The organism is Pseudomonas marginalis, assembly GCF_024169655.1.
Lineage (GTDB): Bacteria > Pseudomonadota > Gammaproteobacteria > Pseudomonadales > Pseudomonadaceae > Aquipseudomonas > Aquipseudomonas paraveronii.
Map to the genome: position 1 here is coordinate 5224373 of NZ_JALJWV010000001.1, position 461373 is coordinate 5685745.

The window sequence follows — 461373 nt, forward strand, 5'->3', positions numbered from 1 at the left end:
TGATAACCTGGCCGCCATACATCTTCACGCCAAGGCGTTTGGCTTCTGAGTCGCGACCGTTACGGGTACTACCACCAGCTTTTTTGTGTGCCATGAGTCAATTCTCCTAGTGAGGAATTAGGCTGAAATTAAGCCTGAATACCGGTGATTTTGATCTCGGTGTACCACTGGCGGTGGCCCATACGCTTCATGTGGTGCTTACGACGACGGAACTTGATGATGCGGACTTTATCGTGACGACCTTGGGAGATCACTTCAGCCACAACGGTAGCGCCAGGAACAACTGGAGCGCCGATGTTCACGTCATCGCCATTGGCGACCAACAGAACGCGATCAAAAGTAACGGATTCGCCGGTAGCGATTTCCAGTTTTTCGATCTTCAGGTATTCACCTGGGGCGACCTTGTATTGCTTGCCACCAGTAACAATTACTGCGTACGACATGGTATTTCTCCGATAATCCTGCTCACCCAGCGCTTTATAAGAAGAGGTATTGGCTGGCATGGCTGCATGGGATGGACGTCCCGAATGCAATTGCGTAAGGCAGGTGCTGCCCAGGAAGTTCAGGGTGCGCGATTGTACGCAAGGCGTTGACGCGTTGCAAGAGGCTGTCTATCGCGCCTTGACACTGCGGGGTCAGGGTCCTAGCATGCCGCGCAACCCTTCTGGAGCGACTGTCGCTGATGCAACCCCAAGCTTTCTACCGCGCGGTCGCGGACGATTTTAGCGCCGTCGACGGCATCATCAAGCAGCAGCTGACGTCTAAAGTGCCGCTGGTCTCCAAAATTGGCGACTACATTACGTCGGCGGGCGGTAAGCGCCTGCGTCCTTTATTAGTGTTGCTGTGTGGCAAGGCCCTGGGCCGTGAAGGCGATGACCTGCGCCTGCTGGCCGCCACTATCGAATTCCTGCACACCGCGACCCTGCTGCATGACGACGTGGTCGACATGTCCGGCATGCGCCGTGGTCGCGAGACCGCCAACGCGATGTGGGGCAACGCCCCGAGCGTGCTGGTCGGCGACTTCCTGTATTCGCGTTCGTTCGAAATGATGGTCGAACTGGGCTCGATGCAGGTGATGAAGATTCTTTCCCAGGCCACGCGCATCATCGCCGAAGGCGAAGTGTTGCAGTTGTCGAAGGTGCGTGACGCCAGCACCACCGAAGAAACCTACATGGAAGTGATTCGCGGCAAAACCGCGATGCTCTTCGAAGCCTCAACCCACAGCGCCGCCGCCCTGTGCCAAGCCACGGCCGAACAGGCCGAAGCCCTGCGCACCTTTGGCGACCACCTGGGCGTGGCGTTCCAACTGGTAGATGACCTGCTCGACTACCGTGGCGACGCCGAGACCCTGGGCAAGAACGTCGGTGACGACCTGGCCGAAGGCAAGCCAACCTTGCCGCTGATCTACACCATGCGCGAAGGCACGCCGGAACAGGCGGCCCTGGTGCGCAAGGCGATCCAGAAAGGCGGGATCGAAGACCTGGAAAGCATCCGTGCGGCCGTGGAAGCCTCCGGCGCCCTGGACTACACCGCACAACTGGCGCGTGACTACGTGGCCCGTGCGATCAAATGCCTGGACGCCCTCCCCGCCAGCGAATACCGGGACGCCCTGGTTGAGCTGAGTGAATTCGCGGTCGCGCGCACGCACTAGAAATACCAAATGTGGGAGGGGGCTTGCCCCCTCCCACATTTAGTTTGTAGTACCAATCCAAGACCGCGCCCTGCCTCCCTACAATTCCCTATATAATGTGCGACTTTAGCCATCCTGACTTTTAAGGAGCTTTAGTGAGCACTTTGCCACCCTGCCCGAAATGCAATTCCGAATTCACCTACGAAGACGGCGCCCAACTGATCTGCCCGGAATGCGCCCATGAGTGGTCCGCCACTGGCGAGGCCGAAGTGGCCGGCGATGAAACCGTGAAGAAAGACTCTGTGGGCAACGTCCTGCAGGACGGCGACACCATCACCGTGATCAAAGACCTCAAGGTCAAGGGCACCTCCCTGGTGGTCAAGGTCGGCACCAAGGTCAAGAACATCCGCCTGTGCGACGGCGACCACGATATCGACTGCAAGATCGACGGTATCGGCCCGATGAAACTCAAGTCCGAGTTCGTCCGCAAGGTCTGATCCTGCGGCTTCCATCCCGCGCCCGCCGCGGGATGGCGTTTCGCCCTGTCTGTTGATCGCGCGCAATACCCACACAGAAAAAACCGGAAACCGCCAATAGGCACTTGCTATTCTGCGAATAAGAATTATTCTCATTGAAACTTATCAAGGAGAACGACCATGACTTATTTGATAGATGCCTGGCTGGACCGCCCACACCCTTACCTACGCATCCTTCATCGGGAAACCGGGGAAGTCTGTGCGGTGCTGGAGGAAGAAGCGCTGAATGAACTGCAGGACCAGGGCGACCTGGACGTGAATGGCCTGAGTTCCAGTGAACCCGGTGTACTGAAGGAAGTGGTGCGCAATCTGTTTCTGTTCTGCTATGCCCGAGCGTTGCGCCCGGTGACGGAGCTCAATGGCAAGTTTCACCCATGAGCGACCGCGCAAAACCCTGTAGGAGCGAGCTTGCTCGCGAAGAACGCACAAGCAACGCGTTCATCCAGGATGCTCGCGTCATCGTTGACGCTTGTCGCGAGCAAGCTCGTTCCTACAGGTAATCAAAAGCAGGTCTTACAGAACGTCGAGCAGCTCGACGTCAAACACCAGAACGCTGTGCGGCGGAATGCTGCCAACGCCTTGAGCGCCGTAAGCCAGTTCGCTCGGCACGTACAGGCGCCATTTGCTGCCGGCATTCATCAGTTGCAGGGCTTCGGTCCAGCCAGCGATCACGCCGCCAACCGGGAATTCTGCAGGCTGGCCGCGCTCGTAGGAGCTGTCGAACACTGTGCCGTCGATCAGGGTGCCGTGGTAGTGAGTGCGCACTTGGTCTTCACGGGTCGGCTTGGCGCCTTCACCGGCAGTCAGCACTTCGAATTGCAGGCCGGAAGCCAGAGTGGTGATGCCATCACGCTTGGCGTTTTCCGCCAGGAACGCAAGGCCCTCGCCTGCCGCGGCTTCAGCCTTGGCAGCCGCTTCGGCTTGCATGATTTCGCGGATGACCTTGAAGCTGGCAGCCATTTGTTCTTGATCAACACGGCTTGGCTTGCCGGCGAACGCGTCGGTCAGGCCAGCCAGGATCGCGTCCAGGCTTACGCCCGGTGGTGGGTTGTCGCGCAGTTGGTCGCCCAACTGACGGCCGATACCGTAGCTGACGCGGGTTTCGTCGGTGGACAGATTAACTTCGGACATGAAGAGGCTCCGCTGTAGAGCAGCGCTGAAAACACTGTTTTCCCGCACCGCCCAGAACTAAAAGGGCCAGCAGACTAGCACAGAATGTGAGTACGGGATGAGCGCCAGCCACGTCATGCCTGCCTGGCGCCGGTGGTCGGTCATGCCGGGCTCCGTGTATCGCAATAACCAATTAAACGTTTCAGTTTCCCGTGCGCCCGCCGATATGGCCTAAACACCTTGGCTGGCTCAAACAACAACACCGTCCAGCAGACAAACATCATTTTTGCGGAGCACTCGATGAACAGCTGGTTCGGTAACATCAGCGTCAACCTCAAACTAGGCCTGGGCTTCGGCCTGGTGCTTGTCCTCACCTCGATCCTCGCGCTGACCGGCTGGACCAGCCTGGGCAGCCTGATCGACCGCAGCAACTGGATGAGCGACATCACCCAACTCAATGCCGCCCTGACCAAGCTGCGCATCGTGCGCCTGCAATACATGCTGGCCAACGGCGATGAGAGCGTGGCGCAGAACGTACAGACCAGCCTGGATGCCTTCACCGCCCAGCAGCAAAAACTCCTGGACAGCTTCAAGAGCCCGGAAAACCGCAAGCTGCTCAACGACCAGAAAGCCGTCATCACGGCTTATCAGCAATCGCTGAACAAAATGCGTGAGGCCTACCGTAACGGCAATGCTGCGCGCCAGGTCATGGGTGATAAGGCCGACATCGCCAACGCCCAGATCGACGCGTTGGACAGCAGCGTGCAGCAGGTGCCCGACAGCCCCGAGCGCTTCACCCAGTACCAAGCCGTGACCCATGCCAAGCAAGAGTTCCAGTTGGCCCGCTACGAAGTGCGCGGCTACACCGGCAATGTCAACGCCGACACCGAAGCCCGCGCCGCCGCACAAATCGAAAAAGCCATCAACGGTTTGAAAGGCCTCGGCGCTGTGTTCGGCAGCAGCCAACAGGCCGCGCTCAGCGCACTGGAAAGCGCCCTCGGCGCCTACCGCAGTGCGGTGCAGAACTACAAAGCGGCTAACGCCAATATCGTCTCAGCACGCGCCGAAATGACCACCCAAGGTGCCGACATCGTCACCATCAGCGACAAGCTCTACGACATCCAGCTCGAACGTCGCGACGCCGAAAGCGCCCAGGCCCGCAGCCTGCAATTGATCAGCACCTTGCTGGCGTTGCTGGTCGGCATCATCGCGGCACTTGTCATCACCCGCCAGATCACGCGTCCGATCCAGGAAACCCTGGCCGTGGTGGAACGCATTGCCTCCGGCGACCTGAGCCACAATATCCAGGTCACCCGCCGTGATGAACTGGGCGTGCTGCAACAAGGCATCCAGCGCATGGGCACGACCCTGCGCGAGTTGATCAGCGGTATTCGCGACGGCGTGACCCAAATCGCCAGCGCCGCCGAAGAGCTGTCGGCCGTGACCGAGCAGACCAGCGCCGGCGTGAACAGCCAGAAGATCGAGACCGATCAAGTCGCCACCGCCATGCACGAAATGACCGCCACCGTGCAGGAAGTCGCGCGCAACGCTGAGCAGGCCTCCCGGGCCGCTGCCGATGCCGATGGCCAAGCCCGCGCAGGCGACAAAGTGGTGGCCGAAGCCATCGCCCAGATCGAACGCCTGGCCGCCGAAGTGGCGCGCTCCACCGACGCCATGAGCCATCTGCAACAAGAGAGCAACAAGATCGGCAGCGTAATGGACGTGATCAAGGCCGTGGCTGAACAGACCAACCTGCTGGCGCTCAATGCTGCGATTGAAGCAGCACGTGCCGGTGAAGCCGGACGTGGCTTTGCCGTCGTCGCCGACGAAGTGCGTGGCCTGGCCCAGCGCACGCAGAAATCCACCGAAGAAATCGAAGGCCTGGTGGCCGGCTTGCAGAACGGCACCCAGCAGGTGGCTGCAGTGATGAACAACAGCCGCAGCCTCACCGACAGCAGTGTCGAGCTGACGCGCAAGGCCGGCGTATCCCTGGAAAACATCACCCGCACGGTGTCGAATATCCAGTCGATGAACCAGCAGATTGCAGCGGCAGCCGAAGAGCAAAGCGCCGTGGCCGAAGAGATCAGCCGCAGCATCATCAACGTGCGTGACGTGTCGGAACAGACCGCCACCGCGAGTGACGAGACGGCCAAGTCGAGCGTGGAACTGGCACGACTGGGTAGCCAGTTGCAGCAGATGGTCAGCCACTTCCGGGTGTAAAAACCAAAAAGCCGCCTCGGTCTGCACCGGGGCGGCTCCACTTCTCAGACCTTAGCGGTCATCGAAGCTGTCTCGTAGGAATGTCCATACGTGATAAACACGCAGGGCATTCACGACGAGGTTCCACGTACGTCGTGCAAACTTAGACATACTCGGCCCTCCATGAGTTGGGCCTTACCTCCAGCGCACTTACCGGAACATGTGAGCCTTTGGATGCACGTCAGTGCTCCTGTGAGGCGGCTGGGTTTATGGTCCTCTCGCATGAATCCGGCACGGATTACTAGCCCGTGGCAATCGGTCCAAAATTTGCGCGCGAACCCAGCCAACCTACCTCACGATGAACGCAGAACGAGGGCGATACTAGCTCAGCCCACTACACCAAGGTGTGACAAACAACGGCCAATCCCCCTTAAAAGTTGTTGCTGTTTTTTGCGGGGTTCAAGTGAAAAACCACCCATCGTCAGGCCTTGCATAAAACCCCGAAGCAGCAGTAGTATCGCCAACACGTCAGTGCTTCCTGTGAGATCGCAACCCCAGCCGCAAACTGGGTTTGCACAAAAAAACCGCCCTACTAAGGCGGTTTTTTATTGCCTGCGCTTTACCCCTCAGCCCTCGCCCTCCTCGACAAACACCAGCCGATTGCCAAACGGATCGCGGATGCTCATCTCCCGCGAACCCCAGGGCATTTCTTCAACGCCTGGCTTGGCAAAACGATAGTCCTTGCCCTGCAATTGCTGCTGATAGGCGTCTACGCCCTGCGTTTGAATCCGCACCGCCGCACCCGGCGAAGCATCGCCATGGTGTTCGGACAAATGCAGCACACACTCACCCAACGACACCTGCAGGTACAACGGAAAATTCGCCTCGAAGCGATGCTGCCAATCGACCGTGAACCCCAGAAAACCGACATAGAACTCCAACACCTTGGCCTCGTCGAAAATCCGCAGGATGGGGGTGACTTTTCCTAAGTGCATGGCAACCGCTCCGTGTGTAAGAGCGCCCACTATAGAGTCGAAAACCCACCCCGCAAATCCCCACTGCGCGCCAGGAACCGCCCCGGCCGCCGGCCATTTGGCTGTCCGTCGCAATAACTCAACACGCCGTTGACCCACACGCCATCAATCCCTTGCGCCGCCTGCTGCGGCGCCTCGAAATCCGCCACATCACGCACGCGCAGCGGATCGAACAGCACCAGATCGGCCCAGTGCCCTACACGAATTTCGCCCCGCTCCGACAAGCCGAATCGCGCCGCCGACAAGCCGGTCATCTTATGCACCGCCGTGTGCAGCGGAAACAGCCCGACGTCCCGACTGAAATGTCCCAACACCCGTGGAAACGCGCCCCACAAGCGCGGATGCGGAAACGGATCTTCGGGCAACCCATCCGATCCGACCATCGACAGCGGATGCGCGAGGATACGGCGCACATCCGCTTCGTCCATGCCGTAATACACCGCCCCCGCCGGTTGCAGGCGGCGGGCGGCGTCCATCAGCGAAACGTCCCACCCGGCCGCGATCGCCTGCAAGTCGCGCCCGCCCATTTCCGGGTGCGGTGTCGACCAGGTGATGGTGATGCGAAACGCGTCGGTCACCTGCTTGAGATCCAGGGTCGAAGAACTCGCCGCATAGGGATAACAATCACACCCCACCGGATGGGTTTTCGCCGCCTGCTCCAGCGCCGCCAATAGCTGCGGACTACGCCCCCAGTTACCCGCGCCGGCGCACTTAAGGTGGGAAATGATCACCGGCACCTGGGCATGCCGACCGATCAGAAACGCTTCGTCCATGGCCTCCAGCACCGGTTCGAACTCACTGCGCAGGTGGGTGGTGTACACCGCACCGAACGCCGTCAGTTCTTCACTCAGTTGCAGCACCTCATCGGTCTCGGCATTGAACGCGCTGGCGTAGGCCAGGCCGGTGGATAAACCGAGGGCGCCGTCTTCCAGGCTGTCGCGCAACTGCACGCGCATCGCGGCGATTTCATCCGGCGTGGCGCTGCGGTGCAGGTCGTCCATATGGTTGCTGCGCAGCGCCGTGTGGCCGATCAGCGCCGCGACGTTGACCGCCGGGTGGGCGCGTTCCACGGCGGCGCGGTAATCGGCAAACCGCGGATAGGTGAACGCCTCACGCCGGCCCAGCAGGTTCATCGGGTCCGGCGGCTCACCGCGCAAACTCACGGGCGATGCGCTGATGCCGCAGTTACCGACAATCACCGTGGTCACGCCCTGGCTGAGCTTGGGCAGCATCTGCGGCTGACGGATCACCACCGTGTCATCGTGGGTGTGTACATCGATAAACCCCGGCGCCAACACCCGGCCGCGGGCGTCGATCACCTGCGTGGCCAGCGCGGCCGACAAGTCGCCGATCGCTTCGATACGCCCATCGCGTAGCCCCACATCGGCGACATACCCAGGCGTGTTGCGGCCATCCATGATCAGCGCCTGGCGAATCAGCGTGTCGTACTGCATATCAGTCTCCAAGCGGCAGGCTGTCAGGGCCGCCGCGATAGTCGTCGAGGGCCAGCTTGATGCGGCGCAGGCGTTCCTGGTTGGCGTCCGGCATGGCCAGCGCCAGCTCGGTGGCGAGCAGGTCGATGGCCAGCAGCATGCCGTAGCGCGCCGCCGTGGGTTTGTAGATGAAGCTGGTTTCGGCCGGTTGCAGCGCCAGTACGACATCCGCCAACTCGGCCAGGGGGGAGCCGGCCAGGGTGATGGCGACGATGGGCGTGTCGTAGTTGCGCGCCAGGGCCACCACGTCCAGCAACTCCGGGGTGAGACCGCTGAGCGAACAGACGATCAACGCATGCGCAGGCCCCAGCGTCGCCGCTGTGACGCGCATCATCACCGGGTCATGGCAGGCGGCAATCGGGTAGCCCAGGCGCACCAGGCGCACTTGCAACTCATCGCTGCACAGGCTCGACGGGCCGCCCATGCCAAACGCGTGGATCATCCGCGCCTTGCCCAGCAGGCTGACCGCATCGACGAAACCGGCTTGATTGAACCCCGACAAATGCTGACGCAACGTCGCCTCGATATCGCCGAGAATCTGCCGATGAAACCCCGACTGCTCAGGTTTGCCCGCCGGGTCCAGGAAGCGGCTGCCCACGCCACTGGCCTGGGCCAATTGCAGGCGCAAGTCGCGCAAATCCCGGCAACCGACGCTGCGGGCAAACCGCGACAACGTGGCGGTGCTGACCTCGGCGCGTTGGGACAACTCCTCCAGGCTGGCCGACGCGGCAAAGCCCACGTCATCGAGCATCAGCTTGGCGATACGCCCTTCGCCGGCACTGAAAGACGCCTGGCGGGCGCGGATCTGGTAGAGGATGTCCATGGAGTCTCCGGATTACAGGATGCAGGACAGACCATACGTCAGACCGAAGGCGACCACTGAAATCAGGGTCTCCAACACGGTCCAGGTCTTGAAGGTCTGGATCACGGTCATATTGAAGTATTCCTTGATCAGCCAGAAGCCGCCGTCGTTGACGTGGGAAAAGATCACCGAACCCGCCCCGGTCGCCAGCACCAGCAGTTCAGGGTGTGGATAACCCAGGCCCAGCGCGACCGGCGCGACTACGCCGGAAGCGGTGGTCATGGCCACGGTGGCCGAGCCGGTCGCGATGCGCATCAACGCGGCGAACAGCCAGCCCATCACCAGCGGCGACAGATTGAAGGCATGGGCCAGGCCGAGGATTTCGTTGGTCACGCCAGCGTCGACCAAGATCCGGTTCAAACCGCCGCCCGCGCCCACCAGCAAGGTGATACTCGCGGTCGGCGCCAGGCATTCGTTGGTGAACTTGAGGATCGACTCGCGGTTGAAACCCTGCGCCAGGCCGAGGGTCCAGAAACTCACCAGGGTCGCCACCAGTAGCGCGACCACCGAGTTGCCGATAAACAACAGAAACTGGTTAAAACCGCTGCCGGGCGTGGAAATCACGTTGGCCCAGCCGCCGATCATCATCAGCACCACCGGCAACAGAATAGTGCCCATGGTCAGGGCGAAACTCGGCAACCGGCTGCGCGGCTCGCGCTCGATGAACTGGCGTTCCAGCGGGTTTTCCGCCGGCAGGTGAATGCGCGGCACGATGAACTTGGCATACAGCGGGCCGGCGATGATCGCCGTGGGAATGCCGATCAGAATCGCATAGAGCACGGTCTGCCCGACCGAGGCGTTGTACGCCAGCACCGCCATCATCGCCGCCGGATGCGGCGGCACCAGCGCATGCACCACCGACAGGCCGGCAACCATCGGCAAGCCGACCATCAGGATCGACACTCCCACACGCCGGGCCACGGTAAAGGCGATCGGCACCAGCAACACAAAACCGACCTCGAAAAACAGCGGCAGCCCCACCAGAAAGGCAATGCACACCATCGCCCAGTGAGCATTGCGCTCGCCAAAGCGGTTGATCAGCGTGCGCGCCACCTGCTCGGCGCCGCCGGATTCAGCCATCATTTTGCCGAGCATGGTGCCCAGCGCGACCACCAGAGCGATATGCCCCAGGGTTTTACCGACGCCCGCTTCGTAGGAGCCCATGATGGTGTCCGCCGGCATCCCGGCCATCAGCGCCAGGCCGATGGACACCAGGGTGATGACGATAAACGGGTTGAGTCGGTAACGTGCAATCAGCACGATCAAAGCAATGATGGCGATGGCAGCGTATGCCAATAGCCCGAAGCCCGGTGATGCGGCCATGCGGTACTCCTCGGAAAGGGTCACGTCGAATTGGTTGTGAAACTCATAAATCATTACCGAGGAGCATTTTCAATTTTTATGAAAGTAATTTTCGCCTACAGATAAGCGCTGTCGCGCGGGGACATGCCCGACAGCGGCGCATGAAAATTCGGGGGGTGTTCTTACATCAAGTTCAGAAAAGGCTGGAAACTCAATACTCGCGTTTGAGTCTTAAAATGCGCACCCACCGACATCCAGGACACTCGCTCATGACCCGCACCTCCCTCGCCGCCAGCGCCCTGCTGCTCGCCCTGTGCAACAGCGCCTCGGCCGCCGACAACGCCGCACTGAAGAAATGCATGGACAGCGCCAACACGACCGTCGACATGGTCAAGTGCAACACCCAGCAAGCCAAAGTGCAGGACACGCGCCTGAACACGGCCTACAAGACCGCCCTCGCCGCCCAGGAAGGTGCGCGCAAGCAGCAATTGCAGGACGTGCAGCGCCTGTGGATAAAGTACCGCGATGCCAATTGCGCCTTTGCCGGCAGTGCTACCGGCGGCAGCATCGATCAGGTCAACGGCACCGGCTGCGTGCTGGACATGACCCAGACCCGCGCCCAGGAACTGGAAGACCTGGTCGGGCCGTAATGAATGAACACCCTCGCCCTCCCGTAGGAGCGAGCTTGCTCGCGAAAATCGTCAACGATGACGCGTGTTGTCTGGATAGACGTGGCGCTCTCGGGTTTTTCGCGAGCAAGCTCGCTCCTACAGGGGTTGCGGTCAGTCGTGATGGACCCTGGCGCGCTTGAGCAGTTTCTTGCAGCGCTCGGACACATGCAGCACGCGCAGATGCTTGCCGGCCTTGCTGTAGCGCTCGCGCAAGGTCATCAACGCAGCAATCGCGGAGTAGTCGACAATGCTCAGGTGACGGCAATCGAGCGTCACCGCTGCCGGGTCATTGGCCGGGTCAAAGCGGTTCAAAAACGGCGTGGTCGAGGCAAAGAACAAGGTGCCATGCACGCGGTAGAGCTTGCTGCCGTCCGCTTCCAGATGTTCATCCGCATACAACTCCCGCGCCTGTTGCCAGGCGAAGTTCAGCGCCGCGATCACGATCCCGCACAACACAGCCGTGGCCAGGTCGGTGAACACGGTGATCACGGTCACCGCGATGATCACCAGCACGTCATTGAGCGGCACTTTGTTGATCACCCGCAGCGACGCCCAGGCGAAGGTCTGCTGCGACACCACGAACATCACCCCGACCAGCGCCGCCAGCGGAATGCGCTCGATCAGCGGTGACAGAAACAGAATGAACAACAGGATCATCACCCCGGCCAACACCCCGGAGAAACGCCCGCGCCCGCCGGAGCTGAGGTTGATCACGGTTTGCCCGATCATCGCGCAACCGCCCATGCCGCCGAACAGGCCCGAGACCATATTCGCCACACCCAGGGCCACACTCTCACGGTCGGGGTAGCCGCGGCTCTCGGTGATTTCGTCGGTGAGGTTCAGGGTCAGCAGAGTTTCGAGCAAGCCGACCATCGCCATCAAAAATGCATAGGGCGCGATGATGCCGAGGGTCTCCAGGCTCCAGGGGATCTGCGGCAGCGCGAAGCTCGGCAGGCCACCGGCGATGTGGGCCATGTCGCCCAGCGTGCGCGTCGGCAAGCCCAGCAGGTACACCGCCAGGCCCACGCCGAGGATCGCCACCAGGGCCGGCGGCACCGCACGGGTCAAGCGCGGCAACAGGTAGACGATGGCCATGGTCACCAACACCAGGCCGCTCATCACATACAGCGGCGTGCCGCTGAGCCAGGCATCACCACTTTTGAAATGCTCCAACTGCGCCAGGGCAATGATGATCGCCAGGCCGTTGACGAACCCCAGCATCACCGGGTGCGGCACCATCCGCACCAGCTTGCCCAGGCGCAGCAGGCCGAAGACCAGCATGATCAACCCGCCCAGCAGCACCGTCGCGAGCAAATACTCCACGCCGTGTTGCACCACCAGCGCGACGATCACCACCGCCATCGACCCCGCCGCACCGGAGACCATCCCCGGCCGGCCGCCAAACAACGCCGTGAGGGTGCAGATGATGAACGCGCCGTAGAGGCCCATCAGCGGATTGAGGTGCGCCACCAGGGCAAAGGCAATGCATTCTGGCAGCAAGGCGAAAGACGTGGTGAGGCCGGCCAGGGCGTCGGCGCGCAGACGGGTGAGGTTCATGAGGTACCGGGCATTGCGGGGAATAAGGCGGGGAATGGTACGGAAATGCGGTCGGTGGGGCCAGTGAAGCGTCAGGGCAGATTGACCGGGATGCCCCGTTCGCGGGCAAGCCCACTCCCATGGTTTGATCGGTGCACCCGTTATCGAGGTGTGAACACCGTCAAATGTGGGAGTGGGCTTGCCCGCGAAGGGTGCACCACGGTCTCACGCCGACATCAGACCATTTCGCGGCGAATCCACTCCACCACCGACGTGCGCTTGGGCGCCCAACCCAACAATTCACGGGCATGCTTGCCGCGCACGCGGCTGTTGGAGCCCAGGCCGTAGTTGGCCATTTCATAGCCCCATTCGGCTTCGGCCTCGGCCAGTGGCCAATCCTGCGGTTTGCCCAGGTTCAGGGCGTCGGCGATGGCGGTGGTCATGTCGATGAACGCCGCTTCGCTGCTTTCCACGAAGTAGAACGTGCCCGGTACGTTCTTCTCCAGCGCCAGCAGATAGAGCGCGACCACGTCCTCGATATGCACATTGGACCAAATGTTCTGCCCCGTACCGACATGGCGCACCACCCCGCTCTTGCGCGCCTGCTTGAGCAAGCGCGGCAATTGCACGCTGTCACGCTTCACGCCCAGGCTGTGGCCGTAGATCAGGGTGTTGCAGATCACCGCCGAATTCACGCCGTCGTGGGCGGCGGCCAGGACCAGGTTGTCGATGGCGACACGGGCGGCCTTGTCGACAGTCGGTTCCGGCAGGTGGTCTTCGAAGTAGATGACATCACTGGCCTTGCCGCCCGATGCATCGCCGACGATGCTCGAACCGCTGGTGTGCAGGAACGGCTTGTTCGAACCTTTCAAGGCGGCCAATAGCGTTTCCACCGCCGCGCGATGGTCGCTGCTGGCGGCGTTGATCACCGCGTCGGCCTGCGTGGCCTGTTCGGTCAACACCGCACGGTCATCCAGGGTGCCGATGACCGGGGTGATGCCCAGGGCCGTCATCTCGGCGGCTTGATCGGCGCTGCGCACCAGGCCTGTCACATGGTGGCCGGCCTTGACCAGGCCGGTGGCGATGGAACCGCCGATAAACCCGGCGGCGCCGGTAACGAATACGTTCATGGAGGTCTCTCCTGACTGAGTAAGTGATGGGCCCAGTATCAAGGCCCCATCCCTGTTGAATAAGACCGTATGGCCCAATTCAATCTTGCGTGCAGGTCACGAATCAGCAGGCGTACCGCGCCAGCTTGGCCTGGATGAAGTCCAGGAAACATTGGATGCGCAAGGCCAGTTGCGAGTTGCGGTAAAACACCGCGTGGATCGGCTGGCGATAACCGCTGTTGAACGCCTCCAGCACCGGCACCAGACGCCCGGCCTCGATGTCTGCGCTGGTCATGAAGTTCGACAGGCAGCATATGCCCTGCCCTTCGAGCGCCAGTTGTCGCAAGGTTTCGCCGCTGGACGCGGCAATGCCGGGCTGGATCAGCCAGCGGTCACCCGCCACGTGGCGCAGCGGCCAGTGGTTGAGCGTCTCGGTCTGGGTGAAGCCAAGCAAAGTGTGCTCGGCCAACTCGGCGACCGTGGTCGGCGCGCCGTATTGCTTGAGATAAGCCGGGCTGGCAAGGATATGCAGCGGGGTGCAGCCGAGGGACCGCGCATGCAGGGTGGAATCGGCCAGCGCGCCGATGCGAATCGCAATGTCGGTGCTCTGCTCCAACAGGTCGATGATCAAGTCATCACTGTTCAGCTCCAACTGGATCTCTGGGTACAGCCCGCGAAACTCGGCGATGTACGGCACGATCCCATGCAGCATGAACGGCACGGCGGCATTGATGCGCAGGCGCCCCGCCGGTTTCTTCTGGCGTGACGACAAGCGCTCCTCCAGCTCATCCATCTGCGCCAGGATCACCTTGGCCTGCTCGAAGAAATACTTGCCCTCCTCGGTCAGGTCCATGCGCCGCGTGGTGCGGTTGATCAGCGTGGTGTCGAGCTTGGCTTCCAGGCGCGACAAGGTGCGGCTGACCGCCGACGGCGTCTGCCCGACCTGCTCCGCCGCAGCGGAAATCGAGCCGCACTCAATCACGTTGACGAAGATCTGTAGCTCATCGGATCGGGCTTTCACAGGCTGTCCTCTTTATCGGCACAGCGCAGCTTACACCGAGAGGTCGAACACCTGCGCCAGATGCTGCTCGTAGCGCGCCACATCGGCGTCGATGGCCGGGCGCTTCATCACGTCCACGCAGAGGAACGTCGGCAAGGCCGTCATGCCGAGGAACTGATTGGCCTTGTGAAACGCGAAATACACCGCGTCCACGCCTTTACCTTCAAAGAAATCGCTCGGGTCGTCGAAGGCTTGCTGCGGGGCGTTCCAGGTCAGCGACAACATGTACTGCTTGCCGTGGATCAGGCCGCCGCTGCCGTATTTCTGCGACGCGTCGGAACGGGTGCGACCATCGCTGGCGTAGAGGCTGCCGTGACCTTCGGTGAAGACTTCGTCGATGTACTTCTTCACGATCCACGGCGCGCCCATCCACCAGCCGGGCATCTGATAGATGATCACGTCGGCCCAGAGGAATTTGGCGACCTCTTCGGCCACGTCGTAGCCTTCGTCGATATGCGTGACCTTGATGTCGATACCGCCGCGGTCGAGCACCGCCACGGCGGCGTCATGCAGGGTGCTGTTGTAGCGACCGTCAGAGTGGGCGAATTTTTTACCGCCGTTGAGCAACAGGACTTTTTTCATGGGGGGGCGCCTTGAGATTAAAAATGTCTGAAGGCAGGGTATCGATGTGCCTTGCGCGGAATAAGCCTTGGCGCGGCAAAATACATTTGACTAAAAATCACGAATTCGACTCTATTATTGCCTTTACCCACTGATCAACAGGTGCGCGCCCAACAGCGCCATGCCGATAAAAAACACCCGCCTGAACAGCACGGCACTGATCCGTTGGCGCAACGCCTGCCCGAGCCACATCCCCAGCAAGGCGGGCGCCAGCGCCAACAGCGAGGCATTGATCTCGCCGCCGCCAAGGCTGCCGCGCCAGGCCAACCCGGCGGCCAGCGCCAATGTCGACACGCTGAACGACAGCCCCAGCGCCTGCACCAACTGATCGCGATTCAAGCCCAACGCTTGCAGGTACGGCACCGCAGGAATCACGAAGACGCCGGTGGCCGAGGTGATCAGGCCGGTGACCAGCCCACACACCGGCGCCAACCAGCGCTCGGTTGCAGGCTTTACGCTGAATGCGGGCAGGAACAGTCCACTCAACGCATACACCAGCAAGGCCGCGCCCAACGCGCGCACCACCCAATCGCCACCGCCCATTCCCAGCCACAACGTGCCCAACCCGGTGCCGAGGAAAATCAGCAGCAACAGCGGCCACAAGCGTTTGAGCAACGCGCTCAAATGGCCGCCGAAGGCCAGTTGCCAAAGGTTGGTCACCGTCGAAGGGATAATCAGCAACGCCGCAGCCTGCGCCGGTAACATAGCCAGGCCGAGCAGGCCCATGGCGACGGTGGGCAGGCCCAGGCCAATCACGCCTTTGACGGTGCCGGCCAGCAGGAAGGTGCCGATTACCAGCAGGGTCAGGGCGGGGCCGAGGTTTTGGTAGAACGCGAGGAAGGTATTCATGGGCGGATTGTGAGGGCTTTCGCGGGGGGCGAAAATTCGCCATATACTGAGGCAGCCTCTTGTTTTGCATGAGGCTGAGGGCCTCATCGCGGGCAAGCCCCCTCCCACACTTGGAATGCACTTCAACAGTGAGAGCGGGTTTGCTCGCGATAGCGCCAGTCCAGCGAAAGGAAATCTTCCAGCCATGCACTTTGACCTGATCGACCTGCGCCTCTACCTGCACATCCTCGACGCCGGCAACATCACCGCCGGCGCCAGCCGCAGCCACTTGTCCCTGGCCGCCGCCAGCGCGCGCATCCGCGCGATGGAGGCCGCGCTGGGCGTCGAATGCCTCGAACGCGGCCGCCGTGGCGTCACGCCCACGCCCGCTGGCCAGGCCCTGGCCCGTCATGCCCGGCTGTTGCTGCAACAGGCCGAGCACCTGCAACAGGACCTGGCGGAGTACGCCAACGGCGTCAAAGGCCAGGTGCGCCTGTTGTGCAACACCACCGCCCTCAGCGAATACTTGCCAGAACTGCTGGCGGATTTTCTGCGCGAACACCCCAACCTCGATATCGACCTGCAGGAACTGCCCAGCCTGCGCATCACCCAGGCCTTGCGCCAGGGCACCGCAGACCTGGGGATCATCTCCGACGCGGTGGACACCCACGGCTTGCAAACCCTGGCGTTTCGCGACGATCCGCTGGTGCTGATCATGCCGCTGGAGCATCCGTTGGCGGCAAGTACGGTGAGCTTTATCGACAGCCTGCATTACGACTATGTGGGCCTGGCCGCCCACAGTGCGTTGGCGGTGTACCTGGAAGAACAGGCGTTGCACGCGGGGTTTCGCTTGCAAACGCGGATCCGGGCCGAGGGCTTTGATGGGGTGATGCGCATGGTCGCACGCGGCGCGGGCCTGGGGATCGTGCCCCAGGCGGCGCTGGCGCGTTGGCCGTTGGAGCAGCGCTTCAAGGCCCAACCGTTGCGAGAAGCTTGGGCCTGTCGAACGCTGCTGTTATGCGCGCGCTCGTTCGAACAACTGCCGGGTTATGCCAGGGCCTTGCTCGACGCCTTGGCCCTGCCCTTGCGGAAAAACCCGTAATACACCGCCGACAGAATCAGCAGGAACGGCACGCCGAACACCAGGGTCATCTTGAACGCGTCGGTGAAATACGTGGTGATCATCACCGCGCCCATCAGCACCAGGCCCAGCAGCGTGCTGTAGGGAAACAGGCGCAGTTGGAACGACAACGTCGCCCCGCCATGACGCTTGCGATAACGGCGGAAGAACAGGTGCGTCAGGAAGATCATGAACCAGGTGAAGATCGCGCCGAACATCGAGATCGCCATCATCAGCGTGAACGAGCTTTCCGGGTAGACCACGTTAAGCAAGGTCGCCAGAGCGATGCCCGAGCTGGACAGCAACAAGGCGTTCAGCGGGATGCCGCTCTTGCTCAACGCGCCCATGGACGTGGGCGCAAAGCCGGCGCGGGACAGGCTGAACATCATGCGCGTGGTGATGTAGAGCTGGCTGTTCATCGCCGACAGCGCCGCGATCAGAATCACGAAATTCATCACCCCGGTGGCGCCGGGAATGCCGAGGGTCTGCATCACCGTGACGAACGGGCTCTGGGCCTGCCCGGCCTGGTTCCACGGCACGATGGCCAACATCAGCGCCAGGGTCAGCAGGTAAAACACCACCAGGCGCACGATGGTCGCGCGAAAGGCCCTCTTCACCGCCTGCTCCGGGTCGGCCGCTTCACCGGCCGCCACGGCGATCATCTCCACGCTCAGGTAGCTGAAAATCGACACGATCACCGCGATCCACATGCCGCTCAAGCCATGCGGGAAAAAGCCGTCGTGGGCCGTGTAGTTCTGCACGCCGTACTGCGGGTTGCCGGAGCCGAACACCACGTACACCGCGAGGAGGATGAAGCCGACGATGGCGCTGATCTTGATCGTCGAGAACCAGTATTCGAAGCTGCCGAAGGTTTTCACGCTGATGGCATTGAGCAGGATCAGCACGCTGGAAAACGACACGATCCACACCCACTCCGGCACGTTGGCGAACCAGTACTTCATGTACATCGCCACCGCCGTGACCTCGGCGCCCACCGCCAGCACAATCGCCGCCCAATAGGCATAGCGCACCAGAAACCCGGCCAGCGGGCTGATGTAGAACTCGGCGTAGGCACCGAAAGAGCCGGAGGTGGAATGGGCCACCGTCATCTCCGCCAGGCAGCCCATCAGCAGCAAGGTGATCAACGCACCGATGGCGTAACTCACCAGCACGCTGGGCCCGGCATAGCCGATGGCATAGGCGCTACCCATGAACAGCCCGGTGCCGATGGCGCCACCGATGGCGATCATGCTCATCTGGCCGGAAGTGAGCTGGCGCCTCAGGCCCAGTTCGCGGTGGGTGATTTCTGCAAAGCCGTCGTTTGGCGTGGTCACGTGGTGTGCCCCTTATTGTTGTGATTGCACGATTTGTCTGTTGCCACAGATCCCCTGTGGAGGGGGGCTTGTTTGTGATAGCAGTCTTTCAGTTGATGCCTGGGTGACTGATCCGCCGCCATCGGGGGCAAGCCCCCTCCCACATGGGGTCTGCGGTGTTCATCCATTGTGTGTCTGACGCAGGCTCAGTGTGGGAGGGGGCTTGCCCCCGATGGCGGTGTGTCGGTCGCCGGATTCGCACGCTGATACAACGCTATCGGGAGCAAGCGCCCTCCCGCCATGGTTGTCTGCGTTTATTCAAGTGACGCTGTTGCGGACTTTGAATTGCGCCTGGTCCCAGGTGCGGTTGTCGAGGATGTCGCCGAGGATTTCCACGGCGTCCCACACCTCGCTGAAACTGGTGTACAGCGGCGTAAAACCAAAGCGCATGATGCGCGGCTCGCGGTAGTCGCCGATCACTCCACGGGCAATCAGCGCCTGGATTACCGCGTAGCCTTCAGGGTGCTCAAAGCTCACATGGCTGCCGCGTCTGGCGTGCTCACGCGGGGTGATCAACACCAGGCCGTGGGCGGCGCAACGGGCTTCGACGCACGCGATAAACAGGTCGGTCAAGGCCAGGGATTTACCGCGCAGGCTGGCCATGTCGGTCTGTTCGAAAATCTCCAGGCCGCATTCCACCATGGCCAGCGAGGTGATCGGCTGGGTGCCGCACAGGTAACGGGCGATGCCGGCGCTCGGCGCATAGCTCGACTCCATGGCGAACTGCCGGGTATGCCCGAACCAGCCCGACAACGGCTGGCGCACCACGTCCACCAGCGCGGGGTTAACCCACACGAACGCCTGGGAGCCGGGGCCGCCGTTGAGGTATTTGTAAGTGCAGCCGATCGCGTAATCGGCGCCGGCCCGATGCAGGTCGATGGGTACCGCGCCCGCCGAATGCGCCAGGTCCCAGAGGCTCAGGGCGCCGCACTCGTGGCTTAACGTGGTGAGCGCCTGCATGTCGTACAGGTAGCCGGTCTTGTAGTTGACGTGGGTGAGCATCACCACCGCCACGTCCTGATCGATGGCCTGGGGCAGTTCGTCCGGGCTGTTGACCAGCCGCAGGGAATAGCCCTGTTGCAGCAGTTCGGCGAGGCCCTCGGCGATGTATAGGTCGGTGGGGAAGTTACTCGCTTCACTGACGATCACCTTGCGCTGCGGCTGGCGTTGGCGCTGCACGCTCAACGCGGCGCTGAGCACCTTGAACAGGTTGATCGAGGTGGTATCGGTGATTACCACTTCGCCGTCGCCCGCACCGATCAACGGCGCCAGGCGATTGCCCAGGCGTTGGGACAAATCCGCCCAACCCGCGCTGTTCCAACTGCGAATCAGGCCATTGCCCCACTCCTCGGCGATCACCTGCTGCGCCCGCGCAAGCGCTGCCACCGGACGCGCCCCGAGGGAGTTGCCGTCGAGGTAGATCACCCCCTGCGGCAAGGCGAACTGGTGACGCAGCGGCGCCAACCGATCCTGGTCGTCAAGGGCTTGGCAATGGCTTCGAGTGATCATGGGCTGTCCTGATTTTTATAAGGGAATATGCAGCAAATAATGAACGAGGTTTTAGAGAATTTTCGTGCAAAGTGGTGGGCAACAGGCTAATTAAGCTGTAGGAAATTCGAAGTTCAACCGAAAAAACGCGGATTTATTCTAAGCATGATTCTCGACGCCACCGACCTGCGCCTCCTGCACTTCCTGCAACAGGACGGCCGTATCAGCAACCAGGAACTCGCGGAAAAAGTCGCGCTGTCGCCCTCCGCCTGCCTACGCCGTCTGCGCCTGCTGGAAAGCGAAGGCATCATCAGCGGCTATCGCGCAGTGTTGAATGCCGAGCAGTTGGGGATCGAGCTGGAAGCCATCGTCCACCTGTCATTGCGCCAGGACGTGGAGGATTGGCATGAGAGGTTTATCCAGAAGGTGCAAGGCTGGCCGGAAGTGGCCAGCGCTTACGTGATTACCGGCGCCAGCAACTATGTGCTGCGGGTGCAGGCGCGCAACCTCAAGCACTTTTCGGACTTCATCGTGAACCACCTGAACCGCACGGCGGGGGTGATGGATATCCGTTCGGAGATTGTGTTGCAGAAGATCAAGGATCGCGACGAAGTGTTGGATCTGGTGCTGCGCAAATAGCCGCAGCACCATCGGTCAACAAATGTGGGAGGGGGCTTGCCCCCGATAGCAGTGTGTCAGTCACTTAAATGTTTACTGATCCGCCGCTATCGGGAGCAAGCTCCCTCCCACATTTGACCGTGTTGATCAATCTTCCAATGCACGGACCCGCTGCATGCGCTGTTGCTCTACCGGCGCAGCGGCGAGCTGCACCTCAAAGTCAAAATCAATCTGCGCAAAACGCCCTTCCACACCCAGTTCCCGCGCCAGTTGCTGATCGTCACTGAAGCGAATTTCGGCAATCAATTCATCCCGTGTCGCGTAGGCAAAATCATCGTGCAGGTACGGGTCGTCCGACAGGTTGATCTGCGTGGTCAGGTGCCGATGCCCCGGTGCCGAGATGAAGAAGTGAATATGCGCCGGGCGCTGCCCGTGGCGTCCCAGTTGATCGAGCAACTGCTGGGTCGGCCCGGTCGGCGGGCAGCCATAGCCCGACGGCACGATGCTGCGAAAACGGAAGTTGCCGTGGGCGTCGGTCTCGATGCGGCGGCGCAGGTTGAATTCCGACTGCGCGGTGTCGAACCAGGAGTAAGTGCCGCCGGTATTGGCCTGCCACACATCGACAATCGCCCCGGCCACCGGTTTGCCCTGCGTGTCCCGTACCTGACCGCGCATGAACAGCGGCACGCCCGGGTCCTGGCCGTCATCCAGGCGCGCTTCGTATTTCGACAATGGCGCCCCCGCCACATACAGCGGGCCTTCGATGGTGCGCGGGGTGCCGCCGGTTTTGCCGGCCTCTTCGTCGGCGGCATCCATCAACAGGTCCAGGTAATGCTCCAGGCCGAGCCCGGCGGCGAGCAAACCGGCTTCCTGGTGTTTACCCAATTCGTTGAGGTAGTTGACCGCCGCCCAGAACTCTTCGGGGGTGACTTCCAGGTCTTCGATGATGTTCACCGTGTCCCGCAGGATTCGGTAGATCAGCGTCTTGGTGCGCGGGTTGCCGCTTTCGCTGCGGTTGCCGCTGGCTTCTTCGAGAAACTGTTGGGCGTGGGCAGTCTGGGACAGTCGGATGGACATGGTGCAATCCTCATCTTGTAATTATTCGGGATAAAACAGGCTCAACGGTCGTCCGCGTGGATCGACGACGGGTGCCGGCACAGCGCATTCACTTCGATGGCCATGTAGGGATAAAGCGGCAATTGCATCAGCAGGTCGTGCAGTTCCTGCACGCTGTCGACATCGAACACGCTGTAGTTGGCGTAAAGCCCGGCGATGCGCCACAGATGACGCCATTTGCCCTCTTGCTGCAGGCGCTGCGCCAGGGCTTTTTCTTCGGCCTTGAGGTTGGCGGCGCGTTCGGGGTTCATGTCGACGGGCAGGTTCACGCTCATTTTTACGTGGAACAACATGGCAGACGCCTCTTAGTGGTTGTCACGCCGGAAGAATGCCAGGCGCTCTTCGTCGATGGTCAGGCCCAGGCCCGGTGCGGTGCCGACATGCAGGTGGAAATCGCGGTACACCAGCGGCTCGGTGAGGATGTCTTCGGTGAGCAGCAGCGGGCCGAACAGCTCGGTGCCCCACGCCAGGGTGTCCAGGGTGAGAAACGCATGGGCCGAGGCCAGGGTGCCGATGCCGCCTTCGAGCATGGTGCCGCCGTACAGGCCGATCCCAGCCGCTTCGGCAATCGCGGCGGTGCGCAACACCGCGCGCGGGCCGCCGTTCTTGGCGATCTTGAGGGCAAACACCGAAGCCGCGCCTTCGCGGGCCAGGTTGAAGGCGTCCTCGACACATTCGATGGATTCGTCGGCCATGATCGGCGCCGGGCTCGACCGGTTAAGCCGGGCCATGCCTGCGCGGTTGTTGCGCGAGATCGGCTGTTCGATCAGGTCGATAGCGTTGTCGCCGAGCACCTTGCAGGCGCGCAGGGCGACGGCTTCATCCCAGGCCTGGTTGACGTCGACGCGCACGCTGGCGCGCTCGCCCAGGGCTTTTTTGATCGCGATCACATGGGCCAGGTCGGCACTGACCTCACCGGCACCGATCTTCAATTTGAAGACGCGGTGACGGCGCAGGTCGAGCATCTTCTCGGCTTCGGCAATGTCCTGCTCGGTGTTGCCGCTGGCCAGGGTCCAGGCCACCGGCAACGCGTCGCGCACGCGGCCGCCGAGCAGTTCGCTGACCGGCAGGTTCAGGCGTTTGCCCAGCGCGTCGAGCAAGGCGCTTTCGACGGCGGACTTGGCGAACGTATTGCCGCGAATGCTGCGTGCCAGGCGCAACATGGCGGCATTGATGTTGTTCGCGTCCTGGCCGATCAGCAGCGGGGCGAAGTGGCGGTCGATGTTGATTTTGATGCTGTCGGGGCTTTCGTTGCCGTAGCTCAGACCGCCGATGGTGGTGGCTTCGCCGATGCCTTCGATACCGTCGGCGCAGCGCAGGCGGATGATCACCAGGGTCTGGTTTTGCATCGTGTGCATCGCCAGCTTGTGCGGGCGGATGGTGGGGAGGTCGACGATGATGGTCTCGATCGACTCGATGGCGCAAATCGGCATGGCTATACCCGTTGGGTTCTTTATAGATTTGAGCCGATTCTGTGCCGCATTTTTCCTGGCTTCCAATATAGAATTGGTCTCGCACAATACCTTCAAGGTATCAAAGGAGCTGTCATGGAACTGCGACATCTGCGCTATTTCCAGGTGCTGGGCGAAACCCTCAACTTCACCCGCGCCGCCGAACGCCTGCACATCGCCCAGCCGCCGTTGAGCCGGCAGATCCAGCAATTGGAGGATGAATTGGGCGTGATACTGCTGGAGCGCGGCCGCCCGCTGCGGCTGACCGAGGCCGGGCGGTTTTTCTATGAGCACGCCAACGTGCTGCTGGAGCAGTTGGGCAAGGTCTGCGACACCACCCGGCGTATCGGCCAGGGCGAGAAGACCTGGCTGGGCATCGGCTTTGCGCCGTCGACCTTGTATGGCGTGCTGCCCGAGCTGATTCGGCGGCTGCGCAACCATGAAGCGCTGGAGCTGGAGCTGGGGCTGTCGGAAATGACCACCTTGCAACAAGTCGAAGCGCTCAAGGCCGGGCGCATTGATGTGGGCTTCGGGCGGATTCGCATCGATGACCCGGCCATCGTCCAGCGCGTGCTGGTGGAGGATCGCCTGGTCGCGGTGCTGCCCGCCGGTCACGCCTTGCTGAACGCGCCCGCCACCCTCGCCCAATTGGCCGCCGAGCCGTTTGTGCTGTACCCCGGCAACCCGCGTCCCAGTTATGCCGACCATGTGATCGCGCTGTTCGACGCCCACGGTTTGAGCCTCAAGGTGGCGCAATGGACCAACGAGCTGCAGACCGCCATCGGCCTGGTCGGCGCGGGCATGGGCGTGACGCTGGTGCCGGCGTCGGTGCAGGTGCTGCATCGCGCGGACATCGGCTACACGCCGGTGGTGGAAGCCACCGCGACCTCGCCGATTATTCTCAGCCGGCGGGTGAATGATCAGTCGCCGGGGCTGAATCATTGTTTGCAGTTGGTTGAAGAACTGATCTGAAATCTCCCAGGCACATTTGATCTGCGGTGTTTTTTAGACAGTGCGCAGGCGGTTGCGCTGCAAGGTCTGGCTCGGCGACTCATCGAACAGCTTGCGATACTCCACCGAGAACCGCCCCAGGTGCGTAAACCCCCAACCCAGGGCAATCTCGGAGATGGTGCGGGTGGAGCCGTGTTCGAGGATCTCCTGGCGCACCGCCCCCAGCCGATACTTTTTCAGGTAAGCCATCGGCGACAGCGCGAAGTATTTACGAAACGCATCGAACAGCTTGAACCGCGAGACCCCGGCGGCGGCTTCCAGGTCTTCCAGATGCACCGCTTCGCGGGCGTTGTCGTGAATGTACTGGCGGGCGCGGATCAAGTAGTGCGGCAGTTTCACGCCGAGTACGTCGCGCAGTTCCTCTGAATAATTATTCGGCTGGGCAAGGATCAGGCCCTTGATCAACGAGCTTTCCAGGTCGCGGGTAAACGCCGCCTGCTCGTACAACTCGCTGCTGCGCGCAAGCTCTGCGATGAAATAACGCGCCATGCGCCACCACGAGGCCGGGGCGCCGTCCACTGCATCCATCACCGATTCAAAACGCAGCGGCGCCTCAATCGGCCGTTGCAGCAGCCCTTCCAGCGACTCGTTCATCGCCGCGCGGGTAATCACCACCTGCAACTTGCGGCAATCGCCGGAAATCGCCAGCACCTGGTGCTCGTTGGGCGAGATGATCACGCCTTGATCGCGGTTGGAACTCAGGCGCTCGCCGTTCTTGCTCAACTCCTGCTCGCCCACCAGCGGCAGGCTCAGGCTGTAGCTGCTGAAGTGCTCGGCGTCCTCGATGTCGATGGTCACGTCGGTGCCGTATTCGATCACGCCCAGGGTGGTGGCGCGGGACTTGAACACGTTGGCGCTGTGATGGAAACGCAGGCGCTCGGGCGTGGCCGTCTCCAGGCGGTGCGGCCCGCAGATGCCGGACATCCAGCTGCGGGCGCCCTCCAGGTCGAAGCGTTCGATACGGATATCGCGTGTATGGCTACTCATCAGGCTGCACCCACGGCGGTTAGGCGGTTGCGCGCTCTGGCGGCGCGTCGTGACAGATCGACAGCAAGTTCTGCGCCACGGCGGCAGTCTCGCTGCTGGGTGGATAGCAATGCTCGACTATGTGGATAAACCGCCGACTTCTGCGCGCACCGCCCTGCATGACAGTAGCGCATCGCGTCACCGCCCTGCACCGGCGTGGGTATTTGCTGCCCAACTATCCGGCCCGCCTTCGCCCATTAAGCGGATAGCCCGCCGCCTCGGTGCAGCCTCTAAATGGCTGACCCGTTCAGCCATTATCAAAAGGTGCGTCCCATGAGTGGTGCAAGAAGCGTCGAGCAATGGAAAAGCTTCATCGACAGCTGCCTGGATTTTCGCCCCGCCGATGAAGTGTTCCGCATCGCCCGCGACATGTTCACCGAGCCGCAACTGTTCGACCTGGAGATGGAACTGATCTTCGAGAAAAACTGGATCTACGCCTGCCACGAAAGCGAACTGGCGAATAACCACGATTTCGTGACGATGCGCGCCGGGCGCCAGCCAATGATCATCACCCGCGACGGCGACGGCCAACTCAACGCCCTGGTCAACGCCTGCCAACATCGCGGCACCACCCTCACCCGCGTCGGCAAGGGCAACCAGTCGACCTTCACCTGCCCGTTCCACGCCTGGTGCTACAAGAGCGACGGGCGGCTGGTGAAGGTCAAGGCACCGGGGGAATACCCGGAAGGTTTCGACAAGGCCACGCGCGGCCTGAAAAAGGCGCGCATCGACAGCTACAAGGGCTTTGTGTTCATCAGCCTGGACGTGAACGGCACCGACAGCCTGGAAGACTTCCTCGGCGACGCCAAAGTGTTTTTCGACATGATGGTCGCCCAGTCCGCCACCGGTGAGCTGGAGGTGCTGCCGGGCAAGTCCGCGTACACCTACGACGGCAACTGGAAGCTGCAGAACGAAAACGGCCTGGACGGTTATCACGTCAGCACCGTCCACTACAACTACGTGGCCACGGTGCAGCATCGCCAGCAGGTCAATACCGCGAATGGCACTGCGGCCAGCACGACGCTGGACTACAGCAAACTCGGCGCCGGCGACGCGAATACCGACGACGGCTGGTTCGCCTTCAACAATGGCCACAGCCTGTTGTTCAGCGACATGCCCAACCCCACGGTGCGTTCCGGCTACGCCACCATCATGCCGCGCCTGGTGGCCGAACACGGCCAGCCAAAAGCCGAGTGGATGATGCACCGCCTGCGCAACCTGAACATCTACCCGAGCCTGTTCTTCCTCGACCAGATCAGCTCGCAGCTGCGCATCATCCGCCCGTTGGCGTGGAACAAGACCGAGATCCTCAGCCAGTGCCTGGGGGTGAAACACGAGTCCGACGCCGACCGGGAAAACCGCATCCGCCAGTTCGAGGACTTCTTCAACGTCTCGGGCATGGGCACGCCGGACGATCTGGTGGAGTTTCGCGAGGCCCAACGCGGTTTCCAGGGCCGCCTGGAGCGCTGGAGCGATATCTCACGCGGCAGCCACCGCTGGGCCACCGGGCCGACGCCGAACAGCGAAGCCCTCGGCATCCAGCCCGCCATGACCGGCACCGAATTCACCCACGAAGGCCTGTACGTCAACCAGCACCGCAACTGGCAGCAGTTCCTGCTCAACGGCCTCGACCAACGCGCGCTGAAGCTGCGGGAGGTGGAATGATGAATGCGCTGTTGCAGTACCGGATCGAGCAGTTTCTCTATCGCAAATCCGAGCTGTGCGACGCCCAGGACTGGGACGCCTACGTGCAGCTGTTCGACCCGCAGAGCGAATTCCACCTGCCGCAATGGGACTCCGAACACGTCTACACCCGCGACCCCAAGCGCGAAATGTCGCTGATCTATTACGCCAACCGCACGGGCCTGGAAGACCGCGTGTTCCGCCTGCGCACCGGCAAGGCGGCGTCGGCCACGCCGATGCCGCGCACCTTGCACCTGATCCACAACGTGCGCATCGCCGAGCAGGCGGACGGCACGCTGGAGGTGCGCTTGAACTGGCACACATTGTTCTATCGCCTGGCCACGTCGGAGCAGTTCTACGGCCACGCCACCTATCGTCTCAAGCCCCATGGCGACAGTTGGCTGATCACCCGCAAGCACGCGTTGCTGCTCAACGACACCATCAACTCGGTGCTGGATTTCTATCACCTGTAACGCTGGCGAACGCCCCCTTGTAGGAGCGAGCTTGCTCGCGAAGGACGTCAACGATGACGCGGGCATCCTGAATGTACGCGGCGTCCTTGAGTTTTTCGCGAGCAAGCTCGCTCCTACAAGGGTTCACACATGAACCCACGGAGTACTGGGGATGAATCACAAAGTGGCCTTCAGTTTTGCCGACGGCAAGACCCTGTTTTTCCCGGTGGGCGCCCATGAAATCCTGCTGGATGCGGCCCTGCGCAACGGCATCAAGATTCCGCTGGATTGCCGCGAAGGCGTGTGCGGCACCTGTCAGGGCCGCTGCGAGAGCGGCGAATACAGCCAGGATTATGTGGACGAGGACGCGCTCTCCAGCCGCGACCTGCAGCAACGCAAGATGCTCAGTTGCCAGACCCGGGTGAAGTCGGATGCGACGTTCTACTTCGACTTCGATTCCAGCCTGTGCAACGCACCGGGGCCGGTGCAGGTGCGCGGCACGGTGAGTGAGGTGCGGCAGGTCTCGACCAGCACCGCGATCCTGCAGGTGCAACTGGACCAGGCACTGGACTTTCTGCCGGGCCAATACGCCCGCCTGGCGGTTCCGGGCACCGACAGTTGGCGCTCGTACTCCTTCGCCAACCGGCCGGGCAATCAGCTGCGGTTTCTGATCCGCCTGCTGCCCGACGGGGTGATGAGCAACTACCTGCGCGAACGTTGCCAGGTCGGCGATCAGTTGCTGATGGAGGCGCCGCTGGGGGCGTTCTACCTGCGCCATGTCAGCCGACCGCTGGTGCTGGTCGCCGGCGGCACCGGGTTGTCGGCGTTGCTGGGCATGCTCGATGAACTGGCGGCCAACGCCTGCGAACGGCCGGTACACCTGTACTACGGCGTGCGTAGCGCCGAGGACCTGTGCGAAGCGGCGCGCATCGAGGGTTATGCGTCCACGCTCGCGGATTTTCGCTACACCGAAGTACTGAGCAACCCGCCGCCCACATGGCCCGGCAAGCGCGGCTACCTCACCGAGCATTTCAACCTGGCCGAATGGCGGGACAGTTCGGCCGATATGTACGTGTGCGGGCCACCTCCGATGGTCGAGTCCATCCAGCAATGGCTGGCGGATCAGGCACTTGATGGCGTTCAGCTGTATTACGAAAAGTTCACGCAGAGTAATATCTGACCCCTCAGCACTTCTGAGGGGTTGGGCGCGGCGTGCAATCAACCCCGAGAAAAACAAGTAGAAGGGAATGTTAATGGCGGATGACATGGTTAACCCGGTAGGCCTCAAGCGTGGTCTGAAGAACCGGCATATTCAGCTGATTGCCTTGGGCGGTGCGATCGGTACGGGGCTGTTCCTCGGCTCGGCCGGGGTGCTCAAGTCGGCGGGGCCGTCGATGATCCTCGGCTATGCGATTGCCGGTTTTATCGCGTTCCTGATCATGCGCCAGCTCGGCGAGATGATCGTCGAGGAGCCGGTGGCCGGTTCGTTCAGCCACTTTGCGCACAAATACTGGGGCGGTTACGCGGGCTTCCTGGCGGGCTGGAACTACTGGGTGCTCTACGTGCTGGTGGGTATGGCCGAGCTGACGGCCGTGGGCAAGTACATCCAGTTCTGGTGGCCGGAGATTCCGACCTGGGTCAGCGCGCTGGTGTTCTTTGTCGCGGTGAACCTGATCAACACCCTGAACGTGAAGTTCTTCGGTGAGACCGAGTTCTGGTTCGCGATCATCAAGGTGGTGGCGATTGTCGGCATGATCGTGCTCGGCTGCTACCTGCTGTTCAGCGGCACCGGCGGCCCGCAAGCGTCGATCAGCAACCTGTGGAGCCACGGCGGTTTCTTCCCGAATGGCGGCATGGGGCTGTTGATGTCGATGGCCTTCATCATGTTCTCGTTCGGTGGCCTGGAGCTGGTGGGCATCACCGCCGCCGAGGCCAGCGAGCCGCGCAAAGTGATCCCGAAAGCGATCAACCAAGTGGTGTACCGCATCCTGATTTTCTACGTCGGCGCGCTGACCGTGCTGCTGTCGTTGTACCCATGGGATCAACTGCTGCAAACCCTCGGCGCCTCGGGCGATGCCTACAGCGGTAGCCCGTTCGTGCAGATCTTCTCGCTGATCGGTAACGACACCGCCGCCCACATCCTCAACTTCGTGGTGCTGACCGCAGCGCTGTCGGTGTACAACAGCGGCGTGTACTGCAACAGCCGCATGCTGTTCGGCCTGGCCGAGCAAGGCGACGCGCCGAAAGCGCTGATGAAGCTCAACAAGCAAGGCGTACCGCTGCGCGCCCTGGCGATTTCGGCGCTGGTGACGCTGCTGTGCGTGGTGGTCAACTACGTCGCGCCGCACAGCGCGCTGGAGTTGCTGTTCGCGCTGGTGGTCGCCTCGTTGATGATCAACTGGGCGCTGATCAGCCTGACCCACATCAAGTTCCGCAAAGCCATGGGCGAGCAAGGCGTGGTGCCGTCGTTCAAGACCTTCTGGTTCCCGTTCAGCAACTACCTGTGCCTGGCGTTCATGCTGATGATCATCAGCGTGATGCTGGCGATCCCGGGCGTTCGCGACTCGGTGTATGCGATGCCGGTTTGGGTGGGGGTTATCTACATTGCCTACCGCTTGCGGATCAAAAACGCGAAAGTGGCAGTGACGCAATAACCTAGGTGGGAGGGAGCTCAGTCAGTGGATGTGTTGGCTGTCACACCGCTATCGGGGGCAAGCCCCCTCCCACATTTTTGATTGCATTCCAAATGAAAAGCCCCGGTGATCCGGGGCTTTTTGTTTACAGCGTGGAACGCACTCGCCACAGCTCGGGGAACAGCACCGTGTCGAGCATCTTGCGCAGGTAACCCACGCCCTCGGTGCCGCCGGTGCCGGGCTGGAAGCCGATGATCCGTTCCACCGTGGTCACATGGCGAAAGCGCCATTGGCGGAAGGAGTCTTCCAGGTCGATAAACTTTTCGGCCAACTGGTACAGGTCCCAATAACGGCTCGGGTCGCGGTAGACCTCGCGCCACGCCGCTTCCACGGACGCATCGTGAACCGTCGCCGCCGTCGGGTCGCGTTCGGCGCGTTGCGGGTCGATCGTCAGGCCGGCCTTGGCCATCAGGTTGATCGCCTCGTCGTACAGCGACGGCGTGGCGATCGCGACCTGCAGTTCTTGCAACAATTGCGGGCGATGGGCGTGAGGCCGCAACAGCGCCGGGCTTTTGTTGCCGAGGATGAATTCGATCTCACGGTACTGGAACGACTGGAACCCGGACGATTGGCCGAGGAACGGGCGAATCGCCTTGTACTCCGACGGGGTCATGGTCGCCAGCACCGCCCAGGCGTGTACCAGTTGATCGAAGATCCGCGAGACCCGCGCCAGCATCTTGAACGCCGGCGGCAACTCGCCCAGGCGCAGGTGTTCGCGGGCGGCCTTGAGTTCGTGGAGCATCAGTTTCATCCACAGCTCGGAGGTCTGGTGCTGGATGATAAAGAGCATTTCGTTGTGGTCCGGCGACAGCGGGTGCTGGGCGCTGAGGATTTTGCCCAGGTCCAGGTAGTCGCCGTAGCTCATGGACTCGGAAAAATTCAGCTCGGCGTTATGCCATTCTTCCGGCGGTTGGTAATCCTCTGAGAAGGGACATTGGCTCATCGTGCGGGCTCCACAAGCGGGCGCAGGATTGCGCGGACCGGGCTGGCATCGAGGTGGGCAAACCGCAGCGGCAGCGCGATCAGTTCATAGTCGCCCTCCGGTACGTCATCGAGCACGATGCCTTCGAGAATCGCCATGCCATGACGGGCCACGGCGTTGTGAGAATCCATGGTCTTGGACTGTTGCGGGTCCAGGGACGGCGTGTCGATACCGACCAGGCGCACGCCCAGGCTGGCGAGCAGCTCGATGGTTTGCGGGGCGATGGCGGTGAAGTGCGCATCCCATTCGGTCAGCGGCGCCTGTGGATAAGTGCGCAGCAACACACGTTCCGGCAAGTTATCCACACGCCCGTCCAACTGCTGCGGCTGCACCAGTGCGCCGCTGTCCAGGCAATGCAACACGCGGCACGGGCCCATGTACACGTCCAACGACACCTCGCCAATCGGCGCGCCGTCCGCGCTGTAGTGCAGCGGCGCATCCACATGGGCGCCGGTGTGCGGCGACAAGGTAATGCGCCCGACATTCACCGGGCACTCCGGGCCGAACTGCCACACGCGCTCTTCCTGGAACGGCGTATCCCCCGGCCAGGTCGGGGTCGCTGCACTCAAGGGCGGGCTGATGTCCCACCACGTTTTTATTGGGTTCATATCAAGGCTCTCGGTCGTGACTGATGTGAATGATACGAGGGCCAGCTGTGAATTTTCTTGCGAATTCCTGCGACAAGCGGGAAATCTTTCGCACTTAATGCGAGGAAACGGCTTATCTACGCTCGAAAGTGTCGCCGAGCCACAGTGGCACTGCCACCAAGGATTAATGTGGGAGGGGGCTTGCCCCCTCCCACATTGACTGCACATGGCCTGAGGAGTGGTACTCGCCTGCGCTTCTGGGCATCCCGATGTCGAGTTCAGACCATTGACCCTGCCTGCGACGCTATAGGGTTCGACTCTCGTTCACCTGCCTCGGAGTCATCATGTCCAAGCCCATCACCGTACTGCGCGACACCCACCCCTTGCCGGTCCTGGATGCCTGCAAATGGGAAAAGCTCGAAGGCGACCCGCACACCGTCAACCTCAACGCCTACACCAGCGAAGACGGCAGCAAGATCATGGGCACCTGGATCTGCACACCGGGCAAGTGGTACGTGGAATACGTGAAGTGGGAATACTGCCATTTCCAGGAAGGCTACTGCGTAATCACCCCGGAAGGCCTGGAGCCGATCCATTTGCGTGCGGGGGATATCTTTGTGGTGGAGCCGGGGATGAAGGGGACGTGGGAAGTGGTCGAGACAGTGCGTAAGTATTTTGTGTTTGCCTGAACCGCAATAAAGGGTGGCGAGGGAGCAAGCGCCCTCGCCACAGGTGGTATCTATTTGGGCTTGCGGTAGCTGTTGATGATCGCCGAGAAGTCCTTGCCTCCTTCCCCGCGCTGGCTCATCGATTGATACAACTGCTGGGCCACAGCGCCGAGGATCACCGGCTGGTGCGCCTGGCGCGCAGCTTCAGTGGCCAGGCCCAAATCCTTGAGCATCAGGTCGGCGCCAAAACCGCCGGTATACCCCCGCGATGACGGCGCGGTTTCGATCACGCCCGGCCACGGGTTGTAGGTGTCGGAACTCCAGCAGCGCCCGGTGGAGCTGTTGATGATGCCGGCCAGCACCTGGGTGTCGATGCCCAGCGCATCGCCCAGGGCCATGGCTTCGCTGACGCCGACCATGCTGATGCCCAGCAGCAGATTGTTGCAGATCTTGGCGATCTGGCCGGTGCCGACGTCGCCGCAACGCACGATGTTGCGGCCCATCTGCGCCAGCACCGGTTGCAGGGTGGCGAACAACTCCGGGGTGGCGCCGACCATGAAGGTCAGCGTCCCGGCTTGCGCGCCACCGGTGCCGCCGGAGACCGGCGCGTCGGCGACGGCCACCCCTTGCTTGGCCGCCGCCGCCGCGACATCGCGGATGGTTTGCGGGTCGATGGTGCTGCAATCCACCGCCGGCACGCCTTGGCCGATACCGGCCAATACGCCGTCCTCGCCCAGCCAGACACTGCGCACATGGGCAGCGGCCGGCAGCATGGTAATCACCAGCTCAGCGCCGTTTGCCGCACCACGCGGTGAATCGCTGATGCTGCCGCCCAGCTCCGCCAGTTCCTTGAGTACCGCCTGGTTCAGGTCGAACAGGTTCAGCGCGTGGCCGGCCTTGATCAGGTTGCGGGCCATGGGCGCGCCCATGTTGCCCAAGCCGATAAATGCAATCTTCATGGTCGTCTCCCGGAATCAGCGCAGGTTGATGGTGGTGTTGACGCCATCGTTGACCGTGTCGTCGTCGAACCAGCGGCTGGTGACGGTTTTGGTCTGGGTGTAGAACTGCACCACTTGCTTGCCATACGGGCCGAGGTCGCCGAGCTTGGAACCGCGCGAACCGGTGAAGCTGAAGAACGGCACCGGCACCGGGATCGGGATGTTGATGCCGACCTGGCCGACGTCGATTTCGCTCTGGAACTTACGCGCCGCCGCCCCGCTCTGGGTGAACAGGCCGGTGCCGTTGCCGAACGGGTTGGCGTTGACCAGCGCGATGGCTTCATCGAGGGTATCGACTTCCAGCACCACCAGCACCGGGCCGAAGATTTCCTGGGTGTAGATCTGCATGTCGGTGGTCACGCCCGAGAACAGCGTCGGACCGACAAAGTTGCCTTGCTCGAAGCCCGGCACCTGGATACCACGACCGTCCAGCTCCAGCTTGGCGCCTTCTTTCACGCCGCTTTCGATCAGCTCCAGGATGCGCGCCTTGGCACGCTTGGAAATCACCGGGCCGACGTCCGTGCCCGCTTCGCTGCCGGCATTGACCTTGAGCTTCTGCGCCAGCGCCTTCAGATCGGGCAGCCATTGCTTGGAAGCCCCCACCAGCACCACCACCGAAGTGGCCATGCAACGCTGGCCCGCCGCGCCGAAACCGGCACCGACCAGGGCGTTGAGGGTGTGTTCGCGGTTGGCATCCGGCAGCACCACCGCATGGTTCTTGGCGCCCATCATCGATTGCACGCGCTTGCCGTGTTTGCCGGCGAGGTCGTACACATGGGTGCCCACGGCGGTCGAACCGACGAACGACACCGCCTTGATGTCTTTATGCGTGCAGAGCGCGTCCACCACGTCCTTGCCGCCATGTACCACGTTGAGCACACCGGCCGGCACACCGGCTTCCAGCGCCAGCTCCACCAGCAGCATCGTCGACAGCGGGTCTTGCTCGGACGGCTTGAGGACGAAAGTGTTACCGCAGGCAATCGCCATCGGGAACATCCACAGCGGAATCATCGCCGGGAAGTTGAACGGGGTAATCCCGGCGCACACGCCGATGGGCTGGCGCAGGGTGTAGGTATCGACACCGCCGGCGACGTTTTCAGCGAACTCGCCCATTTGCAGGGTGCCGATGGAGCAGGCGTGCTCCACCACTTCCAGGCCACGGAAAATATCGCCCTCGGCATCGGCAATGGTCTTGCCCTGCTCGGCGCTGAGGACTACGGCGATGCGCTTGGAGTGCTCGCGGATCAAGGCTTGCAGCTTGAGCATGATGCGCATGCGCGCGCCGATCGGGGTCAGCTTCCAGGTCTGGAAGGCGCGATGGGCGGCATCGATGGCGGCGTTGACTTCATCGGCTGTGGCGAACGGGACTTTGGCCAGCACTTGCTGGGTGGCCGGGTTGACGATGTCTTGCCAGTGGGTGGTCGTTGACTCGACCCATTCACCGTTGATCAGCAACTTGACCTGTTGCACGGAAATATCGGCAGATGCGTTCATGTGGTCTCCAATTTGTATTTATAGGCAGAGAACCAAGGCGTTGAATCGCCTTGAGGATGAGGCGTTCGGACTGTTTTTGGAGTATAGATGTGCAAACTTCTAATAAGAACGCACATAAAAGCCGGTCCAATATGCAAAAAAACATCACATCACTGGGCGCCCTGAACTGGGATGACCTGAAGTTTTTCCTCGAAGTGGCCCGCACCCGCAAGGCCAGCGTCGCCGCCAAGCGCCTGGCGGTGGACTACACCACCGTGTCGCGGCGCATCAGTTCGCTGGAAGTATCACTCGGCACCCTGCTGTTCGAAAAATCCCGGACCAGCGGCTTCGTCCTCACCAACGAAGGCCAGCGCTTGCTCGGCTACGCCGAATCCATCGAAAGCACCTTGCACATGGCCTGCGAACAAGTCTCCGGCTCCGGCATGGCGCTGTCCGGGCATGTCCGCATGGGCTGCACCGAAGGTTTCGGCAGCTTCTTCGTCACCCCGCAACTGAGCCACTTCGTCGACACCTACCCGGCGATCTCGGTCGACATCCTGCCCCTGCCCCACTTCATCAGCCTGTCCAAGCGCGAAGCCGACATCGTCATCGCCCTGGAACGCCCGGAACACGGGCCGTATGTGTGCTGCAAACTGTGCGACTACAAGCTGCAGCTGTACGCGACCCAGGACTACCTCGACCAACACCCACCCATCCACCGCCCGGCGGATCTGGCCGAGCATCCGTTCATCAGCTACGTCGACGACCTGGCCTTCAGCTCGGAGCTGCTGTACCTGGCCAACGTCGTCCCCGGCGCCAGCGCCAGCCTGCGCAGCACCAGCGTGATCGCGCAGTACGTGGCGGCGCAACAAGGGCGGTCGATGGCGATTTTGCCGTGCTTTTTGGCAGCGCAAGATCCACGGTTGTTGCCGGTGCTTGGGGAGCAGATTGCGGTTACGCGGCAGTTTTGGATGTATTGCCGGGAGGATTTGCGGAAGTTGAAGCGGATTACGTTGTTGTGGGACTACATCAGGGAGGTGACGGAGCAGAATCGGGGGTTGTTGATGGGGGAGACGCGGGAGATGCGGTTTGCGGATTAAAGGGCCAGCAACGACGATTCGCTTTAAATTGCAGGACGATTCCTAGAGAATCTCCAGCCTATTGCGCCTTAGGGTTCGAGTCACTAGCCTCCGTACTTCGCTGAAATCAGCGAACGGGTTTAGCGACCCGAACCCGGACACAGCCCCCAACGGCAGGAGCTTTGTGCTCTTCGTTCTCGTGTTATGGCGGCTGTGCGTGGGAGATCTTCGGGTCTGCCGGGTCCTGGGTCCGGTTCGCTAACCTGCGTACAGCTGCCACCCTTTCATGTTTAGCGACATGAATGGGTGGTTCCTAAAACTCCCAGGTATAGACCATGACCAAAATCGTCCCCGATCCACCGCTTTCTTCCTTCACCACCCTCGGCGTAGTCACCTTCGGCGACTACGGCGAAAACGAAAAGCCACTGTTCCGCGTCAACGCGGGCATGCCGCTCGGCGAAGCGCTGGAGCACGCCTCTACCCTGCTTTACTACGCCAAGAAACTCGCGATGGAAGCCGCCATGGATGTGCGCGGCGAGCAATACGCCTGGGCGGCGCATTATCTGTGTGAGATGGGCAAGGCGGTGGTGGATGACTTGACGCAGGCGCTGACGCCGAGCGGTTAAGCGAACACTGTACAAATGTGGGAGGGGGCTTGCCCCCTCCCACATTTGATTGCATTTCACACATTGGAACGGGTGAGGTCGCTTAGTCGGCACTCACTACAATCGACACTCGCCGATTCTCGGTGCGCCCTGCGGCGGTGTCGTTGGAGGCTACCGGCTGGCTGCTGCCCAAGCCGCGCAGTTGGATGTTTTGTTCTTTCATCCCGACACGGGTCAGCACCGTGGCGACGCTTTTGGCGCGGCGCAGGGACAGTTGCTGGTTATAGCTCTCTTTGCCCGAGGCGTCGGTGTGGCCGTCAACGCGCACGCGGTCGATGCCTACGCCCAGCAATGCCTTGCCGATGCGCTCGACGATTTCCGTGCTGGGGGCGTTGAGGCTTTCTATGTCGCTGCCGAACAGTACTTTGCCCGACAGGCCGAACGCCCAGCCGTCGTCGGTCGGTTCGAAGCCTTGTTGCTTGAGGACCGCGACTTGCGCCGGGCTCAGGCCTTTGGGGGGCGCGGTCTGGCAGCCGCTCAGGGCCAACAGGGCCACGAATAAGGTGATAAACACAATGCGTGCGGTCGAGAACAAGGGATCAACTCCTGTGCTGAATGTTGACGACGGGGAGCTCCGTCTCCGCCGTTTGCTGGCCGCCCAGTGATAACCGTTTGGCCTGGTACATCGCCGCATCGGCGGCGTTGAGCAGGGCGCCGGGGGTCGCGCCATGATCGGGGTAAATGGCGATGCCGATACTCAGGGAGGTCAACACTTGGGTGTTGCCCGGCACCGGGATCGGCACGTCCATGCTGGCAATGATTTTGTCGGCGATGCGCTGGGCATCTTCAACCTTGTGCAGCGGCGACAGCAGGATGGCGAACTCGTCGCCGCCCAGGCGTGCTACCAGGTCATCTTCACGCAATTGCGCACGCACGCGGGTGGCAACGGCCACCAGCACTGCGTCGCCGGCGGCGTGTCCATAGTTGTCGTTGATGTCTTTGAAGCGATCACTGTCGAGGAACAGCACCGCCACCCGTTCGTTGGCCTTGGCGGCGCTGCGCAGGGCACGGATCAAGCGGCCTTCGAAAAACGCGCGGTTGGGCAGGCCGGTCAGGCTGTCGTGGTTGGCCTGGTGGGCAAGGCTTTCGTTTTCGCTTTGCAGGTGGTTTTGCCAGGCTTGCATTTCTTCCAGCAGGGCATTGAAGTCGTTGCCCAGGCTGTCGAGTTCGGCGATTTTTGCCGGTGGCACGCGGCGGTCAAAGTCGCGTTCGACGCGCGCGGCATGGGCCACCGTCGCGAGGCTATGCAACGGCCCGGTAATCCCGCGCAACAGACGCCGCGCCAAATACAGGGCGACCCAGGCGCTGAGGGCGGTGCAGATCAGAATCCCGGCCAGGCCGCTGAGTAAAAAGCGCAACAGGCTGGCGCCGTGACCGGTCAGATGAATGCTGCCGATGGTGCGCCCCTGGTGAACGATTGGCTGGCTGATCGGCTGTTCGAGCAGGGAGTGGGCCAGTTGCAGTTCGACCCGGGACAGCATCCCGGTTTCCGGCCGTAGCCACTGCGCCAACAGCCGGCCGTTGGCATCGAAGACTTGGGCCTCGGCCACTTCTTCGGTGGCGGCGATCAGGCTAAGGGCCTCGGTGGCCGCCGCGCGGTCGTTGAACACCACCGCCGCTTCCACGGTGTAATTGATGGAACGCGCGATCAGGTCCAGGTTGTGCTCCGCGAAGACGCGCAACGCCAGCACCCCGAGCAGGGTCAGGGACACGCTGGCCAGCGTCACCGCCACCAGCGCCAGGATCAGGTGCCCGCGCCCGATGACCGAGCGCAGGGTCGGTTGCGCACGCGTCCATCTCATGACGCAGGCGCTCGACGGCGCGACAACTGCAACACGCTGGGGTGAATGCGCACGCCGCTACGGGCCACGGAGTCGAGGTTGACCTCGAACGACACCTGCTCATCGCCCACCCGCAGGCAAAACAGGCTGCCCACGGTGCATTGGTCGCCGCCTTCGCTGATGCTCAGCACCGGGTGGCCCATCAATGACGCAAACAAGCGGCTGCGCTCATCGACGCTGAGTTCGCCGATGTACACGGCGTCGCAGGCATTGACGATATCGGGGTTGTCGGCCAGCAGGCGCTGCACCACCACCGGGCGACCGGTGGCTTGGGTGGTGCCTTTGACCAGATCGTCGGTGTACTGGGTCGGCCCGACGATGCACAGGCGCAATTGCGTCGGTTCCACCGGCCAGCGCGCATAACTGAGGATGCCCAGCACCACCTGGGTCACCGCCTGGGCACGGGAATCGGCCATGCCGACGGGGCTGGCCGTCTCGGCAAAAGCACGCGGCGCGAGCAGGCACAACAGCGCCACCAGTAAACTGCGTCTCCAGCTCAAGCGATGCCCTGTGGGCGAGACAGCCACGTTCATGCAGCGATTCTCTCAGGTGTCTGCGAGGGGTGATGCCGCAACGATAGCACAGCGGCGGAAAGCCCCGCGAGGCAACACCTCGAAGGGTCCCGCTATTTTTTCAGAAAAATCAGACGCTCGAATCAGAAACCCCAAATGACCAATCAGTCAGTTTTTCCTGGCTCATGGCCCAACTCCAGCATCAACCCGCTCAAGCGCTTGACCTTGCGCCGCACGGCCTCCTCAAATACCCCGCCGCGCGGCTCGATCAGGCTGAACCAGCGCTTGGCGCGGGTGATGCCGGTGTAGATCAGCTCTTTGGTGAGCACCGGGTTCAGCGCATCCGGCAGGATCAATGCGGTGTGGGTGAACTCGGAGCCCTGGGATTTGTGGACGGTCATGGCGTACACGGTTTCCACGTCGTTGAGCCGGCTGGGCAGCACAAAGCGCACGCCGCCCTGGCCGTCGTTACGTGGGAAGGCCACGCGCAGCACGTGGGAGCCGCCGTCGCTTTCGGGCAACTTCAGGGCGATGCCGATATCGCCGTTCATCAGGCCCAGGCCGTAATCATTGCGGGTCATCAGCACCGGGCGGCCTTCGTACCATTGCTCGTCGCTGTCGATCAGCCGCGCTTTACGCAAGGCTGCGGTGATGCGCAGGTTCAGCCCTTCCACGCCCCAAGGGCCCTTGCGCACGGCGCAGAGCAGTTGGAAGGCGTCAAAGGCTTGCAGCAGTTGTTGTGCCCAGTGGGTCCAGGCGGGGTCGTCACGCGGGGTGTCGGCAGGTGGACGCGCAGCGTGCAGCAGGTTCAGGTAAGCGCGATAGCCTTCGGCGCCGTCGCCCGGCCCATCTAGCACCAGGCGCTCCAGTGCGTGGTCGTGTTCGCCCTTGAGGCTGACGCAGAACAGGTCGCGGTGGCTGCCGGCGGCCAGCAACCGCCGGGCTTCTTCGGCGTTTTGCTGGTTGACCCAGCGCGCCAGTTGGCCGATGCCGCTGCCTTCGCCGAAGCGCCGCGAGTAGCGCAGCATCACCACTTGCTGGGCCAGCGGGTGGCTGCCGTCGCGGTCTTCCTGCAGGCCGCTGTTGCCCAGGTCTTCGCCGCTGACCGCTTGTAGCCATTGGCGGGTGTCGGGGCTGTACCAGCCGGCCTCGGCGTCGCGGCACAGGTCGCCAAGTACGGCGCCGGCCTCGACCGAGGCGAGCTGGTCCTTGTCGCCCAGCAGCACCAAGCGTGCGTGGGGCGGCAAGGCGTCGAGCAGGTTGGCCATCATTTCCAGGTCGATCATCGAGGCTTCATCCACCACCAGCACATCCAGCGGCAATGGATTGCCCAGGTGGTGACGGAAGTGACGGGTGCCCGGGCGGCTGCCCAACAGGCGGTGGACGGTGGTGACCTGGGTCGGAATTTTTTCGCGCACGCTGTCAGGCACTTTCAGCGACAGCACTTGCTGGCTGATGGATTCGGTGAGCCGTGCGGCGGCTTTACCGGTGGGCGCCGCCAGACGAATGCGCAACGGGCTGCCGGCTTCCACGGCCGGCGCCTGCAACAGGGCGAGCAGGCGCACCACGGTGGTGGTCTTGCCGGTGCCGGGGCCGCCGGTGACGATACTGAACGCCCCGCGAGTGGCCAGGGCGCAGGCGAGTTTTTGCCAATCGATCACGCCATCGGGCGGCGCTTGGTCAAACAGGCCGTTCAGGCGTTGGGGCAGATCGGCGGCGAGGCTTTCTTCTGTGGCCAGGCGCAGGCGCAAGGCGCTGTCGATGCGCCGTTCGTAGGTCCAATAGCGGCGCAGGTACAGGCGTTTGCCGGACAGCACCAACGGGCGGCTTTGCGCGGCCTCGCTGCCGTCGACAGCCAACGCGACCAACGAGCTAGTGGCCAGGGCATGGCACCAATGGCCGCCGTCCAGGCCATCGAGCAGTTGCGACGGCAGCAGCATGGCGCCGGTTTGCAGGTCGCCTTCCGGCGGCAGCGACAGGGCGAAATCCGGCGCCTTGAGGGTTTCGAACAGGTCCAGGCACACATGGCCGTGGCCCAGTTGATGGCTGGTCAGGGCCGCAGCCAGCAACACCAAGGGATCGGCCTGTGGGTCGAGTTCGTGCAGAAAGCCGACGAACGCCTTATCCAGCGCGCGCAGCCAGCCACGCTCGACCCACCGCTCGAACAGTTGCACCAGGTCGGCAGCGCGGCTGAGGGGCATCAGCGCCTCCAGCGGTAACGGCGACAGGCTCATAGCAACACTCCTTGTTCCCAGGCGGGCTCAGCCTTGGGCGGTAACGATTGGCCTTGGAACATCAGGTCCAGGCTCTCGATCAGCGCGCGTGGCGGCCGCGTGAAGTACGCCCCCTGGCTGGCGGCCCGAGTGCCGCGCAGGAACAAATAGAGCGCGCCGCCGACATGCCGGTCGTAGTCGTAATCCGCCAGGCGCGCCTTGAGTTGGCGATGCAGGGCCAGCAGGTAAAGCACGTATTGCAGGTCGTACCGATGCTCAAGGATCGACTGTTCCATGGCTTGCTGGGTGTAGGCCGAATCATCGGGGCCGAGCCAGTTGGATTTGTAGTCGGCCACGTAATAACGGCCGTCGTGTTCGAAAGTCAGGTCGATAAAACCCTTGAACATGCCGTTGAGCAATACCGGTTCCGCCGCGACGCGGGAGACGCCGTTGTGGGTGTACTGGCACACCAGCTTGTCGAGGGCGAGCACGTCGACTTTATGGCTGGCGAACCAGAACTCCATTTCGATCTGGTAGTGCTGCAGGCCGCTGAGCGTGACCTGGTCGTTATCCAGCGGCAGTGGCGTTTGCAGCAGATGGCCGAGCCAACCGCTGAGCGTCATGATCCAGCCTTCCCAATTGCGGCGATTGCAGCGCGCGCCCACGGCCTTTTCGATCGCCTGCGCGGTCACGTCGAAGCCGTCTTCGCCGGCCCATTCCAACAGTCCATGGAGGAAGGTGCCGGGGTTAGGACCGCGTGGGAAACGGTGAATATCGCTACCCGACGCCGCCACTTCACGCGGTGCGTCAGGGTCGAGGCGTTCGTCGTCGAACAGCTTCTGGGCTTGTGGGCTTTCCGGCGCTTCGAGGCTGGCGGCGCTCATGCTGTCGCCGATGCGCAAAGCGCTGTAGGACGCAATCCACCAGTTTTCCGCAGCCTTGCGCTTGGGCAGCAGGGGCGCCAGCAGCGTGGCTTCGTTACGCGGCGGGTGGAAAACGCTGGCGTGGGCTTCGGGCATCGGCGCGTAATGCACGGCGGCACAGCCTGCCTGCAGGTCCAGCAACCAGCGCGCCAGGCCGGCGGACTCCGCCAGCGCGGCACCGGCGCCGAGCAAATAGCCCAGCGCCGACAGGTGCAGCACGGAGCTGTTGTTATTGCCGCGCTTGAGGTCGGCAATACCCAGCCAGCACGCGTGTTTGGCGCGGGTCAGGGCAACGTAGAACAGACGCAGGTCTTCCGCCAGGCGCTCGTCATCGGCCTGGGCGATCAACTCGACGGTCGGGCGCAAGCTCACCTGGGACTTGCCGTTGGCATCGTGGTAATGCAGCGGCAAGCGGCTGCCATCCACCGGTTTGGCCGAGCAGATGAAGGGCAGGAACACCAGGTCGTATTCCAGGCCCTTGGATTTGTGGATGGTCACCACCTTGACCAGTTGCTCGTCGCTTTCCAGGCGCAGGATCTGTTCTTCACCGGCCTGCCCCGACAGCGCGAGGTGTTCGGCCAGGTGGCGGATCAAGGCCTGTTCGCCGTCCAGTTCGGAGGCCGCCTGTTGCAGCAGTTCGCTGAGGTGCAACAGGTTGGTCAGCACGCGCTCGCCATCGCTGCGGGCGATCAGGGTTTGCGGCAGTTTGAAGTCGTGTAGCAGGCGACGCAGCATCGGCAGCACGCCTTGGCTGCGCCAGATCGCACGGTAGCCACGGAACTGCATCACCCGGCTTTCCCACGCCAGTTCGTCCTGGTTCAGACGCTCAAGTTCCGGCAGTGACAGGTTCAAGGTGACGCAGGCCAGCGCGGCGCGCAGCGGGCGTTCGACGTCCGGTTCGGCACAGGCCTTGAGCCAGGCCAGCAGGTCGTGCGCCTCCTGGGCGGCGAACACCGAGTCCTTGTCCGACAGGTACACGCTGCGCACGCCACGGGCGGCCAACTCGCCGCGCACGGCTTGGGCTTCCTTGCCGTCGCGCACGAGGATGGCGATGTCCGACGGCAACACGCCGTTGAAGCTGCCGTCGGCTTGTAGGAAACCAGCGCGGCCTTGCTGCCCTCCATTGAGCAACTCGACAATCTGTGTGGCGCAGGCAGCGGCCAGGTGCTGACGATAAACCGCATTGGAAATCGGCTGATCGGTGGGCAGGTGCCAGAGGTTCAGCGCCGGCAGAGTCTGACCATCGACCTGCAGTTGCTCCCTGCGGCCTTGGGACAGCACCGGCTGGAACGGCACCGGGTTTTCGCCACTCGGCTTACGGAACAGAAACGCGCCACGGCCGCTTTCCGCACGCTGGAACACATGGTTGACCGCCTCGACCATCGCGTGGCTGGAGCGGAAGTTGGTGCCCAGGGTGTGATGCCGGCCGGTGGTGGATTGGCGTGCGCGCAGGTAGGTGTAGATGTCGGCGCCGCGGAAGGCGTAGATCGCTTGCTTGGGGTCGCCGATCAGGAACAGGCCGCTGTCGAGGTGGTTTTCTTCGATGCGGTAGATGCTGTCGAAGATGCTGTACTGCACCGGATCGGTGTCTTGGAATTCGTCGATCAGGGCGACCGGGAACTGCTCGCGGATCACACTGGCCAGACGCTCGCCGCCGTCGGTTTGCAGGGCGGCGTTGAGGCGGATCAGCATGTCGTCGAAGCCCATTTCGGCGCGCCGGCGTTTTTCATCTTCGAAGCGTTTGCCGACCCACGCGGCGGCGTGTTGCAACACAGCGGCGTCGGGGGTGGGCAGCGCATCCAGGCTGGCCTTGAGGCTGGCCATGGCGTCGATGCCCGGGTGGTGCGGCGGCTCGCCCTTCCAGGCTTCGGCCATGCCGTCCGGGGTCAGGCGGGTGAAGCCCGTGCCGATGTCCAGTTGTTCGAGGGCTTCGTCAGCGGCCCAGGCGCTGATCTTTTCGAACCAGGGTTCGAAGTAACGCGCTTGCATCTTGCGCCCATCGACGGCTTTGGCGGCGACGGCTTGCAGGCAGATGTCGCGCAACTCGCCGGCCCATTGCTGCCACGGCGCCTTGAGGGCGACCAGGGCCTCGCGGCGTTCTTGCAGGCACGCGCTGATCAGCTCGGCCGGCTCGCGACTTTCGCCGCTGGGCCGTTCGCTGCCGAACAGCGCGCGCACCCGTGGCATCAGCGCGGCCGGGCCACCCCAGTTGTTGCGGACCCAGTTGAGCGCATCGTCGTGCATCGGGTAGCAGAACAGGCGCCAGTAGTCGCGCAGCACTTCGCCGAGCAGGTCGCTGTGGTCGGTTTCCAGGGTCTGGGTGAACAGGCTGCCGCTGTCGAAGGCGTGTTCGCGCAGCATGCGCTGGCACCAACTGTGGATGGTCGAAACGGCGGCTTCGTCCATCCATTGCGCAGCGATGTCCAGGCGGTTGGCGCAAGCGGGCCATTGCTCGGGCGCGTATTGATCGCGCAGTTCGGCGATCAGGGCGTCGGGCTGTTGGATCTCATCGCGGAAGAACCGCGCAGCTTCGGCCAGGCGGATGCGGATGCGTTCGCGCAGCTCTTTGGTGGCGGCGTCGGTGAAGGTCACCACGAGGATCTGCGGCGGCAACAGTTCGCGGCCGAAGCCGGCGTCATCGCCGCCGTGGCCGAGCACCAGGCGCAGGTACAGGGCGGAAATGGTGAAGGTCTTGCCGGTGCCGGCGCTGGCTTCAATCAGTTGGCTGCCCTTTAGCGGGAAGGCCAGGGCCAAGGGTTTGCTGCTCATGCGCCGGCCTCCTCGCCAGTGAGTGATCGCCAGGGGGCGTTGATCAGGGGGCGATACAAGGTTTCGCACCAGCCTTCGAATTCTTCGCTGGCCACCAGGGCCGCGTAGTCGGGGAATTGCCGGGTGAGCGCGGGGGTTTCGCGGCGTTCGCCATCGGTGTTGATGCCATCGCCTTCGTAGGCTTTACTCGCGGCCGCCGCGGCTTTGGCCGGGTCGGTTTGACCGAGCCAGGCGAACGCGGTTTTGACCGCGACGGGCAGCGGTTTGGCCATGCCGACGTGCCAGGCCAGCAGCAGGTCGCCGAGGATGTCCTGGGCGCTGGAAGGTTCCAGCGGGGCCAGCAACAAGGTGTCGTCGCTGGCCACCAGCGCGGTACTCAACGGCAGGCCGCAGGCGCAGGCGACCAGGTGGTTGACCCACGGGCGAATCAGCCGATGCCACTTGCGGGTCTTGATCGAACCGATGCTGTTGGGGATCGTGGTGACACTCAACAATCCGCCATCACTGCGCCGATGCAGGCCGCTGATCCAGCCTTCGAGCTGAATGCCTTGATGCTCGAAACTGATCGGTTCCGCGCCGGTGTGTGGCGTGGGCCAGAGGGCCAGCAGTTGTTGATAACGTTGCAGCAGGCCAGGCAAGGGCTCGATCAGTTCGTTGCGCAGGCACTCGCCGAAACCAACCATGGGCAGCAGGCCGCTGCCTTGCAGGCGACGGGCCTGGGCGCTGAGCGCCTGGTCGACATGATCGGGCTGGCTCAGCGCGGCGTTCAGCAGGCTGTCGCTCAGGCTGTAGCGTTGCAGCGCATCGAGGACAAAGGGTTCCTCATCGGCCAGCGGCACTTCGGCGGCTTCGAAGAATACTTTCAGACGCTGGCTGAAGAAATGTTTGACCGGGTTGCGCAGGAAGTCCTGCAACTGGCCGAGGCTCAGGGGTTCTTCCTGTTGATGGGCCGCGAGTTCGGTGTTGTCCGCCGGCGCATCCGTCACCTCGTGCAGCAACTGCCATTCGCGGGCGTAGCTGAACAGCGGGTCTCCGGCGTGGAAATAGCGCGCACTGAAGGGCTGGAGCGGGTGTTCCTGGGTCATTGCGTCAAGCAGCGGTGTGTCGCTTTGGGCGTGCTGCCAGCCGCTGGCGAGATGGTCGCGCAGTTGGCCGATCAATACCGATGCCGGGCGCTCGCTGTTGTCGCGAATGCTGCGGCCAACCCAACTGATGTAGAGCTGGTCGCGGGCTGACAGCAGGGCTTCGAGCAGCAGATAGCGGTCGTCTTCGCGACGTGAGCGGTCGCCGGGCCGGTAGTCGCTGCCCATCAGGTCGAAATCCAGCGGAGGTTGGGCGCGGGGGTAGTCGCCGTCATTCATGCCGAGCAGGCAGACCAGCTTGAACGGGATCGCGCGCATCGGCATCAATGTGCAGAAATTGACAGCTCCGGCGAGGAAGCGCTGGGACAGGCGCCCTTGGTCCAGACCGGCGAGCCACGCCTCGCGGACTACGGTGAGCGGTAACTCGTCCTGCAGGCCGACGGACTCGCAGGTTTCCAGCCAGGTTTCCCTGAGCTGTTCGAGCTGGCCCAACAGGTAGTCGTCGTGTTCGCTGCTAGGCAGGAAAAACAACTGCATCAAGCGTTGCAGGCGCTCGCCCCATTCTTGCGGAACCGCAGGTTGCGATAGGGCTTGGTGGGCGTCGCTGAGTGCGTCGAGCAACGCGACCAGCGGGCCGATCAAGGCCGCGTCGAGGCCACCGATTTCGTCGTAGGGCTCGATACCGTCGCAGGCGACACCCGTGCCCACGGCATAACCCAGCAGCATCCGCCGCAAACCAAATCGCCAGCTGTTTTGCTCCAGCTCGTGGGGCAGGCCAAGACCGGCGCGCTGTTCGGCATTGAGGCCCCAGCGGATGCCGGCGCCTTCGATCCAGCGATGCAGCGTGGGCAGGTCGCGTTCCTTGATGGCGAAGCGCTCGCGCAGCGCCGGGACGTCGAGCAGGTCAAGAATTTCACTGACCGGGAAGCGGCTGTCGGGCAGCTTGAGCAGGTGTTCGACGGCGATCAGCAGCGGGTCGCGGCCGCGTTGGCCTTGGTCGGTGAGGGTGAAGGGGATGAAGCGTGGGTCGCTGCGGTCCAACTGGCCGAACACTGCGCGAATGTGCGGCGCGTAGCTGTCGACATCGGGGACCATGATGATGATGTCCCGGGGACGCAACGCGGGGTCGGCGCTGAAGCGTTGGAGCAGTTGGTCGTGGAGGATTTCCACTTCGCGTTGGGCGCTGTGGGCGATGTGAAAGCGGATGGAGGTATCGCGCTGCAGATCGACGGCGGGCCAGAGGTCGCGGGTTTCGTTGAGCGGGCGCAGTTCGAGGATATCGTCCTGGAGCTGGTTGAGCAGTGTGGTGGGTTCGCTGTCGCTGAACAGGTCGATGCGGCCGTCGCGAAATGCAGCGCGGTAGCTGTTGGGATCGTCGTAGCTGTCGAGCAGGCTGATGTAGTCGCGACCTTGTTTGCCCCAGGCGGCGAGCAACGGATGCGCATGCTGGTGCAGGGTCTGCGGGTCGATGGTGACCGGCATGCCGGCTTTGCGTGCCTGGCGTTTGTATTCGTTACGCAGCAAATCTTTGTCGGCCACGATGTCGGACCAATGGTGGCGACAGGGGTTGTGGACGCAGAGCAGGACCTGACTGAAGCGCGCCAGGCCGGCGAGCGCTTCGAGTGCTTGGGCGGGCAACGAAGAAATGCCGAAAACGATCACTCGGGAAGGCAGCCCTGGCGGCGCTTGCTCAAGGCTATTGATCCGTTCGATAAAGCGCTGATGCACACCGGCACGGCTTTGCGCCATGCCGGCTTCGCCCACATCCAGCAGCAGGGCGCGCCATAACTCGGCTTGCCAGCAGTTGGCAGGGTCGAGGGGTTTGGATTCGCCTCGGCCGTTACGCAGTTGATGGCGGCCAGCGGCCCAATCTTCCAGCCAGTCGGCGCGGTAGACCTGGTATTGGTCGAACAGGTCAGCCAATCGCTCGGCGAGCTGGTAGCGTTTGCGCAGGTCGCTGTCGTCCGTGAGGAAGCGCTGCAGCGGCTCGAAGTGCGGTTGATTGATCAGCTCGGGGAGCAGGCGCATCAGGCGCCAAGTCAGCGGGGCTTTATCGAGCAGGGACTTGGGCGGGATTTCGTCGCGACCCAGGACCATGCGATAGAGCTGCCACATGAAGCTGCCGGGCAGTTGCACGTCGATTGCCGCAGCAATCCCGCAGCCGCCCATGTCGTCATCTTCCGGATCTTCGGCCAGGGCCAGTTTGAGCCATTGGGCGATGCCGTTGCTCTGTACCAGGGCGATTTCATTTTCCAGAGGGGCCAGGGGATAACGGCGCATCCAACTGACCACCAGGCTGCGCAATTCGTCCAGGCGGTTGCCGTGAACCACCATGAATCCTGCGCTGAGAGGCGTCGCATCCGGCATAACGGCTTCCTTGGCAAAAGCAAAATCGAGGCGTGGACTTTAGCACTGAAGGCTATCGGGATGAGCCTCTTCGCACTTTTCGAGCGGACAAACAAAACCCCTGTCTGCGTAAGCAAACAGGGGTTCTGGAATTTAATCTTGACGATGACCTACTCTCACATGGGGAAACCCCACACTACCATCGGCGATGCATCGTTTCACTACTGAGTTCGGGATGGGATCAGGTGGTTCCAATGCTCTATGGTCGTCAAGAAATTCGGGTACTGAGTCGCGGCCAGCTGGCCTCGCTTCAGCAAATTGGGTATGTGATAGCTTTCGGTGTTTTGTAAGAGTCGAACTTTCGGTTCGTTTCGTCTTCACACACCGCAATCTGATGCTCTTTCGAGTAGTCAAATTGCTTGGGTGTTATATGGTCAAGCCTCACGGGCAATTAGTATTGGTTAGCTCAACGCCTCACAGCGCTTACACACCCAACCTATCAACGTCGTAGTCTTCGACGGCCCTTCAGGGGACTCAAGGTCCCAGTGAGATCTCATCTTGAGGCTAGTTTCCCGCTTAGATGCTTTCAGCGGTTATCTATTCCGAACATAGCTACCCGGCAATGCCACTGGCGTGACAACCGGAACACCAGAGGTTCGTCCACTCCGGTCCTCTCGTACTAGGAGCAGCCCCTCTCAAATCTCAAACGTCCACGGCAGATAGGGACCGAACTGTCTCACGACGTTCTAAACCCAGCTCGCGTACCACTTTAAATGGCGAACAGCCATACCCTTGGGACCGGCTTCAGCCCCAGGATGTGATGAGCCGACATCGAGGTGCCAAACACCGCCGTCGATATGAACTCTTGGGCGGTATCAGCCTGTTATCCCCGGAGTACCTTTTATCCGTTGAGCGATGGCCCTTCCATACAGAACCACCGGATCACTAAGACCTACTTTCGTACCTGCTCGACGTGTCTGTCTCGCAGTCAAGCGCGCTTTTGCCTTTATACTCTACGACCGATTTCCGACCGGTCTGAGCGCACCTTCGTACTCCTCCGTTACTCTTTAGGAGGAGACCGCCCCAGTCAAACTACCCACCATACACTGTCCTCGATCCGGATAACGGACCTGAGTTAGAACCTCAAAGTTGCCAGGGTGGTATTTCAAGGTTGGCTCCACGCGAACTGGCGTCCACGCTTCAAAGCCTCCCACCTATCCTACACAAGCAAATTCAAAGTCCAGTGCAAAGCTATAGTAAAGGTTCACGGGGTCTTTCCGTCTAGCCGCGGATACACTGCATCTTCACAGCGATTTCAATTTCACTGAGTCTCGGGTGGAGACAGCGCCGCCATCGTTACGCCATTCGTGCAGGTCGGAACTTACCCGACAAGGAATTTCGCTACCTTAGGACCGTTATAGTTACGGCCGCCGTTTACCGGGGCTTCGATCAAGAGCTTCGCGTTAGCTAACCCCATCAATTAACCTTCCGGCACCGGGCAGGCGTCACACCCTATACGTCCACTTTCGTGTTTGCAGAGTGCTGTGTTTTTAATAAACAGTCGCAGCGGCCTGGTATCTTCGACCGGCATGAGCTTACGGAGCAAGTCCTTCACCCTCACCGGCGCACCTTCTCCCGAAGTTACGGTGCCATTTTGCCTAGTTCCTTCACCCGAGTTCTCTCAAGCGCCTTGGTATTCTCTACCCAACCACCTGTGTCGGTTTGGGGTACGGTTCCTGGTTACCTGAAGCTTAGAAGCTTTTCTTGGAAGCATGGCATCAACCACTTCGTCATCTAAAAGATAACTCGTCATCAGCTCTCGGCCTTAGAATCCCGGATTTACCTAAGATTCCAGCCTACCACCTTAAACTTGGACAACCAACGCCAAGCTGGCCTAGCCTTCTCCGTCCCTCCATCGCAATAACCAGAAGTACAGGAATATTAACCTGTTTTCCATCGACTACGCTTTTCAGCCTCGCCTTAGGGACCGACTAACCCTGCGTCGATTAACGTTGCGCAGGAAACCTTGGTCTTTCGGCGTGGGTGTTTTTCACACCCATTATCGTTACTCATGTCAGCATTCGCACTTCTGATACCTCCAGCAAGCTTCTCAACTCACCTTCACAGGCTTACAGAACGCTCCTCTACCGCATCACCTAAGTGATACCCGTAGCTTCGGTGTATGGTTTGAGCCCCGTTACATCTTCCGCGCAGGCCGACTCGACTAGTGAGCTATTACGCTTTCTTTAAAGGGTGGCTGCTTCTAAGCCAACCTCCTAGCTGTCTAAGCCTTCCCACATCGTTTCCCACTTAACCATAACTTTGGGACCTTAGCTGACGGTCTGGGTTGTTTCCCTTTTCACGACGGACGTTAGCACCCGCCGTGTGTCTCCCATGCTCGGCACTTGTAGGTATTCGGAGTTTGCATCGGTTTGGTAAGTCGGGATGACCCCCTAGCCGAAACAGTGCTCTACCCCCTACAGTGATACATGAGGCGCTACCTAAATAGCTTTCGAGGAGAACCAGCTATCTCCGAGCTTGATTAGCCTTTCACTCCGATCCACAGGTCATCCGCTAACTTTTCAACGGTAGTCGGTTCGGTCCTCCAGTTAGTGTTACCCAACCTTCAACCTGCCCATGGATAGATCGCCCGGTTTCGGGTCTATTCCCAGCGACTAGACGCCCTATTAAGACTCGCTTTCGCTACGCCTCCCCTATTCGGTTAAGCTCGCCACTGAAAATAAGTCGCTGACCCATTATACAAAAGGTACGCAGTCACCTAACAAGTAGGCTCCCACTGCTTGTACGCATACGGTTTCAGGATCTATTTCACTCCCCTCTCCGGGGTTCTTTTCGCCTTTCCCTCACGGTACTAGTTCACTATCGGTCAGTCAGTAGTATTTAGCCTTGGAGGATGGTCCCCCCATATTCAGACAAAGTTTCTCGTGCTCCGTCCTACTCGATTTCATGACTAAGAGATTTTCGCGTACAGGGCTATCACCCACTATGGCCGTACTTTCCAGAACGTTCCGCTAATCTCAAAGCCACTTAAGGGCTAGTCCCCGTTCGCTCGCCACTACTAAGGGAATCTCGGTTGATTTCTTTTCCTCAGGGTACTTAGATGTTTCAGTTCCCCTGGTTCGCCCCTTACACCTATGTATTCAGTGTAAGGTAACCATCTTATGATGGCTGGGTTCCCCCATTCAGACATCTCCGGATCAAAGTCTGTTTGCCGACTCCCCGAAGCTTTTCGCAGGCTACCACGTCTTTCATCGCCTCTGACTGCCAAGGCATCCACCGTATGCGCTTCTTCACTTGACCATATAACCCCAAGCAATCTGGTTATACTGTGAAGACGACATTCGCCGAAAATTCGAATTTCTCAATTAAGAGAACTCACAAATTTTACCTTAGCCTGATCCGTTACCAGTGAAAGTAACGTTCAGTCTATCTTTCTATCACATACCCAAATTTTTAAAGAACGATCTAATCAAAGACTAGAAATCAACATTCACCATCATCACGATGGAATGCTCATTTCTAAGCTTTCAAACTTCAGAAGCAGTAGTGGTGGAGCCAAACGGGATCGAACCGTTGACCTCCTGCGTGCAAGGCAGGCGCTCTCCCAGCTGAGCTATGGCCCCGTATTTCTACAGGTTCCCACACAAAATTGGTGGGTCTGGGCAGATTCGAACTGCCGACCTCACCCTTATCAGGGGTGCGCTCTAACCAACTGAGCTACAGACCCAATTTCGGGCTGCTTCTTATCGTCTTCTTCAATGAATCAAGCAATTCGTGTGGGAACTTATGGAGCAGCTGATGTCGTCGATTAAGGAGGTGATCCAGCCGCAGGTTCCCCTACGGCTACCTTGTTACGACTTCACCCCAGTCATGAATCACACCGTGGTAACCGTCCTCCCGAAGGTTAGACTAGCTACTTCTGGTGCAACCCACTCCCATGGTGTGACGGGCGGTGTGTACAAGGCCCGGGAACGTATTCACCGCGACATTCTGATTCGCGATTACTAGCGATTCCGACTTCACGCAGTCGAGTTGCAGACTGCGATCCGGACTACGATCGGTTTTCTGGGATTAGCTCCACCTCGCGGCTTGGCAACCCTCTGTACCGACCATTGTAGCACGTGTGTAGCCCAGGCCGTAAGGGCCATGATGACTTGACGTCATCCCCACCTTCCTCCGGTTTGTCACCGGCAGTCTCCTTAGAGTGCCCACCATGACGTGCTGGTAACTAAGGACAAGGGTTGCGCTCGTTACGGGACTTAACCCAACATCTCACGACACGAGCTGACGACAGCCATGCAGCACCTGTCTCAATGTTCCCGAAGGCACCAATCTATCTCTAGAAAGTTCATTGGATGTCAAGGCCTGGTAAGGTTCTTCGCGTTGCTTCGAATTAAACCACATGCTCCACCGCTTGTGCGGGCCCCCGTCAATTCATTTGAGTTTTAACCTTGCGGCCGTACTCCCCAGGCGGTCAACTTAATGCGTTAGCTGCGCCACTAAGAGCTCAAGGCTCCCAACGGCTAGTTGACATCGTTTACGGCGTGGACTACCAGGGTATCTAATCCTGTTTGCTCCCCACGCTTTCGCACCTCAGTGTCAGTATCAGTCCAGGTGGTCGCCTTCGCCACTGGTGTTCCTTCCTATATCTACGCATTTCACCGCTACACAGGAAATTCCACCACCCTCTACCATACTCTAGTCAGTCAGTTTTGAATGCAGTTCCCAGGTTGAGCCCGGGGATTTCACATCCAACTTAACTAACCACCTACGCGCGCTTTACGCCCAGTAATTCCGATTAACGCTTGCACCCTCTGTATTACCGCGGCTGCTGGCACAGAGTTAGCCGGTGCTTATTCTGTCGGTAACGTCAAAACAATCACGTATTAGGTAACTGCCCTTCCTCCCAACTTAAAGTGCTTTACAATCCGAAGACCTTCTTCACACACGCGGCATGGCTGGATCAGGCTTTCGCCCATTGTCCAATATTCCCCACTGCTGCCTCCCGTAGGAGTCTGGACCGTGTCTCAGTTCCAGTGTGACTGATCATCCTCTCAGACCAGTTACGGATCGTCGCCTTGGTGAGCCATTACCTCACCAACTAGCTAATCCGACCTAGGCTCATCTGATAGCGCAAGGCCCGAAGGTCCCCTGCTTTCTCCCGTAGGACGTATGCGGTATTAGCGTCCGTTTCCGAACGTTATCCCCCACTACCAGGCAGATTCCTAGGCATTACTCACCCGTCCGCCGCTCTCAAGAGAAGCAAGCTTCTCTCTACCGCTCGACTTGCATGTGTTAGGCCTGCCGCCAGCGTTCAATCTGAGCCATGATCAAACTCTTCAGTTCAAACATCTTTGGGTTTTTAAGAAACCCTAAACTTGGCTCAGCAATCGTTCGTTACATCTTTGATTTCTCGCGGAGTAACTTGTGATGCTGATAATCTTGTTGACTATCAGTCTGACTCCACAAGCACCCACACGAATTGCTTGATTCAGTTGTTAAAGAGCGGTTGGTTAAGATCTTTCGTCTCAACCGAGGCGCGCATTCTACAGCAGCCTCATTTGCTGTCAAGTGATTATTTTCAGAAGTTTTCAAAGTTTCCTTTGTAACTTCAACCACTTGCGCTTCCGATCTCTCGTTAGCGGGAGGCGAATTCTACAGCGTTACACGCTGCTGTCAACACCTCTTTTTCTCCGCTTTCGACCGAGAAGATCGAAACGTTAATAGAGCCAAACAACACTGCTCCACCAACTCCCTCCAGGCTTCGATGAACTGAAGCGGGCCGCTGTCGAATCTCGCATAACTCTTTGTTTACCAAGGAGTTTTCCGTTTCGACTGCGCCGGAAGTGGGGCGAATTATAGACGTCCAGGATTTGCCGTCAAGACTTAATTACGCTTTTGTTGCAGAAGGTGCTTTTTTCGCAATAAGACGCGGAATTCGCCGCATTACCGGCGGTATCCGCAGGGTGAGAAGCAACGCGCCTATAGAAGCATAGATAGCCCACTCCTTCAGATCAGCCCGCACGATCCACAACATATGCAGCAAGCCGAGACCAAGCACCCCATACACCAGGCGATGCAACTTCTTCCAGCGGCTACCCAACCGACGCTGGCTGTAGCGATTCGACGTCAGCGCCAGCACCAACAAAGACAGGAAACCCAGGGCCCCCACAATAATGTAGGGGCGCTTACTCAATTCCACCCCCAGTTGCGACCAATCCAGCCCCAGGACAAACACACAATATGCCGCCAGGTGCAGCACCACATAAGCAAAGCACCACAACCCCAACTGCCGCCGCACCGCGATCCACCCCGCCCAACCGCTCAACTTCTGCAACGGTGTCATCGCCAGGGTAATCAGCAGCAGGATCAACGTGCCCAAGCCCAACCGATCAACCAGCACCTTGCCCAGGTCCGGCCCCAAGGCAGAACGCCATGCCTCATACAGCCAGAGCAACGGCCACACCGCCGCAGCGATAAACACGCCGATGCGCCAGAAAGGGAAACGCATCAGTAGTTCTTCCGCAGATCGAGGCCGGTATACAGAGCCGCCACTTCATCCGAGTACCCGTTGAACATCTGCGTCTCGCGTACATTCGGGCTGAACAGGCCACTCGGCAAGCGCCGTTCACGCGCCTGCGTCCAACGGGGGTGATCGACCGTAGGGTTCACATTCGCATAAAACCCATACTCATTCGCCGCAATACTCTGCCACGTGGTTTTCGGCTGCTCACTCACAAGACTGATACGCACGATGGACTTCACGCTCTTGAAGCCATACTTCCATGGCACCACCAAACGCAGCGGCGCGCCATTCTGGTTAGGCAACTCGCGCCCATACATCCCCACGGCCAGAATCGCCAAAGGGTTCATCGCTTCATCCAGACGCAGCCCTTCTACATAGGGCCAATCGATCAAGCCGAAACTTGAGCGCTGGCCCGGCATGCTTTTGGGGTCCTGGAGTGTTTCGAAGCGGATGTACTTGGCTTTGGAGGTCGGTTCAACCTGCTTGAGCAACGCCGAGATTGGAAAACCCATCCACGGAATGACCATCGACCACGCTTCCACACAGCGCAGACGATAGATTCGCTCTTCCAATTGATAAGGCTTCATGAAGTCTTCCAAAGCATAACGCCCCGGCTTTGCGACCTCACCATCGATCACCACACTCCAAGGTTCGGTCTTGAGTGAACCCGCATTCGCCGCCGGGTCGCCCTTGTCCGTGCCGAACTCATAGAAGTTGTTGTAGTGGGTCGCGTCCTTGAACGGGGTGATGGCTTCGTCCTTGACGGTTACCGCCTGCCATTTCGTCCCCGGCAGTTTTTCGGCAAACCAGCCTGGCGCCTTGCCTGGCTCGACATCCGCATACCGCGCGGCATCGTCCGCACTGGCCCAACGCGGCAAGCTGCTGGCGGCAACACCGGCCAGCGCACCACCGAGCAAGCTACGGCGAGACAAGTAGAAGGATTCGGGGGTGACATCCGATTCATGACAATCGGACGCTTTGGGCAATTTGATTAACATGGCAACTCCGCAGCATTGGAGAACTGATGCACCAATAGACTGCGGAGTATGGGGGAAATTACATTAAGGCAACGTTTTGTCCCGGCGCAGTTGCAGCAGATACTGAATCGGCCCGGAAGCGGCATAGACCAGGAACGCCAGCAGCAAAATACGCGGCGGATCACTGAAGACCACGGCGAACACCAGCACCACCACAAGGATAGCCACGAAAGGCACACGCCCCTTGAGGTCGAGCTCCTTGAAGCTGTTGTACTTGATGTTACTGACCATCAGCATGCCGGCGGCCGCAACCATCAAGGCCACCAGGAACGACATCTTCGACCCCTGGATGCCGTAGTCACTGAACGCCCAGACGATACCCGCCACCACGCCTGCAGCAGCAGGGCTGGCCAGGCCAATGAAGTAACGCTTGTCGGCGGTACCCACCTGGGTATTGAAGCGTGCCAGGCGCAATGCGGCGCCCGCGACATAGATGAAGGCCACCATCCAGCCGACCTTGCCCATATCACCCAAGGCCCAGGCAAACGCCAGCAGCGCAGGCGCGACACCAAAGGCAACCATGTCCGACAGCGAGTCATACTCGGCACCGAAGGCACTTTGGGTGTTGGTCATGCGCGCCACGCGCCCATCGAGGCCGTCGAGCACCATGGCGACGAAGATCGCGATCGCCGCAAAACCGAAGTACTTGCTGGCACTCACCGCATCACCCGCCGCCAGCGCGCTCTGGGCGCTCATGGAGTTGATGATGGAGTAGAACCCGGCAAACAGGTTCGCCGTAGTGAACAGATTGGGCAGGAGATAGATACCACGATGCCGGACCTTGCGGCCTTCCGCATCGTGCCCTTCTTCGACATGTTCATCGATAGGTAGCAGGCTATCGGCGTCAGAAGCCTGGTTTGGCTCTTCGGGACGTTCGCTCATGGACTTTACCTTGCAACGGTGTGAAAAAATTCGACAGATACTTGCGGCGAGTGTTCGCCCGCAAACGATGCAGCTTTATACCAGAACCAGCCACCCAAACGAAAAAACGCGGCCTAAGCCGCGTTTTCTGTTGATGCATCCGACTTAGTTTTTGGCTTTGTCGACGATCTTGTTGGCACCGATCCACGGCATCATGGAGCGCAGTTGCTCGCCGATGATTTCGATACCGTGAGCGGCGTTGTTACGACGCTTGGCGGTCATCGAAGGGTAGCCGGTAGCACCTTCGCTGATGAACATTTTGGCGTATTCGCCGTCCTGAATGCGTTTCAGGGCGTTGCGCATGGCCTGACGGGACTCGGCGTTGATCACTTCCGGGCCAGTCACGTACTCGCCGTATTCGGCGTTGTTGGAGATCGAGTAGTTCATGTTGGCGATACCGCCTTCGTACATGAGGTCCACGATCAACTTCAGTTCGTGCAGGCATTCGAAGTAGGCCATTTCCGGCGCGTAGCCGGCTTCAACCAGGGTTTCGAAACCGGCTTTGACCAGTTCAACGGTACCGCCGCACAGAACGGCTTGCTCGCCGAACAGGTCGGTTTCGGTCTCGTCCTTGAAGGTGGTTTCGATGATGCCGGTACGACCGCCACCGACGCCAGCAGCGTAGGACAGCGCAACGTTCTTGGCGTTGCCCGATGCGTCTTGGTAGATCGCGATCAGGTCAGGGATACCGCCGCCTTTGACGAACTCGGAACGCACGGTGTGGCCCGGAGCCTTCGGCGCGATCATGATCACGTCGAGGTCAGCGCGTGGCACGACTTGGTTGTAGTGAATCGCGAAGCCGTGGGAGAAGGCCAGGGTGGCGCCCTTCTTGATGTTCGGCTCGATTTCGTTCTTGTACAGCGCGGACTGGAACTCATCCGGGGTCAGGATCATGACCAGGTCGGCAGCGGCAACGGCGGAAGCAACGTCAGTCACTTTCAGGCCATGGGCTTCAGCCTTGGCAACAGTGGCCGAGCCTTTGCGCAGGCCAACAGTCACGTCAACGCCGGAATCTTTCAGGTTGCAAGCTTGCGCGTGGCCCTGGGAACCGTAGCCGATGATGGCGACTTTCTTGCCCTGGATGATCGACAGGTCACAATCTTTATCGTAATAAACTTTCATGAGGTTCCTCTATATATCCAGGCCTTAAGGCCATTCACTAATTTGGGTTAGATGCTGAGTACTTTGTCGCCACGGGCAATCCCGGTGACACCACTGCGTACGGTTTCCAGAATCGAGGCCGTCCCGATCGACTGGATGAAGCTGTCCAGCTTGTCGCTTGTACCGGTCAATTGCACGGTATAAACGCTGGCGCTCACATCGACGATCTGCCCGCGATAAATGTCGGTAGTCCGCTTGATCTCGGCACGTTGGGCACCCGTGGCCTTGACTTTAACCAGCATCAGCTCGCGCTCGATGTGGGCGCTTTCCGACAGGTCGACCAGCTTGACCACTTCGATCAGCTTGTTGAGGTTCTTGGTAATCTGCTCGATCACCTCATCGTGGCCCACGGTGGTCAACGTCAGACGCGACAGGGTCGGGTCTTCGGTCGGTGCCACGGTCAGGCTTTCGATGTTGTAGTTGCGTTGCGAAAACAAGCCGACAACACGAGACAGAGCGCCGGGTTCGTTCTCCAGAAGCAGGGAGATTATGTGCCGCATGATTAAGTACGCTCCGTCTTGTTCAGCCACATGTCGCGCATAGAGCCGTCTTTGATCTGCATCGGGTAGACGTGCTCGCTGGTATCCACCTTAATATCGATGAACACCAGGCGATCCTTCATGGCGAACGCTTCTTCCATCTTCGGCTTCAGATCTTTCAGATCGGTGATGCGAATACCGACGTGGCCGTAAGCCTCGACCAGTTTGATGAAGTCCGGCAGCGATTCCATGTAGGAATGGGAGTGACGACTACCGTAGCTCATGTCCTGCCATTGACGAACCATGCCCAACACGCCGTTGTTCAGGCACACGATCTTCACCGGAAGGCCGTACTGCAGGCACGTCGACAGCTCCTGGATGTTCATCTGGATGCTGCCTTCGCCGGTGACGCATGCAACGTCGCTGTCCGGGAAGCTCAGTTTGACACCCATGGCCGCAGGGAAACCAAAGCCCATCGTGCCCAGGCCACCGGAGTTGATCCAGCGGTTAGGCTTGTCGAACTTGTAGTACTGCGCGGCGAACATCTGGTGCTGGCCCACGTCGGAGGTCACAAAAGCATCGCCCTTGGTCACTTCGCACAGGGTCTCGATCACGGTTTGTGGCTTGATGATGCTGCCGTCGCCCTTGTCATAAGGGAACAGGCCGCGGTCGCCGCGCCATTCGTCGATCTGCTTCCACCAACTGGCGACAGATTCCTTGTTCGGCGTCTCGCCGATTTCCTTCAGCGCAGCGACCATTTCGGTCAACACGCTTTCCACCGGACCTACGATCGGTACGTCGGCCTTGATGGTCTTGGAGATGGACGCCGGGTCGATGTCGATGTGGATGATCTTGGCATTCGGGCAGAACTTGCTCGCGCCGTTGATCACCCGGTCATCGAACCGCGCGCCCACGGCCAGGATCACGTCGGCGTGGTGCATGGCCAGGTTGGCGGTGTAGCTGCCGTGCATGCCGAGCATGCCGACGAACTGACGGTCCGTCCCCGGGAATGCGCCGAGGCCCATCAGGGTGTTGGTCACCGGCAGGTTGAGCAACTTGGCCAGTTCGGTCAACGGTGCGGAACCGCCGCCCAGAATCACGCCACCGCCCGAGTACAGCACCGGGCGCTTGGCCGCCAGGAGCATTTCTGCCGCCTTGCGGATTTGCCCCGAGTGCCCACGAACGGCCGGGCTGTAGGAACGCAGCTTGGCTTTCTTCGGGAAGACGTATTCGAATTTCTCAGCCGGGTTGGTCATGTCTTTCGGGATATCGACCACCACAGGGCCCGGGCGACCGGACTGTGCGAGGTAGAACGCCTTTTTCATGACTTCCGGGATTTCCGAGGCATGCTTGATCATGAAACTGTGTTTCACGATCGGCCGGGAGATACCGATCATGTCGGTTTCCTGGAATGCATCGGTACCGACCATGGTGCTAGCCACCTGACCGGAAATGATCACCATCGGGATGGAGTCCATATAAGCAGTCGCGATGCCGGTAATGGCATTGGTTGCGCCTGGGCCGGAGGTTACCAGTACCACGCCGGCTTTACCGGTGGCACGGGCATAACCGTCAGCCATATGGGTTGCAGCCTGTTCGTGGCGAACCAGGATGTGGGTAACCGCCGGTTCCTTGAACAGTGCGTCATAGACATGCAGCAGAGCACCACCCGGGTACCCGTAGATATAGTCAACGCCTTCGTCACGCAAAAAGCGGACGAGCATCTCACCGCCAGATAAAAGCTCCACGTTGTTCACCTCTAAAACGCCAGAATACCGTCCGTTAAAAACCGACGGGTCTTAATAGGTTTACTTCTCAACAGAGCATGAGCGACGGTGGTCGCCGACTACGTCAGCACTGACTGAGCAAGTATTGGGATCGTCCCAAGTGTTGCGGGCTCTTCCCACCCAGCGCGAGGTAACGCGTTGCGGGTGTAACAGGTCGGCGCGGATGTGCGCCTCATGATCTGCTGAGCGGGCCTGCTTCTGGCAGTCCCGATACAGCGGACTTTGGATTCTTCTGTTTCAGGCCCTTCAAGTCAAGCAATAATTGCGCTTTTTTCCAACTAAGCGCATGAGAACGCAGAAGAAAGGGCTTTGAGGAGGGATAAAACTCGCCTGAATGTCGTCAAGCGGTAGAAATGTGCGCAAGACTGCCGGAAAAACCGGCAGCCAGGCAATTAACGAGCGTCGACGATCAATTGGTCGAACTTTTTCAGCGCATTGCGCAAACCCTGGCTTTCCAGCGGCCGGTTGGCGTAGACCATCTCGGCCATCTCCATGATCCCGGAAGCATTCGGCAATGGCAGATCCTGTTCGAGGATTTGCTTCATGCGTATGAGGAAGATCCACTGCAGCCACTGATGGAAGTCCAGGGTGTCGACCGAAAAGGGCTCGACACTGCTGAGCGCCTCGGCGCTGGGGGACACCTCGTCCCACCACCCCTGCAGGCGCAATTCGCGCTCAATCAGCAACAGCTGTTCGGCAATCGCTGGAAAACGCACATCCATCAGAGGCTGACCTTGGCTTTTTGCCGAGCCTGGGCGGCACCGGCAGCGTCGCCTTGTGCGGCACGCGCATCACCGATCAAGGCCCACAGGCTGGCCTGCAGGTCAGGACGGCCGTTGGCCAGGGTCAGGCCACGCCGGGCAAACTGTTCGGCTTGCGGCGCATCGCCCTGGGCCATGCGCACCTGGGCCAGGCGATACAGCACCTGCGGTTCGCGCGGGGCCACGCGCTGGGCGCGCTCGAGGCTCGACGATGCACCGTTCAAGTCGCCACCGGCCTGCTGTTGCTGGGCAGTGGTGAGCAAGGCCAGTACCGGGCCGTCCAGTTGTTCGTCAGCCGACAGGCCGCCGGAGCTGGAGGACGACGGAATGCCGCTTGGCGTCGACGGCATGGTGTACGTGTTCTGGTTGATCGGTGCCGCCTGGACCGGCGCGGAGTCAATCGGCCCCGACGTGCTTGGCCCTGGCGTCCACGGCTCGGCGCTGATTGGCGCCGATGTCGCGGAGCCGGCGCCAGGCACCATCACCACCACACCCGAATCCTGCGGCACGGCGCGGGTCGCGGCCTGGGTAGGACGCTTGGTCACGGTCTGGCGGAAACCGCCATTGGCCGAGATCCGATCACTATTGGAGACGGCCGTGCCCGAGTCCACCACGGGAATGGAGCCGCGCTGAACGCTGGAGCAACCGCCGAGCAAAGCCAGAGCTGTAATAGCTGGAATCCACCACTTGTTCACTTGAAACCCTCTTTGCTTAATTCATCCAGCCCTTGACCCAATCCATCACCGATTCCGCGCTCGCAGGGGCACTGCCGCCGCATGCGGCACCGGGTGGTGGTTCGCTGCCGCGAATATACGGCATCTGCACCGCGCCCGGACAGTTGGCATCGGAGCCCTGGCCGGTGTGCGGATCAATCCAGGCCAGCACGACGTTGTCCGGCTGCGGCATGCTCAGCGGCAGCGGATCGGCCTTGCGCATGAAACTGGTCCAGACCTGCAATGCACCGGTCGCCCCGGTGAACGGCGTCTTGCCGTTGTCATCACGCCCCAGCCAGACCACAGCCAGCACATCCTGACCGAACCCGGCGAACCAGCTGTCACGCGAATCGTTACTGGTGCCGGTCTTACCCGCCAGCGTCAGGTTGGAGGGCAGGACCTTGTACACAGAACTACCGGTGCCTTCGCGCATCACGCGCTGCATGGCGTTCTGGATCAGGTAGATGGAGCCCGCATCGAAGCGCTGCTGAATCTGGAACGGATAGCGCTTGAGCGGCTCGCCTTCGGCCGTCAGCACGCTGCGAATCCCGCGCATCGGCGTGTTGAAACCACCGTTGGCGAGGGTCTGGTACATGGTCGCCACTTCCATCGGCGTCATGGCACCGGCGCCCAGAAGGATCGACGGAAAGGCCGGGAATTCACGGGTGATGCCCAGGCGTGCCAGCGTCTTGAGGACGTTCGGCACACCCACGTCAAGCCCCAGGCGCGAGGTCGAGATGTTGTAGGAATGCGCCAATCCCTGGTACAGGAACACCGTACCGTGGGAACGACGATCAAAGTTCTGCGGCGTCCATACCTGGCCGTCGGCACCTTTGACCGACAGCGGGTCGTCTGACAGCCAACTGGTCAGGGTGTATTTGCTTGGTTTTTCCAACGCCGTCAGGTACACCGCCGGCTTGACCAGCGAGCCGATCGGCCGCACCGCATCCAGCGCACGGTTGAAGCCGGCAAAACTGGCCTGGCGACTGCCGATCATGGCCTGGACTTCACCGGTTTCCGGGTTGGTCACCACCATGGCCGCTTCAACTTCGTCGGAACCCTTACGCCCCGCCAGACGCTTGAAGGTGTCGTTGACCGACGCCTCGGCTTTCATCTGCAGGATCGGGTCGAAACTGGTGAAGATCCGCAGGCCTTCCTCGGTCAAGTCTTCGTCGCGGTAGTCTTCACGCAACTGGCGTTTGACCAGGTCGATAAAGCCTGGGAAGGAGCTGTCCGCCAGCTTGCCGCGAGTGGTCACACCCAGTGGCATTTTCTTCGCAGCGGCAACCTGTTCAGCCGTGGCGACGCCCTGCTGCTCCAACACATCAAGCACCAGATTACGCCGCTCAAGCGCCCGTTCAGGGTTGCGCCGCGGGTTGTAGTAGGACGGCCCCTTGACCATGCCTACCAGCAACGCGACCTGATGCAACTTCAGCTCGGACAGCGGCTGGCCGAAGAAAAACTGGCTGGCCAGCCCGAAACCGTGGACCGCGCGCTGGCCGTCCTGGCCGACGAACACCTCGTTGAGGTAGGCCTCAAGGATTTCCTGCTTGCTGTAATGCAACTCCAGCAGCATCGCCATCATGGCTTCAGTGAGTTTACGGGTCAGGCTGCGCTCGTTGGTGAGGTAGAAGTTCTTCACCAACTGCTGGGTCAGCGTACTGCCGCCCTGGGTCATTTTGCCGCCGGAGGTGTTGACCCAAATCGCACGGGCGATGGACTTCGGCGACACGCCCCAGTGGCCGTAGAAATCGCGGTCTTCCACGGCGACCAGGGTTTCGAGCAGGTACGGCGGCACCTGATCGAGCTTGATCAGGATGCGATCTTCCAGGTTTTTCGGGTAAATCCCGCCGATCATCAGCGGTTCCAGACGCACCACGGGCAGCTTCGAGCCGTTCAGCGACGACAGCTCGGCCACGTAGTCGCCGGAGAAGCGCACGCGCACCGGCTGGGCTTTTTCCAGGCCTTCATAGAACTGGAAGCCGCGGGTGTTCAAGTCCACGGTATTGCCGCTGACGGCGGCAGCGCCGGGGCCATTGCTCACGGGTTCGCGGCGGTAGCCCAAGGCGTCGAGTTCGGTAAGGAAGTCATCCTTGCTCAGCTTCTGGCCGGTGAACAGTTCCAGCGGGCGGGCGTACACCTTGGCCGGAATGGTCCAGCGCTTACCGGAGAATTTTTCCTGGACCACTGCGTCGAGGTACACCGCAAAGCCGGCGAGCACCACAAAGCCCACCAGGCTGAGTTTGAGCACCCAGCCCAGCCACGGGCGCAGGCCGCGGGAAGGAGGTTTTTTACGGGAACGGGGAGATCGGGTTCGAGTCATGGCGGCGGATTATACGCACTTTATTGATGATCAACATGAGCCGGACAGCGGTTTGCACGGCAGGCATCAGCAGCCATAATGCCCGCCATGATTTCCCCCAGACTTTGAAGGATCGCCCGTGAGCCAGTCCCTGATCGCAGCCCTGCAGAACCCGGCTTTATACCCCCATCCAGTTGAAGCGTTCCAAGTCATTGAGACCCATATTTCCTGGGTCATACTGACTGGCCCCTACGCCTATAAGCTGAAGAAACCGATGAACTTCGGCTTTCTGGACTTCACCAAGCTGGAAGATCGGGGGCATTTCTGCAACGAAGAGCTGCGCCTCAACCAGCGTCTGACCGAAGATTTGTATCTTGAAGTGTTGCCGATCACCGGCACGGCCGAAGCCCCGCAATTGGGCGGCGACGGCCCGGTCATCGAATATGCCCTGAAAATGCGTCAATTCCCGCAAAGCCAGTTGCTCAGCACCTTGCAAGCCAACGGTGAGCTGACCAGCGCGCACATCGACGAGATGGCCAAACAGATCGCGCACTTCCACCTCAGCGCACCGAAAGTGCCGCAAGAGCACCCGGCCGGCACCCCCGACGAGGTGATGGCACCCGTGCGCCAGAACTTCGATCAGATCCGCCCGTTCCTCAGCGACAAGGCTGATCTGCTGCAACTCGAAGCCCTGCAAGCCTGGGCCGAAAGCAGCTTCGAACGCCTCAAGCCGCTGCTGGCACAGCGCAAGCTCGATGGTTTCACCCGCGAGTGCCACGGCGATATCCACCTGGGCAATGCCACCTTGATTGATGGCCACGTGGTGATCTTCGACTGCATCGAGTTCAACGAACCGTTTCGCTTCACCGACGTGTACGCCGACACCGGTTTCCTGGCCATGGACCTGGAAGACCGCGGCCTCAAATCCCTGGCTCGCCGCTTCATCAGCCAATACCTCGAACTGACCGGCGACTACCAGGGCCTGGAACTGCTGAACTTCTATAAAGCCTACCGCGCGCTGGTACGGGCCAAAGTCTCGCTGTTCAGCATGCCCAGCGAAGCGAGCCCGGTGCAACGCGCCACCACCCTGCGCCAGTACCGCAACTACGCCAACCTGGCGGAAAGCTACAGCACTATCCCTTCGCGCTTCCTGGCGATTACCCACGGCGTTTCGGCTGTGGGCAAAAGCCATGTGGCCATGCGCCTGGTGGAAGCCTTGGGTGCCGTTCGCCTGCGTTCGGACGTGGAGCGCAAGCGCCTGTTTGGTGAACAACAGGTGGAAAACACGCCACAGGCCGGCATCTACGCTGCCGACGCCAGCGCGAAAACCTACGCACGCCTGAACGAAATCGCTGAGACCGTGCTGCGCGCCGGCTTCCCGGTGGTACTCGATGCGACCTTCTTGAAACGCGCACAACGCGATGCCGCCGCCAAAGTGGCCGAAGCGACGGGCGCGCCCTTCCTGATCCTGGATTGCAACGCGCCGCAGGCCGTTATTGCCAACTGGCTGGCACAACGTCAGGCAGACCAAAACGACCCTTCCGACGCTACACTGACGGTTATTGAAGAACAGCAAGCCCATCGCGAACCCCTGACGGCCGAAGAGCTGCTGCTGAGCAAGCGCGTCGAGACCAATCAAAGCGGAACCCTCGACGCACTGGTTGCGCAAATTCGCCAGCGCCTGCCAGGTCTGTAAGAAAAACTTCTTGGTCGCGTCGTCATCTTAGGCGAGCGGCCAAACAACAGTGGCACTATAATGGCGCCATAAGTCCAACAGGTGTCGCTATCATGAGTCATCCCAAGCTTCTTGATACCCCGCTTTATTCGCTCCTGCACAAAGACGACATTCGCGGTTTCAACCAGGAACGCCCCACAGACGGCGTCATCGACATGCGTGGTGGCGACTTCCGAGGGCTGGATCTGCGCGATCTGAATGCCAGCGGCGTGGATTTCACCGACGCGTATTTCCGTTCTGCCGATTTGCGCGGGCTGGACTTGCGCGAGTGCTCACTGGAAGGCGCGAGCCTGGCCCACGCGCAGATTTCGGGCACCTACTTCCCGCCAGAACTGACAGCCGACGAGATCCTCATGTCGGTCAATTTCGGCACGCGCCTGCGCTACCGCACCAAGTAATACGCTCCCCCCAGCCCCGGTTACGTGCAACACGGACCGGGGACTTCCTGCCTGCCCGGCATAAAACGCTCGCGCCATTCTTATAAGCATTTGCGTCGTTTCTGAGCAAAGAACTACGCTTTTCCTACTGAGCGCTACACTCCTTTTCAGGCTTGCCTGGTCACGACACCCACCGCACCATTCGGCCGTCGCAAGGAGGCTCGATGAACGATGAGCTGCAACACCTGAGAAACCTTGGCAAGACCTCGGCGCAATGGCTGCACGCGGTGGGCATCCACAGTGCGTCAGACCTGCGTCGCCTGGGGGCGGTCGATGCTTATCGAGCCGTGCGCACTCGCGGCTTCCGTGCATCGAAAGTCTTGCTGTATGCAATCGAAGGGGCGTTGATGGATGTGCATTGGAACGACATTCCTGCCGAACGCAAGGAAGCGCTGAACCGCCAATTAGAGGCTATCTCGGCGCGCCAGAAGAATTAGATCGGCGATCCCTCCCAACGCTTAGTGGCATTGCGGACAAGCACTTGAGAAAAGCGGGAGGGCTTGCGAAAACAAATCTTGACTCTTAAATGAGAATCGTTATGATTATCACAACTGGTCGCGAGATCAGCCGATAACTGAAAGACCATTGGTTCGGACTCTCAGATTATCTCCTCATCAGGCTAATCACGGTTATTTGACCCGGCTCTTGCCGGGTCTTTTTTTGCCTATAAAAAGCCTCAGCGAGCAATGATCAACGGATGCCCGCGCTCCGGATGCGGCTGCACCAGTACATCCAGCCCGAATACCGCTTTAAGCGGCTCGGGTCGCAGAACCTGTGCCGGGGTATCCAGCGCATGGGGCCGGCCCTCGTCCAGCAACAGAATCCGGTCGCAGTAACGCGCCGCCAGGTTCAGGTCATGGAGGATCACCAGCACCGCTGCGCCTCGGTCAGCAAAGGTGCGGATCGCCTGCAAGGTCGTGTGTTGATGCAAGGGGTCAAGCATCGAGGTCGGCTCATCCAGCAGCAACGTCTGCCCCGCCTGCCCGGGCCATAACTGCGCCAGCACCCGCGCCAGGTGAACACGCTGACGCTCGCCGCCCGACAATGCCAGGTAACTGCGACCGCTCAAGTGCGCGACATCCGCAGCCTGCAACGCGGCATCGATAATTTCGTCATCCCGCACCCGCCCGGTCTGATGGGGCAAGCGGCCCATGCCGACCACCTCCTCGACACGAAAGGCGAAATCCAGGGTTGAGGCCTGCGGCAACACCGCCAGGCGTTGGGCGCGTTGCGACCCGCTCCAATCCTTCAGCTCATGCTGATCCAGCCACACCGTGCCTTGATCCGGGTGCAGCTCCCCGCACAACGCGCCGAGCAAAGTACTCTTGCCCGCGCCATTCGGGCCCAACACGCCAAGTACCTGGCCAGGCAACAGCTCCAAAGTGACATCCGCCAGTACGGTTTTACGACCGCGACGGATCTTCAGCCCCTCCACTCGCAGCATCAGGCGCGACCTCGTAACAACAGGTAAAGAAAAAATGGCGCGCCAATCAACGCGGTGACAATACCGATCGGCAACTCCGCTGGCGCCAAGGCCAGGCGCGCGACCAGATCCGCCAACAGCAGCAAGCTCGCCCCCGCCAACACCGAGGCGGGTAACAGCACGCGGTGATCCGGCCCCGCCAGCAACCGCACAAGGTGCGGCACCACCAGGCCGACAAAGCCGATCATCCCCGCCGCCGCTACCGCCGCACCTACGCCTAGCGCCGTGCAGAACACCAATTCGCGCTTGAGCCGCTCAACATCAACCCCGAGATGACTGGCCTCGGATTCGCCGAGCAACAGTGCATTCAATGCCTTCGCCCGGCGCGGCAGCCACAACGCCACGCCGGCGCTCACCAGCAGCAACGGCCACAGGCGCGAATAGCTGGCGCCATTGAGGCTGCCCAGGTTCCAGAAGGTCAGCGTGCGCAGGGTGGCGTCATCGGCCAGGTAGGTAAACAAGCCCACCGCCGAACTGGCGAGCGCCGTGAGGGCGATGCCGGCGAGCAGCATGGTGGCGACATGGGTCTGGCCGTTGCGCCGGCCCAGTCGATAGACCAGCGCCGTAACCCCCAACCCGCCAAGAAACGCGCACAACGACAACAGATACGGGCCGAACACCTCCGGCAACCCACCCAGAAACGAGCCACCGACAATAGCGAAGGCCGCACCGAGTGCCGCGCCGCTGGACACGCCGACCAACCCCGGATCGGCCAGCGGGTTGCGAAACAACCCCTGCATCGCCACGCCCGACAAGGCCAATACGCCGCCCACCGCCAGCCCCAGCAATGTCCGCGGCAAACGGATCTGCCCGAGAATCAGCTCCGCCTGCTCCAAGCCGCGGGCCTCGATCGGCACGCCCATCAAGCGCAAGGCCGCCCTGAGCGTATCCAGCAACGGCAAGCTGACCGGCCCCAGCGCCAATGAAAGCCAGATCGCCAGGACGCACAACAGCGTCAGGCCGATAAACAGCGTTCGGGGTTTAACCAGCGTGTTCATGGGGCAGACTTGGCCTGGGACGCATAGAAGTCGGCCGACAACTGCACCAGGCTTTGCGGTAGACGCGGCCCGAGCCCGCCGACCAGCAGCGTGGGGTCTAACTCAAACACCCGCGCATGCTTAGCCGCCGGCGTGGACGCCAGGATCGGATTCTCCTTGAACAACGCCGCGCGCGCCGCCTCGCCGGTCAGCGCGCGGTCGGCAAACACCAGCACCTCGGGGCTCAACCCGGCCAACGACTCCACGGAAAACGGCTTATAACCACTGTGGGTCGCCAGGTTGCGCCCGCCTGCCTGCTGTAGCATCCAGTCAGCCGCCGTGTCTTTGCCGGCGATCAGCGGTTTGCCGCCGGCATTGCCGATTAGCATCAACACCCCCGGCGCCTTGTGCGTGGCCTGGGCCGTGGCGACCCAACGTTTCTGCTGCTCAAGCGCCTGCTCATACCCGGTAAACAATTCGCGGGCTTTGGCCTCACTGCCCAGCAACGCACCCAAGTGCTGAAGGTTACCTTTCAAGGCCGGCAAATCCGGCCGCGCCGAGAACATTTCCACCTGCACACCGGCGCTACGAATCTGTGCCAGTACCGGCGGCGGCCCCATTTCTTCGGTGCCCACCAGAACCTGCGGGCGCAGGCTGAGAATGCCCTCGGCGGACAACTGCCGCTGATAGCCGATGCTCGGCAACGCCTTGAGCGAAGCCGGATGCTGGCTGGTGGTGTCGACCCCCACCAACTTCGACTCACCGCCCAGGGCCGCCACCCACTCCGATAACGCCCCACCGGCACTCACCCAGCGCTGCGGCAGTTGCGAGGCGTGCGCCGCGTGGTTGAGCATCAGTCCGACAACAAGCGCGATAGCGCTGGCACTCAAGCGCATAACAGGGTTTCCTTCCAAGGACGGGGCCGCTGAAACACTCATGGATGTGACAGATGCCCCTTGCCGGGCATCGTACTGAGCGCCCAGTCAGCTAACGGGCGAAGCCTGCATTTGATAATTGTTTGCATTTGAACGTCAAGGCACTTAAGGATTGCAATGAAGTTTCTCTGCCCCTCTGACACTCTCGCCCCTGACAGCAGCCGCGGTTTTGATATCGACGGGCGCAAACTGTTGGCTGTCCGCCGCGACGGCATTGCCTACTTCTATCTCAATCGCTGCCCCCATCGCGGCGTCCCGCTGGAATGGCAGCCCGATCAGTTCCTCGACGCCAGCGCCAGCCTGATCCAATGCGCCACCCACGGCGCACTGTTTCTGATCGAGAGCGGCGAGTGCATCGCCGGCCCCTGTGCGGGTCAAAGCCTCACCGCCCTGCCCGGCCGTGAAGACGAGCAGGGCCTGTGGGTGGAACTCTAGTCGCCGAGCAGCACGTCCAAGCGACGCTCGACGTAAATTTCTTCCGCCGTGACGCGCACGCCATACGCCAATACCTCCACGCCAGCGGCTTTGGCCTCGCGCAGAGCAGCGGCGTAGGCCGCGTCGATTTCCACGGCGGGGCGCACCGCGTCAATCCCCGAGAGGTTGACGCAATACAACTGCACCGCCCGCACGCCATCACGGGCCAGGTGTGCCAATTCGCGCAGATGCTTGGCACCGCGCAGGGTCACGGCGTCCGGGAACGCCGCAATCGAGGTGCCATCAAACCCCAGGGTCACACTTTTGACTTCGACATAGGCCGCCCCCTCGGGGTAATCCAGGCGAAAATCAATGCGGCTTTTCTCTTGGCCGTAAGGCACTTCACGCTTCAATGCGCTAAAGCCGTTGAGCTCGGTGATGACCCCGGCATGCAACGCTTCCTCAACCAGTTGGTTGGCACGCGCCGTATTGACGCACGCGAGGCGGCCTTGAGGCGTCTCGGCAATTTCCCAGGTGCCGGGCAACTTGCGTTTGGGGTCAGCGGAGCGACTGAACCAGACCTGCCCGCCCTCGACCATGCAATTGAGCATCGAGCCGGTATTGGGGCAGTGAATGGTCAACAACTCGCCGGTAACGGTTTCGATATCGGTGAGAAAACGCTTGTAGCGGCGAATCAGCCGCGCCTCTTCGAGGGGAGGATGAAAGCGCATCAGCCCTGCCAGCTCCGCAGGCCGCGGGCGATACGCTCCACCGCCTCTTGTAGCCGATCAAGGTTTTGCGTGTAGGCAAAGCGCACATGGTGACCGGCTTGATAGCGACCAAAATCCAGCCCGGGGGTGAACGCCACATGCTCGGTCTCAAGAAAATGACGGCAGAACGCAAAGGCATCACCGCCGAACGCGCTGATATCGGCGTACAAATAGAACGCGCCTTCCGGTTCGACGGCAATACCGAAGCCCAACTCGCGCAGGGCCGGCAGCAAAAAGTCGCGACGGCGACCGAACTCGGCGCGACGCTCTTCCAGAATGCTCAGGGTTTGCGGGGTAAAACAGGCCAGCGCGGCGTACTGCGCCATGCTGGGAGCGCTGATGTAGAGGTTTTGCGCCAGCTTCTCCAGCTCACCGACCGCATCGGGCGGCGCCACCAGCCAACCCAGGCGCCAGCCGGTCATGCCGAAATACTTCGAAAAACTATTTAAGACGAACGCGTCATCGTCGACTTCCAGCACGCTGGCGGCGTCGGTGCCGTAAGTCAGGCCGTGATAGATCTCGTCCACCACCAAGTGACCGTTGCGCGCCTTGATTGCGCTCGACAACCCCGCCAATTCGTCCCGCGAGAGGATAGTGCCAGTCGGGTTAGCCGGCGACGCGACCAGCGCGCCGACGCTGTCCTGGTTCCAGTGCTTGGCCACCAGGTCGGCGGTCAATTGATAACGCACGTCCGGGCCGACGGGCACCAACTGCGCCGCGCCTTCCACCAGGCGCAGGAAGTGCCGGTTACACGGGTAACCCGGGTCGGCCAACAGCCAATGTTTACCGGGGTCCACCAGCAGGCTACTGGCCAACAGCAACGCGCCGGAGCCGCCCGGGGTGATCAGGATGCGCTCTGGATCCACGCTCAGGCCGTAGCGTTGCTGGTAGAAACCGCTGATGGCATGGCGCAGTTCCGGCAAGCCGCGAGCTGCGGTGTAGCGGGTCTTGCCATTGGCCAGCGCGGCCTGACCGGCCTGGATGATCGGTTCGGCGGTGGTGAAATCCGGTTCGCCGATTTCCAGATGGATCACATCATGGCCTGCCGCTTGCAGCTCATTGGCTCGCGCCAGCAACGCCATGACATGAAAAGGTTCGATGGCGCGACTGCGCGCACTGTAGGGCTGAGCCATTAGCCTTCCTTAACGGTGAGGACAAAAATAGCGATTCTACCGAACCCTCGCGGTAAAACATGCTCTATTGCCTGCTCAGCCATCCAAGATGAGCCCGGCAAGCGCTTGCAAAACGACTAAAATTAACCTTCGAGGCGATTCATACCCAGCCACAGCGGGCTGCGACTGTTTGCAACCCCTGCGTGATGGGCCTCGACAACCGGGAGTGGCGCGCCCTGAATCTATCTGGTAAGTTCGCCCGCTTGCAGCCGCAGGGCCGGCAGGTGTCGGTGACGTTGCAATCCTGCGCAATGGATTAGAAGAGTGAGAGGCGGTCTATTCATGTCCACCCAAGCAAAGCAACAGCAATCCCCAGGCCTCAGCGGCTTCGAACCTTACGTCGAGAAGAAAGGTGAGGAGTACATGGGCGAGCCCATGCGCGAGCACTTCACCAAGATCCTTAACAAGTGGAAACAGGACTTGATGCAGGAGGTCGACCGTACCGTTGACCATATGAAGGACGAAGCTGCCAACTTTCCTGATCCGGCCGACCGTGCGAGCCAGGAAGAAGAGTTCGCCCTTGAACTGCGCGCCCGTGATCGCGAGCGCAAGCTGATCAAGAAGATCGACAAGACGCTGCAGTTGATCAAAGACGAAGAATACGGCTGGTGCGAATCCTGCGGCATCGAAATCGGTATTCGCCGCCTGGAAGCACGTCCGACCGCCGATATGTGCGTGGACTGCAAGAATCTGGCAGAAATCAAGGAAAAACAGGTCGGCAAGTAATCCCTGCCGAACTGAACGAATGGGGCGTACAAACGCCCCATTTTTGTTTCTGGCGTTCAGCGATTTTCCAGTAGTATCCGGCCCATGACAGCCTCTCTCTATATCGGGCGTTTCGCCCCCACGCCCAGCGGCCACCTGCACTTCGGCTCGCTGGTCGCCGCCCTCGCCTCCTACCTCGACGCCCGCGCCAACCATGGCCGCTGGCTGATGCGCATGGAAGACCTCGACCCTCCCCGCGAAGAACCCGGCGCCCAGGCGGCAATCCTGCACGCCCTGGAAAGCTACGGTTTTGAGTGGGACGGTGAACTGGTCCGACAAAGCGATCGGCACGACGCCTACGCTAAGGTGCTGAACGACCTGTTCAACCACGGCCTGGCCTATGCCTGCACCTGCTCGCGCAAACAATTGGAGCCCTACCACGGGATTTACCCAGGCTTGTGCCGCAATGCCGGTCACGACCAGCACGATGCGGCCATCCGCCTGCGCGTCCCAGAGTTGGAGTACCACTTTACCGACCGCGTACAGGGCGAATTCCGACAACACCTGGGCCGCGATGTGGGCGATTTCGTCATCCGCCGCCGCGACGGCCTCTACGCCTACCAACTGGCCGTGGTGCTGGATGACGCCTGGCAAGGTGTTACCGACATCGTGCGCGGCGCCGACCTGCTCGACTCCACGCCACGCCAGTTGTACCTGCAAGAATTATTGGGGCTGCGCCAACCGCGCTACCTGCACGTGCCGCTGATCATCCAGCCGGACGGTAACAAGTTGGGCAAATCCTATCGTTCCCCGCCCTTGACCACGGACCAGGCCACGCCTTTGCTGTTGAGAGCCTTGCGCGCCCTCGGCCAGCAACCCGGCGACGAGCTGCGTCACGCCAGCCCACGGGAACTGCTGGATTGGGGCATTGCCCACTGGGATGCGCGGCTGATCCCGCGCACACTCACGCTGGCCGAAGCACAGTTGCACTGAAGGCGCTTGCAGCCGGCCAGGCATCCGTTACCATCGCCGCAATTATTCAATCAGAGGCCAACATGTACATCTATCGCTTGGTCCTGCTGCTGGTCGTCGGGATCTACCTGTTTTCCCCCGCCATCATGGATTGGTGGATCGACGCCACAGGCGCCTGGTATCGCCCCTATCTGCTGTGGCTGATCCTGATCGTCGTGACTTTCATCCTGCAGAGCCAAAAAGATGCCGATGAGCTTTAGCCTCACCCAGATGCTGCTGATCAGCGCCGCCTACCTGGCCACGTTGTTCGGTGTCGCCTGGATCAGTGAGCGCGGAATGATTCCGCGGGCGATCATTCGCCATCCGTTGACCTACACCTTGTCCCTGGGCGTGTACGCCAGCGCCTGGGCGTTCTATGGCACGGTGGGCCTGGCCTATCAGTACGGGTATGGTTTTCTGTCCAGTTACCTCGGGGTGTCCGGGGCCTTTTTGCTGGCGCCGGTGCTGCTGTACCCGATCCTGAAAATCACGCGGACCTATCAGCTGTCGTCCCTGGCCGACCTGTTCGCGTTTCGCTTTCGCAGCACCTGGGCCGGTGCGCTGACCACGATTTTCATGCTAATCGGTGTGCTGCCCTTGCTGGCCCTGCAGATCCAGGCGGTGGCCGACTCCATCAGCATCCTGACCCGTGAGCCGGTGCAATATCGCGTCGCCCTGGCCTTCTGCGCGCTGATCAGCCTGTTCACGATTTTCTTCGGTTCGCGCCACATCGCCACCCGCGAGAAACACGAAGGCCTGGTCTTTGCGATTGCTTTCGAGTCAGTGATCAAGCTGATCGCCATCGGTGGCGTCGGCCTCTATGCGCTTTACGGCGTGTTCGACGGCCCGCAACAGCTGGAGTTGTGGCTGCTGCAAAACCAGACCGCCCTCGCCGCGCTGCACACCCCGCTGCAGGAAGGCCCGTGGCGCACGCTGCTGCTGGTGTTCTTCGCCTCGGCCATCGTGATGCCGCACATGTACCACATGACGTTCACCGAGAACCTCAACCCGCGCTCGCTGGTCAGCGCCAGTTGGGGCTTGCCGCTGTTCCTGCTGTTGATGAGCCTGGCGGTGCCGCTGATCCTGTGGGCCGGCCTCAAGTTGGGTGCCACCACCAACCCCGAATACTTCACCCTCGGCGTCGGCATTGCCGCCAACAGCCCGGCCCTGGCGCTGCTGGCCTATGTCGGCGGGTTGTCAGCGGCCAGCGGTTTGATCATCGTCACGACGCTGGCCCTCTCGGGCATGGCGCTCAATCACCTGGTGCTGCCGCTGTACCAGCCGCCGGCTGAAGGCAATATCTACCGTTGGCTGAAATGGACCCGCCGCGCGCTGATCGTCGCGATCATCATGGCCGGCTACGGTTTCTACCTGCTGCTGGGCGCCGGGCAAGACCTGGCCAACCTGGGCATCGTCGCGTTTGTCGCCACCTTGCAGTTCCTGCCGGGGGTGTTGTCGGTGCTGTACTGGCCGACGGCCAATCGGCGTGGTTTTATCGCCGGGCTGCTCGCGGGGATTCTGGTGTGGCTGATCACCATGCTGCTGCCGCTGGTCGGCAATCTGCAGGGTTTCTACATCCCGCTGTTGAACATGATCTACGTGCTCGACGACACCAGTTGGCACATGGCGGCGATTGCCTCGCTGGCCGCCAACGTGCTGATGTTCACCCTGATCTCGCTGTTCACCAACGCCAGCCCGGAAGAAACCAGCGCCGCCGAAGCCTGCGCGGTGGACAACGTGCGCCGTCCGCAACGCCGTGAACTGCATGCCGCCTCGCCGCAGGAGTTCGCCACGCAACTGGCCAAGCCCCTGGGCGCCAAGGCCGCGCAAAAGGAAGTCGAACAGGCGTTGCGCGATCTCTATCTACCGTTCGACGAGCGCAGGCCCTACGCCCTGCGCCGCCTGCGCGACCGAATCGAAGCCAACCTGTCCGGACTGATGGGCCCCAGCGTGTCGCAGGACATGGTGGAAACGTTCCTGCCCTACAAGGCTGGGGGCGAAAACTACGTCACTGAAGACATCCATTTCATCGAAAGCCGGCTGGAGGATTACCACTCACGCCTCACCGGCCTCGCCGCCGAACTCGATGCCTTGCGCCGTTACCACCGCCAGACCCTGCAGGAACTGCCGATGGGGGTCTGCTCCCTGGCCAAGGACCAGGAGATTCTGATGTGGAACAAAGCCATGGAAGAACTCACCGGGATCGCCGCGCAACGGGTCGTGGGCTCACGCCTTAATACCCTGGGCGACCCGTGGAAGGAACTGCTGCAAGGCTTTATCAACCTGCCCGACGAACACTTGCACAAGCGGCACCTGGCGCTCGACGGCCAGACCCGCTGGCTCAACCTGCACAAGGCAGCGATCGACGAGCCCCTGGCCCCCGGGAACAGCGGCCTGGTGTTGTTGGTGGAAGACCTGACCGAAACCCAGATGCTCGAAGACAAGCTGGTGCATTCCGAGCGCCTGGCGAGTATCGGTCGCCTGGCGGCGGGCGTGGCCCATGAAATCGGCAACCCGATCACCGGTATCGCCTGCCTGGCGCAGAACCTGCGCGAAGAGCGCGAGGAAGACGGCGAAATCACCGAGATCAGCGGGCAGATCCTCGAACAGACCAAGCGCGTGTCGCGCATCGTGCAGTCGCTGATGAGCTTCGCTCACGCCGGCGCGCATCAGAACCACGACGAAGCGGTGTGCCTGGCCGAAGTGGCACAGGATGCCATTGGGCTGCTGGCCTTGAACCGACGCAATTTCGAAGTACAGTTCTTCAACCTGTGCGATCCGGACCACTGGGTCGACGGTGACTCCCAGCGCTTGGCGCAGGTGCTGATCAACCTATTGTCGAACGCCCGTGACGCCTCCCCGGCCGGCAGTGCGGTACGCGTCAAGAGCGAGGCATTCGAGCACACGGTCGACTTGATCGTGGAGGACGAAGGCAGCGGCATTCCACAGAACATCAAGGACCGCTTGTTCGAACCCTTCTTCACCACCAAGGACCCCGGTGAAGGCACCGGTCTGGGCCTTGCACTGGTCTATTCCATCGTTGAAGAGCATTATGGACAAATCACCATCGACAGCCCGGCTGACACAGAAAGCCAACGCGGCACCCGTATTCGGGTGACCTTGCCGCGTCATGTCGAAGCGACGTCCGCTGTGAACTGAGACCGTCGAGAGAATTGAATCAATGCCGCACATTTTGATCGTCGAAGACGAAACCATTATCCGCTCTGCCTTGCGTCGCCTGCTTGAACGTAATCAGTACCAGGTCAGCGAAGCCGGCTCGGTGCAGGAAGCCCAAGAGCGATTCAGCATTCCCACGTTCGACCTGATTGTCAGCGACCTGCGCCTGCCGGGCGCGCCGGGCACCGAGTTGATCAAGCTCGGCCAGGGCACCCCGGTGCTGATCATGACCAGCTACGCCAGCCTGCGCTCGGCAGTGGACTCGATGAAGATGGGCGCGGTGGACTACATCGCCAAGCCGTTCGACCACGATGAGATGCTCCAGGCCGTGGCCCGCATCCTGCGCGACCGCCAGTCGGCCAGCAGCGCTCCCGCCGAACAGCGCCCCGCCGGCAAGGCTGCCAACGGCGCCGACAAGCCGGGCATCGACAACAGCAATGGCGAGATCGGCATCATCGGTTCCTGCCCACCGATGCAGGACCTGTACAGCAAGATCCGCAAAGTGGCGCCGACGGACTCGAATGTGCTGATCCAAGGCGAATCGGGGACCGGTAAGGAACTGGTGGCCCGCGCCCTGCACAACCTGTCCAAGCGCGCCAAGGCACCAATGATCTCGGTGAACTGCGCGGCAATTCCTGAATCCCTGATCGAATCCGAATTGTTCGGCCACGAGAAAGGCGCGTTTACCGGCGCCAGCGCCGGGCGCGCGGGCCTGGTGGAAGCGGCGGACGGCGGCACGCTGTTCCTCGACGAAATCGGCGAGTTGCCCCTGGAAGCCCAGGCGCGTCTGCTGCGCGTGCTGCAGGAAGGGGAAATCCGCCGGGTGGGTTCGGTGCAATCGCAGAAGGTCGATGTTCGCCTGATCGCGGCCACTCACCGTGATTTGAAGAGCCTGGCCAAGATCGGCCAGTTCCGCGAAGACTTGTACTACCGCCTGCATGTCATCGCGCTCAAGCTGCCAGCCCTGCGTGAACGGGGCGCCGACGTCAACGAGATCGCCAACGCGTTCCTGTTGCGCCAGAGCGCACGCATCAATCGTACCGACCTGCGTTTCGCGGCGGACGCCGAGCAGGCGATTCGGCACTACTCGTGGCCGGGTAACGTGCGGGAGTTGGAGAATGCGGTCGAGCGCGCGGTGATTCTGTCGGAGAGCCCGGAAATTTCCGCCGAAATGCTGGGTATCGATATAGAGCTCAGCGACCTGGAAGACGACGATTTCATCGGCCTGGCCCCGCAACAGGGCGCCGCCGGCAATACCAGCCATGAACCGACGGAAGATTTGTCACTGGAAGACTACTTCCAGCATTTCGTCCTGGAGCACCAGGACCACATGACCGAGACCGAACTGGCGCGCAAGCTGGGCGTGAGCCGCAAGTGCCTGTGGGAACGGCGCCAGCGCCTGGGCATTCCACGACGCAAGACCGGAGTGGCCAGCGAGAGTTGAGGGTGCGCCCCCACAGGTAACACCCGCCGATGTGAAAAAACTGTTACCGCGGATATTTCGCGTAACAAAAGCCGGGGCTTACGGTAACGAAGCCCCGGCTTTTTTTTCGCCGCCAAACAGCCAAAAACCCCTCAACCCCCCGTTTTTGCTGGTCGGCGCAAAAGTTGGCACGCACCCTGCTATATGCTTAGTACAAAAACAATAACAAGCTTTGTACAAGACAATAAAAATAAGACGAATCGACTCACGCACAATAAAAACAACACGGCGGAGGCGCAGCTAACTGATTCTTTTGGAGAGGCGTTGCATTTGGGGCTTGCCCCGCAACCAGGCCGAGAACAACAAAAACTGCCCTAAGGCAGAGCCTGAACTGGTTGGATCGTAGATCAGCAACACAGCGACCAAAGCAATCCGTTTGCTCTTGACTCCCGATTGGGAGTGTCGTGAAGGTCACACTTCATGGCGAGGGCGATCAACAAAAACAAGAAGCCCGAAACCAATAATAAAAATAGAGCACGCAACTACTTCTGGGGGAGCTTCGGCTCCCCTTGTAGTTTCCGGTATTTAACGTTTTGAGGCTTATGGCGCAAGGCCTGCAGCTTGTTCCTACACCATCCCCCGACTAAATGCTAGAATCCCGGCCCATCATGCGGTCATTCTTTGTTATGGCCGAACATTCCTTCAAACAGTGCATCCCATGCTGAAGAAGTTGTTCCAGTCATTCCGTTCCCCCTTGCGTCGAACGCAACACAAACGCAGCACGCCTGAAGTGCTCAACAGCAGCCAACATTCGCTGCAACGCGCTCAGTTCAGCCGTTATGCAGTGAACATCGTCGAACGCTTGCAGAACGCCGGCTACCAGGCTTATCTGGTGGGCGGGTGTGTACGCGACATGTTGCTCAATATCACGCCCAAGGACTTCGACGTCGCCACCAGCGCCACGCCAGAGCAAGTGCGTGCCGAGTTTCGCAATGCGCGAATCATCGGCCGCCGCTTCAAGCTGGTGCATATTCACTTTGGCCGCGAAATCATCGAGGTCGCGACCTTCCGCGCCGGTCATCCGCAAAACGATGAGGAAGAAGACACCAATCAGTCTTCCCGCAACGAAAGCGGACGCATCCTGCGCGACAACGTCTACGGCACCTTGGAAGAAGACGCGCAGCGCCGCGACTTCACCATCAACGCGCTGTATTACGACCCGGTCAGTGAGCGCATCCTCGATTACGCCAACGGCGTACACGACATTCGCAACAACCTGATCCGCCTGATCGGCGACCCGGCGCAGCGCTATCAGGAAGACCCGGTGCGCATGCTGCGGGCGGTGCGTTTCGCTGCGAAGCTGAACTTCGGTATCGAGCGACACACCGCTGCGCCGATTCGCGAACTGGCGCCGATGCTGCGGGAAATCCCCTCGGCGCGCCTGTTCGAAGAAGTGCTCAAGCTGTTTCTCTCGGGCTACGCCGCCGACACCTTCGAAATGCTCGTCGACCTGCAGTTGTTCGACCCATTGTTCCCGGCGAGCGCCGAAGCACTGGAATACAACCCGACGTATACCCACACCCTGATCAGCGAAGCGTTGATCAACACCGACCTGCGCATCAAGCAGAACAAACCGGTCACCCCGGCGTTCCTGTTTGCCGCCTTGTTGTGGCCGGCCTTGCCGAAACGCGTACTGCGCCTGCAGGATCGCGGCATGCCGCCGATCCCGGCCATGCAGGAAGCCGCTCACGAGCTGATCGCCGAGCAGTGCCAGCGCATCGCCATTCCGAAACGCTTCACAATGCCGATCCGCGAGATCTGGGACATGCAGGAACGCCTGCCACGTCGCAGCGGCAAGCGTGCCGACCTGTTGCTGGACAACCCGCGCTTCCGCGCCGGCTACGACTTCCTGCTGCTGCGTGAAAGCGCCGGCGAGCAGACTGACGGCCTGGGCGAATGGTGGACCGACTACCAGGACGCCAATGACAGCGAGCGCCGCGAGATGATTCGTGAGCTCGGCAGCAAAGGCGATGGCGTCGGCGAAGGTGCTGGCCCGAAAAAACGTCGTCGCAGCGGCAGCAAACGCAAGCGCAGCGCCGGCGATGCCTCGGGCGCTGCAGGCGAATAAACGTGGAACGCATCTACATCGGCATGGGCAGCAACCTGGCGGCCCCGGAGCAACAATTGCGCAGCGCTATCGAAGCGTTGGCGCAATTGCCGGGCACTACCGTCGCGGGAGTGTCGGCCTTCTATCAAAGCGACTCCCTGCTCCCCGGCCAACCGCGCTACACCAATGCGGTCGCGGCCCTGGACAGCAGCCTGGCGCCGCTGGAACTGCTCGATGCGCTGCAAGCCATCGAGAACGACCAAGGCCGCGAACGCCTTGAGCGTTGGGGCCCACGCACGCTTGACCTGGATATCCTGCTGTACGGCAACCGCCTGATCGACGAACCCCGCCTGCAAGTGCCGCACTACCAGATGCACCTGCGCGCCTTCGTGCTGTACCCGCTGGCCGAACTGGCGCCAGCCACCCTGCAATTGCCCGATGGCCAGCGCCTTAGCGACCTGCTGGCGGCCTGCCCGTTTGTCGGCCTGGAACGCATCGCGGCGGCCTGACTCGCGGCCCGCCCCACCCTGCTGAATCGCATCAGTTACAGCGGTAACACCACCGCCGTAACAATGCGGTAACACATGCAATTGACTTCCCGTGTCCTCCTCACGACTATAGGCGTCCCGCTGCCGCCAACCGGCGCTAAAGGGCGCAATCCAGGCCTTATAAGCACTAATATCAAGAAAGTGCGCCTGTATAAACGAAGACTCACGCGCGTTACTCGCTGTTTCCAAGCGCCTGAACGAGGACCCTTTTCATGCCAGACGTTACCCTGACCACCTTGCAGAGTCTCAAGCTCAAAGGTGAAAAAATCAGCATGCTGACCTGCTATGACGCCACCTTCGCCCACGCCTGCTGCCAAGCCGGTGTCGAGGTGTTACTGGTGGGCGACTCCCTGGGCATGGTTCTTCAAGGGAATGACAGCACCCTGCCCGTCACCACGGATGAACTCGCCTACCACACCGCCAGCGTCAAGCGCGGTAACGACGGCGCCTTTATCATCGCCGACCTGCCGTTCATGGGTTACGCCACCCTCGAACAAACCTTCCAGAACGCCGGCAAACTGATGCAGGCCGGCGCACACATGGTCAAGGTGGAAGGCGCCGTCTGGCTCGCCGAGTCAATCCGTCTGCTGGCTGAACGTGGCGTGCCGGTGTGCGCGCACATGGGCCTGACGCCGCAGTCCGTGAATATCCTCGGCGGCTATAAGGTCCAAGGCCGCAATGAAGCCCAGGCGCGCCAGATGCGTGCCGATGCCATCGCGCTGGAACAGGCCGGCGCGGCGATGATCCTGCTCGAATGCGTGCCCAGCGAACTGGCTGCAGAAATCACCCATGCGGTTAAAGTGCCAGTAATCGGCATTGGGGCCGGGTCGGCCACCGACGGCCAGGTCCTGGTGTTGCACGACATGCTCGGCCTGTCGATGACCGGCCGCGTGCCGAAGTTCGTGAAGAACTTCATGTCCGGCCAGGACAGCATCCACGCTGCGTTGAGCGCATACGTTACCGAAGTCAAAGGCGTGACCTTCCCTGGCGCCGAACACGGATTCTCTGCATGAACACCGTAAAAACCGTCCGCGAACTGCGGGCTGCCGTCGCTCATGCCCGCAACGCCGGCAAACGCATTGGCTTTGTGCCCACCATGGGCAACCTGCACAGCGGGCACGCGACCCTGGTGGCCAAGGCTGCCCAGCAGGCGGACTTCGTGGTGGCAAGCATCTTCGTCAACCCGCTGCAGTTTGGTGCCGGCGAAGACCTGGACACCTACCCGCGCACCCTCGCCGCCGACCAGGAAAAGCTCCTGCAAGCCGGCTGCAACCTGTTGTTCGCGCCGACCGTCGAGGAAATGTACCCCGGCGGCATGACCGGCCAGACCCGCGTCAGCGTGCCGCAATTGTCCGAAGGCCTGTGCGGCGCCAGCCGTCCCGGGCACTTTGAAGGCGTGGCCACGGTGGTCAATAAGCTGTTCAACATGGTCCAGCCGGACATGGCCGTATTCGGCCAGAAGGACTACCAGCAACTGGCCGTGATTCGCGCCATGGTCCATGACCTGAACATGCCGATCCAGATCATCGGTGAACCGACCGTCCGCGCCGATGACGGCCTCGCGCTGTCATCGCGTAACGGTTACCTCACCGCTGAGCAGCGGGCGATCGCGCCGTTGCTGTACCGCAGCCTGAGTCAGATGGCCGCCGCCATCAAACACGGTGACCGCGACTTCGCCAAACTGCGGGCCGAACAGGTCCAGCAGATCGAGGCCGCCGGGATGCGCCTGGATTACCTCGAAGTGCGCCAAGGCGTCCACCTGCGTCCAGCCACGCCCGAGGATCGCGACGTAGTGATCCTGGTTGCGGCCTACCTGGGGGCGACACGCCTCATCGATAACCTGCACCTGAACCTCGACTGACCCCAGCCTGATGCGCCGGTATAAAAAAGTACCGGCCACAGCGCAGACAAAGCCAAGACATATCGACACGCTAGGTTTAATGTATTCGCCCTGCGCTATGGTTAGCGCTGTCCGGACCCCATTGCTTGGTGAACGAGTGGATGTTTCGGGCTTTGAAGTGTCCTAAAGGCAGTCCCCGTAATAAAAGGAAACCCGCAGCGATGGCGTACTACCGCACCCCTCATGACGTTACCGCTCTGCCCGCCTGGCAAGCGCTCAATCAACATCGCCAAGCCATGCAGGATTTCAGCATGCGCGACGCGTTCAATGCCAATCCTCAGCGTTTTTCCCAATTCACCTTGAGCAGCTGCGGGCTTTTCCTCGATTACTCGAAAAACCTGATCACCAGCGAAACCCGCGATCTGCTCGTGGACCTGGCCAAGGAAGTCGACCTTAAAGCCGCGATCGACGCGCTGTATGCCGGCGAGCCGGTGAACTCCTCCGAAGGTCGCCCTGCCCTGCACACCGCCCTGCGCCGCCCGGTGGGTGACAAGTTGTCGGTCAACGGCGTGAACATCATGCCGGACGTACACAAGGTGCTGAACCAGATCACCGACCTCGTGGGCCGCATCCACGACGGCCTGTGGCGTGGCTACAGCGAGAAGCCGATCACCGACGTGGTGAACATCGGCATCGGTGGCTCGTTCCTCGGCCCGGAGCTGGTCTCCGAAGCGCTGCTGTCCTACGCCCACAAAGGCGTGCGTTGCCACTATCTGGCGAATATCGACGGCAGTGAGTTCCACGAACTGACCATGAAGCTGCGCGCCGAGACCACGCTGTTCATCGTCTCGTCGAAATCGTTCAACACCCTCGAAACCCTGAAAAACGCCCAGGCCGCCCGCGCCTGGTACCTGGCCCAGGGTGGCTCGGAAGCCGAGCTGTATCGCCACTTCATCGCCGTATCGAGCAACAACGCGGCCGCCGTGGCCTTTGGTATTCGCGAAGAAAACATCTTCCCGATGTGGGACTGGGTCGGCGGCCGTTATTCGCTGTGGTCGGCCATCGGTTTGCCAATCGCCCTGGCCATCGGCATGTCGAACTTCAAGGAGCTGCTGTCCGGGGCCTACACCATGGACCAGCATTTCCAGAACACGCCGTTCGAACAGAACATGCCGGTGCTGCTTGGCCTGCTGGGTGTGTGGTACGGCAACTTCTGGGGCGCGCAGAGCCATGCGATCCTGCCCTACGACCACTACCTGCGTAACATCACCAAACACTTGCAACAGCTGGACATGGAATCCAACGGCAAGAGCGTGCGCCAGGACGGTACGCCAGTGTCCACTGATACCGGTCCGGTGATCTGGGGCGGCGTGGGCTGCAACGGTCAGCACGCGTACCACCAGTTGCTGCACCAGGGCACCCAACTGATCCCGGCCGACTTTATCGTGCCGATCGTCAGTTTCAACCCGGTGTCCGACCACCATCAGTGGCTGTACGCCAACTGCCTGTCCCAGAGCCAGGCACTGATGCTCGGCAAGACCCGCAGCGAAGCCGAAGCCGAACTGCGCGACAAGGGCCTGCCGGAAGCCGAAGTGCAGAAGCTGGCCCCGCACAAGGTGATCCCGGGCAACCGTCCGAGCAACACCCTGGTGGTCGAGCGCATCAGCCCGCGTCGCCTGGGCGCACTGGTCGCCATGTATGAGCACAAAGTGTTCGTGCAAAGCGTAATCTGGGGCATCAACGCCTTTGACCAATGGGGCGTGGAGCTGGGCAAGGAGCTGGGCAAAGGCGTTTACAACCGCCTGACCGGCGCCGAAGAAACCCCGGCCGACGATGCGTCGACCCAGGGCCTGATCAACTATTTCCGCGGTCGTCACCGCGGCTGACGTCGGTCACACAGGGCCGACGTCCATTTGGACGTCGGCCTTGAACCCTCCCCCTACTGGGTGCATCTTGATGACTTGTCGCAAAAACAAGAATAAGGATCGCTCATGTTCGATATCAGCACGTTTCCCATCGCCGATGCCGTCCGCCGGGCTGCGCAACTGAGTCAAGAGGACTACCAGCGCCTCTATCGCCAATCCATCGAACAGCCGGACACGTTCTGGGCTGAACAGGCCAAGCGCTTTCTCGACTGGATTACCCCCTGGCACACCGTCAATACTTCGGACATCAAGACCGGCGCCACCCAATGGTTTGCCGGCGGCCAATTGAACGTCAGCTACAACTGCATCGACCGCCACCTGGCGCAACGCGCCGATCAGCCGGCCTTCATCTGGGAGGGCGATGATCCGACCACGTCTTCCACCATCACCTACCGCCAACTGCACCAAAACGTCAGCCGCCTGGCCAATGTGCTGAAAAGCCGTGGCGTGAAAAAGGGCGACCGGGTGTGTATCTACATGCCGATGATTCCTCAAGCGGCCTACGCCATGCTCGCCTGTACGCGGATTGGGGCCGTGCATTCAGTGGTGTTTGGTGGTTTCTCACCCGACGCCCTGCGCGACCGCATTCTCGACGCCGACTGCCGCACGGTGATCACCGCCGATGAAGGCGTGCGCGGCGGCAAGCCGGTGGCGTTGAAACAAAATGTCGACAAAGCCCTGGCCAGTTGCCCGAACGTCAGCACCGTACTGGTGGTGGTGCGTACCGGGGCGGCCGTGAACTGGAGCGACGGCCGCGACCTCAACTATCAACAGGCCGTGAATGCCGCCAGCGACGACTGCCCGCCCGAGCCGATGGACGCCGAAGACCCGCTGTTTATCCTCTACACCTCCGGCAGCACCGGCAAACCCAAGGGCGTGCTGCACACCACCGGCGGCTACCTGCTGCAAGCCGCGATGACCTTCAAATACGTGCTCGATTACCGCGATGGCGAAGTGTTCTGGTGTACCGCCGATGTGGGCTGGGTCACCGGCCACAGCTACATCGTGTACGGTCCGCTGGCTAACGGCGCCACGTCGCTGATGTTCGAAGGCGTGCCCGGCTACCCGAGCAGCTCGCGCTTCTGGCAGGTCATCGACAAGCACCAGGTCAATATCTTCTACACCGCGCCCACAGCCCTGCGCGCGTTGATGCGCGAGGGGCACGCCCCGTTGGAAAACACCTCACGTGCCAGCCTGCGCCTGCTGGGCAGCGTCGGTGAACCGATCAACCCGGAAGCCTGGGACTGGTACTTCAACGCCGTCGGCGAACAACGCTGCCCGATTGTCGATACCTGGTGGCAGACCGAAACCGGCGGCATCATGCTCAGCCCGCTGGTCAGTGCCCAGCGCATCAAGCCTGGCTGTGCGACCCAACCGATGTTCGGCGTACTGCCGGTGCTGCTCGATGAACACGGCAAGGAAATCAACGGCCCCGGCAGCGGCGTGCTGGCGATCAAATCCAGTTGGCCGGGGCAGATCCGCAGTGTCTATGGCGACCCGCAGCGCATGATCGACACGTACTTCAAACCCTACCCCGGTTATTACTTCACCGGCGATGGCGCGCGGCGCGATGAAGACGGCGACTACTGGATCACCGGGCGCATCGACGATGTGATCAATGTGTCCGGCCACCGTATTGGCACCGCCGAGGTGGAAAGTGCCCTGGTGTTGCATGACTGGGTGGCCGAAGCTGCGGTGGTGGGGTATCCCCATGACATCAAAGGCCAGGCCATCTATGCGTTCGTCACGCCGATGAATGGCGTGGAGCCCAGCGATACGCTGAAAAAACACCTGCTCGAACTGGTCAGCAAGGAAATCGGCAGCTTTGCCAAACCGGAACTGATCCAATGGGCCACGGCCTTGCCGAAAACCCGCTCGGGTAAGATCATGCGGCGCATTTTGCGCAAGATCGCCTGCAACGAGTTGGACAGCCTCGGGGATACCTCCACCCTGGCCGACCCCAGCGTGGTCGCCGGCCTGATCGATAAACGCCTGAACCGATAGGAACCCGCGCGTCGCCATGGAATTTATCCGCAGCCGTATCGAAACCCAGTTGATGAGCCTCACCGGCTTGTCGCTGGGCCAGTTGGACCTGGAAAACCCCAAGGGCGACCCCGGCCTGTTCGGCCCGGACTCGGTCAGTTGGCAAGTGCATGGCGACTTCAGCAGCATGCTCATCGGCGGCATCAGCGCCTTGATGCTGCAAGCCTTGCACCCCTTGGCGCTGGCCGGCGTGTGGGACCATTCGAATTTTCGCCAGGACCTGCTCGGGCGCCTGCGCCGCACTTCGCAGTTCATCTCCGGCACCACCTTCGGCTCGCGCAAAGACGCCGAATGGCTGATCGAAAAAGTGCGCACCGTTCACCTTCAGGTCGTCGGGCATGCGCCGGACGGCCGCCCCTACGCGGCCAGCGACCCGGAGCTGCTGACCTGGGTGCATGTGGCGGAGGTCAGCAGCTTCCTCGCCGCTCATCTGCGTTATCGCAACCCGCACCTGTCGGGGCGTGATCAGGACCGTTACTACGACGAAATCGCGCTGGTCGCCGAACGCCTGGGCGCACGGAATGTGCCACGCTCACGCGAGGAAATTGCCGATTATCTGGCGTGTATTCGTCCGCAATTGTTGTGCGACGAGCGCAGCCGCGAAGTGCTGCGCCTACTGCTCGACGCGCCGGCTCCCAGCACGCTGGCTAAGCCCTTTGGCGCCCTGATGATGCAGGCCGGGATCGACCTGCTGCCGGACTGGGCGGGCGAAATGCTGGGGCAACACCCAAGCCCACTGCAACGCCAGTTGGTGCGGGCCGGGGTCAAGCGCAGCGCACCGTTGCTGCGCTGGGCGATGCGCAATGGCTCGGTGCAGCGCGCGCATCGGCGGATGGGGTTGATGTAGGCGACGCTCCATAACTGCTAAACTCCGCGCCCACCTTTACCCAGCAAGGCGCGCTCCATGTCTCCCCTGAACCAGGCGCTGCGCGCCGCCCTCGATCATCGTCAAGAGCTGATCAGCGAGCTGCATGCCCACGGCACCGACTGCTACCGGCTGTTCCATGGCAGCCAGGAAGGTGCCGGTGGCCTGACCATCGACCGCTATGGCCCGCAATTGCTGGTGCAGAGCTTCCACCAGGCGCTGGAAACCGCGGACCTGCTGCAGCTGCATCAACTGATCAACCAGCACATGGGCCTGGAATTGCTGCTGGTATACAACGATCGTTCCCGTGGCAACTCGCGGATCGACCGCGAAGACACGGTCTACCGCGCCACACCCGAGGCGCTGCAGGATCTGGTCGGCCACGAATGGGGCCTCAATTACCGCGTGCGTGGGCGCCATGCCGGGCAAGACCCGTTGCTGTTCCTCGACCTGCGCAACACTCGCGGCTGGGTCAAGGCACACAGTGCCGGCAAAAGCGTGCTGAACCTGTTCGCCTACACCTGTGGCGTGGGCCTGAGCGCTGCCGCCGGCGGTGCCCGTGAAGTGTGCAACCTGGATTTTGCCGAAGGCAACCTGGCGGTCGGGCGCGAAAACGGCCTGCTCAACCCGCAGCTGGCACCCATGACGTTCGTGCAATCCGATTATTTCCCGGCGATTCGCCAACTGGCCGGCCTGCCGATCACCCAGCGGCGCGGGCAGAAACTGCCGAGCTATCCCCGCCTGGAACCGCGTCAATATGACCTGGTGCTGCTTGACCCGCCGGCCTGGGCCAAGAGCGCCTTTGGCACCGTCGACCTGTTACGCGACTATCAAAGCCTGCTCAAGCCGGCGCTGCTGGCAACCGCCGATGACGGCGTGCTGATCTGCTGCAATAACCTGGCAAAAGTGAGCATGGACGACTGGCGTGAGCAGGTGCTACGTTGCGCCGAGAAAGCCGGGCGCCCGGTACGCGACTGGCAAGTCATGCCACCTGGCGCCGACTTTCCGTCGCAAGACCAGCAACCACCGCTGAAGACTCTGATCCTGCAGTTATAGGAATTTTCTGAAAGGGGCGGGCTCTTCGGAACCGAAAACCCGTGCCATACTCCAAGGCACTCCTGTTCAACGTAGATGGCGCCGCCCCATGCCCAAAGGATTGATTCGCGCCACTGGCGCCTTGTTGACTGCTGTCGCCCTATACAGCTTGCTGGGCTTTTTGATTTTGCCCGGCATTGCCCTTCGCATAGCCAACCAACAGTTGGCCAACTACGCTACGGTGCCGGCGCGCATCGAGCGTATCGAGCTCAACCCGTTCAGTCTGGAACTGACGCTGTGGGGCCTTAAAATCGGCGAACCCGGCAAGGAACAAGTGGGTTTCGAGCGGCTGTACGCCAACCTGCAACTCGACAGCCTGTGGACCCGCGCCCTGCACCTGGCCGATGTGCAACTCGACAAACCCAAGACCGAGTTGCTGTTCGACAAGTCCGGCCAGTTGAACCTCGCGCAGTTGTTCAAACTGCCGCCCAGCGAACCGACCCCGGCAGACCCCAACGCCAAGCCGTTCCCGCTGCGTATCGAGCGGATCAAGCTGGCAGGCGGCTATCTGCATTTCCAGGACCTGCGTCCCAGCGAGCCGATCGAGTTCCTCTACGACAAACTCGACTTCGAGCTGAAGAACCTCAGCACCCTGCCGGAAGACAATGCCGACATGACCCTGGTCGCCGCCGGCCCGGAAGGCGGGCAGATCGACTGGAAGGGTAACGTCAGCCTGGTGCCGATCACCTCCAAAGGCACCCTGAAAATCACCGACGGCAAGATGAAAGCCTGGTGGCCCTACGTGCGTGACGCACTGCCGTTGGTGCTCGAAGACGGCGTGCTCAACTTCAGCACCGATTACACATTCAGCCTGGCCAAAGAGACCGAGCTGAACCTGACCAACACCGCCGCCAGCATCGCGCCGTTCGCCATCAAGGCGCCGGATGGCCGGCCGCTGGTACGCCTGGAACGCCTGGACGTCAGCGAAACCACGATCGACCTGGCCAAGCAGCAAGTGATAGTCGGCAAGATCCGCAGCAACAAGCTGGAAACCTGGGCCGCCCGCGAAGCCGATGGGCAACTGGACTGGCAGAAACTGTTCGCCAGCCAGCCGAGCAAGCCGGCCAAGGCGCCGGAACCGGCCAGCGCGCCGGCGGCTGCCGACTCGCCAAAACCCGCTGCCGCAGCGCCCAGCAAACCTTGGCAAGTCCTGCTCAAGGATGTGCAACTGCGTAACTATCAGGTCCACCTGGCCGACCGCCAGGCCAAACCCGCCGTTGCACTGGAACTGGGCCCGCTGAACGTCGATGTGCAGAACTTCGACAGCCTCAACGGCAACCCCTTTACCCTCAAGGTCGACACCGGCCTGGGCAAGCAAGGCAAGATCCAGGCAACCGGCGAGGTCAACCTCAACCCGGTCAGCGCCAAGCTGAAAGTGAACACCCAGGATATCGACCTGCGGGTCGCGCAGTCCTATATCAGCCCGTTCATACGCCTGGAGCTGCGTAGCGGCATGCTCGGCAGCAACCTCGATGTGAACCTGAAAAGCACCGAGCCACTGGCCCTGCAGATCACCGGCCGGGCGCAGGTCGATCAGTTGCACACCCTCGACACCCTCAAGACCCGCGACTTCCTAAAATGGCAGCGCCTGGTATTGGAAGGCGTGAACTACCAGCATGGCAACAGCCTGTCGATCGACAAGGTCAACCTGCTGCAGCCCTACGTGCGTTTCATGATCAATGATGACCGCACCACCAACGTCGACGACCTACTGATCCCACAGCCGGCCAACAGCGGCGCCAAGCCGGCGGCCAAGGCGGCTGCCAGTAACGAAAAACCTCTGGGTATTCATATCGGGCAGATTGCGATCAACGACGGCTCGGCGAACTTCGCCGACTTCAGCCTCACGCCCAACTTCGCCACCGCGATTCAACAGCTCAACGGGCAGATCGGCACCATTGACAGCCGCCAGGCCAAACCGGCCAGTGTCGACATCAAGGGCAAGGTGGATCGCTATGCCCCGGTCACCATCAAAGGCAGCGTGAACCCGTTCGATCCGATGGCGGCGCTGGATATCGCCACCAGCTTCAAACGTGTCGAACTGACAACCTTGACGCCCTACTCGGGTAAATTCGCCGGTTTCCGTATTCGCAAGGGTCGCCTTAACCTCGATCTGCATTATGTGATCATCAAAGGCCAGTTGAAGGCCGAGAACAAAGTGGTGGTCGAGCAACTGCAACTGGGTGAGAAGGTCGACAGTGCCGACGCAGTAGACCTGCCGATTCGCCTCGCGATCGCTCTGCTCAAGGACTCTGACGGCAAGATCTCGATTGAGCTGCCCGTCAGCGGCGACTTGAATAATCCGCAATTCAGCGTGATGCCGATCGTGTGGCAGACCTTGCGCAACCTGGTGGTGCGCGCAGCAACGGCGCCCTTCAAGTTTATCGGTGGGCTGGTGACCGGCGGTGGTTCGGAGGACCTCGGCAATGTCTCGTTCGCCGCAGGCTCCAGCGAACTGAACAAAGACGCCGAGGGCGCCCTGAACACCCTGGCCAACGCCCTCAAGGAGCGCCCAACCCTGCGCCTGGAAATCGAAGGCACCGCGGCTGCCGACAGTGACGGCAAGTTCCTGGCAGCGCAGCGCCTGGAGCGTGAATACCAGTACAACTACTACAAGATACTGCAGCGCCGTGGCGACAAGGTTCCGGCCCAGGCGTCCTTGCTGCAAGTACCGGAAAAGGAAAAAGCCCCGTTGCTCGAAGGTATCTACCGCACCCGCCTGAAACAACAACCACCGGCGGAATGGAAAAACCTGAGCGACGATGAGCGCACGGCCAAACTGAAGGACGGCGTGATCAAGTTCTGGAGCGGCAGCGACGTGCTGTTGCGCCAGCTCGGTCAGGACCGCGCGAGCACCATCAAGGACTACCTGGTGGACAAAGGGCAGTTGGAAGATGACCGGGTGTACTTCATCGATGCCAAACTGGGCCAAGCCGAGAAGGATGGCCGGGTGATAACGCCGATGCATCTGGACGCCGAGTAACCCCCGATCGTCATACACCGACGAAATGCAGAATAGAACAGGCCCCGACACATGTGCCGGGGCCTGTAATGACCACATCCCTATGGTCGGTCGCATGAACCCGTGAGGTGCATTGAGTGGATATCTAACTCACTCGTTGCCGCCGACGCCTAGTTCAGACGATTGATTGGGCGTTACTCTGCTTTCAGGCCATCGGCCGATACAGCTTTCACGCCTTTGATTTTCTTGGTGATGTTCACCGCGGTAGTTTTCTGCGCTTCAGTCACTGCGACGGAAGACGACAGGGAAACTACACCCTTGTTGGTTTCGACTTTGATGTCGGTACCAGGAATACCTTTCTCGGTGACCAAGTCAGCCTTCACTTTGGTAGTGATCCAAGTGTCCGAAGTGGCTTCCTTGGATTTGTCGATGTTGTCAGCTTTTACCGCACCGCCAGCCAGCAGGCCGTCAGCGGACACTGCGGTGACACCCTTGATACGCTTGGTGATGGCTACGGCAGTGGCTTTCTGCGAGTCGGAGATGGCAACGCTCGAAGACAGGGAAACCACACCTTTGTTGGTCTCGACCTTGATGTCCGAACCTGGGATGCCCTTTTCGGTCAGCAGGTCAGCTTTGACTTTGGTGGTGATCCAAGTGTCCGAGGTGGACTCTTTGGCTTTGGTCATTTCGCCAGCAGCCAGCGTCATAGGCGCCTGGGAGGTTTGAGCGAAGGCAACGTTGGCCATGGCCAGGGTCAGAGCGGTAGCAGTTGCGGTAGCGAGAGCGAACTTCTTCATACGAGTAACTCCTGTTTTATTAAAAGTCTGCAGTGTGTGTACCTTGATGCTGCAGCGTTAACAGGAATATTGCAGGCACTGTGCCAAGTCGAATCATACAAATAAAACCTTTAAAAACAACTAGTTAAGAGTTTTACCAGTTTTCGCATTCGTGCAATTTGCATGAAGCGGATCGTGCCTGCATGCAAGTTGCGGTTTTTGGATGTGATTAAGCGCCTGATTTTTCGGCATTTTCCTGCGTGCATAAAAAAAGGACTCCGAAGAGTCCTTTTTCAGCGTGAAGCCTGCGGGTGTTTAAACGCCCGAAGCCTTGGCTGCTGCCACGTCTTTGATGGACAGCTTGATGCGGCCGCGGTTGTCCACGTCCAGTACCAGCACTTCCACTTCCTGGCCTTCTTTCAGAATGTCGGTCACTTTCTCAACACGAGCGTCGCTCAGCATGGAGATGTGAACCAGACCGTCTTTGCCCGGCAGGATGTTGACGAATGCGCCGAAATCGACGATGCGCTCAACTTTACCGACGTAGATCTTGCCGATCTCGGCTTCGGCAGTGATGCCCAGAACGCGCTGACGCGCCGCTTCTGCAGCTTCCTTGGTTTCGCCGAAGATCTTGATCGAGCCGTCGTCTTCGATATCGATCGAAGCCTTGGTCTCTTCACAGATCGCACGAATGGTCGCGCCGCCTTTACCGATGACATCACGGATTTTGTCGGTGTCGATTTTCATCGCGATCATGGTCGGAGCATTTTCCGACAGTTCGGTACGGGACTGACCAATGATCTGGTTCATCTGACCGAGGATGTTCAGGCGCGCTTCCAGGGCTTGGCCCAGAGCGATTTCCATGATCTCTTCGGTGATGCCCTTGATCTTGATGTCCATCTGCAGCGCGGTCACACCTTTGGAGGTACCGGCTACCTTGAAGTCCATGTCGCCCAGGTGATCTTCGTCGCCCAGGATGTCGGTCAGGATGGCGAACTTCTCGCCTTCTTTAACCAGACCCATGGCGATACCGGCAACCGGTGCCTTCATTGGCACACCAGCGTCCATCAGTGCCAGGGAAGCACCGCAGACCGAAGCCATGGAGCTGGAACCGTTGGACTCGGTGATTTCCGACACCACACGGATGGTGTACGGGAACACGTCGGCGGCAGGCAGCATGGCCGCAATCGAACGACGGGCCAGACGGCCGTGACCGATTTCACGACGACCAGCACCACCCATGCGACCACACTCGCCCACCGAGAACGGAGGGAAGTTGTAGTGCAGCATGAACGGGTCTTTTTTCTCGCCTTCCAGGGTGTCCAGCAGTTGTGCGTCACGGGCAGTACCCAGGGTCGCAACGACCAGGGCCTGGGTTTCGCCACGGGTGAACAGCGCCGAACCGTGAGTCTTCGGCAGAACGCCGACTTCGATGTTCAGCGGACGCACGGTGCGAGTGTCGCGACCGTCAATACGTGGCTTGCCGTTCACGATGTTTTCGCGAACGGTGCGGTATTCGATTTCACCGAAAGCCGCTTTGACGTCGCTGGAAGAAGGCTGGCCTTCTTCACCGGACAGCTTGGCCACGACCTGATCCTTCAACTCGCCCAGGCGAGCGTAACGGTCGGCCTTGACGGTGATGGTGTAGGCCTGGGAGATCGCTTCGCCGAATTCGGAGCGGATAGCGCCCAGCAGTTCGGTGGCTTCGGCTTGTGGAGCCCAGGCCCAAGTTGGCTTGGCAGCTTCGGCAGCGAGTTCTTTAACGGCGTTGATCACAACCTGGAACTCGTCGTGAGCAAACAGTACAGCGCCCAGCATCTGGTCTTCGGTCAGCTCTTTGGCTTCCGATTCAACCATCAATACGGCTTCCGAGGTACCGGCAACGACCATGTCCAGGCTCGAGGCTTTTTGCTGCTCGTAAGTCGGGTTCAGCAGGTAGCCGGTGCTTTCGTGGAAAGCAACGCGCGCGGCGCCGATCGGGCCATCGAAAGGAATACCGGAGATGGCCAGGGCAGCCGAGGTACCGATCATCGCAGCGATGTCCGGATCGGTCTTTTTGCTGGTGGAAACGACGGTGCAGACAACCTGCACTTCGTTCATGAAGCCTTCTGGGAACAGCGGACGGATCGGACGGTCGATCAGTCGGGAAGTCAGGGTTTCTTTCTCGGAAGGACGGCCTTCGCGCTTGAAGAAACCGCCAGGGATCTTACCGGCAGCGTAAGTCTTTTCCTGGTAGTGAACGGACAGAGGGAAGAAGCCTTTGCTTGGGTCCGCGTGCTTGGCGCCAACAACGGTCACCAGTACGGTAACGTCGTCGTCAACGGTAACCAGCACTGCGCCGGAGGCTTGACGGGCGATACGGCCTGTCTCGAGGGTAACGGTCGACTGACCGAACTGAAATTTTTTGATAACCGGGTTCACGGTGTCCTACCTTCTTTGTGGCTCTTGGGGAACTTGTCTTCTTGCGAAATTCTTGGGCAATGTCGGGAATCGGCCCAACCCTTGTCCAGGGGTAAAACGTGTATCCAGATAAAACTTGAGGCTGGAAGCCTGCCATGGGCCAGCGGGAATCCCACTGACACACGACAAACAACCAACCTCTAGCGCAATCGCTTATTAGCGACGCAGACCCAGGCGACCGATCAGAGCCTGATAACGACCCAGATCCTTGCCTTTCAGGTAGTCCAGCAGCTTACGGCGCTGGTTTACCATGCGGATCAGACCACGACGGGAGTGGTGATCTTTACCGTTGGCCTTGAAGTGACCTTGCAGCTTGTTGATGTTGTGGGTCAGCAGTGCAACTTGCACTTCTGGCGAACCAGTGTCACCAACAGCTTGCTGATAGTCAGCTACGATTTGTGCTTTTTCTTGAACGTCGAGAGCCATGAGGCAATCCTTTTTTCAGGAAACCACCCAAAGGGCAGTTTCAACAGGCCAGGGACAAATCCCTGTATCTAAAAATGAGTAGTGACCGTGCCTGCTAACAGCCACCCTCGTTCCAGTTTGCATAAAAACTACTGCGCTTTTACCACAAACTGGTTCCGGTCATTCTGACCGAATCAGTCGACGCGGCGCGATGCGCCCGTCTTCGCTCACTTCACCGATACCGATAAAGCGACCGTTATGATCCTGTACCCGCACCATGCCGAATTTCGGGGCGTCCGGGGCACGTACCGGCTGGCCGTTGAGCCAGTAGAACGCGCTGTGCTCCGAAAAGTGCAGCAATGGCCAATCGAGCAAACCGCTGTCCGATGGCATCAGAAAGCGATCAACCGCTTCATTGCCGCCTTCGGCGTGTACCGCTTCCAACTCTTCCAGCGTAACCGTCTGGGCCAGACTGAAAGGGCCGGCCTGGGTGCGTCGCAGTTCAGCAACATACGCGCCGCAACCGAGCGTTTCACCAATATCTTCCACCAGGGTACGGATATAGGTGCCTTTGCTACAGTCCACGGCCAGGCGTGCGGTGTCGCCTTCACAGGCGAGCAATTCCAAGCGCGCAATAGTAACAGAACGCGGTTCGCGCTCCACTACTTCGCCCGCACGTGCCAGCTTGTAAAGTGGCTGCCCATCCCGCTTGAGCGCCGAGTACATCGGCGGTATCTGGCTGATTTTCCCACGAAAAGCGGGCAAAGCAGCCTCGATATCAGCACGACCAACGGTCACGTCGCGAACCTGCAAAACATCACCTTCGGCATCGGCCGTGGTGGTGGTCTTGCCCAGTTGCATCAGGGTTTCGTAACCCTTGTCGGAATCGAGCAGGTATTGCGAGAACTTGGTGGCCTCGCCAAAGCACAACGGCAACACGCCGGTGGCCAGCGGATCGAGGCTGCCGGTGTGGCCGGCCTTCTCGGCATTGAGCAGCCAACGGACTTTCTGCAACGCCGCATTGGAGGTAAAGCCAATGGGTTTATCGAGCAGAATGATGCCGCTGACGTTGCGACGGATACGTTTGACCTGAGCCACCGCTTACTCCTTGGCGTCTTCAGGTGTGGACGGGTGCTGATTATCCTCAGCCACGGCGCGCTCGATCAGTGCCGACAGATGCGCACCACGCACGACGCTTTCGTCGTAGTGGAAGTGCAACTGAGGCACGCTGCGCAGCTTCATTTCGCGGGCCAACTGCATGCGCAGGAAACCTGCAGCCGAGTTGAGCACCTTGATGCTTTGCGCAATTTCTTCGCTGCTGTCCTCACCCATCACGGTGATGAAGATTTTGGCGTGACCCACGTCACGGCTCACGTCAACGGCGGTGATGGTGACCAGGCCAACACGAGGGTCTTTGACTTCGCGACGGATCAGTTGGGCCAGCTCGCGCTGCATCTGATCGCCGATACGCTGGGTACGGCTGTATTCTTTTGCCATGTCTTGTTACCTGTTACTGCCACACGGTGAAACCCGTGGGGTCTGAAAGCGGCAAACGCCCGGCCTGACAAAAGCCAGACCGGGCGTTGCGTTTAGAGTCCGGACGCTGCGCGGGGCATTTGCATGCCCACACACGGCGTGGCTCCTGAAGTGCGCGAGTTAGAGGCTGCGAGCAACCTGAACCTTCTCGTAGACTTCGATCTTGTCGCCAGCCTTGACGTCGTTGTAGCTCTTGACGCCGATACCGCATTCCATGCCGGCACGTACTTCGGAAGCGTCATCCTTGAAGCGGCGCAGGGATTCCAGCTCGCCTTCGAAGATAACGATGTCTTCACGCAGTACACGGATTGGACGGTTACGGTGCACAACACCTTCGATAACCATGCAACCGGCGATCGCGCCGAATTTCGGCGAGCGGAACACGTCACGCACCTCGGCGATACCCAGGATGTTCTCCCGAACGTCGCTGCCAAGCATGCCGGTAAGGGCTTTCTTGACGTCTTCGATGATGTCGTAGATGACGTTGTAGTAACGCATGTCCAGGCCTTCCTGCTCGACGATCTTGCGAGCGCCAGCATCGGCACGCACGTTGAAGCCGAACAGTACAGCGTTGGAAGCCAGTGCCAGGTTGGCGTCGGACTCGGTGATACCACCGACACCGCCACCGACGACACGCACTTGCACTTCGTCGTTACCCAGGCCGTTCAAGGCGCCGTTCAACGCTTCGAGGGAACCACGAACGTCAGATTTGAGGACGATGTTGAGCGTCTTCTTCTCTGCCTGGCCCATGTTTTCGAAGATGTTTTCCAGCTTGCCGGCGTGAGCGCGAGCCAGTTTGACTTCGCGGAACTTGCCTTGACGGAACAGAGCCACTTCACGGGCTTTCTTCTCGTCCGCCAGCACGCTCATCTCGTCGCCAGCGTCCGGGGTACCGTCCAGGCCGAGGATCTCGACAGGGATGGAAGGACCGGCTTCCTTGATTGGCTTGCCGTTCTCGTCGAGCATGGCACGTACACGGCCGTAGTTCGAACCGACCAGCACCATGTCGCCTTGACGCAGGGTGCCGTCTTGAACCAGAACGGTTGCGACCGGGCCACGACCTTTGTCGAGACGCGACTCAACCACAACACCGCGACCTGGGGCCGATGGCGTCGCTTTCAGTTCGAGTACTTCAGCTTGCAGCAAGACCGCTTCGAGCAGTTCGTCCACGCCAGTACCGACTTTCGCCGAAACCGAAACGAACGGCGTATCACCGCCCCACTCTTCAGACGTCACGCCGTGAACCGACAGTTCGCTACGGATGCGATCGAGATCGGCGCCCGGCTTGTCGATTTTGTTCACGGCCACAACCAGTGGAACACCTGCGGCCTTGGCGTGTTGGACAGCTTCAATGGTCTGCGGCATCACGCCGTCGTCCGCTGCAACCACCAGGATCACGATGTCAGTCGCCTTGGCACCACGGGCACGCATTGCGGTAAACGCGGCGTGACCTGGGGTGTCGAGGAAGGTGACCATGCCGCGATCGGTTTCAACGTGGTACGCGCCGATGTGCTGGGTGATACCGCCGGCTTCGCCAGCAGCTACCTTGGCACGACGGATGTAGTCGAGCAGCGATGTCTTACCATGGTCAACGTGGCCCATTACGGTCACAACTGGCGCACGGGAGAACGTCTCACCTTCAAACTTCAGGGACTCGGCCAGGGAATCTTCCAGGGCGGTGTCGCTGACCAGGGTCACTTTGTGGCCCAGTTCTTCGGCTACCAGTTGAGCAGTTTCCTGATCAAGCACCTGGTTGATGGTCGCTGGAGTACCCAGTTTGAACATGAACTTGATGATTTCAGCAGCCTTGACCGACATCTGATTGGCGAGATCGCCAACAGTGATGGTCTCGCCGATCTGCACATCACGCACGACAGGGCCGGTTGGGCTCTGGAAACCGTGGGCGTTGCGTTTTTTCAGCTTGGCCTTGCCGCGACCACCACGACGGAAGCTATCGCTTTCTTCGTCGGTAGTACGTGGCGCAACGCGTGGAGCAGGCGCTTTCTCTTTGACCGAGGCGCGATGCGGAGCGTTTTTGCGCTCGCCATCACCGCCGCCACCGCGACGACTATTATCGTCGGCACGTGGTTTGTCCGGACGACGAGGTTCGTCACGCTTGCGGGCGTCAGCAGCAGGTGCTGGTGCAGCGGCAACCGGAGTGGCCTCACGCACAGCTTCTACTGGCGCAGCAGGAGCGGCGACCGCTTCAGTACCAGCAGGTTGCGCAGCAGTAGGCTGGCGACGCGCTTCTTCTTCGGCGCGACGCTTGGCTTCTTCTTCAGCCTTCTGACGAGCAGCATTTTCTACTGCGCGACGCTCTTCCAGATCGCGTTTGCGCTCGGCTTCGATTTCTTCCGGGCTGCGCTGTACGAAGACTTTCTTCTTGCGTACTTCAACGCTGATGCTCTTGCTACCAGCAACACGCAGGGTGCTGGTGGTTTTGCGCTGCAATGTAATCTTGCGCGGTTCTTCCACTTTCGCCTTGTGGCTGCTCTTCAAGTGAGTCAGCAAAGACTGCTTCTCACTATCGCTCACACCTTCATCGGCGGCGGTGTGCGGCAGACCTGCCTCACGCATCTGCTGCAACAGGCGCTCTACCGGTGTTTTGACCTCATCGGCCAGTTGTTTCACCGTGACTTGCGTCATGCACTTCTCTCCTCAGGCCGCGCCTAATTACTCGAACCAATGGGCTCGGGCGGCCATGATCAACTTGCCGGCACGATCATCGTCAATGCCGTCGATGTCGAGCAGATCGTCAATAGACTGCTCGGCCAGGTCTTCGCGGGTAATTACGCCGCGCACCGCCAGTTCCATCGCCAAATCCTTGTCCATACCCTCAAGCGAGAGCAGGTCTTCGGCCGGATGGGCGTCTGCCAGCTTTTCCTCAGTAGCGATGGCTTTAGTCAACAAACGATCCTTGGCCCGAGCGCGAAGCTCGTTGACGGTGTCTTCGTCAAAGCCATCGATGTTGAGCATTTCTTCCAACGGTACGTAGGCAATCTCTTCCAGGCTGGTGAAGCCTTCATCTACCAGCACCTGCGCCAGGTCTTCGTCGACTTCCAGCTCGTCGATGAAGTTGCGCAGGATGTCACCGGTTTCAGCTTGCTGCTTAGCCTGGATGTCCGATTCGGTCATCACGTTCAGGGTCCAGCCGGTCAGTTGGCTGGCCAGACGCACGTTCTGACCTCCACGACCAATGGCCTGAGCCAGATTGTCAGCGCCAACGGCGATGTCCATGGCATGGGCATCTTCGTCAACGATAATTGCCGCCACTTCAGCCGGCGACATGGCGTTGATCACGAACTGCGCCGGGTTATCATCCCACAGGACGATATCCACACGCTCACCGCCCAACTCGCCCGACACTGCCTGGACGCGCGAACCGCGCATACCAATGCAAGCGCCCTGCGGGTCGATGCGTTTGTCCTTGGAGCGGACCGCGATCTTGGCGCGCGAACCCGGGTCGCGGGCCGCAGCCATGACTTCGATCAGGCCTTCGGCGATTTCCGGCACTTCGATACGGAACAGCTCGATCAGCATTTCCGGCGCGGTACGCGACAGGATCAACTGAGGGCCGCGGTTCTCAGTGCGGATTTCCTTGAGCAACGCACGCAGACGCACGCCGACACGGAAGGTTTCGCGAGAGATGATGTCTTCGCGGGCCAGCAACGCTTCGGCGTTGTTGCCCAGGTCAACGATCACGTTGTCGCGGGTGACTTTTTTCACGGTGCCGGAGATGATTTCCCCCAGGCGCTCGCGATAGGCGTCAACGACTTGAGCACGCTCGGCTTCGCGAACCTTCTGCACAATGACCTGCTTGGCAGTTTGCGCAGCAATACGGCCGAACTCGATCGATTCGATCTTTTCTTCGACAACATCACCGACATTGGCGCCAGGGTGCGTTTCAGCAACCTTGCTCGGCCAGGTTTCGATGGCCGGATCATCAAGATCGGCTTCTTCAACGACCGTCCAGCGACGGAAAGTCTCATAGGCACCGGTGTGGCGGTTGATTTCCACACGCAGATCAACTTCGTCTTCAAAACGCTTTTTGGTAGCAGTGGCCAGGGCCAGCTCCAGCGCTTCAAAAATCACGTTTGCCGGTACGCCCTTTTCATTGGATACCGACTCAACAACCAGCAGTACTTCTTTGCTCATCGTACGCCTCGCCTTTCGCAAGCCATTGGATCCGCGGGATCCGCGTCTCAGTCAAAACTGGGAATAATGTTGGCCTTGTCGATCATATCGATCGGCAACAGGAACTCATGGTCTTCTACTTGCACCACGACATCCTGCTCTTCTACACCGCGCAGAAGGCCCTGAAAATTGCGCCGCCCTTCAAAGGGCGATCGCAGCTTGATTTTCACTTGTTCACCGGCAAATTTTGCAAACTGCTCGAGAGTGAACAGTGGGCGTTCCATGCCAGGCGAGGAAACTTCGAGGGTGTACTCAACAGCGATTGGATCTTCAACATCCAGGACACCACTGATCTGACGGCTGACAATGGCACAATCGTCCACCAGCACGCCGCCCTCTTTATCAATATAAACGCGCAACATTGAGTGGCGACCTTGAGCCGAAAACTCAATACCCCAGCATTCATAGCCCAGGGCCACGACCACCGGGGCCAGCAAGGCCTGCAACTCTTCTAGCTTGCTCGACACCTGAACCCCCTCGTGCATGTATGTGCATGCTGTGCAAAATAAAAAAATGGGCGAAACGCCCATCCTTGAAACGCCGTCGAATAGCGGCGTTGAAAGTGTCCAGCTAACAAAAAGCCCCTTAATAAGGGGCTCCGCTAAAACTGGTTGCGGGGGCCGGATTTGAACCGACGACCTTCGGGTTATGAGCCCGACGAGCTACCAGACTGCTCCACCCCGCGACAAAGCTGGGGCGGAAGTATACGACCGATCCCTTGCAGGGTCAATGTAACCTTCCACCTACAAGAAAGCCCGCAACAGCGGGCTCTCCTGATAATTGGTACCGAGAAGGGGACTCGAACCCCTACACCCTATGGGCACAACCACCTCAAGGTTGCGTGTCTACCAATTCCACCACCTCGGCAATACAGCGTTTACAACCCTTCTTACTTTTGCTCTTGAGCTGGAGGTACGTCAGTCGCTGGAGTAGCCGACTTTTGCTCTTGAAGCACCGGGACATCATCAGAAGCCGGCTTTGCTTTTGGTACTTCCAACACTGCTGGGTTTGGCAAACCTACTTGAGTCAGCACATGAGCTTTCTCTTTAGCAAAGTAACCTAACCCTAAGCTGGTTATGAAGAAACCTGCGGCAAGTATAGCAGTAAACTTACTAAGAAAGGTAGAGGAACCTTGGCTTCCGAATACAGTATTTGAAGCACCTGCACCGAAAGACGCACCAGCATCCGCACCTTTACCCTGTTGCAACAAAACCAGGGCAATTACGCCCAGGGCAGCCAACAGATGAAAAACGACTACGACTGTTTCCAGCATTTTTTCAGTTTCCCGCGGCGCGACAAATCGCACCGAACTCATCTGCATTCAGGGAAGCTCCACCAATGAGCCCCCCATCGATATCCGGCATGCCGAACAGTTCGACCGCATTGGCCGCCTTCACGCTGCCGCCGTATAGAAGCCGCACACCTTGTGCGACCTCAGAATTCTCTGCCGCCAACTGTGCGCGGATGGCTGCATGCACATCCTGCGCCTGTTGCGGTGTTGCAGTCAGCCCGGTGCCAATGGCCCAGACCGGCTCGTAAGCAATGACTGCCTTCGCAAACGCACCAACACCCAACTCTTCGATGATGCTGCCCAACTGACGCGAGACAACCTCAAAGGTATTGCCCGATTCACGCTGCTCAAGGGTCTCCCCTATGCACAACACTGGAATCAAGCCACAAGCCTGTGCCGCCGCGAACTTGCGATTGAGTGTTCCGTCACGCTCGCCCATCAACTGACGGCGCTCGGAGTGCCCAATAAGCACATAGGAACAACCCGCATCAACCAACTGACTTGGCGAAATCTCACCTGTCAGCGCACCTTGCATGGGTTCCATCGCAGAATTCTGCGCACCGATCTGAATCGACTTACCTTTCAAGCCATCAACCACTTGGTTGATATGCAAGCAAGATGGAAAAACCGCGACATCAACACCGCTCGGCAAAGCCAAATGACGAAGGCCATTGATCAGCTCAGCGACACTGGCGCGGGTACCGTGCATCTTCCAGTTACCAGCTACCATAGTGCGACGCATGCTGTACCTCGTCGGTCAAAGTGGGCGCAGATGTTACCCAACCACATCATCACTGGCAAGCCGAATTCAGGCGCAAACTTCAGTTACCAGTTTTGCCAGGTCTTCGGCATGGCCGCGAACCTGGGTTTCGTCCTCGCCTTCGACCATGACGCGCACCAGAGGCTCTGTGCCAGACTTGCGCAGCAACACTCGCCCACGCCCCGCCATTGCCAGGGTCACGCGCTCGCAGGCCGCTTTGACAGCCGGATGTTCGATCGGGTTGTCGCCACCGGAAAAACGCACATTGAGCAGCACCTGCGGGCACTTGCGCAAGGCCTGACGCGCCTGGGCCAGGCTCTCCTGGCGACGGCGCAACGACAACAATACCTGCAGCGCTGCAATGATCGCGTCGCCCGTGGTGGTGTGCTGGAAGCACACGACATGGCCGGAGTTCTCGCCACCGATCTGCCAATTGCGCTCCTGCAGCTCGGCAATTACATAGCGATCCCCGACATTGGCCCGCACAAAAGGAATTCCCAGCTCGGCCAGCGCCAACTCCAACCCGAGATTGCTCATCAGCGTGCCGACAACACCACCCTGCAGCCGATTACGCTCATGCAGGTCGCGAGCAATGATGAACAGCAGGTCATCGCCATCAACCACGGCGCCGGTGTGATCCACCATCAAGACGCGGTCGCCGTCACCATCAAAGGCAATACCCAGGTCCGCATGCTCGGCGAGGACGGCAGCCTGCAGTTGTTCCATATGCGTGGAGCCGCAGTTGTCGTTGATGTTCAACCCGTTAGGCTGGGCCGACAGCACCGTCACTTCCGCACCCAGCTCCTTGAATACGCTCGGCGCCACCTTATAGGTCGCACCATGAGCACAGTCGACGACGATCTTAAGCCCGGCGAAATTGGTGCTGCTTGGCACACTGCTCTTACAGAACTCGATATAACGGCCAGAGGCGTCATTGATCCGCGACACCTTGCCCAACTTGCTGGACTCGACCACCGTCATCGGCGCATCCAGCAGCTCTTCGATCATCAACTCGATCTCGTCCGGCAGCTTGGTGCCCTGCCCCGAGAAAAACTTGATGCCGTTGTCATCATGAGGATTGTGCGAAGCACTGATCACAATACCGGCCTCAGCGTGAAAGGTACGCGTCAGGTAAGCGATCGCCGGGGTCGGCATAGGGCCCAGCAGCATCACATCAGCCCCGGCGGCGGACAATCCAGCCTCCAGCGCAGACTCAAACATATAGCCCGAGATACGCGTGTCCTTGCCTACCAGGATGCGACACGCGCCCATGCTGCGGAACGCCATGCCTGCCGCCCAACCCAGCTTGAGCATGAAATCGGGGGTAATCGGAAACTCGCCGACCCGACCACGAATACCGTCGGTGCCAAAGTATTTCTTTGTCATAAGTGCTCCATCATTCTTATTCGGCCGATTCTACTGCGGCAAGCATGCGGACAACATCCACGGTCTCGGCGACATCATGCACCCGCAAGATGCGCGCACCCTTGGTCACAGCAAGTGCCGCAAGCGCCAACCCGCCATAAAGCCGCTCGCCCACCGGACGATTCAGCGCCTGACCTATCATGCTCTTGCGCGAAACGCCGACCAACAAAGGCCGACCCAGGGCATGCAAGGCTTCCATATGCTTGAACAGACTTAGATTGTGCTGCAGGGTCTTGGCGAAGCCAAACCCCGGATCGAGGATGATCTTGTCGGCAGCGATCCCTGCTGCGGCGCATTGAGCAATGCGATCAGCCAGGAACCCACTCACTTCGCCAACCAGATCATCGTAGTGCGGATTATCCTGCATATTGCCGGGCTCACCCAGCATATGCATCAGACAGACCGGCAGGCCGGTAGCCGCGGCAGCGTCCAGCGCGCCATCACGTCGCAACGAACGCACATCGTTGATCAGCCCCGCCCCCAGGCGAGCCGTTTCGCGCATCACGGCCGGGGTCGATGTATCCACTGAAATGATCACATCCAACTCGCGAGCGATGCGCTCGACGATCGGCGCCACCCGCTCCAACTCCTCCACGGGAGAAACAACGCGAGCGCCAGGCCGGGTCGACTCGCCGCCGACATCGATCAAGGTCGCACCCGCCGCCACCATCGCCTCGGCGTGACGCAACGCAGCATCGAGCTGATTGAAGCGGCCACCATCGGAAAAGGAATCGGGGGTTACATTAAGAATGCCCATGACATGTGTATGGGCCAAATCAAGAACCCGGTTGCCGCAAGGCAACCGGGTAGAGGACGACGCAGAAGTCATTTCAAACCTTAGTGGTCAGCTGCAGGACCGCCGATCGGGTTTTCAGGGCGTTCGTTCTGAACCACTGGCGGCGTGCCAGAGGTGCCCGAACCACCTTCCCAATCGCGAGGTTCACGCGGTGTACGGCCAGCCATGATGTCGTCGATCTGGTCGGCATCAATGGTTTCGTACTTCATCAGCGCATCCGCCATAGCATCAAGCTTGTCGCGGTTTTCGGTGAGGATCTGCTTGGCCGTGCCGTAGCACTGGTCAATGATGCTGCGCACTTCGGAGTCGATCAGCTTGGCTGTCTCACCGGAGAAGCTGGCACTTTGACCGCCACCGCCACGCCCCAGGAACACTTCGCCTTCTTCCTCGGCGTACATCAAAGGGCCGAGTTTTTCCGACAAGCCCCACTTGGTCACCATGTTCCGCGCAATCTGGCTGGCGCGCATGATGTCGTTGGAAGCGCCGGTGGTTACACCGTCAAAGCCCAGGGTCATCTCTTCGGCAATTCGGCCACCGTACAGCGAGCAGATCTGGCTGATCAGCGCACGCTTGGAGAGGCTGTAGCGATCCTCTTCCGGCAGGAACATGGTGACACCCAGCGCCCGACCACGAGGAATGATCGACACTTTGTACACCGGGTCATGCTCAGGCACGACGCGCCCTACGATAGCGTGACCCGCTTCGTGATAAGCGGTGTTCTGCTTCTCTTTCTCGGACATGACCATGGATTTGCGCTCGGCGCCCATCATGATCTTGTCTTTCGCCAGTTCGAACTCTTTCATTTCAACGATGCGTTTGCCGGTACGGGCCGCAAATAGCGAAGCCTCGTTCACCAGGTTGGCCAGGTCAGCACCGGAGAAGCCTGGCGTACCGCGGGCAATCACGGCCGGAGCCACGTCGTCGCCCATCGGCACTTTACGCATGTGTACTTTCAGGATCTGTTCACGACCACGGATATCCGGCAAGCCAACCACGACCTGACGGTCGAAACGGCCTGGACGCAGCAATGCAGGGTCCAGTACGTCCGGACGGTTGGTTGCGGCAATGACGATGATGCCGTCATTCATTTCAAAACCATCCATCTCCACCAGCAACTGGTTGAGGGTTTGCTCACGCTCATCGTGACCACCGCCCATGCCAGCACCACGATGGCGACCGACGGCGTCGATTTCATCGATAAAGATGATGCATGGTGCGTGTTTCTTGGCCTGCTCGAACATGTCACGAACACGGCTGGCACCGACACCAACGAACATCTCGACGAAGTCCGAACCGGAAATGGTGAAGAAAGGCACTTTGGCTTCGCCGGCAATGGCCTTGGCCAGCAAGGTTTTACCGGTCCCCGGAGGGCCAACCATCAGCACGCCGCGAGGAATGCGACCGCCCAGACGCTGGAATTTGCCCGGATCACGCAGGAACTCGACCAGCTCGCCCACTTCTTCCTTGGCTTCGTCGCAACCGGCGACATCACCCAGGGTTGTCTTCACTTGGTCTTCGGAGAGCAGGCGCGCCTTGCTCTTGCCGAAACTCATCGGCCCGCCCTTGCCTCCCGCACCACCTTGCATCTGGCGCATGAAGAACATGAACACGGCAATGATCACCAGGATCGGGAAGCTCGCCACCAGGAGTTGAGTCCAGATGCTCTGCTGCTCAGGCAGCTTGCCTTCGACAACCACGTGGTTATCCACCAGGTCGCCGATCAGACCGTTGTCCTGGATCGCCGGACGAATGGTCTTGAAGCCGTCGCCATCGCTGCGCTTGCCGGTAATCACGTAGCCATCAACCGCTACGCGCTCGACCTTGCCATCCTTAACTTGCTGGATGAAGTCGGAATAGTTGAGGGTCTGCGGCTCGTTAGGGCTGGAGAAGTTGTTCATCACCGTCACCAGGACAGCCGCGATGATCAACCACAGGATCAGATTCTTTGCCATATCGTTCAATTAACTACCCTCTGAAGCAAGCTCCGCTACTGGCGCGCGCTTCGCATGATATTCACCAGCCTAACTTACTACATTACCTACAACTCTGGCAGGCACCGTCTGTAACCCTTTGTGAAACTTTGACTACACAATATTCGTAAAGCTTCGTGACGAAAGCGATATAAAAAAACCTATCGACTCCCTTCAAACCCTCAAAGACGCTCATCACTGGCTGCGCCTTCGATCCCGCGGAACCCCCGCGCCAGCAGATATTGCTCGCGAGACCGGTCCCGGGAAGAGTCCGGTTTGCGCATCTGCACCTTGTCAAACAGCTTGCGGATGTTCTTGTGGTACTCGTCGAAACCCTCACCCTGGAAGACTTTGACCAGGAAATCACCACCCGGACGCAATACCCGCCCCGCCAGATCCAGCGCCAACTCGCACAGGAACATGGCTCGCGGCATATCAACAGCCGGTAATCCACTCATATTGGGGGCCATGTCGGAAATCACAAGGTCCACCTGCGAATTTCCCACCGCCTGCAGGATCTCCGCCAACACCGCGTCCTGGGTAAAGTCACCATGAACGAAGGTCACATCCGGGATGCTGTCCATCTCCAGAATGTCGGAAGCGATCAAGCGGCCTTGACCACCAATCAGACGACTGGCCACCTGAGACCAGCCACCTGGGGCGGCCCCCAGGTCGATCACGCTCATGCCGGGGCGGAACAATTTGTCCTTTTCCTGCAGCTCAAGCAGCTTGTAGCTGGCCCGGGAGCGGTAGCCGTCCTTTTGCGCCTTTTTGACGTAAGGGTCGTTGAAATGCTCTTGCAGCCACTTAAGGCTAGTTTTGGAACGGGCCACGGGCCACCTCGAAAAATAAAACGGGTCGTGATTAACTGGGCGGTCCCGGACTCGCTCGGGTAAACTGGCCGCCGCTTTTTACAAGATCAGACGCAGGGGTCAGATTATGCCGCTCACTCAAGAGCAGAAGAAACAGTACAAATCCATTGGCCACCATCTGAAACCAGTTTTGATCGTGGCCGACAACGGTTTGACTGAAGGTGTGTTAGCCGAACTTGAACGCGCATTGGGCGATCACGAACTGATCAAGATCAAGGTCAACATCCTTGACCGCGAAGCGCGCCTGGCCGCCATTGCAGAACTGTGCAAGGTTGGCAAGGCAGACCTGGTTCAGGTCATCGGCAAGATGGCGCTGCTGTATCGCAAGAACTTCAGCGTCAACAAGCAACTGTCGAACGTTCATCGCTTCAAATGACAACAAGGGTCACGGGCGTGCTTAGCGCGCCCCGCCACTCCACCCCGGCGCCGGTTGCATCACCAGCACCAGACCGGAAAACCCTAGCACAAGATAGCTGAATAGCTGCCAGCGCAACGCTTCCGGCAGCCACACATGCACGATGCAATACATTGCACACGCATACAGCGCCATCAACAGCAGTTGGCCGCGAATATCCCGCCACAAACTCCCCAAGCCTTCGGCCTTGATCAGCACCAGCGCCTGAAGCGTCACGCACGCCGCCGCAAAACCCACCAGCAGCGCACTCAGTAATCCATTGATCTCATCGATCAACAAAGGCGCCAGGCCAATCAGGCCCAACGCCGGTAACACGCCAATATGCAGCAACCACAGGCCGCCCACCCAAAGCATCTGGGCAAACTGCCAAAGCATGGCGCCCGCACGAAGCGGGCGCCGCCTTTCAGACATGGCGAACTTCGACAATCTCATACTCGATCACGCCACCGGGCGTTTTCACAACCACCACATCCCCCTCTTCCTTGGCAATCAAGGCACGGGCCAGTGGCGAACCGACGGAGATCTTGCCGAGTTTGAAGTCAGCCTCGTCCTCACCCACGATGTGGTAGACCACGCTTTCGTCAGTCTCGACGTTGGCGATTTCCACCGTGGTGCCGAAAATCACTTTGCCGGTGTGCGGGATGGTCGTGACATCGATGATCACCGCATTCTGCATACGGCCTTCGATATCACGTATCCGCGCCTCGACCATACCCTGCTGCTCGCGGGCAGCGTGGTATTCAGCGTTTTCCTTCAAGTCACCCAGCTCGCGGGCCGTACCGATGTCCTGGCTCAGCTTTGGACGGACGACCTTGGTCAGATGGGCGTGCTCCTCTTCCAGGGCCTTGGCGCCCCGGACGGTCATTGGGTATTTGATCATGCCTTCAATCCTGCGTGTAGATCCTGCAAGCGACGCACGGTCTTTTCCGGACCGAACTTAAGCGCTTCGCAGATAGCTTCGCCAGCAGCAATGGTAGTGGTGCAGTAAATCTTGTGCTGCAAGGCATTACGACGAATGGAGTAAGAATCCGCGATCGACTGACGACCCTCGGTGGTGTTGATGATCAGGGTGACTTCGTCATTCTTGATCATATCGACCACGTGCGGACGGCCTTCCGTCACCTTGTTCACGCGACGCACTTTCAGGCCCGCCGCTTCAATCAGCTTGGCGGTCCCGGCGGTGGCCACGATCTCGAAGCCCAAGTTGATCAGATCACGGGCCACGCCTGCAACCAGTGGCTTGTCATCATCGCGCACGCTGATGAAAGCAGTACCGCCGGTTGGCAGCACTTCGCTGGCGCCCATCTGGGCCTTGGCAAAGGCTTCACCGAAGGTATCGCCCACGCCCATCACTTCACCGGTGGACTTCATCTCTGGGCCCAGGATCGGGTCCACACCAGGGAACTTGGCGAATGGGAACACCGCCTCTTTCACGCTGTAGAAGTTCGGAATGATTTCCTTGGTGAAGCCGATTTCCTTCAGGGTCTTACCGGCCATCACGCGGGCAGCGATCATGGCCAGGGACACACCGATGCACTTGGACACGAACGGCACGGTACGCGAGGCACGCGGGTTGACTTCAATGACGTAGATATCGTCGCCTTGCAGCGCCAACTGTACGTTCATCAGGCCGACCACACCCAGTTCCAGGGCCATTTTCTTGACCTGTTCGCGCATCTCGTCCTGGATGTGCGCCGGCAGCGAGTATGGCGGCAGCGAGCACGCGGAGTCACCGGAGTGAACGCCCGCCTGTTCGATGTGCTGCATGATCGCGCCGATGACCACGTCGGTACCGTCGCACACTGCGTCCACGTCCATCTCGATGGCGCAGTTGAGGAAGTGGTCCAGCAGCACCGGGCTGTCGTTGGACACTTTCACCGCATCACGCAGGTAACGCTTGAGTTCTTCTTCTTCGTAGACGATTTCCATCGCCCGTCCGCCCAGTACGTAGGAAGGACGTACCACCAGCGGGTAGCCGATCTTGCCGGCCGCACGAAGGGCTTCGTCTTCGCTGCGCACGGTGGCGTTTGGCGGCTGACGCAGGTTCAGGCGTTCGACCATTTGCTGGAAGCGCTCACGATCTTCGGCACGGTCGATGGCGTCCGGGCTGGTGCCGATGATTGGCACGCCGGCGGCTTCCAGGGCGCGAGCCAGTTTCAGCGGGGTTTGGCCGCCGTACTGGACGATCACGCCTTTAGGCTTCTCGACGCGCACGATTTCCAGCACGTCTTCCAGGGTTACCGGCTCGAAGTACAGGCGATCGGAGGTGTCGTAGTCGGTGGATACGGTTTCCGGGTTGCAGTTGACCATGATGGTCTCGTACCCGTCTTCGCGCAGGGCGAGGGCGGCGTGTACGCAGCAGTAGTCGAACTCGATGCCCTGGCCGATACGGTTCGGCCCGCCACCCAGGATCATGATCTTGTCGCGACCCGACGGCGCAGCTTCGCACTCTTCCTCGTAGGTGGAGTACAGGTAAGCGGTGTCGGTGGAAAACTCGGCGGCGCAGGTGTCAACGCGCTTGTAGACCGGGAAGATTTCCAGCTTGTGGCGATGAGTCCGCAGGTTTTTCTCGGTCACACCCAGCAGCTTGGCCAGGCGCTGGTCGGAGAACCCTTTGCGCTTGAGGCGGAACATCGTGTCGCGGTCGATGCTGGCCAGACCCAGGGTCTTGACCTTCTCTTCTTCCTTGATCAGATCTTCGATCTGCACCAGGAACCACGGATCAATCATGTTCATGCCGAAGATGTCTTCGACGGTCATGCCGGCGCGGAACGCGTCAGCAACGTACCAGATACGCTCGGCGCCCGGCACGGTCAGCTCGCGCTTGAGCACGCTCATGCTTTCCGGATTGCTCAGGTCGAGCTTCTCGTCCAGGCCGCAAACGCCGACTTCGAGGCCACGCAGGGCTTTCTGCAGGGATTCCTGGAAGGTCCGGCCAATGGCCATGACTTCGCCGACCGACTTCATCTGGGTGGTCAGGCGCGCGTCAGCCTTGGGGAACTTCTCGAAGGCGAAACGTGGCAGCTTGGTCACGACGTAGTCGATGGACGGCTCGAAGGACGCCGGGGTCTTGCCGCCGGTGATGTCGTTCGACAGTTCGTCCAGGGTGTAACCCACGGCCAGCTTGGCCGCGACCTTGGCGATCGGGAAACCGGTGGCTTTCGAAGCCAGGGCCGACGAACGCGATACACGCGGGTTCATCTCGATCACGACCATGCGACCGGTGTTCGGGCAGATACCGAACTGCACGTTGGAACCGCCGGTTTCCACGCCGATCTCGCGCAGTACCGCCAGGGAGGCGTTACGCAGGATCTGGTATTCCTTGTCGGTCAGGGTCTGTGCCGGAGCCACGGTGATCGAGTCGCCGGTGTGTACGCCCATCGGGTCGAAGTTTTCGATGGAGCAGACGATGATGCAGTTGTCCTTCTTATCGCGGACAACCTCCATCTCATATTCTTTCCAGCCGATCAGGGATTCGTCGATCAGCAGCTCTTTGGTCGGCGACAGGTCCAGGCCACGGGCGCAGATTTCTTCGAACTCTTCGCGGTTGTACGCAATACCGCCACCGGTACCGCCCATGGTAAAGGACGGACGGATGATGCACGGAAAGCCCAGGGTCTCGAGGACCGCATTGGCTTCTTCCATGTTGTGGGCGATACCGGAACGCGGGCACGCCAGGCCGATGGACTTCATCGCCTTGTCGAAGCGCGAACGGTCTTCAGCCTTGTCGATGGTGTCGGCGTTTGCACCGATCATCTCCACGCCGAATTTTTCCAGAATGCCTTCGCGCTCCAGGTCCAGGGCGCAGTTCAGAGCGGTTTGGCCACCCATGGTCGGCAGCAGTGCGTCCGGACGCTCTTTCTCGATGATCTTGGCAACGGTCTGCCACTTGATCGGTTCGATGTAGGTTGCGTCGGCCATGGCCGGGTCGGTCATGATGGTGGCCGGATTGGAGTTCACCAGGATGACGCGATAACCCTCCTCGCGCAGGGCTTTACAGGCCTGGGCGCCGGAGTAGTCGAATTCGCAGGCCTGGCCGATCACGATCGGGCCAGCGCCGAGAATCAGGATGCTTTTTATGTCTGTACGTTTTGGCATGGGTTTGTCACTCAAATCCGCAGGTCAGTCGGCAAGCCGTCTTGAACAATCTTTGAAGAGCCTGCGGGGGCCACCGACACTCGGGGCCGCCCGCAAGCCGCTCAGTCAGCGTCGCTTGGCCATCTCATTGATGAAACGGTCGAACAGCGGCGCTACGTCGTTCGGGCCCGGGCTGGCTTCAGGGTGGCCCTGGAAGCTGAACGCGCTCTTGTCGGTGCGCTCGATGCCTTGCAGGGAACCGTCGAACAGCGACTTGTGAGTTGCACGGACGTTGGCCGGCAAGGTCACTTCATCCACCGCAAAACCGTGGTTCTGGCTGGTGATCATCACCACACCGGTGTCCAGGTCCTGCACAGGGTGGTTGGCGCCGTGGTGGCCGTGACCCATTTTCAGGGTCTTGGCACCGGAGGCCAGAGCCAGCAACTGGTGGCCCAGGCAGATACCGAACACCGGAATCTCGGTCTCCAGCACTTCCTTGATCGCCTTGATGGCGTAGTCGCAGGGCTCGGGGTCACCCGGGCCGTTGGACAGGAACACGCCGTCCGGCTGCAGGGCCAGGACGTCGCTGGCCGGAGTTTGCGCCGGCACAACGGTCACGCGGCAACCGCGTTCAACCAGCATGCGCAGGATGTTGTACTTGATGCCGTAGTCGTAGGCCACTACGTGGTAGGGCAGATCCGCAGCGTCAATGGTCTCGTGGCTGTCGGTCTTCAAATCCCAGACAGTAGAGCGCCATTCGTACTTTTCCTGGGCGCTGACGACTTTCGCCAGGTCCATGCCTTTCAGGCCTGGGAAGCCTTGCGCTGCAGCAATCGCAGCCGCTTCGGAAATATTGTCACCGGCCATGATGCAGCCGTTCTGCGAACCTTTTTCACGCAGGATGCGTGTCAGACGACGCGTATCGATACCGGCGATTGCCACAACGTTGTTGGCTTTCAGGTAATCGGACAGCGACATCGTGTTACGCCAGTTGCTCGCAACCAGTGGCAGGTCACGAATCACCAGGCCCGCAGACCAGACACGATTGGACTCGACGTCTTCCGGCGTAGTACCGGTGTTGCCGATGTGCGGATAGGTCAGGGTAACGATCTGTTGGGCGTAGGAAGGATCGGTAAGGATTTCCTGATAGCCGGTCATGGCAGTGTTAAACACCACCTCTCCAACGGTTTGACCGTCGGCTCCAATGGCTTCGCCGCGAAAAATGCTGCCATCAGCAAGGGCGAGTATGGCTGGCTTAGTCAAGAAGACCTCCCGTAAATAAAGCCTGAAAGGGCGATCGCAGGTTGTAAAAAAGCGGAGTGACGTATGGACACGTCACCCCGCTTCTTCACTGAATTATTCTGCGCGCTTTTAGTGGACACACTAAAGCTGTAGCTTACAGAAAAAGGCTATTTTGGTCCACCGCTAATGAGCCTTAAAGGCAGGAGAATGCGACAGGACGTCGCTTAGCGGGTAAAAACGGGGCCTTAGGATAATCCCGAGACCCCATTTTAGCTACTGATTAGTGCAGATCCAGCACATCGCGCATGTCATACAGCCCCGGCGCACGACCGTCCAGCCACAGCGCAGCACGCACCGCACCCTTGGCGAACGTCATGCGGCTGGAGGCTTTGTGCGTGATCTCCAGGCGCTCGCCTTCAGCGGCGAACAGCACGGTGTGATCGCCGACGACGTCGCCACCGCGAACAGTGGCAAAGCCAATGGTGTCACGCGCACGCGCACCGGTATGGCCTTCACGCCCGTACACCGCCACCTTCGACAAGTCTCGGCCCAGGGCATCGGCGATAGCCTCACCCATGCGCAATGCCGTTCCCGACGGCGCATCGATCTTGTGGCGATGATGGGTTTCGATGATTTCGATATCCGCCTCATCACCCAGCACGCGCGCCGCCAGATCCAACAGCTTGAGCGACAGATTCACACCCACACTGAAGTTGGCGGCAAACACGATGGGAATGTCCTTGCCCGCCTCGACCAGCAACTGCTTCTGCTCAGCACTCAAACCGGTGGTGCCAATCACCATGGCTTTGCCCGCCTTGCGGCAGAACGCCAGGTTTTTCAGCATCACGTCTGGCAGCGTAAAGTCGATCAGTACGTCGAATTCGTCCGCCACCAGCTCCAGGTTGCCGGACAACGACACGCCAATACGCCCCAGCGAAGCCAGCTCACCGGCATCGGCACCGATCAACGTACTGCCAGGGCGAACGATCGCCGCCGTCAGGCCGGAGGCCGGCGAGCGCTGCTGCACCGCCTCGATCAAGGTTTTACCCATGCGCCCGGCAGCGCCCATTACGGCTATACGTCGCATACTCAATTCCTTACAGGTCGCCGAAGAAGCGCTTCACGCCGTCGAAGAAGCCAGTGGTTTTCGGCGAATGGGAATCGTCGCCTGCCAACGAACTGCGGAACTCTTCGAGCAGTTCACGCTGACGACGGCCCAGATTGACCGGCGTTTCCACCGTGACACGACACATCAGGTCGCCCGCACCGCCACCACGCACCGGCGCAACGCCTTTGCCACGGATACGGAACTGCTTGCCGGTCTGCGTCCCCTCAGGGATCTTGAGATTGACCCGGCCGTCCAGGGTCGGAATCTCCAGCTCGCCGCCCAGGGCCGCGTCGACAAAGCTGATCGGCACTTCGCAGAACAGGTGCTTGCCGTCACGCTGGAAGATCGAGTGCTCGCGCACATTGATCACCACGTACAGATCACCCGTCGGACCGCCCTGGGTTCCCGCCTCGCCTTCGCCCGACAGGCGAATGCGGTCACCGGTATCCACGCCCGCCGGCACTTTGACCGACAGGGTTTTGTACTCTTCGACACGCCCTTCGCCGTGGCAGGAATCGCACGGGTCAGAGATGATCTTGCCTTGGCCCTGGCAACGCGGACAGGTCTGCTGCACCGAGAAGAAGCCCTGCTGCATGCGGACCTGGCCGATACCGCCGCAGGTCGGGCAGGTGATTGGCGACGAGCCTTTCTTGGCACCCGAACCGTCGCACGGCTTGCAGTTGACCAGCGTCGGCACGCGGATATTGACGCTGGTGCCGCGCACGGCTTCTTCCAGGTTCAGTTCCAGGGTGTAGCGCAGGTCGCTGCCACGTTGGGCGCCACCACGCTGACCACCACGGCCACCGCCGAAGAAGTCGCTGAACACATCACCGAAAATATCGGAGAAGTTCTGACCGCCAAAGCCGGCACCGCCGCCACCCATGCTCGGGTCGACGCCGGCGTGACCATACTGGTCGTAGGCTGCACGCTTGTTGGGATCACACAGGCATTCGTAGGCCTCATTGGCCTCTTTGAACATTTCTTCGGATTCTTTGTTATCCGGATTACGGTCCGGGTGGTGCTTCATCGCCAGGCGACGGTAAGCCTTTTTCAGGTCCGCCTCGCTGGAACCGCGCTCCACACCCAATACTTCGTAATAGTCACGCTTTGCCATAAGTCTTTGCACTCTTAAGGACGTTCAGCCAGACCCTCCTGAGCCTTGCCGAACTCGTTGAGCCCCAATACAGGCCCGGACCCAACTCACGTCAATTCAACGATCCTGGTCATAACTGCTTTCAGCCAGGGATCCGGCCAAAAACGCGGTGACTGTCGCCGGAAAGCAGGAGCATTCCCGATCACACCGCCAGCATCCGAGCGTTGTCGCATGCTGTAAAAATTTGCGTACCCCAGACACGCCAACGCGGGAGCAAGCTCCCGCGCGGCGACATCCTACCAGTCACCGCTTGATAGCGGTCAACCGGCCAAGCAGATTACTTCGTCTCTTTGACTTCTTCGAACTCGGCATCGACAACGTCGTCTTGCTTGGCTTCAGGCTCTGCCTGATGCGCGGCACCGTCAGCTGGCTGACCTTGTTCGGCGTACATTTTCTGAGCAACCGGTGCGGAGACTTTCGACAGCTCCTCAACCTTGGCTTCGATGGCCGCCTTGTCGTCGCCTTTAATCGCGGCTTCCAGAGCAACCACAGCAGCTTCGACCGCAGTTTTTTCTTCAGCAGTCACTTTGTCGCCAGCTTCAGTGATCATTTTGCGAGTCGAGTGAACCAGTGCGTCGCCCTGGTTACGAGCAGCGGCCAACTCTTCAAACTTCTTGTCAGCCTCGGCATTGGTTTCCGCATCACGAATCATCTGCTGAATTTCTTCATCAGACAGACCAGAGTTGGCCTTGATGGTGATCTTCTGTTCTTTGCCGGTCGCCTTGTCTTTGGCGCCTACGTGCAAGATGCCGTTGGCGTCGATGTCGAAAGTCACTTCGATTTGTGGCACGCCACGTGGTGCTGGTGGAATCTCGGCCAGGTCGAACTTGCCCAGGGACTTGTTCTGCGCCGCTTGCTTACGCTCACCTTGCAGGACGTGAATGGTCACGGCGCCCTGGTTGTCATCGGCAGTCGAGAACACTTGCGATTTCTTGGTAGGAATCGTGGTGTTTTTCTCGATCAGCGCAGTCATCACGCCACCCATGGTTTCGATACCCAGGGTCAGCGGGCTGACGTCCAGCAGCAGTACGTCTTTCACGTCGCCGGCCAGTACCGCACCCTGGATGGCAGCACCCATGGCAACCGCTTCGTCCGGGTTCACGTCTTTACGTGCTTCTTTACCGAAGAACTCGGTCACCAACTTCTGAACCAGTGGCATACGGGTCTGACCGCCGACCAGGATCACGTCGTTGATCGCACCCACTTCGATACCGGAGTCTTTCAGTGCAATGCGGCAAGGTTCGATAGTGCGCTGAACCAGGTCTTCAACCAGCGCTTCCAGCTTGGCGCGCGAGATCTTCACGTTCAAGTGCTTAGGACCGGTAGCGTCTGCAGTGATGTACGGCAGGTTGACGTCGGTCGACTGCGCCGAAGACAGCTCGATCTTGGCTTTCTCGGCAGCTTCTTTCAGACGCTGCATCGCCAGCGGGTCACCCTTGAGGTTCATGCCGCTTTCTTTCTTGAACTCGTCAACGAGGTAGTCGATCAGACGGATGTCGAAGTCTTCACCACCCAGGAAGGTGTCGCCGTTGGTGGCCAACACTTCGAACTGGTGCTCGCCGTCAACTTCCGCGATTTCGATCACGGACACGTCGAAGGTACCGCCACCCAGGTCATAAACGATGACGGTGTGGTCGCCCTTGGCTTTGTCCATGCCGTAAGCCAGAGCGGCTGCGGTTGGTTCGTTGATGATACGTTTTACGTCCAGGCCCGCGATGCGGCCGGCGTCTTTGGTCGCCTGGCGCTGGCTGTCGTTGAAGTAGGCCGGAACGGTGATCACCGCCTCAGTCACTGCTTCACCGAGATAGTCTTCGGCGGTTTTCTTCATCTTTTTCAAGATTTCAGCCGAGATTTGTGGCGGCGACATTTTCTGGCCGTTTACTTCAACCCAGGCGTCACCGTTGTCAGCCTTGGCGATTTTGTAAGGGACCATCTTGATGTCTTTCTGTACGACTTCTTCGTCGAACTTACGACCGATCAAACGCTTCACCGCGTACAGGGTGTTGTGCGGATTGGTCACAGCCTGGCGCTTGGCCGACTGACCGACGAGGATTTCACCGTCGTTGGCGTAAGCAACGATCGACGGCGTAGTACGCGCGCCTTCGGCGTTTTCGATAACTTTTGCAACGCCGTTTTCCAGCACGGAGACACAGGAGTTGGTGGTCCCCAGGTCGATACCGATAATTTTGCCCATGATTTACTCTCCCGAAACTTGAATTTGGATGCCGCAGCAGTGGTGGCTAACTGCGGTAGCACTTAAACGCTTGACTTATAGATGGGGGCCTTGCGGCGAATTTCAAGCCTGCTCATCAATCGAAGGTGAAACCGGCGCGGGCGCCTTGCTGACCACGACCATTGCCGGGCGCAGCAGGCGACCGTTGAGCTGGTATCCCTTCTGGAATACTTTCAACACGCGGTTTGGCTCATGGTCATGACTTTCCTGCATAGCCATGGCCTGGTGATGCTCAGCGTTGAACGGATCGCCACCTTGCGGATCGACCGCCTCCAACTGATAACGCTTCAGGGCGTCCTGAAACATTTTCAGGGTCAGCTCGATACCTTCACGCATCGGGCGGATGTTTTCGTCGTCCGGACTGGACAATTCGAGGCCGCGTTCCAGGCTGTCGATGATCGGCAACAGATCACCGGCGAATTTTTCCAGCGCGAACTTATGGGCCTTTTCTACATCCTGCTCAGCGCGGCGGCGGACGTTCTGCAGATCGGCGGCAACACGCAAAGATTGGTCCTGCGCAGTGGCCAATTGCTCTTCGAGCACTTGCACACGAGTTGCCAGCTCATCACCGGCAGCCGAATTGGCGTCTGGAGTTTGCGTATCCTGCGTCTGTTCGTCAGCCATAGATTTCTCCTTTCAAAATCATGCGCGAACTCAACTCGCGCTTCTGTTCCGGTATATGGGGCCACAATTTCCAGGTTCAAGGGTGCAGGCGTTACCAAAAGTCTTTCAGCTGACCCAGATCAATTCCGACCCGTTCATTCCCCTTCGCGCTAAAAAAAACACCAAACCAAGCAAATCGAGCTAAGCATCAGGATTGTCAGCCCGGAACAAAACACTGTATAAATAACCAGACCTAAAGCCTGGGAGCGGCCGTCATGCTCGTGCACCTGTCCGTACATAACTACGCCATCGTTGAACATCTGGATCTCGAACTGGATCGCGGGATGAGCGTAATCACAGGCGAGACCGGCGCCGGCAAGTCGATCATGCTCGACGCCCTCGGCCTGACCCTGGGAGACCGCGCCGACAGTGGCGTGGTACGCCCCGGCGCAGACAAGGCCGATATCCTGGCGACCTTCGACCTGGCGGACATCCCCGAAGCGGAAGCCTGGCTTGCCGAACGCGACCTTAATAATGAAGGGCCGTGCATCCTGCGCCGGGTCATCACCGCCGAAGGACGCTCCCGCGGCTATATCAACGGCACGCCCTGCCCCCTGGGTGACTTGAAAGCCCTTGGCGAGCTGTTGATCGATATCCACAGCCAGCACGAACACCAATCCCTGCTCAAAACCGACACCCATCGCCGCCTGCTCGATGAATACGCCGGCACCACCGACCTGGCCCGCCAGGTCCAACTAGCCGCGCAGCGCTGGCGCCAGACCCGCCTGGAACTGGAGCGTCTCTCCAATTCCGGCGACGAGCAGCGCGCACGCCATCAATTGCTCAGCTATCAACTCGAAGAGCTGGAAAGCCTCGGCCTTGGCGAAAGCGAGCTGGAACAGCTTGAGCAGGAACACAAGAACCTCACCAACGCCGAAACCCTGCTGGGTATTTGCCGCCAGGTGGTGGAGCAATGCAGCGAGAGCGATTCGGGCAATGTGCTGAATGCACTGACCGTCAGCCTCAATCGACTGTCCAGTGTGAACAATGCGTCCGGTTCGCTGAATGAAGCCACGACCTTGCTGACCAGTGCGCAAATTCAGGTAGAAGAAGCCGTAGGCGAACTGAACCGCTTCCTGGACCACTTCGACGCCGACCCGGCACGCCTGCAGGAAATAGAAGAACGCCTGGACACCATCTATACCCTGGCGCGCAAACATCGAATCCAGCCCACCGAAGTGGCAGCGATGCAGCAGAAGCTGCTGGATGAAATCGAAACCCTGAACGCGAATGACGAATCCATTGAGCGCCTGAGCGACGAACTGGCTTCTTTCGCCCGCCACTATCAAGAGAAGGCCCGCGAACTGAGCGACCTGCGCCACCAAGCCGCCACAGGCCTGGCCAGTGCGGTAGAGCAGGAAATCCAGCGCCTGGGCATGCCCGGCGGCCGCTTCACCATCGAACTGCGCACCAACACCAGCAACGAACTGCAGCCCCATGGCCTGGAACAGGTAGAACTGCTGGTCAGTGCCAACCCGGGGCAGCCGCTCAAGGCGCTGGCGAAAGTCGCCTCCGGCGGTGAGCTCTCACGGATCAGCCTGGCGATTCAGGTGATCACCGCCCAGACCTCGCGGGTTCCGACACTGGTCTTTGACGAGGTGGACGTTGGTATTGGTGGCCCGACCGCAGAAATTGTCGGCCAACTGCTGCGCCGCCTGGGGGATCGCGGCCAGGTGCTGACAGTCACCCACTTGCCGCAAGTGGCCGCCCAAGGGCATCAGCATTTGTTTGTACATAAAGTACGGGGCAGCGATGCGACACGCACTGCGGTGTCCAAGCTGAATAAGTCGGAGCGCGTTGAGGAAGTGGCGCGCATGCTCGGCGGTATCGACCTGACCAAAGAGTCCCTGGCCCACGCGAAGAAAATGGTGGTGGCGGCGAAGGCCTGACCGAACCAGCAATTTTCACGCTTATAGAAAGCACGAAGGCGACCCTGGGGTCGCCTTCAATCGTTTCGCAGAGTCAATCTGCGCCGATTTTTACTTTTTCTTACGAACGTAAAGAACCAAATTATGGTCCGCCAAGTCGTAGCCATGCTCCTCGGCAATTGCCTTCTGAAGCTTCTCGATTTCCAGGCTAGTGAACTCAATAACCTCGTTGGTATCCAGGTCAACCATGTGGTCGTGATGACCACCGTCAGCCAATTCGAACACTGCATGACCGCCGTCGAAATTATGACGAACCACCAGCCCTGCGGCTTCAAACTGGGTCAGCACACGGTAAACCGTGGCCAGGCCAACGTCCTCGTTAGACTCCATCAGCGCCTTGTAAACATCCTCGGCACTCATGTGGCGCTGCTCAGCAGAATCAAGCATTTGTAGAATTTTGACGCGTGGCAGAGTCACTTTAAGACCGGCTTTGCGTAGTTCGCTATTTTCAACCATGGTTAGCTTTCTCGCGGATGCTGCTTCGCAGCTTCTCTTAATACGGGTATGATCGGCGTTTACGTTGTCCCAGCCAAGATAGTGGAAGTCGCCCACCGATGCAAAACACCAAGCTCTTGCTAACCAGTTTCACCTTTGTGGGACTGCTCGCACTCGCCGGTTGTTCATTCCCCGGGGTTTACAAAATCGACATCCAGCAGGGCAATGTCGTCACACAGGACATGATAGACCAGTTACGCCCGGGAATGACCCGACGGCAAGTGCGGTTTATTATGGGTAACCCCCTGCTGACTGACACGTTCCATGCCGATCGCTGGGATTATCTCTACAGCATCCAGCCTGGGGGCGGTGAACGCCAACAGGAGCGTGTCGCTGTCATCTTTAATGGCAATGATCAACTGGTCAGCCTGTCCGGTGACTTCATGCCCGGCGTAAGCCGCGATGAAGCCTTGCTGGGCAAGGACAACGGCACCAACGTGACTGCGCCAGCGCAGGGAGCCGAGAAGCCGAAGTCCGAAGTCCCGGCCAAGCCAGGCTCATTGCTCGACAAGATCCAGAAAGACGTCGACGGCGTGCAAACCGTTCCAGTCCCGACGCCACAGCCTCTGGACACCAGCCCGCAGTAAGTGTGCGGCGCTCGATAAAAAGCCCGGCATGCCGGGCTTTTTGTTGCCTGCTGATTGGCCGGCCTATGAACGCTGTTGCTTGGCCAGCGCCGCCTTGGCCGCTCGCAGCCTGCGCACTTCCTTGGGGTCGGCCAGCAACGGGCGGTAAATTTCAATACGATCGCCTGATTGCACGGTGCGCGTATCGGGGTCCACCACCACCCTGCCGAATATCCCCAGCGGGCAATCAGCAAGGTCCGTCTCAGGAAAGTGCGCCGCAATACCCGACGCCTGCACCGCCGCCCGCAGGCTCGTGCCCGATGCCACCGCGACCGTCAGTAACACCTGGCGATCCACGCCGGCATAGACCACTTCAATCTCAAACATGCAGTTGCTTGGCTCGCTGACAAAACGCGTCGACCAGGGTATTGGCGGCCTGATTGAACAGAGGCCCCAACGTCGCCCTCACAATGGGCCCCGCATAATCGAAGGACAGATCCAGGCTGATCTTGCAGGCTTGCTCGGTCAACGCCTTGAATACCCAGACACCATGCAACTGGGTGAACGGCCCTTCCTGCAAATTCATTTCAATGGATTTGCCCGGCACCAGGACATTGCGTGTGACAAAGTGCTGACTAAGCCCTCCCTTGGCCACCCCGACACTGGCAACCATGTGCTCATCACTGCTTTCCAGCACCTCGGCGGTTGAGCACCATGGCAGGAATTCCGGGTAACGCGCCACGTCGTTGACCAGGTCATAAAGCGCCTGGGCCGGATAGGGCAGCAGGGCCGAACGTTGAATATGCGTCGTCATGTGAGCGTTATTTCCACAACTGAGCGGCAAACATCGAGAAAGAACAACCCGATCCGCGAGAGAAAAAAACCAAAGAACTGCCGGTATTGTCCGGGATTCGTCCAACACGCTCAAGCACGCAGGTTGACCGTAGCCGACACGCTCGCAACTCCCTATAATGCCGCCCCTATGGCTAAACAAAAGAAACACCCCACAGGGACCATCGCGCAGAATAAAAAAGCGCGACACGATTACTTCATCGAACATCGGTTCGAGGCTGGTCTGGTCCTGGCCGGCTGGGAAGTAAAAAGTCTGCGAGCCAGCAAGCTGCAGCTAGTCGACAGCTATGTGCTGCTCAAGGATGGCGAGGCGTGGCTGCTTGGCAGTCATATCACCCCGCTGACCACCGCGAGCACGCACGTGATTGCCGACCCGGTGCGCACGCGCAAGCTGCTGCTCAACGCCCGCGAACTGGACAAGCTCGCCGCCGCCGTACAGCAGAAAGGCTATGCCTGCATCTGCCTGTCCTGGTATTGGAGCAAGCATCTGGTCAAGTGCGAGATCGCACTGGGCAAGGGCAAGAAGGAATACGACAAGCGCGATACCGAGCGCGAGCGCGATTCCGATCGTGAACTGCATCGCGCCGTGCGCAACAAGGGCAAGGAAGAATAATCCTTGTGACGCTGTAGCCTTGGGTGCCCCACCCTCGGCTACATGCTCTTGCGCCGCTCCGCCCGGGCCACGCGCTGAACTTCCTGACGCACTTCCTCCAACACCTCCTGCACATACAGCAGATGACGTGTTGAGACTTCCCGCGCCTGCTCGGCCCGCCCCTCGATAATCGCCAGGTACAAATCCCGATGCTGACTGATCAGCATGTCGCGGGTTTCCGTGCGCTGCTGATACATGCCGCCAATATTGGTCACCACGTTCCGCTTGAGCAGGTCGAACAACCCGCGGATGGTGTGCAACAGCACGGCGTTGTGGCTGGCCTCGGCAATGGCCAGGTGGAACCGCGCATCCGCCGCCCCCTCCTCTGCCCGGCTGACTTTATCGTCGCGTGCGTAACAATCCTGCAGCGCGTCAAAGGCCGCCGTCAGCCGCTCACGGTCGACCTCGGTAGCGCGCAACGCCGCGTAATAGGCACAGGACGCTTCGAGGGTTTGGCGAAACTCCAGCAAATCACGCTGAGCCTCGGGATTGTTTTCCAGCAGGTGCAACAACGGATCGCTGAACGTCGAGCCCAACGACTCAGCCACGTAATTGCCACCGCCGTGGCGACTGACCAGCAAACCCTTGGCCGCCAGTTTCTGAATCGCCTCACGCAGTGAGGGGCGCGAAACGCCGAACTTTTCAGCCAACGCACGCTCGGCCGGCAAGCGCTCGCCCGACTTCAGCGTGCCCTCAAGGATCATGCCCTCAAGCTGCTCGACAATATCGTCAGACAAACGGCGCTGACGCACCTGATCAAACCCCATAACTCTCTCTCCACGATCCCGACCACTCGCCGGGGCCTCTATTCTGGCCTATCGCAACGTTTGCAGCACCCATCAGAACACCTTCGATTTATCCGATCAGAGCGGCCGCCCATAACCTTGAGACCAAAGTTTCGCAGGCGGCAAATTGACACACCACCGCCTAGGCTTTTACTCTAGCCAACAGCGGCTGTAAATTGGTATTACCAATTACCCAAGCCGACTAAAATGTGCCTGACCAACAACAATTAGGGGCCACCCCATATGCAAACCTGGCAACAGCTCTACAGCCCACTCGGCAGCCTCGGCCTGTCCGCACTGGCCGCCGTTATTCCAATCGTATTTTTCTTCCTCGCTCTGGCCGTGTTTCGCCTTAAAGGCCACGTCGCCGGCAGCATCACGCTTGCGCTGTCGATCCTGGTGGCAATCTTTGCCTTCCAGATGCCGGTGGACATGGCACTGGCCGCTGCCGGCTACGGCTTTGCCTACGGCCTGTGGCCAATCGCCTGGATCATCGTCGCAGCGGTGTTCCTCTACAAACTGACGGTCAAAAGCGGCCAGTTCGAGATCATCCGCAGCTCGGTGCTGTCGATTACCGACGACCAACGCCTGCAGGTCTTGCTGATCGGCTTCTGCTTCGGCGCCTTCCTGGAAGGTGCCGCCGGCTTCGGTGCTCCCGTAGCGATTACCGCCGCGCTGCTGGTCGGCCTGGGCTTCAACCCGCTGTACGCCGCCGGCCTGTGCCTGATCGCCAACACCGCACCCGTCGCCTTCGGCGCCCTGGGGATTCCGATCATCGTTGCAGGACAAGTGACCGGCATCGACGCGTTCAAGATCGGCGCCATGACCGGTCGCCAATTGCCACTGCTGTCGCTGTTCGTTCCGTTCTGGCTGGTGTTCATGATGGACGGCCTGCGCGGCGTGCGCGAAACCTGGCCGGCCGCCTTGGTGGCAGGCTTGAGCTTTGCCATCACCCAATACTTCACGTCCAACTTCATCGGCCCGGAACTGCCGGACATCACCTCGGCTCTGGCCAGCCTGGTTTCCTTGACCCTGTTCCTGAAAGTCTGGCAACCCAAGCGCACCGCCGGCGCACAGATTGCCGGTGCAACCTCCAGCGCAACGGTCACCGCCAGCGCCGGCGGCTTCGGCCTGCCACGCAGCACTGTCGCTTCGCCCTACAGCCTGGGGCGAATCTTCAAGGCCTGGTCGCCGTTCCTGATCCTGACCGTGCTGGTGACCATCTGGACCCTCAAGCCATTCAAAGCGATGTTTGCCGCTGGCGGCTCGATGTACAGCTGGGTGTTCAACTTCGCGATCCCGCACCTGGACCAAATGGTGGTCAAGGTTGCGCCTATCGTGACCAACCCGACGGCCATCCCCGCCATATTCAAACTGGACCCGATTTCAGCAACCGGCACCGCGATCTTCTTTTCCGCGCTGATCTCGATGCTGGTATTGAAGATCGACATCAAAACTGGTCTTACCACTTTGAAAGAGACCTTCTACGAACTGCGCTGGCCGATCCTGTCCATCGGCATGGTGCTGGCCTTCGCCTTCGTCACCAACTACTCGGGCATGTCCTCGACCATGGCGTTGGTCCTGGCCGGCACCGGTGCAGCCTTCCCGTTCTTCTCGCCGTTCCTCGGCTGGCTGGGGGTTTTCCTGACAGGCTCCGACACCTCGTCCAACGCCCTGTTCAGCTCGCTGCAAGCCACCACCGCCCACCAGATCGGTGTCAACGACACCTTGCTGGTAGCGGCGAACACCAGCGGCGGCGTGACCGGCAAGATGATTTCGCCGCAATCGATCGCCGTGGCCTGCGCCGCGACCGGCCTGGTCGGCAAGGAATCCGACCTGTTCCGCTTCACCCTCAAGCACAGCCTGTTTTTCGCCACCATCGTCGGGCTGATCACGCTGGCCCAGGCCTACTGGTTCACCGGCATGCTCGTGCATTGAGACCACAGACAATCAAGCAATAACCGACGCCGAACAGCGATTTCGGCGTCAGCTTTCCACAACCCATCTGCCGGGCCGCTGAACACGCTGCGGCCCTGACGGACGGACAACCGGGACTACCCGGAGAACGCGCCTGATGAGCGAGCTTTTTTACAACGCCGTGCCGAATGCCACCCGTGTCGCGCCGCCCCTGGCCCCGCCACGTGAATACCCCCACGAAAAACCGCAGAAGGTCTACCTGTTCGGCACCTGCGTGGTGGACCTGTTCTATCCCGAAGCCGGCATGGACGCGATCCACCTGCTGGAACGCGAAGGGATCTGCGTGGACTATCCCCAAGGGCAAAGCTGCTGCGGGCAGCCGGCCTACACGTCGGGTTATACCGACCAGGCCCGACAAGTGGCGCGCGCACAACTGGCGCTGTTCGCAGGCGACTACCCGGTGGTGGTGCCGTCCGGTTCCTGTGCCGGCATGTTACGCGAGCACTACGCCGACCTTTTCAAGGACGAACCCGACACCCTAAAACAAGTGCAGGCCCTCGCGGCCCGTACTTACGAGTTGGCAGAGTTCCTGTTGTTCGTGTGCAAGGTGCAACTCAACGATAGCGGGGCGCCGGTCAAAGTCGCCCTGCACACTTCGTGTTCTGCGCGCAGGGAAATGAACACCCACCTCCACGGCCGCGAATTGCTGGCCCAACTGCGCAATGTCGAACGCGTCGACCATAGCCACGAAAGCGAATGCTGTGGCTTTGGTGGGACGTTCAGCGTGCGCATGCCAGATATTTCCGGCGCAATGGTGGCCGACAAGACCCGAGCCTTGCAGGAATCCGGCGCCCATCAAGTGCTGAGCGCTGATTGCGGTTGCCTGATGAACATCAATGGCGCCCTGGAGAAACAGCAAGCCGCCTTACGCGGCCAACACCTGGCCAGCTTTCTCTGGCAACGCACGGGGGGCGAGCGATGAACTCCACCACGCTGATTCCGACCGTCGACGTGTCGGAAGACTTCCGCACCCGCGCCCACCAGGCGCTGGGCGACGCGCAACTGCGAAACAACTTTCGCAACGCGATGGATTCCCTGATGAGCAAACGGGCGGCGTCTTTCAGCGACGCCCACGAACGCGAACACCTGCGCGCCCTCGGTAACGCGGTGCGCGCCCGAGCCCTGTCGAAGCTGCCCGACCTGCTCGAACAACTGGAAGCCAACCTGACCCGTAACGGCGTGACCGTGCATTGGGCCGAAACGGTTGAAGAGGCCAATGCGATCGTCTTGTCGATCATCCGCCGGCGCGAAGCCACGCAGGTGATCAAAGGCAAATCCATGGTCAGCGAAGAGATGGAAATGAACCACGTACTCGCCACCCAAGGCATCGAATGCCTTGAGTCGGACATGGGTGAGTTTATTGTTCAACTCGACCACGAGAAGCCATCCCACATCATCATGCCGGCGATCCACAAGAACGCCAGCCAGGTCGCGTCGCTGTTCCAGGAAAAACTCGGCGTGGAGTACACCAAGGATGTCGACCAGTTGATTCAGATTGGTCGCCGTGTGCTGCGGGAAAAGTTCTTCGAAGCAGATATCGGCGTCTCCGGCGTCAACTTCGCCGTGGCCGAAACCGGCACGCTGCTGCTGGTGGAAAACGAAGGTAACGGGCGCATGTCGACCACGGTGCCACCGGTGCATATCGCCGTGACCGGCATCGAGAAGGTCGTGGAAAACCTGCGCGACGTAGTGCCGTTGCTGTCGCTGCTGACCCGCTCCGCGCTCGGTCAGCCGATCACCACCTACGTCAATATGATCTCCGGCCCGCGCAAGCCCGATGAACTCGACGGCCCCGAAGAAGTCCACCTGGTGCTGCTGGACAATGGGCGCAGCCAGGCGTTTGCCGACAGCGAATTGCGCCAGACGCTCAACTGCATTCGCTGTGGCGCCTGTATGAATCATTGCCCGGTGTATACCCGAATCGGCGGCCATGCTTACGGTGAGGTGTACCCCGGCCCTATCGGAAAAATCATCACGCCGCATATGGTCGGCCTGGCAAAAGTGCCGGACCACCCCAGTGCGTCTTCGTTGTGCGGTGCCTGTGGAGAAGTGTGCCCGGTAAAAATTCCGATCCCGGCCTTACTGCGCCGTCTGCGGGAAGAGAACGTAAAAGCGCCGGATAGCCCACACCCCGTGATGCGCGGCCAAGGCAGCAAGTATTCGCGCCAGGAGCGGTTTATCTGGAACGCCTGGGCCAAGCTCCACAGCTCACCGACGCTATACCGCGTGTTCACATTCGCCGCCACGCGCCTGCGCGCCCTCGTACCGAGCAATGTCGGACCATGGACGCAAAACCATAGCGCGCCTAAACCCGCCGCCCGTTCGCTGCATGACCTGGCACGCGAGCATTTGGCCAAACAGGGAGCGCGTTGATGAGCGCCAAGCAAAATATCCTCGGCAAATTGCGCCACAGCCTGACGGGCACAACACCAGTGCCCGACAACTTCGATGAGACCCTGGTCACGCAGATCTACACCTACCCGCCCGAACAGCGCATCGCACAATTGCGCAAGCTGATGGAAGCGGTGCATACCGAGATCCACCTGACCCGCGGCGCCGAATGGCCGGCCTTGCTCGCGCAACTGCTGCAAAAGCGCGAACTGCCCAGCCTGCTCATCGCGCCGACAACCGAGCATGGACGGCGCATCACCGAACACTGGTCGAACAACCCGCAATTGCCAGGGCTCAAAGCCTATGACCGTCCAGTGGAAGAATGGAAAGCCGAGCTGTTTAATGACACACCGGCCAGCCTGACCACGACCCTCGGCGCCATCGCCGCCACCGGTAGCTTGATTCTGTGGCCCACGCGGGAAGAACCGCGCCTGATGAGCCTGGTGCCACCGGTACATTTTGCACTGCTCAAGGCCAGTGAGATTTACGACAACTTTTATCAGGTCCAGCAGCAATTCGCCTGGGCCCAAGGCATGCCCACCAATGCCCTGCTGGTGTCCGGCCCGTCGAAGACGGCTGACATCGAACAAGTTCTGGCTTATGGCGCCCACGGTCCGAAGGACCTGGTGGTGCTGATCCTGGAGGACCAATGAGTCTGCCTGCCGCTTTCCTTGCTGACGTCGCACAGTTGATCCCGAAAATTCGTCGCTTCGACGACCCACTTTCCACCTTGGCATTTGGCACAGACGCCAGTTTTTACCGACTGATCCCACAGCTGGTGATTCGCGTCGAGTCGGAAGACGAAGTCGTGGCGCTGCTGCAACTGGCCCAGCGCGATCACGTTCCGGTGACCTTCCGCGCAGCGGGCACCAGCTTGTCCGGGCAGGCCATCAGCGATTCGGTGCTGATCGTACTGGGGGACAACTGGAACGGCCGCGAAATTCGCGGGCAAGGCACGCAGATCCGCCTGCAACCCGGCGTGATCGGCGCCCAGGCCAACGCCTGGCTGGCGCCATTCGGGCGCAAGATCGGGCCGGATCCGGCGTCGATCAACGCCTGCAAAATCGGCGGCATCGTCGCCAACAATGCCAGCGGGATGTGCTGCGGTACGGCGCAAAACACCTACCACACCCTCGCCGGCATTCGCCTGGTACTGGCCGACGGCAGTCGCCTGGACACCGAAGATGCCGCCAGCGTCGCGGCATTTCGTCAGCAGCACAGCACGCTGCTTGAACGCCTAGCCACACTCGGTCGAGAGACGCGGGCAAACGCTGAACTGGCCGCAAAAATCCGCCACAAATACCGTCTGAAAAACACCACAGGCCTGTCACTCAACGCCCTAGTGGATTTCGATGAGCCGCTGGATATCCTCAGCCACCTGCTGGTGGGCTCCGAAGGCACCCTGGGCTTTATTAGCGCGGTGACCTACGACACCGTCATCGACCACCCGAACAAAGCCTCGGCGCTGATCGTATTCCCCGATGTCGAGACCTGCTGCAATGCGGTAACCGTCCTGAAAACCCAACCGGTCTCAGCGGTTGAGCTGCTCGACCGACGCAGCATGCGTTCGGTGCAGGACAAGCCCGGCATGCCGGCCTTCGTACAGCATCTATCGGAAAATGCCTGTGCGCTGCTGATCGAATCCCGCGCCGCATCGCCCTCTTTGCTCCACGAGCAACTGGCGCTGATCATGGCGTCGCTGGCGGCGTTTCCGGTGGAAAAACAGGTCGACTTCACCGAAGACCCCGTGGAAAACGCCCGCCTGTGGGCGATCCGCAAAGACACCTTCCCCGCCGTCGGCGCCGTGCGCAAAACCGGCACCACGGTGATCATTGAGGACGTAACCTTCCCGGTCGAACAACTGGCCATCGGCGTTAACCGCTTGATCGAGCTGTTCGACAAACATCACTACGACGAAGCCATCCTTTTCGGACACGCCCTGGAAGGCAATCTGCACTTCGTGTTCACCCAAGGCTTCAACAGCAGCGAAGAAGTCGCACGCTACCAAGCGTTCATGGACGACGTCGCGCAACTGGTGGCGGTGGAGTTTGGCGGCTCACTGAAAGCCGAACATGGCACCGGCCGCAACATGGCGCCGTTCGTCGAGCTGGAATGGGGCAGCGATGCCTACCAACTGATGTGGCAACTCAAGCGCCTGCTCGACCCCAACGGTATTCTCAACCCGGACGTGGTGCTCAGCGAAGACCCGCAGATCCACCTTAAACACCTCAAGCCGCTGCCTGCCGCCGACGAGCTTGTGGATAAGTGCATCGAGTGCGGTTTCTGCGAGCCGGTGTGCCCGTCGAAAGGCCTGACCTTGAGCCCGCGCCAGCGCATCGTGATCTGGCGCGATATCCAGGCGAAGAAACGCGCCGGCATCGACACGACTGAACTGGAAACGGCCTACCACTACCAGGGCATCGACACCTGCGCCGCCACCGGGCTATGTGCCCAGCGCTGCCCTGTGGGAATCAATACCGGCGATCTGGTGAAAAAACTCCGGGCCCGCGACGCCGACCATACGAAAACCGCCGAATGGCTAGCCACCCACTTCGCCACAGCACTGCAAGGCGCGCGCTTTACCCTGCACGTCGCCAACGGTGCACGCATGCTGTTGGGCGCGCCGCGCCTGGCTAAGTTGTCGGCCACAGTGACCAAGCTGTCCAAGGGACAAATCCCACAATGGACCAACGCAATGCCGCAGCCGGAAAAAGCCATTCGCTTCAGCCCGGCGGTGACGGATGAGCGACCACGCGTGGTCTACCTCGCGGCGTGCGTCTCACGCGCCATGGGGCCAGCGGCTGGCGACAAAGAGCAGATGTCGCTGTACGACAAAACCCGTGGCCTGCTGGAAAAAGCCGGCTACCAAGTCGTTATCCCCGACAACCAGGACAACCTGTGCTGCGGCCAGCCCTTTGCCTCCAAGGGCTATGCCGAACAGGCCGAACACAAGCGCCAGGAACTGATCGGCGCCTTGCTCCACGCCAGCCGTGGCGGCCTCGACCCGATCTACTGCGACACCAGCCCCTGCACCCTGCGCCTGGTGCAAGACCTGGGCGAAACACGTCTGGACCTCTACGACCCGGTTCGGTTTATCCGCACGCACCTGATGGACCGCCTCGACTTCACGCCGCAGGAAGCACCGATCGCCGTACACGTCACCTGCAGCACCCAGCACCTTGGGGAAAGCCAGGCATTGATCGACCTGGCCCGCCGCTGCTCCAAAAACGTGGTGATTCCGGAAGGCATTCATTGCTGCGGCTTTGCCGGCGACAAAGGCTTTACCACACCGGAGCTCAACGCCCACTCCCTGCGCTCGCTCAAGGACGCCGTGCAATATTGCAGCGAAGGCATCTCCACCAGCCGCACCTGCGAGATCGGCCTGAGCCAGCATGGCGGCATCGATTACCACGGGTTGGTGTACCTCGTGGACCGCGTGACCCAGCCGAGGGCACATTAAAACCCGCAAAAAACAGAACCCCTGCGCACCGGCGCAGTCATCTGCATGGGCCTCGGCGATCGAGGCTCATCAGTGATGTCGCTGGCAGTACGTGAATGCCAGCAGCGTCGAGCCCTTTTTCGCAAGGAGATACCCCTATGAAGCGTTCCGCTCTTGCTGGCTTGTTCATTACCGCTGCGATGCTGGCCTCACCGGTGTTTGCAGCCGGAAAAACCGACCAGCTGTGTCAGATTAATCTCGACAAAATCAACAATGGCAAAGCGCTGCTCGCCACCGACACCAGTGGCAAACGCGGCGAAATCGATACTGCCGTGTCTCAAGCCCAGGCCGCCCACGCGGCAGGCGATGACAAGAAGTGCATAGAGATCACGTCCAAGGCCCTGCAAGACCTACAGAACGCTGACAAAGGCGGCAATCAGTAACGCCCGACGCTCAAGGCCAACCTTCGGGTTGGCCTTCTGTGACCGTTTGACGTACACTGCATAGGCTTGTCACTCACTAAGAAACAACGAGTTACAAGCACGGGGCCGTTTAGGATTCGACGCCGGTCGCGAAACTTTAGGTGCATGCCGAGTTGGTAACAGAACTCGTAAATCCACTGTTGCAACTTTCTATAGTTGCCAATGACGAAACCTACGGGGAATACGCTCTCGCTGCGTAAGCAGCCTTAGCCCTTCCCTCCTGGTACCTTCGGGTCCAGCAATCATCAGGGGATGTCTGTAAACCCAAAATGATTGTCATATAGAACAGAATCGCCGTGCAGTACGTTGTGGACGAAGCGGCTAAAACTTACACAACTCGCCCAAAGCACCCTGCCCGTCGGGTCGCTGAGGGTTAACTTAATAGACACGGCTACGCATGTAGTACCGACAGCGGAGTACTGGCGGACGGGGGTTCAAATCCCCCCGGCTCCACCACTTCATCATCTAAAGACGTCCACGGACGTCTTTTTTTGTGCCTGAAATCCAGCAAAATCAAGGCTTTAGGGTCTATTAGCGTCCATGGACGTCCGGCACAATCCACGACATCGGGTATTCCAGATGGTATTCCAAGCCCTTCAGGGGTAATTTTTGGAATACCAATTGATGTCATGGAACACCTCATGTGCGCCCAAGCCACCCGCCTCTCTGACCGCCAGGTCAAAGCGGTAAAGCCGAAAGACAAAGACTATGTCCTCAGCGATGGAGACGGCTTACAGCTGCGCGTGAGGGTCAATGGCTCTACGCTCTGGAACTTCAACTACCGGCAGCCGATCACCAAAAACCGCATTAACATGGGACTCGGCACCTACCCAGAACTCTCACTCGCGCAAGCCAGGAAAAAAACGGTCGAAGCCAGAGAGCTTCTCGCCCAAGGCATCGACCCGAAAGAACAACGTAGCGAGCTGGAGCAGACAAAAAGGCAGGCAACCGAGCACACGTTCGAGAACGTGGCGTCTGCCTGGTTTGAACTGAAAAAGGATTCTGTGACCACCGCTTATGCCGAGGACATCTGGCGCTCGCTCACGCTGCATGTTTTTCCATCTTTGGGAACAACACCTATCTCACAGATCAATGCCCCAAGGGTCATAGAGCTGCTGCGCCCTTTGGAAACCAAAGGCAGCCTGGAGACAGTGAAGCGACTGACCCAACGACTCAACGAGATCATGACCTACGGTGTGAACTCGGGAATGATCTTTGCCAATCCGCTCAGCGGCATTCGGACCGTTTTCAAGAAGCCGAAAAAGCAGAACATGGCAGCCCTCCGCCCGGAAGAGCTGCCAGAGTTAATGGTCGCCATCGCCAATGCGAGCATAAAGAGAACAACCCGCTGCCTGATCGAATGGCAACTTCATACCATGACCCGTCCTGCGGAAGCCGCCACGACTTCCTGGGCTGACATTGATCTCGACAAGAAAACCTGGACAATTCCAGCAGAGCGTATGAAAAAGCGTCGTGCTCACGTCATACCACTGACTGAACACACACTTGCTTTGCTTGAAACAATAAAACCCTACAGCGGCCATCGGGAGTTTGTGTTCCCAGCAGATAGAGATCCACGAACTCACTGCAACAGCCAGACGGCAAATATGGCCTTGAAACGTATGGGTTTTGAAGGGCGCTTGGTGAGCCATGGCATGCGTTCCATGGCTAGTACGATCTTGAACGAAAAAGGATGGGAACCAGAGCTGATCGAGGTCGCACTTGCGCACGTAGACAAAGACGAGGTACGCAGCGCATACAACCGAGCGGACTACATTGAGCGCAGACGCCCTATGATGACCTGGTGGAGCGAACACATTCAAAAAGCTGCCACAGGAAGCTTGTCAGTTTCAGCCATCCAGGGGGGTTCTCAAATAGGTAGAAACCCTCTGCGAGGCTTGGCTCTAACAAGCTAAACCTACGCGCGTTAACGCACAATGCGGATATGCGAGTTGCCGACCCGTTCCGCATACCCCCCAAGCAAAATTGGCCCAACATAAGAAGCGATCGACACCGGGGTGATATTCGCCTGAAGCCAAGCACCAATACTGTCAGCATCGGCGTTTGTCCGAGATGCACCAATAGGCACCACGCGGTTAAGGAAGGTCTTTCTCAGTGCCGCATACTGCTCGGCACTGACATACATCTTTCTATTTTTGCCATAGGTGATAGTAGTACCGGTCAGTACTGTGCCCTGGTAGTCGAAATTGCTACGCATTCCCCAAGTCTTCATAGAGCCCCCATATCTAGCGTTCCAAGCACTTTAATTGTGCTACTCGATGTTGCCTGCAGGTTGAGTCGTCAGCCTGCAAGGACCATTTTTTTGTACACCGCATGACGGGAAGCCGTGGTGCGGATGAACTCCAATCCGAAATCCGCTGCATCACGTTTTACCTGCTTACCAAAAGTCACCCGGCTGGAGCGATCAAGGGTTTGCCAGACCTCTTGGCCGATGATCTGAGGTATCTCGAACTCCATGTCCTCGGGCAATTTCAGGACGTTTTCTTTTAGGACGGCGGCGGCGCGATCTGCAGGGGTATCCGTACTTTTCACGTGCGCTTGCAACAAAGCTAGAATCGTTGCCGATACGTCGGGCTGCTTTTGTGCCCAGGCAGCGAGCTCGGGGGTAAGCATGAGTGAGATAACCATAGAAGCTCCCTTGTGCGCGCATTTAAAAATGCAATGATCAACCTCAAATACAATTGCATTTAAAAATGCAATATGCAACTCGAATATGCAATTTATTCGAGTGACGTAATTCCCTATTCGCCCACTCACGCAGCTGGCGAGTGAAAATCAGGGAGCTGCTCCTGCATCGTTGACAACCGATTTAGCTATGCAAGACTGGGACATCCAATCACTTATCTCCGCTCTTTCGTAAGCGATCTATCACCTACACATTCAAAGCCTCCAGTTGAAATCTGATGCGGTGCTCCCGATCCTTTCTGGAGCCAGTCCGTCATGATGCGTCCCGACGCCAAAGTCTCATTAGTGTATCTCTACCCCAAACCCGTGGACTTCCGAAAATCCATCGATGGCCTCGCCGCTCTGGTCGAGCTGGACATCAAAGTGGCGGTGTTCGACCCCGTGCTTTTCGTCTTCCTCAACAAGCCACGCAACCGAGTGAAGATATTGTATTGGGAGCGCAACGGCTTCTGCCTTTGGCTCAAGCGCCTCGAATCCGAACGCTTTAAAACATCGCCCGATGTCAGCGACGAGGCGATCATCCTGACGGTTCAGGAACTCAACTGGTTACTCGATGGTTTTGACCTTTGGCGCAACCGCCCTCATCAGGTTTTGACCCCACGCTACGTGGCCTGACCCGGTATAATCCGGGCCATGATTTCCCTGCCCGACGACCTTCCTGATGATCCTGTTTTGCTCAAGTAACTGCTGCTTGAGGCGCTCAGCCGTCAGGAAGAAGTTGCCCAGGCTTATCAAACTCACATCGTCGACTTGAAAGAACAAATCAAGTTGCTGCGCGACCGTTTGTTCGGGCGTAAATCCGAACAAACGGTCGAGCCCAACACGCCGCAACTGGCGCTGTTCAACGAGCCCGAAAGCGAGCCGATGCCGCTCGTTGATGACGCTGACGAAGAAGCCGTTGCGCCGACACCCCGCCGTGGCAAACGCAAGCCATTGTCGGCCGATCTGCCACGTATCGAAGTTATCCACGAACTACCCGAACACGAACTGACCTGTGCCTGCGGTTGCCTCAAACACGTTATCGGCGAAGAAACCAGCGAACAGCTGGATATCGTGCCGATGCAGATCCGGGTGATCAAACATATCCGCGAGGTTTACGGCTGCCGTGGCTGCGAAACAGCCCCGGTCACCGCCGACAAACCGGCTCAGTTGATCGAAAAGAGCATGGCCAGCCCCAGCGTATTGGCGATGCTGTTGACCACCAAGTAGGTTGATGGCTTGCCGTTGAGCCGACACGGCATCGAGATTGCGCGCCAGACTCTGGCACGCTGGGTGATCCAGTGCAGCGAACACTTCCAGCCACTTCTGAATTTGATGCGCGACCGCTTGCTGGAAAGCCCGGTGATCCACTGCGATGAAACCCGCGTCCAAGTGTTGAAGGAGCCGGATCGCGACCCGACCAGTCAATCCCGGATGTGGGTGCAGGCCAGCGGCCCCCCGGACAAGAAAGTCGTGCTGTTCGACTACACCTCCAGTCGCGCGCAGGACGTGCCGTTGCGCTTGCTGGACAGTTATCGCGGCTATGTGATGACCGATGATGATTACGCCGGCTATAACGCCTTGGCGTTGCAGCCGGGCGTGGAGCGACTGGCGTGCATGGCCCATGCACGACGCAAGTTCGTGGATGCGCAAAAAGTGCAGCCCAAGGGTAAAACCGGGCGGGCAGATATCGCGCTGACGATGATCAACAAACTGTACGGCATCGAGCGAGAATCCAAAGACGCCAGCGATGAACAACGGTTTATCGTTCGTCAGGAAAAGAGCTTGCCGATCCTGGTCCAACTGAAAAGCTGGCTGGATAAGAGCCAACCGCAAGTCACGGCGCAAAGTGCACTGGGCAAGGCTGTGCATTATCTGGCGAACAACTGGAGCCGGCCGGAGCGCTACGTTGAAGCAGGTTTTTTACCCATCGACAACAATGCGGCAGAAAGAGCAATCAAGCCGTTTGTAATAGGACGCAAGGCGTGGCTGTTCAGCGATACGCCCAAGGGTGCCACCGCCAGCGCCCAGATCTACAGCTTGGTCGAGACCGCCAAGCTCAACGGCCAGGAGCCCTATACGTGGCTGCGCCATGTACTGGAGCGGTTGCCACATGCCTCGTCGGTCGAAGACTACGAAGCCTTGCTGCCGTGGAACTGCTCACCAGAGATGCCACAGTAAACCGTTGACCCACCTTGGGATAGGTGGGGTTTATGGAGCGCATATACTGCGTTCGCCGGCAGTGGCTAGCCCGGCCAGGTAGGGGAGTAGCACCTGCGGGATACATGTGCCCATGCAGAGCAGGAAGCTGACGCCTGCCAGGAATGAAAGCTGGGTGGCCTGGCTTGCCAGCAATAACAGGATGGAGGTCCACACCAGCAGTACGCGACAGAGTCGCAAGGGCGCCACTCTGTCGCCCAACGGGACGATCAGCAACATCCCTAAGGCATAGCCCATCTGCGATGCAGTGGCGATCCAGCTGGTTTGCCCGGCATCGGCGTGCAGGGCTTCGGCGAAGACCGGCAGCAGTGCCTGGTTGAAGTAGACATTGGCCACCGACAAGCCGCACAGTAAGGCAATGCCCGCCAGAATCAGCGGCGTAAAGTGTGTGTTGGGCGACATCAAGCATGGCTCCAAAGCGGCTTTCAGGTATCCGATGAGAGACGGGCGACATCAGGCGTGGATTCGGCACCGACGCAGACTTCGCTTTGGCGTCCCAGGAATAGAAAGACCACGGCGGCAGTGAACAGCGTGAACATCGCCAGCAGTTGCAATAAGGTGTTGAACCCGGCGGTATAGGCCGAGCGCAGTATCGTCAGCGGGATTTGGCTGGCGTCGGTGCTCGCGTGCTGGATATCACCCATCACCAGGCGTTGCGCGATAGTTGAATAGTCAACGGCGGACAGTTTGACCGAGGTACTGATGCTCAGATGGTGTGCGACCAGAGCCGTCAGCACCGCAACAGTGATCGCCAGGGCGACACCCTCGCTGGCCACCCGCGTCGTGTTGAAAATACCAGCGGCCATCCCCGCCCGTTCCTTGGGGATCACGCTGATCGACAAACCATCCATCAAACCCCAGGGCAGGCCTGTACCGATACCGGTCAGCAGCATGGCCGCGATGATCTGCGCGTGCGTGCCGACCGGGATCGTACTCAGCCAGTAGAGCCCGGCCGCTGCGATCACGAAACCGATTGCGCAGAGTACGCCCGCCGACAACCAGCGAGTTAGCGACGCGGCAATGATCGGGACAATCAGCATAGGGGCAGAGAGTGCCAACATCATCAGCCCCGCTTCAAAGGCACTGGCCCCTTCCACGCCGATAAACCGAAACGGCAGCAATACGATCAAGACGATGTAGCAATAGCAGGTGCCGATCGGCAGGATCTGTACACCGACAAAGCGCGGAAACAGAAATAAACCCAGTTCCAGCATCGGATGTTTCGCCCGATTTTCAACAATGATAAACAGCAGCAAAAAGACCGCCGACGCGCCAAGCAGCGCATGGATGACCGGCGAGCCCCAGCCCTGCTCAGGTGCCAGGATCACCGCCGTGGTAAACATGATCAGCAGGCCGGAAAACGTCAGCACGCCGGGCGTATCCAGACGCTGTGCTTGCGGGTCGCGGCTTTCGCGCATTTTCGGCAGGGCAAATATCAAGGAAAGGATGGCAAGCAGGGCCGTGAAAAGGAAAATTGCGCGCCAGCCCAAGTACTCGATCAGCAACCCCGATAACAACGGACCGAAGGCCAGGCCAACCCCGAAAGTGGTGCCCAGGAGGCTGAAAGCACGAGTTCTGGCATGCCCATCAAATTCCTGCGCCAGTGCCGCCGAACCGCTGGCCAGGGCTGCCGCCGCGGCGATGCCTTGCACGCCACGCAACAGGTCCAGCCAGAAAATATCGGGGACCGCCGCCAACAGAATCGACACCATTGCAAACAACGCCATGCCGCACATAAACAGTCGCTTGCGTCCGTAGAGGTCTGCGAGGGTGCCGGCGGCCATCAGCAGGCTGCCGAAGCTAAGCATGAAGGCATTAGTGATCCAGGCCAGTTCCGTGGGATGGGCATCAAAGGTTTGACCAATGAACGGCGTGGCCACTGCCCCGCCGGTAAAGCTCATGGGCAATACCAAGGCGGCGAGGCAAATTGCAGCCAATATGGAGTGCCGGCCATGGGCAGGCAGCGGTTCGGTAGCTGAGTTCATTAGGTGATTCCCTGCATATCTATGAAGTATCCGAGCTGTCCAGGCCGAGGCGCGCGATCGTTCGTACACTCTAGTTAGGATACAATCGAAGATAAACGGGCTTTTATTCCACTTATAGTGAACCAAAAGGATGTAATCGAGTTGTGGACAGTCTTAGTGGGGTGATCTCATTCGTAAAAACCGCCGAGGCGCTCAGTTTCATAAGCGCCGCCAGGGCGCTGGGGATTTCTGCCTCGGCCGTGGGCAAAAACGTCGCCAAACTTGAGGCTTCGCTGAATGTACGGTTATTGCACCGCAGCACCCGCAAAGTCAGCCTGACTGCGGAGGGACAGTTGTTCTATGAACGCTGCCGCAAGATCCTCGACGATCTTCAAGATGCCCGGGCGATGCTTTCCCATGCAACACAGGAACCCCGTGGAAAGTTACGCGTCAGCTTGCCCACTATCGGTTATCGCTTTCTCTTGCCCCATATGGCGCGATTCCGCAAAACCTATCCGGAGATTGAGCTGGAACTGGATTTCAACGACCAGTTGGTGGATGTGATCGATGAAGGCTTTGACGTAGTGATTCGCAGCGGTGGGCAGGCCGACTCCAAGCTGATGGCCCGAAAGTTGGGGCCTTTTAAGTTTGTCCTGTGCGCATCGCCTGACTATCTGCGGCGTAAGGGACGGCCCGTCACTATCAGTGACCTCGAGCATCACGAGTGCTTGCGTTACCGATTTGTCACAACGGGTAAAATAATGGACTGGAGTATGTCTTCGGCGCCCCAGTTCACGCAGTTGCGCCTGCCAACCGCTCTGACATTGAACAATATGGAAGCCATGCTGATGGCCGTGGTGGATGGGCACGGTGTCGCATTTGTCCCGGACTTCCTGGCGCGCGAAGCTATCGCCCAGGGGCGCCTGGAAACGGTGCTCGACGGTCACAGCGAAGATCAAGGGCAGTTCTGGGCATTGTGGCCGTCCAGTCGCCATCTTTCACCGAAAATCCGGGTATTCGTGGACTTTGCCGCCGAGCATCTATTTGCCATTCCTTCCGTAGACAGCCCAGATGCAACGCGCTCATGAAGCACTGTCGCGACCGCGCCGTCCTTATAGGTTGCGGCGGCTGTGCCGGTAATCGCTGACCGTCCGCTGTGGCCAGTTCACTGCCAATCATAGTTACGAAGCGTGCTGGTCAGATCGAATGCAAACGGGTGGTCAGGTGGAGCGCAATATTCCAATTGGTATTCAAACGAAAAATTAAAATCACTATTAATGTTATTAATCAACAATTTACTTAGCCAATTCAGATTACCCACCAGATCGCCATGTGGCTGGACGGGCGTTCGCCGCAGACGTACCGGGACGCGATCGTGGGCGGCAACGTGTGGCTGGCGCAAAACGATGGGGTCCTAGGGTTTGTCGAGGTTGACGGGCATGAAGTCAGCAAACTGTTCATACGCGGCAGCGGAGCGCGCCAGGGTATCGGCAGGCTGCTGTTGGAGACGGCCTTGCAAAAGATACGTGAGGCTGGCCATTCCAAGGCCTACCTGGAGGCGACTCTGACCGCAGAAAAGTTCTACCAGCACCACGGTTTTCGCAAGATTGGCGAAGGCATATTCTCCCGAGGCAACAGCCCGGTCTCCATCGAGATCATCAAGATGGAACGGGCCCTCTAGGCCAATGCTTCACCAGTTCACAATCATCGGCAACCCAGGACGGAAATCGCGTGTCTGGCCGCTGGCGCCATGATCGATTTCCAGTAAGAGCAGATGTTCATCACCCTGAACAATTTCAAATCCTTTCAGTTGGTTTGCGCAGTTGGCAGGGGCCGAAAACGCGTGGCGGTCGGGCGTGATAACGCGCAACGATGTGATCTCGCGAAAGCCGTTGGGATGTTCAAACGGCTGCGCTCGCTCAACAGGCGCCTCATCTGGTCTCTTGGCAAACGCAAGAAAAAACCACATCGGTTCGGATATTGGCGCATGCCCCACGTCGACTTTCAGCGCGGCGGGTAAGTAAGCAGGTCGATACGCCCAGACCGGAAATAGTGGTTTCTCGTCTACGCTGGAGGGTCTGAAGCAAACTCCAAAGGGCGAGGCGACGCCATCCGTACACGTGAGGCGGTCAAAGAGTTGGGTTGGCGCGGTTAGCTGACTTTGAGCGTCTGACTCATCGGTGAGATGTAAAAGCTCAATGAACGAATTTCGGAAAAAGAACCTTCTGTTGGCCGTGCCTTGGCCGGGGTGGACGTTTGGCGTTCCTTCAGCCAGCCCGAGGTTTTTCAGAGCATCGGCGCCTCGACCGTCACCATTCACACAAATAAAGATGTGATCTACTTCCATCGTTAATTCCCTTTAATCCCGTGATTTGATTGCGCATTTATTCGGCAACAAGCCAACAACCTCACTCGCCCACCGCATCGGTAGACGTGAGAGTACGTCTTTCAGATCAGGCCTGCGGATCGTGCGGACATCGATGCCTGACGCCGTACAAGGCTGGCAGGTCGTCTTGCTCGCCCAGCCTATCCTAGTCAGCGAGATGCCCGTATCCGGCTGCACGGGTGAAGTCGGCCAAATGCCAGATCTCGCCGTTCGCCCCCCACGTTCCATCAACAACCTCCTCGATCTGTATCGAGCTCAGCAACCGGCGCTGATCCCCCGCGGCCAGGCTCGATTGTATGGCGCCATGCAGTTCACTCACGTAGCGCTGGCGCATCGGTGCATCAAGCACGCCGGCAGGCACCTTGACGATGACCATGCACGGGACAACCTGGGCATGAGGAGCAACGCCTCCGCACAGCCATTGATCGGCCTGCACTTCCTCGATCAACACCCAGCACAACATACGTTGCTGAGGGGCATCGCCCATGTGTTCATTAATCATTGCCACGTCGCTCACGCTGCGAAGCAACTGGTGGCGTTGTGGCAGGTTGAAAGCGCCGGTAGGCACCTTGATCAGGATGTTTGGCATAGCGAAACCTCGCGGTTGACTGGAGGCGCCATTGGGCCAGTTATCCCGTCTCTCGATAAGTGACCGATTCGTCTTCTTTCGGGCATAATCGGACAATGTACGATTTCACTGTCCTCGTCTTTCCCGGGTCGTTCGCCTCAAGCGTCGCAGCCACCCTGGACATCCTCGGCACCGCCGCCACACTGGCGCAGCGGCGCGGCCTTGCCGTGCCACGCTGGCGCGTTTGTGGGCCGCAACCAGGGCTGATTACGCTGGGCCACGGCATGCTGTTGCAGGTTGACGCGCTGACCACAGACGTCGAGGACAACTCCTGCTGGGTCATTCCGGGCCTTGGCATCAGCGACTTCGACGCGCTGTTGCAGCGTCTTGAGGAAGACTCGGTCCTTCAGACACTGCCAGCGCTGAAGGCACATGTGAATCAAGGCAAGGAGATTGCAGCTTCGTGCTCGGCGGTGTTTCTCCTGCATGCCGCAGGGTTACTCACCGGGCGACGGGTGACGACTTCCTGGTGGCTCGCCCCCTGGCTGTCGCGCATGGCGCCTGACTGCATTGTCGACCCCAACGTCATGGTGCTCCGCGATCCGCCCCTGACGACCGCCGGCGCAGCCTTCGCGCAAACTGACCTGATGCTGCACCTGCTGCGCAGACGTCTGTCGCCGGAGCTCGCCGACGCGGTGGGCAAGGCCCTTCTACTCGATGGCCGACAGTTGCAATCTCCCTTCATCAACCCGGCAATCATGGCTCAGGGCAATACGCTGGTCGCCAACCTCTCCGCCTATATAGAAGCACAACTGCCCCATCCGCCCAGTGTGCCAAGCCTTGCAGCGCACGTCGGCATGTCTGAGCGAACGCTGTCCCGGCACCTTCAAAAAGCGACCGGTCTTTCAACGCGGAATCTGATCCAACGTGTGCAATTGAACCGAGCCCGCGTGCTGCTGGAAACCAGCAGGCACTCCGTTGAATCTATCGCCGCACAGGTGGGATACCAAGATGCCACGGCCCTGCGGCGACTCATGCGCCGCCTGTTGAACGCGTCCCCAAAACAACTGCGCCAGTAAGCTCTAACCGCTGACAGTCTTTAAGTCCCGCACTCATCCACTGCACGGCGCCTCAATCGACCTGGCAAGGCTCAATCCGGCTCAGCCATGGACCCAAGCCGCTGACGCATGCCCGCGCTGGCAGCGGGTCCGGCCTGCACGCTGCACCGGTCCAAGGGCACAAGACGGCCATCGGCGACATCCGCCATCATCGGCAGCACCGGCCGCCCCGTCTCCCTCTCGACAATCTGCACGCTTTCCCCTTCCGGCGCGTAATGGCGATTGCCCCAGGCCACTAAGGCCATGAGCACCACGCGGAAATCTTCGCCCTTGGCAGTCGGCACGTATTGGTAGCGCAAAGGGCGCTGACTGTAAGGCTGACGCTCGAGCAGGCCCGCTTCCACCAGCGAGTTCAAGCGCCTGGTGAGCATGTTCGGGGCAATATCCAGGCTGCGGGAAAACTCCTCGAAGCGTCTCAGGCCATGCAGGGCATCGCGCATGATCAAAATGCTCCACCACTCGCCAACCCTTTCCAGGCTACGGGCGATCGGGCATTCAGCATGGATGAGGGTCTTGCGCTGCATGACAGCTCCTTACAGGGGTTCAAACATTTGGTGGTCCGGCATGTTACTTTCATAATGATAGTAACGTCCATATGTCGTTACCCCCCCATAAACAGAAAGAACTGGATCATCATGAACAAACGCATTGTCGTTACAGGCATGGGCGCGCTGACCCCACTTGGCTGCGGAGTCGAGCAAATATGGCAACGCCTGCTGGCTGGGCAGTCGGGAATCCGCCGGTTGCCACCGGAGCTGATCGGCGATCTGTCGATCAGCATCGGTGGCCAGGTTCCCGACCGTATCCAAGACCCTGAGGCCGGCTTCGATCCGGATCTACTGCTGGCACCCAAAGAACAGCGCAAGATGGACCGCTTCATTCTGTTCGCCCTGGCAGCGGCCCATGAAGCGCTGACACAGGCCGGCTGGGCGCCGCAAACCCCAGAGGCGCAGGAGCGCACCGCCACCATCATCGCTTCGGGCGTGGGCGGATTTCCGGCGATTGCCGAAGCCGTGCGGACGACTGACAGCAAAGGGCCGCGGCGCTTGTCACCCTTCACCATCCCGTCATTTCTCAGCAATATGGCCGCCGGTCATGTCTCCATCAGTCACGGTTTCAAGGGGCCGCTGGGGGCTCCGGTGACAGCATGTGCGGCGGGCGTCCAGGCCATCGGCGACGCTGCACGGATGATTCGCGCGGGGGAAATCGACGTAGCGCTCTGTGGCGGGGCGGAGGCGGCCATTCACCGGGTCAGCCTGGCTGGCTTTGCTGCCGCACGAGCCCTCTCGAGCGATTACAACGACACCCCGGAGCGAGCCTCGCGCCCCTTCGATCAGGCCCGCGATGGTTTCGTCATGGGTGAAGGCGCCGGCCTGCTGGTCATCGAAGAGTTGCAACATGCCTTGGCACGCGGCGCCAGACCCATCGCCGAACTGGTGGGCTATGGCACCAGCGCCGACGCATACCACATGACCGCCGGGCCCGAAGATGGCGACGGCGCCCGCCGGGCCATGCAGCAGGCATTGCGCCAAGCCGGCGTGGAAGCATCCCAGGTTCAGCACCTGAATGCCCACGCCACCTCGACCCCGGTGGGTGATAAAGGCGAGCTGGCGGCAATCAAAGCCCTGTTCGGCACAGACAGCGGCCTTGCGATCAGTTCGACTAAGTCCGCCACTGGCCACCTGCTGGGTGCTGCGGGAGGGATCGAGGCGATCTTCACCGTACTTGCGCTGCGCGATCAGGTGGTTCCGGCAACACTCAATCTGGAAGCTCCGGATGCCGCTGCCGAAGGCCTGAACCTGATTCGCGGCCAGGCCCAGCACCTGCCCTTGGAATATGCACTGTCCAACGGCTTCGGTTTCGGCGGGGTCAACGCCAGCGTGCTGTTCCGACGCTGGATTTAAAACCGGGTATTGCGTCCGGTTTCAGTGTTGTTGAGGTCTCAGCACCGATAGGTCGAGACCTCAGCATCTGGTTCTGCCAATCCCCCTACTGACCGCTGGATTGCTATACCGCAATGGTGCATGAAGCTCAGCGCGTGCCAAACTTCACCGATTCACGAATCACAAACGGAATTGAAATGGTGCGTCTGCTTGCTGTTTCGGGAAGCCTGCGTCAGGCCTCCTCCAACTCGATTTTGCTACGCGCAGCTGAGCTGCTATGCCCCGAAGGGGTCCAGGTCGCACATTACGAAGGCATCGGTGACTTGCCTCACTTCAACCCGGATCTGCTCGAAGATCCCCCCGAGGCGGTCATAGCGTTACGCGCAATTATCGGGCAGGCGGATGGGCTGTTGATTTCGTGCCCCGAGTACGCCCGAGGTATTCCCGGCGCATTCAAAAACATGCTCGATTGGCTCGTGAGCAGTGAAGAGTTTCCGGGCAAGCCTGTCGCGCTGTTCAACGCATCGCCCAGAGCCAGTCATGCGCAAGCCGCATTGCGGCTGGTCCTGGAGACGATGTCGGCGAGCATCATCGAGGACGCGTCAATGACGGTGAACCTCCTGTCCAGTCAGTCGAGTGCTGAGGGCATTGCCGCCGACCCGGTGATAGGCCCACAGATGAGTACTGCGCTCGGCGCGTTTAAACGGCGTCTCGAAACTCAAGAGCTTTGACATGGTTTGTCGAGTGGTTGGCCGCACACGGTGATTTCCAACACTGGCAGCCAGTGCCTCTACTGACTGGCTCTTGCAAGCACCCACTGGTTTATCGTTTCAAGCGCGCCTGGTGCGTAGGCATGACGACTTTCCATCAGGAACCTGATCGTGGTGAACCAGGACCATTCACTGGTGAGTTGCGTGTTGTAGGAACCCGCCCTCAAGAGCCCATGGGTTGCATCCGGTATGACTTCAATCCGATTGGCGCGATGATTGCCCCCAACCGTCTTTCGGAAGAGGGTTGCGTTGGCTTCGGGGTCGACATTCAGATCGTCCGCGCCCCACAACGCGAGCAGTGGAATGTCGAGTTTTTCCAAGGCCCCGGTTGCGTCTTCGTGAAGATTGCGCCGCACAAACGCCCATCGCTCGGCGCTCATGCCGTCCAGAAGGGCAACCGGCGGCACCTGCGCAGAGGCAAACAAACGCTCATCGGCGGCGGCGATCTGAGCCATCGTTGCGTCGATGTCAGCCGCGGACATCCCGGAGCGTTGCAACCGCGTCCGCGTGTAATAGTCGCCTTGCCGTTGCCAGGATACGGCGCCTCCGACCAGCACAAGAAAGTCCGCATCCCCCGACGCCAGGCGCGGCAGTACCCAGCCGGCTTGTGAAAAACCAAGCGCACCGACAGGCATTCCTGGCAGCTTACTGCGCATGGCGGACAACGCGCTGCGCACATTCACGTAGCGGTCCGTCATGGACTGGCTGAGCCAATTCCCCGGCGAGTCCCCGATGCCCGGTTTATCCCACGAAACAACCGCAATGCCTGCGTCGAGCAGCGCGTTGATGAGTGGATCGTAGCCTTGCTGCGACGTGCGATCCTGGGGGCCATCCCCGTGAACCAGAACGACTGCCGCTGTTGCAGCGTGGTCAGGCAGCCAGAGCGTACCGACCAGGCGCAGTCCATTTGCGTCGAATGCAAAAGGTTCGCTGGCTCTGCGATCCAGACCATAAGTGTCAAGCCGCGCAAGAACAACCAAAGCGGTAGCCACGATGAGACAAACGACGCAAATCAACTTTACGCGGTAACGTTTCATCCAGATTTCTTTATGCATAGTCACTCCTTTTTTCCTTTCAAGAGTCCCGGCCGATAGGCTCGAATCTCAGTGCCAATCCCTGACGCAGTGCATGCATTTCGCAACTCCCGTAGCCGCTGCTGGCTCCTCGGACGATTAACTGAACTGGCTCGCAAGCATTTCCCGAACGGCACTTACCAATTGGGATTCGCCAGGACGAGGGGGCAACAGACTGAACTCAACATCCGGCAATACCGGTAAATGTTGCGCCGCCCCGCAGACCTGCGCCCCCATCGGTACAGCGGAGGCATTCAGACAAGCGACACCCAACCCTGCCAATAACGCGGATTGCAGCCCCGCGACGCCGGACGCCGAATGCGCAACCACGTAGGACACCTCGTGCGCCTCCAAGGTCTCTCTGGCGAGGCGCTGTAGGCTGCAGCCCTGCGGCAGAACCAAAAGTGGCAACGGGGTATTTTCCTCCCGCTCGGCCTCGAACCCCGCGACCGACACCCAACGCAACGCCTCCCTTCGCACCGGCAAGCCCTCAGGCAGGCTGCGCCCGTCGAGAATTCGCATGGAAAGGCCGATATCGAATTCACCGGAATCCGCCCCGCTCTCGATTTGCAGGCTCTTGCGTACCGACACATGCAGGCGAAGGTGCGGATAGCGCACTCGCAGTGCCTTCAACAGGTCGGCGATCGAGCTGGGCAGAAAGTAGTCGGTGATGGCCAGCCGCAACTCGCCGACAAAGGTCACACCACGCACGCTTTCAAGGGCACGATCACTCAAGGCCAGCATGTCTCGTGTATGGACCAATAAGCGTTCGCCAGCCGGTGTCGGCCTTACGCCTTTTTTACCCCGCTCCAGCAACGTAACCCCGGTGAAGGCCTCGAGCTTGCGCAATTGCTCGCTTAACGCCGACTGCGACCGACACAACTTAGGCGCTGCCTCCGCGAGGCTGCCTGACTCCATCGCAACCGCGAAGGCTCGCAACAGTTCGAGATCAAAGGGACGCATGCTCATCCTGCCGTTTTTCCGAAGGATACGATCATATCTTCCGGCTTTTCAGCACTCAAGCCACTCCTTACTCTAAGCCAGACATTTACTCCCGACGAGGACTCCAACATGCCCGGCATCACCCTTAAAATCTCTGGCCAACCTGACCTTGCGCGAATCCAGGGGATCGTGTCCCAGCTCACCACGCTAACCTGCGATGTGCTGGAGAAACGCCCGGAGCAGACGCTTGTGATGGTGCATTTCGTGCCTCATGAGCAATGGTTCATCAACAGTCGCTCGCTGGCCGAGCTGGGTTACAACTCGTTCCGCCTGGAGGTCACCATCACGGATGAGACGAACACCAAAGCGCAGAAGGCGCGCTTTCAGCGTGAGGCTTTCGCGCTATTGGCCGAGGAAATCGGCAACCTGCACCCACACTCCAACATCCACGTCATTGATTGCAGGGCCAGTGCCTATGGGTATGGTGGCGTGAGCCAAGAATATAAACATCACCACCCCTGAGACCCAAACCCGCGACACAGGGAATGACGCGTAACCGAAGGCGAGTCTTCCTCGCTCTTCAAGGCATCCCCAAACGCTCTCGGCGCCTGCCGATCTGAGATGTTGTCAGCTCGCCCTTTAACGCGTGCCGACGTGAAGGACTTCGAGCAATACCTGCTCCAAGATGTCAAAGAAACTCCTGATGTGCGCCTGTTTCAACGCCTGAGGCCGGGTGACCAGATAGACCTCCATCCCGGGGAGTTCAAGCTCCGGGAACAACTCGCTCAGGTCCTTCGCCAGAATACGCGGCAGTACCGCCACGCCCATGCCTTGCCGCACCGACTCCAGTTGGACGGCGAACGAGTTCACGCTGATCTGCGCACGGTCCAGACCCGCAGCCTTTGCGGCACGCATTTGAGGCAGCATATCCAGCGGAGGAAGCAAGGCGATGTTGACCGCTGTAGCCAGGGTCACGCCTGGAGAACGCTTCAAGTACCCCGCATCGGCGAAGACGCCGTAGGCGAGTTTGCCTATGGGTCGATAAATCAGCGATGGCTCGCCCAGGTGTGCTGTGCGTACAGCAATATCGGCCACACCGCGGACGATCTTGTGAAAGTCGGCGGTGACCAGTAACTCCACGGAGCAGCGCGGGTGCAGGGACGTAAAACGATTCGCGGCGTCCAACACACAGGCAGAAAACCCCTCCCCGACACTGACCAGGACACTGCCAGATAGCTCTGCTTGCTCACCGGACAGGTCCGCCGCCGTTTGACGCCTCAAGCCTGCTTCCGCAGCCAGGGCAACTTCCACCAGGGATTGGCCTCGCGAGGTCAGCCAGCAGCCGTCAACGCCTCGTTCAACGAGCGGCTCACCCAGGGCAACTTCCAGTTGGGTCAGGCGACGGGACACGGTCGACGCCGCGACCCCCAGCAGTTGGCCCGCTTGAAGAAAACTGCCACGCCGCGAGACGGCCAACAGCAGACGCAGATCGTCCCAATTTGCCTGCAACGCCATACCTCTCATCCTCCAGGGTCTGCATATATGCAAAGCCATTATGCAGTAGTCGCTGTTTTTCGGATGCGACCTCAACGGTATATCTAGCGGCCTTCGAAACGACTGGAATGGAATGTATGACTATGGCTCCCATGCGCAACGCATTCGTCACTGGCGCAACCGGCTTGCTGGGAAACAATCTGGTGCGGGAACTGGTCGCACGTGGCTACACCGTCAAAGCCCTGGTCCGTTCAAGAGCCAAAGGTGAGCAGCAGTTCAACGACCTCCCGAGTGTCGAACTGGTGGTTGGCGACATGGCCGATGTCGACGCGTTCGCAACATCGCTGCACGGCTGCGATACGGTGTTTCATACGGCGGCGTTCTTTCGCGATAACTACAAGGGTGGCAACCACTGGGAAGAACTCGAAAAGATCAATGTCGCCGGTACGCGAGACCTGCTTCACCAGGCCTACGGCGCGGGAATACGCCGGTTTGTGCATACCTCGTCGATTGCCGTGCTCGACGGAGCCCCTGGCACCTCTATCGATGAGACATGCCTACGGGCCGAAGCCGATGCGGATGACTACTACCGCAGCAAAATCCTCGCTGACCGTGTCGTCTTGACCTTTCTTGAAACCCATCCCCAGATGCATGCCTGCATGGTTCTGCCCGGCTGGATGTGGGGGCCTGGCGATATGGGCCCGACGTCCTCGGGACAATTGGTCAAAGATGTCATCAACGGCACGTTACCCGGGTTGATCCCCGGCACCTTCTCCGTCGTCGATGCCCGTGATGTGGCATGGGCCTCGATTGCCGCAGCCCAGAATGGACGGCGAGGAGAGCGCTACCTCGCGGCCGGTCGCAACTTGACCATGCGCCAGTTGGTACCTGTCCTGGGACGTATAGCGGGCGTCAAAACCCCTGCTCGGCAACTGCCACTGCCCGCGCTCTACCTATTGGCGGGAGTGCAAGAGGTCTACGCGCGCCTTACCGGCAAGCCCATTTTGCTGAGCATGGCGACGTTGCGCCTATTGATACGAGAGGAGCACCGCACCTGTTTTAACCACCGCAAAAGTGAACAAGAGCTAGGCCTGAGTTTTCGCGTGCTGGAGCAGACCATTTCTGACACTGTGGCGTGGTATCGGAAACATGGCTGGTTTAAGCCAAACAAGGACGAAAACACACAGTGAGCAAGACAATCATCCTGATGCGTCACGGCCAGCCAAAGCTGGCCACGACCGAAAAAATCTCAATGCTCGAGATGAAAGACTGGATCGAGCAATACAACCACTCCGAAATCATCCGCCATCCGGCTCCGGATGCCAGCACGCAACTCGCCGCCACCGCCACGGTGCTCGTTTCAAGCAACGCACCGCGTGCATTGACCTCCGTCCAGGCGCTAGGGCTGGAGCCGGCGGTCGTTGACGCGCTGTTCTGCGAAGCGCAACTGCCTCACGGTGACTGGCGACGTCCCCGACTCTCTCCGTTTACCTGGGCATTTATCTTTCGGGTCTTATGGCTGTGCGGTTACTCGCGCAATGTCGAGTCCGCCGGCGCCGCGAGGCTGCGCGCCAACACGGCAGCTCAACGGCTGCAGTCCCTTGCCGATGAGGGGCCGGTTTTGCTGCTCGGTCATGGCGTGATGAATCGAATGATTGCCAAACAACTGCTCGCCGACGGTTGGACCTGCCAACAGCGTAACGGCAGCCGATATTGGAGTGCGTCGGTCTATCAATACGGTGGTGTATCAACGGTGATCGGCTGATCGCCCGTAACCGTCTGGGCAGCCCGAACCTTGTGTATCAGCGCACCAATATGAGGCGCTGGAGCGCTCGTTCAACTTGACGGGCAAAGCCTGGGCATTGCGCTACGGCCCTGTCGGCTTGAAGGGAGGCTCGGCCGGAGATTCGACGGTTGCGTCTCCCCGGCGCCTCGAACGACATGAATTGCCGAACTTCGCGGGCAGTCTAAAAGACATCGATCTAAATCATTCTCAACAATAACAAATAGCAAGTTAGCCAACTAACTATTTAAAACATCCGTGCGAATAGACACTCACCTGCCCTCATATCGTTTTAACCATAAATCTTGCCAGTCTTTTCTTTCACATATATTTTACATCCCCCTACATATGCTAATGTCATTACGACATCAACGTTGTCCACCAGGATGCAAGGAGTGTGTATGACCGGAGTATTGGCCTCAGTTAACAGCCGCACACAACTGGTCGGGCAGAACAGGCTCGAACTGTTGCTATTCCGCTTCAACAATCAGCAACTGTATGGGATCAACGTGTTTAAAGTCCGGGAAGTTATACGCTGCCCGAAATTATCCTCGATACCAAAGTCTAATGGCAACATTTGTGGCGTGGCCAATATCCGAGGTGTCTGCATCCCTATTCTTGACCTTGCCATGGCAACGGGACTGCCCGGGGTCGAGGATCAGGAAAGCGCTTTTATAATACTTACGGAGTACAACAATCGCGTTCAGGGCTTCCTCGTCTACGCGGTCGAGCACATCGTCAATTTGAACTGGGAAGACATTCATCCGCCGCCCAAGGGCAGTGGTGAGAACAACTACCTGACGGCCGTCACCCGCACGGACGATCGCTTGGTCGAGATCATCGATGTTGAAAAGGTGCTGACAGAAATATCGCCATCGTCCGAGGAAATATCCAGCGGCGTGATCGATCACGACGTCAACCAGCAAGCCCGACACCTGCGTGTGTTGACCGTGGACGACTCGATGGTCGCGCGCAAACAGGTGACCCGCTGCCTGGAAACCGTGGGCGTCGAGGTGGTGGCCTTGAACGATGGCCGACAAGCGCTTGACTACCTGCGCGCCATGCTCGACGAAGGGCGCAAGCCAGATGAAGAGTTTCTGATGATGATCTCCGACATCGAGATGCCGGAGATGGACGGCTACACCTTGACCGCCGAGATCCGTAACGACCCGCGCATGGCCAACCTGCACATTGTGCTGCACACCTCGCTCTCGGGGGGCTTCAACCAGGCCATGGTCAAGAAAGTCGGCGCCGATGACTTCCTGGCCAAGTTCCGCCCCGATGACCTCGCCGGTCGTGTCGTCTCACGTATCAAAGCCGCCAACCCGAACTGACGCTCTATCACTACAACACTCAAGCCAAGGAGGCTGTAAGGAAGCAAATAAGAACAAAATCAACAGAGGGCAGATCATGTCGAAATGTAATGAGCTCTATCATCTAGTATCAGGCAACGAGGCCAGGCCATTCTGGAAGGGTGGCGCGCGCGATGCGCAGTCGGACATCCAGTGCGCCATGGGCTGTGGCGCGCAGCTTGCCGAGACGCCTCAATTATCAGACCCGGCCCCTGCGCCCACAGCGGCTGCGATCGCCCCCACCGGCATGAACGAGGAGTTGGTCGCCGCCCAGGAAATCTGTGCCCGCGCCAAGACCGCCGTGGTCGAAATGTTCAGCCATGCCCGCATGGGCCGCGCCCTGGAGCTGGAACATATCGGCGCGCTGGTCGACGATATTTCCTCTTCGATCGCACGTCATCCCAATGCCTTTATCAGCCTGGCACGCCTGAAAAGCCTCGACGATTACACCTATATGCATTCGGTCGCCGTGTGCGCACTGATGATTGCCCTGGGCAACCAGTTGAACCTGCCTGCTGCGTTGATTCGCCGAGTGGGAATGGCCGGCCTGCTGCATGACATCGGCAAAATGGCCATACCGGGCGCCATCCTCAACAAGCCTGGACACTTGAGCAGTGACGAATTAGAGCTGGTCCGCACCCACCCGCTGGAAGGCGAGAAAACCCTGCTCGCGACCTCGCAGTTGTGCGACTTGGTCGTGGATGTCTGCCTGCACCACCATGAACGGGTCGACGGCAGCGGCTACCCCCATCAGTTGGCGGGCGACCAGATCAGTCTTTTTGCGCGAATGGCCGCCGTTTGCGATGTCTATGACGCAATCACCTCGGACCGATCCTACAACCAAGGCTGGGACCCCGCCGTCGCCATTCAGCAAATGTCGACCTGGGACGGGCATTTCGATGATGAGGTGTTCCGCGCGTTTTTGAAGTCCGTGGGCATTTATCCGGTCGGGTCTATCGTTCAATTGAAAAGTGGCAGTATCGGCGTGGTGATCGAACAGCATCCCGACTCATTATTGACGCCAAAAATAAAGTTATTCTTCTTGCCGGTGTTAAATATCTACATCACCCCAAAAATAGTCGACCTGAGTGATCCCGAACAAACCGATCGCATCATTGCGCGCGTGCCGCCACAGCGCTATGGCTTTAAAAATACCGAACGTTTATGGCTCGACGATAAGGTGTCCGAACAGAACTAAGCGACTACCCAGCTGTACCGCATTTATATGCCTAAGCAGCCCATGATCAAGCAGTAAGCCTTGCGAACAAAAACAACTGAAATGCCGACATCCAATTATTTCGGCAACTACTAGCGTGGGCAGGAAATATCATGAAATTCAACTCATTACAGACTCAGATTTGCTTCACCGCCGGACTCTGCCTGTTAATCTCTTGCGCGAGCCTGGTGTCATATGGGTTGTACTCCTCAACCGCCAATCAAGCCTACGTGGGCACTGAAGTTTCAGCATTGATTGAAAGTGCCACCATCCGCGAAGTGCAAAACCTGGCGGAGTCCCGTGCCAACGCCATCAAAGCGAAACTGCAAAATGCCTTGGACTCGGCACGCACGCTGGCCAATACGCTGGGTGCGAGTAAAAGTGCGCAAAGCCCGCTGGCGCTGGGCCGCGACCAGATCAATACGATGTTGCTCAGCGTGCTCAAGGACAACCCCGAGTTCAACGGCACGTATTCGTGCTGGGAGCCGGATGCGCTGGACGGCCAGGACCAAGCGTTTCGTAACAACGAGGGCGGCAACAACCCGTTGACCGGCCGCTTCACGCCCTATTGGACACGCAGCTCGGACGGCCATGTCGCGGTACAACCGCTGGTCGAGTACGACTCCGATGCCCGCCACCCCAATGGCGTGCTCAAGGGCGGCTGGTACAGCGGCCCCCGGGATACCCAGAAAGAAAGCGTGCTCGACCCCATCCCCTACGTGGTGCAAGGCAAAAATGTGTGGCTGACCACGCTTTCGGTGCCGATCACCGCCAATGGCAAGTTTTACGGCGTGGTCGGTGCGGACTTCGACATTTCGTTTATCCAGAAACTCAGCGAGCAAATGTCCGCCGACCTCTATGACGGCAAAGGCTCGGTGTCGATCCTGAGCAATCAGGGGCTGGTGGTGGCCGACAGTAAACGGCCAGAACTGATCGGCCAGCCATTGAAGGCATTGCTACCCGACACCTGGGATAAGGTGCTGGCCAATGTGCAGAAAGGCCAGGGCGACAGCCGCATGAACCAGGACTCGCAGGAAATCGAAGTACAGATGCCGATCACCCTGGGTCGCACCGGAAAACCCTGGGCCATCTTGATCCACCTGCCCAAGGCGGTGGTCATGAGCCAGGCCATTACCCTGGAGAAGGAACTGCAATCGCGTGGCGTCAGCAGCAGTATCTGGCAGATCTCGGTCGGCCTGGGCATCTCATTGCTGGCATTGCTGGCGCTGTGGTTCGCTACCGCAAAAATCGTCGGGCCGATTCGTGAAGCCGCCGCCTTGGCTGCCAACATCAGCCTGGGGGATTTCTCGCGTCGCCTGGTGCAAAAATCCGAAGATGAAGTCGGCCAGTTGTCCTTGGCCTTGAACGAGATGTCTGAAAGCCTGCAGCGTCAGGTCCGTGTGGCTGAACGTATCTCCGAAGGCGATCTGGACCTGGAGGTGCGGTTGTCCTCCCCCAACGACACGCTGGGCAAGTCCCTGGAGAAAATGGTCGGCAACCTGAACACCTTGATTTCCCAGGTACAGGCCAGCGCCACGCAAATCACCGGCAGCTCCGCACAGGTCACCGAGTTGAGCCAGTCGTTGTCCGACGGCGCGTCCAATTCGGCATCGTCCATCACTGAAATCAGTGCCGTCATGACGCAGATGGCCGCGCAGACCTCCGACAACGCCGCCAATGCGAAAAAGGCCGACGAACAATCCCAGGCCTCACGCGCCGACGCAGGGGAAAGTGACAAGCTGATGAGCGAATTGATCGCCGCCATGGCGGAAATCGACAATTCGGGCAAAGACATCACCGCCATCATCACCACCATCGACAACATCGCCGCCCAGACCAACCTGCTGGCCTTGAACGCAGCAATCGAGGCGGCACGCGCCGGGGAATTGGGCCGCGGCTTTGCCGTCGTCGCCGATGAAGTCAGGAGCCTCGCCGCCCGCAGCGCCGAAGCCGCCCAGCAAACCGCGGCGCTGATCGCCGACTCGTCGACCAAGACGCAACGCGGCATGGTCATCGCCGGTCGCACGGCCGACTCGTTGAGAAACATCGTCACCGGCACCAGTACCGTTTCCAGCCTGGTGTCGTTGATCTACCAAGCCTCCAGTGAACAGGCTTCCGGCTTGCAGCAGGCCAGCATCGGTCTGGAGCAGATCGATGAAGTCACCCAGCAGAATCAGGCCAACTCCCAACAGTGCGCGGTGGCCGCCCGCAACCTGTCGGAACGGGCCAGTTCCATGCAGCAAGGGTTGAGCCGGTTTAAAGTCAAAGCGACATAACGCCCATCTGCAGTGAAGCCGGGGCGGAAATAAACCACCGCCCCGGTCCCGCCGCACAATTCCTGTGCCCATTCATGAAATATTAAGAATCGCCTCCCTATACTCACCGACTGCGAGCCGTTCCCCCGAACGGTCCCCTGCCCCGGTAGCCAGCCCCAATGACGCGTCCCGTTCCTCTGCTGCTCCTGCTTGCTGGTCTGTTGTTCTTCTTCGCCCTTGGAAACCATGAGCTGCAAGGCTCCACCGAAGCCCGCGTCGCCGGGATCGCGATGGCCATGCACCTGGACAACGATTGGGTGGTGCCACGCCTGTTTCGTGAGCCGTTCCTGGAAAAGCCGCCCCTGAGCCTGTGGCTCGACGCCGGCGCGATCCGCTTGTTTGGCGGCACACCCTGGGCCGTGCGCCTGGCCTCGGCGTTTGCCGGGTTGTTCAGCGTGATGCTGCTCTACGGGATGCTGCGCCGGTTCGGGCGACCGCAGATCCTGGCGTTCTGCGCGGCACTGATCCTGGCGACCATGGCCAGTTACTGGGGCAACGTGCGCGGCGTGGGTGAAGATGCGTTGCTCAGCCTGGGCGTGACTACCGCGCTGCTGGCGTTCTACCAGGCGATGCGGCCGGCGTCCGAGCGCCAGGGCTCAACCGCCTGGGCCTGGGCCCTGTTTACGGCCGGGATGGTGGTCGCCACCCTGAGTAAAGGCGTGCTGGGCCTGGCGATGCCGGGCATCGTGATCTTTGTGTACCTGGTGTGTACCAGTTGGATGGACAAACGCCTGCGCATCGGCGATTGGCTGCGCCCGGCACTGTTTACCCTGTTGGCCTTGGTGCCGCTGCTGATCTGGCTGGGGTTTCTGTTCCAGCGCGGCGGGATGCAGGCGGTGGGCGAAGTGCTGTGGACCAACAGCGTCGGGCGGTTCAGCGGTTCGTTTGTCGAAGCCGGGCATTACGAGCCGTTCTACTACTACATCGCCAAACTGCCCGAAGCCTTTTTGCCGTGGAATATCCTGGTGTACCTGGGGCTTTGGCACTTCCGCAAAAGCCTGGTGCACAACCGCTACCGTCTGTTTTTCTGCGTCTGGCTGGTGGCGCAATTTACCCTGCTGACCCTGGCCTCCAGCAAGCGCACGGTGTACCTGATGGCGCTGACGCCAGCCGCCGCCGTACTGGCTGCGGAGTACGCGCGGGTACTGCTGCAATGGCTGAAAGATCACAAACCGGCGCTGTATGCGCCGCATAAAATCGTGATCGGCGGCGCGTTCACCCTGCTCATCGCCTGCTACCTGGGCGCGGCATTCTGGTTCGCGCCAAAAGCCGACAAAAAACAGTCGTTCGTGCCCGTAGTGAGTCAGATCCAGGCCCTGCAGGCCGAAGGCAAAAAAGTCGCATTGTTCCGGCCCAACGAGCGCATCGACGGCGCCAGCGTGTTTTATCTGCAGGCCTACTTGCCGATTCTGCAAACCGAGCCAGAACTGCGCAGTTACCTGACCGCCGCCCCCGGCAACGTCGCGCTGCTGGATAACACCGACCAACTGACCGGCAAGGTCACGGTGATCAAGGAAATGGCAATCAGTCGCCAACCTTACTACTTCATCGAGCAGTAAGGCGGGCGCGGGGGATCAGTGCTTGGTGAGCTTGTCCAGGTAACCCATGGCGAACGCCGATACCACGAAGGTCATGTGGATGATCACGTACCACATCAAATGCTGCGGATCGACGTTCTTGGCGTCCATGAAGATGCGCAGCAGGTGGATGGAGGAAATCGCCACGATGGACGCGGCCACTTTCATCTTCAGCGACGAAGAGTCCATGGTCCCCAGCCAGTTGAGCTTTTCCTTGTTTTCATCGATGTCCAGCTGCGAGACGAAGTTCTCGTAGCCGGAGATCATCACCATCACCAGCAGGCCGCCGACCAGCGCCATGTCGATCAACGACAACAGCAGCAGGATCACTTCCGATTCGAGCATGCTGAAGATATTGGGAACGACGTGAATGATTTCCTGGAAGAATTTCAGTGCCAGGATCAACAGTCCCAGGGACAGCCCCAGGTAGATCGGCGCCAGCAACCAGCGCGAGGCGTACATCGTATTTTCGATAAAGCGTTCCATTGAATCTCACACAGCTTGGCTAGAAATGGCGCCGAGTATACCAGCCGCTTCCAAACACCTGTAACCGTGAGAAAACTGACCTGAGCGGCATCTGTGAGAGAATTTTTCTGCTAGTGTCGGGCCCATCAACTCGGCTCAAAGACGTCGGACAGGAAAACTCAAGATGATGGATGTGCGTTCCCCTTGGGCCAGCATCGGCCTGTGTGCGGCATTGCTGCTGGCCGGCGGCTGCTCTCCCAGCGATGAGAAAAAGCAGACCACCCTCGAAGAGAAAACCACGCAGTTCGAACAGTCGCTCGACAGTATCCAGGACCCCAAACTGCGTGACGCCATCGCCGACCTTGGCGGTTCGCTGCTGTTACTGGAACGGGCGCGAGTCAAGCTCGCCACCAAGCCCATCGAAGCCGAATACGGCGAAGACAGCCTGGCGCTGCTCAAGCACTACCCCACGCCCCAGGCGCTGGTCGACACCTATATCAACGGCCTGTTCGTACTGCGCAAGACCTCCCACTCCGACTACCTGACCGATCTGCAGCCGGTGTTCCCGTTCAACTTCAACACGCCCGACCAGTTCCCCTTCCCCCACGGCCTGGAATGGCAGTCGGTGACGTTGAGCAACAACAAAGTCATCCCCTTCCAACCGGAATGGTCGGAAACCGATCCCGGCATCCAGTTGAGCCCCAGCAGTTCCAACCTGACCAACCCCGATGACCTGACGGTGACCTACCCGTTCATCGACGGCATCGAGACGGAAAACAAGAGCCAGCCGCAGCCCGTCAGCCTCAAAGGCACGGTTGAGGTCATCGCACCGGGCAAGGTGCTGACGTTCGATTTGTCGAAACAAGACGTGGGCCACCCGCGCACCGAAGGCACTATCACCCTCAACCTGCTGAGCCTGGAAAAAAACTACGCCGAGATCGAACTGACCAACCACGAACCGCTGGCGGCGGAGGTCGGCGACGAATCACCGAGCCCTTTGCTGGTGCAGGCCCGCGACAGTACCGGGCAGTTCCTCACGCGCTCGGGCTCGATCAACGAAAATGCCGCGCAGGTGGCGTTCTACGAAAAACAACTGGCGCAGATGCAAAAGCAGAAAGCCTGGTCGGACACGTTTGAAAAACAACTGACAGACGAGCAAAAAGCCTTCGAACACCAGCAAAACAGCCATTACGCCAAGGTCTACTTCAACGGCCTGATCGACACGCTGCAGGTCGACGTGCTGGACTTTTCCAAGGCCACGGTGACCCGCAAGGACCTCGACCTGCCGGTGTTGCGCTTCGACAAAAACAGTCTGCAGAAAACCGTACAAGCCTTGCCGATGGCGGTAACGGTGTATGACGACGGCGCTGCCAACTGGCTCAAAAACGCGACAATGACCGAAGACCAGCTGAAAAACAGCGTGACCATCAGCCAGTCCGTCGAAGATGCCAGCGCCGCGCATATCGTGTTTGACCACCCCTTTACCTTCAACGACGAACTGGCAGGCACCGAACGCAACAGCGGCGAAGCGCCGGTGACGTTTTTCACGGCGGATGAAAAAGGCGCGCGCGGCGAACCCATCGAGTTGCCGAGCGAAGCCTTCGAACTGAACCCGGCACGCGGCACCCTCACCTACGACCTCAACCTGTTCCCGGAGAACCCGGCGTTTGTGGTGGGCTCGATTCCGCTGTTCCTGGCCACCATCGACAAAGCCACGATCGAGGTGGCCAAGTTGCCCAAGGGCCTGTCGCTCAAGGACAACGCGCTGATCATCGACCAGGCGCAGTTCCCATCCGACAGCTGGCGCTTCTATGCCAAGGACGCCAGCGGCAACTACCTCAAGGAAATTCTCGGGGTCAGCCACCGCGCCGAGGAATACGGCACGGCGTTGTTTGACGTGCATTACTTCTATGGCCGGCCGACCCTGCTGGAAAGCTACCAGCGCACCGACCTCGGCACCGTGCAGTACGGCTTCGAGGTCAAGCTGGACAAGCCCGAAAGCAAGTGATCGGCGCTACAGGGCCAGGCGTTCCTGCCCATTGTTGAGCAGTCGCAGGTGGGCCTGCACATGCAGGCACCAGATCTGCGGCTCGTCCGCCAGCTCGTAGCCGTGCTGTGTCAGGTTATCGACGATCGTTTGCAGAACGGTCTCGGCCACGAAAGGCCCATGGAACGGACCTTCGGATTTGACGGTGGAAGGCTGCTCGCCGGTCATCCCGGCGGCAAACAGCAACGTCCACATCCCGTTGTCACCCGCGAGAGGGCGAACGGAACATTCGATACGGGTGCCCAAGCCCAGGCACTGGCGGGTGAGGCAAAGGTTGCGCGGCATGGCGGCGACCCTCGGTAGATCAGTGTTCAGCCTCAAGCACGGCGAGACTGTCTCTATCCTGCGACTCCTGTGGATATCCCTAATGCTCAGAATAGAAGAAAACTGCGATAAACCAAGGTTATAGGGACCAACGGGCGTTGGCCCCGAACCTTTAGTCAATTTTGTGGCGGGTTAGCGCTTCAGCTCGGTTTGGTTTCAGCCAACGTCTGCTGCGCCAGTTCTTTCTCTGCTTCCTTCAAGTCTTCCTCGCTGATCATCTCGGCAATCACACGCAAACGCTCTACCACGCGCGCATTCACCGTGCCTTCGGGGAATTGCCCTTGCGCGTCCGGCTCACCGGCCGGCTCGCCGACCAACAGGCTCAACGCCTCATCCGCCTGGCGCACCGCATAGATATGGAATTGCCCGGCGCGCACGGCCTGCAACACCTTCTCATCGAGCATCAGCGTGGCGACGTTGGCTTGCGGAATGATCGCGCCTTGTTCGCCGGTCAACCCGCGCGCTTCGCAGAGGCGGAAGAAGCCTTCGATCTTCTCGTTGACCCCGCCCACCGCCTGCACTTCACCAAACTGGTTGATCGACCCGGTGATGGCAAAGCACTGCTTGAGCGGGGTTTTCGACAAGGCCGAAATCAAAGTGCAGGCCTCGCCCAGGGATGCGCTGTCACCGTCCACGTAACCGTAGGACTGTTCCAACGCGATACTCGCAGAAATCGCCAGCGGGAATTCCTGGGCATAACGGCTGCCCAGGTAACCGGTGAGGATCATCACGCCCTTGGAGTGAATCGGCTGGCCGAGGTTGACCTCGCGCTCGATGTCGACGATGCCGCTGCCGCCCGGGTACACCGTGGCGGAAATCCGCGCCGGCACGCCGAACGCCGAATCACCGACTTCCAGCACCGTCAGCCCGTTGCACTTGCCGACCGCCGCTCCAGCGGTGTCGATCAGGATCACCCCGGCGAGCATGTCGTCGAGAATCCGCGCCGACACCCGCCCGGTACGCGTAGCCTTGGCCTTCAGCGCACGCTCGATGTGGCCGGCGTCGGTCATTTCGTCGCCCGCCAGGTGGCGAATGAAATCCGCCTCGCTGACCAGTTGGAACAAGTCGCCAATGCGCGCCGACAACCGCCCCTGGTGTTCGGCCAGGCGTGCGCTGTAGGTGGCCAACCGCGCCACCGCGTCCGAGGTCAGCGGCGCCATGCCTTCTTCCGAGGTGCGGGTTTTCAGCAACTGCGCGAACTGCTCCAGGCTTTCGTCGACCATCGGGATGTCTTCGTCGAAATCCACCAGCACCCGGAACATTTCCTGGAAGTCTGGATCGGCGTCCTGCAACGCGTAGTACAGCTGGCGCGAACCGATGATGATCACCTTGACCTGCAACGGGATCATTTGCGGGTTGAGCGTCACGGTGGCCAGGCGGCCCAGCTCACCCAGCGGCGATTCCATCTTCAGCTTGCGCGACTGCAGGGAACGCTTGAGGGCGTCCCACACAAACGGCTCGCTGAGCATTTTTTCGGCTTCGAGGATCAGGAACCCGCCGTTGGCCCGGTGCAAGGCGCCCGGACGCAACTGGCGATAGGTGGTGTAGAGCGCACCCTGGTCGGTGCTGTATTCGATCCGGCCGAACAGGTTGTCGTAGGTCGGGTGCGGTTCAAACACCACCGGCGCGCCGCCGCTGACCGGATGGCCGACCACCAGGCTCGGGCAGTACTGTTCTTCGAGCAGCTTGCGGGCCTGGGCGTCGGTCTTGGCGTCGTCCACCAATTGCTCGACCACGGTTTTCAGCAAGTACACCTGCATGGCTTGCAGGTAACCGCACACCGCAGCGTTCTCCGCGTACTTTTCCGACAACGGTGACAGCAACGGCTGGAGGGCCAGGGTGATGGTTTCTTCGTTGAAATGGCGCAGTTGGTTGTTCGACTCACGCTTCCACTGCGGCAGGCTGGCCAGTTCTTCGTTGAGGCGTTCTTCCAGTTCGGAAATATCGGTATGGAAGCGCTCGCGATCGACTTCCGGCAGTTGCGAGAACTCGGCCTCGTCCAACGCCTTGCCGTCGAGCATTGGGGTAAACGCGATATTGGAACTGTCGCGGTACAGCGCCACGTCCTTTTCCAGGGCCAGACGCTCGATCACGTCCAACGCCTTGTCGTAACGCTGGTTGAACGCGCGGTCGATGGCGCTTTTGCGTTGTTGATACGTCGGGTGCTCGAAGACGGCCGGGAAGGTCGCCACCAGGTTATCGACCAAGCCATTGATATCGGCGATGAACGCCGCAGCACCGCCCGCAGGCAGTTCCAGCGCGCGCGGTTCGCGGGGCTCATCGAAATTATTCACATAGACCCAGTCCGCCGGGGTCTGTAGGCGCTTGCCTTCGGCCTTCAGGTAACGTTTGACGAACGAAAAGCGACCGGTGCCCGGCTCGCCCATAACAAACACGTTGTAACCGGGGCGTGGCATGGCCACACCGAACTGCAAGGCTTCAACCGCACGTTCCTGGCCAAGCACACCGCGAAAGGGCTCCAAATCATTGGTGGTCGAGAAGCTGAACTGTTCAGCGGAGAAAGGGCGAGTCAGCGCGTCGGGCGCTAGACGCAAGCTGGCAGCAACAGGATCAGGCATCGGGCTTCCTTACATCAGGCGGGGCAGATGGCGGCATTCTGGCTCTCCGTTGCGCGCTCTGGCAAGGCGAGCCTGAGGTAAAGCATAGACACGGCATGCGTCCTACAAAAAAAACGCGACATCTCTGTTTGTTTTATAAAAAATCACGGAACCCCTGGAACCTGCCTAAACTCCAAACTGCGCGGGCTAGACTAATAACTGGCCCCTAAGGCGCTATGAAGTGCCTGACCCCTTGTCCATTGGTTTGCACACAAAGAGAAAAAAGCTATGAAACGGATCCTTCTCGGTACTCTCTTCACCGTCGTTTCCCTCAATGCAATGGCTGAATCACCCGGTGGCCCAAATTGTGGTTGGGGCAACATGCTGTTCGAAGGCCAGCGCGGTACTCCGGCGCACTTCCTGGCTTCCACCACCAACGGCACCTCGGGCAACGCCACTTTCGGCATGACCTCGGGCACCAACGGTTGCAGCACCAACAGCGCCCTGACCTACGGCGGCAAGTCGTGGATTGCCATGAATGGCATGATGAACGAGCTGTCCGAAGACATGGCCAAAGGCAATGGCGAAGCGCTGACCACCTACGCCGTGGTACTGGGCGTTGCACCTGAAGATCGCGAGCACTTCGCTGCCGTGACTCACGAGCACTTCCAGCAAATCTTCAGCAAGGCCGATGTGACCGCTGACGATGTGCACAACAACACCCTGGCTGTACTGAAAAGTGATGCCCGCCTGGCGAAATACGTAACCCAGGCTTAAGCCCGACCTGCCCGCGCCCTCCAAGGCGCGGGTTTTACTTTTGGACCCGCCTCCCCGTTTGGGTCTCACTTTTTCCGACTTAAGTTGCCCCTATGCTCAAACGCCTTGCCTGGATGGCACTCTTCGCCTGCGCCCCGCTGTACGCGACGCCGCATCTTGATGATCAACGTTTGCAGCAATTGGCCAACGATCCGTTCTGGTTGTCCCTGGGCCATTACGAAGCCGGCAAAATCAGTGGCTGGCGCAGCTATGTCAGCGACAAAAAATTCTTCCTCGCAGCCGACGGTGCTCACCACCCGGATGCGGAGCTCAAGGCCACCGTCGACGCGCTCTACGCGCCGGCCAGCCGGGGTGAAAAACACGCCCAATGCGTTTACCCCGCACGCACCCGCTGGCTCAAGGATCAGTTGCACCTGAACGACCTGCCCGCCGTGGACTGCAACGAATTCAAGCAATGGTTCAAGGACGTCGCGCCCCATAGCGCAGTGCTGATCTTTCCAGCGGCCTACCTCAACAGCCCTTCCTCGATGTTCGGCCACACCTTGCTGCGCATCGACCAGGCGGACGTGCAGAGCAACAACACCGCGCTGCTCAGCTATGCGATCAACTTCGGCGCGTATATCGAAGGCTCGGACAACAGCATCCTCTACGCCTGGAAAGGCCTGATGGGCGGCTACCCCGGCCTGTTCGCCCTGGTGCCCTACCAGGAAAAACTCTCGGAATACCGCAGCCTGGAAAACCGCGACCTGTGGGAATACCGCCTGAACCTGACCCAGGTCGAGACCGAACGCATGGTCGAGCATGTGTGGGAACTCAAGCAGATCCAGTTCGACTACTTCTTCTTCGACGAAAACTGCTCCTACCGCCTGCTGGAATTGCTGCAAGTGGCCCGCCCCGGCCTGCGCCTGACCGAGCAATTCCCGCTCACCGCGATTCCGACTGACACGGTCAAGGCGGTGAAAGACGCCGGCCTGGTCGAAAAAATCGACTATCGGCCCTCCCGCGAGCGCGAGTTGCTGGAACGCGCCAAGCCGCTGGACGGCGACGAGCAGCAATGGGTGCTGAACGTCAGCGACGACCAGAAACAACTGCAGGCACCCGCGTTTAAAGCGTTGCCGCGTGAGCGCCAAGCGCTGATCATCGACGCCGCCTACCGCCTCGGCCGCTACCGCGCCAATGGCCTGGAGCGCGACACCGAACGCTCCCAACGCAGCTTCGAACTGCTGCGTGCGATCAACCAGAACCCCGCGCCCGATCTGAAGATCACACCCCCCGGCCTACCGGAAACCGGCCATGAATCGCGCACCTGGCAAGCCGGCATCGGCACCCGTGGCGACAAAGCCTTCGGTGAATACGGCCTGCGCATGGCCTACCACGACCTCAACGACAACGCCGAAGGCTTCCCCCTCGGCGCGCAGATCGAAATTCTGCAAATGAAACTGCGCCAGTACGAAGGCAACCACTGGCAACTGCAGCAACTGGACCTGGCCACCATCCGCTCCCTGACCCCGCGCAACGCGCTGCTGCAACCCTGGTCCTGGCAAGTCACTGGCGGCCTGGAACGTGTGCCGGGCAAACACGACGACGAAACCCTGGTCGCCCACGTCAACGGCGGCGCCGGCGGCACCTGGCAACTGCGCGACGACATGCTCGGCTTCGCCCTCGGCACCGTGCGCGTGGAACACAACAACGACTTCAGCGAAGCCATCTCCCCCGCCGCCGGTTTTAACACCGGCGTGCTGTGGAAAAACCCGCTGGGCAACCTGAGCCTGGAAGCCAAGGGGGACTTCTTCACCAATGGCGAAGTGCGGCGCAGCATCAGCCTGAACCAGCAGTGGGAATTGTCGCGCAACCTCGGCCTGCGCCTGAGCGCCCAGCGCGAGTACAGCCACTTGTCGACGCCGGTGAATGAGGTAATGCTTGAGATGAAGTGGTATCACTACTGACCAACGCCCAACCAGAATCAAAAATGTGGGAGGGGGCTTGCCCCCACCCACATTTTGTTAGCATTGCCCGCACAATCAGGAGTTCACTCAACATGGCCGCTAACTGCACCACGCTTGAACAAGTCCGAAGCAACATCGACCGCCTCGACCAGCAAATCGTCACTCTGCTGGCCGAACGCGGCCAGTACGTTTCCCAGGCGGCGCGTTTCAAAAAAGACACCGACGGCGTCAAAGCGCCGCAGCGGGTCGAACAAGTGATCAGCAAAGTGCGTGATCTGTCCCAGGCGGTCGGCGCCAATCCAGACGTCACCGAACAGGTGTACCGGGCGATGATTGCGGCGTTTATCCAGCAGGAATTGGCTGAGCATGCTGCGCTGGCGAGCCACCAGACGACATAGCCCCCAACACCTTTCTCACCCCCCTTTCACATCCCCCCGACGAATCCCCTTCTAAACTTCCCCTATCAGCCGTGAAACGGCCAGGGAGCAAGCAATGTGGCGGTATGCAGTAATGCTGTGTGCGATGGTATGGCTGTCGGGTTGCCAGTCGACCCACCAGGAGTTGCTGGCCAAGGGCTACCCACCGGCGTTTGCCGATGGCTTCGATGACGGTTGCAGCAGCGGTCGCCAGGCGGCGGGGGTGATCACTGGGGAGTTTCGCAAGAATGTGCCGCGTTATCTGACAGAGCGGGAATACGCCGAAGGCTGGGAAGATGGCTTTCGCCAGTGCAAGGCCATGCGCGAAAGCGAAGAGCTGCGCGACTACAAAGACCGCCATTGGGACGACCGCGAGCGCGCCTGGCAGCAGGAGAAGGATCGCGACGCGGCCAAGGCTTATCGCTCGCGATAGGTCGCTTTCAGACATTCGTCGAAACTAAAGTGCGGCGAACATGGCCCAAACGCCATAGAGGGAGCCTGTCATGAGCCGAGCTTTTGTAAATGAAGACAGCGCCGCCGCCCAGGCCGACACACCGGTCGAGCGTCAGGTCAGCGAGCAACCCAATCGCCTCACCGCGCGCGGGTTGGCGCAGCTACAGGCCAAGGTCGCGCAGTTGCAGCATGAATACAGCGTCGAATCCGCCAAGGGCGAACAGGCCGACAAACAGCGCCAGGCCGACCTTGAGCGGGATTTGCGTTACTTCAACCAGCGGGTGCAGAGCGCCCAGGTGGTGGCGCCCGCCGTTTCCACCGACCAGGTGCAGATCGGCAGTTGGGTGACCTTTGCCAATGAGCAGGACGAGCAGCAGCGCATTCAGTTGGTCGGTGAAGACCAGGCCGATGCCGGCGCGGGCCTGATCAACTGGGGTTCACCCCTGGGCCGGGCGCTGCTCGGAGCCCGGGTGGGCGACGAGGTGCTGTGGCAGCGCCCCGTCGGCGATCAGGCGATCGAAGTGCTGCGCATCGAGGCCGAAGCCTAGACGATACCTTGGGCCAGCATCGCATCGGCGACTTTGACGAAGCCCGCGATATTGGCGCCCTTCACGTAGTTGACCCGGCCGTTCTCCTCACCGTAATGCACGCACGCATGATGGATCGACTGCATGATGTTGTGCAGTTTGCTGTCCACCTCTCCGGCGGTCCACAGCAGGCGCATGGCGTTCTGCGACATTTCCAGGCCACTCACCGCCACGCCGCCGGCGTTGGACGCCTTGCCCGGAGCGAACAGAATGCCCGCGTCGATAAAGATATCCACAGCCTCCAGGGTGGTCGGCATGTTGGCGCCTTCGGCCACGCAGATGCAGCCGTTGCGCAACAGGGTGCGGGCAGCGTCGGCGTCGAGTTCGTTCTGGGTGGCACACGGCAGCGCGATATCGCACGCCAGCTCCCACGGGGTTTTACCGGCGCGGAACTCCAGGCCGTAACGCGCCGCCAGCTCGCTGATGCGACCGCGCTGGACGTTTTTCAACTCCAGCAGCGCCGACCATTGCGCCTCGGTCAAACCGCTCTCGGCGTACAGGGTGCCTTCGGAGTCGGACAGCGAAATCACCTTGCCGCCCAAATCCATGACCTTGCGCGCAGCGTATTGCGCCACGTTGCCGGAGCCGGAGACCGCCACGCGCTTGCCTTCAACCCGCAGGCCATCGCGCTTGAGCATTTCTTCAGCGAAGTACACGCAGCCAAAACCGGTGGCTTCGGGGCGGATCAAGCTGCCGCCGTAGGTCATGCCCTTGCCGGTCAGCACCGAGGTGAACTGGTTGCTCAGGCGTTTGTACTGGCCGAACAGGAAGCCGATCTCGCGGGCGCCCACCCCGATATCGCCGGCGGGTACGTCCACGTCCGCGCCGATATGGCGGTACAACTCGCTCATGAATGCCTGGCAGAAGCGCATCACTTCGGCGTCGCTCTTGCCCTTGGGGTCAAAGTCCGCGCCGCCTTTGCCGCCGCCCATGGGCAACGAGGTCAGGGAGTTTTTGAAGGTCTGTTCAAAGGCGAGGAATTTCAGCACGCCCAGGTTGACCGACGGGTGAAAGCGCAGGCCACCCTTGTAGGGGCCGATGGCGCTGTTCATCTGGATCCGGAAACCGCGATTGACCTGCACCTTGCCGTGATCATCGACCCACGACACCCGGAAAGTAATCGCACGTTCCGGCTCGCAGATGCGCTCCAGAATGCCCGAGGTCAGGTAGTGGGGGTTGGCTTCAAGAAACGGCCACAAGCTGCGTAGGACTTCTTCTACGGCCTGGTGGAATTCCGGCTGGTCGGGGTCGCGTTTCTTGAGACGGGCGAGGAAGGATTCAACGGATTCGATCATGAAAAGTCTCGGCAAATTTATTGTCGTTAAGGGCGATTGAGCCGGACTTTATCAATTCATTTCGCACCGCGACAGGGCAAAATGTCGCTTTTGTGAATTTAAATGGTGCATTTGATATAAATTAACCTGAGAAACAGGCGTTTATCGCACCTAAAAAGGGATTTCAAAACAGCGTCATGCACCAACTGAGAAATCGCTATCGGAGGGGGCAAGCCTCCTCCCACATTTGATCGATATTCGTCAGGAAGTCATGGGCAAAAAAAACGGAGCCCGAAGGCTCCGCTTTTTCCAAACCGACCCGAATCAGGCCAGTTTTTTGTGCCGTACACGGTGCGGCTGGGCAGCGGCTTCGCCCAAGCGTTTCTTGCGATCCGCTTCGTACTCGGTGTAGTTGCCTTCGAAGAACACCGCCTGGGAGTCGTCTTCATACGCCAGGATGTGGGTCGCGACGCGGTCAAGGAACCACCGATCGTGAGAGATCACAATGGCGGCGCCCGGGAAGTCCAGCAGGGCTTCTTCCAGGGAACGCAGGGTTTCAACGTCGAGGTCGTTGGACGGTTCGTCGAGCAGCAGGACGTTGCCGCCCTCTTTCAGGGTCAGGGCCAGGTGCAAGCGACCGCGCTCACCACCGGACAGGTCCTTGACGAACTTCTGCTGGTCGCCGCCCTTGAAGTTGAAACGGCCGACGTAGGTGCGCGACGGGATTTCATAGTTGCCGATGCGGATCTGGTCGGAGCCGTCGGAAACCTGCTGGAACACAGTCTTGCTGCCATCGAGGTCTTCGCGGCTCTGGTCCACACAGGCCAGTTGTACGGTTTCACCGATCTCAATGCTGCCGGAGTCCGGAGTTTCCTTGCCCATCAGCATGCGGAACAGGGTGGATTTACCCGCGCCGTTACCACCGATAACGCCGACGATTGCACCTTTTGGCATCGAGAACGACAGGTTGTCGATCAGTACGCGGTCGCCGTAGCCTTTGGAAACGTTCTTGAATTCGATGACCTTGTCACCCAGGCGCGGACCGGCCGGGATGTAGATCTCGTTGGTTTCGCTGCGCTTCTGGAATTCCTGCGACTGCATTTCTTCAAAGCGTTGCAGACGTGCCTTGGATTTGGACTGGCGGGCCTTGGCGCCTTTGCGCACCCACTCCAGTTCTTCCTTCATGGCTTTTTCGTGGGCCGATTGCTGCTTGGATTCAGCGGCCAGACGGTCGGACTTGGCTTCGAGCCAACCGGAGTAGTTGCCCTCGTAAGGGATACCGGCACCACGGTCGAGTTCGAGAATCCAGCCGGCGACGTTGTCCAGGAAGTACCGGTCGTGCGTGATCGCAACCACGGTGCCCGGGAAATCGTGAAGGAAATGTTCCAGCCAGGCGACGGAATCGGCGTCCAAGTGGTTGGTCGGTTCGTCGAGCAGCAGCATGTCGGGGGCCGACAGCAGCAGGCGGCACAGGGCCACACGGCGCTTCTCACCACCGGACAGGAATTCGATCTTGGCGTCCCACGCCGGCAGGCGCAGCGCATCGGCGGCGACTTCCAACTGGCGCTCCAGGTTGTGCCCGTCGCCGGCCTGCAGGATCGCTTCGAGCTTGGCCTGCTCGGCAGCCAGCTTGTCGAAGTCGGCATCCGGTTCGGCGTAGGCGGCGTAGACCTCGTCCAGGCGGGCCTGAGCGTTCTTGATCACGCTGACGGCTTCCTCGACCACTTCACGCACGGTCTTGGTCGGGTCCAGGATCGGCTCTTGCGGCAGGTAGCCGATGTTCAGTTCGGGCATCGGGCGCGCTTCGCCTTCGAACTCGGTGTCGACGCCGGCCATGATTTTCAGCAGGGTGGATTTACCCGAACCGTTGAGGCCGAGCACGCCGATCTTGGCGCCTGGGAAGAAGGACAGCGAAATGTTTTTCAGGATTTCCCGCTTCGGCGGAACAACTTTTCCCAGCCGATGCATGGTGAAGACGTATTGAGCCATGGTGAACCTAGCGTCAGTGACTGATGAATTGAGCGGGCGAAGCCCGTGCCAGGCCATGCGCCGCGCGGGCCGTTGACCGTGGTCAATGCCTGCGAGCGGAAAAAGCCTGATTGTCTGGGGCTGGAACGCCCCCGCGTAACCGGCAAAGCTACCTGAATGCGCCAGGGCAGTCCAGCCAGGCAGGACTGGCACTTTGCCACAAGTCAAGGCATGCTAGCCGCCCTTCGGGCGTCCGGCTTATAGTGCATGTCGCGCGCCAGTCCAGCCAAACCGCAGGATCACAGCTTGTCCAAAGTCACGCCGCCCACTCCCCTGCGCGCCGCTCATATAGCGCCGGGAGCGCCCCTGCACGGCACCCTCAAAGGCGCATTGGCGACGCTTGTCCTCATGTTGCTCGCGTTATTGTTCTGGCAATTGCTCGACCAACTGCAGCAGAGCCAGCAAAATCAGAAGCAGTACACCATCGACTACAGCGCCGACCTGGCTGAGCAAATCAGCCTGAACATGGGCCTGAGCGCACAGATCGCCCTGAATCTGCTGCCGATAGTCGAGCCGCCGCGCAATGACGAACAGCAACAGGCCTTGATGCGCACCTTGCAGCGCTCCCTGCCGGAACTGCGCAGCTTCGCGCTGCTCGCCCCCAGCGGCACGATGCTCCGCGACACGGCCAAAGACAGCCAGGACCGCGACTTGCTCGAGGAACTGGTCAAGCGCAGCCATTCCCAGCCCTACTACCTGAGCAACGACAACGACGGCACCGTCATCTATCTGTTGCTGCATCAGCCCAGTGGCGATTCGAAAATGTACTGGGCACTGCGCCTGGCACCGAACTACCTCGCCAGCCTGACCCGCCAGGACAGCCAAGGCCAGCGGCCGATGTGGGCCATCGAGAATAGCCTGAACCACCGCGTGGTCAGCCGTGACAGCGGCATGTCGACACAAGCCCCCCCCGCCCTGACCCCGGACGAACTGAATAAAAGCGTACTGGTCACGCCCCTGAGCAAAAGCGACTGGCAACTGCGCGGCCTCTTCGACCGTAACGCGGTCCTGGAACAACTGCTGCCGGCGTTTATCGGCAAGTGCCTGCTCGGCCTTGCCTTCTCGTTGGTCCCGGTGATCGTGCTGCTGAATATGCGCCGCCGTCAGCGCCAGGTGAACGAAGGCCGGCGGCGTTATCAGGATATTTTCGAAGGCACCGGCGTGGCCCTGTGCGTGCTTGACCTGTCGGAGCTCAACGCGTTCTTCGACAAGGCCAAGATCCGCACAAGCGAGCAATTGCACGGGTGGCTGCAGAGCAACCCCGAAGCGCGCCGCCAGTTGCTCAGGGAACTGCGCGTCACCGAGGTCAACCAGGTGGCGGTGCGCCTGTTGAACGTCAGCTCGTGCGAGCAAGCCTGGGAACGCCTGATCGACGATTGCCCACGCAACACCACGGCCATCGGCTATCAGGTGCTCGAGGCGGTGTTGACCCAACAGAGCCATTTGGAGCTGGAAATCCAGCTCAACGACGTAGCCGGCAACCATCAATACTTGTGGCTGGTGATGCGCCTGCCGGAACAGCGCGACGACTTCAAGGCGGTGATCCTCAGCATCAGCGACATCACCAGCCGCAAGCTGGTCGAACTGTCGCTGGTGGAGCGCGAGAGTTTCTGGTCGGACGTGGTGCGCACCGTGCCTGATCACCTGTATGTGCAGGATGTGATCAGCCAACGGATGATTTTCAGCAACCACCACCTGGGCCACACCCTCGGCTACAACAAGGCCGAATTGCAGCAAATGGGCGAGTACTTCTGGGAAATCCTGCTGCACCCCGAAGACGCCGAGCATTACCACGACTTGCGCCAGCAGCAGCGCCAGGCCGGCTATTCGACCCAACTGCACTGCCAGTTACGCTTTCGCCACCGCAATAACCAATGGCGCCGCTTCGATATCCGCGAGCAAGCCCTGGCCGGCGACAAGACCGCGCAGGTCACGCGTATCATCGGCGTGGCCAAGGACATTACCGATCAGATCGAAGCCAGCGAATCCCTGCGGGACAGCGAACAGCGCTACCGCATGCTGGCCGAAAGCATCAGCGACGTGATCTGCTCCACCGACAGCCGGCTCGCCCTCAACTACATCAGCCCCTCGGTCAGCGCCGTGCTGGGGTATGACGTGGACTGGGTGTTCAAGAATGGCTGGCAGTCGATCATCGCCAACCCGCAGCAACTGGCCGGCATCTACAGCCTGGTCGAGCAAGTCAGCCGGGCCTTGGGCGACGTGCAGGCGCTGGCCAAGTTGCGTGATGACATCCATACCCAACTGTTCCTGTTCGACTGCCTGCGCGCCGACGGGCGCAAAGTACCGATCGAGTTGCGCCTGGTGTTGGTGTGGGACGAGCACGGCGCCTTCGAGGGCATCCTCGGCGTGGGTCGCGATATCAGCCAGCAGCGCCGCGCCGAGAAAGACCTGCGCATGGCCGCCACGGTATTCGAGCACTCCACGTCGGCGATCCTGATCACCGACCCGGCGGGCTATATCGTGCAGGCCAACGAGGCGTTCAGCCGCGTCAGTGGCTACGCCGTAGCGGACGTGCTCGACCAGTTGCCGAACATGCTCACCGTCGACGAGCAACAGGAAGCCCACCTGCGCTACGTGCTCAAGCAGTTGCATCAGCACAGCACCTGGGAAGGCGAAGTGTGGCTCAAGCGCCGCAACGGCGAGCATTACCCGGCCTGGGTCGGCATTACCGCCGTGTTCGACGATGAAGGCGATCTGGCCAGCTATGTCTGCTTCTTCAGCGATATCAGCGAGCGCAAGGCCAGCGAACAGCGCATCCACCGCCTGGCCTATTACGACGCCCTGACCCATCTGCCCAACCGCACGCTGTTCCAGGACCGTCTGCACACCGCGCTGCAGTCGGCCGAACGGCAGAAGTCGTGGGTGGTGCTGATGTTCCTCGACCTCGACCGCTTCAAACCGATCAACGACTCCCTGGGCCACGCCGCCGGCGACCGTATGCTCAAGGAAATGGCCACCCGCTTGCTCGGCTGCGTGGCCGAAGACGACACCGTGGCGCGCATGGGCGGCGACGAGTTCACCCTGCTCCTGCAGCCGCGGACCAGCCGCGAACTGGCGCTGAACCGCGCGATTAACGTGGCCGAGCAAATCCTCGCCAGCCTGGTCAAACCCTTCGTGCTGGAAGGCCGCGAGTTCTTCGTCACCGCGAGTATCGGCATCGCCCTCAGCCCGCAGGACGGCAACGAGCTGAGCCAGTTGATGAAAAACGCCGACACCGCGATGTATCACGCCAAGGAACGCGGCAAGAACAACTTCCAGTTCTACCAGGCCGACATGAACGCCAGCGCCCTGGAGCGGCTGGAGCTGGAAAGCGATCTGCGCCATGCCCTGGACCAGAACGAATTCGTGCTCTATTACCAGCCGCAATTCAGCGGCGACGGCAAACGCCTGACCGGCGCCGAAGCGCTGCTGCGCTGGCGCCACCCGCGTCGTGGCCTGGTGCCGCCTGGGGACTTTATTCCGGTGCTCGAAGAGCTGGGCCTGGTGGTGGACGTGGGCGACTGGGTGATCAGCGAAGCCTGCCGTCAGCTCAAGACCTGGCACGAGAACAAAGTGCGGGTGCCGAAAGTCTCGGTGAACATCTCGGCGCGGCAGTTCTCCGACGGTCAGTTGGGTGAGCGTATCGCCACCATCCTCAAGGACACCGGCCTGCCGCCGGCGTGCCTGGAGCTGGAGCTGACCGAAAGTATCCTGATGCGCGAAGTCAACGAAGCCCTGCAGATCCTCGCCAGCCTGAAAAACCTCGGCCTGAGCATCGCGGTGGACGACTTCGGCACCGGCTATTCGTCGCTCAACTACCTCAAGCAATTCCCCATCGACGTGCTCAAGATCGACCGCTCCTTCGTCGACGGCCTACCGTCCGGCGAGCAGGATGCGCAAATCGCCCGAGCGATCATTGCCATGGCCCACAGCCTCAACCTGGCGGTGATCGCCGAGGGCGTGGAGACCCATGAACAGCTGGACTTCCTGCGCGAGCATGGCTGCGATGAGGTGCAAGGTTATCTGTTCGGGCGGCCGATGCCGCCGAATCGGTTCGCGGCGCAGTTCAGCAATGATGCGTTGTTCATGTTTGACTGAAGATCTGCGGTGAAGCCGCTGGCCTCATCGGGAGCAAGCTCCCTCCCACATTTTGATGTGTGTGTGGGAGGGGGCTTGCCCCCGATGGCGCCGGTACAGTCACCGCCCGTTCCCAGATGAAAGCCACTTGTCCGCGACATGACGTCCTTTCATATGCCATCTAAAACCCATTGGGTTAGAATGCCTTCCTTTTCTGCCCCCCGATCCTTGAGGACCGCCATGTTCAGCCGTGATTTGACTATTGCCAAGTACGACGCCGATCTCTTCGCCGCCATGGAGCAAGAAGCCGTGCGCCAGGAAGAGCACATCGAGCTGATCGCTTCGGAAAACTACACCAGCCCTGCGGTCATGGAGGCTCAAGGTTCGGTTCTGACCAACAAGTACGCCGAAGGCTACCCAGGCAAGCGCTACTACGGCGGCTGCGAATACGTCGACGTGGTTGAGCAACTGGCCATCGACCGCGCCAAGCAACTGTTCGGCGCCGATTACGCCAACGTCCAGCCACACGCCGGTTCCCAAGCCAACAGCGCCGTGTACCTGGCCCTGCTGCAAGGCGGCGACACCATCCTGGGCATGAGCCTGGCCCACGGCGGTCACCTGACCCACGGCGCCAGCGTTTCTTCCTCCGGCAAGCTGTACAACGCCGTTCAATACGGTATCGATGCCAACGGCCTGATCGACTACGACGAAGTCGAGCGCCTGGCGGTCGAGCACAAGCCGAAAATGATCGTGGCCGGTTTCTCTGCCTACTCGCAGATCCTCGACTTCCCACGTTTCCGCGCCATCGCCGACAAAGTGGGCGCGTACCTGTTCGTCGACATGGCCCACGTGGCCGGTCTGGTCGCTGCTGGCGTCTACCCGAACCCGGTTCCGTTCGCTGACGTCGTCACCACCACCACGCACAAAACCCTGCGCGGTCCACGTGGCGGCCTGATCCTGGCTCGCGCCAACGCCGAGATCGAGAAGAAGCTCAACTCCGCGGTATTCCCAGGCTCCCAAGGCGGCCCGCTGGAACACGTGATCGCCGCCAAAGCGGTCTGCTTCAAAGAAGCCCTGCAGCCTGAGTTCAAGACTTACCAGCAACAAGTGGTGAAAAACGCCAAGGCCATGGCTGACGTGTTTATCGCACGCGGTTTTGACGTGGTGTCCGGCGGGACTGAAAACCACCTGTTCCTGCTGTCGCTGATCAAGCAGGACATCTCCGGTAAAGATGCTGACGCTGCCCTGGGCAAAGCCTTCATCACCGTGAACAAAAACTCCGTACCGAACGATCCACGTTCGCCGTTCGTCACCTCGGGCCTGCGTTTCGGCACCCCGGCCGTGACCACTCGCGGCTTCAAGGAAGCAGAGTGCAAGGAACTGGCCGGCTGGATCTGCGACATCCTGGCTGACCTGAACAACGACGCCGTGATCGATGCGGTGCGTGAGAAGGTCAAGGCCATCTGCAAAAAGCTGCCGGTGTACGGCGCGTGATTGCAGTTGCTTGACTAAGAAGCCCGGCTCTTGAGCCGGGCTTTTTTATGCCAATCAGGATTTGGAATGCAACCCAATGTGGGAGGGGGCTTGCCCCCGATAGCAGTGTGTCAGCCACTTATATGTTTGCTGACCCACCGCCATCGGGGGCAAGCCCCCTCCCACATTTTTGACCGTATTTCCAAGTTAGGCTTGGTAGACCTTCGCAAAGCCCTCGCGAATCTTGTCTTCCGGCAACTCATCGGCAATAAACACAATCACACTCTCCCGCGCTTCGCCCTCGGCCCATTCGGTGTCCCAATCGAAGCCGTACAGTTTCAGCACGCCCTGGAACACCATGCGCCGATCGTCTCCGGCGATGTTCAGCACGCCCTTGTAGCGCAGCAGTTGCTTGCCGTGGTCTTCCAGCAGTTCGTTCATGAACTCGCTGAGGCGGTCGATATCCAGCGGCTGTTCGGTGCGCAGCACCAGGCTGGAGATACGGTCGATGGACGGCGCGGCGCTGACCGGGCGCAGGTTCATGCCGGCGTTGAGGTTGAAGCCGCGCACATCGAGCAATTCAGCCAGGTCGATGGCGCCGTGGTCGACCACGCGAATCGGCGCGCGGCGGTTGATGCGGGTCAGGCGCTGGCAGAGGGCGTCGAAGGTTGCGTCGTCCACCAGGTCGCGCTTGCTCACCAGCAGGCGGTCGGCAAACCCGATCTGCGCCTGGGCGATGGTTTGGCTCAGGTGGTGCTCGGCGTGGGCCGCGTCCACCAGGGTGATGATGCCGTCGAGGATGTAGCGCTCGCGCAGTTCTTCATCGATGAAAAAAGTCTGGGCCACGGGGGCCGGGTCGGCCAGGCCGGTGCATTCGATCACCAGGCGGTCGAAGGCGATCTCGCCGCTGTCCAGACGCTCCAGCAGCAGGTACAGGGCTTTGGTCAGGTCGGTGTGGATGGTGCAGCACACGCAGCCGTTGGACAGGGTCATGACTTGCACGGGCTCGGCGCCCAATAGCTGGGTGTCGATACCGGCGTCGCTGAATTCGTTTTCGATCACGGCGATTTTCAAACCGTGCTCGGCTTTGAGCAGGTGGCGCAGCAACGTGGTCTTGCCGGCGCCGAGGAAGCCACTGAGGACGGTGACGGGGATGGGAGAGGACAAAGAAATTCTCCTTGAAGGAACACAGAAACAAATGTGGGAGGGGGCTTGCCCCCGATAGCAGTGTGTCAGGCACTGGTATGTCACTGACACATCGCTATCGGGAGCAAGCCCCCTCCCACAGTAGATCACCGCCAGCCCGAATTACCGGGTCAGCAGCATTTTGGCCCACCCTTGCCGCCGTAACGGGCTTCCTGGCGTTCCCGGAAGAACGCCTTGTAGTCCATCATCGGCTTGTCCGGGTGTTTGGTTTGCATATGCTCGACGTAAGTGTCGTAGTCGGGCATGCCGACCATCAGGCGCGCGGCCTGACCGAGGTATTTACCGAGGCGACTGATGTCATTGAACATGGCTGCAATCCTCGATCATGCGTCCGGTACGGCCTGGAACGGGGCTTCTTTATCCGTGCGTTCTTTGTTGCCCCAGGCGGCAATGCCGACCTTGAGCGCATAGAACAGGATGCTGAAGACCACGAACAGGAACAGCGCCGTCAGCGTTGCGTTGGTGTAGGCATTCCAGATCACATGCTGCATCTGGTCGATACTCTTGGCCGGGGCCAGGATCTGGCCGTTGGCCAGCGCATCGCTGTACTTCTTCGCCAGCGACAGGAAGCCGATCGCCGGGTTAGCGTCGAACAGCTTGATGAAACCCGCCGTGGTGGTGCAGATCAGCAGCCAGACGGCCGGCAGCATGGTCACCCAAATGTAGCGTTGGCGCTTCATTTTGATCAGCACGACAGTCGCCAGCATCAGCGCGATACCTGCCAGCATCTGGTTGGAGATACCGAACAGCGGCCACAAGGTGTTGATGCCGCCCAGTGGGTCGATCACACCTTGATACAGCAGGTAACCCCACATGGCCACGCAACCGGCGGTCGCGATCAGGTTGGCAGTCCAGGACTCGGTACGTTTGAGCGCCGGCACGAAGGAACCCAGCAGGTCTTGCAGCATGAAGCGCCCGGCACGGGTACCGGCGTCGACCGCCGTCAGGATGAACAGCGCTTCGAACAGGATCGCAAAGTGGTACCAGAACGCCATGGTGTTTTCACCTGGCAGGACACTGTGCAGGATCTGCGCGATACCCACAGCGAGCGTCGGCGCACCGCCGGCACGCGCCAGGACGGTGGTTTCGCCGATGTCATGGGCAACGGCCGACAGTGCCTCAGGCGTAATCGCAAAGCCCCAACTGCTGACGGTTTGAGCGACGGTGACCACGTCGGAGCCGACAATCGCCGCCGGGCTGTTCATGGCGAAGTACACGCCAGGTTCGATCACCGAAGCGGCAACCATCGCCATGATGGCCACGAACGACTCCATCAACATGCCGCCATAGCCGATGTAACGGGCATGGCCTTCACTGGCCAGCAACTTCGGCGTGGTGCCCGAAGCGATCAGCGCGTGGAAGCCCGAAACCGCACCGCAGGCAATGGTGATGAACAGGAACGGGAACAGGCCGCCCTTCCACACCGGGCCGGTGCCATCGATGAATTGGGTCAGCGCCGGCATTTTCAGGTCGGGCATGGTCACCAGGATGCCGATGGCCAAGGCGACGATGGTGCCGATTTTGAGGAAGGTGGAGAGGTAGTCACGCGGTGCCAGGATCAGCCACACCGGCAGTACCGCTGCGACAAACCCGTAGCCGATCAGCATCCAGGTGATCTGGATGCCGGTGAAACTGAACACCTTGGCCCAGACCGGATCGGCGGCAATCTGCCCGCCCAGCCAGATCGAACCGAGCAGCAACAGCACGCCGATGATCGAAATCTCACCAATGCGGCCCGGGCGGATGTAGCGCATGTAGATGCCCATGAACATCGCGATCGGGATGGTCGCCATCACCGTGAAGATGCCCCACGGGCTCTCGGCCAGGGCCTTGACCACGATCAGCGCCAACACCGCGAGGATGATGATCATGATCAGGAAGCAGCCGAACAGCGCGATGGTCCCCGGAATGCGGCCCATCTCTTCGCGAACCATATCCCCCAGGGAACGGCCGTTACGACGGGTGGACAGGAACAGGACCATGAAGTCCTGCACCGCACCGGCCAGCACCACCCCGGCGATCAGCCACAGGGTGCCGGGCAGATAACCCATTTGCGCCGCCAGCACCGGGCCGACCAAGGGGCCTGCACCGGCAATCGCCGCAAAGTGGTGACCGAAAAGGATGTGTTTGTTGGTCGGCACGTAGTCCAGACCGTCGTTATTGACCACTGCGGGGGTGGCCCGTCGTGGATCGAGTTGCATCACGTTGTTGGCGATGAACAGACTGTAGTAGCGATAGGCGACCAGGTAGATCGCCACTGCTGCGACCACGATCCACAAGGCATTGATCGCTTCGCCGCGGCGCAAGGCCACTACGCCTAGAGCGCACGCACCTACTATGGCCAGTACCAGCCAGGGTAAGTGGCGTAGCAGGCTATTATTATTTTTCATTTTTTTGTATTCCAGCCAGGGTGGACAGAAAGGACAACCAGCTCGAGTTTAGCGCTACTGGCCTTAAAGGCCAGCCCCCTACGTTGGTCTAGAGCCTTCCCATGGCAAAAAAAGTAGAAATAAAGCCTCAATAATGGCGCAAGGCTACAATCCCTTCATCCACAGAGGGTTTCACCATGACCGAACATGCGTCTGATCGCCGTCGTTTTCGCCGGATCGCCTTTGATGCCAAGACCAAACTCCGGCAAAACGGTCAGGAATGGCCGGTGCAGTTGGTGGATTTATCGCTGAAGGGCTTGCTGGTGCTGAGACCGACACCCTGGCTCGGCATCGGCACTGAGTCGTTCCATGTGGATATCCACCTGGACGCCACTACCGATGTGCAGATGCAGGTCAGGCTGACCCACGACCAACCTGGCCAACTGGGGTTTGAGTGCGAGCACATCAGTCTGGAGTCGATCAGCCATTTGCGCCGTTTGGTCGAGTTGAATCTGGGCGATCAGGAAGAACTGGAGCGGCAGTTGGGCGCGTTGCTGGAGCTCTGACCCCCTGTGGGAGGGGCGGTGCCTGCTACTCGAAAAGTGCATCCAACGCCTGCTCCAGCCGCGTCACCGCAATCACCTGCAACCCCGGCGGCGCTTCCTTCGGCGCGTTGCCCTTGGGCACGATCGCGCGTTTGAAGCCGTGCTTGGCCGCTTCCTTCAAACGCTCCTGACCACTGGGCACCGGGCGCACTTCGCCCGACAGGCCGACTTCGCCAAACACCAACAGGTCGTGGGGCAGCGGCCGGTTGCGCAGGCTGGACATCACCGCCGCCATCAACGCCAGGTCGGACGCGGTCTCCAGCACCTTGACCCCGCCCACCACGTTAAGGAACACGTCCTGGTCATGGGTCGGGATACCGCCGTGGCGGTGGAGTACCGCAAGCAGCATCGCCAGGCGGTTCTGGTCCAGGCCCAGGGTCACCCGGCGCGGGTTGGCCAAATGACTGTCGTCCACCAGCGCCTGCACTTCCACCAGCATCGGCCGGGTGCCTTCCCACGTTGCCATCACCACACTGCCTGGGACTTCCTCCTGGGCACGGGTCAGAAAAATCGCCGAGGGGTTGGAGACTTCTTTTAGCCCGCGGTCGGTCATGGCGAATACGCCCAGCTCGTTCACCGCGCCGAAGCGGTTCTTCACGGCGCGCAGCAAGCGTAAACGGCCATCGGATTCGCCTTCGAAATACAGCACGGTGTCGACCATATGCTCCAACACCCGTGGCCCGGCCAGCGCGCCTTCCTTGGTCACGTGACCGACCAGAAAGATCGCCGTGCCGCTCTGTTTGGCATAACGCACCAACAGCGCCGCGCTCTCACGCACCTGGGACACGCCGCCCGGGGCCGATTGCAGTTGCTCGGTGAAAATCGTCTGGATCGAGTCGATCACCATGACCTTGGGCTTTTCGATCCGCGCGGTGGCGATGATGCTTTCGATGCAGGTTTCGGTCATCACCCGCAACTGGTCCTGGGGCAGGCCCAGGCGGCGTGCGCGCATGGCCACTTGTTGCTGGGATTCTTCGCCGGTGACGTACAGCGCCGGCATGCGGCTGGCGATGCTGCACAAGGTTTGCAACAGGATGGTCGACTTGCCGATACCGGGATCGCCGCCGATCAGTACCACCGAGCCGTCCACCAGGCCGCCGCCCAGCACCCGGTCGAGTTCACCGGAGGCGGTGGAGAAACGCGGGACTTCCTCGACGCTGACTTCGGCCAGGGTCTTGATCTGCGCCTGTTGCCCGGTCCAGCCGGCGCGGCCGCTCGGGGCCGCAGCGCCGCCGCTTTCGATCATGGTTTCGGTGAGGGTGTTCCACGCCCCGCACTCGGTACACTGGCCGGCCCACTTGGGAAAGGTCGCGCCGCACTCGGTGCAGCCGTACATGCGCTTGGCCTTTGCCATTTGAGAACCTCCAACCGAAAAACCGCGATGATAGCTCAGCGCGGCGCCGGGGTCCGGATTTCACCGCTGGCCAACCGTGAAGCACTGTTGCCGATCGGGTCTTCGGCATTCAGGTCGGCGCCTTTGGCTTTCAACTCGTCGAGCAGTTCGAGGCGCTTGAACAGCCCGGCGTACATGGCGGCGGTCTGCCCGGCGCCGTTGCGTTGATCGGCGTTGCAGGCGGTGGCCAGCAAGCGCCGGGCGATGTTCAGTTCACCCTTGAAGATCGCGCCCATCAGTGCGGTGTTGCCGCGCTTGTCCTGCACGCAGGCGTCGGCGCCGGCGGCGAGCAGACGCTCAACGTAGGCGCTTTCACCGTGGTAGGCGGCGAGGATCAGTGCGGTGTAGCCCTTGTCGTCCTGGGTATTGAGGGGGAAGCCGGCGTCGATGAAGGTATCGAGCATGGGCAGGTCGCCGCGACGTGCGGCATCGAAATAGTAGCCTTGCAATTGCGCCTTGAGCGCGGCTGCGTCATTGGGCGCAGGCTGCCCGGCAACCCCGCTCAGCGACCAGCAGGCCAGCAGCGCCCCGATGAAGGTACGCATTGATTCAACTCCTCTACAAAACCCTTGTAGGAGCGAGCTTGCTTGCGAAAAACGTCAACGATGACGCGTGCATCCTGGATGCACGCGTTGCCTGGCAGATCTTCGCGAGCAAGCTCGCTCCTACAGGGGGGGTGGGGTTAGTCGGTGAGTTTTTGTGCCAGCGCTTTCACGCGAGCCAGGTCACCCTTGGCGACCTTGGTCACGCCGGTGCCGTATTCCGGGTCGGCTTTATAGAGGAACGACAGGATGATGTGCTTGCTCTCGTCGTCGGTGGTGGCCAGGGAGCCGCCGAAGTTATCGATCAAGTCCTGACGTTCCTTCTTGCTGTAGGAGCGATACAGATCACCAGCCTGCTTGAAGTTCTGCTCACGCTGGATCTTCGCCTGCTGGGTGCTGCCCGCCAGCGGCGACTGGCTGTAACGCGCGGTTTGCGGCTCTTCGCGTGGCAGCAGGCGGCTTGGCTGGTAGTTCACACCGGTGGTGGTTTTGCCGAGATTCATCGCGCCGTCCTGGTTGCCGTTGTTAACGCTGACCCGTGGCGCGTTGATCGGCAGTTGCAGGGCGTTGGCGCCCAGGCGGTACATCTGCGTGTCGGCATAGGAGAACACCCGACCTTGCAGCAGGCGATCTTCCGACGGCTCGATGCCCGGCACCAGGTTGGCCGGGGCCATGGCTACTTGCTCGGTTTCCTGGAAGACATTGGCCGGGTTGCGGTTCAACACCATCTGCCCGACTTTGCGCTCGGGAACATTGGGCCAGATCTTGGTGGCGTCCAACGGGTCGAAATCGAACTTGGCCAGCTCCTCAGGTTTGAGCACTTGCACGTACAAGTCCCACTTGGGGAAGTCGCCCTTGTTGATATGCGTGACCAAGTCATTCGTCATATGACTGTAGTCACGGCCCTGCACCTCAGTGACTTGCTTGGGATCAAGATTCTTGATGCCTTGCAGGCTCTTCCAGTGGAACTTGACGTAATGCACTTCGCCCTTGGCGTTGATCAACTTGTAGGCATGTACGCCATTGCCGTCCATTTCACGGTAACTGGCCGGCGTGCCGGCGTCGGAGTACAGCTCGGTCAGTGTGCGGGTGGCTTCGGGAACATGAGAGAAGAAGTCGAAACGACGCGAGTCATCATCCAGGTTAGTGCGTGGGTCCGGCTTGAAGGCGTGGACCATGTCCGGGAACTTGATGGCATCGCGGATAAAGAACGTCGGGAAGTTGTTGCCGACCAAGTCCCAGTTGCCGTCGGCGGTGTAGAACTTGGTGGCGAAACCGCGAGGGTCGCGCAGGGTTTCCGGGGAGTGGTTGCCGTGTACCACCGCCGAGAACCGCACGAATACCGGGGTTGCTTCACCGGCGGCGAAGACTTTGGCCTTGGTCAAGTCGCTGAGGTTATCGGTGACGGTAAACGTGCCGTGGGCGCCGGTGCCACGGGCATGTACCACGCGCTCGGGGATGCGTTCGCGGTCAAAGCGTTGCAGTTTCTGAATCAGTTGCACGTCTTGCAGCAGCACCGGGCCGTTGGCGCCGGCGGTTTGCGAGTTCTGGTTGTCACCGACGGCGGCGCCGTTATCGCGGGTCAGGTTGGCGGCTTGCACAGACAGGGAAAGCAGGCTGACGGTCGCCAGCACCAGCGCATGTCGCACCAGAACAGGCGCGCGGTTCATGGGGGTGTTCATCGAGGTTTCCTCTGGTTTTTTGAATGCACATTCAGTTGTGCTTGCCAGAGGCTAGTGACCCGCGAGTCAGAAGATAAATAGAAAAACACCACCGAGGCGATTGAGAAAATAATCTGGTAACCCACTGAAATTATGGGTAATTCGCGCGCGACTGGTGGCACTTTGCAAACTATTTACGATTTAATGTGTCGATAAAAGCCAACAGTGTTAACAGTCGTGTCAGGCAAGCCCGCTACGACTGACTTACACTGAGCTCCACCCTTCTCATCTGTAACAAGGAATAACCTATGGGCGTGATCAGTGAGTTCAAGGCCTTCGCGGTCAAAGGTAATGTGGTCGACATGGCCGTCGGTATTATCATCGGCGCCGCCTTCGGCAAAATTGTTTCATCGTTTGTAGGCGACGTGGTGATGCCACCGATCGGTCTGTTGATCGGCGGTGTCGACTTCGCTGATTTGGCCGTGACGCTCAAGGCTGCCCAGGGCGATGTCCCGGCGGTCGTACTGGCCTACGGCAAGTTCATCCAGAGCGTGATCGACTTCCTGATCGTCGCGTTTGCGATCTTCATGGGTGTGAAGGCCATCAACCGCCTGAAGCGCGAAGAAGCGGTGGCCCCAAGCCTGCCGCCGACGCCGAGCAAGGAAGAAGTGTTGCTGGGTGAAATCCGTGACCTGCTAAAGGCACAGAACGAAAAGCCGCTGTAAGCCGTATCGGTTTGAAAGAAGGCGCCTCCAGGGGCGCCTTTTTGTTACCAGTAGTTTTCCACCGCCACCTGGCCTGGGCGCCGGGACAGGCTCAATTGCATATCGCGTTGTTTGAGCAATTGGCGGGTGTCGTCGATCATCTGCGGGTTGCCGCAAATCATCACGCGCGAATGCTCCGGGGTCAGCTCGACGCCGGCTGCGCGCTCCAATTCGCCATTCTCGATCAGGGTGGTAATGCGCCCATGCAGGGCGCCGGGATGCTGCTCGCGGGTGACCAGCGGCAGATAGGTCAGCTTGTGGGCGTACTCGGCCAGGTACTCACGCTGCCCCAGCCCCTGGATCAGCGACTGATAGGCCAGCTCCCTGGCCTCTCGGGCGCTGTACACGAGGATGATGCGCTCGAATTTTTCCCAGACCTCAAAGTCCTGCAGGATCGACAGGAACGGCGCCACCCCGGTGCCGGTGCCCAGCAGCCACAGGTCACGGCCGTCGACAAACCGGTTCAGGGTCAGGAAGCCTGTGGCCTGGCGCTCGACCATCAGCGTATCGCCCACGCGCAAGCGGCTCAGCTCGCTGGTGAACTCGCCGCCGGGCACCACAATCGAGAAGAAATCCAGATACTCATCAAACGGTGACGACACCACAGAGTACGCGCGCCATACCGTGCTGCCATCGGCCTTGGTCACTCCCAGGCGCACGAACTGGCCGGCGGTAAACCGGAAGCCCGGGTCACGGGTGGTGCGCAGGGTGAAGAGGCTGGGCGTCAGCGATTGCACGTCGAGCAGGGTCTGGCGGGTAAATTTCTCAGCACTGACCGTCATGGGGAGCTCCGTTCTACAGGTGCCCTAGTGTCCCCCAAAGTCACGCGCGGAAACACCTACAGTCGGCAGTAATATCGTTTAGCCACTCAGCGTTTGCCAAAATAATAGCACTTTGATTTCACCCTTAATCATTTCGCTATTACCCCACGTCGCGCCATTACATTGGCACGCAGCGTCTTTGTTAGTTGAGCGTTACAGGCATCACAACCCATTAAAAAATCTGGAAAAAAAACACCGGCACTTGCATAGCGAACTAATGCTTGATTGAAAAACTATTAAAACACTCGGTACAAGAGCGAAAATTTCATCTGCAAATGTAACCGATATCCTACACTTCATTCCGTGCAACGTTGGGGGCCAGGACGTACCCAAGTCACAAAGAAAACCATGGAGAGTTACAGATGGTCAACTGGCGCAATACACGACTCCCCAAGCTGGAGGGCGAGGACAAGATCACCAGCGTATTTGAAATGGTCATCAATCAAACATACGAACTCGGCTTCCAATTCTGTTCCTTTACGATGAGCGCTCAACGACCCAGACACCCAAACAAACCGATTTGCCTCAATAACTACCCAAATGAATGGAACACACTGTATGACCAGGCCCACTTCTTCGATATAGACCCGGTTGTCACCCACTGCAAACGTTGCGTATTGCCAATTGTCTGGGAGGAAAAAGTGTTCGGCGCCGCGCCGAACTTATGGGAACTGGCCCAGTCTTCTGGCGTCCATCTGGGTTGGACCCAGTCGGTCCACGACTTCCAGGGGGTGTTCAGCATGCTGACCCTGGGACGCGGTAAGGGTGAGGTCAGCCCGCAAGAGCTGTACGAAAAGGCCGGCCAGGTATTGTGGCTCTGCCATGCCATGCATGCGGTGGTCGCGCAAAAATACGCCGAAAGCCCCGGCGCAGCGACGCCCAACACCTTGACCCCACGGGAAACAGAAATCCTCAAATGGTCCGCTCTGGGCAAGACCGCTTCAGACATCGCCCGCATCCTGTGCCTGTCGGAGCGCACGATTGGCTTTCACCTCGCCAGTTGTTTCAGGAAGCTGGGAGTCAACAATAAGATCGCTGCCGTACTCTGCGCCTCGAAGGCGGGTTTGTTTTAACCGGCGCGGAATCACCGCATGTAATCCTTGCGAAAAAAAAGTAACATTTACGGCCAACGCTGAGTGTTGACGCAGCCCCCCACGGTGCCGCCTCGCAGTTCACTCAGACGGTTGCGCCGGTCCCCATGCAACCTGCCGAACACTCATCGACTACCCAGAGCCTCCCCCTCCATGCCCCTGCTTGAAAGCCCGTTCGCCCAGCTCGATCTGATCCGCCAACCCGAGCAGCACAACGATCCGCTGCAAGCGTTCGACGCCGCCGACGAGTACCTGCTCAGCTACCTGTCCGAGCAGCAACCGAACGCCGCGACCCGCGTGCTGGTGCTGAACGACAGCTTTGGCGCATTGGCCGCCAGCCTTGAAGGCCATGTGCAGGTAACGTCCAGCGGCGACTCGTTTCTCGCCGCCCAAGGCCTGGAAAAAAACCTGGTGCGCAACGGCAAGACGTTTGATGCCGTGCCGTTCATGCCTGCCAGCCGGGTGCCACGTGGGCCGTTCGACCGGGTACTGATCCGCGTGCCGAAAACCCTGGCGCTGCTCGAAGAACAGTTGATCCGCCTGCAGGGCCAACTGGCGCCGGGCGCTGAAGTCATCGCCGCAGCGATGGTCAAGCATCTGCCACGGGCGGCCGGTGAGTTGCTGGAGCAGTACATCGGGCCGATGCACGCGTCCCTGGCGGTCAAAAAAGCGCGGCTGTTGATTGCCACCGTCGGGGATCGACCGGCCGCCGTCTCGCCCTACCCCACCCGTTACGCCCTGGACACACCGGTCATCACCCTGCTCAACCACGCCAACGTGTTCTGCCGCGAAGGCCTGGACATCGGCACCCGCGCATTCCTCCCGCACTTGCCCACAGGCCTTGGCAGTGCGCGGGTTGCCGACCTGGGTTGCGGCAATGGCGTACTCGCGATTGCCAGCGCCCTGCAGAACCCGGACGCGCACTACACCTTGGTGGACGAGTCCTACATGGCCGTGCAATCGGCCGCCGAGAACTGGCAAACCGCACTGGGTGATCGCGACGTCATCGTCCGCGCCGACGATGGCCTGGCCGGCCAGGCGCCGCAATCGTTGGAGGTGGTGCTGTGCAATCCACCGTTCCACCAGCAGCAGGTGGTTGGCGACTTCCTCGCCTGGCGCATGTTCCAGCAGGCGCGCGAGGCGCTGGTGGTCGGCGGCGCCCTCTATATAGTCGGCAACCGTCACCTGGGCTATCACAGCAAGTTGGCGCGACTGTTCCGTGGCGTCGAGCAAGTGGCCGCCACGCCCAAATTCGTCATTCTCAAAGCGCGCAAATAAAAAAAGACCCCGCCCCCTCCAAAGACGGGGCAGGGTCAAAAAACCGTGCCGCAAGGCAACGGGATGGGATATCAGTGCGTGGTCAGGCCGGCCGCGCTCATGAACAGGCGCATCAGGCTGGCCACGACGAACAGGGCCAGCACGCTGCCGCTCCAGATCATCGCCAACCAGCCAAGGCGCCGCCACAGCGGCTGTTTCTCGGCCTGTTCAATCTCGTGCAATGAAGGTTTGCCGGACATGAAACGACCCTCCTAGTGATAACCGTCTTCGTGGGTAACCTTGCCGCGGAACACGTAGTAGCTCCAGAAGGTGTAGCCCAGGATGAACGGGATGATGAACAACGTGCCCACCAGCATGAAGCCCTGGCTTTGCGGCGGCGCGGCAGCGTCCCAGATCGACACCGATGGCGGGATGATGTTCGGCCACAGGCTGATACCCAGGCCGCTGTAGCCGAGGAAGATCAGCACCAGCGTCAGCAGGAACGGCGTGTAGTGTGCGTTACGCGCCACGGCGCGGATCAGCCCGTACATGGTCACCAGCACCAGGATTGGCACCGGCAGGAACCAGAACAGGTTCGGCAGGGTGAACCAGCGCGAGGCGATTTCCGGGTGCGACAACGGCGTCCAGATACTCACGATACCGATCACCGCCAGCACCACGAAGGCCAATGGCCGCGCCAGGTCGTGCATCTGCTCCTGCAACTTGCCTTCGGTCTTCATGATCAGCCAGGTGCAACCGAGCAACGCGTAGGCCACGATCAGCGCCACGCCGCAGAACATCGTGAACGGCGTCGCCCAATCCAGTGAACCACCGGCAAACTGGCGATCGACCACCGGGATACCGTCGATGAACGCCCCCAGCGCGACGCCCTGGAAGAAGGTGGCCGCCAACGAACCACCGATGAACGCCTTGTCCCACAGGTGACGCTTGTGGTCCTTGGCCTTGAAGCGGAACTCGAAGGCTACACCGCGAAAGATCAACCCGATCAGCATCAGCATCAGCGGCAGGTACAAGGCCGACAGCACCACCGAGTAAGCCAGCGGGAAGGCGCCGAACAACGCCGCGCCGCCGAGTACCAGCCAGGTTTCGTTACCGTCCCAGACCGGAGCGACGGTGTTCATCATCACGTCACGGTCAGTCTTGCCGGGGATAAACGGAAAGAGGATGCCGATGCCCAGGTCAAAGCCGTCCATGACCACGTACATCATGATGCCGAAGATGATGATCACGGCCCAGATCAGCGGAAGATCAATACCCATCTCAATTCCCCTTGTGCTGGATGTCGACGTGATTGTCATCGCGTCCGTCATCGGCCGCCGACAACGGACGCGCCGGTGTGCGTTTCTGGCCTGGGCCACCGTGGGTAGGCTCGATGCCTTCGTGGATCACCGGGCCTTTGCGCACTAGGCGCATCATGTAGCCCAACCCGGCGCCGAACAGCGTGAAGTACACCACCACGAACAGCACCAGGGTGATGCTCATCTGCACCAGGCTATGCCCGGAGGACGCATCCGCCGTGCGCATCAGCCCGTAGACCACCCACGGCTGGCGGCCGATCTCGGTGGTGAACCAGCCAGCGAGAATCGCGATCAGGCCGGACGGGCCCATCCACAACGCCAGGTACAGGAACGGCCTCGACGTGTACATCTTGCCGCCCCGGCGCAGCCAGAGGCTGAACAGGCCGGTGAAGATCATCAGCAAACCCAGGCCGACCATGACCCGGAACGACCAGAACACGATGGTCGAGTTGGGACGATCCTCAGGCGGGAAGTCCTTGAGCGCCGGCACCTGTTTGTCCAGGGAGTGGGTCAGGATCAGGCTGCCGAGGTAAGGGATTTCCATCGCGTACTTGGTTTTTTCCGCCTTCATGTCGGGCCAGCCGAACAGGATCAGCGGCGTCGGCTCGTTGCCGATGTTTTCCCAGTGGCCTTCAATCGCGGCGATTTTCGCCGGCTGGTGCTCCAGGGTGTTGAGGCCGTGGAAGTCACCGATCACCGCCTGGATAGGCGCGACGATCAGCGCCATCCACATGGCCATCGACAACATCTTGCGGATGGCCGGGTTGTCCTTGCCGCGCAACAAATGCCAGGCCGCGGAGGAACCGACGAAGAACGCCGTCGCCACAAACGCCGCCGTGGCCATGTGCATCAGGCGGTAAGGGAACGAGGGGTTGAAGATCACGGCCAGCCAGTCCGTAGGGATCACGCGGCCGTCGATGATTTCAAAGCCCTGGGGCGTCTGCATCCAGCTGTTGGAGGCGAGAATCCAGAAGGTGGAAATCAGCGTGCCGACGGCCACCATCACGGTCGCGAAGAAGTGCAGCTTGCGCCCCACCTTGTTCCAGCCGAAGAGCATCACGCCGAGGAAACCGGCCTCAAGGAAGAAGGCCGTGAGCACTTCATACGTCAGCAGCGGCCCGGTGACGGAGCCGGCGAAGTCTGAGAAGCGGCTCCAGTTGGTGCCAAACTGGTAAGCCATGACCAAGCCGGAGACCACGCCCATGCCGAAGTTGACGGCAAAGATCTTCGACCAGAAATGGTAGAGGTCACGGTAGGTGTCGTTATGGGTCTTGAGCCACAAGCCTTCTAGCACCGCAAGGTAACTCGCCAAGCCGATGGTGATCGCCGGGAACAGGATGTGGAACGAGATGGTGAACGCGAACTGAATTCGGGCGAGATCTAGCGCCTCCAAACCGAACATAAGTCTTCCTCTGTCAGGTAATACCGAATGCTGGCTGGAGGCCGCATCCACTGCCCCCACGGATATGGAGTGTGGCGAATTTCAATTCGTTTCTTTTTTTACCAACCACGTAGGGAATCAGGCCTTGCGGCCGCCAGAACAAATCCTGAAATAGCTTTGATCTGGATCAATCACAGTCAAAAGAGTAGTCCCATTTTGGCGATTGACCTGTGTGGTCTTTTGCCGCGTGACAGCTTGCCTCAGCACAGTTTCTGCAACTGTTTGTTACAGCTTGATGCTAATCTCGAATCCCCCTCCCGCTTTGACCCGAACGCCCGATGCCCAGTGAACCCGCGCTGCTGTTACGCCACCACCGCCCTTTCATCGCGTTCTGGCTGGCGCGGATCTTCACCGCCAGCGGCTTCCAGATGCTCACCGTGGCCATCGGCTGGAACCTCTATCAACTGACCGGCAATGTGCTGGATTTGGGCCTGGTCGGTCTGGTGGAGTTCGTCCCCCGCGTGCTGTTCATGCTGCACACCGGGCATGTGGCCGACCGCTATGAGCGGCGCAAGGTGGCGGCCATCTGCCAGACCGTACAGGCGCTGATTGCCTTGTCCCTGGCCATTGGCGGCCTGACCGGCCACGTGACCCGCGAGATGATCTTTATCCTCGCCTTCGTGCTCGGCGCCGCACGCTCCTTTGAAATGCCCACCACTCAAGCGCTGCTCCCAAGCATCGTACCCAGCGCCCTGTTCCCACGGGCCGTGGCCTCATCGCAATCGGCCCAGCAACTGGCAACCATCGTCGCCCCGGCCCTCGGCGGTTTGCTTTATGCGTTTGGCAGCGTGTGGGTGTATGGCCCAACCGTGGTGCTGTACCTCATTGCTTGCGTACTGACCCTCAACCTGCCCGCCCGCCAGACCCCGCCGAACAAAGCCAAGGCCACGATGGACTCGCTGCTGGCCGGGATTCGCTTTATTCGCAGCCGCCCGGACATCCTCGGGGCAATTTCCCTCGACCTGTTCGCCGTGCTGCTCGGCGGTGCCACCGCGTTGCTGCCGGTGTTCGCCAAGGACATCCTGCTGACCGGCGCCTGGGGCCTGGGCCTGTTGCGTTCGGCGCCGGCAGTCGGCGCGTTGCTGATGTCGTTGTGGCTGGCGCGCTTTTCGGTCGACCGGCACGTGGGCCGCGTGATGTTTACCGCCGTCGGTGTGTTCGGCGTGGCGACCATCGCCTTCGGCCTGTCCACCTCGTTCTGGTTTTCCCTGGCGGTGCTGGTGGTGCTGGGCGCGGCGGACATGATCAGCATGGTGATCCGCGCCTCTTTCGTGCAATTGGAGACACCGGACGACATGCGCGGGCGGGTCAGTGCGGTCAACGGCCTGTTTATTGGCGCGTCGAATCAACTGGGCGAGTTCGAGTCCGGGATCACCGCCCACTGGTTCGGCACCGTGCCCGCCGTGGTCATGGGCGGGATCGGCACGCTGCTGGTGACCGGGGCGTGGATCAAACTGTTCCCGACCCTGGCCAACCGCGACCGCATGCATGTGCCAGTGGACGACACCACAGTCTGAACCTCACTGCCGGATATCCGTGGCGTTCAAGGCCATTGATCAGCGGATATTGAGCTGGGTTTTCAAGGTATTTCGCGGCGCGTTGATCGACGTGTTGCTGTATTCGAACCAGCCTGGGGCGGCGACGTTCAGGTCGAACACATAGATGTAGCCCATCAGCGTGCCCGCGCCATTGCAGGCCTGGCTGACGCTACCGACCTGGCACACCGCAGTGCGTTGCCCGCTGAGTTCGGCGCCATTGAAGCGGCCCATCGGGTTGTTGCCCAGGCCGACTTCCATCACCGACACCTGGGTGGGCCCACGGTGCGTACACATCTGCGTGCTCTGCGAGCGCTCCGGAATCGTTTCCACACACCTCGCCGACTCGACCTTGAACACCCGCACCTCGCTCAAGGCCGGTGCAGTCGCGCCCCACGCCGGTGCCGCGCCTAGCCACAAGCTGATACAAGCGATCAGAGCTAGACTCCACGCGTTGGCTATTTTCATGCTGTCGATGACCCTGAATTAAACATCGGCGCAGTATGCCTCAAGGCCATGATTCACAGCCATGCGTCACAAAGCCAACCCCGTGCGCCACACGGGCTCGGCTGCTGGTATGATGCGCCGCTTTTTCCGATCCTCTCTGAAGCCACAGGCGCTTGGCGCAATTTGTGCTTTGACTTAGAGGTCAACAAATCACGACGCAACATAGCGTCACAGGGAGCAGGCATGCTGGAAAAGCTGTTTCAACTCAAAGCACACAACACGAACGTGCGCACCGAGATCCTCGCGGGCATCACGACATTCCTGGCCATGGCCTACATTTTGTTCGTGAACCCGAGCATCCTCGGCGAGACCGGCATGGACAAGGGCGCGGTGTTTGTCGCGACCTGCCTGGCCGCAGCCATCGGTTCGACCGTGATGGGCTTGATCGCCAACTACCCGATCGCGCTGGCGCCGGGCATGGGCCTCAACGCCTTCTTTACCTACACCGTGGTCCTGCACATGGGCCATACCTGGCAAGTAGCGCTGGGGGCGGTGTTCATTTCGGCGGTGCTGTTCTTCATTCTGTCGATCTTCCGCATCCGTGAATGGATCATCAACAGCATCCCCCTGCCCCTGCGCTCGGCGATTGCTGCCGGTATCGGCCTGTTCCTGGCGCTGATCGCCCTGCACAACGCCGGAATCGTGATCGGTAACCCTAATACCCTGGTGGGCTTGGGCGACCTGACAAAACCGGCGCCTATCCTGGCCATCCTGGGCTTCATGCTGATCGTTGCGCTGGAAGCCCTGGCGGTACGAGGCGCGGTATTGATCGGCATCCTGGCCGTGACCATCGTGTCCATCCTGCTAGGCGTCACGGAGTTCGGCGGCGTGATGTCCATGCCACCGTCCCTGGCCCCGACCTTCCTGCAACTGGATATCAAAGGCGCGTTGGACATCGGCCTGGTCAGCGTGATCTTCGCGTTCCTGTTCGTCGACCTGTTCGACAACTCCGGCACCCTGATCGGCGTGGCCAAGCGCGCCGGGCTGATGAGCAAGGATGGCCACATGCCGAAAATGGGCCGTGCGCTGATCGCCGACAGCACCGCCGCCATGGCCGGTTCGCTGCTGGGCACCTCGACCACCACCAGCTACATCGAGTCCGCCGCTGGCGTGAGTGCCGGTGGCCGCACCGGTTTGACCGCTGTCGTGGTCGCGATCCTGTTCCTGCTGGCGCTGTTCTTCTCGCCACTGGCCTCCAGCGTACCGGCCTTCGCCACCGCACCGGCGTTGCTGTTCGTCGCGGTACTGATGACCTCAGGCCTGGCGGAAATCGACTGGGATGACATTACTGTTGCAGCGCCGGTGGTGATCACCGCCCTGGCGATGCCCTTCACTTACTCCATCGCCAACGGCATCGCCTTCGGTTTCATCGCCTGGACCGCCATCAAGCTGCTTTCGGGCCGCTACCGTGAGCTGAACCCGGCACTGGTGATTCTGTCGATTCTGTTTGTGATCAAGCTGGGCTGGTTCAACGCATGACTTTTGACGCCACACGCTACACCGCTCAACTGCAAGACAAGGTCACGCGCTTGCGTGACCTGCTGGCACCGTTCGACGCGCCGCAGCCCCAGGTCTTCGACTCGCCCCTGCAGAACTTCCGCCTGCGCGCGGAGTTCCGCCTGTGGCGCGAAGGCGGTGAACGCCACTACGCGATGTTCTCCCAGGACGACAAGCGCACGCCGATCCTGATCGACGAGTTCCCCATCGCCAGCCAGCGCATCAACCAGTTGATGCCGCAGCTCAAGGCCGCCTGGCAAGCCAGCGCCGCCCTGAGCCACAAGCTGTTCCAGGTGGAGTTCCTGACCACCCTGGCCGGCGACGCGATGATCACCCTGTGTTATCACCGCCCGCTAGACGAGCACTGGCACACCGCCGCGAACCAGCTTGCGGCCGACTTGAACGTGAGCATCATCGGCCGCTCCAAGGGCAAGCGCGATGTGATCGGCCACGACTATGTGGTGGAAAAACTCGACGTCGGTGGCCGTACCTTCAGCTACCGTCAACCCGAAGGCGCCTTCACCCAGCCCAACGGCACGGTGAACCAGAAGATGCTCAACTGGGCATACGAAGCACTCGGCGATCGCCCGGATGATCTGCTGGAGCTGTACTGCGGCAACGGCAACTTCACCCTGCCGCTGGCGACCCGCGTGCGCAACGTGCTCGCCACCGAGATCAGCAAGACCTCGGTGAATGCCGCCTTGAGCAACCTCGATGAAAACGCAGTGGATAACGTCACCCTGGCGCGCCTCTCCGCCGAAGAACTCACCGAAGCGCTGAACGACGTGCGCCCGTTCCGCCGCCTGCACGGCATCGACCTGAAAAGCTACGAATTCGGCAGCGTCTTCGTCGACCCGCCGCGCGCCGGCATGGACCCGGACACCTGCGAACTGACCCGACGCTTCGACAACATCCTCTATATCTCCTGCAACCCGGAAACCCTGGCGGCGAACATTGCACAACTGCATGACACGCATCGGATCACCCAATGCGCGTTGTTCGACCAGTTCCCGTGGACGCACCATATGGAGTCCGGGGTGCTGTTGACCCGTCGATAACCCCCCTCACGGTTCCTTGCGTGGCCGACCGCCCTTCTTGCCATTGGCTCGGGCGGCGGCGGATTTGGCCGCGCTGCTTTTACGACCGTTGTGCGACGCCACCAGGCTCACGGCCAACTCCATCAAGGGCTGGCTGGTCGCAATCAGGCCGGTGATGGAAACCTGCAGGTCGCGGGCTTCACAGCACAGCGCCTTGCCGCCAAAACCGACCTCCAGTTGCTGAAAGTCCTGCGCGGAAAACCCTTCGAACTCCGGGAGACCGGCCACCGGTAACATGATGCGACTGCCGTCGCTGAAGCCGATGGAGATGCAGTCATCCTCGTAACGCACCGAGCAAGCATTGGCGTACAAACGCTTCAGTTTGCGCCCCCGCACTATGGCCTTATCGATATCGGCTTCAGTGATCGGTACATCGGGCAAGGTTTTGGCTTTTACGATTTTCATAGATCAATCTCCACACAATCTGGCGCCCTGACCAGATTCAAAAGGGTTCGCTGCCTCGCCACATCGTGCCGGGCGTTTGCAATCACATACACACCACGCCGAATGACCAACCCCGGCACCACCTCATCGGCGTCCCAATCCCAGGAGTGGTTCTCCAGGCAAACCGTTTGCAGTTTTTCCCACCAGATCCTTCGTACACGAGCCAGGACGTGTCGCTGCATTAACGCCTGGCGAATGCCTTCCAGAATCCCACGGGGTGGCCGCCGCCGTTCGGGGTCTACATCCCAAAGCTCCACTCGCCCATCCAGAAAGCTGAAGCGAAAGCGCGCATCCCATTGCTTTCCCCTGACATGCACGTGAGGCGGGCAATGCTCATCCCTGAGAAACACCGCAATCACATGTCCTTTGTAAGTGCCTACTTTCATAGTAACCCATCCGTTAGGTTATTTTCCGTCGGGTAACACTTTTCCATACATCACCCGACAACCGGCTCCTTGATCAGGGCGTTTTTCACAGCGTAGTAACAGCGGGCAAACCGTCGAATACGGTCTTGTAACGACTCATGGCAGCACCTGGAAATGCCCGGTCTCACTGATTAACGGTTCGATAATCGAACACATCTACCGCCATCGATTGACCAAATTAACTATCCAGTACATTTTATCCGCACAACGAACAATAACTGTGGAGACCCCCTTATGCAGCCCATCGTGCTGGTGCTTAACGGCCCCAACCTCAACCTGCTCGGCACCCGCGAACCTGCCACCTACGGGCATGAAACCCTGGCCGACGTCGCTGCCCTGTGCGGCCGCAGCGCCGAGCAACTGGGGTTGACCATCGAATTTCGCCAAACCAACCACGAAGGCGAATTACTCGACTGGATCCACGGCGCCCGCGCCCGCTGCGCCGGTATCGTGATCAACCCGGCGGCCTGGACTCACACCTCGGTGGCGATTCGCGATGCGCTGGTGGCCAGTGAAGTGCCGGTGATCGAGGTGCATTTATCCAACGTGCATGCGCGCGAGGCGTTTCGTCATCACTCGTTCGTGTCGCCCATCGCCAAGGCGGTACTCGCCGGGTTTGGCAGCCATGGTTATCACCTGGCCCTGGAACATTTCAGCCGCACGGTGAAAGGATGAGCCCGATGAAACCGCGCATCCTCGCCGGCCTGATCGGCGCCGGCATCCAGGCTTCCCGCACGCCCGCCCTGCATGAACAGGAAGGTGACGCCCAAGGCCTGCGCTACTTGTATCGCCTGATCGACCTGGAACCGCTGCACCTGGACATCAATGCCCTGCCCGACCTCCTGCAGGCCGCCGAGCAGATGAACTTCACCGGGTTGAACATTACTTACCCGTGCAAGCAGGCGATCCTGCCTTTACTCGATGAATTGTCCGACGAGGCCAGGGGCATTGGCGCGGTCAACACCGTGGTGTTCAAGGATGGCAAACGCATCGGCCATAACACTGACTGCCTGGGGTTTGCCGAAGGCTTTCGCCGTAACCTGAATGACGTGGCACGCCAACGCGTGGTGCAGATGGGCGCCGGGGGGGCAGGCGCGGCTGTGGCTCATGCGCTGCTGGCAGAGGGCGTTGAACGCTTGAGCATTTTCGACGTGGACGCCAGCCGCGCCCGCGACCTGGTGGATAACCTCGCCCGACGTTTCGGTAACGGGCGCGCCCAGGTTGGCAACGATCTGGAAAACGCCATGGCCGAGGCCGACGGCCTGGTGAACACCACGCCGATGGGCATGGCCAAGCTGCCGGGCATGCCGGTGCCCGCCGCGCTGTTACGCGCTGAACTGTGGGTCGCGGAAATCGTGTATTTCCCCCTGGAAACCGAACTGCTGCGTAACGCCCACGCCTTGGGTTGCCGCACCCTGAATGGCGGCAACATGGCGGTGTTTCAAGCGGTGAAAGCGTTTGAATTGTTCAGTGGCGTGGTGCCGGATGCACACCGGATGTTGGCGCACTTCCAGAGCATGAACACCTGACGGCCAAAACCGCATCCAAATGTGGGAGCGAGCTCCCTCCCACATTGAGTCCGCACCAGCCTCAGGCCTGCAGGTAACGCAACACCGACTCACAAATCATCTCGCGATGCCGCTGTTTAACCACCTCATCCGACAGGTCGGTCTGAAAAATCTCACTGAACGTATGGCGGTTGGATACGCGGTAAAAACAGAATGAGTTGATCAGCAGGTGAACGTCCAGCGGCACCAGCCCCGCACGGAACAGCCCCATCTCGGCGCCACGGCGCAAGGTCGTGCCCAACGCATCCAGAATGTTGCTGTTCATCGCCTTGATCGAATCGGAGCGCTTCACGTACTCGGCATTGTGGATATTTTCGATGCTGACGATACGCACGAAATCCACGTTCCGGTCGTGGTGATCGAAGGTGAACTCCACCAGCCGACGGATCGCTTCGCGCGGTTCCAGGGCCGTGAGGTTCATGCGTGTTTCAGTGTTGCGGATATCGCCGTAGAGCTTCTCCAGCACCTCGACGTACAACTGCTCCTTGCTGCCGAAGTAGTAATAGATCATGCGTTTCGAGGTGTGGATACGCTCGGCGATCGCATCCACGCGAGCGCCGGAGAGACCCTGCTGAACAAACTCGACAATGGCTTCTTGCAGTATGTTTTCGCGGGTCTTTTCCGGGTTGTTCTTACGACTCTTGCGCGGTGCGTCTGACACTGCGGAGAGATCGGGAGTCAAGGTCATGGTGCGCTCACGGCCGGTTTTTATTGTGCAGGCCGCGATTATGGGCCGCAGCGTTCCCCGAAGGAAGCACCAGGCCCGCGGTCATAACCGTGCCTGGCGTACCGCACCACTGCGCGACTTGGCCATCGCCGCCAGGCGCACCGCCACGTTGGCCGCGCCGTAGCCGGCATAGCCATTCTTGCGCTGGATGATCTCGAAGAAAAAACGCCCCTCGAACGGCTCGGTGTACACATGAAACAACTCACCGCCCTGGGCGTCACGGTCGTACAGCACGTTGTAGTACGCCAGCTCGCTGAGGAACTCATCGTCGAAATCAAAGCGCGCCGCCAGGTCGTCATAGTAGTTGAGCGGGATATCCAGCAACGGCACGCCCGCCTCCTTGGCCCGGCGCACCTCGGCGAAAATATCCGCGCAGTCGAAGGCAATGTGATGCACACCCGAGCCTCGATAGCTCGACAGTGCGTGGGAAATCGCGGTGTTGCGGTTCTCGGAAATATTCAGCGGCAGGCGAATCGAGCTGCAGCGGCTACGCAGCGCACGGCTTTTCACCAGGCCATACGGATCAGGCAGCACCACTTCGTCATCGGCTTCGAAATCCAGCAGGCTCTTGTAGAACAGCACCCAGCTGTCGAGGCTGTCGGCGGGCAAGGCCATCGCCATGTGGTCGATGCGCAAAAGCCCACCACTGGAGGCAGCGCTCGGTTGCAGATTGAAATCGGTGTCGTATACGCCTTCGCTTGGGTCCACCAGATAAATCAGGCTGCCGTCCGGCGCGCGCACCGCCGCCAATTCCAGCTCATTCGGCCCGACCAGGCCACGATAAGGCTGGCCCTTGTAGGCCACCGCCCGCTGCAGGGCCTTGGCGCTGTCCTTGACCCGAATCGCCGTGGCACATAACGACGGCCCGTGGGCCTCGAAAAAGTTGTGGGCGAAAGAATACGGTTCGCAGTTGAGGATCAGGTTGATATCACCCTGGCGCAACAGGCTGACGCTCTTGGAACGATGCTGGCCGACCTTGGCGAAGCCCAGGCGCTCCAGCCATTGCGTCAGCTTGGCGCCGAGGTTTTCGTCCACGGCAAATTCAAGGAATTCAATACCGTCGTATTCGCTGGCGGGCGGGGTGTCGAAGAGGATCTCCAGCGGCACGGCAGGCTGTTCATGCGCCAGGCGCTGGCGGGTTTTCTCTTCCAGGTAGAGCAGCGAGCGCAAGCCATCCGCCGCGTTGGCTCGGGTTGGTGCGGCGCGGAAGCCGTCGTTGAAGATCTCCAGGGACAACGGCCCGGTATAACCGCTCTTGATGATCGGCGCGAGAAAGCCCGCCAGGTCGAATTCGCCCTGGCCGGGGAAGCAGCGGAAGTGACGGCTCCACTCCAGCACGTCCATGGCCAGGATCGGTGCGTCGGCCATTTGCACAAAGAAAATCTTGTCGCCGGGAATCTCGGCGATAGCACTCGGGTCGCCCTTGAGCGACAGGGTATGGAAGCTGTCGAGCAACACCCCAAGGCTCGGGTGATCGACCTGGCGCACCAGGTTCCACACCTGCTGCCAGGTGTTCACATGCCGGCCCCAGGCCAGCGCTTCATAGCCGATGCGCAAGCCACGGCGGCCGGCGTGTTCGGCGAGCAGGCTGAGGTCATCGAGCAAAATACGTTCATCGCCCACGCAATCGGCTGAGGCATTGCTGCACACCAGCACCAGGTCGGTGCCCAGCTCCTGCATCAGGTCGAACTTACGCTCGGCGCGCTCCAGGTTACGTGCCAGGCGGTCGCGGCGGCAGCCTTCAAAGTCGCGGAACGGCTGAAACAAGGTGATGGCTAGGCCCAAGTCAGTGCATATTTGCCTGACTTCCCGTGGGCTGCCATCGTAATACAATAGGTCGTTCTCGAAGATCTCAACCCCATCAAACCCGGCGGCGGCAATGGCTTCGAGCTTTTCTGGCAGGGTGCCGCTCAAGGAAACAGTGGCGATGGAACGTTGCATGGGGCGACTCCCGGCAGTTGTTATTTACAGTAAATTATTCGCCCCCAGCCTACACACAGCAATTCAAATGTACGAACCAGTTAGTTTTTAGGGCGATTATCGAACACAATGGCCATCAGCGAATTGACGATTTTTTAGCCACTGCGCACCATCGTTCCTGTAGCAACGTCCAAAATAAAACCCAGAACACACCCTAAAAATTCCAAAAAACGGGTAAAACCTCATGCCTTCGCAAAACTCCGTCCTGGCTGCGCGCCCGGCCAACCCGCATGCCGGCATCGGCGACAAGATTCGCGGCGCAATGGCCGTCGGCAAAACCCGCTGGGGCATGCTGGCCCTGGTGTTCTTCGCCACCACGCTCAACTACATCGACCGCGCCGCCCTGGGCGTGATGCAACCGATCCTTGCCAAAGAAATGAGCTGGACGGCGATGGACTACGCCAACATCAACTTCTGGTTCCAGGTCGGCTATGCGATTGGCTTTGTGCTGCAAGGCCGGCTGATCGACCGCGTGGGAGTCAAGCGCGTGTTCTTCTGCGCGGTACTGCTGTGGAGCGTGGCCACCGGCGCCCACGGCCTGGCCACCTCGGCCGTCGGCTTCATGGTCTGCCGCTTTATCCTCGGGCTGACCGAAGCCGCCAACTACCCGGCCTGCGTCAAGACCACCCGCCTGTGGTTCCCTGCCGGCGAACGCGCAGTGGCCACCGGCATCTTCAACGCCGGCACCAACGTCGGCGCGATGATGACGCCGATGCTGCTGCCGTTGATCCTGCATGTGTGGGGCTGGCAGGCGGCGTTCCTGTGCATGTCGGCACTCGGTGGCATCTGGCTGCTGTTCTGGGGCTTGAAGTACTACAACCCGGAAGACCATCCAACGGTTAAGCAATCCGAATTGGACTACGTGCAACGGGAAGTCGAACCGGAACAGCCCCGCGTCCCCTTCAGCCGCATCCTGCGCATGCGCGGCACTTGGGCCTTCGCCATCGCCTACTCGCTGACCGCACCGGTGTTCTGGTTCTACCTGTACTGGCTGCCGCCGTTCTTGAACCAGCAATACAACCTGGGCATCAACGTGACCCAGATGGGTATCCCGCTGATCATCATTTACCTGACCGCCGACTTCGGCAGTGTGGGGGGTGGGATTCTGTCGTCGTTCCTGATCGGCCGCGGGTTGAACCCGATCAAGGCGCGGCTGCTGTCGATGCTGCTGTTCGCCTGCTGCATCGTCGGCGTGATCTTGGCCGCCGGTTCCAGCCAGTTGTGGGTCGCGGTGTTCGCCATCTCCCTGGCGATTGGCGCGCACCAGGCCTGGACCGCCAACATCTGGAGCCTGGTGATGGACTACACGCCCAAGCACATGATGAGCACGGTGTTTGGCTTCGGCGGCATGTGCGCGGCCATCGGCGGCATGTTCATGACCCAGATCGTCGGCCACATCCTGACCGTGACGAACAACAACTACACCGTGCTGTTCACCCTGATCCCGGCGATGTACTTCATCGCGCTGACCTGGATGTACTTCATGGCGCCGCGCAAGATTCCTACAGTCGACGCCTGATTCAGCGCCGCCGCTGCTGCCAAGCAGCGGCCAACCCGCTCATGCAGATCACCCCGATGCCGACCACCGTGGTCAAGTCGGGGGTATGCGCAAACACCAGCCAGCCCAACAACCCCGCGAACACGATCTGGCAATAGCCGAACGGCGCCAGCAAGGCCGGTGCCGCAAAGCGGAAGGCCTGGGTCAGCATCAAGTGCGCGGTCATCCCGCAGGTGCCCAACGCCAGCATCAACACGCCGTGCCACAAGGTCGGCACTTGCCAGAAGAACGGCACCATCGCACTCATCACCAAGGTATTGCACAGGCCGGCGAAGAAGTTACTGGTGGTGGGCGTGTCGTATTGGCTGAGGATGCGCGTGAGCAGTTGGTAGAAGCAGAAGAACAGGGCCGAGCACAGCGGCAGCAGCACCGCAGGGGTGAACAATTCACCGCCCGGGTGGATGATCACCAGCACCCCGACAAACCCGCAGATCACCGCCAGCCATTGGCCACGCGTGACATGCTCACCGAGCAGGGGCACCGACAGCGCCGTCACCAGAATCGGCGCGAGGAAGTTCACCGCCGTGGCTTCCGCCAGCGGGATGTAATGCAGCGCAGCGGTAAAAAACAGGCTGGTGCCCAGCAGGCAAAAGGCCCGCACCACCTGCATCCCCGGCCGCTTGCTGCGCAGCACGCGCAAGCCTGATTGCGGCAGGAAAATCCCGGCCATCAGCAAGGTATGCACCAGGTAACGCGCCCACACCACCATCACGATCGGGTAGAACCCGGCCAGGTATTTGGACAAGGCGTCGTGGCTGGAGAACAGGAAAGTCGCCACCACAATCAGCAAAATGCCTTTGAAGGGATGGTTGACGCCGGAAAGGGGGGTGCTGACAGTCATTGAATTCTCTTGCGTGGCTGGCTGAACGCGGTGGTACTCAACCCGGTAATCTAGCAGCCGGGCATGCGTCTGCCCCAAGAGCATAACCAAACACCGTGCGAACAGCGCACTAAATCACCGCAATCGAGTCCAACGCTGCACGTTCGCCCCTGCGTTGCACACTTTTTAACCAAGGCCTTGCCGCTATGAAAAAAACTGTCTTTCTTCTGTCTGCCCTTGCCCTGCTCGCCGCGTGTAACCAAGAGTCCAAGGCACCCGCCAAACCGGCGCCGCCTTCCGTGCAAGCGACCCTGGTGCCGCAAACCCCACCCACCGACAACTGGGTCGGCAAATGGATCGGCGTCGAAGGCTTGCACCTGACCATCGCCAAGGACGACAGCATCGGCCGTGGCCACTACCTTCTGACCATGCAGTACGGCCTCGACGCCGACGCCGCCGGCACCTTTAAAGGTGAAGCGGCTGAAGACGGCATCGCGTTCACCCGCCCGGACGGCCCGCAACGGCTGCGCGCCGGTGACGGTGCGGCGACCGGGTTGAAATGGCTGGCGGATAAAAAAGACTGCCTGATCGTCGCCACCGGCGAAGGCTATTGCCGTTAATCACGACCATAATCAATCACGGTTAGCACACAGAGGATTGCCCCATGCTATGGAAAAAAGGCCGACGCAGCGACAACGTGGTGGATGCCCGCGATGACAGTGGCGGCGGCGGTGGTATGCGCTTTGGCGGCGGCAAGGGCCTGAGCCTGACCGCGATTGTGTTGATCGTCGGCATCGGCTGGTTGACCGGCCAGGACCCGCTGCAGATCCTCGGCCAATTGACCGGCCAGATGGACCAGGCGCCCTCGGTGAGCACCCCATCGCGCCAGGCGCCGCCGGCCAATGATGAGCAAGTCGACTTTGTCCGCGCGGTATTGGGCGATACCGAAGACACCTGGGGCCAGGTGTTCAAGGAAAACGGCTTGGCCTACAAGAACCCGCAGCTGATTCTGTTCCGCGGCCGGGTCAATTCCGCCTGCGGTGGCGCCACTTCCGCCAGCGGCCCGTTCTATTGCCCGGCGGATCAGCAGGTGTACCTGGACCTGGATTTCTTCCGGGAAATGTCACAACGGTTCAAGGCCGCTGGCGATTTTGCCCAGGCCTACGTGATCGCCCACGAAGTCGGGCACCACGTGCAGACCTTGCTCGGCATCTCCTCGAAGATCCAGGCTGCGCGCCAGCAAGGCCGGCAGATGCAAGGCGACGGCGGCCTGCTGGTGCGCCAGGAGCTGCAAGCCGACTGCTTTGCCGGGGTGTGGGCCTACCGTGCGCAAAAACGCCTGAACTGGCTGGAGCCCGGTGATATTGAGGAAGCGCTGAATGCGGCCAACGCGATTGGCGATGACCGTTTGCAGCAACAGGGCCAGGGCCGCGTCGTGCCGGACTCGTTTACCCACGGCACCTCGGCGCAGCGGGTGCGCTGGTTCAAGACCGGCTTTGCCCAAGGCCAGATCACTCAATGCGACACCTTTACCGCCAAGAGTCTTTAGATGAATACGCGCTTGGGCATGCTGCTGGGTTTGTTGGTCACCTGTTGCGCCCCCGCCTGGGCCGCCGAGCACGGGGTCAAGGTGGTCAGTCCCGAGCGCTTTCACCTGGATGCCGGCGACCTCAGCCTCGGCTTGAGCCAGGATTGGGGTAAACCGCTGCCCAACGTCACGCGTGCGTTGATCATCGTGCATGGTCGCCTGCGCAACGCACAAACCTACCTGCAGAGCGGTGAAGACGCCGCCGAGCAGGCAGGGGTTGGCGGCACGACGCTGGTGATCGCGCCGCAGTTTCTGAATCAGTCCGATGTGAAACGCAATCACCTGGACAATCAACTTCTGCGCTGGAAGGGCAATGACTGGATGGCCGGCGAGCCCTCGGTGGAGCCGGGCGCTGTCAGCTCCTTCGGCGCGCTCGACCAGATCATCAAGCACCTGGGTAACCGCAGGCTATTTCCGGCGCTGAGAGAGATTGTGGTGGCCGGCCATTCCGGCGGTGGCCAGGTGGTGCAACGCTTCGCCCTTACCGGCCACGACCATCCGACCCTGCACACCGAGGGCATCCGCCTGCGTTTTGTGGTGGCCAACCCGTCGTCCTACGCCTACTTCAGCCCGCAGCGCCCAGTGCCGTTCAAGGTCGCCGACTGCCCAGGTTTCAATGACTGGAAGTACGGCATGCAGCACCTGCCCGCCTATGCCAAGGGGCAAAGCGCCGAGCAACTGGAGCAGGCCTATGTGTCGCGTGACATCACCTACCTGCTCGGCCAGCAGGACACCGACCCGAACCACCCCGCGCTGGATAAAAGCTGTGAAGCCGAGACCCAGGGCGCGTATCGCCTGATTCGTGGGCACAACTACTTTGACGCCCTCAAGCAACGCCATCCGCAACTGACCCAGAAGCTGGTGGAAGTGCCGGGGGTTGGGCATAACGGCGACGGGATGTTCACCTCGCCCGAGGGCCAGAACGTACTGTTTTCCCAGTATTAACTGAAGAAACCGGCTCAAAATGTGGGAGGGGGCTTGCCCCCTCCCACAGTTGATCTCTATTGCCCGGGCTGGATCATCCGGCGCAATACCGTGCAATCCTCGGCATGCCAGTCGGCCAACTCGGGCCACGGGTTCTCCGGCAGGTTGACCAACACGGTCCGCGTGCCTGCGGCGCGGCCGCAATCCAGGTCAAAGCGGTAATCCCCCACCATCACCATCGTACTGGGCGATACATCCCAGGCTGCCGCCAGTTTGAGCAAGCCACCCGGATCAGGCTTCGGAGGCGCATCATCACGCCCCAACACATCCTCGGCTGCAAAGCAGTCCACCAGACCAATCGCTTCCAGGGTGATATGCGCCAGCTCCCGCGCATTGCGGGTCAGGATGCCCAGGCGACAACCGCGCCCGGCCAATTCCCGCACCAGTTCCACCGCGCCTTGCGCCGCAACCGAACCCAGCGCCAGCTCGCGCTCATGCTCAAGCAACCAGGCGTGTTTGGCCGCCGCGACATCCGCCGGCAACGCCGCGAGGTGGCTGAGGATGTCGTCCTCGGGCGGTATCCCCAGGGCCACGCGAATCGCCGCAAAGTCATGCACGGCCACCGTGAGCGTGCCGTCCATGTCGAACACCCAATGTTTAATGTCCGCCAGGCTCATGCCCAATCCTTGCGGTGGCGGATCAGGCCTTCCTGGGTGACCGAGGCCACCAGTTGCCCGGCGCGGTTGTACACGCTGCCCCGGGAGAAACCACGGGAATTACCGGCCCATGGGCTGTCCATGGCGTAGAGCAACCAGTCATCGGCGCGCAGGTCGGCGTGGAACCACAGCGCGTGGTCGAGGCTGGCGACCTGCATGTCTTTCTGCCATACGGTCTTGCCATGGGGCAGCAGCGACGTGGTCAGCAGGCCGAAGTCCGAGGCGTAGGCCAGCAGGTATTTATGCAGCGCCGGCGTGTCGGCCAGGGCACCGTCGGCGCGGAACCACACGTACTTGACCGGGTCGGACGGCTGCGGGTTGAACGGGTCTGTTTCGGTCACCGGGCGCACTTCGATCGGCTTGGGGCACAGCAACTTGTCGCGCATGTGCTCGGGGATCAGGTGGGCGCGCTGCTTGGTCAGCTCCAACTCCGACGGCAGGTTTTCCGGGCCGACCACCTCCGGCATGCTGGTCTGGTGTTCGAAGCCGGCTTCGTCGTACTGGAACGACGCGCTGCAGGTAAAAATCGGCTGGCCCTTCTGGATCGCTGTCACGCGGCGCGTGCTGAAGCTGCCACCATCGCGCACGCGGTCCACCGAATACACCACCGGCAATGCCGCATCGCCGGGGCGCAGAAAATAACCGTGCAGGGAATGCACGTGCCGCTCGGGCTCTACGGTCTGGCTGGCAGCCGACAGCGACTGACCGAGCACTTGCCCGCCGAACAGTTGGCGAAAACCCAGGTCCTGGCTGCGGCCGCGAAAGAGGTTTTCCTCGATCGGCTCCAGGGTCAGCAAGTCCACCAGATCTTCCAATACTTGGCTCATAGAGCAACTCCTACAATCTATGGGGCATTCCGGGCTGCTTATCCGTGCAGCGTGTCCAACCATTGGGCGCGGGTGATGCGGTACAAAACATGGGGGCGCAGCGGGTCATCAACTGCGACCTTGGGGTGTTCAAAATCTGCCAGGGGATCGTAATGCATCCCGATGGCTTGCATGACTTTTTGTGATGGCAGATTGGTTTGGGTGGTGAAGGCGACGATTTCGTCCAGTTGCAAGCGGTCGAAACCACAGCGCAACGCGGTCCATGCCGCCTCGCTGGCATACCCCAGGCCCCAATGCTCGCGAGCCAGGCGCCAGCCGATTTCCACCGCAGGGGTGAAGCCGACTTCAAAGCTGACATTCTGCAACCCGGTCAGGCCGATAAATGCGCCGTTGTCCTTGCGCTGCAAGGCCCACAGGCCAAAGCCGTATTCGGCGAAATGCCCACGAATCCGGCCGATCAATGCGGCGCTTTCCAGGCGGTCCAATTGGGCCGGGAAATAACGCATCACCTGCGGGTCGGCGCACATGTGCGCAAACTCCGTCAGGTCGGCATCGCGCCATTGGCGCAACACCAGGCGTGCGCTTTCCAATTCCAGTATCGGCTCCATGGGTCCCCCTCCCTTGCCATGTGCGTGAGTGTACCGCGCTGTTAAGATCCGTCGCAGGTTCCCGTCAGAAAATCCCATGCCTTTGCCATTGATCTATCACGATGACTACAGCCCCGAATTCCCGGCGGACCACCGCTTCCCTATGGACAAGTTCCGCCTGTTGCGTGACCACTTGGTGTCCACCGGGCTGACCCAGGACAGCCAATTACTGCGCCCAGCGCTGTGCCCGGCAGAGATTCTGGCCCTGGCCCATGAACCTGGGTATATCGAACGCTACATGAGCGGCGAGTTGTCCCGCGAAGACCAACGGCGCCTCGGCCTGCCCTGGAGCGAAGCCCTGGCGCGGCGTACCGTGCGTGCGGTGGGCGGTTCGATCCTGGCGGCGGAACAGGCACTGGAACACGGCCTGGCCTGCCACCTGGCGGGCGGCACCCATCACGCCCACTACGACTACCCGGCGGGCTTTTGCATCTTCAATGACCTGGCCGTGATCAGCCAATACCTGCTGGCCAGCGGCCGGGTCAACCGCGTGCTGATCTTCGACTGCGACGTCCACCAGGGCGACGGCACTGCACGTATCCTCCATGACACGCCAGACGCGATCACCGTGTCGCTGCACTGCGAAAAGAACTTCCCGGCGCGCAAGGCCCAGAGCGACTGGGACATCCCGCTGCCCATGGGCATGGGGGATGCCGAGTACCTCAAGGTAGTGGACGACGCGCTCAACTACCTGCTGCCGCTGTACCAGCCGGACCTGGTGCTGTACGACGCGGGCGTCGACGTGCATAAGGATGACGCCCTCGGCTACCTCAAGCTGACAGACGAAGGCCTCGCCGCCCGCGATGAAAGCGTGATGCGCCATTGCCTGGGTCGCGACATTCCGGTGGTGGGCGTGATCGGCGGCGGCTACAGCAAAGATCGCCCGGCCCTGGCTCGCCGCCACGGCATCCTGCACCACAGCGCGCAACGGGTGTGGACGTCATCAGGTTGTCATTGAAGTGTGAGCGTTACCCACAATGCCTGTGGAACGGCCTGTGGATAACTTGAGCGTAAAGCGTTGAAAGCCAGTAACTGCATAGCCTGTAGGAAGCTGTACGTTTTTTGATCAGGAACTTGCGCCGTCCTCGGGTAGAATGCTCGGCCTATTCACGCGACCGTAGCCCTGCCCATGCCTCACACCCCTGCTCAACACGTCACTATTATCGGCGGCGGCCCTGCCGGCCTGATGGCCGCTGAAGTCCTGAGCCAGGCGGGCCTGCGGGTGGACGTGTACGACGGCATGCCCTCGGTGGGGCGCAAGTTCCTGCTGGCCGGCGTGGGCGGCATGAACATCACCCACTCCGAGGCTTACCCGGCGTTCCTGTCACGCTACGCCGAACGTGCGCCGCAGATGGCGCCGTTGCTGCGTGCGTTTGGTGCGCAAGCGCTGTGCGAATGGATTCATGGCCTGGGCATCGAGACCTTTGTCGGCACCTCCGGCCGGGTGTTTCCTACAGACATGAAAGCCGCCCCGCTGTTGCGTGCCTGGCTCAAGCGCCTGCGCGACCACGGCGTGGTTATCCACACCCGCCATCGCTGGCTGGGCTGGAGCGCGGACGGCGGTTTACTTATCCACAGCCCGGACGGCGAAAAAACCATCCACAGCGACGCCGTGCTGCTCGCCCTTGGCGGCGGCAGTTGGTCGCGCCTGGGCTCCGACGGCACCTGGCTCAAGCGGCTGGAAGCTAAAGGCGTGCCCTGCGCGCCGTTACAGCCAAGTAATTGTGGCTTCGAGGTGTCGGCCTGGAGCGAACTGATGGTCAGCAAATTCGCCGGCGCGCCGTTGAAAAACGTCGCCATTGGCCTGGGGGATGACAAGCCACGCCTGGGCGAGTGCGTGATCACCGCCACCGGCATCGAGGGCAGCCTGATCTATGCGCTGTCGGCGCCGATCCGTGAAGCGATCAATCGCGAGGGCGCGGCCACGGTGCATATCGACCTGCTGCCGAGCAAGCCGCTGGACAAGGTCCAGGCCGCGCTGGCGAAACCGCGTGGCTCGCGTTCGATGAGCAAGCATTTGCACAGCCAGTTGGGGTTGGATGGGGTGAAGGCGGCGTTGTTGCGCGAACTGGCACCCGCCGAACACTTCAACGACCCGGCGCAGTTGGCTGTGGCTATCAAGGCATTGCCCCTGAGCCTGGTGCAGACCCGGCCGATGGATGAAGCGATCAGTACGGCGGGTGGCGTGCCGTTTGAGGCGCTGGATGAGCGGTTGATGCTCAAGCAGTTGCCGGGGGTGTTTTGTGCGGGAGAGATGCTGGATTGGGAGGCGCCGACCGGCGGGTATTTGCTGACGGGGTGTTTTGCCAGTGGCAGAGCGGCCGGGCGGGGGATGTTGGAATGGTTGAACACTTCAGATTTGCGGTGAACTCAAGTCCGTCATCGGGGGCAAGCCCCCTCCCACATTTTGACTATGTGAACCCGATCAATATGTGGGAGGGGGCTTGCCCCCGATGAGGCCTTCAGCAGCGCCGAAAAATCACTTCTTCTTACGCGGCCCAGTATTGAACACCGGCACCTTGCGCACCGGCTTGATCGACGGCTCCGCCGGCGCTACCTCACCACTGTCCACCCACTTGCCCAGGTTGCGCTTACCGCCACCACCGGAAGCCTTGGGTTTCTTCGGCTTTTTCGGCTTCTTCACCACCTGCCCGCTGGCATCGGTATCCGGCACACGGTGTTCCGGTTCGAAATCCTGCTCCATATGTCGGGTCAAGGTCTGACGGGTCAGCATCTCGATGGCCGACAGCATGTTCACTTCATCGGCACACACCAGGGAAATCGCTTCGCCGGTGTTGCCCGCTCGGCCAGTGCGGCCGATACGGTGGATGTAGTCCTCAGCCACGATCGGCAGGTCGAAGTTGACCACCAGCGGCAGGTCTTCGATATCCAGGCCACGGGCCGCCACGTCGGTGGCCACCAGGATCTGCACATCGCTTGACTTGAAGCGGTCCAGCGCACGCTGGCGGGTCGCCTGTGGCTTGTCGCCGTGGATGCCGTCTGCATTGATGCCCAAGCCCTGCAGTTTATCCACCAGCGCATCCACGCCGTTGCGGGTCTTGGCGAACACCAGCACCTGCTTCCAGCGGCCCTTGCGCATCAGGTGGACAAACAGCTCCGGCTTGCGCTTCTTGTCGACCGGCACCACCCATTGCTTGACGGTATTGGCGGCGACGTTGCGCGGGCTGACTTCGATGCTCAGCGGGTCGTTGAGCATTTGCCCGGCGAGCGTGCGGATTTCATCGGAGAAGGTCGCGGAGAACAGCAGGGTCTGGCGCTTTTTCGGCAGCATGCGGTAAATATTCGCCAGCTCCTCGGAGAAGCCCAGGTCGAGCATGCGGTCGGCTTCGTCGAGCACCAGGGTTTGCAGTTGATTGAGTTTCAGCGCGTTCTGGCGAAACAGGTCGATCAGGCGGCCAGGCGTGGCGACCAGCACGTCGACGCCTTTGCGCAGCTTCATCATCTGCGGGTTGATGCTCACGCCGCCGTACACCGCGTAGGTGGTGAGCGGCAGGTTTTGGGCGTACTCAGCAACGCTGGCGTGAACCTGCTCGGCCAGCTCGCGGGTCGGGCACAGGATCAGCGCACGCGCCGAGTTGGCAGCGACTTTCGGCCCTTCCATGGTCAGCAGTTGCAAGAGCGGCACGGCGAAAGCGGCGGTCTTGCCGGTGCCGGTCTGGGCGGCGGCCATCAGGTCGCGGCCGGCCAGCACCGCCGGAATGGCTTGCGCCTGCACCGGCGTCGGGGTCTGGTAGCCGAGCGTCTCAAGGGCGCGCTGCAAGGGTTCGATCAGGCCAAGTGTGGCGAAAGTCATGTGTTTACCGTAGGGAAAATTCAGCGCCTAAGCGGGTAAAAAGGCGTTATGCGCGGCAGTTTACCTTATTTTCGGCCCAGGCTTTCGCCACTGGGGCAGGCTGATCAACAGCACGGCGCTGATGATCACCAACATGGCCAGTGCCTCCTCGATACCGATGGACTCGCCGACAAACACGATCCCCAACAACACCGCCACTGCCGGGTTGACATACGCATAGCTGGTCGCGGCCGCCGGGCGCACGTGCTTGAGCAGGTACATGTAGGCGTTGAAGGCAATGATCGAACCGAACACCGTCAGGTAGGCCAGGGCCAGCAAGCCTTCCAGCGGCGGCATGGCTTGCAGGTGCTCACCGGACAGCGCACTGCCAATCAACAGCGCCACACCGGCCACCAGCATTTCCGCTGCACTGGCCATGGCGCCCTGGGGCAGCGACAGTTGCCGGCTCCACACCGAACCGAACGCCCACGAGGCAGCGGCAAACAGCAGCAAGGCCGCGCCGATCGGACTCGATTGCAATGTGCTGCCCATGTTGAGCATGGCGATGCCGACAATGCCCAGAATCACCCCCGCCCATTCCAGCCGGGTATTGCGCGCGCCCCAGAAGTAACCACACAGCAAGGTGAACAGCGGCACGGTCGCCACGGCCAGCGCGGCGACCCCGGACGACACGCCCGCATGCTCCGCCAATGTGACACCACCGTTACCGAAGGTGAGCAGCAAAATCCCGATCATCCCGGCAGCTTTCCATTGCGCCCACGTCGGCGCCGGCACCCCGCGCCAGCGCAAAAACGCGTACATCAGCGCACCCGCCGTACAAAACCGAATCCCCGCCAGCAACAGCGGCGGCCAGTACTCCACACCGATCCGGATCACTAGGTAGGTAGACCCCCAAATCACGTACAACGCAAAAAAGGCGGCGATCAACGGTAAGGGAAAGCGACGTGGGCCAGGCATTGGGCAGCTCTGCGGCAGAAAAAGAGAGGCTTATTCTAAAAAGGCAGGCGCATAAACATAAGTTACAAAACCTGTTTAAACCGCCCATACACTTTTCAAAGCATGGTTATGAGGGCTATAAACCATGTTTTCGAAAGCCGCTTAGCGCTGGAGCCTTTTCATGGACAAATACGACCGCATGCTCCTCAGTGCCCTGCTCGAAGACGGCCGCGCCTCCTTCGCGCAACTCGCACGCACGGTCAACCTCTCCGCCCCCGCCGTGGCCGAACGCGTGGCCAAGCTGGAAGCCAGCGGCGTGATCACCGGCTACCAGGCCAAGGTGGATCTGTCCAAAGTGGGTTTGCCGATCCAGTGTGTGATCGAACTGCGCCTGACCAACCATGGCAGCCAGAAGGTGTACGACGCCCTGGCCGAAATCCCCGAACTGACCGAATGCCACCGGGTGACCGGCGACCCGTGCGTCATCATGCAAGCGGCAGTGGGCTCGATGCCGGAGCTGGAGAGTTTGATTAATCGGATAGCGAAGTTCGGGTTCAGCAAGACCTCGATCATTTTGTCGAGCGCGATAGAGCGGCGGGTGCCGTTGGGGCAGTTGGAGGGGAATGGGAAAAGTGGTGGCTGATCCAGCGCCATCGGGGGCAAATCGAATCGTAGCACCGCCCCTCCCACATTTTGAATGTGTTCATCTATTAAGGTGGGAGGGGGCTTGCCCCCGATGGCGTCAGAGGCCGCACTGCAGACTTGAACGCTGAACGATCAAGTCGACAATTTGCTCAAGGGTGGTGATGTGATCCCAATCTGCCTGCGTCGCGCGCAGTTTGAATTGCCACTTGATCTGCATGACGAAGCAAGTCAAATCGTCATCGATGATCTTGAAGTCATGGATGAAATCCGTTTGCTCCGTCACCTGGCTGCGGTCGATGAAGCCGATGATATCGACGAACAGTTGAATGACCTTTTCGCTGATCTCGGCTCGGGTCAGATTACTTTGCATTTCTTGCCTCATAGGCACACTTACCAATACTGATTAGATCAAAGACAGCCAACCCCGCAGCCACGAAGGGAATGCCTCGTCCGATGTAGTCCTTGTTCGTATATGAAGGGCAAGATGTTAAATCGCAGCAAAAGGCGATTGACGGGAGGAGGGGAAATACAGAAAGGTCCGACGGGGCAGCAGGTTGAAGCCTACTGACTATTCAAACAGCGGATAAAAGCCCCCCACAAAGAGCCGCTATTTCAATGGCCAGCAAGACCAATCCCTTTCATGAGCCTCGAAGATGCCCTCGCCCATGCGGCGGACTTGCTGCATTGCGCGGTGAAAACTGCGCACTTGCCGGGAGAGGCGATGAACGCGCAGCAACGGGCGGTGATGCATTTGGTGGAAATGGCAAAGGGGGTGGTGGATCGGGCGCTGGAGTGTGTGCAACCTCGTTGAACCACACATAACGAATGTGGGAGGGGCGGTGCGACGATTCGACTTGCCCCCGATTGCGGTGGGTCAGCTACACATAAGCTGACTGATCCACTGCTATCGGGGGCAAGCCCCCTCCCACATTTGGAGTTTCATTGTTCTTGAAAGCGCGCTCGGGCTCAGAACCCGCGATGCTTCTTCAAATGCTCATTGATCTTCGCCGCCGGCACTTTCTGCAACGAACACAACAAGTCATGGGACAGCTCGCGCAAGCCATGGGTACGCCGCAGTTGCTCGGCCAGGTGCGCCGTCAAGTTAGCCGCCATCTCCGCATCCGCCATGGCCCGGTGCGCCTGGCCGGTGTGGGGCAGTTGGGCGTAGCTGTTGAGGGTGCCGAGTTTATGGTTGGGCGCCGCAGGCATCAGGCGACGGGCCAATAGCAGCGAGCAGGCGAATTTTTGCAGGCGGGTGCGGCGGATCAGGCCCAGTTCGAAGTCCCAGAACTTCTGGTCGAACGCGGCGTTGTGCGCCAGCAGCGGCGTGGTGCCGACGAACTCGTTGACTTCGTTCATCACCCGCTCGGCCGGTGGCGCGCTGCGCAGCATGGCGTTGCTGATGCCGGTGAGCTGTTCGATAAAGCCCGGCACGCGCACACCTGCGTTCATCAGGCTCTGGTAACGGTCCACGATTTGGCCGCGCTCAAGGATGACCACCGCGATTTCCGTGGCCCGGCAGTGGCTGCTCGGGGTGATGCCGGTGGTTTCAAAGTCGATGACCGCTATACGTTCCAAACCTGTTCCAACTCCGTCTAAGCATTTATTTATTGAGCCGCAGCGCTTATTTGAGCAGCAACGCGCCTTCGATCGGCACGTAGCGGCTGGCGGCGCGTATCAGTGAGTTGGCCGTCAGCCCCGGTACGCCGTAGGCCACGGCTTCGACGCCATGCTTGTGGATGATGCGGTCGAGCAGCATGTCGAAGTCACCGTCGCCGGACGCCAACACCACTTCGTCAACGTTAGCGGCGGCGTCCATGATGTCGATAGTGATGCCCACGTCCCAGTCGCCCTTGGCCGAGCCGTCGCTGCGCTGGATGTAGGGCTTGAGCTTCACGGTAAAGCCCAGGTTGCGCAGGATCTGCTGGAATTGCTGCTGCTTGCTGTCGCCACGGTCGATGGCATAGGCATACGCCTCGACGATCTGCCCGCGCGAGCTGATGTCAGCCCACAGGGCCGCGTAGTTGAAGTGACAGCCATACGCCTGGCGCACGGTGTAGTAGAGGTTTTGCACATCGGCGAACACTGCAATTTTCTTCACCGCACTTCCCCATGACTGCCGCTTGGACCCCGGACGCGAAGGTCCGCAAAGGTTGCCAGTATGCCAGTCACGGGAAAGTTTCCGGGAAAAATCAGCCCGGGGCGGCAAAGCGCCCCGGGCCTGGGTGCGTCAGACGAAGGAATCGTCGTCGTCGAAGGAAGAGGAATCGCTATCGGCGAAGCTGTCCGAGGCGTTGTCGCTGCCCCAACTATCATTGCCCGCGAATTTCTGGTCATCGTTGCCCCAGTTGCCGTTGTCACTGGCGGGCGCCGGCTCTTCACGGATGATTTCTTCCACAACCTGCGGCTGTTGCGAGTTGTGATTGAACAGACTGCTGATACCTTGAGCCAGCATCACGCCACCGGCTACGCCTGCGGCGGTTTTCAGGGCGCCACCGAGAAAACCACTGCCGACTGGGGCGGCGGGTTGTTGTGGCTGTTGGTAATTCTGCTGCGGCGCTGCGTAGTTTTGTTGCGGCGCGGGCTGTCCAAAAGCGGGCCGTGCCGGTTCACGCCAGCCGCCGCCCGAAGAGGCCGGAGCGCTCTGTGTCGGTTGTGTATCTCGGGGACCGCCGCCAAAAATACTCGACAGAAAGCCACCACCGCTCGGCGCCGGTTGTGCCGCCTGGGACTTGGCCCGCTGCAGTTCATCCTGCAATTGCTGGATCTGTTGCGCCTGTTGCTTGTTCTGCGCGTCGAGACTCTTGAGCGCGTGTTCCTGCACCAGGATCGACTGGGTCATGTAGTACCCGGCCGCCGGTTGGCGCGTCATATGCTCCTTGATCCGCGCTTCGGCCTGGGCGTCGCGGGGGGCTGAATCCGTTTCGGCTTGTTGCAGCCGTGAAAACAGTCCATCGATCAGGGTTTGCTCTTCGCTGTTCATGGCGACCTCGTTAGATTGCCGGTAGAAATCATGGTCCGGCCTGTGATCAGGCCCGGTCCTCCTAGTTATGGGGGTGTTACCAGTTGTTTCAATGGTCTTTACTCAAGGTTTACGTTTGCTTGCTCACGGCACCTATCGGTTAAAGTGTGCCCCTGCTTTTTTCGGCCTGTGATGACTCTGATGAATCCGTTAGACGTACTGCGCGACTCCTTCCGCTTCACCCGGCACAACCTGGGCGCCATCGTCCAGCTATGCCTGCCGCTGGTGATCCTCGAAGCCCTGCTGCAACAGGTGCTCGACCATACGCTCGGCCCGGACGCATTCCCCGGCTACAGCGTGATAGTGGGGTTGCTGGTGTATCCGCTGTACACCGGCGCGCTGATCCTGTTTCTCGACGCCCGCACCCGTGGCGAATCGCCGCGCACCCAGGATGTGTGGGCCATGGCCCTGGCCCTGTGGCCGCGCTTCGCCCTGCTGACGGCGATGAGCACGCTGCTGATACTGCTCGGGCTGTCGCTGTATTTCCTACCGGGCCTGTGGCTGATGGTGGTGCTCGCGTTTGCCGAGTACCTGCTGGTGCTGCGCGGTATGCCCGCACTGCAGGCGATGAAGGAAAGTTTACGCCTGACCCGTGGGCATTTCTGGCGAATCCTGGTGTGCCTGCTGTGCGTAATGACGCCGCTGTGGCTGCTCAAAGGCGCCAGCATGGCGGCGTATCCCGAGCCCGCGCCGTTGCTGGGGGTGCTGATCGACAGTGCGCACAGCTTCCTGCAGCTGTTTACCAGTGTGGTGCTGTTCCGTTTATTCATGCTGATCGGTGGCGATGCCGACGTGCGGTGATATGCTCGGGGCCACTCCTGACACGCTATAAGCCGAGCCGATGACCCGTTTCTTGCGCATCACCTTGCTGGGCCTGCTGCTTATTGCAGGCCTGCTGACGGCCCTGATCTACAGCCTGACCTGGCGCCCCGCCGACAAGCAAACCCTGCCCGTTAGCTGCATCGCGCCGCGTGCGCCGACCCTGCTGCCCGGGCAGGCGCTCAAGGTGATGACCTGGAACGTGCAGTACCTGGCCGGCAAGAACTACGTGTTCTGGTACGACACCGCCGACGGCAGCGGCCCGGACGACCGCCCCACCGTCGAAGACATGGCCTTCAGCCTCGACGAGGTGGCCCGGGTGATTCGCGACGAACAGCCCGACATCCTGCTGTTGCAGGAACTCGATGAAGGCGCCAAGCCGTCCCACTACCAAGACCAGGTGAAGCTGCTCCAGGAGCGCCTGGCCGACCTCTACCCCTGCAGCGCCCAGGCGTTCGACTGGAAAGCCGACTTTATCCCCAACCTGCATATCTTTGGCAGCGTCGGCCGCAAGCTGGTGACCCTCAGTCGCTACCAGATCGAACACGCCGAACGCCTGCAACTGCCCGTGCCGCACGCCAACTTCATCAGCCGTCAGTTCCAACCCAAACCGGCGTTGCTGCTGACCTACCTACCGCTGAGTGACGGCGGCCAACTGGCGGTGCTCAACACCCGTCTGGAAGGCGACGAGCCGGGTCGTAGTGCGGTGCAGGAACAAGTCCAGGCCACGGTGAAACTACTCGACAAATTCGAGGGCCGCGGGACGCCCTGGTTGATCGGCGGGGATTTCAATGTGCTGCCACTGGGGCAATTCCTGCGCCTGGATGCCGGTAAACGCGGGCAGTATTCGCCAGACAGCGAACTGCATCTGCTGTGGGACAAATACCCGATGATCCCGAGCAACAGCGAATCCAGCGGGATTGATCGTGAGAAGTGGCTGACGCACTTTCCCAATGACCCGAGCCTTGACGGGCCGGATCGCACCGTCGATTACCTGTTCTACAGTTCGCGGATCAAGCGGGTGGAGGCGAAGGTGCGCCAGGCGGATACGTTGCGCATTTCCAACCATTTGCCGGTCATTGCACGGTTTCTGCTGCCGGCCGCGCAGTAACCGCCCCTCCCACATTTGAATCGCTGTCACGCTTACTTTCTGGGTTTGATCCGCGCCGTCGCCTCGGCCACCAACGGGTCATCCGGCCAGTAATGCTTGGGATAGCGCCCCTTCAGATCCTTCTTCACCTCGGCGTAGGTACTGCGCCAGAAGTTCGCCAGATCCTGGGTCACCTGCACCGGCCGTCGTGCCGGTGATAACAGGTGCAACTTGACCACCTGGCGCCCGCCGGCAATGCGCGGTGTATCCGCCAGGCCGAACAATTCCTGCAGGCGCACCGCCAGAATCGGCGGATGCTCGCTGTAGTCCAAACGCACCGAGGAGCCCGACGGCACCTTCAAATGCTGCGGCGCCAGTTCGTCCAGGCGTTGGGGTAGCGGCCAGGGCAACAGGTTGTGCAGGTAGCTGGAAATATCCAGGTTGGCGAAATGGCTGAGGCGCGAGACCTTGCCCAGGTAGGGCATCAGCCAGTGTTCCAGGCTGGCGAGTAAGGCGCTGTCGCTGACGTCGGGCCATTCGCTGGTTTTGCCGGTGTCGAGCTCGCGCAGTAGCCTCACGCGGGCCTGCCATTGGCGCAGTTCCGGGGTCCAGGGCAACAGCTCCAGGCCTTTGCGCCGGACCAGGTTGACCAGCGCCTGGCTGCGCGCATTTTCGTCGAGGCCGCTGAGGGGTTCGCGGCTGAGCACCAGTTCGCCGACTTTGCGTTGGCGTTCGGCGCGCAGCACGCCTTCGCGCTCGTCCCAATCCAATTGATCGACGTTGCGCACTTGTTCGGCGAGCACCGTGTCGAACAGCGTCGGATCAAAATCCGCCGCCAGGTAGATGCGTTCTTCGCGCTGGCCCTGGCGGCTGCCCAGGTCGGCAATCACCAGCCAGGCTTGTTTCATCAGGCTGTCAGCCTCGGCGAAGACTGCGGCGCGGCCATTGGCCAGGCGGTATTCGGCGCCGCCGGGGCGGCGTTGTTGGGCCACGCGGTCGGGATACGCCAACGCCAGCAGCGCACCGAGCCAACGCGGATGTTCGGGGTCGGCCACCGGCTTGGTCGCCTGGCCGCGCAAATAGCCGCGATATTGCCGGGCCAACTGCTTGGCGCGCTGAACACCGCCCTGGGTGCCGCGTGCGCGTTCTTCACCGGACAATAACGCCAGGCGACTGTGCAAATCCGCCCCGCCCCCGCGCAGGATATCGCGCTCGCCCAACAGCGCCGCGACATCACACGCGGTGGCCGCCAGCCCCAAATCCTGCCCACGCAGCAACAGATGGGCGATGCGCGGATGGGCCGGCAGCTCGGCCATCTTCTGGCCGTGGGCGGTCAGTTTGTCGTCATTCAAGGCGCCAAGGCGTTGCAGCAGGTCCTGGGCCTGGGCATACGCGGCAGTGGGCGGCACGTCGAGCCACACCAACTGCGCGGGCGTAACGCCCCAACGCGCCAGTTGCAAGGCCAGCCCGGCGAGGTCGGCCGCGAGGATTTCCGCGCTGCCATAGGCGGCCAGGCCTTCGTGCTGGTCCTCGGACCACAGGCGATAACACACGCCCGGCTCCAGGCGCCCGGCCCGACCGGCACGCTGGGTGGCACTGGCGCGGGAGATGCGCTGGGTGTCGAGGCGAGTCATGCCGCTGCCGGGGTCGAAACGCGGCACACGTGCCAGCCCGGCGTCGATCACCACGCGCACGCCATCGATGGTCAGGCTGGTCTCGGCGATGTTGGTGGCCAGCACCACTTTGCGCTTGCCGGCGGGCGCCGGGTCGATGGCGGCACGCTGGGCGTTCAGGTCGAGTTCGCCATGCAGCGGGCAGAGCAGTACATCGGCGCGATCACCCAGAGCGTCCGCCAGTTGCTGGTTGACCCGGCGGATCTCCGCCTGGCCGGGCAGGAACACCAGCACGCTGCCGGTTTCGTCCTGCAGCGCGTCGAGGATGGTCTGCACCAGGCGCGGCTCGATAAACTCACCGACCTGGTACGGCCGCCCCCAGCGCATCTGCACCGGGAACATGCGCCCTTCGCTGCGCAGGATCGGCGCGTCATCCAACAACGCGGCCAGGCGTTCGCCTTCGAGGGTGGCGGACATCAGCAGGATTTTCAGCGGCTGCTCGTCGCGAAACAGGTCGCGGCCATTCAGGCTCAGGGCCAGCGCCAGGTCGGCGTCGAGGCTGCGCTCGTGGAACTCGTCGAAGATCAGCAGGCCCACGCCGTCCAGCGCCGGGTCGTCCTGCAGGCGGCGGGTGAGGATGCCTTCGGTGACCACTTCGATGCGCGTGTTGGGGCCGACTTTACTGTCGAGGCGGATGCGATAACCAACGGTTTCACCGACCTTTTCCCCCAGCTCGCTGGCCAGGCGCTCGGCGGCGGCGCGCGCGGCCAGGCGGCGCGGTTCGAGCATCAGGATGGTCTGCCCGGCCAGCCAAGGCTCATTCAACAAGGCTAACGGTACGCGGGTGGTTTTACCGGCGCCGGGCGGCGCTTCCAGCACGGCTTCATGGCGATTCGCCAAGGCGTCACGCAAGGCGGGTAAAACATCATCGATCGGCAACGAATTCATACTGGCTCCAAAGCAGAGCGGCGAGTATAACGGCGAACTGTCGGATACCGGTGGTGGTCTCCCGTAGGCGCGAGCCTGCTCGCGAAAAATCACAGAGCACCACGCACATTCAGGCAGCACGCGGTATCGTTAACGTCTTTCGCGAGCAAGCTCGCTCCTACAGTGACTGACAGGAGTTTTTCTCATGCGTATCGCTTCCCGGGTCATCGGCGGTATCGTCGCCGTCACGCTGCTGAGCCAACTGACGGCCTGCGGTTCGATTTTCTACCCTGACCGCCGCGGCCAGATCGACGGCAAGATCGACCCGACGATTGCCGTGCTCGATGCCGTGGGCCTGCTGTTCTACGTGATCCCCGGCCTGATCGCCTTCGGCGTCGACTTCGCCACCGGCGCGATCTACTTCGAACCGGGCAAGACCGCACAAGTCGCCCCGGAGAAACTGCACCAAGCCATCGGCGCCGACGGCAAGGTCGACACGGCCAAGCTGCAGACCATCATCCAGCAGGAAACCGGCCGCACCTTGCCGCTGGACGACCCGCGCATGATCCAGTTCAAGGGCAGCGTGCAACAACTGGCCGCCCTCGGCTTACAACCGTCCGCCTAAGGATCTGATCCGCTTATGACCAGCAGTCCCGAACACGCCCGGCTCTTGCGCCTGGCCACCCGCGCTTCGGTTGGCGTGGCCTCTGTGCTGATTGTGACCAAGGCCATCGCCTGGTGGCTCAGCGGCTCGGTGAGCATGCTCGCCGGGTTGACCGACTCACTGCTCGATGGCGTCACCTCACTGCTCAACCTACTGGCAGTGCATTACGCCCTGCGCCCGGCCGATGACGATCACCGTTATGGGCATGGCAAGGCGGAGTCGCTGGCCGGTATGGCGCAGGCATTGTTTATCGCCGGCAGTGCGGTGCTGATTGCGCTGCAGGCATTTGAACGGATCAAGCATCCCGAGCCCGTGGGGGCGCCGTGGCTGAGCATTGGGGTGATTATTTTGTCCCTGGCGCTGACCGTGGCCCTGCTGGTCCTGCAACACCACGTGGTGCGGGAAACCGGCTCAAGCGCCGTGCGCGCCGACTCGCTGCACTACCGCTCGGACTTGCTGCTCAATGGCAGCATTTTGATTGCGCTGGTCTTGGCCGGTTTCGGTTTCCATCAGATCGACGCCTGGTTTGGCCTGGGCATCGCGGCCTACATTCTGTGGAGCGCGATCCAGATCGCCCGGGAAAGTTTTGCCGTGTTGATGGACGAAGAACTGCCGCCGGACGTCAGCCAGCACATGCTGGAATTGGCCCGTGGCGTACCCGGCGTGCTGGGCGCCCACGACTTGCGCACGCGGATCTCCGGCAACCACTGGTTTGTGCAGTTGCACCTGGAATTGCCGGGAGAGTTGACGCTGTCTGTCGCCCACGGCATCAGCGACCAGGCCGCCGATGCCATTCACAAAGCCTACCCACGGGCCGAAGTGCTGGTACACGCCGACCCGTTGGACGTGGTGAGCGGCGCCCAGGCCTAGTACTGCACCTGGTAGCCGCGACTGCTCAGGCAGTTGCCCTGGGCCTGGCGATAGGCTTGCACCACTGCCGGGTCCGGGGCGTAGGTGACCGCTTGCGGGTCAAAGCCACTTTGCTGCACAGCCCAGCGATAACAGTCGTAACCATCCTGCTGCACCTGCGCCGGTGACTGGCCGTTGGCGGGATAGGCCACCACGTCATAGCCATTGCCCTGGGGCGCCGGCTGCGGTGCCGGTACCGCGGTCGGCGGTTCCACCACCACGTACTGCTGGGAACTGCTTTCGTAGGTGTAATAGGCACCCGCCGCGAGGAAGAACAGCGCGCTGCCCACCCACACTTCGCGCGCGTAGTCCGGCAGGTAATGCACGCGAATGCCATACGGCGGCGCCACCACCACATAGCGCGGGCCTTGCGGGCGATACCAGTAGCCGCCGGAGAAGAAATAATCCTGACCACGGTAAGGCACACGGTAATTACGCTCGGGAAAGCGATCCACCATATAGCCCGGGCGATATTGCGGACCGGGGCCCCAGCCGTTGCCGTGCCCATCGGGGCGACCTGGCCAGCGATTATCACCGGGACGCCCATTGTGGTAGCCGCCGTCGTTGTTGCCTGGACGTGAACCGGGGCCGCCCGCCTCCCAATGTTGATTGCCGTCGTTGCGGCGCGGGATGTCGCGGTAGTAACCCTGGCGCGGCTCCTGGGTCTGGCGCACGGTATCGGGGCGACCCTGGATCGGCAGGCTGTTCGATGGTTGTGGCTGCGGCGCCGGGCGACCCGGCTCATTGCCCTGTGGCCGGCCTTGCCCCTGACCGCCGCCGTTCGGCCCACCGCGATCAAAATGCGGGTTCTCCGGGCGCGGTTGATTGTTCTCAGGCCGTGACGGCGCGGTCTGCGGACGCGGCTGATTATTCTCGGGCCGCCCGCCACCTTCAAGGCCGCGTTCATGCTGCCCGCCGCCGCCCTGCGGCCGCTGCCCCTGGCCCTGACCGGGTGAATTATCACGTTCGTCGGCCGTTACCTGCGCGCTGACGCTGACCACCAGCAAACCAACACCTGCCATTCGCCAGATGCGCTTCATGCTCTTCCTCACTGCGGTTTAGGGCTTATCAATGAGACTGGAAAAGCCTCGCCCGGTTCTGGCACAGGTTATCAGTCACGAGAACAATTTTCTTAAGGCAAAAAGAAAGGGGCGACCCGTCGGCCACCCCTTGAGAACTTCGTCCGGGCTCAACGCTTATGACGTTGGCTCACCTCACGCCGTCTTGTGGACAGTGTGCAGCCTGGAGGCCGGCTCAACCCTGCTGGGGTGGCGGCCGCAGCGGGCCTGATTGGGCGAGCTGCTGTGGACTATGTCCAGGCGGTGATTCTGTTGGTAATCATAGGCGCAGCGCTCCGGCAGATGATTGCGAAGATTGCGTCAATAAACAGTGCTTGCGCAATTTTTAACCCTTAAGGGATAATTCACCGCAATAGTTACGACAAAGGCCAGCCCCATGAGCAAACTTGACCGATACGACCTGAGTATTTTGGCGGAATTGCAGCGCGACGCGAGGATCTCCAACCAGGAGTTGGCCGAGCGTATCGGGCTGTCGCCGTCGCCCTGCTCGCGCCGGGTCAAGCAATTGGAGGACGACGGCTACATCGCCCGCCAGGTCGCCCTGCTCGACCGCAAGATGCTCGGCCTGAGCCTCACCGCCTACGTGCTGATCGGCATGGACCGACACACCCCCGAGCGCTTCGAGAACTTCGAAGCGGCCATCCGCACCCTGCCCCAGGTGCTGGAATGCAGCCTGGTGACCGGGATGGATGCCGACTATCAGTTGAAAGTCGTGGTGCCGGACATGGATCACTACCAGAAGCTGCTGCTGGGCCACCTGACCCGCATTGAAGGCGTCACCAGCGTGCGTTCGAGCTTTGTGCTGAACCAGGTGCTCAACAGCACCGAGTTACCACTGACCCACCTGCGCACTTAAGATCGGTGAAGGTCAAATGTGGGAGGGGGATTTAAGTCTGCCTGCGACGCACCGACGCAGGTCAATGCCTAGCCCGAGCACTGCCGTATACTTGCCGCCTGCCCCGTCGGAAGAAACCAATGAACTCGATTGACCCCGCGCTATTTGAAGAATGGATGATGACCGGCCTGGTCACGATCCTGATCATTTTCATGGGTTTCATCGTCTGGGACCTGGCGAAGAAATCCAAGGCTGGGCGTTTCGGCTCGTTCATCCTGTTTTTCGTGCTGGGCCTGGGCGTGGCCGCGTTCGTCATCAAGAGCGTGGTGATCGGCCTGATCGAGTCCGGCGCCTTATAAACGCGCCGGTACGGCCTTCCATTGGCCCTGATCCAGGCCGTCGATGGACCACTCGCCAATCCGCACGCGCACCAGGCGCAAGGTGGGCAACCCCACCGCCGCTGTCATGCGCCGCACTTGGCGGTTTCGCCCTTCACGAATCACCAACTCCAACCAGTGGGTCGGCACGCTTTTGCGAAAGCGCACCGGCGGGTTGCGTGGCCATAACTCAGGCTCGTCCAACCGCCGGGCTTCGGCGGGCAAGGTCATGCCGTCGTTGAGCTCCACCCCGTCGCGCAGGCGTTGCAGTTGTTCTTCAGTGGGTTCGCCTTCCACCTGCACCCAGTAGGTTTTCGCCAACTTGTGCTTGGGGTCGGCAATGCGCGCCTGCAATTGGCCATCGTTGGTCAACAACAACAGGCCTTCGCTGTCACGGTCCAGGCGGCCCGCCGGGTAGATGCCGGGGATGTCGATAAAATCCTTGAGGGTCGCCCGCCCGCCTTCGTCGCTGAACTGGGTCAGTACGTCGAACGGTTTATTGAACAGGATCAGCTTCGGCTCGGCCGGTGGCGCCTTGGCGACGCGACGAGCTGCGGAATACGGGGCTTTCACGCCAGGGCGGCGCGAATCGGGACGGGTGGGACGGGACATGGCGAAGGAACATCTAACGGTCAGGACCGACAATGCTAGTGGCCTGACCGCTAAATGACCATCCCAACCGCTTAGCGGAACGGCGGCTCGTCGAAGCTGCGCAGTTTGCGCGAGTGCAGCGAGTTGAGCTCGGTGCGCAACAGGTCGACCGCCTCGATGCCGATCTTCAAGTGCTGGCTGACCGCCCGCTCATAGAACGCGTTGGCCGAGCCCGGCAGCTTGATCTCGCTGTGCAACGGCTTGTCCGACACGCACAGCAAGGTGCCGTAGGGCACACGCAAACGATAGCCCTGGGCGGCGATGGTGCCGCTTTCCATGTCCACGGCGACGGCGCGGGACAGGTTGATCAGCGGACGCTCCTGGGCCCAACGCAGTTCCCAGTTGCGGTCGTCGTAGGTCAGCACGGTGCCGGTGCGCAGGCGTTTTTTCAGTTCTTCGCCCTTTTCGCCGGTGACGTTGGCCGCCGCTTGCTGCAAGGCCATTTGCACTTCGGCCAGGGCCGGGATCGGAATGTTCGGCGGCACCACGCGGTCGAGAATGCCATCGCGGCGCATATAGGCGTGAGCCAGGACGTAGTCACCGATGGTCTGGGATTGGCGCAGGCCGCCGCAGTGGCCGATCATCAGCCAGCAATGCGGACGCAGCACGGCCAGGTGATCGGTGATGTTCTTGGCGTTGGACGGGCCGACGCCGATGTTGACCAGCGTCACGCCGTGGCCGTCAGTGGCCTGCAGGTGATAGGCCGGCATCTGGTAACGGTGCCAGACCACGCCTGCGGCAATGGCGGACGCTTCGCCGTGATCCATGCTCTTGTCGATGATCACATTGCCCGGCAGCACCATGCGGATAAAACGCGGGTCGCTGCGCAATTGCTCCAGGCCATGCAGGATGAACTGGTCGACATAGCGGTGGTAGTTGGTCAGCAGAATCCACGGCTGCACATGGCGCCAGTCGCTGCCGGTGTAATGCACCAGGCGGCGCAGGGAAAAGTCCACGCGGGCCGCATCGAACAGGGCCAGGGGCAGCGGGTCGGTGTTTTCCCAGTCGTACAGGCCGTCGGCGATGCCATCGGTGGCGGCCGACAGGTCGGTGCTGGGGAACACACGGGCCAGGGTCGCGGCGGTCACGCCGGAGCCGGCCAGTTCGTCGCCCTGCTCGACCACATAGGGATAAGGAATATTCTGCTGGCTGACGCCGACTTCCACCGTCACGGTGAAGTCGTGCATCAACGGCACCAATTGTTCCAGCAGGTATTTACGGAACGCCGACGGATGGGTGACGGTGACGCTGTAAGTCCCCGGCAGTTGGACCTTGGCATACGCCCGGGTGGTCTGTGGGACTTCGCCGTGGCACTGGTAAGTCAGGCGCAGCTCCGGGTAGCGAAACATCGCGCGTTGTTCGGCGTCGGGCTCGACGCGGTCCTTGAGGTATTGCTTGAGGGCTTGATTGAGCGCGCCGGTAGCACGCTCATGCAGAGCCGCCAGCCGGTCGACGGCTTCTTCGGCGGTTTGAACGACAACAAAAGCTTCGGTCACGGTAAGCATCCTGTGTGCTGACTTGCAGACCGTTATCTTGCCTGTATCCCTGTCAGACGCAAACTTTGAATTGGCATGCCTACTCAAGAAGAGCTCAGTCCCTGTGGGAGTCGGGCTTGCCCGCGATAGCGGTGGGTCATTGCCATAACGGGAGGCTGGCACACCGCGATCGCAGGCAAGCCAGCTCCCACATGTTGACCGCGTGTATTCAAAGGGCCTGTGGCGTGGACCGCGCGACAATCGCCTCAACATCCACCCCACGAGGCAAGGCGCCATACACGCGCCCCGACGACTCACCCAGCCGGCTGGCGATGAACCCATCGCTGACCGCCGCATTCCCGGCCTCCAGCAACAACTTGGCCTGCAACGCCACGGCAATGTCCTCGGTCAGTTGCCGTGCGCGGTATTGGATGTCCTGGGTGTCCATGAACGCCGCTTTCAGTTGCTCGATATGCTGCGCCAACCGCCTGTCGCCATGCCCGTCCCCCAGTTCGACAAACAGCGCTTCCAGCACACCCGGCTCTTTCGACAATGCGCGCAGCACGTCCAGGCACTGCACATTGCCGGAACCTTCCCACGTCGAATTCACCGGCGCCTCGCGATACAAGCGCGGCAGGATGCTGTCCTCCACATAACCGGCACCGCCCATGCACTCGGCGGCTTCGTTGATCATCGCGGGCGCGCGCTTGCAGATCCAATACTTGCCCACCGCCGTCACCAGCCGGGAGAATTTGGCTTCCTGCTCATCCCCCAAATGATCGAGGGCGCGGCCCATGCGCAGGCTCAAGGCCAGCGCGGCTTCGCTTTCCAGCGCCAGGTCGGCCAGCACGTTTTGCATCAGAGGTTGTTCGCTGAGTACGCGACCGCTGACCGAGCGATGGGCGCAATGGTGACTGGCTTGGGTCAGCGCCTGGCGCATCAAGGCGCTGGAGCCGACCATGCAATCGAAGCGGGTCATGGCGACCATTTCGATGATGGTCGGCACGCCACGGCCTTCTTCGCCGACCATCCAGGCCAGGGCGCCGCGAAACTCGACTTCGCTGGAGGCGTTCGAGCAATTGCCGAGTTTGTTTTTCAGGCGCTGGATATAGAACTGGTTGCGCGTGTCGTCCGGACGGTGCCGGGGCAGCAGGAAGCAGGTCAGGCCCTTGTCGGTCTGGGCCAGGGTGAGGAACGCATCGCACATCGGCGCTGAGCAAAACCACTTGTGCCCCACCAGTTCATAGGCTTGGCCGGGGCCGCCCGCGCCCACGGGGTAAGCACGGGTGGTGTTGGCGCGCACGTCGGTGCCGCCCTGTTTCTCGGTCATCGCCATGCCGATGGTGGCGCCAGCCTTGTGGGCGATGCCGACATTGCGCGGGTCGTAGTCGGTGCTGAGGATTTTCGGCAGCCAGGTCTGCGCCAGGTCCGGTTGCAGGCGCAGGGCCGGGACGCAGGCGAAGGTCATGGTCAACGGGCAGCCAGTGCCGGCTTCGGCCTGGCTGTGCAGGTAAGTCAGGGCGGCACGGGCCACATGGGCGCCGGATTGTGGATGCGCCCACGGCAGCGATGGCAGGCCATGTTCGACGGCAGTGCGCATCAGCTCGTGGTAGGCCGGGTGAAACTCCACCAGGTCGATACGATGGCCATAGCGGTCATGGCTGCTGAACTGTGGTTTGTTCTGATTCGCCAGAAACCCGGCCGCCATCAGCGGCCCGCCGGCCAGCGCACCGTAGGCATCGATGCGCGGCGCGGCCCAGCCGGCGCCGAAGCGGCGCGACCAGTCTTGCAGCGGCACGTCGATGCGGTACAGGTTGACGCCGTCCAGGGAGGGCGGCTGGTTGGTGACGTCGTGGGTTTCGGCGAACTGATGCAGGTTCATGACGGGCCTCCTGGAAAAAGGCCATCTGGGTTGCGGCCCGAATTTCAGTTAAGCACCATCATCTCGCTTAAAAAAGTGGCATACGCGCCGAATGTCCGGCGCTTTCGCCCTCTGAGGGACACAACAGCCGGCGCTCCAATACCGCCTGCAGCGCGTCGAAACGTACCGGTTTGACCAGGCGTTCGGTGATGCCGATGCCATGGCAGCGCTCACGTTCAGACACATTCAGCGTGGCGCCCAGGGCGATCACCGGTAACTCGCCGCAGCCGGGCAACGCACGAATCTGACAGCACAACGAGAAGCCGTCTTCAGGTGTATCCAACAGCACCGCGTCGAATGTTTCCCCCTGCAATGCCGCCAACGCTGCCGGCCCGCTGTCGACGGTTTTCACCCGATAACCGAGCTTGAGCAACATGCCACGCACCGCCCACTGGCCGACGCTGTTGTCGTCCACCAACAGCACGGTGCACTGCGCAGGCGCGCGTTCGCGCTCAGGGCTCGCCGGGCGTGGCTCGAGCTGCAGCACGGCGACCGCCAGTTCCAACTGGAAGCGACTGCCCTTGCGTGGTTCGGAATGATGGGTGAGGCGCCCGCCGAGTAATTCGATCAGTTGCCGGCAGATCGCCAAACCAATCCCCAGGCCGCCGTATTCGCGCGTCGTCGAGCCATCGAGCTGGAAGAAACGCTGGTACAGGGTGGCCTCGTCGAGAAAAGCAAAGCCGATGCCCGTGTCGGTGACGATAAAACTCAGGCGCACGCCGCCGTCGCTCAGGGGCACGCCGACCACCCGCAGACGCACGGCGCCTTCGTGGGTGAACTTGAAGGCGTTGTCCAACAGGCAATCCAGGCACTGGCTGAGTTTGTCGGCGTCGCCGCGCAGGCGGTCGGGCAACTCGTCGGCGACATCGATGGAAAAGGCCAGGCCTTTGCTCTGCGCGCTGGCGCTGAACTGCTGGCGCAAGGTGTCGAGCACGCCGCGCAGGCTGAACACCTTGGGCTGGGCGCTCAGGCGTCCGGCCTGCAATTCGGTGAGGGTGAGAATGCCATTGACCATGCGCATCATGTCCCGCGCCGAGCCGGCGGCGGTTTGCTGGTACTGCGCCAGGTCGTCGTCCAGGGGCACGGTCTGCATCAGCTCAAGGGAGCCGATCACGCCATTCATCGGCGTGCGCAGTTCGTGGGTCAGGGTGGCGAGGAACTCGTCTTTGAGCCGGTTACTGCGGGCTAGTTGCTGGTTGAGCACTTCGAGCTTCTGGCTCGCGTCGTAGAGGGTCTGCGCCTGTTGCTCACGCATGCTGTTGATGCGATCCGCCAGGGCCAGGGACAACAGCGCCACTTCGATCGCCGAGCCGATCTGGCTGGCGTACATGGTGAGGAACACGTTGGGCAGGTAGCCCAGCACCATCAGGGTGTTGACCACACCGCCCAGCAGGAACGCCGACCAGGCAATGATGAAATAGCGCGCCACCCGCTGCCCGCAGTACCAGGCCTTGATGGCGGCGACAAAGATGGTCACGGTAAACACCAGCGCCAGACCGGTAGCCAGGCGCAACGCCAGGGCGTAACTGGTCATCAGCGAGAGCAGCATCACCACCGCGCCGCAGGCCACCAACCCCAGCAACAGGCGATTGATCCAGCGGCTGTGCTGGGCGGTGTGCAGGAAGCTGCGGGCGAACAAGCTGCCGAACAACGCCGCCGAGCCGATCAGGAAGGGCGTCGCAGCATTCGCCCACCAGGGGTTGTTCGGCCAGAAATACTCCACCGCCGCGCCGTTCACCGACAACTGGTACAGACCGAACGAGGCGATGTAGAAGATGTAATAAAGGTAGCTGGTGTCGCGCACGCTGAGGTAGATGAACAGGTTGTACACCAGCATCCCCAGCAACACGCCATAGATCAGGCCCAATACGTACAGGCGCAGCGGTTGCTGCTCAAGGTAGGCGGTGCTGGACCACAGCGTCAGCGGCGCCTGGATCGAGCCTTCGCTTTGCAGGCGCAGGTAGACGGTCTTGGTTTCGCCCGGCGTGAAGTCGACCTTGAACAAGTAGTTGTTCTGGCGAATCTCGCGACTGGAAAACGGCAGGGCATCCCCGGTGCGACCGGCCAGGCGGTAGTTGCCGGTGCTGTCGGGCAGGTACAGGTCAAGGTGGTCGAGGGGCGGATAGGCTAACTCCAGCAGCCAGGTGCGCTGGGCTTCAGGCTGCTTGGGCAGGTAGCGCAGGTTGACCTTGAGCCAGAACACCGAGCGCGAATAGCCGGCGTTGAGGGTGTCCTTGTCGTGGGGTTTGAACTGTGTGGCGGCGGCGGGAGCACTCACATCGGCGATGGTCAGGGCGTTAGTCGGGTCTTCGAGCACTTGCATGGCACGGCCCAAGGGCAGACTTCGAGTGTCTTGGGTGAACTCAATGGCGTTGGCGAACAACGGTAGCCCGCACAACAATAAAATCAGCAAATAGCGCATAGAGCCCCAGCGTGGCCTGTCCGGTTATGTCAAATAACCCCCCATTCCTTTTGAGAAGACGTATACCGGCGATACAGTAAGTTATTTGAATCCACTTTAGCATAGCCGTTAAAGGCCATTGGACACCATCGAGATAATTTTTACAGAGGCTCTAGAACAAGGCTTTCGGCGACTTTTTCAACTAAAAATCGATACTAGCAAACAGCCATAAATACCCACGGATACAGACAAAATTCAGGCATCGCCAGACGGCCACGCCAAAAGCGTTTGGTGGTAAGCTCGCGCACCATGAATATCTACAGCTCTCGCCCCGTTGTCCTCTGTCTCTCCGGCCATGATCCCAGTGGTGGCGCCGGCTTGCAGGCAGATATCGAAGCCCTGCTCGCCCAGGGTTGCCATGCGGCTCCGGCCGTTACCGCGCTGACGGTGCAGAACACCGTCAATGTCAGCGATTTCCGCGTGCTCGACCGCGAGTGGGTGCTGGCCCAGGCCAATGCCGTACTCGGCGATTCGCAAGTGGCGGCGGTCAAGCTGGGCATGCTCGGTTCCACCGCGATGGTCGACACCGTGGTCGAACTGCTGCAGGCGCACCCGCACTTGCCGGTGGTGTGCGACCCGGTGCTGCGCGCCGGCGGCGGTGGCAGCCTGGGCAAGGACGAAGTCGGCTACGCCATGCGCGAGCGGCTGTTGCCGCTGTCGCTGATCGCCACGCCCAACCTGCCCGAAGCGCGCATCCTTGCCGAACTGCCTGAGGGCACGGCGGACGAATGCGCTGAAAAACTGTTGCCGTTTATCAAGCACCTGCTGATTACCGGCGGCCATGGCGATGAGCATCAAGTCCACAACCGCCTATACAGCCGCGACGGCACGCGCCAGACCTTTACCTGCCAGCGCCTGCCCGGCAGCTATCACGGTTCGGGGTGTACGCTGGCCAGCGCGCTGGCGGGCCGGATCGCCCAGGGTGAAGGCCTGGTCAGCGCCGTGCAATCGGCCCTCAACTACACTTGGCGCACCCTGCGTGACGCCGAACAACTCGGCCAGGGCCAGTTCGTGCCTCGCCGGCTGCCGCTGGATTTCTGCTCGTAACACCAAGAGGCCTGCCCGATGAAACTACGTGGCCTTTATGCCATTACCGACAGCCAATTATTGGCCGGCAAATTCCTCGCCTACGTCGAAGCGGCGCTGGATGGCGGCGTGACCCTGTTGCAGTACCGCGACAAAAGCAGCGACGAGGCCCGGCGTCTGCGTGAAGCTGAAAAGCTGCGGGAACTGTGCTCGCGCTACAAGACCCGACTGATCATCAACGATGACGCCGAGCTGGCCGCGCGCCTGGGCGTCGGCGTACACCTGGGCCTGACCGATGGCCCCCTGACCACAGCCCGTGCGTTGCTGGGCTCCAAGGCGATCATCGGCGCCACCTGCCACAGCCAGATCGAACTGGCCGAGCAGGCCGCGAAAGAAGGCGCCAGCTACGTCGCCTTCGGCCGCTTCTTCAACTCCAGCACCAAGCCCGGCGCCCCCGCCGCCAGCGTCGAAATGCTGGCCCAGGCCCGCGCGCGCTTGCAGTTGCCGATCTGCGTGATCGGTGGCATCACCCTGGAGAATGCCGAACCGCTGGTGGCCCACGGTGCCGACCTGCTCGCGGTGGTCCACGGCCTGTTTGGTGCCGACAGCACCCAGGAAGTCACGCGCCGCGCCCGCGCCTTCAACGATCTTCTTAAATATTCAGTTTAGAGAGCCCGATCATGTCCCGTTCCGAAACCCTGTTTGCCAATGCCCAGAAACACATCCCCGGTGGTGTGAACTCCCCCGTGCGTGCGTTCAAGAGCGTGGGCGGCACGCCGCTGTTCTTCAAGCATGCCGAAGGCGCCTACGTCACCGACGAAGACGACAAGCGCTATGTGGATTACGTAGGTTCCTGGGGGCCGATGATCCTCGGCCACAGCCACCCCGACGTATTGGATGCGGTGCGCAAGCAACTGGAACACGGCCTGTCCTACGGCGCCCCGACCGCGATGGAAACCGAGATGGCCGATCTGGTCTGCGCGATCGTGCCGTCGATGGAGATGGTGCGCATGGTCAGCTCCGGCACCGAGGCCACCATGAGCGCGATTCGCCTGGCCCGTGGTTTCACCGGTCGCGACAGCATCATCAAATTCGAAGGTTGCTACCACGGTCACTCCGACAGCCTGCTGGTGAAAGCCGGTTCCGGCCTGCTGACCCAAGGCGTGCCAAGCTCGGCCGGTGTGCCGGCGGCATTCGCCAAACATACCCTGACCCTGCCGTTCAACGACATCGCGGCCGTCGAGCAGATGCTCAATGAAGTCGGCGAGGAAGTGGCGTGCATCATCGTCGAACCGGTCGCTGGCAACATGAACTGCGTACCGCCGGCCCCGGGCTTCCTCGAAGGCCTGCGCGAGCAATGCGACAAGCACGGCGTGGTGCTGATTTTCGACGAAGTGATGACCGGTTTCCGCGTGGCCCTCGGTGGCGCCCAGGCGCATTACGGCGTGACGCCGGACCTGAGCACCTTCGGCAAGATCATCGGCGGCGGCATGCCGGTGGGCTGCTTCGGCGGCAAGCGCGAAATCATGCAGCACATCGCGCCGCTGGGCCCGGTGTACCAGGCCGGCACCTTGTCCGGTAACCCGCTGGCCATGGCCGCCGGCCTGACCACGCTGCGTCTGATCAGCCGCCCGGGCTTCCACGCCGAGCTGACCGACTACACCTCCCGCCTGCTCGACGGCCTGCAACAGCGCGCCGATGCCGCCGGCATTCCGTTTGTCACTACGCAAGCAGGCGGCATGTTCGGCCTGTATTTCAGCGGTGCCGACAATATCGTCACCTTTGAGGACGTGATGGGCAGCGACGCCGACCTGTTCAAGCGCTTCTTCCACCTGATGCTGGATGGCGGCGTGTACCTGGCACCGAGCGCCTTTGAAGCCGGCTTCACCTCGATCGCCCATGGCGACGCCGAGTTGAAACTGACCCTGGACGCTGCCGAACGCGCTTTCGCCGCACTGAAATAACTGACACAAAAATCTGACGCGGCCCCGGGCGGCGTCAGATTTGCTACTTTGCTTACAGATTTTTCCTAACTTTTTCGAGAAAACTCCTGCAATCCGGCAGATAACTTGCCTAAGCAGCAGAAAAACGAGTAAAGACTTTGTAAGCAGAGGCCTGCTTATTTCATAATGCGCGCTTATTGGACCCCCGAGGGTCCGCGCGCCCCGTCAGAGGTAAGTCGATTCCCATGAAACGCACCGGCCGCACCCTGGTCCTGGGCTGCCTGTTGCTCCTTCAGCCGCTGCTGGCACATGCACAAGCAGGCGGCAACTCGTTGTTAATCCCAGCGATGGGTCGTTGCACCCTCAATACCCAGCCAGACAGCCAGGCCGAAGCGCTGAGCGCGTGCCATAAACAGGCCGACGGCGGGGATGCGCAGGCGCAATACGAGTTGGGCGAGTACTACCACGACAGCAAGAACCCCGCGCGCGACCTCAACAAAGCGTTGAACTACTTCGAGAAAGCCTCGCTGCAGGGCCACGCCCAGGCACAATTCCAGCTGGGCACCATGTTCTTCCATGGTGAAGGCGTGCCGGCCAATAACGTCCAGGCGTATATCGTGCTGAAAATGGCCGCGGTCAACGGCGCCGAGGACGCGCTGGACACGGCCGACGAAGTCGCCGAGCACATGCAGCGCGATGAACTGGAACTGGCGACCCAGGTGCTGGGCCAGATCTTCCGCAACTACCTGCAGGAACTGCAGAGCGCGGATGGGCGTTCGCCGTTCTCGCCCCTGCCCTGATCGACCGGTGGCGAGAGCGCTTTCCCCCTCGCCGCAAACGCCTTACTTCTCAGGCATCGGCATCGGAAACGGCATGACATTACTCGTGCCACGGGCTTCGCTGATCTTCGGCGTACCCAGGCGCTCGACTTCATCGATGCGCACAATCGAATGCATCGGCACAAAACTGCGCACCACGCCTTCGAACTGGGCCTTGAGTTTTTCTTCGCCCGGGTCGACGACCAGCTGTGTGCGCTCGCCAAAGACGAACTCTTCCACTTCCAGGAAGCCCCACAGATCACTTTGATAGATCTGCTTGGCGTACATTTCGAACACCTGGCCCTGGTTGAGGAAAATCACCTTGTAGATTGGAGCTTCACGTTTGGTCATGGTGGGCGGGGAACACATCGGGGATTTAAAAGAGGGCGCGAACTATAGCATGGCGCCCGATGCACAGTGCTAGGAACCGATGGACATGACCCCTATAATGCGCGGTTCTTTACCACCAGTTGACGATTCCCATGGCCAAGAAGCTCTACATTGAAACCCACGGTTGCCAGATGAACGAGTACGACAGCTCGCGCATGGTCGATCTGCTGGGTGAACATCAGGCCCTGGAAGTCACCGCTCGCGCCGAAGATGCCGACGTGATCCTGCTCAATACCTGCTCGATCCGCGAACGAGCCCAAGACCGCGTGTACTCGCAGCTGGGCCGCTGGCGCGAATTGAAACTGGCCAACCCGGAGATGGTGATCGCCGTCGGCGGTTGCGTCGCCAGCCAGGAAGGCGCCGCCATCCGCGACCGCGCGCCCTACGTGGATGTGGTCTTCGGCCCGCAAACCCTGCACCGCCTGCCGGAAATGATCGACGCTGCGCGCCTCACCAAGCTGCCTCAGGTCGACGTCTCATTCCCGGAAATCGAAAAATTCGACCATTTGCCCGAGCCACGCATCGATGGGCCGAGCGCCTACGTGTCGGTGATGGAAGGTTGCAGTAAGTACTGCACCTTCTGCGTAGTGCCCTACACCCGTGGTGAAGAAGTCAGCCGGCCGTTTGACGATGTGCTGTCAGAAATCATCCACCTGGCCGAAAACGGCGTGCGCGAAGTGACCCTGCTGGGCCAGAACGTCAACGGCTATCGCGGCCAGACTCAGGACGGGCGTCTGGCAGACCTCGCAGAGCTGATCCGTGTCGTCGCCGCAGTGGATGGCATCGAGCGTATTCGCTACACCACCTCACACCCGCTGGAATTCTCCGACAGCCTGATCCAGGCCCATGCCGAGGTGCCGGAACTGGTCAAGCACCTGCACTTGCCGGTGCAATCGGGTTCGGACCGCATCCTGTCGGCAATGAAACGCAACCACACCGCCCTGGAGTACAAATCCAAACTGCGCAAATTGCGTGCGGCAGTGCCGGGCATCTGCATCAGCTCGGACTTTATCGTCGGCTTCCCCGGCGAGACCGAGAAAGACTTCCAGCAAACCATGAAGCTGATTGAAGACGTCGGTTTCGACTTTTCCTACTCGTTCGTCTACAGCCAGCGCCCCGGCACCCCGGCAGCCGATTTGGCCGATGACACCCCGGAAGCGTTGAAAAAAGAGCGTTTGAACGCCCTGCAGCATCGCCTGAATCAGCAGGGCTTCGAGATCAGCCGACAAATGGTGGGGTCTACCCAGCGCATCCTCGTCACCGACTACTCGAAGAAAGACCCGGGCGAACTGCAAGGCCGCACCGAGAACAACCGCATCGTCAACTTCCGTTGCGACAACCCGACCCTGATCGGCCAGTTTGCCGATGTCCACATCGATGCGGCGCAACCGCACTCGTTGCGTGGGTCTCTGGTGTAATAAATGTGGGAGGGGGCTTGCCCCCGATTGCGGTACATCAGCAGCACATGAGCTGCCTGACACTCCGCTATCGGGGGCAAGCCCCCTCCCACACTGGATCGGGTTGGATAAGTGCTTTCGCACACTGGCGCGTGGCGTTATCCTCTCTTTCACCTCAACAGCCAAAGGGCGGCTAAAAGCGACCTTGAACGCACCCATCGAACCCCATCGTTTTCTCCTCGAGCCGTTTGAGGCTCGCCGTTTCGCCAATCTGTGCGGACAGTTCGACGAGCACCTGCGCCTGATCGAACAACGCCTGAGCATCGAGATCCGCAACCGCGGCAATCAATTCGAGCTGATTGGTGAACCCCAGCACACCACGTCTGCAGAAAACCTGCTCCGCCGCCTCTACCGCGAAACCAAGGGTAGTGAGCTGTCGCCGGAGACGGTCCACCTGTACCTGCAGGAGTCTGCCGTGGAAGACCTGGCCAACAACCCGGTGGCCGAAGCCAGCGTGGCCCTGCGCACCAAAAAAGGCATGATTCGCCCACGCGGCTTGAATCAGCAGCGCTACGTCAAAGAAATCCTCGGTAACGATATCAACTTCGGCATCGGCCCCGCCGGTACCGGCAAGACCTACCTGGCCGTGGCCTGCGCGGTCGACGCCCTGGAGCGCGAGCAAGTGCGCCGCATCCTGCTGGTACGCCCGGCGGTCGAGGCCGGCGAAAAGCTCGGCTTCCTGCCCGGCGACCTGGCCCAGAAGATCGACCCATACCTGCGCCCGCTCTACGACGCACTCTACGAGATGCTCGGCTTTGAATACGTGGCCAAGCTGATCGAGCGTCAGGTGATCGAAATCGCACCGCTGGCCTACATGCGCGGCCGGACCTTGAACAACAGTTTCATCATTCTCGACGAAAGCCAGAACACCACCGTCGAGCAGATGAAAATGTTCCTGACCCGTATCGGTTTCGGCTCCACCGCCGTGATCACCGGCGACGTCACCCAGGTCGACCTGCCCAAGGGCACCAAGTCGGGCCTGGCCCAGGTGATCGAGGTGCTCAAAGACGTGCCAGGCATCAGCTTCACGCACTTCATGCCCAAGGACGTGGTCCGCCACCCGCTGGTCCAGCGCATTGTCGAAGCCTACGAGCGCTTCGAACATCGCGACGACGCCCCAGCCAAGGACACCCGCCGCGATGCTTGAGCTTGACCTGCAACTGGCAACCGACGCGCACGCCCCCAGTGAAGAGCAGTTCCGTCAATGGTGCACCCTGGCCCTGCGCCAGCGCACCGCCGACTCGGAGCTGACCATCCGTCTGGTGGACGAACCCGAAGGCCGCGAACTGAATCACACCTGGCGCCAGAAGGATTACGCGACCAACGTGCTGTCCTTCCCCGCCGACGTACCCGACGAGCTACTGGATATCCCACTGCTGGGCGACCTGGTGATCTGCGTCGAAGTCGTCGAACGTGAAGCGCAGGAACAAGGCAAGGCCCTTGAGGCCCATTGGGCTCATCTGGTCATCCACGGCTGCTTGCATCTCTTGGGTTACGACCATATAGACGATGACGAAGCCGAAGAAATGGAAGCACTGGAACGATCGTTGCTTGCAGAATTGGGTCACCCTGATCCGTATGCAGATGACGAAAACTGATTAACACTCAACTGAAACATCAAAGGATTTAGAGTAATCGCTATGAGCGAAGACCGATCGAGCAACGGGCAAAAGTCATGGCTGGGCAAACTGACCCAGGCTTTTGCCCATGAGCCGAAAAACCGCCAGGAGCTCCTGGAGCTGCTGCGCGAGGCCCATCAGAACAAGTTACTGGACAGCGAAGCGCTGGCCATCGTCGAAGGCGCCATCCAGGTGGCTGACCTGCAAGTTCGGGACATCATGGTCCCGCGTTCGCAGATGATCAGCATCAAGGCGCCCCAGACCCCACGGGAATTCCTCCCGGCCGTGATCGACTCGGCGCACTCGCGCTACCCGGTGATCGGCGAAAGCCATGACGACGTCATGGGTGTCCTGCTGGCCAAGGACCTGTTGCCGCTGATCCTCAAGGAGAACGGCGACAGCTTCAACATCAAGGACCTGCTGCGCCCGGCCACCTTCGTCCCGGAATCCAAGCGCCTGAATGTGCTGCTGCGCGAGTTTCGCGCCAACCACAATCACATGGCCATTGTGATTGACGAGTACGGCGGCGTCGCGGGCCTGGTGACGATCGAAGACGTGCTGGAACAGATCGTCGGCGATATCGAAGACGAGCACGACGTCGAAGAAGACAGCTACATCAAGCCGCTGCCGAGCGGTGATTTCCTGGTCAAGGCGCTGACGCCAATCGAGAACTTCAACGAGTTCTTCGACAGCGAATTCTCCGACGACGAGTTCGACACCGTCGGCGGCCTGGTGATGAGTGCGTTCGGGCACCTGCCTAAGCGTAACGAGACCACCGTGATCGGCGCTTATCGCTTCCGCATCCTGAATGCCGACAGCCGCCGGATTCATCTGATTCGCCTGACACCTATTGCCCGTTAAGGACTGACATGCGCCGTTTCATCGCTCCCGGCTGGCCCGGTAACTTGCTGGCCGTGGTGGCCGGCGCCATCACCACCCTGGCGTTGGCGCCGTTCGATCTGTGGCCGTTTGCGCTGGTGGCAGTCGGATTGTTCTATATCGGGCTGCGGGAACTGACCCCACGCCAAGCCCTCGGCCGTGGCTGGTGTTTCGGTTTCGGCCTGTTTGGCGCTGGCACTAGCTGGATCTACTACAGCATCCACCACTTCGGCGGCGCTTCGGTGCTGCTGGCCGGCTTGCTGATGCTGGCGTTCACCGCCGCCATTGCCTTGTTCTTCGCCCTGCCCGCCTGGCTGTGGGCGCGCTGGCTGCGCCGCAATGAAGCGCCATTGGCCGATGCCCTGACATTTGCAGCATTGTGGGTCGGCCAAGAAGCGTTCCGTGGCTGGTTCCTGACCGGTTTTCCCTGGTTGTACTCCGGCTACAGTCAACTCGATGGCCCCCTCACCGGCCTCGCGCCGCTGGGCGGAATGTGGCTGATTTCCTTCGCCCTGGCCCTGACCGCCGCCGTGTTGTGCAACCTGCCGCGCCTGCTGGCGACCAAGCGCAATGCCTTCATCGGCGCCGGCCTGTTGCTGCTGGTAGCGCCCTGGGCCATCGGCCTGGCCCTCAAGCATCACGCCTGGACTTCACCGTCCGGCAACCCGCTGAGCGTGGCGGCGATCCAGGGTAACGTCGAACAAAGCATGAAGTGGGACCCCGAGCAGCTCAATGCGCAGTTGGCGCTGTACCGCGACATGAGCTTCAGCTCCAAGCGCGTCGACCTGCTGGTATGGCCGGAAACGGCCGTGCCGGTGCTCAAGGACTCCGTCGAGGGCTACCTCGGAATGATGGGCAAGTTCGCCGCCGAGCGGCACACCGCGCTGATCACCGGCGTGCCGATTCGCCAGGAAGTGCATCACCAGAAGCGCTACTTCAACGGCATCACCGTCATGGGCGAAGGCGACGGCACCTACCTCAAGCAGAAGCTGGTGCCCTTCGGCGAATATGTGCCGCTGCAAGACATGCTGCGCGGCTTGATTGCCTTCTTCGACCTGCCCATGTCGGACTTCGCCCGCGGCCCGTCCGACCAGGCGATGCTGCAGGCTAAGGGCTATCAGATCGCGCCGTTCATTTGCTATGAAGTGGTCTACCCCGAATTTGCCGCCAGCCTCTCAGCCCAAAGCGACCTGCTGCTGACCATCAGCAACGACACTTGGTTCGGCACCTCCATTGGCCCGTTGCAGCACCTGCAAATGGCGCAGATGCGTGCGCTGGAAGCCGGTCGCTGGATGATCCGCGCCACCAACAACGGCGTGACCGGGCTGATCAACCCGTATGGGCAGATCACCGCGCAGATCCCGCAGTTCGAGCGCGGTATCCTCTACGGCGAAGTGGTGCCGATGCACAACCTCACGCCGTATCTGCAATGGCGGTCGTGGCCGCTGATCGTGGTGTGCCTGGTGTTGTTTGGTTGGGCGCTGTTGGCCGGCCGGATGTCCAAAACCGTCTAACAGAATCAAACCGAACCCAATGTGGGAGGGGGCTTGCCCCCGATAGCAGTGTGTCAGTCAGTAGATTTGATACTGATACACCGCAATCGGGGGCAAGCCCCCTCCCACATTTTGATTTGCGGTGCTATCGGTAGAACAACCGATACCCCACCTGCCCCACCGCCTCATTGAGCAACTGCCCGCTCTGCCACACCGACTTGAACTCCGGCATCCAGCCACCCAGCGGCCGGGCGTTATCCTGGCCGAGGAAGCCGACCGGCGCCGGCACCACGCTGAAACCGGCTTTTTCAAAGCTCCACACCGCACGCGGCATATGCCAGGCCTGGGTCACCACCACGACGCGCTTGATCCCTTCGGGCAACAAAATCTCGGCGCTCATCTGTGCATTTTCCCAGGTGGTGCGGCTGCGCTCTTCCTTCCAGCGCACCGTCACAGCGAAGTCGTCCCGCATCGACAGCGCCATCAACTCCGCCTCGCTAGGCGGCGTACCGTAGTGCAAACCGCCGCTGGTCAACACCGGCAGCCCGGAGGCCTTGGCCAATCGTGCGGCGTAGCGCTGACGCTCCAGCCCGATGCCGGTTGGCTGGTCCGAACCCCAGGCTGGGTCCCCACGCTCGCGCCCCGAACCCAGTACCACAATGGCATCGGCGTGCTGGGCCAGGCTCGACCAGTCCTCCCGGGCCAACGGCGGCGCCGTCTCCAGGGCGCGAGCACTCCACTCCACCATGACCGGTAGACTCATCAGCCACATCCCGCCCAACCCGAGGGCAAAGCAACACCCGGCCAAGCGCGGGCGGCTGCGCCGAAACCACCAGGCAAGGGCCAGCAACAGCAAGAGAATGCCGGGCGGCAGCAACAATTGTTTGATGAAATAACGAATAGGCATCGAGCATCTCCATAGATGCCCGAAGCCTAAGGTGTAACGGGGTTTAGCGACAATCTTTACAAGAACGAAGCAGTGTCAGCGATGATCAGGCAGCTAAGGGGGCATGTATTACTTGAACCGCACGGCCCGATGTTTTTCCGGACCGCGAGCGGCTGACACATCCTTGAGCCACACCACCTTGGCCGACCGCACAGGCTCATTGGGTGGCGTGCAAGCCACGCCGACAGAAGCCAAGCGTTCGTTCCTTGCCAGGTAAGCCTTGATCAGTTCCATCTCCGCGTGGCTCAAGCCTCGCAGTTCCAACTCGACGGGCTGTTCATCACGCAACCGGCCCGCTGTACTTGCTGCATCCAATGCTCGACCCAAACGGTCGATGAGTCCTTGGTAAACATCCGATTTAGATAACATTCGCTGCGATTCCACCATCCCCTCACCTCATTGAAGATAAGTCTTGCTCCCCAATAAACAGCGTAGCCCCCATGGCTGCGCCTGCCCGGCGCCGCGACAGACGGCCTCGACCGAGCAATCAGGGTTTCCCTCGATAGAGTGGGGTCATGTATGCTACGGCGCTTCCTGTAACTCCACTTCCCGCAGGGTTTGGGCACGGACGCGGCGCTTTTTGGTGTCGCTCGACCCGGACAATGTACCGAAGAGGATTAGGCCACCCCTATTCAGTTCAAAAGTAGCCATGCACGAACAATATCAGCCCCGTGAAATAGAAAATGCCGCCCAATCCTTCTGGGACGAGCAAAAGTCCTTTGAAGTCAGTGAACAGCCAGGCAAAGAGACCTTCTATTGCCTATCGATGTTCCCTTACCCCAGCGGCAAGCTACACATGGGGCACGTGCGTAACTACACCATCGGCGACGTGATTTCCCGTTACCAGCGCATGCAAGGCAAGAATGTTCTGCAACCCATGGGTTGGGACGCCTTCGGCATGCCGGCGGAAAACGCCGCGATGAAGAACAACGTAGCGCCCGCCAAGTGGACCTACGAGAACATCGCCTACATGAAGACCCAGCTGCGCAGCCTGGGTCTGGCGGTGGACTGGTCCCGCGAAGTGACCACCTGCAAGCCGGACTACTATCGCTGGGAACAATGGCTGTTCACCCGACTGTTCGAAAAAGGCGTGATCTACCGCAAGAACGGCACCGTGAACTGGGACCCGATCGACCAGACCGTGCTGGCCAACGAGCAGGTGATCGACGGTCGCGGCTGGCGTTCCGGCGCGCTGATCGAAAAGCGCGAAATTCCGATGTACTACTTCAAGATCACCGCCTACGCGGATGAACTCTTGTCGAGCCTCGACGACCTGCCGGGCTGGCCTGAACAGGTCAAGACCATGCAGCGCAACTGGATTGGCAAATCCAAGGGTATGGAAGTGCAGTTCCCGTACAACGTCGATTCCATCGGCGAAGCGGGCACCCTCAAAGTCTTCACCACCCGTCCGGACACCCTGATGGGCGCGACTTACGTCGCCGTCGCGGCTGAACACCCGCTGGCCAGCCAAGCCGCACAGAACAACCCTGAGCTGCAGGCGTTCATCGCCGAATGCAAAGGCGGCAGCGTGGCTGAAGCCGACGTCGCCACCCAGGAGAAAAAAGGCCTGCCGACCGGGCTGTTCGTCGAGCACCCGCTGACCGGCGAAAAATTGCCGGTATGGGTCGCCAACTACGTGCTGATGCACTACGGCGATGGCGCAGTAATGGCCGTGCCGGCCCACGACGAACGCGATTTCGAATTCGCCACCCAGTACAACTTGCCGATCAAGTCCGTGGTGCGCACCAGCTCGGGCGACACCAACCCAGCCCCGTGGCAAGACGCCTACGGCGAGCACGGTGAGCTGATCAACTCCGGCGAGTTCGACGGCCTGGACTTCGCCGGCGCCTTCGACGCCATCGAAGTCGCGCTGATCAAGAAAAACCTCGGTGCCTCGCGCACCCAGTTCCGCCTGCGCGACTGGGGCATCAGCCGCCAGCGTTACTGGGGCTGCCCGATCCCGATCATCCACTGCGAGACCTGCGGTGACGTGCCGGTGCCGGAAGACCAGTTGCCGGTGGTCCTGCCGGAAGACGTGGTGCCGGACGGCGCCGGCTCGCCTTTGGCGCGCATGCCCGAGTTCTATGCGTGCAACTGCCCGAAATGCGGCCAGCCTGCCAAGCGTGAAACCGACACCATGGACACCTTCGTCGAGTCCTCGTGGTACTACGCCCGTTACGCCTCGCCGCACTACGAGGGCGGCCTGGTCGAGAAATCGGCGGCCGACCACTGGTTGCCGGTGGATCAGTACATCGGCGGTATCGAACACGCCATTCTTCACCTGCTGTACGCGCGCTTCTTCCACAAGCTGATGCGCGACGAAGGCCTGGTCAGCTCCAACGAGCCGTTCAAGAACCTGCTGACCCAGGGCATGGTGATCGCCGAGACGTATTACCGCCGCGAAGCCAATGGCAGTTACACCTGGTTCAACCCGGCCGATGTCGAGTTGGAGCGCGACAGCAAAGCCAAGGTCGTCAGCGCCAAGCTGATCGCCGACGGCCTGCCGGTGGAAATCGGTGGCACCGAGAAAATGGCCAAGTCGAAGAACAATGGCGTCGATCCACAGTCGATGATCGACCAGTTCGGCGCCGACACCTGCCGCCTGTTCATGATGTTCGCCTCGCCGCCGGACATGAGCGCCGAATGGTCCGACTCCGGCGTCGAGGGTTCGCACCGTTTCCTCAAGCGCGTCTGGCGCCTGGCGCACGCCCATGTCAGCCAGGGCCTGCCGGGCAAGCTGGACGTGACGGCCTTGAGCGACGAGCAGAAAGTCATTCGCCGCAGCACCCACCTGGCCATCAAGCAAGCCAGCCAGGATGTGGGCCAGAGCCACAAGTTCAACACCGCCATCGCCCAGGTGATGACACTGATGAACGTGCTGGAAAAAGCGCCACAAGTGACCGAACAGGATCGTGCGCTGGTTCACGAAGGCCTCGAGACGGTCACCCTGCTGCTGGCCCCGATCACGCCGCACATCAGCCATGAACTGTGGAACCGCCTGGGCCACAGCGATGCCGTCATTGATGCCCGCTGGCCGGTGCAGGATGACAGCGCGTTGGTACAGGACACGCTGCAGTTGGTGATCCAGGTCAACGGCAAACTGCGTGGCCAGATCGACATGCCAGCCAGCGCCAGCCGCGAGGACGTCGAAGCGGCCGCGCGCTGCAACGAGAACGTGCTGCGCTTTACCGAAGGCCTGACGATCCGCAAAGTGATCGTGGTGCCGGGTAAACTGGTCAACATCGTCGCCAGCTAAATCGGATCGGGCGCAGGGCTTGAGCACTGCGCCGAACTAAACCTTCAGGGCCTCGATAAGGCCCGCATGGTTTCAAGGGGAGCAATAAAATGATCAAACGCAATTTGCTGGTGATGGGCCTTGCTGTGCTGCTGAGCGCTTGCGGCTTCCAGCTGCGCGGTACCGGCACCAATGAACTGACCATCAAGGAATTGGACGTCAGCGCCCGCAACGCCTATGGCGAAACCGTTGTGCAACTGCGCGACACACTGGAAAACAGTGGCGTGCATGTCTACACCGGCGCGACCTACAAGCTGTACCTGGCAGACGAGAAAGAAACCCAGCGTAACCTCAGCTACGCCAGCGCCGGCCGCGCCTCCGATATCGAGCTGAACACCTCGTTGGTTTTTGAAATGCAGGGCCGCGACCATCTGCCGTTGATGGGTGACAAGATCGAAGTGCAAAAGGTCGTAAGCCACGATGGCAACAACCTTGTGGGCTCGGACTCGGAAATGACCCAGGTGCGCAAAGAAATGCGTCGTGAACTGGTCCAGCGCGTGATGCTGCGCCTGCAACAGCTGACGCCGGAAAAACTGGAACTCCTGCAACAGGCTGCCGACAACAAGGCCAAGGCTGACGCCGATGCCCTGAAAGCCGCGCAAGAGTACGAAAACAACACGCCGAAACAATCGCCTGTTGAAGTCCCTGTAGACTAAGCCAGACGGGGCGCCCCAGGCGCCCCGTTCATCGCGCCTATGAAACTCGCCCCCGCCCAACTCGCCAAACACCTGCAAGGTGCTCTCGCGCCTGTCTATATCATCAGCGGTGATGACCCGTTGCTGTGCCAGGAAGCGGCAGACGCCATTCGCACCGCCGCACGCCAGCAAGGCTTCGACGAACGCCAGGTGTTCAGCGCCGACGCCAGTTTCGACTGGGGCACGCTGCTGCAAGCCGGCGCAAGCATGTCGCTGTTTGCCGAGAAACGCCTGCTGGAACTGCGTCTGCCGTCGGGCAAGCCGGGGGACAAGGGCGCGGCGGCCTTCATCGAGTACTGTTCGCGGCCTGCCGAAGACACGGTGTTGCTGATCAGCCTGCCCAAGCTCGACGGCAGCGCGCAGAAAACCAAGTGGGGCAAAGCGCTGGTGGAGGGGGCACAGACCCAGTTCATCCAGATCTGGCCGGTGGACAGCAATCAGTTGCCGCAGTGGATTCGTCAGCGCCTGTCCCAATCCGGGCTGTCGGCCACGCAGGACGCCGTGGAACTGATCGCCGCCCGGGTCGAAGGCAACCTGCTTGCCGCCGCCCAGGAGATCGAAAAGCTCAAGCTGATGGCCGAAGACGGGCAGATCACCGTCGAAACCGTGCAAGGCGCGGTGGCTGACAGTGCGCGCTTTGACGTGTTCGGGCTGGTGGACGCCATCCTCAATGGCGAGCCCACCCATGCCCTGCGCATGCTCGAAGGGTTGCGCGGTGAAGGCGTGGAACCGCCGGTGATTCTCTGGGCGCTGGCTCGCGAGCTGCGGGTGCTGGCCAATATTGCGCTGCAATACAGCCAGGGCACGCCGCTGGACAAATGCTTCAGCCAGGCCCGGCCGCCGGTCTGGGACAAACGCAAACCGCTGATGAGCAAAGCCCTGCAACGGCACTCGGCACAACGCTGGGCGCAATTGTTGCTGGAGGCCCAGCGCATCGATGCACAAATCAAAGGCCAGGCAGCCGGTTCGCCGTGGATGAGCCTGAGTCGTTTGTCACTGTTGATGTCTGGCCAGCGCCTGACATTACCTGCCGAATAACCCCCCTCTTAAAAACACTGCAAAACCAATGTGGGAGCAAGCCCCCTCCCACATGTTGGCGGTGTTTTCATTTCAAAAAATTTGTCAGGCTTTACAGCGGCCAGACTTCGGCAGATGATTTGCACCGCTGCATCCCACCTGAAGAGAGTAACGATCATGAGCAAAAAGCCATCTAAGCATGGCCCCAACAAGGCCAAATCCATCATCGCCCAGCCACTGTTCCGCAGCCGTCAGGAACGCGCCGGCAAGGGCAAAGGCAGCTACCGCCGCGAAGCCTTCCAGTCTAATAGCTGGGAGGCTTCTTACTTTCTGGCTGCCTGAAGGCAAGCGGCCCTCCGGCATGATAAGGTCAGCACTTGATTTGTAATCCCTGGACCTGTGCATGCCCTCTAGTCTTTCCCGTCGTTGGCACCTTCGCCAATTGATCGCTGCCTCCAGCCTCATTCTGCTTGTCGCCTGCGCGGAAAAACCCACCGCCGCAGATGCTCAACCCCTGCCAACACTGTCGACCGCACCGGTCGTTGCACCCGCTGTCGTGGCCCCGCTGGCCGTGGACAACCTGGACATCCAGCCCACCCAGACCTTTGCCGAATGGCAGGCCGGTTTCCGTGCGCAAGCCTTGGCGGCCGGGATTACGCCAGCCGTCTTTGATATGGCCTTCGCCAATATCACCCCGGACATGGCAGTGATCCGCGCCGACCGCAGCCAGCCGGAATTTTCCCGCCCGGTGTGGGAATACCTCGACGGCGCGCTGTCACCAGTACGCGTGCGTAATGGCCAGGCACTGTTGATCAAGTACGCCGACACCCTGCAAAGCATCGAGCAACGTTATGGCGTCGACCGCCAGGCGCTCGTCTCGGTGTGGGGCATGGAGAGTAACTTCGGTCAGTTCCAGGGCAATAACTCGGTGATCCGCTCCCTGGCGACCCTGGCCTACGAAGGTCGGCGCCCAGCCTTTGCCCAGGCGCAATTGCTCGCGGCGCTGCAGATCATCCAGCACGGCGACATCCAGGCCGACCAGATGCGCGGCTCCTGGGCCGGCGCCATGGGCCAGACCCAGTTCATCCCGACCACCTACAACACCCACGCCGTGGACTTCGACGGCGACGGTCGCCGTGATATCTGGAACAGCCCGGCCGACGCCCTCGCCTCCACCGCGCATTACCTGCAAAGCTCCGGCTGGCAGAAAGGCCAGCCGTGGGGCTTCGAAGTCAAACAACTGCCGATCAACTTTGATTACGCCCTGGCCGACGGTGGCGTGCGCAAGACCGTCGCCGACTGGCTGAAACTGGGCATCCAATTGCCGCCGGGGGCGAGCATGCCGCCTAACGTCGACCAGCTCTCCGCCGCCCTGTTGCTGCCGGCGGGTTACCGTGGCCCGGCGTTCCTGGTGCTGGATAACTTCCGCGCAATCCTCAAGTACAACAATTCGTCGTCCTACGCATTGGCCGTGGGCCTGCTGTCGGAGCGCTTCGGCGGAAGCGGTGTGATTCGGGGCGATTGGCCGAAAGATGAACTGCCGCTGAGTCGTTCCCAGCGTATTGATCTGCAGACCGTACTCAGCGCCAACGGCTATGACGCGGGCAACCCGGACGGGATTATCGGCGCCAACACGCGCAAGGCGATCCGTGCGGCGCAACAGTCACTGGGCTGGCCGGCGGATGGTTATCCGACGGTGAAGTTGCTGGAGTCGTTGCAGAACCGTTAGATCGGCTTATGGCCACTACTGCTATCGGGGGCAAGCCCCCTCCCACATTTGACTGCATTTCAAAGGATGTACGCGGTCCAAATGTGGGAGGGAGCTTGCTCCCGATAGCGGTTTGATTCAGCGGTTGAACACCACATCCTGCTCCAACACCACCCGCTGCTCCCCCGCATCCAACCGCACCCACGCCCCCATCGGCAGCGTCAGGTTCGGATCGCAATGCCCACTGCGCCAGCCGGACAGTACCGGGATGCGTAGCGGTTCGAAGGTCTGCTTCAGCAGCCGCTCCAACGCGGGGTTATCCACCCCCGCCACGTCCCCCACCAGTACACCCGCTACCTGGGCCAGCTTGCCGGCCAGGCGCAAATGCGTCAGCAAGCGGTCGATGCGGTAGATCGGCTCGTTGACGTCTTCGATAAACAGAATGATGCCCTCGGCATCGAGTTCGTAGGACGTCCCCATCACCGCTGCGATCATCGACAGGTTACCGCCGAGCAAGCGCCCACAGGCGATACCGGGCTCGATCGTGGTCAATGGGTAGGCCGCCGGGTGCGTCAGCACGCTGCCTGCACCGAGCTGGCCGCGCAACATGTTGAACAACGACAACTCGGTGGGGGGCTGCTTGTCGCCGAGCAGGTCGGCATTCAGCATCGGGCCGTGGAAGGTCACAAAACCGGCATAGCGGTTGATTGCCAGGTGCAGCGCAGTGATATCACTGTAACCCACGAAAGGCTTGGGGTTGGCGCGTAGCAGGTCGAAGTCCAGGCGGTCCAGCAGGCGGGGCGTGCCGTAGCCGCCGCGCAGGCAGAAGATCGCATCGATATCAGGGTTGGCGAAGGCGGCGTGCAGGTCGCGCAGGCGCACGTCATCGCTGCCGGCCAGGTAGCCGTCGCGTTCATATACTCCGGGGAAGATGCGTAGCTCATAGCCACGGGCGCGCATCCATTGCCCGGCTTTTTCCACGTCCAGCGCGGCAGGGCCGGCGGGCGCGATCAGGCCGATGGTAGCTTCAGAACGCAATGCAGGTACGGCGGCGGTCATCGACGATTCTCCCTAATCAACGCGGAACGAAATGTGGGAGGGGGCTTGCCCCCGATAGCGGTGGTTCAGTCACCAGAGGCAGTGACTGACACTCTGCAATCGGCGGCAAGCCCCCTCCCACATTGGACCTGCGGTATTGCGCAGATCGGTATTACGAAACCAGGCTAGCCTTGACCAGCTTGGCCTGCTCGTCGGCGTGGTACGAGGAACGTACCAGCGGGCCCGACGCCACGTTCTTGAAGCCCATCTTGTAGCCTTCCTCGGCGAACCAGGCAAAGACGTCCGGGTGCACGAAACGCTGCACCGGCAAGTGGCTGCGCGACGGTTGCAGGTATTGGCCCAGGGTCAGCATGTCGATGTCGTGTTCGCGCATGCGCTGCATGACTTCGATCACTTCTTCGTCGGTTTCGCCCAGGCCCAGCATCAGGCCGGACTTGGTTGGGATGTGCGGCATCATCTGCTTGAATTTCTGCAGCAGGGTCAGCGACCACTGGTAGTCCGAACCTGGGCGCGCAGCCTTGTACAGGCGTGGCACGGTTTCCAGGTTGTGGTTGAACACGTCCGGCGGCTCGGCGGCGGTGATTTCCAGCGCGACGTCCATGCGACCACGGTAGTCCGGCACCAGGGTTTCGAGCATCACGTCCGGCGACAGCTTGCGGATTTCGCGGATGCAGTCGGCAAAGTGCTGGGCACCGCCGTCACGCAGGTCGTCGCGGTCGACCGAGGTGATCACTACGTACTTGAGTTTCAGGTCGGCGATGGCGATGGCCAGGCTTTCCGGCTCGTTGACGTCCAGCGGCTTCGGCCGGCCGTGGCCGACGTCGCAGAACGGGCAACGACGGGTGCAGATGTCACCCATGATCATGAAGGTGGCGGTGCCGCCGGAGAAGCATTCGCCCAGGTTCGGGCAGGACGCTTCTTCGCACACGCTGTGCAGCTTGTGCTTGCGCAGCAATGCCTTGATACGGTCGACTTCCGGCGAGACCGGGATGCGCACGCGAATCCAGTCAGGCTTTTTCGGCAGTTCGGTGGTCGGGATGATCTTGACCGGGATACGTGCAACCTTCTCGGCGCCGCGCAGCTTGACGCCGGCTTCCACCTTGGCACGCGGGGCCGGGGCCGGACGCTCGGTGACGTCCAGCGTCGGGATCATGGTTTGCACTGCATCAGTAGTCATAGTCAGTCGATTCCGCCCGTAAGGGTCGTCTGCTCAGCATAGTCGAGGTGTTTGACGAGCTGCGCACGCAGCCGGGCACTTACCTCGGCAAATTTAATCGGTGTGGCGTGGTCGCTCAACTGGGTCATCGCCAACCCGGCATAACCGCATGGGTTGATACGCCGGAACGGCGCCAGGTCCATGTCCACATTCAGCGCCAGGCCATGAAACGAACACCCGTGGCGAATGCGCAGCCCCAGGGAGGCGATTTTCGCACCATCCACATACACACCGGGTGCATCGGGCTTGGCCACGGCGCTCACGCCGTAACTGGCCAACAGCTCGATCAGGCAAGCCTCCATGCGGTTCACCAGGTCGCGCACGCCAAACCCCAGCTTGCGCACGTCCAGCAGCAGATACGCCACCAGTTGACCGGGCCCATGGTAAGTCACTTGACCCCCTCGGTCGACCTGCACCACCGGAATATCACCCGGAAGTAGTAGATGCTCGGCCTTGCCGGCCTGGCCCTGGGTGAACACCGGCGGGTGCTCCACCAGCCAGATTTCATCGGGAGCCGAGCTGCCGCGCTCGTTGGTGAAGCGCTGCATGGCGTGCCAGACGGGCTCGTAGTCCATCCGACCGAGCTCGCGAAAGCCCAGGACCTGTGGCATCACAGCACCATATGTACGAAGCCGGTGGCCCGCAGTTCGCTGTTGATGTCGTAGAGCTGGTCTTGACCGGTCGCAACGATGTGCAACTGGATCGTGGTGTACTTACCGTTGGAGCTCAAACGCTCGTCCACCCGGTTGTCATTGATCGTCGCGTGTTTACGCACGATGTCGATAATCGTGTCTTTGTTGCCCACACCGGTATCGCTGATCACCTTGACGGGATAATCCACGTTTGGGAATTCGATCTTTGGCGCCTTTACTTCTTTATCGGTCATGGCGTAACGGCCTCGTAAGCGTAAGCCGTGGCGACGGGCAAAGCCCCGTGTCGGATCAACACGGGGCTTTGCAGGTGCACACTTATCAGTTGAACAAGCTGTAGAAGAACAGGCGGATGCTATCCCACACGCGGCGGAAGATACCACCTTCGTCGACGGCGTCCAGGGCGATCAGGTCGGCACTGTGTACCACTTTATCGTCCAGTTTCACTTCGACCTTGCCGATCACGTCGCCCTTGGCGATTGGCGCAACCAATTGCGGGTTCATGGTCATGCTGGCAGCGAGCTTTTTCAGCTGGCCTTTAGGCATGGTCAGGGTCAGGTCTTCAGCCAGGCCGGCCTTGACTTGCGAGGTCGCGCCTTTCCATACCGGCGCGGTCGCCAGTTCAGCACCCTTCTGGTAGAAGGTCTGGGTTTCGAAGAAGCGGAAACCGTAGGTCAGCAGTTTTTGCGTCTCGGCCGCACGGGCCTGCTCGCTGTTGGTGCCGAAGACCACGGCGATCAGGCGCTGGCCATCACGCACGGCGGACGACACCATGCAGTAGCCGGCTTCTTCGGTGTGGCCGGTTTTCAGACCGTCGACGGTCTTGTCACGCCACAGCAGCAGGTTGCGGTTAGGCTGTTTGATGTTGTTCCAGAAGAATTCCTTCTGGGAGTAGATCGCGTAGTGGACCGGGTCGACACGAATGATCGCGCGCGCCAGGATCGCCATGTCATGAGCCGACGAGTAGTGCTCTGGGTTCGGCAGACCGGTCGGGTTCATGAAGTGGCTGTTGGTCATGCCCAGGTCGGCCACGGTTTTGTTCATCATGTCGGCGAACGCGTCTTCACTGCCGGCAATGTGCTCGGCCAGGGCCACGCTGGCGTCGTTACCGGACTGGATGATGATGCCGTGCAGCAGGTCGCTGACCGTCACCTGCGAGCCGACCTTGATGAACATCCGCGAACCGCCGGTGCGCCAGGCGTTTTCGCTGACGGTCACCGGGTCGTTTTCGCCGATCTGGCCGCGACGGATTTCCAGGGTCGCAATGTAGGCTGTCATCAGCTTGGTCAAGCTGGCGGGTGGCAGGCGCTGGTCACCGTTGTTTTCCACCAGCACGTTGCCACTGGCGGCATCCATGAGGACCCAGGCCTTGGCGGCCAGTTGCGGTGAAGCCGGCACCATTTCAACCGCCCAGGCGGCAGGGGTGATGATCAGCGAGATAAGCAGGCACGTGCGTTTGGCTAAGGTGATGATGTTCATCCGTCTCTCGAAATTACGTATGGAAACTTGCCCTCGCGGGCAAAACTTATTCAGACAGCCCGTTACCAGTCTGTCGCGTGTTCGGTTGCCTGCTCACCCCTTGCCCCTGGGTTTTATTGTTCAACGAGCCAACAACCAGGGCTCAGGCCCGCGCACGAACCTGAACCATCAATCCTTTACGGTTTATTCGGCGCTGACCACGCTGGGCTGCCCCAGGTTGGCCAGGCGCACACTGTTCTGCACTTGCGCGACCTCGCTCGGCGAACCGATCGGGCCCATGCGCACGCGGTGCAGGGTCTGTTGATTACGCACGATGGAACTGATGAAGACCGGCGCATTGACCATGCTGCTCAGCTTGGACCTTAACAGCTCTGCCGCATCCGGGTTGGCGAAAGCGCCCACTTGCAGGTATTGCCCGCCAGCAGCCGAGGCACCCGGTGCAGCGCGGGGCACGACGACCGTGTCAGGGGCGTGCTGTTGCGCAGGTGGCGTCCACTGCTCGATCTTGCCGGTCGATGCCGTCATTTGGGGTTGCGCGGCCTGCGGCTCGTTGAGCATCAATGGCGCCGGCTTGCCACGCTGGGCCCAATATTGCGCAGGGTCGATCCCTTCGACCTTGACCCGCGCGGTGCCGGTTTCGGCATAACCGAGTTTCTTCGCGGCAGCGTAGGACAAGTCGATGATCCGGTCCGAATAGAACGGCCCGCGATCGTTGACCCGCAGGATCACCGTGCGATTGTTGTCCAGGTTGGTCACGCGCACATAGCTGGGCAGCGGCAGGGTCTTGTGGGCCGCGCTCATGCCGTACAGGTCATAAACCTCGCCATTGGCCGTGTTCTGGCCGTGGAACTTGGTGCCGTACCACGACGCCGTACCCGACTGTACGTAGGTCTTGGAATCCTGCAGCGGGAAGTAATTCTTGCCCAGCACGGTATAGGGGTTGGCCTTGTACGGGCCGGTGTGCAGGGTTGGCGTGGCATCCGGGATTTTCGACACGTCGACGTCCCACCACGGTGCACCGTCTTTATGCGCGCGGTTGATGTCCAGGCCCGGCTGGGAACGAACGGCGGAGCCCCCGGACTTTTGCGTCGGCGCACGACTGGTGGAACAACTGGCAACCAGCAAGGACAACGCGGCAAACGCCACCAGCTTGAGCGGTTTTTTCAACGGCGATGCCCGCATTACTTGTTGCCCCGTGCTTGGACCAGCATGTCAGACAGTTGATGCACGGCCATGGCGTACATCACACTGCGGTTATAACGCGTGATTGCGTAGAAATTCTTCAGGCCCATCCAGTATTCAGGGCCGTTTTCGCCTTCCAGGCGGAAAGCCGTAACCGGCATATCATCGCGCAGCGCATCATGACTTGACCAGCCCAGCGCCCGCAACTCCCCGACCGTCTTGGCCGGCTCGATACCCTGGGTGAGACCTTCATCGGCGCGCTCACCGCTCACGTCGGCACGGCTGACCACCGGTTCGCCGCCCACCCAGCCATGGCGCTTGAAGTAGCTGGCCACGCTGCCGATGGCATCGTCCGGATTGCTCCAGATATTGATATGGCCGTCGCCGTCAAAGTCCACCGCGTAGGCGCGAAAACTGCTCGGCATGAACTGCGGCAAGCCCATCGCACCGGCGTAGGAGCCTTTGAGGGTCAGCGGGTCGACCTGTTCTTCGCGGGCCAGCAGCAGGAATTCGCGCAGTTCCTTGCGGAAAAAATCGGCGCGGGGCGGGTAATCGAAGCCCAGGGTCGACAAGGCGTCGATCACCCGATAACTGCCGGTATTGCGCCCGTAGAAGGTTTCAATGCCAATGATCGAGACAATCACCTGGGCGGGCACGCCATATTCCTGCTCGGCGCGAGCCAGCGCGGCTTCGTGCTGGCGCCAGAAGTCCACGCCCCGTGCCACGCGGGCATCGGTCAGGAACATCGGGCGATAGTCCTTCCACTGCTTCACGCGCTCGGCCGGGCGGGAGATGGCGTCGAGGATCGCCTGCTTGCGCTGCGCCTCGCGGAACACGCCCATCAGCTGTTCACCGGCGAAGCCATAGTCGCGGGTCATCTCACCGACGAACTCGGCGACTTGGGGTGAGCCATCGTAGTCACCGGCCCGCGCCTCGTGCATGGCGCCCAGCAGCCCAATCAGGCTCATCCAGGACGCATGCCGAGTCGCCCAGCCGCGCATTACTTGCATTGACATCTTCACCTTATTCAAACCTGTGCGATCCATTTGCGATGCGTATGAATCGACATCAAAACCCCAAACGCTGACATCAATGTCACCAGCGAAGTTCCGCCGTAGCTAATGAACGGCAACGGCACCCCAACCACCGGCAACAGGCCACTGACCATACCGATGTTGACGAAAACGTAAACAAAAAAAGTCATGGTCAACGAACCCGCCAGCAATTTGCCGAACAACGTCTGCGCCTGCGCGGTGATCACCAGGCCACGACCAATCAACAGTAAATAGATCAATAGCAACGCGCAAATGCCCACCAGGCCGAACTCTTCGCCCATCACCGCAATAATGAAGTCGGTGTGGCTCTCGGGCAAAAAGTCCAGGTGCGACTGGGTGCCCATCAGCCAGCCCTTGCCAAACACACCGCCAGAACCGATGGCCGCCTTCGACTGGATGATGTTCCAGCCGGTGCCCAGCGGGTCGCTCTCCGGGTCGAGAAACGTGAGAATCCGTTGCTTCTGGTAGTCATGCATAAAGAAGAACCACATGGCCACGGCCACCGGCACGGCGGCGGCGAGCACGCTGAGAATCCAGCGCCAGCGCAAGCCGCCCATGAACAGCACGAACGCGCCGCCCGCCAGGATCAGCAGCGAGGTACCGAGGTCCGGCTGGCGCACGATGAGGATGAACGGCACGCCGATCAGGATCAGGCTGATCCCCACATGCTTGAGTTGCGGCGGCAAGGTGCGCTTGGACAAGTACCAGGCGATGGTCGCCGGCATCAGAATCTTCATGAATTCCGACGGCTGGAAGCGAATCACCCCCGGGATGTTGATCCAGCGGGTCGCACCCATGGCGTTGTGGCCCATCACGTCCACCACCACCAGCAACAACACGCCGGCGACATACCCCAGCGGCACCCAGCGCGCCATGAAACGCGGCTCCAACTGGGCGATCACCACCATCGACAGCAGGCCCAGGCCGAACGACGACGCTTGCTTGATCAGCAGGTCCCAGTTCTTGCCGCTGGCCGAATACAGTACGAACAGGCTGCCGGCCGCCAGGGTCAGCAGCAGGATCAGCAACGGGCCATCAATGTGCATGCGCTGCAGCAATGTCGCGCGGCGACGCATCACATCCTCGCTGGAGAGGATGCGGTCAAAATTACTCTTCACTGGCCGTAACCTCGGTGCTTGAAGGGGGGCCGCCATATTCGGGCTTGAGCTTGCCGTCGTCGGTCAACAGCCAGGCATCCATCACTTGACGGACCACCGGCGCCGCGACGCCCGAACCGGACTCGCCGTTCTCGACCATCACGGCGACCACGATCTTCGGGTCGTCCGCCGGGGCGAAGCCAACAAACAAGGCGTGGTCGCGGTGGCGCTCCTGGACCTTGGAACGGTCATATTTTTCGCCTTGCTTGATCGCGACCACCTGGGCCGTACCGCTCTTGCCAGCGATGCGATACTGCGCACCGATCGCCGCCTTGCGCGCCGTGCCCCGGGCGCCGTGCATCACCTGCTGCATGCCGTGGTTGACCTTGGTCCAGTCCGACGGGTCACGCAGCACAATGTCCGGAATCGGGTTTTCATCCACCGGCTTTTCGCCCTCGATGGTGCGAGCCAGGTGCGGCCGGTTCCAGATGCCTTTGTTGGCGACCAGTGCCGTGGCCTGGGCCAGTTGCAGCGGCGTGGCCTGCATGTAGCCCTGGCCGATACCGAGGATCAGCGTCTCGCCGGGGAACCACGCCTGACGGCGGGTGGCACGTTTCCATTCGCGCGACGGCATCAGGCCGGGCGACTCTTCGAACATGTCCAGGGAGACTTTCTGACCGAGCCCGAACTTGCCCATGTAGGCCGACAGGCGATCGATCCCCAGCTTGTGGGCCAGGTCATAAAAATAGGTGTCGTTGGAGCGCATGATTGCGGTATCCAGGTCGACATAGCCGTCACCGGTGCGGTTCCAGTTACGGTATTTGTGATCGTAATTAGGCAGCATGTAATAGCCAGGGTCGAACACGCGGCTCGACGCCGTGACCACGCCCGCGTCCAGGCCGGCAATCGCCACCGCCGGCTTGATCGTCGAACCCGGCGGATACAGGCCGCGCAGCACCCGGTTGAACAGCGGCCGGTCGATGGAATCGCGCAGCTCGGCGTAGGCCTTGAAGCTGATCCCGGTCACGAACAGGTTGGGGTCGAAACTGGGCTGGCTGACCATGGCCAGGACTTCGCCCGTACTCGGGTCCAGCGCCACCACAGCACCACGGCGCCCACCCAGGGCCATCTCGGCGGCTTCCTGCAACTTGATGTCCAGGCTCAGCACAATGTCCTTGCCCGGCACCGGGTCGGTACGCTTGAGCACCCGCAGCACGCGGCCGCGAGCGTTGGTCTCGACCTCTTCGTAACCCACCTGGCCGTGCAGCTCGGGCTCGTAGAAGCGCTCGATGCCAGTCTTGCCGATATGGTGGGTGCCGCTGTAATTGACCGGGTCGAGGCTTTTCAGCTCTTTCTCGTTGATCCGCCCCATATAACCGACGGAGTGCGCGAAGTGCGGCCCTTGCGGGTAATGCCGCACCAGTTGCGCCACCACTTCCACGCCCGGCAGGCGGAACTGGTTCACCGCAATCCGGGCGATCTGCTCTTCGGTCAGCTCGAACAGGATCGGCACCGGCTCGAACGGCCGACGCCCCTGCTTCATGCGCTTTTCGAAGATCACCCGGTCTTCCGGAGTCAGTTGCAGCACGTCGACGATCACATCGAGGACCTGCTGCCAGTCGCCGGAGCGTTCGCGGGTCATGCTCAGGCTGAAGCTGGGCCGGTTGTCCGCGACGACCACGCCGTTGCGGTCGAAAATCAGGCCACGGGTCGGCGGAATCGGCTGCACATGCACCCGGTTGTTTTCCGACAGAGTGGAGTGATAGTCATACTGGATCACCTGCAGGAAATACAGGCGCGCGATCAACACCCCGATCAACGTCACCACCATGATCGCGCCAAAAACCACGCGCGAGCGCACCAGACGTGCGTCTTTCTCGTGGTCCTTGATGCGGATCGGCTGAGTCATCGGGAGGGGCGCAGACTATTTGTGGTAAGGGTGCCCGGACAGAACTGTCCAGGCGCGATACAGCTGTTCACCGATCAGAATCCTTACCAACGGGTGCGGCAACGTCAGCGCCGACAGCGACCAGCGTTGGTCCGCCCGCGCACAGACTTCCGGCGCCAGCCCCTCGGGGCCGCCGACCATGAAGTTGACGGTGCGCGAGTCCAGGCGCCAGCGATCCAGTTCCACCGCCAATTGCTCGGTGCTCCAGGGCTTGCCGTGGACTTCGAGGGTGACGATGCGCTCGTTGGGGCCGACCTTGGCCAGCATGGCTTCGCCTTCCTGACGGATAAAGCGAGCCACGTCGGCGTTCTTGCCCCGGGTGTTGAGCGGTATTTCCACCAGCTCAAGCGACAGCTCGGCGGGCAGACGCTTGGCATATTCGTGCCAGCCTTCTTCCACCCACTTGGGCATGCGTGAACCGACAGCGATCAGACGCAGGCGCACAGCCGTTCCTTATTCCTGGTCTTTGTTGAGCTTGTCGAAGTGCGCATGCCCCACTTCAGGGTTGTGGTGCTTGCCATCCGCCGCGCGGCTCTGCTCGGCGCCTTTCCACAGACGCTCCAGGTCGTAGAACTGACGAGCGTTGGAGGTCATCATGTGAACGATCACGTCGTCCATGTCCAGCAACACCCAGTCGCTATCGCCCTTGCCTTCTTCACCCAGCGGCTTCACGCCTTGGGCTTTGACGGCTTCGCGCACTTTGTCCAGCATCGCGCCGATCTGGCGGTTGGAGGTACCGGTGGCGATGATCATGAAGTCGGTGATGCTCTGCTTGTCGCGCACGTCCAGCACCTGGATGTCCTGGGCCTTGACGTCTTCCAGGGCAGCCACGGCGACTTTCACCAGCTCTTCGCCAGCCAGTTCCGGGCCAACATGGGCTTCAACCGGCAGTGGCGCGCTTTTGAAGGTGCCTTTGCGCTTAACTTTGCTTACGTCTTTGTTCGTCATATAAAACTCGTTTTGCTCGTATGTTCGGGCGCTCGCTGCACGACTGTTCGTGCGTTCAAGCGCGCCTTTTCAGTTCGACGCACGGTAAAGTCCGTGCGCATCGATGTAGGCCAGGACCGCGTCAGGCACCAGGAAACGTACCGACTTCCCGCTGGCCAGCAGTTGACGGATCTGGGTGGCGGACACCGCAAGCGGGGTCTGCCAGACGAATGCAATATTCCCGTTCGGCCCGGTCAGGGCCAAGGGGTCACTTACCGACCGCGCGGCCAGCAGGTTGCGCAAGGCATCCGGCGGTTCGCTGTCGGCATCCGGGCGTTGCAAAACCAGGATGTGGCAGTGCTGGAGGAGTTCCTCCCAGCGATGCCAAGAGGGCAGGCCGCAAAATGCGTCCCAACCCAAAAGCAGAAACAACTGGTCGTCTGCGGCCAACTCGGCACGCATCAGCTCCAGGGTGTCGACAGTGTAGGACGGTTTATCGCGTTTGAGCTCGCGGTCGTCCACCACCAGCGGCGGTATGCCAGCGACGGCAAGGCGCACCATTTCCAGGCGCTGCTGCGCTGACACCTGCGGCGTATCGCGGTGCGGCGGCCGGGCATTGGGGATCACGCGCAATTCATCCAGCGCAAGGGCATCCGCGACTTCCAGGGCGCTGCGCAAATGGCCGATATGCACGGGGTCAAAAGTGCCGCCGAGCAACCCGATGCGTTTACCCATCAAGTGCGCACATGACCGTCGCCGAACACGACATACTTCTCGCTGGTCAGGCCTTCCAGGCCAACCGGGCCGCGTGCGTGGAGCTTGTCGGTGGAGATACCGATCTCCGCCCCCAGGCCATACTCGAAGCCGTCGGCAAAACGCGTCGAGGCGTTGACCATCACCGAAGCGGAGTCCACTTCGTTGAGGAAACGCCGGGCATCGCTGAAATGCTCGGTAACAATGGCGTCGGTGTGCTTGGAGCCGTATTTGTTGATGTGTTCGATGGCCTGGTCAAGGTCGTCGACGATGCGGATCGACAGGATCGGCGCCGTGTACTCGGTGTACCAGTCTTGCTCGGTGGCTTCGATCACGTCCGCACCGAGCAGCGCACGGGTGCGCTCGCAACCGCGCAACTCAACACCCTTGTCGCGGTAGATGGCAGCCAGCGGCGGCAGCACGCGATCGGCAATGCCGGCGTGCACCAGCAGGGTTTCCATGGTGTTGCACGGGGCGTAACGGTGCGTCTTGGCGTTGTCGGCGATGCGGATCGCCTTGTCGATGTCGGCGGCGATGTCGATGTAAACGTGGCAGACGCCATCCAGGTGCTTGATCACCGGCACCTTGGCATCACGGCTGACGCGTTCGATCAGGCTCTTGCCACCGCGCGGCACGATCACGTCGACGAATTCCGGCATGGTGATCAGCGCGCCGACGGCGGCGCGGTCGGTGGTTTCCACCACTTGCACCACTTCGGCCGGCAACTCGGCCACGGCCAGGCCCTGCTGGATGCAGGCGGCAATCGCGCGATTGGAATGAATCGCCTCGGAACCGCCACGCAGGATGGTGGCGTTGCCGGACTTGAGGCACAGGCTCGCGGCGTCGATGGTCACGTTCGGGCGCGACTCATAGATGATGCCGATCACGCCCAGGGGCACGCGCATCTTGCCGACCTGGATGCCGGACGGCAGGTAACGCATATCGCGGATTTCACCGATGGGATCAGGCAGCTTGGCGACCTGACGCAGACCTTCGATCATGTCGTCGATACGCGCAGGGGTCAGCGCCAGGCGGTCGAGCAACGCCGGCTCCAGGCCATTGGCGCGGCCGTTGGCCAGGTCCAGTTCGTTGGCGGCGGTCAACTCGGAGCGCGAAGCATCCAGAGCATCGGCGGCGGCCAACAAGGCGCGGTTCTTCTGCGCGGTGCTCGCACGGGCGATCAACCGCGAGGCCTGACGGGCAGCGCGACCCAGGCGGGTCATGTAGTCAAGAACGGACTCAGTCATGGTCAGGGAGTCTTGGCAAAGAGGAAAGCGGCAGATTATAGCTGTGACGCCGCCCGACTGACAGCGGTGAGGGGCGGATGGTCGAAATGAACTGTAAAAACCTGGGGTTCAGCCGTAATTAAGGTTGGAGTTGTTATTATTCCGTCACATTTAGCCGTATTTACCCTGAACGCCATGTCGAGTGTTACCCCCCAACTCCCCGCCAGCGCCCTGCCCGACCGCTTCTTCGACCGCGATGCGCAACTCCTTGCGCGGGAATTGCTCGGCAAAGTCATCCGCCATCGTGTCGGAGATGTCTGGCTTTCGGCACGGATTATTGAAACCGAAGCGTATTACGTGGCCGAAAAAGGCAGCCATGCCTCACTGGGCTACACAGAAAAGCGTAAGGCTTTGTTTCTGGATGGTGGGCATATCTATATGTACTACGCCCGTGGCGGCGATTCGCTGAACTTCAGCGCCCAAGGCCCGGGCAATGCGGTATTGATCAAATCCGCCTATCCCTGGGTCGATGCCATCTCCGGCCCGGCGAGTTTGGCGCAGATGCTGCTGAACAACCCGGACGCCAACGGCGGCCCGCGCCCCTCGCAGAAGCTCTGCGCCGGCCAGACCTTGCTGTGCAAGGCGCTGGGCCTGAAAGTGCCGATGTGGGATGCCAAGCGCTTCGAACAGGAGCGGCTCTATGTGGAAGACGTCGGCCAGGTGCCGATGCACATTATCCAGACCACTCGCCTGGGCATTCCCAGCGGCAGGGATGAACACTTGATGTACCGCTTCGTCGATGCCGGCTATGCGCCCTATTGCACGCGGAACCCGCTGCGCCGGGGCCAGGTCGAAGGCCGCGACTATTTTTTGCTTTGAAGGCTTGAACCGGTTGTTCCTGCTGGAAATGGCTACCTGCAACGCAACCGATCCTCTGCGGGCGCTGATCGTCGGTGGATTGCCAATTGAAAAAACTGCATAAGTGGAGTGGATTGTATGGGCCAATGGCTCGATAGCATCACTGGCTGGCTGACGCTGAACCCCCAATGGCTGGCGGCGGCGGTATTTATCGTCGCGTGCGTAGAATGCCTGGCCATTGCCGGGTTGATCGTGCCCGGCACGGTGCTGCTGTTCGCCATTGCCACGCTGGCCGGCAGCGGTGCGCTGCCCCTGAGTGAAACCCTGCTACTGGGCTTTCTCGGCGGCCTGTTAGGCGATGGGGTGTCCTACTTCCTGGGGCGACATTTCCACCAGAACATCCGGCGCCTGCCCGGCCTGCGGCATCACCCTGAATGGATGAACGGCGCCGAGACCTACTTCCACAAGTACGGCATTGCCAGCCTGCTGGTAGGGCGTTTCATTGGCCCGTTGCGCCCCATGCTGCCGATGGTGGCCGGCATGTGCGACATGCCGTTCCCGCGCTTTGCTCTCGTCAGCATTGTCGCGGCGGCCAGTTGGACGGTCGCCTACCTGCTGCCGGGCTGGGCGACCGGCGCGGCCTTCCGCCTGCCGTTGCCGGCGGGGTTCTGGCCCGAAGCGGGGATTGTCGCGGCATGCCTGGCGGTGTTGCTGGGGTTGAGTTTGAACAGCAGCCTGCGCGGCCATCGCCAGGCCACGTTGTGGATCGGTTGCGCCAGCCTGATCCTGTTGATCGCGCTGTTTATCGGCTACCCGCACCTCAACGACTTCGACCAGGGGCTGAGCAGCCTGGTGCAGGAGCATCGCAGCGCCTGGCTGGACGAGACCATGGTGAGGCTCACCCTACTGGGCGAGTTCAAGCAGATGTTTGTCGCCAGCGCCCTGTTCACCGGCCTGTTGTTACTGGCACGACAATCGCGCCACGCACTGTTTGTCGGCGTCACACTGGGCGGCGCCGCAGTGATCAATACCGCCAGCAAGCTGTTTTTTGCCCGTGATCGCCCGGAAGTCCTCACCGATCCGCTGACCAGCTTCAGCATGCCCAGTGGCCACGCCTCCGGCGCATTCGCGTTTTTCCTGGCCTTGGCGGTACTGGCCGGACGCGGGCAACCCACGCGCCTGCGCCTGACCTGGCTGCTGCTGGGCTGCATCCCCGCTGCATTCATCGCGCTGTCGCGGGTCTACCTGGGCGTCCACTGGCCCTCCGACATCCTGGCCGGAACACTGCTGGCGATGACCGTCTGCGCATTCAGCCTGAGCGTGGTTCAGTACCGCAGCCCGCTGCCACCCATGCCGCAGAAAGCCTGGTGGCTGGTATTGCCCGCCGTAGTGGCGGCGCTCGGTTTCATCGCCTTTACCGGCACCTCGCACGCTCTGCTCAGGTACGCCTACTGACCCTTGGCCGGACCGATCCAGTCAACTGGGGCGGTTCGGCGTTCGACGCAGCGTTCGCGCCGCTCCAGCAGCATTTCGTCGGCAATTTCTGCGCCGCGCTCGGCGATGTATTCCGGACTACGCGTTGCATCCTGCGCAAGCAACTGCGAAGTAATGCTGGCAAAAAAAACGTCCCAGGCCGCCTGCTCCGATTGCACTAGCCGAATCATGTTCATCCCCTGATCAGTGGTTGTGTGATCGGAAACTATTTCAGCCAGTGCGATGGGAGCAACGCAGGAAAGTCTGAAAGCTGCGCCAGACAATTCCGAAGATCAGGTGAACAACTCACCTTGCAACTCATCCAGCAGCATCTGGATCGCATCCAGCCGCTGCTGCGGATCATCGAGTTGCAGCAGGTCGATCTTGTCGGCCTCAGTGAATGGCAGCAAATACGCCAATTGATTGCCCAGGGCCTGCTGACCATCGGCATGGGTGCCCATGTCCAGCGAGGCCACCATCGGGTGTTCGGCCAGGGCCTGGAGCAGGGCCAGCAGGTCGGCGTCCTCCTCTTCCAGCGCGTGGTCCGGCAGTTCCTCCAGCCATTGCACCTCGGCCACCAGCAACTGGTCCTTCTGCACCTCGGCGTCGCGGACACGGAAGCGGCGCCCGCCCTCGACGCGAATGCCCAGCAGGCCGTTATCCTGCTGTTTGAAGTCACGTATCAGCGCTTCACAGCCGATCAGCGCGTAGCCTTCCGCAGCCGTGCCTACCTCCTTGCCATCGAGGATGCACACCACGCCGAAACTTTCGCCCTTTTTCATGCAGCGGCTGATCATGTCCAGGTAACGCGCCTCGAACAATTGCAGGTCGAGGGTGCAGCCGGGAAATAGCACAGTGTTGAGCGGGAACAACGCCAGACTCATAAAGGTTTCCTTAACCCCGATTCAAACAATCACCGACACGGCCAACGGCAGGAACACCGCCGTCGCCACGCCCATGAGGCTCATGGCCAGCGCCGCAAAGGCGCCACATTCTTCGCTTTCCTGCAGGGCCACCGACGTGCCGACGGCGTGGGCGGTCATGCCCAGGGCCATGCCGCGCGCCTCGGGGCTGTGCACGCCCAGGCGCGACAAGTACGCCGGGCCGATCATCGCCCCGATCACCCCGGTGATCAGCACAAACACCGCAGCCAATGCAGCCACGCCGCCGATCTGCTCGGCCACCAGCATGGCAATCGGCGAGGTCACCGACTTGGGCGCCATGGTCATCAACATCCTGTGTTCGGCACCGAACCACCAGCCCAGCAACACACACAGGCCAGTGGCCAACACGCCACCTATCACCAGCGTAGTAAAAATCGGCCAGAACAACTGACGAATCCGTCGCAGGTTCAGATAGAGCGGCACCGCCAGGGCCACGGTCGCCGGGCCCAGCAGGATGCTCATGATCTCGGTGCTCTTGCGATACTCGGCGTAACTCAGGCCACAGGTGAGCAGCACGCCAATCACCAGCAGCATCGACACCAGCACCGGCTGCAGGAAGATCCAGCGGGTTTTCTCGAAGCCCGCGAGTACCAGTTGATAGGCGCCAAGGGTGATGCCGATGCCGAATAGCGGATGATGAATCACCGCTGTCCATGCGCCTTGCCAGTCGAAGGTCATGATTGCTCCTCCTTCTGCGCCTGGCGCTTGACCAGCTTTTGCATCAGCACGCCGACGAACCCCATGGCGATCACCAGCGACAACACCAACGCGCCGACGATGGCCCAGAAGTCGGCGGCAATATCCTTGGCATACACCATCACCCCCACCGCCGGCGGCACCAGCAGCAACGGCAAGTAACGCAGCAGGCTGCTGGCCGCCAGGCTCAGGGGCTCAGCGACTTCGCCGCGCCACACCAAATAACCCAGCATCAACAGCAAACCGATGATCGGCCCAGGCAACACCGGTATCAGCAAATGGTTGATCGCCGTGCCGATCAATTGAAACAGCACCAGCCATGTCAGACCGCGTAACAGCATCCGTTCTTCCCCCCTCAAGACCCGCCCGCATTATAAACATGCCCGCGCTATGCTCAGGCATTCGCAATCAGCATGGTGGATTGACCGGGCTAGTTGCCCATGATGATCTAACATCGTTCTCGCACATCAATAAAAACCGATGAACCAAGGAGAGACGCAATGCCCTATGTACCTGTAGCGCAGCTCAAAGATTATGTCGGCAAGGAACTGGGACGTTCCGACTGGCTCACCATCGACCAGGCCCGTATCAACCTGTTCGCAGAAGCCACTGGCGATCATCAGTTCATCCACGTCGACCCGGTCAAGGCCGCGCAAACCCCGTTCGGCAGCACCATCGCCCACGGTTTCCTGTCGCTGTCGCTGATGCCCAAGTTGATGGAAGACATCCTGATCATGCCCGAAGGCCTGAAGATGGCGGTCAACTATGGCTTGGACAGCGTGCGCTTTATCCAGCCGGTGAAGGTCAATTCCAAGGTGCGCCTGAACGTGACGCTCACCGACGTCACCGAGAAAAAGCCCGGCCAATGGCTGTTCAAGGCCACCGCCACCCTGGAAATCCAAGGCCAGGAAAAACCCGCTTACATTGCCGAGTCGCTGTCGCTCTGCTTCGTGTAAGCGCCACCCTGTGGTGAGGCGCTGAAACTCACCACAGGGCACGTAAATTTATGTATGTAAGTCGTAGCTGCGGCATACTCGGCGCTCAATTATCCGGATCCCGCTATGCGCCCACTCGCTCCCCTTGTCCTTGCCCTGTTGCTCACCGCTTGCGGAGACGGCGAATCGCTGTTGCCGCCCGATGCGCGCCTGCCCGATGGCGGCCGTTACCGGGGTGATGTGGTCAATGGCTTGCTGCAGGGCCAGGGCCGCGTGGACTACCCCAACGGCAGCTGGTACACCGGCCAGTTCGACAAAGGCCAGTGGCACGGCCAGGGCGAATGGCACGGCAGCAACGGCGAAGTCTATAAAGGTCAATTCCAGCAAGGCCTGTTCGACGGCCAGGGGAGCCTGACCACTGCGGGCAGCCAGTATGTCGGCGGTTTCAAACAAGGCCGGCGCAACGGCGAAGGCACCCTCAAAGAGGGGCAGATGACCTATCGCGGCGAATTCAAGGACGATCAGTATTCCGGCCTCGGGCGCCTGGAACTGGCCGACGGCAGCCAATACCAGGGCCAGTTCGCCCACGGCAAGCCCAACGGCGAAGGTCAGCGCAACGATGACAGCGGCAACCAGTTCAGCGGCCACTTCGTCGACGGCCAACTGGAAGGCAACGGCACCTTCAACAGCGCTGACGGCGACATCTACATCGGCCAGTTCAAACAGAACCAACTGAACGGCAAGGGTCGCTACGAAAACGCCGACGGCGACGTGTGGATCGGCCAGTTCAAGGAAGGCGCCCTCAGCGGCAAGGGCGAGTTGATCGGCGTCGATAGCAGCCACTACGTCGGCCAGTTCAGCGATTGGCGCTTCAGCGGCGAAGGCCGCCTGAACCTCCCCGACGGCAGCTTCTATATCGGCGGTTTCGACAGCGACAACTACCAGGGTCGTGGCACCTTGGTGCTTACCGACGGCACCGTGCAAGCGGGCACCTGGGTCAACGGCATGCGCGTGCGCGACGCCGACGGCAAGCTGTTGCCCGACCCACTGGAAATCGGCGTGCTGGCCCAGGGCCGCCTGCTCGATGCCGCCCTCGCCGCCGTGCCCGCCTCGACCCCCGCCGTGGAGCTGTACACCCTGGTACTGGCCGGCGACGGCAAACAAAGCGTGTTCCTGCGCGAAGCCGATTACGTCAGCAATATGCTCGCCAGCCGCTTCGGGGCGCGCGGACAGATTCGCCTGGTCAACCATCGCGACCATATCACCGACCGTCCCCTGGCCACCCGCGAAAGCCTGCGGCGTGCGGTGCAGACCCTGGCCGAACGCAGCGGGCCGGAGGACCTGGTATTTATCTACCTGACCAGCCACGGCACCCACGAACACGAACTGGTGCTCGACCAACCGCGCATGGAACTGGCCGACCTGCCGGCCGATGAGCTGACCGCAGTACTCGCGCCGCTGAAGAACCGCGACAAGATCGTGGTGATTTCCGCGTGCTACTCCGGTGGCTTCATTCCGGCACTGAAAGACGAGCACACCTTGATCATGACCGCTTCCCGCGCCGACCGCGTGTCATTCGGTTGCTCCGAGGAAGCCGACTTTACCTACTTCGGCGATGCCCTTTTCGCCCAGGCTTTCAACCAGACCGACGACTTGCAGCAAGCCTTCAAGCTGGCGCAACTGCACGTGACCGAACGCGAGCAGGCAGACAACTTCGAAGCCTCCGAACCGCAGATCTGGGCCCCCAAAGGCGTGATCGCCCATTGGCAACTATTACGCAAGCAGCAAGCACGAAAGGCGCTCGAAAGCGTCTCACTAAATAGCAAGGAAGCTAAAGGCAACTAAGCTGTAACGTGTAATAGGGGGGAAACACCATGTACCTGACACCTCAGCATATCTTGCTCGCCGGAGCCTCTGGCCTGACCGGCGAACACCTGCTCGATCGCCTGCTCAATGAACCCACCGTGACCCGCGTGCTGGCGCCCAGCCGCAAGCCGCTGGCCGAACACCCACGTCTGGAAAACCCGGTGGGCGACCCGGCGGTGTTCTTGCCGCAACTGCGCGGCCAGGTGGATATCGCCTTCTGCTGCCTGGGTACCACGATCAAGCAAGCCGGCTCCGAAGAGGCCTTTCGCGCCGTCGACCTGGACATGGTCGTGGAGTTTGCCAAGCGCGCGCGGGAAATGGGCGCGCGACACCTGATCGTCATCAGCGCGATTGGCGCCGACCCTAAATCCTCGATCTTCTACAACCGGGTCAAAGGGCAAATGGAAGAAGCCTTGAAGGCCCAGGGTTGGCCGCAACTGACCATCGTGCGGCCTTCGCTGTTGCTGGGGGAGCGCCTCGAACCGCGCCTGGCCGAGCAATTGGCCGGGCCGCTGTCACGGCTGATTCCCGGCAAGTATCACGGCATCGAAGTGTGCGAACTGGCCCGCGCCATGTGGCGGCTGGCGCTGGAAGAGCAGGACGGAGTGCGCGTGGTTGAGTCGGATGAGTTGCGCAAGCTTGGTAAGTAATTTTGCGGTGACCGGGCAAGCCCGGCTCCCACATTTGGAACTGCGTGAACCACAATCAAATGTGGGAGCTGGCTTGCCGGCGATGAGGCCAGCACAGGTAATACACTTCTATAGGCCACCTGTGGCGTTGAATCCGACGCCCACCACCGTCAACACCGACAGCGGCAACAGCAAGGTGTCGAGCAACGCGCTGGCCGGCAGGTCGACGCCGGGATAGCTCGGCGCCTCGGCGCCAAAACGGTCCATGGCACAACAGCCGCCGTTCATGACGTACAGGTCCAGCCGCGTGCCGGCGTACACCACCGGCGCACCGGGCTTGGCAGCATCCAGCGTGCGCACGGTGGCGCAGCCCGTCAGTTGCAAGGCCAACAAGACCAGCAGTAGCTTATTCATCGCTGCTCAAATGATGCTCACCCCAACGCGGGAGCATGTCCTGGGGAATGTTCAGCAGATTGAGAATCCGCGCCACCACAAAATCCACCAGGTCATCGATCGTCTGAGGCTGGTGATAGAAGCCGGGCGACGCGGGCAAGATGGTCACCCCCATGTTTGACAACTTGAGCATGTGCTCCAGGTGAATGCTCGAATACGGCGCTTCACGCGGCACCAGAATCAACTGACGACGTTCTTTCAACGTCACATCGGCGGCCCGCTCGATCAAATTGTTGCAGGCGCCGGTGGCAATCGCCGACAACGTGCCAGTGGAGCACGGCACCACCACCATCGCCGCCGGCGCGCCGGAGCCAGAAGCCACCGGCGACATCCAATCCTCTTTACCGTAGACCTTGATCTGCCCCGCCGCCGCACCGGTGTACTCGGTAAGAAACGCCTGCATCATCTGCACCTTGGGCGGCAGCGCGACATCGGTCTCGGTGGCCATCACCAGTTGCGCGGCCTTGGAGATCAGGAAGTGCACCTCACGCTCTTCGCGCACCAGGCAGTCGAGCAGGCGCAGGCCATAAGGCGCGCCGGATGCGCCGGTCATGGCCAGGGTAACGCGCTCCGGCCCGCTCATTTCAGCGCCTCGGCCAGTTTGCCGTGCAGGCCGCCGAAGCCGCCGTTGCTCATCACCACCACATGGGTGCCGGGCTTGGCCTGTAGCTTGACGAATTCGATGATGCCTTCGATGGAATCGCAGACCTTCGACGGCACGCGACACAGCGCCGCAATGGCGGGCAAGTCCCACCCCAGGTTGGCCGGCGCGTACCAGACCACTTGGTCCGCGTCGTTGACGCTCTCCGGCAAACCATCGCGGTGTGCGCCGAGCTTCATGGAGTTGGAGCGCGGTTCGATAATGGCAATGATCGGCGCATCACCGACACGCTTGCGCAGGCCATCAAGGGTGGTGGCAATCGCCGTCGGGTGGTGGGCAAAGTCGTCGTAGATGGTAATCCCATTCACATCGGCGACCTTTTCCATGCGCCGTTTCACGCTTTTGAACGCACTCAATGCCGCGATGCCCATGGAAGGCACCACGCCAACATGCCGTGCGGCCGCCAGAGTGACCAAGGCGTTGGCGACGTTATGCTGGCCGGTCATGTCCCACTCGACGACGCCCTGGGCTTCGCCTTCGAACAGCACTTCAAATTTGGAGCCGTCGTCACTGAGCAACCTGACCTGCCACTGCCCGCCCGCGCCGGTGGTTTGCACCGGGGTCCAGCAACCCATGTCGATGACGCGCTGCAAGGCCGGTTCGGTGGTCGGGTGGATCACCAGGCCTTCACTTGGGATGGTGCGTACCAAATGGTGGAACTGCCGCTCGATGGCCGCCAGATCGGGGAAGATATCCGCGTGATCGAACTCCAGATTGTTCAGGATCGCGGTGCGTGGGCGGTAGTGGACGAACTTGGAGCGTTTGTCGAAGAACGCGCTGTCGTATTCATCGGCCTCGATCACGAAGAACGGCGTATCGCCCAGGCGGGCCGACACCGAGAAGTTCTGCGGCACACCGCCGATCAGGAAACCCGGGCTCATGCCCGCATGCTCCAACACCCAGGCCAGCATGCTGCTGGTGGTGGTCTTGCCGTGAGTGCCGGCGACCGCCAGCACCCAGCGCCCTTGCAGCACATGGTCCGCCAGCCATTGCGGGCCGGACACATACGGCAAACCTTTGTTCAGTACGTACTCGACCGCCGGGTTGCCACGGGACATGGCGTTGCCGATCACCACCAGATCGGGGGCCGGATCGAATTGGGATGGGTCATAGCCCTGGGTCAACTCGATGCCCTGGGCTTGCAGTTGCGTACTCATGGGCGGATAGACGTTGGCGTCGGAACCCGTCACATGGTGGCCCAACTCTTTGGCCAGAACCGCCATCGAGCCCATGAAAGTACCGCAAATACCGAGAATATGAATGTGCATGGTCGACCTCGTAAAACATCGAGGCAGGTTAGCGCAGGGAGGGGGAAATCGCACTCTTTTAGCGGTACACGCCGAGTCAATCTGCTGAATTCGGCCACCCGTGCAGTCGTTGAGTCCGGCGCCGGCGCATTCCTTTACCGCACCGAACTCATCGATCTACAAGTGTCAGCATGGGGTGCCAGCAATCAACTGCCCCCCTGCGCCGATATCACCTGCATTAGACAACCTGCGTCGAAAAAGGCAGCCCCTTCGGCTCCAACACGGTATTGATACGGGAGATCTGATTTAAAACCGCTTGATTGCGTCGATCCAATATTTCAAGGCGGCGCATAGGATCTTTCTCGGGAGTGCTGGCATCCTGTTTAAACGGCCTGAATATAAAATCATTTTCCGTAGAAATTAATTTCAAGTTCGACTCGACGGTGTCGTATTGTTTTTCCAACATATCAAGCCGGGCAGTTGTCTCGGTTGGCCAATCAGGGCTTTTATCCAAGGCCTGACCCTCGTTCCCTTCGGTGTATGCCTGGATCGTGTTACTGACCAGGATAAGTTTCAACTCCGTATTGTCCAAGCGCAATTCAAGATCTTGCGACGCTGAAGGACTCGGCGCCGATCCCGCCACACTGCCCTGTTGACTCGGGGCAGGCTGATGCACGGGAGGAAGCAAGGGGGTGTTCGGGCTGAACGCCCCCTTGATGTGCTCACCACTCCAGACGGAGCCTGCGTAAGTACCAATACTCAATGGCGTACTGACCAGGCCGTTGACTGCGGCATTCACGAAAGCGTCCCGTGTCACGGTTTTCAAATCTGGCCCGGTCTTGAACACGCCGGCCTTGACCAGGCGATCGGCAGTGATGAGGTTTTGCGCCACCTCTCCAAACGTCTTGGGAACTGGATGAGACCTGGAAGGAAGGGTAGTGCCTTTGAGCGAGCTGGTATTAATCAGATTTCGAATGGTGTTGGTGGTCGCAGGAGTGGAAGGGGGGTTGGGGGGAGACGATACCGAGACAGGATGATATTGACCGGGCGTCCCCGAAGCCGGCACGCTGGGCCTTCTCGATGCCGGCCTGCGGAAAAGGCCTCCGAAACCAAGCCCTCTTTTACTGCGAACATGTACGTCTGAATTTAAACGTTCAGAACCGTCGATTTGCTCGGCGTGAAGATTTTTCCAAGTCGCTGAACCGGCCTCGTGCTGACTGCCTGCCGATCCGGCATTATTAGCACCTTGAGTAGCATCAGCGGACGGTACTGTAGTGTAAGTTGCAATACCTGCAATATCCATATTCATCACCTTAGTTAATCAATCAAAAACCTGCATTCACTGGGTGACAAAATACCTGTCTCAGTTCCATCAAGACAACATTAAAAATACTCACAAACCCAAACAGTTAGCGCACACTCGCGCAACGCCCCTCAACTAAATAATTAGAAGTAAAGCCCCCTACAAGCAACATTTAAAAAGCGCACATAGACACTCGATAACAACTTACGAGTTACAAAGCAGAACGTAGTTCAATGCCATGTTTTCGTAACTTTCGATAGAGTGTATTACGGCTTACCCCCAACCGTTCAGCCACAAGGGTCATGTGCCAGCGCTGCTGCGTCAGGACGTTCAACAACGCCAGACGCTCGGCATCATCAAGCAGCGACAGGGATGGCACATCCGCAGCAGCCGTAGCCAAGGACGTCGGACGAATCATCGGCGGTAGATCATCGACGCGGATTAACGAGCCCTCACACAGCGCAACCAGGGTGCGCAACACCGTGCGTAACTGCCGCACATTGCCCGGCCAGGTGAACGCCAGCAATGCCTGTCGCGCGCCAGCATCGAGCGTTATCGTCTGCTCACCGACTTCCTGGGCCAGCAAAAAATCCAGCACTTGCGGCTTATCACTGCGTTCGCGCAACGCTGGCAAGCCAATTTCAAAACCGTTAAGCCGGTAGTACAAATCTTCACGAAAGCTACCGTCCTGCACACGTTGCAACAAATCCCGGTGGGTGGCACTGATGACCCTCACGTTGACCGCCTGAGGCTCGCCGCCGATGGGCACCACCAGGCGATCCTCCAGCACCCTTAATAGCCGGGTTTGCAAGGCCAGCGGCATGTCACCGATTTCATCCAGGAACAACGTGCCCCCGTCCGCCTGTTGCAGCTTGCCACGCATGCCCTCCTTGCGGGCGCCAGTGAAGCTACCGCCGCGATAGCCGAACAGTTCGCTTTCAATCAGGCTTTCCGGGATGGCGGCGCAATTGAGCGCGACGAAAGCCTTGTCCGCACGCTGGCTGGCCTGGTGTACGGCCTTGGCGAAGGCCTCTTTGCCGGAACCGGTTTCGCCGTTGACCAGCAGCGGCACATCACGCTCGAATACGCGTAGCGCCTTGCGAAAATCGCTTTGCAACGCAGGATCGCCCAGGCAGATACCGGGCCGACGCTCAGGCTTGGCGGCAGCCACCGACGCCGGCACCGGCACACTGCGCGGCTGGCCGCGCAACGCCGCAAACAGATGCCGACCGTCCCGCGTAAGCAACGGCCAACTTGCCGTGGCATTGGCGCTGGCGCGGCCCAGCAGTTGATCCAGGGAGCATTCGAAAAGCGCTTCCACCGGCTGCCCCAGCAGGCCGCCGCGCACCTGCCCCAGCAGGTTCAAGGCACTTTGGTTGACCGCACAAATGCGCCCTTCCCCGTCGAACGCCAGCAGCCCTTCACTGAACAAGCCCACGGACTCCGCCTGCAGGTGAAAACGCAGTAGCCAGTGGTGCTCAAAGTGACGCAGGAAATAACAACTCTCGATCATCTTCGCCGACAGGTTAACCAGCGCCATGGTGTGGAACTGGCTTTGACGCGACACCGCTTCCCGCGCCGATGACACGTCCAGCACCGCCAGCAGTTCACCATGGTGATCGAACACCGGGCTCGCCGAACAGGTCAGTCCGGTGTGGCGACCGCGAAAATGTTCATCGCGGTGAATGGTCAACGACTGACGCTCCACCAGGCAGGTGCCGATGCCATTGGTGCCCTCGCAGGCCTCGCTCCAGTCGGCGCCGAGCCACAGCCCGGCGCCTTCGAAAATCTTGCGCTCGGACGGTGCGGTGACACAGTTGAGGATCACCCCGTGCGCATCAGTGAGCAACACGGCGTGGCCGGCGCCCGACAGTTGCTGATGCAGGCTGTTCATCTCGCTGCCGGCAATCTGCAACACCTGCTGCAGGCGCTCGCGGCTTTCCAGCAGACGGCCATGTTCGAGCACCGTGGGAGCGACGGTCAGCGCAGGGTCGAGGTGATAATCCTCCAGGCAACGCAGCCAGGAGCGGGCGATGGACGGGTCGCTGCCGGGGCCCTGGGAAAGGTCTTGCCCACGGGTGACGGTCAAGACTTGCTGGGCATGGCGACTGAAATGATCGTGACGCATGTTCTTATTATTCTCCCTGCGTGAGAACGCCCAGCATCCCCCAGCCACCCGGGCATTGCAATCCCGCGCCGGCCCACCGGTCACAGGCTGTACCGTTGATGGGACAAACTGTCACACCGGCTGTACCAAGGCTGGCACAGCAGCGCTTTTCAGCACTCGCCAACCCCCTGATTTAACTGACTTGCAAGGCAGTGGCCCGACCTTTGCTCTACGCTTTATCAAGCGCTTGCCGCGCTGCACTCCAATAAACATAAAAAGCCAGGAGATACCCACCATGCGTTACGCACACCCCGGTACTGAAGGCGCCATCGTTTCGTTCAAGGCCAAGTACGGCAACTACATCGGCGGCGAGTTCGTGGCGCCGGTCGATGGCAACTATTTCACCAATACCTCGCCGGTCAACGGCAAGCCAATCGCCGAATTCCCACGCTCCACCGCCAAAGACATCGACAAAGCGCTAGACGCAGCCCATGCCGCCGCCGACGCCTGGGGCAAAACCTCTGCCCAGGACCGCTCGCTGGTGCTGCTGAAGATCGCCGACCGTATCGAACAGAACCTCGAACTGCTGGCCATCACCGAAACCTGGGACAACGGCAAGGCCGTGCGTGAAACCCTCAACGCCGACATCCCGCTGGCCGCCGACCACTTCCGCTACTTCGCCGGCTGCATCCGCGCCCAGGAAGGCAGCAGCGCCGAAATCAACGAACACACCGCCGCCTATCACTTCCATGAGCCCCTGGGCGTGGTCGGCCAGATCATCCCGTGGAACTTCCCGCTGCTGATGGCCGCCTGGAAACTCGCCCCGGCCCTGGCCGCCGGCAACTGCGTGGTGCTCAAGCCCGCCGAGCAAACCCCGCTGGGCATCAGCGTGCTGATGGAAGTCATCGGCGACCTGCTGCCGCCAGGCGTGCTGAACGTGGTACACGGTTTCGGCAAAGAAGCCGGCGAAGCCCTGGCCACCAGCAAGCGCATCGCCAAGATTGCCTTCACCGGCTCCACCCCGGTGGGCGCGCACATCATGCATTGCGCCGCCGAGAACATTATTCCGTCCACCGTTGAACTGGGCGGCAAGTCGCCGAACATCTTCTTCGCCGACATCATGAACGCCGAACCGCAATTCATCGAGAAAGCCGCCGAAGGCCTGGTGCTGGCGTTCTTCAACCAGGGCGAAGTGTGTACCTGCCCATCCCGTGCGCTGGTGGAAGAGTCGATCTACGACGACTTCATGAAAGTGGTGATGAAGAAGGTCGAGGCGATCAAGCGTGGCGACCCGCTGGACACCGACACCATGGTCGGCGCCCAGGCGTCCGAGCAGCAGTTCGACAAGATCCTGTCGTACCTGGAAATCGCCAAGGGCGAAGGCGCCGAGTTGCTGGCCGGCGGCAAGGTCGAGAAGCTGACCGGCGATCTGGCCACCGGTTATTACATCCAGCCGACCCTGCTCAAGGGCACCAACAAGATGCGGGTGTTCCAGGAAGAAATCTTCGGCCCGGTAGTGAGCATCACCACCTTCAAAGATGAAGCCGAAGCCCTGGCGATCGCCAACGACACCGAGTTCGGCCTCGGCGCCGGCCTGTGGACCCGTGACATCAACCGCGCCTACCGCATGGGCCGGGCGATCAAGGCCGGCCGCGTGTGGACCAACTGCTACCACCTGTACCCGGCACATGCCGCGTTTGGCGGTTACAAAAAGTCCGGCGTGGGCCGCGAGACGCACAAGATGATGTTGGATCACTACCAGCAGACCAAGAACTTGCTGGTGAGCTACGACATCAATCCATTGGGCTTCTTCTAACCCAACACCGCCGGGGCAATAACCGCCCCCCGTAGGAGCGAGCTCGCTCGCGAAGAACCTCAACGATTACGCGGATAGCCTGGCTCTGCGCGGTGCTCTGAAGTTTTTCGCGAGCAAGCTCGCTCCTACATTACCCGGCGACAACTTGTCGGGACCAAAACAATAAGAATGAAAGGTACTTTCCCATGCCTAGCGAACCCACTAGTTCTTCCGTCGACTTCGAAAAAGTCGGCACCGACTACTTCCAACAACGCGAACTGAAAAAAGGCGCCGCCGGCTGGGTGCTGCTGGTCGGCCTTGGCGTTGCCTACGTGATCTCCGGCGACTACGCCGGCTGGAACTTCGGCCTGGCCCAGGGTGGCTGGGGCGGCATGTTCCTCGCCACCTTGCTGATGGCCACCATGTACTTGTGCATGTGCTTTTCCCTGGCCGAACTGTCGTCCATGATCCCCACCGCCGGCGGTGGCTACGGTTTTGCCCGCAGCGCCTTTGGCCCTTGGGGCGGGTTCCTGACGGGCACCGCGATCCTGATCGAATACGCCATCGCCCCCGCCGCCATCGCGGTGTTCATCGGCGCCTATTGCGAGTCGCTGTTCGGCATTGGCGGCTGGATGATTTACCTGGCGTTCTACATCATCTTCATCGGCATCCATATCTTTGGCGTGGGTGAAGCCTTGAAGCTGATGTTTGTGATTACCGCCGTCGCCGCCATTGCGCTGGGTGTGTTCCTGGTGGCGATGGTGCCGCACTTCAACGTCGCCAATCTGCTCGACATTCCAGTGACCGAAGCCAAGGGCGCCAGCACCTTCCTGCCATTTGGCTACGTCGGCGTGTGGGCGGCGATTCCGTATGCGATCTGGTTCTTCCTGGCGGTAGAAGGCGTACCGCTGGCGGCCGAAGAAACCAAGAACCCTAAGCGCGACCTGCCCCGCGGCCTGATCGGCGCCATTGTGGTGCTGACCAGTTTTGCCCTGTTGATCCTGGTGATTGCACCGGGCGGCGCCGGCACCTACGCGCTGATCAAGTCCGGCAACCCACTGGTTGAAGCGTTGGCGCTGTCGTATGGCGGCTCGACCTGGATGGGCAGCTTCGTCAACCTGGTCGGCCTGGCGGGCTTGATCGCCAGCTTTTTCTCGATCATTTACGCCTATTCGCGGCAGATCTTCGCGTTGTCCCGCGCCGGCTACCTGCCGCGCAAACTGTCCCAGACCAACAAAAGCAAGGCGCCGGTCCTGGCGCTGGTGATCCCCGGCATTATCGGTTTCGGCCTGTCACTGACCGGCCAGGGTGACCTGCTGATTCTGGTGGCGGTGTTTGGCGCGACCATTTCCTACGTGCTGATGATGGCCGCGCACATCACGCTGCGCATCCGTCGCCCCAAAATGGATCGTCCGTACCGCACGCCGGGCGGCATCTTCACCTCCGGCGTGGCGCTGGTATTGGCCTGCGTGGCCGTGGTGGCGGGCTTTCTGGTCGACCCGCGGGTGGTGATTGGCGCGGCGATCATCTATGGAGTATTAATTGCTTACTTTGCTTTCTACAGCCGGCATCACTTGGTAGCAGGCACGCCGGAAGAAGAATTCGCGGCGATCCAGGCCGCAGAGGCCGCCTTGCACTAAATGCCGTAAACCTCGACGCGGGCGCCTTACCCACAGTAGCCCGCGTCATCCAGGAGACACTGTATGGCAAGTTTTTCCCACGCGGTGGGTGCATCGACCTACCGCTTCGACAGCCTCAAGGACGTGATGGCCAAGGCCAGCCCCGCCCGTTCAGGGGACTTCCTCGCGGGCGTCGCCGCACAGAACGATGGTGAGCGGGTCGCAGCGCAAATGGCCTTGGCGAATATCCCGCTGAAACACTTCCTGCAAGAGGCGCTGATTCCCTATGAAAGCGACGAAGTCACCCGGCTGATCATCGACACCCACGATAAACAGGCGTTTACCGCCGTCAGCCACCTGACCGTCGGCGGCCTGCGCGACTGGCTGCTCAGCGATGCGGCCGATGAACAATCCCTACGTGCATTAGCACCAGGGCTGACACCGGAAATGGCCGCCGCCGTATCGAAGATCATGCGCGTGCAAGACCTGGTGCTGGTGGCGCAGAAGATCCGCGTGGTCACCCGGTTTCGCGGCACCCTGGGCCTGCGTGGCCGCTTGTCGACCCGCCTGCAACCCAACCACCCCACAGACGAACCGGCGGGCATCGCCGCGAGCATTCTCGACGGTCTGCTCTACGGCAACGGCGACGCGATGATCGGCATCAACCCGGCCACCGACAGCATCGCCTCGATCTGCGCCATGCTGGAGATGCTCGACGCGATCATCCAGCGCTACGAAATCCCCACCCAGGCCTGCGTGCTGACCCACGTCACCACCTCCATCGAAGCCATCAACCGTGGCGTCCCGCTGGATCTGGTGTTCCAGTCGATCGCCGGCACCGAGGCGGCCAACGCCAGTTTCGGCATCAGCCTGAGCCTGCTGCAGGAAGGCTACGAAGCAGGCCTGAGCCTGAACCGTGGCACCCTGGGGCAGAACCTGATGTATTTCGAAACCGGCCAGGGCAGCGCCTTGTCGGCCAACGCGCACTTCGGCGTCGACCAGCAAACCTGCGAAACCCGCGCCTACGCCGTGGCCCGACATTTCAAGCCGTTTTTGGTGAACACCGTGGTCGGATTTATCGGCCCCGAGTATCTGTACAACGGCAAACAGATCATCCGCGCCGGCCTCGAAGACCACTTCTGCGGCAAGCTGCTGGGAGTGCCGATGGGGTGCGACATCTGCTACACCAACCACGCCGAGGCCGACCAGGACGACATGGACACCCTGCTGACCCTGCTGGGCGTGGCCGGGATCAACTTCATCATGGGCATTCCCGGTTCCGACGACATCATGCTCAACTACCAGACCACCTCGTTCCACGACGCCCTGTACGCCCGCCAAACACTGGGTTTAAAGCCGGCGCCGGAGTTTGAACAGTGGCTGGCGAAAATGGGCATTTTCACGCAAGCCGACGGCAAAGTGCGCTTCGGCAACAGCCTGCCACCGGCGTTTCGCCACGCCTTGGCGCAATTGGGATGAAGGAGCCGCCCGTGCAACCAGACTTACCCGAAAACCCTTGGCTGGAACTGCGTCGCCTGACCCCGGCGCGCATTGCCCTGGGCCGGACCGGCACCAGCATCCCGACCAGCGCGCAGTTGGACTTCCAATTCGCCCACGCCCAGGCGCGGGACGCGGTCCACTTGCCCTTCGACCACGCCGGCCTCAGCACTCAGCTTGCCGAACGCGGGCGTGACAGCCTGTTACTGCACAGCGCCGCCCTCGACCGCCACAGCTACCTGCAACGCCCGGACCTGGGGCGGCGCCTGAGCGATGCATCGGCCCAGGCCCTGCGCGACCATGCGGCGGCCAACCCCGGCGGCGTCGACCTGGCCGTGGTGGTAGCCGATGGCCTGTCGGCGTTGGCGGTGCATAAACATACGTTGCCGTTTCTCACACGCATGGAAGAACAGACCCACGCCGAAGGCTGGTCCCTGTCGCCGGTGATCCTGGTGGAACAGGGCCGCGTCGCGGTGGCCGATGAGATTGGCCAGTTACTCGGCGCCAAGATGGTGGTGATCCTCATCGGTGAACGGCCGGGGCTGAGTTCGCCGGACAGCCTGGGCCTGTATTTCACCTACAACCCCAAGGTTGGCCTCACCGATGCGTACCGCAACTGCATCTCCAACGTGCGCCTGGAAGGCTTGAGTTATGGCATGGCAGCCCACCGCCTGCTGTATTTGATGCGCGAGGCCTGCCGTCGACAGTTGTCGGGGGTCAATCTCAAGGATGAGGCGCAGCTTCAGACCCTCGAGTCAGATGACCCGGACTTGATGAAAGGCAATTTCCTGCTCAGTCCGCCCACGGACTGATCCCCACACGATTGCGCTTTTTCGCGTCTTTAGGCAGCATCAAGTCACGGCCGCTCGCGTGGTCGTACCCCCTCTTTGGAAGTTGAGGCCTGGCATGCGGATCACTCAAGCGACCCTGGAACACCTGGACCTGTTGACCCCGTTGTTCGTCAAATACCGCGAGTTCTACGGGGCTCTGCCGTTCCCGGACTCCTCGCGGGCCTTCCTGGAAAAGCGCCTGCGCCGCAAGGAGTCGGTGATCTACCTGGCCCTGGCCGATGACGACGACAAGCGCTTGCTCGGGTTCTGTCAGCTGTATCCGAGCTTTTCTTCGTTGTCGCTCAAACGTGTGTGGATTCTCAACGACATCTACGTCGCCGAAGACGCGCGCCGGCAACTGGTGGCGGATAACCTGATGCGCACGGCGAAGAAGATGGCCAAGGAAACCCATGCCGTGAGGCTGCGGGTATCGACCAGCAGCAACAATGACGTGGCGCAGAAGACGTATGAGTCGATGGGGTTTCGCGAAGACACCGAGTTCAAGAACTACGTGCTGCCGATCAGCGAAGACTGACCCAATCCCCCAAGCGCCATAAAATCCCTGTGGGAGAGGGCTTGCTCCCGATAGCGGTGGGCCAGTCAGACTATTTATAACTGACACGTGCCCATCGGGGGCAAGCCCCCTCCCACATTTGGTTCTGTGGTGCTCTGGGAGCCGAGTGCCATGACATCACCCGCTACAAAACCCACACGTTTTTCACTTCCCAATCCGTATAATGCCGGCCTTTCAGGGTTGTAAGAAGCCCGACAAATACTTGTAGCCTTATTACCCGAGCCTCCGCACAGGCCTGCTGAGCAGGGCCATTCACACAGGTGCCATCCATGGATTTCAACCCGCTTGACCTTATCCTGCATCTCGACGTCTACCTCGACCTGCTGGTAAAAAATTACGGTCTGTGGATCTACGCCATTCTGTTCCTTGTAATCTTTTGCGAAACCGGCCTGGTGGTCATGCCTTTCCTGCCGGGTGATTCATTACTCTTCATTGCCGGCGCGGTGGCGGCGGGCGGCGGCATGGACCCGGTCTTGCTCGCGGGCCTCTTGATGTTGGCGGCGATCCTCGGCGACAGCACCAACTACGTGATCGGACGAACAGTCGGCGAACGCCTGTTCAGCAACCCGAACTCGAAAATCTTCCGCCGCGACTACCTGCAAAAAACCCACGATTTCTACGACAAACACGGCGGCAAAACCGTGACCCTGGCGCGCTTCCTGCCGATCCTGCGGACCTTTGCACCGTTCGTCGCCGGCATCGCGAAAATGCCCTACCCGCGCTTCTTCGGCTTCAGCGTGCTGGGCACCGTCTTCTGGGTCGGCGGCCTGGTGACCCTCGGCTACTTCTTCGGCAACGTACCGTTTATCAAGAAAAACCTCTCGCTGCTGGTGGTGTTCATCATCCTGCTGTCGCTGGTGCCGATGATCATTAGCGTGTTCCGCAGCCGCTTTGGCCGCGCGTCCTCCGAAGCCAAGCCGCAGTAACCGGCGATGTGGTCCCTCAGCGCCTGGCGTCGCCGGCGCCTGCTGGCCAAGCACCCGATTGCCGATGACACCTGGCAGCGGGTGCGCGAGCACCTGACCTTCCTCGACGGCATCAGCGCCGAGCAAGACCAATGGCTGCGCGAAGCCTGCGTGGTGTTTCTCGCCGAAAAACACCTCACCGCCCTGCCCGGCGTCGAGCTGCACCAGGAACAACGCCTGCTGCTCGCCGCCCAGGCGCAACTGCCCCTGATGAACCTCGGCGACCTCGATTGGTATCAGGGCTTCCACGAGATCGTGCTGTACCCCGACGACTTCCTCAGCCCGCAACGCCATCGCGATGCCAGCGGCGTCGAGCACGAGTGGGACGGCGAGCACAGCGGCGAAGCCTGGCAACAAGGCCCGGTGATCCTCGCCTGGCCCGGCGTGCTGGCCAGCGGCAATTGGGAAGGCTACAACCTGGTGATCCACGAGCTGGCGCACAAGCTCGACATGCTCAACGGCGACGCCAACGGCCTGCCGCCGCTGCACCACGACATGCGTGTGCAAGAGTGGGCCAGCGTGATGCAAGGCGCCTACGACGAGCTTAATCGCCAGTTGGACGCCAACCCCGACGCCGAAACAGCCATCGACCCCTACGCCGCCGAAAACCCGGCGGAATTTTTCGCCGTCACCAGCGAATATTTTTTCAGCGCACCGGATTTACTGATCCACAGTTATCCACAGGTGTACGCGCAACTGAGCCGCTTTTACCGCCAGGACCCTCTAGCCCGCCTCTCCCAGCTGCAAGCGCACGACCCGCGTTATCAGCCGCAAGGCGAATGACTGTACGACGTCTGGTGCATGGCATCGGCGTCAGAATATGCCTATAATCGCCGCCACTTTTAGGCCAATCCGGCCATGTCCATGGCCAACTACGGGGGCAACGCCCAATGAGCTACAGCAAGATTCCGGCTGGCAAAGACCTGCCGAACGACATCTACGTCGCCATCGAGATTCCGGCCAACCACGCGCCGATCAAATACGAAATCGACAAAGACAGCGACTGCCTGTTCGTTGACCGGTTCATGGCCACCCCGATGTTCTACCCGGCCAACTACGGTTTCATCCCCAACACCCTGGCTGACGACGGCGACCCCCTCGACGTGCTGGTCGTAACCCCTTACCCGGTTACCCCAGGCTCGGTTATCCGCGCGCGTCCAGTCGGCATCCTGCACATGACCGACGACGGCGGCGGCGATGCCAAAGTCATCGCAGTCCCCCACGACAAGCTGTCCCAGCTGTACGTGGACGTGAAGGAATACACCGACCTGCCGCCACTGCTGCTGGAACAGATCAAGCACTTCTTCGAGAACTACAAAGACCTCGAAAAAGGCAAATGGGTGAAGATCGAAGGTTGGGGCAACGCAGACGCCGCCCGCGCCGAGATCATGAAGTCGGTCGCAGCCTACAAAGGCTGATACCTGCTCCTCATTGCTGCGGCAATCAAAAAAGCCCCGATCATTCGGGGCTTTTTTTGTCGGAAAAACTAAACATCAAGTTCAATACTTAACACTCTATGTTGAACTAACAAGCAACAAAGAAAGATCAGGCTACAACTAAGCAAAAACCTACACCGGCAATTGAACGCATGGTTTATTTGATCTGTTTTTCCGGCCAGTAAACTCTGCGTTTATGAATACATCAGGTGATCGCTTAAAAGCGTTATTACGGGAAGTTCATCTTTCCGCTTCCGACTTCGCCAAGAACCGCGGTGTCACGCCTCAACACGTGAACAACTGGTTCAAACGCGGCGTCCCCATGGGCCGACTCAACGAAATCGCAGAACTGCTGTGCGTCTCCAGCCGTTGGCTGCACGCCGGCGTAGGCCCTAAACACCCACCGGCCAACTTCCTGTTGGAAGGTCACGATGCAAGGAAAGCATTGCCCACCCGCGAAGAAAGCGGCAAATACCTCACCGGCCCCGTCCGTCCTCCGGAAACCATCGACGTGGAGATCGCCCTCCATCCGTCCTTCACCTCAACCGAACGCATCCGCCTCTCCCGTCACACCCTCGACACCTTAAACGTAAACCCCGACCGCGCCCTCGGCGCCTACATGGTCGATAACAGCATGGTCGACATCATCCAACAAGGCGCCACGCTCGCCATCGACCGCGGCCGCACCCAAATCGTCGACGGCGAAATCTACGCCGTCGAACACGACGACATGCTGCGCATCAAATACCTCTACAACCGCCCCGGCGGCGGCCTGCGCATGCGCAGCCACAACGCCGGCGAACACCCCGACGAATACCTGACCTTCGATCAACGCTTCGAACAGAACTTCCAGATCGTCGGCTGGGTGTTCTGGTGGTCCACCCTCAACAACCGCCGCCCACCCGTGCCGCTGGATGAACACCTACTGGGCTGGGAAGGCTCTAAATCCGATCCGGAGGTGGGCAACTGAGGGGAATGTGGGTATCATGCGCCGCACATTTGGCAGGGGTTGGTTTTAGGCTATTCACCCTGCCAGGCGATGCGGAAAAACGCCCGCGGATGCCCCGACTATTCAGCCAGACGCGATGTTGGCTGAGCGATTTGAAGGCTGCTGAGGTTTGTCAAAAACAAGCTGAGGCAGTCCCCGAGAAGCCGGCCACAAGCCGGCTTTTTAATGCCTGCAGTCATCGAAATCCAAATACCCAACGCCAACCAAACATTCAGCCAATAGCGGGCCGCATATCGCCCTGCCCGCCTCTCAAGTCGCGTCACCTAGGCTGCAAACACTCCACCGCTCGTTCCGCCACCAGCTTCGCCATCTCCACCAAATGCATCACCGCCCTCTGCGGCGCAGCCAGCGGCTCCCCGAGCACCTGCGATGTCGCCACCGCACATTGCAGCAACTCAGCCACACGCACCCAGGCATCCTCGAAGCTCAGTTCTTCATTGACAGTAAAGGGGTTGGCCGCAGGCGATGACGGTGAATCCGAAACAACGTTATCCATAGCAAAACTCCTAGCAGTAAGTGAATACCACCGTCCTTTCGCGACTAAACGAGCAGAGGTGGCGGCTGTGCACAGGTTAGTCGACCGGCCGCTAGGCACCGGCGCACCCGGAGGTGCCCTGCGCACAGCCACCATAAAGTGCAGATGAGAAGACACCTGTCTTTGGGATGGCGCGTGCGCCTAGCGAAGTCCGGGCGACTAAACCCGATCACTGAATTTGCAGTGACGGACCGCAGCCTAGTCACGGAATTTCGCTGGCGCAAGCGGCTGGGATTCTCTAGGAAACGTCCTGCAAATGAAAGGGATCGATACTGCTGGCCGTTCAACCAATTGTCTCTTTTAAGTTGACAGTAAGACGCCTCCCAGCCGATTTATCCCCCGCGTCCCACCCATTAATCTGTGCCCATGTTGAACGCAACGCCCAACCCACTTAAACAAAAAAGGATTCAACCATGAGCACGCCAACCTACAACCGCTTGAACAAAGACGACGCCGTAGTCCTGCTGGTCGACCACCAGACCGGCCTGATCTCCCTGGTGCAGGACTTTTCGCCCAACGAGTTCAAAAACAACGTGCTGGCCCTGGCGGACCTGGCCAAGTTCTTCAACCTGCCGACGATCCTCACCACCAGCTTCGAGCAAGGCCCCAACGGCCCGCTGGTGCCGGAGTTGAAGGCGATGTTCCCGGACGCGCCGTACATCGCCCGTCCTGGTCAGATCAACGCGTGGGACAACGAAGACTTCGTCAAAGCGATCAAGGCCACCGGGCGTAAGCAGATCATCATTGCCGGTGTGGTGACGGATGTGTGCGTGGCGTTCCCGACGTTGTCGGCACTGGCGGAGGGGTTTGAGGTGTTTGTGGTGACGGATGCGTCGGGCACGTTCAATACCACGGTGCAGCAGGCGGCGTGGAGCCGGATGACGCAGGCCGGTGCGCAGTTGATGAACTGGTTTTCGGTGGCGTGTGAGTTGCAACGCGACTGGCGCAACGATATCGAAGGCCTGGGCAATCTGTTGTCCCAGCGTATTCCGAACTATCGCAACTTGATGAATGGTTATGCGGCGCTGACGGCGCAGCAGGCTCAGTAAGGCCGCCTGTCAGGACAAGCCTGACCAGCACCGCTGGCCAGGCTCATGTCGTCAAATCACCCGATACTCCCCTTCAATCACCTCACTTGAACCAAACGCTTGGCTCAGGTGCGTTTCCACCTCTGTCAGTTGCGCTTGACGTTTGCGCAAATGCTCGAGGTTGCCTTCTTGTTCCACTAGAATCTTCTCGAACCCCTTGATTTGCGGTGCAAAGATTTCCATCACCTTGTCGTGGTCTTTGAGCAGTTTCATGGGCTCAGCGAAGTGGCTCTTGACCACTTCGGCAAGGTCATTCTGCAGTTGTTTGAGTTCGGTTTCCGCGCGCTGCTGCTGGGCAACGCTGATGACGTCGGTCAGTACCTGGATGCCCGCGCCGATGGGCCCCGCCCAGCGGCTGATGTTGGCGGCCAGTTTAGTGGCTTCCCAGGGTTTGAACTTGTAGACATATCCGGTGAGGTTCTTGAGGGTTTCACGGGCAAGGAACACGCCGTTCTTAATGCTTTCGACTGGGATCTTCGAGACAGCACTCAACGCCCTGCTAGAGGCAGATAAGGCCGATGCAGTGATGCTGTCGGCAAAGTCCGACGAGCAGTCCAACTGATGTTCGATGCTGGCACTGATGCCATTCATGATGGTCGAGGACTGGTTGAATGCAGTGCTGAACAGGAAGTCGATGCGGAATCGCAACTTCTCTCCGATGTCGTTCTTGGTGAAACCGATTTCCGCTTCAAGAAAGGCATGCACCTGATCACGCGGCAAGGTGCGAATGCTGTTGAGCAGATCTTTTTCCAGGTTACTGAGCTCCTGGTAAAGATTACCGACGGTGGCCAGGACTTTGCGTTTGCCTTCGTCAATATCTTCCTGAATACGTGCCGAGTCACGACGCTGGTTGGCAGCAAGAAGTTCGAACCTGATCAGCTCATCCTTGGCGACACTAATTTTTTTGCCCAGCACATCACGGACCACATCGATTCCGGTTTTCTTGATCAGGGTTTCACGCCCGCTGCCGTCAAGAACGTGTTGGGTCACTCGTTTGAGCTCGTCGATCCGCGAACGCTGGTCATACAGATCCTTTTGTTCCAGCCAAAACTCCAGCCCACGACTGTTGGGGTTGGACGCGACGCAGACCACGTTGACAGCTTTGCGCTCGGCGGGTGTCAGGTCAACAAAACGCTGTAGTTTGTCGAGTAGGTTGGTCTTCTTGATGGTGCTTTGCTGCTGAAATTCTTCAGCGTCGCGCAGGTCGGCCACTTCATCCATCTTATTAATGATGAAGATCGTCGAGCTCAATTTATTGAGGTCACGCAATACCCAGCGGACGATGTCCTGGTGGCTTTCCTTGAGTGGGTTCGTCGCATCGACCACGTAGAAAATCAGATGTGCTTCGGAGATGTAGTTCTTGGTGATATCGCCGTACTGGATCAGAGCACCGTTTTCCGCGGTTTTTTCCTTGTCACCAAAAAGACCGGGGGTATCGACGATTTCGCAGCGGTCTTGCAGGTTTTCGGGCCGGTAGATCGCCAGCGCGTCCGAAGACTCGTTTGTGTCGATCTTCATGTCCTTCATCACCTGGCCCAACCAGCCGGCAACTACACTGGTCTTGCCATCGGAGAACGCGCCCAGCAGGGCGATGCGCAGCGTATCGGCCTGGACATCACCAATGGCTTTTTTGATCTTGTCGATATCCTGGGCCACGTCCAACCCCAGTTTTTCCAGCTCACCTACCAGGTTTTGGAGGTTGTCGAGCGAGTGAATCACCTCGGTCTTGCTGGCGTTGAACTGCTTAAATTGTTCCATGGGGCTTAGCTTCCACTTGATTTTTCAACGCCTGGATAGAGGCAATTTTTTCGTCGAACAAGGCGCCGACGTCAGCCATTTTGCGGCGCTCATCATCCAGCGGGCTCAGGGTTGAGCCTTCAATCTGGGTCTTGATTTGCGCCAGCATGGCCTGGGTATCCTGTTCGAACGTCTTTTCGCTCGCAACGCGTTCTTTCTTGATGGCTTCAGTGATATTGGCTTGTGCTTCGGCGATCTTCTTGTTGCGTCCGCCGAAGAGGTAACTCAACCCTGCGGCAAGGATTCCGACGACACCGCCGATCACGGCGCCAATGATGTTACCCACCCCAGGGAAGAAGAACGTACCGATCGTGAAACCACTCGCGGCATACCCTCCGATACTCAGTAGGAAACCGCCGAAGTCGGAAAAGTTGAAGTCGATTGCATCCATCGCGCTGGATAGCGAAATTGAACCACTGGCCGCGGTGTTCAAGCGTTGTTGAAAACTAACCCGCTCCGCGTTCTCTTGCAGACGCTTGAGTGCCCGCTCAATACTTTGTGACAGTTGCTGCAGAACCTCTTCCTGGCTCTCTTCCAGACGTTTGGCAAGTTGTTCTTGGCCCGCACTGACGTGTACCTGGATCACCCGCTCTACTTCATCCTTATCACTGAAGTGCTCTTCGACCGCTGCACGTGCGGCACTACTCAGGTCATTGAAAAAAATACCGAGGGCATTGCTGCGGCGTTTGGTGAAGCTGGTTTTCAGCTCTTCAAAACTGAGCCGAATGGATTTCTGACACTCTAGGATTTCCGCACCGATCTTGTCGGAAAATGCCTGGTGCTCATCCCGTTGTTTCTTCAGATCATTCACGGTGTCTTGCAGCAAACGCAGGACTTTACGCTTGTTGCTTTCAACGATATCAACCTCAAAGTTGGCGCATGCTTGGCCAATGACTTCGTGCAACTGGTCCAACTGGCTGAAACTGCGCATAGCTTGGCGGCTGGAGAAGTCCTGCTGATAGGCTCGTTGCGACTTCAGCAGGTCAGTACGGCTGGGGTGGATACTGCTCAGGCCGCGCTCATCGAATGCTACGCCGGTCAGGCCGAGCAACCCTTGCAGACTCTGGCAACCACTGACCAATTCGGCGCCGAGAATGTCTTCGAGCACCTCGCGGGTCTGCTGGCGGGTTGCGAGTGCGTCCTTGTGGGTACGCTCCAGCGACTCGCGATCAGTGTCGAACTCATAGGAGTCCGCCTTGCCGCGCAGGTTGCAGATGGCGTAAACCTTGGCGTCACGATTGAGGTAGTGTTTGATCTTTTGGGCCGTCTCGGCCTCCGGTTTCTTGTTGGTACCGTTGACGTAAAACACCAGGTGGGCCTTGGCGATAGCCGCCTGGACCATCTTTTCATACTTGCTTTCGTTACCCTCGATACCGGGAACGTCAATCAGGTGGAAGCTCTTGCCCTGATGGTTGAACTCGTAGATCACATTATCCTGGGTGAAATCCGCACGACCAGTCCCGACGATTTCACCGTCGATCTGTTCGGCACAGCGCTGCAGGCGCTCCAGTTCTTTCTGCTGTTTCAGCAGGGTCGGCAGCCTGTCGCTGACCAACTCGCTCAAGGAATGTTGTTCGCGCATGGTGGTGTCCGGGAGTCGACGAATGAGAAATAAGTGCCGGGCAAAAAGACGCCGACCTTAAAGCAATTGGGCGTAACCCAAGACTCCCGCGATGACACCGAACGCCAAACCCACGGCCAGACCGATCACCAGCTTCACTGTTGCACGCCGCTCTGAAGCAACGCGTGCTACCTCAGCCTGGCGCTGAGTTTCGAGCAATTGCGATTGGCTGGCTTGCAACTGAGCACTTTGCTCCGTCAGTTGCTGCTGACTGCGCTGGCAGTCGCTGCGTGCGCCTTGTAACTGCTGGCCAACCTGTTGCAGTTCACCCTGGGCCTGGCCCAGCATGCTCTGGCTTTCACTCAGGCGCGTTTCGGTGCCTTGCAGCGCTTGGCGCGTGTTATCCAAATCGCTCTGGGTATGATTAAGCCGCTCTTTGCAGAAGGTGTAATCCTGCTGGGTATGCTCGAGTTGCTGGCGGGTGCTTAACAGGTCGCGCTGGGTCTGGTTGACTAGGGCGCCAATGTCGTCCCCCAGCGCGGCAACGTCTTCGCAGAAGCTGACATAACGCGTACTGAGTTCATCAATAAGCGCGTCGCTTTTCTCCGAGAACACCGCCTGGATATCACTGACGGTGGCCTGGTTTCTTTTGATCAGCGCCTGGCGTTTCTTTTCTTCAAACAGAATGCGCAGGCTTTCAATGATCGTGCTTTTCCCAGCGTTTGTTTCGCCGAAGAAGGCGATGGTGAAGTTGTCCCACTCGGCATGTTTCTCGAGATAGGTAATCTCGGAGTCGAACCGCAACTTCATTTCGCCGAGCTTTTCTTTAACGCTGGCGAGGTGGGCATTGCCCTTGTCGTTACTGACATCAAGCCTGGAAACGTCTTCCAGTGCAGTGGCGATATCACTCGCCACACGCGCATACAGCTTGGAGAAATCCTGAGCCTTACTCATATCGTCCCTTAATAATGTATCCAGGTGTACTACGCTTCAGGCGGCTAAATTGCATTTTGCCATCATCGGTGTCAAGTTGATCGGCAGTGCACTGCAAGATCCAATTGGCGGCGGTCCGGCTAAGACGTTCCCCCCTACTCTCCCTGCGCAATCACCCCCTGCAAAATCCCCACCTTCCTCTGCAACTGCTTGATATGCGCCTTCTCAGCGCGCAGCGCAGAACGCAGCTCCCGGTTCTCAGCCTCCCAGATCCGCCCCCAGCGTGCGTCTCTGCGGCAGGTAAGCGCCATTTTCCAGAGTTCACGCAGCCGCAAGTATTGCAGCAGGAGGACCAGCAAGATGCTCCCCAGCACTACCAGCGCCCCTGTCGAGACTGCTTCTGCCATAGTCATGTGTACTTCCTTGGGTGTGTTCGATTTGTTTAAACGACAGCCACACGATATGTAGTGATAGACGACAGGTCTAGAATGTAGACTTATACAGGTAAAGTATTCGCGCACATGGAGAGGGTATGAAACGCAAGCAATCCATCGAACAGGTTCGCTGGGACCTGGCACTTCGCTATCGTTTGATCGAAACCGTCGTCTGGTGGGAGGGCCGGCTGACCACGGGCCACTTGATCCAGAGCTTTGGTATCAGCCGTCAGCAGGCGTCCAAAGACATCAATACGTACATCACCGAACATGCGCCTAAAAACCTTACATATGACAAAAAAATAAAGGGCTATGTGCCAAGCAAAACGTTCAAGCCGCTGTTCATCGACGACAGCGCGAGCGCCTATTTGCACCTGCTTTATCAAAACCACGAGCGCGCGCCCCACATTGATGGCTTGGCGTTGGCCTATGCGCATACCAAGGTTCTGGATGTTCCGGATCGGCCCATCCGCCCGGAAATTCTGCGCCCTCTGTTAAAGGCTTGCCGCGATGGCCTGCGCCTGGAGACCGAGTATGTGTCGCTGAATTCGCCCCAGGTCGATATCCGCCTGATCGCACCACACACCCTGGTCTACACCGGCATGCGCTGGCACGTGCGCGCGTACTGTGAGAAGAATCGAGAGTACCGGGACTTTGTGTTGAGCCGGCTGCGGGGCGAGCCTGGTTTGCTGGACGGATCAGAGAACACCCAGGCGCTGGACGATGACTGGAACACCGAAATACCCGTGATCATCGCGCCTGACGGGCGGTTGAGCGCGGCACAAAAGGCGATCATCGAAACCGACTTTGGCATGGTTGACGGCCAGCTCGTTGTGCCCAGCCGCAGGGCGCTGGTGAAGTATGTCCTGCAGCGTTATCAGATTGATGCACGCAACCTGGACCCGAACCCTGAAGCGCAACAGATTGTGGTCACGAACCTCAAGGACTTGAGACCGTGGCTCTATGACTAACGGATGCTGCAGCGCCGCCGCTTGACTCTCCCCTATACGGCAGCCCCTACTCTGCAGGCCCCTTTTCAGGACTCGCCCCCATGGCTCAGCGCATTCTGGTCATCCTCGGTCACCCCTGCGGTTCCAGCTTCTGTTCGGCGCTGGCAGACACCTACATCCAATCGGCAACAAACGCTGACCATGAAGTACGCGTCCTACGGCTGGGCGCGCTGGCTTTCGACCCTGTCCTGCATAACGGCTACAACGACATTCAAGCCCTGGAGCCCGATTTGCTCGGCGCCCGGGAAGATATCCTTTGGGCCAGCCATTTGGCGTTTGTCTTCCCGATTTGGTGGGGTGGTATTCCGGCCTTGATGAAGGGCTTCATAGATAGAGTTTTCCTACCCGGCTTTGCCTTCAAGTACCGTGCAGGCAAGGCATTTCCTGACAAACTATTGCATGGCCGAACCGCGCATTTACTGGTGACCATGGACACGCCGCCGTGGTATTACCGCTGGTTCTACCGCATGCCGGGCATCCATCAGATGCGTAAGACGACACTGGAGTTTTGCGGCATCACGGTGACCAAGACCTTGTTGCTCGGCCCGGTGTTGGGCTCCACGTCCGCGCAGCGCAATCGCTGGCTGACGCGGGCCGGCGGATTATTTGAAAAAGGGCGTTTTCATGTTCATCGGCAAAGCCGCGCAACTGTCGGGCACGACCATCAAGGCGATTCGTCACTATGAGGCGATCGGCCTGCTGCCCACCCCGCAGAGAGAGGGACGGTATCGGGTCTATTCGACGCAGAGTGTCGAGCGGCTGATGGTGATCAAATGTGCTCAGCAGTTGGGTTTCAAACTCAAGGAGCTGCAGGCCATTTTGCAGGGGCACCAGGGCGACGCGCTGCCCTGGGAGCGTGCGAGCCAGGCGATTGCTCGCAAGCAAGAGGAGCTGGCGCGGCAGATGGCGGCACTGCAGAAGATGCAGGCGGGGCTGGCCGAGTTTGACGCAATGCTTAAACATTCAAACGACAATTGCACAATAAATACAAATTAGACAAACAATATAAATCAGGCTAGTGTCGCGCTTTCGCCCCGCTGATCGTCAGGAACGCGCCATGGCCACACCCTCGTATTTCAAGCTCAAAACCTGCTTTTCCACGTGGGAGCGTGCCTGATGAGCGCGGCACCACTGGCGGTTTACGGGCTCAGTGCGTTACGCGCCACGCTGTCGCGCCAAGACATGCTGCACGCGGTGGAACAGGCATTGATCAGCCACGCCGACGGCCGCATCGTGGCCCCGCCGCCGGGGGTGTTGCTGTTTGAAAACCCGCCGGGGGACTGTCATATCAAGTCCGGCTATGCGAAAGACGGTTCGGTGTTTGTGGTCAAGCTGGCGATGGGCTTTTACGAGAATCCTTCCCACGGCCTGGAGACCAATAATGGCCTGGTATTGGTGTTCGATTCTCACACCGGCAAGACCCGCGCCGTCCTCAATGACGAAGGCTGGCTGACCAGTTGCCGCACTGCCGCCGCCGGTGCCCTGGCTGCGCGGGCCGGGGCGCCTCGGCGGGTGAGCGCGTTAGGGATAATCGGCAGCGGGCATCAGGCGCAACTGCAGGCACGCTGGACCTGCGAACTGCTGGGAATCGAGCGTGTAGTGATCTGGGCGCGCGCCCCTGACAAGGCGCAATATCTCGCCAGGACACTGACTCAAGAGGGGTTCAAGGCCCAAACAGCCGACAACGTTGAGGCTGTTTTCGCACAGTGCAATCTGGTGATTACCTGCACGCCGTCGACCCAGGCACTCGTGCCGGCCGCCGTGGTCCGTAAAGGCACGCATATTGTCGCCCTGGGTGCAGACAGCCCTGGCAAACAGGAACTGGACCCGCTACTGCTGCAACGGGCACGCGTGCTCATGACCGATGACCGCAGCCAATGCGTCGACCATGGCGAAATGAGCCACGCAGTACGGGCCCATTTGATCAGCGACCACGCCGACGTTTCCCTCGGCCATGTGCTGGCCGGCAAGGCGTGCGGACGTTTCAGCGACGACGACCTGACCATCGCCGACTTGACCGGCCTGGCCGCTCAGGACATCGCGCTGGCCACCCTCGCGGTGCAGCGCATGCAGGCCGTGAACTGACAACTGTTCGGACGCCTGCGTACAATCACCGTTCCTTTTCCCTGTGCCCGGTTAACCCATGGTCGATATCGCGTTCATCAAGGCAACCGCCGACGGCATCGCCGCCCTGCTCTATCCGGACCTGGAAGCCGTGGTACACGACCTGCGCAGCGGGCGTATTGCCCACATCGCCAATGGCTTTTCCCGACGTCAGGTCGGAGATGAATCGCTGATCACCGATTTGGCTGAGTTGGCCGCCGGACCCGACGTAGTCGGGCCGTATGAAAAGACCGGCCTCAACAGCCGTCAGTTGCGTTCGATCTCCCTCGTCGCCCGCGCGGCAAACGGGGAGCCCAACGCCTTGTTGTGCCTGAACTTCGATGTAACCGCACTGGCCCAAGTGCAGAAACTGCTCAGCGGCTTTGCCGTAGGCCAGCAGTCCCAGGCGCGCCCAGAATCGCTGTTCAGTGGCGATTGGCGGGAAAAACTCAATGAGATCATCGAAACCCTCGCCGCTGCGAATCATTTGAAACCCGCCGATTTCGGCCGAGGGGAAATCATCCAGGTGCTGGTACAGGCACGGGAGCACGGCTTGCTGGATGTGCGTAATTTTGTCGACTACGTCGGCGATTACTTCAAGATTTCCCGGGCCAGTGTGTATAACTATTTGCGTGCCGCTGCGGTGCAGTAATAGGCGAGCGCACAATCGGCTCACAAAATGAGCCGAATAAACGATGTATTCGGCTCACCCCTGTTGCACAGCCTGCAGCAGGCGTTGGCCGGGTCGTCTGAACCACCCCCGCTCATTTGCCCCCATCCCCCATGTCTGCTAGTGTCGCGCCGGTTTACCGTCTACCGGAATAGCCGCCATGGCCCGCAAAAAAGTTGCACTCGATTTCGAACAATCCCTCGCCGACCTGCAAACCCTGGTCGAGCGTCTGGAGAACGGCGAGTTGTCGCTGGAAGACTCGCTGACCGCGTTTGAACAAGGCATCGGCCTGACCCGTGACTGCCAGAGCGCGTTGGCGCAGGCGGAGCAGAAGGTCCAGGTGTTGCTGGAACGCGACGGGGAGTTGGCTGAAGAACCTTTCGATGCGGAACAGCCGGAATGATCGACGCGTATCAGGCCAGTAGCCAAGCCCGGGTCAATGCGGCGCTGGAGCCCTTGTTTGTTGCGCCAAGCCCCGAAATCAAACGTCTCTATGAGGCCATGCGCTACAGCGTCATGAATGGCGGCAAGCGTGTGCGCCCGTTGCTGGCGTATGCGGCATGCGAAGCCCTCGGCGCGCCCGCCGAACAAGCCAATGGCGCGGCCTGTGCGGTGGAGTTGATTCACGCCTATTCGCTGGTGCATGACGATTTGCCGGCGATGGACGACGATGACCTGCGTCGCGGTCAGCCGACCACCCATAAAGCCTTTGACGAAGCCTGCGCGATTCTCGCCGGTGATGGCCTGCAAAGCCTGGCGTTCAGCGCGCTGCTGGACCCGAGCTTGAGCAGCGTGAACGCCGAGATCCGTTTGCGCATGGTCACTGCCCTGGCGGTGGCCGCAGGCCCTGCCGGTATGGTCGGTGGCCAGGCCATCGATCTTGGTTCGGTGGGCCAGAAGCTCGATCAACCGGCACTCGAACACATGCACCGGCACAAGACCGGCGCCCTGATCGAAGCCGCCGTCCACTTGGGCGCCCTGGCCAGTGGTCGTGCCAACGCCACGCAATTGGCGGCCTTGCAGGTCTACTCCCGGGCCATCGGCCTGGCGTTCCAGGTGCAGGACGACATTCTCGACGTAGAAAGTGACACCGCCACCCTGGGCAAACGCCAGGGTGCCGATATCGCACGGGACAAACCGACTTATCCTGCGCTGCTCGGGCTGGATGCCGCCAAGGCTTACGCCCTGGAACTGCGCGACCAGGCCCTGGCCGCCCTGCGACCTTTCGACGCGGCGGCCGAGCCCCTGCGTGACCTGGCGCGGTACATCGTCGAACGTCGCTACTGATAACAGCGGCCATTACGGCCGCATATCGGTCAAGTTCGGCGCTCTGCGTGGGCAGTTTGCGATGCTTGAGGTAAACTGCCGCCTCTTCTATACCTATAACGATTCGCCTGATGCCCACGACGTTTCAAGAGATTCCCCGCAAACGCCCGTCCACGCCCCTGCTCGACCGTGCTGCCACGCCGGACGGCCTGCGGCGTCTGGGTGAAACCGAGCTGGTAACCCTGGCCGATGAATTGCGCCTGGAATTGCTCTACACGGTCGGCCAGACCGGTGGGCATTTCGGTGCCGGCCTGGGCGTCATCGAGCTGACCATCGCGCTGCATTACGTGTTCGACACCCCGGACGACCGGCTGGTGTGGGACGTGGGCCATCAGGCGTATCCGCATAAAATCCTCACCGGCCGTCGCGAGCGCATGAGCACCCTGCGCCAGAAGGACGGCATCGCCGCCTTCCCGCGCCGCTCGGAGAGCGAGTACGACACCTTTGGCGTCGGCCACTCCAGCACCTCGATCAGTGCCGCACTGGGCATGGCGATTGCCTCGCGCCTGCAAGGCAGCGATCGCAAGGCGATTGCAGTGATCGGTGACGGCGCGCTGACCGCCGGCATGGCCTTCGAGGCGCTGAACCATGCGCCGGAAGTAAACGCCAACATGCTGGTGATCCTCAACGACAACGACATGTCGATCTCGCGCAATGTCGGCGGCCTGTCCAACTACCTGGCGAAGATCCTGTCCAGCCGGACCTACGCCAGCATGCGTGAAGGCAGTAAGAAAGTGCTGTCGCGCCTGCCCGGCGCGTGGGAAATCGCCCGCCGCACCGAAGAATATGCCAAGGGCATGCTGGTGCCCGGCACGCTGTTCGAAGAGCTGGGCTGGAACTACATCGGCCCCATCGACGGCCACGACCTGCCGACCCTGATCGCCACGCTGCGCAACATGCGTGACCTCAAAGGCCCGCAGTTCCTGCACATCGTCACCAAAAAAGGCAAAGGCTTCGCCCCGGCGGAAGTCGACCCGATCGGTTACCACGCGATCACCAAGCTCGACCCCCTGGACGCGCCGGCCGCCGCGCCGAAAAAAGCCAGCGGGCCGAAGTATTCCGGTGTGTTCGGCGAGTGGCTGTGCGACATGGCCGCCGCCGACCCGCGCCTGGTGGGGATTACCCCGGCGATGAAGGAAGGTTCCGACCTGGTGGCGTTCAGCGAGCGTTTCCCGCTGCGCTACTTCGACGTCGCCATCGCCGAGCAACACGCGGTGACGTTCGCCGCCGGCATGGCCTGCGAAGGCGCCAAGCCGGTGGTGGCGATCTACTCCACCTTCCTGCAGCGCGCTTATGACCAGTTGGTGCACGACGTCGCGGTGCAGCACCTCGACGTGCTGTTCGCCATCGACCGCGCCGGCCTGGTCGGCGAAGACGGCCCGACCCACGCCGGCAGCTTCGACCTGTCCTACCTGCGTTGCATCCCCGGCATGCTGGTGATGACGCCGAGCGACGAAAACGAACTGCGCAAGATGCTCAGCACCGGCCACCTCTACAACGGCCCGGCCGCCGTGCGCTACCCGCGCGGCACCGGCCCGAATGCAGTGATCGAAAAAGACCTGGCGCCGATCGAAATCGGCAAGGGCATCGTGCGACGCCAAGGCAGCAAGACCGCATTCCTGGTGTTCGGCGTGCAACTGGCCGAAGCCCTGAAAGTGGCCGAGAAAATCGACGCCACCGTGGTCGATATGCGCTTCGTCAAACCCTTGGATGAAGCCCTGGTGCGCGAGATCGCCGCTAGCCATCAATTGCTGGTGACGGTCGAAGAAAACGCCATCATGGGCGGTGCCGGAGCGGCGGTCAGCGAGTTCCTGGCACGCGAGAACATCCTCAAGTCGGTGCTGCATCTGGGCTTGCCGGACATGTACGTCGAACACGCCAAGCCGGCGCAGATGCTCGCCGAGTGCGGCCTGGATGAAGCCGGGATCGAGGCGTCGGTACGCGAACGTATGGCGCTGCAGGGCCTGTAGAAACCGGATCAAAATGTGGGAGGGGGCTTGCCCCCGATGGCAGTGGGTCAGTGACAGATACGTTAACTGGTACACCGCTATCGGGGGCTAGCCCCCTCCCACATTGGTTTTGTGCCAACTTTCAACGCTGTGGACAGCCATGAATCATCTTCGCCTTGTCCTGCCCTTGCTGCTTCTGCCAGCCCACGACCCGCTCGCCGACACCCGCGACCAGGCGCTGAAACTCCCCGACGTGGTCATCAGCGCCAACCGCCAGGTCCAGGCGCGCAACGACAGCAGCGCCGCCAACACCGTCTTTACCCGCGACGACATCGACCGCCTGCAACCCACCAGCCTGACCGACCTGCTCAGCCGCGTGCCCGGCGTGCAAGTGGCGCCCACCGGCGGCCGTGGCAGTTTGCCGGGCATCTATATACGCGGCACCAAGTCCGCGCAAAGCCTGGTGCTGGTGGACGGCCAGCGCATCGCCAACGCCACCTCCGGCGACAGCGGCCTGCAGTACCTCAACGTCGATCAGATCGAACGGGTCGAAGTGCTGCGCGGCTCGCGCTCGGTGATCTACGGCAGCGATGCGATAGGCGGGGTGATCCAGGTGTTCACCCGGCGCAATGCCGAACAGGGCCTGCAGCCACGCCTGAAGCTGGGCTTCGGTAGCCACCAGAGCTGGGAACGCAGCCTCGGGCTGTCCGGCGGCGACGAACACACGCGCTTCAACCTGGGCGCGAGCCTGGATGAAACCGCCGGCATCAACTCGACGCGCACCTCGTTTCCCAGCGATGGCGACCATGATGCCTACCGCAACCAGTCCGTCAGCCTGAACCTCAGCCACAGCTTCAGTGACGAATTCGAAGCCGGTTTCAATCTGTTGGATAGCCGCGGCAAGTCGGAGTACGACAACAGTTTCGGTCGCTATGACGTCGCCACCATGCAGACCGTCGGCCAAAAACCCTACACCGACTACGCCGTGAGCAGCGCCAGCGGCTATGTCGACGCCAAGCTCACCGAGCGCTGGCAATCGCTCCTGGAGCTGGGCCACAGCGAGAACCGCGATACCAAGCGCGATACGCTCAGCGATGAGTTCAGCGTGTTCAACACCTACCGCGACTCGCTCAACTGGCAGAACGACCTGACGCTGAATGACCGCAACAGCCTGATCCTCGGCGGCGACTGGTACGAAGACCGCTTCCACGGCTCCACCACCTTCACTGAAAACAGCCGCTGGAACCGCGCCGCGTTTGTGCAGCATCGGTTCCACAGCGCATGGTTTTCCACCGAACTGGGCCTGCGCCATGACCAGAACCAGCAGTTCGGCAGCCAGAACAGCTGGAGCGGCACCCTCACCGTGCCGATCAATCCCGACAACGATGTGCTGCTCAGCTACAGCGAAGGCTTCCGTGCGCCGACCTTCAATGATCTCTATTACCCGGACACGCAGTACAGCAACCCCAACCTTCAGCCCGAGACATCGAAGAGTTACGAACTGCAATGGCGCAGCCAACTCGGCGACCACACGCGCCTGGAAGCCTCGCTGTACCGCACCGACTTGAGCGACGCGATCATCCTCGACGGCGGCAAACCGCAAAACGTCGCAGCGGCGCGGATCAATGGCTTTGAAGGCGCACTCAAGCACGAACTGTTTGGCTGGCAGGGCAACCTGGGCGTCTCGTTCATCGACCCGCGCGACCGCGACAGCGGCCACACCCTGGCCCGCCGCGCGCGACGTACCCTAAGCCTGGACCTGGATCGGCAATTCGATCAACTCGGCGTGGGCGCGAGCTGGCAGGCGATCAGCAGCAGCTACGACGACGAAGCCAATCGCAATCGCCTGAGCGGTTATGCCTTGCTCGGGCTGCGCAGCAGTTGGGCGGTGAGTCGGGAGGTGGCGCTGTCGCTGAACGTCGATAACCTGCTGGACAAGACTTACGCACGGGCGCGTTACAGCTATGACGATCCGGCGTTCCTGAACAATCAGGACTATCGGGAAGAAGGCCGGGTGTGGAAGGTTGGGGTGACCTGGACGCCGGCGCTCTGATCGAAACGTCGGTTTGCCTGCGATTGCCTCAGCGGTTCGGCGCAATCACCTGACACAACCGCGCCAACGCCTCCAGCATCTGCCCACTCGGCCGCTCCAGGCCTTTATCCGGCACCAACAGCAACCACCCCTGCGCCACCGCCGCCACCTGCGGCCAGGCTTTCCAGGCATCCAACTGCGGCTGATCCGCCGCCAGAATCACCTCGGGATTGCGCTGCAACACCGACTCGATGCTGACCTGCGGCGCGGGCAGCGTGAGGTCGTCGAACACATTGCGTGCGCCGCACACACTCAGCGCATCGCTGATGATCTGCCCACCGCCCACGGTGTACAGCGGCGGGCTCCACACCTGGTAAAACACCCGCAAGGGCTCGGCACGTTGATAGCGCTGGCGCAACCCGGCCAGGCGCTGGCGCAACTGCGTAGACAATTGCCGGCCGGCGTCGGCGCGCCCCAGTCGCTCGGCGATGGCCTGGACCTGCTGGGTCAGTTGTTCGAGGTTATGGGGTTCGGCGACATAGACGGGGATATTCAGGCGCTGCAACTGTTCACGTTGCGCCGGGCCGATACTGCCGGGCCAGAGCAGGATCAGGTCGGGCTTGAGGCTGAGCAAACGCTCGATATTCAATTGCCCGTAGCGGCCTACCGACGCCACCTTCGCCAGCGCCACCGGCCGATCGCCGCCGTCGAGCACGCCCACCAGCAGGTCGGCAGCGCCCAGTTCAACCACGATTTCCGACAGCGACGGCGCCAGGCTGACCACCCGCTCGACCGCCAGCACCTGGGCACCGAACGCCAGCAGCAGGACCGCCAGCCAGCGAAGCCTCATCCCAACTGACGCGGGATGCGGTAGAGGTAAAACAACACCAGGGTCGACAGCACGAGCAGAAACAACGGCACCGCTTCCAGGCCGACAAACACCGCCAGCGCGCCAATCCAGGCCGGCACGGCAGCAATCAGCAAGGCCATGCGGCGACGGGCGGCAAGGGTGAGCCAGGCTGCCGGCTCCTCGGCGGTATCGAGGGCTTTGGACGTGGCGATCAACGCATGTTTATAGCCATGGAAATACCGCAGGCTGAGAAACATCGAGGCCACGCCGGCAATGAAGAACGGCATGGCCAGCACCGGCAACAGCGGCTCGGCCCGACCGAACAACAGGTTGATCACGAACAAAGGCAGCAACGCGAGCGCCAGGTATTGCCACCAATTGAAGGTCAATCGCCGTTTCACCTGGCCTCGGGTCACGCGCGGTCGACCTCGCCCTGATGCTCGTTGCCCATCATGTGGTCGAGCTTGCTGGCTTTGGTCGCCAGGTAGAGCTTGTTGTGCGGGTTGTGCCCGGTGTGCAGCGGCACGCGCTCGGCGACGGTGATGCCCATCTCGGTCAAGGCTTTGACCTTGCGCGGGTTGTTGGTCATCAGGCGCAGGGATTTCACGCCCAGGTGCTCCAGCATCGGCAGGCAGATGCCGTAGTCACGCTGGTCAGCGGCAAAGCCCAGGCGCTCGTTGGCTTCAACGGTGTCGGCGCCGCCATCCTGCAACTCATAGGCGCGGATTTTGTTCAGCAGGCCAATGCCACGACCTTCCTGGCGCAAGTACAGCAAGACGCCACGGCCTTCATGGGCGATGGCGCGCATCGCGGCTTCCAGTTGCGAACCGCAGTCGCAGCGCTGGCTGAACAGCGCGTCACCGGTCAGGCACTCGGAGTGAATGCGACCAAGCACCGGCGCGCCATCGGCGATATCACCCAGGGTGAGCACAACGTGCTCGCGCCCGTTGGCGCCTTCGAGGAAGCCATGCATGGTGAACGAGGCAAAAGGGGTAGGCAGCTTGGAAGCAGCGACGAAAACGACGGGCACCGTGTGCTCCTGATTTCAGATTTCACAGAGGCACGCATTGTAACAGCACGTTCCTACAGACGCTTAAGCTGAATTTTCACTGATAAAGATCAATCGGTTCGATTGGCCTTCGTCTCGGTTCTATGCAAGCCAGAACACTGGCTCAGGATGTCTCGCGAAAATGCTGATAGCCGCGAATGGCCGGGGTGATGTCGTGCCCGTTCGCGTCGAGCAGTGTCACACCCTGCCCCGCCTCGACCCGACCGATCACATGCACCGGCCAGCCGTCCGCCAGCAACGGCGCGAGCTCGGCCGGCGGCAGGGTGAACACCAACACGTAGTCGTCGCCCCCACTCAAGGCCGCCACCCGCGCCGCGTCATCGCCGACAAACGCGAGCAAAGCCTGAGACAACGGCAGCGCCTGGCGCTCGACAAGCAGGCTGACAGCCGATGCCTTGGCGATATGCCCACAATCGGCCAATAACCCGTCGGAGATATCCATCGCAGACGTCGCCTTGCCCCGAAGAGCCACCCCCAAGGCCAACTGCGGTTGCGGCGACCAGTAATGCGCCAGCAGCGGATCAGCGATGCTGGCCTCGGCGCTGCGCTGGCCCAGTACCAACGGCAACGCGCCCGCCGCGTTGCCCAATTCCCCGCCCACACACAGCAAGTCACCCGGCCGCGCACCGCTGCGGGTCAGCGCCTGGCCGGCCGGTACGCGGCCGAACACGGTCATGGTCAGGCTCAGCGGCCCGCGCGTGGTATCGCCGCCGACCAGGCCCACGCCGCAGTTCTGCGCCATGGCGTTCAAACCCTGGGCATAGCGTTGCAGCCAGTCGGCATCGACGGTGGGGGTGGTGAGGGCCAGGGTAAATGCGACAGGGTGGGCGCCCATGGCGGCCAGATCGCTCACTGCCACGGCCAGCGAGCGCTGGCCGAGCAGGAACGGATCACAGGGGTCGGCAAAATGCACGCAGGCCACTAAGGTATCGGTGGAGATTGCCAACTGCTCCCCAGCGGGGAGCGCCAGCAAGGCGCAGTCATCGCCGATCCCCAGGGCAATGCCCTCGCCGCCCTGCGCACAGGGCGCGGCGGCGAAGTATTTGCGGATCAGCTCAAACTCGCCCATTCAGGACTCAAGCGCAGGTTAGCGCTTGTACGCCTTCACTTCGGCTTCACGCAGGCGCGGGGCCAGCTTGTCGAGCACGCCGTTGACGAACTTGTGACCGTCGGTCGAACCGTAGACTTTCGCCAGTTCGATACCTTCGTTGATCACCACGCGGTACGGCACGTCGACGCGCTTGAGCAGTTCCCAGGTGGACAGGCGCAGTACGGCCAGTTCAACCGGGTCCAGCTCTTCGATAGTCAGGTCCAGACACGGCGTCAATGCAGCGTCGATCTCGGTCAGGTTGGCCGGAACACCGTGCAGGATGTCGTGGAAGTAACTCTGGTCGGCGAAGGCGAAGTCATTGTCGACGCGAAATTGCGCTTCGATTTCGTTCAGCGAAGTGCCGGCCATGTGACGCTGGTACAGCGCCTGGGTGGCGAGCTGACGGGCAGCACGGCGCTTTTCGCTTTTCGATGGCTTACCGGCGTCCGCCGGACGCTCGTCGCGCGGGTTGAAACGATCGCTCTCGTCGGAAATCACTTGGCCTCCAACTGCGCCAGCAGGCTGACCATTTCCAGGGCGGACAGGGCAGCTTCAGCACCTTTGTTACCGGCCTTGGTGCCGGAACGTTCGATAGCTTGTTCGATCGAATCCACGGTCAGCACGCCGAAAGCAACCGGTACGCCGAACTCCATGGATACCTGGGCCAGGCCCTTGGTGCATTCGCCAGCCACGTATTCGAAGTGCGGCGTGCCGCCACGAATGACCGCGCCCAGGGCGACGATCGCCGCGTATTCACCGCGTTGCGCAACTTTTTGCGCAACCAGTGGAATTTCGAAGGCGCCAGGGGCACGGATGATGGTGATGTCGCTCTCGCTCACACCGTGGCGAACCAGGGCGTCCACGGCACCGCTTACCAGGCTTTCAACCACGAAGCTGTTGAAGCGGCCAACCACCAGGGCATAGCGGCCTTTGGGGGCAATGAAGGTACCTTCGATGGTCTTCAGGGTCATTCGACAAATCTCTTAAAGAGCCGGGACGCTAAAAGTGCGTCCCTCAGTGATGATTTAACCGCGAACAAGGCGCAACAATCGCCAGCCTTTATTCGGAGGGCACGTATTCTACAACTTCCAGATCGAAACCGGATATCGCATTAAATTTCATCGGTGCGCTCATCAGGCGCATTTTGCGCACGCCAAGGTCGCGCAGGATCTGCGAACCGGCGCCGACGATGCTGTAGGTGGTCGGCGTTTTGACCTGGGTTTGCTCGGCAGACTCGCGAATATGCGCGAGCAAGACGTCGCCATCCACCTGGTTACCCAGCAACAGCACCACCCCACTGCCGGCCTCGGACACCGCAGCCATCGCGGCGCGCAGGCTCCAGCGCCCGGGTTGCTTGACCATCAACAGGTCGCGCAGCGGGTCCATGTTGTGGACGCGCACCAGGGTCGGTTCGTCGGCGCAGATGGTGCCCAGGGTCAGCGCCATGTGGACGTCGCCTTCCACCGAATCACGGTAGGTCACCAGGTTGAATTGGCCCAGTTCGCTGTCCAGCGGCTGCTCGGCAATCCGCTGAACGGTACGTTCGTGGATCATCCGGTAGTGAATCAGGTCGGCAATCGTGCCGATCTTGAGGTTGTGTTCGGCGGCGAAGGTTTCGAGCTCGCTACGACGGGCCATGGTGCCGTCGTCGTTCATCACTTCGCAGATCACCCCGCTCGGCTCGAAACCGGCCATGCGCGCCAGGTCGCAGGCGGCTTCGGTGTGGCCGGCACGGGCCAGGGTGCCACCCGACTGCGCCATCAGCGGGAAGATGTGACCCGGGCTGACGATGTCTTCGGCCTTGGCGTCTTTCGCAGCAGCCGCTTGCACGGTGCGCGCACGGTCGGCGGCGGAGATCCCGGTGGTCACGCCCGTGGTGGCCTCGATCGACACGGTGAACTTGGTGCCGAACCCGGAACCGTTGCGCGGCGACATCAGCGGCAGCTTGAGCAACTCGCAGCGCTCGCGGCTCATGGGCATGCAGATCAACCCACGGGCGTGCTTGGCCATGAAGTTGATGTGCTCGGGTTTGCACGCCTCGGCGGCCATGATGATGTCGCCTTCGTTCTCACGGTCTTCGTCATCCATCAGGATGACCATCTTGCCTTGGCGGATGTCTTCAACCAGTTCTTCGATGCTATTGAGCGCCACAGGGCACCCCCTTGGTCAGGATTTCAGGTAGCCATTAGCGGCCAAAAAACTTTCGGTGATGTTCCCGGCAGGCTTTTGTCGAGAGTCAGACTCTGCGGCCTTATCGCCCAACAGAAGGCGCTCCAGGTAACGGGCAAGCAAGTCGACTTCCAGGTTCACCCGGCGACCTGGCTGGTACGACGCCATGATGGTTTCGCTCAGGGTGTGAGGAATGATGGTCAGTGCGAATTCGGCGCCGTCCACGGCGTTCACGGTCAGGCTGGTGCCATCGACGGTGATCGAGCCTTTGTGGGCGATGTACTTGGCCAGCGCCTTGGGCGCACGGATGCGGAACTCGACAGCGCGGGCGTTTTCGCTGCGGGCCACCACTTCGCCGACGCCGTCGACGTGGCCGCTGACCAAGTGACCGCCCAGGCGCGTGGTCGGGGTCAGGGCTTTTTCCAGGTTGACCGGGCTGCCGGCCGCAAGATCGCTCATCGCCGTGCAGTCCAGGGTTTCCCGGCTGACATCGGCGGCAAAGCCGTTGCCCGGCAAGTCGACGACGGTCAGGCAGACGCCGCTGACGGCGATGCTGTCGCCCAGCTTGACGTCGCCCAGGTCGAGCTTGCCGGTGTCAACCAGCAGGCGCACGTCGCCGCCCTTGGGGGTCATGGCACGGATGCTGCCGATGGATTCGATAATGCCGGTGAACATGGCCTTCTCCTGGAAAACGGGGCGGGCGCTTGAGCGCCCGGTCAGAATTATACGCTCGCTGCTGGCACAGGGATGGCAGTGACTCGCCAGTCATCGCCCACAGCGCGCATTTCAGTGATCTTGAGTTGGGGCGCGTCGGCCAGTTTCTCAAGCGGCCAGTCCAGCAAAGGCCGGGCCGCAGAGCCGAGGAACTTGCCGGCGACGAAAATCACGTATTCGTCCACCAGGCCCTGCTGGGCGAACGCGCCCGCCAGGCTTGGGCCGGCTTCCACCAGCACGTCGTTGACACCACGGGCCGCCAACGCCACCAGCGCCGAGCGCAGGTCGACCTGGCCATCGACACCGGGCACAACGAGGCACTCGGGGCCACGGGGAAACTGGTTTTCCGCCGTGACGCAGGTAATCACCAGCGCCGGGCCGGCCTTGAAGAACGGCGCATTGAGCGGCACCCGCAGGCGCCCGTCGATCAGCACACGCAGCGGCGGACGCGACATGGCCAGGGCGGTGGTTTCTGCGTCCAGGCCGAGTTCGGCGGCGCGCACGGTCAGCCGAGCGCCATCGGCCAGCACGGTGTCGGCGCCGGTCAGCACCACGCTGGCCTCGGCGCGCAGGCGCTGCACGGCGGCGCGGGCGGCGGGGCCGGTGATCCATTGGCTCTCGCCGCTGGCCATAGCGGTGCGGCCGTCCAGGCTCATCGCCAGCTTGACCCGCACAAATGGCAGGCCGTGTTCCATACGCTTGAGGAAACCTTTATTGAGCGCCCGCGCATCCACTTCGAGCACACCGCTGTGTACTTCGATGCCGGCCTGGGCCAGGCGCTGCATACCGCGTCCGGCGACGTCCGGGTTGGGGTCCTGCATCGCCGCGACCACCCGCGCCACCCCGGCACTCACCAGCGCATCGGCGCACGGCGGGGTGTGACCGTAATGGCTGCAGGGCTCGAGGGTGACGTAGGCCGTAGCGCCGCGGGCTTTGTCAGCGGCAGCGCGCAAGGCATGCACTTCCGCATGGGGCTCGCCGGTACGCACGTGCCAGCCTTCGCCGACGATCTGCCCGTCACGCACGATCACGCAGCCCACACGCGGGTTGGGATGGGTGGTGTACAGGCCGTTGCGCGCCAATTCGAGGGCGCGGGCCATGTAATGGGCGTCGAGGACAGCCTGTTCAGCAGAAGGTGGGTTCATTTTTTGACCGGCTCACGGGCCAGGCGGTCGATCTCTTCGCGGAACTCATTGAGGTCCTGGAAGCGTCGATACACCGAAGCGAAACGGATATAGGCGACTTCGTCGAGCTTTTGCAGCTCGCCCATCACCAGCTCTCCAACCACCAGGGACTTGACCTCGCGCTCGCCGGTCGCGCGCAACTGGTGCTTGATGTGCGCCAGCGCCGCCTCCAGCCGCTCGACACTCACCGGGCGTTTTTCCAGGGCGCGCTGCATACCGGCGCGTAATTTTTCTTCGTCGAAAGGCTGGCGGCTGCCGTCGGACTTGATCAGACGTGGCAATACCAGTTCGGCGGTTTCGAAGGTGGTGAAACGTTCACCGCAGCCAGAGGCCAGGCATTCGCGCCGGCGACGCACTTGATCGCCCTCGGCGACCAGACGCGAGTCAATGACCTTGGTGTCGTTGGCACCGCAGAAGGGACAGTGCATGGTGGCAGGCAACAAAAAAAGGGAGGGCCATGGTAGCGCATCCCCGTGGCAAGACAAGCCATAGCCTTTGCGGTATATAGGCTGACGATTATGTTTCATGTTTTTTAAGCCACGGATATTGTCCTTTCTGGAGCCGTACATGCAGTTACGACCACTCGTTTTACTCACCTTGTTCGGTTTTCTGGTCGCCTGCAGCAGCGAAGCCCCGAAACCGTCGACGCCGCAACCTCAGCCGGCCCAAGAGAAAAAAGTCCCCGGCATTGAAGACCTCGGCCCGCTACCGGCCTACCAGCGTGAAATCAACGGCAGCCTGACCAACGTGCCCGCCGGCGCCGAAGTCGAGATGGCGCTGTTGGTGATCGACGACCGCAGCCGCCCGCAACAACTGCTCGCCAGCAGCGTGCTGAGCGGCAACGGCAAACCCCTGGCCTTCCGCCTGCGCTTCAGCCCCGACGCGTTCCCTGCCGGTGCGCGGGTTGAACTGCGCGGGCGCGCCAGCCAGTCCGGCCAGTTGATCCTGCACCTGCCCGCCGTGCGCATCACCCAGGCGATCACCCAGACCACCGGCCCCCTGCAACTCGTCACAGCACCATGACGCCACCGCAGGACCTGCAACGGGCGCTGAGCGAACTGATCGGCGACGCACACCTGGTGCCCTGCCCGCTGCCGGGCACCGACCTGGCGTTGTGGCTGCTCGACGCCGACAACATGGACCGCGCCTTCAGCCCCGAAGAAACCCGGCGCATCCTGCATGAGCCGCCCTACTGGAGTTTCTGCTGGGCCAGCGGCCTGGCACTGGCGCGCTACCTGGCGGCGAACCCGACGTGGGTCGCGGGCAAGCGCGTGCTGGATTTTGGCGCCGGCTCCGGCGTCGCCGGGATTGCCGCCGTCAAAGCCGGTGCGTTGGAAGTGGTGGCCTGCGACCTTGATCCGCTGGCGTTGGCGTCCTGCCGGGCGAATGCCGAACTCAATGGGGTTGAACTGGGTTATTCGGCGGACTTTTTCGCCGAGGCCGACCGTTTCGACCTGATCCTGGTGGCCGACGTACTCTACGATCGCGCCAACCTGCCGCTGCTGGACCAGTTCCTCACGCGCGGGCGTGAAGCGCTGGTGGCGGATTCGCGGGTACGGGATTTTCAGCACCCGGATTATCAGCGCCTGGCGATACTGGAGGCGCTGACATTGCCGGACTTGGCGGAGCCTTGGGAGTTTCGCAAGGTGAGCCTGTACCATTCGCGGCGCCAGCCCTTATAGTTGCCCCATTCCCGCTTTATTCGAGACGCCCCATGAGTGAGCCCACGCCGTATATCTTCGACGCCACCACTGCCACGTTCGACCAGGCGGTGATCCAGAACTCCTTCGAAAAACCCGTGCTCGTGGACTTCTGGGCCGAATGGTGCGCGCCGTGCAAGGCGTTGATGCCGATGCTGGCGAAAATCGCCGAGAGTTATCAGGGCGAGTTGCTGCTGGCCAAGGTCGATTGCGAGGCCGAGCAGGACATCGTTGCGCGCTTTGGTATTCAGAGCCTGCCGACGGTGGTGCTGTTCAAGGACGGCCAACCGGTGGACGGATTTGCCGGGGCGCAGCCGGAGTCGGCGGTGCGGGCGATGCTCGAACCTCACGTGCAGATGCCGCCGCCAGCCGCGGCGGCCCCACTGGAGCAGGCCCAGACGCTGTTTGCCGACGGCCGCATCAGCGAAGCCGAAGCCGTGCTGGTCGCGCTATTGGGCGAGGACAACAGCAACGCCGCCGCGCTGATTCTGTACGCACGCTGCCTGGCCGAACGCGGTGAACTGGGTGAAGCCCAAGCCGTTCTCGACGCCGTGAAGAGCGACGATCACAAAGCCGCCCTCGCCGGCGCCAAGGCGCAAATCACTTTCCTGCGCCAGGCGGCCGACCTGCCGGACGCCGCCGACCTGAAAAGCCGCCTGGCGCAAAACCCGCAGGACGATGAAGCCGCCTATCAGTTGGCCATTCAGCAACTGGCGCGCCAGCAGTACGACGCCGCGCTGGAAGGCTTGCTCAAGCTGTTTATCCGCAACCGTAGCTACAGCGAGGGCCTGCCGCACAAGACCTTGCTGCAGGTGTTCGAACTGCTGGGCAATGATCACCCACTGGTGACCGCATACCGCCGCAAGCTGTTCGCCGCGCTGTACTAATCGCCCTGTAGGAGCGAGCTTGCTCGCGAAAAACTCAAGGACACCGCATTCATTCAGGATGGGCGCGTTGTGGTTGACGCTCTTCGCAAGCAAGCTCGCTCCTACGAGGGATCAATCCAGGTATAGAGCGGCGTATCACCGCCGCTGCTGACCTTGACCTGGCCGCTATGGCGCAGGCGCACCAGCAGGCGCTTGCCTGCCGCCGCATCGCCGGCCAGTCCTTCGAGTTGATCGAGCAATTCCAGCCCATTGAGCTGGCCGGCGGCGCGCAACAGGTCCTGAGCGCTCTGCCACAGGTCATCATTGTGCTTGACCGTAACGGCCGGCGCGGCGGTCGCGCTGGCCACGGGCGTCGCCTGCAACTGCGCGCTCAGTCGCGCCCAATCAGCGTCATCGAGCTCCAGGGTCAAGTCCACTGGCAGGTCGCCGACGGTTCCACGAATTCGCAACATCGTCCTTACTCCTGCATTTTTCCGACGGGCATGCTCCCATGCGGCTTGCGCAACGCCAAGCGGACGGTCAAACTCTCGGCATTATTGTTATAAGATTACATAACATAACTTTCATGTTCTGGAGCTTCCCCATGCGCCGTCTGCTGCTTGCTTTGCCGTTTGCCCTGCTGCCACTGGCTATCGCCCACGCCGCTGACGAGCATGATCATGAGCACGCCAGCCTCGGCGCCCATGAACACGGGGTCGGCCGTCTCAATGCGGTGCTCGACGGCCAGGCCCTGGAGCTTGAGCTGGACAGCCCGGCGATGAACCTGGTGGGTTTCGAACACCTGGCCAGCAGCGCCGCCGACAAAGCCAAGGTCGCCGCCGTGCGCAAACAGCTGGAAAATCCCCTGGCCCTGTTCAACCTGCCCAAGGCCGCCGGTTGCGTGGTCAGCACCCAGGAACTCAACAGCCCGCTGTTCGGCGACAAGCCCGAAGTCGAGCATGACGACGACGACAATGACGACCACGCCACCGACAGCAAAGGCGTGGCTGCCCACGAGCATCATCACGACCACAGCGAAATCCACGCCCACTACCAATTCACCTGCGCCACGCCGACGGCCTTGAGCAACCTCGACCTGAGCCAAGTGTTCAAGACCTTCCCCGCCACCCAGAAAATTCAGGTACAACTGATCGGCCCGAGCGGCCAGCAAGGTGTGGAAGCGACGGTCACAGCAGCCACCCTGAAGTTCTGAGTAGCCATGAGCCACGCATTGATCGAACTGTCCGACCTGGGCTTCAACTGGCCCGGGCACCCACAGTTGCTGGACATCCCCGCGTTTCGCCTGGAACTGGGGGAGACCCTGTTTCTCAAAGGCCCCAGCGGCAGCGGCAAGACCACCCTGCTCGGCCTGCTGGGCGGCGTGCAGACACCCGGCCGAGGCAGTATCCGCCTGCTCGGCCAGGAACTGACCGACCTCTCGGCCGGTGCCCGCGACCGTTTTCGTGTCGACCACACCGGCTACATCTTCCAGCAGTTCAACCTGCTGCCGTTCCTGTCGGTGCGCGAAAACGTCGAGCTGCCGTGCCACTTTTCCAAGCTGCGCGCGCAGCGGGCCAAGCAGCGCCACGGCAGCGTCGACCAGGCCGCTGCGAGCTTGCTCGCGCACTTGGGCCTGAAGGACAAGGATTTGCTGGAGCGCCGCGCCGACTCGCTGTCCATCGGCCAGCAACAACGGGTGGCCGCCGCCCGTGCGCTGATCGGCCAGCCGGAGCTGGTGATCGCCGACGAGCCGACCTCGGCCCTGGACTACGACGCCCGCGAAGCCTTCCTGCAACTGCTGTTCGCCGAATGCCGCGACGCCGGCGCCAGCCTGTTGTTTGTCAGCCATGACCAGAGCCTGGCCCCACTGTTCGACCGCCACCTGTCGCTGGCCGAACTCAATCGCGCCGCCACGCCCGCAGAGGTTTGAGATGTATCTGTTCCGTCTAGCCATGGCCAGCCTGGCTAACCGCCGCTTTACCGCGATCCTCACCGCCTTCGCCATCGCCCTTTCGGTGTGCCTGCTGCTGGCCGTGGAGCGGGTACGCGTTGAAGCGCGCAACAGTTTCGCCAGCACCATCAGCGGCACCGACCTGATCGTCGGCGCGCGCTCCGGCTCGGTCAACCTGCTGCTGTATTCCGTGTTCCGCATCGGCAACGCCACCAACAACATCCGCTGGGACAGCTACGAACACTTCGCCGCCAGCCCCCAGGTGAAATGGGCCATTCCGATTTCCCTCGGCGACTCCCATCGCGGCTACCGGGTGATGGGCACCAACGCGTCCTACTTCGAGCACTACCAGTACGGCCGCAAGCAAAACCTCGAACTGGCCAGCGGCCGCGCCTTCGCCACCGATCCGTTCGAAGTGGTGCTCGGCGCCGAAGTCGCCGAAGCGCTGCACTACAAGCTCGGCGACAAGCTGGTGCTGGCCCACGGCGTGGCGGTGGTCAGCCTGGTCAAGCACGATGACAAACCGTTCACCGTGGTCGGCATCCTCAAGCGCACCGGCACCCCGGTGGACCGCACGCTGCATATCAGCCTCGGCGGCATGGAAGCGATCCATATCGACTGGCACAACGGCGTGCCGGCCCAGGGCAAAGGCCGCATCAGTGCCGATCAGGCGCGCAACATGGACCTGACCCCGCAAGCGATCACCGCCTTCATGCTCGGCTTGAACAACAAGATTTCCACCTTCGCCCTGCAACGCGAGATCAATGAATTCCGCGGCGAGCCGATGCTGGCGATTCTGCCCGGCGTGGCGCTGCAAGAGCTGTGGAGCATGATGGGCACTGCGGAAAAGGCATTGTTTGTGATCTCGCTATTCGTGGTGCTGACCGGCTTGATCGGCATGCTCACCGCGATTCTCACCAGCCTCAACGAGCGCCGTCGCGAAATGGCGATCCTGCGCTCGGTGGGCGCACGCCCGTGGCATATCGCGACGCTGCTGATCTTCGAAGCCTTTGCCCTGGCGCTGTCCGGCGTGATCGCAGGCGTGGGTTTGCTGTACGTGTGCATCGCGGCTTCGCGCGGGTATTTGCAGGCCAACTACGGCCTGGACCTGCCGATGGCCTGGCCCAGCGAATATGAGTGGACCTTGCTCGCCGGTATCCTGGCGGCGGCGCTGCTGATGGGCAGCGTGCCCGCGTGGCGTGCCTATCGACAATCCTTGGCCGATGGCCTGTCCATACGTTTATGAGGAAGGCTTCGATGCGTCGCGCCCTGTTTACCCTGTTGTTGCTGCTGGCCGCACCCGCCTGGGCGGAGGATCAGCCCAAGGATTTGTCCTGGCAGGAGATGATTCCGCCGGACGCGCCGCCGGAAATCCCCAATATGAAACCGCTGCACGACCTGTCGAAGATGGCCGATGCCTTGTCGGTCGAGGCCGCACCAGCGGCCAAGCAGGACTTGCCCAACGCGCCGGTGGTGCAGAGCCTCGACGGCCAACATATCCGCCTGCCGGGCTATATCGTGCCGCTGGAGGTCAGTGAAGAAGGCCGCACCACCGAGTTCCTGCTGGTGCCGTATTTCGGCGCGTGCATCCACGTACCGCCGCCGCCGTCGAATCAGATCGTGCATGTGAAAAGCGAAGTCGGCGTAAAGCTCGATGAGCTGTATCAGCCGTATTGGATCGAGGGCGCGATGCAGGTCAAACCGTCGTCCAGTGAGTTGGCTGACGCGGGCTATCAGATGGACGCCGAGAAGATTTACATCTACGAATTACCGGAATAGCGCTTATCACCCTTTCATTGAGCTGCGTCAAAAGACCAAGCGGAACGATCTTTACCATTGGATGTACAACCTTTAAATGTCCTCTGGAGCTCCCATGAACAAGTCCCTGCTCGGTGCGTCCCTCTTCGCCCTCGCTCTCGCTGCCCCCGTTGCCCACGCTTACGAGGCCGGTGACATCCTGGTTCGTGCCGGTGCAATCACCGTGAACCCGAATACCGACAGCGGCAACGTCAAAGTTGACCAGGGCCCATCGACCGGCGCCAACCTGGGTGGCAAGGCGACCTTGAGCAGCGACACGCAACTGGGTCTGAACTTCGCTTACATGTTCACCAGCCACTGGGGTATCGAACTGCTGGCGGCCTCCCCGTTCTCGCATGACGTGAAGCTCAAGGGCACCTCCGTGGGCGCAGCCAACGGTAAGCTTGGCTCCCTGAAACAACTGCCGCCAACCCTGAGCGTCGTGTACTACCCGCTGGACAGCGCGTCGAAGTTCCAACCGTATGTGGGTGCCGGTATCAACTACACCTGGATCTATGACGAGAGCCTCAGCGGCAGCGCGAAACAAAGCGGTTTCAGCAACTTCAAGGCCGACAACTCCTGGGGCTGGGCCGCACAGATCGGTGCTGACTACATGATCACCGACAAGTGGATGATCAACGGCCAGGTCCGTTATATCGATATCAGCACCACGGCCACCGTGGAAAACAACGGTCTGGGCCCAGGCACTCGCGCCAAGGTCAATGTTGACGTTGATCCATTCGTTTACATGGTCGGTATCGGCTACAAGTTCTAAGCGATATTTCACAAACACCGCAAAACCAATGTGGGAGGGGGCTTGCCCCCGATAGCGCGGCGTCAGTCAACAGATTCATTGACTGAGCCACCGCTATCGGGGGCAAGCCCCCTCCCACATTTTGCTTTGGGGTGTTTCAGCTACGGCGGTAGAACCGATCCAGCAACGCTGGCAACCCCGCTCGCCACGCCCGCGGCTTGATGCCGAAGGTATGCAGGATTTTCTTGCAGGCCAGCACCGCGTGTTGTGGTTCTTCACCGGCATCCGGCCGAGCCGCATGGGCCTGGGCGGTGGGGGCTTCGATGGCCAGCGCACGGAAGCTGCGCGCTTCGGTGAGGATTGCCTGGCCCAGCGCCAACGGCGTGGTCGCCTCGTGACCGGCGTAGTGATAAGTGCCCCACAGCGGCGCCGCGCAATCGAGTTGCTTGAGCACGGAGATGATCACCCGCGCTGCATCGTCCACCGGCGTCGGGTTGCCGCGACGGTCGTCGGCCATCAGCAATTCTTCAGTCTTCTCGGCCCGCGCCAGGAAACGCCCGAGGGTGCCGTCGACACTGTCATCCAGCAGCCAGCCAAAGCGCAGCAACACATGTTGCGGGCACGTGGCGCGCACGCTCTGCTCGATACGCCACAACGCCTGGCCGCGCAGGCCCAGGGGCACCGGCTCGTCCTTTTCGCTGTAGGCGGTGGCGCGGGAGCCATCGAACACGCGGTAGCTGGACGGTTGCAGCAAGGTGATGTTGTGGTGCTGGCACAGTTCGGCCAGGCGTTCAATCGCAGACTCCTGGGCGGCCAGACGGCTTTCGCTGACCGCTTCGGCCTGGAACCAGTCGAAATAGTAGGCGAGGTTGATCAACGCATCGGGACGGGTGTCGTCGAGCAATTGGGTAAGGCTCGCGGCATCCCAGCCGTCTTGGGGCGGTTTGGGGGCGAGGAAACCGATGTCTTCCTCTGCACCGAGGCGAATCAGCGCCTGCCCGAGGGCATTCCCGCCGCCCAATAACATAAGGCGCATTCGCATAGATTGAGCAGGCCCGGTCTGTTTGGAACGATGGTTAGTATCGACAGGCGTTTGAGCCTTGCCGTGGGTGTTTGCCAGAATCGTTGCATTTTGCGGGTTTGTAGCGCAACCGTCACGGATAAACTGCGGGCTTGCCAGGTATTGCTCGCCGCAGTAGCTGAACACGTGATTGCCGATAAAGCTCTGGCCTACGCAGCGGGTGACGAGGCATCTTTGATGGATGGTTTTCAAATCAATCAGTTAGCAAAAGTCTGATAGCACTTGACCTGTTTGATTCTGCACGATGACGTATTAACGGCGAGGCGTTCTGCATGATTCACACGCCAAACCGGCTGCGGTACTCGCTGGGCGCCAGGCCGGTGATTTTCTTGAACGTGGCGCGAAACGCGCTGGGGTCCTGATACCCCACGGTCCAGGCGATATGGTCGATGGTGCCATTGGTGAATTCGAGCATTTGCCGGGCCTTGCCGACTCGCAGGTGCTGGCAATATTCAGTGGGTTTCAAACCCGTCGCGCCGCGAAAGCGCCGCAGGAACGTGCGCTCTTCGAGGCCCGCCTGCTGCGCCATCGCCACCACCGAGACATCCACCGCGCCGCTCGCTTGCAACCAATGCTGGACCTTCAGGATCGCGCCGTCGCCATGCCCGAGAATCGGCGCGAAGTTGCTGCCGCACTGGCTGGCGCTGTCGCTGTGTTCGATCACCAAAAAGCGCGCCGTGTCCGCCGCAACGCTCGGCCCCATGAGGCGGTCGACCAAGCGTAGGCCCAGCTCGGACCACGCCATCAGCCCGGCGGTGGTGATCAGGTCGCCGTCATCGACGATGGGTTTATCCGCTTCCAGACGTACCGCCGGGTAACGCGCAGCGAAGGTGCTGGCGGAAGACCAGTGGGTAGTGGCGCTGCGCCCGTCCAACAGACCACTGCGCGCCAGCATGATCGAGCCGATGCACACGCCACCGAGCACGGTGCCCGCTGCGTGTTGCTGACGTAGCCAATCCAGCAGCGCGGGGGGCGTCTGTTCCTCGGTGAATTCGCCAATCGACGGTGGCACCAGCACGGCCATCAGTGGCTGGCCTGGGCCGGGATGGCTGGCGAATATGCGCACGGGCGTGCCATCCGGCGCCACCTGCCAATGACTGACCCGCAGCAGCGGCAATTGCGCGGATTGGTGGGCTGCGGCGATCCGATTGGCCACCCCGAACAGATCGGTCAAGCCATGCACCGCCGCCAGTTGCGCGCCTTGGTAGATCAACACACCCAGCTCGATGATCGAGCGCTCCACGGCCATTGTCAGTTTTCCCCCTGTTATTGTCGGTGCAGCCAATCCCCGCTCTGCGCGCCAGCTAAGATACTGGCCCCATCAACCCATCACGAGGCAACACACATGGCCAAGCAAGCGCTCATCCTAATCGATATCCAGAACGACTACTTCCCCCAGGGCAAGTGGCCTCTCGACGGCGTGGAGGCTGCGGCAGACAAGGCCGCGCAGGTGCTGCAGGCATTTCGCCGGGCGGGCGATGCGGTGATTCATGTGCGTCATGAGTTCACCTCGGACGATGCACCGTTCTTCACCCCAGGCTCCGAAGGCGCGCACCTGCATCCCAAGGTGCTGAACGAAGGCAGTGAGCCGGTGGTGCTTAAACACTTTGTGAATGCGTTTCGCGAAACCCAACTGCGCACGGTGCTGGAGCAACGCAGCATCACTGACGTGGTGGTGGTCGGCAGCATGAGCCATATGTGCATCGACGCGGTGGTACGGGCGGCGGCGGACCTGGGCTACAAGGTCACGCTGATCCATGACGCCTGCGCCACGCGGGATCAGGAGTTCAACGGGCAAGTGATTCCGGCGGCGCAGGTGCATGGGGCGTATATGGCGTCGCTGGCGTTTGGGTATGCGAGCGTGGTGTCGACGCAAGAATACTTGCAGGCCCAGGCGGCGGCCTGACCGCCACGTGCGGGCGTGGCGCTAGCGGGTCGCAATGATGAACAGCCGCGGGAAAGGCAGAAGTACGGTGCCATCAGCCAGGGCCGGATAAGCCTGGCTGATCCGCGCCTGATAGTCCTGCAGGAAAGCGGCTTTTTCGTCGTCGCTCAACGGCGCGAGGAACGGCCGCAATGCCGAGGCCTTGAACCACTCCACCACGGCCGCGTGATCCGCCAGCGGGTGCAGGTAGGTGGTGCGCCATACATCGACGGTGCTGCAGTGTTGGCTCAGCAGCTCGTAGTAATAGCTCGCCGAGTGCCGTTCATTGTGTTTGACCGCACCGATCCTGGAGGACCATGGGCCATCGGCCGCGACCTCACGGGCCAGCCGGTGGGCGGGCTCGTCAAGGTTGTCCGGGGTTTGCACCGCCAGGGTTCCGCCGCGTGTCAGTTGGCTGACCAAGTGCGGGTAGAGCGTGGCGTGGTCCGGCAGCCATTGCAGGGAAGCGTTCGCCAGGATCACATCGAAGGGTTGTGCCGGGGCCCACGCGCCGATGTCCGCCAGTTCGAAGCTCAGCGCCGGCAAGCGCTTGCGGGCGTCGGCCAGCATGTCGTCGGAGCTGTCCATGCCGGTGACGTGAGCCTGTGGAAAACGCTCGGCCAACACTTGCGTGGAATTACCGGGGCCGCAGCCCAGGTCAACGGCGGTTAGCACAGCGGTATTGGGAATGGCCGCAACCAGATCGCGGACGGGGCGTGTGCGCTGCTGTTCGAACAGGGTGTATTGCTTGGCTGACCAGGTCATCACGGCTTTCCTTCTGTGTAAAGGTTGGCCACAGCCTAAATCTTGTGAGCCATGAGAACAAACGCCAGGGTTCACCTCACCATCGGACGATGCCTACACACCCTGCGCAGCGCTCGCAAACCCGAACTCAGCGTAGTGTCCACGGACGGTTTTCTGGCCTTCACCGCCAAATCTGTACACGTCAATGGAGCTACGCCATGACTTATCTGAAAACTCGCGAAGGCAACGATATTTACTATAAGGACTGGGGCAGCGGCCAGCCTGTTGTGTTCTGCCACGGCTGGCCACTGAACAGCGACAGCTGGGAATCGCAAATGCTGCATTTCGCCAACAACGGTTTTCGCGCCATTGCGCATGACCGCCGAGGGCATGGACTACTACGCGGACGACCTGGCGGAATTGATCGAGCACCTGGATCTGACCAACCTGATCCTCTTCGGTTTTTCCACCGGAGGCGGTGAAGTTGCGCGCTATATCGCTCGCCATGGCACGTCGCAGTTGCTGGTTTATACGGGCGCGCCCCATGGGTTGACTGACACGCACAAGCAACAAGCCAATGAAGATATGTTGCGTTTCGCGCAGTTTTAGCCTGCGTGAGGCGCATAAAAAACCGCGCGGCCTTGTCGGCGGCGCGGTTTTTTTAATTTGCAGCTTGTTGCTTCGGTAAGCGCTAGAACGGGATATCGTCATCAAAGCTGTCGAAATCCGGAGCCGGTTGCGGAGCGGCCTGTTGTGGCGCTGGGCGCGACTCACGCTGTGGCTGCTGACTTGGCTGCTGGCTTGGCTGCGGACGCGACTGCTGTGGACGCGGTGCCGAGTTGGACATGCCGCCCTGGCCCTGTTGGTCGCCCTGTGGACGGCCGCCGAGCAGTTGCATGGTGCCTTGCATGTCGACCACGATTTCAGTGGTGTAACGCTTGATGCCATCTTTTTCCCACTCGCGGGTCTGCAGTTTGCCTTCGATGTAGACCTGCGAACCTTTGCGCAGGTATTCACCGGCGATCTCTGCCACTTTGCCGAACATCGACACACGGTGCCATTCGGTTTTCTCAACCTTTTGGCCGGTCTGCTTGTCGGTCCACTGTTCGCTGGTCGCCAGACTCAGGTTGGTCACGGCGTTACCGTTAGGCAAGTAGCGAACTTCGGGATCCTGGCCGCATGTACCGACCAATATGACTTTGTTAACCCCACGGGCCATAACGTTCTCCTAAGCTGGGCGCGCTGTCGGCACTGGGTTGACCAGTTGCTCGAGCGTCGCGCGATCCAATAATTCGGTGTCCAATTTGATGTAGATGGCGGCTTCTTCAGCAATAACCACAGCATCGGTAACCCCTGTAACGGCCTTAAGGCGCTCGGCCAAGCCAGCTTCGCGTATCGCTTCAGGCGATAACGGCAAGCGCAGACTCGTCACATAGGGAGGTTCGCGCATGGTAACAGCAAAGGCTAGCCAGAGGGCAGCCAGACCTGCGCATCCGAGGAACACAACCGACAAACCGCCGTGCTGGAACATCCAGCCACCCATGATGCCGCCCAACGCAGAGCCCAGGAACTGGCTGGTGGAATACACCCCCATCGCCGTGCCCTTGCCGCCGGCCGGTGAAACTTTACTGATCAGCGAAGGCAACGAAGCCTCTAGCAGGTTGAACGCGGTAAAGAACACCACCGTACCGATTACCAGCGCCCGCAGGCTGTCGCCGAACTGCCAGAAGAATAGCTCAGTGAGCATCAGCGTCACGACGGCGCCGAGTAAAACTCGTTTCATTTTGCGTTTCTTCTCGCCATAGATGATGAATGGGATCATGGCGAAGAATGAGATCAGCAGTGCGGTCAGGTAGACCCACCAGTGCTGTTCCTTGGGCAGCCCGGCTTTTTCCACCAGGGCCAGGGGCAAGGCAACGAAGCTGCTCATCAGCATCGCGTGCAATACAAAGATACCTAAATCCAAGCGCAGCAGGTCCGGATGCTTGAGCGTCGGCAGCAGGGCCTGGCGCGCAACCCCGGATTCACGGTGCTGCAGGGTGCCGGTGGAGCGCGGCACCATAAAGGCCACGATCACAATACCGAACAACGCCATGCCGCCGGTGGCCAGGAACAGTCCGTGCAAACCAAAGGCGCGGGTCAGCAACGGGCCGATCACCATTGCGACAGCAAACGACAGGCCGATGGTCATGCCGATCATGGCCATGGCCTTGGTACGGTGTTGTTCGCGAGTCAGGTCCGACAGCAAGGCCATGACCGCCGCAGAAATTGCACCGGCGCCCTGCAGGACACGTCCGGCGATCACGCCCCAGATAGAATCGGACTGGGCCGCGAGTACGCTGCCGAGGGCGAACACGATCAACCCGAGGTAGATCACTGGGCGGCGGCCGATGCGGTCGGAAATGATCCCGAACGGAATCTGGAAAATCGCCTGGGTCAGGCCATAGGCGCCAATGGCCAGGCCGATCAGGGCGGGGGTCGCGCCTGCAAGGTCCATCCCGTAGGTCGCCAGTACCGGCAACACCATGAACATGCCAAGCATACGGAAGGCGAACACCAGGGCCAGACCGCTTGCCGCTCGGGTCTCGCCGCTACTCATGCGTTCGCTGTGGGGATCGTGCATGGAAAAACCTCGTGTGAACCGGCGGCGATTCTACCAGTCCCATCGATTGAGAGGGTATATGCGGCGCTTTGCCGCGCAGGTTTCATGTAAGGCTGCACCTAGCACCTTGACAGTGTATATTCATCCAGTCTTTATCCGTATACTCCTGCATTATTTACGCCCGCCGTGCGAGGCCATCTTGGACAAGATCCTGATTCGTGGGGCTAGAACCCACAACCTGAAGAACATCGACCTGACCCTGCCCCGGGACAAACTGATCGTCATCACCGGTTTGTCCGGGTCCGGCAAATCGTCGCTGGCGTTCGACACGCTGTACGCCGAAGGCCAGCGCCGTTATGTCGAGTCGCTGTCGGCCTATGCCCGCCAGTTCCTGTCGATGATGGAAAAACCCGACGTCGACACCATCGAAGGCCTGTCGCCGGCGATTTCCATCGAGCAGAAATCGACGTCCCATAACCCGCGCTCCACCGTGGGCACCATCACCGAGATCTACGACTACCTGCGCCTGCTCTATGCGCGCGTCGGTATCCCGCGCTGCCCGGACCACGACATTCCGCTGGAAGCCCAGACCGTCAGCCAGATGGTCGACCTGGTGCTGGCCCAGCCGGAAGGCGCCAAGCTGATGTTGCTGGCGCCGGTAATTCGCGAGCGCAAGGGTGAACACCTTTCGGTGTTTGAAGAACTGCGTGCCCAAGGTTTCGTGCGTGCGCGGATCAACGGCAAGCTGTATGAGCTGGACGAAGCGCCGAAACTCGACAAGCAGAAGAAGCACTCGATTGATGTCGTGGTCGACCGTTTCAAAGTGCGCGCCGACTTGCAGCAACGCCTGGCCGAATCCTTCGAGACCGCCCTGAAGCTGGCGGACGGTATCGCCCTGGTCGCGCCGATGGACGACGAGCCTGGCGAAGAGATCATCTTCTCCGCGCGCTTTGCCTGCCCGATCTGTGGCCACGCCATCAGCGAGCTGGAACCCAAGCTGTTCTCCTTCAACAACCCGGCCGGCGCATGCCCGACCTGTGATGGCCTGGGGGTGAAGCAGTTCTTCGACATCAAGCGCCTGGTCAATGGCGAACTGACGCTGGCAGAAGGCGCGATACGCGGCTGGGACAGGCGTAACGTCTATTACTTCCAGATGCTCGGGTCGTTGGCGTCGCACTATAAGTTCAGCCTGGAAGTACCGTTCAACCAACTGCCGGCGGATCAGCAGAAGGTCATTCTCAACGGCAGCGGCTCGCAGAGCGTCGACTTCAAATACCTCAACGACCGTGGCGACATCGTCAAACGCTCGCACCCGTTCGAAGGCATCGTGCCGAACCTCGAACGCCGCTACCGCGAGACCGAGTCGGCGAGCGTGCGTGAAGAGCTGGCGAAGTTTCTCAGCACCCAGCCCTGCCCGGATTGCCGTGGCACCCGCCTGCGCCGTGAAGCGCGGCACGTATGGGTTGGCGAGAAGACCCTGCCGGCAGTGACCAACCTGCCGATCGGTGATGCCTGTGAATACTTTGGTGTCCTCAAGCTGACCGGACGCCGTGGGGAGATTGCCGACAAGATCCTCAAGGAGATTCGCGAGCGCCTGCAGTTCCTGGTTAACGTCGGCCTGGATTACCTGTCGCTGGACCGCAGCGCCGATACCTTGTCGGGCGGTGAAGCCCAGCGTATTCGCCTGGCCAGCCAGATCGGTGCCGGCCTGGTGGGTGTGCTGTATATCCTCGATGAACCGTCGATCGGCTTGCACCAGCGCGACAACGATCGCCTCCTGGGCACGCTGAAGCACCTGCGGGATATCGGCAACACGGTGATTGTGGTCGAGCACGATGAAGACGCGATTCGCCTGGCAGATTATGTGGTCGATATCGGCCCGGGTGCCGGCGTACATGGTGGACATATCGTCGCCCAAGGTACGCCTGCCGAGGTGATGGCCCATCCGGACTCACTGACGGGCAAGTACCTGTCCGGTCGCGTGAAGATTGAGGTGCCGGCCAAGCGCACGCCACGCAACAAGAAGATGGCGTTGCACCTCAAGGGTGCGCGTGGCAACAACCTGCGCAATGTCGACCTGGAGATTCCCCTGGGCCTGCTGACCTGTGTGACCGGTGTTTCCGGTTCGGGCAAGTCGACGCTGATCAACAACACCCTGTTCCCATTGAGCGCCACCGCCTTGAACGGCGCGACCACTCTGGAAGCGGCTGCACATGACAGCATCAAGGGCCTTGAGCTCTTGGACAAAGTGGTCGATATCGACCAGAGCCCGATTGGCCGCACACCACGCTCCAACCCGGCGACCTATACCGGGTTGTTCACGCCCATCCGCGAGTTGTTCGCTGGCGTGCCGGAATCCCGCTCGCGGGGCTACGGGCCGGGCCGGTTCTCGTTCAACGTCAAGGGCGGGCGCTGCGAAGCGTGCCAGGGCGATGGCTTGATCAAAGTGGAAATGCACTTCCTGCCGGACATCTACGTGCCCTGCGATGTGTGCAAGAGCAAGCGCTATAACCGCGAAACCCTTGAGATCAAATACAAGGGCAAGAACATTCACGAAACCCTGGAGATGACCATCGAAGAAGCGCGGGTGTTCTTCGACGCGGTTCCGGCGTTGGCGCGCAAGCTGCAGACGCTGATGGATGTGGGCTTGTCGTACATCAAGCTGGGGCAATCGGCGACCACGCTGTCCGGTGGTGAGGCGCAGCGGGTCAAGCTGTCCCGCGAGCTGTCCAAGCGGGATACGGGTAAAACCCTGTATATCCTCGATGAACCGACCACGGGCCTGCACTTCGCGGATATTCAGCAATTACTGGATGTGTTGCACCGCCTGCGTGACCACGGCAACACCGTGGTGGTGATCGAACACAACCTGGATGTGATCAAGACCGCCGACTGGCTGGTCGACCTCGGGCCGGAAGGCGGTTCCAAGGGCGGCCAGATCATCGCGGTGGGTACGCCGGAGCAGGTCTCCGAAATGCCGCAGTCGCACACGGGTTACTACTTGAAACCATTGCTCGCACGCGACCGGGCCTGATTTATCCGACCCAATAAAAAGCCCCTGTCACTTCAACGGTGACAGGGGCTTTTTTACAGCCGGGAATCAGAACTGCGATTGCAGGTAATTCTCCAGGCCGACCAGCTTGATCAGGCCCAACTGCTTCTCCAGCCAGTAGGTGTGATCTTCTTCGGTATCGGCCAACTGCACGCGCAGAATTTCACGAGTGACATAGTCGTTGTGCTGCTCGCACAGCTCGATGCCCTTGCACAGCGCGGCACGGACCTTGTACTCAAGGCGCAGGTCGGCGGCGAGCATCTCAGGCACCGTGGTGCCTACGTCCAGGTCGTCCGGACGCATGCGTGGCGTGCCTTCGAGCATCAGGATACGGCGCATCAGCGCATCGGCGTGCTGCGTCTCTTCTTCCATCTCGTGGTTGATACGTTCATAGAGCTCGGTAAAGCCCCAGTCTTCGTACATACGCGAATGGATGAAATATTGGTCACGAGCAGCCAGTTCGCCCGTCAGCAACGTGTTGAGGTAATCGATTACGTTGGGGTGACCTTGCATCGCCCTACATCTCCCTGCTTGAAAGTCTTTAGTTTGAACCATGCTGACCTATAGGTCACGGAACCAACGGCAGAAAAGTGAAGATTTACAGAGAAAAGTAGCTGAATTAACGCAAAAACCGCCCAAATGAGGGCGGTTCTGCTTATCGTTTAGAGTCAGTTAAGCGATACACCCAGTGCCTTTGCGATTGCTTCTCCATAAGCCGGATCGGCTTTGAAGAAGTGTTGCAACTGACGCTGGACCACATCACTGGAAACCCCCGCCATGGCGCCGGCGATGTTGCCGGTGAGCAAGGCTTTCTGCTCATCGTTCATCAGGCGGAACAGCGCACCGGCGTGGCTGTAATAGTCGGTGTCTTCGCGGTGATCGTAACGATCTGCGGCACCGCTCAGGGCCAATGCAGGCTCGGCGTACTGTGGCGCTTGTTTCGGCGCGTCGGCGTAGCTGTTTGGCTCATAGTTGGGCGTCGCACCGCCGTTGCTGCCGAAGGCCATCGAACCGTCACGCTGGTAGCTGTTGACCGGGCTGCGCGGGGCATTCACCGGCAATTGTTGGTGGTTGGTGCCGATACGGTAGCGATGTGCATCTGCATAAGCGAAAACGCGACCCTGCAGCATGCGGTCTGGCGACAGACCGACCCCCGGGACCATGTTGCTCGGGCCAAACGCTGCTTGCTCCACTTCAGCGAAGTAGTTCTGTGGATTACGGTTGAGCTCCAGTTCACCGACTTCGATCAGCGGGAATTCCTTTTGTGACCAGGTTTTGGTCACGTCAAAGGGGTTCTCGTAATGTGCGTTGGCTTGGGCCTCGGTCATGATCTGAATGCAAACGCGCCATTTCGGGAAATCGCCGCGCTCGATCGCACCAAACAGATCGCGCTGTGCGTAATCAGGGTCGGTGCCCGCCAAGCGCGCGGCCTCAGCCGGTGCCAGGTTCTTGATGCCTTGCTTGGTCTTGTAGTGCCACTTTACCCAGTGCCGCTCGCCCTTGGCGTTGATCAGGCTGTAGGTGTGGCTACCGAAGCCGTGCATGTGACGGTAACCGTCAGGGATACCACGGTCCGAAAACAGGATGGTGACCTGGTGCAGCGCCTCCGGGGAGTGCGACCAGAAGTCCCACATCATCTGCGCACTTTTCAGATTGCTTTGCGGCAGGCGTTTCTGGGTGTGGATAAAATCAGGGAACTTCAGAGGGTCACGGATGAAGAACACCGGCGTATTGTTACCGACGATGTCCCAGTTGCCTTCTTCGGTGTAGAACTTCAAGGCAAAGCCACGAGGATCGCGTTCGGTGTCAGCCGAACCACGTTCCCCACCTACCGTGGAGAAGCGCAGAAAGGTCGGCGTTTGTTTACCCACGGACTCGAACAGCTTGGCGCTGGTGTATTCAGTGATGTCCTGGGTAACGGTGAACGTGCCGTAAGCACCCGAACCTTTGGCATGCACTCGACGCTCAGGGATGTTTTCGCGATTGAAGTGCGCGAGCTTCTCAATCAGGTGAAAGTCGTCAAGCAGCAACGGGCCACGTGGGCCGGCGGAACGGGAGTTCTGGTTGTCCGCCACGGGAGCGCCGCTGGCGGTGGTAAGAATTTTGTTCTGGCTCATGCTCAATCTTCCTCAGGTCGGACTCGGAACTGCCGGCTAATCGGCTTGCAGTGAGTATTGATCATCAACATGACACCTACAAATTCATTAAATTGTGGGGATCAATAGAAAATTACTACCAATACACCTGACCACCATAGTGCCGGTGTCGACCTGACGCAGCTTGTACAAATGGCGCTTTTCTTACGCGCACAAAAAACCGGGCACTAGGCCCGGTTCTTCGTTACAGACTGTCGTCTTACTCGGCGCTTACAGCTTCGCCGGCAGTAGCACGATCAACCAACTCGACATACGCCATAGGCGCGTTGTCGCCAGAGCGGAAACCGCACTTGAGGATGCGCAGGTAGCCACCCTCACGGGTAGCGTAACGCTTGCCCAGGTCGTTGAAGAGCTTACCAACGATAGCTTTCGAACGAGTACGGTCGAATGCCAGACGGCGGTTAGCCAGGCTGTCTGTCTTAGCCAAAGTGATCAGCGGCTCAGCAACGCGACGCAGTTCTTTAGCTTTCGGCAGTGTAGTTTTGATCAGCTCGTGCTCGAACAGCGACACCGCCATGTTTTGAAACATGGCCTTACGGTGCGAGCTGGTACGGCTCAGGTGACGTCCACTTTTACGATGACGCATGGTTCATTCCTTACCAAACTCACGTTCGGTGATTACGACGATCAGGCAGTCGCCTTGTCGTCCTTCTTAAGACTTGCAGGCGGCCAGTTGTCGAGGCGCATGCCGAGGGACAGACCGCGGGAGGCCAGAACGTCCTTGATTTCAGTCAAGGATTTCTTGCCCAGGTTCGGAGTCTTCAACAGTTCTACTTCGGTACGCTGAATCAGGTCGCCGATGTAGTAAATGTTTTCCGCCTTAAGGCAGTTAGCCGAACGTACAGTCAGTTCCAGATCGTCAACCGGGCGAAGCAGGATCGGATCGATCTCGTCTTCCTGCTCGATTACCACTGGTTCGCTGTCACCTTTGAGGTCGACGAACGCAGCCAACTGCTGTTGCAGGATGGTTGCAGCGCGACGGATAGCCTCTTCAGGGTCCAGAGTACCGTTGGTTTCCAGATCAATAACCAGCTTGTCCAGGTTAGTACGCTGCTCGACACGGGCGTTTTCCACCACGTATGCGATGCGGCGAACCGGGCTGAACGAAGAATCAAGCTGCAAGCGACCAATGCTGCGGCTTTCGTCTTCATCGCTCTGACGCGAGTCGGCCGGTTCATAACCACGACCACGAGCTACAGTGAGCTTCATGTTCAGGGCGCCGTTAGACGCCAGGTTAGCGATTACGTGATCGGGGTTAACGATCTCGACATCATGATCCAGCTGAATATCGGCAGCGGTAACCACCCCCGAACCCTTCTTCGACAAGGTCAGCGTAACTTCGTCACGGCCGTGCAGCTTGATAGCCAGACCTTTAAGGTTCAACAGGATTTCAATTACGTCTTCCTGTACACCTTCGATGGCGCTGTACTCGTGGAGCACACCGTCAATCTCGGCCTCGACTACTGCACAGCCGGGCATTGAGGACAACAGGATGCGGCGCAGCGCGTTGCCCAGGGTGTGGCCAAAACCACGCTCGAGAGGCTCGAGAGTGATTTTGGCGCGGGTTGGACTGACAACCTGCACATCAATGTGGCGGGGTGTCAGGAACTCATTTACCGAAATCTGCATGGATGCACCTATTTTCTAGCCCTTACTTGGAGTAGAGCTCGACAATCAGGCTTTCGTTGATGTCGGCGGACAGATCACTGCGAGCAGGAACGTTCTTGAAAACGCCCGACTTCTTCTCAGTGTCTACTTCTACCCATTCTACGCGGCCACGTTGGGCACACAGATCGAGAGCTTGGACAATGCGAAGTTGGTTTTTTGCTTTCTCGCGGACAGCGACCACGTCACCAGCACGAACCTGGTAGGACGGAACGTTTACGGTCTGACCGTTAACGCTGATCGACTTGTGCGATACCAGCTGACGGGATTCGGCACGAGTAGAACCAAAGCCCATACGGTATACAACGTTGTCCAGACGGCATTCGAGCAGTTGCAGCAGGTTTTCACCGGTTGCACCTTTCTTGCCAGCAGCTTCTTTGTAGTAGCCGCTGAACTGACGCTCGAGAACGCCGTAAATACGACGGACCTTCTGCTTTTCACGCAGTTGGGTGCCGTAATCGGACTGGCGACCGCGGCGTTGGCCGTGGATACCAGGTGCTGCTTCAATGTTGCACTTCGATTCGATCGCGCGCACGCCGCTCTTCAGGAAGAGATCGGTGCCTTCGCGACGAGCGAGTTTGCATTTTGGACCAATGTAACGAGCCATTCTTTACAATCTCCTGGATTACACGCGGCGCTTCTTCGGCGGACGGCACCCGTTGTGCGGGATTGGCGTCACGTCGGTGATGCTGGCGATCTTATAGCCACAGCCGTTCAAAGCACGGACAGCAGACTCACGACCTGGACCTGGACCTTTGACGTTAACGTCAAGGTTTTTCAGGCCGTATTCCAGCGCAGCTTGACCAGCACGTTCAGCAGCTACTTGAGCAGCAAACGGGGTGGACTTGCGGGAACCGCGGAAACCCGAACCACCGGAGGTAGCCCAAGAAAGCGCGTTACCTTGACGGTCGGTGATGGTCACGATTGTGTTGTTAAAAGAAGCATGGATGTGGGCGATGCCATCAACCACTGTCTTTTTAACTTTTTTACGAGGACGAGCAGCAGGTTTTGCCATGATTAATTTCCTGTCGATTCGCGTGGGCGATTACTTGCGGATCGGCTTACGCGGACCTTTACGGGTACGCGCGTTAGTCTTGGTACGCTGACCGCGCACTGGAAGACCACGACGATGACGCAGACCACGGTAGCAACCGAGGTCCATCAAACGCTTGATTTTCATGTTGATTTCGCGACGCAGGTCACCTTCAGTGGTGAACTTCGCCACTTCGCCACGCAACAGCTCAATCTGCTCGTCGCTCAGATCTTTAATCTTTGCGGCTGGGTTTACCCCAGTATCTGCGCAAATTTTCTGCGCAGTAGTGCGACCAACACCATAGATGTAGGTCAGCGAGATAACAGTGTGCTTGTTATCTGGAATGTTAACGCCTGCAATACGGGCCATTCAGTGGGACTCCAATTGACAGCTACCTACGCCCCGGAAGCCAAGAAATAGGGCGCGAGATAATATCGCTGTAATAACAAATAATCAACCCGGCAGCGCACTAGCTGCCGGGCTTCAAGCGGATCACACTCAGCCTTGGCGCTGTTTGTGACGCGGTTCCGCGCTGCAAATTACTCGAACAACACCTTCGCGGCGAATAATTTTGCAGTTACGGCACAGCTTTTTCACCGATGCACGAACTTTCATCACCAACTCCTCGAACCTTATGGGTACTCAGCGCAACATGCCGCTGCCGTAACCCTTCAGGTTGGCTTTCTTCATCAGGGATTCGTACTGGTGCGAAACGAGGTGCGATTGTACTTGGGACATGAAGTCCATCACAACCACGACGACGATCAGCAACGAGGTCCCGCCAAGGTAGAACGGTACGTTTGCTGCAACCACCAGGAACTGGGGCAACAAGCACACGGCCGTCATATATAGAGCACCGAACAGGGTCAAACGAGTCAGAACGCCATCAATGTAGCGTGCAGACTGCTCACCTGGACGGATGCCCGGAATAAAGGCACCGGACTTCTTCAGGTTTTCCGCTACGTCTTTCGGATTGAACATCAACGCCGTATAGAAGAAGCAGAAGAAAATAATCCCTGCACTAAACAGCAGAATATTCAACGGCTGACCAGGAGCGATCGACTGAGAAAGGTCCTGCAGCCAGCCCATGTTTTCAGACTGACCAAACCAGGTACCCAACGAAGCCGGAAACAGCAAAATGCTGCTCGCGAAAATTGCCGGGATAACACCGGCCATATTCACTTTCAGCGGCAAGTGGCTGGTCTGCGCAGCAAAAACCTTGCGGCCCTGCTGACGCTTGGCGTAGTGAACAGCAATACGACGCTGGCCACGCTCAATGAACACCACAAAACCGATAATCGCTACTGCCAGCAAACCGATGGCAACCAGGGCAAAAATATTGATATCACCCTGACGCGCAGACTCGAAAGACTGCCCGATTGCTCTCGGAAGACCGGCGACGATACCTGCGAAAATCAACATCGAGATACCGTTACCAACACCACGCTCAGTAATCTGCTCACCCAGCCACATCATAAACATCGCACCAGCCACAAATGTGGATACCGCGACGAAATGGAAGCCAAAGTCACCAGTGAACGCAACACCCTGCCCCGCCAAGCCAACGGACATGCCGATAGCTTGAACCAGGGCAAGGATGACAGTGCCGTAGCGGGTGTACTGGCTAATCTTGCGACGGCCAGCTTCACCTTCCTTCTTCAACTGCTCCAACTGCGGGCTGACGGCGGTCATCAACTGCATGATGATCGATGCCGAAATGTACGGCATGATCCCCAGTGCAAAGATGCTCATCCGTTCCAGCGCGCCGCCGGAAAACATGTTGAACAAGCTAAGAATGGTCCCCTCATTCTGTCGAAACAGGTCTGCGAGTCGGTCCGGGTTGATACCTGGAACCGGGATGTGTGCGCCTATTCGGTAGACGATAATCGCCAGGAACAGAAAACGCAGACGAGCCCAAAGTTCAGACATACCGCCTTTGCCGAGCGCTGAGAGAGCACCTTGCTTAGCCATTTATTCCTCGAACTTGCCGCCAGCTGCTTCGATAGCCGAACGCGCACCTTTGGTGGCGCCGATTCCCTTGCCGATAGTGACAGCGCGGGTCACTTCACCGGACAGCATGATTTTCACACGCTGTACGTTGACGTTGATCACGTTGGCATCTTTCAGGGTCTGCACAGTAACGATGTCGCCTTCCACTTTAGCCAGCTCGGACAAACGCACTTCTGCGCGGTCCATGGCTTTCAGGGATACGAAACCGAACTTAGGCAGGCGACGATGCAGCGGCTGTTGACCGCCTTCAAAGCCTGGAGCGATGGTGCCACCGGAGCGGGAGGTTTGACCTTTGTGGCCACGGCCACCAGTCTTACCCAAACCGCTACCGATACCACGGCCCGGACGATGCTTTTCGCGACGGGAACCCGGCGCTGGACTCAGATCATTGAGTTTCATCGATTAACCCTCGACACGCAGCATGTAGTAAGCCTTGTTGATCATCCCGCGATTCTCGGGAGTATCCTGGACTTCTACAGTGTGACCGATGCGACGCAGACCCAAACCCTTAACGCACAATTTGTGGTTAGGGATGCGACCGGTCATGCTTTTGATCAGCGTTACTTTAACGGTAGCCATGATCAGAAGATCTCCTTGACGCTTTTGCCACGCTTGGCGGCAATGGATTCAGGAGACTGCATTGCTTTCAAACCCTTGAAAGTGGCGTGAACCACGTTTACAGGGTTAGTCGAGCCGTAGCACTTGGCCAGAACGTTCTGAACGCCAGCAACTTCGAGGACAGCACGCATAGCGCCGCCAGCGATGATACCGGTACCTTCAGAAGCAGGCTGCATGTACACCTTCGAAGCGCCATGGGCGGACTTCATTGCGTACTGCAGAGTAGTGCCGTTCAGATCAACTTGGATCATGTTGCGACGAGCAGCTTCCATTGCCTTCTGGATCGCAGCAGGCACTTCACGTGACTTGCCACGGCCGAAGCCAACACGCCCTTTACCATCACCAACCACGGTCAACGCGGTGAAAGTGAAGATACGGCCGCCTTTAACGGTTTTGGCTACGCGGTTAACTTGAACCAGCTTCTCAATGTAGCCTTCGTCGCGCTTTTGGTCGTTATTTGACATAACTTAGAACTCCAGCCCAGCTTCACGAGCAGCATCAGCCAGCGCCTTGACGCGACCGTGATACTTGAAGCCAGAGCGGTCGAAAGCCACCTGCGAGACGCCAGCGGCTTTTGCACGCGTAGCGACCAGCTGGCCAACCTTAGTGGCCGCGTCGATGTTGCCAGTGGCACCATCACGCAGTTCTTTATCCAAAGTCGAGGCGCTTGCCAGGACTTTGTTGCCGTCGGCCGAGATGACCTGGGCGTAGATGTGCTGCGACGAGCGGAACACGCAGAGACGCACGACTTCGAGTTCGTGCATTTTCAGGCGTGCTTTGCGAGCGCGACGCAGTCGAGTAACTTTTTTGTCGGTCATTTGCTATGCCCTACTTCTTCTTGGCTTCTTTACGACGGACGACTTCGTCCGCGTAGCGCACACCTTTGCCTTTGTACGGCTCTGGTGGACGGAAGTCGCGGATCTCAGCGGCCACCTGACCTACCAGCTGCTTATCAATACCCTTGATCAGGATATCGGTTTGGCTCGGGGTCTCAGCGGTGATGCCTTCCGGCAGTTCGTAATCCACTGGGTGCGAGAAGCCAAGGGCCAGGTTCAAAACCGTGCCTTTTGCTTGCGCTTTGTAACCAACACCGACCAGCTGGAGCTTACGCTCGAAGCCTTGGCTTACGCCTTGGACCATGTTGTTTACCAACGCACGAGTGGTACCGGCCATTGCGCGAGTTTGTTGATCGCCATTGCGAGCAGCGAAACGCAGCTCACCAGCTTCTTCAACGATCTCAACCGACGAATGGATGTTCAGTTCGAGAGTACCCTTGGCACCCTTCACCGAAAGCTGTTGGCCTGCGAATTTTACTTCGACACCGGCTGGCAGCTTAACGGGGTTCTTAGCGACGCGTGACATGCTTATCCCCCCTTAGAACACAGTGCAAAGAACTTCGCCGCCGACACCGGCAGCGCGCGCAGCACGATCCGTCATCACACCTTTGTTGGTGGAGACGATAGACACACCGAGACCGCCACGAACTTTTGGCAGATCATCGACGGACTTGTACTGACGCAGGCCTGGACGGCTAACGCGCTTCACTTCCTCGATGACCGGACGGCCTTCGAAGTACTTCAGCTCGATGGACAGCAGTGGTTTGATTTCGCTGCTGATCTGATAACCCGCAATGTAGCCTTCGTCTTTCAGGACTTTGGCAACAGCAACCTTCAACGTGGAAGATGGCATGCTTACGACGGACTTTTCAGCCATCTGGGCATTACGGATACGAGTTAGCATGTCCGCTAACGGGTCCTGCATACTCATGGGCTAGACGCTCCTAATACAAAAAAATTAGCCTTGCGGCTACATATGTCGCCGAGAATCTCCGAGCATAAAACACACGGGCTCAGGCGAGCCGCGTATTTTAGACACACTACGGAAATGAAACAAGCCCCAAAAGGGGCTTGTTCCAGATTCAAGGCCACCGGCGGTCAGTATCTTGCGAAACCGACCACCTGGACGTTGAAAGTACTTACCAGCTAGCTTTAACCAGACCTGGTACGTCACCACGCATTGCCGCTTCACGCAGTTTGTTACGGCCGAGGCCGAACTTGCGGTAAACGCCGTGTGGACGACCGGTCAGGCGGCAGCGGTTACGCATGCGCGAGGCGCTTGCGTCACGTGGCTGCTTCTGCAGTGCTACTGTCGCTTCCCAACGCGCTTCTGGACTTGCGTTCAGATCAACGATGATTGCTTTCAGTGCTGCACGCTTCTTGGCGTACTTGGCAACCGTGAGCTGACGCTTCAGCTCGCGGTTTTTCATGCTCATCTTGGCCATGGTCCTACTCCAATCAGTTGCGGAACGGGAATTTGAAAGCACGCAACAGGGCGCGACCTTCATCATCGTTCTTGGCAGTGGTGGTCAGGGTGATGTCCAGACCGCGGAGAGCATCGATCTTGTCGTAGTCGATTTCCGGGAAGATGATCTGCTCTTTCACGCCCATGCTGTAGTTACCACGACCATCGAAGGACTTGGCATTCAGGCCGCGGAAGTCGCGGACCCGAGGCAGGGAGATCGACAGCAGACGATCCAGGAATTCGTACATACGCTCACGGCGCAGAGTCACTTTGACGCCGATCGGCCAACCTTCACGGACTTTAAAGCCAGCGATGGATTTCCGAGCGTAAGTCACAACGACTTTTTGACCGGTGATCTTTTCCAGGTCAGCAACAGCGTGCTCGATGACTTTTTTGTCGCCGACCGCTTCGCCCAGACCCATGTTCAGGGTGATTTTGGTAACGCGTGGAACTTCCATCACGTTCGAAAGCTTAAGTTCTTCCTTAAGCTTCGGTGCGATTTCTTTCCAATAAATCTCTTTTAGTCGTGCCATGGTCTTCTACCTAGCAGTGTTCAAGCATCAACCGCTTTTTGGGTCGACTTGAAGACACGAATTTTCTTGCCATCTTCTACTTTGAAACCAACGCGGTCTGCCTTGTTGGTTTCGCCGTTGAAAATGGCGACGTTAGAAGCGTCCAGCGGAGCTTCTTTTTCGACGATACCGCCTTGTACGCCCGACATCGGGTTAGGCTTGGTATGACGCTTAACCAGGTTCAGACCACCAATAACCAGACGGTTATTAGCGAGAACCTTAAGCACCTTACCGCGCTTACCTTTGTCTTTGCCGGCGATCACGATGATCTCGTCGTCACGACGAATCTTTTGCATGTCGGATCTCCTTACAGCACTTCTGGGGCGAGCGAGACGATCTTCATGAACTTCTCAGTACGAAGTTCACGGGTCACTGGCCCAAAGATACGGGTGCCGATCGGCTCTTGCTTGTTGTTCAGAAGAACAGCAGCGTTGCCATCAAAGCGGATAATGGAGCCATCTGCACGGCGAACACCGTGACGAGTGCGGACTACAACAGCAGTCATCACTTGGCCTTTTTTCACTTTACCGCGAGGAATTGCTTCCTTAACGGTAACCTTGATGATGTCACCGATACCAGCGTAACGACGATGGGAGCCACCCAGCACCTTGATGCACATAACACGGCGAGCGCCGCTGTTATCGGCCACATCGAGCATGGATTGAGTCTGAATCATATAATTTCTCCGACCCCTAGTCCTTAGACTTCCACAGCGCGTTCGAGAACATCAACCAGTGCCCAAGACTTGGTCTTGGCCAGCGGACGAGTTTCACGAATAGTGACTTTGTCGCCGATGTGGCACTGGTTGGTTTCGTCGTGCGCGTGCAGCTTAGTCGAACGCTTAACATATTTACCGTAGATCGGGTGCTTAACGCGGCGCTCGATCAAAACGGTGATGGTTTTGTCCATCTTGTCGCTGACAACACGGCCAGTCAGCGTACGGACAGTCTTTTCGGCTTCAGCCATGATCACTTACCTGCCTGCTGGTTGAGCACAGTCTTCACGCGAGCGATGTCACGCTTAACTTGCGAGAGCAGATGAGACTGCCCCAACTGGCCAGTTGCTTTCTGCATGCGCAGATTGAACTGGTCGCGCAGCAGGCCGAGCAGTTGCTCGTTCAGCTGCTGTGCGGATTTTTCACGAAGTTCATTCGCTTTCATCACATCACCGTCCGTTTAACAAAGGCGGTGGCGAGCGGCAGCTTTGCAGCAGCCAGGGCAAAAGCCTCACGCGCCAGCTCTTCAGTTACACCCTCGATTTCATACAGGACTTTGCCTGGCTGAATCTGGGCAACCCAGTATTCCACGTTACCCTTACCTTTACCCATCCGAACTTCGAGGGGCTTTTTGGAGATTGGCTTGTCCGGGAATACACGGATCCAGATCTTGCCGCCACGTTTTACGTGACGGGTCAGAGCACGACGCGCTGACTCGATCTGACGAGCGGTGAGACGACCACGAGCTACAGACTTCAGCGCGAATTCGCCGAAGCTGACTTTGCTACCGCGCTGAGCCAGACCACGGTTGTGGCCTGTCATCTGCTTGCGGAACTTCGTACGCTTTGGTTGCAACATTTGGCGTACCCCTTACTTAGCAGCTTTTTTACGAGGCGCTGGTGCTTGTGGTTTCAGTTCTTCTTGGCGACCACCAATTACTTCGCCTTTGAAGATCCAAACCTTTACACCGATCACACCGTAAGTGGTGTGAGCTTCGTAGTTGGCATAGTCGATGTCGGCACGCAGGGTGTGCAATGGCACACGACCTTCGCGATACCATTCAGTACGTGCGATTTCAGCACCGCCGAGACGACCGCTCACTTGGATTTTGATGCCTTTGGCACCAATGCGCATGGCGTTCTGTACGGCGCGCTTCATAGCGCGACGGAACATGACGCGACGCTCCAGCTGCTGAGCTACGCTCTGCGCAACCAGCATACCGTCGAGCTCCGGCTTACGGATCTCTTCGATATTGATGTGCACAGGCACACCCATTTGCTTGGTCAGGTCCTGACGCAGTTTCTCAACATCTTCACCTTTCTTCCCGATAACGATACCTGGACGAGCGGTGTGGATGGTGATACGTGCAGTTTGCGCCGGACGATGGATATCGATACGGCTTACGGACGCGCTTTTTAGTTTGTCTTGGAGATACTCACGCACCTTCAGATCAGCGAACAAATAGTCCGCATAAGTCCGACCGTCTGCGTACCAGACGGAGGTGTGCTCCTTGACGATTCCCAGGCGAATGCCAATGGGATGTACTTTCTGACCCATCTCTTCGACTCCGTTACTTGTCAGCAACCTTGACAGTGATATGGCAAGACCGCTTGACGATGCGATCAGCACGGCCTTTGGCACGCGGCATGATACGCTTCAGCGAACGCCCTTCGTTGACGAAAACGGTGCTGACCTTCAGGTCATCAACGTCTGCGCCTTCGTTATGCTCGGCGTTGGCTACGGCCGACTCCAGCACTTTCTTCATGATCTCGGCGGCTTTCTTACTGCTGAAAGCCAACAGGTTGAGCGCTTCGCCCACCTTCTTCCCGCGGATCTGGTCGGCGACCAAGCGGGCTTTCTGGGCGGAGATTCGAGCGCCCGACAACTTAGCGGCTACTTCCATTTCCTAACCCCTTAACGCTTGGCTTTCTTGTCTGCCACGTGCCCACGATATGTGCGGGTACCGGCAAACTCGCCTAGTTTGTGGCCGACCATGTCTTCGTTCACGAGAACTGGGACGTGAAGACGACCGTTGTGTACTGCGATGGTCAAACCGACCATTTGTGGCAGGATCATCGAACGACGCGACCAGGTTTTCACCGGCTTGCGATCATTCTTTTCCGCCGCCACTTCGATCTTCTTCAGTAGGTGAAGATCAATAAAAGGACCTTTTTTCAGAGAACGTGGCACTGTCGTATCCCTCTATTTACTTGCGACGACGGACGATCATTTTGTCGGTACGCTTATTACCACGAGTCTTCGCGCCCTTAGTCGGGAAGCCCCATGGCGATACCGGATGACGACCACCAGAGGTACGACCTTCACCACCACCGTGTGGGTGGTCAACCGGGTTCATGGCAACACCACGAACGGTTGGGCGAACGCCACGCCAGCGTTTGGCACCAGCTTTACCCAGCGAACGCAGGCTGTGCTCGGAGTTCGAGACTTCGCCCAAGGTCGCGCGGCATTCAGCCAGCACTTTACGCATCTCACCAGAACGCAGACGCAGGGTCACGTAGACACCTTCACGAGCGATCAGCTGAGCCGAAGCACCAGCGGAACGAGCGATTTGCGCGCCTTTACCTGGCTTCAATTCGATGCCGTGTACGGTGCTACCAACTGGAATGTTACGCAGTTGCAGAGCGTTGCCCGGCTTGATCGGTGCCAGGGCACCTGCGATCAGCTGGTCGCCAGCACTCACGCCTTTAGGGGCGATGATGTAGCGACGCTCGCCATCTGCGTACAGCAGCAGAGCGATGTGAGCAGTACGGTTTGGATCGTATTCGATACGCTCGACAGTGGCAGTGATGCCATCTTTGTCGTTGCGACGGAAGTCGACCAGACGATAATGCTGCTTATGGCCACCACCGATGTGACGAGTGGTAATGCGACCATTGTTGTTACGACCACCAGTCTTCGATTTCTTCTCGAGCAGCGGTGCGTGAGGAGCGCCTTTATGCAGCTCCTGGTTGACCACCTTGACCACAAAACGGCGGCCAGGGGAAGTCGGTTTGCATTTAACGATTGCCATGATGCACCCCTTCCTTACTCAGCACTGCTGCTGAAATCGAGATCTTGGCCTGGCTGAAGGGAGATAACCGCCTTCTTCCAGTCATTACGCTTGCCCAGACCGCGAGCAGTGCGCTTGCTCTTACCCAGAACATTCAGGGTAGTAACACGCTCTACTTTCACGCTGAACAGGCTTTCGACGGCCTTCTTGATTTCCAGCTTGGTTGCGTCAGTTGCAACCTTGAAAACGAACTGGCCTTTCTTGTCAGCCAGAACCGTAGCCTTTTCGGAAACGTGCGGGCCAAGCAGAACTTTAAATACGCGTTCCTGGTTCATCCCAGCAGCTCCTCGAATTTCTTCACGGCCGACACGGTGATCAACACCTTGTCGTATGCGATCAGACTAACTGGATCGGAACCTTGCACGTCACGTACATCAACGTGTGGCAGGTTGCGAGCAGCCAGGTACAGGTTCTGATCAACAGCTTCAGACACGATCAAGACGTCAGTCAGGCCCATGCCGTTCAGCTTGTTCAGCAGATCTTTGGTTTTCGGTGCTTCAACAGCGAAGTCCTGAACCACGACCAGACGATCAGTACGCACGAGTTCAGCAAGGATGGAGCGCAGTGCTGCGCGGTACATCTTCTTGTTGAGCTTCTGAGTGTGATCCTGAGGACGAGCTGCGAAAGTGGTACCGCCGCCGCGCCAGATTGGGCTACGGATAGTACCGGCACGAGCACGGCCAGTACCTTTCTGACGCCAAGGGCGCTTACCGCCACCACGAACGTCGGAACGGGTCTTTTGCTGCTTGCTACCTTGACGGCCGCCGGCCATGTAGGCCACGACTGCTTGGTGAACGAGCGTCTCGTTGAATTCGCCGCCAAATGTCAGTTCGGAAACTTCGATCGCTTGAGCGTCATTTACATTTAATTGCATGTCAGCTTCCCCTTAACCGCGAGCCTTGGCCGCTGGACGTACAACCAGGTTGCCGCCAGTAGCGCCAGGAACAGCACCCTTGACCAACAACAGATTGCGTTCAGCGTCGACGCGCACTACTTCGAGGGACTGCACGGTCACGCGCTCAGCGCCCATATGACCGGACATTTTTTTGCCCTTGAATACACGACCAGGAGTCTGGCACTGGCCAATAGAGCCCGGGACGCGGTGGGAAACGGAGTTACCGTGAGTGTTGTCTTGGCCACGGAAATTCCAACGCTTGATCGTACCCTGGAAGCCTTTACCCTTGGACTGACCGGTTACATCAACCAGTTGACCAGCGGCGAAGATTTCAGCGTTGATCAGATCGCCAGCCTGGTAGTCGCCTTCTTCAAGACGGAACTCCATAACAGTGCGACCAGCTGCAACGTTTGCTTTAGCGAAGTGACCTGCTTGAGCAGCAGTCACGCGCGAAGCACGACGCTCGCCGACAGTGACTTGCACTGCACGATAGCCATCGGTTTCTTCAGTTTTAAACTGGGTGACGCGATTCGGCTCGATCTCAATGACCGTAACCGGAATGGAGACACCTTCTTCGGTGAAAATACGGGTCATACCGCATTTACGACCGACTACACCAATAGTCATGTTGTAAACCTCATGAGTGTACGGGGCTTTCACCCGCTATGGCCGCCCATTTCAGAGCGTTACACGACTAAGACCCAAGTCTTAGCCGAGGCTGATCTGTACTTCCACACCGGCCGCCAGATCAAGCTTCATAAGTGCATCAACGGTTTTATCCGTTGGCTGGACGATGTCCAGTACGCGCTTATGAGTACGGATCTCGTACTGGTCACGCGCGTCTTTGTTGACGTGCGGGGAGACCAGAACGGTGAACCGCTCTTTACGGGTAGGCAGTGGAATTGGACCACGCACTTGTGCACCAGTACGTTTCGCGGTTTCCACGATTTCCTGGGTGGATTGGTCGATCAGGCGATGGTCAAAAGCCTTCAACCTGATACGGATTTGCTGATTTTGCATTGGATTTCAGACTCCGGCTGCTATTCCCAGCGAGCGCAATACGCCCGTTAAAAGGAGGCGCAATTCTATAGACGCCCCAGATGGGTGTCAACCCAATAAAAAAAGCCCCCGCTAAGCGGGGGCTTTCTCAAAACCTCGAAGCTAACTCAAAAAAGAGCTTACTCGATGATTTTAGCTACAACGCCAGCACCAACGGTACGGCCGCCTTCACGGATAGCGAAGCGCAGACCGTCTTCCATTGCGATGGTTTTGATCAGGGTGACAACCATTTTGATGTTGTCGCCTGGCATTACCATTTCAACGCCTTCCGGCAGCTCGCAGTTACCAGTCACGTCAGTAGTACGGAAGTAGAACTGTGGACGGTAGCCTTTGAAGAACGGAGTGTGACGACCGCCTTCTTCTTTGCTCAGCACGTACACTTCAGCTTCGAACTTGGTGTGCGGCTTAACCGAACCTGGCTTAACCAGAACCTGGCCACGCTCAACGTCGTCACGCTTGGTACCACGCAGCAGAACGCCGCAGTTCTCGCCAGCACGACCTTCGTCGAGCAGCTTACGGAACATTTCAACACCGGTGCAGGTGGTGACAGTAGTGTCACGCAGACCAACGATTTCCAGTGGATCTTGAACCTTAACGATACCGCGCTCGATACGACCGGTAACAACAGTACCACGACCGGAGATCGAGAATACGTCTTCGATTGGCATCAGGAACGGCTTGTCGATAACACGAACTGGATCTGGGATGTAGCTGTCCAGAGTCTCAACCAGTTTACGAACGGACGTGGTGCCCATTTCGTTATCGTCTTTGCCTTCCAGAGCCATACGAGCAGAACCGATGATGATCGGAGTGTCGTCGCCTGGGAAGTCGTAAGTGCTCAGCAGATCGCGCACTTCCATCTCAACCAGTTCCAGCAGCTCAGCGTCGTCTACCAGGTCAGCCTTGTTCAGGTAAACCACGATGTACGGAACGCCAACCTGGCGGGACAGCAGGATGTGCTCACGGGTTTGTGGCATCGGACCATCAGCGGCCGAGCAAACCAGGATCGCGCCGTCCATTTGGGCAGCACCGGTGATCATGTTCTTCACATAGTCAGCGTGACCTGGGCAGTCAACGTGAGCGTAGTGACGGATCAGCGAGTTGTATTCAACGTGCGCGGTGTTGATGGTGATACCACGAGCTTTTTCTTCTGGTGCGCTGTCGATCTTATCGAAATCAACGACTGCGGAACCGAAAATTTCGGAGCAAACGCGAGTCAGAGCAGCAGTCAGAGTGGTTTTACCATGGTCAACGTGACCGATAGTGCCAACGTTGACGTGTGGTAGGGAACGATCAAATTTTTCTTTAGCCACGACAATTAACTCCTTGCCTAAAGGACTGAATCAGCCTTGTTTTTTGGATACAGTTTCAGCGATGTGCGCCGGAGCTGTGTTGTATTTTTTGAATTCCATAGAGTAGCTTGCGCGACCCTGGGACATGGAGCGAACGTCGGTCGCATAACCGAACATCTCACCCAACGGAACCTCGGCGCGAATCACTTTGCCGGAAACCGTGTCTTCCATACCCAAGATCATGCCGCGACGACGGTTAAGGTCGCCCATGACATCACCCATATAGTCTTCAGGTGTAACAACTTCTACCGCCATGATTGGCTCAAGCAACTCACCACCGCCCTTCTGGGCCAGTTGCTTGGTTGCCATGGAAGCAGCCACCTTGAACGCCATCTCGTTGGAGTCGACGTCGTGGTAAGAACCGTCAAAAACGGTTGCTTTCAGGCCGATCAGCGGATAGCCGGCAACAACACCGTTCTTCATCTGCTCTTCGATACCCTTCTGGATAGCAGGGATGTATTCCTTAGGAACAACACCACCCACTACTTCGTTCACGAATTGCAAACCTTCCTGACCTTCATCAGCAGGAGCAAAACGGATCCAGCAGTGACCGAACTGACCACGACCGCCGGACTGACGAACGAACTTGCCTTCGATTTCACAGTTCTTCGTGATGCGCTCACGATAGGAAACCTGAGGCTTACCGATGTTGGCTTCGACGTTGAACTCACGGCGCATCCGGTCAACCAGGATGTCCAGGTGCAGCTCGCCCATGCCGGAGATGATCGTTTGACCAGTCTCTTCATCAGTCTTGACGCGGAAAGATGGATCTTCCTGAGCAAGTTTACCCAGAGCGATACCCATTTTTTCCTGGTCATCCTTGGTCTTAGGCTCTACGGCAACCGAAATAACCGGCTCCGGGAAGTCCATACGAACCAGGATGATTGGCTTGTCAGCGTTGCACAAAGTTTCACCAGTGGTGACGTCCTTCATGCCGATCAAGGCCGCGATGTCACCAGCGCGTACTTCCTTGATCTCTTCACGGGCGTTTGCGTGCATTTGCACCATACGACCCACGCGCTCTTTCTTGCCCTTGACCGAGTTGATCACGCCGTCGCCGGAGTTCAACACGCCCGAGTAAACGCGGACGAAGGTCAGGGTACCCACGAATGGGTCGGTAGCGATCTTGAACGCCAGAGCCGAGAACGGCTCGCTGTCGTCTGCATGACGCTCCAGCTCGATAGTCTCGTCATCCGGGTCAGTACCCTTGATGGCAGGAATATCAACCGGCGCAGGCAGGTAGTCGATCACGGCGTCGAGAACCAGGGGAACACCCTTGTTCTTGAAGGAAGAACCGCAAACAGCCAAGACGATCTCACCAGCGATAGTACGCTGACGCAGAGCGGCCTTGATTTCCGCGTTGGTGAGTTCTTCACCTTCGAGGTACTTGTTCATCAGTTCTTCGTTGGCTTCGGCCGCAGCCTCAACCATGTTGTTGCGCCACTCGTCAGCCAATTCCTGCATGTCTGCAGGGATAGCTTCGCGACGAGGAACCATACCTTTGTCAGCATCGTTCCAGTAAACAGCTTCCATGGCCAGCAGATCGATCTGCCCCTGGAAGTTGTCTTCGGAACCGATAGCCAACTGGATTGGCACCGGGGTGTGACCCAGACGCTGCTTGATCTGACCGATCACGCGCAGGAAGTTCGCACCAGCACGGTCCATCTTGTTTACGTAAACAAGACGTGGAACGCCGTACTTGTTGGCTTGACGCCATACGGTTTCCGACTGAGGCTCAACACCCGAGGTGCCGCAGAACACAACGACAGCGCCGTCGAGTACACGCAGGGAACGCTCAACTTCAATGGTGAAGTCTACGTGGCCCGGGGTATCGATTACGTTGAAGCGGTGCTCATCTTTGTACTGCTTCTCGGAACCTTTCCAGAAGGCGGTAATAGCAGCAGAAGTAATGGTAATACCACGCTCCTGCTCCTGAACCATCCAGTCTGTGGTCGCGGCGCCGTCATGCACCTCGCCCATCTTGTGACTTTTGCCGGTGTAAAAAAGGACGCGCTCGGTGGTGGTGGTTTTACCAGCATCCACGTGAGCGACGATACCGATGTTACGGTAGCGACTAATCGGAGTAGTACGAGCCATAAAGCCCTCGCAAAATTAGTGAAGCTAGAATTAGAAGCGGTAGTGCGAGAAAGCTTTGTTAGCTTCAGCCATACGGTGCACGTCTTCACGCTTCTTAACAGCAGCACCTTTACCTTCAGCAGCGTCCAACAGTTCGCCAGCCAAACGCAGAGCCATAGACTTCTCGCCACGCTTACGGGCGAAGTCTACCAACCAGCGCATTGCCAGGGCGTTACGACGGGACGGACGAACTTCGACCGGAACCTGGTAAGTAGCACCGCCTACACGGCGCGACTTCACTTCGACCAGCGGAGCGATGGCGTCGAGAGCTTTCTCGAAGATTTCCAGGGGGTCGCTGTTCTTGCGTTCTTTAACCTTTTCCAGCGCGCCATAAACGATACGCTCGGCAACGGCTTTCTTGCCGCTTTCCATCACGTGGTTCATGAACTTGGCCAGAATTTGGCTTCCGTATTTTGGATCGTCAAGCACTTCGCGCTTGGCTGCTACGCGTCTTCTTGGCATGGATAAGCCCTCAAACGGTCTTCAGGTTCGCTCGGAATCGGTGCCCTTTCGGGACGCCTCCGACCTTACTCTTATCGACTCAGAAAATAAGATGATTCAGTTTTACAAAAAGCCGCTACTACTTAGGCTTCTTGGTACCGTACTTCGAACGACCCTGGTTACGACCTTTAACGCCGGAAGTATCCAAGGAGCCGCGTACGGTGTGGTAACGAACACCTGGCAAGTCTTTTACACGACCGCCGCGGATCAGTACCACGCTGTGCTCTTGCAGGTTGTGGCCTTCACCGCCGATGTACGAGGAAACCTCGAAACCGTTGGTCAGACGCACACGGCATACTTTACGCAGTGCCGAGTTAGGTTTTTTCGGCGTAGTGGTATACACGCGAGTGCATACGCCACGACGTTGCGGGCAGTTCTGCAGCGCAGGTACGTCGGATTTCTCGACGATACGCTTACGCGGCTGACGTACCAGCTGGTTGATAGTTGCCATCTACTAGCTCCACTGTTGTCTTGCGACGCTATTGTCTTGCAAGAAAAGCAAAATGGCAGGAACGAATTCCCGCCAAATTTAGGGGTACAAGAGTCTAAAGAGGATCTTGCCCCCAGTCAAGGCAAGGCCCCGACCTCCCCTCTCAACGAACCGGGGCAAAACTGCCTCGATCCGACGAATGGGGGCTGCCAGGGCCCAGACTTATTTATCGCAGAACTCAGTTACCGCTTGAGTTCAGCGCTTCGGTCAGTGCAGCTTCCACTTCACTGGCGCTTACGCGCAACGGCTTGTCAGCATCACGGCGGCGCTTGCGCTCGCTGTGGTAAGCCAAACCGGTACCGGCTGGGATCAGACGACCCACAACCACGTTTTCTTTCAGGCCGCGCAGGTAATCGCGCTTGCCGGTTACCGCTGCTTCGGTCAGTACGCGAGTGGTCTCCTGGAAGGAGGCCGCCGAGATGAACGATTCAGTGGACAACGACGCCTTGGTGATACCCAGCAGCACACGAGTAAATTTGGAAACAAATTTCTCGTCGGCTGCCAGACGTTCGTTTTCTACCAGTACGTGAGTCAGTTCCATCTGGTCGCCCTTGATGAAACTGGAATCGCCGGATTCAGCGATTTCAACTTTACGCAGCATCTGACGCAGAATGGTCTCGATGTGCTTATCGTTGATCTTCACGCCTTGCAGACGGTAAACGTCCTGGATCTCGTTAACGATGTACTTGGCCAGCGCACTCACACCCAGCAGACGCAGGATGTCGTGTGGATCGCTCGGACCGTCGGAGATAACTTCGCCGCGGTTTACCTGTTCGCCTTCGAACACGTTCAGGTGACGCCACTTCGGAATCAGCTCTTCATACGGATCGCTACCGTCGTTCGGAGTAATGACCAGACGGCGCTTGCCCTTGGTCTCTTTACCGAACGCGATGGTGCCGCTGACTTCAGCCAGAATCGACGCTTCTTTCGGACGACGAGCCTCGAACAAGTCGGCAACACGCGGCAGACCACCGGTGATGTCACGGGTCTTCGAAGTCTCTTGCGGGATACGCGCGATAACGTCACCGATCGCAATCTTCGCACCATCCGCTACACCGACCAGGGCGTTGGCTGGCAGGAAGTACTGAGCGATTACGTCAGTGCCTGGCAGCAACAGATCCTTGCCGTTGTCATCGACCATCTTCACGGCAGGACGGATGTCTTTACCGGCAGCTGGACGATCTTTCGCGTCGAGGACTTCAATGTTGGTCATACCGGTCAATTCGTCAGTCTGACGCTTGATCGTGATGCCTTCTTCCATGCCCACGTAGGTCACGGTACCTTTCATTTCGGTAACGATTGGGTGAGTGTGCGGATCCCACTTGGCCACGATTGCGCCAGCGTCGACCTTGTCACCTTCTTTAACCGAAATCACAGCACCATACGGCAGCTTGTAGCGCTCACGCTCACGACCGTAGTCGTCAGCGATTGCCAGCTCACCGGAACGGGACACAGCAACCAGGCAACCATCCACTCGTTCAACGTGCTTCAGGTTGTGCAGACGGACGGTACCGCCATTCTTCACCTGAACGCTGTCGGCTGCGGAGGTCCGGCTTGCCGCACCACCGATGTGGAATGTACGCATGGTCAGCTGGGTACCCGGCTCACCGATGGACTGGGCAGCGATAACGCCGACCGCTTCACCGATGTTCACCTGGTGACCACGAGCCAAGTCACGGCCATAGCACTTGGCGCAAATGCCGAAGCGGGTTTCACAGCTGATCGGCGAGCGAACGATCACTTCGTCGATGCTGTTGAGTTCGATGAACTCGACCCACTTCTCGTCAACCAGGGTGCCGGCAGGAACGATAATTTCCTCGGTACCTGGCTTGAATACGTCACGGGCAATAACACGACCCAATACGCGCTCACCCAGCGGCTCTACAACGTCACCGCCTTCAATGTGCGGTGTCATCAGCAAGCCGTGTTCGGTGCCGCAATCGATCTCGGTTACAACCAGATCTTGTGCAACGTCTACCAGACGACGAGTCAGGTAACCGGAGTTAGCGGTTTTCAACGCGGTATCCGCCAGACCTTTACGAGCACCGTGAGTGGAGATGAAGTACTGAAGTACGCTCAAACCTTCACGGAAGTTCGCAGTAATCGGCGTTTCGATGATGGAACCGTCCGGCTTGGCCATCAGGCCACGCATACCGGCGAGCTGACGGATCTGCGCAGCAGAACCCCGTGCGCCCGAGTCAGCCATCATGTACATCGAGTTGAACGACTCTTGATCGACTTCCACGCCATGACGGTCGATAACTTTCTCTTTCGAGAGGTTAGCCATCATTGCCTTCGACACTTCGTCGTTGGCCTTGGACCAAAGGTCGATCACTTTGTTGTACTTCTCGCCCTGGGTTACCAGGCCGGAAGCGTACTGGCTTTCGATCTCTTTCACTTCATCAGTGGCAGCACTGATGATGCGGGCTTTTTCATCCGGGATAACGAAGTCGTTAACACCGATGGAAACGCCGGAAATGGTCGAATAAGCAAAACCGGTGTACATCAACTGGTCAGCGAAAATCACGGTCTCTTTCAGACCAACCACGCGGTAGCACTGGTTGATCAGCTTGGAGATCGCCTTTTTCTTCATCGGCAGGTTGACGACGTCGTAAGACAGACCTTTTGGCACAACCTGATACAACAGCGCACGGCCGACAGTGGTGTCGACGATACGGACATTGCTCACGCTGCCGCCGTCACGGTCGTTCACGGTTTCATGAATCCGCACTTTGACCTTGGCGTGCAGTGCGGCTTCGCCGGCACGGAACACACGGTCAACTTCCTGCAGGTCAGCGAATACACGACCTTCGCCCTTGGCGTTGATCGCTTCACGGGTCATGTAGTACAGACCCAATACAACGTCCTGCGACGGAACGATGATTGGCTCACCGTTGGCTGGCGACAGGATGTTGTTGGTCGACATCATCAACGCACGCGCTTCCAACTGGGCTTCCAGTGTCAGCGGTACGTGCACGGCCATTTGGTCGCCGTCGAAGTCGGCGTTGTACGCAGCACAGACCAGAGGGTGCAGCTGGATAGCCTTACCTTCGATCAGTACCGGTTCAAACGCCTGGATACCCAGACGGTGAAGGGTCGGTGCACGGTTGAGGAGAACCGGGTGTTCGCGGATCACTTCAGCGAGAACGTCCCAAACCTCTGGCAGTTCGCGCTCGACCATTTTCTTGGCCGCTTTGATGGTGGTCGCGAGACCGCGCATTTCCAGCTTGCCGAAGATGAACGGCTTGAACAGCTCGAGAGCCATCTTCTTAGGCAGACCGCACTGGTGCAGACGCAGGGTCGGGCCTACGGTAATTACCGAACGACCGGAGTAGTCAACACGCTTACCGAGCAAGTTCTGACGGAAACGACCTTGCTTACCCTTGATCATGTCAGCCAAGGATTTCAGAGGACGCTTGTTCGAACCGGTGATAGCGCGGCCACGACGGCCGTTGTCGAGCAGGGCATCGACGGCTTCTTGCAACATACGCTTTTCGTTGCGCACGATGATGTCCGGAGCGGACAGATCGAGCAGGCGCTTCAAGCGGTTGTTACGGTTGATCACGCGGCGGTACAGGTCGTTGAGGTCGGACGTCGCGAAACGACCACCGTCCAACGGTACCAGCGGACGCAGGTCTGGCGGCAGAACCGGCAGAACGGTCAGCACCATCCACTCTGGCAAGTTGCCGGAACCCTGGAAGGCCTCCATCAACTTCAGACGCTTGGACAGCTTCTTGATCTTGGTTTCGGAGTTGGTTTGCGGAATTTCTTCACGCAGACGGCCAATCTCGTGCTCCAGGTCGATAGCGTGCAGCAGTTCGCGGACAGCTTCGGCACCCATGCGGGCATCGAAATCGTCGCCAAACTCTTCCAGCGCTTCGAAGTACTGCTCGTCGTTCAGCAACTGACCTTTTTCAAGGGTGGTCATGCCTGGATCGATAACGACATAGCTCTCGAAGTAGAGAACGCGTTCGATATCACGCAGGGTCATGTCCATCAGCAAGCCGATACGGGACGGCAGCGATTTCAGGAACCAGATGTGGGCAACCGGCGAAGCCAGTTCGATGTGCGCCATGCGCTCACGACGAACCTTGGCCAGTGCGACTTCAACGCCGCACTTCTCGCAGATCACACCACGGTGCTTCAAGCGCTTGTACTTACCGCACAGGCACTCGTAATCCTTTACCGGGCCAAAGATCTTGGCGCAGAACAGGCCGTCACGCTCAGGTTTGAACGTACGGTAGTTGATGGTTTCCGGCTTTTTAACTTCACCGAACGACCACGAACGGATCATCTCAGGCGATGCCAGTCCAATACGGATGGCGTCGAACTCTTCGACTTGACCCTGGTTTTTCAGCAAATTCAGTAGGTCTTTCAAGGCCTTTCCTCCTGGCGGAGCAGAGAGCGGGCTAAACAGCCCCGCTCTCGATTCGCGTCACGTGTTATTCGGTTTCCAGATCGATATCGATGCCGAGGGAACGAATTTCTTTGATCAACACGTTGAAGGACTCGGGCATGCCCGGCTCCATACGGTGATCGCCGTCCACGATGTTTTTGTACATCTTGGTCCGACCGTTCACATCGTCTGACTTCACTGTGAGCATTTCTTGCAGAGTGTAAGCAGCACCGTATGCTTCCAGTGCCCAGACCTCCATCTCCCCGAAACGCTGACCACCGAACTGAGCCTTACCACCCAGCGGCTGCTGGGTAACCAGGCTGTACGAACCGGTAGAACGAGCGTGCATCTTGTCGTCTACCAAGTGGTTCAGCTTCAGCATGTACATGTAGCCAACAGTAACCGGGCGCTCGAACTTGTTGCCGGTACGGCCGTCGAACAGCTGCATCTGGCCGCTTTCCGGCAGGTCTGCCAGTTTCAGCATGGCCTTGATTTCGCTTTCCTTGGCACCGTCGAACACTGGGGTAGCCATTGGAACACCGCCGCGCAGGTTCTTCGCCAGATCCAGGATTTCCTGGTCGGTGAAGGTATCCAGCTCTTCTTTGCGGCCGCCGATCTCGTTGTAGATCTCGTGCAGGAACTTGCGCAGGTCAGCAACCTTGCGCTGCTCTTCGATCATACGGTTGATCTTCTCGCCCAGACCTTTGGCCGCGAGGCCCAGGTGGGTTTCAAGGATCTGACCAACGTTCATACGCGAAGGTACGCCCAACGGGTTGAGGACGACGTCGACCGGGGTGCCATTGGCATCGTGCGGCATGTCTTCAACCGGCATGATCACGGAGACCACACCCTTGTTACCGTGACGACCGGCCATCTTGTCGCCCGGTTGGATGCGGCGACGGATTGCCAGGTAAACCTTGACGATTTTCAGCACGCCTGGAGCCAGGTCATCGCCCTGCTGCAGTTTGCGCTTCTTGTCTTCGAACTTGTCGTCCAGCAGACGACGACGATCAACGATGTAGGCCTGGGCCTTCTCGAGTTGCTCGTTCAGAGCATCTTCAGCCATGCGCAGTTTGAACCACTGGCCGTGCTCAAGACCGTCGAGTACTTCGTCGGTGATGTCCTGACCTTTCTTCAGGCCGGCGCCGCCTTCAGCCTTGCGGCCTACCAGAGCGGAACGCAGACGTTCGAAGGTCGCGCCTTCAACGATACGGAACTCTTCGTTCAGGTCCTTGCGGATCTCGTCGAGTTGGATCTTCTCGATGGACAGAGCACGAGCATCACGCTCAACGCCGTCGCGGGTGAAGACCTGTACGTCGATGACAGTGCCCTTGGTACCGGTCGGTACACGCAGGGAAGTGTCTTTCACGTCGCTGGCTTTTTCACCGAAGATGGCACGCAGCAGCTTCTCTTCCGGAGTCAGTTGGGTCTCGCCTTTCGGAGTGACCTTACCGACCAGGATGTCGCCTGCGCCAACTTCAGCACCTACGTAAACGATACCGGCTTCGTCCAGCTTGTTCAGTGCAGCTTCACCCACGTTCGGGATGTCTGCAGTGATTTCCTCAGGCCCAAGCTTGGTGTCACGCGCCACACAGGTCAGTTCCTGGATGTGGATCGTGGTGAAACGGTCTTCTTGAACAACACGCTCGGACAAGCAGATGGAGTCTTCGAAGTTGTAACCGTTCCAGGCCATGAACGCGATGCGCATGTTCTGGCCCAGAGCCAGCTCACCCATATCGGTGGAAGGGCCGTCGGCCATAATGTCGCTACGCTGAACGCGATCACCCTTACGCACCAGCGGACGCTGGTTAATGCAGGTGTTCTGGTTCGAGCGGGTGTATTTGGTCAGGTTGTAGATGTCGACACCGGCTTCGCCAGTTTCAACTTCGTCATCGGCAACACGAACCACGATACGGCTGGCATCAACGGAGTCGATCACACCGCCACGACGGGCCACGACGCAAACGCCGGAGTCACGCGCAACGTTACGCTCCATGCCGGTACCTACCAGCGGCTTATCAGCGCGCAGGGTCGGTACAGCTTGACGCTGCATGTTGGAACCCATCAACGCACGGTTGGCGTCATCGTGTTCCAGGAACGGGATCAGCGACGCTGCAACCGAAACTACCTGCTTCGGCGAAACGTCCATCAAGGTGACGTCTTCCGGCGCCTTGACGGTGAATTCGTTCAAGTGACGAACAGCTACCAGCTCGTCGATCAGCATTTTCTTGTCGTTCATCGTGGCCGAAGCCTGGGCGATCACGTGATCAGCTTCTTCGATGGCGGACAGGAACACGATCTCGTCGGTGACCAGAGCGTCTTTCACCACGCGGTACGGGCTCTCAAGGAAGCCGTACTGGTTGGTGCGCGCATAGGCAGCCAGGGAGTTGATCAGACCGATGTTCGGACCTTCCGGCGTTTCGATCGGGCAAACACGACCGTAGTGCGTCGGGTGTACGTCACGGACTTCAAAGCCTGCACGTTCACGGGTCAGACCGCCCGGGCCCAGTGCGGATACACGGCGCTTGTGGGTGATCTCGGAGAGCGGGTTGTTCTGGTCCATGAACTGCGAGAGCTGGCTGGAACCGAAGAACTCTTTCACCGCTGCAGCCACTGGCTTGGCGTTGATCAAGTCTTGCGGCATCAGGCCTTCACTTTCAGCCATCGACAGACGCTCTTTGACCGCACGCTCAACACGTACCAGGCCAACGCGGAACTGGTTCTCGGCCATTTCGCCTACGCAGCGAACACGACGGTTACCCAGGTGGTCGATGTCATCGACGATGCCTTTGCCGTTACGGATGTCGACCAGAGTCTTCAGGACCGCAACGATGTCTTCCTTGCACAGCACGCCCGAACCTTCGATCTCGGTACGACCGATACGACGGTTGAACTTCATCCGGCCGACCGCAGACAGGTCATAGCGCTCAGGGCTGAAGAACAGGTTGTTGAACAGGGTTTCGGCAGCGTCTTTGGTAGGTGGCTCGCCAGGACGCATCATGCGATAGATCTCGACCAGCGCTTCCAATTGGTTGCTGGTGGAGTCGATCTTCAGGGTGTCGGAGACGAACGGACCGCAGTCGATATCGTTGGTGTACAAGGTTTCGATGCGAACAACCTGAGCCTTGGCGATTTTTGCCAGGATTTCGGTGTTCAGCTCGGTGTTGCACTCAGCCAGGATTTCGCCTGTAGCCGGGTGAACGATGACCTTGGCGGTCGTGCGACCCAGGACGTAGTCCAGAGGCACGTCCAGCGACTTGATACCGGCCTTTTCGATCTGGTTGATGTGGCGCGCAGTGATACGGCGGCCGGCTTCAACGATGACCTTGCCATTTTCATCCTGGATATCCAGGACAGCAATTTCACCACGCAGACGCGAAGCAATCAGTTCCAGGCTGAGGGTTTCATCCTTCAGGCTGAATACGTTGGTGGTGTAGAAAGCGTCCAGCACTTGCTCAGTGGTATAGCCGAGCGCGCGCAGCAGCACGGAGGCCGGCAGCTTGCGACGACGGTCGATACGCACGAACACGCAGTCTTTCGGGTCGAACTCGAAGTCCAACCACGAACCGCGGTACGGAATGATCCGCGCGGAGTACAGGAGCTTGCCGGAGCTGTGCGTCTTGCCGCGGTCGTGGTCGAAGAACACGCCCGGGGAACGGTGCAGCTGGGAAACGATAACACGCTCGGTACCGTTGATAACGAAGGTACCGTTTTCAGTCATCAGTGGGATTTCGCCCATGTAGACTTCTTGCTCTTTGATGTCCTTGATCGCTTTGTTCGACGATTCTTTGTCGAAAATGATCAGACGGACTTTTACCCGCAAAGGTACGGCGTACGTAACACCGCGCAACACGCATTCTTTGACATCAAATGCCGGTTCGCCCAGGCGATAACCGACGTACTCCAGCGCAGCATTGCCGGAGTAGCTGATGATCGGGAAAACGGATTTGAAGGCCGCATGCAGGCCCACGTCGCGGAACTGATCTTTGGTCGCTCCCGCCTGCAAGAATTCACGATACGAATCCAGCTGGATAGCCAGAAGGTACGGGACATCCATGACGTCCGGCAACTTGCTAAAGTCCTTGCGGATACGTTTTTTCTCAGTATATGAGTAAGCCATCAGCGTTCCCCAGCTTGGTCACCTGCTTGTTTGGCCCTCCCGACGGGAGCAGCCAGAAAATCTTGCAAACCCCTTGGTTTGCACCACCGCATCGGGTGGCTACAGCGCGTTAATGGCGGCGACCGAGTCGACAGCCAAGAACGGAAAAAGGCCGGTGGCAAGAGCCACCAGCCATCAGCCTTCAGCTTAACGCTTGGGCTGGAGACGCAAGGTCGATGCTTACTTCAGCTCGACTTTAGCGCCTGCTTCTTCCAGAGCGGCCTTGGCTTTGTCAGCTGCGTCTTTGGCAACAGCTTCCAGAACCATGGCAGGAGCGCCGTCAACTACAGCCTTGGCTTCTTTCAGGCCCAGACCGGTCAGTTCACGAACTGCCTTGATCACGTTTACTTTCTTCTCGCCAGCTTCCAGCAGCATGACGTTGAATTCGGTTTGCTCTTCAGCAACAGCAGCAACAGCGGCTGGGCCAGCGGAAGCAGCGGCAGCGGAAACGCCGAATTTTTCTTCGAAAGCTTTGATCAGCTCAACAACCTGCAGAACCGACATTTCAGCTACGGCGTTGAGGATATCTTCTTGGGAGATAGACATTACTGTATTTCCTGAATTGGGGGACGGCCTACGCGGCCATCGAAATAAACAAAAATACGCGAGAGAAAATGCTCAGCCTTAGGCTGCGGCAGCTTCTTTTTGCTCGCGAACTGCAGCCAGAGTACGAGCCAGCTTGCTGGTAGCGCCTTGAATCACGCTCATCAGCTGCGAAATAGCTTCGTTACGGGTCGGCAGTGTTGCCAGTACGTCGATTTGGTTAGCTGCGAGGAACTTGCCCTCGAACGCAGCTGCCTTGATCTCGAACTTTTCCTGACTCTTGGCGAACTCTTTGAACAAACGGGCAGCAGCGCCTGGATGATCTGTGGAGAACGCGATCAGAGTCGGGCCGGTGAACACGTCGTTGAGAACACTGTATTCAGTGTCAGCAACAGCGCGCTTGAGCAGGGTGTTACGTACAACACGTACGTATACGCCAGCTTCACGAGCCTCTTTACGGAGTCCGGTCATAGCGCCTACTGTCACACCACGGGCATCAGCCACGACAGCGGACAGAGCAGCTTTGGCAGCCTCGTTGACTTCAGCGACGATGGCCTTCTTGTCTTCGAGATTAATTGCCACGGGTTAAACTCCTGCTTGTTACCGTTTCATCTGGCCGAAGCCGGATGTCGTTTTGGTGTCTGATTCGGTAAGGAACCGGGAGCACCATCTGCGTAGGCTTGAGGTTTAAGACTTGCGTCGCCTACGGTCTTGGATAGCCCCCGCCAGGCAGGGACCCCAATTTTTTCAATTGACGCGATCGCTCACGCCAACGTGTGTCTTATACGTCCAGCGAGCCTTGGTCGATGACCAGACCTGGGCCCATAGTGGTGCTCAGGGTAACGCGCTTGACGTAGATGCCTTTCGAAGAAGCTGGCTTGATGCGCTTCAGATCAGCGATCAGGGCTTCAACGTTTTCCTTCAGCTTGACGGCATCGAAGCCGACTTTGCCAACGGAAGTGTGAATGATGCCGTTTTTGTCAGTGCGATAACGAACCTGACCAGCCTTGGCGTTTTTAACCGCGGTAGCGACGTCTGGGGTTACGGTGCCGACTTTCGGGTTAGGCATCAGACCACGTGGACCGAGGATCTGACCCAACTGACCGACAACGCGCATTGCATCCGGGGAAGCAATAACGACGTCATAGTTCAGGTCGCCGCCTTTCATTTCGGCAGCCAGGTCGTCCATGCCAACGCGATCGGCGCCAGCGGCCAGAGCAGCTTCAGCTGCTGGACCTTGGGTGAAGACAGCAACACGTACAGTCTTGCCAGTACCGTGTGGCAGCACAGTAGCGCTACGAACGACCTGGTCGGATTTACGTGGGTCAACACCCAGGTTTACAGCAATGTCAACGGACTCGCTGAACTTGACAGTCGACAGCTCGGTCAGCAGTGCAGCAGCGTCTACAAAGTTGTAGGCCTTGCCTGCTTCGATTTTGCCGGCGATAGCCTTTTGGCGCTTGGTCAGCTTAGCCATTACACACCCTCCACGTTAAGGCCCATGCTACGGGCAGAACCGGCGATGGTACGCACGGCTGCATCCATATCAGCTGCAGTCAGATCCGCGTTTTTGGTTTTCGCGATTTCTTCCAGCTGAGCACGAGTCACGGTGCCAACCTTAACGGTGTTAGGACGAGCGGAACCGCTAGTCAGACCAGCAGCTTTCTTCAACAGAACCGAAGCCGGGGTCGACTTGGTTTCGAAGGTGAAGCTACGGTCGCTGTATACAGTGATGATCACTGGAGTCGGCAGACCTGGCTCAATACCCTGTGTACGGGCGTTGAAGGCCTTGCAGAATTCCATGATGTTCACGCCGTGCTGACCCAGAGCTGGACCGACGGGTGGGCTAGGGTTGGCCTGAGCGGCCTTCACTTGCAGCTTGATGTAAGCGGTAATCTTCTTGGCCATGAGGCACTCCAATTACGGGTTCGAACGCCTCGAAAGGCTCCCCGGTTACTTGCGCGTTTATCCCAGTGACGACAAAACCCCACAGCCTAGGCTGCGGGGTTGGGATGCTTGCTCAGCTAGACCTTCTCGACCTGACTGAACTCCAACTCTACCGGAGTAGAGCGTCCGAAAATGAGCACCGCCACTTGGATCCGGCTCTTTTCGTAGTTAACTTCTTCGACGGTGCCGTTGAAATCAGCAAACGGACCATCGGTAACACGAACAACCTCACCCGGCTCGAACAACGTCTTCGGCTTGGGCTTGTCGCTACCGTCAGCAACACGACGCAGAATCGCTTCTGCTTCTTTGTCGGTGATCGGAGCAGGCTTATCGGCAGTACCGCCAATGAAACCCATGACACGAGGGGTATCCTTGACTAAGTGCCAAGTACCTTCATTCATGTCCATCTGAACCAACACGTAGCCAGGGAAGAACTTGCGTTCACTCTTGCGCTTCTGACCATTCCGCATTTCAACCACTTCTTCAGTGGGAACCAGAATTTCGCCGAAGCCATCTTCCATGCCTGCCAGCTTTACGCGCTCTAGCAAAGAGCGCATAACATGCTTCTCGTAACCCGAGTAAGCATGCACAACGTACCAACGCTTAGCCACGGGACACCCTTAGCCAACAATCAAGGAAACAAGCCAGCCGAGCAGGGAATCAAGCCCCCACAACAGCAACGCCATAACCAGAACAACAGCCACAACAATCAACGTGGTCTGCGTGGTTTCTTGGCGAGTCGGCCAAACGACTTTACGAATTTCGGTGCGAGCTTCCTTTACCAGGACCGCGAAAGACTTGCCTTTGGCAGTCTGCAGGCCTACAAAGGCAGCTACAGCAGCGAGGGCGAGCAAAGCGAGTACGCGGTACAGGATCGGCGAAGCAGAATAGTACTGATTGCCAACAACGCCTACGACCACCAATGCGACTACAGCAAGCCACTTGACCAGATCGAAACGAGAGCTTTGAGCTTCAGCCTTAGGAGTCATCTATGAAGATCCTGTGAAAAGAAAGCCAGATACACCACGTGAATCTGGCAGGTCAGGAGGGAATCGAACCCCCAACCTACGGTTTTGGAGACCGTCGCTCTGCCAATTGAGCTACTGACCTAAAACAAAATCAGGCCGACCATTATGCAGGCCTGAAAAAGACTTTACAACAGCCAACCCCAAGAGACTTGATACCACCTGGCACAAACGCCAACTACAACAGGATCAAGCCGAGATAGCCGTTAAAACAAAGGCAGATATTTTCATATCTGCCTTGTTATATGGAGCTCTTGAGCGGATTTGAACCGCTGACCTCACCCTTACCAAGGGTGTGCTCTACCAACTGAGCTACAAGAGCAAAACACGCTGCACAACCTGCAAACTTGGAGCGGGTAGCGGGAATCGAACCCGCATCATCAGCTTGGAAGGCTGAGGTTCTACCACTAAACTATACCCGCGGAGCTTGCAGCTCACGCTAAAAATGGTGGAGGGGGAAGGATTCGAACCTTCGAAGTCGTAGACGTCAGATTTACAGTCTGATCCCTTTGGCCGCTCGGGAACCCCTCCTAAGCGAGCCGACATTCTACATCACGCCGGCCTTCTGTCAAGCATTTTCTCATTAAAAATATGAGGTTAGCTGCGTTGACGTTCGCTTCACGCTGTAGACCTTAAAGGTCTTCACTGCGAAGCGGGCGCCATTCTATGCAAACTATTCGAGAGTTGCAATGCCTTCGCACAGCATTATTTTATGTTTTAACTCATTGAATTCTTTAGCAAGGTTTTCAAACGGCAGATCCTCAGCCAGGCGTCGGCTTTCAGGGGCCACACGAAGCCAGTAACCGGATGCCTCAGGCGTGTTCAACAGTTGAACCTTGACCTTTATATCCAGGCTTGTAAGACGCTGCTCGACAGACTGTGCCTGGCGCTGGTCGGCAAAGCCGCCGATGTATAAGCAGGTATTCTGCGCGTCAGGCGCTTTTGCTCGGTCGCGCCGAGACACCGAATCAGAGGACTCACTCAGCAGCCGAATATCCTGCTGAGGGCCACGATAAAGACTCAGGGGCGTGACATCCTTGGCGCGCAACGGAGCCTCTTGCTGATGCCAAACGTAATAGAAGGCATTAAGAACGAGTAAAAGTAAAAACAGCCAACGCATAAGCACCTCAGGACAAAGGACACGCCATTGCCAGACCAACGAAAACCAGGTCCGGAACCAACCGCGCCTGCGGCACGGCATCCGAGACCAGATCAGCATCCCCACCCGTGAGGAATACGGTGAAATCATCACCCCAGTAGCTTCGGGCCAACTCAAGCTGGGTCAACACGAACCCTCTGAGCATCAGCGTACAGCCCCGCTCGACAGCCTCTACGGTGGTGCGCCCAGGGGAAAGCCGCTCCAGGGCACGCTCAGCAGCCGCGTCGTCGTAGCGTATCTTGCGGGTGTGCGTTCGCAACTGGTTGCGCATCAACGGCATGCCGGGGCAAATGAAGCCTCCCAGGTGCTCGCCATCCGCCGCGATGAAATCTGCCGTGGCCGCGGTACCAAAATCCAGCACCAGGCATGCGCCCGGCGCCAGCTTGAAGCCTCCCAGCATCGCCAACCAGCGATCAAGACCAAGACGCTCGAAGTCCTCGTAGCCATTGCGCACTCCGGCCATCTCGCGCGCGGACCCAGCACAGGATACGGCAACACCGAAAGCCCCTTGCAGCACCTCGACCAGCTTATTGGTTTCTTCCAAAGCCCGAACGCTCACCAAACGGCAACGCGTCAACGACAGCCCAGGTAGCGCTGCCAGACTTTCAAGCAATGCGAAATCCGAACCTACGACACCTTCGGCGGATGCTTTCGCCTGATCCGATTCAAGTACGCGCCATTTGATAAAGCTATTCCCACAGTCGAGCTCAAGAATCATCACGCAACCTCAGGCTTAACTCACCACCGCTATATATTTTTTCAACACCATCCACGTTCAAACGCAACGCCCCCTGGCGGTCGACACCCAGGACCACCCCGTCAATACGATTGACGCCAGCAATGAGGGACACCGCCCTGCCCTGCCATAGATGATTCTGCTCCCACTCTTCCTGAAGCGCCGCAAAGCCGGAGGCTGTATGTCGCTGCAGGTAGTTTTGCAACTGCAGACCCAACTGCGCCACAAGTAGATTACGATCCACGGGAAGGCCCGTTTCCAGTTGCACCGACGTCCACTGCTGATCAACTGCAGTGGCTTTCTGCATATTCACGTTAATGCCGATCCCGAGAACAACGTGACAGATATCAGCAGGATCGCCCACCAACTCCAACAGGATTCCGGCAATTTTTTTTTGCCCCACCAGGACGTCGTTCGGCCATTTCAAGGCAGCCCCTTGCACGCCGGACTCACGCAGGGCCTGCATAACCGCAAGCCCCACAACCAGGCTCAGCCCCTCTAGTTGCCGCAGGCCGCCCTCGACGCGCAGCACGAGGCTGTAATACACATTCTGGGCGAACGGACTGACCCACTTGCGCCCCCGCCGGCCTCTTCCTGCGGTTTGTTGCTCCGCGAGCACCAGAAATGGCGCCGCGCACCCCGCATCGACAAGGCGCAAGGCCTCAGCATTGGTGGAGTCAATAGAATCAGAGATGTGGACGGGCCATGCCAATGAAGGCGCCTTCAGCGCAATGTCTTCAGCATTCAAGAACACCAGCGGCGATGCCAACTGATACCCCCTGCCACGCACTTTGTGGATGGGCAAGTTTAACTCAGCCTCAAGATGCTGAAGCTGCTTCCATACAGCACTGCGACTGACGCCCAGGGCGGCGCCAAGTGCCTCCCCGGAGTGGAATCGGCCATCTTTCAGAAGTTTTAACAACGTCAGCATGCAAGTATCGCCTCACAATGAGGCACGCATGATAGCCATGCGCAGGGTCATTGCATAGAAAGGCCGAACCTTAGCACTGAAGACTATCGCGATGAGCCTCTTCGCACTTTTCGAGCGGACAAACAAAACCCCTGTCTGCGTAAGCAAACAGGGGTTCTGGAATTTAATCTTGACGATGACCTACTCTCACATGGGGAAACCCCACACTACCATCGGCGATGCATCGTTTCACTGCTGAGTTCGGGATGGGATCAGGTGGTTCCAATGCTCTATGGTCGTCAAGAAATTCGGGTACTGAGTCGTGACCAGTTGGCCTCGCTTCAGCAAATTGGGTATGTGATAGCTTTCGGTGTTTTGTAAGAGTCGAACTTTCGGTTCGTTTCGTCTTCACACACCGCAATCTGATGCTCTTTCGAGTAGTCAAATTGCTTGGGTGTTATATGGTCAAGCCTCACGGGCAATTAGTATTGGTTAGCTCAACGCCTCACAGCGCTTACACACCCAACCTATCAACGTCGTAGTCTTCGACGGCCCTTCAGGGGACTCAAGGTCCCAGTGAGATCTCATCTTGAGGCTAGTTTCCCGCTTAGATGCTTTCAGCGGTTATCTATTCCGAACATAGCTACCCGGCAATGCCACTGGCGTGACAACCGGAACACCAGAGGTTCGTCCACTCCGGTCCTCTCGTACTAGGAGCAGCCCCTCTCAAATCTCAAACGTCCACGGCAGATAGGGACCGAACTGTCTCACGACGTTCTAAACCCAGCTCGCGTACCACTTTAAATGGCGAACAGCCATACCCTTGGGACCGGCTTCAGCCCCAGGATGTGATGAGCCGACATCGAGGTGCCAAACACCGCCGTCGATATGAACTCTTGGGCGGTATCAGCCTGTTATCCCCGGAGTACCTTTTATCCGTTGAGCGATGGCCCTTCCATACAGAACCACCGGATCACTAAGACCTACTTTCGTACCTGCTCGACGTGTCTGTCTCGCAGTCAAGCGCGCTTTTGCCTTTATACTCTACGACCGATTTCCGACCGGTCTGAGCGCACCTTCGTACTCCTCCGTTACTCTTTAGGAGGAGACCGCCCCAGTCAAACTACCCACCATACACTGTCCTCGATCCGGATAACGGACCTGAGTTAGAACCTCAAAGTTGCCAGGGTGGTATTTCAAGGTTGGCTCCACGCGAACTGGCGTCCACGCTTCAAAGCCTCCCACCTATCCTACACAAGCAAATTCAAAGTCCAGTGCAAAGCTATAGTAAAGGTTCACGGGGTCTTTCCGTCTAGCCGCGGATACACTGCATCTTCACAGCGATTTCAATTTCACTGAGTCTCGGGTGGAGACAGCGCCGCCATCGTTACGCCATTCGTGCAGGTCGGAACTTACCCGACAAGGAATTTCGCTACCTTAGGACCGTTATAGTTACGGCCGCCGTTTACCGGGGCTTCGATCAAGAGCTTCGCGTTAGCTAACCCCATCAATTAACCTTCCGGCACCGGGCAGGCGTCACACCCTATACGTCCACTTTCGTGTTTGCAGAGTGCTGTGTTTTTAATAAACAGTCGCAGCGGCCTGGTATCTTCGACCGGCATGAGCTTACGGAGCAAGTCCTTCACCCTCACCGGCGCACCTTCTCCCGAAGTTACGGTGCCATTTTGCCTAGTTCCTTCACCCGAGTTCTCTCAAGCGCCTTGGTATTCTCTACCCAACCACCTGTGTCGGTTTGGGGTACGGTTCCTGGTTACCTGAAGCTTAGAAGCTTTTCTTGGAAGCATGGCATCAACCACTTCGTCATCTAAAAGATAACTCGTCATCAGCTCTCGGCCTTAGAATCCCGGATTTACCTAAGATTCCAGCCTACCACCTTAAACTTGGACAACCAACGCCAAGCTGGCCTAGCCTTCTCCGTCCCTCCATCGCAATAACCAGAAGTACAGGAATATTAACCTGTTTTCCATCGACTACGCTTTTCAGCCTCGCCTTAGGGACCGACTAACCCTGCGTCGATTAACGTTGCGCAGGAAACCTTGGTCTTTCGGCGTGGGTGTTTTTCACACCCATTATCGTTACTCATGTCAGCATTCGCACTTCTGATACCTCCAGCAAGCTTCTCAACTCACCTTCACAGGCTTACAGAACGCTCCTCTACCGCATCACCTAAGTGATACCCGTAGCTTCGGTGTATGGTTTGAGCCCCGTTACATCTTCCGCGCAGGCCGACTCGACTAGTGAGCTATTACGCTTTCTTTAAAGGGTGGCTGCTTCTAAGCCAACCTCCTAGCTGTCTAAGCCTTCCCACATCGTTTCCCACTTAACCATAACTTTGGGACCTTAGCTGACGGTCTGGGTTGTTTCCCTTTTCACGACGGACGTTAGCACCCGCCGTGTGTCTCCCATGCTCGGCACTTGTAGGTATTCGGAGTTTGCATCGGTTTGGTAAGTCGGGATGACCCCCTAGCCGAAACAGTGCTCTACCCCCTACAGTGATACATGAGGCGCTACCTAAATAGCTTTCGAGGAGAACCAGCTATCTCCGAGCTTGATTAGCCTTTCACTCCGATCCACAGGTCATCCGCTAACTTTTCAACGGTAGTCGGTTCGGTCCTCCAGTTAGTGTTACCCAACCTTCAACCTGCCCATGGATAGATCGCCCGGTTTCGGGTCTATTCCCAGCGACTAGACGCCCTATTAAGACTCGCTTTCGCTACGCCTCCCCTATTCGGTTAAGCTCGCCACTGAAAATAAGTCGCTGACCCATTATACAAAAGGTACGCAGTCACCTAACAAGTAGGCTCCCACTGCTTGTACGCATACGGTTTCAGGATCTATTTCACTCCCCTCTCCGGGGTTCTTTTCGCCTTTCCCTCACGGTACTAGTTCACTATCGGTCAGTCAGTAGTATTTAGCCTTGGAGGATGGTCCCCCCATATTCAGACAAAGTTTCTCGTGCTCCGTCCTACTCGATTTCATGACTAAGAGATTTTCGCGTACAGGGCTATCACCCACTATGGCCGCACTTTCCAGAGCGTTCCGCTAATCTCAAAGCCACTTAAGGGCTAGTCCCCGTTCGCTCGCCACTACTAAGGGAATCTCGGTTGATTTCTTTTCCTCAGGGTACTTAGATGTTTCAGTTCCCCTGGTTCGCCCCTTACACCTATGTATTCAGTGTAAGGTAACCATCTTATGATGGCTGGGTTCCCCCATTCAGACATCTCCGGATCAAAGTCTGTTTGCCGACTCCCCGAAGCTTTTCGCAGGCTACCACGTCTTTCATCGCCTCTGACTGCCAAGGCATCCACCGTATGCGCTTCTTCACTTGACCATATAACCCCAAGCAATCTGGTTATACTGTGAAGACGACATTCGCCGAAAATTCGAATTTCTCAATTAAGAGAACTCACAAATTTTACCTTAGCCTGATCCGTTACCAGTGAAAGTAACGTTCAGTCTATCTTTCTATCACATACCCAAATTTTTAAAGAACGATCTAATCAAAGACTAGAAATCAACATTCACCATCATCACGATGGAATGCTCATTTCTAAGCTTTCAACTTCTAGAAGCAGTAGTGGTGGAGCCAAACGGGATCGAACCGTTGACCTCCTGCGTGCAAGGCAGGCGCTCTCCCAGCTGAGCTATGGCCCCGTATTTCTACAGGTTCCCACACAAAATTGGTGGGTCTGGGCAGATTCGAACTGCCGACCTCACCCTTATCAGGGGTGCGCTCTAACCAACTGAGCTACAGACCCAATTTCGGGCTGCTTCTTATCGTCTTCTTCAATGAATCAAGCAATTCGTGTGGGAACTTATGGAGCAGCTGATGTCGTCGATTAAGGAGGTGATCCAGCCGCAGGTTCCCCTACGGCTACCTTGTTACGACTTCACCCCAGTCATGAATCACACCGTGGTAACCGTCCTCCCGAAGGTTAGACTAGCTACTTCTGGTGCAACCCACTCCCATGGTGTGACGGGCGGTGTGTACAAGGCCCGGGAACGTATTCACCGCGACATTCTGATTCGCGATTACTAGCGATTCCGACTTCACGCAGTCGAGTTGCAGACTGCGATCCGGACTACGATCGGTTTTCTGGGATTAGCTCCACCTCGCGGCTTGGCAACCCTCTGTACCGACCATTGTAGCACGTGTGTAGCCCAGGCCGTAAGGGCCATGATGACTTGACGTCATCCCCACCTTCCTCCGGTTTGTCACCGGCAGTCTCCTTAGAGTGCCCACCATGACGTGCTGGTAACTAAGGACAAGGGTTGCGCTCGTTACGGGACTTAACCCAACATCTCACGACACGAGCTGACGACAGCCATGCAGCACCTGTCTCAATGTTCCCGAAGGCACCAATCTATCTCTAGAAAGTTCATTGGATGTCAAGGCCTGGTAAGGTTCTTCGCGTTGCTTCGAATTAAACCACATGCTCCACCGCTTGTGCGGGCCCCCGTCAATTCATTTGAGTTTTAACCTTGCGGCCGTACTCCCCAGGCGGTCAACTTAATGCGTTAGCTGCGCCACTAAGAGCTCAAGGCTCCCAACGGCTAGTTGACATCGTTTACGGCGTGGACTACCAGGGTATCTAATCCTGTTTGCTCCCCACGCTTTCGCACCTCAGTGTCAGTATCAGTCCAGGTGGTCGCCTTCGCCACTGGTGTTCCTTCCTATATCTACGCATTTCACCGCTACACAGGAAATTCCACCACCCTCTACCATACTCTAGTCAGTCAGTTTTGAATGCAGTTCCCAGGTTGAGCCCGGGGATTTCACATCCAACTTAACTAACCACCTACGCGCGCTTTACGCCCAGTAATTCCGATTAACGCTTGCACCCTCTGTATTACCGCGGCTGCTGGCACAGAGTTAGCCGGTGCTTATTCTGTCGGTAACGTCAAAACAATCACGTATTAGGTAACTGCTCTTCCTCCCAACTTAAAGTGCTTTACAATCCGAAGACCTTCTTCACACACGCGGCATGGCTGGATCAGGCTTTCGCCCATTGTCCAATATTCCCCACTGCTGCCTCCCGTAGGAGTCTGGACCGTGTCTCAGTTCCAGTGTGACTGATCATCCTCTCAGACCAGTTACGGATCGTCGCCTTGGTGAGCCATTACCTCACCAACTAGCTAATCCGACCTAGGCTCATCTGATAGCGCAAGGCCCGAAGGTCCCCTGCTTTCTCCCGTAGGACGTATGCGGTATTAGCGTCCGTTTCCGAACGTTATCCCCCACTACCAGGCAGATTCCTAGGCATTACTCACCCGTCCGCCGCTCTCAAGAGAAGCAAGCTTCTCTCTACCGCTCGACTTGCATGTGTTAGGCCTGCCGCCAGCGTTCAATCTGAGCCATGATCAAACTCTTCAGTTCAAACATCTTTGGGTTTTTAAGAAACCCTAAACTTGGCTCAGCAATCGTTGGTTACATCTTTGATTTCTCGCGGAGTAACTTGTGATGCTGATAATCTTGTTGACTATCAGTCTGACTCCACAAGCACCCACACGAATTGCTTGATTCAGTTGTTAAAGAGCGGTTGGTTAAGATCTTTCGTCTCAACCGAGGCGCGCATTCTACAGCAGCCTCATTTGCTGTCAAGTGATTATTTTAAGAAGTTTTCAAAGTTTCCTTTGTAACTTCAACCACTTGCGCTTCCGATCTCTCGTTAGCGGGAGGCGAATTCTACAGCGTTACACGCTGCTGTCAACACCTCTTTTTCTCCGCTTTCGACCGAGAAGATCGAAACGTTAATAGAGCCAAACAACTCTGCTCTACCAACTCCTTCCAGGCTTCGATGAACTGAAGCAGGCCGCTGTCGAATCTCGCATAACTCTTTGTTTACCAAGGAGTTTTCCGTTTCGACTGCGCCGGAAGTGGGGCGAATTATAGACAGATATAAATCGCCGTCAACCGTTAATTTCAGACTTATTCGGATTTGAGCGTAATACGCGCAAATGCCTTCTTCCCAGCCTGACAAACATGGGTCGCGCCCAGTTCGTATATAAAGGTGCGATCAACCACTTCACCATCTATACGCACACCACCGGAACCCAAGAGGTCACGCGCGACCGCCGAGTTCTTCACCAGGCCCGCCTTATTAAGGACGGCCGCGATCGGCATCGCCTCTGCAGCAGTCAGCTCGATCTCCGGCAGATCATCCGGCAGCTCGCCATCCTTCATCCGATTGCCCGCTGCACGATGAGCACTGGCCGCAGCCTCTTCACCATGGAAACGCGCAACAATCTCTTCAGCCAGCTTGATCTTCACGTCACGAGGATTGGCGCCCGCTTCGACATCCGCACGCAGCGCATTGATCTCGTCCATCGAGCGGAAGCTCAACAGCTCGAAGTAACGCCACATCAGCGCATCAGGAATCGAAACCAGCTTGCCGTACATCACGCCCGGCGCTTCCTGGATGCCGACATAGTTACCCAGGGACTTGGACATCTTCTTGACGCCGTCCAACCCTTCCAGCAACGGCATGGTCAGAACGCACTGAGCTTCCTGCCCATACGCCCGCTGCAGCTCACGCCCCATCAGAAGGTTGAACTTCTGATCGGTGCCACCCAACTCAACGTCAGCCCGCAACGCCACCGAGTCATAGCCCTGGACCAGCGGGTACAGGAACTCGTGAATCGCGATCGGCTGATTGGAGGAATAGCGCTTGTCGAAGTCATCGCGCTCAAGCATGCGCGCTACCGTGTACTGGGATGTCAGACGAATGAAATCCGCCGGCGCCATCTTGTCCATCCAGGTGGAGTTGAAGGCCACCTCGGTCTTGGCCGGATCGAGAATCTTGAACACCTGGGTCTTGTAGGTCTCGGCGTTATCGAGAACCTGTTCACGGGTCAGCGGCGGACGCGTGGCGCTCTTGCCGCTCGGATCACCGATCATCCCGGTGAAATCCCCTATAAGGAAGATCACCTGATGCCCCAGGTCCTGGAACTGCCGCAACTTATTAATAAGCACGGTATGACCCAGGTGCAGATCCGGCGCCGTCGGATCAAAGCCGGCCTTGATACGCAGGGGCTGGCCACGCTTGAGCTTTTCGATCAGCTCCGCCTCGACCAACAGTTCTTCCGCACCACGTTTTATCAGCGCTAGCTGTTCTTCAACCGACTTCATAACAGACCCGCAAGGCTCAGATTCAAAAGGGAACCAACCATACAAGATCAGGGACTAATTACAAGTTTTGCCCTGCGCACGGACACCGTTGAGCAAGCCCAACGTTCGCGAGCTTGCGCCACAGATGATTTGGTTATATTTTATACAGTTATTTCATCTTCATCATGTCATTCATCTTTTCCATTTCATCTTCAAAGTCAAAATTACCTATGACCACAGAACCGTCTAAAGCGCCGCCGCTTTACCCAAAGACCCACTTGCTCGCTGCAAGTGGTATCGCCGCCCTTTTGAGCCTGGCACTCCTGGTATTCCCTTCCAGTGACGTAGAAGCCAAACGAACATCCCTGAGCCTTGACCTGGAAAGTCCAGTTGAACAACTGACACAAGATCAAGACGCTTCCGACGCGCAACAAGCCACAAATGCACCTGTCGATTCGCCGTTTGCCCAGATCGAAAGCGCCCCCGACGAAACCGACAAAACCGCCCAGCAGCAGGCGGCACCTGCGCCAGCGCTGGCCAAGAACCCTCAGCATCGCGAGGTGCTCGTCGGTAAAGGCGACACGCTTTCCACGCTGTTCGAGAAGGTCGGCCTGCCTGCTGCCACTGTTAATGAGGTCTTGGCCAGCGATAAACAAGCCAAGCAATTCACCCAGCTCAAGCGCGGTCAAAAACTCGAGTTCGAACTGACCCCCGACGGCCAGTTGAACAACCTGCACAGCAACCTCAGCGACCTGGAAAGCATCACCCTGACCAAGGATGCCAAGGGCTTCGCGTTCAATCGCATCACCACCAAACCAGTGATGCGTTCCGCCTATGTACACGGCGTGATCAACAGCTCGCTGTCGCAATCGGCCGCCCGTGCTGGCTTGTCCCACAGCATGACCATGGACATGGCCAGCGTGTTTGGCTACGACATCGACTTCGCCCAGGACATCCGCCAGGGTGACGAATTCGATGTGATCTACGAGCAGAAGGTCGCCAACGGTAAAGTGGTCGGCACCGGCAACATCCTCTCCGCGCGGTTTACCAACCGCGGCAAGACCTACACCGCAGTGCGCTACACCAACAAACAAGGCAACAGCAGCTACTACACCGCTGATGGCAACAGCATGCGCAAGGCCTTTATCCGTACACCTGTGGATTTCGCCCGCATTAGCTCGCGTTTTTCCATGGGTCGCAAGCACCCAATTCTGAACAAAATCCGCGCCCACAAAGGCGTCGACTATGCCGCTCCGCGCGGTACGCCCATCAAAGCGGCAGGTGACGGCAAGGTACTGCTGGCCGGACGTCGCGGCGGTTACGGCAACACGGTGATCATCCAGCACGGCAATACCTACCGCACGCTGTATGGCCACATGCAAGGGTTCGCCAAGGGCGTACAGACTGGCGGCAACGTGAAGCAGGGCCAGGTGATCGGCTACATCGGCACCACCGGCCTGTCCACCGGCCCACACTTGCACTATGAGTTCCAGGTCAATGGCGTACACGTCGATCCATTGGGCCAGAAGCTGCCGATGGCCGACCCGATCGCCAAGGCCGAACGCGCACGCTTCATGCAACAAAGCCAACCGCTGATGGCGCGCATGGATCAGGAGCGCTCCACCCTGCTGGCTTCGGCGAAGCGTTAAGGTATGCCGCTCTATATAGGCGTGATGTCCGGGACCAGCCTCGATGGCCTGGATATCGCCCTGATCGAACACGACGTGGCGATCAAGCTGATTGCCACTCACTACATCCCCATGCCTGACAGCCTGCGCGGGGAACTGCTCGGCCTGTGCGCCAGCGGCCCGGATGAGATCGCCCGCTCAGCCATTGCCCAGCAGCACTGGGTTGCACTCGCCGCCCAGGGCATCCATGCCCTGCTGGACCAGCACAACCTCAAGCCCCAGGACATTCGCGCGATCGGCAGCCATGGGCAGACGATCCGCCATGAACCGGCACGCGGCTTCACCGTACAGATCGGCAATCCCGCCCTGCTCACCGAACTGACTGGAATCACTGTGGTCAGCGACTTCCGCAGCCGCGACGTTGCCGCGGGTGGCCAGGGTGCGCCCTTGGTGCCAGCTTTTCATGAAGCACTGTTTGACGAGCGCAGCGGGAATCGTGCGGTATTGAATGTCGGAGGTTTCAGCAACCTCAGTCTGATCGAGACCGACAAGCCCGTAGCCGGCTTCGACTGCGGCCCGGGCAATGTCTTGCTGGATGCCTGGATTCACCAACAGCGCGGTGAACACTTTGATCGCGATGGCCTGTGGGCTGCCAGCGGTAAAGTTGAACCTCAACTGCTCAACGCGCTGCTCGGCGACCCCTTCTTCTCGACCAAAGGCCCGAAAAGTACCGGGCGCGAAGTGTTCAACCTGGAATGGCTGCAACAGCACCTGGCGCGCCTGCCCGCATTCGCCCCTCAGGACATCCAGGCCACGCTGCTCGAACTGACGGCGCTGACCATCGTCGAGTCCCTGCAAACCGCCCAACCCCACACAGAGACCCTGCTGGTCTGCGGCGGCGGCACCCATAACGCCACACTGATGAAGCGCCTGGCCGCGCTGTTGCCATCGACCCGGGTCAGCAGCACCGCCACCTGCGGCGTAGATCCAGACTGGGTCGAAGCCATGGCCTTCGCCTGGCTGGCCCATTGCTGCCTGGAAGGCATCGCCGCCAACCGCCCCAGCGTCACCGGCGCGCGCGGGCTGCGAGTCCTGGGCGCGATCTACCCCGCCTGACTGCCCCCCATAATCCGCAGACAGCAAAACGCCGCTTGGCCGATCAAAGCCAAGCGGCGTTTTTGTGTCCGCGACCGATCAGATCGAGAACGAAGACCCGCAACCACACGTAGTGGTGGCATTAGGGTTCTTGATCACGAAACGCGAACCCTCCAGACCTTCCTGGTAATCCACCTCGGCGCCTGCCAAGTATTGGAAACTCATTGGGTCCACAACCAGGCTCACGCCCTCGCGCTCAACGATGGTGTCGTCATCGGCCACTTCTTCATCGAAGGTAAAACCGTACTGAAACCCTGAACAACCGCCGCCCGTAACAAATACGCGCAGCTTCAAGCGATCATTACCCTCTTCATCGACCAGGCTCTTCACCTTGTGCGCAGCACCGTGGGTGAATTGCAAAGCCGTGGGGGTGAAGGATTCAACGCTCATGCTGATAATCTCCCGGCGTACCGCCGCCATATGCGTAATGGTCGGCATTATCCGCTTCTCCTAGAAAAGCGGTCAACTATTATGGGAGCAGCGGCGAGCTTCAAGTCGCCAGCGCCAAGCATGCGGCTTACAACTTGAAGCCTACAGCTGCCCTTAAGGCAGCATGCCTGCGTGGGACAAGCCCAGCTTCTCATCCAGGCCGAACAGGATGTTCATGTTCTGCACCGCCTGGCCCGACGCGCCCTTGACCAGATTATCGATCACCGACAGCACCACCACCAAGTCACCGTCCTGCGGACGATGCACGGCAATCCGGCACACATTGGCGCCGCGCACGCTGCGGGTTTCCGGATGACTGCCGGCCGGCATCACATCGACGAACGGCTCGTTGGCGTAGCGCTTTTCAAACAGCGCCTGCAGATCGACCGAGCGATCCACCACGGTCGCGTACAGCGTCGAGTGAATGCCACGGATCATCGGGGTCAGGTGCGGCACGAAGGTCAGCCCCACGTCCTTACCGGCGGCGCGACGCAACCCCTGGCGGATTTCCGGCAGATGGCGGTGCCCTTTTACCGCATAGGCCTTCATGCTTTCCGACGTCTCGGAGTACAGCGACCCCACTGCGGCCCCACGACCGGCGCCGCTGACACCCGACTTGCAGTCCGCGATCAAGCGCGAAGTATCCGCCAGCCCGGCTTCGAGCAATGGCAGGAAACCCAACTGCGTCGCGGTCGGATAGCAGCCCGGCACGGCGATCAGGCGCGCTTGCTTGATCTGCTCACGATTGACTTCCGGCAGGCCATATACCGCCTCTTCCAACAGCTGCGGCGCACCGTGTGGTTGGCCGTACCATTTGGCCCACTCGTCGGCGTCCTGCAGACGGAAGTCCGCCGACAGATCGATGACCTTGGTGCCGGCGGCCAGCAGCTCACCGGCCAGCGCATGGGCAACGCCGTGGGGCGTGGCAAAGAACACCACGTCACAGGCGCCGAGGGTCTTGATGTCCGGCACGCTGAACGCCAGGCCGTCGTAATGGCCTCGCAGGTTCGGATACATATCGGCCACAGCCAGACCGGCCTCGGATCGGGAAGTGATGACCACCACCTCAGCTTGCGGATGCTGTGCCAACAGACGCAGCAATTCGACACCGGTGTAACCCGTGCCGCCGACGATACCGACCTTGACCATAAACCTGCCCTCAACGAACCCACTGGAAAGTGGTCGATAATAGGGGCCGCATCGTTCTGCGACAACCGCCAACGTGACGTAAGGACGCATGAGCCACTACTATCGTCGGTTACCGTGAACCTGGGAATAACTAAAAATGCTCTATCTATGGGTCAAAGCCTTTCATATCGTCGCCATCGTGTGCTGGTTTGCCGGGCTGTTCTACCTGCCGCGCCTGTTCGTCTACCACGCACAAAGCGAGGACACCGTGAGCAAGGAGCGTTTCAGCGTGATGGAGCGCAAGCTGTATCGCGGCATCATGGGCCCGTCGATGCTTGCCACGCTGGTCTTCGGCATCTGGATGATCGCCCTCAACCCCGGCCTCTTTCATATGGGCGCCTGGCTCCACGTCAAGCTGACCCTGGTCGTTCTGCTGATCGGTTACCACCATATGTGCGGCGCGCAGGTAAAACGCTTCGCCCGTGGCGAAAACACCCGCAGCCATGTCTTTTATCGCTGGTTCAATGAAGTCCCGGTTCTGATATTGCTGGCTATCGTAATTTTGGTCGTGGTCAAACCGTTCTGACTTCAATGACTCGGGGTACCTCCAATGTCGCTGCCCGCTTTGCTTGAACAACGTCTGCGCCTGCCTGTCGTGGCTGCGCCGATGTTCCTGATTTCCAACCCGCAATTGGTCCTGGCGTGCTGCCGCAATGGCGTGGTCGGGAGCTTCCCGGCGCTGAACCAGCGCGAAAGCAGTGGTTTCAAGGCCTGGCTGGAGGAAATCGAAGCGGGCCTGGCGCAGATGGACAACCCCGCGCCCTATGCCGTCAACCTCATCGTCCATAACAGCAACCCACGGCTGGAGGCTGACCTGGCGATCTGCGTGGAGCACAAGGTGCCGATCGTCATCACCAGCCTGGGGGCGGTGAAGGCGTTGGTCGATGCCGTACACAGCTATGGCGGCCTGGTTTTTCACGACGTCACCACGCGGCGTCACGCCGAGAAAGCCGCCGAAGCCGGGGTGGACGGTCTGATCGCCGTGGCCGCCGGCGCCGGTGGCCATGCCGGCACCTGGAGCCCGTTCGCGCTGATCGCCGAGATTCGCCAGTTCTTCGATAAAACCCTGCTGCTGGCCGGCTGCCTCAACCACGGGCACGAGATCCTTGCCGCCCAGTTGCTCGGCGCAGACCTCGCGTATCTCGGCACACGCTTTATCGGCACCACCGAAAGCCACGCGCCGGATGCGTATAAAGAGATGCTGCTCACATCGCGCGCCGTCGACATCGTGCACACTGCCGCGGTCTCTGGCGTGCCCGCCAGCTTTATGCGCCAAAGCCTGGAAAACGCCGGCTTCGACCTCGCCGCCCTGCAAAGCAAAGGCGAAGTCAATTTCGGCTCCAAGCTCAAGCCGTTGAGCGACGAGGCCAAGGCCTGGAAAACGGTATGGTCCGCGGGCCAGGGCGTCGGCGAGATCGATGATTTACCCGGCGTCGATGAACTCGTTGCCCGCCTGGATGCCGAATACCGCGAAGCCCGTGAGAAGGCGACACAATTGCGCTGGCCGCGCTGATACACTTGCCGGCCCCGCCGCTGTGACGCGGGCCTGCCCCCCTCCCCCAGTAACGTGACAAGGATGCCCGCATGAGCGACAACCGTTTCAAGATTGTGTTTGATGGAGCCTTGCTCCCGGGTGTCGAAAGCACCACCGCTAAACTGAATCTCGCCGAATTGTTCAAAAGCGACGTTGAGGCCATCGAGAAGCTCTTTACCGGCCGCCCCGTTGCCCTCAAGCGCGACCTGTCGCGCCCCGATGCCGACACCTATCTCACCGCGCTGAAGAACGCCGGGGTCGACGCGCGTATCGAAACCGAACAGCCCGTGGCCTTCAGCCTCGACGAAACCCATGAGACAGAGTCCTCCGCCCGCCCTGCCGCCTCCCCGTATGCACCACCGCGCGCGGCAGTGGGCGACGACTTGCCGGAGTATGCCGAGCTCAAGGTTTTCACGATCCATGGCCGCATCGGGCGCCTGCGTTACCTGGCCTGGACGCTGGTACTCACCGTCGCGATGCTCGTCGCCTCGGGCATCCTCGCCACTGCTGGCTTCGCCGTGGCGACCGCTTCGCCGACGGCGGGCATCATTCTGGGTTCGCTGCTGGGCTTTGCGCTGTTCGTGGCGATTGTCTGGGTCAGCGTGCAAATCGGCGTGCAGCGTCTGCACGACCTGGGCTGGTCCGGCTGGCTGTACCTGCTGAACCTGGTGCCACTGGTGAACAGCATTTTCCCGCTGCTGCTGCTGGTCTTGCCGGGCAACACCGGCGCCAACCAGTATGGCGCGCCGCCACCGCGCAACTCCACGGCGGTGAAAGTCCTGGCCTCCCTGTGGCTGGCGTTTATTCCGTTGATGCTCATCATCGTGATGGCTTTGGGGATGAACGGCTACCTGGACCAACTCGAAAGCAACGTCGACAGCAGCTACGAAAGCAGCTCCATCACCTCGGATGACGACGTCGATCAAAGCGTGATCGTCGATGAAGAAGACGTGCAAAGTGCTGACGACGCGGCCGAACCTGTAGACTCTCCAGAACAGTGAAGAAACGCCCGCCGCCTGTGATGCCTCTGTCACAGGCCCGGCGGCGTTGCGATGGAGAAAGGCATGACCCGTTACGCTCTGATCACCGGCGCCTCCAGCGGCATCGGCCTGGCCTTGGCCGAAGCGCTGGCCCGGCGTGGCCGCAGCTTGATTCTGGTGGCCCGCCAGCGTGATCAGTTGGAAAGCATTGCAATCGAATTGACGCAACGCTTCGGCGTCGAGGTGCTGTTCCGTGCTTGCGACCTGGGCGAACCGCTGCGTTTGTCCGGGTTCCTGCTGGAACTTGAGGAAGGCGAGCGGCAGATCGACTTGCTGATCAACTGCGCAGGCATGGGCACCAGCGGGCCGTTCCTGGCCCAGGACTGGATGACCGAGCAGGACCTGATCGAAGTCAACATCCTCGCACTGACCCGTATGTGTCACGCCCTCGGCAATGCCATGGCCCTGCATGGCGGCGGGCAGATCCTGAATGTCGCCTCGATCGCCGCATTCCAACCCGGCCCATGGATGAGCAGTTACTACGCCAGCAAGGCCTATGTACTGCACTTCTCCGAAGGCTTGCGCGAAGAATTGAAAACCTGCGGCATCAAGGTCTCGGTATTGTGCCCCGGCCCGACGCGCACGGCGTTCTTTGGCACGGCACAAATGGACACCGCCAAGCTCGAGCGCAGCGCGCACTTGATGAGCCCGGAAGAAGTGGCGCTCTACACCGTGCGCGCCCTGGAAAAGAACAAAGCCATCATCATCCCCGGCCGCCGCAATCGCTGGCTGGCTTTCAGCCCGCGCTTGAGCCCACGCTGGCTGACACGCAAGATCGCCGGCGCGATCAACAAGGCCTATTGCCCGCGCTGACGGTCTGAGTACACTCACCCTGCACATTCACAATGGAGAAACAGCTTTGGATACTCTGTTCACCAAGATCATCAACAGAGAAATACCCGCGAAGATCATCTATGAAGATGACCAGGTCCTGGCGTTCCACGATATCGCCCCACAAGCGCCGGTACATTTTCTGGTTATCCCGAAAAAACCGATCCGCACCCTGAACGACCTGACCGAGGACGACAAAACCTTGGCCGGGCATATCCTGTTCACCGCCCAGCGCCTCGCGCTGGAACTGGGCTGCGAGAAGGGCTTCCGTGTGGTGATGAACTGCAATGAAGAAGGTGGACAGACCGTTTACCACATCCATATGCATGTGCTGGGTCAGCGCCAGATGAACTGGCCGCCGGGCTGATACGCCCGACACACGGGTCGCCGGCCCCGGCATGCGACCCCATGCCCTTGACTCAGCGCAAACGCTTCGCCCTCTCTTGCGGTAAACTGGCCGCCGAGATTCTTCCCGGAGGTCAGCATGACTACCCAACGTCACTACTCGCCGATTGACCGTCTGTTGCTGCAAGCCGACACGGCCATGCGCACGCTGTTGCCATTCAGCGGCCAGCCGTATCGTCCGTCGCCCGCCATCGTGCAGCCCGATGCGCAGATGAACGAGACCGACACCCGCCACGTCGCTGGCCTGATGCGCATCAACCATACCGGTGAAGTCTGTGCCCAGGCGCTGTACCAGGGCCAGGCGCTGACCGCCAAGCTGCCGCAAGTGCGCGCGGCAATGGAGCATGCCGCCGAGGAAGAAATCGACCACCTGGCCTGGTGCGAGCAACGTATCCGCCAATTGGGCAGCCATCCCAGCGTGCTGAACCCGCTGTTCTATGGCCTGTCGTTCGGGATTGGCGCTGCGGCCGGTTTGATCAGCGACAAAGTCAGCCTGGGTTTTGTCGCCGCTACGGAACAACAAGTGTGCAAGCACCTGGATGAACACCTGGAACAGTTACCGGCCGGAGACGAAAAGTCCCGGGCGATTCTTGAGCAGATGCGCGTCGACGAAGAACACCACGCAGAAAGCGCACTGGATGCCGGTGGTTTCCGCTTCCCGGCACCGGTGAGGTTTGGCATGAGCCTGATGGCCAAGGTCATGACCAAAAGCACCTACCGCATCTAAGCCGCAAAAAAGGGCGCTATCGAAGCGCCCTGTCTTTTATTGCCGGCGAATCCCTGTATCAGCCCAACTCAATGATTTCGTAATCATGGGTAATCGCGACACCCGCCGCGCCAAGCATGATCGACGCCGAGCAATACTTCTCGGCCGACAGCTCGATGGCGCGCTTGACCTGGGCTTCTTTCAGCGCCCGGCCCTTGACCACGAAATGCATGTGGATCTTGGTGAACACCTTGGGATCTTCAGTCGCACGCTCGGCTTCGAGGAAGGCTTCGCAGCTTTCCACGGCCTGACGGGATTTTTTCAGGATGCTGACCACGTCGAAATTGCTGCAACCGCCTACACCAAGCAGGAGCATTTCCATCGGGCGTACGCCCAGGTTGCGGCCACCGGCTTCCGGCGGACCGTCCATGACCACGACATGGCCACTGCCCGACTCACCGAGGAACATGGCTTCGCCCGCCCATTGGATGCGTGCCTTCATCGCCCAGACTCCACTGCTAAAAAAGGGTCGCCAGCTTAGCACAGGGCCAGCGGCCGGCAGCTTTTCCGCGCAACGTCATCAATCGTCAGGGTGCCCCGGTAAATCGGTTAATAGAGTCACAATGTGTCTGGTAAGCTGGCGCCAAATGAATGGCGCATTGCCATCCTTTGTGCAACGTGTATCAATGTAGATACATCTAGATAAAAACAAGTCCAATCACCCTGTGCAGTCTTTTTCGGGATACAACCATGGTTGCTTTTACTCCCATACCCAAGATCAAGAATCTCGACAGACTGCTGACGCATTGCCAGAGTCGTCGGTACCCGGCCAAGCACAACATCATCTGCGCAGGCGAACGCTCCGAAACACTGTTCTTCATTATCAAGGGCTCGGTCACGATCCTGATCGAGGATGAAGACGGCCGCGAGATGATCATTGCCTACCTCAATACCGGCGATTTCTTCGGGGAACTGGGGTTATTTGAACAAGCCGGCAAAGAGCAGGAGCGCAGCGCCTGGGTGCGGACCAAAGTCGAGAGCGAAGTCGCCGAGATCAGTTACGCGAAGTTTCGTGAACTGACCCAGCACGATCCCGACATCCTCTACGCACTGAGCGGCCAGATTGCCCAGCGCCTGCGGGACACCACACGCAAAGTCGGCGACCTGGCATTCTTTGATGTCACCGGCCGCGTGGCCCGTTGCCTGCTGGAGTTGTGCAAACAGCCCGACGCCATGACTCACCCGGATGGCATGCAGATCAAAGTCACGCGCCAGGAGATCGGGCGCATTGTCGGTTGTTCACGGGAGATGGTCGGTCGCGTGCTCAAGGATCTGGAAGAGCGCAACCTGGTAGACGTCAAAGGCAAGACGATGGTGGTGTTCGGCACCCGCTAAACCGGCAAGAAGCCGGCCAGCATCTGCCGGTACAAAGTATCCAGCCGGCTGATCGCATCCGGTGCGGGGAAGGCTTCGTGCAGGGCGATATGGCTGTCGGCGCGAACGCGCTGTTCCAGGCCGCAGGCTTGATTGAAACGATTGACCGCCGCGATCAGTTCTTCGCGGTCGTTGTCCAGCAACAAGGCTCCGTGTACCAACCCCACCGGACGTCCACCGCTTTGGCGCCAGCGCTGGGCGGTGCCGACCATTTTGCGGCCATTGAGGTTGACGTTGTAGCGACCGTCGCAGAACGCGCCGTCGATTTCGCCGACGGAGGCATCGCCGCCCAATTCGAGCAGCAGGTCGCAGATCGGCTGGCACAAACGCAGGTAGCCGGTTTCGATGCGCGCCTGATCGCCTTCGCTGCGCGGCGGTGCGTAGACCAGGGCGATATTCACCGTTGCGCTCGACTGCGGCACCGGCTCGCCGCCGGTTTCGCGCAACAGCACCGGCCAACCGGCCTGCGCCGACACCTGGCTAGCCAGCTCGAACGCCGGCAAGCGGCTCAAACGACGCGGCATCACCAATGCCTGGTCGCTGGGTTGCCAGAACAGCAAACCAAACGCCCGCTCACCCGCGCACACTTCAGCCAGTAAGGCCTGCTCGGCAGCAAGCCCGGCTTCGACGCTCATCGACACTGGCTGGATCATCGAACACCTACCTCGCTGAATAAACACAAAACCCAATGTGAATGTGGGAGGGGGCTTGCCCCCGATGGCGGTGGTTCAGCCAGCACATCTGTCACTGGAACACCGCCATCGGGGGCAAGCCCCCTCCCACATTTTGAGCGTATTTCAAGTCAATCCAGGGTCGAACCGCTGACCGCCACACCGCGCTCCGGGAAGAACAGGCGTTGCAGTTCCGCGCCCGGGTTCTCAGCGCGCATAAAGGTCTCGCCCACCAGGAACGAATACACCTCGCTGATTTCCATCAGCTCCACGTCGGCGCGGTTGACGATGCCACTTTCGGTAATCACCAGACGGTCTCGCGGGATACGCGGCAGCAGGTCGAGGGTATTTTCCAGGCTGACTTCGAAGGTGTGCAGGTTACGGTTGTTGACTCCCACCAACGGCGTGTCGAGGGTTTTCAGCGCACGTTCCAGTTCATCGCCGTCGTGAACTTCCACCAGCACATCCAGGCCGACGCTTTTGGCCACGGCCGCCAGTTCGGCCATCTTCACGTCATCCAGCGCAGAGACGATCAGCAGCACACAGTCGGCGCCCAGGGCGCGGGCTTCAACGATCTGGTACGGATCGATCATGAAGTCCTTGCGGATCACCGGCAACTTGCACGCCGCACGGGCCTGTTGCAGGAACAGGTCGGAGCCCTGGAAGAAATCGATATCGGTCAGCACCGAGAGGCACGTCGCCCCGCCTTTCTCATAGCTGACAGCGATGTCCGCCGGTACGAATTTTTCGCGGATCACGCCTTTGCTCGGCGAGGCCTTCTTGATTTCAGCGATGACGGCCGGCTGCTTGAGCTTGGCCTGGGCGATCAAGGCCTTGGCGAAGCCACGCGGCGCATCGGCGATTTTCGCCTGGCTTTCCAGCTCGGCCAGGCTCACGCGGGCACGGCGTTCAGCGACTTCTTCGGCTTTGCGGGCCAGGATCTTTTCCAGAACGGTCGGCACACTCATCCTTCATTCTCCATCTTGAACACCGCAGTAAAGGCCCCTAGCTCTTCGAGCTTCTCGCGGGCAAGGCCGGTGTGCAATGCATCATGCGCAAGGGCCACGCCTTCTTTAAGACTATAGGCGTGATCGGCGGCATAGAGCGCCGCGCCGGCATTGAGCACAATCATTTCTGCGGCTTTCTGGCCGTTTTCGGTCTTGCGACGCCCCAAGGCGTCCTGAATCAACGCCAGGGAGGCCGCCGGGCTTTCCACCGCCAGGCCGTGCAGGCTCTGGCTCTTCATGCCGAGGTCTTCGGGCTCGACCCAATATTCGGTGATCTGATCATTCTTCAGCTCCGCCACAAAGGTCGGTGCCGCCAGGCTGAATTCGTCCAGGCCGTCTTTCGAATGCACTACCAGCACATGCTTGCTGCCCATGCGCTGCAACACTTCTGCCAACGGCCGGCACAGGGCCAGGCTGAACACGCCCACCACCTGATGCTTCACACCGGCCGGATTCGTAAGCGGGCCGAGCATATTGAACAGGGTACGCAGGCCGAGATCCTTGCGCGGGCCGGCTGCGTGTTTCATCGCGCCGTGGTGGGACTGGGCAAACATGAAGCCGATGCCCACGTTGTCGATGCAGCGCGCCACTTGGACGGGTGTCAGGTTCAGGTAGATCCCGGCCGCTTCGAGCAAGTCCGCGCTGCCGCTTTTGCCGGACACCGCTCGGTTGCCGTGCTTGGCCACGGTGCAACCCGCCGCCGCGACCACGAAGGACGCCGCCGTGGACACGTTGAAAATATTCGCACCGTCGCCGCCGGTGCCGACCACATCGACCACGCCGTCGAGGGTCTTGAGCTCGACCTTGTCTGCCAGCTCACGCATCACCGACACGGCGCCGACGATTTCGTCGATGCTCTCGCTCTTCATGCGCATCGCCATCATGAACGCGCCGATCTGCGCGTCGGTGCATTGACCGGTCATGATCTCACGCATCACATCGCTCATTTCCGCGGTGCTCAGGTCCAGATGGCCGACGATACGGCTCAGGGCAGTCTTGATATCCATGAAAAGTCCTTAGCGCGTGCCGCCGCTCTGCTTGAGAAAGTTGGCGAACAGCTCGTAGCCCTGCTCGGTCAGGATCGACTCGGGGTGAAACTGTACCCCTTCGATATTCAGTGTCTTGTGGCGCAGGCCCATGATCTCGTCGACCGAGCCGTCTTCCAGTTGGGTCCAGGCGGTCAGCTCCAGGCAGTCGGGCAGGGTTTCGCGCTTGACCACCAGCGAGTGGTAGCGCGTCACGGTGACCGGCAGCTTGAGGCCTTCGAACACGCCAAGGTTGTTATGGAACACCGGGCTGGTCTTGCCATGCATCACTTGGCGCGCCCGCACCACCTCACCGCCAAACGCCTGGCCGATGGACTGGTGGCCCAGGCACACGCCGAGGATCGGCAGCTTGCCGGCGAAATACTTGATGGCTTCAAGGGACACGCCCGCTTCGGTCGGCGTACACGGGCCAGGCGAAACCACGATGCGCTCCGGGTTCAGCGCGGCGATTTCGGCGACGGTCAGTTCGTCGTTGCGCACCACCTTGACCTCGGCACCGAGTTCGCCCAGGTACTGCACAACGTTGTAGGTAAAGGAATCGTAGTTATCAATCATCAGCAACATGGGGGAAACCTCAAGAATTCTTAGCCCTGGGGGGTCTGTTCAGCCAACGCCACTGCACGGAACATGGCGCGGCGCTTGTTCAGGGTTTCTTCCCATTCGAGGGCCGGCACCGAGTCGGCGACGATCCCGCCACCGGCCTGCACATGCAGCTCCCCGTCCTTGATCACCGCCGTGCGAATCGCAATGGCGGTGTCCATGTTGCCGTTCCAGGCGAAATAGCCCACGGCGCCGCCGTAAACACCACGCTTGACCGGCTCCAACTCGTCGATGATCTCCATCGCCCGAATCTTCGGCGCGCCCGACAAGGTGCCCGCCGGCAGAATCGCCCGCAACGCGTCCATCGCGGTCAGGCCGGCCTTCAACTCGCCGGTGACGTTGGAGACGATGTGCATCACGTTGGAATAGCGCTCGATGACCATCTTCTCCGTCAACTTCACCGAGCCGATTTCCGAGACGCGCCCGGTGTCGTTACGGCCCAGGTCGATCAGCATGAGGTGCTCGGCGATTTCCTTGTCATCGCTGAGCAGGTCTTCTTCCAGCGCCAGGTCCGCTTCCTCGGTCGCGCCACGCGGGCGAGTGCCGGCAATCGGGCGCACGGTGATCAGGTTGTCTTCGACGCGCACCAGCACTTCCGGCGAACTGCCGACGACGTGGAAGTCGCCGAAGTTGAAGAAGTACATGTACGGCGTCGGATTGAAGCAACGCAGCGCGCGGTACAGGTCGATCGGCGCGGCCTTGAAGTCGATGGACATGCGTTGCGACGGCACCACCTGCATGCAGTCGCCGGCGAGGATGTATTCCTTGATGGTATCGACCGCCCGCTCGTAGTCATCCTGGGTAAAGCTGGAGCGGAACACCGGGTCGGCCGCCGGCGGACGGCGCAGGTCCAGACCGCGACGCGGGGTGATCGGCTGGCGCAGTTTTTCCAGCAGGGCTTCGAGGCTGGCCAGGCCTTGCTCGAAAGCGTCGGCCTGGGATGGGTCGGCGAGCACGATCGCGTGCATCTTGCCGGCAAGGTTGTCGAACACCACCACGGCGTCGGAGACCATCAGCAGAATGTCCGGAACGCCCAGTGGATCGGGGTTCGGGCATTTGCCCAGGCGTTTTTCCACATAACGCACGCAGTCGTAGCCGAAATACCCGACCAGGCCGCCATTGAAACGCGGCAGCCCAGGGATGGTCGGCACGTTGTAGCGCGCCTTGAAGGTTTCGACGAAGGCCAGCGGGTCTTCGACGTCATGGCTTTCGATCTCGACGCCGTCATGGGTGATGCTGACGTGATGGTCGTACACCCGCATGACCGTGCGGCATGGCAGGCCGATGATCGAGTAACGGCCCCACTTCTCGCCGCCCTGTACCGATTCGAGCAAGTACGAGTTGGGCTCGTCGGCCAGCTTCAGGTAGATCGACAGCGGCGTATCGAAGTCGGCCAGGGTTTCGCAGGCCAGGGGGATACGATTATAGCCGGCAGCGGCCAAACGCAGGAATTCTTCGCGGATCATGAGGTGCCTCGTGGCATGAGGGTCTAACGGTCAGGTATGCAAACGTGCCGCAACGCGCGGCGAGGATCAGTCAGGCGCGCCAACGCCAGCGGGCCAGGGCCTTGATGACTTTCATCCAGAGTTTGCGAGTGACTACCACGATGGCACTTCCAGAGGGGGACGGATCGGTGTCCGGCAACGTTATCTCAGCGCCAGCTCCCAAGCAACCGGGGATTAGCCGGCGCAGGTCATCAATCACCAGCGAGGGCGACTCTTCGGCGATCGGCCGACCGTGGTTATAGCCGTAACTCAAGGCGACGCACTGCACGCCCGCCGCTTTGGCCGCGAGCACATCACTGCGCGAATCGCCGACAAACAGCGACTCGGACGCCGGGATATTGGCCATTTTCATCACAAAGAACAGCGCCGCCGGGTCGGGCTTCTTCTGCGGCAACGTATCGCCACCGATGATCCAGCGGAAGTAACGACCGATTTTCAGCTGGTCCAACAGCGGCGCGACGAAGCGCTCCGGCTTGTTGGTGATCAGGGCCATTTCCACGCCCTGCTTGCTCAGCCATTTGAGGGTGTCGCGCACGCCGGGGTACACCACGGTCAGTTCGTGGTGGTCTTCATAGGCCGTATTGAACAACTCCAGGGCGTGTTCGGCCTCGACATCATCGACACCCTCGGCGTCAATGTGGTTCGCCAGCGCGCGGCGTACCAGCACCTGCGCGCCATTGCCGACCCATTCACGCACCGACTCGATGCCGACCGGCTTGCGCCCCAGTTTGAGCAGCATCTCGTCCACCGCCGCCGCCAGGTCCGGCACCGAATCGATCAACGTACCGTCCAGATCGAACATCACCAGCCGTGGCAGTTTGCCGGGGAACAGCCGCTCAAAGCCACTCATGGACGCGCCAGCGCCAGTTCTGCGCGCATCTTGGCGATGACTTCGTGGTAGTCCGGCGCATTGAAGATCGCCGAGCCGGCCACAAAGGTGTCGGCACCGGCAGCAGCGATTTCGCGGATGTTGTTGACGTTGACCCCACCGTCGATTTCCAGGCGGATGTCACGCCCCGAAGCATCGATCAGCGCGCGGGCTTCGCGCAGCTTGTCGAGGGTGCCGGGGATGAACTTCTGCCCGCCGAAACCCGGGTTGACGCTCATCAGCAACACCATGTCGACCTTGTCCATCACGTACTTGAGCACGTCCAGCGGGGTCGCCGGGTTGAACACCAGGCCCGCCTTGCAGCCGCCTTCGCGGATCAGTTGCAGGGTTCGGTCGACGTGCAGCGAGGCTTCCGGGTGGAAGGTGATGTACGTCGCGCCGGCCTCAACGAAGTCACCGACGATGCGGTCCACCGGGCTGACCATCAGGTGCGCGTCGATCGGCGCGGTGACGCCGTACTTGCGCAACGCCGCGCAAACCATCGGGCCGATAGTCAGGTTCGGGACGTAGTGGTTGTCCATGACGTCGAAGTGGACGAAGTCGGCACCGGCGGCCAACACCTTGTCCACTTCCTCACCGAGGCGGGCGAAGTCGGCGGAGAGAATCGATGGAGCGATAACGAAGGGCTGCATGACGCACCTTTTTTGAGCTAAATCACGATGGCGCGCATTGTATACCTCATGCTTTGCCCTGCGCACCGTGACCTAACTCAACGGCTAGTACGCTGCCCGATAGATTTTCTCGATATCGGCGGCGCTGAGCCGGCGCGGATTGTTGCGCATCAGGCGCTCGATACCCGCCGCTTCCGTGGCCATGCCCGCGAGGGCGTCTTCGGGGATGCCGAAACTGCGCAGGCCCGAAGGGATCTCCACGTCGGCACACAGCCGCGTCATCGCCTCGACCGCCTGGTCGGCGGCAGCGTTGACGCTCAGGCCGGCGATATTCACGCCCATGGCTTGGGCAATGTCCTGCATGCGCTCGACACACGCCAGCTTGTTCCAGTGCATGACATACGGCAGCAACAGCGCATTGCTCACGCCATGGGCGATATTGAAGCGCCCGCCCAGCGGGTAGGCCAACGCATGCACCGCCCCGACTCCGGCGTTACCGAACGCCATCCCGGCCATCAGGCTGGCGGTGGCCATGTCGTCGCGGGCCTGCAAGTTGGCCGGGTTGGCGTAAGCCTTGGGCAACGCCTTGGTAATCAGCTTGATCGCGCCGATGGCCAAGGCATCGGTAATCGGTGAGGCATTCAGCGACAGGTAGGACTCGATGGCATGCACCAGCGCATCCACGCCACTGGCGGCGGTGACGCTGCGTGGGCAGGTCAGGGTCATCTGCGGGCTGATGAGTGCGACGTCCGGCAGCAGGAAGTCGCTGACGATGCCCTTTTTCAGTTGTGCGACCTTGTCGGAGAGGATCGCGACGTTGGTCACTTCCGAGCCGGTGCCGGCCGTCGTGGGAATGGCGATCAACGGCGGGCCCTTGCGCGGTACCTGGTCGACGCCGAACAGATCCGCCAGCGCGCCGTGATAACCGGCATAAGCCGCCACGCTTTTGGCGATATCGATCGCACTGCCGCCGCCCAGGCCGATCAGGCCGTCATGCCCGCCTTCGCGGTAGGCGCGCATGCAATCTTCGACAATGGCGATTTCCGGGTCGGGCAGCACCCGGTCAAAGATCTCGTAGGCGCGCCCGCCCAAATGCGCCAGCGCCAGCGCCACCGTGCCGGACTTGACCAGCGCGGCGTCGGTGACGATCAGCGGGTTGTCGATATCCAGCCGCGTCAGCTCGGTGGCAAGTTGTTCGATGGCACCGGCGCCAGTCAGCAGTTTGTGGGCGATCTTGAATGAGCAAGTACTCATGTGCGCGGCCTCTTGTTGATTGTGGGCTGGCACAAGAGTAGCTGAAGGAGATCGGTTGTATTCCATTCAACAGCTGAATGGTCACAGTACCCATGTGGGAGGGAGCAAGCTCCCTCCCACATTTAGACCTGGGCGGTGCGCAGTTTTTCGCTACGGCCTCGCAGCCATTCCAGGGTCAGCAGCAGCAACACCGAAAAGGCAATCAGCAAGGTCGCCGCTGCCGCAATCGTCGGGCTGAGGTTTTCGCGGATACCGCTGAACATCTGGCGCGGCAGGGTCGCTTGCTCGGGGCCGGCGAGGAACAGCGTCACCACCACTTCGTCGAACGACGTGGCAAACGCGAACAACGCTCCGGAAATCACCCCCGGCGCGATCAGCGGCAAGGTCACCCGGCGAAACGCGGTCAACGGCGATGCCCCCAGGCTGGCCGCCGCCCGCACCAGGTTATGGTTAAACCCCTGCAAGGTCGCGGACACCGTGATGATCACAAACGGCACGCCCAACACGGCGTGGACCACGATCAACGAGAAGAAACTGTTACCCAGCCCCAGCGGCGCGAAGAACAGGTAGCTGGCCACGCCGATGATCACCACCGGCACCACCATCGGCGAAATCACCAGGGCCATCACCAGCGCCTTGCCGGGGAAATGCCCACGGGTCAGGCCGATCGCCGCCAACGTGCCGAACACCATGGCCAGCACGGTGGCCGCCGGGGCGACGATGACGCTGTTCTTCAGCGCACGCATCCATTCGGCCGAGGCGAAGAAGTCGTGGTACCAGTGCAGCGAGAAGCCTTGCAGCGGGTACACCAGAAAACTGCCGCTGTTGAACGACAGCGGGATGATCACCAGCACGGGCAGAATCAGGAACAGCAGGATCAAGCCGCAGAGGATCCGCAAGCTGTAGAACCACACCCGCTCCACGGGCGACATATAAGGGCTCAGCATCGCAAGGTCTCCTTAGCTCAGGCGCAGGCGGCTGGCGCCCACCAGCCGGTTGTAGATCAAGTACAGCACCACGGTGGCCAGCAGCAGCAAGCCGCCCAGCGCTGTCGCCATGCCCCAGTTGATACTGGTGTTGGTGTAGAAGGCCACGAAGTAGCTGACCATCTGGTCGTTCGGGCTGCCCAGCAAGGCCGGGGTGATGTAGTAACCAATCGCCAGGATGAACACCAGCAGGCAGCCTGCGCCCACACCGGCGTAGGTTTGCGGGAAGTACACACGCCAGAAGCTGGCGAATGGGTGACAGCCCAGGGAAATCGCGGCACGCATGTAGGTTGGCGAGATGCCTTTCATCACGCTGTAGATCGGCAAAATCATGAACGGCAGCAGGATATGCACCATGGAGATGTAGACCCCGGTGCGGTTGAACACCAGTTCCAACGGCTTATCGATCAGGCCCATGCCCATCAGCGCGCTGTTGATCAGGCCGCCGGACTGCAGCAGCACGATCCACGCCGCCACGCGCACCAGGATCGACGTCCAGAACGGCAGCAGGACCAGAATCATCAGCAGGTTGCTTTGCCGTGCCGGCAGGTTCGCCAGCAGGTAGGCCAGCGGATAGGCCAACAGCAGACAGACAACGGTGATCACCAAGCCCATCCAGAAGGTGCGGGCGAAGATGTCCAGGTAGATCGCCTGGTCCGGCGTGGCCGGGGCCACTTCGCCGAGGTCGTCGATGCGGTGATCGACGGCCGCCAGCAGGTAGTACGGCGTCAGGCTGCTGGTATTGCGTCGGATCGCCTGCCAGTACGCCGGGTCGCCCCAGCGTTCATCGAGGGTTTCCAGCGCTTCTTTATAAGAGGCCGGCGCTTCGGTAAACGGCAGCGCACGGGCGGTTTTGGTCAGCAGGCTGCGATAGCCGGCCAGTTCCATGTTCAAGCGTTTGGACAGATCGCCGAGGGTCTGGTTTTTGCGCGCTTCGCCGAGGTCCTCGCTGAGCGCCTGGTACACCGGTTCGCCAGGCAAGCCGCGACCGTCCCAGGTCTTCACCGCCACCACCGTGCGCGGCAAGCCGCCCACGACTTCCGGGTTACCGACACTTTTGTATAGCAGCGCAACGATCGGCACCAGGAACACCAGCAGCAAAAACAGCACCAGTGGCGCAATCAAGGCCTGCGCCTTCCAGCGATTAAGCCGCTCGGCACGCGCCAGGCGCTGCTTGAGGGTGGGGCTGTTGACCTCGGTCGAGGGAACGGCGATGGCCATGGCTAACTCCGAAACTTGAAAATGAATGCACTCTGCCAAACGCAGCAGATCCCCTGTGGGAGGGAGCTTGCTCCCGATGGCGGAATGTCAGTCAGTACATCTATCAACTGATACACCGCTATCGGGGGCAAGCCCCCTCCCACATGGAGTTACTTGGCAGCCCAGGAATTGAAGCGCTGCTCGAGTTGCTCGCCGTTATCCGCCCAGAAGCTCACATCGATCTGCACCTGGTTGGCAATGTTCTCAGGCGTGGTCGGCATGTCTTTCAAGACGTCTTTGGCCAGCAGCGGTACGGCTTGGGTGTTGGCCGGGCCGTAAGCGATGTTTTCCGAGTAGATCTTCTGCTGCTGAGGCTGCACCGAGAAGGCGATGAACTTCTTCGCCGCTTCTGCACGATCCTTGGCCAGGCCTTTTGGAATAGCCCACGCGTCGAAGTCGTAGATGCCACCGTTCCAGACCACTTTCAGGTTGCTCTCTTTCTGTACGGCAGCGATGCGACCGTTGTAGGCCGAGCTCATCACTACGTCACCCGAGGCGAGGTACTGCGGCGGTTGCGCGCCGGCTTCCCACCACTGGATCGACGGCTTGAGTTCGTCGAGCTTCTTGAACGCACGGTCCTGGCCATCTTTGCCGGCCAGCACTTTGTACACATCCTTCGGCGCTACGCCGTCGGCCATCAACGCGAATTCGAGGGTGTACTTGGCGCCCTTGCGCAGGCCGCGTTTGCCAGGGAATTTCTTGGTGTCCCAGAAATCCGCCCAACTGGTCGGCGCGCTGCTCAGCTTGTCGGCGTTGTAGGCGAGCACGGTCGACCACACGAAGAAGCCCACGCCGCATGGCTGGATGGCGCCTTTCACGTAGTCAGCGGTGTTGCCGAACAGTTTCGGGTCCAACGGTTCGAACATGTCTTCGTCGCAGCCGCGGGACAGTTCCGGCGACTCCACTTCCACCAGGTCCCAGGACACGCTCTTGGTGTCGACCATGGCCTTGACCTTGGCCATTTCACCGTTGTACTCGCCGGCGACGATTTTGCCGTTGCCCGCACTTTCCCACGGTGCATAGAAAGCCTTGACCTGTGCTGCCTTGTTCGCGCCACCAAAGGACACGACCGTCAGGTCCGGGCCGGCCATGGCCTGAGTCGCGCCGATCAAACCGATCGCCAGAGCGGAATACTTAAGGGATCTCAACATTGTTGTTCTCTCCACGTGCAGGGTTGGTGAAGCCATGGGGGCGATTATTTCGCCTCTAGAAGTGGGTCGAGTGCGCGAACGTGCTCGACTTGCCAGCCAATCGGTACCACGTCGCCGACCGCCAGTGCCGGGTCCAGCTCGGCGATCGGTTGTTTCACAAAAAAATCGGTCATGCCGCAGACTTCCAGGCGCACGCGCACGTGGTCGCCCAGGTAAACGAATTCCGCTACTCGCCCGGAGAAGCGGTTCACGCAACGTTCGCTGGAGCCATTGAGGCTGACGCGCTCAGGCCGCACCGACAAGGTCACCGGGCCGCCGATCTGGCCGACGTTCACCGCCAGCGCCTCGACTTTCTCGCCCCGCGCCAGTTCCACCACGCAGCGGTCGCCGGTGTGGCTGTGCAGGCGACCGTTAAGGCGGTTGTTTTCGCCGATGAAGTTGGCGACGAAGGTGTTCTTCGGCTCTTCATACAAGGTGCGCGGCGCAGCGATCTGCTGGATCTCGCCCTGGTGGAACACGGCCACCCGGTCCGACATGGTCAAGGCTTCACCCTGATCGTGGGTCACATACACCACGGTCACGCCGAGGCGTTGGTGCAGGTGCTTGATCTCCATCTGCATGTGTTCGCGCAGTTGCTTGTCGAGGGCGCCGAGGGGTTCGTCCATCAGCACCAGCTGTGGTTCGAACACCAGCGCCCGGGCCAATGCCACACGCTGTTGCTGGCCGCCGGAGAGTTGCGCCGGGTAGCGCTGGGCGAAGGCGTCGAGCTGGACCATGCTCAGCACGCGTTTGACCCGCTCGCTGACATCGGTCTTGCTCAACCCCCGCACCGACAGCGGAAACGCCAGGTTCTCGGCCACGGTCATGTGCGGGAACAACGCGTAGTTCTGGAACACCATGCCGATATCGCGCTTGTGCGGCGGCACGTTGTTGATCGCGCGCCCGGCCAGCTGGATTTCGCCAGCGGTCGGCGTCTCGAAGCCGGCAAGCATCATCAGGCTGGTGGTCTTACCCGAACCCGATGGCCCTAGCAGGGTGAGGAACTCGCCCTTGCGAATCTCCAGGTTGAGGTCCTTGACGATCAGGTTCTCGCCGTCGTAGCTCTTCTGCACGCCACGAAAGCTGACCAGTACATCATTTGAATCCACCTCGCTCATACCCGCACCTTTGTGTTTTGGACTGCTGTGGCACAAGCGTAGTCCAGGGACGGAGCCCCGGAAATCGGGGGCCAGGAGAGAATCACATCAGCCGGATGGAAGGTTGGGGGTAGGGAACGCCCTACAGCGATGGCGGGGATAGGACAGCGCCGCTATGAGCGCCAGGCTGCAAGCGCCAAGAACCGGCAACTGGCGCGTTGAAGGGGGTCGCAAACAGGTATGTCGTCAGAGCAGCTTGTGTTCCATGGCGTACTTCACCAGTTCGGCCAGGGAGGTGATATTGAGCTTTTGCATCAGCCGCGCCTTGTGGGTGCTGATGGTCTTGCTGCTCAATGCCAGTTGCTGGGCGATGTCGTTGACGTTGGCGCCCTGGGCCAGGCGCTCGAACACCGAGAACTCGCGCTCCGACAGCAGCGAATGCAAGGGCCGTGAATCGGTCAGGCCGACCTCGAAGACCATGCGATCGGCCAGGTCCGGGTCGATATAACGACCACCGGCCGCGACCTTGCGAATCGCCATCAAGAGCAGCGCCGGGTCGCTGTCCTTGGTGGCATAACCGGCCGCACCCACCTTCAAGGCCCGCGCGGCCATCTGCGCTTCATCGTGCATCGACAGCACCAGGATCGCCGGCGGGTTGCTCAGCGCACGAATCCGCGCAATGGCTTCCAGGCCGTTGACGCCGGGCATCGAGATATCCAGCAACACCACCTCGCAAGGCACATGCCGCAAGGTCTCCAGCAACTGCTCGCCATTGCCCGCCTCGCCCACCACCAGCAGGTCTTTGGCCAGGCCGATCAATTGCTTGATGCCTTCACGCACGATGGTGTGGTCTTCGGCTACCAGTACACGGATCACAAGGGCTTCCTCTTATCGTTATGCATCCAGCGGCACCGTCACACTCAGGGTGGTGCCCTCCCCCGGCTCGCTGTCCAGGCTCAACTGCCCGCCCATGATCAGCACACGCTCACGCATGCCGACCAGGCCAAACGACACCGGGCGGCCCTGGGCCTCGACGAAACCGACGCCGTCGTCGCTGATGGTCAGCCGCAGTTGCTTGCCCTCCACCGCCAGGGTCAGCTCGACAGTATGCGCCTGGGCATGGCGCATCACATTGGTCAGCGCCTCCTGCAGGATACGGAACAGGCCGATGGCCTTGGCATCGCTCAAGGCCGGCAGGTTATCCGGGACTTGTACCAGGCAGGGAATCTGCGTGCGCGCTTCGAAGCGCCGTGCCTGCCACTCGATCGCCGAGGCGATCCCCGCGTCGAGAATCGGCGGGCGCAACGCCGTGGCCACGTCGCGCACCAATTGAAACAGTTGGGCGATCAGGCGCTTCATGCTGTTCAGGCGCTCGTTCAGGCCGGGGTCCAGTTGCGCATAAGCCAGCTCGCACATCGAGGTTTCCAGCTTGAGTACGGTGAGCATTTGCCCAAGTTCGTCGTGTACTTCCCGGGCGATGCGCGCCTTTTCTTCTTCGCGCACGGTTTCCAGGTGCGCCGACAGCTCACGCAACTGCGCTTCGCTTTGCAGCAACGCAGCCACATAACGGCGACGCTCGGTGACGTCATTGAGGTAGACCACCAGGTATTCGCCTTCGGCAAACCGCAGAAAGCTCAACGACACTTCGGCCGGCAGGATGCTGCCGTCTGCGCGCAGACAGTCGGCGGCGAAGTGCTGCGGGCCGTCTTCACTGTTACGCGCGCGTTTCCATAGGTTCAGCCAGCGGTCCATGCTCAGGCTCGGGTCGAAATCGGCCAGCGGACGCTCGATCAGCGCGCCGGGACCGTAGCCGAGCATGGTTTCCGCCGCCAGGTTGGCGTAGCGCACATGGCTGTCCCAATTGACCCAGAGGATGCCGACGGTACTTTGATCGATGGAAAACTGCGTCAGGCGCAGCGCTTCGGCACCGGCGGCGCGTGCGGCGCTTTCTTCGCGAGCGGCGAGCAGGTTGTGTTCCAGCACACGTTGCTGGCGACGCTGCCAGAACACCACCGCGAGGCTGGCGAGCAGCAACAACCCCAGCAGCAGGCTGAGGTTTTGCCACAGGCCGGGAGACTCGGATAGACGCGGGTATTTGGGTTGCAGCCAGCGGTTGTGCAACTGGTCCAGATCGCGGGCAGGGATGGCGCGCAACGCGCTTTCCATGATGCCGGACAGTTCCGGCCAGTCGCGGCGGGTCGCCACCCGCAGCAATTGCGGCAGGCCGATATCGCCGACCACCGCCAGCCCGGAAAACTCAGCCTCGCCCGACAACCGGCTCAGTTGCGCCTCATCCACCACGGCATAACGTGCCTGCTGGCTGACCAGCAACTGCAAGGCCTGGCGCTCGATGGGCACGCCTTGCACGTTAAGGCCGGGATAAGTGCTGCGCAGGTAATCGGCCACGGCGCTGGGCATGCGCACGGCAACGCGGGAATGCTCGTCGAGTTTTTCCAGCTCCACCGCACCGCCGCCCTCACGGACACCGACGATGTGCTGGGGCACGCGCATATACGGGTCGGTGAACAACCACAGGCGCAAACCGGCCGGGGTTTGCTGCAGACCGGGGGCAATGTCCACCTCGCCGTCGCGCAGGGCGGCTTCCAGTTGCTCCTGAGTGGGGAAGTTGCGCCACGTCAGCTCGATGTTCAGGGCCTTGGCCAGCCATTGCATCAACTCGACATTGGCCCCGGACAACCGCTGCAGGCGCCGATCGTATTGCGCATACGGCGCCTGCAAGACCAGGCCCACCCGCAATTCCGGGTGCTGCGCCAGCCATTCGCGTTGCGGCACAGTGAGCTGCGCTTGCACCGCAACAGGCGCAGGCGCCGCCCCCGCCATCAAGGCAAAGCACATACAGCCGATAACCAGCAGACAGCGAAAACCCATGATCCACGTCTCACATCACTGACAAATACTGACCAACCCATTAGGCTGCTGGAATCACTTCTGGCCGGGAATAAACGATGCCACCTCGAAACCGTTCGGCACTGCCAGCATTGTGCCTGTCACTCCTCTTTACCGCCGTCTTTTCTGCCCAGGCCGCCGACGCGCCTGCGCCGGCAGCCGAAAAACCGCTCGAACGCCTGCCCCTGCCGGAGCGTAGCCAGGAAGAAGCCCGCGCCCTCGAGCGCCAAATCCCACGGGAAGAACAGCAACAGTTGCAGGCCGGCAGCGATTCATTCCTGGCTCTGTGGAAACCGGCCAACAGCGCCGAAGCCGAAGGCGTGGTGATTATCGTACCTGGCGCGGGTGAAAATGCTGACTCGCCGCAAGCAATTGCACCATTGCGGCGTAAATTGCCGGATGCCGGCTGGGGCACCCTCAGTCTGTCACTGCCGGACGTGAACCTGGACACCTTGCCACCACGGGTGATCGAAGCGCCCAAGGCGGCCGTCGACACCAGCAGCAAAGACGGCAGCACCGCCGCCAAACCGATCGAGCAAGCCGCCAGCGCCGAAGCCGAAGGCACCGACCCGGCCGTGGTGCCGGGCGCGGATGAACAGGACAAGACCGATGCCAAGCGCATCTTCGAACGCATCGATGCCGCCGTCGCTTTCGCCCAGACCCAAGGCGCCCGCAGTGTCGTGCTGCTCGGTCATGGCAGCGGCGCCTGGTGGGCCGCGCGCTACCTGAACGAGAAACAACCGAGCCAGGTGCAGAAGCTGGTGATGGTGGCGGGCAAGGCCCCCGTGGGTCGCCAACCGGACCTGCAACAACTCGCCCCGGGCTTGAAAGTGCCCACGGCGGATGTCTTCTATCAGGACGCCGCCCAGGACCGAAACACCGCACGGGAACGCGCCCAGGCCGCCAAACGCTTGAAGAATGACGGCTACAAGCAGGTGTCACTCAAGACCGTGCCCGGTAACAGTGCGGCCGAGCATGAGCAGCTCTATCGACGGGTTCGCGGGTGGTTGAGCCCCGAGCCCAAAGACAGCTGATCGCCCGCTCCAAAACGGGCGACTAGCGGAAATCCCGCCGCTCGCGAATCAACGTATAGGCGTTATGCAGTTCGCGGGTTCGCTCGGTGGCCTCAAGCACTTGCGCGGGGCTCGCGCCGGTGCCGGCGATCTTGTCCGGGTGGTGGCGGCTGAGCAGGCGACGATAGGCGTGCTTGATCACCGCCGGCTCGGTGGTGCTGGTCACCCCCAGAATCCGCAACGCCTCCTGATACGCGGCGCCACGGCTGGCCACCGGCTTGCGCTCCGGCGCGTAATCGGCGGCCAGCGCCTGAAGCTGTTGTGGCGTCCAGCCCAGCCACTTGCCCCACAGGTTGATCAAGTCGCGCTCGGCATCATCCGCACGGCCATCCGCCCAAGCCATCCGCCAACAGGCGCGCAATACGCCTTCTGCCGCGTGGGGCTGGGACTTGAGGACGCGCAGGTAAGCACGCACCCGGTCAGAACCGGATTTACCGCGATTGAACGCCGCAATCGCGCGGCGCTGGGCCGGCTCCGTCATGTCCAGCGCACGCATTTCCTGGCGTGCCTGCTGGATATGCCCGTCCACCACGCGGCCATTGCTTTTGGCCAGACGGCCCAGCAGCACAAACAACAGCTCGTCATTGCGCAACGCCGAACGCCCGCCCAGGCGCTCACGCAACTGTGCCCAACTGTGCAGTTGCAGGCGGCGATCCAACGCCTGCCCCAGCAAGGCGCCCAACAAGGCCCCCGGAATACTGGCAATGGCAAAGCCAGCCCCGGCGCCGATCAGCGTCCCTGGCCACAACATTCTTAGCGCCCCGCTGTCAGCAGGGTTTCGACTTGCGCCAGGCGCTCCAGCGTGCCGACATCAATCCAGCGTCCCGTCATGTGTTCCCCCGTTACCTGCCCTTGCGCCATCGCTGCGCGCAACAGCGGCGCCAACTTGAAGGCACCGGCGCTGCAACCCGCGAACAATTTGGGGTCGAGCACTGAAATGCCACTGAAGGTCAGGTTATCGGCACCGGGCGCTGCATCATGAAGCACACCATGATCCAGGTAGAAATCCCCGCCCGAGGGGTGATGCGCCGGGTTATCGACCATCACCAAGTGGGCCAGGCCCTGGAGGGGACGCTGGAGCTGGGCGAAGTCGTAGTCGGTCCAGATATCGCCATTGACCACCAGAAAAGGCTCATCCCCCAGCAACGGTAACGCCTGGAAAATCCCGCCGCCGGTTTCCAACGGTTCGCCCTCGGGGGAGTAGCGGATGCGCAGGCCAAACTGCGCACCGTCGCCCAGATAACTTTCAATCTGCTGGCCAAGCCAGGCGTGGTTGATCACGATATCGCTGAAACCGGCCTTGGCCAGCGCCTCCAGGTGGTACTCGATCAGGCGTTTGCCGCCCGCCTGCACCAACGGCTTGGGCGTGTGCAAGGTGAGCGGACGCATCCGCTCGCCTTTGCCGGCCGCCAGGATCATCGCCTTCATACGCTCGCCTCGGCGGGTTGGCGCAGGCTGGCCAACAGTTCAGCCAGTTCGCCCAACTCGGGGCGGTCCGCCAGTACCGCGTCTATATAGGCAAAGAAGCGCGGCACGTCGGCCAGGTAGCGTGGCTTGCCGTCGCGGTGGCAGATGCGCGCGAAGATACCGATCACCTTGAGGTGACGCTGCACGCCCATCAGGTCGCTGGCGCGCTGGAAGTCGTCGAAATCCGCCTGCACCGGGATGCCCAGTGTTGCGGCGCGCTCCCAGTAGCCGCGCTGCCATTCGCGCACGCGGGCCTGGGGCCAGCTGAGGAAAGCGTCCTTGAACAGGCAGGTGATGTCGTAGGTCACCGGGCCATAGACCGCGTCCTGGAAATCCAGCACGCCGGGGTTCGGTGCGCTGATCATCAGGTTGCGCGGCATGTAGTCGCGGTGTACCAGCACTTTCGGCTGGGCCAGGGCGCTGTCGATCAGGCGCTCGCTGACACGCTGCCAGAGCGCCTGCTGGTGCGCGTCGAATTCGATCCCCAGGTGTCGGCGCACGTACCATTCGGGGAAGAGTTCCAGTTCGCGGCGCAGTAAAGCGACGTCATAGCTGGGCAGCGGCGCGTGCATCGGCAACTGCTGAAAAGCCAGCAAGGCGTCGATGGCATCGGCAAACAATTGATCGGCATTTTGCTCGTCAATCACGTCCAGGTAGGTTTTTCTGCCCAGGTCGTTGAGCAAAAGAAAGCCACGCGGCAAATCTTCTGCATAAATTTTTGGCACATTTATTCCCGATTTCGCCAGCAAATCGGCGATATCGACGAAAGGTTTGCAGTTTTCCTGGGGGGGTGGAGCGTCCATCACCACGAAAGTATGCGCCCCGCCTTCCCAGCGGAAGTAGCGCCTGAAACTCGCGTCGCTACTGGCCGCGGTCAATGTGGCCGGGGGTACGACGCCCCAGTCCTGAGCGTTGAAGAGGATCGGCAACTGCTCATCCAGCCAGACTTTCAGCTGTTGTAAACGTAGATCTTGCTCGGGCATTACAAGGGTCTCCGACGGCGCTAGCCGTCAAGCGGGTCATGCTTTATTATCACGCATCTTTTTCAGACCATCGAGAGGCGTGCGGCCCACACCGCGGGCAGATGGCACGCAGGAAGCCCGGACTAATAAGATGGCATTGAAATCCCCCGCGTTTCGTAGAAAATTTCCGTTGCTGGTAACCGGCAGTCTGCTGGCCATGCAACCCTTCGCCACTTCATTCGTGGTCGCCGCGGAACAGTATGACTGCTCAGTCTCTGCTTCGGGTGCCTGGGATTGCGCGCCGAAAACCGCCGCCGCCCCATTGCCACCGCGTCCGGTGCATGACGGTGCAGCCGTCAGCTCGGCCAACAGCACGGCGCAGGCCGAGGCTGGTGGCAGCGCCGAGGCCGAGCCGAAGACCGCACTGGTCACCGAATCCAAGGGCCGTGGCCTGCGTTCGCGCAGCGCCGACTACAGCCACCTGGACTGGGTGCCCCGCGAGAAGCTGACCGCCGCCCAACTGGCTGAAACCGGCCCTTATTGCTCCGGCGCGTACATCGAGCCGATTCGTCCTGGCATGAACGACAAGACGAAGCAGAGCGATGCGCCGACCTTCATCGGCGCCAAGGCTTCGCGTTACGAGCAGGAACAACAGGTCGCAACCCTGGCCGGTGACGTCGTCCTGCGCCAGGGCAGCATGCAGCTTGAGTCTGAAGAAGCCAGCCTGTACCAGGCCGAAAACCGTGGCGAGCTGAACGGCAATGTCCGTCTGCGCGACAACGGCGCCCTGATCGTCGGCGACCACGCCCAGGTCCAGCTCGATACCGGCGCGGCACAGATCGACAACGCCGAATACGTGATGCACAAGTCACGCATCCGCGGTAACGCGCTGTACGCCAAGCGCGCCGAAAACGCGATCATCCGTCTCAAGGACGGTACGTACACCACCTGCGAGCCAGACAGCAACGCCTGGCAGCTCAAGGGCAACAACATCACGTTGAACCCGGCCACCGGTTTCGGTACGGCCACCAACGCGACGCTGCGGATCAAGAACATCCCGATCCTGTACACCCCTTACATCTATTTCCCGATCGACGATCGTCGTCAATCCGGCTTCCTGCCGCCGAGCTTCAGCACCGGCAGCGAGACTGGCTTTACGCTGGTGACGCCGTACTACTTCAACCTGGCACCGAACTACGACGCCACGTTGTACCCGCAATACATGACCAAGCGCGGCTTGTTGATGGAAGGCGAATTCCGCTACCTCACCAAATCCAGCGAAGGCCAGTTCGGCGGCGCGTACCTGAACGACGACAGCGACGAACGCAGCAAGCAGACCGATTACGAAAAAACGCGCTATATGCTCAATTGGCAGCATAAGGGCGGGTTGGATTCGCGACTGACGACCCAGGTGGATTACACCAAGATCAGCGATCCTTACTACTTCCAGGATTTGAAGTCGTATGAGGAAGGGGTTGAGAGTCGGGACTACCTGAACCAGCAAGGCTCTGTGGCTTATCGAGGCGATTCTTACCAAGCGCGCGTGAACGTCCAGGCTTATCAGTTGGCAACGATCTCTCAGATCACGCCATATGATCGGTTGCCGCAGATCACCTTCAATGGTGCGCTGCCGTACCATCCGGGCGGGTTGAACTTCACCTACGAGACCGAAGCGGTTCGCTTTGAACGTAGCCTGGAAAAGGGCACGTTTACCGATGAAAATGGCCTCGAGTCGGCTCGACTGGACACTTACGTCACAGGCCTGACCCGCGCAAACGGTACTCGCTTGAACGCCGCCCCTGCCGTCGACTACCCGATGAACTGGACCTACGGCTTTATTACGCCGAAGTTGAAGTACGTCTATACCAAGTACGACCTCGACCTTGACGGTACCGGCAAGACGCAAATGGCTTCAGCCGGTCAGACGTTCAAGAGTTCGCAAGATCGCGCCGTGCCAATCGCCAGCGTCGACAGCGGCCTGTACTTCGACCGCAACACCAACTGGTTCGGCAAAGACTATCGCCAAACCCTCGAGCCGCGTGCGTTCTACCTTTATGTGCCGAATAAAGACCAGAGCGACATCCCGGTTTTCGACACCAGCGAATACTCGTTCAGCTACGCCTCGCTGTTCCGTGACAACCGCTTCAGCGGCACCGACCGGATCGGCGATGAGAACAAGCTGTCCCTGGGTGTCACCAGCCGCTGGATCGAAGAAAACGGCTTCGAACGCCAACGCGTCAGCGTCGGCCAAGCCCTGTACTTCAAGGACCGCGAGGTTCAACTGCCCGGTATCGTGGCAGCCGACCGCGCCGACTCCCAGAGCGACGTTTCGCCAATCGCCCTGGACTACGAGTTCCGCTTCAACCGCGACTGGCGTGCCACTGCCGACTACAACTGGGACACTGAAAGCCACGCTCCACGTTCCGGCAGCGCGATGTTCCACTACCAGCCGGAAGACAACCCGAACAAGGTCGTCAACCTCGGTTATCGCTATCGCAACGACCAGGTGGTCTACAACCAGCTGACCGGCAAATGGCAGTTTGGTGGTGACTACGGCGAAGAAGGCAAGCCCGGCTTCGTGAAGGATTACTACAAAATCCAACAACACGACTTCTCGATGATGTGGCCGATCATTCCCCAGTGGAACATGATCACCCGCTGGCAGTACGACTACGCCCGCAACCGTACCCTGGAAGCCTTCGGTGGTTTCGAGTACGACAACTGCTGCTGGAAACTGCGCGTCATCAACCGTTACTGGGTTTCCAACGACGAATACAGCCAGATCGCCCCGCTTAACGAAAAGGGTGACCACGGGCTCTTCTTCCAGATCGTCCTCAAAGGACTCGGCGGCCTGACCGGCGCCAAGGTAGAGAGCTTCCTCGACAAAGGCATTCAAGGTTATCGTGAACGTGAAGATCAAGCTTTCTGATTGTCTGCGCCCGCTCGTGCTGGGCGCGCTGTTCCTGGGTACCGTATCGGCGCATGCCGCGGTTCAACAGTTGGATAAGGTCGTGGCCATCGTCGATAACGACGTGATCATGCAGAGCCAACTGGACCAACGGGTCAAGGAAGTTCAGCAAACCATCGCCAAGCGTGGCGGTGGTATGCCGCCTACCAGCGTCCTGGACCAACAGGTGCTGGAGCGCCTGATCGTCGAAAACCTGCAATTGCAGATCGGTGATCGTTCCGGCATCCGTATTTCGGACGAAGAACTGAACCAGGCCGTCGGCACCATCGCGCAACGCAACAACATGAGCATCGATCAGTTCCGCGCCGCCCTGGCCCACGATGGCCTGTCCTATGAGGACGCACGTGACCAGATCCGCCGCGAAATGATCATCAGCCGTGTGCGTCAGCGCCGTGTGGCCGAGCGGGTTCAGGTCTCCGAGCAGGAAGTGAAGAACTTCCTCGCATCGGACCTGGGCAAGATGCAGCTCTCCGAAGAACTGCACCTGGCCAACATCCTGATCCCGACCCCGGACAGCGCCAACTCCGAGCAGCTCAATGCAGCCGCCGCCAAAACCCAGGCTATCTATGATCGCCTGAAGGGCGGTGCTGACTTTGCTCAAATGGCCATTGCCCAGTCCGGCAGCGACAACGCCCTGGAAGGCGGCGATATGGGCTGGCGCAAAGCTGCTCAATTGCCACCTCCGTTCGACCGTGAACTGAGTGCCATGGAAGTGGGCGGCATTACCCAGCCAGCCCGTACCCCTGGCGGCTTCATCATCCTCAAGTTGCTGGAACGTCGTGGCGGCGAAACCTCGCTGAAAGACGAAGTGCACGTTCGTCACATCCTGGTTAAACCAAACGAAGTCCGCACCGAAGCGCAAACCAAGGAACTGGCCCAGAAGATCTATGACCGCATCGAAAGCGGCGAAGACTTTGCCACCCTGGCCAAAAGTTTCTCGGAAGACCCAGGCTCTGCCCTTAACGGTGGCGACCTCAACTGGATCGACCCGAGAGCGCTGGTGCCGGAGTTCCAGGAAGTGATGGCCAAGACCCCGCAAGGCGTACTGTCCAAACCATTCAAGACTCAATATGGCTGGCATGTACTGGAAGTCCTTGGCCGCCGCGCCACCGACAACACCAGCCAGGCCCGCGAACAGCAAGCCCTGACCGTGCTGCGCAACCGCAAGTACGACGAAGAGCTGCAAACCTGGTTGCGTCAGATCCGTGACGAAGCCTACGTAGAAAACAAACTGCCAGGCGCCGAGCAAACAGGCACCAACCAGGCAAACCAGTGAAACCCCAGCGTTTCGCAGTCACACCCGGCGAGCCGGCCGGCATTGGTCCAGACCTGTGCCTGCTGCTCGCCTCGCAACCCCAGCCACATCCCCTGATCGCCATTACCAGCCGCGACCTGCTCCTTGAGCGGGCCGCGCAGCTGGGCGTGTCCGTCAAGTTGCTGGACGTTGCGCCGGGCAACTGGCCCGACCTGCCAGCCCCTGCGGGCAGCCTGTATGTGTGGGATACCCCGCTGCTGGCCAAGGTGGTCACCGGGCAACTGAACAAGGCCAATGCGGCCTTTGTGCTGGAAACCCTGACCCGTGCCGGACAAGGCTGTCTCGACGGCGACTTCGCCGGCATGATCACGGCCCCCGTACACAAGGGCGTGATCAACGAATCCGGTATCGCCTTTTCCGGCCATACCGAATTCCTCGCCGAACTGACCCACACCGCCCAAGTCGTGATGATGCTGGCCACGCATGGCCTACGCGTCGCCCTGGTGACCACACACTTGCCGCTGCGCGATGTGGCCGATGCCATTACCGTTGAGCGTCTGGAGCGCGTCACGCGCATCCTGCACGCCGACCTGCAACAGAAATTCGGCATCGCCCAACCGCGCATCCTGGTCTGTGGGCTCAACCCTCACGCCGGTGAAGGCGGCCACCTGGGCCATGAAGAAATCGACATCATCGAACCCACCCTGGAGCGTCTGCGCCAAGACGGCATGGACCTGCGCGGCCCATTGCCTGCGGACACTCTGTTTACCCCCAAATATCTGGAGCACTGCGACGCAGTGCTGGCGATGTACCATGACCAAGGGCTGCCCGTGCTGAAATACAAAGGCTTCGGCGCCGCAGTCAACGTGACGCTGGGCCTGCCGATCATCCGTACTTCCGTCGACCATGGCACCGCCCTGGACCTGGCAGGCAGCGGCAAGATCGACACCGGCAGCCTGCGCGTGGCCCTGGAAACCGCCTATCAGATGGCCGAGACCCGTATATGACCGAGCATTACCAACACCGGGCGCGCAAGCGCTTCGGGCAAAACTTCCTGCACGACGCTGGCGTGATTGACCGCATCCTGCGCTCCATCCATGCCAAGCCCGAAGACCGTCTGCTGGAAATCGGCCCGGGCCAGGGCGCACTGACCCAAGGCCTGCTGGCCAGCGGCGCGCAACTGGACGTGGTTGAGCTCGATAAAGACCTGATCCCGATCCTCAACCAGCAGTTTGGCGGCAAGTCCAATTTCATCCTGCACCAGGGCGATGCGCTGAAGTTCGACTTCACCAGCCTCAATGCCGCGCCCAACAGCCTGCGGGTCGTGGGCAACCTGCCGTACAACATCTCCACGCCGCTGATCTTTCACCTGCTGAACAACGCCGGGATCATCCGCGACATGCACTTCATGTTGCAGAAAGAAGTGGTTGAGCGCCTGGCTGCCGGCCCTGGCGGCGGTGATTGGGGCCGTCTGTCGATCATGGTTCAGTACCACTGCCGCGTCGAACACCTGTTCAACGTAGGCCCGGGCGCGTTCAACCCGCCGCCGAAGGTCGATTCGGCCATCGTGCGCCTGGTGCCCCACGCCGTGCTCCCACACCCGGCCAAGGATCACAAACTGTTGGAGCGCGTCGTGCGCGAAGCCTTCAACCAGCGCCGCAAGACCCTGCGCAATACGCTCAAAGCGCTGTTGAGCAACGCCGAGATCGAAGCCGCCGGCGTCGACGGCAGCCTGCGCCCGGAACAACTGGACCTGGCCGCGTTCGTGCGCCTGGCCGACCAGCTTGCGATCCAACCGCCGCCCGTCGCGGACTGAAGCCCGACCCTGCACCCGGCCAGACAGCATGTCTGGCCTAGTGCACACCTCTTGGCCTAGACTGATCCGCATCTGCTGTCCTCCGCTTTTGCTTTTAAGGCCTCTTGCATGTCCGATCCTCGCTACCAGATCGACGTCAGCGTCGTTACCCGCTTCCTGGCGGACCAATCGCAACCCGAACAGAACCGTTTCGCCTTTGCCTACACCGTCACGGTGAAAAACAACGGGCTGGTGCCGGCCAAGCTGCTGTCACGCCACTGGGTGATCACCGACGGTGACGGTCAAGTGGAGGAAGTGCGTGGTGCCGGCGTTGTCGGCCAGCAACCGCTGATCGATAGCGGCGCCAGCCATACCTACAGCAGCGGCACGGTGATGACGTCCAAGGTCGGCACCATGCAAGGCTCGTATCAGATGAAAGCCACCGACGGCAAACTGTTCGACGCGATCATCCAGCCATTTCGTCTCGCCGTGCCCGGAGCCCTGCACTGATGGCAACCTATGCGGTCGGCGACCTGCAAGGCTGCCTGGAACCCCTCAAGTGCCTGCTCGAACGCGTGGCCTTCGACCCGGCGAACGATCGCCTGTGGCTGGTGGGCGACCTGGTCAATCGTGGCCCCGAATCCCTGGAGACCCTGCGCTACTTATATGGCCTGCGCGATTCCCTGGTGTGCGTACTGGGCAACCACGACCTGCACCTGCTGGCGGCTGGCAGTAACATCGAGCGTCTGAAAAAGGGCGATACCCTGCGGGAAATCCTCGAAGCGCCGGACCGAGTCGACCTGCTGGACTGGCTGCGCAGGCAAAAGATCATGCACTACGACGAGCACCGCGACATGGTGCTGGTCCACGCCGGTATTCCACCGCAGTGGACGCTGAAAAAAGCCCTCAAGTGCGCTGCCGAAGTCGAAAGCGCCATGGCCGATGACAACCGGTACATCGCCTACCTCGACGGCATGTACGGCAATGAGCCAGTGAAATGGGACAACGAGCTGACGGGTGTCGCCCGCCTGCGCGTGATCACCAACTATTTCACACGCATGCGCTTCTGCACCGCCGACGGCAAGCTGGACCTCAAGAGCAAGGAAGGCGCCGACACTGCGCTGCCCGGCTACAAGCCGTGGTTCGCCCACAAGGAACGCAAGACCCGCGACACGAAGATCATCTTCGGTCACTGGGCGGCCCTCGAAGGCAAATGCGATGAACCCGGCGTGTTCGCCCTCGACACCGGCTGCGTGTGGGGCGGCGCCATGACCCTGATGAACATCGACACCGGCGAGCGTCTGAGCTGCCAGTGCCCCTCCCCTATTCCCCTTACCCCGACGGTTGCCGCCAAGCGCTAGACGCCGCGAGCCGCCAAGCCCAAGGAGCCCGCCATGAGCGAATTCAAACGTATCCCACCCGAACAAGCCCAGGCCCTGCGCGAACAAGGCGCGGTGGTGGTGGATATTCGTGACCCCCAGACCTACGCCCTGAACCACATCAAAGGCGCCCGACACCTGGACAACCACAACATCGCCGACTTCATCCGCGCCGCCGACCTCGACGCGCCCGTGATCGTGGCCTGCTACCACGGCAACTCCAGCCAGAGCGCGGCCGCCTATCTCGTCAGCCAAGGCTTCTCCGACGTCTATAGTCTGGACGGCGGCTTTGAGCTGTGGCGCACGACCTATCCTGCAGAAATTGCCGCTGGCGATTCGCAATAATTTTTTTCACACCCCGCTACCCCGCGTGACGCTTGGGCTTGCGCCGCTTCTGACGAACGGCGCAGCCAAACAAATTGTGTATCACGCCTTTACCTCGCAGATTCCGAACTATCCTTAAGCGCAGGCCATCCGAATCAGGGGAGAGCCGGTACACCGGCGTGCGGGTCATCGGTAGCGTTACAGGGTGTTCTGGGGGGAAAACGGCCATTGGCGATCGTCAATGACTGCCAGCATCGACTGATTGATCCGGCGTCGGCTCCACGTATCGAGCGAGGTGACGACGTCATGAGTATCTTTAGCCACTTCCAACAACGCTTCGAGTCCACACAGCAGGAAGAACTCACGCTGCAAGAGTATCTCGATCTGTGCAAACGCGACCGCAGCACCTACGCGTCTGCCGCCGAACGCTTGTTACTGGCAATTGGCGAGCCGCAGTTGGTGGACACCTCCAATAACTCGCGCCTGTCGCGAATCTTCTCGAACAAGGTGATCCGCCGCTACCCGGCCTTTGAAGACTTCCACGGCATGGAAGAGTGCATCGACCAGATCGTCTCCTACTTCCGGCACGCGGCCCAAGGCCTGGAAGAGAAGAAACAGATCCTCTACCTGCTCGGCCCGGTTGGCGGCGGTAAATCGTCGCTGGCCGAAAAACTCAAACAACTGATCGAGAAAGTGCCCTTCTACGCCATCAAGGGCTCACCGGTCTTCGAATCGCCCCTGGGCCTGTTCAACGCCACGGAAGATGGCGCGATTCTCGAAGAAGACTTCGGCATCCCACGGCGCTACCTCAACACCATCATGTCGCCGTGGGCCACCAAACGCCTGTCCGAGTTCGGCGGTGACATCAGCCAGTTCCGCGTGGTGAAACTCTACCCGTCGATCCTCAACCAGATCGGCGTGGCCAAGACCGAGCCAGGCGACGAGAACAACCAGGACATCTCGGCGCTGGTGGGTAAAGTCGATATCCGCAAACTGGAAGAATTCCCACAGAACGACGCCGACGCCTACAGCTACTCGGGCGCACTGTGCCGGGCCAACCAGGGCCTGATGGAATTCGTGGAGATGTTCAAGGCCCCGATCAAGGTGCTGCACCCACTGCTCACCGCCACCCAGGAAGGCAACTACAACAGCACCGAAGGCCTCGGCGCGATTCCGTTCACCGGGATTCTGCTGGCCCACTCCAACGAATCGGAATGGCACACCTTCCGCAACAACAAGAACAACGAAGCCTTCATCGACCGGATCTACATCGTCAAGGTGCCGTATTGCCTGCGGGTCAGCGACGAAATCAAGATCTACGACAAGCTGCTGTTCAACAGCTCCCTGGCCAAAGCCCATTGCGCGCCCGACACCTTGAAGATGCTCGCGCAATTCACCGTGCTGTCGCGCCTCAAGGAGCCGGAAAACTCGAATATCTATTCGAAGATGCGCGTGTACGACGGCGAAAACCTGAAGGACACCGATCCCAAGGCCAAGTCGATCCAGGAATACCGCGACACCGCCGGCGTGGATGAGGGCATGAACGGCCTGTCGACGCGCTTCGCGTTCAAGATCCTCTCCAAAGTATTTAACTTCGACCCTCACGAGATCGCCGCCAACCCGGTCCACTTGCTCTATGTGCTGGAACAGCAGATCGAACAGGAACAATTCCAGGCCGAAACCCGCGAACGCTACCTGCGCTTCCTCAAAGAATACCTGGCGCCGCGCTATATCGAGTTTATCGGCAAGGAAATCCAGACCGCGTACCTGGAGTCCTACAGCGAGTACGGTCAGAACATCTTCGACCGCTACGTGCTGTATGCGGACTTCTGGATTCAGGACCAGGAATACCGCGACCCCGAAACCGGCGAAATCCTCAACCGTGTGGCCCTCAACGAGGAACTGGAAAAGATCGAAAAACCGGCCGGCATCAGCAATCCGAAGGATTTCCGCAACGAAATCGTCAACTTCGTGCTGCGCGCCCGCGCCAACAACAATGGCAAGAACCCCACCTGGCTCAGCTACGAGAAGCTGCGGGTGGTCATCGAGAAGAAAATGTTCTCCAACACCGAGGATCTGCTGCCGGTCATCAGCTTCAACGCCAAGGCCAGCAAGGAGGATCAGCAAAAACACAACGACTTCGTCACACGGATGGTCGAGCGTGGCTACACCGACAAACAGGTACGGCTGCTCTCCGAGTGGTATCTGCGGGTGCGCAAATCGCAGTAAGGCAGCGACAGGCGTGCAATGCCAGGCCCACGGCCTGGCAGTCGACCGCTTGTCTCTAAGCTTCCAGCTCGCGGCTTGAAGCTTGTAACGTGAAGCTGCCCGGAGGGCTCCCCATGAGCTATGTGATCGACCGACGCCTCAATGGCAAGAACAAGAGCACGGTAAACCGTCAACGTTTCCTGCGGCGTTACCGTGACCACATCAAAAAGGCCGTTGAAGAGGCCGTCAGCCGCCGCTCCATCACCGACATGGAGCATGGCGAACAAATCAGCATTCCCGGACGCGACATCGACGAACCGGTGCTGCACCACGGCCGGGGCGGCAAGCAGACGGTGGTGCATCCGGGCAACAAGGAATTCACCACCGGCGAACATATCCAGCGCCCCCAAGGCGGTGGCGGCGGCAAGGGCCCCGGCAAGGCGGGTAACTCCGGCGAAGGCATGGATGAGTTCGTGTTCCAGATCACCCAGGAAGAATTCCTCGAATTCATGTTCGAAGACCTGGAACTGCCCAACCTGGTCAAGCGCAACCTGACCGGCACCGACACGTTCAAGACCGTGCGCGCCGGGATCAGCAATGAAGGCAACCCTTCGCGAATCAACATTATCCGCACCCTGCGTTCGGCTCATGCCCGGCGTATCGCCCTGTCCGGCAGCAGCCGCGCCAAACTGAGAGAGGCCAAGGAAGAGTTGGAGCGCATGAAGCGCGAAGAGCCAGACAACTTCGGCGATATCCAGGCAATCGAGGCAGAAATCGAGAAACTCAGCGCGCGCATCCACCGCGTGCCGTTCCTCGACACCTTCGACTTGAAATACAACTTGCTGGTCAAACAACCCAACCCAAGCTCCAAGGCGGTGATGTTCTGCCTGATGGACGTGTCTGGCTCCATGACCCAGGCCACCAAAGACATCGCCAAGCGCTTTTTCATCCTGCTGTACCTGTTCCTCAAGCGAAACTACGACAAGATCGATGTGGTCTTCATCCGCCACCACACCAGCGCCCGGGAAGTCGACGAAGAAGAGTTCTTCTACTCGCGGGAAACCGGCGGCACCATCGTCTCCAGCGCGTTGAAACTGATGCAGGAAATCATGGCTGAGCGCTACCCGGCCAACGATTGGAATATCTACGCAGCGCAGGCCTCCGACGGCGACAACTGGAACGACGACTCGCCGATCTGCCGGGATATCTTGATCAACCAGATCATGCCATTCGTGCAGTACTACACTTATGTCGAGATCACCCCTCGTGAGCACCAGGCGCTGTGGTTCGAATACGAGCGCATCGGCGAAGCCTTCGCCGATACATTCGCCCAGCAGCAATTGGTCTCGGCCGGCGATATCTACCCGGTCTTCCGTGAACTCTTCCAGCGCAGGTTAGTGACATGACCGCCAAAGAGCAGAAACGCCAACCCATTTCCACCGGGTCCGAGTGGACCTTTGAACTGATCCAGGCCTACGACCGGGAAATCAGCCGTATCGCGGCCGGTTATGCCCTGGACACCTACCCCAACCAGATCGAAGTGATCACCGCCGAACAGATGATGGACGCCTACGCCTCGGTCGGCATGCCCCTGGGCTACCACCATTGGTCCTACGGCAAACACTTCCTCAGCACTGAAAAATCGTACAGCCGCGGCCAGATGGGCCTGGCCTACGAGATCGTCATCAACTCCGACCCGTGCATCGCCTACCTGATGGAAGAAAACACCATCTGCATGCAGGCACTGGTGGTGGCTCATGCCTGCTACGGGCATAACAGTTTCTTTAAGGGCAACTACCTGTTTCGCACGTGGACCGACGCCAGTTCCATCATCGATTATCTGGTGTTTGCCAAGCAGTACATCATGCAGTGCGAGGAGCGCCACGGCATCGATGCGGTGGAAGACTTACTCGACTCCTGCCATGCCCTGATGAACTACGGCGTCGATCGCTACAAACGCCCTTACCCGATTTCCGCTGAAGAAGAACGCCTGCGCCAGAAGGAGCGTGAAGAACACCTGCAGAAGCAGATCAATGACCTATGGCGCACCATTCCCAAACGTGCCGGCAAAAACAGCGACAAGGACAATGCACGCTTCCCCGCCGAACCTCAGGAAAACATCCTGTATTTCCTGGAAAAGCACGCGCCCCTGCTAGAGCCGTGGCAACGGGAAATCGTGCGCATCGTGCGTAAGATCGCGCAGTACTTTTACCCACAGCGCCAGACCCAAGTGATGAACGAAGGCTGGGCAACGTTCTGGCACTACACCCTGATCAACGATCTGTACGACGAAGGCCTGGTCACCGACGGCTTTATGATGGAGTTCCTCACTTCCCACACCAGCGTGGTGTTCCAGCCCGGTTTCGACAGCCCGTACTACAGCGGCATCAACCCCTATGCGCTGGGCTTTGCCATGTACCGCGACATCCGGCGCATGTGCGAACACCCCACCGAAGAAGACCGCCACTGGTTCCCGGAAATCGCCGGCACCGACTGGCTATCGACCATCAAGTTCGCCATGAGCAGCTTCAAGGATGAGAGTTTCATCCTGCAATACCTGTCGCCCAAGGTGATTCGCGACCTCAAGCTGTTCAGCATCCTCGATGACGACCTCAAGGACGACCTCACGGTGCCGGCCATCCACGACGAACCCGGCTACCGCACCATCCGCGAAACCCTGGCGGCGCAATACAACCTGGGTAACCGCGAGCCCAACGTGCAGATCTACAGCATCGATGTGCGCGGCGACCGCTCGCTGACCCTGCGTCACCAGCAGCACGACCGCAAACCCCTGGGTGAGTCCACTGAGGAAGTGCTCAAGCACCTGCATCGGCTGTGGGGGTTCGATATCCACCTGGAAACCCTGCAGGGTGATCAGGTGATGAAAACCCACCACGTACCACCGCGCAGCGATCACAACGACAACGACTACGGCCGCCTGGACCTGGCCGTCGTTCATCTCTGAAACGGCAAAGCCTCCATTGGCCCGACACAGGCGTTATCCTGTGCGGCTAATGGAGGCTTTTTCATGAAAATCTACACAGTCGGCGGCGCGGTGCGTGATCGCCTTCTCGGCATCAAGGTCACCGATATTGACCGCGTCGTCGTCGGCGCAACGACCGAGGAAATGCTCGCCAAGGGCTACAAACCGGTGGGCGCGGACTTCCCGGTATTCCTCGACCCGAAAAACGGCGACGAATACGCCCTCGCCCGTACCGAGCGCAAGAGTGGCCGGGGCTATGGCGGCTTTGTGTTTCACGCCAGCCCGGACGTCACGCTGGAAGAAGACCTGATCCGCCGCGACCTGACCATCAACGCCATGGCAGAGGACGACGACGGCAGGCTGACCGACCCCTATCACGGCCAGCGCGATCTTGAAGCACGCATTTTACGCCACGTTTCACCGGCATTCGCCGAAGATCCCCTACGTGTATTGCGGGTTGCGCGCTTTGCTGCGCGCTACGCCCACCTGGGTTTTACGGTAGCCCCGCAAACCCTGGACCTGATGCGTCAACTCAGCGAATCCGGTGAACTCCAAGCCTTGACGCCAGAGCGCAGCTGGAAAGAAATTTCCCGCGCCCTGATGGAAGATCAACCCCAGGTATTCATCCAGGTGCTGCGCGATTGCGCCGCTCTGAAAACCTTGATGCCGGAAGTCGACGCACTGTTTGGCGTGCCGCAGCCCGCCGCCCATCACCCCGAGATCGACACCGGTGTTCACACCTTGAGCGTGCTCCGGCAGGCCGCCGTGCATCATCAGCCCCTGACGGTGCGCTGGGCCTGCCTGCTGCATGACGTCGGCAAAGGCCTGACGCCTGTGGATAAGTTGCCGCAGCATATTGCCCACGAGCAGCGCGGCCTGAAGCTGATCAAAGCGGTCAATGAACGCTTCAAGGCACCCAGGGACTGCCAGGAACTGGCGCTGCTGGTGGGCCAATACCACACCCATGGTCATCGCGCGCTGGAGTTGAAAGCCTCGACATTGCTGGAGCTGCTGCAGAGTTTTGACGTTTACCGGCGGCCGCAGCGCTTTGAAGAGTTTGTGGTCGCCTGCGAAATGGACGCCCGAGGTCGCACAGGCTTCGAGCACCGCAGTTATCCACAGGCAGATTATTTGCGCGGCGCCGCAAAGGCCGCGCGCGAGGTCGCGGTGGCGCCGTTGCTGGAGAAGGGCTTTAAAGGCCCCGAGCTGGGCGAGGCCCTGAAGCGCGAACGGCTCAAGACATTGAAAGCCTACAAGGACCAACACGCCCTATAGGAGCGTGCTCGGCGTCAGTTGCTGGCCCTGCCATTCGAATCCGACGGGCGCCAGCACCTGATCGATCTGCGCATCCCGCCACAGCTCAGCCAGCGTCTTGCCCACCTCAGGGTGTACACGATCCGGCGCCATCATCGACAGCGGCCACAGCACGAAGGCGTTTTTCAGGATTTCTGCACGCGGCAGGATCAGGCCATCGAAGTTGCCCACCAGGTCACCGTACAACAGCACATCGATATCCAGCGGCAGGCCTTTGCGATCCGGCGCATAGCGGCCATTGTCGGCCTCAATGGATTTCAACCGGCGATCCAGCTCCATCAACGACAGGTCGGTAAAAGCCGACACCACCAGGTTGAAGAACGGCCCGCTCTTGATGCCCACCGGCTGGCTCTCGAACACCGCCGAGCAGCGCACGTCGATCAAGAAGCCCGCCAGCGCATCCAGGCCCGCACGCAGATGGGGCTCGCGCTCGATATTGCTGCCAAGACCAAGGTAAACCTGAGTTAGCGACATCCGCGCTCGATCTCCACGCCCACGCCCTTGGCGGCCGGCACGGCCCCCGGCTTGGTCAATTTGAGGTGCAGCCAGGGAATCTGGAATTCGCTCATCAGCACTTCGGCCAGACGCTCGGCAAAGGTTTCCACCAACTGGTATTGCGACTGCTCGGCAAAGGCCTGGATGCGCGCGGACACACTGGCGTAATCCAGCGCCAGAGTGAGGTCGTCACCCGCGGCGGCCGGGCGGTTGTCCCAGGCGAAACTCAGGTCCAGGCGCAGGCATTGCTTGATGCCGCGCTCCCAGTCGTAGGCCCCGATCACGGTGTCGACTTCCAGGCCTTCGATAAACACTCTGTCCAAGCTCTTCTCCGCAGCACGACAAGGGCGCGATGCCCCGTTAGAATCAGGGCGTCCTCGCCCGGAATAGTTAGCATGTTTTGGTCACTGGCGATTCTCGCCTACCTGCTCGGCTCGCTGTCCTTCGCCATTTTGCTCAGCCGCCTGACGGGAAATCCCGACCCGCGAATGAGTGGCTCAGGCAATGCCGGCGCCACCAACATGTTGCGCCTGGCCGGCAAGAAGCTCGCCGTCCTGACGCTGCTGGGCGACGCCTGCAAGGGCCTGCTGCCCGTACTGATCGCCAGCCTCGCCGGCCTTACCCTGCAACAGCAGGCCTGGATTGGCGTGTGCGCCGTCCTCGGCCATCTGTTTCCGTTGTACTTTCGTTTTCGCGGCGGCAAGGGTGTCGCTACGGCGGCCGGCATGCTGCTGGGGATTTACCCCCCGGCGGCGCTGCTGGCGGTGCTCGCCTGGCTGCTGACGTTCTACCTGACCCGCACCAGCTCGCTGGCCGCGCTGATCGCCACGCCGCTCACCCTGCCGTTGCTGGCCTGGCAGGAACCGGCGGCGCTGTTGCCGATGAGCGTGCTGACCCTGCTGATCGTCTGGCGCCATCGCGGCAATTTACGCGACCTGTTTGCCGGGCGCGAACGGCATTTTTAAATCCGGCTGATGAATCCCGCTCACCTTGAGCACTCACAACGGCGACAACTGCTCCATCGGCCAGCGTGCCTGCACGCTGATCGCCAGGCTTTCGTGCTGTCCGGCCTGCAGGCGCTGGCAGCCGGCATAAGCGATCATCGCGCCGTTGTCGGTGCAGAACTCAGGGCGCGCGTAGAACACATCGCCTTTCATGTCGCCGAGCATTTTTTCCAGAGACGCGCGCAAAGCCTTGTTGGCGCTGACGCCGCCTGCAATCACCAGGCGCTGCATGCCCGCCTGTTTCAGGGCGCGCTTGCACTTGATGGTCAAAGTCTCCACCACGGCCTGCTGGAACGCCAGCGCGATGTCGCAACGGGCTTGCTCACTGTCGTCCCCGGCGCTGACGCTGTGCTGCCAGGTGTTCAAGGCGGAGGTTTTCAAGCCGCTGAAGCTGAACATCAGGCCCGGGCGATCACACATCGGCCGCGGGAAGGTGAAGCGGCCGGCGACACCCTTTTCAGCCAGGCGCGCGATTTCCGGACCACCGGGATAATTGAGGCCCATCATCTTCGCGGTCTTGTCGAATGCTTCGCCGGCGGCATCGTCCAGGGACTCGCCCAACAGCGTGTATTGACCGATCCCATCGACCTGAACCAGCTGCGTATGCCCCCCCGAAACCAACAAAGCGACGAACGGGAACTGCGGCGGTGTTTTTTCCAGCATCGGCGCCAGCAGATGGCCTTCCATATGGTGTACGCCGAGGGCCGGAATGTCCCAGGCAAATGCCAGCGCCTGGGCGCAAGAAGCCCCAACCAGCAGGGCTCCGACCAATCCGGGGCCGGCGGTGTAGGCGATCGCATCGATCTCGGTCGGCACGCAGCCGGCCTCGTCGAGCACCTGGCGAATCAACGGCAGCATGCGCTTGACGTGATCACGGCTGGCAAGCTCCGGCACCACGCCACCATAGGCACGGTGCAGGTCGATCTGACTGAACAGTGCATCGGCCAAAAGCCCGCGTTCACTGTCGTAAAGTGCGACACCGGTTTCGTCGCAGGAGGTTTCAAGTCCCAGTACTAGCATGGGTTTGCGCCTTGTAGAGGCTGAATTCGAAGGCGCGCATAATAGTCGCCACTCCCCCTCCCGACTAGCGGTTTTCGATCAGAGGCTTTGCATTCCTGACAATGAGGGGTTAACATCCGCAACCCTTAAAAACCGACGACCTCAGCCGCGAATTTTTTGCGACGAGAACGTTGATTCCCGGTAATGAAAGAAGGTAGCTCTGGATGCCAGCCGTCAAAGTAAAAGAGAACGAACCCTTCGACGTAGCTCTGCGTCGTTTCAAGCGCTCCTGCGAAAAAGCCGGTGTTCTGGCTGAAGTTCGTAGCCGCGAATTTTACGAGAAGCCAACTTCTGAGCGTAAGCGTAAAGCAGCAGCCGCTGTTAAGCGTCACGCCAAGAAAGTTCAGCGCGAGCAGCGCCGCGCCGTTCGTCTGTACTAATACACAGACGTTCGTAGCAAGCTTCTGCCAAGCCCGGCCCTCAGCCGGGCTGTTGGCATTTGCGGATATCGCTTGATGCTTCATCGTCGACGCCGCACACGCGACCGAGACACAGCTTCACACGTCAGGACTGGCTCTTCTGCCAGCGGTGCGCGTCTCTTCTGACGAGTCTAACAAGGCTACTGACGAGCACACTTATTTCTTCAAGCAGACGATCGACTGTGTCGGCTGTGCCCATCGATGCGCTTCCGAGGCCCACCATTGGCCTAAACCGGACGCCGGGGCAACATTTCTTCGCCGAACAGACTGAATAGAAATTAACGTCAGTGAATGTTCGGCAGATACACTTCCTGACAGCCCAAGCAGACGATTGATGGTCGAGCCATACGATACGTGCGCTTGAGCACTTCACGGGCCCTCATTCCCACGCAGTGATGACGAGAACGCCATGGCCGGGCTAATTCCCCAGAGCTTTATTGACGACCTTCTGAACCGCACCGACATCGTCGATGTGGTCAGCTCGCGCCTGCAAATGAAGAAGGCGGGCAAGAACTACACCGCCTGCTGCCCGTTTCACAAGGAAAAGACCCCGTCGTTCAGCGTCAGCCCCGACAAGCAGTTCTACTACTGCTTCGGCTGCGGCGCGGGCGGCAACGCCCTCGGCTTTATCATGGACCACGACAACCTGGACTTCCCCCAGGCCGTCGAGGAACTGGCCAAAGCGGCCGGCATGGAAATCCCCCGCGAAGAAAGCGGCCGTCCGCACAAACCGCGACAACCCACCGATTCGCCGCTGTACCCACTACTGACCGCCGCCGCCGACTTTTATCGCCAGGCGCTCAAGAGCCATCCGCAGCGCAAGGCCGCCGTCGACTACCTCAAGGGTCGCGGCCTCACCGGCGAAATCGCCCGCGACTTCGGCCTGGGCTTCGCCCCGCCGGGCTGGGACAACCTGTACAAACACCTGAGCAGCGACACGCTCCAGCAAAAAGCCATGATCGACGCCGGCCTGCTGGTGGAAAACGCCGAGACCGGCAAACGCTACGACCGCTTCCGCGACCGCGTGATGTTCCCGATCCGCGACAGCCGCGGCCGGATCATCGCCTTCGGTGGCCGGGTACTCGGGGACGACAAGCCCAAGTACCTCAACTCGCCGGAAACCCCGGTGTTTCACAAGGGCCAGGAACTCTACGGCCTGTTCGAAGCGCGCAAGAACAACCGCAACCTCGACGAAATCATCGTGGTTGAAGGCTATATGGACGTGATCGCCCTCGCCCAGCAAGGCCTGCGCAATGCCGTGGCGACCCTGGGCACCGCCACCAGCGAAGAACACTTGAAGCGCCTGTTCCGTGTAGTGCCCAGCGTGCTGTTCTGTTTCGACGGCGACCAGGCCGGCCGCAACGCCGCCTGGCGCGCCCTCGAAGCCACGCTGCCGTGCCTGCAGGACGGGCGCCGCGCACGCTTTTTGTTCCTGCCCGAAGGCGAAGACCCGGACACCCTGGTCCGCTCCGAAGGCACCGACGCCTTCCGCGCGCGCATCAATCAACACGCGCAACCGCTGGCGGACTATTTCTTCCAGCAACTGACCGAAGAAGCCGACCCGCGCTCCCTCGAAGGCAAGGCGCACATGGCCACCCTCGCAGCGCCGCTGATCGACAAAGTGCCGGGCGCCAACCTGCGCATCCTGATGCGTCAGCGCCTGCTGGAAATCACCGGACTGAGCGGCGAAGCGGTCAGCCAACTGGTCCACAGCGCGCCGCAAGATGCACCGCCGGCCTACGACCCAGGCATGGATTACGACGCCATGCCGGACTATTCCGACTTCCACCAACCGCAGGAGGCCTACACGCCCCAGCAGGAGTGGACACCGAAAAAGCCCGGCGCCGGCGGCAAGAAATGGGACAAGAAACCCTGGAGCAAAAACGGCAAACGTGGTGATCGCGACGAGGCCTACGCCCCGCGCACCCCGGTGGCCGTAGAAGCCCCTACTCTGATTGCCCTGCGCACGCTCATCCACCATCCGCAATTGGCGGGCAAGGTGGAGAGTGCCGAGCACTTTGCCAACGAGAGCAACACCTATGCCCAGGTACTGATCGCACTGATCGAGGCCGTGCAGAAAAATCCTAAGCTAAACTCCATCCAGCTGATGGCCCGCTGGCATGGCACCGAACAAGGTCGTTTGTTGAAAGCACTCGCGGAAAAGGAGTGGCTAATTGACGGCGATAACCTTGAACAACAGTTTTTAGACACCATTACTAGGTTATCTGCGGGTCAGCACACGCAGACCCTCGATGAACTCATCAAGAGAGCGAGGCAGCCGGGATTATCGGCTGAAGAGCAAATTCAGATAGCAAAACAGATGCGCGACCTCTTAAAACAGAATGTTTCCGCATCAAACCCGACCTTAACTGGCGCGTGAGGTCGTAGCTCGGGTATAATCCTCGGCTTGTTTTTTGCCCGCCAAGACCTTCAGTGGATAGGGTGTTATGTCCGGAAAAGCGCAACAGCAGTCTCGTATCAAAGAGTTGATCACCCTGGGTCGTGAGCAGAAGTATCTGACTTACGCAGAGGTCAACGACCACCTGCCTGAGGATATTTCAGATCCAGAGCAGGTGGAAGACATCATCCGCATGATTAATGACATGGGGATCCCCGTACACGAGAGTGCTCCGGATGCGGACGCCCTTATGTTGGCCGACTCCGATACCGACGAGGCAGCAGCTGAAGAAGCCGCTGCCGCGTTGGCCGCGGTGGAGACCGACATCGGTCGCACGACTGACCCTGTGCGCATGTATATGCGTGAAATGGGTACCGTCGAGTTGCTGACACGCGAAGGCGAAATTGAAATCGCCAAGCGTATTGAAGAGGGTATCCGTGAAGTGATGGGCGCAATCGCGCACTTCCCTGGCACGGTTGACCACATTCTCTCCGAGTACACTCGCGTCACCACCGAAGGTGGCCGCCTGTCCGACGTCCTGAGCGGTTATATCGACCCGGACGACGGCATTGCGCCACCTGCTGCCGAAGTGCCGCCGCCTGTCGACCCGAAAGCCGTGAAAGCGGACGACGATGCCGAAGAGGACGACGCTGAAGCCAGCACCGATGACGAAGATGAAGTCGAAAGCGGTCCAGACCCGATCATCGCTGCCCAGCGTTTCGGCGCGGTTTCCGATCAAATGGAAATCACCCGCAAGGCTCTGAAAAAGCACGGTCGCTCCAACAAGCTGGCAATTGCCGAGCTGGTTGCGCTGGCTGAGCTGTTCATGCCGATCAAGCTGGTGCCGAAGCAATTCGAAGGCCTGGTTGAACGCGTTCGCAGCGCCCTTGAGCGTCTGCGCGCACAAGAGCGGGCGATCATGCAGCTCTGCGTTCGTGATGCGCGCATGCCGCGTACTGACTTCCTGCGCCAGTTCCCGGGCAACGAAGTTGACGAAAGCTGGACCGACGCACTGGCCAAAGGCAAGGCGAAATACGCTGAAGCCATTGGTCGCCTGCAGCCCGATATCATCCGCTGCCAGCACAAGTTGACCGCACTTCAGACCGAAACCGGTCTGACGATTGCCGAGATCAAGGACATCAACCGTCGCATGTCGATCGGTGAGGCCAAGGCCCGCCGCGCGAAGAAAGAGATGGTTGAAGCGAACTTGCGTCTGGTGATCTCCATCGCCAAGAAGTACACCAACCGTGGCCTGCAATTCCTCGATCTGATCCAGGAAGGCAACATCGGCTTGATGAAGGCTGTGGACAAGTTCGAATACCGTCGCGGCTACAAGTTCTCGACCTATGCCACCTGGTGGATTCGTCAGGCGATCACTCGCTCGATCGCCGACCAGGCCCGCACCATCCGTATTCCGGTGCACATGATCGAGACCATCAACAAGCTCAACCGTATTTCCCGGCAGATGTTGCAGGAAATGGGTCGCGAACCGACCCCGGAAGAGCTGGGCGAACGCATGGAAATGCCTGAGGATAAAATCCGCAAGGTATTGAAGATCGCTAAAGAGCCGATCTCCATGGAAACCCCGATCGGTGATGACGAAGACTCCCACCTGGGTGACTTCATCGAAGACTCGACGATGCAGTCGCCAATCGATGTCGCCACCGTTGAGAGCCTTAAAGAAGCGACTCGCGACGTACTGTCCGGCCTCACTGCCCGTGAAGCCAAGGTACTGCGCATGCGTTTTGGCATCGACATGAATACCGACCACACCCTTGAGGAAGTCGGTAAACAGTTTGACGTGACCCGTGAGCGGATTCGTCAGATCGAAGCCAAGGCGCTGCGCAAGTTGCGCCACCCGACGCGAAGCGAGCATCTGCGCTCCTTCCTCGACGAGTGATCCCAGAACCCCCGGCCCAGGCCGGGGGTTTTGCTTTCTACCGATTTCTTTCTACAGATTCACCACCGCGCAACTCCCCACCCTCGCAATGCCCGTCTACACTCGAAACATTCCCCGTGCCATAACGAGACCGTTATGCCCAGATTGCCGACTGTGCTGTTGCTGTCGCTGCTGACCTGGACCGCAACGGCTGGCGCCTTGACTCTCACGGAGGATGAGCGTGGCTGGTTGGCGGACCATCAGGAGCTGCGCCTGGGGGTGGATGCCTCCTGGCCCCCGTTCGAATACCGCGACGAGAATGGTCGCTACCAAGGCTTGGCGGCGGATTACGTGCGCCTGATCCAGGACCGCCTGGGCGTCAGGATCAAGCTGATCGAGCCAGTGAACTGGAGCGCCGTCCTCGAACAGGCCCGCAATAACCAGCTCGACCTGCTGCCGGGCATCATGTCCACCCCCGAGCGCCAGGCTTATATGGCGTTCACGCGGCCATACCTGGACTTCCCCATCGTCATCCTCGCCCATGAAGGCGGTGCGCAACCGCGCAACCTGAAGGACCTCTACGGGCTCAAGATTGCCGTGGTGGAAAACTACGCGCCCCATGAATTGCTGCGCACGCACCACCCCGACCTCAACCTGGTGGCCATGCCAAATGTGAGTTCGACCCTGCAAGCGCTGGCCACTGACGAAGTGGACGCGGTGGTCGGCGACCTGGCTTCGAGCGTGTGGAGCCTGCGCCAGCTCAAGCTCGATGGCTTGTACGTCAGCGGGGAAACGCCCTACCGCTACCAACTGGCAATGGGCGTGCCTCGTGACAACAAAATACTGGTGGGCATTCTGGACAAGGTCCTTGCCGACCTCAGCCCGGACGAAACGCAAGCGATCCAGCAACACTGGGTCGGCAGCCTCACCGATCACCACACGTTCTGGACGGATCTGCTGATGTATGGCCTGCCCGCGGTGCTGCTGTTGAGCACCGTATTGGTCATCGTGATAAGGATCAATCGTCGGCTCAGTTCGGAAATTTCCCGGCGCGTCGCCCTCGAGCAGGAGTTGCGCAGCAGCGAATATCACTATCGCGGCCTGGTGGAAAGCCTGTCCGCCATTGCCTGGGAGGCCAGCATTGCCGACTTCACCTACAGCTACGTGTCGCCGCATGCCGAAGAATTACTCGGTTACCCCCGCGCCCATTGGCTGATTCCGGGCTTCTGGCGCAACATCATTCACCCCGCCGACCTGACGCGTACCGAAGCCTATTGCTACCGCGAAACCCGCGCCAACCGTGATCACAGCGTGGATTACCGGGTGATCACCGCCGACGGCCGCTGCCTGTGGGTACGCGACATTGTCAGCCTGATCGAACACGGCCATGAACCGGTGCTGCGCGGCTTGATGATCGATATCAGCGACGCCAAGCGCACTGAAGAGGCGCTGCAGTTGTCCGAGCAAAAATTTGCCTCGGTGTTCCAACAGTGCCCCGACATCCTGGTGATCGCACGGATGTCCGATGGCTGCCTGCTGGAGGTCAACAAAGCGTTTGAGGACCAAGTGGGCCTGAAGGCCGAGGACGTAATCGGCAAAACCGCTACCGAGCTGAATATCTGGGGTATCCCGGGCATCGGCCCGGACCTGCTGCAACGGGTGCAGACCACCAGCATCCGCAACCTGGAAATGCCCTTCCTGCGCAGCAACGGCCAAGCCTTTACCGGGCTGATTTCCGCCGAGCCATTCCAGCTCGACACGACCGAAGCCTTGGTAGTGGTGGTGCGGGACATCAGCGAGCTCAAGGAAACCCAGCAACAACTGCAAACGTCCGAAGAAAAATTCGCCAAGGCTTTCCACGCCTCGCCCGACGGTTTACTGCTGAGCCGTCAGAGCGACGGCCTGCTGATCGAAGTCAACGAGGGGTTCAGCCGTATTACCGGCTTCCCCGCCGCAACCTCCCTTGACCAATCGACCCTGGACCTGGGCATCTGGGTCGATCTCAACGAACGTAAACGCATGCTGGAGCTGCTGCAACGCGACGGGTCTGTCCGCGACTTCATCTGCCATATCCGCCGCAGCGACGGGCAGATTCGGCTCTGCGAGGTGTCCAGCAGCCCGCTGCCCATCGGCGATGACGATTGCATGCTGACCATCGCCCGGGATATCACCGAGCGCCAACAGATGCAGGAAAAACTGCAACAGGCCGCCACCGTCTTCGAAAGCACCGCCGAAGGTGTGTTGATCACCGACACCCGGCAAAACATCAGCGCCGTGAACCGCGCCTTCAGCGAGATCACCGGCTACAGCGAAGCCGAAGCCCTCGGCCACACCCCGCGCCTGCTCGCCTCCGGCCTGCATGACAGCGCGTTCTATGCCGCGATGTGGTACCAGTTGACCACTCACGGGCATTGGCAAGGCGAGATCTCCAACCGCCGCAAGAACGGCGAGGTCTACCCCAGTTGGCTGACCATCAGCGCCGTGCGCAACCGCGACCAGGCGATCACGCACTTCGTCGCGGTGTTTGCCGACATCTCCAGCCTGAAACACGCCCAGGCGCGCCTCGACTACCAGGCCCATCACGACCCGCTGACCGGCCTGCCCAACCGCACCCTGTTTGAAAACCGGCTACAGGCCGCGCTCACCAATCAACAGGAGAGCGGCCACCAGGGCGCCGTGTTGTTCCTCGACCTGGACCGCTTCAAACACATCAACGACAGCCTCGGCCACCCCATTGGCGATCTGCTGCTCCAGAACATCGCCGTGCGCCTCAAGGAGCAACTGCGCGACATCGACACCGTCGCCCGCCTGGGCGGCGACGAATTCATCATCCTCCTGCCCGGCCTGCAACAAGCCAGCGACGCCCAGTACCTGGCCAATAAACTGCTGGCCTGCTTCACCCCGCCATTCCAGGCGGGCGAACACGAGTTTTTTATCAGCGCCAGCATCGGCACCAGCCTGTACCCCCAGGACGGCACGGACGTCGCCACCCTGGTCAAAAACGCCGACGCCGCGATGTACCGTTCCAAAGCCAAGGGGCGCAACCGCGTGGAAGGCTACACCCGCGACCTCACCGCCCAGGCCAAAGAACGCGTGGCCCTCGAACACGAACTGCGCCGGGCGATCGAGCGCAATGAGTTGAGCCTGTATTACCAGCCCAAACTGAGCCTGAAGACCCAGCAACTGATCGGCGCCGAAGCGCTGATCCGCTGGCACCACCCGACCTTCGGCGACGTGCCGCCCGAACACTTCATCGCCCTGGCCGAAGAGAACGGCATGATCCTGCAAATCGGCGATTGGGTCCTGGAACAGGCCTGCCAACAAATGCACGCCTGGCAAACCGCCTTCGAGCACTTCGGCCCGCTGTCAGTCAACCTCGCCGGCGCACAACTGCGCCAGCCCAACCTGCTGTCACGCATCGAACAGTTACTGCGCGACTACCGTCTCGAACCGGGCTGCCTGCAACTGGAGATCACCGAAAACTTCATCATGAGCCAGGCCGAAGAAGCGCTGGACGTGCTGCACCAGCTCAAACACCTTGGCGTACAACTGGCGATCGATGATTTCGGCACCGGCTATTCATCCCTCAGCTACCTCAAGCGCCTGCCGCTGGACTTCCTGAAAATCGACCAATCCTTCATCCGCGGCCTGCCCGACGACCCCCACGACGTGGCGATCGTGCGCGCCATCATTGCCCTGGGCCACAGCATGCAATTCACCATCATCGCCGAAGGCGTGGAGACCCCCGCACAACAAACCTTCCTCGCCGCCGAAGGCTGCGAACAGATGCAAGGCTACATCGTCAGCCTGCCCCTGCCACCGGAGCTTTTTGCCACGACGTTTCTTCGTATGAAGGTTCAGGATTTTTCGGATAGCACAGTGGAGAAACCATCGCTATAATCCGCGACCTGTTAAGGGCCTATAGCTCAGTTGGTCAGAGCAGAGGACTCATAATCCTTTGGTCCACGGTTCAAGTCCGTGTGGGCCCACCAACTCCAAAGCCGCGCATTGCGCGGCTTTCGCGTTTCTGGCTGGTCCATCGCAGATACAGTCCTATGGTCCAAGGGTACAATTTAGGTACAGTGCTGGTTCGCCAGCTGCCTAGGAGCACCCTCTCATGGCTACTCTCGTCAAAACCCCTTCCGGCACTTGGAAGGCACTCATTCGTAAAAATGGCTGGCCCACTGTCGCCAAAACCTTCCGCACAAAGCGTGATGCGGAGGACTGGTCGAGGCGTACCGAAGAAGAAATGGTGCGTGGCGTGTACATCCGGCGTAGCGGCTCGGAGAAAATGACGCTAGAGGCTGCACTCAAGCGCTACCTGAGCGACATAACCCCCACCAAGAAGCCCACCACTCAGCGTGGCGAAACCTCGAAAGCCAAGAAGCTCATAGAGCACCTGGGCAAATACTCACTGGCTGCCCTCTCCGCTGAAATCATCGCCAGTTATCGTGACAAGCGCCTGAACGAACCCAGCCGTGGTGGGACCATCAGCAACAACACCGTGCGCCTCGAACTGGCCTTATTGAGCCACCTGTACACGGTAGCAATTCAGGAGTGGGGGTTGGGTCTGACGTTCAACCCAGTGCTGAACATCCGTAAGCCAAGCCCTGGGGATGGTCGTGACCGAAGGTTATCGCCGGAGGAAGAACGCCTTCTGCTCGCGGCAGTGAATCGACACAGCAACCCTATGCTGGGCTGGATTGTTTGCATCGCTCTGGAAACGGGTATGCGCTCGTCTGAGATCTCATCCCTACGACGACCCCAAGTGGATCTGGCAAAGCGTGTCATACGTCTCTCAGATACGAAGAACGACGGTTCCCGAACCGTTCCACTGAGCAAACGCGCCACAGAAGTATTCAAAGCTGCGATGGACAACCCGGTGCGGCCAATAGACTGCAATCTGGTGTTTTTTGGTGAGCCTGGAAAGGACGGGAAGCGTCGACCGTATACCTTCACCAAGATTTGGGGTCAGCTGAAGAAGAAGCTGGATCTGCCTGATTTCAGGTTTCACGACCTGCGTCACGAAGCAGTGAGTCGGCTTGTCGAAGGTGGGTTATCTGATCAAGAGGTTTCGGCCATCAGCGGTCATAAGTCGATGCAGATGCTTAAACGCTACACGCATCTTAGGGCCGAAGATCTGGTGGAAAAACTAGACAAAATTTCCAGATAGCCAAATAACACTCAGCGCTCGATAAAAAACCAATAAAAAATTTCTAAAACCCACCACCAACTACAGCCGCCCCCTAAATCATTGGGGGCGCTGTAGTTAACAGCCAACCAAAACACCCCATCTTGGTATATCTAAGAATTTAACGCCGGCCACCAAAACTATACGCCTTGGTCATCACTGCTATTACATGCCTTTGACAACAGATAACTTACGCTCATAATCACCTAACTTCTCCCCGATACCACTACCTCCACAACTCTGAGAAGACACATAATCTACAGGTGAACTCTATGATCAACACAGAAACTTATCTCATAGTAAAATTCGGCACTCTCATGCGCTTGGTGGACCTCGCCGAACTCTTAGGACGATCCGTCGATGGTCTGAGAGTGTCTCTGTACTCCGACACGGAGCTATCAAGAAAGCTAAAACCAACGATGGTACGTATAGGCCGCCGCATCTATTTTCGCACTCAACAAGTGACACTCGCACTGGAGTTAGAAGTACCGTCTTCCAGCGATGTGCGTTGACAGGCTGACACAGGGACAAATTTCTAATGGGCCGACAACGCACCATCAATGATCAAGCCTTCTGGAGTTCACCTCGAATGTCCAGCTGTACAATCGAAGATCGCTTCGCACTGTTCTATCTTCTGACATGTCCGAAAAGCAACATAACTGGAAGCTACTCCATAATTCCCCGAATTGCCGCCGCAGAAATTGGCTGGGATACGGAGTCGCAATTTTTGCCCGTATTAAGACGCCTAGCAGACTCTGGATTCATAAAATATGACACCGAAACGGGCTTTGTATGGGTTCGTATCTGGTGGGAGCACCATCACCCGAAGGTAGCCATGGGGCCGATGCTTTACAAGAAAACCATTAAACAGATTCGAGAGATGCCGAGCAATTGGATCAGTGAATATCTAGATGACCTCTTGATACAGCTTCAGGAATACCAGGATCCAAAAGACAGCAGAAACCCTGGAAAGATACTGACTGACGAGTTCTCGCCGCAAGACAGGGAGCCACCGGATCAACACCCTACCGATAGGGTATCGATACCCTATCGTCCCCTTATCGACACCCCGAGGGATAACAGTAACAATATCTCTAAAATTAACTCTACAACAACTAACAAACGCGCAACTGCAGAAAACAACCTGCTTAAATTTCCGGCAAAATTAAAGGAGGTTGAACGTTCACAAATCGAGAAGCATCTGGAAGGCATTTTATTTAGCGATGCACAAGACATACTCGACGAAATGGAAGCCGCATTAATCCACAGCAAGATTGAGCGCAGCCCAATCCAGTGGCTTATAGGGGTTATTAAAAAATACGAACAAGGCCTATTTAAACTTACCCCAGCAGCTATCGGAATTAGGCGAGAGAGAGCACAGCTTCAACACGTCGAAAACGTGTATGCGAGCAGCCTTCAAAATCAAAATACGTGATCAGCCCTGCTAAATATCGTTACCTGACTAGGAGATTAAAAATGCCAGTACTATTCAAAGAGCTTGAAAACTATTGCGATAATTTGGAACGAGTTGGTGACGTCCACGTAATCCTGCATGCCCATTATTCAAAAGGGTTTTCGCTAGTAGTTTCAGATGGTATAGCCGAGCATGCAGTAACGGACGACCAGCACCGCCCCTATTGCTTCAGAACAATTGAAATGGCCCTTGATGAACTTGCAAACATTCCCTACATCTCCGAAAAAATCATTGTAAACACAAAATCTTGGTACTAAAGAACCCCTAACAACTGCTTTACAGCCATGAATACAAAAAGTGATCGCAGCTAATTCTATACCCTAAGGACGCTTTGCCGTACTGGGTGCTGGGGCTGAAAAGAAAGTCCCTGACAGGTGGAAATAGTAGCTCGATAGAAAGAGCCACCGGACAAGCAGCGGAAAGACGCGCCATATAGACCACATCCCAAGAGCGCCGCAAAGGCGTACTGGATACGGGCCTTAAACAAGCCCTGACTGGCGGGAACAGTAGCTCGATAAAAAGAGTCGCCGGACGGCTGGAGAGACAGCTCTGCGTTCGCCCATAATCCGAGGAGGAACACCATGATTTCATATGCTTACTTACCCATGCTCGTCCTGAGCGCATTCTTGATCATATCCATCCGTAGATTTTGGATATGCGCTGATAGGATGGGCTTCATGCGTGAACTCTCCCGACGCGCACCAATGCTGCTAAAGCGCGACATCATGGCGGCAGTCCTCGCACTGGTACCTATCTCGATGGCGCTCATCGACTGGCTTGGCATAACCCTTCCTAGACAATCAGTACCTATGCCTCCCCTACTGGGCGTCATCTTGGCAGCTGGTAGCCTAGGTGCTTCAGTTGCCGTCCTGCATAACACTCTTGATCGACTTGCCGGAAGCTGGGCAGGCACAAAGGAAAGCGTTCTACGCACCATCGCCGCGCTTCAAATTATCGAATCCACTGAATTAGGCTACCGCGCGCGCGTCCACACGAAACCAATCCACGCTGAACGGACCCTCAACGTCATTCAATCCAAGGACGAAAAATGAAATCCCTCCTGACTACACCCGCGGTCCTAATGATCGTCACCGCTACCCTCTCAGGCTGCGGCAAACAAGAGCCCGTGCAAACGGTTGATTGGTACAAAGCAAACGCACCTGAAAGACTTAAGGTTCTGGAAAGGTGTAAGGCAAATCCTGGCGAGCTTGCTCTGACGCCGAACTGCATCAACGCGAAAACCGCCGCAAACGCATTGGTGCTTGAGAACCGCGAGTACAAGCACCGTGAACCTATGAATTTCTCTTCTCAGGGAAAATAGAATGGCGACCAAAACAGGAATATTTGAATGGATCGGAGGGTCAATGGATCAAACCCTCCATACGTTCATCAGCATCACTTCGAGCCGAGTGATTGAGGATTTCACGCTCACCGTGACGATAGGCGGGACGCTATATTTGACGATGGTCGGCTACATGATGATCACGGGAACGATTGAGCAGTCTGCCTCTCACTTTCTCAAAACCTGCGGAAAATTCCTGCTCATCAGCGGGCTGGCCATGCACGCCGACACCTACATGTCGTGGGTAGTAGAGGCATTGAGGGGGCTTGAAACAGGAGTCACTGCCGCCTTTACAGCGACGAGTGATCCATCAACCTCAGACTCGGTTTTCCAAGTCATCGACAAGGCAATGTCGGACGGCTGGCAGATAGGTGCAGACATGTTGTCGAAAATGGGGCAACGCCACTCCTACGAAATCGGAATGATTATGTGGGATGGGCTGAACGCCCTGATCGTCTATGCCGCTACGCTGCTCATCGCAGTTCCGGCAGGAGCTATGATTATTGTCGCAAAAGGCATGCTGTCGATCATGCTCGGAATCGGACCAGTCTTCATCATGATGCTGCTGTTTGGACAGTTCACGTCCAAGTGGTTCGATAGCTGGTTTGCCCAGGTCATCACTTACATCATGCAAACTGCGCTGGTTAGTACGGTTCTCAGCTTTGGGATCAAATACTTTTCCTCGATAACTGCCGGCATATTGGCAAACCCAGCCGATTACCCAATCGCAACGTTCCTGGAGCTACTGGTTACAACCATCGTCGTGCTCTACATGATGTATCAAGCCCATGGCGTTGCAGGAGGCCTTGCAGGAGGTATATCGAGTGCGGCACTGACCTTGCGCGGAATCGCAAACGGCGCCATGGCACCAATCACCAAGGGCCTCAACAGGCAGTCAACGCGCCGTGACATGCAGTCGGGCCAGATGGTCACAGCTGGACGATTGAACCACCTCGCCGCTGGGAATACAGCCTGGAATCCAGCGTACCGACAACACGTCATGCAGAACATGGGCAAAAACTGGGGAAGTGCTACTGGAGGCAAAGTAAATCAGTAGCTCGTGACTCACGACTGATCAGACCTCGTTTCAACGGGGTCTTTTTCTGAGTACTTTCAGCAAGCGGATGACGGGTCAAGGGGTTGGTGCGGCCCGCAGGAGCGGAGCGACGAGGACTCGGCCCCTTGACGCGGCAGGAGCGACCAACGCTCACGGCATGGGTGTAGGGGATCAAGGCCGGAGGCCTCCCCTGCACCCTTGACGACAGAGGGCGACTCGCTCCCTTCCCGATTGCGGGAAGGGCGGGGGGATGGGATATGGAAGAACGTTAACACTATGAATCTAATGAACTAATAGCAAAAACAAGACAATTTCAGCGTTCTTGTCTTGATGACTCATACGTGCAAAACCATCCCGGGACGGATGGTCACTTGGTCCGGTAGATCCGTCGAAACCAGGTCCTGCCGGTATAAAGGCGCTTACAGATCTTTATGGACAGAACGCCTACCAGTGCGAAGACAATCCCGAAAACAACCCACAACACTGTCGAATTGGTAGACAGGTGATCGTGAACGAGCTTCGCCGCATACCAGCCTGCTGTCACCGAAACGATAATGAAAACGACGATACTTGCCCGAGGGGTGCCATAGGAAATTTCAGCATGACAGCCTCTACAAACTGAGGCGCCCCATGGAACGTTGTTCATGCAATGTGGGCAACTGACGGTTTGGTTGGTTTGCACCGATTCACTCCTTTGAAAAGCTTCCTTGAAGAACCACTAGTCTAACCGAGGTTCTCCCAAGTACGGCATTGGAGAAGACGCTTGCACCGATCAATAATCCAAGCGATGGAAATGTTTGAACACCGGTCTTAAAGCTCCGCGCTCTGCTTGGGCAACCCCTTCGGTTGCATCCCGTGTCCGAACTTGCCGGACTGGCTGCGGGACAGGTACGGCGGGCGGAGCCCTTGACCTACCCCTTGCGATAGGCTGACGCTTCCTGTGGAGTCAAGGGTGCGGCTACGCCCGTCATCCTCACCCGTTCGGTGCTCGCCTTCGGCTCCGCTCCGCATGCGGCCTCCGGTGCCGCCCTTGACACCACATCCAGCAAAAACCTTGGTACTTTCACACATGCGAGCTTTCGCGCTCTTACGGGGCCAGCCAAGATCGCGCACATCTGACACTGCCTCAAACCGCTATCCTTTAAATGATCAGGAATTCTTAAAAATCATCAGGAACCACTATGACTTCAGGCGACCAAAAAACCGCGCAACATCAAAGCAACATTGAGATTTCAGCCGGAGTTGACCACCCCAAGGTATCCCAACTCTCGGAGGCTGAGCGGAATAAGCGAAGGGAGGCCGTCGCCTTTGCCAATGCCTCAGCAAACCTGTCTGCATTTGAAATCACAGATGGTATGAAACGCCTCGGCGAGCGTTACATCAGCGGTGAGATTGATCTGGAGGAATTTGTAGCCACCTCGCGGAAAGAAAACGCCTAGTGAGTGACTTCCACACATATGCCCAGACTTTCATTGCTGGAGCGCGCATCGGACTGGAAAAGCTTGTTCATGAACAAGGACTCGAGCGCATAGAGATCTAGTGCAGGATAGGCTTTCGCCGGGAGTGTGACACCCACTACGCCAGCCTTCGCTCTATCCCAGCTACCCGACACACTGCATCAAGGAAAGCTTGTTCATGAACAAATGTTTGGGGGATATGAGACCTAGTGCAGGATAGGCTTTCGCCGGAAAGCTGTATTACACAACGCCACCTCCACTACGATTTTTCCTTGTTCATGAACAAACTTGAAAGACGGTGTAGCACTAGTGCAGGATAGGCAAAACGCCGGTAAAATACGCGCGTACTTTTGAAAAAAACTCTCACTGTATTACCGCTGATTGCTTTGGAATGCCGCCTTGGGGAAAGAAAATCCGTACCTGAATGTGTACCTGGGGTCACTGAAAAAGCCATGGGCTGACTACTGCGCGTCAATTGGAAAGAAGCCCGGCGCGGCGCTCAAGGAAGCGATTGAAAGGCAGCTTGAAAGCGCGAACGCACTGACAGAGCCGAAAACCTATCAGCAAACAAAGCCAATCCCAGATAAAGAGCCAAAGGTTCGCTTTGAGATCCTGCTGACACCATCCGAAAAGGCGGCTCTTACAGAACGCGCCGAGGTCGAACGATGCTCACAGCGTCGATGGATCATCGACGCAATTCGGGCCGGACTGACAAATGAAGCGCAGTTCGGCATGAGCGAAATCGAGGCATTGGGCGAATCCAATTACCAGTTGCTTGCTATAGGTCGAAATTTGAATCAGATCGCGAGAAAGCTGAATGAAGGTGACCCCGATCCTATTCAGGCAGAATTGATCAAGGGGTTATGCGCAATCATCGACAGACATACGCATGTCGTGAGTACCGCTATCCGGGCCAGCCTTGAACGGTGGGATCTTGAGTGACGCTACACGAGATCATCTCTAGTGCAACTTCCTTGTGCATACTGTGGGGAAAAGGCTATATAGGCGAGTTGCTGGCTCGTCTATTTTCCTCCTGGCTGTTGGACAATCAGGCCGCTTACACACCTAAGAGTTCTCAATGTCAGTACCCACATATGATCAATTTATTGAGCCAATTCTGCGATTCCTTGCTGATCAACCTGGGGGCGCATCGGCGCGTGACGCACATGAAGCTGCTGCAGATGCGTTGCAACTGAGCGAAGCACAACGTCTGGAATTGATCAATAGCGGCCAGGCCACCTATAAGAATCGCTCCGGTTGGGCTCATGATCGCTTAAAGCGTGCAGGTCTTTCCAGCAGCGCCAAACGAGGCTACTGGAAACTCACCGAAGCGGGCATCGCTTATTCATTGGAAAATCCGGCCCCACTACCGCAAGAGAAAGTCGAACGTCTTGCTATTGGGTTCATGGACGTGAAGCTCAGAACACCAACCGACGCCATCCCCCTGGATGTAGAGCTACAAGCCAATCCCTCACCACTATCAGCGACAACGAGCCCAGACGACCGTCTTGAACAAGCACTCAAGGAATTACGGGACGCAGTTGCCGTTGACCTTCTGGATAACCTGCTACAGGTCTCCCCTGGGCGTTTTGAGGTGATAGTCCTAGATGTGCTGCATCGCCTTGGTTACGGTGCCAGCCGCAATGACCTACAGCGTGTGGGCGGCTCTGGCGATGGTGGTATCGACGGGATAATCTCGCTGGACAAGCTTGGCCTGGAGAAGGTCTATGTGCAGGCGAAACGCTGGCAAAATACCGTCGGTCGACCAGACCTACAAGCGTTTTACGGTGCACTGGCAGGGCAAAAGGCCAAACGAGGTGTATTCATCACCACTTCCGGCTTTACTGCACAAGCCATCGGCTTCGCGAGCTCAGTCGACGGTATCGTACTGGTGGATGGAACTAAGCTCGTTCACCTGATGATGGATCATGAAGTCGGAGTTTCTTCACGTTTGCTGAGACTTCCGAAGCTAGACAGCGACTACTTCGACGACGAGGCATAAAGAGGATACTGTTACCAAATACTACTGATCATTTCCTGGCCTAGATAGCCTGTGATAGACATCTGCGCCTAACCACTTCGAGACCAAGGTTCGCAATTCAGGCTTACTCATATAATCAGTAAAAATTTCTTCATTTAAATCCATTCGCTCGATGAAGAAAGACTCAAGCACTTGGTTGAAAACAAGCTGAAATTTCTCTAACGAATTAACGGATGCCGCTTGGCCAAGAAATTCGTTTTTAATTGCAATTTCAGCTATCTGGTCAAAAAACAGCTGATCTGCATCATTTAATTCGCCACCGAATCTCTCATTAATAACGTCAATTAACCTTGAAAGAGCTACGCTCTCCTCCCTCACAATACCGCTCCCTACTTCACGAGGTCCATCAATCGGCTTCGCGTAACCCTCGCTCAGACTGATCGAACCTTCGCTGATTTTCTGCAGCCGGTAGTAATCTAACTCTACGTCCTCATCGAACTGGTAACCCGGCCCACTCTTACGCTTAGGTAGCTTAAGCGCCAAGTGACGTATGTAAGTGAACAGCTTTTCAAGATCGCTGTCTTGGTATGGAATCACCTGGCTCAAAAAGCTGTACAGATTGCGGAAGGCCTGCAGCTTCCCACGCAACAACTCAGCCTCGTCCTCCTCACTATTTTGTAGCAGCGAGAAGCGTGCCACTGCCTGATCCAATATTGAGTTCATGGCCTTGTGATCGCCAGGGCTCTGTCGACGCTTTGGAGCGAAGAAGATACTTGAGAACTCCGCAACTTCAGCCTGCAGATAAATCCCAGAAGCATCGAGCTCAGCTTTGACCTCATAGAGTTTGTCGGCATCAACCTGTTCGCCCATCACCGAGCCTTCGTAATACTGTCGAAAGGCTTCCTGGATTTCTCCGGGCTCATTGACAAAGTCCAGCACGAAAGTATCGTCCTTGAGCGGGTGCGTACGATTCAGACGGGAAAGAGTTTGTACTGCCTGAATTCCCGCCAGTCGCTTGTCCACATACATGGTGTGCAGAAGTGGCTGGTCGAAGCCAGTCTGGTACTTTTCAGCCACGAGCAACACACGAAAGTCTGGCTTAGCAAACGTCTCCGGCAGATCCTTTTCCTTGAGGCCGTCGTTCATCTCGACCTCACGATAAGTTTTCTCTGTGACTTTGTTGTCTTCCACCGCTCCGGAGAACGCCACAAGACTCTTGATGGGGTAGCCTTTTTCTTTGATGTAACGGTCGAACTCCTGCTTGTATCGAACAGCTTCCAAACGTGATCCTGTCACCACCATTGCCTTGGCATGCCCGCCTATCTTGTGACTGGTGAACCGTTGAAAGTGCTCCACCATCACCTCGGTCTTCTGGCCGATGTTGTGCGGGTGCAGGCGCATGAAACGCGCTAATGCCTTAGCCGCGTTCTTGCGTTCGACGCGGGGGTCTTCCTCAGCCTTTTTTATCAGTTTGTAATAAGTCTTGTAGGTAACATAGTTCTTGAGCACATCCTCAATGAAGCCTTCCTCAATTGCCTGCCGCATCGTGTAACGATGAAAAGACTCACCATTGCGGCCGAAGATCGCCAGGGTTTTGTGCTTGGGCGTTGCTGTGAAAGCAAAGAAACTCATGTTTGGCTGCTGACCGCGTTTGGCCATAGAGCGAAACAGATGCTCTAGTTCGACTTCGCCTTCCTCCTCGGCCATTTCCTGCGCCTTCCTACGCAGCTCTGCACCGCCTAGCACTCCCTTCAGCTCTGTGGCCGTCTCACCAGATTGGGAGCTGTGGGCCTCATCGATGATCACTGCGTATTTTCGCGTGGGTAGGTGGCTTTTTTCACCTTTACCACGCTCCTCGTTCAGCTTAGCCAACTGACCGGAGACAAATGGAAACTTTTGCAACGTGGTGATAATTATCGGAACACCGTCTTCCAGCGCCTCGGCTAGCTGGCGCGAGTCCCCATCGACTTTCAGCACTACTCCCTGACGATGGTCGAACTGGTAAATGGTGTTCTGCAACTGGCGATCCAGCACCACGCGATCGGTTATAACTACCACGCTATCAAAAAGACGTTCGTCTTTCTCGTTATGCAAGCTGGACAAGCGATGTGCAAGCCAAGCGATGGTGTTGCTCTTTCCACTGCCTGCCGAATGCTCGATCAGATAGTTATGCCCAACTCCTTCGTTGACGGCGGTGGTTACGATCTGGCGTACCACTTGCAATTGGTGATAACGCGGAAAAATCAGACTTTCCTTGCGCACCTTCTTGCCGTCATCTGACACCTTCTCCTGTATATCGAGATGTAGGAAGCGCGCCAAGAGATCGAGCAAACTGTGGCGCTGCAGCACCTCTTCCCAGAGATAGGCCGTTTTATAATTACGCCCTTCCCGGTCTGGGGAGTTACCCCCCCCCCCGCCCATGCCTCGATTGAAGGGCAGAAAGTAAGTCGCCGAACCGGCCAGCCGCGTGGTCATGTGCACCTCTTCGGTATCGACCGCGAAATGCACTTGAGTACGTTTGGAAAAAACAAAGATCGGCTCGCGCGGGTCGCGGTCATGCCGGTACTGGTGGATAGCGTTAGCGACAGTTTGTCCGCTGAGCGGGTTCTTAAGCTCAAGCGTAACCACCGGAATGCCGTTAACCGACAGGACCACGTCCAACGACTTTTCCGAGCGCGGGCTGAAACGCAGTTGCCGGGTAAGCCCCAGGCGATTGGCTTGGTAGCGCGCTTCTAGCTCCGGATTTAGGCCGTGCGCAGGGCGAAAGAAAGCGATACGTAGCGTCTTACCAAAGCACTTGAACCCATGGCGCAAAGTGGCCAAAGTGCCGTGGGTATCTAGCCATTTGCATAGCGATTCCAACACCCGCGCGCCCGTGCGTTCGCAGTGGATCACCTCCAACTTTTCCCAAACTTTGGATTGGGTGGCACGGATAAATGCCAGCGCCTCATCAGGAAAAATTGCGTGTTGACGGTCGAAGCCCTTCGCGTCAACCCGCGTATAACCATCGCCCAGCAGAACCGCTTCAATAGCGGATTCAAAAGCGGTTTCGCTGGTGCGTCTCATGCGGATTTCCTCGATTGTCTCTTCTTTAGCCAGTAGACAATAACCTGTGCGAACTCTGGCAACTCACCCGCTTGCGTGCCGTCCCATTTGGGAAGTTCTTTGGAAATGTCCAACGGCTTACCGCTGACGAGGCGTTCCTGGAATGCCTTGAGCACAGATTTTCTATTCTCTTTTAGACGGGTAAGATTCAGTCCCAAGACGTCATCAATATCACTCTGGACCTCAGCAATGCTGGATTGAATTCGACCATCTCCCAGAAAGTGAAGATGCCTTTCCACGGGGTGCTCTCTGTCAGTCAGGCAAAAGTGGAGATCAACATCACCTTTTAGGGTGTCACAGTGGTGCTTGTCTCTTGGGCTTTTTTCGCCATTTTTCTGGCCACCGAAACAAGCGCCGAGCATATTAGCGTAGTCAAGTTGGCGTTCCGGATACTTGTTGGCGCTCTGGCTCTGCCAATGTTCAATTTTCATCCCCGCTGAATTTGCCCGGATACGCGATTGGCAATAGCAGCAAAGTCCACGCTGTTCAAGAACTAGCTTGTCGCGCACCTCTTGCTTATCCTGGTACCCGTCGTAGTGGGCGTCTGCCGTCTTGCGATACTCAAGTAACGATCGGGGCCCCGCCCCTTTCTGAATCGTCCGCATTTACTCGGAGCCCTCCAGAAAGCGGATCAACGAGCCAGCTCGAGTCAACTCAGGTTCGTCCTCACCCAATTTACGTTCAAGGGCTACAATTGCAGCACGGGCACTTTCAAAGTTTTCCTGGTCGATAAGTTCAAAGAGCATTTTCAGCTCATTCTCCACCTGTCGATTACGCACGGGAGCCCCCATAAACTCCTGCAAGATGCGGTTGGCATCCATGCCGTAAGCTTCGGAAGGAACGGTCACACCTACCCTGCCATCAACGAGCTCCAAGAAGCGAACGCAGCGAGCCGGCACCTCACCCAACACTAGCGGCGAGTGGGTTGTCAACACAAACTGGCAGGCTTTGAAGGTATCGCGAAGGCGTTGCAGCACATCGCGCTGCCACTTCGGGTGTAGGTGCAATTCAATCTCATCAATTAGCACCAAAGCCACGCCTTCGGCAATCGGGTTATCGCTATCCGGATTGGCAATAGCCAAGCGGCGAGTGAGGTCGAACACGAGGGCAAGCAACCCACGCTCACCATCTGAGAGCTGGTGCAGATAAAAGGGCTTACCGCGTTTTTCGACAACAAAGCCTAGTCGTGGCTGCTCCTGAATACGCAGATTACTGAACTCGGGCACTAATTCCGTGACTACGCCTCGCAAAGCGTCAAGTACTCTGAGACGGCGCGGATCACCGTCGGAACCCAACTTCTCTTGAGTACGAAACCAATGCATGAACTCACGCAGCTCCACTTCTCGATCTTGCAACGCACGAACGTAAGCAAAGGAAGGATCAAAAGGCTTGGCTTCTGGAAGGCTGCGCGGTTGGCCAGGCAATTGGCGCTTCGGCGAGAAATACACGGCCAACGGCGGACGAGGAGTGCTCTTGAGGCTCACAAGCGTAGCCAGAGTCTCCCTCATTCCAGCCTCTAATTCGCCGGTAAGTGTTCGAGCACCCAGCGCAAGGGCGAAATCAGTCTGGGCGGTAGTAGCTGCCGCATGGTGCAAGAGCATAAATCGATCACCTTTATCCTCGGCCGTGCGTAATCGCTGTACCCCGCAGTTGATTGTTTGTCCGCCCACTTGGATACGAGCGGATACCTCCAACGAAACCTTGTCCCCATAAATATCGTCATTGGTAAAGTGAAGCGGTGCAGAGCGTGATGGAGTGAACTCGGGAAGCGCTCTCGATAGCAATACGGCCAACGCATGCAAGATCGTGGACTTGCCAACACCATTGACACCAGCAATCAGCGTCACGTCCTGCTCGAAATCAATGTCGAGCTGTTCGAAGCCGCCACAGTTTGCAAGGGTGATGGTTTCCAGCTTCATCTACGCATACCCTCCAGTGAAATCTGGCCCGTAACGGCGGCAGTAATCAAAGCGGAGCGACGCTCCTTCAGCAAATCGATGGATTTTCTGATTTGCTCTCGGATAGGCGTTGACGTTACGGCATCAGTTGCAAGGAAAGCGACAATCTCTTCCTGTTCATCTCTTGGAGGCAGAGGAATCTGAATTTCCCCATATCGCGTAGGGCTCAAGTTCGCTTGGCCAATCGCGGGAATTGCATTCTTACGGGCGAATTCCAAGAAAACCGAAGCATTCAATAGCGCCACCAAATATTGTGGAGTTACACGATGATTTACGCGAATACGCACTAGATAAGATGCAAAGGTCAACGGTTCTTCGGGAGCGAAATCCACAAGCCCGACTTTCGCTATCTGATCCAGACTGTTCGTGCGGTTGAAAAGAAGATCATCTTGCCGAAGCAACAAATGACTATCGACCTCGGTGATCATGCCAGCCTTTGTGACATCAATTCGGCCATCGACGATGCAGCTCATGCGCAACACCGCAACATCCCCTTCGTCGCGAATGCTCTCTGATAATCCATAGGCGCTGGAGGCCCAGGTTCGCTTAAGCTGACAAACCTCCCAATGTGAAGGTGTCTCGTCCAGCCATTTCAGGCCTGAGCGTTTGAGCGGGGCGTTGGGGTCGAGGCCGCAAGTGACGAGGCGACTAATAAGGCCGGATCGCTTGTCCTCCAACAGCGAAAGCATGCGTACTTTTTCAGCAATGAGTCCATCGATGCGAGTTGTTTCTCGGTCAAGATAGTCGGCAATAATGCATTGACTGGGCTGGCTAGGAAACGGCATTCGTACCGAACGTAGATCGTCAGCCGAAAGCTCCATAAATGTAGAGCCGCGCCCCAAAGCTTCCAAAGCAGGTCGCAAGTGAATCAACGCGTAGTAGTAAAAACGCTCTTCTACACCACCTAGCTTGGCCAACAGGAAGCAACCCTGATTGCAGGTGGACGGCACAGAAAGAAGCGCAGTTTGTCCTATGGGCGCCCGCTTCGAGAGCACAATCGCCCCCGGGTAAGCTAGGCTAACACCGCAGCTTTTGTAACCGTCCTCGGTGATTTGCCGCCTAGTTTCCCGGACATATCGATCAGAAAGTTTACCAAGATCCTCTGGTGTAACCCAGTTGATGTCTCCATTCCAATACTCGTCTACGCCACTCGAAGGCGTTGCTCCCGACTTGGTTTCGAACAGAAATCGAAGACGACGCGTTTCGTCGCCGGCGGGTATCGTGAGCGTCACACCGTTACCTCCCGCAGCAAGTCCAGAATCCGCTGTTCAACATTGGCAAGCTCAGCATCAATCTCGTGCAGCGGTCGCGGTGCACGGTATTGGAAAAACAAGCGATTGAAGTTGATTTCATAACCGACTTTGCCGATACCGCTGTCCTTTTCATCTGTCGTTTCTCGATCGACCCAGGCATCCGTCACATAAGGGCATACTTCGCGCAGCAAATAGCTCGCAATGTCTTCCTTAAGCGGAACGTTCTCGGAATCCTTCAACGCAGGATCAGACTCATACTCGATGTACTTACCGCTGCCATCTGCGTAGAAACCAAGCAGGGTGTAGAGCACATCATTGTCGAGGCCAGAAGGTAAGAGCTGACCCGGAAATAGGGTTGAACGATCCAAAGGCTCAATCTTATGACGCTTTGCAATAACCGGGGCGGCCTCCGGATCCACTGTGGTGAAGCACTCGCGGAATATTTTTTTCTGTGCCGTGCCTTTCGCCCCTTTTGCCCAACCTTCGATGTTAGAGGGCAGAGTCTTAAAGATCTGTTGCACCTCCTCCCAAACGCTATTCCAGTCCATCTGCAGCTCGTAACTCAGCCCGTCTTCTACCAACTGGAGTGCGTCAAACAGCTCTGGGCAGATATTGAGGAAACGCTCGCGCGCGCCTTCGGTGATCTGGAAACACAGGCGTAATGGGCGATGAACACTGATGCGGCGATAACCAAAGTCGGTATTGTCAAATACACTACTGGTATTGCTGCTTTCTAATGCTCCGTGTTCACGGGTGACGGCATCAAGGGCTGCCTGGTCCATGTAGCGGCGTTTGTCGCCCAGGCTGCGTTTCATGGGTGTAAAGCGATCGCGGGCGTCGATGAGCTGAATTTTACCTTTTCGATGCGCGGCTTTGCGGTTCGTAACGATCCAAATAAAGGTGCCGATGCCAGTGTTGTAGAACATCTGCTCTGGTAAGGCTACGACAGCTTCAAGCTGATCGCGCTCGATGATCCAACGGCGAATCTCGCTCTCACCACTGCCTGCACCACCGTTGAACAGCGGTGAGCCGTTGAAAACTACTGCGGCACGCGAGCCAGGCTTTTCACGGTTGTCGGGCTCGTAATCTTGGAACTTGCTCATCATGTATAGCAGGAACAACAGAGCACCATCGTTGATGCGCGGCAGCTTACCCTCGTAGCCGCGGAAGTTTGGCCAGTGGTCGATAATTTTCTTTTCTGCCTTCCAGTCCACGCCGAAAGGCGGATTGGCTAGCAAGTAGTCGAACTGGTGATCTGGGAACGGGTCCTCAGTGATAGTGTTTCCCAACGCGACTTGGCCGTCCTTATGGCCCTTGATAAGCAGATCGGAAGCTGCCACGGCATACGAGCGAGGGTTATAGTCCTGACCAAATACTTTTACGGTAGCTTGTTCGTTGTGCGCGCGAATCCAGTTCTGCGCTTCGGCAAGCATGCCACCGGTTCCACAAGCGGGATCGCAGATAGTGACGATGACACCTTGCTGGGTGAGCACTTGAGTATCGGGCTCCAACAGCAGGTTTACCATGAGTTGGATCACTTCACGCGGGGTGAAGTGATCGCCAGCAGTTTCGTTTGCGGCTTCGTTGAAACGGCGGATGAGCTCTTCAAACACCAAGCCCATGGTGATGTTGTCCACTTTGCGAGGGTGCAGATCGATCTCAGCAAACTGGGTAACCACCTGATACAGACGGTTGGACTCTTCTAGCTTTTCGATCTCCTTGTCAAACTCGAAACGCTCGAAGATCTTGCGGATATTCTCTGAAAAGCCATTTATATAGTCAGTCAGGTGGCGACCAATGTGGTCCGGGTCGCCCTTAAGCTTCTGAAAGTCCAGCGGGCTATGGTTGTGGAAGCCAAGAGGCTTACCGTCTTCATCCTTTGCTAGGTTGTTTAGGATCGCATCGATATTGACGATCTTCCTATCAACCAGCTCCGCGTGGCGTTTCAGCACCTCGCCTTTCGTTGGAGCTAATACTGCATCAAAGCGCCGCAGAACGGTCAGCGGTAGCATGACTCGCTCATACTGGGGGGGGCGATAGGGCCCGCGAAGAAGGTCCGCCACAGACCAGATGAAGTTGGAGAGCTGCTGAAAATTTTGAGGAGCCATTACTATCCTTGCCGCTGAGATTATTTCAGCCACACTAGGTCAACGAGCCAAAGGCTTGCCTTAGGAGGGTGCCCCTTGCAGGTGGCATCTTGGCAAGCCAATTCATTGAGTGCATGGTACAACAGCGGTACACTGCATAGCTCTGCCAGCTTTCACCAAATTACGCTAACCCTCTGTGATCTCGATACTTTCAGCTTGTTACAGCTTCGCTAAGCTATCCAAGACTTCGCTAGCTATACTGCATAACCAAGCAACTCATAATCCTTTGGTCCACGGTTCAAGTCCGTGTGGGCCCACCAACTCCAAAGCCGCGCATTGCGCGGCTTTTGTGTGTCTGACGCTGCCGCTTTAGCGAGCACATCCATCCACAGGCTCACTTCGCAAACAACTGCCCAATATCCCGGAACGCTTTGAACTCCAACGCACTGCCGCAGGGATCAAACAAGAACAAAGTCGCCTGCTCCCCGATCTGGCCCTTGAACCGAATGTACCCGGCGATGAAAAGACGCCGCAAGCCTGTAACATATGCCCCCCATCCGTCCGCACCGGAGCTGCCCTTGCCTGTCCTCGATGAAATCGACCGCCAACTGATCGCCGCGCTGCAGATCAACGCCCGCGAGAGCGTGGCCATGCTCGCCAGGCAGTTGGGTATTGCGCGAACTACGGTGACGTCGCGCCTGGCACGCCTGGAGAAAACCCAGGTGATTACCGGTTATGGCGTGCGTCTCGGCCAGCGTGTGGTGGATGGCGGTTTGCAGGCGTATGTCGGTATCACCGTGCAGGCGCGTTCGGGTAAGGATGTGCTGCGCAGGCTCAGTGCGATGGCTCAGGTTCAGCAACTGTGCGCGGTGAGCGGCGAGTTCGATTACGTGGCATGGCTGCGCACCGATTCGCCGGAGCAGCTCGATCAATTGCTGGACCAGATCGGCAGCGTCGATGGCGTGGAAAAAACCACCACGTCGATCATCCTCAGTAACAAACTTGATCGCAGACAACCAATCTGACCACCAACCTCGTCACTCTGACTAAAAACAATCCAATTCGACGACACTTTGCGTCTTATTTACGAACGCTACGCTCCCTAAACTGGCTGCCATCTTTTCCTATACTCAGCGGGCACGTCCCGCGAGCCGCTAGTAAGGTCAGCCATGAGCATTCCGTCCAGCAGCATCAGCAAGACCAATCGCCACCCCGCCGACGGTAAGAAACCCATCACCATCTTCGGCCCGGATTTCCCGTTCGCGTTTGATGACTGGATCGAGCACCCCGCCGGTCTGGGCAGTATTCCGGCCGTCAACCACGGCGCCGAAGTGGCGATCGTCGGCGCCGGGATTGCCGGCCTGGTGGCCGCCTATGAGCTGATGAAGCTGGGCCTCAAGCCCGTGGTGTACGAGGCCTCGAAGATGGGCGGGCGCTTGCGCTCCCAGGCGTTTGAAGGCGCCGAAGGCATCATCGCCGAACTGGGCGGGATGCGTTTCCCGGTGTCGTCCACCGCGTTCTACCACTATGTCGACAAGCTCGGCCTGGACACCAAACCCTTCCCCAACCCGCTGACCCCGGCTTCCGGCAGCACGGTCATCGACCTGGAAGGCCAAACCCACTACGCACAAAAACTATCCGACCTGCCTGCGCTGTTCCAGGAAGTGGCTGACGCCTGGGCCGACGCCCTGGAAGCCGGCTCGCAGTTCGGCGATATCCAGCAAGCCATCCGCGACCGCGACGTACCACGCCTCAAAGCGCTGTGGAACAAACTCGTGCCGCTGTGGGACGACCGCACCTTCTACGACTTCGTCGCCACCTCCAAGGCCTTCGCCAAGTTGTCGTTCCATCACCGCGAAGTGTTCGGCCAGGTCGGCTTCGGCACTGGCGGCTGGGACTCGGACTTTCCCAACTCCATGCTGGAAATCTTCCGCGTGGTGATGACCAACTGCGACGACCATCAACACCTGGTGGTCGGCGGCGTGGCACAGGTGCCCATGGGTATCTGGCGCCATGTGCCGGAGCGCTGCGCCCACTGGCCGGCGGGCACCAGCCTGAGTTCGTTGCACAGCGGCGCGCCACGGGCCGGGGTCAAGCGCATTGCCCACGCGGCCGGCGGCCGTTTCGCCGTGACCGACAACTACGGCGATACCCGCGAATACGCCGCCGTGCTGACCACCTGCCAAAGCTGGCTGCTGACCACCCAGATCGAATGCGACGAAACCCTGTTCTCGCAAAAAATGTGGATGGCCCTGGACCGCACCCGCTACATGCAATCGTCGAAGACCTTCGTGATGGTCGACCGCCCGTTCTGGAAAGACAAAGACCCGGAAACCGGCCGCGACCTGATGAGCATGACCCTCACCGATCGCCTGACCCGTGGCACTTACCTGTTCGACAACGGCGACGACAAGCCGGGCGTGATCTGCCTGTCGTACTCGTGGATGAGCGATGCGCTGAAAATGCTCCCGCAGCCCATCGATAAACGCGTGAAGCTGGCCCTCGACGCGCTGAACAAAATCTACCCGAAGGTCGACATCAAGGCGCGCATCATCGGCGACCCGATCACCGTGTCCTGGGAAGCCGACCCGCATTTCCTCGGGGCTTTCAAAGGTGCATTGCCCGGTCACTATCGCTACAACCAGCGGATGTACGCGCACTTCATGCAGAAGGACATGCCCGCCGAGCAACGTGGGATTTTTATCGCCGGCGATGACGTATCCTGGACACCTGCCTGGGTCGAAGGCGCCGTGCAAACCTCGTTGAACGCCGTCTGGGGCATCATGACCCACTTCGGCGGCCACACTCACCCAGAGAACCCGGGGCCGGGTGATGTGTTCGATGAAATCGGGCCGATTGCCCTGGCCGATTAAGGAGCCAAGCCATGCGTGTCGCCCTGTACCAATGCCCACCGCTGCCGCTGGATGTGGCCGGCAACCTCAAGCGCCTGCACCGCCTCGTGCACGAGGCGTCCGGCGCCGACGTGCTGGTGCTGCCGGAGATGTTCCTCACCGGCTACAACATCGGCGCCGAAGCTGTCGGCGCATTGGCCGAAGCGCAGGATGGCGAGTCGGCGCAGACGATTGCCGAACTGGCGCAAAGTGCCGGGCTGGCGATCCTGTATGGCTACCCGGAACGCGCCGCAGACGGGCAGATCTATAACGCCGTGCAGTTGATCGACGCGCATGGCCAGCGCCTGTGCAACTACCGCAAGACGCACCTGTTTGGCGACCTCGATCATTCGATGTTCAGTGCCGGGGGCGATGATTTTCCGCTGGTGGAACTCAACGGCTGGAAACTGGGCGTGCTGATCTGTTACGACCTGGAGTTCCCGGAAAACACCCGACGCCTGGCCCTGGCCGGCGCCAGTCTGATCCTGGTGCCCACCGCCAATATGGTGCCGTTCGACTTTGTCGCCGACGTCACCGTGCGGGCGCGGGCCTTTGAGAACCAGTGCTACGTGGCCTATGCCAACTACTGCGGGCATGAAGGCGAGATTCAGTATTGCGGGCAAAGCAGCATCGCCGCACCGGATGGTCAACGAATCGCCCAGGCCGGCCTGGATGAAGCCTTGATCGTCGGCACGCTGGAACACCAATCGATTCTCGATGCCCGCACCGCCAACGACTACCTGCAAGACCGTCGCCCCGAACTCTACGGCACGCTGCACAAGCCCTGATCTGGAGGGTTTGCTAGCATAGGCACTTCCCTCGTATCGGAAGTGCCCATGCCTGCGCCGGCCCAGCCTCATCACCTTCACCTGACCCTGGCCAACGGCCTGCGGGTTTCCCTGCGCCATGCACCGCGCTTAAAGCGCTGCGCCGCTGTTTTGCGGGTGGCGGCCGGCAGCCATGACGTGCCGTTGGCGTGGCCTGGCCTGGCGCACTTTCTGGAACACTTATTGTTTCTTGGCACTGAGCGTTTTCCGACCGAAGAAGGGCTGATGACCTACGTGCAGCGTCACGGTGGCCAGATCAATGCCAGCACGCGTGAGCGCACCACGGATTTCTTCGTTGAACTGCCGTTGTCGACCTTTGCCGATGGGCTCGAACGCCTGGCCGATATGCTGACCCATCCGCGCCTGGCGCTGGACGATCAACTGCGCGAGCGCGAAGTGCTGCACGCGGAATTTGTCGCCTGGTCCCAGGACGCCAACGCACAACAACAGGTCGCGCTGCTGGAAAGCCTGGCGGCCGATCATCCGCTTCGGGGCTTCCATGCGGGCAATCGCGACAGCCTGCCGGTGGAGCGTCAGGCGTTTCAGCAAGCGTTGCGGGATTTCCACCAACACTTCTACTCGTCGGGGCAAATGACGTTGAGCCTGGCCGGCCCGCAACCGCTGGCAGAACTGGAACGCTTGGCGCGGCGCTTCAGTGAGCAACTGCGCGCCGGCCCGCGGCACCCGCAGGCGGCCCCGCCGGCGCTGCTGCCCGCTCATACGCAGCATTTCCAACACAGCGCCAACGGCCATCTGCATCACGTCATCAGCGTCGACGCCCCCAAGGAAGCCCTGGATTTCCTCTGTCTCTGGCTCAACGCCTCGGCGCCCGGCGGGCTGCGCGCGGAACTGCAAGCGCGCCAACTGGCCAGCACCCTGCAGGCGTCCGTGCTTTACCACTTCGGCGGGCAAGCGTTACTGGATCTCGACTTTACCCTCGGCGCGCAAAGCGACGCGGCGACGCAGATCGAAGCACTGTTGTACGACTGGCTGAGCTTTTTCGCACACAGCGACTGGACTTCTCTGCGCGAGGAATTCGCCCTGCTCAACGTGCGTCAACAGCAGATCCAAGGTGCCCTCGCATTGGCGAGGCATGACAGCGAAGAACTCGAAGCGTCCTTGTCGGAGCACCACGTTGCCGCCCTCAAGGCCCTGCTCGACGCCCTGCCGCTGCAAGCCTGCCGACATGCGTGGCAACTGCCGCCCAACAATCCGTTCCTGCGCCCACCCGTAAAGGATGAGCGCGCCGGCCTGATTCGCGGCCAGACCAGTGCCCATCGGGGCCTGCGCACTTTTGCCCAGGACCGCTCCCGGGGGCGGCGAGAGCTGTCGGCGTTGTCGTTCAGCCCGGCGTTGGCCGACGACCATGATGAAGGCGCGCTCTACCTGCGTTGGCGGCTTGATTGCCCGCTCCCAACGGCGCTGGAAAACGCCCTGCAGCCGTTGCGCGAAAATGCCCGCCAGGCCGGTGTCGACTTATCCTTCGATTCGATCGGCAATGACTGGCGGGTGAAAATGGTCGGTCTGCACCAGCCCATGCCGGCGATACTCGATGAACTCGCACGCAGCCTGAACCCGCCCGAAAATGATCTGCGGTCGGACCCTGCTGCCGCACCGCTGATTGCCATTCGGCAGTTGCTCAAGGCGTTGCCCGCGTGCTGTGCCGGCGTGCAGCCGAACACCCAAGCACCCTCGATGGCGTGGACACGCGCACGCTGGGAAGGCATGGGCATTGGGCTGCCCGCCCACTGCGAAGCGGCGCTCAAGTCCGCCGCCGCCCGCTTGCCTGGGCAACCGGACACGCTCGAAGGCGAATTCGCCAGCCTCAGCGGCCAGCGTCTATGGCATGAGATCAATACCGATGCTCTCGACGCAGCGTTGCTGCTGTTCTGCCCAACGCCGACGCAGTCCCTGGCAGATGAAGCCGCGTGGCGCCTGCTGGCGCACCTGCTCCAAGGGCCGTTCTACCAACGTGTGCGGGTAGAGCTGCAAATCGGCTACGCGGTGTTCAGCGGTATCCGACAAATTAACGGGCAAACCGGCCTGCTGTTTGGCGTGCAATCCCCCAGTGTTTCCCTTGAAGGGATCATGGAGCACCTGCGGACTTTCCTCGCACAATTGCCAACATTGATCGACGCCAGCGACAACCTCGGCCACCCGGCGTTGGTGCAACAATTCACCGCGCAGGCGCTGCCCATCGCCCAGGCCGCCGAATTGTTGTGGCAGGCGCGCCTGGCCGGCCATCCGTCGGATTATCTCGCGCGGCTTCAACACGCAATCCAAGCCCTTAGCCGGGAGGACTTGCAACGCGCCGCCCAACAGTTACAGGACGCTGCAGGTGGCTGGCACTGTATCGCCAACGGCCCGCGCATTAGCGATGGTTGGCAATCGGCGGGCTGATCATTGCCGCCCCTGCAATAGGCTTTTTCCACCAAGACAGCGCTAACTTTTAAAAAAATGCGTAATATTCCTACGAGCACATCTGAACATCTCCGATTGGAGGTGGACTATATGTATTACTTGGTAGTAAACGTCCCATCCCTTCGTAGGAGTAAGAATATGACTTGGTCCAAACCTGCTTACACTGATCTGCGCATCGGTTTCGAAGTCACTATGTACTTCGCCAGCCGCTGATTGGCTGGGTAATACAACGCCTCGGCCCGTCCGGGGCGTTTTTGTTTTCAGCTTTGCTTGATGGAGCGGCCATGTTTGTCCAGATTCTAGGTTCCGCCGCCGGCGGCGGCTTCCCGCAGTGGAACTGCAACTGCGCGAACTGCGCAGGCTTTCGTGATGGCAGCCTGCGAGCTCAGGCGCGTACCCAGTCATCCATCGCGATTTCCGACGATGGCGTGAACTGGGTGCTGTGCAATGCCTCGCCGGATATCCGCGCACAACTGCAGGGCTTCGCGCCGATGCAACCCGGCCGCGCCCTGCGCGACACCGGCATCAGCGCGATCATCCTGATGGACAGCCAGATCGACCACACCACCGGCCTGCTGAGCCTGCGCGAAGGTTGCCCGCACCAGGTGTGGTGTACCGACATGGTCCATGAAGACCTCAGCAGCGGTTTCCCGCTGTTCACCATGCTCACCCATTGGAATGGCGGCCTGGCCTGGAACCGCATCGAGCTGGACGCCAGCTTCACCATCCCGGCCTGCCCCAACCTGCGTTTCACCCCGCTGCCGCTGCGCAGTGCCGCACCTCCGTATTCGCCGCACCGCTTCGACCCGCACCCCGGCGACAATATCGGCCTGATCGTCGAAGACCTGCGCACCGGCGGTAAACTGTTCTACGCCCCGGGCCTGGGCAAGGTTGACGCGCCGTTGCTGGACATCATGGCCGGCAGCGACTGCCTGCTGGTGGACGGCACCATGTGGGACGATGATGAAATGCAGCGCCGTGGCGTCGGCACCCGCACCGGCCGCGAGATGGGCCACCTGTCGCAGAACGGCCCCGGCGGCATGCTCGAAGTGCTGGAACACCTGCCGAAGCAGCGCAAGGTCCTTATCCACATCAACAACACCAACCCGATCCTCGATGAAGATTCTCCCGAGCGAGCCGAGCTGGTGCGGCGCAATGTCGAAGTGGCTTACGATGGCATGAGCATTGAACTGTAGGAGCGAGCTTGCTCGCGAAAAACGCAAGAACACCGCAGATATTCAGGGTGCACGCGTCACCGTTAACGACCTTCGCGAGCAAGCTCGCTCCCACAGGAGACCCATATGACTGATATACCGATGAGCACCGATGCATTTGAAAAAGCCCTGCGGGCCAAGGGCGCCTTCTACCATATCCATCACCCGTACCACGTGGCGATGTATGAAGGCCGCGCCACCCGCGAGCAGATCCAGGGCTGGGTCGCGAACCGTTTCTACTATCAGGTGAACATTCCGCTGAAGGATGCCGCGATCCTGGCTAACTGCCCGGACCGCGAAATCCGTCGCGAGTGGATTCAGCGCCTGCTCGACCATGATGGCGCCCCCGGCGAAGACGGCGGCATCGAAGCCTGGCTGCGCCTGGGCCAGGCCGTCGGCCTCGATCCGGACCAACTGCGCTCCCAGGAACTGGTGCTGCCCGGCGTGCGCTTTGCGGTGGACGCCTACGTCAACTTCGCCCGCCGTGCGCGCTGGCAGGAAGCCGCCAGCAGTTCGCTGACCGAACTGTTCGCGCCGCAGATCCACCAATCGCGCCTCGACAGCTGGCCGCAGCATTACCCGTGGATCGACCCCACCGGCTATGAGTATTTCCGCACGCGCCTGGGCCAGGCCCGCCGCGATGTCGAACATGGCCTGGCGATCACCCTGCAGCACTACACCACCCGTGAAGGCCAGGAGCGCATGCTGGAAATTCTGCAGTTCAAACTGGACATCCTGTGGAGCATGCTCGATGCCATGAGCATGGCCTACGAACTGAATCGCCCGCCGTATCACAGCGTGACCGAGCAGCGGGTCTGGCATAAAGGGATCACCCTATGAGCTTTGATCGCAGCAGGACACCGGTCTGGCGCCAGGGCTATCGCTTCCAGTACGAGCCTGCGCAAAAAGGCCATGTGCTGCTCTACCCGGAAGGCATGATCAAGCTCAACGACAGCGCCGCGTTGATTGGCGGGTTGATCGACGGTGAGCGCAACGTCACGGCGATCATTGCCGCGCTGGATAAACAATTCCCGGGTGTGCCTGAGCTCGGTGACGACATCGAGCAATTCATGGAGGTCGCCCGTGCTCAGCACTGGATCACGCTTGCCTGAACAACCGGCCATCGGTCTGCCGCTGTGGCTGCTCGCCGAGCTGACCTATCGCTGCCCGCTGCAGTGCCCGTATTGCTCCAACCCGCTGGATTTCGCCGAGCAGGGCAAGGAGCTGAGCACCGAGCAGTGGATCAAAGTGTTTCGCGAAGCACGCGAGATGGGCGCCGCGCAGTTGGGCTTTTCCGGCGGTGAGCCGCTGGTGCGCCAGGACCTCGCCGAACTGATTGCCGAAGCGCGCAAACTGGGCTTCTACACCAACCTGATCACTTCCGGCATCGGCTTGACCGAGCAGAAGATCAGCGATTTCAAAAAGGCGGGGCTGGACCATATCCAGATCAGCTTCCAGGCCAGCGACGAACAGGTCAACAACCTGCTGGCCGGCTCGAAAAAGGCCTTCGCACAAAAGCTCGAAATGGCTCGCGCGGTGAAGGCCCACGGCTATCCGATGGTGCTGAACTTCGTCACCCATCGGCACAATATCGACAAGATCGACCGCATCATCGAGCTGTGCATTGCACTGGAGGCGGACTTCGTCGAACTCGCCACCTGCCAGTTCTACGGCTGGGCGCAGCTCAATCGTGTGGGGTTGTTGCCGACCCAGGAACAACTGGTGCGCGCCGAACGTATCACCAACGAATACCGCGCCAAGCTCGAAGCCGAAGGGCACCCGTGCAAGCTGATTTTCGTCACCCCGGATTACTACGAAGAACGCCCGAAAGCCTGCATGAACGGCTGGGGCAGTATCTTTCTGACCGTCACTCCGGATGGAACCGCCCTGCCCTGCCACGGTGCCCGACAGATGCCGGTGCAATTTCCCAATGTGCGTGACCACAGCATGCAGCACATCTGGTACGACTCCTTCGGTTTCAACCGCTTTCGCGGCTACGACTGGATGCCCGAACCGTGCCGCTCATGCGATGAAAAAGAAAAGGACTTCGGCGGCTGCCGTTGCCAGGCGTTCATGCTGACCGGCGATGCGAGCAACGCTGACCCGGTGTGCAGCAAATCCGAGCACCACGGCATTATCCTTCAAGCCCGGGAAGACGCCGAACACGCCACCCAGACCATTGAGCAACTGGCCTTTCGCAATGAGCGCAACTCCCGGCTCATCGCAAAAGGCTGAGAGCCTCAGCGCTTGGCGATGATGTACACCGCGTGGATGATGCCTGGGAAGTAACCGCACAAGGTCAGCAGAATATTCAGCCAGAACGCGCCGGCGAAACCCACTTGCAGGAACACACCCAGTGGCGGCAACAGAATGGCGATGATGATGCGAATGATGTCCATGGGGTCAGCTCCTGAAAATCGGCTCGTGTGAGCCGTCTAGCTAATCGACCTTGGACGTTCGTGAGGGTTCAGTGGGATCTGGCACTGCGGCCATCCTTCTCTGAACAAAAAAAAACGCCCCCAGCCAAAACAAACAGGCTGGGGGCGCCGCGTATACCGCGAGACGGTTCAGGAATTAGGGGTCAAACGGCGATGCCCTTGCGGCATTGCACCTGTGCGGTACGCACCCGGGAAAAAGCGTGAGTCAGGCGCAGGAGCATTTCGTCGATGTCGCTTTTGCTCACCGTTAGGGCCGGGGTGAAGCGCAGGCAGTTGGGTTGCGGGGCGTTGAGGATCAGTCCTTCGTCCAGAGCGGCTTTTACCACCGCGTCTGCAGAATCATCCGACAACGTCAGTCCCCACATCAGGCCGTGGCCGCGCAATTGACCGTGGCCGTAGCGGTAAGCCAGGCGGGCAAGACCTTCGCCGAGGTAGCAACCAGATTCTCGTACATGTTCGAAGAAACCGTGCCCCAGCACGGTATCGAGTACCGCCACCCCGGCCGAGGCCATCAGCGCATTGCCATGATGGGTGCCTTCCAGCTCACCGACTTCGAAGCAACAGGCTTTGCCGCGCGCCAGCAGTGCCGCCAGCGGCACACCACCGCCCAGGCCTTTGCCGAGCGCAATGATGTCGGCGCGCACACCGTATTGTTCTTCGGCAAGCAAGGTGCCGCAACGGCCGATACCGGTTTGCACTTCATCGAGGATCAGCAGAATACCCAGCTCGCGGCACAGTCGCTCGACACCCTTGAGGTAATGCTCGGTCGCGAGGATAACGCCGGCTTCGCTCTGGATCGGCTCCAGCATGATGGCAACGGTTTGCGCGTCAACGGCCGCGTGCAGCGCCGCCAGATCGTTGAGCGGGACGTGGCTGAAGCCCGGCAGCTGCGGTTCAAAGCGGTTTTCGCGGCTGCTCGCCGAAGCCGACATCGCCGCAAAGCTGCGCCCATGGCAACCGTTGCTGGCGCTGATGATGCGATAAGCGCCACCGCGATACAGCTGGCCCCACTTGCGCGCCAGTTTGATCGCCGCTTCGCAGGCTTCCGCGCCGCTGTTGAGCAAATACGCCTGGTCGCTGCCGGTGCGGTGGCACAGGCGGTCGACGAGGTTGAGTTGGGGGCGGTTATGCAAGCCGTGACCGGGATTGATCAGCGCATAGGCCTGGTCGGCCAGGGCCCTGATCAATACCTGCGGGCTGTGGCCGAGGCTGTTGGCCGCGCAGCCCTGGCTGAAGTCCAGATAGGCGCGATCATCGCTGTCCCACAACCAGGAACCCTGGCCGCGCACGAAGACCTGCGGGGGGCGCGCTACGGTAGGCATCAAGCATTCACTGGGAAAATCTTCGCCGCAAGCATCCAGGATCAGGTCATCCAGACTGGCCGCCGAGCGGCGCAAATTGAACAGATTCACACTTTTCCTCCCATGGCAACCACGCCGTGGTCGGTGAACCCCGCAAAACCTGCCTGGAGGTTTTTTGCCTTGCCTATGCAAACACCATCAACATAAACGCTAATCATCGCCCGATCTGGCCCTGTAAGCCTTGTGGATAGGCGCTAGACTAGGCGTCTCGGGGGCCAACGGCCATTTCGATTTTCCAGCTTTTTCGATAAGAATTACTTATGGATTTTAAGCAACTGCGTTATTTCGTCGCGGTGTATGAGGAAGGCCACGTAGGCCGTGCCGCTGGGCGTCTGTCGATCTCCCAACCGGCGCTGTCACAGCAGATCCGCCAGTTGGAGCAAAACCTCGATGTGAGCCTGTTCGAGCGCAGCAGCAAGCGCCTGCTGCCGACCCTCGCAGCCCATACGTTATACAACCACGCCTTGCCGTTGATCGATGGCATGCAGCAAGCCGTAGAGGCATTGCGCAACTTCAAGGGCCAGGCATTGCGCACCTTGGCCATCGGCGTGCTGCAAACCGTACACACCAGCCTGGTGCCGCAAATGCTCGAGCGCGTGCGCAAGGCCCAGCCGCACCTGGTGGTGCAAATCTACGAACTGACCGGGATTGAAATTGAACGGCGCCTGCTCAACGGCTCGCTGGACATCGGCATCAGTTACCTGCCGCCCCGCCAGCCAGGGTTGCACGGCGTGCTGCTGTATGAAGATGAGCTGAAGGTGGTCATCCCGGAGGATCACCCCCTGCGTGAATTCAAGAAAGTCTCCCTGACACAGGCGGCCGAGTTGCCGATGTTACTGCTGGGGGAGGAGTTTCAGATCAGGCAGATCTGGCAGGGCCAACTGTCCAACCTCGGGCGGCGCCCGCAGGTGCAGGCGGAGTTGAATACCATGGTGGGGATTCTCGACAGCCTGCCTCATACCAAATTGGCCACGGTGCTACCGGGACGCTCCCAGGACGAACACAACAGCAAGGCGCTGCTGTGGAAACCCTTGAGTGAACCCAGGGTGCCATTGAAAGTCGGGTTGGTGTGCCGCGATGTGCAGCGCCAGCAAGCGACGTTGGCGTTGCTGCGCACCTTGCTGGAGGACGTGATGAATGCCCCGCAGGTGCCGGCCTGACTTTTTCGCGGGCAAAAGAAAACCCCGCCGAGGCGGGGTTTTGCAGACTGTTTCCCTGACATCCATTTCACTCCGCCATCCTGGCAGAATCCTACGTGTCCGTGTTGTTGCTTTGCGCTTCCTGCGCGACGTCCATGTGAAGTAGATTATCCGTGGATCCAATTTGGCGATAGAGGACGATTAGCAGCACGTCATGTAAGAGAATGCTTACAAAGCCTCTACACCCTTAGAACAGGGACTCATCCAACAAAAACAGCGATTCGCTACCGGCTTTTACAGACGCACTCAACGAGTGAATACGCGGCAGCAGACGGGCAAAGTAGAAGCGTGCAGTGCCCAACTTGCTGGCGTAGAAGTCTTCCTCGGCCTCTTTACCCAGCGCCGCCTTGGCCATCATTGCCCACATGTAGGCGTAGGCCATGTATCCGAATGCATGCAAATACTCCACCGAGGCCGCACCGATTTCATTCGGGTTGCTCTTGGCGCGATCCAGCACCCAGGCCGTCAATTCATCCAGGCTATCCACTGCGGCGTTGAGCGGCGTGGTGAACTCGGCCAGCTCCGCGCCTGCGGTGGCGGTGAACTGGCGGATCTCATCAGCGAACAAGGTGTAGAACGCACCGCCACTGCCGACGATCTTGCGTCCCATCAGGTCCAGAGCCTGAATGCCGTTGGTGCCTTCGTAGATCTGGGTGATGCGCACATCACGCACCAATTGCTCCTGGCCCCACTCGCGGATGTAACCGTGGCCGCCAAAGACTTGTTGGCCGAGCACCGTGGTTTCCAGGCCCAGATCGCTCAGAAACGCCTTGGCCACCGGGGTCAGCAAGGCCACCAGGTTATCCGCGCGCTCGCGGGCGGCGGCATCTTCGCTGAACTTGGCGATATCCAGCTGCATCGCCACATACGTGGAGAATGCACGTCCGCCTTCGTTCGACGCCTTCATGGTCAGCAGCATGCGACGCACGTCCGGGTGGACGATGATCGGGTCGGCGACTTTATCCTTGGCCTGCGCGCCGGTCGGCGCACGGCTCTGCAGACGGTCGCGCGCGTATTCAATCGCGTTCTGGTAGGACCGCTCACCGGACGCCAGGCCCTGGATGCCTACGCCCAGGCGCTCGTAGTTCATCATGGTGAACATCGCCGCCAGACCACGGTTAGGCTCACCCACCAGGTAACCCACGGCTTGGTCAAAGTTCATCACGCAGGTCGCCGAGGCCTGAATCCCCATCTTGTGTTCGATGGAGCCACAGCTCACCGGGTTACGCGCGCCCAGGCTGCCGTCGGCATTGACCATGAACTTCGGCACCAGGAACAACGAGATGCCCTTGGGACCGGCCGGGGCATCCGGCAGTTTGGCCAGCACCAGGTGGATGATGTTCTCGGTGAGGTCGTGTTCGCCGCCAGTGATGAAGATCTTGGTGCCGCTGATGGTGTAGGAACCGTCCGCCTGAGGCTCGGCCTTGGTGCGGATAATGCCCAGATCGGTGCCGGCATGGGCCTCGGTCAGGCACATGGAACCGGCCCACTTGCCGGAGTACATATTCGGCAGGTAGGTTGCCTTGAGCGCTTCACTGGCGTGGGTGTTGATCGATACGCAGGCGCCGGAGGTCAGCATCGGGTACAGGCCGAAGGCCAGGCTCGACGAGTTGATCATCTCTTCGACTTGCGCCGACACCGCCTTGGGCATGCCCATGCCGCCAAAGACCGGATCACCGCCTACGCCCACCCAGCCGCCTTCGGCGTAGGTGGTGTAGGCCTGTGGAAAGCCGTCCGGGGTGCTGACAACCGTGTCTGCCCAGCGGCAGCCCTGTTCATCGCCGCTGCGGCTGAGCGGGGCGATGGATTTGGCGGTGACTTTGCCCGCCTCTTCGAGGATTGCCTCAACGGTTTCGGCGTCGACCGTGTCTGCCAATGCCGGCAATTGGGCCCAAAGTGTGGCGACCTCAAAAACTTCGTTGAGGACGAAGCGCATATCACGCAGCGGCGCTTTGTAATCAGCCATGGCAAACCTCGTGAGAACGTGAAAAGTGATTCGATAGGGTCGGTTTTACAGGCGCCGAGTGTACCCGAACAACTTTTCAGACACATAGGGTCCACTTGTGACCGCTTGGTATTTTTAGGTCATCACAAGCCAAATGCTTCCGCAGGCAGACTCATCAGGCACTCGCTGCCCGCCTCCACGGCGGCCCGGTGGGTGGCGGTGCGTGGCAATAAGCGCTTGAAGTAGAAGTCGCAGGTGGCCAGCTTGGCCTTGGCAAACTCGGCATCATCATGCGTCTGCGCCGCGATCGCCATGCGCAGCCACAGATAGGCGAGGATGATGTAGCCGCTGTACATCAAGTAGTCCACCGCGGCAGCGCCCACTTCGTCAGGGTTTTTCATCGCGGCCATGCCGACCTTGGTCGTCAGCTCACCCCATTGCTGGTTCAGTTGATCGAGTTGCGCCACATATGCCTTGAGCTGCGCATGCTCGGCATTCGCCTCGCAGAACTTATGCACAATCCGCGTAAAACCGCGCAGCAGCTTGCCCTGGCTGCCCAACACCTTGCGCCCCAGCAAGTCGAGCGCCTGAATGCCGTTGGTGCCTTCGTAGATCGGCGCAATCCGGCAATCGCGCACCAACTGCTCCATGCCCCACTCGCGAATAAAACCATGGCCGCCGAACACCTGCATGCCGTGGTTGGTCACCTCCAGCCCGGTGTCGGTCATGAAGGCTTTGCAGATCGGCGTAAGGAACGCCAGCAGGTCTTCGGCTTCCTGGCGCTGGCCGGCGTCGCGGCTCAAGTGCGCGGTGTCGAGCAGTTGCGCGGTGAAATAGGTCAGCGCCCGGTTGCCTTCGTTGAACGCCTTCATGGTCAGCAGCATGCGCCGCACGTCGGGGTGGACGATGATCGGGTCGGCGGCTTTTTCCGGGGCCTTGGCGCCGGTCAGCGCGCGCATTTGCAAGCGGTCGTTGGCGTATTTGATCGCGCCCTGAAAGCTCGCTTCGCCATTGCACAGCCCTTGCATCCCGGTGCCGAGGCGCGCGTGGTTCATCATGGTGAACATGCAGTTGAGGCCTTTGTTCGCCTCGCCGATCAAAAAGCCCTTGGCGCCGTCGAAGTTCAGCACACAGGTGGCCGAGGCCTTGATCCCCATCTTGTGCTCGATGGAGCCGCAATGCACCGCGTTGCGCTCGCCCGAATCCGCATGGAACTTGGGCACGATAAACAGCGAGATGCCTTTGGTGCCGGCCGGGGCATCCGGCAGCTTGGCCAGCACCAGGTGGATGATGTTGGCGCTCAGGTCGTGCTCACCGGCGGAGATGAAGATCTTGCTGCCGCTGACCGCATAGCTGCCATCCGCCTGGGGCACGGCGCGGGTCTTGATCAGGCCCAGGTCGGTGCCGCAGTGGGCTTCGGTCAGGCACATGGTGCCGGTCCATTCACCGGCAGTGAGTTTGCTCAGGTAGGTGGCTTTCTGCTCAGCGGTGCCGTGGGCGTGGATCGCCGACATCGCGCCGTGGGTCAGCCCCGGGTACATGCCCCAGGACGTGTTGCTGGAGCCGATCATTTCGCTGAGCACCAGCCCGAGGGATTGCGGCAGGCCTTGGCCACCGTAGGCCGGGTCGGCCGCCACGCCGTGCCAGCCGCCTTGCACATACTGGGCGAAGGCTTCCTTGAAGCCCTTGGGCGTGGTCACCACACCCTTGTCGAAATGGCAGCCTTCTTCATCGCCGCTGCGGTTGAGTGGCGCGAGCACGTTCTCGCAAAATTTCGCACCTTCTTCGAGGATCGCGCTGACCATGTCCGGGCTGGCGTCCGTCGCGCCAAGGGCGGCGTAGTGAGCGTGGAAATCAAACACATTGTCGATCAGAAAGCGCATGTCGCGCAGGGGAGCTTTGTACTCAGGCATGGCAATGTCTCCGGCAGCAGATGGTTTCAACCTACTGCCGGCCGCCGCCCCGAACAATCACTGTAGCGCCGCTGAATACAGCGCCATCACTCAACCGGCAGCACTCTGCGTGCGCACCGCGCCACGGCGGGTTTGCCCGGCCGCGACCACGCAGTTACGCCCGGCGCCCTTCGCGGCATACAGCGCCTGGTCGGCGGATTTGAGCACCTCTTCGGACGTGCGGTGCTCGGCCTGGCGCTCGGCCACGCCGATGCTGACGGTCACCGACACACTCGACGCGCCGCTGCCTGCGCGCCGCTGGCGGCCTTGCAGGTCATCCTGCGGGCGGTCCGGGTTGCGCAGCTTGATGTCGTAGTTGGCGATGATCTCGCGGATTTCTTCCAGGTGCGGCATGCACTCATCCAGGGTCTTGCCGGCAAACACCACGGCGAACTCTTCACCGCCATAACGGTAAGCGCGCCCGCCGCCATTGACCTTCGACAGCTTGCTGGCCACCAGGCGCAGCACCTGGTCCCCTACGTCGTGACCATGGGTGTCGTTGAAACGCTTGAAGTGGTCGACGTCGCTCATCGCCAGCACATAGTTGCGTCCCAGCCGCTGCATGCGCTCGTTGAGCGCGCGCCGCCCCGGCAGGCCGGTCAGCTCGTCGCGAAACGCCATCTGATACGCCTCGTGAGCCACTGCGGCGGCAATCATCAGCATCACCTGACTGCACATGATGTTCAGGGTGAACGGCAGGATAAACGTCTGCGGCAACATCCAGAACAGCCCGATCAGCCCGACCATCTGCGCCGCGTGCAACGGACGCGGTAGGTACCAGTACTGCGCCGCCAAGGTCAAAAAGCCGATCAGGAACATCGGGTATGACAGCTGGATCAGGCTCATCCAGGTGCCATGCAGCGCCGGCCAGCGAATTTCCGCGAGCCAGTTCAGCAGCGCCTGGGGATAACTTTGCTCCAGGGCCAACGCGACGCTGCCAATAGCCAGCAGCACCGCACAGCGCGCGACAAAATCACGGAACAAGTGGGTTTTTTCCTGCCACAGCGCATAGAGACTGAACAGCAGCGGCAGCAACAGGCAACACAAGTGGAACACCACGGCGGCGTCTTCGCGCACGCGGCCGTTGTCGCGGTAGAAGTCGGTCTGGGTATCGAGCAGGAAGTAGGCGATATACACCGTGATCATCAGGAACAGTTCACGCTGGCGACGATAGACCGCGCAATACGAACCGCCGAGCAACAGCACCAGGGTCGGCAACACGTTGAACAGCGAGGTGAAGAAGACGTTGAGATCTTTGACATACGCAGCCGAGAGCCCGGCCAGTAACAGCAGCAGTGAAGGTAGGAAATGACTGAAACGTAAAGCGGACGCGCGTGACAAGGGTAAAACTCCGACCCGCCAGGAATGATGGCACTGTGCCAAAGCCCAGACAGTTAAACATACCCTGCCCGGCCTGTATCACATTGCCATCACTGTAACGGCAGACCATCGCAATCCCTGAGCGCTGCGCTGTGTTTTTTATCGCGCAAAAAAAAACCGTCGCCCCGAGAAGGAGCGACGGTTTTTCAAGTGGGCTCGGTGAGGCTTAGTAAGCCAGGCCGAAGTCCTCTTCTTTCATGTCCATCAGGTTGTTGGCGCCCGACAGCATGGTGACCACGTGAGTACGGGTACGCGGCAGGATGCGCTGGAAGTAGAAGCGTGCGGTCTGCAGCTTGGCGGTGTAGAACGCCGCTTCGCTGGTGCCGGCTGCCAGTTTCTCGGCCGCCAGACGCGCCATGTCGGCCCAGAAGTAAGCCAGGCAGGCATAACCGGAGTACATCAGGTAGTCCACCGAAGCGGCACCGACTTCTTCACGGTCTTTCATCGCCGCCATGCCGACCTTCATGGTCAACTCGCCCCACTCTTTGTTCAGCGCAGCCAGCGGTGTCACGAACTCTTTGACCGCTTCGTTGCCTTCGTTGGCCTGGCAGAACTTGTGCACGATCTTGGTGAAGCCCTTGAGCGCTTCGCCTTGGGTCATCAGCACTTTACGGCCGAGCAGGTCCAGCGCCTGGATGCCGGTGGTGCCTTCGTACAGCATCGAAATGCGGCTGTCGCGCACGTTCTGCTCCATGCCCCACTCGGCGATGAAGCCGTGACCGCCGTAGATCTGCACGCCGTGGTTGGCGGATTCAAAACCGACTTCGGTCATGAACGCCTTGGCGATCGGGGTCATGAATGCCAGCAGGCCATCGGCCTGTTTCTTGGCTTCGTCGTCGGTGCCGTACTTGACGATGTCCACTTGCTTGGCGGTGAAGTACACCATCGCACGGTTACCTTCAGCGAAGGCTTTCATGGTCAGCAGCATGCGGCGCACGTCGGGGTGGACGATGATCGGGTCGGCGGCCTTGTCCGGCGCTTTCGGGCCAGTCAGGGAGCGCATTTGCAGGCGGTCACGCGCATATTTCAGGCCGCCCTGGAAGCCGATTTCAGCGTGGGCCAGGCCTTGCAGCGCGGTGCCCAGGCGAGCGGTGTTCATAAAGGTGAACATGCAGTTCAGGCCTTTGTTCGCCGGGCCGATCAGGAAACCGGTGGCCGCGTCGAAGTTCATCACGCAGGTGGCGTTACCGTGGATGCCCATCTTGTGTTCCAGGGAACCACAGGTCACCGCGTTGCGCGCACCGATCGAGCCATCGGCGTTCGGCAGGAATTTGGGCACGATAAACAGCGAGATACCTTTGGTGCCAGCCGGTGCGTCCGGCAGGCGCGCCAGTACGATGTGGACGATGTTATCGGCCATGTCGTGTTCGCCGGCCGAGATGAAGATCTTGGTGCCGGAGACTTTATAGGTACCGTCGGCCTGAGGTTCGGCCTTGGTGCGCAGCATGCCCAGGTCGGTGCCACAGTGTGGCTCGGTCAGGCACATGGTGCCGGTCCATTCGCCCGACACCAGTTTGGTCAGGTAGGCGTCTTGCTGCTCGGGGGTGCCGTGCTCGGAGATAGTGTTCATCGCGCCATGGGACAGGCCTGGATACATGCCCCACGACCAGTTGGCTTCGCCGACCATTTCGCTGACCGCCAGGCCCAGGGATTCCGGCAGGCCTTGGCCACCGTGCTCCACGTCGTGAGCCAGGCTCGGCCAGCCGCCTTCGACGAACTGTTTGTAGGCTTCTTTGAAACCAGCAGGGGTCTTAACGCCTGACTCGCTCCAGGTACACCCTTCGATGTCACCCACGCGGTTCAACGGTGCCAGTACTTGCTCACAGAACTTGGCGCCTTCTTCGAGAATGGCGTCAACCATGTCCGGAGTAGCGTCCTGGCAAGCCGGCAGGCTCTGATAGTGCGCTTCATAGCCGAGCAGTTCGTCACGAACGAAGCGAATATCACGCAAGGGGGCCTTGTAGTCAGGCATAGCGATAAACCTCTGCTGATGTATCTGGGATGAACAACCGCGTGGAATTTGTTGTTGCGGTCAAACAGGTGTTTGAAACATACGTTTACGACCTGGGGATGTCAAGCGTCGTCCCGCTGCCGTTTGTCATGACACCGGTCAAGCGCGCGCACGGCGACGCCTGCGGCGAGGTGCCACAAGAGTTATCAGAAAAAACAGACGATGTCGGCGCTCGCGGTGTACCGGGTACACCGCATTGCCATAGGGAGGTCAGGCGAAGGTGTCGATCAACGTGCCGAGCATTTGATCGGAAGCCTTGGCGACTTTTGCGCCCAGCTCCACTTGAAACTTGCCTTGGGCCATTTCGACCATATTGCTCGCCGAGTTGCTCGGCTGGGCGCGGTCATTGGCCCGCAGCAAGTCGCTCTGGGCGTCCGACGGCTGGGTAGTGGCGGCGCTGGCAATCCTGCCGGCGGCCTGGTCGACGCGGCTCTGCCCGGCTTGAATCGTGCTCAGGCCTGAATAAAACGCGCTGCTGCCAGAAATTTCCATGGCGTGGACCTGCTGAGAGAATCGTGAAGTTGAATTGAAGCAGACATCCTGGCAAAAGGCCCGTCAAAAACACTAATGGCATAATGCCTTGCCGATAGCCAAAATCAGTCAAGCAGGTCCAAGTGCAGGTACTCGGCCACCGCGTTGCTGCCGGCGTGCTTGAGTTTGGGCACCCGCCCCAGGCACGGCGCGGGTAAGCGTTCGGCCAGGGTGGCGAGGTTTTCTTCCAGACGAGAGGTCTTCGGCTCGATGATATTCGCCACCCAACCGGCCAGCGACAGACCGTCGCGCGCAATGGCTTCGGCCGTGAGCAGCGCATGGTTGATGCAACCCAGGCGCACACCCACCACCAGGATCACCGGCAACTGCAGCGCCATGGCCAGGTCGGACAGGTTGTCCTGATCGGCCAACGGCACACGCCAGCCGCCCGCGCCTTCGATCAGGGTGAAATCGGCTTTTCGGTCGAGGATCTGCTGCATCGGTTTGAGCAGCGATTGCACCGTCAGCGCAACGCCCGCCTCGCGCGCGGCCAGGTGCGGCGCGATGGCCGGCTCGAACGCCACCGGGTTGACCTCGGCGTAGCTCAACGGCAACGAACACTCGGCCAGCAGCGCCAGCGCATCGGCGTTGCGCAAGCCTTTGGCGGTGACCTGGCAACCGGAAGCCACCGGCTTGCCGGCGGCGGTGCTTTTGCCGGCCAGGCGCGCGGCATGCAGCAGGCCGGCGGCGATGGTGGTCTTGCCGACATCCGTATCGGTGCCGGTGATGAAATAAGCGGCGCTCATAGCGGTTTCTCCAGCACGGCGTACACCACTTGGTAGGTGGCCGGCAGGCCCTGGGCCTGGCGGAACTGCTCGTAGGCGTCGATCAGTGCAACAACCCGCGCACGGCCCGTCAACCCGCCCGGCCGCCCCGGGTTGAGATTGTGCGCGCCAAGCGCTTTCAATTCATGAGTCAGGCTGCGCACATCCGGGTAATGCAACACATGGGCACGCCGCTCCAGGCTCAGTACCTGGAAGCCGCTGGCCGCGCACAGCTGTTGATAGGCCTCGAAGGTGCGGAAGCGGTTGACGTGGACCAGCCCGTCCGCCGCGCGCCAGCTTTCGCGCAACTCGTCCAATGTGCCCACGCACAAGCTGGCGAACGCCAGCACGCCGCCCGGTTGCAGCACGCGATAGGCTTCGCTGAGCACCGCCGCGAAATCCGCGCACCATTGCACCGCCAGGCTGGAGAAGATCAGCCCGCAACTGGCCGCCTGCAACGGCAGGCGCTCGGCATCACCGGCGATGAAATGCTGCGCGCCGCCCAACGGCCGCGCATGGTTGAGCATGCCTTGGGCAATATCCAGCGCCACACCTTGGCCGGCCGGCAGCCGATCGCTCAGCACGCGGCTGAAATAGCCGGTGCCGCAGCCCATGTCCAACCAGCGTTGCGCGCAGCAGGCCGCCGGCAGACGGGCCAGCAGTTCATGCCCCACGGCCCGCTGCAACTCGGCCACGCTGTCGTAACTGGCGGCGGCACGGGAAAAGGATGCCGCCACCTGGCGCTTGTCCGGCAACCCGCCCGGCAGGTAGGCATGGGCTAAATCAGTCATCAACGCACTCGTGCAAAAAAGCCTGGATGGCCCCCGCTACACCGTGGGGGTCCTCCAGGAGAAAAGCGTGACCGGCCTGTTCAATCAGACCGATTTCGACATCGGGAAGCAGGCTCAGCAGGTCGCTGGCGGCTTCGGCGGGCACCAACTCATCCAGGCCGGCGAACAGATGCAATTGCGGGCCGCGATAGGCAATCAAGGCGTCGCGGGTGTCCAGTTGAGCCAGCAACTCAAGGCCGCTCATCAACACGTTCGACGGCGTATTCGGCGCCCCACTGACCAGCAAACGCGCCAGCCCGCGCGGGTCTGCGGCGCCTTTGGCACACAACAGGCCGAAACGCTTGAGGGTGACCTGGGAGTCGGCATGGCAACCGGCGAGGAACGCATCGAAGGTCTCGCCAGGCATCGCGTTCGGCCAGCCATCATGGGCGACGAAACACGGGTTGCTCGCCAGGGTCAGCAACCCGCAACAACGCTCGCCGCGTCGCGCAGCCAGCTCCGAAGCGAGCATGCCGCCCAAAGACCAGCCACCGAGCCAGGCGTTGTCCGGCAAGGTCGCGTCGAGTTCGTCGAGCCATTCATCCAGGTCGCTGGAGCCCAACGCCGGCAACGGCTCGATCTGTACGCGCAGGTGTTCGTTCAGGCCGTGCAGTGCGGCGGCCAAGGGTTCCAGCGGCGAAACGCCGAGGCCCCAGCCGGGCAGCAATATCAGTCGATCACGCATGGTCGGGCTCCGTGGCACCTGACAAGCGGAAACACTCTTCCAATGCGTTTAACAATAGCTGCACCTGCGCCGCACTGTGGGCCGCCGTCAGCGTCACGCGCAAACGGGCGCTGCCGGCGGGCACGGTGGGCGGGCGGATCGCGGTGACCATCAGGCCGCGCTCGCGCAACATCCGCGACAACGCCATGGCCTTGGCACTCTCGCCGATGAGGATCGGCTGAATCGGCGTAAAGCTGTCCATCAGCGTCAGGCCGATCTGCTCGGCGCCGTGGCGGAACTGGCGGATCAGGCTGTTGAGGTGCTCGCGTCGCCAATGCTCGCTGCGTAGCAACTCCAGGCTTTTCAGGGTGGCGCAGGCCAGGGCCGGGGGTTGGCTGGTGGTATAGATGTAGGGCCGGGCGAACTGGATCAGGCTTTCGATCAAATCGTCACTGCCCGCGACAAAGGCGCCCGCAGTGCCGAACGCTTTGCCCAGGGTGCCGACCAGCACCGGCACGTCTTCCTGGGTCAAGCCGAAATGCTCGACGATGCCGCCGCCGTTCGCGCCCAGCGGGCCGAAGCCATGGGCATCGTCCACCATCAACCAGGCGCCTTTGGCCCGCGTTTCACGGGCCAGCGCCGGCAAGTCAGCGAGGTCGCCGTCCATGCTGAACACGCCATCGGTGACCACCAGGGTATTGCCGGTGGCTTTCTCCAGGCGCTTGGCCAGGCTGGCGGCGTCGTTGTGCAGGTAGCGATTGAAGCGCGCCCCGGACAACAGGCCGGCATCCAGCAATGAGGCATGGTTGAGACGGTCTTCCAGCACCGTATCGCCCTGCCCCACCAGCGCCGTGACCGCGCCGAGGTTGGCCATGTAACCGGTGGTAAACAACAACGCGCGCGGGCGCCCGGTGAGGTCGGCCAGGGCTTCTTCCAGTTCATGGTGCGGCGTGGCATGCCCGACCACCAAGTGCGAAGCGCCACCGCCCACGCCCCAACGGGACGCACCGGCACGCCAGGCCTCGATCACCTGCGGGTGATTGGCCAGGCCCAGGTAGTCGTTATTGCAGAACGCCAGTAACGGTTGACCGTCCACCACCACTTCCGGGCCTTGCGGGCTGTCCAGCAGTGGGCGCTGGCGGTAAAGGTGTTCGGCACGACGGGCAGCGAGACGCGCGGCGAGATCGAAAGACATGCAGGCCTCGGATTGGCAGGTTCAACTCGGTCAGAAAATGTGGGAGGGAGCTTGCTCCCGATGGCGGCGTATCAGTATGAAATGCATTAACTGACCCACCGCTATCGGGAGCAAGCTCCCTCCCACATTTGGATCAAACTGCGGCGTTGTAGAACTGCTCGCTGCTCTTCTGCTCAACCAACGCTTGCTCGATCGCCGCCTGGTGCACTTCATCGGCGTGTTCTTCACGCGCTTCCGGCAGGATGCCCAGGCGCGAGAACAGTTGCATGTCCTTGTCGGCCTGCGGGTTGGCGGTGGTCAGCAGTTTGTCGCCGTAGAAGATCGAGTTGGCGCCGGCGAAGAACGCCAGGGCCTGCATCTGTTCGTTCATCGCCTCACGGCCGGCCGACAGGCGCACATGGGATTGCGGCATCAGAATGCGCGCCACCGCCAGCATGCGGATAAAGTCGAACGGGTCGATGTCTTCGGCGTTTTCCAGCGGCGTCCCGGCCACCTTCACCAGCATATTGATCGGCACCGATTCCGGATGCTCCGGCAGGTTGGCCAGTTGGATCAGCAGGTTGGCGCGGTCGTCGAGGGACTCGCCCATGCCGAGAATGCCGCCGGAGCAGATCTTCATCCCCGAATCACGCACGTAGGCCAGGGTTTGCAGGCGCTCGGCATAGGTGCGGGTAGTGATGATCGAACCGTAGAATTCCGGCGACGTATCGAGGTTGTGGTTGTAGTAGTCGAGGCCGGCCTGAGCCAGGGCTTCGGTCTGGTCCTGGTCGAGACGGCCGAGGGTCATGCAGGTTTCCAGGCCCATGGCCTTCACGCCTTTGACCATCTGCAGCACATAAGGCATGTCTTTGGCCGACGGATGTTTCCACGCCGCGCCCATGCAGAAGCGGGTCGAACCGATGGCCTTGGCGCGGGCCGCCTCTTCGAGGACCTTCTGCACTTCCATCAGTTTTTCTTTTTCCAGGCCGGTGTTGTAGTGGCCCGACTGCGGACAATATTTGCAATCTTCCGGGCAGGCGCCGGTTTTGATCGACAACAGCGTCGACACCTGCACACGGTTCGCATCGAAATGCGCGCGATGCACGGTCTGCGCCTGGAACAACAGGTCATTGAACGGTTGCACGAACAGTGCTTTGACTTCAGCTAAGGACCAATCGTGACGCAGGGTGGCAGTGGAGCGGGCGCTCATGGGCGATTCCTTGATTATGCTTTGGCAAGCGCTGCGGGAAGGGCAATACCCACAGACACGACACGGATGCTCGGCATATTTAAGGAAGATTCATGCACTGTCAACCTGGACACAAACACCAAGTTTACATATGGTCAAAAAACATACAGCACTGTTTAATCTGCGACGAGGTCACTGAGTCGGCCGATTGT

The 461373-nt window shown here is 59.9% G+C and carries 427 protein-coding genes, 11 tRNA genes, 6 rRNA genes, 1 other RNA gene and 7 pseudogenes (2 of these 452 only partly in view); 189 read left to right on the forward strand and 263 right to left on the reverse strand.

The features are described 5' to 3' along the window. Window positions 1–94, reverse strand: partial view of a 50S ribosomal protein L27 gene (gene rpmA, locus J2Y83_RS24065; RefSeq protein WP_007901871.1) — the 5' portion only. 182 nt of this gene lie to the left of the window's left edge; the window shows 94 of its 276 coding nt (coding positions 1–94); the start codon lies at window positions 92–94; its stop codon lies beyond the left edge, outside the window. Between the two features lie 34 nt (window positions 95–128). Beyond that, on the reverse strand, window positions 129–443 hold the full coding sequence (gene rplU, locus J2Y83_RS24070; protein WP_007901869.1) for a 50S ribosomal protein L21: 315 nt from the start codon (window positions 441–443) through the stop codon (window positions 129–131). A gap of 239 nt (window positions 444–682) precedes the next feature. Between rplU and J2Y83_RS24075 the strand changes: the two genes are divergently transcribed. The 3 genes from J2Y83_RS24075 (at window position 683) to J2Y83_RS24085 (ending at window position 2544) form a co-directional block, all read left to right on the forward strand. After that, the gene (locus J2Y83_RS24075; RefSeq protein ID WP_253398978.1) at window positions 683–1651 is read left to right on the forward strand and encodes a polyprenyl synthetase family protein; all 969 of its coding nucleotides are present in this window, start codon (window positions 683–685) and stop codon (window positions 1649–1651) included. 134 nt (window positions 1652–1785) lie between these two features. Then, a complete protein-coding gene (locus tag J2Y83_RS24080) occupies window positions 1786–2127 on the forward strand; it encodes a zinc ribbon domain-containing protein YjdM (protein ID WP_046382089.1) in 342 nt (113 codons plus the stop codon). Window positions 2128–2286: 159 nt separating this feature from the next. After that, on the forward strand, window positions 2287–2544 hold the full coding sequence (locus J2Y83_RS24085) for a PA4570 family protein (RefSeq protein ID WP_038443494.1): 258 nt from the start codon (window positions 2287–2289) through the stop codon (window positions 2542–2544). Between the two features lie 135 nt (window positions 2545–2679). Here the strand turns inward: J2Y83_RS24085 and J2Y83_RS24090 are convergent, their stop codons facing one another. Then, entirely contained in the window at window positions 2680–3297 is a 618-nt protein-coding gene (locus tag J2Y83_RS24090; protein ID WP_192300611.1) for an FKBP-type peptidyl-prolyl cis-trans isomerase, read from the reverse strand. A 279-nt stretch (window positions 3298–3576) separates the two neighbouring features. Between J2Y83_RS24090 and J2Y83_RS29930 the strand changes: the two are divergent. Beyond that, window positions 3577–4641: pseudogene (locus J2Y83_RS29930) on the forward strand (methyl-accepting chemotaxis protein); the annotation flags it as partial. Window positions 4642–4899: 258 nt separating this feature from the next. After that, a pseudogene (locus J2Y83_RS29935) lies at window positions 4900–5496 on the forward strand (methyl-accepting chemotaxis protein); the annotation flags it as partial. A gap of 605 nt (window positions 5497–6101) precedes the next feature. Here J2Y83_RS29935 and J2Y83_RS24100 read toward each other — a convergent pair. The 4 genes from J2Y83_RS24100 to J2Y83_RS24115 are packed head-to-tail and all read right to left on the reverse strand — an operon-like array spanning window position 6102 to window position 10187. Next, the gene (locus J2Y83_RS24100; RefSeq protein WP_253398982.1) at window positions 6102–6470 is read right to left on the reverse strand and encodes a glyoxalase superfamily protein; all 369 of its coding nucleotides are present in this window, start codon (window positions 6468–6470) and stop codon (window positions 6102–6104) included. 29 nt (window positions 6471–6499) lie between these two features. Next, window positions 6500–7963 (reverse strand): N-acyl-D-amino-acid deacylase family protein, encoded by a 1464-nt coding sequence (locus J2Y83_RS24105; protein ID WP_253398983.1) that lies wholly within the window; start codon window positions 7961–7963, stop codon window positions 6500–6502. A 1-nt stretch (window position 7964) separates the two neighbouring features. Continuing rightward, window positions 7965–8825 (reverse strand): MurR/RpiR family transcriptional regulator, encoded by an 861-nt coding sequence (locus J2Y83_RS24110; RefSeq protein WP_253398985.1) that lies wholly within the window; start codon window positions 8823–8825, stop codon window positions 7965–7967. 12 nt (window positions 8826–8837) lie between these two features. Then, the gene (locus J2Y83_RS24115) at window positions 8838–10187 is read right to left on the reverse strand and encodes a GntT/GntP/DsdX family permease (RefSeq protein WP_247399691.1); all 1350 of its coding nucleotides are present in this window, start codon (window positions 10185–10187) and stop codon (window positions 8838–8840) included. A gap of 248 nt (window positions 10188–10435) precedes the next feature. Between J2Y83_RS24115 and J2Y83_RS24120 the strand changes: the two genes are divergently transcribed. Continuing rightward, complete coding sequence (locus tag J2Y83_RS24120; RefSeq protein WP_253398988.1) at window positions 10436–10816, forward strand: lysozyme inhibitor LprI family protein; 381 nt, start codon at window positions 10436–10438, stop codon at window positions 10814–10816. Window positions 10817–10948: 132 nt separating this feature from the next. On the opposite strand, the gene J2Y83_RS24125 is transcribed toward J2Y83_RS24120, so the two are convergent. The 5 genes from J2Y83_RS24125 to J2Y83_RS24145 form a co-directional block, all read right to left on the reverse strand. Then, window positions 10949–12394, reverse strand: coding sequence for a SulP family inorganic anion transporter (locus J2Y83_RS24125; protein WP_253398989.1), 1446 nt, complete (start codon window positions 12392–12394; stop codon window positions 10949–10951). Window positions 12395–12609: 215 nt separating this feature from the next. After that, window positions 12610–13503: an NAD-dependent epimerase/dehydratase family protein gene (locus J2Y83_RS24130; RefSeq protein WP_253398991.1), complete on the reverse strand. Its 894-nt coding sequence runs from the start codon at window positions 13501–13503 to the stop codon at window positions 12610–12612. Between the two features lie 103 nt (window positions 13504–13606). After that, a complete protein-coding gene (locus J2Y83_RS24135) occupies window positions 13607–14503 on the reverse strand; it encodes a LysR substrate-binding domain-containing protein (RefSeq protein ID WP_253398999.1) in 897 nt (298 codons plus the stop codon). Window positions 14504–14533: 30 nt separating this feature from the next. Beyond that, on the reverse strand, window positions 14534–15124 hold the full coding sequence (locus J2Y83_RS24140; RefSeq protein WP_247399700.1) for an NAD(P)H-dependent oxidoreductase: 591 nt from the start codon (window positions 15122–15124) through the stop codon (window positions 14534–14536). Window positions 15125–15247: 123 nt separating this feature from the next. Next, window positions 15248–16012 (reverse strand): sulfite exporter TauE/SafE family protein, encoded by a 765-nt coding sequence (locus J2Y83_RS24145; protein ID WP_253399001.1) that lies wholly within the window; start codon window positions 16010–16012, stop codon window positions 15248–15250. A gap of 184 nt (window positions 16013–16196) precedes the next feature. Here J2Y83_RS24145 and J2Y83_RS24150 point away from each other — a divergent pair, with 184 nt between their 5' ends. Further along, complete coding sequence (locus tag J2Y83_RS24150; protein ID WP_253399003.1) at window positions 16197–17093, forward strand: LysR substrate-binding domain-containing protein; 897 nt, start codon at window positions 16197–16199, stop codon at window positions 17091–17093. Here the strand turns inward: J2Y83_RS24150 and J2Y83_RS24155 are convergent. Together J2Y83_RS24155 and kynU are read right to left on the reverse strand one after the other, a co-directional pair. Next, the gene (locus J2Y83_RS24155) at window positions 17039–18445 is read right to left on the reverse strand and encodes an amino acid permease (protein ID WP_253399005.1); all 1407 of its coding nucleotides are present in this window, start codon (window positions 18443–18445) and stop codon (window positions 17039–17041) included. The two genes, J2Y83_RS24150 and J2Y83_RS24155, sit on opposite strands and share 55 nt — an antisense overlap. Before the next feature lie 297 nt (window positions 18446–18742). Next, window positions 18743–19993 carry a kynureninase gene (kynU, locus tag J2Y83_RS24160; protein ID WP_253399007.1) on the reverse strand — a complete coding sequence of 417 codons (1251 nt, stop codon included), beginning with the start codon at window positions 19991–19993 and terminating at the stop codon, window positions 18743–18745. A gap of 144 nt (window positions 19994–20137) precedes the next feature. On the opposite strand from kynU, the gene J2Y83_RS24165 reads away from it, so the two are divergent. Further along, window positions 20138–20611 carry an Lrp/AsnC family transcriptional regulator gene (locus J2Y83_RS24165; RefSeq protein ID WP_253399009.1) on the forward strand — a complete coding sequence of 158 codons (474 nt, stop codon included), beginning with the start codon at window positions 20138–20140 and terminating at the stop codon, window positions 20609–20611. Window positions 20612–20737: 126 nt separating this feature from the next. On the opposite strand, the gene catA is transcribed toward J2Y83_RS24165, so the two are convergent. Genes catA through J2Y83_RS24180 form a run of 3 tightly spaced genes read right to left on the reverse strand, consistent with a single transcriptional unit; the run spans window position 20738 to window position 23139 of the window. Next, window positions 20738–21667 carry a catechol 1,2-dioxygenase gene (gene catA, locus J2Y83_RS24170; protein WP_253399011.1) on the reverse strand — a complete coding sequence of 310 codons (930 nt, stop codon included), beginning with the start codon at window positions 21665–21667 and terminating at the stop codon, window positions 20738–20740. A gap of 41 nt (window positions 21668–21708) precedes the next feature. Further along, window positions 21709–21999: a muconolactone Delta-isomerase gene (catC, locus tag J2Y83_RS24175; protein ID WP_253399014.1), complete on the reverse strand. Its 291-nt coding sequence runs from the start codon at window positions 21997–21999 to the stop codon at window positions 21709–21711. A gap of 12 nt (window positions 22000–22011) precedes the next feature. Next, a complete protein-coding gene (locus J2Y83_RS24180; protein WP_253399016.1) occupies window positions 22012–23139 on the reverse strand; it encodes a muconate cycloisomerase family protein in 1128 nt (375 codons plus the stop codon). Between the two features lie 114 nt (window positions 23140–23253). Between J2Y83_RS24180 and J2Y83_RS24185 the strand changes: the two genes are divergently transcribed. Further along, window positions 23254–24129, forward strand: coding sequence for a LysR family transcriptional regulator (locus J2Y83_RS24185; RefSeq protein ID WP_253399018.1), 876 nt, complete (start codon window positions 23254–23256; stop codon window positions 24127–24129). A gap of 33 nt (window positions 24130–24162) precedes the next feature. On the opposite strand, the gene J2Y83_RS24190 is transcribed toward J2Y83_RS24185, so the two are convergent. Continuing rightward, window positions 24163–25155, reverse strand: coding sequence for an AraC family transcriptional regulator (locus tag J2Y83_RS24190; RefSeq protein ID WP_253399026.1), 993 nt, complete (start codon window positions 25153–25155; stop codon window positions 24163–24165). A 312-nt stretch (window positions 25156–25467) separates the two neighbouring features. Here J2Y83_RS24190 and antA point away from each other — a divergent pair, with 312 nt between their 5' ends. The 4 genes from antA (at window position 25468) to J2Y83_RS24210 (ending at window position 29983) form a co-directional block, all read left to right on the forward strand. Further along, window positions 25468–26859: an anthranilate 1,2-dioxygenase large subunit gene (gene antA / locus J2Y83_RS24195; RefSeq protein ID WP_253399027.1), complete on the forward strand. Its 1392-nt coding sequence runs from the start codon at window positions 25468–25470 to the stop codon at window positions 26857–26859. Continuing rightward, window positions 26859–27350, forward strand: a complete 492-nt coding sequence (gene antB, locus J2Y83_RS24200) for an anthranilate 1,2-dioxygenase small subunit (protein ID WP_253399030.1) — start codon at window positions 26859–26861, stop codon at window positions 27348–27350. Before antA ends, antB begins: the two co-directional genes overlap by 1 nt. Before the next feature lie 151 nt (window positions 27351–27501). Further along, entirely contained in the window at window positions 27502–28509 is a 1008-nt protein-coding gene (gene antC / locus J2Y83_RS24205; protein WP_253399032.1) for an anthranilate 1,2-dioxygenase electron transfer component AntC, read from the forward strand. Between the two features lie 73 nt (window positions 28510–28582). Continuing rightward, window positions 28583–29983, forward strand: coding sequence for an amino acid permease (locus J2Y83_RS24210; RefSeq protein WP_253399034.1), 1401 nt, complete (start codon window positions 28583–28585; stop codon window positions 29981–29983). A 124-nt stretch (window positions 29984–30107) separates the two neighbouring features. On the opposite strand, the gene kynA is transcribed toward J2Y83_RS24210, so the two are convergent. Both kynA and kynB read right to left on the reverse strand, forming a co-directional pair. Continuing rightward, entirely contained in the window at window positions 30108–30965 is an 858-nt protein-coding gene (gene kynA / locus J2Y83_RS24215) for a tryptophan 2,3-dioxygenase (RefSeq protein ID WP_253399043.1), read from the reverse strand. Continuing rightward, a complete protein-coding gene (kynB, locus tag J2Y83_RS24220) occupies window positions 30962–31612 on the reverse strand; it encodes an arylformamidase (protein WP_253399051.1) in 651 nt (216 codons plus the stop codon). Before kynB ends, kynA begins: the two co-directional genes overlap by 4 nt. Before the next feature lie 323 nt (window positions 31613–31935). Here kynB and J2Y83_RS24225 point away from each other — a divergent pair, with 323 nt between their 5' ends. Next, window positions 31936–32280 carry a cupin domain-containing protein gene (locus J2Y83_RS24225; protein ID WP_010566207.1) on the forward strand — a complete coding sequence of 115 codons (345 nt, stop codon included), beginning with the start codon at window positions 31936–31938 and terminating at the stop codon, window positions 32278–32280. Between the two features lie 50 nt (window positions 32281–32330). Here J2Y83_RS24225 and mmsB read toward each other — a convergent pair whose 3' ends face one another. Together mmsB and J2Y83_RS24235 are read right to left on the reverse strand one after the other, a co-directional pair. Continuing rightward, window positions 32331–33218 carry a 3-hydroxyisobutyrate dehydrogenase gene (gene mmsB / locus J2Y83_RS24230; protein ID WP_253399059.1) on the reverse strand — a complete coding sequence of 296 codons (888 nt, stop codon included), beginning with the start codon at window positions 33216–33218 and terminating at the stop codon, window positions 32331–32333. A gap of 15 nt (window positions 33219–33233) precedes the next feature. After that, a complete protein-coding gene (locus J2Y83_RS24235; protein WP_253399062.1) occupies window positions 33234–34751 on the reverse strand; it encodes a CoA-acylating methylmalonate-semialdehyde dehydrogenase in 1518 nt (505 codons plus the stop codon). A 131-nt stretch (window positions 34752–34882) separates the two neighbouring features. Here J2Y83_RS24235 and J2Y83_RS24240 point away from each other — a divergent pair, with 131 nt between their 5' ends. Together J2Y83_RS24240 and J2Y83_RS24245 are read left to right on the forward strand one after the other, a co-directional pair. Further along, entirely contained in the window at window positions 34883–35830 is a 948-nt protein-coding gene (locus J2Y83_RS24240; RefSeq protein WP_253399064.1) for a LysR family transcriptional regulator, read from the forward strand. Between the two features lie 314 nt (window positions 35831–36144). Further along, the gene (locus J2Y83_RS24245) at window positions 36145–36435 is read left to right on the forward strand and encodes a DUF3077 domain-containing protein (protein WP_247404237.1); all 291 of its coding nucleotides are present in this window, start codon (window positions 36145–36147) and stop codon (window positions 36433–36435) included. 82 nt (window positions 36436–36517) lie between these two features. Here the strand turns inward: J2Y83_RS24245 and J2Y83_RS24250 are convergent, their stop codons facing one another. The 20 genes from J2Y83_RS24250 to mrcB all read right to left on the reverse strand — a co-directional run bounded on the left by J2Y83_RS24250 (window position 36518) and on the right by mrcB (window position 63889). Next, window positions 36518–37009, reverse strand: coding sequence for an OmpA family protein (locus tag J2Y83_RS24250; RefSeq protein ID WP_253399066.1), 492 nt, complete (start codon window positions 37007–37009; stop codon window positions 36518–36520). A gap of 4 nt (window positions 37010–37013) precedes the next feature. Continuing rightward, a complete protein-coding gene (locus tag J2Y83_RS24255; protein ID WP_253399078.1) occupies window positions 37014–38276 on the reverse strand; it encodes a diguanylate cyclase domain-containing protein in 1263 nt (420 codons plus the stop codon). Continuing rightward, window positions 38273–38848, reverse strand: a complete 576-nt coding sequence (locus tag J2Y83_RS24260) for a YfiR family protein (RefSeq protein WP_253399080.1) — start codon at window positions 38846–38848, stop codon at window positions 38273–38275. Before J2Y83_RS24260 ends, J2Y83_RS24255 begins: the two co-directional genes overlap by 4 nt. Before the next feature lie 143 nt (window positions 38849–38991). Next, a complete protein-coding gene (recD, locus tag J2Y83_RS24265) occupies window positions 38992–41061 on the reverse strand; it encodes an exodeoxyribonuclease V subunit alpha (RefSeq protein ID WP_253399082.1) in 2070 nt (689 codons plus the stop codon). Continuing rightward, the gene (gene recB, locus J2Y83_RS24270; protein ID WP_253399084.1) at window positions 41058–44732 is read right to left on the reverse strand and encodes an exodeoxyribonuclease V subunit beta; all 3675 of its coding nucleotides are present in this window, start codon (window positions 44730–44732) and stop codon (window positions 41058–41060) included. The genes recD and recB overlap by 4 nt, the downstream gene beginning before the upstream one ends. Further along, a complete protein-coding gene (gene recC / locus J2Y83_RS24275; protein ID WP_253399086.1) occupies window positions 44729–48181 on the reverse strand; it encodes an exodeoxyribonuclease V subunit gamma in 3453 nt (1150 codons plus the stop codon). The genes recB and recC overlap by 4 nt, the downstream gene beginning before the upstream one ends. A 136-nt stretch (window positions 48182–48317) precedes the next feature. Next, window positions 48318–48433: ribosomal RNA gene (rrf, locus tag J2Y83_RS24280) — 5S ribosomal RNA — on the reverse strand. 157 nt (window positions 48434–48590) lie between these two features. Then, a 23S ribosomal RNA gene (locus tag J2Y83_RS24285) occupies window positions 48591–51481 on the reverse strand. Between the two features lie 247 nt (window positions 51482–51728). Beyond that, a tRNA-Ala gene (locus tag J2Y83_RS24290) sits at window positions 51729–51804 on the reverse strand. Between the two features lie 27 nt (window positions 51805–51831). Then, window positions 51832–51908: transfer RNA gene (locus tag J2Y83_RS24295), tRNA-Ile, on the reverse strand. 82 nt (window positions 51909–51990) lie between these two features. Beyond that, window positions 51991–53527: ribosomal RNA gene (locus J2Y83_RS24300) — 16S ribosomal RNA — on the reverse strand. The 16S, 23S and 5S rRNA genes sit together here with 2 tRNA genes alongside, the layout of an rRNA operon. A gap of 544 nt (window positions 53528–54071) precedes the next feature. After that, window positions 54072–54692 carry a protein-methionine-sulfoxide reductase heme-binding subunit MsrQ gene (gene msrQ, locus J2Y83_RS24305; protein WP_253399088.1) on the reverse strand — a complete coding sequence of 207 codons (621 nt, stop codon included), beginning with the start codon at window positions 54690–54692 and terminating at the stop codon, window positions 54072–54074. Then, on the reverse strand, window positions 54692–55705 hold the full coding sequence (msrP, locus tag J2Y83_RS24310) for a protein-methionine-sulfoxide reductase catalytic subunit MsrP (protein ID WP_017847455.1): 1014 nt from the start codon (window positions 55703–55705) through the stop codon (window positions 54692–54694). The genes msrQ and msrP overlap by 1 nt, the downstream gene beginning before the upstream one ends. A gap of 63 nt (window positions 55706–55768) precedes the next feature. After that, entirely contained in the window at window positions 55769–56626 is an 858-nt protein-coding gene (gene pssA / locus J2Y83_RS24315; protein WP_247405517.1) for a CDP-diacylglycerol--serine O-phosphatidyltransferase, read from the reverse strand. Window positions 56627–56770: 144 nt separating this feature from the next. Next, on the reverse strand, window positions 56771–57787 hold the full coding sequence (ilvC, locus tag J2Y83_RS24320; protein WP_003212125.1) for a ketol-acid reductoisomerase: 1017 nt from the start codon (window positions 57785–57787) through the stop codon (window positions 56771–56773). A 47-nt stretch (window positions 57788–57834) separates the two neighbouring features. Continuing rightward, window positions 57835–58326: an acetolactate synthase small subunit gene (gene ilvN / locus J2Y83_RS24325; protein WP_003176102.1), complete on the reverse strand. Its 492-nt coding sequence runs from the start codon at window positions 58324–58326 to the stop codon at window positions 57835–57837. A 2-nt stretch (window positions 58327–58328) separates the two neighbouring features. After that, the gene (locus tag J2Y83_RS24330; RefSeq protein ID WP_247405519.1) at window positions 58329–60053 is read right to left on the reverse strand and encodes an acetolactate synthase 3 large subunit; all 1725 of its coding nucleotides are present in this window, start codon (window positions 60051–60053) and stop codon (window positions 58329–58331) included. A gap of 431 nt (window positions 60054–60484) precedes the next feature. Continuing rightward, a complete protein-coding gene (locus J2Y83_RS24335) occupies window positions 60485–60814 on the reverse strand; it encodes a YqcC family protein (RefSeq protein ID WP_253399090.1) in 330 nt (109 codons plus the stop codon). Next, a complete protein-coding gene (locus J2Y83_RS24340) occupies window positions 60814–61548 on the reverse strand; it encodes a tetratricopeptide repeat protein (RefSeq protein WP_253399092.1) in 735 nt (244 codons plus the stop codon). Before J2Y83_RS24340 ends, J2Y83_RS24335 begins: the two co-directional genes overlap by 1 nt. 16 nt (window positions 61549–61564) lie before the next feature. Then, window positions 61565–63889, reverse strand: coding sequence for a penicillin-binding protein 1B (gene mrcB / locus J2Y83_RS24345; protein ID WP_253399094.1), 2325 nt, complete (start codon window positions 63887–63889; stop codon window positions 61565–61567). A gap of 118 nt (window positions 63890–64007) precedes the next feature. On the opposite strand from mrcB, the gene J2Y83_RS24350 reads away from it, so the two are divergent. The 3 genes from J2Y83_RS24350 (at window position 64008) to J2Y83_RS24360 (ending at window position 66477) form a co-directional block, all read left to right on the forward strand. Next, window positions 64008–65564, forward strand: a complete 1557-nt coding sequence (locus J2Y83_RS24350; protein WP_253399096.1) for an AAA family ATPase — start codon at window positions 64008–64010, stop codon at window positions 65562–65564. Window positions 65565–65656: 92 nt separating this feature from the next. Further along, window positions 65657–66001: a pentapeptide repeat-containing protein gene (locus J2Y83_RS24355; protein WP_247402307.1), complete on the forward strand. Its 345-nt coding sequence runs from the start codon at window positions 65657–65659 to the stop codon at window positions 65999–66001. A 203-nt stretch (window positions 66002–66204) separates the two neighbouring features. Then, window positions 66205–66477 carry a TfoX/Sxy family protein gene (locus tag J2Y83_RS24360; RefSeq protein WP_247402305.1) on the forward strand — a complete coding sequence of 91 codons (273 nt, stop codon included), beginning with the start codon at window positions 66205–66207 and terminating at the stop codon, window positions 66475–66477. A gap of 239 nt (window positions 66478–66716) precedes the next feature. On the opposite strand, the gene J2Y83_RS24365 is transcribed toward J2Y83_RS24360, so the two are convergent. Genes J2Y83_RS24365 through J2Y83_RS24375 form a run of 3 tightly spaced genes read right to left on the reverse strand, consistent with a single transcriptional unit; the run spans window position 66717 to window position 69396 of the window. Further along, window positions 66717–67484, reverse strand: a complete 768-nt coding sequence (locus J2Y83_RS24365; RefSeq protein WP_253399104.1) for a heme ABC transporter ATP-binding protein — start codon at window positions 67482–67484, stop codon at window positions 66717–66719. Further along, window positions 67484–68521: a FecCD family ABC transporter permease gene (locus J2Y83_RS24370; protein ID WP_253399106.1), complete on the reverse strand. Its 1038-nt coding sequence runs from the start codon at window positions 68519–68521 to the stop codon at window positions 67484–67486. Before J2Y83_RS24370 ends, J2Y83_RS24365 begins: the two co-directional genes overlap by 1 nt. Continuing rightward, complete coding sequence (locus J2Y83_RS24375) at window positions 68518–69396, reverse strand: heme/hemin ABC transporter substrate-binding protein (RefSeq protein ID WP_253399108.1); 879 nt, start codon at window positions 69394–69396, stop codon at window positions 68518–68520. The genes J2Y83_RS24370 and J2Y83_RS24375 overlap by 4 nt, the downstream gene beginning before the upstream one ends. 156 nt (window positions 69397–69552) lie before the next feature. On the opposite strand from J2Y83_RS24375, the gene J2Y83_RS24380 reads away from it, so the two are divergent. Continuing rightward, window positions 69553–69870 carry a Rieske (2Fe-2S) protein gene (locus tag J2Y83_RS24380; protein ID WP_247399824.1) on the forward strand — a complete coding sequence of 106 codons (318 nt, stop codon included), beginning with the start codon at window positions 69553–69555 and terminating at the stop codon, window positions 69868–69870. On the opposite strand, the gene sfsA is transcribed toward J2Y83_RS24380, so the two are convergent. Next, window positions 69867–70580: a DNA/RNA nuclease SfsA gene (gene sfsA, locus J2Y83_RS24385; RefSeq protein WP_253399110.1), complete on the reverse strand. Its 714-nt coding sequence runs from the start codon at window positions 70578–70580 to the stop codon at window positions 69867–69869. The genes J2Y83_RS24380 and sfsA overlap by 4 nt on opposite strands. Then, complete coding sequence (locus tag J2Y83_RS24390) at window positions 70580–71752, reverse strand: pyridoxal phosphate-dependent aminotransferase (protein ID WP_253399112.1); 1173 nt, start codon at window positions 71750–71752, stop codon at window positions 70580–70582. The genes sfsA and J2Y83_RS24390 overlap by 1 nt, the downstream gene beginning before the upstream one ends. Before the next feature lie 321 nt (window positions 71753–72073). Between J2Y83_RS24390 and dksA the strand changes: the two genes are divergently transcribed. The 14 genes from dksA to J2Y83_RS24460 all read left to right on the forward strand — a co-directional run bounded on the left by dksA (window position 72074) and on the right by J2Y83_RS24460 (window position 91513). Beyond that, the gene (gene dksA / locus J2Y83_RS24395; protein WP_247399809.1) at window positions 72074–72517 is read left to right on the forward strand and encodes an RNA polymerase-binding protein DksA; all 444 of its coding nucleotides are present in this window, start codon (window positions 72074–72076) and stop codon (window positions 72515–72517) included. 84 nt (window positions 72518–72601) lie between these two features. Beyond that, window positions 72602–73489, forward strand: a complete 888-nt coding sequence (gluQRS, locus tag J2Y83_RS24400) for a tRNA glutamyl-Q(34) synthetase GluQRS (RefSeq protein WP_253399114.1) — start codon at window positions 72602–72604, stop codon at window positions 73487–73489. Window positions 73490–73551: 62 nt separating this feature from the next. Then, window positions 73552–73728: a hypothetical protein gene (locus J2Y83_RS24405; RefSeq protein ID WP_003176118.1), complete on the forward strand. Its 177-nt coding sequence runs from the start codon at window positions 73552–73554 to the stop codon at window positions 73726–73728. Further along, window positions 73712–76666, forward strand: coding sequence for a sensor histidine kinase (locus tag J2Y83_RS24410; RefSeq protein WP_253399116.1), 2955 nt, complete (start codon window positions 73712–73714; stop codon window positions 76664–76666). Before J2Y83_RS24405 ends, J2Y83_RS24410 begins: the two co-directional genes overlap by 17 nt. 22 nt (window positions 76667–76688) lie before the next feature. Then, window positions 76689–78128, forward strand: coding sequence for a sigma-54-dependent transcriptional regulator (locus tag J2Y83_RS24415; protein WP_253399118.1), 1440 nt, complete (start codon window positions 76689–76691; stop codon window positions 78126–78128). A 697-nt stretch (window positions 78129–78825) separates the two neighbouring features. Beyond that, a complete protein-coding gene (locus J2Y83_RS24420; protein ID WP_253399120.1) occupies window positions 78826–80235 on the forward strand; it encodes a polynucleotide adenylyltransferase PcnB in 1410 nt (469 codons plus the stop codon). Window positions 80236–80237: 2 nt separating this feature from the next. Then, complete coding sequence (gene folK, locus J2Y83_RS24425) at window positions 80238–80723, forward strand: 2-amino-4-hydroxy-6-hydroxymethyldihydropteridine diphosphokinase (RefSeq protein ID WP_253399122.1); 486 nt, start codon at window positions 80238–80240, stop codon at window positions 80721–80723. Window positions 80724–80974: 251 nt separating this feature from the next. Further along, the gene (gene panB, locus J2Y83_RS24430; RefSeq protein ID WP_253399129.1) at window positions 80975–81775 is read left to right on the forward strand and encodes a 3-methyl-2-oxobutanoate hydroxymethyltransferase; all 801 of its coding nucleotides are present in this window, start codon (window positions 80975–80977) and stop codon (window positions 81773–81775) included. Then, window positions 81772–82623: a pantoate--beta-alanine ligase gene (panC, locus tag J2Y83_RS24435; protein WP_253399131.1), complete on the forward strand. Its 852-nt coding sequence runs from the start codon at window positions 81772–81774 to the stop codon at window positions 82621–82623. Before panB ends, panC begins: the two co-directional genes overlap by 4 nt. 200 nt (window positions 82624–82823) lie before the next feature. After that, window positions 82824–84488: a glucose-6-phosphate isomerase gene (gene pgi, locus J2Y83_RS24440; RefSeq protein ID WP_253399133.1), complete on the forward strand. Its 1665-nt coding sequence runs from the start codon at window positions 82824–82826 to the stop codon at window positions 84486–84488. 105 nt (window positions 84489–84593) lie between these two features. Continuing rightward, window positions 84594–86531 carry an acetate--CoA ligase gene (gene acs / locus J2Y83_RS24445; RefSeq protein ID WP_253399135.1) on the forward strand — a complete coding sequence of 646 codons (1938 nt, stop codon included), beginning with the start codon at window positions 84594–84596 and terminating at the stop codon, window positions 86529–86531. A 16-nt stretch (window positions 86532–86547) separates the two neighbouring features. Beyond that, on the forward strand, window positions 86548–87417 hold the full coding sequence (locus J2Y83_RS24450) for an oxygenase MpaB family protein (RefSeq protein WP_253399144.1): 870 nt from the start codon (window positions 86548–86550) through the stop codon (window positions 87415–87417). Window positions 87418–87474: 57 nt separating this feature from the next. Further along, window positions 87475–88491, forward strand: coding sequence for a class I SAM-dependent rRNA methyltransferase (locus tag J2Y83_RS24455; RefSeq protein ID WP_253399146.1), 1017 nt, complete (start codon window positions 87475–87477; stop codon window positions 88489–88491). A gap of 88 nt (window positions 88492–88579) precedes the next feature. Then, window positions 88580–91513: a DUF748 domain-containing protein gene (locus J2Y83_RS24460; protein WP_253399154.1), complete on the forward strand. Its 2934-nt coding sequence runs from the start codon at window positions 88580–88582 to the stop codon at window positions 91511–91513. A 173-nt stretch (window positions 91514–91686) separates the two neighbouring features. Here J2Y83_RS24460 and J2Y83_RS24465 read toward each other — a convergent pair whose 3' ends face one another. From J2Y83_RS24465 to rlmE, 16 genes are all read right to left on the reverse strand, one after another. After that, entirely contained in the window at window positions 91687–92289 is a 603-nt protein-coding gene (locus J2Y83_RS24465; RefSeq protein ID WP_253399155.1) for a BON domain-containing protein, read from the reverse strand. A gap of 294 nt (window positions 92290–92583) precedes the next feature. Further along, the gene (gene pnp, locus J2Y83_RS24470; protein WP_253399157.1) at window positions 92584–94689 is read right to left on the reverse strand and encodes a polyribonucleotide nucleotidyltransferase; all 2106 of its coding nucleotides are present in this window, start codon (window positions 94687–94689) and stop codon (window positions 92584–92586) included. A gap of 195 nt (window positions 94690–94884) precedes the next feature. Beyond that, the gene (gene rpsO / locus J2Y83_RS24475; protein ID WP_003176135.1) at window positions 94885–95154 is read right to left on the reverse strand and encodes a 30S ribosomal protein S15; all 270 of its coding nucleotides are present in this window, start codon (window positions 95152–95154) and stop codon (window positions 94885–94887) included. A 159-nt stretch (window positions 95155–95313) separates the two neighbouring features. Next, the gene (gene truB, locus J2Y83_RS24480) at window positions 95314–96231 is read right to left on the reverse strand and encodes a tRNA pseudouridine(55) synthase TruB (protein WP_253399159.1); all 918 of its coding nucleotides are present in this window, start codon (window positions 96229–96231) and stop codon (window positions 95314–95316) included. A gap of 3 nt (window positions 96232–96234) precedes the next feature. Then, entirely contained in the window at window positions 96235–96630 is a 396-nt protein-coding gene (gene rbfA, locus J2Y83_RS24485; protein WP_247395694.1) for a 30S ribosome-binding factor RbfA, read from the reverse strand. A 159-nt stretch (window positions 96631–96789) separates the two neighbouring features. Beyond that, the gene (gene infB / locus J2Y83_RS24490) at window positions 96790–99315 is read right to left on the reverse strand and encodes a translation initiation factor IF-2 (protein ID WP_253399161.1); all 2526 of its coding nucleotides are present in this window, start codon (window positions 99313–99315) and stop codon (window positions 96790–96792) included. Window positions 99316–99342: 27 nt separating this feature from the next. Then, window positions 99343–100824, reverse strand: coding sequence for a transcription termination factor NusA (nusA, locus tag J2Y83_RS24495; RefSeq protein ID WP_253399163.1), 1482 nt, complete (start codon window positions 100822–100824; stop codon window positions 99343–99345). A 47-nt stretch (window positions 100825–100871) separates the two neighbouring features. Next, entirely contained in the window at window positions 100872–101330 is a 459-nt protein-coding gene (gene rimP / locus J2Y83_RS24500; RefSeq protein WP_007993601.1) for a ribosome maturation factor RimP, read from the reverse strand. 141 nt (window positions 101331–101471) lie between these two features. Beyond that, a tRNA-Met gene (locus J2Y83_RS24505) sits at window positions 101472–101548 on the reverse strand. Between the two features lie 96 nt (window positions 101549–101644). After that, window positions 101645–101730, reverse strand: a tRNA-Leu gene (locus J2Y83_RS24510). A gap of 22 nt (window positions 101731–101752) precedes the next feature. Further along, complete coding sequence (gene secG / locus J2Y83_RS24515) at window positions 101753–102136, reverse strand: preprotein translocase subunit SecG (RefSeq protein WP_078835321.1); 384 nt, start codon at window positions 102134–102136, stop codon at window positions 101753–101755. A gap of 4 nt (window positions 102137–102140) precedes the next feature. Beyond that, window positions 102141–102896 carry a triose-phosphate isomerase gene (tpiA, locus tag J2Y83_RS24520; protein ID WP_253399165.1) on the reverse strand — a complete coding sequence of 252 codons (756 nt, stop codon included), beginning with the start codon at window positions 102894–102896 and terminating at the stop codon, window positions 102141–102143. A gap of 66 nt (window positions 102897–102962) precedes the next feature. Next, complete coding sequence (glmM, locus tag J2Y83_RS24525) at window positions 102963–104300, reverse strand: phosphoglucosamine mutase (RefSeq protein WP_247395688.1); 1338 nt, start codon at window positions 104298–104300, stop codon at window positions 102963–102965. A 16-nt stretch (window positions 104301–104316) separates the two neighbouring features. After that, window positions 104317–105168, reverse strand: a complete 852-nt coding sequence (folP, locus tag J2Y83_RS24530; protein WP_253399173.1) for a dihydropteroate synthase — start codon at window positions 105166–105168, stop codon at window positions 104317–104319. Between the two features lie 8 nt (window positions 105169–105176). Next, window positions 105177–107087, reverse strand: a complete 1911-nt coding sequence (ftsH, locus tag J2Y83_RS24535) for an ATP-dependent zinc metalloprotease FtsH (protein ID WP_247395686.1) — start codon at window positions 107085–107087, stop codon at window positions 105177–105179. 200 nt (window positions 107088–107287) lie between these two features. Continuing rightward, window positions 107288–107938 carry a 23S rRNA (uridine(2552)-2'-O)-methyltransferase RlmE gene (gene rlmE, locus J2Y83_RS24540; protein WP_247395685.1) on the reverse strand — a complete coding sequence of 217 codons (651 nt, stop codon included), beginning with the start codon at window positions 107936–107938 and terminating at the stop codon, window positions 107288–107290. Window positions 107939–108044: 106 nt separating this feature from the next. On the opposite strand from rlmE, the gene J2Y83_RS24545 reads away from it, so the two are divergent. Continuing rightward, a complete protein-coding gene (locus J2Y83_RS24545; protein ID WP_017139256.1) occupies window positions 108045–108353 on the forward strand; it encodes a YhbY family RNA-binding protein in 309 nt (102 codons plus the stop codon). Between the two features lie 21 nt (window positions 108354–108374). Here the strand turns inward: J2Y83_RS24545 and J2Y83_RS24550 are convergent, their stop codons facing one another. The 8 genes from J2Y83_RS24550 to grpE all read right to left on the reverse strand — a co-directional run bounded on the left by J2Y83_RS24550 (window position 108375) and on the right by grpE (window position 118829). Continuing rightward, complete coding sequence (locus J2Y83_RS24550; RefSeq protein ID WP_253399175.1) at window positions 108375–108767, reverse strand: MFS transporter; 393 nt, start codon at window positions 108765–108767, stop codon at window positions 108375–108377. Between the two features lie 28 nt (window positions 108768–108795). Then, window positions 108796–109272, reverse strand: coding sequence for a transcription elongation factor GreA (gene greA / locus J2Y83_RS24555; RefSeq protein WP_017847415.1), 477 nt, complete (start codon window positions 109270–109272; stop codon window positions 108796–108798). Next, window positions 109269–112490 (reverse strand): carbamoyl-phosphate synthase large subunit, encoded by a 3222-nt coding sequence (gene carB, locus J2Y83_RS24560; protein WP_247395684.1) that lies wholly within the window; start codon window positions 112488–112490, stop codon window positions 109269–109271. Before carB ends, greA begins: the two co-directional genes overlap by 4 nt. 105 nt (window positions 112491–112595) lie before the next feature. Beyond that, window positions 112596–113732: a glutamine-hydrolyzing carbamoyl-phosphate synthase small subunit gene (gene carA, locus J2Y83_RS24565; RefSeq protein ID WP_253399177.1), complete on the reverse strand. Its 1137-nt coding sequence runs from the start codon at window positions 113730–113732 to the stop codon at window positions 112596–112598. Between the two features lie 259 nt (window positions 113733–113991). Next, window positions 113992–114798, reverse strand: a complete 807-nt coding sequence (gene dapB, locus J2Y83_RS24570; protein WP_253399179.1) for a 4-hydroxy-tetrahydrodipicolinate reductase — start codon at window positions 114796–114798, stop codon at window positions 113992–113994. Between the two features lie 10 nt (window positions 114799–114808). Continuing rightward, on the reverse strand, window positions 114809–115933 hold the full coding sequence (gene dnaJ / locus J2Y83_RS24575; protein WP_253399181.1) for a molecular chaperone DnaJ: 1125 nt from the start codon (window positions 115931–115933) through the stop codon (window positions 114809–114811). Window positions 115934–116249: 316 nt separating this feature from the next. Further along, entirely contained in the window at window positions 116250–118166 is a 1917-nt protein-coding gene (gene dnaK, locus J2Y83_RS24580; RefSeq protein ID WP_253399184.1) for a molecular chaperone DnaK, read from the reverse strand. Between the two features lie 102 nt (window positions 118167–118268). After that, the gene (gene grpE / locus J2Y83_RS24585) at window positions 118269–118829 is read right to left on the reverse strand and encodes a nucleotide exchange factor GrpE (RefSeq protein ID WP_253399186.1); all 561 of its coding nucleotides are present in this window, start codon (window positions 118827–118829) and stop codon (window positions 118269–118271) included. A gap of 254 nt (window positions 118830–119083) precedes the next feature. Between grpE and recN the strand changes: the two genes are divergently transcribed. Continuing rightward, window positions 119084–120757, forward strand: a complete 1674-nt coding sequence (gene recN / locus J2Y83_RS24590) for a DNA repair protein RecN (protein WP_253399188.1) — start codon at window positions 119084–119086, stop codon at window positions 120755–120757. 90 nt (window positions 120758–120847) lie between these two features. Here the strand turns inward: recN and fur are convergent, their stop codons facing one another. Beyond that, the gene (gene fur / locus J2Y83_RS24595; RefSeq protein ID WP_253400442.1) at window positions 120848–121252 is read right to left on the reverse strand and encodes a ferric iron uptake transcriptional regulator; all 405 of its coding nucleotides are present in this window, start codon (window positions 121250–121252) and stop codon (window positions 120848–120850) included. 98 nt (window positions 121253–121350) lie between these two features. On the opposite strand from fur, the gene J2Y83_RS24600 reads away from it, so the two are divergent. Continuing rightward, complete coding sequence (locus tag J2Y83_RS24600) at window positions 121351–121878, forward strand: outer membrane protein assembly factor BamE (RefSeq protein ID WP_247395671.1); 528 nt, start codon at window positions 121351–121353, stop codon at window positions 121876–121878. A 63-nt stretch (window positions 121879–121941) separates the two neighbouring features. Here the strand turns inward: J2Y83_RS24600 and J2Y83_RS24605 are convergent, their stop codons facing one another. Together J2Y83_RS24605 and J2Y83_RS24610 are read right to left on the reverse strand one after the other, a co-directional pair. Further along, window positions 121942–122244, reverse strand: a complete 303-nt coding sequence (locus tag J2Y83_RS24605) for an RnfH family protein (RefSeq protein ID WP_247395670.1) — start codon at window positions 122242–122244, stop codon at window positions 121942–121944. After that, window positions 122237–122671: a type II toxin-antitoxin system RatA family toxin gene (locus J2Y83_RS24610; protein WP_247395669.1), complete on the reverse strand. Its 435-nt coding sequence runs from the start codon at window positions 122669–122671 to the stop codon at window positions 122237–122239. Before J2Y83_RS24610 ends, J2Y83_RS24605 begins: the two co-directional genes overlap by 8 nt. Before the next feature lie 168 nt (window positions 122672–122839). Between J2Y83_RS24610 and smpB the strand changes: the two genes are divergently transcribed. Next, the gene (gene smpB, locus J2Y83_RS24615; RefSeq protein WP_048724498.1) at window positions 122840–123322 is read left to right on the forward strand and encodes an SsrA-binding protein SmpB; all 483 of its coding nucleotides are present in this window, start codon (window positions 122840–122842) and stop codon (window positions 123320–123322) included. 38 nt (window positions 123323–123360) lie between these two features. Here the strand turns inward: smpB and J2Y83_RS24620 are convergent, their stop codons facing one another. Next, window positions 123361–124128 carry an FCD domain-containing protein gene (locus J2Y83_RS24620; RefSeq protein ID WP_253399190.1) on the reverse strand — a complete coding sequence of 256 codons (768 nt, stop codon included), beginning with the start codon at window positions 124126–124128 and terminating at the stop codon, window positions 123361–123363. A 261-nt stretch (window positions 124129–124389) separates the two neighbouring features. Between J2Y83_RS24620 and J2Y83_RS24625 the strand changes: the two genes are divergently transcribed. The 8 genes from J2Y83_RS24625 to J2Y83_RS24660 all read left to right on the forward strand — a co-directional run bounded on the left by J2Y83_RS24625 (window position 124390) and on the right by J2Y83_RS24660 (window position 134351). After that, window positions 124390–126084: a lactate permease LctP family transporter gene (locus J2Y83_RS24625; protein WP_253399192.1), complete on the forward strand. Its 1695-nt coding sequence runs from the start codon at window positions 124390–124392 to the stop codon at window positions 126082–126084. Between the two features lie 136 nt (window positions 126085–126220). After that, window positions 126221–127045 (forward strand): (Fe-S)-binding protein, encoded by an 825-nt coding sequence (locus J2Y83_RS24630; RefSeq protein WP_247395666.1) that lies wholly within the window; start codon window positions 126221–126223, stop codon window positions 127043–127045. Continuing rightward, entirely contained in the window at window positions 127042–128496 is a 1455-nt protein-coding gene (locus J2Y83_RS24635) for a LutB/LldF family L-lactate oxidation iron-sulfur protein (protein ID WP_253399194.1), read from the forward strand. The genes J2Y83_RS24630 and J2Y83_RS24635 overlap by 4 nt, the downstream gene beginning before the upstream one ends. After that, on the forward strand, window positions 128496–129167 hold the full coding sequence (locus J2Y83_RS24640; RefSeq protein WP_253399196.1) for a LutC/YkgG family protein: 672 nt from the start codon (window positions 128496–128498) through the stop codon (window positions 129165–129167). Before J2Y83_RS24635 ends, J2Y83_RS24640 begins: the two co-directional genes overlap by 1 nt. Continuing rightward, the gene (locus J2Y83_RS24645) at window positions 129164–131974 is read left to right on the forward strand and encodes an FAD-binding and (Fe-S)-binding domain-containing protein (RefSeq protein WP_253399198.1); all 2811 of its coding nucleotides are present in this window, start codon (window positions 129164–129166) and stop codon (window positions 131972–131974) included. The genes J2Y83_RS24640 and J2Y83_RS24645 overlap by 4 nt, the downstream gene beginning before the upstream one ends. Window positions 131975–132111: 137 nt before the next feature. Continuing rightward, complete coding sequence (locus J2Y83_RS24650) at window positions 132112–132396, forward strand: hypothetical protein (protein WP_253399200.1); 285 nt, start codon at window positions 132112–132114, stop codon at window positions 132394–132396. A gap of 101 nt (window positions 132397–132497) precedes the next feature. Continuing rightward, window positions 132498–132891, forward strand: a transfer-messenger RNA (tmRNA) gene (gene ssrA, locus J2Y83_RS24655). Between the two features lie 185 nt (window positions 132892–133076). Then, window positions 133077–134351, forward strand: coding sequence for an integrase domain-containing protein (locus J2Y83_RS24660; RefSeq protein ID WP_253399209.1), 1275 nt, complete (start codon window positions 133077–133079; stop codon window positions 134349–134351). Window positions 134352–134362: 11 nt separating this feature from the next. On the opposite strand, the gene J2Y83_RS24665 is transcribed toward J2Y83_RS24660, so the two are convergent. Together J2Y83_RS24665 and J2Y83_RS24670 are read right to left on the reverse strand one after the other, a co-directional pair. Next, window positions 134363–134653, reverse strand: a complete 291-nt coding sequence (locus J2Y83_RS24665; RefSeq protein ID WP_232590829.1) for a hypothetical protein — start codon at window positions 134651–134653, stop codon at window positions 134363–134365. Window positions 134654–134736: 83 nt separating this feature from the next. Further along, the gene (locus J2Y83_RS24670; RefSeq protein ID WP_232590830.1) at window positions 134737–135084 is read right to left on the reverse strand and encodes a DUF1413 domain-containing protein; all 348 of its coding nucleotides are present in this window, start codon (window positions 135082–135084) and stop codon (window positions 134737–134739) included. Window positions 135085–135396: 312 nt separating this feature from the next. Between J2Y83_RS24670 and tnpB the strand changes: the two genes are divergently transcribed. Further along, window positions 135397–135756, forward strand: coding sequence for an IS66 family insertion sequence element accessory protein TnpB (gene tnpB, locus J2Y83_RS24675; protein WP_253399211.1), 360 nt, complete (start codon window positions 135397–135399; stop codon window positions 135754–135756). Between the two features lie 69 nt (window positions 135757–135825). Then, window positions 135826–137301: pseudogene (gene tnpC / locus J2Y83_RS24680) on the forward strand (IS66 family transposase). Between the two features lie 30 nt (window positions 137302–137331). On the opposite strand, the gene J2Y83_RS24685 reads toward tnpC, so the two are convergent. Beyond that, window positions 137332–137742, reverse strand: a complete 411-nt coding sequence (locus tag J2Y83_RS24685; RefSeq protein ID WP_253399212.1) for a hypothetical protein — start codon at window positions 137740–137742, stop codon at window positions 137332–137334. Window positions 137743–137765: 23 nt separating this feature from the next. Beyond that, window positions 137766–139325, reverse strand: coding sequence for an MFS transporter (locus J2Y83_RS24690; RefSeq protein WP_253400443.1), 1560 nt, complete (start codon window positions 139323–139325; stop codon window positions 137766–137768). A gap of 143 nt (window positions 139326–139468) precedes the next feature. On the opposite strand from J2Y83_RS24690, the gene J2Y83_RS24695 reads away from it, so the two are divergent. Further along, window positions 139469–140392: a LysR family transcriptional regulator gene (locus J2Y83_RS24695; RefSeq protein WP_253399214.1), complete on the forward strand. Its 924-nt coding sequence runs from the start codon at window positions 139469–139471 to the stop codon at window positions 140390–140392. Window positions 140393–140634: 242 nt separating this feature from the next. Next, complete coding sequence (locus J2Y83_RS24700) at window positions 140635–140985, forward strand: GNAT family N-acetyltransferase (protein ID WP_253399216.1); 351 nt, start codon at window positions 140635–140637, stop codon at window positions 140983–140985. A gap of 9 nt (window positions 140986–140994) precedes the next feature. Here the strand turns inward: J2Y83_RS24700 and J2Y83_RS24705 are convergent, their stop codons facing one another. Both J2Y83_RS24705 and J2Y83_RS24710 read right to left on the reverse strand, forming a co-directional pair. After that, window positions 140995–141651 carry a VOC family protein gene (locus tag J2Y83_RS24705; protein WP_253399218.1) on the reverse strand — a complete coding sequence of 219 codons (657 nt, stop codon included), beginning with the start codon at window positions 141649–141651 and terminating at the stop codon, window positions 140995–140997. A 184-nt stretch (window positions 141652–141835) separates the two neighbouring features. Continuing rightward, on the reverse strand, window positions 141836–142279 hold the full coding sequence (locus tag J2Y83_RS24710) for a tautomerase family protein (RefSeq protein ID WP_253399219.1): 444 nt from the start codon (window positions 142277–142279) through the stop codon (window positions 141836–141838). A 95-nt stretch (window positions 142280–142374) separates the two neighbouring features. Between J2Y83_RS24710 and J2Y83_RS24715 the strand changes: the two genes are divergently transcribed. Continuing rightward, the gene (locus J2Y83_RS24715; protein WP_253399221.1) at window positions 142375–143337 is read left to right on the forward strand and encodes a GlxA family transcriptional regulator; all 963 of its coding nucleotides are present in this window, start codon (window positions 142375–142377) and stop codon (window positions 143335–143337) included. 71 nt (window positions 143338–143408) lie between these two features. On the opposite strand, the gene J2Y83_RS24720 is transcribed toward J2Y83_RS24715, so the two are convergent. Beyond that, the gene (locus tag J2Y83_RS24720; RefSeq protein WP_253399223.1) at window positions 143409–143900 is read right to left on the reverse strand and encodes a winged helix-turn-helix transcriptional regulator; all 492 of its coding nucleotides are present in this window, start codon (window positions 143898–143900) and stop codon (window positions 143409–143411) included. 111 nt (window positions 143901–144011) lie between these two features. Between J2Y83_RS24720 and fabF the strand changes: the two genes are divergently transcribed. Both fabF and J2Y83_RS24730 read left to right on the forward strand, forming a co-directional pair. Then, window positions 144012–145280 (forward strand): beta-ketoacyl-ACP synthase II, encoded by a 1269-nt coding sequence (fabF, locus tag J2Y83_RS24725; RefSeq protein ID WP_253399225.1) that lies wholly within the window; start codon window positions 144012–144014, stop codon window positions 145278–145280. Between the two features lie 176 nt (window positions 145281–145456). Next, window positions 145457–145990, forward strand: coding sequence for an NADPH-dependent FMN reductase (locus J2Y83_RS24730; protein ID WP_253399227.1), 534 nt, complete (start codon window positions 145457–145459; stop codon window positions 145988–145990). Between the two features lie 59 nt (window positions 145991–146049). On the opposite strand, the gene J2Y83_RS24735 is transcribed toward J2Y83_RS24730, so the two are convergent. Together J2Y83_RS24735 and J2Y83_RS24740 are read right to left on the reverse strand one after the other, a co-directional pair. Further along, entirely contained in the window at window positions 146050–147084 is a 1035-nt protein-coding gene (locus J2Y83_RS24735; protein ID WP_253399229.1) for an alpha/beta hydrolase family protein, read from the reverse strand. A 117-nt stretch (window positions 147085–147201) separates the two neighbouring features. Continuing rightward, entirely contained in the window at window positions 147202–148065 is an 864-nt protein-coding gene (locus J2Y83_RS24740; protein WP_253399231.1) for a LysR family transcriptional regulator, read from the reverse strand. Window positions 148066–148173: 108 nt separating this feature from the next. On the opposite strand from J2Y83_RS24740, the gene J2Y83_RS24745 reads away from it, so the two are divergent. Beyond that, entirely contained in the window at window positions 148174–148566 is a 393-nt protein-coding gene (locus tag J2Y83_RS24745) for a tautomerase family protein (RefSeq protein ID WP_253399233.1), read from the forward strand. A gap of 117 nt (window positions 148567–148683) precedes the next feature. On the opposite strand, the gene J2Y83_RS24750 is transcribed toward J2Y83_RS24745, so the two are convergent. After that, window positions 148684–149559, reverse strand: coding sequence for a LysR family transcriptional regulator (locus J2Y83_RS24750; RefSeq protein WP_253399235.1), 876 nt, complete (start codon window positions 149557–149559; stop codon window positions 148684–148686). Window positions 149560–149690: 131 nt separating this feature from the next. Here J2Y83_RS24750 and J2Y83_RS24755 point away from each other — a divergent pair, with 131 nt between their 5' ends. The 7 genes and pseudogenes from J2Y83_RS24755 to J2Y83_RS24780 all read left to right on the forward strand — a co-directional run bounded on the left by J2Y83_RS24755 (window position 149691) and on the right by J2Y83_RS24780 (window position 157763). Continuing rightward, entirely contained in the window at window positions 149691–150728 is a 1038-nt protein-coding gene (locus tag J2Y83_RS24755; protein WP_253399243.1) for an SDR family oxidoreductase, read from the forward strand. Window positions 150729–150745: 17 nt separating this feature from the next. Beyond that, entirely contained in the window at window positions 150746–151303 is a 558-nt protein-coding gene (locus J2Y83_RS24760) for a histidine phosphatase family protein (protein WP_253400444.1), read from the forward strand. A 419-nt stretch (window positions 151304–151722) separates the two neighbouring features. Further along, window positions 151723–152655 (forward strand): chemotaxis protein CheV, encoded by a 933-nt coding sequence (locus J2Y83_RS24765; protein ID WP_253399252.1) that lies wholly within the window; start codon window positions 151723–151725, stop codon window positions 152653–152655. After that, window positions 152603–153871, forward strand: a complete 1269-nt coding sequence (locus tag J2Y83_RS24770; RefSeq protein ID WP_307513576.1) for an HD-GYP domain-containing protein — start codon at window positions 152603–152605, stop codon at window positions 153869–153871. The genes J2Y83_RS24765 and J2Y83_RS24770 overlap by 53 nt, the downstream gene beginning before the upstream one ends. A 443-nt stretch (window positions 153872–154314) precedes the next feature. Further along, window positions 154315–155265 (forward strand): annotated as a pseudogene (locus J2Y83_RS29940) (PDC sensor domain-containing protein); the annotation flags it as partial. 111 nt (window positions 155266–155376) lie between these two features. Next, a complete protein-coding gene (locus J2Y83_RS29945; protein WP_437181030.1) occupies window positions 155377–156165 on the forward strand; it encodes a methyl-accepting chemotaxis protein in 789 nt (262 codons plus the stop codon). Between the two features lie 158 nt (window positions 156166–156323). Beyond that, a complete protein-coding gene (locus tag J2Y83_RS24780) occupies window positions 156324–157763 on the forward strand; it encodes an ArnT family glycosyltransferase (protein ID WP_253399256.1) in 1440 nt (479 codons plus the stop codon). 15 nt (window positions 157764–157778) lie between these two features. Here J2Y83_RS24780 and J2Y83_RS24785 read toward each other — a convergent pair whose 3' ends face one another. Then, a complete protein-coding gene (locus tag J2Y83_RS24785) occupies window positions 157779–158267 on the reverse strand; it encodes a TIGR00645 family protein (protein WP_017847323.1) in 489 nt (162 codons plus the stop codon). Between the two features lie 163 nt (window positions 158268–158430). Here J2Y83_RS24785 and J2Y83_RS24790 point away from each other — a divergent pair, with 163 nt between their 5' ends. Further along, on the forward strand, window positions 158431–160254 hold the full coding sequence (locus J2Y83_RS24790; protein WP_253399258.1) for a hypothetical protein: 1824 nt from the start codon (window positions 158431–158433) through the stop codon (window positions 160252–160254). Window positions 160255–160260: 6 nt separating this feature from the next. Here J2Y83_RS24790 and J2Y83_RS24795 read toward each other — a convergent pair whose 3' ends face one another. Both J2Y83_RS24795 and J2Y83_RS24800 read right to left on the reverse strand, forming a co-directional pair. Beyond that, a complete protein-coding gene (locus tag J2Y83_RS24795; RefSeq protein ID WP_253399260.1) occupies window positions 160261–160578 on the reverse strand; it encodes a hypothetical protein in 318 nt (105 codons plus the stop codon). Between the two features lie 179 nt (window positions 160579–160757). Next, complete coding sequence (locus tag J2Y83_RS24800; RefSeq protein WP_253399262.1) at window positions 160758–163196, reverse strand: Lon protease family protein; 2439 nt, start codon at window positions 163194–163196, stop codon at window positions 160758–160760. A 267-nt stretch (window positions 163197–163463) separates the two neighbouring features. Between J2Y83_RS24800 and J2Y83_RS24805 the strand changes: the two genes are divergently transcribed. From J2Y83_RS24805 to J2Y83_RS24825, 5 genes are all read left to right on the forward strand, one after another. Continuing rightward, window positions 163464–163952, forward strand: coding sequence for a DUF3015 domain-containing protein (locus J2Y83_RS24805; RefSeq protein WP_253399264.1), 489 nt, complete (start codon window positions 163464–163466; stop codon window positions 163950–163952). Window positions 163953–164044: 92 nt separating this feature from the next. Next, the gene (locus tag J2Y83_RS24810; protein ID WP_253399266.1) at window positions 164045–165898 is read left to right on the forward strand and encodes an Lnb N-terminal periplasmic domain-containing protein; all 1854 of its coding nucleotides are present in this window, start codon (window positions 164045–164047) and stop codon (window positions 165896–165898) included. A 92-nt stretch (window positions 165899–165990) separates the two neighbouring features. Then, window positions 165991–166296 (forward strand): chorismate mutase, encoded by a 306-nt coding sequence (locus tag J2Y83_RS24815; protein WP_253399268.1) that lies wholly within the window; start codon window positions 165991–165993, stop codon window positions 166294–166296. Window positions 166297–166390: 94 nt separating this feature from the next. Beyond that, window positions 166391–166747, forward strand: coding sequence for a hypothetical protein (locus J2Y83_RS24820; protein ID WP_253399270.1), 357 nt, complete (start codon window positions 166391–166393; stop codon window positions 166745–166747). Between the two features lie 70 nt (window positions 166748–166817). Further along, the gene (locus tag J2Y83_RS24825; RefSeq protein WP_253399272.1) at window positions 166818–167315 is read left to right on the forward strand and encodes a GreA/GreB family elongation factor; all 498 of its coding nucleotides are present in this window, start codon (window positions 166818–166820) and stop codon (window positions 167313–167315) included. On the opposite strand, the gene gdhA is transcribed toward J2Y83_RS24825, so the two are convergent. Together gdhA and ettA are read right to left on the reverse strand one after the other, a co-directional pair. Further along, window positions 167312–168649, reverse strand: a complete 1338-nt coding sequence (gdhA, locus tag J2Y83_RS24830) for an NADP-specific glutamate dehydrogenase (RefSeq protein ID WP_253399274.1) — start codon at window positions 168647–168649, stop codon at window positions 167312–167314. The two genes, J2Y83_RS24825 and gdhA, sit on opposite strands and share 4 nt — an antisense overlap. Before the next feature lie 303 nt (window positions 168650–168952). Further along, window positions 168953–170617, reverse strand: a complete 1665-nt coding sequence (gene ettA / locus J2Y83_RS24835) for an energy-dependent translational throttle protein EttA (protein WP_253399276.1) — start codon at window positions 170615–170617, stop codon at window positions 168953–168955. Between the two features lie 285 nt (window positions 170618–170902). Here ettA and J2Y83_RS24840 point away from each other — a divergent pair, with 285 nt between their 5' ends. Further along, window positions 170903–174754 (forward strand): bifunctional diguanylate cyclase/phosphodiesterase, encoded by a 3852-nt coding sequence (locus tag J2Y83_RS24840; protein ID WP_301295051.1) that lies wholly within the window; start codon window positions 170903–170905, stop codon window positions 174752–174754. Between the two features lie 219 nt (window positions 174755–174973). After that, window positions 174974–176227 (forward strand): serine hydroxymethyltransferase, encoded by a 1254-nt coding sequence (gene glyA, locus J2Y83_RS24845; protein WP_247397081.1) that lies wholly within the window; start codon window positions 174974–174976, stop codon window positions 176225–176227. 186 nt (window positions 176228–176413) lie between these two features. On the opposite strand, the gene yjiA is transcribed toward glyA, so the two are convergent. The 3 genes from yjiA to J2Y83_RS24860 form a co-directional block, all read right to left on the reverse strand. Then, window positions 176414–177373, reverse strand: coding sequence for a GTPase (yjiA, locus tag J2Y83_RS24850; protein ID WP_253399278.1), 960 nt, complete (start codon window positions 177371–177373; stop codon window positions 176414–176416). Window positions 177374–177522: 149 nt separating this feature from the next. Then, complete coding sequence (locus tag J2Y83_RS24855) at window positions 177523–177720, reverse strand: YbdD/YjiX family protein (protein ID WP_003176208.1); 198 nt, start codon at window positions 177718–177720, stop codon at window positions 177523–177525. A gap of 15 nt (window positions 177721–177735) precedes the next feature. Then, complete coding sequence (locus J2Y83_RS24860; RefSeq protein ID WP_253399279.1) at window positions 177736–179802, reverse strand: carbon starvation CstA family protein; 2067 nt, start codon at window positions 179800–179802, stop codon at window positions 177736–177738. A gap of 176 nt (window positions 179803–179978) precedes the next feature. On the opposite strand from J2Y83_RS24860, the gene J2Y83_RS24865 reads away from it, so the two are divergent. Further along, window positions 179979–180347 carry a PilZ domain-containing protein gene (locus tag J2Y83_RS24865; protein ID WP_247396566.1) on the forward strand — a complete coding sequence of 123 codons (369 nt, stop codon included), beginning with the start codon at window positions 179979–179981 and terminating at the stop codon, window positions 180345–180347. A gap of 25 nt (window positions 180348–180372) precedes the next feature. Here J2Y83_RS24865 and radA read toward each other — a convergent pair whose 3' ends face one another. The 3 genes from radA to katB form a co-directional block, all read right to left on the reverse strand. Next, window positions 180373–181740 carry a DNA repair protein RadA gene (gene radA / locus J2Y83_RS24870; protein ID WP_017848272.1) on the reverse strand — a complete coding sequence of 456 codons (1368 nt, stop codon included), beginning with the start codon at window positions 181738–181740 and terminating at the stop codon, window positions 180373–180375. Between the two features lie 35 nt (window positions 181741–181775). Beyond that, window positions 181776–182324 (reverse strand): ankyrin repeat domain-containing protein, encoded by a 549-nt coding sequence (locus J2Y83_RS24875; protein WP_253399281.1) that lies wholly within the window; start codon window positions 182322–182324, stop codon window positions 181776–181778. Between the two features lie 137 nt (window positions 182325–182461). Beyond that, window positions 182462–184003: a catalase KatB gene (gene katB, locus J2Y83_RS24880; RefSeq protein ID WP_253399283.1), complete on the reverse strand. Its 1542-nt coding sequence runs from the start codon at window positions 184001–184003 to the stop codon at window positions 182462–182464. 287 nt (window positions 184004–184290) lie between these two features. On the opposite strand from katB, the gene mscL reads away from it, so the two are divergent. Further along, complete coding sequence (gene mscL / locus J2Y83_RS24885; RefSeq protein WP_253399285.1) at window positions 184291–184707, forward strand: large-conductance mechanosensitive channel protein MscL; 417 nt, start codon at window positions 184291–184293, stop codon at window positions 184705–184707. 44 nt (window positions 184708–184751) lie between these two features. Here mscL and J2Y83_RS24890 read toward each other — a convergent pair whose 3' ends face one another. After that, a complete protein-coding gene (locus tag J2Y83_RS24890) occupies window positions 184752–185528 on the reverse strand; it encodes a ferredoxin--NADP reductase (protein WP_253399287.1) in 777 nt (258 codons plus the stop codon). A 401-nt stretch (window positions 185529–185929) separates the two neighbouring features. Between J2Y83_RS24890 and J2Y83_RS24895 the strand changes: the two genes are divergently transcribed. After that, window positions 185930–186640: a helix-turn-helix transcriptional regulator gene (locus tag J2Y83_RS24895; RefSeq protein WP_253399289.1), complete on the forward strand. Its 711-nt coding sequence runs from the start codon at window positions 185930–185932 to the stop codon at window positions 186638–186640. A 171-nt stretch (window positions 186641–186811) separates the two neighbouring features. After that, window positions 186812–187936 (forward strand): methyltransferase, encoded by a 1125-nt coding sequence (locus tag J2Y83_RS24900; RefSeq protein ID WP_253399291.1) that lies wholly within the window; start codon window positions 186812–186814, stop codon window positions 187934–187936. Between the two features lie 71 nt (window positions 187937–188007). Here the strand turns inward: J2Y83_RS24900 and J2Y83_RS24905 are convergent, their stop codons facing one another. The 3 genes from J2Y83_RS24905 to J2Y83_RS24915 are packed head-to-tail and all read right to left on the reverse strand — an operon-like array spanning window position 188008 to window position 190636. Beyond that, complete coding sequence (locus J2Y83_RS24905) at window positions 188008–188175, reverse strand: DUF2474 domain-containing protein (protein WP_253399293.1); 168 nt, start codon at window positions 188173–188175, stop codon at window positions 188008–188010. A gap of 12 nt (window positions 188176–188187) precedes the next feature. Further along, window positions 188188–189195: a cytochrome d ubiquinol oxidase subunit II gene (cydB, locus tag J2Y83_RS24910; RefSeq protein WP_046381977.1), complete on the reverse strand. Its 1008-nt coding sequence runs from the start codon at window positions 189193–189195 to the stop codon at window positions 188188–188190. A gap of 1 nt (window position 189196) precedes the next feature. Continuing rightward, a complete protein-coding gene (locus J2Y83_RS24915) occupies window positions 189197–190636 on the reverse strand; it encodes a cytochrome ubiquinol oxidase subunit I (protein ID WP_253399295.1) in 1440 nt (479 codons plus the stop codon). A gap of 317 nt (window positions 190637–190953) precedes the next feature. Here J2Y83_RS24915 and J2Y83_RS24920 point away from each other — a divergent pair, with 317 nt between their 5' ends. Then, the gene (locus J2Y83_RS24920) at window positions 190954–192192 is read left to right on the forward strand and encodes an MFS transporter (protein WP_253399297.1); all 1239 of its coding nucleotides are present in this window, start codon (window positions 190954–190956) and stop codon (window positions 192190–192192) included. A 39-nt stretch (window positions 192193–192231) separates the two neighbouring features. Here the strand turns inward: J2Y83_RS24920 and J2Y83_RS24925 are convergent, their stop codons facing one another. Continuing rightward, entirely contained in the window at window positions 192232–192678 is a 447-nt protein-coding gene (locus tag J2Y83_RS24925; RefSeq protein WP_253399299.1) for a DUF4879 domain-containing protein, read from the reverse strand. Between the two features lie 222 nt (window positions 192679–192900). Here J2Y83_RS24925 and J2Y83_RS24930 point away from each other — a divergent pair, with 222 nt between their 5' ends. Both J2Y83_RS24930 and trmA read left to right on the forward strand, forming a co-directional pair. Further along, window positions 192901–194196, forward strand: coding sequence for an NCS2 family permease (locus J2Y83_RS24930; RefSeq protein WP_253399301.1), 1296 nt, complete (start codon window positions 192901–192903; stop codon window positions 194194–194196). Continuing rightward, the gene (gene trmA, locus J2Y83_RS24935; RefSeq protein ID WP_253399303.1) at window positions 194193–195272 is read left to right on the forward strand and encodes a tRNA (uridine(54)-C5)-methyltransferase TrmA; all 1080 of its coding nucleotides are present in this window, start codon (window positions 194193–194195) and stop codon (window positions 195270–195272) included. Before J2Y83_RS24930 ends, trmA begins: the two co-directional genes overlap by 4 nt. Window positions 195273–195278: 6 nt before the next feature. On the opposite strand, the gene J2Y83_RS24940 is transcribed toward trmA, so the two are convergent. Together J2Y83_RS24940 and J2Y83_RS24945 are read right to left on the reverse strand one after the other, a co-directional pair. Next, on the reverse strand, window positions 195279–195716 hold the full coding sequence (locus J2Y83_RS24940) for a DUF2442 domain-containing protein (RefSeq protein ID WP_253399305.1): 438 nt from the start codon (window positions 195714–195716) through the stop codon (window positions 195279–195281). Then, complete coding sequence (locus tag J2Y83_RS24945; RefSeq protein WP_253399307.1) at window positions 195713–196141, reverse strand: DUF4160 domain-containing protein; 429 nt, start codon at window positions 196139–196141, stop codon at window positions 195713–195715. Before J2Y83_RS24945 ends, J2Y83_RS24940 begins: the two co-directional genes overlap by 4 nt. Window positions 196142–196414: 273 nt before the next feature. On the opposite strand from J2Y83_RS24945, the gene aroQ reads away from it, so the two are divergent. Both aroQ and J2Y83_RS24955 read left to right on the forward strand, forming a co-directional pair. Further along, window positions 196415–196855 carry a type II 3-dehydroquinate dehydratase gene (aroQ, locus tag J2Y83_RS24950; RefSeq protein ID WP_253399310.1) on the forward strand — a complete coding sequence of 147 codons (441 nt, stop codon included), beginning with the start codon at window positions 196415–196417 and terminating at the stop codon, window positions 196853–196855. 5 nt (window positions 196856–196860) lie between these two features. Further along, complete coding sequence (locus J2Y83_RS24955) at window positions 196861–197709, forward strand: shikimate dehydrogenase (RefSeq protein WP_253399311.1); 849 nt, start codon at window positions 196861–196863, stop codon at window positions 197707–197709. 61 nt (window positions 197710–197770) lie between these two features. Here J2Y83_RS24955 and J2Y83_RS24960 read toward each other — a convergent pair whose 3' ends face one another. Further along, complete coding sequence (locus tag J2Y83_RS24960) at window positions 197771–198436, reverse strand: TetR/AcrR family transcriptional regulator (protein WP_253399313.1); 666 nt, start codon at window positions 198434–198436, stop codon at window positions 197771–197773. An 81-nt stretch (window positions 198437–198517) separates the two neighbouring features. Continuing rightward, window positions 198518–200416 (reverse strand): 3-dehydroshikimate dehydratase QuiC, encoded by a 1899-nt coding sequence (gene quiC, locus J2Y83_RS24965; RefSeq protein WP_253399315.1) that lies wholly within the window; start codon window positions 200414–200416, stop codon window positions 198518–198520. A gap of 223 nt (window positions 200417–200639) precedes the next feature. On the opposite strand from quiC, the gene J2Y83_RS24970 reads away from it, so the two are divergent. After that, a complete protein-coding gene (locus J2Y83_RS24970) occupies window positions 200640–201974 on the forward strand; it encodes an MFS transporter (RefSeq protein ID WP_253399321.1) in 1335 nt (444 codons plus the stop codon). 1 nt (window position 201975) lies between these two features. On the opposite strand, the gene J2Y83_RS24975 is transcribed toward J2Y83_RS24970, so the two are convergent. Next, complete coding sequence (locus J2Y83_RS24975; RefSeq protein WP_253399323.1) at window positions 201976–202854, reverse strand: DMT family transporter; 879 nt, start codon at window positions 202852–202854, stop codon at window positions 201976–201978. A gap of 185 nt (window positions 202855–203039) precedes the next feature. Here J2Y83_RS24975 and J2Y83_RS24980 point away from each other — a divergent pair, with 185 nt between their 5' ends. Genes J2Y83_RS24980 through J2Y83_RS24990 form a run of 3 tightly spaced genes read left to right on the forward strand, consistent with a single transcriptional unit; the run spans window position 203040 to window position 205366 of the window. Beyond that, a complete protein-coding gene (locus J2Y83_RS24980; RefSeq protein ID WP_253399336.1) occupies window positions 203040–203453 on the forward strand; it encodes a lipoprotein in 414 nt (137 codons plus the stop codon). Window positions 203454–203497: 44 nt separating this feature from the next. Next, complete coding sequence (gene ypfJ, locus J2Y83_RS24985) at window positions 203498–204382, forward strand: KPN_02809 family neutral zinc metallopeptidase (RefSeq protein WP_253399338.1); 885 nt, start codon at window positions 203498–203500, stop codon at window positions 204380–204382. Next, entirely contained in the window at window positions 204383–205366 is a 984-nt protein-coding gene (locus J2Y83_RS24990; RefSeq protein ID WP_253399340.1) for an alpha/beta hydrolase, read from the forward strand. Window positions 205367–205422: 56 nt separating this feature from the next. Here J2Y83_RS24990 and J2Y83_RS24995 read toward each other — a convergent pair whose 3' ends face one another. Genes J2Y83_RS24995 through J2Y83_RS25005 form a run of 3 tightly spaced genes read right to left on the reverse strand, consistent with a single transcriptional unit; the run spans window position 205423 to window position 207496 of the window. Continuing rightward, window positions 205423–206022, reverse strand: coding sequence for an HAD family hydrolase (locus J2Y83_RS24995; RefSeq protein WP_253399342.1), 600 nt, complete (start codon window positions 206020–206022; stop codon window positions 205423–205425). Further along, window positions 206019–206888: an acyl-CoA thioesterase II gene (gene tesB, locus J2Y83_RS25000; RefSeq protein ID WP_253399344.1), complete on the reverse strand. Its 870-nt coding sequence runs from the start codon at window positions 206886–206888 to the stop codon at window positions 206019–206021. Before tesB ends, J2Y83_RS24995 begins: the two co-directional genes overlap by 4 nt. Before the next feature lie 38 nt (window positions 206889–206926). After that, the gene (locus J2Y83_RS25005; RefSeq protein WP_253399346.1) at window positions 206927–207496 is read right to left on the reverse strand and encodes a GNAT family N-acetyltransferase; all 570 of its coding nucleotides are present in this window, start codon (window positions 207494–207496) and stop codon (window positions 206927–206929) included. Window positions 207497–207572: 76 nt separating this feature from the next. Between J2Y83_RS25005 and J2Y83_RS25010 the strand changes: the two genes are divergently transcribed. Together J2Y83_RS25010 and J2Y83_RS25015 are read left to right on the forward strand one after the other, a co-directional pair. Beyond that, window positions 207573–208493, forward strand: a complete 921-nt coding sequence (locus J2Y83_RS25010) for a histone deacetylase family protein (RefSeq protein ID WP_253399348.1) — start codon at window positions 207573–207575, stop codon at window positions 208491–208493. A gap of 171 nt (window positions 208494–208664) precedes the next feature. Next, a complete protein-coding gene (locus J2Y83_RS25015) occupies window positions 208665–209903 on the forward strand; it encodes a TIGR03862 family flavoprotein (RefSeq protein WP_253399350.1) in 1239 nt (412 codons plus the stop codon). Between the two features lie 111 nt (window positions 209904–210014). Here the strand turns inward: J2Y83_RS25015 and J2Y83_RS25020 are convergent, their stop codons facing one another. After that, window positions 210015–211349, reverse strand: coding sequence for a DEAD/DEAH box helicase (locus J2Y83_RS25020; RefSeq protein WP_126588946.1), 1335 nt, complete (start codon window positions 211347–211349; stop codon window positions 210015–210017). Between the two features lie 60 nt (window positions 211350–211409). Beyond that, window positions 211410–212306, reverse strand: a complete 897-nt coding sequence (yedA, locus tag J2Y83_RS25025; protein WP_253399352.1) for a drug/metabolite exporter YedA — start codon at window positions 212304–212306, stop codon at window positions 211410–211412. Window positions 212307–212466: 160 nt separating this feature from the next. Between yedA and J2Y83_RS25030 the strand changes: the two genes are divergently transcribed. Beyond that, a complete protein-coding gene (locus J2Y83_RS25030; RefSeq protein WP_247405006.1) occupies window positions 212467–212928 on the forward strand; it encodes an Lrp/AsnC family transcriptional regulator in 462 nt (153 codons plus the stop codon). Between the two features lie 99 nt (window positions 212929–213027). Here the strand turns inward: J2Y83_RS25030 and J2Y83_RS25035 are convergent, their stop codons facing one another. Continuing rightward, on the reverse strand, window positions 213028–213300 hold the full coding sequence (locus J2Y83_RS25035) for an acyl carrier protein (RefSeq protein WP_253399359.1): 273 nt from the start codon (window positions 213298–213300) through the stop codon (window positions 213028–213030). Window positions 213301–213570: 270 nt separating this feature from the next. On the opposite strand from J2Y83_RS25035, the pseudogene J2Y83_RS25040 reads away from it, so the two are divergent. Beyond that, a pseudogene (locus tag J2Y83_RS25040) lies at window positions 213571–213741 on the forward strand (DUF3077 domain-containing protein); the annotation flags it as partial. A gap of 155 nt (window positions 213742–213896) precedes the next feature. Here the strand turns inward: J2Y83_RS25040 and J2Y83_RS25045 are convergent. From J2Y83_RS25045 to J2Y83_RS25055, 3 genes are all read right to left on the reverse strand, one after another. Continuing rightward, window positions 213897–214508 carry a 3'-5' exonuclease gene (locus tag J2Y83_RS25045; protein ID WP_253399361.1) on the reverse strand — a complete coding sequence of 204 codons (612 nt, stop codon included), beginning with the start codon at window positions 214506–214508 and terminating at the stop codon, window positions 213897–213899. A 46-nt stretch (window positions 214509–214554) separates the two neighbouring features. Continuing rightward, window positions 214555–215031: a LabA-like NYN domain-containing protein gene (locus J2Y83_RS25050; protein ID WP_017848308.1), complete on the reverse strand. Its 477-nt coding sequence runs from the start codon at window positions 215029–215031 to the stop codon at window positions 214555–214557. 129 nt (window positions 215032–215160) lie between these two features. Then, complete coding sequence (locus J2Y83_RS25055) at window positions 215161–215913, reverse strand: DUF2076 domain-containing protein (protein ID WP_253399363.1); 753 nt, start codon at window positions 215911–215913, stop codon at window positions 215161–215163. Between the two features lie 180 nt (window positions 215914–216093). Here J2Y83_RS25055 and J2Y83_RS25060 point away from each other — a divergent pair, with 180 nt between their 5' ends. Next, window positions 216094–216753 carry a YciC family protein gene (locus tag J2Y83_RS25060; protein ID WP_253399365.1) on the forward strand — a complete coding sequence of 220 codons (660 nt, stop codon included), beginning with the start codon at window positions 216094–216096 and terminating at the stop codon, window positions 216751–216753. 40 nt (window positions 216754–216793) lie between these two features. Continuing rightward, window positions 216794–217882, forward strand: coding sequence for an endonuclease/exonuclease/phosphatase family protein (locus J2Y83_RS25065; protein WP_253399374.1), 1089 nt, complete (start codon window positions 216794–216796; stop codon window positions 217880–217882). A 32-nt stretch (window positions 217883–217914) separates the two neighbouring features. Here J2Y83_RS25065 and hrpB read toward each other — a convergent pair whose 3' ends face one another. Further along, window positions 217915–220422: an ATP-dependent helicase HrpB gene (hrpB, locus tag J2Y83_RS25070; protein WP_253399376.1), complete on the reverse strand. Its 2508-nt coding sequence runs from the start codon at window positions 220420–220422 to the stop codon at window positions 217915–217917. A gap of 184 nt (window positions 220423–220606) precedes the next feature. On the opposite strand from hrpB, the gene J2Y83_RS25075 reads away from it, so the two are divergent. After that, complete coding sequence (locus tag J2Y83_RS25075) at window positions 220607–221026, forward strand: polyribonucleotide nucleotidyltransferase (RefSeq protein ID WP_253399378.1); 420 nt, start codon at window positions 220607–220609, stop codon at window positions 221024–221026. A 15-nt stretch (window positions 221027–221041) separates the two neighbouring features. Continuing rightward, window positions 221042–221935 (forward strand): cation diffusion facilitator family transporter, encoded by an 894-nt coding sequence (locus J2Y83_RS25080; protein ID WP_253399380.1) that lies wholly within the window; start codon window positions 221042–221044, stop codon window positions 221933–221935. On the opposite strand, the gene J2Y83_RS25085 is transcribed toward J2Y83_RS25080, so the two are convergent. Then, window positions 221932–223014 carry a DUF6515 family protein gene (locus tag J2Y83_RS25085; RefSeq protein WP_253399382.1) on the reverse strand — a complete coding sequence of 361 codons (1083 nt, stop codon included), beginning with the start codon at window positions 223012–223014 and terminating at the stop codon, window positions 221932–221934. The genes J2Y83_RS25080 and J2Y83_RS25085 overlap by 4 nt on opposite strands. 415 nt (window positions 223015–223429) lie before the next feature. Here J2Y83_RS25085 and J2Y83_RS25090 point away from each other — a divergent pair, with 415 nt between their 5' ends. Together J2Y83_RS25090 and J2Y83_RS25095 are read left to right on the forward strand one after the other, a co-directional pair. Beyond that, entirely contained in the window at window positions 223430–223909 is a 480-nt protein-coding gene (locus J2Y83_RS25090) for an Lrp/AsnC family transcriptional regulator (RefSeq protein WP_003194418.1), read from the forward strand. 128 nt (window positions 223910–224037) lie between these two features. Next, a complete protein-coding gene (locus J2Y83_RS25095; protein WP_026140189.1) occupies window positions 224038–224247 on the forward strand; it encodes a DUF2788 domain-containing protein in 210 nt (69 codons plus the stop codon). On the opposite strand, the gene J2Y83_RS25100 is transcribed toward J2Y83_RS25095, so the two are convergent. The 4 genes from J2Y83_RS25100 to J2Y83_RS25115 form a co-directional block, all read right to left on the reverse strand. Beyond that, on the reverse strand, window positions 224242–224877 hold the full coding sequence (locus J2Y83_RS25100; protein WP_253399384.1) for a pseudouridine synthase: 636 nt from the start codon (window positions 224875–224877) through the stop codon (window positions 224242–224244). The two genes, J2Y83_RS25095 and J2Y83_RS25100, sit on opposite strands and share 6 nt — an antisense overlap. Window positions 224878–224948: 71 nt before the next feature. Further along, a complete protein-coding gene (gene amn / locus J2Y83_RS25105) occupies window positions 224949–226421 on the reverse strand; it encodes an AMP nucleosidase (RefSeq protein WP_164886999.1) in 1473 nt (490 codons plus the stop codon). Between the two features lie 199 nt (window positions 226422–226620). Further along, complete coding sequence (locus tag J2Y83_RS25110; protein ID WP_253399390.1) at window positions 226621–228273, reverse strand: acyl-CoA dehydrogenase family protein; 1653 nt, start codon at window positions 228271–228273, stop codon at window positions 226621–226623. Window positions 228274–228340: 67 nt separating this feature from the next. Continuing rightward, the gene (locus J2Y83_RS25115) at window positions 228341–230734 is read right to left on the reverse strand and encodes a hybrid sensor histidine kinase/response regulator (protein WP_253399392.1); all 2394 of its coding nucleotides are present in this window, start codon (window positions 230732–230734) and stop codon (window positions 228341–228343) included. A 288-nt stretch (window positions 230735–231022) separates the two neighbouring features. Here J2Y83_RS25115 and J2Y83_RS25120 point away from each other — a divergent pair, with 288 nt between their 5' ends. The 4 genes from J2Y83_RS25120 to J2Y83_RS25135 all read left to right on the forward strand — a co-directional run bounded on the left by J2Y83_RS25120 (window position 231023) and on the right by J2Y83_RS25135 (window position 234542). Next, window positions 231023–231820, forward strand: a complete 798-nt coding sequence (locus J2Y83_RS25120; protein WP_253399394.1) for a hydroxymethylpyrimidine/phosphomethylpyrimidine kinase — start codon at window positions 231023–231025, stop codon at window positions 231818–231820. An 18-nt stretch (window positions 231821–231838) separates the two neighbouring features. Continuing rightward, window positions 231839–232468 (forward strand): thiamine phosphate synthase, encoded by a 630-nt coding sequence (thiE, locus tag J2Y83_RS25125; RefSeq protein WP_253399396.1) that lies wholly within the window; start codon window positions 231839–231841, stop codon window positions 232466–232468. Window positions 232469–232479: 11 nt separating this feature from the next. Further along, complete coding sequence (gene hemL, locus J2Y83_RS25130) at window positions 232480–233763, forward strand: glutamate-1-semialdehyde 2,1-aminomutase (RefSeq protein ID WP_253399398.1); 1284 nt, start codon at window positions 232480–232482, stop codon at window positions 233761–233763. Window positions 233764–233987: 224 nt separating this feature from the next. Continuing rightward, entirely contained in the window at window positions 233988–234542 is a 555-nt protein-coding gene (locus J2Y83_RS25135) for a tetratricopeptide repeat protein (protein ID WP_247403760.1), read from the forward strand. A 42-nt stretch (window positions 234543–234584) separates the two neighbouring features. Here the strand turns inward: J2Y83_RS25135 and J2Y83_RS25140 are convergent, their stop codons facing one another. After that, complete coding sequence (locus J2Y83_RS25140; RefSeq protein ID WP_003194436.1) at window positions 234585–234911, reverse strand: DUF1820 family protein; 327 nt, start codon at window positions 234909–234911, stop codon at window positions 234585–234587. Window positions 234912–235042: 131 nt separating this feature from the next. Here J2Y83_RS25140 and miaB point away from each other — a divergent pair, with 131 nt between their 5' ends. The 5 genes from miaB to lnt all read left to right on the forward strand — a co-directional run bounded on the left by miaB (window position 235043) and on the right by lnt (window position 240419). Then, window positions 235043–236368, forward strand: coding sequence for a tRNA (N6-isopentenyl adenosine(37)-C2)-methylthiotransferase MiaB (gene miaB / locus J2Y83_RS25145; protein ID WP_253399400.1), 1326 nt, complete (start codon window positions 235043–235045; stop codon window positions 236366–236368). A gap of 184 nt (window positions 236369–236552) precedes the next feature. Beyond that, window positions 236553–237554 (forward strand): PhoH family protein, encoded by a 1002-nt coding sequence (locus J2Y83_RS25150; protein WP_017848326.1) that lies wholly within the window; start codon window positions 236553–236555, stop codon window positions 237552–237554. Continuing rightward, entirely contained in the window at window positions 237547–238005 is a 459-nt protein-coding gene (ybeY, locus tag J2Y83_RS25155) for an rRNA maturation RNase YbeY (protein ID WP_253399402.1), read from the forward strand. Before J2Y83_RS25150 ends, ybeY begins: the two co-directional genes overlap by 8 nt. 42 nt (window positions 238006–238047) lie before the next feature. Further along, a complete protein-coding gene (locus tag J2Y83_RS25160; protein WP_253399404.1) occupies window positions 238048–238887 on the forward strand; it encodes an HlyC/CorC family transporter in 840 nt (279 codons plus the stop codon). A gap of 8 nt (window positions 238888–238895) precedes the next feature. Then, the gene (gene lnt / locus J2Y83_RS25165) at window positions 238896–240419 is read left to right on the forward strand and encodes an apolipoprotein N-acyltransferase (RefSeq protein WP_253399405.1); all 1524 of its coding nucleotides are present in this window, start codon (window positions 238896–238898) and stop codon (window positions 240417–240419) included. Window positions 240420–240543: 124 nt separating this feature from the next. Here the strand turns inward: lnt and J2Y83_RS25170 are convergent, their stop codons facing one another. Together J2Y83_RS25170 and J2Y83_RS25175 are read right to left on the reverse strand one after the other, a co-directional pair. Continuing rightward, window positions 240544–241305, reverse strand: a complete 762-nt coding sequence (locus J2Y83_RS25170) for a YdcF family protein (protein WP_253399407.1) — start codon at window positions 241303–241305, stop codon at window positions 240544–240546. Between the two features lie 108 nt (window positions 241306–241413). Continuing rightward, window positions 241414–241731 carry a hypothetical protein gene (locus J2Y83_RS25175; RefSeq protein WP_253399409.1) on the reverse strand — a complete coding sequence of 106 codons (318 nt, stop codon included), beginning with the start codon at window positions 241729–241731 and terminating at the stop codon, window positions 241414–241416. Between the two features lie 262 nt (window positions 241732–241993). Between J2Y83_RS25175 and leuS the strand changes: the two genes are divergently transcribed. From leuS to J2Y83_RS25200, 5 genes are all read left to right on the forward strand, one after another. Beyond that, a complete protein-coding gene (gene leuS, locus J2Y83_RS25180; protein ID WP_253399411.1) occupies window positions 241994–244600 on the forward strand; it encodes a leucine--tRNA ligase in 2607 nt (868 codons plus the stop codon). Between the two features lie 89 nt (window positions 244601–244689). Next, on the forward strand, window positions 244690–245295 hold the full coding sequence (gene lptE, locus J2Y83_RS25185) for an LPS-assembly lipoprotein LptE (protein ID WP_253399413.1): 606 nt from the start codon (window positions 244690–244692) through the stop codon (window positions 245293–245295). 39 nt (window positions 245296–245334) lie between these two features. Continuing rightward, window positions 245335–246372, forward strand: coding sequence for a DNA polymerase III subunit delta (gene holA / locus J2Y83_RS25190; RefSeq protein WP_253399414.1), 1038 nt, complete (start codon window positions 245335–245337; stop codon window positions 246370–246372). A gap of 156 nt (window positions 246373–246528) precedes the next feature. Next, window positions 246529–246693: an alternative ribosome rescue factor ArfA gene (gene arfA, locus J2Y83_RS25195; protein ID WP_003176285.1), complete on the forward strand. Its 165-nt coding sequence runs from the start codon at window positions 246529–246531 to the stop codon at window positions 246691–246693. Window positions 246694–246754: 61 nt separating this feature from the next. Then, the gene (locus J2Y83_RS25200) at window positions 246755–248080 is read left to right on the forward strand and encodes a lytic murein transglycosylase (RefSeq protein WP_253399416.1); all 1326 of its coding nucleotides are present in this window, start codon (window positions 246755–246757) and stop codon (window positions 248078–248080) included. A 117-nt stretch (window positions 248081–248197) separates the two neighbouring features. On the opposite strand, the gene J2Y83_RS25205 is transcribed toward J2Y83_RS25200, so the two are convergent. The 13 genes from J2Y83_RS25205 to J2Y83_RS25265 form a co-directional block, all read right to left on the reverse strand. Then, window positions 248198–249118, reverse strand: a complete 921-nt coding sequence (locus J2Y83_RS25205) for a S66 peptidase family protein (protein ID WP_253399418.1) — start codon at window positions 249116–249118, stop codon at window positions 248198–248200. A 151-nt stretch (window positions 249119–249269) separates the two neighbouring features. After that, window positions 249270–250271 (reverse strand): lipoyl synthase, encoded by a 1002-nt coding sequence (gene lipA, locus J2Y83_RS25210; RefSeq protein WP_253400447.1) that lies wholly within the window; start codon window positions 250269–250271, stop codon window positions 249270–249272. 26 nt (window positions 250272–250297) lie between these two features. Continuing rightward, window positions 250298–250945: a lipoyl(octanoyl) transferase LipB gene (lipB, locus tag J2Y83_RS25215; protein WP_253399420.1), complete on the reverse strand. Its 648-nt coding sequence runs from the start codon at window positions 250943–250945 to the stop codon at window positions 250298–250300. Then, the gene (locus J2Y83_RS25220; RefSeq protein WP_247398640.1) at window positions 250945–251220 is read right to left on the reverse strand and encodes a DUF493 domain-containing protein; all 276 of its coding nucleotides are present in this window, start codon (window positions 251218–251220) and stop codon (window positions 250945–250947) included. Before J2Y83_RS25220 ends, lipB begins: the two co-directional genes overlap by 1 nt. A gap of 85 nt (window positions 251221–251305) precedes the next feature. After that, window positions 251306–252463 carry a D-alanyl-D-alanine carboxypeptidase family protein gene (locus J2Y83_RS25225; protein WP_253399422.1) on the reverse strand — a complete coding sequence of 386 codons (1158 nt, stop codon included), beginning with the start codon at window positions 252461–252463 and terminating at the stop codon, window positions 251306–251308. 183 nt (window positions 252464–252646) lie between these two features. Then, a complete protein-coding gene (locus tag J2Y83_RS25230) occupies window positions 252647–253645 on the reverse strand; it encodes a septal ring lytic transglycosylase RlpA family protein (RefSeq protein WP_253399424.1) in 999 nt (332 codons plus the stop codon). Continuing rightward, window positions 253645–254655 carry a lytic murein transglycosylase B gene (gene mltB / locus J2Y83_RS25235; RefSeq protein ID WP_253399432.1) on the reverse strand — a complete coding sequence of 337 codons (1011 nt, stop codon included), beginning with the start codon at window positions 254653–254655 and terminating at the stop codon, window positions 253645–253647. Before mltB ends, J2Y83_RS25230 begins: the two co-directional genes overlap by 1 nt. Before the next feature lie 17 nt (window positions 254656–254672). Beyond that, a complete protein-coding gene (rodA, locus tag J2Y83_RS25240) occupies window positions 254673–255776 on the reverse strand; it encodes a rod shape-determining protein RodA (RefSeq protein ID WP_017848344.1) in 1104 nt (367 codons plus the stop codon). A 31-nt stretch (window positions 255777–255807) separates the two neighbouring features. Then, a complete protein-coding gene (gene mrdA, locus J2Y83_RS25245; protein WP_253399434.1) occupies window positions 255808–257706 on the reverse strand; it encodes a penicillin-binding protein 2 in 1899 nt (632 codons plus the stop codon). Between the two features lie 15 nt (window positions 257707–257721). Beyond that, window positions 257722–258189: a 23S rRNA (pseudouridine(1915)-N(3))-methyltransferase RlmH gene (gene rlmH / locus J2Y83_RS25250; protein WP_003176297.1), complete on the reverse strand. Its 468-nt coding sequence runs from the start codon at window positions 258187–258189 to the stop codon at window positions 257722–257724. A 9-nt stretch (window positions 258190–258198) separates the two neighbouring features. Continuing rightward, window positions 258199–258693 carry a ribosome silencing factor gene (rsfS, locus tag J2Y83_RS25255; RefSeq protein ID WP_058412893.1) on the reverse strand — a complete coding sequence of 165 codons (495 nt, stop codon included), beginning with the start codon at window positions 258691–258693 and terminating at the stop codon, window positions 258199–258201. A 69-nt stretch (window positions 258694–258762) separates the two neighbouring features. Then, window positions 258763–259407 (reverse strand): nicotinate-nucleotide adenylyltransferase, encoded by a 645-nt coding sequence (gene nadD / locus J2Y83_RS25260; protein ID WP_253399436.1) that lies wholly within the window; start codon window positions 259405–259407, stop codon window positions 258763–258765. Beyond that, the gene (locus J2Y83_RS25265; protein ID WP_253399443.1) at window positions 259407–260672 is read right to left on the reverse strand and encodes a glutamate-5-semialdehyde dehydrogenase; all 1266 of its coding nucleotides are present in this window, start codon (window positions 260670–260672) and stop codon (window positions 259407–259409) included. The genes nadD and J2Y83_RS25265 overlap by 1 nt, the downstream gene beginning before the upstream one ends. A gap of 174 nt (window positions 260673–260846) precedes the next feature. Here J2Y83_RS25265 and J2Y83_RS25270 point away from each other — a divergent pair, with 174 nt between their 5' ends. Together J2Y83_RS25270 and J2Y83_RS25275 are read left to right on the forward strand one after the other, a co-directional pair. Beyond that, window positions 260847–261530, forward strand: coding sequence for a DNA-3-methyladenine glycosylase (locus tag J2Y83_RS25270; RefSeq protein ID WP_253399445.1), 684 nt, complete (start codon window positions 260847–260849; stop codon window positions 261528–261530). 117 nt (window positions 261531–261647) lie between these two features. Then, window positions 261648–262964, forward strand: coding sequence for a bifunctional DedA family/phosphatase PAP2 family protein (locus J2Y83_RS25275; RefSeq protein WP_253399447.1), 1317 nt, complete (start codon window positions 261648–261650; stop codon window positions 262962–262964). Here J2Y83_RS25275 and J2Y83_RS25280 read toward each other — a convergent pair. From J2Y83_RS25280 to J2Y83_RS25295, 4 genes are all read right to left on the reverse strand, one after another. Next, window positions 262958–263173 carry a hypothetical protein gene (locus J2Y83_RS25280; protein WP_253399449.1) on the reverse strand — a complete coding sequence of 72 codons (216 nt, stop codon included), beginning with the start codon at window positions 263171–263173 and terminating at the stop codon, window positions 262958–262960. The genes J2Y83_RS25275 and J2Y83_RS25280 overlap by 7 nt on opposite strands. A gap of 102 nt (window positions 263174–263275) precedes the next feature. Beyond that, window positions 263276–263866: an LON peptidase substrate-binding domain-containing protein gene (locus J2Y83_RS25285; protein WP_247408691.1), complete on the reverse strand. Its 591-nt coding sequence runs from the start codon at window positions 263864–263866 to the stop codon at window positions 263276–263278. A gap of 21 nt (window positions 263867–263887) precedes the next feature. Next, the gene (locus tag J2Y83_RS25290) at window positions 263888–264604 is read right to left on the reverse strand and encodes an LrgB family protein (protein ID WP_253399451.1); all 717 of its coding nucleotides are present in this window, start codon (window positions 264602–264604) and stop codon (window positions 263888–263890) included. Continuing rightward, on the reverse strand, window positions 264601–264963 hold the full coding sequence (locus J2Y83_RS25295; RefSeq protein WP_253399453.1) for a CidA/LrgA family protein: 363 nt from the start codon (window positions 264961–264963) through the stop codon (window positions 264601–264603). The genes J2Y83_RS25290 and J2Y83_RS25295 overlap by 4 nt, the downstream gene beginning before the upstream one ends. 159 nt (window positions 264964–265122) lie before the next feature. Between J2Y83_RS25295 and J2Y83_RS25300 the strand changes: the two genes are divergently transcribed. The 3 genes from J2Y83_RS25300 (at window position 265123) to J2Y83_RS25310 (ending at window position 268073) form a co-directional block, all read left to right on the forward strand. Further along, on the forward strand, window positions 265123–265578 hold the full coding sequence (locus tag J2Y83_RS25300) for a MaoC family dehydratase (RefSeq protein WP_253399455.1): 456 nt from the start codon (window positions 265123–265125) through the stop codon (window positions 265576–265578). A gap of 105 nt (window positions 265579–265683) precedes the next feature. Further along, window positions 265684–267402: a C13 family peptidase gene (locus J2Y83_RS25305; protein WP_253399458.1), complete on the forward strand. Its 1719-nt coding sequence runs from the start codon at window positions 265684–265686 to the stop codon at window positions 267400–267402. 29 nt (window positions 267403–267431) lie between these two features. Then, window positions 267432–268073 carry an oxidoreductase gene (locus J2Y83_RS25310; protein ID WP_247401437.1) on the forward strand — a complete coding sequence of 214 codons (642 nt, stop codon included), beginning with the start codon at window positions 267432–267434 and terminating at the stop codon, window positions 268071–268073. Between the two features lie 108 nt (window positions 268074–268181). Here the strand turns inward: J2Y83_RS25310 and J2Y83_RS25315 are convergent, their stop codons facing one another. The 5 genes from J2Y83_RS25315 to J2Y83_RS25335 form a co-directional block, all read right to left on the reverse strand. Continuing rightward, window positions 268182–268466, reverse strand: a complete 285-nt coding sequence (locus J2Y83_RS25315) for a YceK/YidQ family lipoprotein (protein WP_253399460.1) — start codon at window positions 268464–268466, stop codon at window positions 268182–268184. Then, on the reverse strand, window positions 268459–269088 hold the full coding sequence (gene ubiX, locus J2Y83_RS25320; RefSeq protein WP_010206807.1) for a flavin prenyltransferase UbiX: 630 nt from the start codon (window positions 269086–269088) through the stop codon (window positions 268459–268461). Before ubiX ends, J2Y83_RS25315 begins: the two co-directional genes overlap by 8 nt. Beyond that, window positions 269085–270434, reverse strand: coding sequence for a UDP-N-acetylmuramate:L-alanyl-gamma-D-glutamyl-meso-diaminopimelate ligase (gene mpl, locus J2Y83_RS25325; RefSeq protein WP_253399462.1), 1350 nt, complete (start codon window positions 270432–270434; stop codon window positions 269085–269087). Before mpl ends, ubiX begins: the two co-directional genes overlap by 4 nt. Before the next feature lie 217 nt (window positions 270435–270651). Next, entirely contained in the window at window positions 270652–271716 is a 1065-nt protein-coding gene (locus tag J2Y83_RS25330; RefSeq protein ID WP_253399465.1) for a hypothetical protein, read from the reverse strand. A 211-nt stretch (window positions 271717–271927) separates the two neighbouring features. After that, window positions 271928–273844, reverse strand: coding sequence for a sigma-54-dependent Fis family transcriptional regulator (locus J2Y83_RS25335; RefSeq protein ID WP_253399467.1), 1917 nt, complete (start codon window positions 273842–273844; stop codon window positions 271928–271930). A gap of 274 nt (window positions 273845–274118) precedes the next feature. On the opposite strand from J2Y83_RS25335, the gene exaC reads away from it, so the two are divergent. The 9 genes from exaC (at window position 274119) to J2Y83_RS25385 (ending at window position 283509) form a co-directional block, all read left to right on the forward strand. Then, on the forward strand, window positions 274119–275639 hold the full coding sequence (exaC, locus tag J2Y83_RS25340) for an acetaldehyde dehydrogenase ExaC (protein ID WP_253399469.1): 1521 nt from the start codon (window positions 274119–274121) through the stop codon (window positions 275637–275639). A gap of 185 nt (window positions 275640–275824) precedes the next feature. Then, window positions 275825–277258, forward strand: coding sequence for an ethanolamine permease (eat, locus tag J2Y83_RS25350; RefSeq protein ID WP_253399471.1), 1434 nt, complete (start codon window positions 275825–275827; stop codon window positions 277256–277258). A 63-nt stretch (window positions 277259–277321) separates the two neighbouring features. Beyond that, window positions 277322–278716, forward strand: coding sequence for an ethanolamine ammonia-lyase subunit EutB (locus tag J2Y83_RS25355; RefSeq protein WP_253399474.1), 1395 nt, complete (start codon window positions 277322–277324; stop codon window positions 278714–278716). Then, entirely contained in the window at window positions 278713–279546 is an 834-nt protein-coding gene (gene eutC, locus J2Y83_RS25360) for an ethanolamine ammonia-lyase subunit EutC (RefSeq protein WP_253399482.1), read from the forward strand. The genes J2Y83_RS25355 and eutC overlap by 4 nt, the downstream gene beginning before the upstream one ends. A 94-nt stretch (window positions 279547–279640) precedes the next feature. Further along, the gene (locus J2Y83_RS25365) at window positions 279641–280099 is read left to right on the forward strand and encodes a GNAT family N-acetyltransferase (RefSeq protein ID WP_253399483.1); all 459 of its coding nucleotides are present in this window, start codon (window positions 279641–279643) and stop codon (window positions 280097–280099) included. 308 nt (window positions 280100–280407) lie between these two features. Continuing rightward, complete coding sequence (locus tag J2Y83_RS25370; protein WP_253399485.1) at window positions 280408–281064, forward strand: DedA family protein; 657 nt, start codon at window positions 280408–280410, stop codon at window positions 281062–281064. Window positions 281065–281070: 6 nt separating this feature from the next. Then, window positions 281071–281886 carry a zinc-dependent peptidase gene (locus tag J2Y83_RS25375; RefSeq protein ID WP_253399487.1) on the forward strand — a complete coding sequence of 272 codons (816 nt, stop codon included), beginning with the start codon at window positions 281071–281073 and terminating at the stop codon, window positions 281884–281886. Window positions 281887–281993: 107 nt separating this feature from the next. Further along, window positions 281994–282521, forward strand: coding sequence for an inorganic diphosphatase (gene ppa / locus J2Y83_RS25380; RefSeq protein ID WP_048724712.1), 528 nt, complete (start codon window positions 281994–281996; stop codon window positions 282519–282521). A 214-nt stretch (window positions 282522–282735) separates the two neighbouring features. After that, entirely contained in the window at window positions 282736–283509 is a 774-nt protein-coding gene (locus J2Y83_RS25385; RefSeq protein WP_253399488.1) for a LexA family transcriptional regulator, read from the forward strand. Window positions 283510–283807: 298 nt separating this feature from the next. Here the strand turns inward: J2Y83_RS25385 and J2Y83_RS25390 are convergent, their stop codons facing one another. Continuing rightward, window positions 283808–284044, reverse strand: coding sequence for a DUF6124 family protein (locus tag J2Y83_RS25390; protein WP_253399490.1), 237 nt, complete (start codon window positions 284042–284044; stop codon window positions 283808–283810). A 452-nt stretch (window positions 284045–284496) separates the two neighbouring features. Here J2Y83_RS25390 and ycaC point away from each other — a divergent pair, with 452 nt between their 5' ends. Then, entirely contained in the window at window positions 284497–285132 is a 636-nt protein-coding gene (gene ycaC / locus J2Y83_RS25395; protein ID WP_253399492.1) for an isochorismate family cysteine hydrolase YcaC, read from the forward strand. A gap of 51 nt (window positions 285133–285183) precedes the next feature. Here the strand turns inward: ycaC and J2Y83_RS25400 are convergent, their stop codons facing one another. The 4 genes from J2Y83_RS25400 to J2Y83_RS25415 form a co-directional block, all read right to left on the reverse strand. Continuing rightward, a complete protein-coding gene (locus J2Y83_RS25400) occupies window positions 285184–286929 on the reverse strand; it encodes a LeoA/HP0731 family dynamin-like GTPase (protein WP_301295052.1) in 1746 nt (581 codons plus the stop codon). Continuing rightward, the gene (locus J2Y83_RS25405; protein ID WP_253399500.1) at window positions 286916–288550 is read right to left on the reverse strand and encodes a GTPase; all 1635 of its coding nucleotides are present in this window, start codon (window positions 288548–288550) and stop codon (window positions 286916–286918) included. The genes J2Y83_RS25400 and J2Y83_RS25405 overlap by 14 nt, the downstream gene beginning before the upstream one ends. A 57-nt stretch (window positions 288551–288607) precedes the next feature. Continuing rightward, window positions 288608–289483 carry a hypothetical protein gene (locus J2Y83_RS25410; RefSeq protein ID WP_253399501.1) on the reverse strand — a complete coding sequence of 292 codons (876 nt, stop codon included), beginning with the start codon at window positions 289481–289483 and terminating at the stop codon, window positions 288608–288610. A gap of 134 nt (window positions 289484–289617) precedes the next feature. Next, window positions 289618–289875, reverse strand: a complete 258-nt coding sequence (locus tag J2Y83_RS25415) for a hypothetical protein (RefSeq protein ID WP_247404833.1) — start codon at window positions 289873–289875, stop codon at window positions 289618–289620. 119 nt (window positions 289876–289994) lie between these two features. Between J2Y83_RS25415 and J2Y83_RS25420 the strand changes: the two genes are divergently transcribed. The 9 genes from J2Y83_RS25420 (at window position 289995) to J2Y83_RS25460 (ending at window position 299007) form a co-directional block, all read left to right on the forward strand. After that, the gene (locus J2Y83_RS25420; protein ID WP_253399502.1) at window positions 289995–290867 is read left to right on the forward strand and encodes a WYL domain-containing protein; all 873 of its coding nucleotides are present in this window, start codon (window positions 289995–289997) and stop codon (window positions 290865–290867) included. A gap of 80 nt (window positions 290868–290947) precedes the next feature. Further along, complete coding sequence (locus tag J2Y83_RS25425; protein WP_253399503.1) at window positions 290948–291592, forward strand: NAD(P)H-dependent oxidoreductase; 645 nt, start codon at window positions 290948–290950, stop codon at window positions 291590–291592. Then, the gene (locus tag J2Y83_RS25430) at window positions 291531–291902 is read left to right on the forward strand and encodes a MerR family transcriptional regulator (RefSeq protein ID WP_253399504.1); all 372 of its coding nucleotides are present in this window, start codon (window positions 291531–291533) and stop codon (window positions 291900–291902) included. Before J2Y83_RS25425 ends, J2Y83_RS25430 begins: the two co-directional genes overlap by 62 nt. 120 nt (window positions 291903–292022) lie before the next feature. Beyond that, window positions 292023–292991, forward strand: coding sequence for an ornithine cyclodeaminase (locus J2Y83_RS25435; protein ID WP_253399506.1), 969 nt, complete (start codon window positions 292023–292025; stop codon window positions 292989–292991). Between the two features lie 58 nt (window positions 292992–293049). Continuing rightward, window positions 293050–293661, forward strand: coding sequence for a helix-turn-helix transcriptional regulator (locus J2Y83_RS25440; protein WP_253399514.1), 612 nt, complete (start codon window positions 293050–293052; stop codon window positions 293659–293661). 178 nt (window positions 293662–293839) lie between these two features. Next, window positions 293840–294082 (forward strand): exodeoxyribonuclease VII small subunit, encoded by a 243-nt coding sequence (locus J2Y83_RS25445; protein ID WP_003176346.1) that lies wholly within the window; start codon window positions 293840–293842, stop codon window positions 294080–294082. Then, window positions 294079–294966, forward strand: coding sequence for a (2E,6E)-farnesyl diphosphate synthase (gene ispA / locus J2Y83_RS25450; protein ID WP_253399516.1), 888 nt, complete (start codon window positions 294079–294081; stop codon window positions 294964–294966). The genes J2Y83_RS25445 and ispA overlap by 4 nt, the downstream gene beginning before the upstream one ends. A 110-nt stretch (window positions 294967–295076) precedes the next feature. Then, a complete protein-coding gene (dxs, locus tag J2Y83_RS25455) occupies window positions 295077–296975 on the forward strand; it encodes a 1-deoxy-D-xylulose-5-phosphate synthase (protein ID WP_253399533.1) in 1899 nt (632 codons plus the stop codon). 139 nt (window positions 296976–297114) lie between these two features. Continuing rightward, a complete protein-coding gene (locus tag J2Y83_RS25460) occupies window positions 297115–299007 on the forward strand; it encodes a TonB-dependent receptor domain-containing protein (protein WP_253399535.1) in 1893 nt (630 codons plus the stop codon). A 28-nt stretch (window positions 299008–299035) separates the two neighbouring features. Here the strand turns inward: J2Y83_RS25460 and J2Y83_RS25465 are convergent, their stop codons facing one another. The 10 genes from J2Y83_RS25465 to nrdR all read right to left on the reverse strand — a co-directional run bounded on the left by J2Y83_RS25465 (window position 299036) and on the right by nrdR (window position 306490). Beyond that, entirely contained in the window at window positions 299036–299836 is an 801-nt protein-coding gene (locus tag J2Y83_RS25465; RefSeq protein ID WP_253399537.1) for a cobalamin-binding protein, read from the reverse strand. Next, window positions 299833–300252: an MFS transporter gene (locus J2Y83_RS25470; RefSeq protein WP_247408200.1), complete on the reverse strand. Its 420-nt coding sequence runs from the start codon at window positions 300250–300252 to the stop codon at window positions 299833–299835. The genes J2Y83_RS25465 and J2Y83_RS25470 overlap by 4 nt, the downstream gene beginning before the upstream one ends. Beyond that, window positions 300249–300866: a GTP cyclohydrolase II gene (gene ribA, locus J2Y83_RS25475; protein ID WP_247408202.1), complete on the reverse strand. Its 618-nt coding sequence runs from the start codon at window positions 300864–300866 to the stop codon at window positions 300249–300251. The genes J2Y83_RS25470 and ribA overlap by 4 nt, the downstream gene beginning before the upstream one ends. Window positions 300867–301008: 142 nt before the next feature. Beyond that, on the reverse strand, window positions 301009–301974 hold the full coding sequence (thiL, locus tag J2Y83_RS25480) for a thiamine-phosphate kinase (RefSeq protein WP_253399539.1): 966 nt from the start codon (window positions 301972–301974) through the stop codon (window positions 301009–301011). An 18-nt stretch (window positions 301975–301992) separates the two neighbouring features. Then, window positions 301993–302493 (reverse strand): transcription antitermination factor NusB, encoded by a 501-nt coding sequence (gene nusB / locus J2Y83_RS25485; protein WP_247408426.1) that lies wholly within the window; start codon window positions 302491–302493, stop codon window positions 301993–301995. Then, window positions 302490–302966: a 6,7-dimethyl-8-ribityllumazine synthase gene (gene ribH / locus J2Y83_RS25490; RefSeq protein WP_017849577.1), complete on the reverse strand. Its 477-nt coding sequence runs from the start codon at window positions 302964–302966 to the stop codon at window positions 302490–302492. Before ribH ends, nusB begins: the two co-directional genes overlap by 4 nt. A gap of 88 nt (window positions 302967–303054) precedes the next feature. Continuing rightward, the gene (gene ribBA, locus J2Y83_RS25495; protein WP_253399541.1) at window positions 303055–304146 is read right to left on the reverse strand and encodes a bifunctional 3,4-dihydroxy-2-butanone-4-phosphate synthase/GTP cyclohydrolase II; all 1092 of its coding nucleotides are present in this window, start codon (window positions 304144–304146) and stop codon (window positions 303055–303057) included. Between the two features lie 15 nt (window positions 304147–304161). Further along, window positions 304162–304839, reverse strand: a complete 678-nt coding sequence (locus J2Y83_RS25500) for a riboflavin synthase (RefSeq protein ID WP_253399543.1) — start codon at window positions 304837–304839, stop codon at window positions 304162–304164. Window positions 304840–304886: 47 nt separating this feature from the next. Beyond that, window positions 304887–306023 carry a bifunctional diaminohydroxyphosphoribosylaminopyrimidine deaminase/5-amino-6-(5-phosphoribosylamino)uracil reductase RibD gene (gene ribD / locus J2Y83_RS25505; RefSeq protein ID WP_253399545.1) on the reverse strand — a complete coding sequence of 379 codons (1137 nt, stop codon included), beginning with the start codon at window positions 306021–306023 and terminating at the stop codon, window positions 304887–304889. Further along, on the reverse strand, window positions 306020–306490 hold the full coding sequence (nrdR, locus tag J2Y83_RS25510) for a transcriptional regulator NrdR (protein ID WP_253399552.1): 471 nt from the start codon (window positions 306488–306490) through the stop codon (window positions 306020–306022). The genes ribD and nrdR overlap by 4 nt, the downstream gene beginning before the upstream one ends. A 139-nt stretch (window positions 306491–306629) precedes the next feature. Between nrdR and J2Y83_RS25515 the strand changes: the two genes are divergently transcribed. The 3 genes from J2Y83_RS25515 to trxA are packed head-to-tail and all read left to right on the forward strand — an operon-like array spanning window position 306630 to window position 308649. Next, window positions 306630–307085: a YbaY family lipoprotein gene (locus J2Y83_RS25515; RefSeq protein ID WP_253399554.1), complete on the forward strand. Its 456-nt coding sequence runs from the start codon at window positions 306630–306632 to the stop codon at window positions 307083–307085. Then, the gene (locus tag J2Y83_RS25520; RefSeq protein WP_253399556.1) at window positions 307082–307744 is read left to right on the forward strand and encodes a class I SAM-dependent methyltransferase; all 663 of its coding nucleotides are present in this window, start codon (window positions 307082–307084) and stop codon (window positions 307742–307744) included. Before J2Y83_RS25515 ends, J2Y83_RS25520 begins: the two co-directional genes overlap by 4 nt. A gap of 32 nt (window positions 307745–307776) precedes the next feature. Beyond that, a complete protein-coding gene (gene trxA / locus J2Y83_RS25525) occupies window positions 307777–308649 on the forward strand; it encodes a thioredoxin (RefSeq protein WP_253399558.1) in 873 nt (290 codons plus the stop codon). A 101-nt stretch (window positions 308650–308750) separates the two neighbouring features. Here the strand turns inward: trxA and J2Y83_RS25530 are convergent, their stop codons facing one another. Then, window positions 308751–309101: a hypothetical protein gene (locus tag J2Y83_RS25530; protein WP_253399567.1), complete on the reverse strand. Its 351-nt coding sequence runs from the start codon at window positions 309099–309101 to the stop codon at window positions 308751–308753. 131 nt (window positions 309102–309232) lie between these two features. Between J2Y83_RS25530 and J2Y83_RS25535 the strand changes: the two genes are divergently transcribed. The 5 genes from J2Y83_RS25535 (at window position 309233) to J2Y83_RS25555 (ending at window position 313151) form a co-directional block, all read left to right on the forward strand. After that, a complete protein-coding gene (locus J2Y83_RS25535; protein ID WP_253399569.1) occupies window positions 309233–309841 on the forward strand; it encodes a DUF2796 domain-containing protein in 609 nt (202 codons plus the stop codon). 6 nt (window positions 309842–309847) lie between these two features. Beyond that, window positions 309848–310558 (forward strand): ABC transporter ATP-binding protein, encoded by a 711-nt coding sequence (locus tag J2Y83_RS25540; protein WP_253399570.1) that lies wholly within the window; start codon window positions 309848–309850, stop codon window positions 310556–310558. A 1-nt stretch (window position 310559) separates the two neighbouring features. Further along, entirely contained in the window at window positions 310560–311825 is a 1266-nt protein-coding gene (locus tag J2Y83_RS25545; protein WP_253399571.1) for an ABC transporter permease, read from the forward strand. An 11-nt stretch (window positions 311826–311836) separates the two neighbouring features. Further along, on the forward strand, window positions 311837–312358 hold the full coding sequence (locus J2Y83_RS25550; RefSeq protein WP_253399572.1) for a DUF3299 domain-containing protein: 522 nt from the start codon (window positions 311837–311839) through the stop codon (window positions 312356–312358). A 94-nt stretch (window positions 312359–312452) separates the two neighbouring features. After that, on the forward strand, window positions 312453–313151 hold the full coding sequence (locus J2Y83_RS25555; RefSeq protein ID WP_253399573.1) for an OmpW/AlkL family protein: 699 nt from the start codon (window positions 312453–312455) through the stop codon (window positions 313149–313151). Between the two features lie 136 nt (window positions 313152–313287). On the opposite strand, the gene J2Y83_RS25560 is transcribed toward J2Y83_RS25555, so the two are convergent. Continuing rightward, window positions 313288–314172, reverse strand: coding sequence for a sugar nucleotide-binding protein (locus tag J2Y83_RS25560; protein ID WP_253399574.1), 885 nt, complete (start codon window positions 314170–314172; stop codon window positions 313288–313290). A 51-nt stretch (window positions 314173–314223) separates the two neighbouring features. On the opposite strand from J2Y83_RS25560, the gene J2Y83_RS25565 reads away from it, so the two are divergent. After that, window positions 314224–314427, forward strand: coding sequence for a hypothetical protein (locus tag J2Y83_RS25565; RefSeq protein ID WP_253399575.1), 204 nt, complete (start codon window positions 314224–314226; stop codon window positions 314425–314427). A 61-nt stretch (window positions 314428–314488) separates the two neighbouring features. Here J2Y83_RS25565 and J2Y83_RS25570 read toward each other — a convergent pair whose 3' ends face one another. Continuing rightward, a complete protein-coding gene (locus J2Y83_RS25570) occupies window positions 314489–315460 on the reverse strand; it encodes a GlxA family transcriptional regulator (RefSeq protein ID WP_253399576.1) in 972 nt (323 codons plus the stop codon). Between the two features lie 96 nt (window positions 315461–315556). Between J2Y83_RS25570 and J2Y83_RS25575 the strand changes: the two genes are divergently transcribed. After that, window positions 315557–316117, forward strand: coding sequence for a cysteine hydrolase family protein (locus tag J2Y83_RS25575; RefSeq protein ID WP_253399577.1), 561 nt, complete (start codon window positions 315557–315559; stop codon window positions 316115–316117). A gap of 21 nt (window positions 316118–316138) precedes the next feature. Here J2Y83_RS25575 and tam read toward each other — a convergent pair whose 3' ends face one another. Continuing rightward, window positions 316139–316900 (reverse strand): trans-aconitate 2-methyltransferase, encoded by a 762-nt coding sequence (gene tam / locus J2Y83_RS25580; RefSeq protein ID WP_253399578.1) that lies wholly within the window; start codon window positions 316898–316900, stop codon window positions 316139–316141. Window positions 316901–317097: 197 nt separating this feature from the next. Here tam and J2Y83_RS25585 point away from each other — a divergent pair. Continuing rightward, window positions 317098–317401, forward strand: a pseudogene (locus J2Y83_RS25585) (alpha/beta fold hydrolase); the annotation flags it as partial. 169 nt (window positions 317402–317570) lie between these two features. Here J2Y83_RS25585 and J2Y83_RS25590 read toward each other — a convergent pair. Both J2Y83_RS25590 and J2Y83_RS25595 read right to left on the reverse strand, forming a co-directional pair. Next, window positions 317571–318098, reverse strand: a complete 528-nt coding sequence (locus J2Y83_RS25590) for a single-stranded DNA-binding protein (protein ID WP_099235124.1) — start codon at window positions 318096–318098, stop codon at window positions 317571–317573. Between the two features lie 9 nt (window positions 318099–318107). Further along, window positions 318108–319502 (reverse strand): MFS transporter, encoded by a 1395-nt coding sequence (locus J2Y83_RS25595; protein ID WP_253399579.1) that lies wholly within the window; start codon window positions 319500–319502, stop codon window positions 318108–318110. Window positions 319503–319680: 178 nt separating this feature from the next. Between J2Y83_RS25595 and uvrA the strand changes: the two genes are divergently transcribed. After that, a complete protein-coding gene (gene uvrA / locus J2Y83_RS25600; protein ID WP_253399580.1) occupies window positions 319681–322515 on the forward strand; it encodes an excinuclease ABC subunit UvrA in 2835 nt (944 codons plus the stop codon). Window positions 322516–322581: 66 nt separating this feature from the next. Here uvrA and bfr read toward each other — a convergent pair whose 3' ends face one another. The 55 genes from bfr to tyrS form a co-directional block, all read right to left on the reverse strand. After that, window positions 322582–323046 (reverse strand): bacterioferritin, encoded by a 465-nt coding sequence (bfr, locus tag J2Y83_RS25605; RefSeq protein WP_247396024.1) that lies wholly within the window; start codon window positions 323044–323046, stop codon window positions 322582–322584. Between the two features lie 155 nt (window positions 323047–323201). Then, window positions 323202–324650, reverse strand: a complete 1449-nt coding sequence (locus tag J2Y83_RS25610) for a catalase (RefSeq protein WP_253399581.1) — start codon at window positions 324648–324650, stop codon at window positions 323202–323204. Between the two features lie 238 nt (window positions 324651–324888). After that, window positions 324889–325275: a 50S ribosomal protein L17 gene (gene rplQ / locus J2Y83_RS25615; protein WP_247396022.1), complete on the reverse strand. Its 387-nt coding sequence runs from the start codon at window positions 325273–325275 to the stop codon at window positions 324889–324891. Window positions 325276–325316: 41 nt separating this feature from the next. Beyond that, complete coding sequence (locus tag J2Y83_RS25620) at window positions 325317–326318, reverse strand: DNA-directed RNA polymerase subunit alpha (RefSeq protein ID WP_003176403.1); 1002 nt, start codon at window positions 326316–326318, stop codon at window positions 325317–325319. A 22-nt stretch (window positions 326319–326340) separates the two neighbouring features. Beyond that, a complete protein-coding gene (rpsD, locus tag J2Y83_RS25625) occupies window positions 326341–326961 on the reverse strand; it encodes a 30S ribosomal protein S4 (protein WP_003176404.1) in 621 nt (206 codons plus the stop codon). Window positions 326962–326979: 18 nt separating this feature from the next. Next, on the reverse strand, window positions 326980–327369 hold the full coding sequence (gene rpsK, locus J2Y83_RS25630) for a 30S ribosomal protein S11 (protein ID WP_002555466.1): 390 nt from the start codon (window positions 327367–327369) through the stop codon (window positions 326980–326982). A gap of 30 nt (window positions 327370–327399) precedes the next feature. Continuing rightward, window positions 327400–327756 carry a 30S ribosomal protein S13 gene (gene rpsM, locus J2Y83_RS25635; RefSeq protein ID WP_003210063.1) on the reverse strand — a complete coding sequence of 119 codons (357 nt, stop codon included), beginning with the start codon at window positions 327754–327756 and terminating at the stop codon, window positions 327400–327402. 129 nt (window positions 327757–327885) lie between these two features. After that, window positions 327886–328002: a 50S ribosomal protein L36 gene (rpmJ, locus tag J2Y83_RS25640; protein WP_002555468.1), complete on the reverse strand. Its 117-nt coding sequence runs from the start codon at window positions 328000–328002 to the stop codon at window positions 327886–327888. A 27-nt stretch (window positions 328003–328029) separates the two neighbouring features. Beyond that, the gene (gene secY / locus J2Y83_RS25645; protein ID WP_003176406.1) at window positions 328030–329358 is read right to left on the reverse strand and encodes a preprotein translocase subunit SecY; all 1329 of its coding nucleotides are present in this window, start codon (window positions 329356–329358) and stop codon (window positions 328030–328032) included. Beyond that, on the reverse strand, window positions 329359–329796 hold the full coding sequence (gene rplO / locus J2Y83_RS25650) for a 50S ribosomal protein L15 (RefSeq protein WP_003176407.1): 438 nt from the start codon (window positions 329794–329796) through the stop codon (window positions 329359–329361). Between the two features lie 3 nt (window positions 329797–329799). Further along, complete coding sequence (rpmD, locus tag J2Y83_RS25655) at window positions 329800–329976, reverse strand: 50S ribosomal protein L30 (protein ID WP_003176408.1); 177 nt, start codon at window positions 329974–329976, stop codon at window positions 329800–329802. A gap of 2 nt (window positions 329977–329978) precedes the next feature. After that, window positions 329979–330479: a 30S ribosomal protein S5 gene (rpsE, locus tag J2Y83_RS25660; protein ID WP_003186035.1), complete on the reverse strand. Its 501-nt coding sequence runs from the start codon at window positions 330477–330479 to the stop codon at window positions 329979–329981. Window positions 330480–330482: 3 nt separating this feature from the next. Next, window positions 330483–330833 carry a 50S ribosomal protein L18 gene (gene rplR / locus J2Y83_RS25665; protein ID WP_003186037.1) on the reverse strand — a complete coding sequence of 117 codons (351 nt, stop codon included), beginning with the start codon at window positions 330831–330833 and terminating at the stop codon, window positions 330483–330485. Window positions 330834–330843: 10 nt separating this feature from the next. Further along, window positions 330844–331377, reverse strand: a complete 534-nt coding sequence (gene rplF / locus J2Y83_RS25670) for a 50S ribosomal protein L6 (protein ID WP_003176412.1) — start codon at window positions 331375–331377, stop codon at window positions 330844–330846. Between the two features lie 12 nt (window positions 331378–331389). Beyond that, the gene (gene rpsH / locus J2Y83_RS25675; RefSeq protein WP_003186040.1) at window positions 331390–331782 is read right to left on the reverse strand and encodes a 30S ribosomal protein S8; all 393 of its coding nucleotides are present in this window, start codon (window positions 331780–331782) and stop codon (window positions 331390–331392) included. A 208-nt stretch (window positions 331783–331990) separates the two neighbouring features. After that, entirely contained in the window at window positions 331991–332296 is a 306-nt protein-coding gene (gene rpsN, locus J2Y83_RS25680) for a 30S ribosomal protein S14 (RefSeq protein ID WP_003176414.1), read from the reverse strand. A gap of 13 nt (window positions 332297–332309) precedes the next feature. Further along, entirely contained in the window at window positions 332310–332849 is a 540-nt protein-coding gene (rplE, locus tag J2Y83_RS25685; protein ID WP_003176415.1) for a 50S ribosomal protein L5, read from the reverse strand. 20 nt (window positions 332850–332869) lie between these two features. Continuing rightward, complete coding sequence (gene rplX / locus J2Y83_RS25690) at window positions 332870–333184, reverse strand: 50S ribosomal protein L24 (protein ID WP_003176416.1); 315 nt, start codon at window positions 333182–333184, stop codon at window positions 332870–332872. Between the two features lie 11 nt (window positions 333185–333195). Further along, a complete protein-coding gene (gene rplN, locus J2Y83_RS25695) occupies window positions 333196–333564 on the reverse strand; it encodes a 50S ribosomal protein L14 (RefSeq protein WP_002555479.1) in 369 nt (122 codons plus the stop codon). Window positions 333565–333587: 23 nt separating this feature from the next. Then, on the reverse strand, window positions 333588–333854 hold the full coding sequence (gene rpsQ / locus J2Y83_RS25700) for a 30S ribosomal protein S17 (RefSeq protein ID WP_003176419.1): 267 nt from the start codon (window positions 333852–333854) through the stop codon (window positions 333588–333590). A 2-nt stretch (window positions 333855–333856) separates the two neighbouring features. Continuing rightward, a complete protein-coding gene (gene rpmC / locus J2Y83_RS25705) occupies window positions 333857–334048 on the reverse strand; it encodes a 50S ribosomal protein L29 (protein WP_002555481.1) in 192 nt (63 codons plus the stop codon). Continuing rightward, window positions 334048–334461 (reverse strand): 50S ribosomal protein L16, encoded by a 414-nt coding sequence (rplP, locus tag J2Y83_RS25710; RefSeq protein ID WP_003232424.1) that lies wholly within the window; start codon window positions 334459–334461, stop codon window positions 334048–334050. Before rplP ends, rpmC begins: the two co-directional genes overlap by 1 nt. Window positions 334462–334473: 12 nt before the next feature. Then, on the reverse strand, window positions 334474–335160 hold the full coding sequence (rpsC, locus tag J2Y83_RS25715; protein ID WP_003176422.1) for a 30S ribosomal protein S3: 687 nt from the start codon (window positions 335158–335160) through the stop codon (window positions 334474–334476). 13 nt (window positions 335161–335173) lie between these two features. Then, window positions 335174–335506, reverse strand: a complete 333-nt coding sequence (gene rplV / locus J2Y83_RS25720; protein ID WP_003103908.1) for a 50S ribosomal protein L22 — start codon at window positions 335504–335506, stop codon at window positions 335174–335176. An 11-nt stretch (window positions 335507–335517) separates the two neighbouring features. Then, window positions 335518–335793, reverse strand: coding sequence for a 30S ribosomal protein S19 (rpsS, locus tag J2Y83_RS25725; protein ID WP_003232420.1), 276 nt, complete (start codon window positions 335791–335793; stop codon window positions 335518–335520). Between the two features lie 16 nt (window positions 335794–335809). Beyond that, on the reverse strand, window positions 335810–336634 hold the full coding sequence (gene rplB / locus J2Y83_RS25730) for a 50S ribosomal protein L2 (RefSeq protein WP_032884535.1): 825 nt from the start codon (window positions 336632–336634) through the stop codon (window positions 335810–335812). Between the two features lie 14 nt (window positions 336635–336648). Continuing rightward, entirely contained in the window at window positions 336649–336948 is a 300-nt protein-coding gene (gene rplW, locus J2Y83_RS25735; RefSeq protein WP_002555488.1) for a 50S ribosomal protein L23, read from the reverse strand. Next, window positions 336945–337547 (reverse strand): 50S ribosomal protein L4, encoded by a 603-nt coding sequence (rplD, locus tag J2Y83_RS25740; RefSeq protein ID WP_003210082.1) that lies wholly within the window; start codon window positions 337545–337547, stop codon window positions 336945–336947. Before rplD ends, rplW begins: the two co-directional genes overlap by 4 nt. A 12-nt stretch (window positions 337548–337559) precedes the next feature. Beyond that, on the reverse strand, window positions 337560–338195 hold the full coding sequence (rplC, locus tag J2Y83_RS25745) for a 50S ribosomal protein L3 (protein WP_007253310.1): 636 nt from the start codon (window positions 338193–338195) through the stop codon (window positions 337560–337562). Window positions 338196–338276: 81 nt separating this feature from the next. Next, complete coding sequence (gene rpsJ / locus J2Y83_RS25750) at window positions 338277–338588, reverse strand: 30S ribosomal protein S10 (protein WP_003186070.1); 312 nt, start codon at window positions 338586–338588, stop codon at window positions 338277–338279. A gap of 158 nt (window positions 338589–338746) precedes the next feature. After that, window positions 338747–339940 (reverse strand): elongation factor Tu, encoded by a 1194-nt coding sequence (gene tuf / locus J2Y83_RS25755; protein WP_095109688.1) that lies wholly within the window; start codon window positions 339938–339940, stop codon window positions 338747–338749. Between the two features lie 30 nt (window positions 339941–339970). Next, window positions 339971–342076 carry an elongation factor G gene (fusA, locus tag J2Y83_RS25760; RefSeq protein ID WP_247396020.1) on the reverse strand — a complete coding sequence of 702 codons (2106 nt, stop codon included), beginning with the start codon at window positions 342074–342076 and terminating at the stop codon, window positions 339971–339973. A gap of 30 nt (window positions 342077–342106) precedes the next feature. Next, a complete protein-coding gene (rpsG, locus tag J2Y83_RS25765; RefSeq protein ID WP_002555493.1) occupies window positions 342107–342577 on the reverse strand; it encodes a 30S ribosomal protein S7 in 471 nt (156 codons plus the stop codon). A gap of 118 nt (window positions 342578–342695) precedes the next feature. Further along, the gene (gene rpsL / locus J2Y83_RS25770; protein ID WP_002555494.1) at window positions 342696–343067 is read right to left on the reverse strand and encodes a 30S ribosomal protein S12; all 372 of its coding nucleotides are present in this window, start codon (window positions 343065–343067) and stop codon (window positions 342696–342698) included. 217 nt (window positions 343068–343284) lie between these two features. After that, a complete protein-coding gene (gene rpoC / locus J2Y83_RS25775; protein ID WP_017848799.1) occupies window positions 343285–347484 on the reverse strand; it encodes a DNA-directed RNA polymerase subunit beta' in 4200 nt (1399 codons plus the stop codon). A 64-nt stretch (window positions 347485–347548) separates the two neighbouring features. Then, window positions 347549–351622 carry a DNA-directed RNA polymerase subunit beta gene (gene rpoB / locus J2Y83_RS25780; RefSeq protein WP_253399582.1) on the reverse strand — a complete coding sequence of 1358 codons (4074 nt, stop codon included), beginning with the start codon at window positions 351620–351622 and terminating at the stop codon, window positions 347549–347551. A 219-nt stretch (window positions 351623–351841) separates the two neighbouring features. Further along, on the reverse strand, window positions 351842–352207 hold the full coding sequence (rplL, locus tag J2Y83_RS25785) for a 50S ribosomal protein L7/L12 (RefSeq protein WP_046486495.1): 366 nt from the start codon (window positions 352205–352207) through the stop codon (window positions 351842–351844). Window positions 352208–352285: 78 nt separating this feature from the next. Continuing rightward, the gene (rplJ, locus tag J2Y83_RS25790; protein WP_253399583.1) at window positions 352286–352786 is read right to left on the reverse strand and encodes a 50S ribosomal protein L10; all 501 of its coding nucleotides are present in this window, start codon (window positions 352784–352786) and stop codon (window positions 352286–352288) included. Between the two features lie 199 nt (window positions 352787–352985). Then, window positions 352986–353681: a 50S ribosomal protein L1 gene (gene rplA, locus J2Y83_RS25795; protein WP_150642949.1), complete on the reverse strand. Its 696-nt coding sequence runs from the start codon at window positions 353679–353681 to the stop codon at window positions 352986–352988. Next, on the reverse strand, window positions 353681–354112 hold the full coding sequence (gene rplK, locus J2Y83_RS25800) for a 50S ribosomal protein L11 (protein ID WP_003210097.1): 432 nt from the start codon (window positions 354110–354112) through the stop codon (window positions 353681–353683). Before rplK ends, rplA begins: the two co-directional genes overlap by 1 nt. Before the next feature lie 116 nt (window positions 354113–354228). After that, window positions 354229–354762: a transcription termination/antitermination protein NusG gene (gene nusG, locus J2Y83_RS25805; protein ID WP_003176436.1), complete on the reverse strand. Its 534-nt coding sequence runs from the start codon at window positions 354760–354762 to the stop codon at window positions 354229–354231. Window positions 354763–354771: 9 nt separating this feature from the next. After that, window positions 354772–355140, reverse strand: a complete 369-nt coding sequence (gene secE, locus J2Y83_RS25810; RefSeq protein WP_003194658.1) for a preprotein translocase subunit SecE — start codon at window positions 355138–355140, stop codon at window positions 354772–354774. A gap of 45 nt (window positions 355141–355185) precedes the next feature. After that, window positions 355186–355261, reverse strand: a tRNA-Trp gene (locus tag J2Y83_RS25815). Between the two features lie 161 nt (window positions 355262–355422). Continuing rightward, a tRNA-Thr gene (locus J2Y83_RS25820) sits at window positions 355423–355498 on the reverse strand. Between the two features lie 26 nt (window positions 355499–355524). Next, a tRNA-Gly gene (locus J2Y83_RS25825) sits at window positions 355525–355598 on the reverse strand. A gap of 24 nt (window positions 355599–355622) precedes the next feature. Continuing rightward, a tRNA-Tyr gene (locus J2Y83_RS25830) sits at window positions 355623–355707 on the reverse strand. Window positions 355708–355849: 142 nt separating this feature from the next. Continuing rightward, on the reverse strand, window positions 355850–356296 hold the full coding sequence (locus J2Y83_RS25835; RefSeq protein ID WP_253399584.1) for a hypothetical protein: 447 nt from the start codon (window positions 356294–356296) through the stop codon (window positions 355850–355852). 7 nt (window positions 356297–356303) lie between these two features. Then, window positions 356304–357053, reverse strand: coding sequence for a pantothenate kinase (locus J2Y83_RS25840; RefSeq protein ID WP_253399585.1), 750 nt, complete (start codon window positions 357051–357053; stop codon window positions 356304–356306). After that, window positions 357043–358002: a bifunctional biotin--[acetyl-CoA-carboxylase] ligase/biotin operon repressor BirA gene (gene birA / locus J2Y83_RS25845; protein WP_253399586.1), complete on the reverse strand. Its 960-nt coding sequence runs from the start codon at window positions 358000–358002 to the stop codon at window positions 357043–357045. The genes J2Y83_RS25840 and birA overlap by 11 nt, the downstream gene beginning before the upstream one ends. A gap of 167 nt (window positions 358003–358169) precedes the next feature. Next, a 5S ribosomal RNA gene (gene rrf / locus J2Y83_RS25850) occupies window positions 358170–358285 on the reverse strand. Between the two features lie 157 nt (window positions 358286–358442). Further along, window positions 358443–361333: ribosomal RNA gene (locus J2Y83_RS25855) — 23S ribosomal RNA — on the reverse strand. Between the two features lie 247 nt (window positions 361334–361580). Continuing rightward, window positions 361581–361656, reverse strand: a tRNA-Ala gene (locus tag J2Y83_RS25860). Between the two features lie 27 nt (window positions 361657–361683). After that, a tRNA-Ile gene (locus J2Y83_RS25865) sits at window positions 361684–361760 on the reverse strand. 82 nt (window positions 361761–361842) lie between these two features. Further along, window positions 361843–363379: ribosomal RNA gene (locus J2Y83_RS25870) — 16S ribosomal RNA — on the reverse strand. Between the two features lie 552 nt (window positions 363380–363931). Then, window positions 363932–365131, reverse strand: coding sequence for a tyrosine--tRNA ligase (tyrS, locus tag J2Y83_RS25875; protein ID WP_247405756.1), 1200 nt, complete (start codon window positions 365129–365131; stop codon window positions 363932–363934). Window positions 365132–365340: 209 nt separating this feature from the next. Here tyrS and J2Y83_RS25880 point away from each other — a divergent pair, with 209 nt between their 5' ends. Together J2Y83_RS25880 and J2Y83_RS25885 are read left to right on the forward strand one after the other, a co-directional pair. Beyond that, window positions 365341–366759 (forward strand): peptidoglycan DD-metalloendopeptidase family protein, encoded by a 1419-nt coding sequence (locus J2Y83_RS25880; RefSeq protein WP_253399587.1) that lies wholly within the window; start codon window positions 365341–365343, stop codon window positions 366757–366759. 3 nt (window positions 366760–366762) lie between these two features. Next, the gene (locus J2Y83_RS25885; protein WP_253399588.1) at window positions 366763–367854 is read left to right on the forward strand and encodes an anhydro-N-acetylmuramic acid kinase; all 1092 of its coding nucleotides are present in this window, start codon (window positions 366763–366765) and stop codon (window positions 367852–367854) included. A 78-nt stretch (window positions 367855–367932) separates the two neighbouring features. Here J2Y83_RS25885 and erpA read toward each other — a convergent pair whose 3' ends face one another. Beyond that, complete coding sequence (gene erpA, locus J2Y83_RS25890; protein WP_007906865.1) at window positions 367933–368283, reverse strand: iron-sulfur cluster insertion protein ErpA; 351 nt, start codon at window positions 368281–368283, stop codon at window positions 367933–367935. A gap of 153 nt (window positions 368284–368436) precedes the next feature. After that, on the reverse strand, window positions 368437–369471 hold the full coding sequence (gene argC / locus J2Y83_RS25895; RefSeq protein ID WP_247405766.1) for an N-acetyl-gamma-glutamyl-phosphate reductase: 1035 nt from the start codon (window positions 369469–369471) through the stop codon (window positions 368437–368439). 136 nt (window positions 369472–369607) lie between these two features. Here argC and hemJ point away from each other — a divergent pair, with 136 nt between their 5' ends. From hemJ to coq7, 6 genes are all read left to right on the forward strand, one after another. Then, on the forward strand, window positions 369608–370036 hold the full coding sequence (gene hemJ, locus J2Y83_RS25900) for a protoporphyrinogen oxidase HemJ (protein WP_247405769.1): 429 nt from the start codon (window positions 369608–369610) through the stop codon (window positions 370034–370036). A gap of 24 nt (window positions 370037–370060) precedes the next feature. Next, the gene (locus J2Y83_RS25905) at window positions 370061–371023 is read left to right on the forward strand and encodes an NAD(P)H-dependent flavin oxidoreductase (protein WP_253399589.1); all 963 of its coding nucleotides are present in this window, start codon (window positions 370061–370063) and stop codon (window positions 371021–371023) included. Window positions 371024–371094: 71 nt separating this feature from the next. Continuing rightward, window positions 371095–372045 (forward strand): DUF805 domain-containing protein, encoded by a 951-nt coding sequence (locus J2Y83_RS25910; protein ID WP_253399590.1) that lies wholly within the window; start codon window positions 371095–371097, stop codon window positions 372043–372045. A 63-nt stretch (window positions 372046–372108) separates the two neighbouring features. Then, on the forward strand, window positions 372109–372897 hold the full coding sequence (locus J2Y83_RS25915) for an SDR family NAD(P)-dependent oxidoreductase (RefSeq protein ID WP_247406554.1): 789 nt from the start codon (window positions 372109–372111) through the stop codon (window positions 372895–372897). Between the two features lie 46 nt (window positions 372898–372943). Beyond that, window positions 372944–373282, forward strand: coding sequence for a histidine triad nucleotide-binding protein (locus tag J2Y83_RS25920; protein WP_010568016.1), 339 nt, complete (start codon window positions 372944–372946; stop codon window positions 373280–373282). A 117-nt stretch (window positions 373283–373399) separates the two neighbouring features. Further along, on the forward strand, window positions 373400–374047 hold the full coding sequence (coq7, locus tag J2Y83_RS25925; RefSeq protein ID WP_253399591.1) for a 2-polyprenyl-3-methyl-6-methoxy-1,4-benzoquinone monooxygenase: 648 nt from the start codon (window positions 373400–373402) through the stop codon (window positions 374045–374047). Between the two features lie 58 nt (window positions 374048–374105). Here the strand turns inward: coq7 and J2Y83_RS25930 are convergent, their stop codons facing one another. After that, on the reverse strand, window positions 374106–374528 hold the full coding sequence (locus J2Y83_RS25930; protein ID WP_005792019.1) for an OsmC family protein: 423 nt from the start codon (window positions 374526–374528) through the stop codon (window positions 374106–374108). A gap of 248 nt (window positions 374529–374776) precedes the next feature. On the opposite strand from J2Y83_RS25930, the gene crp reads away from it, so the two are divergent. Then, the gene (crp, locus tag J2Y83_RS25935; protein WP_253399597.1) at window positions 374777–375421 is read left to right on the forward strand and encodes a cAMP-activated global transcriptional regulator CRP; all 645 of its coding nucleotides are present in this window, start codon (window positions 374777–374779) and stop codon (window positions 375419–375421) included. Here crp and J2Y83_RS25940 read toward each other — a convergent pair. From J2Y83_RS25940 to J2Y83_RS26005, 14 genes are all read right to left on the reverse strand, one after another. Then, on the reverse strand, window positions 375418–376113 hold the full coding sequence (locus tag J2Y83_RS25940) for a lipoate--protein ligase family protein (protein WP_253399599.1): 696 nt from the start codon (window positions 376111–376113) through the stop codon (window positions 375418–375420). The genes crp and J2Y83_RS25940 overlap by 4 nt on opposite strands. 149 nt (window positions 376114–376262) lie before the next feature. Continuing rightward, window positions 376263–377099, reverse strand: a complete 837-nt coding sequence (gene trpC, locus J2Y83_RS25945) for an indole-3-glycerol phosphate synthase TrpC (RefSeq protein ID WP_253399601.1) — start codon at window positions 377097–377099, stop codon at window positions 376263–376265. Beyond that, a complete protein-coding gene (gene trpD / locus J2Y83_RS25950; RefSeq protein ID WP_247401722.1) occupies window positions 377096–378145 on the reverse strand; it encodes an anthranilate phosphoribosyltransferase in 1050 nt (349 codons plus the stop codon). The genes trpC and trpD overlap by 4 nt, the downstream gene beginning before the upstream one ends. 9 nt (window positions 378146–378154) lie before the next feature. Then, window positions 378155–378748: an aminodeoxychorismate/anthranilate synthase component II gene (locus J2Y83_RS25955; protein ID WP_253399604.1), complete on the reverse strand. Its 594-nt coding sequence runs from the start codon at window positions 378746–378748 to the stop codon at window positions 378155–378157. 20 nt (window positions 378749–378768) lie between these two features. Further along, complete coding sequence (gene trpE / locus J2Y83_RS25960) at window positions 378769–380250, reverse strand: anthranilate synthase component I (protein WP_247401718.1); 1482 nt, start codon at window positions 380248–380250, stop codon at window positions 378769–378771. Between the two features lie 70 nt (window positions 380251–380320). Next, window positions 380321–381139, reverse strand: a complete 819-nt coding sequence (locus J2Y83_RS25965) for a phosphoglycolate phosphatase (RefSeq protein ID WP_253399606.1) — start codon at window positions 381137–381139, stop codon at window positions 380321–380323. Beyond that, a complete protein-coding gene (gene rpe, locus J2Y83_RS25970; protein ID WP_253399616.1) occupies window positions 381136–381810 on the reverse strand; it encodes a ribulose-phosphate 3-epimerase in 675 nt (224 codons plus the stop codon). The genes J2Y83_RS25965 and rpe overlap by 4 nt, the downstream gene beginning before the upstream one ends. Before the next feature lie 84 nt (window positions 381811–381894). Then, the gene (locus J2Y83_RS25975; RefSeq protein ID WP_253399618.1) at window positions 381895–383043 is read right to left on the reverse strand and encodes an iron-containing alcohol dehydrogenase; all 1149 of its coding nucleotides are present in this window, start codon (window positions 383041–383043) and stop codon (window positions 381895–381897) included. A gap of 122 nt (window positions 383044–383165) precedes the next feature. Next, on the reverse strand, window positions 383166–383990 hold the full coding sequence (locus tag J2Y83_RS25980; protein WP_253399620.1) for an ABC transporter permease: 825 nt from the start codon (window positions 383988–383990) through the stop codon (window positions 383166–383168). Between the two features lie 12 nt (window positions 383991–384002). After that, on the reverse strand, window positions 384003–385250 hold the full coding sequence (locus J2Y83_RS25985; RefSeq protein ID WP_247401713.1) for an ABC transporter permease: 1248 nt from the start codon (window positions 385248–385250) through the stop codon (window positions 384003–384005). 149 nt (window positions 385251–385399) lie between these two features. Next, the gene (locus tag J2Y83_RS25990) at window positions 385400–386440 is read right to left on the reverse strand and encodes an ABC transporter substrate-binding protein (RefSeq protein WP_253399628.1); all 1041 of its coding nucleotides are present in this window, start codon (window positions 386438–386440) and stop codon (window positions 385400–385402) included. 44 nt (window positions 386441–386484) lie between these two features. Next, the gene (locus tag J2Y83_RS25995; RefSeq protein ID WP_253399630.1) at window positions 386485–387597 is read right to left on the reverse strand and encodes an ABC transporter ATP-binding protein; all 1113 of its coding nucleotides are present in this window, start codon (window positions 387595–387597) and stop codon (window positions 386485–386487) included. Between the two features lie 225 nt (window positions 387598–387822). Continuing rightward, window positions 387823–388452 carry a response regulator gene (locus tag J2Y83_RS26000; RefSeq protein ID WP_017847801.1) on the reverse strand — a complete coding sequence of 210 codons (630 nt, stop codon included), beginning with the start codon at window positions 388450–388452 and terminating at the stop codon, window positions 387823–387825. 18 nt (window positions 388453–388470) lie between these two features. Then, window positions 388471–390465 (reverse strand): sensor histidine kinase, encoded by a 1995-nt coding sequence (locus tag J2Y83_RS26005; RefSeq protein WP_253399632.1) that lies wholly within the window; start codon window positions 390463–390465, stop codon window positions 388471–388473. A gap of 77 nt (window positions 390466–390542) precedes the next feature. On the opposite strand from J2Y83_RS26005, the gene J2Y83_RS26010 reads away from it, so the two are divergent. Next, window positions 390543–391517 carry an alpha/beta hydrolase family protein gene (locus J2Y83_RS26010; protein ID WP_253399634.1) on the forward strand — a complete coding sequence of 325 codons (975 nt, stop codon included), beginning with the start codon at window positions 390543–390545 and terminating at the stop codon, window positions 391515–391517. A gap of 22 nt (window positions 391518–391539) precedes the next feature. On the opposite strand, the gene J2Y83_RS26015 is transcribed toward J2Y83_RS26010, so the two are convergent. The 3 genes from J2Y83_RS26015 to J2Y83_RS26025 are packed head-to-tail and all read right to left on the reverse strand — an operon-like array spanning window position 391540 to window position 394006. Beyond that, window positions 391540–392307 carry a TerB family tellurite resistance protein gene (locus tag J2Y83_RS26015; protein ID WP_253399636.1) on the reverse strand — a complete coding sequence of 256 codons (768 nt, stop codon included), beginning with the start codon at window positions 392305–392307 and terminating at the stop codon, window positions 391540–391542. A gap of 2 nt (window positions 392308–392309) precedes the next feature. Continuing rightward, window positions 392310–392984, reverse strand: a complete 675-nt coding sequence (gene murU / locus J2Y83_RS26020) for an N-acetylmuramate alpha-1-phosphate uridylyltransferase MurU (RefSeq protein WP_247404535.1) — start codon at window positions 392982–392984, stop codon at window positions 392310–392312. Further along, on the reverse strand, window positions 392981–394006 hold the full coding sequence (locus J2Y83_RS26025) for an aminoglycoside phosphotransferase family protein (protein ID WP_253399649.1): 1026 nt from the start codon (window positions 394004–394006) through the stop codon (window positions 392981–392983). Before J2Y83_RS26025 ends, murU begins: the two co-directional genes overlap by 4 nt. A 130-nt stretch (window positions 394007–394136) precedes the next feature. Here J2Y83_RS26025 and J2Y83_RS26030 point away from each other — a divergent pair, with 130 nt between their 5' ends. The 11 genes from J2Y83_RS26030 to J2Y83_RS26080 all read left to right on the forward strand — a co-directional run bounded on the left by J2Y83_RS26030 (window position 394137) and on the right by J2Y83_RS26080 (window position 408172). Next, the gene (locus J2Y83_RS26030) at window positions 394137–396914 is read left to right on the forward strand and encodes an LPS-assembly protein LptD (RefSeq protein ID WP_253399652.1); all 2778 of its coding nucleotides are present in this window, start codon (window positions 394137–394139) and stop codon (window positions 396912–396914) included. After that, the gene (locus J2Y83_RS26035) at window positions 396889–398229 is read left to right on the forward strand and encodes a peptidylprolyl isomerase (protein ID WP_253399654.1); all 1341 of its coding nucleotides are present in this window, start codon (window positions 396889–396891) and stop codon (window positions 398227–398229) included. Before J2Y83_RS26030 ends, J2Y83_RS26035 begins: the two co-directional genes overlap by 26 nt. Further along, a complete protein-coding gene (pdxA, locus tag J2Y83_RS26040) occupies window positions 398226–399215 on the forward strand; it encodes a 4-hydroxythreonine-4-phosphate dehydrogenase PdxA (RefSeq protein ID WP_253399656.1) in 990 nt (329 codons plus the stop codon). Before J2Y83_RS26035 ends, pdxA begins: the two co-directional genes overlap by 4 nt. Then, window positions 399212–400024 carry a 16S rRNA (adenine(1518)-N(6)/adenine(1519)-N(6))-dimethyltransferase RsmA gene (gene rsmA, locus J2Y83_RS26045; RefSeq protein WP_017847810.1) on the forward strand — a complete coding sequence of 271 codons (813 nt, stop codon included), beginning with the start codon at window positions 399212–399214 and terminating at the stop codon, window positions 400022–400024. Before pdxA ends, rsmA begins: the two co-directional genes overlap by 4 nt. 108 nt (window positions 400025–400132) lie before the next feature. Next, window positions 400133–400513 (forward strand): Co2+/Mg2+ efflux protein ApaG, encoded by a 381-nt coding sequence (gene apaG, locus J2Y83_RS26050; RefSeq protein WP_253399658.1) that lies wholly within the window; start codon window positions 400133–400135, stop codon window positions 400511–400513. Beyond that, a complete protein-coding gene (locus J2Y83_RS26055) occupies window positions 400513–401364 on the forward strand; it encodes a symmetrical bis(5'-nucleosyl)-tetraphosphatase (protein WP_253399660.1) in 852 nt (283 codons plus the stop codon). Before apaG ends, J2Y83_RS26055 begins: the two co-directional genes overlap by 1 nt. 33 nt (window positions 401365–401397) lie before the next feature. Continuing rightward, window positions 401398–401727 (forward strand): thiosulfate sulfurtransferase GlpE, encoded by a 330-nt coding sequence (glpE, locus tag J2Y83_RS26060; protein ID WP_253399662.1) that lies wholly within the window; start codon window positions 401398–401400, stop codon window positions 401725–401727. A 285-nt stretch (window positions 401728–402012) separates the two neighbouring features. Next, a complete protein-coding gene (locus J2Y83_RS26065; protein WP_253399664.1) occupies window positions 402013–403935 on the forward strand; it encodes a PrkA family serine protein kinase in 1923 nt (640 codons plus the stop codon). A gap of 113 nt (window positions 403936–404048) precedes the next feature. After that, window positions 404049–405320 (forward strand): YeaH/YhbH family protein, encoded by a 1272-nt coding sequence (locus tag J2Y83_RS26070; protein WP_247395848.1) that lies wholly within the window; start codon window positions 404049–404051, stop codon window positions 405318–405320. Beyond that, the gene (locus J2Y83_RS26075) at window positions 405317–406879 is read left to right on the forward strand and encodes a SpoVR family protein (RefSeq protein WP_253399666.1); all 1563 of its coding nucleotides are present in this window, start codon (window positions 405317–405319) and stop codon (window positions 406877–406879) included. Before J2Y83_RS26070 ends, J2Y83_RS26075 begins: the two co-directional genes overlap by 4 nt. Window positions 406880–406942: 63 nt before the next feature. After that, entirely contained in the window at window positions 406943–408172 is a 1230-nt protein-coding gene (locus tag J2Y83_RS26080) for a multifunctional CCA addition/repair protein (RefSeq protein WP_253399668.1), read from the forward strand. On the opposite strand, the gene folK (J2Y83_RS26085) is transcribed toward J2Y83_RS26080, so the two are convergent. Continuing rightward, window positions 408167–408685, reverse strand: coding sequence for a 2-amino-4-hydroxy-6-hydroxymethyldihydropteridine diphosphokinase (gene folK / locus J2Y83_RS26085; RefSeq protein WP_253399670.1), 519 nt, complete (start codon window positions 408683–408685; stop codon window positions 408167–408169). The two genes, J2Y83_RS26080 and folK (J2Y83_RS26085), sit on opposite strands and share 6 nt — an antisense overlap. Beyond that, complete coding sequence (gene folB / locus J2Y83_RS26090; protein WP_026140135.1) at window positions 408676–409029, reverse strand: dihydroneopterin aldolase; 354 nt, start codon at window positions 409027–409029, stop codon at window positions 408676–408678. Before folB ends, folK (J2Y83_RS26085) begins: the two co-directional genes overlap by 10 nt. Window positions 409030–409101: 72 nt before the next feature. Between folB and plsY the strand changes: the two genes are divergently transcribed. Next, entirely contained in the window at window positions 409102–409671 is a 570-nt protein-coding gene (gene plsY / locus J2Y83_RS26095) for a glycerol-3-phosphate 1-O-acyltransferase PlsY (RefSeq protein ID WP_247395852.1), read from the forward strand. Between the two features lie 33 nt (window positions 409672–409704). On the opposite strand, the gene tsaD is transcribed toward plsY, so the two are convergent. Next, a complete protein-coding gene (tsaD, locus tag J2Y83_RS26100; protein WP_247395853.1) occupies window positions 409705–410730 on the reverse strand; it encodes a tRNA (adenosine(37)-N6)-threonylcarbamoyltransferase complex transferase subunit TsaD in 1026 nt (341 codons plus the stop codon). Window positions 410731–410933: 203 nt separating this feature from the next. Here tsaD and rpsU point away from each other — a divergent pair, with 203 nt between their 5' ends. The 14 genes from rpsU to J2Y83_RS26175 all read left to right on the forward strand — a co-directional run bounded on the left by rpsU (window position 410934) and on the right by J2Y83_RS26175 (window position 427988). Continuing rightward, entirely contained in the window at window positions 410934–411149 is a 216-nt protein-coding gene (gene rpsU / locus J2Y83_RS26105) for a 30S ribosomal protein S21 (protein WP_002551877.1), read from the forward strand. Between the two features lie 448 nt (window positions 411150–411597). Continuing rightward, window positions 411598–413568 carry a DNA primase gene (dnaG, locus tag J2Y83_RS26110; RefSeq protein WP_253399672.1) on the forward strand — a complete coding sequence of 657 codons (1971 nt, stop codon included), beginning with the start codon at window positions 411598–411600 and terminating at the stop codon, window positions 413566–413568. 67 nt (window positions 413569–413635) lie between these two features. Continuing rightward, entirely contained in the window at window positions 413636–415486 is a 1851-nt protein-coding gene (gene rpoD, locus J2Y83_RS26115; protein WP_253399674.1) for an RNA polymerase sigma factor RpoD, read from the forward strand. 135 nt (window positions 415487–415621) lie between these two features. After that, window positions 415622–419365 carry an EAL domain-containing protein gene (locus tag J2Y83_RS26120; protein ID WP_253399676.1) on the forward strand — a complete coding sequence of 1248 codons (3744 nt, stop codon included), beginning with the start codon at window positions 415622–415624 and terminating at the stop codon, window positions 419363–419365. A gap of 15 nt (window positions 419366–419380) precedes the next feature. After that, a tRNA-Ile gene (locus J2Y83_RS26125) sits at window positions 419381–419457 on the forward strand. A gap of 125 nt (window positions 419458–419582) precedes the next feature. After that, entirely contained in the window at window positions 419583–420638 is a 1056-nt protein-coding gene (locus J2Y83_RS26130) for a site-specific integrase (RefSeq protein ID WP_253399678.1), read from the forward strand. A gap of 556 nt (window positions 420639–421194) precedes the next feature. Further along, the gene (locus tag J2Y83_RS26140) at window positions 421195–422091 is read left to right on the forward strand and encodes a hypothetical protein (protein ID WP_253399680.1); all 897 of its coding nucleotides are present in this window, start codon (window positions 421195–421197) and stop codon (window positions 422089–422091) included. A gap of 41 nt (window positions 422092–422132) precedes the next feature. Continuing rightward, on the forward strand, window positions 422133–422387 hold the full coding sequence (locus J2Y83_RS26145; protein ID WP_253399682.1) for a hypothetical protein: 255 nt from the start codon (window positions 422133–422135) through the stop codon (window positions 422385–422387). A 420-nt stretch (window positions 422388–422807) separates the two neighbouring features. Then, a complete protein-coding gene (locus J2Y83_RS26150) occupies window positions 422808–423182 on the forward strand; it encodes a hypothetical protein (RefSeq protein ID WP_253399684.1) in 375 nt (124 codons plus the stop codon). After that, window positions 423179–423451, forward strand: a complete 273-nt coding sequence (locus J2Y83_RS26155) for an EexN family lipoprotein (protein ID WP_253399686.1) — start codon at window positions 423179–423181, stop codon at window positions 423449–423451. Before J2Y83_RS26150 ends, J2Y83_RS26155 begins: the two co-directional genes overlap by 4 nt. A 1-nt stretch (window position 423452) precedes the next feature. After that, complete coding sequence (locus J2Y83_RS26160) at window positions 423453–424529, forward strand: type IV secretion system protein (RefSeq protein ID WP_253399688.1); 1077 nt, start codon at window positions 423453–423455, stop codon at window positions 424527–424529. A 1181-nt stretch (window positions 424530–425710) separates the two neighbouring features. Further along, window positions 425711–425968: an antitoxin VbhA family protein gene (locus J2Y83_RS26165; protein WP_253399690.1), complete on the forward strand. Its 258-nt coding sequence runs from the start codon at window positions 425711–425713 to the stop codon at window positions 425966–425968. 417 nt (window positions 425969–426385) lie between these two features. After that, entirely contained in the window at window positions 426386–426928 is a 543-nt protein-coding gene (locus J2Y83_RS26170) for a plasmid mobilization relaxosome protein MobC (RefSeq protein WP_253399692.1), read from the forward strand. A gap of 136 nt (window positions 426929–427064) precedes the next feature. Then, on the forward strand, window positions 427065–427988 hold the full coding sequence (locus J2Y83_RS26175) for a restriction endonuclease (RefSeq protein WP_253399694.1): 924 nt from the start codon (window positions 427065–427067) through the stop codon (window positions 427986–427988). Between the two features lie 21 nt (window positions 427989–428009). Here J2Y83_RS26175 and J2Y83_RS26180 read toward each other — a convergent pair whose 3' ends face one another. The 6 genes and pseudogenes from J2Y83_RS26180 to J2Y83_RS26205 form a co-directional block, all read right to left on the reverse strand. Then, window positions 428010–431033, reverse strand: coding sequence for a type I restriction endonuclease subunit R (locus J2Y83_RS26180; RefSeq protein WP_253399696.1), 3024 nt, complete (start codon window positions 431031–431033; stop codon window positions 428010–428012). Beyond that, entirely contained in the window at window positions 431030–431677 is a 648-nt protein-coding gene (locus J2Y83_RS26185; protein WP_301295054.1) for a retron system putative HNH endonuclease, read from the reverse strand. The genes J2Y83_RS26180 and J2Y83_RS26185 overlap by 4 nt, the downstream gene beginning before the upstream one ends. Continuing rightward, window positions 431678–432991 (reverse strand): AAA family ATPase, encoded by a 1314-nt coding sequence (locus tag J2Y83_RS26190; RefSeq protein ID WP_253399700.1) that lies wholly within the window; start codon window positions 432989–432991, stop codon window positions 431678–431680. After that, the gene (locus J2Y83_RS29720; RefSeq protein ID WP_253399702.1) at window positions 432988–434262 is read right to left on the reverse strand and encodes a restriction endonuclease subunit S; all 1275 of its coding nucleotides are present in this window, start codon (window positions 434260–434262) and stop codon (window positions 432988–432990) included. Before J2Y83_RS29720 ends, J2Y83_RS26190 begins: the two co-directional genes overlap by 4 nt. Further along, complete coding sequence (locus tag J2Y83_RS26200) at window positions 434259–436391, reverse strand: type I restriction-modification system subunit M (protein WP_253399704.1); 2133 nt, start codon at window positions 436389–436391, stop codon at window positions 434259–434261. Before J2Y83_RS26200 ends, J2Y83_RS29720 begins: the two co-directional genes overlap by 4 nt. Before the next feature lie 373 nt (window positions 436392–436764). Then, window positions 436765–436890, reverse strand: a pseudogene (locus J2Y83_RS26205) (VOC family protein); the annotation flags it as partial. A 58-nt stretch (window positions 436891–436948) separates the two neighbouring features. On the opposite strand from J2Y83_RS26205, the gene J2Y83_RS26210 reads away from it, so the two are divergent. The 9 genes from J2Y83_RS26210 to pqqE all read left to right on the forward strand — a co-directional run bounded on the left by J2Y83_RS26210 (window position 436949) and on the right by pqqE (window position 445958). Further along, window positions 436949–437395 (forward strand): Lrp/AsnC family transcriptional regulator, encoded by a 447-nt coding sequence (locus J2Y83_RS26210; protein ID WP_253399706.1) that lies wholly within the window; start codon window positions 436949–436951, stop codon window positions 437393–437395. 165 nt (window positions 437396–437560) lie between these two features. Further along, window positions 437561–439243, forward strand: coding sequence for a flavin monoamine oxidase family protein (locus tag J2Y83_RS26215; RefSeq protein ID WP_253400449.1), 1683 nt, complete (start codon window positions 437561–437563; stop codon window positions 439241–439243). Window positions 439244–439254: 11 nt separating this feature from the next. Continuing rightward, a complete protein-coding gene (locus tag J2Y83_RS26220) occupies window positions 439255–440049 on the forward strand; it encodes a carbon-nitrogen hydrolase family protein (protein WP_253399709.1) in 795 nt (264 codons plus the stop codon). Between the two features lie 48 nt (window positions 440050–440097). After that, window positions 440098–442488, forward strand: a complete 2391-nt coding sequence (pqqF, locus tag J2Y83_RS26225) for a pyrroloquinoline quinone biosynthesis protein PqqF (RefSeq protein WP_253399711.1) — start codon at window positions 440098–440100, stop codon at window positions 442486–442488. 159 nt (window positions 442489–442647) lie between these two features. Beyond that, window positions 442648–442722, forward strand: coding sequence for a pyrroloquinoline quinone precursor peptide PqqA (gene pqqA / locus J2Y83_RS26230; protein WP_003194766.1), 75 nt, complete (start codon window positions 442648–442650; stop codon window positions 442720–442722). 71 nt (window positions 442723–442793) lie between these two features. Continuing rightward, window positions 442794–443705, forward strand: a complete 912-nt coding sequence (gene pqqB, locus J2Y83_RS26235; protein ID WP_253399713.1) for a pyrroloquinoline quinone biosynthesis protein PqqB — start codon at window positions 442794–442796, stop codon at window positions 443703–443705. A 105-nt stretch (window positions 443706–443810) separates the two neighbouring features. Further along, on the forward strand, window positions 443811–444563 hold the full coding sequence (gene pqqC / locus J2Y83_RS26240; protein ID WP_253399716.1) for a pyrroloquinoline-quinone synthase PqqC: 753 nt from the start codon (window positions 443811–443813) through the stop codon (window positions 444561–444563). Beyond that, complete coding sequence (gene pqqD, locus J2Y83_RS26245) at window positions 444560–444835, forward strand: pyrroloquinoline quinone biosynthesis peptide chaperone PqqD (protein ID WP_253399718.1); 276 nt, start codon at window positions 444560–444562, stop codon at window positions 444833–444835. Before pqqC ends, pqqD begins: the two co-directional genes overlap by 4 nt. Continuing rightward, window positions 444828–445958: a pyrroloquinoline quinone biosynthesis protein PqqE gene (pqqE, locus tag J2Y83_RS26250; protein WP_282598688.1), complete on the forward strand. Its 1131-nt coding sequence runs from the start codon at window positions 444828–444830 to the stop codon at window positions 445956–445958. The genes pqqD and pqqE overlap by 8 nt, the downstream gene beginning before the upstream one ends. A gap of 5 nt (window positions 445959–445963) precedes the next feature. Here pqqE and J2Y83_RS26255 read toward each other — a convergent pair whose 3' ends face one another. Both J2Y83_RS26255 and J2Y83_RS26260 read right to left on the reverse strand, forming a co-directional pair. Next, window positions 445964–446122 (reverse strand): YqaE/Pmp3 family membrane protein, encoded by a 159-nt coding sequence (locus J2Y83_RS26255; protein WP_010207008.1) that lies wholly within the window; start codon window positions 446120–446122, stop codon window positions 445964–445966. 182 nt (window positions 446123–446304) lie between these two features. Beyond that, window positions 446305–447573, reverse strand: a complete 1269-nt coding sequence (locus J2Y83_RS26260; RefSeq protein WP_253399719.1) for an aspartate aminotransferase family protein — start codon at window positions 447571–447573, stop codon at window positions 446305–446307. A 209-nt stretch (window positions 447574–447782) separates the two neighbouring features. On the opposite strand from J2Y83_RS26260, the gene J2Y83_RS26265 reads away from it, so the two are divergent. Next, the gene (locus J2Y83_RS26265) at window positions 447783–448682 is read left to right on the forward strand and encodes a LysR family transcriptional regulator (protein WP_253399720.1); all 900 of its coding nucleotides are present in this window, start codon (window positions 447783–447785) and stop codon (window positions 448680–448682) included. Between the two features lie 226 nt (window positions 448683–448908). Here J2Y83_RS26265 and J2Y83_RS26270 read toward each other — a convergent pair whose 3' ends face one another. From J2Y83_RS26270 to bioB, 10 genes are all read right to left on the reverse strand, one after another. Then, window positions 448909–450687 (reverse strand): acyl-CoA dehydrogenase C-terminal domain-containing protein, encoded by a 1779-nt coding sequence (locus tag J2Y83_RS26270; protein WP_253399721.1) that lies wholly within the window; start codon window positions 450685–450687, stop codon window positions 448909–448911. A 122-nt stretch (window positions 450688–450809) separates the two neighbouring features. Then, entirely contained in the window at window positions 450810–452579 is a 1770-nt protein-coding gene (locus J2Y83_RS26275; protein WP_253399722.1) for an acyl-CoA dehydrogenase C-terminal domain-containing protein, read from the reverse strand. Between the two features lie 90 nt (window positions 452580–452669). Beyond that, entirely contained in the window at window positions 452670–453959 is a 1290-nt protein-coding gene (locus tag J2Y83_RS26280; RefSeq protein ID WP_253399723.1) for a GGDEF domain-containing protein, read from the reverse strand. 205 nt (window positions 453960–454164) lie between these two features. Beyond that, entirely contained in the window at window positions 454165–455970 is a 1806-nt protein-coding gene (locus J2Y83_RS26285; protein WP_253399724.1) for a phenylacyl-CoA dehydrogenase, read from the reverse strand. A gap of 249 nt (window positions 455971–456219) precedes the next feature. Further along, complete coding sequence (locus J2Y83_RS26290) at window positions 456220–456501, reverse strand: pyrroloquinoline quinone biosynthesis protein PqqE (RefSeq protein ID WP_253399725.1); 282 nt, start codon at window positions 456499–456501, stop codon at window positions 456220–456222. Between the two features lie 104 nt (window positions 456502–456605). Beyond that, complete coding sequence (bioD, locus tag J2Y83_RS26295; RefSeq protein ID WP_253399726.1) at window positions 456606–457286, reverse strand: dethiobiotin synthase; 681 nt, start codon at window positions 457284–457286, stop codon at window positions 456606–456608. After that, window positions 457283–458095: a malonyl-ACP O-methyltransferase BioC gene (gene bioC / locus J2Y83_RS26300; RefSeq protein WP_253399727.1), complete on the reverse strand. Its 813-nt coding sequence runs from the start codon at window positions 458093–458095 to the stop codon at window positions 457283–457285. Before bioC ends, bioD begins: the two co-directional genes overlap by 4 nt. Further along, window positions 458088–458819, reverse strand: coding sequence for an alpha/beta fold hydrolase (locus J2Y83_RS26305; RefSeq protein ID WP_253399728.1), 732 nt, complete (start codon window positions 458817–458819; stop codon window positions 458088–458090). The genes bioC and J2Y83_RS26305 overlap by 8 nt, the downstream gene beginning before the upstream one ends. Beyond that, the gene (gene bioF / locus J2Y83_RS26310) at window positions 458812–459993 is read right to left on the reverse strand and encodes an 8-amino-7-oxononanoate synthase (protein ID WP_253399729.1); all 1182 of its coding nucleotides are present in this window, start codon (window positions 459991–459993) and stop codon (window positions 458812–458814) included. Before bioF ends, J2Y83_RS26305 begins: the two co-directional genes overlap by 8 nt. A 133-nt stretch (window positions 459994–460126) precedes the next feature. Then, window positions 460127–461182, reverse strand: a complete 1056-nt coding sequence (gene bioB, locus J2Y83_RS26315) for a biotin synthase BioB (RefSeq protein ID WP_253399730.1) — start codon at window positions 461180–461182, stop codon at window positions 460127–460129. A gap of 92 nt (window positions 461183–461274) precedes the next feature. Here bioB and J2Y83_RS26320 point away from each other — a divergent pair, with 92 nt between their 5' ends. Continuing rightward, on the forward strand, window positions 461275–461373 hold the 5' portion of the coding sequence (locus J2Y83_RS26320) for a ComF family protein (RefSeq protein WP_253399731.1). Its footprint extends 639 nt past the window's final position; the window shows 99 of its 738 coding nt (coding positions 1–99); the start codon lies at window positions 461275–461277; the stop codon falls past the right edge of the window.

Coding starts and splice junctions, on each gene's coding strand:
- rplU (WP_007901869.1), bottom strand. CDS start 443: ATGTCGTACGCAGTAATTGTTACTGGTGGCAAGCAATACAAGGTCGCC.
- J2Y83_RS24075 (WP_253398978.1), top strand. CDS start 683: ATGCAACCCCAAGCTTTCTACCGCGCGGTCGCGGACGATTTTAGCGCC.
- J2Y83_RS24085 (WP_038443494.1), top strand. CDS start 2,287: ATGACTTATTTGATAGATGCCTGGCTGGACCGCCCACACCCTTACCTA.
- J2Y83_RS24090 (WP_192300611.1), bottom strand. CDS start 3,297: ATGTCCGAAGTTAATCTGTCCACCGACGAAACCCGCGTCAGCTACGGT.
- J2Y83_RS24100 (WP_253398982.1), bottom strand. CDS start 6,470: ATGCACTTAGGAAAAGTCACCCCCATCCTGCGGATTTTCGACGAGGCC.
- J2Y83_RS24105 (WP_253398983.1), bottom strand. CDS start 7,963: ATGCAGTACGACACGCTGATTCGCCAGGCGCTGATCATGGATGGCCGC.
- J2Y83_RS24110 (WP_253398985.1), bottom strand. CDS start 8,825: ATGGACATCCTCTACCAGATCCGCGCCCGCCAGGCGTCTTTCAGTGCC.
- J2Y83_RS24115 (WP_247399691.1), bottom strand. CDS start 10,187: ATGGCCGCATCACCGGGCTTCGGGCTATTGGCATACGCTGCCATCGCC.
- J2Y83_RS24120 (WP_253398988.1), top strand. CDS start 10,436: ATGACCCGCACCTCCCTCGCCGCCAGCGCCCTGCTGCTCGCCCTGTGC.
- J2Y83_RS24125 (WP_253398989.1), bottom strand. CDS start 12,394: ATGAACCTCACCCGTCTGCGCGCCGACGCCCTGGCCGGCCTCACCACG.
- J2Y83_RS24130 (WP_253398991.1), bottom strand. CDS start 13,503: ATGAACGTATTCGTTACCGGCGCCGCCGGGTTTATCGGCGGTTCCATC.
- J2Y83_RS24140 (WP_247399700.1), bottom strand. CDS start 15,124: ATGAAAAAAGTCCTGTTGCTCAACGGCGGTAAAAAATTCGCCCACTCT.
- J2Y83_RS24145 (WP_253399001.1), bottom strand. CDS start 16,012: ATGAATACCTTCCTCGCGTTCTACCAAAACCTCGGCCCCGCCCTGACC.
- J2Y83_RS24150 (WP_253399003.1), top strand. CDS start 16,197: ATGCACTTTGACCTGATCGACCTGCGCCTCTACCTGCACATCCTCGAC.
- kynU (WP_253399007.1), bottom strand. CDS start 19,993: ATGATCACTCGAAGCCATTGCCAAGCCCTTGACGACCAGGATCGGTTG.
- J2Y83_RS24165 (WP_253399009.1), top strand. CDS start 20,138: ATGATTCTCGACGCCACCGACCTGCGCCTCCTGCACTTCCTGCAACAG.
- catA (WP_253399011.1), bottom strand. CDS start 21,667: ATGTCCATCCGACTGTCCCAGACTGCCCACGCCCAACAGTTTCTCGAA.
- catC (WP_253399014.1), bottom strand. CDS start 21,999: ATGTTGTTCCACGTAAAAATGAGCGTGAACCTGCCCGTCGACATGAAC.
- J2Y83_RS24180 (WP_253399016.1), bottom strand. CDS start 23,139: ATGCCGATTTGCGCCATCGAGTCGATCGAGACCATCATCGTCGACCTC.
- J2Y83_RS24185 (WP_253399018.1), top strand. CDS start 23,254: ATGGAACTGCGACATCTGCGCTATTTCCAGGTGCTGGGCGAAACCCTC.
- J2Y83_RS24190 (WP_253399026.1), bottom strand. CDS start 25,155: ATGAGTAGCCATACACGCGATATCCGTATCGAACGCTTCGACCTGGAG.
- antA (WP_253399027.1), top strand. CDS start 25,468: ATGAGTGGTGCAAGAAGCGTCGAGCAATGGAAAAGCTTCATCGACAGC.
- antB (WP_253399030.1), top strand. CDS start 26,859: ATGAATGCGCTGTTGCAGTACCGGATCGAGCAGTTTCTCTATCGCAAA.
- antC (WP_253399032.1), top strand. CDS start 27,502: ATGAATCACAAAGTGGCCTTCAGTTTTGCCGACGGCAAGACCCTGTTT.
- J2Y83_RS24210 (WP_253399034.1), top strand. CDS start 28,583: ATGGCGGATGACATGGTTAACCCGGTAGGCCTCAAGCGTGGTCTGAAG.
- kynA (WP_253399043.1), bottom strand. CDS start 30,965: ATGAGCCAATGTCCCTTCTCAGAGGATTACCAACCGCCGGAAGAATGG.
- kynB (WP_253399051.1), bottom strand. CDS start 31,612: ATGAACCCAATAAAAACGTGGTGGGACATCAGCCCGCCCTTGAGTGCA.
- J2Y83_RS24225 (WP_010566207.1), top strand. CDS start 31,936: ATGTCCAAGCCCATCACCGTACTGCGCGACACCCACCCCTTGCCGGTC.
- mmsB (WP_253399059.1), bottom strand. CDS start 33,218: ATGAAGATTGCATTTATCGGCTTGGGCAACATGGGCGCGCCCATGGCC.
- J2Y83_RS24235 (WP_253399062.1), bottom strand. CDS start 34,751: ATGAACGCATCTGCCGATATTTCCGTGCAACAGGTCAAGTTGCTGATC.
- J2Y83_RS24240 (WP_253399064.1), top strand. CDS start 34,883: ATGCAAAAAAACATCACATCACTGGGCGCCCTGAACTGGGATGACCTG.
- J2Y83_RS24245 (WP_247404237.1), top strand. CDS start 36,145: ATGACCAAAATCGTCCCCGATCCACCGCTTTCTTCCTTCACCACCCTC.
- J2Y83_RS24255 (WP_253399078.1), bottom strand. CDS start 38,276: ATGAGATGGACGCGTGCGCAACCGACCCTGCGCTCGGTCATCGGGCGC.
- J2Y83_RS24260 (WP_253399080.1), bottom strand. CDS start 38,848: ATGAACGTGGCTGTCTCGCCCACAGGGCATCGCTTGAGCTGGAGACGC.
- recD (WP_253399082.1), bottom strand. CDS start 41,061: ATGAGCCTGTCGCCGTTACCGCTGGAGGCGCTGATGCCCCTCAGCCGC.
- recB (WP_253399084.1), bottom strand. CDS start 44,732: ATGAGCAGCAAACCCTTGGCCCTGGCCTTCCCGCTAAAGGGCAGCCAA.
- recC (WP_253399086.1), bottom strand. CDS start 48,181: ATGCCGGATGCGACGCCTCTCAGCGCAGGATTCATGGTGGTTCACGGC.
- msrQ (WP_253399088.1), bottom strand. CDS start 54,692: ATGCGTTTCCCTTTCTGGCGCATCGGCGTGTTTATCGCTGCGGCGGTG.
- msrP (WP_017847455.1), bottom strand. CDS start 55,705: ATGTTAATCAAATTGCCCAAAGCGTCCGATTGTCATGAATCGGATGTC.
- pssA (WP_247405517.1), bottom strand. CDS start 56,626: ATGAGCGAACGTCCCGAAGAGCCAAACCAGGCTTCTGACGCCGATAGC.
- ilvC (WP_003212125.1), bottom strand. CDS start 57,787: ATGAAAGTTTATTACGATAAAGATTGTGACCTGTCGATCATCCAGGGC.
- ilvN (WP_003176102.1), bottom strand. CDS start 58,326: ATGCGGCACATAATCTCCCTGCTTCTGGAGAACGAACCCGGCGCTCTG.
- J2Y83_RS24335 (WP_253399090.1), bottom strand. CDS start 60,814: ATGGATGTGCGTTTTCCAGCGATTGCCGAACAGCTGTTGCTGATTGAG.
- mrcB (WP_253399094.1), bottom strand. CDS start 63,889: ATGACTCGAACCCGATCTCCCCGTTCCCGTAAAAAACCTCCTTCCCGC.
- J2Y83_RS24355 (WP_247402307.1), top strand. CDS start 65,657: ATGAGTCATCCCAAGCTTCTTGATACCCCGCTTTATTCGCTCCTGCAC.
- J2Y83_RS24360 (WP_247402305.1), top strand. CDS start 66,205: ATGAACGATGAGCTGCAACACCTGAGAAACCTTGGCAAGACCTCGGCG.
- J2Y83_RS24365 (WP_253399104.1), bottom strand. CDS start 67,484: ATGCTGCGAGTGGAGGGGCTGAAGATCCGTCGCGGTCGTAAAACCGTA.
- J2Y83_RS24370 (WP_253399106.1), bottom strand. CDS start 68,521: ATGAACACGCTGGTTAAACCCCGAACGCTGTTTATCGGCCTGACGCTG.
- J2Y83_RS24375 (WP_253399108.1), bottom strand. CDS start 69,396: ATGCGCTTGAGTGCCAGCGCTATCGCGCTTGTTGTCGGACTGATGCTC.
- J2Y83_RS24380 (WP_247399824.1), top strand. CDS start 69,553: ATGAAGTTTCTCTGCCCCTCTGACACTCTCGCCCCTGACAGCAGCCGC.
- sfsA (WP_253399110.1), bottom strand. CDS start 70,580: ATGCGCTTTCATCCTCCCCTCGAAGAGGCGCGGCTGATTCGCCGCTAC.
- J2Y83_RS24390 (WP_253399112.1), bottom strand. CDS start 71,752: ATGGCTCAGCCCTACAGTGCGCGCAGTCGCGCCATCGAACCTTTTCAT.
- dksA (WP_247399809.1), top strand. CDS start 72,074: ATGTCCACCCAAGCAAAGCAACAGCAATCCCCAGGCCTCAGCGGCTTC.
- gluQRS (WP_253399114.1), top strand. CDS start 72,602: ATGACAGCCTCTCTCTATATCGGGCGTTTCGCCCCCACGCCCAGCGGC.
- J2Y83_RS24405 (WP_003176118.1), top strand. CDS start 73,552: ATGTACATCTATCGCTTGGTCCTGCTGCTGGTCGTCGGGATCTACCTG.
- J2Y83_RS24410 (WP_253399116.1), top strand. CDS start 73,712: ATGCCGATGAGCTTTAGCCTCACCCAGATGCTGCTGATCAGCGCCGCC.
- J2Y83_RS24415 (WP_253399118.1), top strand. CDS start 76,689: ATGCCGCACATTTTGATCGTCGAAGACGAAACCATTATCCGCTCTGCC.
- J2Y83_RS24420 (WP_253399120.1), top strand. CDS start 78,826: ATGCTGAAGAAGTTGTTCCAGTCATTCCGTTCCCCCTTGCGTCGAACG.
- panB (WP_253399129.1), top strand. CDS start 80,975: ATGCCAGACGTTACCCTGACCACCTTGCAGAGTCTCAAGCTCAAAGGT.
- panC (WP_253399131.1), top strand. CDS start 81,772: ATGAACACCGTAAAAACCGTCCGCGAACTGCGGGCTGCCGTCGCTCAT.
- pgi (WP_253399133.1), top strand. CDS start 82,824: ATGGCGTACTACCGCACCCCTCATGACGTTACCGCTCTGCCCGCCTGG.
- acs (WP_253399135.1), top strand. CDS start 84,594: ATGTTCGATATCAGCACGTTTCCCATCGCCGATGCCGTCCGCCGGGCT.
- J2Y83_RS24450 (WP_253399144.1), top strand. CDS start 86,548: ATGGAATTTATCCGCAGCCGTATCGAAACCCAGTTGATGAGCCTCACC.
- J2Y83_RS24455 (WP_253399146.1), top strand. CDS start 87,475: ATGTCTCCCCTGAACCAGGCGCTGCGCGCCGCCCTCGATCATCGTCAA.
- J2Y83_RS24460 (WP_253399154.1), top strand. CDS start 88,580: ATGCCCAAAGGATTGATTCGCGCCACTGGCGCCTTGTTGACTGCTGTC.
- J2Y83_RS24465 (WP_253399155.1), bottom strand. CDS start 92,289: ATGAAGAAGTTCGCTCTCGCTACCGCAACTGCTACCGCTCTGACCCTG.
- rpsO (WP_003176135.1), bottom strand. CDS start 95,154: ATGGCTCTCGACGTTCAAGAAAAAGCACAAATCGTAGCTGACTATCAG.
- rbfA (WP_247395694.1), bottom strand. CDS start 96,630: ATGGCAAAAGAATACAGCCGTACCCAGCGTATCGGCGATCAGATGCAG.
- infB (WP_253399161.1), bottom strand. CDS start 99,315: ATGACGCAAGTCACGGTGAAACAACTGGCCGATGAGGTCAAAACACCG.
- nusA (WP_253399163.1), bottom strand. CDS start 100,824: ATGAGCAAAGAAGTACTGCTGGTTGTTGAGTCGGTATCCAATGAAAAG.
- secG (WP_078835321.1), bottom strand. CDS start 102,136: ATGCTGGAAACAGTCGTAGTCGTTTTTCATCTGTTGGCTGCCCTGGGC.
- tpiA (WP_253399165.1), bottom strand. CDS start 102,896: ATGCGTCGCACTATGGTAGCTGGTAACTGGAAGATGCACGGTACCCGC.
- glmM (WP_247395688.1), bottom strand. CDS start 104,300: ATGACAAAGAAATACTTTGGCACCGACGGTATTCGTGGTCGGGTCGGC.
- folP (WP_253399173.1), bottom strand. CDS start 105,168: ATGACTTCTGCGTCGTCCTCTACCCGGTTGCCTTGCGGCAACCGGGTT.
- ftsH (WP_247395686.1), bottom strand. CDS start 107,087: ATGGCAAAGAATCTGATCCTGTGGTTGATCATCGCGGCTGTCCTGGTG.
- J2Y83_RS24545 (WP_017139256.1), top strand. CDS start 108,045: ATGCCGCTCACTCAAGAGCAGAAGAAACAGTACAAATCCATTGGCCAC.
- J2Y83_RS24550 (WP_253399175.1), bottom strand. CDS start 108,767: ATGCTTTGGCAGTTTGCCCAGATGCTTTGGGTGGGCGGCCTGTGGTTG.
- greA (WP_017847415.1), bottom strand. CDS start 109,272: ATGATCAAATACCCAATGACCGTCCGGGGCGCCAAGGCCCTGGAAGAG.
- carB (WP_247395684.1), bottom strand. CDS start 112,490: ATGCCAAAACGTACAGACATAAAAAGCATCCTGATTCTCGGCGCTGGC.
- dapB (WP_253399179.1), bottom strand. CDS start 114,798: ATGCGACGTATAGCCGTAATGGGCGCTGCCGGGCGCATGGGTAAAACC.
- dnaJ (WP_253399181.1), bottom strand. CDS start 115,933: ATGGCAAAGCGTGACTATTACGAAGTATTGGGTGTGGAGCGCGGTTCC.
- dnaK (WP_253399184.1), bottom strand. CDS start 118,166: ATGGGCAAAATTATCGGTATCGACCTGGGGACCACCAACTCCTGTGTC.
- grpE (WP_253399186.1), bottom strand. CDS start 118,829: ATGGCTGACGAACAGACGCAGGATACGCAAACTCCAGACGCCAATTCG.
- recN (WP_253399188.1), top strand. CDS start 119,084: ATGCTCGTGCACCTGTCCGTACATAACTACGCCATCGTTGAACATCTG.
- fur (WP_253400442.1), bottom strand. CDS start 121,252: ATGGTTGAAAATAGCGAACTACGCAAAGCCGGTCTTAAAGTGACTCTG.
- J2Y83_RS24600 (WP_247395671.1), top strand. CDS start 121,351: ATGCAAAACACCAAGCTCTTGCTAACCAGTTTCACCTTTGTGGGACTG.
- J2Y83_RS24605 (WP_247395670.1), bottom strand. CDS start 122,244: ATGTTTGAGATTGAAGTGGTCTATGCCGGCGTGGATCGCCAGGTGTTA.
- J2Y83_RS24610 (WP_247395669.1), bottom strand. CDS start 122,671: ATGACGACGCATATTCAACGTTCGGCCCTGCTGCCCTATCCGGCCCAG.
- smpB (WP_048724498.1), top strand. CDS start 122,840: ATGGCTAAACAAAAGAAACACCCCACAGGGACCATCGCGCAGAATAAA.
- J2Y83_RS24620 (WP_253399190.1), bottom strand. CDS start 124,128: ATGGGGTTTGATCAGGTGCGTCAGCGCCGTTTGTCTGACGATATTGTC.
- J2Y83_RS24625 (WP_253399192.1), top strand. CDS start 124,390: ATGCAAACCTGGCAACAGCTCTACAGCCCACTCGGCAGCCTCGGCCTG.
- J2Y83_RS24630 (WP_247395666.1), top strand. CDS start 126,221: ATGAGCGAGCTTTTTTACAACGCCGTGCCGAATGCCACCCGTGTCGCG.
- J2Y83_RS24635 (WP_253399194.1), top strand. CDS start 127,042: ATGAACTCCACCACGCTGATTCCGACCGTCGACGTGTCGGAAGACTTC.
- J2Y83_RS24640 (WP_253399196.1), top strand. CDS start 128,496: ATGAGCGCCAAGCAAAATATCCTCGGCAAATTGCGCCACAGCCTGACG.
- J2Y83_RS24645 (WP_253399198.1), top strand. CDS start 129,164: ATGAGTCTGCCTGCCGCTTTCCTTGCTGACGTCGCACAGTTGATCCCG.
- J2Y83_RS24650 (WP_253399200.1), top strand. CDS start 132,112: ATGAAGCGTTCCGCTCTTGCTGGCTTGTTCATTACCGCTGCGATGCTG.
- J2Y83_RS24660 (WP_253399209.1), top strand. CDS start 133,077: ATGTGCGCCCAAGCCACCCGCCTCTCTGACCGCCAGGTCAAAGCGGTA.
- J2Y83_RS24665 (WP_232590829.1), bottom strand. CDS start 134,653: ATGCGTAGCAATTTCGACTACCAGGGCACAGTACTGACCGGTACTACT.
- J2Y83_RS24670 (WP_232590830.1), bottom strand. CDS start 135,084: ATGGTTATCTCACTCATGCTTACCCCCGAGCTCGCTGCCTGGGCACAA.
- tnpB (WP_253399211.1), top strand. CDS start 135,397: ATGATGCGTCCCGACGCCAAAGTCTCATTAGTGTATCTCTACCCCAAA.
- J2Y83_RS24685 (WP_253399212.1), bottom strand. CDS start 137,742: ATGTCGCCCAACACACACTTTACGCCGCTGATTCTGGCGGGCATTGCC.
- J2Y83_RS24690 (WP_253400443.1), bottom strand. CDS start 139,325: ATGAACTCAGCTACCGAACCGCTGCCTGCCCATGGCCGGCACTCCATA.
- J2Y83_RS24700 (WP_253399216.1), top strand. CDS start 140,635: ATGTGGCTGGACGGGCGTTCGCCGCAGACGTACCGGGACGCGATCGTG.
- J2Y83_RS24705 (WP_253399218.1), bottom strand. CDS start 141,651: ATGGAAGTAGATCACATCTTTATTTGTGTGAATGGTGACGGTCGAGGC.
- J2Y83_RS24710 (WP_253399219.1), bottom strand. CDS start 142,279: ATGCCAAACATCCTGATCAAGGTGCCTACCGGCGCTTTCAACCTGCCA.
- J2Y83_RS24715 (WP_253399221.1), top strand. CDS start 142,375: ATGTACGATTTCACTGTCCTCGTCTTTCCCGGGTCGTTCGCCTCAAGC.
- J2Y83_RS24720 (WP_253399223.1), bottom strand. CDS start 143,900: ATGCAGCGCAAGACCCTCATCCATGCTGAATGCCCGATCGCCCGTAGC.
- fabF (WP_253399225.1), top strand. CDS start 144,012: ATGAACAAACGCATTGTCGTTACAGGCATGGGCGCGCTGACCCCACTT.
- J2Y83_RS24730 (WP_253399227.1), top strand. CDS start 145,457: ATGGTGCGTCTGCTTGCTGTTTCGGGAAGCCTGCGTCAGGCCTCCTCC.
- J2Y83_RS24735 (WP_253399229.1), bottom strand. CDS start 147,084: ATGCATAAAGAAATCTGGATGAAACGTTACCGCGTAAAGTTGATTTGC.
- J2Y83_RS24740 (WP_253399231.1), bottom strand. CDS start 148,065: ATGCGTCCCTTTGATCTCGAACTGTTGCGAGCCTTCGCGGTTGCGATG.
- J2Y83_RS24745 (WP_253399233.1), top strand. CDS start 148,174: ATGCCCGGCATCACCCTTAAAATCTCTGGCCAACCTGACCTTGCGCGA.
- J2Y83_RS24750 (WP_253399235.1), bottom strand. CDS start 149,559: ATGGCGTTGCAGGCAAATTGGGACGATCTGCGTCTGCTGTTGGCCGTC.
- J2Y83_RS24755 (WP_253399243.1), top strand. CDS start 149,691: ATGCGCAACGCATTCGTCACTGGCGCAACCGGCTTGCTGGGAAACAAT.
- J2Y83_RS24760 (WP_253400444.1), top strand. CDS start 150,746: ATGCGTCACGGCCAGCCAAAGCTGGCCACGACCGAAAAAATCTCAATG.
- J2Y83_RS24765 (WP_253399252.1), top strand. CDS start 151,723: ATGACCGGAGTATTGGCCTCAGTTAACAGCCGCACACAACTGGTCGGG.
- J2Y83_RS24770 (WP_307513576.1), top strand. CDS start 152,603: ATGACCTCGCCGGTCGTGTCGTCTCACGTATCAAAGCCGCCAACCCGA.
- J2Y83_RS29945 (WP_437181030.1), top strand. CDS start 155,377: ATGGTCGGCAACCTGAACACCTTGATTTCCCAGGTACAGGCCAGCGCC.
- J2Y83_RS24780 (WP_253399256.1), top strand. CDS start 156,324: ATGACGCGTCCCGTTCCTCTGCTGCTCCTGCTTGCTGGTCTGTTGTTC.
- J2Y83_RS24785 (WP_017847323.1), bottom strand. CDS start 158,267: ATGGAACGCTTTATCGAAAATACGATGTACGCCTCGCGCTGGTTGCTG.
- J2Y83_RS24790 (WP_253399258.1), top strand. CDS start 158,431: ATGATGGATGTGCGTTCCCCTTGGGCCAGCATCGGCCTGTGTGCGGCA.
- J2Y83_RS24795 (WP_253399260.1), bottom strand. CDS start 160,578: ATGCCGCGCAACCTTTGCCTCACCCGCCAGTGCCTGGGCTTGGGCACC.
- J2Y83_RS24800 (WP_253399262.1), bottom strand. CDS start 163,196: ATGCCTGATCCTGTTGCTGCCAGCTTGCGTCTAGCGCCCGACGCGCTG.
- J2Y83_RS24805 (WP_253399264.1), top strand. CDS start 163,464: ATGAAACGGATCCTTCTCGGTACTCTCTTCACCGTCGTTTCCCTCAAT.
- J2Y83_RS24810 (WP_253399266.1), top strand. CDS start 164,045: ATGCTCAAACGCCTTGCCTGGATGGCACTCTTCGCCTGCGCCCCGCTG.
- J2Y83_RS24815 (WP_253399268.1), top strand. CDS start 165,991: ATGGCCGCTAACTGCACCACGCTTGAACAAGTCCGAAGCAACATCGAC.
- J2Y83_RS24820 (WP_253399270.1), top strand. CDS start 166,391: ATGTGGCGGTATGCAGTAATGCTGTGTGCGATGGTATGGCTGTCGGGT.
- J2Y83_RS24825 (WP_253399272.1), top strand. CDS start 166,818: ATGAGCCGAGCTTTTGTAAATGAAGACAGCGCCGCCGCCCAGGCCGAC.
- gdhA (WP_253399274.1), bottom strand. CDS start 168,649: ATGATCGAATCCGTTGAATCCTTCCTCGCCCGTCTCAAGAAACGCGAC.
- ettA (WP_253399276.1), bottom strand. CDS start 170,617: ATGGCTCAATACGTCTTCACCATGCATCGGCTGGGAAAAGTTGTTCCG.
- glyA (WP_247397081.1), top strand. CDS start 174,974: ATGTTCAGCCGTGATTTGACTATTGCCAAGTACGACGCCGATCTCTTC.
- J2Y83_RS24855 (WP_003176208.1), bottom strand. CDS start 177,720: ATGTTCAATGACATCAGTCGCCTCGGTAAATACCTCGGTCAGGCCGCG.
- J2Y83_RS24860 (WP_253399279.1), bottom strand. CDS start 179,802: ATGAAAAATAATAATAGCCTGCTACGCCACTTACCCTGGCTGGTACTG.
- J2Y83_RS24865 (WP_247396566.1), top strand. CDS start 179,979: ATGACCGAACATGCGTCTGATCGCCGTCGTTTTCGCCGGATCGCCTTT.
- radA (WP_017848272.1), bottom strand. CDS start 181,740: ATGGCAAAGGCCAAGCGCATGTACGGCTGCACCGAGTGCGGCGCGACC.
- J2Y83_RS24875 (WP_253399281.1), bottom strand. CDS start 182,324: ATGCGTACCTTCATCGGGGCGCTGCTGGCCTGCTGGTCGCTGAGCGGG.
- katB (WP_253399283.1), bottom strand. CDS start 184,003: ATGAACACCCCCATGAACCGCGCGCCTGTTCTGGTGCGACATGCGCTG.
- mscL (WP_253399285.1), top strand. CDS start 184,291: ATGGGCGTGATCAGTGAGTTCAAGGCCTTCGCGGTCAAAGGTAATGTG.
- J2Y83_RS24890 (WP_253399287.1), bottom strand. CDS start 185,528: ATGACGGTCAGTGCTGAGAAATTTACCCGCCAGACCCTGCTCGACGTG.
- J2Y83_RS24895 (WP_253399289.1), top strand. CDS start 185,930: ATGGTCAACTGGCGCAATACACGACTCCCCAAGCTGGAGGGCGAGGAC.
- J2Y83_RS24900 (WP_253399291.1), top strand. CDS start 186,812: ATGCCCCTGCTTGAAAGCCCGTTCGCCCAGCTCGATCTGATCCGCCAA.
- J2Y83_RS24905 (WP_253399293.1), bottom strand. CDS start 188,175: ATGTCCGGCAAACCTTCATTGCACGAGATTGAACAGGCCGAGAAACAG.
- cydB (WP_046381977.1), bottom strand. CDS start 189,195: ATGGGTATTGATCTTCCGCTGATCTGGGCCGTGATCATCATCTTCGGC.
- J2Y83_RS24915 (WP_253399295.1), bottom strand. CDS start 190,636: ATGTTCGGTTTGGAGGCGCTAGATCTCGCCCGAATTCAGTTCGCGTTC.
- J2Y83_RS24920 (WP_253399297.1), top strand. CDS start 190,954: ATGCCCAGTGAACCCGCGCTGCTGTTACGCCACCACCGCCCTTTCATC.
- J2Y83_RS24925 (WP_253399299.1), bottom strand. CDS start 192,678: ATGAAAATAGCCAACGCGTGGAGTCTAGCTCTGATCGCTTGTATCAGC.
- J2Y83_RS24930 (WP_253399301.1), top strand. CDS start 192,901: ATGCTGGAAAAGCTGTTTCAACTCAAAGCACACAACACGAACGTGCGC.
- trmA (WP_253399303.1), top strand. CDS start 194,193: ATGACTTTTGACGCCACACGCTACACCGCTCAACTGCAAGACAAGGTC.
- J2Y83_RS24940 (WP_253399305.1), bottom strand. CDS start 195,716: ATGAAAATCGTAAAAGCCAAAACCTTGCCCGATGTACCGATCACTGAA.
- J2Y83_RS24945 (WP_253399307.1), bottom strand. CDS start 196,141: ATGAAAGTAGGCACTTACAAAGGACATGTGATTGCGGTGTTTCTCAGG.
- aroQ (WP_253399310.1), top strand. CDS start 196,415: ATGCAGCCCATCGTGCTGGTGCTTAACGGCCCCAACCTCAACCTGCTC.
- J2Y83_RS24955 (WP_253399311.1), top strand. CDS start 196,861: ATGAAACCGCGCATCCTCGCCGGCCTGATCGGCGCCGGCATCCAGGCT.
- J2Y83_RS24960 (WP_253399313.1), bottom strand. CDS start 198,436: ATGACCTTGACTCCCGATCTCTCCGCAGTGTCAGACGCACCGCGCAAG.
- quiC (WP_253399315.1), bottom strand. CDS start 200,416: ATGCAACGTTCCATCGCCACTGTTTCCTTGAGCGGCACCCTGCCAGAA.
- J2Y83_RS24970 (WP_253399321.1), top strand. CDS start 200,640: ATGCCTTCGCAAAACTCCGTCCTGGCTGCGCGCCCGGCCAACCCGCAT.
- J2Y83_RS24975 (WP_253399323.1), bottom strand. CDS start 202,854: ATGACTGTCAGCACCCCCCTTTCCGGCGTCAACCATCCCTTCAAAGGC.
- J2Y83_RS24980 (WP_253399336.1), top strand. CDS start 203,040: ATGAAAAAAACTGTCTTTCTTCTGTCTGCCCTTGCCCTGCTCGCCGCG.
- ypfJ (WP_253399338.1), top strand. CDS start 203,498: ATGCTATGGAAAAAAGGCCGACGCAGCGACAACGTGGTGGATGCCCGC.
- J2Y83_RS24990 (WP_253399340.1), top strand. CDS start 204,383: ATGAATACGCGCTTGGGCATGCTGCTGGGTTTGTTGGTCACCTGTTGC.
- J2Y83_RS24995 (WP_253399342.1), bottom strand. CDS start 206,022: ATGAGCCTGGCGGACATTAAACATTGGGTGTTCGACATGGACGGCACG.
- tesB (WP_253399344.1), bottom strand. CDS start 206,888: ATGAGCCAAGTATTGGAAGATCTGGTGGACTTGCTGACCCTGGAGCCG.
- J2Y83_RS25005 (WP_253399346.1), bottom strand. CDS start 207,496: ATGGAGCCGATACTGGAATTGGAAAGCGCACGCCTGGTGTTGCGCCAA.
- J2Y83_RS25010 (WP_253399348.1), top strand. CDS start 207,573: ATGCCTTTGCCATTGATCTATCACGATGACTACAGCCCCGAATTCCCG.
- J2Y83_RS25015 (WP_253399350.1), top strand. CDS start 208,665: ATGCCTCACACCCCTGCTCAACACGTCACTATTATCGGCGGCGGCCCT.
- J2Y83_RS25020 (WP_126588946.1), bottom strand. CDS start 211,349: ATGACTTTCGCCACACTTGGCCTGATCGAACCCTTGCAGCGCGCCCTT.
- yedA (WP_253399352.1), bottom strand. CDS start 212,306: ATGCCTGGCCCACGTCGCTTTCCCTTACCGTTGATCGCCGCCTTTTTT.
- J2Y83_RS25030 (WP_247405006.1), top strand. CDS start 212,467: ATGGACAAATACGACCGCATGCTCCTCAGTGCCCTGCTCGAAGACGGC.
- J2Y83_RS25035 (WP_253399359.1), bottom strand. CDS start 213,300: ATGCAAAGTAATCTGACCCGAGCCGAGATCAGCGAAAAGGTCATTCAA.
- J2Y83_RS25055 (WP_253399363.1), bottom strand. CDS start 215,913: ATGAACAGCGAAGAGCAAACCCTGATCGATGGACTGTTTTCACGGCTG.
- J2Y83_RS25060 (WP_253399365.1), top strand. CDS start 216,094: ATGAATCCGTTAGACGTACTGCGCGACTCCTTCCGCTTCACCCGGCAC.
- J2Y83_RS25065 (WP_253399374.1), top strand. CDS start 216,794: ATGACCCGTTTCTTGCGCATCACCTTGCTGGGCCTGCTGCTTATTGCA.
- hrpB (WP_253399376.1), bottom strand. CDS start 220,422: ATGAATTCGTTGCCGATCGATGATGTTTTACCCGCCTTGCGTGACGCC.
- J2Y83_RS25075 (WP_253399378.1), top strand. CDS start 220,607: ATGCGTATCGCTTCCCGGGTCATCGGCGGTATCGTCGCCGTCACGCTG.
- J2Y83_RS25080 (WP_253399380.1), top strand. CDS start 221,042: ATGACCAGCAGTCCCGAACACGCCCGGCTCTTGCGCCTGGCCACCCGC.
- J2Y83_RS25085 (WP_253399382.1), bottom strand. CDS start 223,014: ATGAAGCGCATCTGGCGAATGGCAGGTGTTGGTTTGCTGGTGGTCAGC.
- J2Y83_RS25090 (WP_003194418.1), top strand. CDS start 223,430: ATGAGCAAACTTGACCGATACGACCTGAGTATTTTGGCGGAATTGCAG.
- J2Y83_RS25100 (WP_253399384.1), bottom strand. CDS start 224,877: ATGTCCCGTCCCACCCGTCCCGATTCGCGCCGCCCTGGCGTGAAAGCC.
- amn (WP_164886999.1), bottom strand. CDS start 226,421: ATGCTTACCGTGACCGAAGCTTTTGTTGTCGTTCAAACCGCCGAAGAA.
- J2Y83_RS25110 (WP_253399390.1), bottom strand. CDS start 228,273: ATGAACCTGCATCAGTTCGCCGAAACCCACGACGTCACCAACCAGCCG.
- J2Y83_RS25115 (WP_253399392.1), bottom strand. CDS start 230,734: ATGCGCTATTTGCTGATTTTATTGTTGTGCGGGCTACCGTTGTTCGCC.
- J2Y83_RS25120 (WP_253399394.1), top strand. CDS start 231,023: ATGAATATCTACAGCTCTCGCCCCGTTGTCCTCTGTCTCTCCGGCCAT.
- thiE (WP_253399396.1), top strand. CDS start 231,839: ATGAAACTACGTGGCCTTTATGCCATTACCGACAGCCAATTATTGGCC.
- hemL (WP_253399398.1), top strand. CDS start 232,480: ATGTCCCGTTCCGAAACCCTGTTTGCCAATGCCCAGAAACACATCCCC.
- J2Y83_RS25135 (WP_247403760.1), top strand. CDS start 233,988: ATGAAACGCACCGGCCGCACCCTGGTCCTGGGCTGCCTGTTGCTCCTT.
- J2Y83_RS25140 (WP_003194436.1), bottom strand. CDS start 234,911: ATGACCAAACGTGAAGCTCCAATCTACAAGGTGATTTTCCTCAACCAG.
- miaB (WP_253399400.1), top strand. CDS start 235,043: ATGGCCAAGAAGCTCTACATTGAAACCCACGGTTGCCAGATGAACGAG.
- ybeY (WP_253399402.1), top strand. CDS start 237,547: ATGCTTGAGCTTGACCTGCAACTGGCAACCGACGCGCACGCCCCCAGT.
- J2Y83_RS25160 (WP_253399404.1), top strand. CDS start 238,048: ATGAGCGAAGACCGATCGAGCAACGGGCAAAAGTCATGGCTGGGCAAA.
- lnt (WP_253399405.1), top strand. CDS start 238,896: ATGCGCCGTTTCATCGCTCCCGGCTGGCCCGGTAACTTGCTGGCCGTG.
- J2Y83_RS25170 (WP_253399407.1), bottom strand. CDS start 241,305: ATGCCTATTCGTTATTTCATCAAACAATTGTTGCTGCCGCCCGGCATT.
- J2Y83_RS25175 (WP_253399409.1), bottom strand. CDS start 241,731: ATGGTGGAATCGCAGCGAATGTTATCTAAATCGGATGTTTACCAAGGA.
- leuS (WP_253399411.1), top strand. CDS start 241,994: ATGCACGAACAATATCAGCCCCGTGAAATAGAAAATGCCGCCCAATCC.
- lptE (WP_253399413.1), top strand. CDS start 244,690: ATGATCAAACGCAATTTGCTGGTGATGGGCCTTGCTGTGCTGCTGAGC.
- holA (WP_253399414.1), top strand. CDS start 245,335: ATGAAACTCGCCCCCGCCCAACTCGCCAAACACCTGCAAGGTGCTCTC.
- arfA (WP_003176285.1), top strand. CDS start 246,529: ATGAGCAAAAAGCCATCTAAGCATGGCCCCAACAAGGCCAAATCCATC.
- J2Y83_RS25200 (WP_253399416.1), top strand. CDS start 246,755: ATGCCCTCTAGTCTTTCCCGTCGTTGGCACCTTCGCCAATTGATCGCT.
- J2Y83_RS25205 (WP_253399418.1), bottom strand. CDS start 249,118: ATGACCGCCGCCGTACCTGCATTGCGTTCTGAAGCTACCATCGGCCTG.
- lipA (WP_253400447.1), bottom strand. CDS start 250,271: ATGATCCCGACGCTGGACGTCACCGAGCGTCCGGCCCCGGCCCCGCGT.
- lipB (WP_253399420.1), bottom strand. CDS start 250,945: ATGCCACAGGTCCTGGGCTTTCGCGAGCTCGGTCGGATGGACTACGAG.
- J2Y83_RS25220 (WP_247398640.1), bottom strand. CDS start 251,220: ATGACCGATAAAGAAGTAAAGGCGCCAAAGATCGAATTCCCAAACGTG.
- J2Y83_RS25225 (WP_253399422.1), bottom strand. CDS start 252,463: ATGAACATCATCACCTTAGCCAAACGCACGTGCCTGCTTATCTCGCTG.
- J2Y83_RS25230 (WP_253399424.1), bottom strand. CDS start 253,645: ATGCGGGCATCGCCGTTGAAAAAACCGCTCAAGCTGGTGGCGTTTGCC.
- mltB (WP_253399432.1), bottom strand. CDS start 254,655: ATGCAAGTAATGCGCGGCTGGGCGACTCGGCATGCGTCCTGGATGAGC.
- rodA (WP_017848344.1), bottom strand. CDS start 255,776: ATGCGTCGCCGCGCGACATTGCTGCAGCGCATGCACATTGATGGCCCG.
- mrdA (WP_253399434.1), bottom strand. CDS start 257,706: ATGACTCAGCCGATCCGCATCAAGGACCACGAGAAAGACGCACGTCTG.
- rsfS (WP_058412893.1), bottom strand. CDS start 258,693: ATGACGAACAAAGACGTAAGCAAAGTTAAGCGCAAAGGCACCTTCAAA.
- nadD (WP_253399436.1), bottom strand. CDS start 259,407: ATGGGTAAACGCATCGGGTTGCTCGGCGGCACTTTTGACCCCGTGCAT.
- J2Y83_RS25265 (WP_253399443.1), bottom strand. CDS start 260,672: ATGACTGAGTCCGTTCTTGACTACATGACCCGCCTGGGTCGCGCTGCC.
- J2Y83_RS25270 (WP_253399445.1), top strand. CDS start 260,847: ATGTCGAGTGTTACCCCCCAACTCCCCGCCAGCGCCCTGCCCGACCGC.
- J2Y83_RS25275 (WP_253399447.1), top strand. CDS start 261,648: ATGGGCCAATGGCTCGATAGCATCACTGGCTGGCTGACGCTGAACCCC.
- J2Y83_RS25280 (WP_253399449.1), bottom strand. CDS start 263,173: ATGATTCGGCTAGTGCAATCGGAGCAGGCGGCCTGGGACGTTTTTTTT.
- J2Y83_RS25285 (WP_247408691.1), bottom strand. CDS start 263,866: ATGAGTCTGGCGTTGTTCCCGCTCAACACTGTGCTATTTCCCGGCTGC.
- J2Y83_RS25290 (WP_253399451.1), bottom strand. CDS start 264,604: ATGACCTTCGACTGGCAAGGCGCATGGACAGCGGTGATTCATCATCCG.
- J2Y83_RS25295 (WP_253399453.1), bottom strand. CDS start 264,963: ATGCTGTTACGCGGTCTGACATGGCTGGTGCTGTTTCAATTGATCGGC.
- J2Y83_RS25300 (WP_253399455.1), top strand. CDS start 265,123: ATGCCCTATGTACCTGTAGCGCAGCTCAAAGATTATGTCGGCAAGGAA.
- J2Y83_RS25305 (WP_253399458.1), top strand. CDS start 265,684: ATGCGCCCACTCGCTCCCCTTGTCCTTGCCCTGTTGCTCACCGCTTGC.
- J2Y83_RS25310 (WP_247401437.1), top strand. CDS start 267,432: ATGTACCTGACACCTCAGCATATCTTGCTCGCCGGAGCCTCTGGCCTG.
- J2Y83_RS25315 (WP_253399460.1), bottom strand. CDS start 268,466: ATGAATAAGCTACTGCTGGTCTTGTTGGCCTTGCAACTGACGGGCTGC.
- ubiX (WP_010206807.1), bottom strand. CDS start 269,088: ATGAGCGGGCCGGAGCGCGTTACCCTGGCCATGACCGGCGCATCCGGC.
- mpl (WP_253399462.1), bottom strand. CDS start 270,434: ATGCACATTCATATTCTCGGTATTTGCGGTACTTTCATGGGCTCGATG.
- J2Y83_RS25330 (WP_253399465.1), bottom strand. CDS start 271,716: ATGGATATTGCAGGTATTGCAACTTACACTACAGTACCGTCCGCTGAT.
- J2Y83_RS25335 (WP_253399467.1), bottom strand. CDS start 273,844: ATGCGTCACGATCATTTCAGTCGCCATGCCCAGCAAGTCTTGACCGTC.
- exaC (WP_253399469.1), top strand. CDS start 274,119: ATGCGTTACGCACACCCCGGTACTGAAGGCGCCATCGTTTCGTTCAAG.
- eat (WP_253399471.1), top strand. CDS start 275,825: ATGCCTAGCGAACCCACTAGTTCTTCCGTCGACTTCGAAAAAGTCGGC.
- J2Y83_RS25355 (WP_253399474.1), top strand. CDS start 277,322: ATGGCAAGTTTTTCCCACGCGGTGGGTGCATCGACCTACCGCTTCGAC.
- eutC (WP_253399482.1), top strand. CDS start 278,713: ATGAAGGAGCCGCCCGTGCAACCAGACTTACCCGAAAACCCTTGGCTG.
- J2Y83_RS25365 (WP_253399483.1), top strand. CDS start 279,641: ATGCGGATCACTCAAGCGACCCTGGAACACCTGGACCTGTTGACCCCG.
- J2Y83_RS25370 (WP_253399485.1), top strand. CDS start 280,408: ATGGATTTCAACCCGCTTGACCTTATCCTGCATCTCGACGTCTACCTC.
- J2Y83_RS25375 (WP_253399487.1), top strand. CDS start 281,071: ATGTGGTCCCTCAGCGCCTGGCGTCGCCGGCGCCTGCTGGCCAAGCAC.
- ppa (WP_048724712.1), top strand. CDS start 281,994: ATGAGCTACAGCAAGATTCCGGCTGGCAAAGACCTGCCGAACGACATC.
- J2Y83_RS25385 (WP_253399488.1), top strand. CDS start 282,736: ATGAATACATCAGGTGATCGCTTAAAAGCGTTATTACGGGAAGTTCAT.
- J2Y83_RS25390 (WP_253399490.1), bottom strand. CDS start 284,044: ATGGATAACGTTGTTTCGGATTCACCGTCATCGCCTGCGGCCAACCCC.
- ycaC (WP_253399492.1), top strand. CDS start 284,497: ATGAGCACGCCAACCTACAACCGCTTGAACAAAGACGACGCCGTAGTC.
- J2Y83_RS25400 (WP_301295052.1), bottom strand. CDS start 286,929: ATGGAACAATTTAAGCAGTTCAACGCCAGCAAGACCGAGGTGATTCAC.
- J2Y83_RS25405 (WP_253399500.1), bottom strand. CDS start 288,550: ATGCGCGAACAACATTCCTTGAGCGAGTTGGTCAGCGACAGGCTGCCG.
- J2Y83_RS25410 (WP_253399501.1), bottom strand. CDS start 289,483: ATGAGTAAGGCTCAGGATTTCTCCAAGCTGTATGCGCGTGTGGCGAGT.
- J2Y83_RS25415 (WP_247404833.1), bottom strand. CDS start 289,875: ATGACTATGGCAGAAGCAGTCTCGACAGGGGCGCTGGTAGTGCTGGGG.
- J2Y83_RS25420 (WP_253399502.1), top strand. CDS start 289,995: ATGAAACGCAAGCAATCCATCGAACAGGTTCGCTGGGACCTGGCACTT.
- J2Y83_RS25425 (WP_253399503.1), top strand. CDS start 290,948: ATGGCTCAGCGCATTCTGGTCATCCTCGGTCACCCCTGCGGTTCCAGC.
- J2Y83_RS25430 (WP_253399504.1), top strand. CDS start 291,531: ATGTTCATCGGCAAAGCCGCGCAACTGTCGGGCACGACCATCAAGGCG.
- J2Y83_RS25435 (WP_253399506.1), top strand. CDS start 292,023: ATGAGCGCGGCACCACTGGCGGTTTACGGGCTCAGTGCGTTACGCGCC.
- J2Y83_RS25440 (WP_253399514.1), top strand. CDS start 293,050: ATGGTCGATATCGCGTTCATCAAGGCAACCGCCGACGGCATCGCCGCC.
- J2Y83_RS25445 (WP_003176346.1), top strand. CDS start 293,840: ATGGCCCGCAAAAAAGTTGCACTCGATTTCGAACAATCCCTCGCCGAC.
- ispA (WP_253399516.1), top strand. CDS start 294,079: ATGATCGACGCGTATCAGGCCAGTAGCCAAGCCCGGGTCAATGCGGCG.
- dxs (WP_253399533.1), top strand. CDS start 295,077: ATGCCCACGACGTTTCAAGAGATTCCCCGCAAACGCCCGTCCACGCCC.
- J2Y83_RS25460 (WP_253399535.1), top strand. CDS start 297,115: ATGAATCATCTTCGCCTTGTCCTGCCCTTGCTGCTTCTGCCAGCCCAC.
- J2Y83_RS25465 (WP_253399537.1), bottom strand. CDS start 299,836: ATGAGGCTTCGCTGGCTGGCGGTCCTGCTGCTGGCGTTCGGTGCCCAG.
- thiL (WP_253399539.1), bottom strand. CDS start 301,974: ATGGGCGAGTTTGAGCTGATCCGCAAATACTTCGCCGCCGCGCCCTGT.
- ribH (WP_017849577.1), bottom strand. CDS start 302,966: ATGACCCTGAAGACCATCGAAGGTACCTTCATTGCCCCCAAAGGCCGC.
- J2Y83_RS25500 (WP_253399543.1), bottom strand. CDS start 304,839: ATGTTCACCGGCATTATCGAATCCATCGGCAGCATCCGTGCCATGACC.
- ribD (WP_253399545.1), bottom strand. CDS start 306,023: ATGAACCCACCTTCTGCTGAACAGGCTGTCCTCGACGCCCATTACATG.
- nrdR (WP_253399552.1), bottom strand. CDS start 306,490: ATGCACTGTCCCTTCTGCGGTGCCAACGACACCAAGGTCATTGACTCG.
- J2Y83_RS25515 (WP_253399554.1), top strand. CDS start 306,630: ATGCAGTTACGACCACTCGTTTTACTCACCTTGTTCGGTTTTCTGGTC.
- J2Y83_RS25520 (WP_253399556.1), top strand. CDS start 307,082: ATGACGCCACCGCAGGACCTGCAACGGGCGCTGAGCGAACTGATCGGC.
- trxA (WP_253399558.1), top strand. CDS start 307,777: ATGAGTGAGCCCACGCCGTATATCTTCGACGCCACCACTGCCACGTTC.
- J2Y83_RS25530 (WP_253399567.1), bottom strand. CDS start 309,101: ATGTTGCGAATTCGTGGAACCGTCGGCGACCTGCCAGTGGACTTGACC.
- J2Y83_RS25535 (WP_253399569.1), top strand. CDS start 309,233: ATGCGCCGTCTGCTGCTTGCTTTGCCGTTTGCCCTGCTGCCACTGGCT.
- J2Y83_RS25540 (WP_253399570.1), top strand. CDS start 309,848: ATGAGCCACGCATTGATCGAACTGTCCGACCTGGGCTTCAACTGGCCC.
- J2Y83_RS25545 (WP_253399571.1), top strand. CDS start 310,560: ATGTATCTGTTCCGTCTAGCCATGGCCAGCCTGGCTAACCGCCGCTTT.
- J2Y83_RS25550 (WP_253399572.1), top strand. CDS start 311,837: ATGCGTCGCGCCCTGTTTACCCTGTTGTTGCTGCTGGCCGCACCCGCC.
- J2Y83_RS25555 (WP_253399573.1), top strand. CDS start 312,453: ATGAACAAGTCCCTGCTCGGTGCGTCCCTCTTCGCCCTCGCTCTCGCT.
- J2Y83_RS25560 (WP_253399574.1), bottom strand. CDS start 314,172: ATGCGAATGCGCCTTATGTTATTGGGCGGCGGGAATGCCCTCGGGCAG.
- J2Y83_RS25570 (WP_253399576.1), bottom strand. CDS start 315,460: ATGGCCGTGGAGCGCTCGATCATCGAGCTGGGTGTGTTGATCTACCAA.
- J2Y83_RS25575 (WP_253399577.1), top strand. CDS start 315,557: ATGGCCAAGCAAGCGCTCATCCTAATCGATATCCAGAACGACTACTTC.
- tam (WP_253399578.1), bottom strand. CDS start 316,900: ATGACCTGGTCAGCCAAGCAATACACCCTGTTCGAACAGCAGCGCACA.
- J2Y83_RS25590 (WP_099235124.1), bottom strand. CDS start 318,098: ATGGCCCGTGGGGTTAACAAAGTCATATTGGTCGGTACATGCGGCCAG.
- J2Y83_RS25595 (WP_253399579.1), bottom strand. CDS start 319,502: ATGCACGATCCCCACAGCGAACGCATGAGTAGCGGCGAGACCCGAGCG.
- bfr (WP_247396024.1), bottom strand. CDS start 323,046: ATGCAAGGTCACCCCAACGTAATCGATTACCTCAACACGTTGCTGACG.
- J2Y83_RS25610 (WP_253399581.1), bottom strand. CDS start 324,650: ATGAGCCAGAACAAAATTCTTACCACCGCCAGCGGCGCTCCCGTGGCG.
- rplQ (WP_247396022.1), bottom strand. CDS start 325,275: ATGCGTCATCGTAAAAGTGGACGTCACCTGAGCCGTACCAGCTCGCAC.
- J2Y83_RS25620 (WP_003176403.1), bottom strand. CDS start 326,318: ATGCAGATTTCGGTAAATGAGTTCCTGACACCCCGCCACATTGATGTG.
- rpsD (WP_003176404.1), bottom strand. CDS start 326,961: ATGGCTCGTTACATTGGTCCAAAATGCAAACTCGCTCGTCGCGAAGGC.
- rpsK (WP_002555466.1), bottom strand. CDS start 327,369: ATGGCAAAACCTGCTGCTCGTCCTCGTAAAAAAGTTAAAAAGACAGTG.
- rpsM (WP_003210063.1), bottom strand. CDS start 327,756: ATGGCCCGTATTGCAGGCGTTAACATTCCAGATAACAAGCACACTGTT.
- rpmJ (WP_002555468.1), bottom strand. CDS start 328,002: ATGAAAGTTCGTGCATCGGTGAAAAAGCTGTGCCGTAACTGCAAAATT.
- secY (WP_003176406.1), bottom strand. CDS start 329,358: ATGGCTAAGCAAGGTGCTCTCTCAGCGCTCGGCAAAGGCGGTATGTCT.
- rplO (WP_003176407.1), bottom strand. CDS start 329,796: ATGAAACTCAATGATCTGAGTCCAGCGCCGGGTTCCCGTCGCGAAAAG.
- rpmD (WP_003176408.1), bottom strand. CDS start 329,976: ATGGCTACCGTTAAAGTAACGCTGATCAAAAGCATGACCGGTCGCATC.
- rpsE (WP_003186035.1), bottom strand. CDS start 330,479: ATGTCAAATAACGACCAAAAGCGCGACGAAGGCTACATTGAGAAGCTG.
- rplR (WP_003186037.1), bottom strand. CDS start 330,833: ATGACCGACAAAAAAGTTACTCGACTGCGTCGCGCTCGCAAAGCACGC.
- rplF (WP_003176412.1), bottom strand. CDS start 331,377: ATGTCACGCGTCGCTAAGAACCCCGTTAAGCTGCCAGCCGGTGTCGAA.
- rpsH (WP_003186040.1), bottom strand. CDS start 331,782: ATGAGTATGCAGGACCCGTTAGCGGACATGCTAACTCGTATCCGTAAT.
- rpsN (WP_003176414.1), bottom strand. CDS start 332,296: ATGGCCAAGATGAGCATGAAAAACCGCGAGCTGAAGCGTCAGCTCACG.
- rplE (WP_003176415.1), bottom strand. CDS start 332,849: ATGGCACGACTAAAAGAGATTTATTGGAAAGAAATCGCACCGAAGCTT.
- rplX (WP_003176416.1), bottom strand. CDS start 333,184: ATGCAAAAGATTCGTCGTGACGACGAGATCATCGTGATCGCCGGCAAA.
- rplN (WP_002555479.1), bottom strand. CDS start 333,564: ATGATTCAGACTCAATCCATGCTCGATGTGGCCGATAACAGCGGCGCT.
- rpsQ (WP_003176419.1), bottom strand. CDS start 333,854: ATGGCTGAAGCCGAAAAGACTGTCCGTACGCTGACTGGCCGTGTTGTC.
- rpmC (WP_002555481.1), bottom strand. CDS start 334,048: ATGAAAGCGAATGAACTTCGTGAAAAATCCGCACAGCAGCTGAACGAG.
- rplP (WP_003232424.1), bottom strand. CDS start 334,461: ATGTTGCAACCAAAGCGTACGAAGTTCCGCAAGCAGATGACAGGCCAC.
- rpsC (WP_003176422.1), bottom strand. CDS start 335,160: ATGGGTCAGAAAGTACATCCCATTGGCATTCGCCTGGGAATCGTCAAG.
- rplV (WP_003103908.1), bottom strand. CDS start 335,506: ATGGAAGTAGCCGCTAAGTTGTCGGGCGCTCGAATCTCCGCCCAGAAA.
- rplB (WP_032884535.1), bottom strand. CDS start 336,634: ATGGCAATCGTTAAATGCAAACCGACTTCCCCTGGCCGCCGTTTTGTG.
- rplW (WP_002555488.1), bottom strand. CDS start 336,948: ATGAACCAGGAACGCGTATTTAAAGTTCTGCTTGGCCCGCACGTTTCC.
- rplD (WP_003210082.1), bottom strand. CDS start 337,547: ATGCAATTAAATGTAAATGACGCTCAAGCGATCGAAGTTTCCGAACTG.
- rplC (WP_007253310.1), bottom strand. CDS start 338,195: ATGACTATTGGTGTAGTCGGTCGTAAATGCGGTATGACCCGTATTTTC.
- rpsJ (WP_003186070.1), bottom strand. CDS start 338,588: ATGCAAAATCAGCAAATCCGTATCAGGTTGAAGGCTTTTGACCATCGC.
- fusA (WP_247396020.1), bottom strand. CDS start 342,076: ATGGCTCGTACTACTCCGATTAGTCGCTACCGTAACATCGGTATCGTC.
- rpsG (WP_002555493.1), bottom strand. CDS start 342,577: ATGCCAAGAAGACGCGTAGCAGCCAAGCGCGAAGTGCTTGACGATCCA.
- rpsL (WP_002555494.1), bottom strand. CDS start 343,067: ATGGCAACTATCAACCAGCTGGTACGTCAGCCGCGTAAGCGTATCGTC.
- rpoB (WP_253399582.1), bottom strand. CDS start 351,622: ATGGCTTACTCATATACTGAGAAAAAACGTATCCGCAAGGACTTTAGC.
- rplL (WP_046486495.1), bottom strand. CDS start 352,207: ATGTCTATCTCCCAAGAAGATATCCTCAACGCCGTAGCTGAAATGTCG.
- rplA (WP_150642949.1), bottom strand. CDS start 353,681: ATGGCTAAGCTGACCAAGCGCCAAAAGGCTATCGCCGGCAAAATCGAA.
- rplK (WP_003210097.1), bottom strand. CDS start 354,112: ATGGCCAAGAAGATTACCGCTTACATCAAGCTGCAAGTGAAGGCCGCT.
- secE (WP_003194658.1), bottom strand. CDS start 355,140: ATGACTCCTAAGGCTGAAGCTCAAAGCTCTCGTTTCGATCTGGTCAAG.
- J2Y83_RS25835 (WP_253399584.1), bottom strand. CDS start 356,296: ATGCGTTGGCTGTTTTTACTTTTACTCGTTCTTAATGCCTTCTATTAC.
- J2Y83_RS25840 (WP_253399585.1), bottom strand. CDS start 357,053: ATGATTCTTGAGCTCGACTGTGGGAATAGCTTTATCAAATGGCGCGTA.
- birA (WP_253399586.1), bottom strand. CDS start 358,002: ATGCTGACGTTGTTAAAACTTCTGAAAGATGGCCGATTCCACTCCGGG.
- tyrS (WP_247405756.1), bottom strand. CDS start 365,131: ATGAAGTCGGTTGAAGAACAGCTAGCGCTGATAAAACGTGGTGCGGAA.
- J2Y83_RS25880 (WP_253399587.1), top strand. CDS start 365,341: ATGACCACAGAACCGTCTAAAGCGCCGCCGCTTTACCCAAAGACCCAC.
- J2Y83_RS25885 (WP_253399588.1), top strand. CDS start 366,763: ATGCCGCTCTATATAGGCGTGATGTCCGGGACCAGCCTCGATGGCCTG.
- erpA (WP_007906865.1), bottom strand. CDS start 368,283: ATGAGCGTTGAATCCTTCACCCCCACGGCTTTGCAATTCACCCACGGT.
- argC (WP_247405766.1), bottom strand. CDS start 369,471: ATGGTCAAGGTCGGTATCGTCGGCGGCACGGGTTACACCGGTGTCGAA.
- hemJ (WP_247405769.1), top strand. CDS start 369,608: ATGCTCTATCTATGGGTCAAAGCCTTTCATATCGTCGCCATCGTGTGC.
- J2Y83_RS25905 (WP_253399589.1), top strand. CDS start 370,061: ATGTCGCTGCCCGCTTTGCTTGAACAACGTCTGCGCCTGCCTGTCGTG.
- J2Y83_RS25910 (WP_253399590.1), top strand. CDS start 371,095: ATGAGCGACAACCGTTTCAAGATTGTGTTTGATGGAGCCTTGCTCCCG.
- J2Y83_RS25915 (WP_247406554.1), top strand. CDS start 372,109: ATGACCCGTTACGCTCTGATCACCGGCGCCTCCAGCGGCATCGGCCTG.
- coq7 (WP_253399591.1), top strand. CDS start 373,400: ATGACTACCCAACGTCACTACTCGCCGATTGACCGTCTGTTGCTGCAA.
- J2Y83_RS25930 (WP_005792019.1), bottom strand. CDS start 374,528: ATGAAGGCACGCATCCAATGGGCGGGCGAAGCCATGTTCCTCGGTGAG.
- crp (WP_253399597.1), top strand. CDS start 374,777: ATGGTTGCTTTTACTCCCATACCCAAGATCAAGAATCTCGACAGACTG.
- J2Y83_RS25940 (WP_253399599.1), bottom strand. CDS start 376,113: ATGATCCAGCCAGTGTCGATGAGCGTCGAAGCCGGGCTTGCTGCCGAG.
- trpC (WP_253399601.1), bottom strand. CDS start 377,099: ATGAGTGTGCCGACCGTTCTGGAAAAGATCCTGGCCCGCAAAGCCGAA.
- trpD (WP_247401722.1), bottom strand. CDS start 378,145: ATGGATATCAAGACTGCCCTGAGCCGTATCGTCGGCCATCTGGACCTG.
- J2Y83_RS25955 (WP_253399604.1), bottom strand. CDS start 378,748: ATGTTGCTGATGATTGATAACTACGATTCCTTTACCTACAACGTTGTG.
- trpE (WP_247401718.1), bottom strand. CDS start 380,250: ATGATCCGCGAAGAATTCCTGCGTTTGGCCGCTGCCGGCTATAATCGT.
- J2Y83_RS25965 (WP_253399606.1), bottom strand. CDS start 381,139: ATGAGTGGCTTTGAGCGGCTGTTCCCCGGCAAACTGCCACGGCTGGTG.
- rpe (WP_253399616.1), bottom strand. CDS start 381,810: ATGCAGCCCTTCGTTATCGCTCCATCGATTCTCTCCGCCGACTTCGCC.
- J2Y83_RS25975 (WP_253399618.1), bottom strand. CDS start 383,043: ATGAGTACTTGCTCATTCAAGATCGCCCACAAACTGCTGACTGGCGCC.
- J2Y83_RS25980 (WP_253399620.1), bottom strand. CDS start 383,990: ATGCTGAGCCCTTATATGTCGCCCGTGGAGCGGGTGTGGTTCTACAGC.
- J2Y83_RS25985 (WP_247401713.1), bottom strand. CDS start 385,250: ATGGCCATCGCCGTTCCCTCGACCGAGGTCAACAGCCCCACCCTCAAG.
- J2Y83_RS25990 (WP_253399628.1), bottom strand. CDS start 386,440: ATGTTGAGATCCCTTAAGTATTCCGCTCTGGCGATCGGTTTGATCGGC.
- J2Y83_RS25995 (WP_253399630.1), bottom strand. CDS start 387,597: ATGAGCGAGGTGGATTCAAATGATGTACTGGTCAGCTTTCGTGGCGTG.
- J2Y83_RS26005 (WP_253399632.1), bottom strand. CDS start 390,465: ATGGGTTTTCGCTGTCTGCTGGTTATCGGCTGTATGTGCTTTGCCTTG.
- J2Y83_RS26010 (WP_253399634.1), top strand. CDS start 390,543: ATGCCACCTCGAAACCGTTCGGCACTGCCAGCATTGTGCCTGTCACTC.
- J2Y83_RS26015 (WP_253399636.1), bottom strand. CDS start 392,307: ATGTTGTGGCCAGGGACGCTGATCGGCGCCGGGGCTGGCTTTGCCATT.
- murU (WP_247404535.1), bottom strand. CDS start 392,984: ATGAAGGCGATGATCCTGGCGGCCGGCAAAGGCGAGCGGATGCGTCCG.
- J2Y83_RS26025 (WP_253399649.1), bottom strand. CDS start 394,006: ATGCCCGAGCAAGATCTACGTTTACAACAGCTGAAAGTCTGGCTGGAT.
- J2Y83_RS26030 (WP_253399652.1), top strand. CDS start 394,137: ATGGCATTGAAATCCCCCGCGTTTCGTAGAAAATTTCCGTTGCTGGTA.
- rsmA (WP_017847810.1), top strand. CDS start 399,212: ATGACCGAGCATTACCAACACCGGGCGCGCAAGCGCTTCGGGCAAAAC.
- apaG (WP_253399658.1), top strand. CDS start 400,133: ATGTCCGATCCTCGCTACCAGATCGACGTCAGCGTCGTTACCCGCTTC.
- J2Y83_RS26055 (WP_253399660.1), top strand. CDS start 400,513: ATGGCAACCTATGCGGTCGGCGACCTGCAAGGCTGCCTGGAACCCCTC.
- glpE (WP_253399662.1), top strand. CDS start 401,398: ATGAGCGAATTCAAACGTATCCCACCCGAACAAGCCCAGGCCCTGCGC.
- J2Y83_RS26065 (WP_253399664.1), top strand. CDS start 402,013: ATGAGTATCTTTAGCCACTTCCAACAACGCTTCGAGTCCACACAGCAG.
- J2Y83_RS26070 (WP_247395848.1), top strand. CDS start 404,049: ATGAGCTATGTGATCGACCGACGCCTCAATGGCAAGAACAAGAGCACG.
- J2Y83_RS26075 (WP_253399666.1), top strand. CDS start 405,317: ATGACCGCCAAAGAGCAGAAACGCCAACCCATTTCCACCGGGTCCGAG.
- J2Y83_RS26080 (WP_253399668.1), top strand. CDS start 406,943: ATGAAAATCTACACAGTCGGCGGCGCGGTGCGTGATCGCCTTCTCGGC.
- folK (WP_253399670.1), bottom strand. CDS start 408,685: ATGTCGCTAACTCAGGTTTACCTTGGTCTTGGCAGCAATATCGAGCGC.
- plsY (WP_247395852.1), top strand. CDS start 409,102: ATGTTTTGGTCACTGGCGATTCTCGCCTACCTGCTCGGCTCGCTGTCC.
- tsaD (WP_247395853.1), bottom strand. CDS start 410,730: ATGCTAGTACTGGGACTTGAAACCTCCTGCGACGAAACCGGTGTCGCA.
- rpsU (WP_002551877.1), top strand. CDS start 410,934: ATGCCAGCCGTCAAAGTAAAAGAGAACGAACCCTTCGACGTAGCTCTG.
- dnaG (WP_253399672.1), top strand. CDS start 411,598: ATGGCCGGGCTAATTCCCCAGAGCTTTATTGACGACCTTCTGAACCGC.
- rpoD (WP_253399674.1), top strand. CDS start 413,636: ATGTCCGGAAAAGCGCAACAGCAGTCTCGTATCAAAGAGTTGATCACC.
- J2Y83_RS26120 (WP_253399676.1), top strand. CDS start 415,622: ATGCCCAGATTGCCGACTGTGCTGTTGCTGTCGCTGCTGACCTGGACC.
- J2Y83_RS26130 (WP_253399678.1), top strand. CDS start 419,583: ATGGCTACTCTCGTCAAAACCCCTTCCGGCACTTGGAAGGCACTCATT.
- J2Y83_RS26140 (WP_253399680.1), top strand. CDS start 421,195: ATGGGCCGACAACGCACCATCAATGATCAAGCCTTCTGGAGTTCACCT.
- J2Y83_RS26145 (WP_253399682.1), top strand. CDS start 422,133: ATGCCAGTACTATTCAAAGAGCTTGAAAACTATTGCGATAATTTGGAA.
- J2Y83_RS26150 (WP_253399684.1), top strand. CDS start 422,808: ATGCGTGAACTCTCCCGACGCGCACCAATGCTGCTAAAGCGCGACATC.
- J2Y83_RS26155 (WP_253399686.1), top strand. CDS start 423,179: ATGAAATCCCTCCTGACTACACCCGCGGTCCTAATGATCGTCACCGCT.
- J2Y83_RS26160 (WP_253399688.1), top strand. CDS start 423,453: ATGGCGACCAAAACAGGAATATTTGAATGGATCGGAGGGTCAATGGAT.
- J2Y83_RS26165 (WP_253399690.1), top strand. CDS start 425,711: ATGACTTCAGGCGACCAAAAAACCGCGCAACATCAAAGCAACATTGAG.
- J2Y83_RS26175 (WP_253399694.1), top strand. CDS start 427,065: ATGTCAGTACCCACATATGATCAATTTATTGAGCCAATTCTGCGATTC.
- J2Y83_RS26180 (WP_253399696.1), bottom strand. CDS start 431,033: ATGAGACGCACCAGCGAAACCGCTTTTGAATCCGCTATTGAAGCGGTT.
- J2Y83_RS26185 (WP_301295054.1), bottom strand. CDS start 431,677: ATGCGGACGATTCAGAAAGGGGCGGGGCCCCGATCGTTACTTGAGTAT.
- J2Y83_RS26190 (WP_253399700.1), bottom strand. CDS start 432,991: ATGAAGCTGGAAACCATCACCCTTGCAAACTGTGGCGGCTTCGAACAG.
- J2Y83_RS26200 (WP_253399704.1), bottom strand. CDS start 436,391: ATGGCTCCTCAAAATTTTCAGCAGCTCTCCAACTTCATCTGGTCTGTG.
- J2Y83_RS26220 (WP_253399709.1), top strand. CDS start 439,255: ATGCGTGTCGCCCTGTACCAATGCCCACCGCTGCCGCTGGATGTGGCC.
- pqqF (WP_253399711.1), top strand. CDS start 440,098: ATGCCTGCGCCGGCCCAGCCTCATCACCTTCACCTGACCCTGGCCAAC.
- pqqB (WP_253399713.1), top strand. CDS start 442,794: ATGTTTGTCCAGATTCTAGGTTCCGCCGCCGGCGGCGGCTTCCCGCAG.
- pqqC (WP_253399716.1), top strand. CDS start 443,811: ATGACTGATATACCGATGAGCACCGATGCATTTGAAAAAGCCCTGCGG.
- pqqD (WP_253399718.1), top strand. CDS start 444,560: ATGAGCTTTGATCGCAGCAGGACACCGGTCTGGCGCCAGGGCTATCGC.
- J2Y83_RS26255 (WP_010207008.1), bottom strand. CDS start 446,122: ATGGACATCATTCGCATCATCATCGCCATTCTGTTGCCGCCACTGGGT.
- J2Y83_RS26265 (WP_253399720.1), top strand. CDS start 447,783: ATGGATTTTAAGCAACTGCGTTATTTCGTCGCGGTGTATGAGGAAGGC.
- J2Y83_RS26270 (WP_253399721.1), bottom strand. CDS start 450,687: ATGGCTGATTACAAAGCGCCGCTGCGTGATATGCGCTTCGTCCTCAAC.
- J2Y83_RS26275 (WP_253399722.1), bottom strand. CDS start 452,579: ATGCCTGAGTACAAAGCTCCCCTGCGCGACATGCGCTTTCTGATCGAC.
- J2Y83_RS26285 (WP_253399724.1), bottom strand. CDS start 455,970: ATGCCTGACTACAAGGCCCCCTTGCGTGATATTCGCTTCGTTCGTGAC.
- J2Y83_RS26290 (WP_253399725.1), bottom strand. CDS start 456,501: ATGGAAATTTCTGGCAGCAGCGCGTTTTATTCAGGCCTGAGCACGATT.
- bioD (WP_253399726.1), bottom strand. CDS start 457,286: ATGAGCGCCGCTTATTTCATCACCGGCACCGATACGGATGTCGGCAAG.
- bioC (WP_253399727.1), bottom strand. CDS start 458,095: ATGACTGATTTAGCCCATGCCTACCTGCCGGGCGGGTTGCCGGACAAG.
- J2Y83_RS26305 (WP_253399728.1), bottom strand. CDS start 458,819: ATGCGTGATCGACTGATATTGCTGCCCGGCTGGGGCCTCGGCGTTTCG.
- bioF (WP_253399729.1), bottom strand. CDS start 459,993: ATGTCTTTCGATCTCGCCGCGCGTCTCGCTGCCCGTCGTGCCGAACAC.
- bioB (WP_253399730.1), bottom strand. CDS start 461,182: ATGAGCGCCCGCTCCACTGCCACCCTGCGTCACGATTGGTCCTTAGCT.